Origin of the sequence: Gloeothece verrucosa PCC 7822 (assembly GCF_000147335.1) — a bacterium.
GTDB classification, from domain to species: Bacteria; Cyanobacteriota; Cyanobacteriia; order Cyanobacteriales; family Microcystaceae; genus Gloeothece; species Gloeothece verrucosa.
This window is the reverse complement of the sequence record NC_014501.1, coordinates 922,207-1,383,579: the sequence shown is the minus strand read 5'-3', so window position 1 is coordinate 1,383,579 and position 461,373 is coordinate 922,207. Positions and strand designations below refer to the sequence as shown.

The window sequence follows — 461,373 nt, the reverse complement described above, 5'->3', positions numbered from 1 at the left end:
CTTATAATTGCCTTCTGTTTCGGGACTTTCAACCCGAGGGAGTCCCATACTGTAATTTAATACACGACTATTAAGGTTGTAAGAAATCTCACCTTTTTGCAATAGAGCCAGCAGAAACAGTTCTAAATCGGAGCCAATACGACGTAAATTGTACTCGGTTAAATCTTCACCCGTATAAGATTCTACTAATTCGTCAAATTTACGGTAAACCTTTTGCAGAGAGTCTTCATCCCAATTAAATTCATTATCAGGATCTACATCCAAAGTAAGAACACTATCACTTTTAACCAATTCGTTGTTTTGAATTTCAGCCGTGTAAATCCGAATATGACGGGTAGTAGACTTCACAAACATAATAGTTAGTTGATCTCAAATCGCAATTACTTTCACTCATTGTACCCTAAATAGTTTTCTGAGGGCGGAGTTTTCGGCTCCACCCTTTCGCTCATTTCTGGATTTTACCCAACAGCAACATGAATAGCCGGCTCACTGAGAGCTTCTTTTAGGAGTTCAACATGATCAAGTTTTTCCCAAGGAAGGTCTAAGTCTGAGCGCCCAAAGTGACCATAGGCGGCTACATCTTGATAAAAACGACCTCTTTGTGCCGGTAAACCGCGCAAATTGTAAGTCTGAATAATACCAGCCGGACGAAGTTCAAAGATCTGTTGAACCACAGACAGAAGTTGATCTTCGGAAACTTTGCCGGTACCGAAGGTTTCTACCATGATACTTACAGGACGAGCTACCCCAATGGCATAACTCACTTGGACTTCGCACTTTTCGGCTAATCCGGCAGCGACGATATTTTTCGCCACGTGACGGCAAGCATAGGCAGCGCTACGATCAACTTTAGTGGGGTCTTTTCCTGAGAAGGCTCCGCCACCATGACGAGAATAGCCGCCATAGGTATCTACAATAATTTTGCGACCTGTTAAACCTGAATCTCCTTGAGGACCACCGATGACGAATTTTCCGGTCGGGTTAACTAAGAATTTGGTATTGTTATCGGGTTTAATATCAATATCGGCAAAACAGGGGGTAACTACAGCATCCCAAAGAGCGGTTTTAATGGTTTTTTGAACCGCGTCGTTATCGGTAATGTCTCCGATCGTTTCTGTATGTTGAGTAGAAATTAGAATTGTATCTATTCCTACGGGTTTCCCATCTTCATAAATCACAGAAACTTGGGTTTTTCCATCAGGACGTAAATAGGGTAATTCCCCGGTTTTACGGACGGCTGCCAATCGGCGGGCAATGCGATGGGCTAAACTGATGGGCATGGGCATAAATTCTGGGGTTTCATTACAAGCGTAACCAAACATTAACCCCTGATCACCGGCCCCAATCTGATCGAGTTCATCGTCGCTCAATTTTTCCCGTTTTTCTTGAGCTTTTGTTACCCCTTGGGAAATATCGGGGGATTGTTCGTCTAAAGCTACTAATATAGAACAACTATTAGCTGAGAATCCATTGGTGGAATCTGTATAGCCAATTTCCGCAATTTTTTTGCGGGCTAAATCGACAAAGTTCACTTGGGCCTTAGAGGTAATCTCACCTGTAATGAGAACCAAACCCGTGTTTACAACTACTTCGGCGGCTACGCGGCTATATTCGTCTTGCGACAGTAAGGCATCTAAGATGGTGTCTGAAATTTGATCACAGATTTTATCAGGATGTCCTTCAGTCACCGATTCAGAAGTAAATAAATAACGTCTAGTCAATTTTTCAACCCTCTCGTCAATAATGAAACAACATATATTATGATTAATTAATCTATAATCATACAGGTTAAAACCCTCATTTGACTATCTGAATTTGCTCCAGTCTGGTTATCAATACATCAGCTTGTTTTAAATGAGTCGCTTGTGGGTTATTCCAGCAAATTCCGATCACACCGGCGGCTTTAGCCAGTCTTGCCATTTCCAAGTCTACTTGAGCGTCTCCTACCATTAGGGTAAATTGGGGTTCTACTGCTAATTTTTGACAAGCTTGAATAAATAAATCGGGTGAGGGTTTATTTAATCCTGGAGTGGCTCCCATGGCCAATTGTATGTAATTAGATAACTGATGATGTTCGATAAAATTTTTAACATTTGCTGTGGAGTCAGCCGAAAGTATCCCTAATTTCAGTCCGGCTGCGGCGAGTTCTTTTAATACTTCTAAACATCCGCTAAATAAAGGAGAGGTGAGGCGGCTCGCTCTATAGTTGTCGGCAAGGGCAAAAGCTTTCTCAGCAAGGGTTAAAGACTCAAACCAACTGCGTCCAGTTTCTGCAATGTAAGCCGCCGCCGCGATTTGATTTTCATAGCGGCTTCCCACTGCCATTAATCCTGTGGGGTCTAATTTATTTTCAGTTATGCCAAAAGCCATTAATAAAGGTGCCTCAATTCCTGGGATTTGGGCATCAATTAAACGCGCTCTTTTAATTCCCAGTTCAAGAAGATGATTTTCCGAATTTTCTAGGGTTCCATCCTTGTCAAAAATAATGGCTTGAATCTGAGAAAATTCTCGGTTTTGACAAATAATACTGACCATAATTTTTGGCTAATCTTTTAGTCGGTAAAAAAAAGAGGGGTTGGTCCCTCTTGTGCTGGATTGTTTGGCTGATTTCTCCCCAAATCCCCTCTAGTGACACTCGCGCATTTTCGGGGGAAATTTAGATAACGGTTAAATATATTTCGTCAATTATTCCTCTGCCGCCGCGATGGCTAAATCTTCTTCTTCTAAGGCTGGAGGAGCTTCTATCTCAGCCTCAAGAGGTTTCCCTTCTGCTTCTGCCCGCAGTTTTTCTCGATATTTAGCCGCCATTTCTTCAGCTTTTTCAAACACTGCATCCCGGTTTTTCAGCATATCTCCGGCTTCAGGCTCAAGCTGTTTGGTAGATAAAGAAATACGCCCTCTTTCTGCATCCAAGTCAATAATCATGACTTTCAATTCATCATTAACATTAAAGACACTATGAGGGGTGTCAATATGATCATGAGAAATTTCCGAGATGTGCAACAATCCACTGACACCGCCGATGTCAATGAACGCCCCATAGGGCTTGATTCCCCGTACTGAACCGATCACCACCTGACCGACTTCTAAGCCGTTCATCTTGCGTTCTACTAAAGCACGACGATGACTTAATACAAGACGATTGCGATCTTCATCTACCTCTAGGAATTTCAAGGGCAGGTCTTGACCAACTAAATCTTCTTTGGCTTCCCGAGTGCTGATATGAGAACCCGGAATAAAGCCTCTTAACCCTTCTATCCTCACCAGTGCCCCACCTCGGTTAGTGGCAAATACACTAGAACGAACGGTCGCGTCTTCGGTTTGTAACTGACGCACTCTTTCCCAAGCTCGCATATACTCTATGCGGCGGATGGATAGGGTTAACTGTCCATCTTCATTCTCATCTGTCAGAATGAAAAATTCTCGGGTTTCATTGGGTTGAAGAACTTCGCTGGGATCATCAACCCGGTTGATTGACATTTCTTGAATCGGGATATAAGCTGCTGTTTTAGCCCCAATATCAATCAGTGCCCCCCTCGGCTCCATGCTAAACACTGTCCCGGCAACGATGTCCCCAGGACTAAAGTGATAGTCATATTGATCGAGGAGTTTTTCAAAATCCTCGTGAGTAAATCCAATAGTTTTAGTTGATAAGTTTTTAGTAGTCGTCATGTACGTTTTGTTTCCTAGTTGGTAATCTCCTTAAAGAATATAAGCCTCCTGTTGTTGTAACAGTTTTCTTTTTTTTGGAGAAATACCATTCCTGGACTTTCCCCAATGGGCAAACTGTTAGACCTCTTTCCCTCTCAGGCTAATGCTTTGAGGACGATAAATATGAGATTGAGTATAGTGTCATCAATCTAGTTTCAGGATACAGACTTTTAATTATAACTTACTATTATGGGGCTGGCGCAACAATTGTATCATTTTTTTTGGCCCATTGACAGCCCTTATGTTACCCGGTCAGTTTCTTTAACCGAGGTGATCTTTGGGGGTGGCTTGTTTATACCCTGTCTGAAATATAGAGTATTTTTCCAAGGCTTAAGAAGGGGTCATCACTTGATCGGATGCTTCCATCAAACTAAGTTCTATTGGTTGTTGTGGCCAATCCGGCGGCTCGTCGCCATCGCGTTCTTCTTGTTGCAGTCGTTTGAGGGTTTCTACAAAGTCTGTAATGCCTTTAAATTCTCCATAAACAGAGGCAAAGCGAATATAGGCGACTTCATTGAGTTCTCGTAGGTTTTTTAAAACGAATTGCCCAATTTCTTGACTGGTAATTTCTCGCCGAGGACTCTGTTGTAAAGTGGCTTCTATTTCATCGACTATATTATCCAATCGTTGAGCAGGAATCTCGGTTTTTTCGCAAGCTCGCACAATTCCCCGCAATAATTTGGAACGATCAAAGGATTCTTTGCTACCATTTTTTTTAATCACTGTAATGGGAACAAATTCAATACGCTCGTAGGTCGTAAATCGATGTTTACACTGCAAGCATTCTCGACGACGACGAATACTGTGACCGGCTTCTGTGGAACGAGATTCTAAAACTCGGCTACTGGTGTATTGACAGTAAGGACATTGCATAACTCTCTCTATTTTGAATAATGAGGGCTGTAAAATTGCTCAAATGCAAAAAGCCGAGCCGGTTATCTATCTACGCTGTTTGGTTTAAACTAGATAGACTCTAACGGCTCGCAAGACTAGAATTAGTCTATTGAAGCAGATGTGATAACCTTTGGTTATTTTTCAATCCGAGGCGGCTCACGAAAGGCGATCGCAAAAAATAGCACCGCTAGAGCCATGGTTAGAATTAAAATGTAAGCAACGCTTTCCATGTTAAGACTTCCTAAAGTTACTTTTATACATCTATCAGTGTATCAAGAAAAGATCATTAAATTATTTTATTGTGCTTCGAGAGATCATCTAAGATCGCTTAGTTGACATCCTGAGAGATAGCTGAACCTGAACCCAAAAAATGCTGAGAAAAGCCCTGATCTGTTTTTACTGAGAATTTACTCTCCTCTCATTCAAACTCGAGTAACTCTGACGGACAATAACAGTAGGCCTCTTGCATAGGAAGATGCTCATGCCCTGATACAGGGAAAAGGAAAAATTTGCCCCTTCCCTCAAAAACTACTGCTATAACCGTTAGTCAATGAAAACCTCTCAGAACCCGTTGATAACTATTTGGGATAAAATTCCGAGTTCTGCCTATCTATGGGCAGCACTGCTCATTAAAGCCGCTTCTAGCTCCATTACTCGTCAAGTAACTCAAATCGGAGAACAACATTTAATCAACGGCAGAAACCCTATTTCTCTGTGCAATGTGCTTTTTGTGGGGAATATTTGCGCTTTGGCGGTGATGCTGTTGTTTTTTGCCCGTGAGTGGCATATTAATACCCTGAAACGCTTTAGCCGCCAGGAATGGATTAGTTTAATTATTGTAGCGATTATTAGCGGTGCCCTTGCGCCGGCTTTATTTTTTAGTGCGTTGGATCAAACTAATGTGACCAATGTGGTGCTAATTAGCCGCTTAGAACCCACTGTAACGTTAATTTTAAGTATTTGGGTCTTGAAGGCACGGGTTAAATTCTGGACCATTTTGGGGTCTTTAGTCTCTTTTGCCGGAATTGTCACGACTGTTTTGTTAGGGAATCCTGATAATGGGGTGGTGATGATGGGCGGGGCGATTAAACTGGGAATCGGAGAATTAGAAACCATAGCGGCTTCTCTAATTTCTGTTGCCGCAACCTTAATGAGTCAAGCGTGGTTAGATCACATCCCGGTGGGGATTTTTAGTGTGACGCGCACAGCGTTAGGAGCGGTTGTTTTCTTTATTTTAGCGAATTATCTTTATGGACCTGAGCATTTTATCGATGTTTTCTCGCCGCTTCTCTGGCAATGGATGTTATTCTATGGAGCAATTATTGTTGTCGCGGGTCAAATTTGTGCCCTACGAGGTTATAGAGGTGCTTCGCCGGCCTTAATTAACCTCACCAGTTCTATTAATCCGATTGTGGCAATTATGATGGCCTTTCTCATTTTAGGTGAAGTGCCGACAAAGGCCCAATATGTGGGAGGAAGTATTATTATACTGGGGATTTGTTTAAGTTTATTGGCAAATGTGCGCCGCGCTTCTTTTAAACCTCTGCGATTTAATATTGGGCGCTGGATGGAAATGGATGACGGGTTTAAAGGGGTTTAATTGATATTTCAATAAGTTTATTCAAGACCGTAGGTTAAAAATTTCTTTAACTAAAATATATGGCTCTACTGGCTTAGAAATGTGCTTTTGAAAACCAGCTTTAAGGGCTTGCTGTTCATTAATATCTCCAGCATAAGCCGTTAAAGCAATGGCCGGAATTTGTCCGCCTTGGGTTGGCTCCAATTTTCTAACTTGACGTATAAACATATAGCCATCCATACCGGGCATTCCAATATCACTCAACAAAATATCAGGGTGTTTATCAATTAAAGCCAATAGCGCTTGATTGGCATCAGCTACCGCAATTACGTCAGCACCGTACTGTTGAAGGGCAAAACGAAGAAAGTCTCGCATATCGGCTTCATCATCCACCACTAAGACTTTTAGCCCTTGCAAACTTAAGGTTTGAGTCGAGATTTTATTCTCTTTATAAGTCGTACTTTGGGGAGCTATCACGGGAAGCCGCACAATAAAAGAGGCTCCCTGTCCTTCTCCGGCGCTTTGTGCTTGCACAGTGCCCCCATGCAATTCTACTAAATGATGGACAATGGCTAATCCTAATCCTAACCCACCAAATTTACGAGTTGTCGTGCTATCAGCTTGGCGAAAATAGTCAAATACGTAAGGCAAAAACTCTTTAGATATCCCTTTTCCGGTATCACTAATAGTTATTTGGGCATATTTGTCAATCCTTTCTAAATAAATCGTTACTTTCCCCCCTGATGGTGTAAATTTAATGGCATTCGAGAGTAAATTCCAAATGACTTGTTGCAGGCGGCTAGGGTCTGCCTGAACAGCACCTACATTAGCATCAATTTTTGTTTCAATTTCTATTGATTTAGCCTTAGCTGATAACTGCACTATTTCTAAAGCTGAGGCAATAATTGATGGCAACTCAACTGGATAAGTATTTAAAATTAGTTTGCCTCGTAAAATGCGAGAAACATCGAGTAAATCTTCGATTAATCTAGTCTGAAGATTGGCATTGCGCTCAATAATTTCCAATCCATGTTTGATTGTATCAGCATTAAATTTACTGGTTTTCAGGAGACTTGCCCAACCTAAAATAGGATTGAGAGGAGAACGTAATTCATGGGAAAGAATGGCTAAAAATTCATCTTTAATTCGATTAGCTCGTTGAGATTCTTCATAAAGAATTTCCCGTTCTTTTTCTATTTGCTTCCGCTCAGTAATGTCAACAATAATAAATACCGCACCGGTTAAAACTCGATGCTGATTAAGAATGGGGTCTATTATTATATTATACCATTTGTTTTTCGATTCAATTTCAATACTCTCCCGTTGAAGCGTTTCTTTAGCACGAATAAAGGGAGTCATGTAAGATTCATTTAATATTAAATGTAAAATGTCTTGATGCGAATTTCCAATCAGTTCATGAACTGGCTGATCGAGAAGCTTTGTCATCGCCTTATTACATCGAACAAAATTGCCTTTACTATCCAATAACCCCACTCCATCACGAATAGTATCAAAGGTAATTTGCCATTCTCTAGCTGATGTTAAGGCGGCTTCTTCAGCCTCTCGAATTCTCAACAAAGCTTTAACAGTAGCAATTAATTCAATAGCTTCAACCGGTTGAACAAGATAAGCATCTGCACCCCCATTTAATCCTTTAGCTCTATCTTGACTTTCCACAAAACTAGCCGATAAATGAAGCACTGGAATTAAGGCCGTTTCTGGATTAGATTTAATTTTTTGGCACACCTCAAAACCGCTAATATCCGGCAGTTTTATATCTAAAATAACTAAATCGGGTTGATCCTGTGTAACGAGTTGAAGCCCAATTGTTGCTGTAGCCGCTTCTATAGCTTCAAAACCGGCTTCTCTAAGCATACGACCAATAATGTAGCGATTGGTTTCATTGTCATCTATATGCAGTATCGTGATCGGCAATTCTTGAGACATATCCCATACCTCAAATTTTTAAATAGAGTCCTGCTCTTAGCAAAGCTTCTCGAATTTCGCCTCTCTTTTTCTCTTGAGAAGTATGGTTTTTTGAGAGAATTGCTACAGCATATCGAGTTAATTCTTGTCGTTCTGATTCTTCTAAGGGTTTCAAACTATTAATAATGACGGGAATTTGGCAGGTGGTTAAATCATTTTTTAATTTTAATAAAGTTTCCTGTCCGCTCATTTCTGGCATGACTAAATCCAGAACGATCACTTGAGGTTTTTTCTCTTTAGCTAAACGGATACCTTCGATTCCATTGCTGGCTTCAATAAAGTTTAAATCTGTATCATTTAAATAATCTTTAAATAGATTTTGAGAGGCTTTCTCATCATCAATTAACAAAATGGTTTGCTTGATATTTTTTTTGAGCAAGCCATTTAAAGTTTTTAAAAGACTCTCTCGATTTAGCGGTTGATTCAAGAAAGCATCTATCCCTAAAGCCTTTAATTTTTCTTCATCATTAACACTATCGATAACTAAACAAGGAATCTCTCTTATTTCTTGATCGCTTTTAATTCGAGCTAAAAAACTTGAGTAATTCTCTTTTTTGAAAAAATTATCTAAAATTAACGCTTTGGGTTTAAATGAGCGCACAACTTTTTCAGCTTGCTCTAAATTAGTAGAACTCATCATTTGATAACAAGAACCCTTAAAATAGCTTTCATAAGTAAAGCGTGTTTCAGGATTATCGTCCACTACCAAAATAGGTAGATATTTTGCGTCTAGCTGAGGCAATTCCTTTAATTTTGGTTCGTCAGTGCGATAATCGATAGGGAGGTTCAGAAAAAAAGTAGAGCCTTTGCCTAATTCACTAATAACCGAAACATCCCCCCCCAGTAATTGAGCGAGTTTCCGGGAAATCGGTAATCCTAACCCCGTGCCTTTAACCCGTTTTTGTAAAGGTGATTTAAGCTGAACGAATTCATCAAAAATCGACTCAAGGTTTTCCGGCGCAATTCCTATACCGGTATCAGCCACAGAAAAAGTTACATGATTTCCAATTGGCACGGCGGCTACTGTAATGGTGCCTTTTTCTGTATATTTTAAAGCATTAGAGATAAAATTTTTGAGAATTTGAGCGATTTTGCCTTCATCACTATAAACTGATGGGATATGGTCGGGGTCTTCAAAAATTAAAGAGACTGAAGAGTTATTAATTAGCAGAGGACGAAACATTCCTCTTAACGTTCCAAATAAGTCACCAATTTCAAACTTATCCGCATAAATATCGGTTTTTCCGGCTTCTACCTTAGCTAAATCTAAGAGATCGTTAACCATCTCAGAAAGCTGTTGAGCAGCGTTGCGGATGAAAGTTACCTGTTTTTCTTGTTCTGAATTGAGTTCTCCATCCATTCGCTTGAGGAGAAAATTAGAAAGGGATAAAATTGAGTTCAGAGGCGTGCGAAACTCATGGCTCATATTGGAGAGAAAGCGACTTTTAAGCTCACTGACTCGTTTTAAAGACTCTGCCTTTTGGTCTAGTTCGGCATATAGAGCAACTACTCCCCGGTTTGTCTCTTCAAGCTCTTGATTAAGTTGCAGTAAGTCTTCTTCTCGTTGTCGAAGTTGCGCTAGGGTTTGCAGTAATTCCTGATTTTGCTGTTGAATTTCTAAAAGGGGATTTTGAGGCGCAGTTTGGGCTAATTTGTCAACAATTTGGATGAGTAGCTCTTTTGTGATCGGCGGAACTCGCTTAGGTAAATTTTTTCCCAGTAAGACCTTAGTTCCTTGTTGGGGAATAGATTTTATGTCAAAACGGTCCATTAAGCGGCGGCTACTCATAAGTCCCATTCCGCTTGTAGAGTTGTAGTCCCCGTCGAGAATCCTGTCTAGATTAGAAATTCCTTTTCCTGAATCACAAATTTGAATTAAAAAACATTGAGGTTGTTTGCCATCTAAACTGAATTCAACTTTACCACTGCCTGCATATTGAAAGGCGTTACGACAAATTTCTGAAACGGCTGTAGCAATTCGGGTTTGATCTTGAGCATCAAATCCCAGTAATCCCGCTAACTGTCGGGTTCGTTGTCGTGCAATAACGACATCTTGTTCGGAGTTAATTTTTAAAGTGAGGATAAGTTTATTCATTTAATATATTTCCCTCGCCACTAAAACAGTTACATCGTCTCGACCGCGATTAAAATCTCGATATAATACACCCGCAATTAAACTACTATGTTTACTGGTTAAACCCGGATAACGGTCTAAATTCCATTGAGTCCCCAAGCCGTCAGAGTGCATCACTAAAAATCCTCCCGGCTGCCAATCGTAGGTAAATTCTTGAACCTTACGCATTTCATGGCCGACTGTGCCGTTATGAGACACCATACTATAGCTTTTTTGGGGAAAAAATACCGCTCCGGCTATATTTCCTACACCAGCCCATCGTAGGGTTTGGCGGCTAAAATCTATTTCGGCTATGGCGAGGGCTGCTCCCCGCGTACTCCGTAAAGCCAGATGGGTTGCTTCAATAATTTCCTTGGGGTTTAAATGGGCTGAGGCATGAAAAATTCGCCTGGCTTCTAAAGAGGCTTGGGCGGCTGGCAATCCGTGGCCTAAACCGTCGGCGACTAATAGTAATATGCGCTCATCTTGTTGGACAGTTGCCCAGATATCACCGGAAACTTCTTGTCCGGCTTTGGCCAGACAAATGGTTCCTATTTCTAATTTAATTTTATTATCTAAATTAGAGGTGATCGGATTTCCGTAAATCTGATCTAATTTGCTATCCAAGGAAGATAAAGAGGATGAGGCAGAGGTTAACCACAGTTGAGCCAGAATTGCCGTTCCTCCTTTTGGACTCGAATAAACTTCGAAACCATCGGAAAGACGACTAATCGCCCCTAATCCATTCCCGGCGGTTCCGGCTGTAGAAAATCCATCTCGCAAACACTCGCTAATATTGCTCATACCGGGCCCTTGATCGAGAGATAATATTTCTATACCTATTTGATTATCCCTTTCAATTGCCTGCAAAAGTAGCAGCCCTTCGGTGGCATGGAGAACGAGATTATTAGCGATTTCTGTTACCACTAATCCAACTTTTCCGCGTTTGGTTTCATCAAAACCGAGGCGACTGGCTAACGTTAACGCTTCGCGCCGCGCTTTACCGGTTTGACTCGGTTCGGAAATCGGTAACAAAATCGCTTCATTCATCGTTCAATTATTTCCATTTTGTAATTGTAACCCGTGTCCCCTCGCCTACGCGGGAAACAATTGAAAATTCATTGACTAGCCGTTTTGTCCCGCTTAAGCCCATTCCCAGACCTGACCCTGTAGTATAGCCATCTTTAAGGGCTAAATCAAGATCGGGAATACCGGGCCCATTATCTTCAAAAGTGAGCCTTAATCCACGCCGGAAAGACTCTTCAAGAATTTCTAATTTAACCGTTCCTCCTCCACCGTAATCTAGCGTATTGCGGGCTAATTCGCTGGCTGCCGTGACAATTTTAGTCTGATCGACTAAGCTAAATTTTAAGCTAACGGCCATCTGACGTACGGCTTGCCTGACTAGAACAATATCTGAGGAGGATTGAATTGTCATAATTTTATCCCCAAGCATACTTCTTCTTAGTTTTCAGGCTTCTTAGAGGAGTAGCTGTGGACGATTTTTGCAGCAATTGCATTCCCTTTTCGACATTAAGAGCCGTACGAATTCCGGTTAGGGAAAGACCTAACTCGACTAAGGTAATGGCTACTGCCGGCTGCATCCCGACAACAACGGTTTTAGCATCTAATACTTGTGACATTTTCGCAATATTGCCCAAAATTCGCCCGATAAATGAATCGACTATTTCTAAGGCTGAAATGTCAATCAACACGCCTTTGGCTTTAGTCTGAACAATTTTATTGGTCAAATCGTCTTGTAAAGTCATGGCTAAGCGATCGTGCATATCCACCTGAATGGTTACCAGCAGATATTCTCCCATCTGTAGAATAGGAATCTTTTCCATTACCACCTCCCCTCACTTTCTGAGGCATCTTTTTTTTGCTCTATTTTCAACCCCATTCGTCTTAGAGCTAGTGCAAAAGCATCAGCTAAGGATGCCTTGGTGACAACATCAGCTAAATCTACACCCAAATAGACAATGGTTTGGGCAATTTGAGGACGAATTCCACTGATAATACATTCAGCCCCCATCAATCTTGCGGCTGTTACTGTCTTCAGTAAATGTTGAGCCGTTAATGTATCGACTGTCGGCACACCGGTAATATCAATGATGGCAATTTCTGCGCCCGTCTCAACAATCTGCTGTAAAAGAGATTCCATAACAGTTTGAGTGCGGGCACTATCGAGCGTTCCGATAATGGGCAAAGCTAAGATTCCCTCCCAAAGTTCTACTACAGGGGTGGATAATTCTAGCAGTTCTTCTTGCTGGCGTAAGATGATCTCCTCGCGGGTTTTTTGATAGATTTCGGTTGTCCAGAGTCCTAATTTATCTAGGAGGATGGTAATTACACAAATATTGTCAATCAGTTCGATACTGTTTTGAGCAAGTTCTTGGCGTAGGTGTTTAAATAAAGGTTGTTTTAAGGAAAAAATAAAAGAGGCTGTTTCACTGGGACTAAACCCTTTGTGACTGCGGCTACGAGAAATACTCGCTAAAAGATCTCTAACCTGACTCCATTGCGGCGTTTGAATGTTATTTAAATTTCCCTGCTCTATGGCCTCACTAAACAAATGTAGAAATTCCTGACATTCTTCGCGCAGTTGTTGCTCCTTAATTAAGTCTTGACGTATCCCATTAGATGCTTGTTCTTCAAGCCACTCGGCTAAAATTTCAGCTTTATATTTTTTGACAATTTCGAAAATTATGTTATTGTCATTCGCGCTCATTTGTTTGATTTCCTTCGTTGTTTAAAGCCAGCCGTTCAGTTGATACCAATCTATCATCCTACAAGAATTTTTTAATGACTAGGGAATTGTACGGCTTTGATTAAGAAACTATTTAGAGAAAATGTTTTTATTTCATATTCTCTATTAACTTAAAAATAACTTCATGGTTTACATCTAGCTATTGCTTTAAAAGTTAATCCGTTTAGATTTTAACAAAAATCTCCACAATTGTATCTCTAAAGAAAAAGCGGAAGGATAGAACTCCCTCCGCCTTGTTTTCAGTTGACAAAATTGCTAGATTATGTTAAATCTAGGCTTCTTTACGGGTACTCAAGTCACCCACTTTAGCAAATACTCCGAATTCCACTTGTTCTTCGAGGTCCGGATCAATACCGGCAAATACATCTCGGTACAGAGTACGAGAGCCATGCCAGATATGACCGAAGAAGAACAGAAGGGCGAAGCAAGCATGACCAAAAGTAAACCAACCTCTGGGCGAAGTACGGAATACCCCGTCAGAGTTTAAGGTTTCGCGGTCAAAGTCAAACGGTTCACCTAATTGAGCCTTACGAGCAAAGATTTTAACATCAGCAGGGTTGTCAAAGGTTTTTCCATCTAACGCACCACCGTAGAAGGTAGCGGTTACACCGGTCTGCTCAATAGAGAGTTTAGACTCAGCACGACGGAAAGGAATATCAGCGCGAATTACCCCTTCAGAGTCAGTTAAGACAACCGGGAAAGTTTCAAAGAAGTTGGGCATCCGACGGACGTTTAATACCCGACCTTCGCTATCTCTAAATACGGGGTGTCCAAGCCAAGCTTGAGCGATCCCATCCCCACTATCCATTGCACCAGTACGGAATAAACCGCCTTTTGCAGGGCTATTACCTACATAGTCGTAGAAAGCAAGCTTTTCTGGAATTTTAGACCAAGCTTCTGAGGGGCTATCTCCTTGAGCAACACTGGCTTCAACTCGACGCTGAATTTCTTTTTGGAAGTAGCCTTGGTCCCATTGATAACGGGTAGGTCCAAACAATTCGATGGGGGTGGTGGCATTTCCATACCACATGGTTCCCGCTACTACGAAAGCCGCAAAGAACACTGCCGCAATACTGCTAGAGAGAACGGTTTCAATATTCCCCATTCTGAGGGCTTTATAAAGCCGCTCTGGAGGACGAACCGTCAAATGGAATAGACCAGCAATAATACCAACAATACCGGCTGCAATATGGTGAGCTACAACTCCACCGGGGTTAAACGGGTTAAACCCTGATGGACCCCATTCTGGTGCTACCGGTTGAACGTGGCCGGTCAACCCATAGGGGTCTGACACCCACATTCCAGGACCCCATAAACCGGTGAGGTGGAAAGCACCAAAACCAAAACAAAGAAGACCAGATAAGAACAGGTGAATACCGAACATTTTCGGTAAGTCGAGGGCGGGTTCACCAGTACGGGCATCAACGAAGAGTTCTAGATCCCAGAAAACCCAGTGCCAAACGGCCGCTAAGAACAGCAAGCCAGATAAAACGATGTGAGCAGCCGCCACGCCTTCAAAAGACCAGAAACCGGGGTTTACTCCGGTTTCACCGGTGACGCTCCAGCCACCCCAAGACCCTGTTACTCCCAAACGAGCCATGAAGGGCAGTACAAACATACCTTGCCGCCACATGGGATTGAGAACCGGATCACTAGGATCAAACAAAGCAAGCTCATAGAGAGCCATAGAACCTGCCCAACCTGCCACCAGAGCGGTGTGCATCAGGTGAACAGAGATCAAACGTCCTGGATCATTCAGAACCACTGTATGGACTCGATACCAAGGTAGTCCCATTGACTACGCTCCTCCTGTTAATTGTTACTGTCTACGGCGACGCTTTTTTCTTAACGTATCTTGGGTTATAGATTTTGCCTACTCTCAGAGAGCTATATAAACGACCAAGAGTTGGCTTAAGCTTGATCTATTATCCCTTAAACTGACATTTCTCCTACATGATGACGCAAGCGTTATCGGAGAGGATTTTTATGAACCGACAGCCTAATTAGCTTAGGTTATAGGTTTACGGGCAATTTACTTTAAGCGTTTATGAGTTTTGACAACTCGCAGTTTGATCTTAGCCAAACAGAGAGAGGGTTTCTCATAATCACTTGTCAACCTGCCCGTAGGATTTTATGCCTAACCAACTATCTCTAGCTGGTTGTCGTTGACAAGGGTTTTGTTCTCTGTATATTATCATTCGGTCGGCCTTCCTCCACTGTCAGAATTAGAGGTTTGCGGCTGTTGCCTACTCCCGACCTTAAGATGAATTTTCTTTAAAAGAGTGTAACGATTGTTAGAGTCGATGGCAAGGGCAGGGCAAAAATTAGTTGGCGACGTGATCGCCTTTTCCTCTCCCTTGTCAGTCTTTAGTCACAAAGAAGGGTCATTCATCATCACCATCTGATGTTAAACTGGGATGAGCAAACTCTATTAACTTGTTAGCTCTAGCATTGGGAAAGTAATGGCTCAACCTTATGGTAACTATCGAAGAACCTTTGAGGAATTGGAAAAGGTCGCTTCTAAGTTTTGGCCGTCTGAGCTATCGGAGCAAGAAGCTAAGTTAAGTATTATTCCCCTGTTGCTGGAAACACAAGACCAGTTTATTTCTATTTTGAGTATTGAGGTTCGTGATTTAGATAATTTATTTGATGTAGTTCAAGCCTCTACTTTACCAGCTAACCTTTTTTTAAAACACTTAGTCATTCTTGCAGACTTTGGAGGTGAACCTTTACAAAGAGTAAGTTCTGAATTTAACACTCTTTTTCCAGAAAAAAAATTGAGTTATATTTGGCGAGGCGAGCAACGCTCTTACACTTTTCGCGCTTTACCTATACGTTCATTTAATAATAAAAATTTAAAAATAGATGGGAAAAAGTTGGTTGAAGATCATCCTTTAGATGATTTACAAAAAGATGCAATTGCGATCTTATTGTTTGGCAATACATATAGTGATGATAATCAATCAGCATCGGTACTTTTAAAATGTGAAATAGGAGAGTATTTAGGAAAACCCGATCAACTTACCAATTTTATTAAGCAGAGATATATCTGGGTTAGTCGTATTACCGGCGGAGCGCAATCTAATAGTTTAGGCCAAATAGCTCAACAATTTGTTGATCAATATATTAAGGAAAATATAAACCTAAACCTAGTTACTATTAATTCGAGTGGTCGCTTACCGAATGTTACTCATACTGATACAGAAACTGGACGAATGACATCCTTTGATTTAGTAGTTACTAATAATTCTAAATATATAGCGATTGAAGTTAGTTTTCAAGTAACAACTAATAGCACTATAGAACGTAAATCAGGACAGGCAAGATCAAGATACGAACAAATTCAACAAGCCGGTCACAAAATAGCCTATGTCATTGATGGTGCAGGCAACATTCAAAGAGAATCTGCTTTGCGTAATATTTGTTCCCACAGCCATTGTACAGTAGGTTTTTCTCGCTCCGAGTTGGATGTGCTTTGCAATTTTATTAAAGAGTGTTTTTCATCATAAAATTTTATGGCTCATATTTCAGAAAATGCAAAACCCCTACAAGGAAAAATAATTAATATTGACCCTCAAAATTTATCCCTAAAACAAGTTGATGAATTGACTGATGTTTGTTTAATCTGGTTGCCGTGTTTTAATGATGAGTTACTCAACAATACTCCTTTACAGAAAATTCCTCATATTATTCCTCAAATAACTGAAAAATTAGGCGGAAAAGCCACATTAATTATTGTCGGCGAAATTATTGATTTAATACAAGTTCAAGAACAAATATCCTCATCTTTACATTTTCATCACTGGATAGCCATAAGACGAAGACGACAAGAAAAATTATTAACCCATAATCAGCATCTTCCTAATTCTCATTTTGGTGCATTAATTTATACAAAATATCAAGGATCACTCCAGCATACTAAAACAAGAATCAGATATACTTACTGTCCCGCCTGTGACAAAACAACCAAAGATTATGGCGGCAAAAAACATACTTATCATGAAGATGGAACTTTACTATCAGATGTGTGGCGGGATGAGGATTGTGACCCGAACATTGACCTTACACCAATTATTACTAGATTCGCAGATTTATTTGGCATTGACTCCTATCAACAATTAACAGTATTTGATTGTAGAAAGCGCTTGCCGGAACGTCGAATTAGCACACCACCTATTGAGCTTTTCTTGCCAGAAAATCAATTAACCGAAGAATACACTAATAAAATCTTAACGGGGGATTGCCTAGACTATTTAAAAAAATTACCGGATAATTCTATTGATTTTGCTTTTGTCGATCCGCCTTACAATCTCAAAAAACAATATTCCGGCTATTCAGATGATTTAGAAATTGAGCAATATTTTCAATGGTGTGATCAATGGATTAGGGAAATAGCACGAGTTTTAAAACCGGGCAGAACTTGTGCAATTTTAAATATACCGCTCCGAGCCATTCGCCATTTTATTTTCTCAAAAACCCTTCTACAATTTCAAAATTGGATTGTTTGGGATGCCTTGGCTTTTCCCGTCAGATTAATCATGCCTGCACACTATACAATTTTATGTTTTAGCAAAGGAAAACCGAGAGAATTACCGGGTTTGATGGGTGAATCAGGGATAACTACTACTACTAGCGCCCCCGAAACCTTTAACGCTTTAAACCCTTTAGCTGACGATTTTTGCTTGCGTTCTAGCTGTATCAAAAAACGGAAAAATTTAAACATAAATGACCGCACTCTTCTAACTGATTTATGGTCAGATATTCATCGATTAAAACACAATAGCCGCCGCGTGGATCATCCCTGTCAACTTCCCCCCCATTTAATGTATCGTTTAATCTCATTATTTACTGAAATGGGAGAGGTAGTATTAGATTGCTTTAATGGCGCAGGAACGACTACTCTAGCCGCTCATCAAATCGGACGTAAATATATAGGAATAGAAATCTCTCCCGAATATTCTAAAATCGCTATAGACAGACATGATGAAATAGTAAAAGGTTTAGATCCATTTCGTAAAGAAGACCGTATTTTAAGGGCAAAAAATAGCCCTGTGCCTCGTCTTATCAAACAAAAATATCAAGTTTCTAAAAAAACCTTGCAGCTAGAAGTGAAACGAATTGCCCATGAGCTAGGTTATTTACCTTCCCGTGAAGAAGTGATCCAGTATGGTCAATTTCCCATTAAATATTATGATGAATACTTTAGCAGTTGGGGAGAAGTTTGTGCCGCCGCACGAACCACAGGCATGAAAGAAACTAGGAATCTCACAACTTTTAAGTAGGTAAATAGCATAAAATAGAATAAGTTTGTCGGGTGAGCAATGCCCACCAAAGCGTTTAATTATGACCAGCAATTTAATGATCTAGGAGTAATTCTAATGACCAAACAACTTGCATTTTTAGGACTTGGGGTAATGGGCGCTCCCATGACAGCAAATTTAGTTCGTCAAGGTTATACTGTCAAAGGGTGGAATCGTACTTTTAACCGTCCCGGGGTAGAAATTGCTCAAAATGCAGGTGCTATTATCGTCTCTTCTATCCAGGAAGCGGTAGAAACTGCCGATATTGTCTTTACTTGTGTTGGAGATGTTCCTGATGTGGAAGAAGTGATTTTAGGAGAGCAAGGAGTCGTTAACTTCGCTCAACCTAATACATTAATTGTAGATTTTAGTACCATCGGCAGCAAAGCAGCCATTAAGATAGGAGAAGAATTAAAAAAGCATAATCTTCGCTTTATGGATGCGCCTATTTCAGGAGGAGATATCGGGGCCCAAAAAGGAACTCTTACCATTATGGTAGGAGGAAATGAAAAAGATTTCCAAGAATGTTTTCCCTACTTTGAAGCAATGGGAAAAACGATCCGTTTGTGTGGCCCTGTGGGGAGTGGACAAGCAGTAAAATTATGTAATCAAGTCTTAGTTTCGGGTTACATGGTGGCTTTATGTGAAGCGATAGAAATGGCAAAAAAACAGGGAATTGACCCCAATTTAATGATAGAAGTGTGTAGTACCGGGGCTGCCGGTTCTTGGGCATTAGCGAATTTAGGGCCTAAAATTACGGCTTCTGATTATAACCCGGGTTTTATGATTAAACATATCCTAAAAGACCTGCGATTAGTTAAGGAAACCCTAAACGGAGAATTAGATCAAATACCCGGAGTAGAATTAGCCGCTCGTCTATTTCAAATCGTAGCAGAAATGGACAACGGTGAAGGGGCAAATCTGGGAACTCAAGGAATGATTAGAGCTTATCAAAAACCTTAATTTTTTAACAACAAAGCTTCAATAAAATTATATTGATTGCCTTCTAATTGATACTCTCAAAATTAATTATTGAGGATTGATATTGCTTAACCATAAATTAATTTTATTAACAATTTCATCTTTTTTCTTGGATTGGTATGTCGCTAGTGGAGCTTCCCAGTCTTGATGTTGAATCAGGATTAATTTATAACATCCATTTGGATCGCCTTCAGGATACCAACCTAAATCTAAAATTAAATTATATTGAGAGTTTTGAAGTTGAAGTAAATCTTCTATAAAAAGTTCCCAAATATTTTCATTAAGTAGTCCTTTTACTTGAATATTAAAAATACTAGAATCTGGTTCAACATCATAAAATTGATGACAAACTACATTCCAGCCAGTAGGAATTTGCAATTGTTGTAATTGAATCTCTCGGAAATTAAAACGACGCATAATTCCTAAACTTGGAAATAACAATTAGGGCTTATCAAATTTTTGATGAGTTCTTTTTAATCAACTGGTTCTGTCAAGACCACCTCATAAAGATGATGTTCATTATCAGCAATTCCTTCCCAATAAGGAGCATCAGAAGCAAATCCGGGTTGTTTTTTCAGTTCTTCGATAGCATCAGCATTAAGCCATTGTCCGTAATTGATCACGCGAGTTCCGTCAAGACTTCGATGAAAATTAGCTGATACTAATCCGGGTAATTGCATTGCTTTGCCGATATTTTCGGCTGCTAATTCTAGCATACGAGGTTGATTATCTGGCGTGAGTTTAAATTGGGCAAAGTGAGCGATATAACCGCCTTTTGAAATGGTCGGAGTCCCGATTTTTGATTGGGATAAAACTACCTCATAAATATGAATATCTGGCGGGTTAAACTCTCTAAGTTTAGCGGCTTTAGCTTGGACTTCTGTATTATTGAGGAAAGCTTGATAATCTTCTCGAGTTTTCCACTGAGCGTAGTTAGCAACCTTGACCCCATCTAGGCTTTTATGGATACTCGCCGATACAAAACCGGGCTGTTGTTTTACGGTGGCTAAAAATTCTGCAATTACATCGATTAATTCTTGCTGTTGTTGAGGCTCGACGGAAAAAATAATGATCACGGTAATAACTTCATTATGGATAGCAATTGTCGGCATTTTAAAATCTCCATTGTTGGGAAAAAACCTTGACCGAGTATAGCTAAGAAATTTTATTGAGGTGAATTGAGCCTGAAAATTAATTGGTGTTTAAGTCGATGAACATTTAGTTTTAGTAATAATATAAAGTGGGACTTGCCCACTCGAATTATTTTTGAGAGGGTTCATTAATTTTCACCACTCCATCTGCTTTCCCTAGACATTCTACCACTTGTTCTCCCGTGAGTAATCGGCTGAGAATAACTTTCCCAAAAGGACCAGGTTTAGTAACATCAGGGGTTGGCATAACTTCTACCATTAGAATATTGTCTTCAACTTCATGAAGCCATAAAACTTGACCCCGTTCTACCATGCCTATATTAAGCCGCTTAATGTGGGGTTTTCGCCGCCAGGACATTTCGTCCCAGAGTCCGCCAAATTCCCACACTCGCTCAAAAGTCCATCCTTCAGATAAGAAAAAATATTTCACTGTCTATCCTTTTTCGCTCCTACGACGGAAACTGATAGCAAAAATTACCAGTTCCACATCACCGGATCATTATCTAAATGATCGGTGACTTGTCGTCCAATTCGATCTATTTCTTTAATATCTTCAGGTGAAAGTTGCACATCTGCGGCTTTAGCGTTTCCTTGTGCTTGTTCGGCATTGCGTGCCCCGGCGATGGCATTAGTTTGGGGTTGAGCAATTAACCAAGCTAGGGCTAAGTTTGCTAAACTACATCCATAACGCTCGGCAATAGGACGCATTTGATCTAAGGCTTTTTGGGCGCGTTGATAGTTTTCCCCTTGAAATAGCTTATTTTTTGCCCGATGATCTCCTGGCGCAAATTGGTGATCGGGTCCAAATTTACCGGTTAGCAATCCTTGAGCCAGAGAAGAATAGGCTAAAATTGAGATATTTTGCTCTATACAGTAGGGCACAGCATCCTGTTCAACTTGCCGCCAGAAGAGGGAATAGGGCGGCTGTAGGCTATCAATACGCCCATATTGCATGGCTTCTTCGAGTTGAGTTCGAGAAAAATTTGAGACACCAATGGCGCGAATTTTGCCTTGTTCTTTAAGATGGTTAAGGGCGCTCATGGTTTCTTCGATGGGGACAATTTCTGAGTTAAAAGAACCAGCAGGCCAATGAATTTGATAGAGATCAATATAGTCGGTGTTTAAGTTTTTTAGAGAACCTTCACAAGCTTTGATCACTTGGTCATATTTGAGATGGTTAGCAAAGACTTTTGAAGCATAGACCACTTGTTCGCGTACATCAGAAAGCGCTTGAGCAACAATTTTCTCTGAGTGTCCCTCTCCATAGACTTCTGCTGTGTCAATGGTGGTAATTCCGGCTTCAAATGCGGCGCGTATAGATTTAATGGTTTCTTCGTCTTCAATACCAACCCACATCCATTTCCCGGCTTGCCAAGTTCCCATCAAAATAGGGGTTATGTAGATATCTGAGTTACCGAGTTGTCGTTTTTCCATGTTGTTTACCTACTTAAACGAGCCATCAGTTATTAGGAATTACTATCTAAGACTATCACTTTTTTTGGCTTTGAGGATGACACTAGGGGTAAGGTTGATCCTGAGCCTGATTTGAAGCCAGAGGTTATCGAGAAAATTGGCCAGGATATTAGATAAAAAGAGAAAATTGAAAATAATTATTAAGAAAAAGATTAAAAATTAGGTTACAATGAAATGAGAATTAAAGTAACGTAAGGTTTATGTTAACACCTGAGCAAATAGAAGCTGCAATTCTCCAACTTCCGTCTGAGGAGTTCTGTAAACTTAGGGAATGGTTTTATGAATTAGATGAGCAACGATGGGATGAACAGTTAGAAAAAGATATTGCTGAGGGAAAATTAGAAGCTCTTGCTCAAGAGGCGATCGCTGATTTTGAAGCGGGGAACTGTCGACAAATCTAATGCACTATACCACTCGTCGATTCTGGCAATGCTATAATGCTTTACCTGAGTCAGTACAGGAAACTGCTAACCAGAGTTACGAATTGCTTAAAGTTAATCCGTCTCACCCTTCTCTGCATTTTAAGAAGGTTGGTAAATACTGGTCAGTCCGGGCAGGGTTGGGTTACAGAGCATTAGGCGTAGAAGTTGAAAAAGGCATTTCGTGGTTTTGGATTGGTACACACGCAGAATACAATAAATTGATCAGTTACCAGTAACCCAATAACTAAAGGTTTTTGCTATCCTATCTTTTCTCATTAAGTGCTTCTATATCATTGAGACATATCCTGGTAAAAGCCTATATGAAACAAATTGAATATTTAGAGTTCATTATCCATTTGGAAAAGCAAATTCGCAGTGTTGTTCAAGATACGTTTCCACGACCTTGGACTGAAGACTATCTATCAGAAAACTTAGTCAAAAAACTTACAAAGACAATTAATGGAGTTAAAATAGTTGATTTGGAACGTCCGTTTGATCTCAAATGCGATGCCTTTAAGCTAAAGGGTACGTGTGAGCAAACTCATGGTGATATTGCAATTTTAGTTGTATTTGAATCATGGGAGGGAGAGAAACTTGAAGGAGTAGGATTCCTAGAAGCAAAAAAAAAATATGAAAAATCTCGAAAGTATGATAAGTTAAAAACTGCTCAACTAAAAAATATTAAGAAAAAAACTCCTCTCGCATCTGTTCTTCTTTATGATTGGGAAAAAATCACAGAATTTAATGATAATTTAGTGTTTACTAATTCCCAATATCGATGGAACTTTAGGTATTTTGAGCGTGAACTTTTCACCTTCTATACTCATGCCGTAGTTGTACCGATTGGTACAGTAATAGAACTTGGTAAGAATACTACAGCACTTTATAAGTATTGCTGGCGTAACAGAAAGCTTGGAAATTTTGATTTTTCCTGATGGTCAATGGAGGTTCAACAATGACTAAACCTGACTTTAGTAAAATGACTCGCCAAGAGTTAAGAGCCTATATTTTAGCTCATCGTGAAGATGATGAGGCAATCGAAGCGCTGATTAGACGTAGCGATCCTAATAGTCCAAAATATAGATTTCCCCAGACTGAGGAAGATTTAAGGGAAATGGAAGAGATCCTTAAAAGAAAACTGGAGAGCAGAGGAGAAGCCGTCTAACAAAGTATTGTACCAACAAAGATCAACATTAATAAGATCGATTTAGAATGAAGGGTAGGAGGATGTACTATGCCCAACACTGCTCAAGAAATCTACAGACAGGTTGTCAGTGCCTTACCCTTAGATGAGCGCTTAAGCTTGGCAACACTTATTCTTAACGATCTAGTTGAGCAAAATGTATCTATTATCCAGTGTAGCGACACTTGGACTGAGCAAGATAAGTTTGACTTGATAAGCTTATCTTTGCATTATTCGGCAATGCTTTCTCCTGAAGATCTTGAAAATCAATTTTAACAATCTTAATCATGAGCCAACCTGCTGCTTCAATTAATACAAAATTGATAGACTCTCTTGCTCAAATTATCCTTTCTCTTACCGACGAGGAACAACAACTCCTCGCGCAGAAAATTCAGTTTTCATCCTTGAATAGTGAAGAACTTCAACATAAACGGCAAGTCTTACAACATGATCTTTCAGTAGGTGCAGAACAACTCAAAAACGGTAATTATACAGACTATGATGAGTCCTCGTTGCCCAGTTTGCTTGAAACGATTAAGATGCGGAGCAAACAAAGGCTTCAGCAGGAGCAAATTTAATGAATCGTTTTCGTCTTTCACGGCAGGCAGAACAAGATTTAGAAGATATTTGGGTTTACCTAGCACAGCAGGATGAACTCTTAGCCGATCAACAAATTGCTCAAATTTTAAACCGATTTCCCATGTTATCTCAATTTCCCGATCTGGGAAAGCAACGAGACGATCTGCTAGTAGGACTTAGAAGCTTTCCTGTTAAACCTTATCTTATTTTTTATACTAAAACTGTCGAGGGAATCGAAATTATTAGAGTTTTACATCAAGCAAGAGATGTTAACCGTCAATTTTCATGATTAAACCACCAACTGAATCTTTAGCTTATTAATACTTTTATCAATTGAAAATAACTTTTAAGAGGTAGCGATCACTTTACCCTTTAAATCTTAAAACTAATTACATCTGTAGGGATAAATAGGATACAGAAACACTCTACATTATAGCACAAAATTAAATAAATCATAATTATTGCAACTTTTTTTAAAATAGGGATTATCTTAGAAAAAGTGCAATTAACATAAATTCCAGTAGCCCTCGACAAGAGATAGAGGCTTGTCTAACAAGACCTCGTTACAGTGGAAGTATAACAAAACATTTGGTATTGAGGATTAAAATGGAAATCGGAGTTCCCAAAGAAATTAAAGATCAAGAGTTTAGAGTCGGGTTGAGTCCTAGTAGTGTAAGGGTTCTCTGGGAAAAAGGTCATACCGTATTTATAGAAACCCAAGCCGGAGTAGGAGCCGGGTTTACTGATCTAGACTATCAACAAGCCGGAGCGAAAATTGTCAAGACTGCTACAGAGGTATGGGACCGGGAAATGGTGGTTAAAGTCAAAGAACCTCTACCCGCAGAATATCCCCACATACACAAAGAACAATTGCTATTTACCTATCTTCATTTAGCCGCCGATCGCCCTTTAACCGAACATCTGATCGAATCGGGTGTTAGCGCCATCGCCTACGAAACTGTAGAATTATCTAATAAAACCCTTCCTTTACTTACCCCCATGAGTATCATCGCCGGGCGCTTATCGGTGCAATTTGGGACTAGATATTTAGAAAAACAGCAAGGCGGCAGAGGGGTATTATTAGGCGGCGTTCCTGGAGTACGTCCGGGTAAAGTGGTTATCCTCGGTGGCGGAGTCGTGGGAACAGAAGCGGCTAAAATGGCGATCGGGATGGGGGCCCAAGTACAAATTCTCGATATCAGCGTGGATCGTTTATCCTATTTAGAGAGCCTTTTTGGGTCTAGAGTAGAACTGCTGTACAGCAATTCTACCGAAATAGAAAGGGTGGTACCCGACGCAGATTTACTTATTGGTGCAGTATTAGTGATCGGCAAACGAGCGCCGGTCTTAGTTTCTCGTCAATTAGTCTCGAAAATGCGCCCAGGTTCAGTAATTATCGATGTGGCAGTGGATCAAGGCGGCTGTATTGAAACCCTTCATCCCACTTCCCATAGTAACCCCACTTATGTCGAGGAGGGAGTGGTTCATGTGGGTATTCCCAATATGCCCGGGGCAGTGCCTTGGACAGCTACCCAAGCTCTTAATAATAGTACCCTACCTTATGTGCTTAAATTAGCTAATGAGGGATTAAAAGCTTTAGAAAAAGATGCTGCCTTAGCTAAAGGGTTAAATGTTAAAGGTCATCGTCTTATTCATCCGGCTGTGCGCGAAGTATTCCCAGATTTAGCCAGTTAACCCTGTTGATCAATGTTCAATTTTTAATTGCTTATGCCACCTCTACCTGATTATCGCCCTAAACAACTTTCCCTAGGCCCCCTAGAAACGGAAATTCTCAATATTGTCTGGGATATGGGGACAGCTACCGTTAAAGATGTTCATGACCAAATTTTAGCCGATCCAGACCGAGAGTTAGCCTATGCTTCTGTGACGACGGTACTACGCCGCTTGACGAATAAAGGTTGGTTGACTTGTCATAAACAGGGTAAGGCTTTTTACTGGCAACCTTTAGTTTCTCGCAAACAGGCCCAGGCGATCAAGTCTTATGATCAATTACATCGCTTTCTTGCTGTCAGTAATCCTGATGTAGTCGCCTCTTTTGCTGATAGTCTAGATACAGCGAGTCTAGAACAATTATCAGAAATTGCAACTCGTTTACAGGCTATCCGCAAAAAACGGGAGGAAAAACGATAATGCACCTAGTCATGATTTTGAGCGCATTAGGGTTAGCTTGTGGCATTCGTTTATTAGTGCCATCTTTAACCGAAAATTGGATGAACCGTTGGCAGCGATCGCTGTTTGTTTTTCTGTTTCCCCCTTTATTATTGCTGATGACTTCGGTGGCGGTAATTTGGATGGGATATCATGGGCAAATGTTCGGTTTACAGGCCGGTTGGTATAGTTATTTATTGGCAGTGGGTTTTCTGCTGATCGCTATTTTTTCAGGGTTCAAACTTGCCTATCAAGGTTGGCTATCACTGCAAAATCTTTCTGTTTATCCTGAAAAAATGATTATGGGTAAAAGGGCAAGAATTCTTGATCTTGCCTTTCCTTATAGCGCCCAAATAGGCTTTTGGAAACCCCAATTAGTGATTAGTCAGGGGTTATTAGATAGTTTAGATCAAGACCATTTACAAGCTGTCTTGGCCCATGAACAGGCCCATGATGATTATCATGATACTTTCTGGTTTTTCTGGTTAGGATGGTTGCGTTCTTTGACCTTTTGGCTACCTAATACCGAAGGGTTATGGCAGGATTTGTTATTTTTAAGAGAGTTGAGAGCAGATTATCAAGCGGCTCAAAAAATAGATGGTTTGCTTTTGGCAGAATCTTTACTGATTGTCGCTCAACAAGTTAATGAAGATCGTTTTGAGATTTCAGCCGCTAATTGTTCGGCGGCTTTACATGAGTCGGTTCATCAAAATCGTTTAATAGAAAGAATTAATGCTCTTTTAAATGAGTCTAATCCTTCTCTAGTTTATGTTTATAATTATTGGAGTTGGAGTTGGCTGCCGCTTTCTTTACTTCCTTTGACGACTGTTCCTTTACATTGTTAATAATGAGTAATTTACCTAAGATAGGAGCAACAGCACCCGATTTTGCGGCGAAAGATCACAAGGGTGATTTAATCAGTTTGTCCCATTTTGCGGCTCATTGGTTAGTGCTTTATTTTTATCCCAAAGATAATACTCCTGGTTGTACCACAGAGGCGATAGATTTTACGCATTTTTCTCCTGAGTTTGCGGCTTTAAATGCTAAGGTGGTAGGGGTTAGCCCGGATACTGAAAAGTCTCATGGTAAGTTTATAGAAAAACATAATTTATCGCTTCAACTTCTGAGTGATCCGGAGCATACAGTAACCAGTGCTTATGGGGTTTGGGGATTAAAAAAGTTTATGGGAAAGGAATATATGGGGGTTATTCGCTCTACTTTTTTAATTGATGCTGATGGAAAAGTTGCTTATGTTTGGCCGAATGTTCGGGTTAAAGGTCATGCTGAGGCGGTTTTGAAGAAGTTGAGGGAATTAGGTCAATCATAATATCAGGTTAGTTATTATGATTAGTTACAAGGTGACATCCTCCCCAACTTTTTTGTCTAGAGGAGCTTAAAATCGCTCACTACCTAGGTATTTTAACCTGAGTAGTAGCCTCAAACTCTTGATTTCTCGTTCAAATTAGCTTGTAATTGCAATTTGGGGAGATAAGAAAGGGGCAAAAATTGATTTGAATATAATTTACAATGCAATATTTATTTTACTTAATAGTGTTATTAGCAAATTTAGTAAGAATTCTTTGGCTAGGATATGCAGAAAGACTTACTAATTTATTTACTAAAGCTACAGGGAATAAAGCAGAATCATACATATCACAACGTAATTTTTCTACATTATCTAAAATAGTTTGTAAATTTGGTAAGTCATTAATAGTTGGATTTTTCTTAAGTTCTCTTACTGGAACTGCAACAACATACATTTGTCCATTTCTAGTTTTAAAAATAAGTTTATGTCCATAGTTGCTAGTAGAAGCATAAGGAAGATTTGGATCACCCGTTCCCGGTAAAATATAACGATAAATATAATTATCACTCAAAATAAGTGCTTTTCCATTGTCGAGTTTGTTTTGTATATCTTGAGCGTGATCAACAAAAGCTCCACTTTTTTCTAATCCAGCTAATAATATATTATGTTCATCTAAAAGCCAATTGACTAAATCTTGCATTGCAACATGAAGTTGTGCAGTTTGTCCAAAAAAGCCAGTTGAACCATCTTTAATAAATAAAACTTTCTTGAGCATTTCTGGCTGTCTGTTACATAATAATCTAATTAAATGAATGATAATTAAGTGTTCAATTACATTAACTAAATAACCTAAAATACCGCCTGCTCCTGTTTCTTCATCAATAACTTCATGAAGCCGAAAAATATCAGTTAAATAAATTATTCCTCCAGTTTCAGGACATTTAAAAGTATAATTTCTATTCATTTCGCTTTCAAATAAACGAACTGAATTATTATCTACACTTAATGGATTTCTTCCTAAATTCCAGTATTTATCTTGTTCTGTTCTTTTTCCTTGTTTATATTTACGAAATACAAACCATGCCAAGGTATCTATTAAACTTTTATCTTCATCTAAATTATTTTTCATAAAAAATTCATAAATTGCTTTTAATACAGTACCTTTAAGGGTACTACTATCTTTAAAGCATAGGTTACGAGTAGGTAGGGCTAATTTTAGACGCTGAATATTTTTTAGTTTTGCCATATCTTTAGGGTCAATAAAAGCTGATGAATCGACTTCAGCTAAATCCTCTGACTTAAAAAATAAAGCTCCAAATTGTAAAAAATGGATAGTTCGAGAAGGAAATTCTTTATTTAAAACTACTTCTGTGTAACCGCCATCTACGGCAATAATAGCCTCTACAGGATTATTTTGAGATGGTTCAAAATCTTCTATCAATTGTTCAGTAGAAATATCCTCAACTTGAGGAGGTTCTTCAATTCTTTGCATTACTGCTTGAACCTCTGGATCTTTAATAATATGATGATGTGAAGCTTTACTTGCACTTTCAAAAGGACGACGGTTATTTTTACTGGTATATCCCATAATTTTTGAGTTTATTTAAACTAATTTAATCTTCAGGAGGAAAACGATCAATTTGAACTGGAATCACAAAAGGATTGCTGTAAGTTTTCATACGAACAAAACCTTTATCTGTGTCTTGACTAAAGCGAATTAAACTCTCTGTAAAATCGCTAAAATCATAGTATTTTCTCAATTCCTTAATTTCATCTTCATTGTTTAAATGAGATATAAACCAGTTTTGAGTTGCTTTTAAAATATTACTGCTAATTGAACTCACTTCTTGAGTAGCGTAAATTAAACCAAGATTTAACTTAGCTCCTTCTTTAGCTAATCTATTATAAATTTGGGATAAATCTTTATCATCTTTTTTAGGAAAAAGATTATGTGCTTCTTCAAAATAGAATTGAATAAAATTATTAGGACGAGTGCTAGTAAAGCGACTGATAGCATCAGCAAAAATTCTTTGACATATTCTTTCACTAAAGATGGCTTGTATTTCAGCATTACCCAGTGAAAGATCAACAATAACAATTTTGCCTTGTCTTAAATTATTGAGAATATCTTGGTCAAATGGTGCTTGATTAGTGCTAGTATGCTGTTTTACAATAGGTTTAAGAATACGAAATCCATAACAATCAGCATCTTTTCCTGAACGACTTCTACGAGTTAGTATGACAAGCAAAGCTTTTAGATCATCATCTGCCCATTCACGTCCTTCATTTTGTTGCCTATAATTGCTGAAAGTGCCATTAGGATCTGCCTCATAAATGTTCCAAAAATTTTCCCACCAATTTGCAGCTTCTTCAAGATTTAATCCTGAAGACGGATTAACATCTGGATTAACATCATTTCGGACATTTTGATTCGCTGAAAATCTTACTGTAAAATTATTGGGAACTTGAAAACCAGCCCGGAAAAGACAACATAAATATACGGAAAGTTTTCTATCGTAACGATTTCTTGCTGAGTGATTATTTTGATAATCTTCCGGTTTTATCAGATCAACAGATTTAAAATTTGTAACAAATCTAGTTCTGTCTTCTGCTATAGTAGGATAGCTTTTTATTATTTCAAAACCGTTTTCAATTTCCCTATAAAAGTTAACCTTCATTTCCTTAAAGCCTTTTTTAGGAACTGTTGAATATCTAACTGTTTGCTCTTCATATAAATCAAAAATAGCTGTGCCTTGATCTTGAAGATTAGGATTAGCATATTCTCCATTAATATCAAAAATAATTTGTCCAATTGGATACTTAGGGTTATTATCTTCTGTGAAACGTTTAAGCACATCTTCTGGATCTTCTTGCTTTTTATCTAAAGTTAAAGGAGCATTATTGCTCATTTCAACACAAGATTGAATGATCTTTTTAACTGTGTTAGATTTTCCGGTTCGAGTCATTCCAAAAAGAGCAGTTCTTGTTCCAGCAAAATCAGGAGCTTGAACATAAACTATTACGTCATTCTCTTGTTGCTGAAACCGTCGACTAGAACTATAACGAACTTTACCAATTTTTATGTCTCCAGAGCCTCCGGGAGTCCCATTTTCCCGATAGTTAACAATAGCTTTTAAAATCTCTGCTGAAGGCTTAATAACAGAGTAATTATGGGCACTATAAAAATTTTCTAAATCTGCCCCAAAACGAGTTTTTCTATTTTCATCAATGTAAAAAGAACCTAGTATAGAACATTCTAAACCGCTAAAAGAAAATTCGTAACGAGTGAAAGTGTCTAACTGAGATTTTTTCGTTTCTCCTGTTTTTATATCATCTTTATAATATTCAACCATACTACTAATTACCTCTTGATCCGTTGGTAATTTTGTTGGTTGAATAACTCTGAGCAATACTGCTTCAATATCGTTTTGCTTATCAAGTTCATTGTCATAATAAGCCAAAAGAAAACAACTTTGAGGAATACCTTTTGCTTGTTGCTTCCAAGCATCAGCTACTAATATTTCTGCTTTAGTATAACTAAGTCTAAATGGACGACCAACAAATATCCCTGTTTCCCAATCACCCGTAGATTTATTACGTTTAAAAAGATTAGGTTGTGTGAGTTTCTGAATAATGCTCATTTGAATAATCCTCATAAATTTATTCAGATGGTGTTTGTGTTTTTAATGTAGGGTCTTCAAAACGAATTTTTGACTGCTCGACAAATTGTTTTTCTGCATCTATTGCTAACCATTTTCGATTTAGTCTGGCTGCTGCATATCCAGTTGTATTACTACCAGCAAAAGGGTCTAATACCCAATCTCCAGGATCGGTTAAAAACTCAATAAAAAATGCTGGCAATCCCATTGGCATTCGTGCAGGATGAGGCGTGATTTTCCGTTCTTTACAAGTTTTAGCAAAAAAATTATTAGAACTGCTATTTGAATAAGAAAAAGCATTAGGTAGACGAACTTTTCTTTGAGAGTCCATATCGTCTAATTCTAGGAAATTATGAGCAATAGAACCACCACAATCTTTTAAAAAGCTAGTTTTTCCAATTTTATGCTCAGAGGGTCTTTTACCTGAGTTATAATTGCCAGTTCTAAGAAGGTATTTCATGCGTTCACTATAAGGACGCAATACTTTAGAATTATCTGCTTTAGGAGAATCCGTTTTAGCTACCCACCATAAACGAGTATAACTATCTACAGTTCTGATGCGGTTAACTGTTACCCAATTAGCAGGAGAAGGTAAGCGAGATGGATTGTAACAAATAAATTCTTGAATAAGGCGTAAATTAGTTCCTGCACACGAAACAAAACTCAACAATGATTGTAAAGGCAGTAATGATTGGACAGGACGTTGGGATTCCCAACTATTACCCAATTCAATAACAATAGAGCCATCTTCAGTTAACATTTCCGCAAAGAGAGGAGCTAAATCGGTAAACCATTGAAGATATTCGTCACCCAGCATATTGCCATAACTTTTTTTACTATTAAGAGGAAAAGGCGGAGATGTAAAAATTAACTGTATTTGGCCTTTGAACTTACAAAAATAGGATTCTTTCAAGACTTTTTCAGCCTCACCAACATAATAACAACCTGAGTTTGTTTCTTGGGCAGGCAATATTTTACTGTGATTATCCATGAATAGAAATAGCTTTTTTGAGTTTATTGATAAGTTGCTGATAAATCCCATCCAACCAAACAGGAATAACTGGGAAACCTTTATCAACAAAAGCGATAGCCTCCTCTCTATTAAAATCCTTCAACTTAAGTATTCCCACAGATTCATCAAAAACTAACATCAAGCGCTTAAAAATTTCCCGATTAGCAAAATCTGGTTCAAATTCCTTCAACTGCTGAAGTATCCCAGAAGCCGCCTCAAAACTCAACCCCACAGATAATAAATATTCCATCGATGTCAGTTTACAATTTAAGCTAAGTTCTGCACAAACATTTTAAACCCCTGAAACTCGGTTGTAGTAAGGGATTTAAGCTTTTTGTTTAGATGCCAGGAGGCGGAATTGAACCGCCGACACGAGGATTTTCAGTCCTCTGCTCTACCAACTGAGCTATCCCGGCTCGGGGATTTGTTTTTTCCCACGTTTATTAAATTTAGCAAATAGTTTTCTAAATTGCAAGCCCCCAAGGAAAAATTTTTTTTTGAAGGGGGGAGAATGGGGGCAGTTGAAGAAACAACTATCTCGTCACCCCCAAACAGCGATAATCTTTAAGTGCCAGCCGCTTTACTCACTTCCTGTGAGTTCAATTGCATTAATCTTTCTTGGTCTTTTCTGCGTTTCTTAGCGTATAGCTGAATCGAAGCCGCCATCAGAATCACCAAAGCCACTATCAACCAAGTGGTTAAATCCAAAGGTAATTGATTCTTAAACACAGCCAGAAGCACAATTACCACTAATAACACAGTCGGAGCTTCATTCAAAGCGCGAAACTGCTGCCCACTCCATTGACATTCATTTTTCTCAAGTTGCTTCATAATGCGCCCACAGTAAAAATGATAGCCAAGCAAAGCCACCACAAAAGCCAACTTAATATGCAACCAACCCGACTTTAAAACCTCTGTTTCTGTAGAGATTAAGCCGATCGCCATAGCTACCGTCACTACCATTCCAGGAGTGGTGATAATGTTATAGAGGCGTTTTTCCATGATCACATATTGATTTTTAAGAATCGTTTGGGCCGGTTCTGGCTGTTGAGAAGCTTCAGCGTGATAAACAAACAGCCGCACTAAATAAAATAACCCTGCAAACCAAACCACTACGCCGATCAGGTGAAATGCTTTAAACCAAAAATAAGCCATAAAACTTATCGTTTATAGAAATACCAACTTACTTTTAGTGAGTGTAGTGGGTTGATGGATACCTCAAGCAAATCCTCAATAAAAGTTTAAGAAGTCTCACGTTACAGAGGAGTGGTGAGCAATATCTGCCAAAGAGTGAAAACTTTTGCCCACCCTACTCCCTTATTCTAAAGCTTGAGAGCCGCTCCAAATCGAGGTAGTCAGTTGACCATAAGTAATTGATTCTTGGTGACTAGCGAAGACTGTTTGACCATCAAGAGCAACTGAAACCATTGGCCAGTCTTCATCCCCGAGAAAACCAGCACGAAATAAAACTTGCTCAGGGTTACTAGAATTCCATCCCATGAGAATCGCTGTGGTATCATGGTCATTCTTGGGGCTAATGGTTTTAGTCTGCCGCTTTTGACGATTCCAGATGACCGCATAGTCAGAAGCCTCAGAAGTATTAAAAACCCCTTCAAATTGTCTTGAAAGAAGGTAATTACCATCTGCCGACCAGGAAACCGGTATTAAAATGGACATTAAGCCGGGTATTTGTTCCTCATTATAATGTTGTGCTAGATGCTCGGCAAAAGGAGATTGAGCGCGAATAACTTGTAATTCTCCTGTGTGCAAATTTTCCAAAAACATAACGCTAGTTACCCGTGAGCGATACATTTCCGGTTCAACTGAGAAGGAAACGCGGGTATAGACAGCATATTCTCCATCTGGAGACACTAAAGAGGGACTACGATAATAGCGTAAACCGGAAACGCCTTTTTCTGTAAATTCAGCTTGAGTTTTCTGTATCCATTCCCAAGGAATAGGATAGGGACTATTCAGGGGATCATTGACGGCGGGTTCTACTGCTTCGGGATACACATCAGACACAAGATTTAACGATCCGAAAGAGCTAATGGCGGGTGAAATGACTTGAGACACTTTGTCAGTTTCAGCTTGCGCTTGTTGACTTGTTGTCATCAGCACTCCGGTTAATAAAATAGCCAATAGAGAATTACACCGAAACTCCTTGAGAAATTTTGGGCGTTTAAACATTGGGGTTAGCAGACTGTATGGGTTAGATGGCGTGTGGTGGGAGGAGCAAAGTGTCTCGGTTAAATTAAAGTTTTTTAGGATGGCTTGATATTTATATACTGTTAGTCTTTTAAGAAAAGGTTTGTGTTCCCATTTGTTGCAGAAACTTTACAATTTCAATAGTCGAGTTATCGCCGCAACTAATCATGAATTTTCATTTATTTAATACTAATAAATATTTTAGCCCGCGCAGGCGGGCAAAGCACCAGTTTTTCTGCATTTTGACGGTGTGTCAGCGTCTTTAAAAGGAGCAAGAGGGCATAATCTCCTAAATAGCTTTTGAAACAAGCTTATAGCTGATAATTTGCCGTCACAATATCAGGTGAGCGCTTAAGTTGAAAACCGACTTTTTCTGAGACTCGCTGCATGGCTCGATTTTCCGGTAAAATTTCGGCTTTAATGCGCTCTAATTTTTCATCTTTCCCAATTTGAACCAGCCTTCGCAACATTTCTGTTCCTAACCCCCGACGTTGATAAGCATCACTAACCAACATGGCAAACTCTCCCTCATTAATGCCATGAAGTTTACTTAAACGCCCCACAGCTAAAATCTCTTTTTCTCCGGTATCAGGATTTTTATACTCAGCGACTAAAGCCATTTCTCGGTCATAATCAATAAAACAGATCCGAGTTAACCTTTCATGAGCAATCCGACTACTGAGAGTCATCAGATGAAAATATCGGAAGTAAACACTTTCTTCTGAAAGCGTATGATTTAATTTAACGATCAAAGGTTCATCTTCAGGACGAATAGGACGAATATTGACGACTGTTCCATCTGGCATCGTCCAAGGGACAATATATTGCGTTGGATAAGGACGGATAGCCGGGTGGGAGAGTTGGTCTTCTGGGGTATCATGGGGATGAAGAACCACACGAGCATCTAGGGCAGTCAAGCGTTCCGCAGAAGCTAACAGAGGATTAATATCAATTTCTTTAATCCAAGGTTGTTCCACCACTAGCTGACTAAATCTGACTAACAAATATTCCAAAGCTTCTAAATTAACCGCTTTACGTCCTCTTACTCCCTGGAGAGCTTTATAAATTTTTGTTTGCTCTATCATCCGTCGTGCCAAGGTGGTATTCAGAGGAGGAAGGGCAATAGCATGATCGCGGAAAACTTCTACCAGTTGTCCTCCGGTCCCAAATAACAACACCGGACCAAACTGAGGATCAATACTACTACCAATAATCAATTCATAGCCGCCACTGAGATTGAGCATCGGTTGTACAGTCACCCCTTGGAAATGTTCGGCTCCTACTTTTTGAGTGACGGAGGTTTGAATATCGCGATAAGCCCATCGCACAGCCTCTTCATCAGTCAGATTTAATTGTACCCCTCCCACATCCGTCTTATGAGTAATCGTTTTGGAGTACAATTTGATCACCACAGGATAGCCAATGGATTCAGCAAAATCCACCGCTTCATCTTCAGTTTTCGCTGTGGCGGTCCTGACAATGGGAATACCATAAGCTCCTAAAATTTGCTTAGATTCTGATTCGGTTAGAATAGTACGTCCACAGGAGCGCACGGTTTGCAGAATTTCGTCAACTAACTCGCGGTTAGGGATTCCTTCTTGGTCATGCGGCAAGACTGGCGTTTCATAAATCCCCCGCAAATTATAACTATACTTCCACAGCCAATTAAATAAACGAGCGGCTGAATCCGGATAACGATAAGTCGGAATGCGACTATTATTAAGAATCGTTTCACCGGCAGTAATTTCTGTTCCTCCCATCCAACTCGCTAAAACCGGCTTTTGGCTTTTCTGGATGTAAGCTTTTAATTGTTCTGCTGTTTGGGTGGGATCAGTCATGGCTTGGGGCGTTAAAATGACTAATATTCCATCACTGTTAGGGTCTTGTTGAATAATATCGAATGCTTTTGTGTAGCGTTCAGGAGTGGCATCTCCCAAAATATCCACAGGATTACTATGACTCCAGTTTGCGGGTAAAATTTGATTGAGTTTAGCAATAGTTTCTGGAGCGAGTTCGGCTAATTCTCCACCGGTATTAATCAGAGCATCTGTGGCTAACACTCCAGGACCACCCGCATTAGTGACAATGGTTAAACGAGGCCCTTTCGGCAAACGAGATTGTTTACCTAATAATTCTGCCATATCAAACATTTCTGAAATGCGATTGACTTCCAACACTCCACAACGGCGGAAGGCAGCATCTAACACATCTTTAGACCCGGATAAAGCTCCTGTGTGAGAGGTAGCGGCTTTAGCGGCGGCTTCGGTTTGACCGGCTTTTATGATAATAATCGGTTTGGTGAGGGCCACTTCCCGCGCGGCGGAGAGGAAAGAGCGAGCATCACCAATAGATTCCATGTAGATCACAATACAATGAGTGTGAGGATCATCGCCGAGATAGTAGATTAAATCTCCCCAGTTCACATCGAGCATCGAACCAATGGAAACAAAAGCACTAAAGCCGACATTTTCCGAGATACTCCAATCTAAAACGGCGGTACAAATAGCCCCACTCTGACTGATAAATCCTACATTACCCGGGCGGGCTATACCAGAGGCAAAAGTGGCATTCAGTCCGTTTCTAGGGTTCATCACGCCTAAACAATTGGGCCCGATAATACGAATTTTTCCTCGGGCAATTTCTTGAATTTGCCGTTCTAACTCGAGTCCGGCTGCACCAATTTCTCGAAATCCTGCGGAGATAATAATGGCCCCTTGTACTCCGGCTTCCACACACTCAGCAATAATTCCGGGAATAGTTGGCGCGGGGGTGGCGATCACGGCTAGATCAACCGGTTCAGGTACTGCTTTAATATTGGGATAGGCTTGAATCCCTAATACATTGTGGCGTTTGGGATTAATGGGGTATATTGTGCCGCCAAAAGGGTTACTGATGAGATTCCACAGTAGGGTACGTCCTACACTACCTTCTTTATCTGTAGCACCAATGACAGCAACGGTGTCGGGTTTGAAGATAAAGCTTAGGGGCTGATATTCAGAACGGAGGATATCGTAGGCGGGGTCGGTAACGGGTTTGAGGGGTTTAAGCATATTCCGACAAGCTAAGAATTAAATGGGTTAGGCATGAGTAGTGCAGAGGTAGAAACCTATTAAGACTCAAAACTACTGAGCAGTTACCGCAAGAATTTCTACCTAATATGTAGCCTAACTTTTATTTTAAGTTTAGTCGCTAATATTTAAGTTTTGCTTAAGTCAAATTTTGTTTAAGTTAAGATATCAGCCCCTAACATTCGTTGATATTTTTCATCTAAGGCTTTTTTCAAAGATGGCATCGTCTTAAGGCTGGAATCAGCCATCATAATCCTTTCTGCGGCTTGACGGGCAATGTTTAATACTTCTTGATCCTCCACTAAACTGGCTAAAGCAAAATCCGGTAAACCTGTCTGACGAGTTCCCAACACTTCCCCAGGTCCCCGAAAACGCAAGTCCATTTCTGAGATAAAAAAGCCATCTTGAGACTGTTCTAATACTTTTAAACGTTGATGAGCATCCGGGGTGCGGCTACTACTCATTAACAGACAGTAAGATTTATGAGAACCTCTACCCACACGCCCCCGCAATTGGTGTAATTGAGATAACCCGAAACGTTCGGCATTTTCAATTAACATTACCGTCGCATTGGGCACATCTACCCCTACTTCAATCACTGTGGTTGACACAATAATTTGAGTTTTATTATCCCGAAAAGCGTTTAATGCTTCATCTTTTTCGCTTGAACTCATGCGCCCATGTAATAACCCGATCTGAAAATCCGGAAAGATCGTTTCCGATAAGCGTTTATATTCTTCTACGGCGGCACGAACATCTAATTTTTCTGATTCTTCGATGAGGGGAAAAATCACATAAGCTTGTCGTCCTTGGGCTACTTCTCGACGAATTAAATCATAAGCTTGAGTTCGTTCTTTTCCGCTTAATGCTGTTGTTTGAATGGGTTGTCTACCGGGGGGCAATTCATCAATTTGACTTACATCTAAATCCCCATGTATCGTTAAAGCTAAGGTACGAGGAATCGGCGTGGCAGTCATGGTTAAAACATGAGGGGCTTGTCCTTTTGCTAATAACCGCGCCCGTTGTTGCACCCCAAAACGATGCTGTTCATCGATTACTACTAACCCCAAATTCCGAAAGTTAACGGGGTCTTGAATTAAAGCATGAGTTCCCACTAATAAGGGTAATTCTCCGCTTTCTAATTGAGCATGAATTTCTCGACGTTTAGAGACTTTTGTCGAACCGGTTAGCAGTTCTACAGGAAGATGAAGCAGGTTAAACCATCCTACTAATTTACGATAATGTTGTTCGGCTAAGACTTCTGTGGGAGCCATTAAAGCGGCTTGATAACCGGATTGGATAGCGGCTAAAATGGCGAAAACGGCTACGATCGTTTTTCCTGAACCCACGTCTCCTTGTACTAGCCGGTTCATGGGTGTAGTGCCTTTTAAATCTTGTTGAATTTCCCCTATCACCCGTTTTTGGGCACCCGTTAAAGCGAAGGGTAATATTTCATTAAATTTTTCTATGAGTTCTCCTCTCGGATTAAAACTCGCACTTTTTTGGGTTTGTTTTTGTTCTTGACGACGTTGTAAAAAGCCTAATTGCAGAAAGAAAAATTCATCAAAAACTAAGCGTCTTCTGGCATGAGCAAGAATTTCGGGCGTTTCGGGATAATGAATATTCGCAATTGCCTCTTTTAATTTAATTAATCCATAGCTATTTTGTATATCTTTGGGCAGGGGATCTTTAAGTTGAGCAATTGCACCCATTGCTTCAATGACGGCTTTTCTAATGAGGTCTGCTGGAACTCCTTCGGTTAATGGATATACCGGTAAAACCCGACCTATTTTCAGAGATTCAATATTAGAACCGAGACTATCTAAAACTTCTATTTCGGGATTTTCTAAAGTCAATCCATATTTATTTTGTTTGACTAAACCCGATGCCGCTACTAGAGAACCCACAGCATATAATCGTTTTTGTCGTTCTTGCCAACCTCGGTTAGTAAAGCGATTTCCGGCAAAAAAGCGATTTAATTTGATTTGTCCGGTATGGTCTTTAATTAATAGTTCAAAAATAGAAAGTTGTTTATTTTTGGGACTGGTAAAACAGTTACAGCGTTTAACTGTACCTATAATGGTAACGGTTTCTCCGGCCACTAGATTAGCAATATTTACTTGACGAGCATAATCAATATGGTCTCTCGGATAATAAAATAGAAGGTCTTGTACCGTTTTTAATCCCAAACGGGCTAATAAGTCACTTTTACGGTAGCCTACTTCTACTAAAGCGCTCAGGGGTTGATCGAGGGTAATCTGTCTCGTTTGAGAGGTTTGGTGAGTAACGGGCGCAGTTTTCGGTAATTTAGGGGTTGGGGGTTCTTGAGGGGTTTCTAGGGTTTGTCGTAAGTCTTGCAAAAAGCGGCGAGTTTCGGCGACTAACTGTTGTCGTTGAGTGAGAGTTAAGTCGGGGTAACGGGAAAACTGAACCGCCATTTCTTGCCAACGCCGGCGATCATCTAACGAGGTTCCGATGGGGGGAGACTGTCCGAAATTTAAACAGAGAAACTCATGAAAGCGGTATTGGTTCCCCTGTAAGTCTGTAAACCCTCTTTCCGCTTCTACTGATAGGGCTTTCTGTAATCGTATCCAGTCTGGTGTCTCGGTCATAGTACATCTATATGGCTCTATATTATCCTATCGGATTTGCGAATTGGGGGGAAGGTGGAGAGTACCCAATCTATAAATTTAAGTAAAATAGGAATATTCAAGAGTATTTTAACGAGGTAAGTATTCTTCCAACAGTAGAACAAGCACTGAAATCTTTATACTTATGTCAGTCTTTAACAACGGCTTACCAACCTATTTATATGGTGCGTTTAGATGAGCGTAATGGTAAAGTATTCATTTTAGCGGGTGAGGATATACAAATTTTAGTTAGTCGTGATGGTAACTGGGAATTTTTATCATGAAGCCAAATTTTGAACAAATGAGCAAAACTGAATTAAGGAAATATGTTGCTACTCATCCGGATGATCAAGAAGCATTTTATGCCTTAGTTGATCGTTTAACGGCTCAACCCTCCAGTCAAGTTTATCCTGCTTCTATGACTCCTGGGGAGATTCAAGAAACGATTTTAAGTCATATTCAAAATAAACAGCACTCTACCGACACATAATTAACATTGTTGATAATTGATAAGAGTGACAAGTGAACAGTTAACTGTTGATTTTATTCAGGGATTAGGGGAATTTCTGATTAAAATTCTTTGTTAACTGTTAACTATTCTTCATACCAGCAAGCCCGCCAAGCGGCTTCAGCTTCAGCAACGGCACATTCTCGTTGTTTTTTCTGGTATTGTTTTCTAAGTTGAGCGATTTTCTCTAGTAAATTTCTAATTTCTCTATGATGTAAGCTTAAATTAGCATCAGCAAATTCGATTTCTGATAGGCGCAAATGAAGCGCCGTAATTTTAGTAATTTTTGAGGGGATTTCCGGTTCTTCTGCTGTTTCATCCAGATTTTTTGCTCCGGTTTCTACGATAACATTTAAAAGATTGGGACTGCCACTCATCGGTTGACCTGCTTCTTCGGCTTGAATAGCCATATCTAACACTTGAGGAGGCAATTGAGAAGGCAAAATATGAGCTTGTTGTAATAAATGATTAACCTCTTTAGATAAATTATTTAAAGTGGTAACAATCCCTTGTTCAAGCATTTTGCACCAGTTCACTAAATGATTGGGATTATTAATTACTGTGTTCTTGGGTGTGGTTGATTCTACGGGTAATAACAATTCGTCTTCGATTGTTTTTTCTTCTTCTGGTGTTTCAGTATTTGATAAATTTAATAGCATTTGTTCCATGATATTTAAACTCGCGCCAGGTTCTGAGTCTAAGTTATCTGTTTTATCTAAATAACTGAGAAGCTTAGGGTCAAGGGTTTTGCCGAGACTTTTGATATTTTCTTGAATTTTTTGTCTTTGACTGTAAGATAATTTAAGAAAAGCTTGAGGATAGGATTGAGTACAAATCTGATAAACCGCTAATATTAATTGTTTTTGAACAGACTGACTTAAAGTCTTTAAATATTTTTGATAGGTTTCCTTAGCTTCAGCATAGAGTAAGGAAGTCTGATTTTCAAGGATAGCTAATTCTTCTTTAAGTTTTTGAATTTTACTAGCCATAATAGATAAGCTTTCTGTGCCTAAATTACTGGATAATTTAAAGATTAAGTTTAAATGCTCTTAACTGTAAAAAGTTATTAATCAATATAGTAAAAAGGCAAAAGACAAAGAAAAGTTTCTTGCTTTTGCCTTAGAAACAGCAGAGTTAAGAGAATTAACTTACTTTTTCTTTTTCCCTTTTTTAGCAGGACTGGCTTTGGGTTTGTTGTCAGGCTGCGCTTTGGGTTGTTCGTTTTTAGTTTCAACCTCAGCCGCAGGGGGTTCTACTTCCACTACCGCTTCAGCCGCAGGGGCTTCGACTTCGACTACGGGTTCAGCCGCAGGGGGTTCTACTGTAGCTGTTTCAGCTTTGGGTTCTTCAACTTTTTGTCCGGTTTGGGCAGCTACTTCTTCAGCAAAGTTTTTCTCTTCTTTTTCAATTCCCTCGCCGAGAACAAAGCGTACAAACCGACGTATTTGAATATTTTCGCCTAATTGAGCAATGGTTTGCTTAACTAACTCTGCTACAGTAATGCTTTGGTCTCGAATGTAGGGCTGGTCCATTAAGGACAGTTCTTTGAGTCGTTTGCCAATACGACCTTCAACAATCTTGTCTTTAATGTTATCGGGTTTACCAGCTAAATCATCGCGCCCTTTTTCTATATCTTTTTCTTTTTGGGCAACTGCCTCGGGGATGTCTTCTACATTGACGTATTCAACATTAGGGCAAGCGGCAATCTGCATAGCCACATTGTTGACGAGTTCTTTAAAGGTATCTCCTCGGGCGACAAAGTCGGTTTCACAGTTGATTTCCACCAAGACCCCTATACGGCCGCCTGTATGGATGTAGCTATGAACTAGCCCTTCGGCCGTAATGCGTCCGGATTTTTTCTCAGCCGAGGTGATGCCTTTTTGTCGCAGCCATTCTGTAGCTTTAACAAGATCACCCTCGTTTTCGGAAAGCGCCTTTTTGCAGTCCATCATGCCAGCGCCGGTTTTTTCCCGTAATTCTTTGACCAGTTTTGCCGATATTTCCGCCATCTTTATTTGGTGTGTTTAAACTATAACCATGATTACACGATCAGTAGATGAATTATCTGTCAGACTCCTCATCATCGTCAGAATATTTAGATGCCCAATCTGCCTGTGAGTAGTTGTCTTCTTCTTCGTAGTCGTTTTCTAAGTTTTCATCAAAATCTTCATAATCTTCATCCGGGGCGACTTCTCCATGACGACCTTCATAAATCGCGTCGGCGAGTTTCCCAATAATCAGTTTAATTGAGCGAATTGCATCATCATTCCCCGGAATGGGCACGTCTACATAGTCAGGATCGCAGTTAGTATCCAACAAGGCCACAATGGGAATCCCTAATTTTTGACATTCCTGAACGGCGTTATATTCCCTTTTTAGGTCAATAATCACCACTACATCGGGAATCCGGCGCATGGTTTTAATGCCGCCCAAATATTTTTGCAGTTTAAACAATTCTCGACGTAAAACAGCCGCTTCTTTTTTGGGTCGTCGAGAGATGGCCCCGCTTTCTTCCATCTCTTCTAATTCTTTTAGACGTTCAGCCCGAGTGCGGATGGTTTCCCAGTTGGTGAGCATTCCTCCTAACCAACGCTGGTTAACGAAGTTAGAGCCACAACGTAGGGCTTCTTGTGCAATAATTCCAGCCGCTTGACGCTTAGTTCCCACAAACAGGAATTTTTTGCCTTGATCGGCGGCTTTACGCATATAGTCGTAAGCTTCCTCGATCAATTCGGCGGTTTGTACCAGGTCGATGATATGAACTCCGTTACGAGCCGTATAGATGTAGGGAGCCATTTTGGGGTTCCAGCGACGAGTCTGATGACCAAAGTGAACTCCTGACTCGAGTAATTCATTAAGAGTTACAACTGACATTTATTTTTTCTCCTATTCGGGTTTAGCCTCCATCCAGGTGAATTTCGTTGTTGAAACACCCGAACCCCTAGATGTGCGTAAATTAGACAACTTTTCTAGGATAGCATATTGGGGGAGAAGTCGAGGATTTTTTTTCGGGGGGCAAAAATTTTGAATGAGGAATCGAAGATGAGAATCTTGATTAAAATTGATCACAGCTAGATAATTTAGGCTAATTTTTATGGCTCGCTATACTTGTTCTTATTTAGTTAACGCTGAGATCGAGCAACTCCCCTCTTTACTCAATGAAATTCTCGATTCGTGCGGTTTTGAAATCATTTTTGAGGCACTCGGCTATATCATGGCCCGGGAACTGCCGGGGAATATCGCTTTTTCTAAGCTAGTCAGTGTAGATGTTTTTATTGATGCGACCAAAGTCCACAATCAGCAAGTTCCCTTGACTTGGGTGGTTAAGAGTGATGAACTCCCTTTACAGCAGTACAATCACTGTTGGCAGCGCTTCAAGGAAATTCAGCAGCAAATCGGAGAGCATCGTCAATGGCATTTAGTTGCTAATTGAAAATGTCATCAGAACAGATAGCCTCAGACCCAAGGATCTGAGGACATAGGTAGATTCGCTCTTTGAGAGGATCAACCTTCAGGTGTCTCCTTCTACTTGAGCGCGATACTCGTCGGCCGTTAAGGTTTCATCAAGTTCAGCATCAGGATTGACCACCCGTATTTTTAATAACCATCCTTCCCCATAGGGATCATCGGCGATGTGTTCTGGAGAGTCGATCATCGCTTCATTGCGTTCTATTACCGTACCAGACACGGGAGGATAAAGGTCCTCAACCGCTTTTACCGATTCGACACGACCAAAAGTTTCACCCACTTCTACCGGATCTCCTATTTCGGGTAAGTCTAGAAAAACCAGATCACCGAGTTGTTCGATCGCATAAGCGCTAATGCCTATGGTTGCAATTTCGCCATCTAGACGAACGTATTCGTGAGTATCGAGATATCTTAGATCATCGGGGTATTCGAGTTCCATTTCACATCCTCGTAAATCCGCAGCAAAGCTAAGTTTACAACGACTTTGACTAGGGTGACAGTCTATTGTCAACAATTGTGTATGATCTAAATTTTCCTCGAATTTTATCTTGTTAAAGAAAATGTTACAAAATGCAAAGTATAATAAAAAAGATGTTAAACACAAGCAGCGATTAAGTAGTTATTGTCAATGCGAGTAGTGATCGCCGGAGCCGGTTTAGCGGGATTATCTTGCGCCAAGTATCTAGTTGATGCAGGATTTACCCCGATTGTTCTTGAACGTCGAGATGTTCTAGGTGGCAAAATTGCCGCTTGGAAAGACGAAGATGGAGACTGGTATGAAACTGGACTCCATATTTTTTTTGGGGCTTATCCCAATATGTTACAGCTATTTAAGGAGCTAGGGATTGAAGAGCGTCTGCAATGGAAAGAACATAGCATGATCTTCAATCAACCTGAAAAACCCGGAACCTACTCCCGTTTTGATTTTCCTGACATCCCCGCCCCCATAAATGGCGTGATGGCGATCCTCCGTAATAATGATATGCTCACCTGGCCCGAAAAAATTCTATTCGGGATAGGTTTGATCCCTGCCATGATCAAGGGTCAAAGTTATGTGGAGGAAATGGATCGTTATTCTTTCTCTGAGTGGTTGCAAAAACACAACATCCCCAAGAGAGTAGAAAAAGAAGTGTTTATCGCCATGTCAAAAGCGTTAAACTTCATTAACCCTGATGAAATTTCTGCCACGATCCTGCTAACTGCCCTCAACCGTTTTTTACAAGAAAAAAATGGCTCAAAAATGGCGTTTCTGGATGGTTCGCCGACAGAACGTTTATGTGAACCTTTAGTAGACTACATTACTTCTAAAGGCGGCGAAGTTCGCTTAAATGCTCCCCTAAAAGAAATTTTACTCAATCATGATGGAACGGTCCAGAGTTTCATTATTCGAGGAGTTGATGGGGCCGCCGATGAAATTTTAACAGCCGATTTATATGTTTCTGCTATGCCGGTAGATCCCTTGAAGGTGATGTTACCGAAACCTTGGCGGGAAATGGACTTTTTTAAAAAGTTAGAGGGGTTAGAAGGGGTACCAGTCATTAATCTTCATCTTTGGTTTGATCGTAAGCTAACCGAGATAGATCATTTACTGTTTTCCCGTTCTCCCTTACTGAGTGTGTATGCTGATATGAGCAACACTTGTAAGGAATATGCTAACCCCGATCGCTCGATGCTGGAGCTAGTCTTGGCCCCCGCTAAAGATTGGATCACAAAGTCAGATCCCGAAATTATTGCAGCGACAATGGCGGAGTTAGAAAAACTCTTTCCCCAACATTTTACGGGAGATAATCCGGCTAAATTGCTCAAGTATCACGTGGTGAAAACCCCGCGTTCAGTGTATAAAGCCACTCCCGGACGACAAGCTTGTCGCCCCGACCAAAAAACTCCTATTGCCAATTTCTATCTTGCTGGAGATTACACAATGCAGCGTTATCTGGGAAGTATGGAAGGAGCCGTGCTTTCTGGCAAACAAGCCGCTAGTGTGATCGCCCAAGACTATTCTCCTAAGACATCCACTTCTTCAATTGCTGGAGAAGCAACCCTTGTCTAAATGGTGTCCATAGTCATTAGTCTTCTTGGGAATTTAATTTCTCAAGTTTTGCAAAGTTTTTGCTGAGTTACTAATGACTAAAGACCCAATGAATGAGAGAATTTTAATTGGCTTACGGCTCAATATCCCTATAATAGACCATCATTCTGCCTCTGCTGAATGCTGCAACTGCCTAGACCGACTCAACCAACCCAACCTCTAGCCTCGATTGAAGAGGCTTATGAACTCTGTCGCCAGATTACAGAGAAATACTCTAAAACGTTTTATTTAGGCACTTTATTGATGCCGCCAGAAAAACGTCAAGCTATCTGGGCGATCTATGTGTGGTGTCGTCGTACAGACGAACTGGTGGATGGCCCCAATGCCAAATTAACCACGCCAGAAACCCTAGATCGCTGGGAAGACCATCTCGAAAGTGTCTTTGCTGGTCATCCCCTAGATGATGCGGATGTGGCTTTGGTAGATACGTTAAAACGCTTTCCGATGGATATTGCCCCCTTTCGAGATATGATCGCCGGACAGCGAATGGATCTCTACCGCAGTCGCTATGAAACCTTTGAAGAATTGAACCTGTACTGTTATCGAGTAGCGGGGACAGTGGGGTTGATGTCGAGTGCGGTACTAGGGGTAGATGAAAGATATCGAACAGCCCCCTGGGAAAAGGATCAGCCGCTTTATATTCCTACTGAAGAAGCGATCGCTCTGGGAATTGCTAACCAGTTAACGAATATTCTTCGGGATGTGGGAGAAGATGCCGGACGAGGCCGCATTTACTTGCCGCTAGAAGATTTAAAATTATTTGATTACTCTGAAGAAGATTTGTTTAACGGGGTAATTGATGATCGTTGGCGTGCTTTGATGCGTTTTCAAATTTCTAGAGCAAGGAAATATTACGATGAAGCAGAACGCGGCATTCGTGCCCTTAGTCCTGATTCTCGTTGGCCTGTTTGGTCGGCATTGATGCTCTATCAGGGTATTTTAGATGTGATAGAAATGAATGACTATGATGTCTTTACTAAACGGGCTTATGTCCCAACGGCTCAAAAAATGCTTTTTTTACCGGTTGCTTGGTTGAGGGCCCAAGCTTTATAAATTTAAGATTTTGCCTTTACCCTGAAGGATGAGGGCCAACCGAACAAAGCCCGCCTACGCGGGCTAAATTATAACTATGATTAAGATGATTAAATGAATACTATAAGAGTGCTGGATTTTGAGAAAATTATCGATAAAACTGCTCATAGTTGCTCACATAATCAAATTAATCAAAGTTTAGACTAGATGAGGAGAGAGCCGCTTATTCAATAAACCAACGACGAATTAATTCCACTTGGAAACAGTAGCCATTGTCTAGCGGCTCAATTAATTCCCGCCTTAATAGCAATTCTAAAGCCGCTTCTAAATCTGGCTCAAAGTGTTGTTTTAAAGTTTGATAATCTGTTATTTTTCCTTCTCCTTTTTGGGCGATAAATCGTAATACTTTTAAACCTATTTCATCAATTTGATTCGTTTCAATATCAGCAAAAAAGAAACTTCCCGTCTGTAGTGCTTCTGGGATAGCGGCTTCTATATCTTTTAGGGTGGCTAGTCGTCGGACTTCGGTAGGTTGTTCGTTTTTATAGTTGACGATTTCTGAACATAATAATTGTACTAAACAGGGATGACATCGGGTAATTTTTAATATTCTTTCTGCGGCTTCGGGTTCGTAGCGTAGGGTAAATTCTGGGATGGGATTTTCAATTAATTTTCTCGCTTCTTCTTCTTGTAAATAACTGACGTGACACACCTGTACATTGATTAAATAACTCGCCCACCGTTGAAATTCTTCTAGAGTGTGACTCCCTGCGATCATGATTTTAAATTTAGGGCGATGTTGGATCAGATAGCGCAGATACCCTAAGACATCTTCTTCATCAAATCTTCCTTTAGTAATTGCTGTATCTAAAGTTTCAAATTCATCGAGGGATAATAAGGCGACTTTTTCTCCTAAAATTTCTTCGACTCCATCTAACCATTCATCAAAACGAGTAAAGGGATCATCGGCTAAAATTTCTCTGCTTATTGGGGGTAGTTTTAAGTAGTTTTGCCGCTTGGCTGATTCTTGCATCTGTCTAGCGATATTGTAGAGTAGTCCTATATGATCTTTAGAACTAGATACTGGCCCTTGTAAGTCAACAAATAGGGGAATAATAGAGTTAGGTAGGAGTTTTCCTAAGTTGTTGAGGAGGGAAGTTTTGCCCATGCGGCGCTGTCCATAGAGTAAGATGGGAGGGCGGCGGCGATCAATGATTAATTTTTCGATTTTTAATCCGATGCTGGTACGCCCCATAAAGATTTGAATTTGTTCATTGAGGGGTACACCAAAGATGTAAGGGTTATCGATTTCTTGATGATATTCAACTAATTCTCTGAGTTCTTCTATTTTATCGGTGATGATTTGTTGCCAATGGCGGGCAATAGTAGATAAACGAGGGGCATATTTATTATTACTGAGATTTATTCCTGAGATAGTTTGTTCTAGGTGCTTAGAGATATTTTCTAGGTTTGTACGCTGGTTAAAGATGCTTTTTTGGTTGAGGGCAGAGTTAACGTCTTCGCTAATGGTTTTGAAAGAGTTAAAAAGTTTGTTTAGAGAATCTTCCTCGCTACTTTCTGCTAGAATTTGATGGACTTGGGATAAGGTAATAATGTCTTGACAGCGTTCTAGTTTACGCCATTCTAATTCTAGTAGTGCGGCTTGTGCCGCCCATTTTTGACGGGTATCTAGTAGGTAGTTGAGGGCGGCTTGTCCTTCGATGGGGTTGCGTTCTAGGATTAAGAGAAGATGTTTATCTAGGCCCAGTAGGGGTAAGAATTGATATTCATCCCAAAAAGCGGCGTTATAACGGAGAAGCCTAGGTTTTTTTGAGAAAAGTATTTGATCGAGACGATAGATAAAATTGTCCCAGAGAAAGAGTAGAGGAAAGGCAAAAAAAGAGCGGTAGAAGTAAAGAATAATGCTGATACAAGAAACCACTCCTCCTGCCACGCCAAACGCCACCCCTACGGCCACGCCTGCCACCACGCCTACCCCCACGCCTGTCTCCACGCCTGTCTCCACGCCTTTCTCCACGCCTACCGCCACGCCAAACGCCACGCCAAAGATCACGCCTACCGCCACGCCAAAGATCACGCCTCCCGCCACGCCAAAGATCACGCCAAAGATCACGCCAAAGATCACCCCTACCCCCACGCCTGTCTCCACGCCTTTCTCCACGCCTTTCTCCACGCCTACCCCCACGCCTGCCACCACGCCTAGCGCCACGCCTAGCGCCACGCCAAAGGACAGGCCAAAGTACACGCCACCCGCCACGCCACCCGCCACGCCAAAGGACACGCCACCCGCCACGCCAAAGGACAGGCCAAAGTACACGCCACCCGCCACGCCACCCGCCACGCCAAAGGACAGGCCAAAGTACACGCCACCCGCCACGCCACCCGCCACGCCAAACGCCACGCCTCCCGCCACAAGAAAAGCAACTTCTTGTGTTAACTCGCCTCTTACCCAGAATCCTAAAATAATTAAGAGATATTCGAACAAGGGTAAAATTATATATCCCTGAAGGAGTGCCCGCCAGAATGCCCTATTTTTCCAGACAGAACCTCCAGTTTTGAGGCGTTCGATGTAATTATTCCAAGCGCTAGGGCGGCATATTAACCAGTAAAGAAGTTGTAAACTACCGATAAACAGATTAGGGTGTAATTCGGGAGAATGGTTGTACAGGTTGGGAGGTAATGAGGGCATAGGCAAATTAAAATTTATTCGTTTGTAGTTGCCTACTCTATAACTCAACTATATCTCACCCTCTAGTCAACCTAAAGTCAGCTATTTTTCTTTTTTTCTCGCCTCGGTTCTCAACTTTCCCTAGGGGATAGTTAAATTGTCGAGTTCAAAGGGCATTTATGAAAGATTTAGATAACATCAAAACCTTATTGGAGATTATAGTGATTTATATGTCACTAATTCAATCTCCTCCGTTGTTGCTGGTTGCGACTGTTGCGGTTTGGATCTATGTTTTTTTGAGTAACCCTAAAGCGCCGTAACCCTGAAGGGTTCGGCTATACGAGCGAAGCCCGCCTTCGCGGGCTAGAATATAAAACGGTTAGGTAATCTATATTTTGTATTGTTAAATATAATAAGATGTTTTATTATCCTTCAAATTGAGCTTTTTAATTTGACTAATTGAATCAACAATAGAAGCAACCCAAGAATTAGTTAAGCGTTCCTCAACTTAATTTTTAATTAAATGAATTAACAGCCTAACTAAAAATGATTCAATATTTCTAATAATTGCCTGTTTGCCCATTCCTTCCAATTCATCGACAATAGCCAAAGCATCTTGATAACGCCCGCTTAAAATACTTTCTTTTAAATCAACCAATTCCTGAATCATAATTTATACATTTTTCAAAAATTAAATATTTGTGTATTTAGCCCGCGCAGGCGGGCTTTGTTCGGTTGTCCCCAACCCTTCATGGTTAGAGTGCTATAATAAATATAAATATGGATTAATTTCCCTTAAACCTTCCTCTTTCCAATCTTCCGCTATTTCCCCATCTTCCAAACTCCATAGCTTTTCTCTACAAAGAATCTGTAACAAAAAAGGATGACATTGACTCCGTTCTAAAATCCATTCTATATCTTCTTGAGCAAAAGAAATAGGAGAACTATTGATTAATTCTAACGCTTCTGTTTCCGTCAAAGCTCCTAAAACAGTTGTATAACCAAAGATATTAAAAAAAGGCGAATCATGCCCAGTATTTTTGGATAATTCAATAGGGGACTCATGAGCCGCTAAAATAAAAGCTAACTTACCTCTAGTTTGGTTAGTTCCTAAAGAGCGTAAACTACTCCAGAAATCATCATCTAATTGGGAATATCTATCTAAAGCCGTTCCTATTTCATCCATTAAAATAATCGAAAAAGTATTTAATTTACTACTGACTATGTCCATAAATCGGTCTAAATTACAGTCTCCAGATAAAGATATTTCTAACCCCTCTAAAATATGACGTAATAAATATTCTTGACTAGCCATGCGGGAATCTTGAAAATCCACAAACACCCATTGATAATGTTCAGGATAGCGCAACCAATCCGATTTTTGAGCCGGGCGTAACAGGTTAACAGGAGTAGTTGTAATCGTTTTAAGATAGTGTAATAAAGAAGTTTTCCCACTGCGGCGCTTACCAATAATAGCCGCATTTTGTAGAGGATGACGTTTCAGAAGATTAAAAAGCCGCTTGACTTCCTTTTCTCTGCCGAAAAAATAACGAGGGTGAGTAATGGGAGTTCCTGTAATAAAAGGAGAATTTTCTAGAGAAATGTCATCAGAGATAAGCTCAGTTTTACTGATTTCTTGCCAATCTAACCCGAGTTTTTCACACAGTTCAATAAAATTCAGGTGATCTATTGGTTTACCATTGAGAAAGTTTTTAACGGTAGATAAAGAAAAGCCGGCATCATCAGCTAGTGCTTGCTGAGACGGATAACCATTTCGTTGTAGAGATGACTTAACTCGTGATATATATTCTTGAGAAACTTTAAGCGATCGCCCCATACCCCCTCAATACTGAACCTTTTAGTCACTTCTCGATAAGAAAACCCTGCTAACCGCCCCATTACACCTCCATAATTAGCGGATATTCAAACTGAGAGGGGACAGCTTGTAACTGCAAACTATCATTGAGTTCTTTTTCCAAAGCTAACAAACCTTTAGCTACATCTTCAGCAATTTCTATCGCTTCTTGTATCGTTTTTCCCTCTGCCACTAACCCTTGTAAATCATCACTGGTGGCGACAAAATACTCGGCTTCATTTTCAAAAAAACGTTCAATCTTTAATTTTATTAATGTTTTCATAGGCACAAAAGTTAAAAATAATGTTGGGTTTCGTTTCCTTCGCCGCCTCAACCCAACCTACACATATAAATTTAGCGCTTAAGAATCTGGAAATTTCTCAATAATGCCGCCGCCGAGTAGCACCTCTCCATCATAAAGCACAGCCGCTTGTCCGGGAGTTATCCCAAACTGAGGTTCATCAAACACCAATTTAACGCGATTATCGCCTAAAGGAATCACATCCACAGGAACCGCAGAACTCCGGTAACGCACTTGTACTTCAGTATGAATAGGACTAGAAGGTTCAGCAATAGAAACCCAATTCATGCGGCTAACGCTACATTCGGGTTTGCCGGCATCGGCGCGGTTTCCCACGATAACCTGATTCATCACTGGGTCTAATTTAACCACATAGAGCGGTTCAGCCGCAGCTACTCCGATGCCTTTGCGTTGACCGATAGTATAGTGATGGATACCCTTATGCTTTCCTAAGACTTTCCCTTTGAGGTCAACGATATCGCCCTCTTTTTGATGGATATATTGGTCTAAAAACGCCTGCATTGACCCATGAGCCTCAATTAAGCATAAATCTTGACTTTCGGGTTTATCGGCTGTTTTCAGTCCAAACTCATTGGCAATACGTCGGGTTTCTTCCTTGGTTTGATTTCCTAATGGAAAAATTGTACCCGCCAATAAATCTTGAGTTAGGTCATAGAGAAAGTAGGATTGATCTTTATTGCGATCAACGGCGCGTAATAATTGATAACGTTGAGTCGTTTCATCATAGCGAATTCGGGCATAATGACCGGTAGCAATACAGTCAATGCCTAACTCTTGACGCGCATAGCGTAACATGGGGCCGAATTTAACCGCCCTATTGCACTGAGAACAGGGTAAAGGGGTAATACCGGCTTCATAACCCGATACTAAATAATCTATGATATTTTCCTGAAAAACGTCGCGGCTATCGACAATATGATGAGGAATTCCCAACTGTTCACAAATAAAAGCGGCATCTACCATCCCCTCACTACAGCATTGTCCTTTCCCCTTCATTAACCAAAGGGTTAGACCAACGACTTCATATCCTTGATGATGTAGGGTAGCGGCGGCGGTAGAACTGTCAACTCCACCGGATAGGCCGACGACGACTGGGTTCATAGATTTAAAGATGAATTTGTCATAATTAATTATTCGTCTCATCAATGCTAACATTATCAACGGTATAATTGAGGCGTAGTTAAAGACCCACTAACCACTAATTTCTACTCACTCCTCACCCTTGTTGTGTATCAACTTCTAACTCATTTAAGTAGATGGTGTGAGGAATAAAAATCATGATTAAGATTCGCCTATTTTCTCTATCAGGGAAATTTTCTGGACAACTCAGTCAATTTTTGTTAATCTTTTCAGGTTTGACGGGTTGGAATATTACCTATTGTGCTATGTCCATTGCTCAAACTTCGCCTTTGCTGCTAAGTGAACTGCCGCCTCCGCCATCCATGACACCCATAGATGAGACTTCATCATCTGAACAAGGCGAGACGATAACGACAATTCCTTATTTTGAGTCTACTCCAACCCCACCGCCATCTCAATCTGTACAGCAAGAGTATAATTTTCAAGCGCCTCAACCCTATTACTCAACGCCTGCGAATGCTGGTGATAAATTAGTAGAATTTTATCGGGTTGAGGTGATGGTACAAAAAGCCATCTCCAACGATGAATCTTTATTATCACAGGTAAGACAGATAGAACCTTTTGCCTATCTTCAGACTAATAATGAAGCGATTTACGCAGGATTATTTACTGAACAAGGAGAGGCACAAAAACGAGTTCAACAGTTAATGAGTCAAGGACTTGCGGCTCAAATAGTTCCTGTTAATTATAGTGTTAGTGCTTCTTTTATTCCTGTACAGAGATAATTTTAAAGGTGGGTACTGCCCACCTTGGTTATCAACGATTAATCTGGTTTTTGAATGGAGAAAGACTAGCCCCGGCCAAGTCTCTACATTGTTTCAAAAAACTATTTTAAAACTAGCTCGGAACGCAAAGTTAAATTCAAATCTTTTTCAGGATTAATTGAAATTAATTCTAAAGTTTCTGAACTTAAAAACCAGCCGGCTAAGGCTTCTAATTCCGATGAATTGACGGTTCTTCTTCGGTGGCGGTTATAATTTTTAAAAGAGGCTATTAAGTTTTCTGCCTTATTTCCTAAAGTGGCTCCTTTTAAAATTTGTTCTGTATCCACTCCTTTAATCAGGGTTTCTATTTTAGTTATGATTTGAGAAATAGCATCTAAAGAGGTTTGTAAATGAGTTTGATTTGGGGATTTAATGAAAATTTTTTGGGAAAAAAACTGAGACCCTTTGCCGGAAGGTTTAATTTCGCCAACAATTTCACTGCCATTTGGGATAATAATTGTCCCATCTGCATAAGTGATATTAGTAGCGACCTTTAAAGTTAGAGCCATTGTATCTTCTTTTGTTAAGAGAATTTTCTCGGATTGGTCATATTTAACGGGGATTTGCGTGCCGGCTGGTAAAATGAGATTATTAGAAGTCTTAGCCAATGGTTGGGGACTAGATAAAGCTTGCGCTCGACTCGAAGCAATTGACCCAATAGAAGTAAAGGTAATGACGCTTACCCCTATGACCATGAGCGTCGAAAGTGTGATAGGAGCATTATATTTAACCTCAGACATCGCAGGGATTGTCCTTTGTGAATCTTTTAGTGCAAAGACACCTACCCCTAACAGATTGTTCCATCCTTAAAAGCCAGTCAGGACATAGGTTACAGCTATTATCAGGGGTCAGTAGTCACCGATGAAAACTGATAACGCTTAACGGTTAAAGTCCTCCATATCTTTCCTCTGTCCAAGGATCTCCGCGTCTATGATAGCCGTTTCGTTCCCAAAAGCCCGGTTCTTCAGCCGCCAGGAATTCTAACCCATTGATCCACTTGGCACTTTTCCAAGCGTAGAGATGAGGGACTACTAACCGCATGGGTCCTCCATGTTCTGCCGGCAGAGGTTCACCAAACAATTTAAAGGCGAAAAAGTTATCCTCTCGCCAAAATTCATCAAGGTCTAAATTAGTCGTGTAACCCCCATAACAATGTTGCATAACATGAGTTACCCCGGGTTCAAGTTCGATCAGCTTCATAAAATCACTGACTTTAATTCCTGTCCATTGGACATCTAATTTTGACCAACGGGTGACACAGTGGAAGTCTTGAGTGAATTCATGTTGCGGCAGATTCATAAAATCTGACCAGGTAAAAGTTTTGGGTTTAGCCATTCCCCAGACGCTAAATTGCCATTCGCTGGTGCCGATCACAGGGGTTTCACCGTAGGTAAGGACAGGAAACCCTTTAGTTAAGTATTGACCGGGGGGAACGCGATCACTTAATTCGGGGTCTGGTTTGTTAAAGAATTTCCCTAACATAGTTTTGAGAGCCGTTAGTGGAACACAACAACATAATAACAATGATGGGTTAATCCCTCCTTCGACTGGTGGAAGGATGGAAAATGGGATTAGGTGATAGGTGGGTAGGTATTGGCTATGGTTAGGCTAATACCTAGATTAGTTATAACGTATATTTTATTTATTCTTCATCGTCTTCTTCTTCTTCATCCTGTGGATAGACAAAGCTATTAGAACGTCCTGTTAGCACTGATTTACCCAGAGATAAGGCTCTTTGAGCTTGTAAAGCCGCTTGCCGTCTCCAGGTGGCGCGGCGCTGATCTCGTTTGGCTTTTGAGGTTTTCTTCTTAGGAACTGCCATAATTACTCCTTTAACTATATAAGGACAACCTTTCTATTATAGAGCTTGTCGAGGATGGGTAACCCCAATAGGCTACAAGTATAACCAAACTATGCTACCAATAGTAAGCATGAGAAAAAAGTGAAACAAAAAAGGGAAAGCTGATAGATTTACCCTTACCCTTTACTGCTAGAGCAATTTGTTGTTTTAATTGATCAAAATGGTATAACAAAACAATGAAACGATTAAATCTGAAATTTTTCAAGCGGTTTTGGGCGATCGCACAACTCTACTGGTGGAGCAATGAAAAATGGCGGGCCCTTGGTCTTCTCGCACTTCTCATCGTTTTATTAGTTATTTATACTCAATTAAATGTCACGATAAATACTCAACAGGGAGAAATTTTTTCGGCTTTAGCTGATAAAAATCTTAAGAGATTTTGGAATAGTATCTTTACTTTTCTGGGGGTCTTAATTATTTATGTTCCCTTATTTACCGGCTTTTATTATTGCCAAGACAAGCTAGGTCTTTATTGGCGACAGTGGTTAACTCATCGTTTTTTAAATGAATATTTTAGCAACAAATCTTATTATAAGATTAATTATTTCACCAGCGAAATTGACAATCCAGATCAACGAATTACTGAAGACATTAGAAGTTTTACTCTATCTTCTTTGAACTATTGTTTGTTAATTCTTCAGTCAGTTTTTACCGTTATTGCTTTTAGTGTGGTTCTTTGGAAGTTTTCCCCCTCTTTAGTTTTTTTCCTGTTAATTTATGGGGTTTTTGGGGTTTTAATCACTACGGGAATATATGGTAATAAACTGATTAAAATAAATTTTGAACAGTTAAGAAAAGAAGCTGATTTCCGTTTTGGATTAGTTCGGATTCGAGAAAATGCTGAATCCATTGCTTTTTATGGAGGAGAAGAACGAGAAATAAACCAATTAAAGGAATTATTTAAACGAGTTTTTGATAATTACAATCGCCTAATTATCTGGACAAATTTATATTTAGGAATGTTTCAAAACATTTATGAATTTATCCCTTACATTTTACCGGCGGTAATTGTTGCTCCTTCGGTTTTATCAGGACAATTTGAAGTGGGGGCAGTACGAGAAGCTCAAGGGGCATTTTTGAAGATTTTTTACTCCCTTAATATTATTGTGAGTGAGTTTCAGAATTTGACTAGCTTTGCTGCCGGAGTTGATCGTTTATACACATTTCATGAGTATCTAGAGCCAACCCCCACAGAAAAAAGACGAGAAATCATTCCTAGGCCAACCATTGATACTATAGAAGCTAATCGTTTAGGAATTGAACATTTAACTTTAGAAACCCCTAACTATCAAAGAACTCTTTTCCAAGACTTATCCATTTCTCTGCAACCTGGACAAGGGTTATTAGTGATGGGAGCAAGCGGCTGTGGAAAAAGTTCTTTATTAAGAGCCATTGCCGGACTTTGGAAATCAGGAACAGGAGCGATTTATCGTCCTAAACTTGAAGAAATTTTCTTTTTACCTCAGCGTCCTTATATGATTTTAGGGACACTGCGCGAACAACTGCTTTATCCTAATATAGACCTGGATATTAGTAACCAAAAACTGGAAGAAATCTTGCAGATGGTGAAATTAGGGGACTTAGCGGAAAGATTTGGCGGTTTTGAACTTGAAAAAGATTGGTCAGTGCTGCTTTCTTTGGGAGAACAACAACGAGTAGCTTTTGCTCGTTTGCTGATTAGTCGTCCTAAATATGCTATTTTAGACGAAGCCACCAGTGCTTTAGATATTGGCAACGAAAAAAATCTCTACGAACATCTCCTAGAAACAGAAACCACTTTTATTAGTGTTGGTCATCGTCCTAGCTTAAGTCAATACCATCAGCTAATTCTAGAGTTTTTAGAGGGGGAAAGATGGGAACTTAGGCCCTCAAACCCGGGCACTCAAATCATTTAGCAGCCGGGTTAGTTAACAGCAGAAACTAATTTAAAGATTCTCCCTTCATACAACCTAAAAATGTGTGAGGGGTGAACGGAATAGATGGAGAGTTACCAATGCCTAGTCATTGGCATTAGTCGTTATCAATTTTTCCCGCCACTAAATCACGGTGAAGGGGATGCTAAAGCGATCTATCAGTTTTTCAGACAAGAGGTAAACATTCCCGAGCGGCAACTATTGCTCCTGAGTGATACCTCTGGTACCTTTAGCGGTCTTTCCGCTTATCCCAATGGAGATAACTTATTAAACTGGTTAAAACTGAACAATATAGACAGATTAAACCCCCAAAATACCCCATTATGGTTTTTTTTCCTGGGTTATGGCTTAAATTATCAGGGAGAAGATTATCTGATGCCCATTGATGGCAACCCTCAAGATGTTGCTCATACGGGTATTCGTGTCAGCACTATCTTAGACATCTTACAGCAGCAAACAGACCGTCCTATATTAGTGATCCTCAATCTTTACCTTTCAGGTTCTCCGACAAAAGTCGGACAGCAGAGTATTAATTTAGCTAAACACAAGAAAATAGGGCTAATTTTTTCGCTACGACAGTCTTCGGAAACAACCTTAAGTCAAGGGATTTTTACCTCTGCCCTGTTAGAAGCTTTACGTTATTATCGTCGAGAGATTACCTTAAGCAAATTAGCTCAATATCTTGGAGATCGCCTACCCTCTATTAGTTTCTCTGGGGAAAAATTAGTATTAAGTCCGATCGTCATTAGTCCGAGTCTCGCTTTTAGTTCTCAATCTTTATTTGCTTCTATTCAAAGAGAAAAATTAGACATAACTCAATCGGATTTTGAGCCGTTAAAACAGTCGTCAACAAGTTCGGTTCCCCAACCTATTTCAGCGATTAATGTCTCTATTGAAGACAAGAGTGCCCCTAATTTCCCCCTACTTCCGGCTCTGGAGGTGACTCATACCATGACACAGCCTGAACCTGAAGAGACAATACCCATGACGACTTATCAATTCTTCCTGCCCTCATCTGTAAAAATTGAGCCGCCTCATGACGGAAAATGGTTGTGGTTGGGGGGAGTATTTGTGTTATTAGTTTTATTTTTGCTCATTTATGGGGCTAGATGGACCTTGCTGGCTCCTGATTCTAGTCCAGAGTTAACATCCTCGTTTCAATATTCAACCGCACAGCTTGAATCTCAACGGGAGTTGCTGAAGCAGGCTACTACTTATCTCAAGGAAAATCAAGCCTCTAGCTTTAATCGGGCAATCCAGGAAGTCGGCAAAATTCCTTTATCTTCCCCTGTTTATCAGGAAGCCCAAGAAAAAATGGCTCGTTGGAGTGAGATGATTTTAGATATTGCTCAAGGAAGGGCAAAACAAGGGAATTTTCAGGATGCCATCGCAGCCGCTAAGTTAGTTCCTCCTCAACAGAAGCAAGTTTATAACGCGGCACTCAAGGCGATCGAAACTTGGCAGGTGCAAGTCAAACAACAACAAGTTAACCAAGCCTTGATAGATGGGGCAAAAGCCTTAATTCAACCCGCGTTAGCTTCTTCTTACAATCAGGGGATTACAATTTTAAGACAAATCCGCTCCTCAGAGCCAGGTTATAAGCAAGCTCAAGAGTTAATTGAACAATGGAGTCAAAAAATTTATCGACTGGCTAATTCTCGCGCCAAACAAGGAGATTATCAAAGCGCCATCGCCACAGCTAAATTAGTGCCTGCGGGGACTTCGGCTCATCAGATGGCCAAAAATGCCCTCGCTAAATGGCAAGCTAAACTCGATTAATGTTTGAGGAAATTTTCAGGAATCACTTTCAGATTTTTTGTATTTATCTCTAGTCACAGAAGGCGGCTAGAATTTTTGGCTATTCTAGAAAAGTGGTATTGACAAATTCAGGTTTTTATGTATTCTATGACACAAGCAGATCGAGAAGTTTTAACTATTACTTTACTTGCGACGATTTTATCGGTTTTTGCTGGCTTCTGTTTAGCTTTTTAAGAGGTTCAAATTATGCTTAAAAAAAGCATTCCCAGGGCGAAGTTAAGTTATCAGGAATGCTTGTTAGGAAAAGATTGAGCTTGAATAAGCGGGTTATGTGCGGACTTGAATCACGCTGGTATTAAAGTTATAATTTTTTCCTTCTAGCTCAATCGTGGTGCCAATTTTAACTTTTTGTCCACCGACTACAGCCCCAGTATCAGTTATTTGGGCTTGACCGGCAAGCGTCATAATCAAATCTTGAGAATAGGCGGTTTCTCTTCGGGGATCTTCTAAGGCTTTAACCGTACCATCGGGTTGAGGTACAGCAATTCTTCTCGGTAAGGCATTAACGGTTTTAATGTTGAGTTGTCCGGCGGGTTGATTGCGAATAATAATATTAGTTTTCTTTTCTTCTTGAAACTGATTTAGCAAAGCCTCGGGATCTAAAACACTTAATCCTCGGACAATCACATCGACTTCAATGGGTTTTGTGGCGACTTGAGCGATAGTGCTAGTTCCTGATGTGCCAGGAACAACAAAAATCCCAATAATTACGAGGAGGATGACTAAAGCCGCACCTAAGTCAAGAATACTTAATTTACCGAATAAACGTCCTTTTGAATCTAAAATTCTCATAAATGTTTTGAGTGAGATTAAAGATATAAAACTATTTGAGATAGGTTTGATAATTCCAACAGACGAGTCAGTCGACAGTGAGTTCCAGTCCCCACGCGGCTCAGTTGCATCTGATTTCAAACCGAGTAAGTTTGTTGAAATTGTATCATAGGGTAGCGAAGCCAACTTGTGAACCCTACCGCCGAAAAAATAATGCTATGATCTGATAGGAGTTTTGTGCCCTAGGCACGGCTGAGCGTCAGACGTTATATATCAAGCAAGAGAAAAAAATTATGGGCGGACAGGCTAAAGCCAAATTAGCTCAAGAATCAGAAAACTTAAAAATTGCTCTACAAGAGAATCTAAGAGAAATTGCTAAAAGCGATCAGCAAGAAATAGCCACTGAGTGGACCATCGAAGATAGCGAGCATCTTTACCGCATTAAAGGATGGGGCGAACCCTATTTTTCCATTAATACCGTAGGCCATGTTACGGTATCCCCCGAAGGTGATCGCGGTGGTTCATTAGATTTGTATGAGTTGGTAGAATCTTTACGTCGGCGAAATATCGGACTACCTCTGCTGATTCGTTTTTCCGATATTCTCGCGGATCGCATTGAGCGGCTCAATGCCTGTTTTGCTAAGGCCATTGCTCGTTACAATTATCCGAATGTGTATCGTGGCGTTTATCCGATTAAATGTAACCAACATCGTCACATTGTCGAGTCTTTGGTACGCTACGGAAAACCTTTTCAATTCGGACTTGAAGCCGGCTCAAAACCTGAGCTAATGATCGCTTTAGCCACCCTAGAACCTGCCGAAAACCCACAGAATAATCAATCCCCTTTGCTGATCTGTAACGGCTATAAAGACCGAGAATATATCGAAACGGCTCTATTAGCAACTCGGATCGGACTTAAACCGATCATTGTCATTGAACAGTTAAAAGAAGTAGATATCGCCATAGAAATTAGTCGTCAATTTGGCATTAAACCTATTTTAGGGGTGCGGGCAAAATTAAGCAGCAAAGGCATAGGACGATGGGGTAATTCTAGCGGGGAGCGGGCTAAATTTGGTTTAACTATCCCGGAAATTCTAGCGGTAGTCCATCGTTTACAAGCATCAGAAATGCTAGATTGCTTACAATTGCTTCATTATCATGTAGGCTCTCAAATTTCCTCGATTACTGTGGTTAAAGACGCGATCCGAGAAGCGGCTCAAATTTACGGCGAGTTGGTAAATTTAGGTGCCTCGATGCAATATTTGGATGTGGGAGGCGGTTTAGGAGTAGATTATGATGGCTCAAAAACCAATTTTTACGTCTCCAAAAATTACAATATGCAGAATTATGCTAATGATATTGTCGCTGAGGTACAAGAAGCCTGTGCAGAGCGAAATATTGCCGCGCCAGTATTAATTAGTGAAAGTGGACGGGCGATCACCGCTCATCATTCGGTGTTAATTTTTGATGTTCTGGGAAGCAGTGAGGTGCCCCGCACTCCTTCGCTTCCTGGGACGGAAAAAGAACATTTAATTGTCCGCAATATTCGAGAAACTTACAATTTAATTAATGAGGAAAACTATCAAGAAACTTTTCACGATGCGATGCAATTTAAGGAAGAAGCTATTAGTTTATTTAACTTTGGCTATTTGAGCCTGAAAGAACGAGCAAAAGTTGAAGAAATTTATTGGGCTTGTTGCGGAAAAATTTCCGAAATCGTGAAAAAACAAGATTATGTGCCGGATGATTTGGAAGATTTAGAGAAAATCATGGCTTCTATTTATTATGTGAATCTTTCGGTATTCCAGTCAGCCGCCGATGCTTGGGCCATCGATCAACTCTTTCCCATTATGCCGATTCATCGCTTAACCGAAGAACCTACCCAAAAGGGAATTTTAGCCGATTTAACTTGTGATAGTGATGGCAAAATTGATAAGTTTATTGATTTGAAGGATGTCAAAGATGTGCTAGAATTGCATCCTTTAAAAGCCGAACAGTCATCGAGCAATAATGTTGACTCAAAAGATCCTTATTATCTGGGAATGTTTTTGGTAGGAGCTTATCAAGAGATTATGGGCAACTTGCACAATTTATTTGGTGACACCAATGTGGTTCATATTAAAATGAATCCGAAAGGTCATCAAATAGAATATCTAGTCAAAGGAGATACGATTACTGAAGTGTTAGGCTATGTTCAATATAATGGCGAAGATTTATTAGAAACGATTCGTCATCGGACTGAACAAGCTTTACAAGATAATCGAATTACCCTAGAGGAAGCTCAACTTTTACTGCAAGATTATGAGCGAAGTCTGAGACGCTATACTTATTTAGTAGATAGTCATTAGTCATTAGTCATTAGTCATTAGTCATTAGTCATTAGCCCTAGTCATTAGTTATTAGTGGGATTTAAAATAGGGAAACTCGAAAAACCCAAAGAAACAAAATTGATTAAGGTGCTAATAGAGCAAAATTTAGGACGACCAATGACTAGGAAATAAGCAGTAGGGAAAGGGTTAAAAAACGCTCTGACTAACAACTAACGACTAATGACTAATGACTAATGGGCGCAAGCATTGTGCCCCTACTAATGACTAACAACTAACGACTAACAACTAACGACTAATGACTATTTTTGATGAAGAACGCCTTTTATTTACGCCGGCTTCTCCCCATAGTGATGCCATCCCTGTGATTTTCGCTTTTCCTAATGAATATTCCGTAGGAATTACTAGCCTAGGATATCAAATTATTTGGGCCACCTTAGCGCTACGTTCAGATATAGAAGTGAGCCGCCTTTTTACGGATATTCAGGAATCTTTACCCAGAAATCCGGAACTGTTGGGCTTTTCCTTTTCCTGGGAATTAGACTATGTGAATATTCTCAATCTCTTGGAACTTTTAAATATTCCTATCCGTGCTGAAAAACGCTCAGAAAATCATCCTCTAGTGTTTGGTGGCGGCCCAGTATTAACCGCTAACCCAGAACCGTTTGCCCAATTTTTTGACCTCATTCTGCTCGGAGATGGAGAAAATTTACTGGATAATTTTCTCGATGCTTACAAAGAAGTTAGAAAAGCGGACCGTCAAACTCAATTACAACATTTGGCTAAAGTGCCTGGGGTTTATATTCCGAGTTTATATGAGGTCACTTACTGTAGTGCAGATGGGGAAATAAAGTCTATTGAACCTTTATTAGATATTCCTTTTCCGGTTCAAAAGCAAACCTATCGGGGCAATACTTTATCGGCCTCAACGCTGGTTACTTCCAAAGCGGCTTGGGAAAATATTTATATGGTAGAAGTGGTGCGAAGTTGTCCTGAAATGTGCCGCTTCTGTTTAGCGAGTTATCTTACTTTACCCTTTCGCACAGCCAGTTTAGAAAGTTCTTTAATTCCCGCCATAGAAAAAGGATTAAAAGTTACCGATAGACTGGGGTTACTGGGAGCATCGGTGACCCAACATCCCGAGTTTGAGGCTTTATTAGACTATTTGAATCAACCTCAATATGATCCAATTCGCTTAAGTATTGCCTCTGTTAGAACCAATACTGTCACCGAAAAATTAGCGTCAACTTTAGCTAAAAAAGATACCCGTTCGATCACCATTGCGGTAGAAAGCGGCTCAGAAAAAATCCGCAAAATGATTAATAAAAAACTGAGCAACTCCGAAATTATTCAAGCCGCCGTTAATGCTAAAGCGGGAGGGTTAAAAGGCATTAAATTTTATGGGATGGTGGGTTTACCAGGAGAGGAAGACACCGATGTAGAAGAGACGGTAAAAATGCTTTTAGACGTTAAAAAAACTGCTCCTGGATTACGATTAACCCTCGGATGCAGTACATTTGTACCTAAATCTCACACACCTTTTCAATGGTTTGGAGTTAACCGAGAAGCAAAAAAACGGTTAAAGGGGTTAGAAAAACAACTGCGCTCACAAGGAATTGAATTTCGTCCTGAAAGTTATAATTGGTCAGTCATTCAGGCGTTGATATCTAGGGGGGATCGTCGTGTATCTCAGGTATTAGAATTAACTCGAGAATATGGAGATACTGTAGGGAGTTATAAAAGAGCATTTAAAGAACTCCGAGGAAAATTACCTGATTTTGATTATTATGTCCATGATGATTGGAAAACTAATCAAGTGCTACCTTGGAGTCATATCAAAGGGCCTCTGTCTCAAGACACTTTACTCAAACATTTATGGGAAGCCACAAATCAGAATAATTAAAACAAAACTTGCCAATTTCCCTGCATTTGAATGGGAACTTGACTATAAAAACCCGCCGCCACCCTAATTTTTTTAAGATTTTGGCTTCTAATTAATATTTCTCCCAAGTTTCTATGTTGAACTTCATTAATCAGTATTTCCAAAGCATAAGATCCCGGATTAAAGTTAATCTGCCCTAAATTGACAACCACTTGCATTCTTTCTCCAGTATTAATAATTTGAAAATTATTATACAAAGAGACACACTGAGCCGCGTGTTGTAATTCTGGAGTCAAAAATCCCACAGCGATACTAACGGCTTCAATATCTGAATCTACCTCAAAATCAATACAGACTGATAACTCATCTAAATAATTGATCGAGTCAATGCCTCGTTTTCCTTGACATTCAAAGTCCACGTCATAAATAGTGGCTTTACCATTTCCCCCTATTGTTCCTTTTTCTCCTTTAAAATAAGTGTAAAAAATATCAATTCCTTTAGCAACATCTTTTCCTTGAAATTCACACTTACCTTGATTGAGAACGATAATATCAGAACAGACTCTCGACACTTGGGGGAGTTGGTGAGTTACCATCACGACGGCGGCTTTTTTAATCATTTGATAGATAGCATTAAAACACTTGGCTCGAAAACCTACGTCTCCCACTGCCAAAACTTCGTCAATAATTAAAACATCCGGTTCCATGTGGGCGGCTACAGCAAATCCCAGTCTTACCTTCATCCCTGAGCTATAGTTTTGTATGGGGGTATCAATAAATTCTTCGATCTCGGCAAACTCGATGATAGCATCTAATTTGCTGTCGATTTCAGCTATTGTCAAACCGAGAATTGTCCCGTTGGCATAAATATTTTCGCGTCCCGTTAAAATCGGATTAAACCCTGCTCCTAATTCAATTAAAGCTCCTACTCTACCGCGTACTTCTATTCTTCCGCGATCGGGCTTTATCAATCCATTAATCATTTTTAATAGGGTACTTTTTCCTGAGCCATTAGGGCCAATCAGTCCTAAACATTCTCCTCGTTTCAAGTTAAAAGACACATCACTTACAGACCAAAATTCACCGGAGCGGAGTTTATGTTCTTCCTTACTGCCTATTAATTCTAAGGCTAAATCTTGCATCCCATAATATAATGACTTTCTGAATCTTTGACAAAACTTTTTCGAAACATGATCAACTTGAATTAAAACTTCATCCGTCATGGCTACTATCTCTCCTTTATCGCCTAATTTATTCACGAAAATCTGATAATTATCTGAGGAAATTTTGGTCTTTTTAAGAAGTGGCTCTTTCGGTCAAAATTGGCATGGAAATATGATAAAATATCCAGCCAAAAATTAAACCGATAAAAGAGATAACACTGGCTATCCAAAATTCCGTAGGATGAGATAAATTTCCACTGATGACTAATTCCCGAACGGTTATTAATAAAGGAGTAACAGGATTTAATCTAACGATAATAGCCCACAGTCCGTGTTCTGGCATAGGATATAAGACGGGTGTTACGAAGATCCAGCCGCGCATGATATAGGTCATGGCTTTAGTAACATCTCCATAGAGAACAGAGATTGGCCCTAGAATTAAACCCATTGCTGTGGCAAACATCAGTAAATGAATTAAAGCGACTGGTGCTAAAATCAATGTCCAACTGACCTCAACTTTATACCAAATAAATAAAAATATAATTAAAATTAGCTGAATGCCAAAACTAAAGGCGATGTTCCCTAACTTAGCGACAATAAACGCTTCAGGAGAAACTTTAATTTTAGCTAACATAGTTCTAGCTAATTTTGTTGAGATGAGAATTCCATTGACCGAATCCGAAAAAAGCTGCCATAAACTCATGCTAAACATCACATAGACAGGATAAGGAATATCCGTGTGTCCGAGGTTAATAATTCTCGAATTCTTCAGGGCAGTTAAAGCAAGAGCGGTGATCACTGGCGGAATGAAGGCCCATAATATTCCTAGAAAAGACTGACGGTATTGGGCGCTAATATCCCGAATTAACAATTGCCAAGCTAACTCTCGGGAACTAAATAAGTCAAACCACATTTCTTGTAATAACTGGAAAGGGTGACTCAGCCGGCTTTCAGGTTCATAAACGGTTACTTTGAGTCTTTTATGAGGTCCAGAAGTGTTTTGAGGTTCTGGTTGACTTTCAAACTCTTGTGGGTTAGGAATTTTCATGGATAGTTTCTAGAATGCCTCAACTTACATAACTTTTTAGGCTCTTAATCTGAATATACCCACAACAACTGTCAGAATTTATAATGGCTAATAAATTCTTGTCAATCTATTTCCGATGCCGCTTGCCTCGCTTTTAGCCATGTTGGCCTCAAAACGTCTCTTTGCCTAGAAAGCTAAGTTTGATTGCTTGTAATAAACTGGGGTGCTAGGATTCGAACCTAGGAATGGCGGGACCAAAACCCGCTGCCTTACCGCTTGGCTACACCCCATTGATGTCGCCTTGTTTATATTAACAAACACTATCCCTATAATGTCAAGTATTTTTTGAAGATTATTTTGGAGGGGGTAGAGAGGAGAAGATAGAGAGATTTGTGAAGTAATTTAGATATTAACGGCTTTTAATCGATAATTTAGCCTAAATAAACTAAATAATTGTTTTTTTTTCCTAACTAACTCTTCTTTCCTGAGAAAGGATACAATTCAGGCCATAAACCTTTAATACACTGAGGAGTGAAAAGTCAAACTTATGGACCCATCTCAGATTAGTCAAATTAATCTAACGCCGGATACCCTGACTGAGTTTTTGAACACGGTGGTTACTGTATTAACCGCTTTTGTCTTTAAGTTAATAGGAGCTATTTTACTGTGGTTCGTAGGACGACGGTTGATCAGTTTCGGTGTTGGGATCGTTGGAAGGAGTCTCAAAAAGAACAGTCGTGTTGACTCTACTTTTATTAGCTACGTTACCTCTGTTCTAGCAGTTATCCTACAAGTTATTTTAGTGGTAGCTATTCTAGGCTTTTTTGGGGTTGAAACCGCTTCCTTTGCCGCTTTATTAGCGGGCGCAGGTGTAGCCATTGGGGCGGCTTGGAGTGGTATGCTGGCTAATTTTGCATCAGGCGTTTTCTTGATCTTTTTCCGACCTTTTAATGTGGGTGACTTTATTTGTGCTGGCGGTGTCACAGGAACCGTTGAAGAAATTGGACTGTTTGTCACCACCCTCAACACCCCAGACAATGTTAAAACTATTGTTGCTAACAGCAAAATATCTTCTGATAATATCCAAAATTTCTCAGCTAATGCCTACCGTCGGGTTGACTTAGTGGCTCAATTGCATCATGGGGTAAATCATCTAGAGGCTATGGCGAGATTGCGTGAGCAAGTTAGTCGAATTCCCAATGTTTTGATGAATCCGGCTCCAGATATAGAGATTCTAGAGTTAAATATAGCAGGGCCGATTCTTTGCGTGCGTCCTTATTGCCATAACCAAGATTATTGGCAGGTTTATTTTGACACTAATCGCGTGATTCGTGAAACCTGTGGAGAAGCGGGTTATCCGGTTCCTGAACAGCACTATGCTATTCGGCAAGCTTAATATATTCTGAACTTAGGGCGTAGCTTTGGCTATGCCCATAATAATTTTGCTATATAATAAATAGAAATATGGACGGGTTTTACTCCATCCATATCTAAATGATCAAGCTAATGAGTCAATTCAGGAGGGGCATAGCATTGCTGTGCCCTTTCGTTATGGCATTATCGGCAGTGATTAAAGGTTTCACTTACATTAACCCTAGCTGAGAGAGAATTCCTTTACCGGTTAATAACTCGGTTAGGATTCCGATCACGAAGCCTAGCATAGCAAGGCGACCATTCCAGTTTTCAGCGAAGCTGGTGAAACCGAATTTGTTTTCTTGCTTTTCCATAGTAGGATCTCCTTATTAGTTGATGTGATTTTAGTCAAGCTATTGATAATAAATGTAACTTAAATTTTCGCAGGAAGCAATATTTCTTTATATTTTAACCGAGCTTTGGGCAAGGCATAAAAACAGAAGGCCCCAATGTGTTCTAAACTGGAAGGGGCGCAATTACACGAGTAAACCCAATCTTGACTTATGCCTTCCCTTACTCCCACCCTAGCTAAAATCAATTTTCCGCTCACGGCTGTTGTCGGACAAGAAGCGATCAAACTTGCTTTGCTGTTAACAGGGGTTGACCCAGGACTAGGAGGAGTGGTGATCGCGGGTCGTCGGGGCACAGCCAAATCAGTAATGGCGCGGGCAATTCATTCTTTATTGCCGCCGATTGAAATTATTAAAGATAACCCCTTTAACTGTGACCCCACTAAGCCGGATGAGTGGGATGATCACACCCAAGAGCAATACAGTAATACTGATATTCCTGAGCTACCTAAAGAAATTATAGCCGCTCCGTTTATTCAAATTCCCATTGGAGTGACCGAAGACCGCTTATTAGGTTCGGTGGATGTAGAAGAGTCTGTCAAACGAGGTGAGGCAGTTTTTCAGCCTGGACTCTTGGCATCCGCGCACCGAGGGGTACTATATATAGATGAAATCAATCTCCTCGATGATCAAATTGCTAACCAACTGCTAACAGTTTTAAGCGAAGGCAGAAACACCATAGAACGAGAAGGACTCAGTTTTCAGCATCCCTGTAAACCTCTGCTGATCGCCACTTATAACCCCGAAGAAGGACCCTTAAGAGAACATTTATTAGATAGAATTGCCATCGCGTTATCGGCAGATGGGGTATTAGCCTTAGATCAGCGCTTACAGGCAGTGGATCGGGCGATAGGATTCTCTAACTCACCTCAAGCCTTTATTGAGCAGTATAACGAAGAAATAGACGACCTGAGAACCCAAATTATTTTGGCGCGGGAATGGCTTAAAGAGGTGACCATTACCCACGATCAGATCGCCTATTTAGTGGAAGAAGCCATCAGAGGGGGAGTACAGGGACATCGGGCCGAAATTTTTGCGGTGCGGGTAGCCAAAGCATCAGCCGCCCTAGATGGACGTAATACCGTAAGCGCAGAAGACCTAAGACGGGCAGTAGAATTAGTGATTATTCCCCGTTCTATCATTACCGAAAGACCCCCAGAACAACAACAAACCCCGCCCCCGCCGCCGCCGCCCGAACCCCCTCAAGATGAGTCTCAACAAGACCAAGACGAACCCGAAGACGAGAATAAAGAAGAACCCGAACAAGAACCGGATGGGATTCCGGATGAATTTATCTTTGATGTCGAAGGGGTTTTATTAGACCCGAGTGTTCTTTATTTTACTCAGATGGCCCAAAGACAGGGGAAATCCGGCAGCCGCAGCTTAATTTTTTCTGAAGATCGGGGACGTTATGTTAAACCTATGTTACCTAAAGGCAAGGTAAGACGGATTGCCGTTGATGCTACTCTACGCGCGGCAGCGCCTTATCAAAAAGCCAGACGGTTGCGTCATCCAGAACGAAACGTTATTGTCGAACAAGGAGATATCCGTTCTAAACGCTTAGCCAGAAAAGCCGGGGCCTTAATTGTGTTTGTGGTGGATGCCTCTGGATCAATGGCCTTAAACCGTATGCAGTCAGCTAAAGGTGCCGTGATGCGATTATTAACAGAAGCCTATGAAAACCGCGATCAGGTGGCTTTAATTCCCTTCCGAGGAGAAAAAGCTGATGTTTTATTACCTCCGACAAGATCCATTGCCTTAGCCAAGAGACGCTTAGAAAGTTTACCCTGTGGCGGCGGTTCTCCTTTATCTCATGGGTTAACTCAGGCGGTTCATGTGGGAATGAATGCTAAGATGTCTGGGGATATTGGTCAAGTGGTGATTGTGGCCATTACTGATGGACGGGGTAATATTCCTCTAGCGAAGTCTTTGGGTGAACCCCCCGCAGAAGGGGAAAAGCCAGATATTAAAGCAGAGTTGTTAGAAATTGCCGCAAAAATTCGCGGCTTGGGGATGAAGTTATTGGTGATTGATACAGAGAAAAAGTTTGTCTCTACTGGGTTTGCTAAGGAGTTAGCGGCTAAAGCTGGCGGGAAATATTATCATTTACCGAGGGCGACGGATCAAGCAATTGCTTCGATGGCGAAAGGAGCGATCGCGGATATGAGGTAATTAGATGCTCAGGGGCTAGAAGTTAAATAGTTTTAGACTTATTCTCCTGACTTTTGAGGCGGCTGATTTATGAACTACTTTGAAATAGAGTTCATAATTAATCTGTTATGAGAAATTTTAAAGAAAATCTTCGTTTAGATGCCGAATCACTCCGAAAACAATATATCAATAAACCGTTTCCTAAAGGGAATGTTACAGTCATTGAGCTTCATTTAAAAGATGGCACAGCTTTTGGAATAGGGGCAATCTCTAAGAAAAAAAGTCCGGTAGATATCCCTAAAGCGAAGTCTGAGAGGAAGTTTATAAATGGTTAGATAAATATTTAGAAAATAAAATCCAGTTTTCAGAAATTCCTATTAAGGAAATATTTCCTAGTATTTCTGTAGGCTGTCAGGCGATAGATGAAGCTTTAGATGTTTTTCGTAATCTCTTGCGGGTAATTGATCCTTTACAAGCAAAAGAGGCTATTTTAGAAATTATAGATGATTGTTTAGAAGGTTATGCTATTTTTCCGGGTTCTCAAGGAAGACGAGAGCTTTTTAACTGGTGGTTATTAGAAGTTGTTCCGGCGGCTTGGTGTTTAAAGTTACCTCAGCATCTTTATACTATTAAAGGATTATCTCAATTTTAGCCCTCTTTTGCTATTTCTGAACTCATATAAGTTTTTAAGAGCTTGAGCAACGTGCAATACACCCCAAATGTTAGTTTAGTGGCTTTTTACGGAAGCAAGCCGCCTCCTTTTCGGAACTTAATTCAACAGTTACAAAATTATCTTGTAGAAGAACTGGAAGAACAATTTCAACCTTATGTACTTGAACAAATTCATGGTACGATGATCGGATATGAAGGAGTAAAGACAGACAAAGGAATTTTAAGTCAATGGTTTTGGGAACACCGAAATGAGGAGAGATATATTAATTTATCAGCATCCATTGATTATATTCGCCATACTCAGCTACTCCCTTTAAATATTCGTTTGGGGGGCTATCATCCTAATATTAATTATGGCTCTAAAAATATTGATCCATCTTTGTTTGAGCGGTCATTCCAGTTTATCAATAATTTCGCGGTTTTAAGAGGATGGCCGTTTGGAGAACAGCAAATATTATCAAATCTTAATCAATTACGCCTAGAATTTCAACGATTTAACTTACTGCATAAATATCATCCGAAAGCTGACTCACTAGACAATGATTTTTATATCCGTCTTGGCGTTTTAAAAGTCAAACCTTCGGATGAAAAAATAAAACTGATAGAAAATAGAATCCGCAACTGCTTAAAAGCGAGTTGTCTGGTTGATATATTGGTTGACCTTGAAAATCTTAGCTTTGTGGGTTATCAAGATACCTCTCTTCCCGTAACCACCACTAAAGTTATTCCTTTAAAAGCGGCTACTGTTGCTCAGATAGAGTTACTTTACGCCTGAATCTTTATGGTCTTGAAAAGCTTCTCTGAGAGAGTTCCATAATTCCCGTAAAAGCTGTTTAACTTGTCGTTCTTTTTTGGCTAATGCCGTCCCCGTTTCTCCGAGTTTAGTTTCAAATTCTTGATGCTTAGTTCCTATTTTCTTAGAGAAATTTTCGGGGTCTTTTTGAGCGCGATCATACCAAGTTTTCGCTTCATCTAAATAGCGTTTAACTTCATCAAATTCTTGCCCATAGCGGCTGGCTAAATTCGCTTGGATGACGGCGAGTTGTGCTTTCAGTTGAGCATAGCGTTTTTGTAAAAGACCGACCTCTTCACTATCTTTTAAGTTATTAATTGCCACATTAATCGCTTTTTTAACATTTTCTGAGCGATCTTTGACAGTATTTTTAATTTCAACCAAAGCGGAATCAATTTGATTTTCTAAAGCTTCTTCGTCAGATTCAACTTGATTTTGAAGTCGTTGAATTTCCGCTTGATTTTGAGAGATAGCTTGACGTTTTGAGGAACTAATGCCCTCAATAATGCCTTCTAGACAAGCGGTTAGTTCTTCTTCTCCTTCTTTTCCTTTTTCTAGAAAAGTATCAAGAGTAGCGGCAATAGACTCTTTAATAATAGAGTGTAGTTTTTCTGGGTCTTGTTCGGCTTCGGTGGCGGCTTGAGTGATGGTTTCCTTGAGGATTGCTCTAATATTATCACTATCTTGATTTTCGGTATTTTGTGCCTGTTGTAAAGCGTTAGTTAGTCTCTCTTTAATAGGGATAGATGCTACCATTTTTAGTCTCCTTAAATTGAAACTGAATCCTAAATATTTAATAGTTAATTTGATCGTAACTTGGTTAAAAAACAGATTAATTCGGTTTAGCGAACTTAGGGGATGTTGATTACCGATCTCAGAATTTTTAACGTAATGTTTACTACTATCTTTCTTAATGGTATTACCCCTATAGAGTGATCGACATCTCTCAAAAGTAAAGTGATGAGGTTAGATAAGGAAGTATGCTAAATTAAATGTACAGACGAACTTGCCAGTTTTACCTCAAATGTTTCCTCTTCAAACGTTTCTGTGATAATCAAAAATAAAATAATCCCCACAGAAAACCTCTTAGCATTCTCCTTTGGGTCCTTTGCGCGAAATAAAACATTATTATGGTGGGCAATGCCCACCTGATCTTTATTTATCCCTTAACCACCGCCACCGGACGTAGACGCGCAACCTTATGGGCAATACCCGCCTGACTGACAGTTTCCACCACACGGTTAACATCCTTATAAGCTTGCGGCGCTTCTTCAGCGAGTCCCGGCAGAGAACCGGCGCGGACATTGATCCCCTCTTTTTCCAACTCTCCTCTAAGGCGTTCGCCGCGAATTTCCTTTTTGGCCTTACTGCGACTCATCACCCGTCCGGCCCCATGACAACTCGAACCAAAAGACAAAGCATCATTCGCCTCAGTTCCCAACAGTATCCAGCTTTCGGTACCCATCGAACCCGGCACCAACACCGGCTGACCAATTTCTTGATATTCTGGGGGTAACCCTTCAAACCCAGGACCAAAAGCCCGAGTCGCGCCCTTGCGGTGGACACAGACGGTCATCTCTTCCCCATTAATATTATGTTGCTCAATCTTGGCCATATTATGGGCAATATCATACACCTGACGTAGGGCATGATTACCCGTTTGAGAACCAAACACCTCCTCAAAACTTTGCCGCGCGTGATAGGCCAAGGTTTGACGGTTAGCAAAAGCAAAATTCGCCGCCGCTTTCATCGCCCCTAAATAAGCTTGACCTTCTTTAGAACTAATTGGGGCACAAACTAACTCTCGGTCTGGTAATTGAATGCCATAATTAATCACAGCCAGTTGAAAATCTTGTACATAGTCAGTACAAATTTGATGCCCAAACCCTCTTGAACCGCAGTGAATTTGAATGGCGAGGCAACCCTCATAAAGCCCCATAATATCAGCCGCATCCTGATCGAAAATTTCTTCGATCACATCCACCTCTAAAAAGTGGTTTCCTGCCCCTAGAGTCCCCAGTTGCCCTCTACCGCGATCTTTTGCCCGCTTACTGACACTATTGGGGTCTGCCCCTTCCAAGCAACCAAATTCTTCTGTACGCTGTAAGTCTTCTTCGGTGGCGTAACCTTTTTCGAGTGCCCATTTTGCCCCTTGACGGCACATTTTATCTAATTCCTCGGCAGATAGGGGAACGCTGCCTTTACCGCCTACGCCGCTAGGACAGTTACGATAGAGGGCAGTGGCTAACTCTGGTAGATGACGTTTAGCGCTTTTGTAGTCTATTCCGGAGGCTAACACTCTCACGCCGCAGTTAATATCATATCCCACTGCCCCCGGCGAAATAATCCCATCGGGAACTCGCGCCGCCATCACGCCGCCAATAGGCATCCCATAGCCTTGATGAACATCGGGCATAATGGCCACATGGCCGGCTAAACCGGGTAAACAGGCCACATTAACCGCTTGAGTAACTGATAAATCTTTTAGGGCTTCTTCTAACAGTTCCTCATCGGCAAAAATCCAAACCGGAACCGTCATTTGCGGTTTAAAAGAGGTGGAAATTTCCCAGATATAATTATTGATTTTCCGACAGTCTTGTTTAGTAATCATGGGTTTGCTTTTTTGACATTTTAAACATCTAATACAAGGGTGACTTCTAACCCCTCCTCGGTGGGTTTAATAGCAATGTTGTGATAGGTAGCCGCTTTAATATCTTTAATCCATTCTTGAACGGGTTTTAAACTTAATTTAGCTTCCATCCTTGTGGGTTCAAAAAGCAGAATATTTAAAGTCTCAACGGCTAAATTTTCCTGGTCATGGAGGTGCAATAATTCATTTAAAGTCGCTACTAATAGACTTTCTGCATCTATTCCCCTCACTTCTATTTCTCGCTCAATGCTTTCCCCCTCACCGAGTTTAGCTCCGGCTAAGTAATATAATCCTTGAGCGGCTCTAATAAATAACTCTTCTAAATTGCTTCCCCAAACTCGATAAGCCCAATCAGCCGTATGTTCAATTTCTTCAAATCCTAATATTTCTCTTGTTTCCGGCATAATTTTTTTATAAACTCTTTTTCTATAAATTTTATTTAAAGGGATTTTAACGGGATTTTACCATCAATCCTTGATCATATTTTAGCGGCTTATCCCTGACTTTTTCGCCCTGCTATATATTTTAACATTGATATTCAAAAGAAGTTGTTAAGCTATAGATAGAGAAAAGCCCTAACTCGCTGTTGCTCTTTCAATCAGGACTAGACCATTAGATGATCTCATCAATATATTTTCAAACAAATTATTTACCCATTGTCTAGGAGCATACTTTGAGCCGCCCTTAACTTTCCCCATAACAATATAGTTAGCACAAGGGACCTACCATTATGACTGAAATTTTAGAAAATCGAACCCACGCGGGTCAATTATTGACCATCCCCTTAGCTGAATATGCCAACCGTTCAGATGTATTAGTTTTAGCCCTTCCCCGAGGCGGGGTGCCGGTGGCTTTTGAAATTGCCAAAAAACTGCATTTACCGCTAGATGTGTGCTTAGTGCGAAAACTGGGCGTTCCGGGGCGAAAAGAGTTAGCGATGGGAGCCATCGGTGCAGGAGGCGTTAGAGTGATTAATCAGGAGATTGTAGGCTGGTTAAATATCAGCGATGAGATTATCGAACAAGTGGCAGACAGCGAACAAATAGAGTTAGAAAGACGAGACCGCCTTTATCGGGAAAATCGGCCTTTTCCAGATTTAGAGAAGCAAACGATTATTCTAGTAGATGATGGAATTGCCACCGGTTCAACGGTCCGCGCGGCTATTGCTACCCTAAAACAACATCATCCTAGCAAAATCATCATCGCGGTTCCGGTTGCTCCCCCGGAAACCTGTCAAGAGTTAAACTCTGAAGTGGATCAAGTGATCTGTTGGCAACAACCAGAACCCTTACATTCTATAAGCCTTTGGTATCAAGATTTTTCCCAAACCAGTGACGACGAAGTGCGTAACTTACTAACCTTAGCTAACCAAGACCTAACACCGGTTTAGAGAGGTAGTTGGGTTGACAAGAGTTGATAAATTTGAGCAAAAATTCGCGGGTGTGCTGTAATTTAAGAATAAGCTTTTAACTATTGGGGAGTACAATAATGGTATCAGCTAACCCCTTATTCCCGAATTCTGGACTGTTCTCCCCATAGAATAGACCTAGTAGAAGCCTATATCTTCATCTTGACAGACCTTTAATGGAAACAAACGCTTTTAGCGAGATTTTCCCTCTATTTGACTTTGCCAGTGCTGACACCCTTGAGTGGCTACTATCGGTGGTAGAAGAACAGGACTATCCCAAAGATACTGTCTTAATTACCGAGGATAATTGGGGCAAAGCGGTTTTTTTCGTGGTATCGGGTTGGATCAAAATCCGCTATAGTTCCCGAGAACAGCAAGTCACATTAGATATTTTAAGTCGAGGGGATTGCTTCGGAGAAATGGCCGTTTTGGATGAAGCGCCGCGTTTAACCGAGGTTGTGGCCCTATCTGATGTAGAACTCGTGTCTATATCAGCCCAACGTTTTATCCAAATGTTGTATAAAGAACCCCAACTGCATCATCGGATGCTACAACTTACCGTTAAACGAGTCCGTCAGTCTTATCGCCGCTTTCTGTTATCTCAATACTCAGCCAAAGTCAGACTCGTCAAAACCTTGATCGCCTTAGCCGAAAATTATGGTCAGTCCACCGAAAGAGGCACAGAAATATTATATATTCCTGACTCAGACTTAGCGGACCTGGCTGGTATTAATGAAGAAGAAACAGGTAAAATACTAGAAAGCATTCACCATAAAGGATGGATTGAAATCGATAAATCTCATCAAACTTTAGCCCTCAGTAACCTTAAACAGCTAAATCATCTGGTTAAACAACTCTAATAATTTCTCAACTCAAGAGGTAATGACTAAAGCCGCCTTAGCACCACAGCAACTCATCACAGAAAATCTCCCAACCCTTTCTTATCAAGTGGCTATGGGACAACCCACTTCCCACTTATTTGAAGTAACGCTACAAGTTAAAGGGTGGCAAGCTTCTGTATTAACTTTAAAAATGCCTGTATGGACTCCGGGTTCTTATTTAGTGCGAGAATATGCCAGATTAGTGCAGGATTTTTGCGCTAGCGGTCCCGAAGGTCAAGTTTTAGTCAGTCAAAAAACCCGCAAAAACGAGTGGGAAATTGAAACTTCTGCCGTCTCAGAAATAACGGTTAAATACCGTGTTTTTGCCCATGAGTTAACCGTCAGGACCAACCATTTAGATGCTACTCACGGCTATTTTAACGGAGCCGCTCTCTTCTTTTTTGTTCCGGGTTTAGAAAAACATCCCATCACCGTCACCATTGTACCGCCTCATCCGGATTGGCGAGTCACTACCGCTTTACCGGCCATCCCAGGCCAAGAACATACCTATCAAGCTCAAGATTTTGATACCTTAGTGGATAGTCCTTTTGAAATAGGGATTCATCAACTTTATGAGTTTGACGTATTAGGTAAACCCCATCAATTAGCCATTTGGGGACAAGGCAATGCAGTGGCCGCTAAAATTATCGAAGATACTCAAAAAATTATTAAGGTACAAGCAGAATTATTTGGCGGGTTACCCTACGAGAAATATCTGTTTTTACTGCATCTAAGCGGCAATGGTTATGGCGGCTTAGAACATAAAAATTCTTGTTCCCTCATTTATTCGCGTTTCGGATTTCGAGACAAATCTCAATATAATGCTTTTCTGCAATTAGTCGCTCATGAATTCTTTCATTTATGGAATGTTAAACGAATTCGCCCAAAAGCCCTAGAAGTTTTTGATTATGAAGCCGAAAACTATACCACATCTTTATGGTTTTCAGAAGGCACAACCAGCTATTATGATATTGTCATTCCCTATTGGGCAAAACTTTATGACAGCAAAAACTTATTAGAAAACTTCAGTAAAGATATTACCCGTTACTTACAAATTCCCGGACGGAAAGTACAAACTCTCGGGGAATCTAGTTTTGATGCTTGGATTAAATTATATCGGCGAGATGCTAACAGTGATAATAGTCAAATATCCTATTATCTTAAAGGAGAATTAGTCTCATTATTATTAGATTTGCTCATTCGCTCACGCCACAATAATCAACGTTCACTCGATGATGTGATGCGTCAGTTATGGGAAAAATTTGGCAAATCAGAAATCGGTTTTACTCCCCAACAGTTACAAGAAATCCTTGAATCAGTGGCGGGAATGGATTTAAATGATTTCTTGGCAAAATATATTGACGGAACTGATGAATTACCCTTTGAGGAATACTTAGAACCCTTTGGCTTACAACTGGAGAAAGTAATAGAACAAGAAGCTATCCCTAGCTTGGGAATTAAAGCTCAAAGTGAAAATGGTAAAGAAAAAATAAAATTTGTAGAAATCGGTTCACCCGCCTGTCAAGCTGGAATAGATGCCGAAGATGAGTTATTAGCACTTGATGGCATAAAAATAACGGCGAACCAATTAAATGAGCGGCTTAAAGATTATCAAGCTGGTGATAAAATTAAAATAACCGTTTTTCATCAAGATGAATTGAGGACGCTGACAGTCGAACTGGCTGCCCCCCAACCCAGTCGCTATGAACTCGTAAAGATGAAAAATCTCTCTCCCAGTCAACAAGAAAACCATTACGGATGGCTTAAAAGTTAACAGTTATAAGTTTTTACCCATAACCACTGACCCCTGAATAAAAGATGCACGATTTTCTCCCTTTTGCCTACTTTCAAAACCAATTTGTCCCCTTTGAAAAGGCTAATATTTCCATAGCCACCCATGCGCTACATTATGGCACAGCCGCCTTTGGAGGATTGCGAGGAATACCCAACCCCGAAAACCCTGAACAAGTGTTACTATTTAGACTAGACCGCCATTGTAAACGCCTCAGCCTTAGTGCAAAATTCCTTCATCATGATTTACCGGCGGATAAAATTCAACAAATAATTATTGATTTTGTAAAAAAAAATAAACCGACTAAACCTTTTTATATTCGTCCATTAGTCTATAGTTCAGGTTTAGGAATAGCCCCCAGATTACATAACATAGAAAAAGATTTCTTTGTTTATGGCTTAGAAATGGGTGAATATTTATCGGCTGATGGAATCAGTTGTCGGATTAGTTCTTGGTATAGACAAGAAGACCGAAGCTTTCCCTTAAGAGGAAAAATTAGCGCGGCATATATAACCTCTGCATTAGCTAAAACTGAAGCCGTAGAATCAGGTTTTGATGAAGCTATTTTAATGAATTCTCAGGGCAAAGTCTGTGAAGCCACAGGGATGAATATTTTTATTGTTAGAAATGGACAATTAATTACCCCGGGATTTGAACAAGATATCTTAGAAGGAATTACCCGAGATAGTGTCATTAAAGTGGCTCAAGATTTGGGAATTACTGTCATAGAAAGAGCCGTTGATAAGACAGAATTATTTATCGCTGATGAAGTATTTTTATGTGGAACGGCGGCGAAAATTTCCCCCGTCAATCGCATAGAAAATTATTCTCTACCACAAGAGCGTCCCATTACTGATAAATTGAGAGAAAAAATAACAGCAATTACCTTAAATCAAGACCCCAAATATAAAGACTGGGTGTTTATTATCGACCTAAACTAACTATTCATGACTGGCAAGGTTCTCACTCCACCCACCGAAAAAATTGTTTTAGATGGAAACAGGTTTTTTTCGGGCCAAGGTGCAGTTTATTTGGGTTGTCTTCGGTAAAAAGCCGCTAACCGATCTGGAGAAATTCCTAAATAATAGCCAATAATAATTAATTGATTGATTAAAGTTGTCTTAATAACCCCTAATTTTCGCCAACGACGATCTGATGTTATGACTGATACAGGTGCAATAGAAATTTTTCCTTTGCGCCGCAAGCGTTGAATAAACTCATAATCTTCCATAATGGGCATATTAGCAAAACCTCCCATGTCTCGAAAAACAGAAGCATAGAGAAAAAAAGCTTGATCGCCATAAGGAAGAGATAGAAAACGCGACCTCAAATTAACCATTGCTTCAACTAATCTTAAAGACAGTTTCTCGCTATCAATCTTTAATTCAAACGCCCCGGCAATAATTTTAGGATTAGATAAAGTAGTCTTAACCCAATGTTTATAATCTTGCGGAAGAATAGTATCAGCGTGTAAGAATATAAGAATTTCTCCTGTTGCTGTTGATGCCCCTATATTCATCTGATGGGCGCGACCAGTTTGGTTACAACAGAAGACTTTTACCCCTAAAGCTTGGGATATTTTAACGGTTTCATCCTGACTACCTCCATCGACAACGATAATTTCTATTTCTGTATCATCTAAGAGTCTTAAAACGGTTTTTTCCAGAGTAGAGGCTTCATTTAAAACGGGAATAATAAGGCTAATTGAAGTCATCTTTAATTAGTGCTTGTAAAGCGGAAAAATCATTGCTAGAAAGAATAGATAAATGTTCAGTTATTTTCGCTATTTCCCAATCCCACCATTGCAGTTTAAGCAAAATATCAATTACCTCATCCTCAAAACGTTTTTTAATCGGTTGGGCGGGATTTCCGGCAACAATGGTATAAGGTTCAACATTTTTAGTCACCACTGCCTTAGCGCCAATAATTGCCCCATCTCCTACGGTTACTCCCGGCATAATCACAGCATTATAGCCAATCCATACATCATTACCTATGATGGTATCTCCTTTGTAAGGCCAGGAATCGGGTTCTGCTTTTTCCCAGGCTTGACCGAAAATTGAAAACGGATAACTGGTAAAATAATTAAGCTGATGGTTGCCGCCATTCATAATAAATTTAACATCACTCGCAAGGGCACAAAATTTGCCGATGATTAATTTATCTCCGATAAAATCAAAGTGGTAAAGCACGTTTTTTTCAAAGTTTTCAGGATTCTCGAAATCATCATAATAAGTAAAGTCACCAATGATAATGTTAGGGTTTTTAATGATGTTTTTGAGAAAGCATAACCGTTTGTAATGTTCTAACGGGTAGGGATTAAGAGGATTGGGAAAATTTTGCTCAGACATAAGCCTTCTTGCTCGAGTTGGTTAGGATACTCTAACATAATTGGCGTTAAGCTGAAGAAATCCAATGCTAAGATGGAAGTAGCGGAATTAAAAGGATAGATGAGCAATGAAATTTGCTGTTGTTAGCCAAAATTTTGAAACGATTGGCGGTAAAACAGGTCGCGCTCGCAACTTTCTCATCTATGAAGCCAGTCAAGAGAGTAAACCGGTCTTGCTGGAAAAATTAGAAGTTCCCGAAACAGAGCCGACTTTTCATGACCTTCACCTAGATGATACAACCCCTCACCGACTCGATCAAACGATTCTCATTACAGGAGAGGCAGGAGAAGGGTTAAAAGAACGTTTGAGTCGTCGGGGAATTACCGTCTATATTACCAGCGAAACTGACCCAGTAGCGGCTATTAATGGGGTTCTTCAGGGCACTTTACCCACTGTCGCCCCAACTCCTCATAAAGATGATGGAAGTTGCTGATAAACCTATATAAACCCATATAAATCTACATCCACCTACACCCTGAAGGGTGTGGCTATACGAACAAAGCCCGCCTACGCGGGCTAATATTATTTTGTAGGTTGAGATACTGAAAATAGAAACCGCAATATTCAAGGAATACAAGCTCTACTAGCTGACAGTAATTTTACCGTTTTTCAAGAATGTTTTTCCTTGAATTTCTCTGTTAAGCTCTTGAAAATGCTCCCAAATCCCGAAAAATTTCAGATTGGGAACATTTTTAAAGCGACTTCTAGCTAGAAGGCATCGAAAAATTTCTCAAAATTCAAATTCTACTAGGCTTCTTGAGTCAAGGAAATGTGTAAGGCATTAAGAGCGTTACCTTTGAAGGGGGTAAATCCCTGTAGGCAGCCAAAAGCCATCGGTGTAGCCATTTTGCCATTGAATATAAACATGATCGAAAAAATGAAGGTTTTCGGCATGAAGATCCTTAATCATCCAGTCTGGACCGTTTGTTCCCGTTTCGGGTGGGTCATTCCCTTGACCTGGGTTTGGGAACTGGGTACGTTTTGCCCCATCTTTGGTGATGAAGTAAATATGTCCAGATTCATCGTTGCTATTGCGAGGCGCTCTAGCCCCTATTGCACCGCGAGGTGCTAAATAGTCTTTTTTAAGAAAGTAATTAAAACCCAGACGGCGTAGCATTATCTCAACACCAGTGACCTGAACACAATTTAAGTTCGAGGGATTTTCGAAAAGGTTCATTATTTGCGTAAATCCCAATTTTTGTGCAATATATTTCATGACACAGGACACGGAGTAAGCACACGGAGCCTTATGAATTCCGTATTGATCCTGGTTATGAGCCACTAACTTGGCTAATTTTTGTTCACCTTCGTCTGTTGCTTGTTTAAAGGTATTACTTGATTGCAATATTGGGAGTATTCCCTGTTCAAATAGCTTGCGCCCATCATGTTCGAGCAAAGGTAGATCGGGTTTTATTAAAGCGTGTATGATATTTTTATAAGCATCCAATACCAAACCTGGATAAAGAGCTTTGGTGTATTCATTGAAATCAGAAATAGTTACATCAGGAATAAAGGCAAACCATTGGGTTACATTTTGAACCGGCGAGATTAGTTGAAGTTTCCAGTGATTGTTGGTCGCCAATTCGTAGCTTTTAATCTCAAGTTCATCTCCTTTGGCTAAAGAGAATTTTTGGAGAGGGTCTGCAATCTGTGTACTATCAAACGTTGATTGCTTAATAACGGTATTAACAATTGCCTTGATTTTCGTATTCATCCCTAGAATGTCCTTTAATATTTAACATTAAGTAAATTTGGCTTTTTGCTTTTTAAGCATAGCTTCCAGGCTCAAACATAACTAACCTTGAACACTAATATTAAACTCTTAGGTTTTTTCACAAAGATGTGCCCATCCGGTTTGGCTGCCAGAATAACTTAATCGTCCCATCATTTGATAAGAATAATGCAGCTTTGCTCCTTTATTCATGTTGGGTGGGGCATTCTTATCATAACCCCAACTGAACCATTCACCCCAAGGATCATTAACCCAGAAGCCAGTGGAATCATATCCGCGCAGTACAATAATGTGTCCGGAATTGGTAAATTTTCCCGAATAGATAACGGGTTTTCCGCTATCAAGATGTTTCTGAATTTTGCTGAAAGGAGTTGTCGTGTTAAAAGTGCTTTTAACATTCCAGTGCTTCAAAGTATCTACAATATGAGGGTGATAATAAATAGAGTCATAACCCCAGTTAGCTACACAATATTTAGTCATGGCATCTTCTAATTGGCCGGGGGTATGGGCATCAGTACCAGGATAGAAAAACTCTACAACCATAGCAGCCGAAGTCATATTACAAGTTTGGAAAGGACGAATCGTATTATCATTTTGGGGAAAATAAGGAACATTAAGAATGACTCCACTTTCATCAACTTTTTTTTCAGTCTCATCGTTATCAATCTCAACGTGACCTTGAAACGCATACCAATTATAACGACCCTTAATAGGTTCTTTAAGTTCAAATTTGTAATGATATTCCACATTATCAAACCAATTTATTTCTAAACATTGAGATTGATTAAGATCAAATTTTAGATTAGGATCGGCAATCTCAGAAGCTTGATATTCAGGAGAATATTTGATCGTTGTCTGGCCTTGTTCGGGCTTAACTCTAATGAAAAAGTTACCTGGATTTACCATAATTCTAGACCTTTTTAAAATTCTTAAATAAGACGGAAACTACAAACTTGTTGAAAATAGCTTGAAGTTAGTTAATGGAGTATGGGACAAAGATTAAATTCATCAACAATTTTTTGAACCTCTAACAGCAGGGTATTAGCTTCAGGGAGGATCTCTGCCTCTTTAGTATTGATCGGCCCCCAATGTTTGCGAAGATTTCTTAATCCCACTGCGGCGAATTCTGCCGCAAATGCTGGGCAAGCCTTCGATAAGCGTTGAAATTCTTTTCCTTGACCCTCTCCAAAATTTTCCCAGTTTGAATTAGAGCAAGTAACACCTTCCTTAAAAACTTCAACAAACCCAGATGGATTAGTTAAATACTGCTGAAACAATTGAGGCAGCAAAGGATTTGCACTTCGGGCATTGTAGCTGGTCTGGAAAAGTCCGGCTTCGGCAGTTTCCGCCGTGACGTTGTCTGCCGATAAGTCTCGCCCTTCACAATATTTTCCAGAACTTTCTCGCATTCCCAGGCCGATTAAAAGTACAAACAAATGTCTGAGTGTATCGACCCCAGGGGTATCATTATTCATTCCAACATTTTGGAATATTTGAGCATAGTGTGCTAAAGCGTCTTTCTCAGTATTTCCTGTATTGGCTTTAGCCATTTCTTTCGCCGCAGCATCCCCTGCTTTTAGCTTGCAGTAGACTCGCCCGTAAACCAATGCCATTCCTTTTATATAGCCAATGGGTGCTATACCTCGTTGATGCCAGTTGTAATCAGCAATTTCCGAGCTTGCTGCGGCCTGAATAATTCTGTCAAGTTGGGCTGAAACCACAATATTAATGCTAGTAGAGGTCTGTTGTTGATTTGAACTATCAAAGCCAATAGCAGTGATTTGGCGGTTTCCAGCTTGAGTGAATCCCGAATAAATAATTGACCAATTACCATTGGGATCAACATTCGCATTTCCCAGTGGCCATTTGTCATCAGCCACCAATTTCACGGTAATTATTCCATTAGTGGCTGTTCCTTGAAAAGTAGCAGCTTTGTGTAAATCAAAATGAGCATTATTATTGGGAATGGTAATTTGCAGCATAAAGTTTCCTTTTTTAAGTTTTAATTTAAATATTCAACTGTGTCTTGGACAGATTGAATGATAACTGTTGAACCTCGTTTATTTCTTGAACATGAATTACTGTGTTGGCTCAAAATGGAGTTGAAAAGATATTTGTTTTAACTCCAATAACAAGAGATATCCCACAGCCTTAAAAAACCGGTTTCTTGGTTGTAGTGGCAATCGAGTGCTGCTAAATATTTTCCATCAGGGCTAACCTGCAAGTTATAAATATAGTGATCATACCCCTCAAGCTGATCTATCTCTTTACCATCTAGATCCCATATTCTTATACAACTTTTCTTGAACGTATCTTCTGGCTCGAATACAGGCTGATCAGCCGTTATTAATAATTTTCCCTTGGCGGCAAAAGCGACCAAATTTCCTCTAATTAAATCGTGAACTTTTTCACCACTGGGGATTTTCCATAAAGTTACTGTTCCCGTCAAATAAGTAGCCGTTGTTACCAATTGACTATCAGGACTAAATAGGACTTGTGAGATTCCTGGTAGCTCCACATCTTTATTTAATTCAGCCAGTTTTATTCCCCTAATAATATCCCATAAAATAACAGTTTGATTTTTTTGGTTATTTTCTTGGTTATTTTCTTCAATAGTTGCTATAAATTTTCCATTGGGACAAAAGACGGGAGAAAGGTTGCTAACAAAGTTTGTTGTCAATGTAATAGGTTTTTTCATGTTCTTCACTGTACGGCTAAAAGAAAAATTTTTTGAAGCGACGATGAAGAATCGCTTTCCCAAAAATCAAGATTATGAATCTCTAAGGCTAAAATTTAATTGCTCTTTTTTTTGAGTAAAATTTTGACACACTCCTTTCAATTTAACCCGAAAACCTGTTAAAAATATTGAGTTTGCTTAAGTCAGCAAATTGCTAATTAAGTTTAAGCTTTTTGATTAACGGCTAAACCTTTCTTATCTATTATTTTAAAGAGTTAAGATTGAAAATCAATCTATGTTGCAAAAATGTATTAAAAAACATAAAAGTTGTTTTAATATTGGCTTAATTATTGAGCAAACTCAATAGCATTTGCTAGGTTGTAATCCTTAGACCTCTTGCAAAAGTTTTTCGTGATATAATGAAAAGTAATTCATTTTTTTAGTTTGTCCGAATAACTGTCAGATAGGCGCTTGGGAAAGGTGGCGATGCAGCCGCACTCGCTTCGCTGTGACCGCCTAATTGGAAAAAAAGTAATTAAGTTTTAAAACAAGAATCATCGATTACAAATTACCGTAGAACATATTATTTTATAATTCCGATTTGGATAATGAAAATTAATATAAAATGGGGAATTGAACATTTGACTAAATACATTCCAGTCCGGAGCTTAATTTTTTCAAACATTTCATAAAGATACTCTTCTACTTTCATTTGATTAAACTCTTGGTTATTCACTAAATAATCTTCTTAAAATATCGTAAAAAATTTAACTCCTATGAATTAATTGCCAAAAATGGTATGTTTTGGCTGATCATTAGACACTCGGAGCAACAAAAGTGAGTAACTTGATTGAATACGAAGCCGCCAGCGATGAAGTGAGAGCAGTATATGACGACATACGTACTACACGGCAAACCGAATACATTAACAATTTTTGGAAAGCGCTCGCCCATCATCCCCCAACCTTAAAGCGAACCTGGGAGACGCTAAAAGATATTATGACTACTCCCGGAGAACTCGATCCTTTAACCAAAGAATTGATTTATATTGCTGTCAGTGTCACCAATAGCTGTGATTACTGCATTGCCTCCCATACCGCCGCCGCCCGTAATAAGGGAATGAGCGATCAACAACACGGGGAACTCTTAGCGATCATTGCCTTGGCTAATACCACAAATCGCCTTGCCAATGGCTATCGAATTCCCGTTGATGAGCAGTTTAACACCTAAATAATTTAGCCAGGGTAGGATTGCTCTGTTCGCCTAGCCCCACCCCTTCGACACCGGGAGGGGCAGGCCTTGTTAGGTAAGGGAACGGGGCAAAAAAGCGCTCCCCTTAAACCCAACCAAAATTAACCCGGATAGCGCCCATAAAGATGCACCATATCCCGAAGACGATGAATATATTCTTCGATTAACGCCTCATTGCGGTAACGCCATCCCCAATTGCCATCAGACAAACCGGGGGTATTCATCCGCGCATCTGAACCCAAACTAAACACATCTTGTAGCGGAATAATCGCCTGATTGGCTACAGAACTATAAGCTAAACGGATCAAGTCCCAAGCAATGCTATATTCACCCGTACAGCCCATATATTGATATAAACGCCCTTTCTCGTGGTCATTGGCATTGTCATAATACCAACCATTAGAGGTATTGTTATCATGAGTTCCTGTGTAAATAATGCTGTTACGCTCCACATTAAACGGTAAATAGGGATTATCCGACCCACCCCCAAAAGCAAACTGTAAGATCTTCATGCCCGGAAACTCATAATGGTCCCGTAGATCTAAGACCGCTTGATCAATATCCCCCAAATCTTCAGCAATAATCGGTAATTTACCTAACTTAGCGCGAATCGTATCAAAAAAAGCATAACCAGGCGCTTTAAGCCATCGACCATTAATTGCGGTAGTTTCGCCGGCGGGAACTGACCAATAAGATTCTAATCCTCGGAAGTGATCGATGCGAATCAGATCAACATGAGTGAGAACTTCTCGAACACGACGTACCCACCAATCAAACCCAGTATGTTGTAAATGTTCCCAGTTATAGAGCGGATTTCCCCATAATTGACCGGTGGCTGAAAAATAATCTGGCGGAACACCAGCCACTTCTAAGGGGTTGCCGGTTTCGGGATCAAGTTTAAACACTTGAGGGTTAGCCCAAACATCAGCACTGTTATGCCCTACATAAATGGGAATATCGCCAATAATTTGAATATTTAGGGTGTTCGTATAACCTCTAAGTTCTAACCACTGTTCTATAAACTCAAACTGAAGGAATTTATGGAAAAAGATCTCCTCTTTTAACTGCTCACGGGCATATTCTAAAGCATCCCAATGGCGATGACGTAACTCGCTGGGCCATTCTGTCCAAACCGGCTGGTCTTGGGACTCTAAGAGTGCCATAAATAGAGCATAATCTTCTAACCAATGGGCTTTACCTTGACAAAACCCATCAAATCTCCGCCGCATCACAGGAGGCGCTTTGTGAGCAAAATTTTGAGCGGCTTTTCGCAAGATGGGCATTTTCCAAGCAATAACCTGCTCAAAGTCTACATAATCTAGGGGGAATTCCGGCAGGTCTTGTAAATCTTCCGGATTGAGTAAACCCTTTTCTAAAAGAAGATCAGGACTAATCAGCAGAGGATTCCCCGCCATGGCCGAAAAACTCATATAGGGAGAATTGCCCACGCTAGGAGGATTTAGCGGCAACATTTGCCAGTAGCGTTGCCCACTACGGACTAAAAAATCGATAAAATGATAGGCTTCTATACCGAGATCTCCGATACCGTAGCGACTAGGAAAGCTGGTGGGATGAAGTAAAATGCCACTGGAGCGCGGAAAGGGCATAGTAAAATAACCTCAAATTCTGTTTTCTGTCTCAAACGTAACTATATTACTTGAGGTTGTAATCTATCCAGGGAAAAGTTAATACTTCTAATAGAATTCTGTGCTTTTTTAAATAATCCCGAGGCGCTACCAAGCTAGAATAAACCGACTTATTCGGGAGTTCTGTATAAAATCTATCAAAAGATCCATAACATTTCCCTGCCTGTCATGTTTTCATGAAAATTATAGGACTTTGCCACTCGGAGGAAATATGGTTAACACTGCGGAAAAAGCCCCTGAACAATCAGGGGAAAATCAACCTGCTCAACAACAGACTAAACAAGATATTAAAGGACAATTAATTATTATTGGTGGAGCCGAAGATAAACAAGGCGATTGTAAAATCTTACGGGAATTTGTCCGCAATTCAGGTGGCGTTGATGCCAAAATTGTCATTATGACAGTGGCGACAGAATTGCCCAGAGAAGTAGGAGATGATTACATCCGCATCTTTGAGCGTTTGGGGGTTGATGATGTTCGGGTGGCTGATACAGTAGTACGAGATGATGCTGATTCTCCTAATATTCTAGAAGCCATTGATCGAGCAACTGGCGTGTTTTTTACTGGCGGCGATCAAGCGAGAATTATTGAAATTCTTAAAGATACCAAAATCCATAAAAAACTTCAGCAGCGCTATGAGGAAGGGTTAGTAGTAGCAGGAACAAGCGCCGGTGCGAGTATGATGTCAGACCGGATGATCCTAGAAGGAGATAGCGAAACTCATCCTCGCATAGAAATTGTCGATCTTGATGCAGGGATGGATTTCTTGTCAGAAGTGATCATCGATCAACATTTTGCCCAACGTGGACGTTTAGGACGGTTATTAGCCGCAGTCGCTCGTCATCCTGAGTTAATCGGCATCGGTATTGATGAGAATACAGCTATCGTCGTTAAAAATCATCAACTACAAGTTATTGGCGAAGGAAGTTGTACTGTCGTTGATCTTCAACCCGCTAGTCATAATAATATTAAACAGCTTTTAAAAGATGAAGGGTTAGCACTGTGTGATGTGGGTTTACATATTCTTCCCGACGGTTATGGTTTTGATCTAAGCACTCGTAAGGCCATTGTTTCCTAACATTTTTACTGTTAAATCAAATCCTTAATCGGTGGGCAATTCTACTTGAATTATTGCCCACTTATGTTATATATACTCAAGAAAAACTGGACCAAATGGTGTAACATTAAGATAAGTATCTAAGAGCCGTCAATCAACTTTATTCTGTAATTAATGAGTCAATAGTTTGCTGTTTTGTCTAAACTGACGACTCAAATCTTAATTAGTCAATCACACCATAACACCCAACAAATACCTATGAAGACTGTTTCTGGCCTGAAAAACAAGTCTGTATTTATTATTGGATTGTTGACGATTGGAGTTCTAGGGAGTCCTATGGCGGTGAGCGCCAATGAGACTGCTACCATGACCAATCCTAGCCCGTTGGTTTCTCCTACAGGAACTGTTGGCGATTTAAACGGAGTCTCTGAGCGAGATCTTGCCCAAAATTTAGGCGGTATCGGTGGCACATCTGAGGATTTACAGGTGCCTCCTCAATCTGATTTGCGACCTGAAATGAGTGCTTATGAAGCAAAAACTCGCGCCCTTAATCTTACATTAGACCGCTCAGATGAAAAACTAGGAGATACTAGCCGCATTACTCGTCGGCTTCCTCTTGTTCATTTCTAATCATTACTTAATAGTCTAGGGTTTATCGAGTGGGTGTGAGGAGTCTGGCGTTTGGGGATTATTCGTTTCAGTATTAATGGCTCAGTTTAAGCTTTTACTTATCGATAAAATAGCTTTCGGGAAATTTTTCTGTAATCATCATAATCGGTTGACCTTTCGAGAAGACGCGATAAGTGCGAGAAAGTAATTTGTCTTCGGATTTAATGAGAAAATAATCTGACAATTCGCCCGCTAATTCCCGCTTTGAATCGATAATTTCTTTAAAAGTTTCTACTCTATGTTCTAGCCAAAGTCGGCCGATGGGTTCTTGAGATTTTAGCAATCTTTCTCGATAGATTTCATCGAGTCTTGCCGGCACAATAACCGACTCGGCATAAATCCAGTTTCGACGGCTAATCTTGCCTTGTAGTAAAACTTTTCGGTTCATTATATTTGTACCGATGTTGAGGTCTAAAGCTTTAATTTCTTGGGCACTGGCTACAATTTCTTGAGACAGTTTAACAAGTTGAATTTTTTCGTATAAATAAGCTTCTAATATTTCTGTTAAAGTTCCATCTGTTGTTAAAATAATTCTTTGAAAGGTAGTGATTTGAGCGGGATCGATGTGGCTATGGCTTAAAGATTCCTGTAAATCTGCCCTTAATAAGTCGCTTTTGCTTACCGGAATTTCTTTGGCTTGCATAATTAAATATCGCTCCTTGATTTAACCATCTTTTTGGCGAAAGAATTGATTTTTTGCTAACAGAGGAATTTGGCTTTTCTTGTAGAATTGGGTAGCTTAATTCCCACACTTTAACTAATCTTAGCATAATCTTACCCGAAAAAACGAGGTCAAATCGGCAAAAAATCAGGGACTATGCCGGCTAAGATCAGCTTATAGCAGGTTGGAGAGGATTAATTAAATGCAGCAGTAGAGACGTTGCAGACCACATCTCTACTTTGTTGACACTCTAAAAAAAGGATAAATAACCCAGATTTACCACCAGCATTACTCATCCTGGGTAAAATAGCGATCAAGGAAATCTAAAGCATGATTACGAAGGTCATAATACTCTTTAGACTCTCGTAATTCATGAGGGTCTCTAGGATGAGCAAAAGGAACCTCTAAAATTTCCCCAATATTAGCATTAGGTCCATTCTTCATTAAAATAATTCTGTCTGACATCAAAATCGCTTCATCCACATCGTGAGTAATCATCATTACCGCTAGGCGGCTATGTTCGCAAATTTCTAAAACTTGTCGCTGTAATTTTCCTCGGGTTAAAGCATCTAACGCACCAAAAGGTTCATCCATCAGTAACATTTTAGGACGAATCGCTAAAGCTCTAGCAATTCCCACTCTCTGCTTCATCCCCCCAGAAATTTCATCGGGATACTGACGAGCCGCTTTCGTTAAATTTACCATCGCTAAATGTTCGCTGACGATCTGTTTTTTTTCCTTAGAAGACGCTTTTTTATAAACTTCATCTACCGCTAACCTGACATTTTCTTCTACCGTTAACCAAGGCAATAAAGAATAGTGTTGAAAAACCATCATTCTTTCTGCACCGGGTTTGCGAATTTCTTTTCCTTCTAAGGTCACTAAACCCGATGTCGCTTTTTCTAGCCCCCCCACAATTTTAAGTAGGGTCGATTTTCCACAGCCGGAATGTCCAATAATGGAAATATATTCATCGGATCTTACATTAAGATTAATGCCATCGAGTACCACCAATTTTTCCCCGTCAGGCAGAGCATAAGCTTTGACTAAATTTTCAATCACTAAAAAGTCGTTAGAGATCATTTTATTAGCCTTGGTATTGAATTCTGGATAAGCAAAGTGAGCCATTGTTTTACCTGAGTTAAAAGTATAATAAGAGTATTAATTAAGATAAAGCAAATTTCTTAGGAGAATTGGAACTAATCTCAAAACTCTTCAGATATCCAATCGGATCGCTAGGGTCAAATTTCCGTTTGTCAATAAAAACTTCTGCCGCTTCAACTTTATAATCTTCAGCAGGACATTGAATGCCCATTTCTGCGGCAATTTCTCGATAGAGGTCTGTTCTCCAGGCTTTGTGGGCTAGTTCTTCGGCATTTTTGGGAAACTCTTTAATCTGTCCCCAACGGGCCGATTGAGTCATTAACCAAAGACTATGAGATTGCCATAAAAATGTTGAGTGATTACCTGGGATTGTTTTTAATTTATCGGGTAAGTCAAAAAACAGAGTCGTCTCAAGAGTATTGACGGTTCTTTTTTTGCCATCAAATCCACCATAGTTGTATTCCCCAACAATCCCGGGCCGCGTAAATTTATCCACAGGTCCCGTTTTAGGTTTGGCTCCAGTAAAAGAGCGATCAGTAATTAATGTTGCTACTTCTTCCCGATTTTTTGGGTCGCTACAATACTGACAAGCTTCTATCATGGCCTTAACCAAACTGCGGTAAGTTTTGGGATTTTCTTCGATAAAAGATTCCATTACCGCTAATAATCTATCGGGATGCCCTTCCCAAATTTCTCGCCCTTGAGCAAAGGTAAATCCCACCTGTTGACCTTTTTTTCCTAATGGGTTGAGGGCGCGAGTATTCCAAGGTTCTGCCACCATATAAGCTTGCATGGCTCCTAAGCGCATATTACTCACCATTTGCGGCGGCGGAATAATAATTACCCGGAATTCTTCATCGGGGTTAATTCCCGTCGCGGCGGCTAAGTAACGGAAAAAATATTCATAAATCGACGAACTGAGAACAACGGCTAAAATCTTTTGTTCTGTAGGTAATTTAGCAAAATAATTTTGGAAGTCTCGCTCAAATCCTTCAAGATTGCCATTGTATTCGTGCCAAGGGCGTAAATTACTATCCCACATGGCTTTATTCATGGTCATAGCATTTCCATGACGGTGAATGGTCATGGCGGCACATAGAGGAGCATGACGCGCTCCTTCTGCACCGGTGCGGGCGTTGGTGACTGCACCTGAGACAACCGGCGAAGCATCTAAGCGTCCAAAGATAATCCCGTCTCGTGAGGTTCCCCAACTGGCCTCTCTACTGAGGGTGACATTGAGTCCGTATTTGCGGAAAAATCCTTTAGACCACGCCACAGCAAAGGGGGCGCAATCATTAACCGGTACAAATCCTACTGTTAAATTCGGTTTTTCTAGGGTTTTGGGGTCAATAATCGGTTCAACCGCTTGAGCTTCTTTGGTGAGTCCTACAGGGCTACGATTGGTGTTAACACAAGAAGATAGCGCGAGTCCGCTTGCTGCCGCGCCCAGACCTTGCAAAAATTGTCGGCGCGACCAACTCTGATCATGATTCATCTTATTCTTTTCCTGCTGTGGCTGAATTGATTTAGTTAGTTTGTGGGATGACTAATTTAATTTAGCTTTTCGGTGAGTGACAAGCACTTGTATTTGACCCAAAATATAGTCTAAAAGTAATCCCGTTAATCCAATAACTAGGACAGCAAGAAACACGGAATTAAGATTTAAACGGTTCCATTCATCCCAGACAAAAAAGCCGATTCCTAAACCCCCGGTCAGCATTTCTACCGCTACGATCACTAGCCAAGCAATGCCTAAACTAATTCTCAACCCCGTAAAAATGTAAGGCAAACTCGCAGGCAGAATGATTTTATAAATTTGTCTCCAACGCGGCATCTCTAAGACTTTAGCCACATCTAAATAGTCTGAGTTCACGCTAGAAACGCCCAAGGCAGTATTAATAATTGTCGGCCAGAGGGAAGTAATAAAAATGACAAAGATTGCTGAAGGGTCGGCTTGATTAAAAATGGCTAAAGATATCGGCAGCCATGCTAAAGGGGATACGGGTTTAAATATTTGAATAACCGGATTTAGCGCACTCATAGCGGGTTTCGACATTCCAATCAAAAAACCAACCGGAATGGCAACCATTGCACTTAAAACAAAGCCTATTAATACCCGTCTTAAACTGGCAATTAATAACCAACCTATGCCTAAATTACCAGGGCCTCGAACGTAAAAAGGATTAAAGATATAATCTAAATTAGCTACTAATGCTTCTGGGGGTGTGGGCATTAAATCCGGATTGAGTAGGGCCACAATCCACCAGAGAATTAAAACCCCTAAAAAACCGGCTAAGGGTAATAAAACTTGATCTTTAATGATAAGCGGCTTTGTGGTTTTCCACGCGGATTTAGCCACCAGTAAAACCAAAGAAATATTCAGCATTGACATTGTTTCACCAATACATCGAAGGCAGGTACTTAAAAGCAGACCAGGACCAGCCAGGAATACTGATGATGTCAACTAATTGTAAAAATGCTGACTCTACCAGTCTCCTCTCAATGCCTACGGAGTTAGCTGACGGACTAGGGCTGAGAGTTGCCCTTCAAGGATTACCTTATTACTATTACTTAGAGTAAGGTCTAATCCTCAATACGCCCCTTTGGGTGGTTCCCCCGTTCCAATTAACACTGTTAACCGAACTCGGCTGACTTATTCTGCTATTCACTCCCCATAATATCACACTTTTGTAGGTTGTCAATGAGAATTTTTAGCTCCTTTGGAGAACAGGACGGGACCGAAGCACTCCCTACAGAAAAAAGCACAGAAGAGGAACCGCTTTTTTGTACGATAGGTTCATAGGATACAAAAAAACCGATAGGCGATCGCTTTAATCGTCAACTAGACTGTTGTAAGTAGGCAAACCTTCCTCAAATGGGAAAACAAGCAATTGGGCCAGGAGATAACCAAAAATCATCAATGAGCATCTCAACGTCTGTAGTATCAGAACTGTTGCAAGCCATACCCCATTGGCGGCCTCAAATGTACTTTAAAGCTTCCTTAACAGCGCTGTCCCACGCAATGGAAGATCAGGTACTAGCGGGAGAAGATTGTCCTTTAGTCATTGCTAGTTTTCAACGAGAGCGGTTTTATCGACAAGAAGCCCATCGATATCGACGTATAGCCAGCAAAAGCCAGCAAATTTATGTTCTTGCCGCGCCTGAAACCGATTTTGCCAATAATTCTGGAGTCTTTGAGACCATTGCCTTTGAAAAAAGCGATGGGTTAGCGTTGGAGTGGCATTTAGTGGTGATTGGACAACAGTATGCAAGCTGTCTCATCTGTCGAGAGCGAGCGATAGGGACTGAAAAACAGAGTGATATGAATGTTATGGATAATAGCCGCCGTTTTGAAGGGATATGGACTTTTGATCGACAGGTGAGTCAAAAAGCGGCTGAGATTCTTTTGAAGAGAATTTTACTCTATAGACCCGAACTCGCCTCAAAAATAGAAGAGGCACGTCGTCTTTATTTGCCTTCGAGCGCCCCCGAAAATGCTCTGCTGACGAAAGAAAATCAATTTTTGTCCCAAACTCCTACGGTTCAACCAGATCCCTTTGTTCAGCGCTTGGTAACTTATTTACAGGTAGCTCAGTACAAATTAATTAAAGCCAATCGCTCTTTAACCCTTAAAGAACATAAAGAACGTTTAATTAACTCAGTCACCCATGCGATTCGACAGTCCTTAGATCCCGAAGAAATCTTACAAGTGGCGGTGCAAATGCTCGGAGAAGGATTAGGGGTTTGTCGTTGTATCGTTTACCGTTGCAGCGAGAACGACGCGATCGCTAAGATTAAACATGAATTTTTAAACGACGGAATTAAATCCATTAAAGGACAACTTTGGCCCTTAAAAAATAATCCTCTGTTTGAAGCGATTATTTCTCAGCGAGAATCCATCAGTGTTGATGATACGCTCAAAGACCCTCGCCTACAACCGCCGCTTAAATCTAACCGCGCCGCCTCATTAAAAACCATTGTTAAAAGTTGCTCGATAGCTTCTTGGTTGCTGGTTCCGATTCTTTATCAAGGTAGATTATTAGGCATGGTGGAGTTACACCACTGTGGTCCGGCTCCGGCCAGTTGGAAAAGTGAAGATATTGCCCTAGTCAATGCCATCGCTACTCAAATCGGTGTTGCCCTAATTCAAGCAGAAGCCTATGCTAATCTTCATGACCTTAACGAGCAATTAGAAGCGCTTGACCGTACTCGCTCTAATTTAGTGGCTATTACCGGTCATGAGTTGCGGACTCCTTTATCGACGATTCAGGTTTGTTTAGAAAGTTTAGCCACTGAACCCGATATGTCTCCTGAATTGCGTCAAGTCATGCTGAATACGGCTTTACAAGATGCTGAACGAATGCGAACCCTAGTACAAGACTTCTTGACGCTTTCACAATTAGAAAGTGGTCGAATCGAGTGGCATCCAGAACCCCTCTCACTTTATGAATGTGTTGAGTTGTCCCTGAGTCATGTTCGCTCCCGTAATACAGAAGGAAAATTACCCAGAATCCAAAATTTTGTCGCTCCGGACCTTCCCCTCGTTTTAGCGGATGGAGAATGGTTAGTGGAAGTTCTCTCTAAATTGCTCGATAATGCCTGTAAGTTTACTAGCCCTGATGGCAGTGTCACCATTGAAGTGAATTATAATTCTTTACAACAATTAGAAGTCACCATATCTGATACCGGACGAGGCATCGAACCCAATCGTTTAGAAACCGTGTTTGACCGTTTTTATCAAGAAGAAGGCGCTTTACGACGTTCAGCAGGAGGCACAGGTTTAGGTTTGGCTATTTGTCGGCAAATTGTTAGCGGCTGGGGGGGGCAGATTTGGGCGCAATCAGAAGGAAAAAATCATGGCAGTCAGTTTCATTTTACGGTTCCCCTTGTAGCAGAGTCTTTTGGTTCAGAGTTTGACATGAGCAATAGTGATGAGGTAGAGGATTCTGCCAGTTCTACTCCACAAAAACGACGGCGAACTTCGAGAAAAAAAAGGAATTAGATTTATTGTTACTCGGGTTCACCAGAATTTAACCCTATCTGTACCTCAGTTCAGCCAAAAATATGTCTAATGCCATTGAATTTAAACCCATCAATGTTTTAATTATCGGAGCTTCTCGGGGAATAGGATTAGGCTTTGTCAAGCAATTACTTAAAAACGAAGAGGTAGAACAAATTTTTGCTACCTATCGTCAAGAAACTTCGGCTGATTCTTTATTGAGTTTGAAAAATGAAGCAGAAAGTAAGTTAATTTGTTTACCCTTAGATATTACTAACGAAGAAGAAATTACCGAAGTGGTAAAGCAAATTCAAACTCGAGTCAATCAGTTACACTTAGTCATTAACTGTGTAGGCATATTACATGAAGGCTCACTACAACCGTCAAAAAGCCTCCGACAAGTAAATTCAGAAAAATTAAGCCGCTATTTTCAGGTTAATAGTATAGGTTCGGTCTTACTGGCTAAACATTTAGTGCCTTTATTTCGTCATCATCAGCCAAGTGTGTTGGCGAGTATTTCTGCTAAGTTAGGCAGTATTGGCGATAATGAGCTTGGCGGCTGGTATGGTTATCGAGCTTCTAAAGCCGCTCTGAATATGTTGATGCGAACAGTGGCCATCGAATACAAAAGAATTAATCCTCAAACCCGAGTGATAACTTTACATCCCGGCACCACCGATACAGATTTATCTAAACCGTTTCATAAAAATATTCCGCCCGAAAAAATCTTTTCCGTAGAGCGTACTGTCAAGCAATTACTAACTGTAATTAACAATTTAACCGAAAATGATAGCGGACATTTTTTTTCTTGGGATGGAACCCGTTTACCTTGGTAAATAGTCGTAAAAATTAAGTTATCTAATCATCTTTAGTCCCAGGTATTTCCGAAAAAAATTAGCCCATCTTTCGCGCTCTGAGAATAGCTCCGGTTAGAAGACAAAAAGCCAAAATTCCCACCAACCCTAAAGCCCAAACCCCCAATAGGGCGCTGGTGTTCCACAAGGCATGAGTCGTGGCGGCAATTAAATAGCCTGTGGCTAAAATCTTCCAGCGTCGTCTAGGTTTGATGACACTTAAACCGATATAATAACCAAAGTAGCCGCTATAGGCCATGTGACCAAACACAGAGCCAACGATACGAACAATTAGCAGTTGTAATCCGATCAATTCCCCACCTTGCTGCACGGCATCCGGAATATATTGTCCCAAGGTTTCCAACAAAGTAAACCCTAAACCCGAAGCCGCCCCTAAAACAATCCCATCTAAAGGATCTTGGATCGCCAATCGAGGTAAGTTAAACTTTTGACTCAAGCCCATTAAAATAAATAAAGGCAGGGCTTTAAACAATTCCTCGGCAAGACCGGCTCCAAAAAATTGAGCGGTGAAAGTGGAGAGAAAGCCGCTATGTTCTTGTAAAGCTTTACCGGGTAGTAAATCTCTAAAAAACCAGATAAACAGAGACCATAGAGGGGTAAATAATAGGATGGGTGTGAGCATCACAGGAATTAGTAAAACCCACCAAGGCTTTCGTTTACCACAGAGTTTATAAATGAAGTAAAAACCGCCAAAACCCAAGAAAAGCGCAATCAGAAAGTTAAATAAGACGGCATTCCCCAGACTACTCAATAGTAAAACCACCCAGATAACGGTAATGACTCCAGGCACAAAATAAGGCTGTTGTCTGAGGTCTTTTTTAGTAGAAATAATGGGCAAAAGCATAGAGATAGATAAAGTGCTTGTGGGGTTTCGCCCGACTTCTACGTTTAAGGAAGTAGCCGATACTTGAGGCATTAAATCATTACCCATGAATCGCAGTTGGGTATCGCCTAGAGTAATGGTGTTACCATTGTTTAAAGGTTGAGAACCCCGAACCAGTTTTTGCTTATTAATTAATATAGGATTATTTTCTCGTAAATTTTCGATCAAAAATTGATTTTGAGGGGAATTAAAAGTAATTTGACTGTGCAACCTTGACACTTTGGGGTCACTCAGCACAATATCGCACAGGTCTGGGTCTCGTCCTAGGCGAATGGTACCTGCTTTTTTGTTGGTGGAATCATTGATATCTATAGAGCGTGTTTTTTCTATTCCATTTTCTCGCCAATGTAGCGTCAGTTGATGAGTATCAGAAGCCAGCATATTTCCACAATTGAGACAATATCTGGCGGTATCAGAATTATTGGAACCACAATGGAGACAGTTTTTCATGGTAGTGAGATCCTTCCCCGATTAATGCTAATTTTAACAATGATTATGGATTTATTACCAATGAATTTGAGTTAAAATATAGCGTAAACGATCATAATCATCCTTTAACAACATATTTAATTGTCTTCCCACTTGAACTAACCACTGCCGGTCCCCTTGACGTAATTGATAAATTTCCCGAACCGATGCAGCCACTAAAGCCTCTACAGGTACATCTTTTACCAGTAAAAGAGTGCGTAAAAAGTCGAGTTCTTCACTAAAATGAACAATTTCTGATGGATGACAACGATACACAGCTTGATGAATTTGGGGGGGACGAGGGGGAATATATTGATAAATTTGTCCAGGACGACTGCCATTTCCATGCCCATTGGCTAATGGGGTTTCAAACCCTACGATAGCCGCCCGAAATTCCGTTTTCAGCATGGCAAAAATTTGGGGTTGTTGTTCCCTCAATTCAGTTAAAGATAAGCCTAAAGCCCTGGCCCGATGGATAGAATCTATAGGAGAAGTAGTCACATAAGTTACTACTGCTAAAATTTTATTTCCCGATTCTTCATCGATAGATTTAACCCAACTTCCAAAAGGAGGCATCTGTGGAAAATTTAATTCTTCGGGTTCTAAACATTGGGCTAAAAATTGAGTCGTTGCTGTTTCTATCACCTCAGCAATATGTTCTGGGTGACGGTTATCTATAGCAAATTGAGGCAGAGGTAGGCGCATATTTTTTTCAGAACTTAACAGGCTAAAGGCAATAGATAATAGACTAGAGGCTAGAAAGAGTAGTTAAGATGACTGTTGAGTGCCTACTCAGTTCAGGTTCTCCTGACTAATGACTAATAACTAATAACTAATAACTAATGACTAATAACTAATGACTAAGAACTAATGACTAATGACTAATGACTAATGACTAATGACTAATGACTAATGACTAATGACTAATGACTAATAACTAATGACTAATGACTAATAACTAATAACTATTTTTTCTTTTTACCAGTAATTTCTACTTCTTCTAACTCGGAAAGTTGAAAAGTAATTAGCTTATCCCAATTGCCTCCTTCAAACAAGACTGCTGCTTTGTTATCACTGACGCGCTGTACCAGTCCTTCAAAAGCGTAGTATGTATCGTCGGGGTTGATCACTTTAACAGTCGTTCCTGGGAAAATCATGATCTTTGTTATTTAGGGGTTGATAAGTATACTAATTCTTAGGGTGACATTTTCTCCCAGTAATTGCAAGCTATTGAGATGCCACTTGCCCACTTGACTATAGAAGAGGTTTTTGTTGATCTTGGGCCTGGCTAAAGCGGCTAAAGGCCCAAACGCTCCTGAAAATAAAGCCGATACAAGTTACAGGATACAGTATATTGCTCATTATCAAGACTGACTAAGCCTAAATATTTGAGCTTAAAACCCTGATGATAGTCTAACTGCACAGGAGACGAGGAAAACAATACTTGTCTAAAAGCCTTCGCTAAGTCTTGTTCTTGCTGTAATTTCCACAGCAGAGTATGTAAGTGATCGCTGTATATCCCTACATCTGTAGTGGCAGTCTCCAGTAACCTTGTAAAGGTGATTTTTCTTTGAGAGAGATGATACAAGGTTAGGCGAATGAGATAGGGATGACCTTCTAAAAGTTCCATTAACTGCCCAATTTGAGTAGGGGTTAATCTGAGTTGATGCTTTTTGACTAAAACTTGTACTTCTTCTACACTAAAGCCAGGTAAATTAATGCCTAGACCAACATTGAGAGGAGATTGGTTAATATTGATCGGAATGTAAGTATCGGTTGACTGCACCATCACTAGACGCATTTTAGCCCAAGTGGAATTGACTTTAGATTTTTCATGCCAACTTCGCAGTAAAGTGAAGAAATCTTGAGTCAGAGCAATGTGATCAAAAATTTCACTCACTTCTTCTAAAGCGATAACGATGGGATTTTCAATCACAGAGAGCAAATAACTTTGTAGGTAAACAGTGCTACTAGCTTTAACGCCGATATCTTCATCCCAATACTCATCTAAATTTGGAGATAGATTCAACTGTCGCGCGATACTGAGGCAAAACCAGCGTAATAATACCTCTAAATTACTGAGTATACTTTTATCTAGCTGTTGAAAATCCAATAAGACTGTATGATAATTTTGGGCGGCAGCATAGGCTAAAATGCGATTAAGTAGAGAAGTTTTACCTCTTTGTCTGGGAGCGCAAATACGAATTAAAGCTCCGGGTTTAACAATAGCCTGATAACTTTGCTGTTGATAGGGAATTCGCTCAATATAAAAAGGAGAGGTTGACGAGTTACTGGCATCAGGAAGTTCAGGTTTGGTAAAGGGTAACGGTTGAACTTCCCGAGGAGAAAAAACCGTTTTTAGGGGCTGTTGAATTTTGTATAATTGATGGCTGAAAACTGATGATTCTGATGCAGTGAGCAGTTGAGTAGACAGTTGGCTTAACTGATGGAGGATTTTTTCTATTATTACTCTAGTATCTTTTTGAGAATACCATTGCCATTGTTGAATCTGATTGACATAGTATTCAAGTTCAGGGCTAATGGGAGCATTGAAACCGAGATTGACACGAACTGCAATGATTAGCGGCTTGGGATTTTGACGGCTTTGACGAATTGAAATAGCTCGCTTCAAGCCTTCTGTCATCAACTCACTAATTAACGATTCTCCGGTTAACAAAAATACTAAACAATCACACTCTTGATATTCAGTTTCTAGCTTTTGAGTCCAAGTCTTTCTCTGACCAACATTTTGTCTATTTCCCATCAACAAGTCATAACCCGCCAATTTTAAAGCTTGAGCAATGGTTTTAGCAATATTTCTTTCTAATTCTCGTTTAGGATAACCTAACCAAATTTTGGGGGGAGTTTGAGAAGTAAATCGCTCAGTATTTACAGCTTGTTTAGACGGTAAAATCTGACTTGTCAGAATCGAGTTAGCATTCTGTTTAGTCACTTTTTCTAGCACGTTTTGAGATAGAATTTTCCACATATTAGTTGCTATATTTTTAAGATATGTAGCTGAATCAACCTATCTTTGTAGTATCTGAGTGTGATTTTTTTTAGCTATATTTCCCCGATTCCCAAAAACTTGACAATTGATTTTTTTAAATTTGTTTAGATTGAGCAGTTTTTATAATTGTTGTACTCTGGTAGCTTATGGGCTTATTCAGTGAGCTTAATGAGATTAATAATCTTTATCATTTTTGGTTCAAAGGACTTTAATCTGTTATATTTTCAAGGTCTTTAGACTTATTTTCCAAAATTTAAAGGAAAACCACAACAGATTTTTAGGATTTTAAGAGAAAGTTAAGCTGGACAATTAAGGGAATAGGCCCGAAACTGTTAATAATTTATAACTATTCTCGCATAGCTATTGACGAATGACTAATAACTAGCCATTAACGACCCTTAAAAATTTATTTCCAATCATCCCAATTATCATTAAAGATAGAGGTATCAGGAAAAGCAGTAGGGTTACCACTTTCATCGATCTTAGCGCGCAACTCTTGTAACTTTTTCTGGCTAAAAAGCGGTTCAGTTACCAATTGATAGGGTAGAATCTGCTGATCGAGAGCAAATGCTGCCGTTATGCCGGCTGCCGCACCCGATGACCACTCAAAAGAATGTACTCGATAGGCCGCCGCCGCAATATGACTAACCGCAATACTTTTACCAGCCACTAACAAGTTATCAATTTTTTGGGGAATCATAGCCCTAAGAGGAATTTGAAAGGGATAGGCCTGTCCTTGTCCTCGTCTTTCTCCTTCTTTTTCCTTATTGCCGGCTTTTTCTGGGGGTGATTCAATCATACAAGGGTGGAAGTCAATGGCATAATGACCAATTCCTACCGAATCTGCATAAATCGTGGATCGTTTACGTCGTTGCACTGCATCTGGTGAGACATTCCCGTTAAGCACATCTATTCCTTCTAAAAAAGCTAAGGCGGCTTGTAAGCGACGGTAGGTATCAGGGGATAAGGTTTTACGGTAGTAGTCGTCTTTATAGTCACGACGAGAAATATCAATTTCTGTAATCATAAACCCGTCATCGTATATAAAAGAAGGCCGTCCGATGATACGTCTTCCCTCTCGGATATAAGGATATTTAGATAAACCATGTACGGTTCCCATCGGCGAGTCTAACCCTGAGAGAAAACGGTTGTTAGGGTTAGGTTTTTTGACACCTTCTCCTAATTGGGAATCTGTAGTTCCGGCTACTAGCCAATAGTAATATCCTAGGGCGTGGTCTTCTCCTTTTTTAAGGGTTTCTGTTCTTAGTCCTCCCATCCATCCCCCGGGGTTTAATTCTCCATTGGCTTTGAGTTGCTCCCGAGTATAGATAAAATTATCTTGGGCTGTACCGGGGCGGTAATCATTTCCCCAAGTCCAATTTTGCATCGAGATATCGCCGGGTGTGGGTTGGGTAAAGGTAATGCCGCCAAAGGTTTTTTGATCTCCGGCTTTAGGACTCCAGATGCGGCGATAAGTATAGACTAAATCAAAGTCTGCTAATCGTGGCAGTTCATAGCTATAGTAAGGCGCGTGTTGAGGGTAAAATGGGGGCATTTGTTGAGGTTGAGGGTCTTTGGTGGCCTCCATCGCAAAGGTATAGGTAAACCCTTGAGTACAATAAGGATCGCCGGTGGTACTTGAAGAGGAAGGTTCTAAATAAGTGCGAGGATCAACGCCTAAACGATAGGGGACATCTGCTAATCCAATAATTTCGCCGGTTTCGGTGGCTTCAATTACATACCAGTCGGCCGGTTCGGGTTTTTTCGGCGGTTTAGGCACAAATTTAAGAATGGTTTTGTCGAATCGTGCTGAATTGTCGTAGCGATAAGCGTCTTCAATGGTTTGGGAAAGCGGGTAGGTGTTTAGCGGCGGCGCACCTTTGGCGGGACGGTGTTGAATGGCGATCACACTGGTGATTTGTTCGCCTGTACCCCCATTATTGACTTTTTTAATCTCTAATTCTTTAACCACTGTGGAGGGAAACCATTTCAATTTTCCTTTTCCCCGTTTGGCGGCATCAGTGAGTTGTTTCATTAACAATTTGTCAGCATCACGGGGTAAAAAACAAGATTCACTCACCCAACACTCGCCCGGATTGAGTTTACCATAATGTTTGGCAAGGCGCTCTCTCAATTCTAAATAACCTTTGGGATAAATCAATTTTTGGCGCTGAGTGGGACGTTCATCTAAGGCCGAAGTTCCTTGAGCAGAAATTTGTCCTCCCACCCAGTCGGTTATTTCGGTTAAACAGACTGTTTTTCCCTGTAATAAGCTTTCATAAGCGGCGGCTGAGCCGGCCAGTCCACCCCCAATAATTAAAATTTGGCACTCAACGGTTTGATCAGGATTTCTTGGCGGTGCGGCTACAGTCAAAGGCGCGGCTAATTGCCAGAGAATAAGATTAACAGGAACAAGAGTAAGGGAACGCCACCAGGAGCTAACCGTTGTCTTTAACATTTCCGAGAATTTTCGAGCTTATTGTTCATGGTTTTTAGAACAGAACGGTTTTTCAGGTCTTTTGTTCCCTTTTGACTCATGTTTCTTTGGGCTTTGATCGATTATTAATTAGGAATTTAGGCGGCTATATCGTTAGGATTAGTAAACATATATAGCTCCGGTTTCATGAATATTAAATGTGGTGTTTCCGGGCGTATTACTATCAACTTTGACAATTTTTACGGTTACCACATTATCTTTATTAACATCTACATTAAATTTTAAGTTAAATGGTGTCCCCCCAGAAGCCGTGCTGCTCTGACTACTAGGATTGATTAATAGATAGGCAGGTAAACGGAATTGTTCTTCTAGGGTAACGGTCTGTTTCGGTTGAATGGGTTGAGGCGGAACATCATAAGAGGTGGTAAAGTCATATTCTAAGGGGATATCTGTTTCATTGACCAGTTGAATGGCGAGGGGACGCTTTACTTCTACCCGAGCCACAGGTTGCCAAAAGCCCGGCTGATAAGTTTTAGCGGGAGGGTTTTGAGCAACATTTTTTAGAGCTAAGGTTAAGCTAATAGTCGCTAAAAGAGTCACTGAGATTAGGGATTTCATTTTCATTTGAAATGACGATTTTTTGACAATATTCTTGAGTATTTGTTGATGGCTCTTGTTGAAAATGAGAGCGAATTTAAGCGGAAAAATTGAAAAATTTAAAGGGTTTATTCCTAAAAATTATTGTAGCAAAAAAGAAGACTATTCCTTCTCATACTAAATTCCGAGCAGAAAACCGATGATTTTATCCCTATTTGCCCTTATGTATAGCGTTTCTCAAATCAATGAGGTACACCTCAATTTTATTTTTGATTACCTGTTCCCTGTTCCCTGCTTGCACTGAGCTTGTCGAAGTGTTCCCTCTTCCCTAAAATCGAAAAACTATGTACCTCACTAAAATGAGAAATGCTATATCAGTCTGTGGACACCCTTTATAGTAAAATTATATCTGTTGCCAATAAAAACTTATGGCAAAAAAAAAGACTACCCTGAATAATCCAGAGTAATCATATTTAAGAACCAACGCACCAAGCAAGACCAAAAACTTTAATATCTGCTGAACCCACTACATCTCACTAAGCTAAGAGATGGTAGAGTAAGTTTTTATAGCGATTTTGTTAAGCAGAAGTTTATGAAAGCTTGTGTAAACTAAGTCTAGTATGTGCCTAAAAGCCGAGCAACACCACCTAAGTTTAGGAACTTAAGCAGAAAGTTAAGCTTAACATTTTGTAATATAAGCTGAAAACTTTATCCTGCAAGCAATTGACCACTGAAAACTTTTTAACTGAACACAGTAAGTTAGTAGCTAATCTGTAATGTCACTGAAGCATTGACCGTTTGTTCGCCGCCTACAACAGGTGTACTAGCCGCATCCGCCTTAGCCGCAAATCCCTGATTTTCAAGCAGTCTCGGCTGTGGTACATTGGCACCATTGATAGAGATGCTGACAATTTCTTTTGCATTTAAATTAAGAGATTTCAAAACCACTTCAGCTTGTTGTTGAGCATCTGCGGTTGCTTGCTGTAAGGCTTGTCGTTGAGCTTGGGTAATGGCTGATTCAGAAGCGGTTAAACTAATATTATCAATCCGAGTGGCTCCGGTTCTAATAACATCGTCTAATAATACGCCCACTTGCTCAACCGGAAAACGGAAACTGACGGTATTGACTCCTACATAACCGATTAAGCGTCTTTGATTGTTACTGTAATCATAATTGGGTTGTAGTCGAATTCCTGTGGTTTTTAGCTGTTGTACATTACGATTTCGCAATAATTCAATCACAGCATTGCTCCGTTTAGCGACTTCCTGCTGTACCGTAGCGGCATTATTGCCTTGAATTTCTACTCCTAATTCTACTTGTGCAATGGTAGCAGGGATTCTTTGTTCTCCTTGTCCGGTAACGGTTAAAGTTCGTAGGATTTTTTCTTGAGCGAACGCCGGGCTAATAGACATCAAGCTGAGGCAACTCAAAACAACAATTATTTTTTTCAAAGAAGTAACGGGTAACATCAATAACAGAAGCGGCAATAAAGTTCTTATTCATTCAATACCATATTTCTGCACGCCAAGTAAAATTGTAACAAGTAGAAAATAAGTTAAACTCACATGAGAATTTACGGCAATCGCATCTTAAAAACCTTACCTGGACAATTAACCCGTCCTACTTCTGCTAAAGTCCGAGAAGCTTTATTTAATATTTGGCAGGGGGCAATTGTTGACTGTCGCTGGTTAGATTTATGTGCTGGCAATGGTTCAATGGGGGCTGAAGCTTTATGTCGAGGAGCCAAAGAAGCAGTGGCTATTGAACAATATGGGCGAGCTTGTGAAATTATTAAACAAAACTGGCAACAAGTGGCTAACTCTGCTCAAGAGTTTCAGATTATTCGAGGAGATGTGGTGAGCAAATTATCAACCCTATCTGAAAAAAAGTTTGATAGGATTTATTTTGATCCTCCTTATAATAGTGGTTTATATGAACCGGTGTTAGAAGCAATAGCCACTTATAAAATTCTGGATGATGCGGGTGAAATAGCCGTCGAACATGACCCGAAATTATGGCAGCCGCTCAATCTTCGTGGACTGGCCATTTCTCGAGAAAAAAGCTATGGCAATACCGCTTTAACTTTTTATCAAGTTGATGAGTGAGCGGCTAATTTTATGTTAAAGTATCAACGAATTTTTGCCGGTTTTATTCTTGTTCTATCTGCCTGTTCCCATAAGACTGAAATTCAACGCCCTAAACCTTTGCCGCAAGACCCTTCCCTTGAAGTTTATTTTAATCAAAATCAGGCTCAAGGAGCCGATTATAGTGATCCTTATCGAAAAATTAAACGCCCAGGAGATAATCTCGAACAAATTTTAATCGACAGCATCAATACAGCACAATCAACTGTTGATATTGCCGTGCAAGAATTTCGTTTACCTAACCTGGCTCAAGCTTTGGTGAAACGGCATCAAGCAGGCGTTAAAGTGAGAGTGATTTTGGAAAATACTTATCGTCGTCCTTTTAGTGATTTAACGAGTCGAGAAGTTCAAGAACTCTCGGAAAGAGAAGGCGATCGTTATGAGGATTTTTTCGCTTTAGCTGATACCAATAAAGACCAAAAACTCAGTGCAGAAGAAATTCATCAATCAGATGCTCTTGTGATTTTACGTCAGGGGGGAATTCCCATTATTGATGATACGGCTGATGGTTCAAAAGGAAGCGCGTTAATGCACCATAAATTTATGATTATCGATAGAAATAATCTGATCGTCACTTCAGCTAATTTTACTTTAAGTGATATTCATGGAGACTTTTTGAGGAGCGATAGTCGAGGCAATGCTAATCATTTACTTAAAATCAAAAGCCCCCAATTAGCGAAGTTATTTACAGAAGAATTTAATTTATTATGGGGAGACGGGCCAGGGGGTAAACTAGATAGTTTATTTGGCATCAATAAACCGGCTAGAGTTCCTCAAACCATTGCCTTAAATAATTCCGAGATCACCCTAAAATTTTCTCCCAATTCTACGGCTTATCCTTGGGATAAAAGTAGTAATGGATTAATTAACCAAACGCTTATTACCTCGCATTCATCAGTGGACTTAGCCTTATTTGTATTTTCTGAACAGCAACTCGCAAATACATTAGAAAAACGGCATCAAAAAGGAGTAAATATAAGAGCTTTAATTGACCCCGGTTTTGCCTTTAACAATTACAGTGAAGGGTTAGATATGTTAGGGGTTGCCCTCAGCAATAAATGCCGCTATGAAGCGGATAATCATCCTTGGCAGTCTCCGCTAACTAGCGTAGGAATTCCTCAATTATCACCGACGGATAAATTACATCATAAATTTGCTATTATTGATCAAAATACTATTATTACAGGCTCTCATAATTGGTCAGCCTCAGCCAACAACCAAAATGATGAAACCTTAATCATCATTAAAAGTCCTTTAGTAGCAGCCCATTTTAAGCAAGAATTTGAACGTCTTTATCAAAATGCTATCTTAGGCATCCCTACTTATGTGGCAGAAAAAATTAAAAAAGATCAACAAAACTGTTCCCATTTCTCAAGCACTACTTCTCAAGCAAGCGGCGGAAAATTAATAAATCTTAATACTGCCAGTCTCGAGGAATTAGAAACATTACCCGGTATAGGAACTTCTTTAGCTAAAAAAATCCTCAAAACCCGTCAAGAAAAACCTTTTACCTCTCTAGAAGACTTGCAAAGAGTACCTGGCATTCGTCAAGGTAAACTCAAAAAGTTACGAGGGAAAGTCTCTTGGTAAGCTTTTCCAAGTTAATCAACTTAAATTTATAGTCTTTCTTCTATCAATCAAGTACATTTAATAGTATTTTCTCTGGCTTTTTACCTCAATTAAATACCAAGTAAAGGGCTGCATAAAACAGCCCCATAACTGGTGAAAATGACACAAATATTACTAAACTGTATGGCGCAGAACTTCTCGCATTTGCGCTCGAACCAAAGTAGCCCAAAGCTCAAAATTAAATTCTTTGGCTTGAGGGTTAAGCGTATTAAGAGATTTCTGCTGTAAACGAGATTGTTTAGAATCAGTAATCAGAGAGTTAGGTTTCATTAAATGCCTCCTTCTTAGTGTGTCTTCTAGAAATGAGGCGCGTTCCTTCGGGAACTTTCCCTACTTCCGTCTCTGGTATAAAGAGATGAACGATTTATCCTTCTTTATTCATCATACCAGACTGTTCGTTAACTAGGGAGTCTATCAAAAGTCTTTGATCAAAGTGTGATAGTCTATACTAATAGGGACAAAAATACCATTTTTATTAAAATTTGCTACAGATAATTTACAGGGTTAGGGAGGGTGGAAATTGTAACATTTTTTGGTTAAATTGGTATTGTAAATTGTTAAAAAAGTAATAAATAACCAGTACAACAACTGATAACTAACCATCTATTATGTTTGATGCTCTTGCTGAACGTTTAGAAGACGCTTGGAAAAAATTACGGGGTCAGGATAAAATCAGCCAATCTAATATACAAGATGCCCTCAAAGAAGTGCGGCGGGCGTTAATCTCGGCTGATGTCAACCTCCAAGTGGTGAAAAATTTTATCGCTGAGGTAGAAAAGCAAGCTTTAGGGGCGGAAGTGATTTCTGGGGTTAACCCCGGTCAACAGTTTATTAAAATTGTCTATGACCAATTAGTCAAAGTGATGGGGGAAAGTAATGTTCCCCTGGCCCAAGCGTCCACCCCACCCACCGTTATTTTAATGGCAGGGCTACAGGGAACGGGGAAAACCACCGCTACAGCTAAACTAGCCTTATTCCTACGCAAAGAAAATCGCAGTTGTTTAATGGTCGCCACAGACGTTTATCGTCCTGCGGCAATTGATCAGTTAATCACGTTAGGGCAACAGATTGATGTACCGGTCTTTGAATTAGGGACAGAGGCCGACCCGGTTGAAATTGCCCGTCAAGGGGTACAAAAAGCCAAAGAATTAGGAGTCGATACAGTCATCATCGATACGGCGGGGCGGCTGCAAATTGATGAAGATATGATGGCAGAACTAGCCCGCATCAAAGCTACCGTTAAGCCGCATGATACCTTGTTAGTGGTGGATTCCATGACTGGGCAAGAAGCCGCTACCCTAACCCACACCTTCCACGAACAAATCGGTATTACTGGGGCTATCCTGACGAAATTAGATGGGGACACGCGCGGCGGGGCAGCCCTTTCTGTGCGGCAAGTCTCCGGTCAACCGATTAAATTTGTCGGGGTTGGAGAAAAGGTAGAAGCCTTACAGCCCTTTTATCCTGACCGCATGGCCTCTCGTATTCTCAATATGGGGGATATTATTACCCTGGTAGAAAAAGCCCAGGAAGAATTAGACCTCAGCGATGTTGAGAAAATGCAGTCGAAGATTTTGCAGGCGCAGTTCGACTTTAATGACTTCCTCAAACAAATGAAGTTATTAAAAAATATGGGGTCATTAGGCGGGATTTTAAAGTTAATTCCCGGTATGGGGAAACTCAGTGGGGCCGATATTGCTAAGGGAGAAACCGAGTTAAAACGCACTGAATCAATGATTAACTCCATGACTGCCGAAGAACGCACCAATCCGGATTTATTGGCCAGTTCTCCTAGCCGCCGTCGCCGTATCGCCAAAGGTTCTGGTCATAGTGAGTCGGATGTCTCCGCTTTAATTAAGAACTTTTCCCGAATGCGGGGGATGATGCAGCAAATGGGACGGGGCGGAATGCCGGCTATGCCGGGAATGCCCGGAATGGGAGGAATGCCCGGAATGGGAGGAATGCCCGGAATGGGCGGCCCTGGCCCGGGTTTCCGAGGTTATGCCGGTGGCGGTGCTAAAAAAGCCGGCAAGAAAAAGCCCAAGAAGAAAAAAGGTTTTGGGGATTTATAAGTTAAGTTTAGGGTGGGTGCGGCTCACCCTTTTTTCTCAAAAAATTTTAGATACATCAAAGGGTTTTTTGGCAGTTTTTTTAACAAAAATTATTATTATAAATGAGGATTAAATATAAATTTAACAAAAATTATAGAAAAGGATTATTGACAGTATTCTCGGAAAAAAGGTAGCATTTAAGATGAAATTTCCCAGATTAATCTAGGAATAAAAAGTTTTTGAGGTTAACAGAATATGAAGAAAATTAAGCTACTCCTAAAAGTTGCTGTAGCATTTTTATTTGCTTTTCTTTTGTCTTTCAACTTGATGGTTAAAGGCGCGATGGCCACAGGCGAATTTAGCCGCACTTGTGAAGATATTGAGCTTAAAGGTTCCACGCTAATAGCCAACTGCGACACCAGTTACGGCGATGATGTCGATAGTTCCCTCAACTTAGATGAATTTATTGGTAATCTGGATGGAACATTATCTTGGGGTGACCATAATTTTTCTCAAACCTGTAGGGCAGTTGGTTTAGGACAGTTGCTCAGTACCAAAGCTTATATACTTTCTGCTGAGTGTGAACGCGCTGATCAACAGAGTTATATTTCAACCGATATAGTCTTAGATGAGCATATCGCTAATATTGAAGGGACTTTGACTTACGAATAAGAGTTTTGATTAATGTAGGGTGGGTAAAGCTTGCCCTAAGCCTGATCCTTCGCTTCACTTAGGACTAAGCCGTAGCGAAGGGGCAGCGAAGGGTTGGCAATAACCTCCTGAAAAAGGTTTAACATCAGTTCCAATTTTGCCTACTTTTAGAATTAATAAGATATGCAAGCGGCTCCTAACACCAGTGACTCAAATAAATAAACTTGGTGAAACCTTGAAATATTTTCCTAGTGCCTTCGCTTGTGCCTTGCTAATGGAACGCTTGCCATTAACAACCTCAGATACAACGCCACTTGATCCAATCACACCTACTAAATCAGCTTGACGTGTGCCGGAATACTCCATGATATGTTGAAGAATCTGGTGAGGTGTCGATGGGTTAAGCGGATAATTTTCCTCTTCATATACCTCAATAATTTGCACGAGCAACTTATGTAAAACGGCTTCTTCTGGAGTACGGTTTTTAGAGAAAGTTAGCCGCTCCACGATAGCAAGCGTACGTTCATATTCTTCCTCAGTCTCAATTACTTTAGGCGCAACTTCGGCTAGTAAATTCCGATAAGCATTTTGGTCAAAAGTAAGGCTCATTTTTCCAATTTTCTTGATCGTATTCAGCGTGAGTTAGGAAATATTTGTAGAAAATTACTTGGTTTTCGTAATCAATCCCGACAATTAGACGGTAGTCATTACCTTTAATATTGAAGACTGTAAAGTTACCAACTGCTTCAGCATCTCGGTAAATCTTACGAAGATCCTCTAAGTTTTGCCATTGAGCCTTCTTAACAGTTGTGTACCAATTATCGATTTGCTTGTTAACATCAGGATATTGAGCAGCATCATTACGAAGCTTACGAATTGAGATTAGGTGCATTGACGTTATAATACCCCTGTAGATAATCTCATTTTGAGAGCAAAATGTCAACAGAATTGGACCATAAATCTATTGTGCGATCTTGGCTCAAAACTCGGCTCAAAGAGGTCTGTATAGCTGGATAGATAGAGGGTTCTACCAATGATCAAAGCCGCCAAAGGAGTATGGATTCTAGGGATAATCTGGTTAGCCGGGGCAATCTGCGATCGTCTCTGGTTTGCCTTAGATCATGGAGTACCGGCTTGGGATCCGGCAGATTATCTAAACGGTTCTATTCTTTACTGGCAAGCCTTACAATCTCCCCAATGGTTTAATAGTGATTGGTGGCGCAATCTTTGGTTACTGTCTCCTAAAATTCCGCCTCTAACCTATATTTTGACGGTTCCTTTTTTCAATCTTTTCGGGGTTAGCCTCGATGCCGCTACCCTGGTCATGCAGGTTTTTAGCGCCATGCTTTTGGTGGGGGTATATGGGTTAGGGATTATTCTTTTTGATGCTTCAGTTGCTTTGTGGGCGGCTGGATTATGTTTATTAATGCCGGGATTGTATTTTTATCGTTTAGACTTTTTATTGGATTTTCCCCTCACGGCTATTGTTACTTTTAGTTTTTGCTTGTTAACGCTGTGGTTTTTTTCTGAGGAAAAATTGTTGGTTTTTGGGCGGAGTGCCAACACGCAAAGGCGCAAAGGCGGTTTAATTATTCGCCAGTCTTGGATCAGGGCTATTGCTTTTGGGGTGTCTTTTGGATTGGCTTTGATGGTTAAACAAACTGCCCTCTTTTTTCTGTTTTTGCCGATGCTTTGGGCAGGAATTTATTCGGTGATCCGTCGTCGTCGCTTACAAGTCATTCAATTATTAGTCAGTGCAGGGATAGCGGCAATTATTATCTGGCCTTGGTCTCGTACTAATTGGTTATTGATGTTAACGTCAGGCAAACGGGCAACTATTGATTCTGCTTTGATCGAAGGAGATCCACCTTTAAACAGTATAGACGCTTGGACTTATTACGCTAAAGTTCTTCCTTATTTTCTCTCTTGGCCGTTGTTATTAGTTCCTATTGTTGGCTTTTTGATGGGTTGGATCTATTGGCGAGGTAGGAAAAAAAATGAGAATACTCTTCATCAAAGCGGGGAAAAAGGAAATTTAAAGCTTATTGATTCTAAGTGGTTTTGGTTAGCTGTATTTTTAATCGGGGGTTATTTATTATCCTCTCTCAATATTAATAAAGATGACCGCTATACCTTGCCGTTATATCCCGTTTTTTCTCTAATTTTAGCGGCTGGTTTATTGTCTTGGCGTGGTCGTTGGCAAAGGTTGATCCGTTGGGGCACAATAGCCATAGCGACTCTGTTAATGCTATTTAATATTTTTCCTCTGGGTGGTGGTGTGATTGCCAATATTCTCAGTCCTGAAATGGAACATCACCCCTATCTCGGAAAACCCTGGCCAAATGCTGAGGTGATTGCCGAAATTGTCCATACTTCCCCTTATCTTCGCTCAACCCTTGGGGTATTACCTTCAACGCTGCAACTTAATCAACATAATTTTTCTTTTTATGGTGGACAAGTGAAGCGGCAAGTAATCGGGCGACAAGTAGGAGTTAAACAACAAAATGTCGAACAAGATGCGCGATCTTTAGATTGGTTTATCACCAAAACTGGCAATCAAGGATCTGTCCCTGAAGCTCAAAAAAGCATCGTTAAACGAATTGAGGAAGGTTCGGATTTTGGATTGATAAAACGTTGGCCGCTTCCTGATGAAAGTACCCTATCTCTTTATCATCGTCTTGAACCAACTCTAGAAGTTAAACCCTTTTCTGCACCTCGAAATAGAGTTCAATTAGACAATATAATTATTCCCGAAAAAGTGCCAGCCGGCCAACCGATTCCGGTTACTTATACTTGGACAGGTTCATGGAATCAATTAAAATCTGGTATTTTAATTTTAACTTGGCAACACAAAAACTCAGCCGCTAAATGGTTACATGATCATGGTGTGGGAATGGGGGCATTATCTTCAAACTTTCTTAAAACCGATCAGTTAAATCAACCTTTTGAGGTGATAGAAAGAACAGCTATGCTTGCTCCGGCAACTCTTCCGCCTGGAGAATATAGCCTCGAAGCCACTTATTTAAACCGTGATAGCGGTGAAACTTATCCTATTAATCATAATTCTATAACCATTACTCTTGATGCAAATGCTAAAGCCGCCCCGGCACCCGAATTAGATTTAGTCACTCAATTAAGAGAAGCCACGAGAAATTTAGCCCAAGGGGTAAAAGGGTTAGAACCGGTTTTTAAGTTAACAGAAAGGATTAATCAATATGATGCTACTAATGATTATGTAAAACAAACTGAAATGGCTTTATCTTATCGATTAAAAGAAGAGAAAAATATTGATTTAGCTTATGGGGTTGCTATATCTCGGGTACTTCAACAGGATGTAAAAGGAGCAATAGCGGCTTTTAAAGAAGTGATTCAACTCGCTCCTAATAATCCCTATCATTATGCCTATCTGGCTTTTGTGTATCTGTATGACTGGCAACCTGCTCAAGCTGAAAAAGCACTCGATACGGCTTTTAAATTAAATCCTAATATTCCCGAATTAAAAACCCTTAATGGAGTAGCGGCTCTCATGCAACTTAATCTTATTCAAGCTTGGCATGATTTAAAATACAATAGATAATTAGCTTAATTGAAAAATTGATAAGACTATGACTATTACTATTACCCGTTGGAATGTTCAGGAATACCACACTATTATCAATACAGGGTTATTGGTTGAGCGGCGGGTAGAATTACTAAAAGGTTTAATTGTTGAAATATCTCCAGAAAGTCCTCTTCATGCAGACCTTAATCGCACTATTGGCGAGCAGTTTCGTATTTTATTAGGTGCTACAGTTCAAGTCAGTGAAGGTAAACCTATTACCATTAGCAATTCCAGCGAACCTGAACCCGATATTGCTCTTGTAAAACCGGGTTCTTACCGTCAATCTCATCCCACTGCGGCTGATGTTTATTTAATCATTGAATTTGCTAATATCAGTTTAGAAAAAGATACTCAAGATAAACGTCTTGCTTATGCAGAGGCAGGAATTGAAGATTATTGGGTAGCTAATTTACGCGCTCAACAGTTAATCATTTATCGGAACCCCCTTAATGGAGATTATCAATTTCAACAGTTATTAACCAGTGGTATCATTTCTCCTCTAGCTTTTCCTCATATTACTCTTGAAGTTTCTAGCTTATTATTTTAAGTTGATGATTAGATTAGAGATTGCCGTTGTTTTCAGCTTTTGCTTTATTGGCAAAATAAGGTAAAACTTGATTTTGTTTAGGAAAGTTTTTGTAGATAAAATAAATGATAAAAGGAGTGGAAATAGCTATTCTAAGCCAGGTTATACCTATTTGAGACTCTACTAATTTTTGATATTCGTCAATGAGTATATTAGACTTGGCTAAGTAGATTGAAACGGGATCGGATTGGGAATAAGTTATGAAAAATAAACCAATAAGAATTTCAATTAAAATTGGAACCATTAAGGTTTTAGTTTTATAATATAAAAGAGTTAATAATAAAAGCCCAATTAAACCGATTATATAAGATGGACTTGAAAACAATATTGGTAAAAATAGTAATGATGTAATTAAAGTTCCTTTGATGATTCCAAATTTGTTTGCTATTTTTTGGGCTATTAAACCTAAATATATAGATATCAATAAATTATTAATAATTAAATCTTGAATAATAAAATTCAAAAAAGGATTGCTTACTAGATCTTGACTGGGTTCATTTAATATATTTTCAATATAGTTTGGAAAATACCAAGATAGATAATAAAAAATAATTCTTACCCATCCGGCAAACAAAAAATAGAAAAAACTAACTACTAAAGCCAAGTTAAAATCTTGATGTCTCAAATTTTGAAACCCCAAAATATAATTAATAGACTGAAGATTAAATCCACAAATTTTTAAATCTTTAAACACCCAAAAAATAAATATAAGCAAACAAATAAAAGTTACTAAATTGTAGTCTGGCTGGTCTGGATTAACTTTATCTAACAAAAAATCAATGTTAAAAATTTTTCCGATAAATAAAATACCCAAAGCACTTATGATAGCACTTGAATACAAAGCCAAAAACCAGCGAAGTAAATTAATATTTTGAAAAGGATTATCACTCATCCGAACAGAATTCAATAAAGGTGAATTTTCTTTCGGATGAAGAAGCACTAAAATAGATATTCCCAAAAAACTTAGCAATCCTAATACTACGCCGACAAAAAAAGGATATCCTTTAATTTTTGCCTGAATTCCACACCCTCGAATAGAAATAACATAACCAGCAATGATAAGTATTAATGTTAATAGGGCGAAGAACCCTACTATCAATGATTGAAATCCAGAAATATTAGATAAATTTAGCAACTTAGAAATAACACCCCAAACGATTAAAGGCGCTATTTGGAGAGATAACCCAAGTAAAATTAATTTAATGCCTTTATTAAGATTAATTGACTGCATAATTCAAAAAATGCGATAAAAACCGGGATTATACCGAGTATAGCTTAACGGTTTACGGTTTAGGGTTGACTGTTGACTTGACAAGTTGCTCGTCAATAACTGATAATGGTAGTTTGTGTGAACTTTAGCTGAAAAAAAACCCTTGGCTAACGTTATTGTAATAGGCGCCCAATGGGGCGATGAAGGAAAAGGAAAAATAACGGATCTCTTAAGCCGTTCAGCCGATGTAGTGGTTCGTTCCCAAGGTGGCGCAAATGCGGGGCATACCGTAGTTGTGCAGGGACAAGTCTTTAAACTACATCTGATCCCGTCAGGAATTTTATATCCTGAAACAGAGTGTATCATCGGCTCCGGAACAGTCATAGATCCAGCCGTTTTGTTAGAAGAAATAGAGCAACTCCATGCTCTTAATGTTTCCACTAACAATTTATTTATATCCCAAACAGCCCATGTAACGATGCCTTATCATCGTGTGATTGATATCGCATTTGAAGAACGTCGGGGCAAGTATAAATTGGGAACAACAGGGCGGGGTATCGGTCCCACTTATGCGGATAAGTCCGAACGGACAGGTATCCGGGTGGTGGACTTAATGAATGCTAATGACCTACGAGAAAAGTTAGAATGGACGATTAACTATAAAAATGCCGTCTTAGAAAAGTTATATAACTTATCTCCCCTAGACCCAAATCAGGTTATAGATGAATATTTAGGATATGCCGAACAATTGCGTTCGTATGTCATTGACAGTTCTCTGAAAATTTATGAGGCTATTCAACAAAAGAAAAATATTCTTTTTGAAGGGGCCCAGGGAACGTTACTTGATCTAGAACACGGGACTTATCCTTATGTGACTTCATCTAACCCCATTGCCGGGGGCGCTTGTGTGGGTGCAGGCATTGGTCCAACAGTGATCGATAGAGTCATTGGAGTAGCAAAAGCCTATACAACTCGCGTAGGAGAAGGCCCTTTTCCCACTGAATTAATGGGGGAAATGGGAGAAATTTTGTGTGATCGCGGGGCCGAATTTGGCACCACAACCGGGCGTCGTCGCCGTTGCGGGTGGTTTGATGCGGTGATCGGTCGTTATGCGGTTCGGATCAATGGGATAGACTGTTTAGCTATTACTAAGTTAGATGTCCTCGATGAATTAGACGAAATTCAAGTTTGTGTGGCCTACGAACTCGATGGTCAAACCTGTGATCATTTTCCCACCGATGCCAATCAATTTGCCCGTTGTAAACCGATTTATCGGTCTTTACCGGGTTGGAAACAATCAACCGTTAATTGTCGGTCTTTAGAAGACTTACCCAAAGCCGCTTTAGACTATCTGAAGTTTTTGGCCGAAGTGATGGAGGTGTCTATTGCGATCGTTTCTCTGGGGGCAAGTCGTGACCAAACTATCATTGTAGAAGACCCGATTCACGGTCCCAAACGAGCTTTACTCGATGCCAATGGAGTGCCGGTCAGTAAGGTAGAGAATAAAGGATAATTTACAATTGCCGATTACCCTTAACAATTATCTATTATCCATTACCCGTTAAACAACTATGCAAGTTACCATTGAATGTCAAAAAAGACCAGAAGGAAGCAAGCCAAATGCTTTACGTCGTCAGGGGTTAATTCCTGCGGCTTTATATGGGCATAAGGGCACTGAATCAATTTCTTTAACGGTTAAAGAAAAAGATGCTCAAGTGTTACTAAAAAAAGCTTCTGTTAATAATACTTTAGTGGATGTTAATATCCCTGATGTTCCTTGGAGTGGCAAGGCACTCATTAGAGAAGTGCAAATTCATCCTTGGAAAAGATCGGTGTATCATTTGAGCTTTTTCTCAGTAGCGGCTCACGGGAAAATTGAGGTGGTTGTGCCCCTGCATTTAGTAGGAGAGGCCGCTGGGGTTAAGCAAGGCGGTTTGATCGAACAGGTAATTAGTTCCATCGCTGTAGATTGTTTGCCTGAGAGTATTCCCGAGGCAATTGATATTGATTTGGGTCCTTTAGGCATTGGCGACTCGGTATCCATCGGAGACTTGAAATTACCAGAAGGTGTCACCTGTCTTGATGACCCTAGTCAACTCATTTTATCGGTTATCGCACCTAGAAAAGGTGGTGACGAAGCGGCATAAAGCCTATTTTGAGAAAATCTCTCAGACTTTGCCCCCTTTTTTAGATGGAAAGGGGGTTTTTTATAGAGATGCGGCTTATTAAGAATAAATCATTAATTACTCCTAAAGATTAGTAGAAATCGCCTGAACCGGACAAGTGGGAATACATTGCTCACAAACCACACAACGAGATCGCACAAACTTTAACTTAAACGTCTCCGGTTCAAGTCTGAGCGCCTCTGTCGGACAGACACCCGTACATAACCCACAGTGAACACAACTTTCCTCATCAATCAGAATCTCTCGACTGGCCAAAGAAACCGTAATATTTTGCGCTCGCAGCCATTCGATCGCCGCTTCTAACTCATCAATATCGCCTGATAACTCTACCACCAACTTTCCTACTTGATTCGGTGCAACTTGGGCGCGGATAATATTGGCAGCAACATTAAAATCTTTAGCCAGAATATATGTCACTGGCATATAAACATTATTTCTGCCAAATGTTAAAGTAACACGTTTTTTCATCAGTCAATTAGGTATAACGGTATACTAGGACTTCCCAAAAATCAAAGCTCAATAGACAGTAAGATCTTAATTCTGACAAATAATTGAAAGATAAGTGTTAGAGAAAGCCGAGAATTTGGGCGATTTCTTCAATACTAACTGCTGATCTTGGGAGGTTAACTGAATCAACCTAGTTTAATGTAGCTCTAGGGGTACAATGGAATAACTGGGTATTTTGCACACTCGCACTGAACAACTAACCACGGACAACTAAAAAAACATTAATATATGTTGACAACTGATTTCAAACCCCAAAATTCAGGAGATCAATATTTACCTCAAGGGACGACCGATGAGTCCCCTCTCTCACCCAATCAGCAACTTCTCCCCCTCACCGCTAAAGTCAACAGTCGTGACTGTCTCGAAATTGGGGGATGTGAGATCAGCACTTTAGTACAGCAATATGGCTCTCCTCTGTACATTTTAGATGAATTCACTCTCAGAACAGCCTGCCAACAGTACCGAGAAGCATTCAAAAAATATTATCCTGGCCAGTCTCAAGTCATTTACGCTTCAAAAGCTTGGAGTTGTATGGCGGTTTGTGCCATTATCGCCTCAGAAGGCTTGGGGTTTGATGTGGTTTCCGGCGGAGAACTGTACACCACCCTACAAACCCTCGAACAGATGGGATTAGACCAAGAAATTGCCACAAAAATCTATTTTCACGGCAATAATAAATCGAAGAGTGAACTGAATTTTGCCCTAGATTCCGGTTGTACCATCATTGTTGATAACTGGTTAGAGTTAGAAACCCTGGTGAAATTAGGCGGCAATCGCTCAAAATCCATTAGAATCATGTTGCGCTTGACTCCTGGGATTGAATGTCATACCCATGAATATATTCGCACCGGACATTTAGATAGTAAGTTTGGCTTTGATCCCCATCAATTAGAGGCAGTTTTAACCTACGTTAGCGAAAATCCTGTCTTTAACTGCATTGGTTTACACGCCCATATCGGCTCTCAAATCTTTGAAACACAGCCGCATTACGACTTAGCCGCCGTCTTGGTAAGCTGTATGAAAGCCGCTCTAGAGCGAGGTTTACCCATTGAAGAATTAAATATCGGAGGCGGGTTAGGCATTCGCTACACCGAAAAAGATGACCCCCCAACTATTGAAGCATGGGTAAAAAACGTAGCAACCGCCCTCAGCGAAGCTTGTCAAGCTCAACAAATCCCTCTACCGAAATTAATGGCTGAACCTGGGCGCTCGCTGATCGGATCAGCTTGTGTCACTGCTTACACCGTAGGAAGTCGTAAAGAAATTCCCGATCTTCGCACTTACATCGCGGTAGATGGGGGAATGTCAGATAATCCGCGTCCTATTACTTATCAATCCTTATATCGGGCGATTATTGCCAATAAAATGTCGAGTGCGGCCACAGAAACCGTCACCATTGCTGGCAAACATTGTGAGTCAGGAGATATTCTAATTAAAGAGGCTCTATTGCCCAAAACCGAACCCGGGGATATTCTGGTGGTCATGGGGACAGGAGCTTACAACTACAGTATGGCTTCTAACTATAATCGCTTATCTCGTCCGGCTGCGGTGCTGGTCAATGAAGGAGAAGCCAATCTCATTTTGCAGCGCGAAACTTATGAAGATGTGCTGCGCTGTGATCGCCTCCCCGAAAAACTGGCAAATTTCCCAAATAAATAAAGAACCAAGGTAGGCTATTGCTTGTAATCTATAAGTGAGCCAAATCCTTTTCTTTATCTGTTTGTTAATCCTAACTTCTAGGTGACGAACAATCAAGGTAGATTAAAATTGCCCACTGTAATTCATCATTGATACTTTATCATTTATCATTCTCATGTCGGGTTTTCCTGACCCTCGTCTCCCATCTTGGCTGATTCAAAACAGCGTTGATATTGGATTAGTTCTCGCCTTGACCTATTTGATGCTTCTAGTCATTGGCGAACGCCGTACCTTATGGATGGTCAGAGGCTTAATCATATTAATGCTGGCGGCTGTAATCAGCCACAAATTGGGCTTAACATTATTAAGTTTTGTGTTGGAAAAATTAGTGCTAGGGTCGGCAGTGGCGATGGCTGTCATTTTTCAGGCAGAATTTCGCCGCTTTTTGGAACAGTTGGGACAAGGCCATCTGCTTCAATTGTTTCAACGCCGTTCTCCGGCTCCTAAACCCGACAATGTGATTGATGAAATTGTGGATGCAGTCAAAGAACTGTCACAAAACCGTACAGGAGCTATCATGGTATTAGAGACAGCTAGTACAGTAGACACACGAGTATTTGTCAATGGTGGGGTGGGGATCAATGGAGAAGTCTCCAAAGAACTAATCCAAACCATTTTTCAACCCAAGACCTTACTTCATGACGGAGCCGTTTTTATCCGAGGTTCTCGAATTGTTTCTGCTGGAGTCATTTTACCTCTGTCCGAGCGAACGGCATCTCGACAACTCGGAACCCGCCACCGCGCCGCAATGGGGATTACAGAGCGCGTCGAAAATTGTATTTGTGTGGTAGTTTCTGAAGAAACCGGCTCGATCTCTTTAGCAGAAAGAGGCCTGCTCAATCGGCCCCTCACAAGCAGTAAACTAAAAGAGTTATTAGAAGAAAGATTTTCTCCTTCAGTAGAAAGAGAAGCTGTTGCTCCTGGTTTAGGTCGTTTTAGCCTTTTGCTAGAGCCTGTTGTCGAGTTTACGTCATCGATTTTTAAAAAGAAGAAATGACAGTTAAGCCTATTGTGTTACAAGAGTTACCCACTGATCTCGATAAAACCCGTCTGCCGCAGCACGTGGCGGTTATTATGGACGGGAATGGCCGCTGGGCAAAACGGCGAGGTCTTCCTCGGATTTTAGGTCATCAACGAGGAGTAGACGCGCTTAAAGATTTGTTGCGCTGTTGTCGTGATTGGGGAGTTCCCGCCTTAACCGCTTACGCCTTTTCTACGGAAAATTGGGGCAGACCTATAGAAGAAGTTGAATTTTTGATGACTTTGTTTGAACGGGTCTTAAGGCGAGAACTTAAGGAAATGATGGAAGAGAATGTGAGAATTCGCTTTGTGGGCAATTTGGAAGCTTTGCCCTCTTCTCTACAGGATGAGATAGACCGTTCTATGCAGGAGACAAAAGAGAATACCGGCATCGAGTTTTCTGTTGCTACTAATTATGGCGGACGACAAGAAATTATTCAAGCCTGCCGCGCGATCGCTTCTCAAGTTAAACAGGGAGAAATTAACCCAGAGGATATTGATGAGGCCCTTTTTGAGCGTCATCTGTATACTAGCGGCGTGCCCTATCCAGATTTATTGGTTCGTACCAGTGGCGAGATGAGAATTAGTAATTTTTTGCTCTGGCAGTTAGCTTATGCTGAAATTTATGTGACTCAAACCCTGTGGCCGGATTTTGATCGTAAAGAGTTTCATCTAGCATTATTAAATTATCAACAACGAGAAAGGCGGTTTGGAAAAGTGTAAATAATTCAAAATTTAAAAATTTATCTAGGGTTAAATAGTGAAGTATATGACCTCAAATTTAATCAATAAAAATTTATATGCTCAAGATTTTAATTTGTGGTTAATAGAGACCATTAATCAACTGAAGACAGGAGACTTTCAAAATGTTGATATCGAGCATTTGTTAGAGGAGTTAGAGGGGTTGTCAGGACGGGATAAACGGGAATTAAAAAGCCGTCTTAGGGTGTTAATTGCTCATCTCCTTAAGCGACGATATGTTACAAACTCAGATTATTATCGAGGATGGGAGTTAACCATTAGAGAACAACGAAGAGAGTTAGGCAATTTATTGAAACAGTCTCCGAGTTTGAAAAACTATTTTTTAGACATATTTCCTGAAGTTTGTCAAGATGCTTTAATCGAATGTCAAGATACTTATTTATATACTCAGTTTCCTAATGAGTGTCCTTTTACTGCTGACATAGATTCTATTTTATCTGAGATATTTTGGGAATAATTGTAGGGTGGGCAAAGCTTGCCCTGAACCGTGCGCGTAGCTAAGGGTTGGCGATAATTTCTACAGCAAGATTTTAACTGATGCCCAACTTTTCTACTAAAATTTCAGTTGTCGAATTTGAAATAAAACCTCTTGTAACTTATCTAATCTTTCCCATAATTTTTCTAAAGGATGTTCCGGACTAATTAATGCCCGTTCAGGGTGCATAATTCGATTTCTTAAATCATTGAGCGAGTTAAGCTTTTCAAACTGTTTTTTACTATCATAGTTAAGATATTTATAAAGCTCATAAGTTTTAGCGATTTTTAAAAAATCCGATAAATACATATATTCAGTGATGTTATTCTCATAATCTTTTTCTCGGTCGGCTAAATATCTTATTTTAGCTTCTTTTAATCTTCTACAATTTTCATCTTCTAAATTAGTACAATTCTCTAAAAATTCTAAAATCACTTTTTGGTCTATGGTTTTTCTAATTAATCTGGCTAGACGAGTCTCAAACTCTGACAAAAGCGAATAAATATAAACTTTTACACTGCGAGAATTAAAATGAACTTTAGAAATTAATCCTGATACCTTATTTTGATGAATTAAAAAAACAAAATTTCGTTTATTGATCACCATTTTTTCAAGAACATCCAGAATATGAGTTTGAGCGGTAACAGTATCTTTATGATAAATTTTCTGGCGGGCTATATCTTGCCAATGGTCAAGCTTCTGAAAATACTCTTTAACAATAAAATTATTACCTTCATCAATGGGCAAAATATCAAAGCGATTTTCTTTCATGATTTCTAAAGCCTTTTGTTTGAAACTTTCTTCATCCGTAAAATCATGAGGATTGAGCGATACCCAAGATGAGCGGCTAATTCCAATCATGCCAGCATTGACCTCAACCGAAGCCGGATAAAACAGAAAATTATCATCAGTCATAGGATAAAATTCAAGAAGTAATCAAAACTCACATTAGTTAGATGCAACAATGAACTATACCATTGAAATAGACCAAGAAGCACTGGCAAAAGTGCAAGCTTTAGCTATAAGAGTCTTAGAGGATAAAATAGCTCCAGGTTCTAAGATAAGCTATACTCAAGTAGAAACATAGTAGTAAAAGTGGACATAAATAGCACTCGCCTTAACAAGCAATACTTAGGCCATGACCAAACAAGACATTTTAGAAGCCCTTAAACAAATGTCAAACCTAGAGAGACTCGAAATTATAGAGTTTACCTCTCAACTGATGCAGGAAGAAGAAATCAATAAAAAATCAGAAAATTTAGAAGTAGCACAAGGAGTAACAGCTAAATTAAAATCTAACTCGGCCCAAGCAAAAGCTTTAAAACGCATTGCCCACAAGATTGGGGGAGAATGCGAGTTCCTCACTGCTGATGATGAATGGATCGTCGTTGATGAGGTGGGACAAGAAATAGACCTCGACGCACTCAAAGAAAAGTTTAAACAACGTGGGTACAAAAGTAAGATATCAGCTACACAAACATCCACAAGTGGAAACTGAGGATATTCCTCAACTTCCACCTGAATTACAACAAGATTATTATGATTTAATTGAACCTGCACTAAAAACTCATCCTCTGACAGGGGGGAATTTATTTGATACTCACGAACTTAAAGGAAAATTAAAAGGCTATCGGGCTTTAGAGATCGAGTTTAACACCATAGCTTATCGGTTAGTTTATCGGGTTTATGACAAACCAACCCCTAGACGAGTGGAAATTATCAGTATTGGAGAACATGATCCAGCTTACGATCAAGCAATGGAAAGAATAAATAAATAACCAATATCTCAGCCCCGAAACAGCTAAGATGAAAAGTATATGGATATAGCTTAATTACTAGAAGCCGCGTTACATGAGTACAGGAACACTGTTTGACAAAGTTTGGGACTTACATACCGTCCGCATCTTACCATCGGGACAAACCCAACTATTTATAGGACTTCACCTCATTCATGAAGTTACCAGTCCACAAGCTTTTGCTATGCTACGGGACAGAAAACTGAAGGTATTATTCCCCGATCGCACCGTCGCCACAGTGGATCATATTGTACCCACCGAGAACCAACACCGTCCCTTTGTAGACGACCTCGCTGAAGAAATGATGCGGGCTATTGAAACTAATGCTAAAGATAATAATATCCCTTTTTATAATATCGGCTCAGGAAATCAGGGTATTGTTCATGTGATCGCCCCCGAACAAGGACTAACTCAACCCGGAATGACCATTGCTTGCGGTGACTCTCATACCTCCACTCATGGCGCTTTTGGGGCCATCGCTTTTGGCATAGGAACCTCCCAAGTGCGAGATGTCCTCGCTACCCAAACCCTAGCCCTCTCTAAACTCAAAGTCCGTAAAATTGAAGTTAACGGAACCTTACCCCCCGGAGTCTATGCCAAAGATGTCGTCCTGCACATCATCCGCAAATTAGGGGTAAAAGGCGGCGTAGGTTACGCTTATGAATATGCCGGCACTACCTTTGAGGCCATGTCGATGGAAGAACGAATGACCGTTTGTAATATGGCCATCGAAGGCGGCGCTAGATGCGGCTATATTAACCCTGATGAGGTGACTTTTGAATACCTCAAAGGCAGAGACTTTTCTCCCAAAGGCCAAGACTGGGATAAGGCCGTCGAATGGTGGAAGAGTATCCGCAGTGATGCGAATGCCCAATATGATGATGTCGTGGTGTTTGATGCCGGTGAGATCGAACCGACTGTTACTTGGGGTATTACCCCCGGTCAAGGAATAGGCGTGACTGAAGTGGTTCCTACTCCTGAAAGTTTACCAGAAGGCGATCGCTTTATTGCTCAAGAAGCTTATGAATATATGCAACTCAAACCCGGATCGCCTATTATGGGGACTCCTGTCGATGTCTGTTTTATTGGTAGTTGTACCAATGGACGCATCAGCGATCTACGAGAAGCGGCTAAATTTGCCCAAGGAAGACAGGTAGCATCAGGGGTTAAAGCATTTGTCGTTCCCGGATCGGAAAGGGTTAAACAACAAGCAGAAGCCGAAGGACTCGATAAAATTTTTACCCAAGCCGGGTTTGAATGGCGAGAAGCCGGCTGTTCCATGTGTTTAGCCATGAACCCTGATAAGTTAGTTGGCGATCAAATTAGTGCTTCTTCTTCTAACCGTAATTTTAAAGGCCGTCAGGGGTCATCAACCGGTCGCACTTTATTGATGAGTCCAGCGATGGTAGTGGCGGCGGCGGTTAATGGAAAAGTTTCTGATGTAAGGCAGTTCATTTAACCCCTTGTCCGGTGGGTTGGGCGGGGATAACTTTAATAAAAAGCCTCCGTAACCCATCAAGACTAATATTTGTCGCGATCTGAAGATTGATTTTATTGATCCCCTCTGGGGAAACAAAAAAAATATATACTAGGTGTTAGGTTGTAAGCTTTAATGTAAAGATCTAACACCTAATATTTTATTATTACAGTGAGGTTATCGAATAGTTAAAGTATATACATTAAACCTCCTTAGCAAAATGTAATCCACATTACAAAAAACTTAAGTTAAATTGAGAGTAATTGATTTGTTGAGGTGATAAGTATGAATTTCAAAGGGGTTACTCTCGCTACACTCATCGGTTTAGCTGTACCGGCTATCGCAACGGTTAGCGATACTCCTTCGATGGTTGCACAAACGAGTTATCCCTCGGGGACTTTTGAGGATTCAGTCTGGTCGGTGACTATAAACTATTCTAATAATGTTTTATCTTATGAAGGCAAGAATAAACAAAATGGCAATAATTTATCTTTAAGAGGAGCAAAAGTTGGAGGAGATGCTCAACGTCGGGTCTATACTTGGGTTAATGGAGATACTACTTATCAAGTGGCTTGGCGACCTAGTGATCCGAATTTTATTCGGGTTCAGGTTTTTGATAGTAAAGGCAAAGAAACTTTGAATCGTCTTTTGAAAAAAAGCTAAGTGATCGGATTTCCCAACCCTCCTTGATAAGGACAGGGCCGATTCATTTTTGGAGATACTGCCACCCTGAAGGGTGCAGCTACACGGGCAAAGCCCGCCTACGCGGGCTAGAGTTTTTGTTAATAATTAATATTAAATATTTGAGCCTGCGCTCCGCGTTTGTCATCCAATTACTGACGATTATTTAGTCTTACCTGAAGTTATGATCGAAGATTATGATCTTGATTTGTATGAACTTATGAAACAGACCTTTGATATAGTTTGGAATGCGGCAGGATATCCAGGCTCATTAAACTATATAATATATAATATAAATCTTTAATAGGCTCTTTCGGCCTCGTCGGGATAAATATTCAAAGCGTCTCTTTAAACCCCAACTAATGAGACAAAATCAATTGAGAACCCTCATTAGTTTTGCGAACTTCGATCCGATGTTGAAACGCCTCTTTAAATTGCGGCATATGAGTAACAGTCAAAATACAAGCAAACTCAGAAGCAATAGTATTAATAGCCGCTATTAAACGATCACACCCCTCTACATCCTGAGTGCCAAACCCTTCATCTACTATTAACATTTGTAAAGAAGTCCCCGCTCTTTGGGCTAATAATTTTGCCAAAGCTAAACGAATCGAAAAATTAATCCGAAAAGCCTCACCTCCCGAATAAGTTTCATAAGAACGAGTTCCCCTCGCATCCGCAATTACAATATCGAGAGTATCAATTAACTTAGCCGCCGCTTTTTGGCGATTCGTTTTACTAGATTTTTGAGTCAAAAATTGAACATGTAATTGATTCCCCGTCAAGCGAGATAAAATTTGATTAGTTTCCGCCTCTAATTGAGGTAAAACATTTTCTATCATTAAGGCTTGAATTCCATTTTTCCCAAAAGCTTGAGCTAATTCTTTATAAACTCTACATTGTTTCTTATACTCTTTTAGCTGTTGCTGATTATCAATATATTCTTGTTTAAGACTTTCAATTTGCTGTAAAGATTGCTCAAAGCTCCCTTTTTTTGCTAATAAATCATCAAGTTTTTCTCGATTATTTTGAATCGTTAGCTCTAATTCTTCAATCACTTCTGCATAATCCTCAAGACTTTCTATCTGCATGAGTGTCTGATCAATTTGCTGTTGAATTGTGGCTGCATTATCCTGTTGAAACTTTAATCTTTGTTCTACTGCCTTAAGCTTTTCTTGCCATTGGGGATATTGTTGTTTAGCCTCTTGTAATTGTTGATAGTGAAATTGCGCTTTTTGTTCCTGACGGATAGTCGCTCTTAAATTTTGATGGACAATAGCATCATAACTCAACTCTTCTAAAGATTGTTCTACTGCTTCTATTTGTTTCTGGATATCCGAACTTTTTTGTAACTCTTCTAATTCTGTTTCTAAAAAATAAATTCTTTCTAATAAATTTGGCTTTTCCTCATTGATTTTAACTTGACGACGGTTAGCTTCTTCGAGTTTAGCTTGTTTAATCTCTGCCCAACGCCAACGTTTTTCTTCGGCTCTAACTATAGCATGAGTTTGTTCTTCATAATTCAGATTTTTTAACTCTTCTTCAAGATATTTTAATTCATTTTGACCTTCAGGAGCATAATCACCACTCGATAAAGCCGCTTCAATTTCTAGGATTTCTGAACGAATTTTTGTTAACTTAATTTTGATATCTCCGCTTGCTTCTAATTGGGCTTCTAGTTGCCCAAAATACTGTTGCAAAGAAGAATAAGCAATTAATTCTTCAGTTAACTGAGAATATTCACTTCTTAAACACTGTAATTCACGCTCACAAACGGCAATAGATTCTTTTATTTGCCAAATTTGCTCTTGCATCTCCCGTTGTTGAGTTTGGGTTTTAGCAATCACATGATCACGATGATGTTCATCTAGTTCCTGTTCACATAGCGGACAAGTCGCTTCAGGAATCACCAATAAATCGAGTTTTTTAGCTAAGTCTTGGATTTGTTTTTCAATAATAACTTGACTGTCTTCTAATTGTTTTTTACGAGCTTTTCTTTCTGTGCCTTTTTCTTTAACTCGTTGTTGATAAACTTGTTTTTTTTCTAATTCTTGAATTTGGCTATCTACCGTCAGGACTTCTTGTCGAACTTCGGGAACTTTATCTATTTCTATAAATAACTTAACTTGTTCTTCTTGTAATTGTTCTAGTTTGGCTGTTAAACGCGCTTTTCTCCCTTCAATTTCTCGGGTTAGGGTGTAACGTCTTTGTAAAAGTGGGGCGACTTGATGTTGAAGTTGATCTAATTCACTCAGACGTTGACGACATTCTTGTAATTTTTCTAAAGCCGTTTCCACTTCGGCTGAGTTACTCACTATTTGCTGTACTTCTTGTTCTTGTTGTTGCAGATTTTCTAAGCGGCTGATGTTTTTTTGAAGTTGTAATTTTAATTCATTTGTATGCTTGAAAATCTCTTGTTCTAGCTTTTGTTTTTGTTGTTGTAAATTTTGGTAAGTGGGAAATTTAGCCGAGAGACTTTCTTCTTTCTGTTGTAAGCTCATAAACTGTTGATATTTTAAATTAATCTCTTCTTCTTGGCTAAGATTTTTTTTCAATTCAGCGAGTTTATTTTCTACTTCAGATTGCTCTATTTTTAAGCGTTTACTTTCTTGACCAATGTTCTCATATTGATTCTTTTGCCAACTTAATTGTTGTTGCCAATTTTGGCGTTGATGTTGCACAGCTTGAAGCTGTTTAAGCCTTTCTTGAGCTTGAGTTTGGGCTTTTTGTAGGAGTTCAATCTCTTGAACTACCCCTTTTTTTTGCGTGATGAGCGTCTCTTTTTGTTGCAGTTTTTCTTTTAGTCTATCTTGACTCTCTTCTAACTGTTGCATTTGACCTTTGTACAGTTTTGAGAGATCTTTAGCTTGATTGGCTAATTCTTCATACTGTTCTAACTTCAACAAATCCGCTAAAATTTGTTTACGTTCATTGGGGCGGCGCTGCATAAATTCATCCGCTCGACCTTGACGTAAATAAGCCGAATTCACAAAAGTATCATAGTCTAATTTTAAAGAGCTAGTAATTAAGTCTTGTGTCGATCTTAATCCTTTGGCATTTAAACTTCTAAATCCATTACTACTGGCGATTTGAAAATCTAGAGAACCTCCTTTTCCCCGTTGGCGAGTGCGGATAATTCGATACTGTTGATTATTACAAATAAATTCAAAGTCCACCCGCACATTTTCCGCCCCTGTATGGATGACATCATCTTCAGTATTCGCCCGACTTTCTCCCCAAATTGCCCAAGTAATCCCCTCTAGTAAAGAGGATTTACCAGCACCATTTGCGCCGCACACACAAGCGGTATGTAGTCCCCGAAAATCTAGTGAGGCTTCCCGATAGCTGAGAAAATTTTTTAACGTCAGTTGTAACGGTATCATTTTTTAGTCATTAGTCATTAGTCATTAGTCATTGGTCAATTATTAATCACTAATAAAGAATTACGGTTAACTGTTGAATAATCACTGATAATTGATCAGTAATAGGAGCCGGTAACATTTCTCCTCGAGAATCGAGTAAAAATACTAAAATTAGGTAAGCTACTGCTATTAATATCGAAATCGCTCCGGTTATAATGGCAATGATTTTTTTTCGTTCCATTAGAAATTGTCTCCCAATAATTTTATCAATTATAACTTGTCAGCTTCGGCATTTATGCCCCGGGTCGTTTGATTCTTGTCAATAAATTGTCATCTCTCATCCCTCAATCTCTTTTGCCAATCTAGACATTATTCCCTTTTTTGGCGCGGGAGAGTGTATGAGAGAGTAAAACTCTCTTTTCTTGCCAATTAAAGCATTATTTGACGGAAAATTTCTTTATTATCTGTAATTTTTGGCATAAAGCCTTAAGCTGTCACACTAAGCTATACAAAAATAGATGCCTCTCTCTGGCTCCTCGGAGTGACTGTATAAACTGTATAAGAAGTTACAAATCCTGGCTCGGCTGTTACAAAAATTAATAAATTTCGTTTACAACAAAATAATCTTTCTGTCAAAAGACAAACTGTCAAACTTATGTAGTAGGATAAGAAATTGGGCAAACAAAAAGCTATTGTCTTAAGTCCTGCTACCATACAGGATAAACCCGTTTGTGCAGTTAGATAGATTATAGGACTAACAAAATGTCAAAAAAACTTGGTGTCTTGCTTTCAACAGTAATTTTAGTGATCGCTTGCTTCTTCGTAACCGTCACTCCTGCATTAGCAGAAACCTACACCGTTAAAATGGGATCAGATAACGGGGCACTCAAATTCCAGCCAGAAAAGTTAACCATCAAGGCCGGTGATACCGTTAAATGGGTCAACAATAAACTGTCTCCTCATAATGCAGTTTTCGATTCAGCTAAAGTACCTGGTGACGTATCAGCCACGAAAATTTCTCACAAAGCTTTAGTTTTTGCCCCTGGAGAGTCTTTTACAACCACCTTTGACCAACCTGGGACTTATACTTACTATTGTGAACCCCACCGAGGCGCTGGTATGGTAGGAACCATTACCGTTGAATAAGAATTTTGATGGGTTTTAAGAAACAAACCCGAAAAACCCACGAGTAGCTTACTCAGTGGGGAATTTTTTTTTTGAGAATTAGACGACCGTTAGCTGCCGCATTACAATAAAAATAAGAAAAGGTATCGTCACAAGCGGCTAAATAAGGATCAATGGATGCTGTTAGAGATTTTTCAACGCCACCTCAAGAAACTGGACGAACGCCAGTGGTACAAACTTGGCACTTGAGAAAAGTCTATCGTACCGGTTTCTGGCTCAATCAATTGATAGAATCTCTTAAAGGATGTGACTTGAGTGTCTATCAAGGAGAAACCTTTGGGTTACTCGGGCCCAATGGAGCCGGAAAAACAACCCTTTTAAAAACCCTTTTAGGGATCGTTCGTCCTACCAGTGGCAGAGCGGTATTATTAGGACGGCCCATCGGAGATATTTCAGTCAAAAAACGAATAGGTTATTTACCAGAAAACGCTTATTATTATGACTTTCTTACCGGTTGGGAATTTTTGGAATTGATCGCCAATGTGTTCGAAATTCCCCGCTCGGTACAAAAAAAACGCATTCCCCAACTGTTAGAGTTAGTAGGATTAGCCCAGTCTGCCGCCAAAAAAAAGCAAATGCGGCAATATTCCAAAGGAATGCAACAAAGAATTGGCATGGCGCAAGCACTAATTAATGACCCAGAATTAGTATTTCTCGATGAACCCATGTCTGGACTTGATCCGATGGGACGTTACCAAGTGCGAGAAATAATCCTTTCCCTACAAAAACAGGGAAAAACCATCTTTTTTAATTCCCATATCCTCTCTGATGTCGAACAAATATGTGATCGCATCGCCATTTTAGCCCGAGGAGAAATCATTTGTATGGGTTCTCTCGAGGACATCCTCGGACGAGCAGATGTTTATCAAGTGGTGCTTAAGGGAGGAGAAGAAGAAAAATTACATGAGTGGATTAGCGGCTTAACCTGGGAAAATGAATACTGGCATGGTCAACTCCAAGGAGATCCCAAGCAGTTTGTACTAGCCTTAGAGAGTATGGACGCTCAATTAATTAGTTTAAACTTAGCCCGCGCCTCTCTTGAAGAATTTTTTATCCGACAGCTTAAAGAAAAAGGAATAACCTCCAGTCAATAAGCAATTAAGGCAAAAAGCCCTCAAAAAATCCTGTCGGCAACTGAATTTTAGCCTTTGAGACTGTCTTAAGCTATCTTTGAAGATGTTAAGAGATTTAAACAGACTGAAACCATAAGTATTTTTGCTGTTAACCCTTTAACCTGAGTTTGAGAAAATTTTAACACCGTTGTTAGTTTTATAGCCTTAATAGGGAATGTTATGACTGAGCATACTCTTGAAGACATCTGAGGGTTGAATAAGAAAGATGATCATCTTGCCTTTTTTAACCCTTATTTTAGCTAAGGATGAATCTATCCTGATAAGATGTGCTAGAACTGGGGACTCTTAGTGATGCCCCTACAACCGTTGAGAGTATTCTCTCGACATTCACCCTATTAACGTACTATGATGACGACTGTTTTAGTGGTTGAAGACACCCTTTCAGAACAAGAATTAATCAGTCTGTATCTGCGAAAGGCAGGCTACACAGTGATTACTGCTAACGATGGCAAAGAAGCGATCGAAAAAACCCTCGCTCAAAAACCCGATGTGATCGTCACTGATGTCGTTATGCCCAATATGAACGGCTTTGAACTATGTCGTAGTATCAAAAAAAATCCCCAAACTCAAAAATTACCCGTGATCGCTTGTACTTCAAAAACGCAAGACCTTGATCGCCTTTGGGGAATGAAACAAGGCATAGATGTATATGTTACTAAACCGTTTACCCCAGAAGAACTCATTCGAGCCGTTAAATCAGTTGCCGGTTAATAACTCTCTTTTGCCAAAAATCTATGACCACTGTTAAGAGTCCCTTGACAACTAAATTTGAGCAACGACAACATCTACAAGCCTATCTTAGGCTACAACTGACCACAGATACTCAAGTGCTGCTTCCGATGAAACAGATGCAAGAGGTGTTAGTTGTCCCGAAAGAACGCATCACTCCTATTCCTAATATGCCTGATTGTGTCGTTGGCTTACTAAACCAACGAAATCGAGTGTTTTGGATTATTGATCTGTCTCGACTGTTAGAGTTGAACTACCTTAACCTGGACATTCAAGAATACTACATCGCGATTGTCAGAGTCGGCAATGTTTCTTTGGGTTTAGTGGTGCAGCAAGTTCAAGGAGTATTCCGCATCTCCCTTGATGCGATTCAATCTCCCCTAAGTACAGTTCCATTCGGAATCACTCCCTATTTAAGAGGATGCGTCATACATCCTCAAGAAGGAATTTTATTGGTTTTAGAACCTTCGGCTATCTTAAATTCCCCCGTTTTCAATGGCTAAATTTCTGTTTTATAAGGGTTTATAAATTAATCAAATTTAACTGATAAATAGAATAGGTTGAATTTTTTTTCTCGCTCCTGAGCCAACACGCAATAAAAATGCGGGCATTTTTGCTAGTTATTTAATTAGAGATTTGAACAAAATTTGCTACTAACACCCTGTTAGTTTTAGCTTTTTTTGGGGAATTATATGAATATCTTAGCTGAACCAATACTACTGTTATGAGAACATTTAAGTCTGAATCGATTCCAGACAATCCCAATAATGAATCAACACAGCCTGTTCAAAAGTTATTCCCTGAACCGGAACCATTAACGTTAAATTCTCAAAATCCCTTTCAAAAATTTACTAAACGTAGTATTAAAAATCGCGCTACTCTTGTGGCTATTATTATTAGTACCTTACCGGTACTCGCTACTGGAGGTATTGCTTATTTTTTCGCCAGTCAATCAATCACTGAGAAAATCGTCACAGAAAAACAAGCTAGAGTTAGCCTTTTTCAAGGGACAGTTAACCTCTTCATGCGAGAACGTTTTGGCGATATTCAGGTTATGGCTGGTTTAGATATTTTTACTGATCCAGAGCGGCGGGCTTCTACTGACCTTCAAGCCAAAACCGAGGCTCTTATCCTCTTTCAAAAAACTTATAAAGTTTATGAAAGTATTGCCGTTTTTGATCTTAAAGGAGATCTTATTGCACAAACACCCGGAGAACTCCTCAAAAATCACTTGAGTAGACCTTATATTCAAGCGGCAATTAAAGCTAATGGTCCGGTTATTAGTCAACCTATAATGTCCGTCCATAAACATCCAATATTGTGCGTCTATACCGCCTCTGTGATTAAAGATTCAGTTACGGGTAAACCAGTGGGTTATATTCGCGCTCGAATTCCCATTAAAAACTTAGAGGATATTATTAAAACAACAAACTTTCAAGATAGCCAATATTATCTCATTGATTCATCAGGGCAAGTGTTTCTTGGACCTGAACGAATTTATACTGTTGAAAGTCTCTCCAATGGCCAAGCAGGAACTAATGCCAATGCTCAATATAAACCGGTAGGAGCAGACACTCTTTTTCCTGGAATCAAACAGTTGCAAACTGCAAAAGGTGATATTGGCTATAAAATTCTTAAAAATACGAAAACCAATGAAAAACAGGTGGTGGTTCTTGCCCATAATAGCAAATTAGGAGGATTTCCCTCCCTCAATTGGAGTTATGTTTTGGCAACAGATGAGGGAGTCGCTTTAGCTTCGGTGCGGAAACTTTTAATGATTATCCTCATCGGCACGGGCTTTACGGCTGTCATTGTAGGCTATGTGGCAACCCTCCTGGTTAACCGAGTCATTCGTCCCATTCAACAAGCCGCTACGGCGGTTCAAAAAATTGGTCAAGGAGAGTTGGATACTCGCTTGCCCATTGCCGGTGAGGATGAAATCGCCGTTTTAGGCTCCAATATTAACTTGATGGCTAGTCAGATTCAAACTCTCATCAACGAGCAAGAAGAATCACTCAAAGAACAATTAGCCGCTCAAGCTGAAATGAATAAACAAGTCGAATTTGCTGAACAAGAGCGTCAACAAAAAGAAGCGATTCAACTAGAATTGCTACAATTGCTCAGTGATATCGAAACCGTATCCGAAGGAGATTTGACGGTACGGGCTGAAATTTCCGCCGGACAAATTGGCATTGTAGCAGACTTTTTTAATGCTATTATCGAAAACTTACGAGATTTAGTCACTCAAGTTAAGCAAACCACTACTCAGGTGAACTTAGCTTTAGGAAATGATGAAACCGCGATTCAAGAACTCTCCGATCAATCTCGCAAACAAGCTAAGAAAATTCAGCGAATGCTTGATTTTGTTGAAGAAATGGCTACATCAATTCAAAAAGTCGCCCTTAATGCCCAATCTGCTGCACAGTTCGCTCGGCAAGCCTCTTCAAGTGCCCATAGTGGCGAAATCGCGATGGATCAGACGGTAGATACCATTCTCAAACTCCGCTCGACTGTATCAGAAACAGCGAAAAAAGTCAAGCGATTAGGCGAAGCTTCTCAACAAATTGCTAAGGTAATTTCTTTAATTAATGAGATTGCCCTCAAGACCAATTTATTAGCCGTGAATGCTTCCATCGAAGCGGCAAGAGCCGGAGAAGAAGGGCGAGGCTTTGCGGTGGTTGCTGAAGAAGTGGGACAATTAGCGGCTCAGTCGGCCATGGCGACCAAAGAAATAGAACAAATCGTCTCAACCATTCAAAAAGATACCCTTGAAGTAGTAGAAGCAATGGAATTAGGCACATCTCAAGTAGTGGAAGGCACAAGCAAAGTCGAACAAGCCAAACAAAGTTTAGAAACCATTGTTAATGAATCATTGAGAATTGACGAATTAGTACAAACTATCTCTGAGGCAACCGTTTCTCAAGCCAAAACTTCAGAAATGGTGACAAAATTGATGGAAGAAATTGCTAAAGTATCTGAAAGCACTTCTGAGTCCTCAGAACAGGTTTCTAATTCTTTACAAGAGACCGTAAAAATTGCTCATCAACTACAAGCTTCTGTGGAAACATTTAAAGTTAACAATCAATAAATTAATTAAGCCATGAATTACAAAGTTAAACTCGTTAATGAAGCCCAAAAACTCAATACTACCATTAGCGTTTCTGATAAGGAATATATTCTCGATGCGGCTGAACGGCAAGGAATTGAGTTACCGGTTGCCTGCCGTGCTGGTGCTTGTGTGACTTGTACCGCCCGAGTCGTACAAGGTAAAGTCGAACAAGACCATCATTTCTTAAAACCCCATGAAATGAATGCCGGTTTCATCTTGACTTGTAGAGCTTTTCCTCGCTCTGATTGTGTCATCCTGACTGGTCAAGAAGATGCTTTATTGGATCTTTAACTGTTAACAGGCAGTAGGGAATCAACCAAAGCAGAAGGGGGAAAGGAAAAAAAACCATGACCAACCACCTATGACTAATGACTAATAAACTATGGACCCCGAACAACAAGTTAGACTACATTTTCTCGATGAGGCTAATGATTATTTAGCAGAAATTGAGTCAGGAGTTTTAGGTTTAACTAAACCCGCTAACCGCCAACCAAAAACTCTCGATTCCATCTTACGGGCTGCTCATTCTATTAAAGGAGGAGCCGCCATGATGGGCTATGAAAAATTGAGAGACCTCGCTCATCGACTAGAAGACTTTTTAAAAATCATCAAAGCCAAGCAAGCGGCTCAAGTGGATGCTGAAATAGAACGGCTTTTGCTTGAGAGTGTGGACTGTTTACGAAATGTTATCAGTCTTTATCATCATGACCCGCAAAACGTTGAGCCAAAAGATCTAGAAACTCAGATCAATTCTGTATTTCAACAATTACATTTACATCTTGGCGACCCTCACATTGAAGACACCCCCAAACTCATTAACGCTGACACCAGCGAAGACATCATTACTCTTTTGTTCCAGACAGAAGTAGACACTTGCCTAAAACGACTTCAAGAGGTAATCAACTCCCCACAACAGATCTGTTTAAAAGAAGAGTTTAGCCTAGCCGCGCAAGAACTGGGGGGACTCGGAGAAATGCTAGATCTGAGCAAGTTTACGAGTTTGTGTAGCGATATTCACCAACATTTAGCTAATGCTGATGAAACTCAACTGGCCCATATTGCTCAAGAGGCACTTTCTGCTTGGCAACGCTCTCAGGCCTTGGTCTTAGTAGGTCACCTCAATAATTTACCCTCTCGTTTAGAGTTAGAGCCAGAAAACGGCAAATCAGGCAGTTATTCCCCACCTTCATCTTCTGAGGAGTCTTTGTTAACCCCTGAAATCGTTCCCCTCAATAGCGAAGAGTTTAAACTAGCCGATGATTTCTCGTTTTTACCTGAAGGCAATTTTTTAGAAGATTTGGTCGTCTCCCCTCAACGAGAAACATTGTCAGAAACATCCCTCGTTCCCTCGCCGACTGCAAGTCTTAAAGCCGAAGACAATTATGAATTTGATTCTTCTATTGTTATCGAAGGGGTTGAGAGCGAAAATACTGTTCGGGTAGCCGTTCGACAATTAGAACAACTCAGCGATCTTGTAGGAGAATTAACCATTGAACGAAATGGGCTAAATTTACAACTGTCTAGCTTTCGGGATTTATTAAATCTTCTGAAAATTAAAGTAAAAACCTTATATCAATCTAACTCGAATTTAAGAACTTTATACGATAACGCCGGCAACTGGGATACTAACCCACTGATCCCAGAAAAAAAGGAAACTCAGTATCTTACAGTGGCCTCGTCGGGAAAAAGTTCTCAACCCGAGTCGCTCAATCCCTCGATGGCTTCATCACCCCCGAGTTTGGTTGAACAATTTCGCGGTGTTTTTGACGATCACTTAGAGATGGATCGCTACAGCGAAATACATTTATTTTTACAAGAATTAATGGAAAAAATCGTCCAAGTTCAAGAATTAACCGAGGACCTGGATTTAAAATTAGAAGATACCCAACGAAAAGCCCGTAATTTGACCCGAACTTCCCACATCCTCCAAGACCAAGTCACTCAAGTGAGAATGCGTCCTTTTTCGGATTTGGTGAAAGGATTCCCGAGAGCCATCCGAGAAATGGAATTACGTTATGGTAAGCAGGTTCAATTAAAGATTTCTGGAAGCACTACCTTGATAGACCGAACCATTCTAGAAGCCCTTAAAGACCCTCTGGTGCATTTACTCCGCAATGCTTTTGATCATGGTATAGAAAAACCCGATGAGCGGCTTAAAAAAGGAAAAGCCCCCCTAGGAACCATCGAACTGAGTGCGGCTTATAGAGGAAATCAAACGGTCATTACACTCTCTGATGATGGGTCCGGTATTAATTTTGAAAAAATTCGTCTTGCCGCTTTTGAGATGGGTCTCGAAGAATCGATGTTAGTTAAAGCGACCGAAAAAGAACTTCTCGACCTGATTTTTGAACCAGGATTTACCACTGCATCTGCCGTGAGTGATTTATCCGGACGAGGAGTCGGAATGGATATCGTTCGCACTCAGGTTCAACAAATTCGCGGACAAATCAATATTGATACGGTGCCCGGCAAAGGCACGACTTTTGTAATTTCTGTTCCTTTTACCCTTTCGGTAGTGCGCGTGCTGTTGCTCGAAACTGGAGGGATAATGTTTGCTATTCCTAGCAATGCTGTAGAGGAGATGCTCATCGCCTCAGAAGATATGGTTTTAACTAGCACCGGTGTTAAGTATTTACATTGGGATGATAGCATGATCCCCTTTTACGCCCTTCGAGAGTGGCTGCATTTTTCCCGTCCTTACGAAAAGCCTCAAACCGATGCAGTGCCCAAAATTAATCAGCCAGTGGTCTTGATTATGTCACAAGGCAATGAACGAATCGCCCTCGAGATGGAATCTTACTGGGGAGAACAAGAAGTTTCTATTCGCACCATTGAAGGCCCCATTAAACTCCCTAGTGGCTTTACGGGTTGTACTATTACCGGCGATGGTCGAGTAGTGCCGCTCGTTGATGCCACTGGTTTGTTACGCATTATTGAGCAAGGTCGCTCTGGGAAAGAAGCGGCGCTCTCCTGGACTGAATCAGAAATGCGGACAACCACATCAACCCACCAGCAATGGGAGGAAGGTCATAAGCTCGATTCAGTTGACAGACAAGCATCAAGCTATGCCACTGCCTCTTTTAAAGCAACTGTGATGGTGGTAGATGATTCCATTAATATTCGTCGTTTTCTGGCTTTGACTTTAGAAAAAGCTGGTTATCGGGTACAGCAAGCTAAAGATGGACAAGAAGCTTTAGAGCTTCTCAAAAAAGGTTTACCCATTGCGGCTGTCATTTGTGATATTGAAATGCCTCGATTAGATGGATACGGCTTTTTAGCTCATGTCAAATCTGAGCCGCTCTTTCGTTCTTTGCCGGTGATGATGCTGACTTCTCGCAGTGGCGATAAACATCGGCAAATTGCTTTTAATTTAGGCGCGATCGCTTATTTGACTAAACCTTTTCAGGCACAGGAGTTACTCCAAACTCTTGAATCAGTAATTTACAGCAAAATGGGTGGAGATAGGAGCCAGTAGGAGTGGGAACACCTGCCCCTCATGTCTGTTCACCGACTTATGTCAATTTTCAACGCTTACAAATAAAAATTAATTATGGCTCTTTTTACTTCTATTTATCCTCGTAGAAAAGCTTTATATCAGGCAGAAGCTAAAAAAACCTTTATTAGTTTTCGTCTAAGAAATTGTTGGTTTGCCTTGCCGATAACTTCAGTCCAAAAAGTCATTGTCTTAGAAAATATAGACGGCGATCCGAAAGGAACAGGACTGGGTTTAACTCGCTATCAAAACCAAGAAATTTTAGTGATTGATGTCGGCTATAAAATTTTTGGAGAAGCACAACAAAATTTAGAAAAAATCGCTGATTTTGCCGAAGAGGAGCAGCGTTATTTAGCCATTTTATCTAATCCTACCGTCAATATTTGGGGGTTACCCATCGACTCACCGCCAACTATTCAAAGAGTATCAGAATCAGCTTTTACAGATATTCCCGATGCTTATTTAGCGATGGGAAACCTTCAATGTATTAGTTCAAAAATGATTCAAATTCCCGATGCACCGGCAATTTTTTTGCTTGAAACTGAGCTTTTGTGTGAGAACTTTCTGAGCAAATAGACTCAGCGACGAGTTCTTGAACTAGAGACGTTGTAGGCGACGGTGAGGTGAGAGAGTAAGTTTTACCACAATTGTCGAGATTTTACAAGTCTTTAGCCGGTAGTTTGAATGACCATCTGGCGACTAAGAGATTTTTGGGAGAGATGTAAATTTTTGAGGATTTTGGGGAACTCTATTAATGTAGATCACTGATTTGTATCAAATCAATGTTTAATGATGACTGGTAAAGATCCCCTTTATAATCCTGTATCGATTAGGGAATTTACGGCAACTAAACAAACAGGGTTCTTTGAAACCCTCAAGCAACCTCGATTTAGCGGCCAACTGATATTAACAGGCCCCAGAGGCGAAAAATGGGAATTTTATCTGTATTTGGGCCGCATTATGTTCGCTACTGGGGGAGTTCATCCCGTCAGACGGTGGAGACGCAATCTATCAGCCTATTTTCCCCAATTAACCCCCGAATTTATACAACTTGCTTTGGCGAGTCTCGGTCCCTTCGATATACAAGTTTGTTGGGAATATCAACTGTTGTGTCTGTGGGTAGAACAACAGAAAATCAGCCGAGAACAAGCCGCCAGAATGATCCGTAATACCATTGTCGAAGTGTTATTTGACATCACTCAGATGATGGAAGTCTCTTGCGAACTCAGACAAGACGATTTATTATCCACCCGCTTAGTCTTAATTGATGCTGAACAAGTCATCGCCCAATGTCAAGAACTGTGGCAAGCTTGGCAAGCCGCCAAAATCGCTGATCGCTCTCCCAATTGTGCCCCGATCATTCGACAACCCGAGCAACTACAACAGAGAACCTCTCCCCAAGTTTATCAAACCCTCAGACAACTGCTAGATGGTCAACAAACCCTGCGGGATTTGGCAGTTAGGATGAAACGAGATGTCTTAACCGTTACCAGTTCTCTATTACCTTATATACAATTGGGATTAGTAGAATTAATCCAACTCCCAGATTTGCCGCCTCCCATATCACCACCCACCACGACGGCGGTTGCTGTAGAACTTCCCATTCCGGGGCCACTGATTGCCTGTATTGATGATAGTCCTCTGATGTGTCAAACGATGGAAAAAATTCTCACATCAGCCAACTATCAATTTGTTGCCATCAATGATCCCCTAAGAGCGATCGCTATTCTTTTAGCCCGTAAACCCGAATTAATCTTTTTAGATTTAGTCATGCCAAATGCCAATGGCTATGAAATCTGTTCTCAATTACGTAAAATGTCTTATTTTAAAACCACGCCGATCATTATTTTAACCGGTAATGATGGCTTAGTTGACCGAGTTAGAGCCAAAATGGTAGGCTCGAGTGACTTTATCAGTAAACCTGTTAATCCTGAAACTGTTTTAGGCATTATTCGTAAACATCTTAAAGAAGAGGCACCCGTCTAAAGGTTGATCATTTATTCTTCTTTTTGGGGCATTTTAAAAATAGTTGAATCATTGCACCAAGCTTTAGTTACGTAATCAAGAGGTAAATGTTATGGGTACTGCCTTAGTCATTGATGATTCTTTAACAGAACGCGAAATTATCACCCATTACCTGAAACAAGCAGGTATTACTGTGTCCACAGCCAATAGTGGAGAGGAAGCCTTAGAAAAACTTAATAGTCAACTGCCAGACTTAATTGTCTTGGATGTGGTTTTGCCGGGTCGGAGTGGTTTTGAAATTTGTCGGGTCCTCAAAGCCGAAGCAAAAACCCAAAAAATTCCCGTCATTCTCTGTTCTACAAAAGGGAGTGAAATGGATAAATTTTGGGGGCTGAAACAGGGTGCAGATGCCTACATCCCTAAACCAGTGGATCAGCAATTGTTGCTTCGTACCGTCAAGCAGCTTCTTGAATTTTAGATTAAAGCCGCAAAGGAATAACACTGATGACATCCCCTAAAATTCCTGCTAAAGTTCCCTTGTTTTCATCCACCAACGTGCAAGAAAAAGGTTCCTTAGAACAGTTTTTAAGGTTTTATCTGGTTCCTGACACCACTGTTATCCTACCCCTGACACAACTGACAGAGGTGTTAAGTATCCCTTTAGGACAAATTATTCCGATTCCCCAAATGCCGAGTTGGATCATGGGAGTGTACAATTGGCGGGGTGAAATTCTCTGGATGGTTGATCTCGGACAATTGTTAGGACTGACTCCCTGGCATCAACAATCTATCACATCATCGTTTTATCGAGCGATCGTCCTTCACTCCATGAGTAGTGAGCAAGCACCCACTAGAGTCAAAGGTCAAGTGCTAGGTTTAGTGGTTAGTCAGGTGGAGGATATTGAATGGTGTAATCCTCAAGAGATTCAATCTCCGCCGGCTTCTGCGATTACTCCCTGTTTAGCTCCCTTTTTACGCGGCTATTGGTTAAAACCTGGCGGTAAGATGATGGTAACTCTTGATGGTGAGGCCATTATGGCTGCCCTCCCAAAACCTTAATCCTCAAATTTATAAATATATTTAGCAATTTTTTCTAAAAAGCGAATTTTTTGAGTTGAGTATTAGCTCTCATTTTCCTGTGGCCAAAAAGGTCAGAGGAAATGCTTCATTTTTAGGGTTAAAAACCTATCGAACTCAGGTAAGTGCGGGTAAGTAGTCGGACATAAATAAAGTTAACTGTGAGATTGGGGAATGGGGAAGGGGGAAAGGACAATGGGTAAGAGTTCGGATAGTTTTACATTTCACGGGTACAGAGTGCTTTATTTATGTCCAGGTACGTACTGAGTTAGGAGCAGCCCTTTCAAGGTCTTGTCATTTTCCCCGATTTATAGTTAGGTAAAGAAATCCAATTTTTGCATTAGGGGAATAGCTAGAATGGTTCTTAGTCAAGTGTTTGAGCGTTTTGTGGAAGCCAGCCCAGTTTCAGTTATGGTGCGGGGGCTTCTAGAAAAAGTTTTATCTCCTCAAAAACTTGACGATTTATTTGAAAGAAGCACGACAACTCAGTACACAAGAGAACTACTGTTTTCGACAGTCGTGGAGATGATGAATGCAGTATCTTGCGGAATTCGGCCCTCAATTCATGCGGCTTATCAGGCAAAAGCATCGAATATAAATGTTTCCGTCACTTCAGTCTATAACAAGTTAAATGCAATGGAGCCTAATATAAGTGCCGAACTCGTTAGAGAAACAGCTAGTGAAATGGAAGCGATTATTCGGCATTTAAACCCAAATTTGCCAGATTGGTTAGCAGGTTATCGGGTTAAGATTTTAGACGGTAATGTTTTATCTGGCAGTGAACATCGTTTAAAGCCACTAAGTTCATGTAATAGCATTCCATTATCGGGGCAATCGTTAGTGGTACTTGATCCAGTTTTAATGTTAGCGATCGATGTTTTCCCGATTGAGGATGGTCATGCCCAAGAACGCTCTCTTCTAAAAGAAGTTTTAAAAACAGTAGAAGAAGATGATGTATGGATAGCTGACCGAAATTTTTGTACGTTAAGCTTTTTAAGTGGTATTGCAGCCCAAAAAGGTTTTTTTCTGATCCGCCAACATCAATGTCTTCCTTGGCATAATGGAGAAAAGTTTCATGAGGTTGGTTTAATAGAAGGGGGAAAAGTTTTTGAACAAACTATTACAGTTAGTGATGATGATGGATATTTATCAAAAATTCGGCAAGTTAAAATTGTTTTAGAACAAGCAACACGAGACGGAGATAAAGAAATTTTTATTGTTACAAATCTTCCTGTTACTGAGGCAAGTGCCATTGTGGTTGCTCAACTCTACCGCAAACGCTGGACTCTTGAAACATTATTTCAAATCTTAACGGTTATTTTTAACTGTGAAATTAAAACACTTGGCTATCCCAAAGCTGCCCTATTTGCTTTTTGTGTTGCCTTAGTTTCTTACAATATTCTTGCTGTGGTATTAGCTGCTCTTAAAAGTGTTCATGGAACTCAAAAAGTTGAAAAAGAAATTTCGAGCTATTATTTAGCCGATGAAATTCGTGGAATTTATCGAGGTATGATGATTGCCATTCCGGCTCAAGAGTGGACAATTTTTGCCAAAATGAGTTTGATTGAGCTAACGGCAGAGCTTAAAAGATTAGCTTCTCTTGTTAATCTAACAGTTTTTGTATGTCATCCCCGCTCTCCTAAAAAGACGAGAAGGCGATTTAAACGTACTCCTCCTACCAAACGCCCTCATGTTTCCACTGCTAAAATTTTAGCCAAAATTCAGCCCAAAAAACGAACACCTTGAAAGGGCTGCTCCTATGAGTGACCAAGCCCCGTTGGGGCGGGTGTAGGGGAGGCACGGATGGCGAGGTTTCCTCGCCATGTTGAGTGCCGTTGTAGGGGAATGGGTGTGGGGAAAAAAAGCCGCCCCAACAGCCAGTGGGGTACAAGCCCCGTTTTTTAAGACGATTGCATCATCTCGGGGTACAAGCCCAGAGATGATGCCTTCCCCCTACACCCGACACCCGACACCCGACACCCTGTTGTTGACAGACTCAGAAAATTTTTAGGCAGGAGTGTTAATTCCACTTGGGTTTAGGGAACATTATAACTGTAGCCCCTCATAGGGTTTGCCATTATTCATATCCTTTATTTGACTAGAGTTTAACTCATCACTGTCCTCAGTGATGTTCGGGTGCAGTTAGTTAAACTAACCCACTATTTCAAGAGGTTAATTTCATGACTCAGACTTCTTCATCGCCCAATCCTGACCACTCTAAACCCGTAAATCCTTCCTCGCCTAACCTAAAAGAACCTGGTCTGGAACTCAACTCATCACAAGACCCTCTTCCTCCTTTACCTCCTTTACCTCTACCAACATCTTATCGGCAGCAAAGCGACTCAGAAGATAATCCTAGTACAATCTTTTCCCCAGGCAATTATCCCTCTCAAAAGTCTTCCCTTTCAGTGCCGCCATTGTCTCTGAAAAACCTGCGCTTACGGTTCTGGGACAAACAAGGACTACGCTATAAAGCCGCCGTGATCGCTTGTTTGCTTGGCATCTTGCCAGCTACCTTTGTGGGATTAGCGACTTACTCTGAGTTGCACGGAAGTCTGAACCAACAGGCACAAAAATATGGCCAAGATCAACAATTTAAGCAAGATTTGGCCCATATTTATGCTCAAACTCGTTTAACCCTCCTCTTAAGCATAGGAGTCAGCGGCCTTTTAGTGGGAATTACTGCTTGGTGGTTAGCTGACCGGGCTACCAGTCCGATTCGTTCGGTGGCCAAAGCTGTCCGCCAAATTGGTCGCGGAGAACTCGATACTCGCGTTGAATTAGCCGGACAAGATGAATTGGCCATTCTCGGGGAAAATATTAACGCCATGACCGTGCAACTCAAAACCCTAGTCAAGCAACAAACCCTATCTATTCAACAAGCTAACCTCTTGGCTGAAATCGGAGGCACCCTGGTAACCGATGAACAACAGCTAACTCCCATCTTTAACACCACTCTCGAAGGACTGAGAAACATTCTCTACGCTGACCGGACAGTGATTTATCGCTTCAAAAGCGATGGGAGCGGCTATATTTCCCATGAATCTCTTGCTGAGGGTTGGTCGAGTGCCCTCTATCAACATATCACTGACCCCTGTATCCCCATTGAGGTTTTAGAATCCTACGTCAATGGTCAAATTACTGCTATAGAAGATGTTTTTAATGAATCTTTACATCCAGAACATTTAGAATTATTAGTTCGCCTGCAAATTCGAGCCAGTTTAATTGTCCCTCTGCTCAAAGAGCGCAAACTCTACGGGCTATTAATCATTCATCATTGCACCAATCCTCATGCTTGGACTCAAGGAGAGGTGAGTTTTACTCTCTCTGTGGCTGAAAAACTCAACACAGTTCTAGATCGCCTTAACAACCAACTCCAGCGTAAAGAAGAAGCGATGCGTGCCCAAAATTTACGGGATATCACCCTTAAAATTGCTTCCGCTTTGAGCAATCGAGATGTGTTTGAACTGGTTTGTCGGGAAATGCGTCTAGCGCTCAATACCGATCGCGTGATCGTCTATCGCTTTGATGCTAACTGGAAAGGAACCATTATCGCTGAATCAGTAGGCGAGGGTTTGCCCAAAGCTTTAAAAGCAGAAATTGCTGACCCCTGTTTTGCTGACCGATATGTCGATAAATACCGTCAAGGCCGCGTTAAAGCCACTTCTAATATTTACGAAGCCGGCTTAACAGATTGTCATCTCAAACAACTTGAACCGTTTAAGGTAAAAGCGAATCTGGTGGCCCCTATTCTCAATAAAGGTGAACTGTTAGGATTACTGATTGCCCATCAATGCGATCAGCCGCGCTATTGGGAACAAGCAGAAATCGACTTTTTCTCCCAAATTGCTACTCAAGTAGGACTCGCTCTCGACCGGACCGACCTACTCGAACAACAGCGCAAAGCAGAAGAAGAACAACGTTGGGCTAGAGAACAAATCCAAAGACGCGCTCTAGAGTTGCTGATGGAAGTTGACCCCGTATCCAGAGGAGATTTAACGATTCGCGCCTCGGTTACCGAAGATGAAATTGGCACCATTGCTGACTCCTATAACGCCACTATCGAAAATTTGCGCCGCATTGTAACTCAGGTTAAAAATGCAGCCATCGCTCTAGCCACCACCACCACCTACAATGAAGAAGCCATTCATGCTCTCTCGGGAGATGCTATCCTCAGCGCCGAAAATGTCTCTGTAGCTCTCGAACAATTGCAATTGATGAGCGGCTCAATTCGAGCGGTAGCCGCCAACGCTGAACAAGCTGAATCGGCGGTTGCTCAAGCGGCACTGACGGTAGAAGCGGGAGAAGATGCCATGAACCGCACAGTTGACGGGATTATGGCTATTCGAGAAACCGTAGCTGAAACCGCTAAAAAGGTTAAAAGACTTGGGGAGTCATCGCAAAAGATTTCTAAAGTCGTTAACCTGATTAGTAGTTTTGCTGACCAAACGAACCTACTCGCACTCAATGCTTCTATTGAAGCGGCTCACGCAGGAGAAGAAGGACGAGGTTTTGCGGTGGTTGCTGATGAAGTCCGTTCTCTAGCTCGCCAATCTGCGGAAGCTACAGCCGAAATTGAGTCTTTAGTTGCCAGTATTCAAGCAGAAACCAATGAAGTAGTGGCGGCGATGGAAGCAGGGACAGAGCAAGTAGTCATGGGGACAAAGTTAGTAGATGAAACTCGTAAGAGTCTTAACCAAATTACGGCTGTTAGTATTCAAATTAATGAGTTAGTTGAAGCCATTACTCAATCAGCTTTGGAGCAATCAGCGACTTCTGACTCGGTAACCCAAATGATGGCTCAAGTAGCTGTCCTGTCTGATAAAACCTCTTTAGAAGCGACTCAAGTTTCTGATTCTTTTAAACAGCTTCTTGAAGTGGCTCAAGCTTTACAAGAAAGTGTTCAAGCTTTTAAAGTTGAATGAACCTTGCCTGTTAAAAGTTACCAGTTAACCGTCAACCGTTTTCAGTTTTAGCAACTAACTCCCGATTCCTGATTTCCTACTCAGTTCACTGACTCCTGAGAAAACAATGGATACACAAACTCAATATACAATTAAAACTTATGATTCTGGCACTCCTAATTTTTCTTCAGAAAAAGGAAAAACCCATTCTCCTCCTAATTTTATTTTTCAACAGCTTTATAAGTTGCCCATTACCCAAAAAACTCAGCTATTGATGCTGTTATTCTTTTTATCATTTAGTGGAATGATTGGCATTGCTGCCTTAACTCTTAAAGGAATTTTTTCATCAAAAAACAATTTTGAAAATATAAAATTAAGTTCTGTTTATATTCGTTCTTCTACTGGCAAGTTTCAACCGCTTGACGGAGAAAGTTCCTTTTTAAATATTTTAGAAAATAGTTCTAGTCATTCATCGGCGGCTCTATTAAAGCTCTTGGGTAATCAAAATTCTGTACAAAATTTCTTAGAAGAAGCCAGTAATAATAATGGTCAACCCGTGCAAAAAACTTGGGGAGAAAAAGAGCAAACTTATCTAATTAAAGCTCAGACTATCCCCTTTGATAAAAAAAGTCATGAAGCCGTCATTCTTTATGCCGAAAAACATCAAAATTCTCGTCAATTAGCCAGCAATAGTCTGCAAATTCAACTCGGCTTATCTGTGGCTATTGCTACTGTGGCTTTGGGATTTTCTGCCCTGATATTAAAAGCTATCACTCGTCCTATAAAACAATTACAACAAGTCACATCAGACCTAGCACGAGGAGATTATTATTCCTCGATTAACCCCGAAACCGATGAAGAAATTGGGCAAACTCTTGGCAATCTTAATAAGATTAAAGTGCAGCTTGATGAGAGGGAAAATCAAGCTTATATTTCAACGGAAATACTCAAAATATTTAAAGAATTAGAAATTAAATTAGAAACTAAAAAAATAGAAAAAATCCTTCAATTAACGGCTTCTTTATTAAAATGTAAACAAGTTTTTATTTATAAAATCAACCCCAATCGGCAGCAAGAACTGATCACCTACCAAGGCAAAAAAACGAATTTAGGAACGATACAATCTACTGAAAAATTAAATTTATTAGCCCAGAAAGACTTGATTGAGTTCGACAATACTCGGCCTTGTCCCTTAACGCCGCTCCTCTCATCAATAGGAATTAATGCCGGAATTTTATTTCCCTTAAAAACTGAAGATATTTTCCTAGGAGCTTTAATTATTGATACCCAAATTCCCGGAATTGCTTACAATACTTCTCGCCTTTCTTTCTTAAAAAATACGGCTCATTTTCTTCAATTAATCTTAGAAAGAGAAACCTTGATAAACTCTCAAAAAAATGAAAAAAATTTATCGGAAGAACTAGCCCGAATCACTCAAGCTTTAGCCAATTATCAAGACGTTCCCCAATTATTAGAAAAAGTGGTGACAGACTGTCGAACAGCTTTATCAGTAGATCGGGTCATCGTCTATCAATTTGATGAGAAATGGTACGGCAAAATTATTGCGGAATCAGTTAACTCGACTTTTTCTCAAAGTCTGGGCATTTATCTAGGAGATCCTTGCTTCGCTGAGAAATATGTTGCATTTTACCGTCAGGGGCGTGTCAGGGCACTGGAAAACATTGAAGCCGCAGGACTAACCGAATGTTATTTACAACAATTAAGACCTTTTCAAGTCAAAGCTAATTTAGTAGTGCCCATCATCGTTGGGGAGGAGCTTTTTGGCTTATTAATCGCTCACCACTGTCAAAACCCCCATGCTTGGCACTTTTCGGAAATCGACTTTCTCAAAAATATGGGCATTAACCTTGGTGCTGCCCTCCATCTACTCCATCAACGAGAACATCTCCTTTTAGAACAAAACGAACTCAGAGGAATGATTAATAGCCTCAGAAGTGATGCTCAGGCCCTTGGGTTTCAACTTGAACCGGCCACACGCGGCAATTTGAGCGTCCGGGTAACTAAGAGCGAAGGAGAAATCGGCAACTTAGCGCATCAAATCAACCAGATCTTCTCTAAATTACAGGGCACTCTCAACAGCTTAAATTCCCTATCTGATGAGCTTGATCTTAGTTTAGGCTCTCATCAGCAGCTTAATCAATTGTTAGTCACCAATAGTATCCAAATTGATGAGCGCGTCCGCTTTTTGTCTACTCAGATGGAACAACTCAAAACCACACTAGAACAAATAGCCCTTGTCGCCGATAAAGAACGATCCACCCTTGCCCTGTACGAGCAAAATATAGATAACTCCAATAGTACCATCGAGCTTCTTGTGGCTCAAATGGACAATATAGCGGAAACTGTCGCTGTTACTACCCAAAAAATTGAACATTTAGGAGAATCATCACAAGCCATTTCTAAAGTAGTGGGGTTAATTAGCCGCTTTGCTGCCCAAACTCACCTACTCGCTCTAAAAGCTTCCATCGAAGCCGCCAGAGCCGGCGAAGAAGGACGAGGCTTTGCTGTCATTGCTGATGAAGTCAGAACTTTAGCCGCCTCCTCTGCTGAAGCTACCGCAGAAATTGAAATCTTAGTCGCTAGTATTCAGCGAGAAACCAAAGAAGTTGCTGTGGCGATGGCGACGGGAACTGAACAAGTGGGCAGTGGGAGCCAATACTTAGAAACTATCCGACAAGACTTAGCACAATTAAGAGGCGCTTCTGAGCAAATTAATGAGATCGCCAGCACGATTTTAACTCATTGTTCAGATTCAGTCGAACAGAGCGACAGTGCTATTGTGGCCCTCTCGACTGTTGAGGACTTATTCCCAGCGACAATGGGCAACAATCAAGAGATCTCCCAAATCATTGCTCAAATTCGCATCATGACTGGAGCCATCAATGAGACGGTAAAACAGCTAACCGCTAACCGTTAACCGTTGTCTCCCCAGAAAACCGGAGACAGGAGACAAAAGTCAATTTAGCTACTATCACCCTTTCCCCCACCTGCCCTCCTATTCCCTGTAATAAAGACAATGCTTGATTCTACATACCGCGACCAATCTTATCAATTCTTTATCGAAGAAGCGTCAGAGCTACTTGAATGTATAGAAACCGGACTTTTGAGCTTGCGCTCTGAGCATTCTTTGGCAAAAGTTCACGAAATTATGCGAGCGGCTCACTCGATTAAAGGGGGTGCGGCTAGTGTGGGTCTAGAGGCGATCCAAATCTTAGCTCATCGTTTAGAAGACTATTTTAAGGCTTTATATAACGATACGCTGATCATTGATGTGGAATTAGAAGATCTGCTGCTACAAGGCTTTGATTGCCTGAAAAATCCCCTTAAAGCCCAAATTGAATTCGGCTCGTTTGATGCTGAAGAAGCTTTAGAGAAGGCTGAACCGATTTTTGAGCAATTATTGCTTCGCTTGGGGGATTTTCTGAGGGATAAAGAGGAGTATGTCCCTTCTTCTGCGGATTTGGGTATTGATCTGGTGCAATCCATTTTTGAAGTGGATGTACAACAACAATTAGATGATTTAGAAGCCGCCATCGCCGCCAACAAACCGGATATTTCTGGGGATTTAAAGGCTACAGTCGAGATCTTTAGCGGCTTTGCTCAGTTATTCAATTTGCCGGGTTTCGCGGCTATCGGTACTGTCATTAGGCAAGCTTTGGAGGTCCATCCAGACAAGCCGACAGAGATTGCTCAAGTGGCACTGATGAATTTTCGCGCGGCACGACAACAAGTTCTAGCCGGAGATCGCACATCCGGCGGAAAGCCAACACCTGAATTACTGGCTTATACACAATCGTCTCCTCAATTGGTTAGCGATGCACAGGAGTCATCTTTTGAGCCGCGATTAGGGAATGATTTTCAAGATCAAGCTTATCGATTTTTTATCGAAGAATCCCGAGAACTGCTACAAATTATCGAAACCGGATTATTAACGCTTAGGTCCGAAAAAACACAAAGCTCGGTCCATGCCATTATGCGAGCGGCTCATTCTATCAAAGGGGGAGCAGCCAGCGTTGGATTAGAAGCGATTAGAACCATTGCTCATGGTTTAGAAGATTTCTTTAAGGCTTTGTATGGGGATGAGATTGAAATTGATACCAAGTTAGAAGGCCTGCTTTTAGACGGTTTTGATTGTTTGAAAAATCCTTTGATCGAACAAATTGAAAAGGGTTCTCATGATGAAGAAGCGGCGCTGGCTAAAGCTAAACCGATTTTTGAGCAATTGCAAACCACTCTCGAGGATGCTCTAAAAGCTAGTGAGCAATCTTTACCGAATTCTTCTGGTCCTATGGATATGATGACTTCGGTTTTTGAAACAGATGTGCCTCAAGAGTTGGCGCGTTTGGTTGAGGTTCTGGCTTCTCCTTCTAATTATGAAGTTGCGGGGGAATTACGGGCAACCGCAGAAGTGTTACAAGGCTTTGCCCAATTATTAAATCTGCCCGGTTTAGAGGAAATCGCTACTGTTGCTATTAATGCTTTAGAACTTCATCCCGAGCAAGCAGTGGCAATTTCAGTCGCCGCTTTAGCGAATTTCCAGGCTGCCCGGCAGCAAGTGTTAGCCGGTGAGCGCACTTCTGGGGGAAGCCCAAGTCCTGAATTATTGGCTTTTTGTTCAACGGAGCAAGAGAATACCTTACCCCTTGCGGTTGAGCCTATCGTCAATCAATCAGAATCAGACGAACTTAAACAGCACGCCTATCTATATTTTATTGAGGAAGCGGTTGAATTATTAGCCACTATAGAAGAAGGATTATTAGATATTCAGCAAGATAAATCTAAGCCAAAAGTGCATGAAATTGAGCGGGCGGCTCATTCTATTAAAGGTGGTGCGGCTATGGCTGGCTTAGAAACGCTAAGAGGTTTAGCTTACCGTTTAGAAAAGGTTTTTAAAGCGCTTTATCATGATGAAGCTGTTTTAAATGAGGAGTTATATCTATTGCTCCAACAGGGGTTTGATTGTTTAAAATCTCCTTTAATGAGTCAAATTGAACGGGGAAATTTTGATGAAGAAAAAGCAATTTTATTAGCCGAACCGGTATTTGAACAGCTAGAAATTCTCCTAGCGGATGCCCTTAACCGACAAGAAGAATATATTCCCAATAGTAGCGATTTGGGCATTGATATTGCTAGTTCAATTTTTGAGATAGATGTCCAACAGGAGTTAGAGCAATTAGCGGCTGTTTTGCAGTCTCAAGACAATGCTCAAGTTGCTGAAGCCTTGAGAGCAAGCAGCGAAATTTTGTCGGGTTTTGCTGAACTGTTTAATTTACCGGGTTGGGGTGCGATTTGTTCGAATGTTTTGGCTGCGGTGGAACGATATCCAGCAAGAGCGGTGGAAATTGGAGAGATAGCTCTCTCTAACTTTCAAGTTGGGCGTGAGTTAGTTTTAAATGGAGATCGCACTTCGGGCGGCAATCCTTCACCTGAGTTAGAGCAATTCCTGCAAGATTCCTCATCGCCTGCGTTTACTTCAGCACAAGAGCCAAAGGAAGGCTTGATCAGCCCTTCGTTAGAAGATGTTTTTGGTTCCCTAACCCCAGAAGTTGAGCCAAACGAGGTAACATTAGAAGCATCAGGCTTAATCAGCCCTTCGCTTGATGAGGTTTTTGGTTCCCTAAGCGCAGAAGTTGAGCCAAACGGAGCAACATTAGAAGCATCAGGCTTAATCAGCCCTTCGCTTGATGAGGTTTTTGGTTCCCTAAGCGCAGAAGTTGAGCCAAACGGAGCAACATTAGAAGCATCAGGCTTAATCAGCCCTTCGCTTGATGAGGTTTTTGGTTCCCTAAGCGCAGAAGTTGAGCCAAACGGAGCAACATTAGAAGCATCAGGCTTAATCAGCCCTTCGCTTGATGAGGTTTTTGGTTCTCTAGAAGAGATGCCAACTCCAGAAATATCGGTGGAAGATCACAGTCGGGAACTCGTTCCCAACCCCAGCAAAAATCCAAGGATAGCGGCGGAAAAATTAGAAGAAATTGTCTCGTTAGTGGAGAAAAATTTTGAGCAACTGCCGCCGGCTATCCCTCAAAATGAGACGACTAATGAATCTTTAACGAAATCGCCGGAGCCACTAGAACCGGCTAAGGAAGACAAAGCCGCCCCCAAAGCCGGCACTGTCAAGTCTTCAACTGTTGCCGCTTCCTCATCTAGCGCCCCCAAAGCCGAAGCCTCTGCGTTATCTGTGCGGGTTGATTTTAACCGTTTAGAGCGTATGAATAATTTAGTGGGGGAATTAGCCATTAACCGAAATAGTTTATCTCTGCAAAATAGCCAGCTTCAAAATTCAGTCAGACAGTTGCTCAATCGTTTTAGCCGTTTTCATTCTAAGGCCAATAAGTTGAGAGAGTTTTCGGATTTGATGCTGGTGGATGCTTCGCGCTTCGGACCTTCTTTTAATGGGCTTCCTGAGTGGTCAACCCGTACTAATGCGGCATCCAATGTCGTAGGTGAAGAGGAATCTTTTATTACCGATAAATCTGATTTTGATACTTTGGAGATGGATCGCTATGGGGGTCTTTATTCGTTGCTACAAAGTCTTTTAGAGGAAATGCTACAACTCGAGGAATCTGTGGATGATATTGTGTTGTTTGCCCGAGGGTCTAATCAAACCCTTGAACAACAACGGCAAATGCTCACTACCCTGAGAGATGAGTTGATGTGGGCGCGAATGTTGCCGCTCGGTGAGGTTTTAAACCGTTTTCCTCGGGTTTTGCGCGATTTATCTACGACTTATCACAAACCTGTACGATTAAAGTTACTGGGTACAGGGGTTTTAGTGGATCGGGCGGCTTTAGAGAAATTATATGATCCTCTGCTGCATCTATTACGTAATGCTTTTGATCATGGGATTGAACCCCCTGAAAATCGCTTGGAGCAAGGAAAACCCTCGGAGGGGGTGATAGAAATTCGCGCTTATCACCAAGGAAACCAAACCATTATTGAACTTAAGGATGATGGAAAAGGTTTAAATCTCGAGAAAATTCGCGCGACTGCCCTAAAAATGAGTATTGTGACTCCTGAACAGTTGGCGGTGATGTCTAATGAACAAGTGGCTGAGTTGATTTTTGAGGCGGGTTTTTCAACGGCCAATAAAGTCACTCAGTTGTCAGGAAGAGGGGTGGGATTGGATGTGGTTCGTTCTCAATTACAATCTCTTAAAGGTACGGTAAGCGTTAGTTCCATTCCGGGAGTGGGGACGACGTTTACTTTGCGGTTGCCTCTGACAATGACCATTGCTAAGTTGTTGGTGTGTTTAATTAATACGAAAAATCTTGAGGGTGGGGTTAGTGCCATTGCTTTGCCTTCAGATAGTATTGAAGAAATTATTATTCCTGAACCTGAACAGATTAAAAAATCTGGCGAGCAACGGTTTTTGTATTGGGAAGAACAAATTATTCCTATTTATCCGGTTTCCAATCTTTTAGACTATAACTGTCCTGTACCTAAAACGTTTTCTTCTAAAGTGTTAAATGCTGTGCCGATGCCTTCCGACTGGGGACTGCCTTTGTTATTAGTGCGTCGGGGACAACAAATATTCGCTTTAGAAGTTAACCGGCTGGTGACGGAACAGGAATTAGTTATTAAGCCTTTTGGGAGTTCTGTAGCGGCTCCGGTTTATACTTATGGCTGTACAATTTTGGGTGATGGTACTCTGATTCCGGTACTCAATGGGATTATTTTATTAGAACATTTTTTAGAGTTGGGTAATGTTGCTCCTACACCTAAGACTGAAAAGTTAAAGAGTGATGCTAACTCAACCTCTACCATCGTGATGAATCAGACTCCTACTATTTTAGTGGTGGATGATTCGGCGGCTTTACGACGCACCCTAGCTTTAACGTTGCAAAAGGCAGGTTATCGCGTCATGCAGGCAAAAGATGGACGAGAAGCTTTAGAACAACTACAGCATAATACCAACATTCAATTAGTTATTTGTGATGTGGAAATGCCGAATATGAATGGGTTTGAGTTTTTAGGACAACGGCGACGATATCCCGACTTAAGTAAGATTCCGGTGGCAATGCTTACCTCTCGTAGTAGTGATAAACATCGTCAATTAGCCACCCATTTAGGAGCGAGCGCCTATTTTACTAAGCCTTATATTGAGCAACAGTTTTTAACGGCTGTTGGCAATATCGTTAATCGGGAGTAGGAAATAGGGAAAGGAAGAAGACGAATAACTAATAACTAATAACTAATGACTAATAACTAATATGAACAAAAACGCTACTAATTATCAAAATCCGTTACAAAAGTCCCAAAGGGTAAAAACCTTAAAGTTCTTAATTTTTAAAGTGGGAAAGCTCAATTTAGCTTTGTCGATCGAGCGAGTAAAAAAAGTTCTCCATTATACCCCTGTCTATAGCAGTGGTTTGAATTTTCTTGGTGTTGCTCATATAGGAGAACAAGAAATTACCGTAATCGATTTACACAGACGCTTGTTTCATGAAAGTCAAGCTATACTATCCGGAACAAAAGGCTATTTAATTCTTGCTCAAAATACTGAAGGCGAGTTCTTCGGAATTTGGGTGGGAGAAACACCGACGTTAGTGGATGCCCCCATTAACCAAATTCGAGAGTTACCTGAGTCTTATCGCCGCGCAGATACTCTTGAGATTGCTTCTCATGTTACAGTTATTAAAGATAAGCAAGACTCTTTAACGGTTTTTATCCTCGATGCCGACCGCTTGCTCTCTCCAGTTTCTGTTTAATTGTAGGATGTATTTGTAACGCATCTTACCCCAAAAAGCAATCATTTTTAGTAATAAATTAAAAGCCAGTCAACAACTTTTTTTATCATAAATAAAAACGATTTTTCTGGATAATAAAATCATTAAAAATAATCCAGAACGGCTTTAGCTCATCTGTTTTTCAATTAAAAGATTAAATATAGTTTAAAACTCTTGTGCTATTGATCAATGAATCTTAGAATGATCTATAATCTACGGTATCTAAGTCGGAATATAGTAGATTAATAAATTTTTGCTCAGTTAAGTCAAAAACTTTAACTTTGAAGCAATTACAAGGGTTGATGATTAATCAGATGGGATTAGTAAAACATTTAGGGCCATCCGTGCTAACAAGATGGTTAAAAGCACGCTCTGTCAAAAATTTTGTAGGTTTACTATTGCTAGGTGCCGCTTTAAGTATAGCAATAGCCGCTTGTGCCGGAAGTAGTTTGGCCAATAAACCAGAAGTGACAATCAAGTTGGTTTCTTACTCAGTGACTAAAGCGGCACATGACCAAATCATCCCAAAATTTCAAGAAAAATGGCAAAAAGAACACAATCAACGAGTAATTTTTGAACCGAGTTATGGAGGTTCAGTAGCTCAAACGGCTGATGTTATTGCTGGTAAACAAGAAGCGGATATCGTGCATCTGGCACTTCCTTTAGATGTGAACCGAATTGAGCAAGCTAATTTAATTCGAAAAGGTTGGGAAAACCGGGCCCCTCGAAATGGCATTGTTACCCGCTCGGTTGCAACCATTGTAACCCGTCCTGGGAATCCGAAAAATATCAAAACTTGGGCAGATTTAGCCAAAGATAATGTAAAAGTGATTCTAGCTAACCCGAAGACTTCTGGGATTGCTATTTGGCAATTGTTAGCTTTTTGGGGTTCGGTAGAGCAAACCGGAGGAGACGAAGCCGCCACCTTAGATTATGTCACTAAAGTTTATAAAAACGCTCCTATTCTATTGCCCAATGCGCGGCAAGCGAGTGATTTATTTTTTAAACATAATCAGGGAGATGTTCTCATTAATTATGAAAACGAAGTCATTCTCGCGGAAAAAACCGGGGCAAAATTGCCTTATCTGGTGCCATCCGTCAACATTTCCATTGATAATGCGGTAGCTGTGGTAGATGAATATGTGGATAAGCACAGCACAAGGCAAGTAGCAGAGGCCTTTGTTGATTTTCTTTACTCAACAGAAGCACAGCAAGAATTTGCTAAATTAGGATATCGTCCGGTTAACCCCTTAGTTAGTCAGGAAGTGAGTGCAAAATTCCCTCAAATTCAAACCTTATTTACCGCCATAGATTTAGGGGGTTGGGATAATATCCAAAAGACTTTTTTGGCAGAGGGAGGACTTTTTGACAAGATTCAAGGGGCTAACAAATCATGAACTTTCAAGGACGATTTAAAAATAGTTTTCTTTTAACTTTTTTGCTGTTTATTACCTACAGCTTAAGTGCTTGTAGCGGCTCCGAGCAAAAGCAAAGTCAAGTGAGTATTGATGGTGCGGCAGTAGGGTTTCCCATTTCTTTAGCCGTTGCCGAAGAATATGGCAAACTTAACCCCGAAGCTCAAATTAGCGTGGCTTCAAGTGGTACAGGAGGAGGATTTAGTAAATTTTGTGCGGGGGACCTTGATATTGTTGGGGCTTCTCGTACCATTAAAGAAGAAGAAATTGAAAGATGCAAAAAGAACGGTGTGGAATTTATTGAATTGCCGATCGCTTTAGACGGAATTGCGGTGATCGTCAATCGGAAAAATGACTTTGCTAAATGTCTGACGATTAAAGAACTCGCCAAAATGTGGAACGCTAAAGCGGATGAAAAGGTATTAAGTTGGAATCAAATTAATCCCAATTTTCCTGATGAACCACTCAAGCTTTATGCTCCCGCTTCTGATACAGGAACCTTTGATTATTTTACTCAAGCAATTACCGGAAAAGCTAAAAATAGCCGCACAGATTACAGTCCTAGTCATAATCAAAATTTACTGGTTCAAGGGGTGGCCGGGGATACTTCAGCGTTAGGCTATGTCGGGTTATCTTATTACTTGCAAAACCAAGACAAACTCAATTTAGTAGCTATCGAAGGCCCTGATGGTAAGTGTCAAAAACCGGTTCCTGTGGACAATGTGATCAAAAACATTTATAACCCATTGTCTCGTCCTCTCTTTATCTATGTCAATAAAAAAGCTTTAGATGGCAAAGCATCCCTGAGAGAATTTTTAGATTTTTATCTGAGAAATTCTTGGAAATGGGTGGATAGTGTCGGTTATGTTCCTCTACCGGATGAAGCTTATAGTAAGGTCATCAACAAATTGGCAACCGGGGAAACGGGAACTAAATTTAAAAAAGCTAAACCCGGTGAACCGATCACGAATTTTATCTAAAAAACTGTCAATCTCTGTTAAGTTAAATTATGCAAATCACAAATTCTCAAGATAATTTTTGGGGACAATCTAGGGATTCCTTAGACCACAAGCTATCAGACGATATCCAAGACAAAATTGTTGCGGTAATTTTGTTTCTTTGTGCTTTGGTTTCGGTGTTTACGACTTTTGGGATAGTCTTTATTATCTTTCAGGTAACTTTTCAGTTTTTTCAAGAAGTTACTTTGGCTCAGTTTTTCCTAGATACTAAGTGGACACCGCTTTTTGCTCAAAAACATTTTGGAATATGGCCTCTGATTAATGGGACGTTTTTAACCACAGCGATAGCCATGTTTGTCGCTATTCCTTTAGGGTTATCCTCGGCGATTTATTTAGCCGAATATGCTAAACCTAAAACGGCGGCTATTTTACGTCCTGCGGTGGAACTTTTAGCGGGAATTCCTACCGTTGTTTATGGGTATTTTGCCTTATTATTTGTTACCCCCTTGCTACGGTTTATTATTCCTGTAGAAATTTTCAATGCTTTAAGTGCAGGGTTAATGATGGGAATTATGATTACCCCGACTGTAGGTTCGATCAGTTTAGATGCCATTCGCGCTGTTCCTCGTTCTTTACGAGAAGGTTCTTATGCTTTGGGTGTAACTAAACTGGAAACAATTTTTACAGTAATTCTTCCTGCCGCTCTTTCGGGTATTGCGGCTTCAATTATCTTAGGAATTTCTCGCGCTGTGGGTGAAACCATGACTGTGCTGATCGCTGCCGGACAACAACCCAGATTAACCATTAATCTTGCAGAGTCAGTCCAAACAATGACCGCTTATATGGCGCAAATTTCTGGGGGAGATAGTCCCCGAGGTAGCCTCAATTATAAGACTTTATATGCTGTCGGGGCTGTTTTGTTTCTACTCACTCTAGTTTTAAATATTGTGAGTTACTGGATTTCTAATCGCTTTAAAGAAAAGTACGAGTAATCAACATGACGACCATTAATACACAAGATAATTTTCGACATTCGGGGACTGAATTTACTGATAATGTCGAGAGCCGCGAACAGTTAGGAAAAATTTTTGAAAAAATTTTTTTGCTAGGATTGCTAATTGGTTTATTCGTCTTGGCATTGGTACTTTTTGATGTTTTACAAGACGGATTAGGGAGATTTTTAACCCCTGGCTTCTTGATAGAAACTCCTTCGCGTTTTCCGGATCAAGGGGGAATTCGTCCTGCTATTGTGAGCAGTATTCTTTTAGGAATTGTGGTCATTTTGGTAGCTGTTCCTATTGGTGTGGGAGCCGCTTTATATCTCGAAGAATACGCCCCGAGAAACGGGTGGACAGCGATTATTGAAATTAATATCAGTAATTTGGCGGGAGTCCCTTCGATTGTTTATGGCTTATTGGGTTTAGGGGTTTTTAATTATTTACTCGGGTTTGGACCGGTATTAATTTCTGGTGCATTGACTTTATCGTTATTGTCTTTACCTGTGATTATTGTCACCGCTAGAGAAGCCATTCGTGCTGTGCCAGATTCCCTTAGAAATGCTTCCTACGGTTTAGGGATTACTAAATGGCAAACCCTCAGTAATCATGTTATTCCCTATGCTATTCCGGGGATTCTTACAGGGGTGATTATTTCTGTCTCTCGTGCCATTGGGGATGCGGCTTCTTTGATTGTAGTGGGTGCTGTGGGTTTTCTCACCTTTAATCCGGGTTTGTTTCAGCGATTTATGGCTTTACCGATTCAAATTTATTCTTATATCACTCGTCCAGAACCGGGGTTTGCTAATGCGGCAGCAGCCACCATTATTGCTTTGATTGCTTTAGTTTTGGCTTTAAATGGTGTCGCCATTTATATTCGTCAACGCTTCTCTCGTTAAGAGAAATTTCTAACCAACCACCTCTCATCCAGATTAGGAGACAAAAAAAATGACCGATAGTAACTATCAAAGTTCATGGGGGAATACTATAGCAGATCAGCAAGATAATGCTGTGTTTGATGTGGCAGGCGTAAAGGTCTACTATGCTGGATTTTTAGCCCTGCTAGATGTTTATATGAAAATTCCTGAAAAACAAATTACGGCTTTTATTGGTCCTTCAGGTTGTGGGAAAAGTACCCTACTCCGTTGCTTCAACCGCATGAATGATTTAATCACCGGTGCTAAAGTTGAAGGGAGATTAAATTATCGTAATCGCAACATTTACGACCCGAAAATTAATTCTGTTAAATTGCGGCGACAAGTGGGAATGGTTTTTCAAAGACCTAACCCCTTTCCTAAAACGATTTATGAAAATATTGCTTTTGCTCCTCGGACTAATGGTTATAAAGGCAATTTAGATGAATTAGTAGAAGTTTCTCTAAGACGTGCTGCTATTTGGAATGAAGTCAAAGATAAGCTGAAAGAAAAGGGAACGGCGTTATCTGGAGGACAACAGCAACGACTTTGTATTGCTCGTGCCATCGCTATGAAACCCGAGGTTTTATTAATGGATGAACCTTGTTCTGCTCTTGATCCCATTTCTACTCGTCAAGTTGAAGAACTCTGCTTAGAACTCAAGGAACAATACACGATTATTATGGTAACTCATAATATGCAGCAAGCCTCTAGAGTCGCTGATTGGACGGCGTTTTTTAATACGGAAATCGATGAACATGGTAAGCGGCGAGGAAAATTAGTGGAGTATAGTCCCACTGAGGTTATCTTTAATTCTCCTCATTCCAATGAAGCTAAAGAATATATTAGTGGTCGATTTGGTTAAGCCAGTTAAAAAATAATTACTCATGGCTTATCCTCTAGGGTGGGTAAAGTTTCTAAGATAAACTTTCCTCACCTTTTAACAATTTTTAGCGACGGTCTCGTTCTAAATCTTCTATTACTTTTTCCCAACACCAAATTTCATCCTTATCAACATTTTTTCGCTTGATATTATCGATTAACCGTTGAGCTACATCTCGCTGTCCTCCCACCAATTTTAGTACCTTAGATTCTAAAACCGAGATTACTGCATCTTTTTTGGGAGCAGTATTTAAGGATTTGATACTAGACTTATTTCGGTGACTTTTAGAGTCTAGAAATTTTTTATTTTTGACTTTTTGTTGCTTAACTTCTTGCGGTAAATTAATTAATAAATATAATAATCCTATTATAAGTAATAGAATGAATCCTGCCATTAGCCATTCAATCATAATCAAAAACTGAGAATTAATTATATTTACATAATTCCCAAATACGTTACTAGAATTAACAAAAACTCAGCCAAATAGAAAATTTAGCCGCCTTACGGGGTGACAAGAGTCTTGTAACTAAGACAGGGTGACCTCCTAGCACAAGCGACTGTGCGTAGCGCGGAGCATCGTAGGGTGTGGGGGGTAGGGGGTGGGGAAAAAACTTCAATCATTAATCGCTCTTTTTATAGATCATAGATCATGTTTGGTTGTAGGAAGAAATGCGCGGTTTTTTTTTTATATTGAGTTAGCCCCGTCAACTTGAGTTGGGATATTTTTCCCTACCCCCCACACCCAAAACCCTACCCCCAGTCTCCACTTTAACCTTGTTGTCACCCCGTCAGTTTAGCCGCTTGCCTAGGGTGGGCAAAGCTGATTATCTACTTTGTACAAAGCTTTTAAGGTTTTAATCAAATTTGCTCACCTTTTTAACAATTTTTATTCACCACTTATTGATCAACGCTGTATTAGGGATTAAATCATCATTATATAATTTATCTAAATTAAAAGCTTGCAATAATTTTAATCCATAATCTATTTGAGATTGCTCTACTGAGTTTTGCCATTCAGTTAATTTATTTTTGCTTTTTAGGTCATATTCTGCTTTATTTACTTCAGTTTTTAGAGATTTATTTATTGCCAAAAATGCTGTTGCTGATGGTTTTTTTATCATTTTTTTGAGTGAGCTAACATCAGTATTATCAATGTCTTCTTGAAGAAATTTTGATATTTTACTTATTTCTTTTTCTGTATTTAAACACAGGTTTTCATAAAATATTATTAAGATATTATCATCATTTTCGAATAGAGATAAAGGAACAAATTGTTCTATAGTCCATCGCACCATAGCTTTTTCAAAAGCCGTGTTAGCTGAGTTAATAATATCAATTTTATCGGCAAGAAAGTCTTTAACTAAAGTTTCTTGACTTAACATATCTTCTAAGTGAATATCGCCTCCCATTCTGGCTATAGATAATGATACTGAAAAAGGATTCCTTAAAAGATAAATGAATTTTATATCAGGATAATTGACCATCAGCCATTTAAGCATCAGATTACTGTGGATAGCTTTAATCAAGCGTTTTTTTGGCAAAATTTGTTTGTTTAATGTATCTGTCCATTGGGATTTTATTTTGCCATTAACAATTTTTTCGATTGCTTCTTTATATTGTGGATACTCAGATTGAGGACGTAAGTATAAAGGACGAGTATTAGGCAATCCAAAATTCACCTGTCCTGTATGAAAAGGCTCAAAAATAAAACGACTTTTAGTAATATATTCAATTATTTCAGCCAGCCAAGTGCTACCACTTCTTGGTGAAGAAGAAATAAAAATAGTATTTTTAGTATCTCCTGCCAGATCAATAAAAAATTTTTGAGCCAGTCGAGAATTTAATTTATATAGGAATTCTAAATTTGTTAATTTCATATCAACTACAAAAATGGTTATTTAATGATCGTTTATTGGCGAGAGATTTCTCTATTGTTATATCTGAAAAAGGCTTGTAAAATCTAGATTTGCCAAGTCTTCAGGATTAGAGGACGGTCTCTTGTGTTATTACACTTTGAGCAACAATATAGGCTGGATGACTAATTATCGGCTAAAAAGTTGCAAAATTTAACAAAATTCTAGAATTTAATCTATTCCCAGTCCTAGCTGTTTAAGGAAGCCGATCAGTCTCGTTGTGATCACTGCTGTCGTCAGTTTGGTTTTAAGCGGCACTATCGGCAGTGAGTTGGCTGATTAGAAGTGTTCGAGGAATCACCACGCCTTTAGTCCGGCGAAGATATCAATCTGTTAACCGTTGCTATACGCGAATATCTGTATTAGTTTAGAAAATTGCTCTTTAAAATACTTAATTCCGATAAAGTTATAGTATATTATAAAAAGCAACAGTCTTAAAGACGGAGTAATCAGATGTCCTTGCATCTTTCCAAATGGTTACTCCGAAGTAAGGTAATGTCTCTGGAAACAAAGGATATGTTAGATGTGGTCAAAGCGATGGGTCAGAAGATACGTCTTATTGTTTGCGCTTCCTTTAGCCTTGAGTCTCCTGGTTGTAGCCTGTATTGGCAAGGTGTCTAACGCTCAAAGTGTAAGAGTTGCTCAGTCTTCGCCATCACCCTCGATCGTCTTGCGAATCGGACATCAAAAATTTGATCCACTCACTCTAGTCAAAGCCAAAGGAAACCTAAAAACTCGGCTAAAAGCATTAGGAGTGTCTTCTATTGAATGGATAGAATTTCAATCCGGACCACCGATGTTAGAAGCGCTTAATGCCGGTAGTATTGACATTGCTCGTACAGGGGATACACCGCCAGTTATCGCTCAAGCCGCCGGAGTGCCTTTAGTATATGTAGGAGGTAGTGACCCTAAAGATAAAAGTTCTGCCATTTTGGTTAAGAAAAATTCTCCCATTAAAAGCGTCAAAGACTTAAAAGGTAAAACCGTCGCCTTAGCCAAAAGCTCTAGCGCCCATTATCTAGTGGTCAAAGCCTTGGAAAAAGCCGGACTCTCTTGGGGTGACATCAAACCCGCCTATTTATCTCCTGCCGATGCTAGAGCCGCTTTTGAGCAGGGAAGCGTCGATGCTTGGGGAATTTGGGACCCTTATTATGCAATAGCCCAAAGCCAAGCTAATGCTCGTGTATTGGTCGATAGCCAGCAATTAGTCAAGAATCGAGATTTTTTCTTAGGGTATCAATCTTTTGTCACAAAATATCCCAAGATTATTAAGGCTATTCAACAAGAAACACAAACGGTATCCAATTGGGCAAAAAATAATCCTAAACAGGTGGCCCAGTTACTCTCTCCTTTGCTGAAAATCGAACCATCCATTCTCGAGGTTGTCACCAAACGACGTAATTACAGTTTTAAACCGATAACACCAGAAATGGTGGCCGAACAACAGGCAATTGCTAATACTTTTTATCGATTAAAAATTATTCCCAAATCTATCAAAGTACAAGATGCTATTTGGAAACCTTCGACTTAATCTGTTAGATTTTTGGGTTTCGCACAAGGGCGCAAAGGGCGCAAAGAAAATTATTTTCCTAGTTATTGTAGGGATAATTTTAACGGCTTGTAGCTCAACTCAGACAAATTTACCGGTTAGTTCTTCTTCTCCAAGCAATCCTGTAACCAATAATGTTGAAAGTAAAGTGATTCGCATTGGTTATCAGAAATTTGGAACGCTCAATATTTTGAAAGCGAGAGGAAATTTAGAACAACGACTGAAAGGGGAGGGGATCTCGGTGCAATGGTTACAGTTTCCGGCAGGTCCTCAACTGTTGGAAGCCCTTAATGCTGGTAGCATCGATTTTGGGCATACCGGAGAAGCCCCACCTATTTTTGCTCAAGCCGCCGGTGCCCCTCTGGTTTATGTAGCCAGTCAAACCCCTAATCCTAAAGCTGAGGGGATTTTAGTTAAACAAGATTCTCCCCTTAAGACTTTAGCTGATTTGAAGGGAAAAAAGGTGGTTCTCAATAAGGGGTCTAATGTGCATTTCTTTTTAGTAAAAGCCTTAGAAAAAGCGGGGCTAAAATATGAAGATATTAACATCATTTTTTTGCCGCCTGCCGATGCTAGAGCCGCTTTTGAACAGGGAAGCGTAGATGCTTGGGCAATTTGGGACCCGTTTTTCACCGCAGCCAAACGGGCAACAGGTGCCAGAGTTTTAGAGGATGGCGAGGGGATAGTAGCTAACCGCGAATTTTATCTAGCGGCTAAACCGTTTGTGGAACAATATCCCGAACGAGTCAAAACCATTATCGAGGAAACCAAAAAGGCAGATAGTTGGGCAAAAACTAACGTGACTGAAGCGGCAACCTTGCTGGCTCCTGAATTAGGTTTGGATGTTCCCACCCTAGAAGAGGTTTTAAAACGCCGTCCGGGAGGAATTGAGCCAATTAATGGGGAGATTACCGCTTATCAACAACAGATCGCTGATACTTTCCTCGGCTTAAAGCTTTTACCTAAGCCAATTCAAGTTAAAGATTTGACCGAAAAATCCAATTAGTCAAGGAGAAAATGATGCAACTTCTTTGGTTTATTCCGACTCACGGAGATGGGCGTTACTTAGGTACAGGGCTTGGTGGGCGCTCAACTAACCCAGGTTATCTTAAACAAATTGCTCAAGCGGTGGATCATTTGGGTTTTACAGGAGCATTATTACCCACTGGACGCTCTTGTGAGGATTCTTGGATTGCCGCTTCTTACTTGGCGGCCCATACTCAACGAATGCGTTTTTTAGTGGCAGTGCGTCCGGGTTTAATCTCTCCTGGTGCTGCCGCGAGAATGGCGGCTAGTTTTGATCGGCTGTCTAATGGGCGTTTGCTGATTAATGTGGTAACCGGAGGCGATCCAATTGAATTGGCAGGGGATGGTTTACATCTGAGCCATGATGATCGCTACCGACTGACGGATGAATTTCTTAGTGCTTTTCGTGGGATTATTAGTGGAAACGAAACCGATTTTAAAGGAGATTATCTCGATATTCGAGGCGGAAAGCTCCTATTTCCCCCGGTTCAACAACCCTACCCGCCTCTGTGGTTTGGGGGTTCATCGGAAATTGCTAAACAAGTAGCCGCCAAGCACGTCGATGTTTATCTGACTTGGGGAGAACCCCCTGAGCAAGTTGCTCAAAAAATTGATTCTGTACGCCGTTTGGCACAAGCTGAGGGAAGAGAATTAAAATTTGGTATTCGTCTGCACGTGATCGTCAGAGAGACAGAACAAGAGGCTTGGGAAGCGGCGAACCATTTAATTCGCTATGTGGATGAGGATGCTATTGCTACGGCTCAAAAAGCTTATGCTCGCATGGATTCCGTTGGTCAACGCCGCATGACTCAACTACACCAAGGTTCTCGGGAAGCTTTGGAAATTAGTCCCAATCTCTGGGCCGGAGTTGGATTGGTGAGAGGGGGTGCAGGAACGGCTTTAGTGGGTGATCCCGATACGGTGGCGGCTCGGATGCTGGAATATAGGGATTTAGGCATTGAAACCTTTATTTTATCCGGCTATCCCCATTTAGAAGAGGCTTTTTATGTGGCGGAGCTTCTTTTCCCTCGTTTGCCCTTAGAAAATCTCCCAACCGATAAACAACCTCAACTGTTTAGTCCTTTTGGGGAAATCCTCGCTAATGACTATTTTCCTAAACAGGTAACCGAGAAAAAAACAACAACTACAGTAGATTAATGAGTTGTTAGTCCTTAGTTGTTAGTCCTTAGTCAACATGATTTCAAATAAATGACTAATGGCTAATAACTAATAACTGATGAATAATGACTAATAAGGAGACTCAATGACTTTTTTACACGAACAAATTGACCAAAAACTTGAACAAGAAAAAAATTGGGCATTAAGACGACAACTCGGCATCCCAAACAATAAACGCTTATGGGTTTTAGCTTGTATGGATGAACGGCTACCTATAGAAAAAGTGCTTGGGCTTAGTGAAGGAGATGCTCATATTTTTCGCAATGCTGGCGGCTTAGTAACAGATGATGCTATTCGCTCGGCTATGTTAACGACTCAGTTCTTTGGAACCCGAGAAATTATTGTTGTTACTCATACTGAATGCGGAATGATGACGGCTTCAGGGGATTTATTAGCCCAGATTTTAAAAGACCGAGGCATTAAAGTTGATGAGGTAGAAATCGACCCGGCTTTACCTGAATTAAAACTTCCTAAAGGAATTTTCTCAACTTGGATTAAAACTTTTACTGATGTGGATGCTATCACGATTAAGCAAGTGGAATTATTGCGAAATTCTCCACTAATTCCTGATGATGTTGTCATTCATGGTTATGTCTGGGAAGTTGAAACGCAGCGTTTACGCCGTCCTTATGAACGTCTAAGCGACAAGGTTAATACCGCTCTTGAGATGGGAACAAAAAGCCCATCTGATCTATTGAGTGAAGTTCATTAAAAATATTTTTATAGAGGAAATTAATTATTATGAAAAACAGAAAACTTAACCTAAAATATGATAAAATATTGCCTTGGATAATCCCCCTGACTTTAATTATAATTTGGCAAATATTATCTCAAATCGGTTGGATATCGACGCGAGTTTTACCAGCACCAACCGCAGTTATACAAGCGGCAATTGATTTGACACGCTCAGGAGAATTATTTAAACATCTGTCTATTAGTGCTGGACGGGCACTAACAGGATTTCTAATTGGAGGGTCTATCGGGTTTATTTTAGGGCTAGTTAATGGGGCTTTTCGCACTTGTGAACATTTATTTGATACTTCAGTACAAATGCTGCGAAATATTCCTCACTTAGCCATGATTCCTTTAGTCATTTTGTGGTTTGGTATTGGAGATCCTGCGCGGATATTTTTAGTAGCTATTGGGGTGCTATTCCCAATTTATATTAATACCTTTCATGGGATTCGCACAGTGGATCAAGGCTTGCTAGAAATGGGCCGAATTTATGGGTTAAAACCTTGGGAGTTGTTCACTCAGATTATTTTTCCTAGTGCTATGCCATCGATTTTAGTGGGGGTGCGCTATGCTTTGGGGATTATGTGGCTGACTTTAATTGTGGCAGAAACCATTGCTTCGGATTCGGGTATTGGCTATATGGCGATGAATGCTAGAGAGTTTATGCAAACTGATGTGGTGGTGTTTAGTATTTTGATGTATGCTCTGTTGGGCAAGTTGGCTGATGAGGTTGCTCGTTTTTTGGAGTTTAAATTGTTGCAATGGCATCCGAGTTATCAAGTTGCAGCTAGTTAAATAGTTGGGGGCGTTTTTTTCAGAAATTGTCCGCATTGCCCTGGACAAAGTGAAGGGAAAGATAAATACAAATGTTATTTTCAGAGGAATAAGAAAATATTATGCAGGGAGCAGATTTAAAAGTTTTGGGATTGAGTAAGGTTTTTGGAACTCAGACTGTTTTGCGGGATTTAGATTTAGAGGTTTCGCCGGGTGAGTTTGTGGCGATTGTTGGGCGTAGCGGCTGCGGGAAAAGTACCCTACTTCGATTAATTGCTGGATTAGAACCACCGACAAAAGGCGGCATTTTGATTGACGGAAAACCTTTGCGCCAATTAAATTCTGTTGCCCGCATTATGTTTCAAGATGCTAGATTATTGCCCTGGAAACCGGTATTAGAAAATGTGGGCTTGGGGCTGCGGGGTAACTGGAAACCTAGGGCGATGGAGGCTTTAAAACAAGTGGGATTGGCAGATAGGGCCCCTGATTGGGTGAGTGTCCTTTCAGGTGGGCAACGTCAACGAGTGGCTTTAGCAAGGGCTTTGGTGAGTGAGCCGAGGTTATTGCTTCTAGATGAACCTTTGGGTGCGCTGGATGCTTTAACTCGTGTGGAAATGCAGCAATTGATCGAAAAATTATGGAATGAGCAACATTTTACAACGCTTCTGATTACTCATGATGTAGAGGAGGCGGTTATGTTAGGGGATCGTGTGGTATTGCTCGAAGCCGGTCAAGTAAAGATGGATTTGAGTATTTCTCTTGCTCGTCCCCGCCATCGTAGTGATCCGATTTTTGTGACTTTGGTTGAGCATATTCTTGCTCAGGTGTTGCAAACGGAAATTGTCCCTAAGCAAAGAACTAATTTTGTTTATTCATAGATTAGGAGGTTTTTTAATGGTTAAAGTTGTTGCGATCGCGGGTAGTCCTTCCCATCCCTCTAGAACTTATGGAGTGCTTGAATATACTCTTAAACTTTTACAACAGGAGGGTTGGCAGACGGAGATTCTTTCAGTCCGAGATTTCCCTGCCGAAGATTTAGTTTATGGACGTTATGAGAGTCCGTCTTTGGAGCCGGCTAAGGTGTTAATTGATAAGGCTGATGTGATTGTTATTGCAACGCCTATTTATAAGGCTTCTTATACAGGAGTTTTAAAGGCGTTTTTGGATCTTTTGCCCCAAAAGGCTCTTGCCGGTAAAGTGATTTTTCCGATTGCTACGGGTGGAACGCTTGCCCATTTATTGGCGGTGGAATATGCGCTTAAACCGGTTTTGTTTGAGTTGGGTGGGCGGGATTTTGTCAGCACTGTTTATATTGTCGATAAACATATTCAAAAGCAGTCGGATGATAGTGTTTTGCTTGATGATGAGAGTGAACAGCGACTCAGACAGGTAATATCAGAATTGATCGCTACGGTTAATAATTCTCCTGTAATCAGTCCTGTTTTGCCTCAAGCGAGTTAACTCATAATAAGTTTCCCTCTAGTTGCCAATCCATTGCTTTACCTCGTAGGACGAGCTTTTTTAGCTTACCTACGATTTTTCTTTTCAACCCTTGCCCCTAGCAAGTTACAATTAAATTATCCATTTATTTATAGGAATATGACTTTAACAATCCCTTCGTCAGTCACCTTTGAACAAGCAATAGAACTCACTCAACAGTTACTCGAACAAATTAGCCAAGGAACTTCCTCCCAGGAGGAAATAGAAACCCTTGTCACTGATCTCGTCAAAACTTTAAACGGAGCTAGAGGTTTTTTTGTTGTTTATATAACTGGGGATTACCCTTTAGATGATTCTGCTTTTCAAGCCGTTCTTTCGGGGCTAAAAACTTCTCCTAAAATCGTGAGTGAATTATTGACCAAAAATGTATCGATGTCTACCGCAATGGCCATTACTCACACTCGAAATAACGATCCAGAATTGGCACAACAATCTAGAGACACTCAAAAAAGAACCGTTCACTTAATTCAAAATTTACCACTGCTCGATTTATCTCAGGAGTTAGACAAATTACGGGAAACCCTGGAAAAAGATGAAGGCGTTTACCACGAATTTTTAAACCGTTGGCATTACGACTCTGAACAACGTCAAGCCATTTATCAAGTGATTAAAAAATTAGAATAGCCAGGGTTTACTTAGGGCTAGAATGCAGAAACACCTATTGCCTATTGTTAGATTTTTCATCTCGAAAGAATTTGATTTAAAGTTTCCAATAATTCCTTTTCAGTATAAGGTTTTGATAAAAAACTCGTAACATTCACCGGCTCTGCTTCGTCAAGCTTAGTATTAGATACGATGCCACTGGTAACCACAATCTTAATCTGAGAATTAATTTTTTTTAGAGCGCGAATCGCTGTTACTCCATCCATTTCTGGCATCATCAAATCCATCAGCACTAGCTCAATATCATTACTATATTTAGCATAGAGAACTAATGCCTCAACTCCATCCTTAGCCACCAGAGTTCTATAATTATGCTCCTCTAAAGAGGTTTTAGTAATTTCTCGAATAGATGCCTCATCATCCACAATTAAAATTAATTCATTACGACCGTTAGGTAATTCTAAGTCTTGAGTTTCTTGGGTTTCTTGCCCATCAACAGCCGGCAAATATACCTTAAATTGGCTACCTTTACCAAGTACGCTAGATACCCTGACAAAACCCCCGTGATTCTTAACAATACCTCTAACCGTTGATAGCCCTAGTCCTGTGCCTTTACCGGGTTCTTTTGTGGTAAAAAAGGGGTCAAAAATTCGCTCGATAATTTCTGAAGAAATACCTGTTCCCGTATCGGTAAAGCTGATGACGACATAAAACCCCACATGAGCTTCTATATCCATGCGAGCGAATGTTTCATCAATAAATAAATTTTCAGCAGATAGACTCAAATTACCGCCTTCTGGCATAGCATCGCGAGCGTTAACCATTAGATTCATAAAAACTTGATGTAATTGGGTTGCATCTGCATGAACGGTCCATAGGTCAGATGTGATGCGTTTCATCTGAATGTTAATTGATTTGGGAAAGGTTTTTTGAGCAACTTGAATCACTTCTCGCAAGATATGTTTAACTTGTACGTGGGCGCGGCTTCCTTCTTCCCCGCAAGCAAACGAAAGAATTTGTCTAACTAAAGATGTCCCTCGCCGACTACTGTCTTCTAGCATTTTCAGCCGCTCTTTTGTCTGTTCGTCGAGATAGGGAAATTTTTGCTTAAGTAGGTGAGAAATAAATAAAATCGGTTGAAGAATATTGTTGAGGTCATGAGCAATCCCACTCGCCAAAGTCCCAATACTTTCTAGTCGTTGGGCGCGATAAAATTGAACTTCTAGGTATTTTTTTTCGGTAATATCGGTATTAACTACTAGAATAGATTGAGGTTGCCCGGTTTCATCTCTGACTAAAGTCCAGCGACTCTCAACAATAATTTTTCTATTATCTTTCGTAATTTGTTCTAACTCCCCGTACCAAGTATTTTTATTAATAATAATATTTAAACTAGGTTCAATGGGAAAAGAAGAGGATGTATAAAATAACTCGTTGGCTTTTTTCCCCAAAGTTTCTTGAATTGTCCAACCATATAAACGGGTAGCTCCTTCACTCCAAAATAAAATATTATTCTCTAAATCACAGACAAAAATTGCATCAGTAGAAATATCAATCAGTGCGGCTTGTTGTTGAATTTTTTGCTCGGCTTGTTTGCGGTCGCTAATATCGCGCAGTAACCAGCGTAACCCCACAGGTTGCCCAAGAGAATCATTAATAATCGTAACAGCAATAACAGTCACAAAAGCAGAACCATTGGGCGGTTTTAGGTGAACTTCCCAATCTTGTAGCGGCTGTAACTGAGCCAATTGACGCTCAAAGATTTGGCGGTCAACTGGGGCAATATAGAGTAATAGAGATTGCCCTACTAGCTCCTCTTGAGAGACTCTAAGCAAGGCCGAAGCGGCGCGGTTAGCTTCTTGGATCTTTGCCGCCACATCGGTGACTAAATAGCCGTCAGGAGCTTCAGAAAACAAATCCTGATAACGTCTGCGCTCTGCATCAGCCATTTTCCGAGCGTTGATCAGGGCTTCATTTTGCTGAGACAGTTGTTTTTGAGCGATTTGAAGTTCAGCGAGGGTTTTCTGTAAATCTTGGTTAGTGTTGGCTAATTCGGCTGTGCGTTGCAATACCCGTTTTTCTAAGCTGTCTCGTGCTTCCCGCAGGGCTTGTTGAGCTTTTCGCCGCTCGATCAGTTCACTTTGTAGCTGTTCATAAATAGTAGATTGGTGAATAGCTATTCCCACCTGTATCGCCAATTGCTGAAGCAGGTCAATTTCTTGGGGTTGCCATTGTCGAGGACTAGCACAATGATGAGCAATAAGCAATCCCCATAAATACTCAGCTTGTAAAATCGGCACCACTAGATTAGCCTTCACCTGAAATTGAGCCAACAGATCAAGGTGACATTGTTGGAGTTTGGCGGTGTAAATATTGTTGATCGAGGTCACTAAACCCTGTCGATACATTTCTATATAGGTAGATCCAGAGCCTTTGTTAGCTTTGGTAAAACAGGGATCGCGTATGGTTGTCGATAAGATGGCTGTCCACTCTTGACCGACAGATTCTACGACTATATCACCGCTCCAGTCAGGGTCAAAGCGGAAGATGATCACCCGATCCGTATCGAGAAATTGCCGCACTTCCTCGACGGTGGTGTGGAGAATTTCGGTTAACTTGAGGGACTTGCGGATGCGCTCTAGCATATTGACTACTAGGCGCTGCCTCAATAATTGTTGTTTAAGTACCTCCTGAGCTTGTTGACGAGCGGTTATGTCACTTTCTAGCTGACGGTTGAGGCGATCACGCTCTATAGCATAATCGATTGCCAAGCGCAAATTATCTGCCCTGGTCTTGCTTTTAATGAGATACTCGCTGACGATAGTTTTGATGGCGCTAGGGAGTGCTTCATGGTCCTGGTCCATGAGTAGCACCACTGGTAAGTCATCCGTTCCTCGAATGGCTTTCAACTGATTTAAGATTTCTAGCCGCTCGTGATCACTTAAAGTATTTCCCAGAACAATCACATCCGGAAATTGTTGTGAGCAAAGGTCGAGGGTTTGTTGGGCCGTCTCGGCTTCGAATATGTTGTAGGCGTGTTTTTTATCCTGCAACAAATAACTGCGGTAAGTTTCTCGGTCTTGTTGAGAGTTATCGACAACCAGAATAGTTCGCTGATTCTGGGGCATGGTTATCTGTTTCCCCTTATACTTAAACCGTAGACAACTTAACAAAAGTTATCGAAAAAGTTAACAGTCCCAAGGGTAGAATTGCTCAGATTTTTAAGTTAACGGCTTTAACATTAAAACCACACAAGAACGAGCATCTACTCGATAAAACTGCTCTTTAACTGGAGTTGCCGCCTCTAAATCACAGAAGCTATTTTGTAAAGACTCAGTGGTATCGATAATACAATGCCAATATTCTCCATGCCCAAGAAGCGGTAATTCAAAAGTAATCGGTTCCCAATAAGCATTAATCATCACGTGCAAATACTCATCGGCTTCGGGATGCCGTAGGGAAAAGGCTAGAGTGCGGCTCTCATAAGACCAATCTGGCTCTCCGAGTTTGACCCCATGCCAGCTAAGATGGGGCTGGAGGCTGCTATAGGAAACTTTTAGGAGGCTTTCTTGGCTAAAAAGCTTTAACTTTTGAGTAAAGTGAATTAATCTTCTCACAAAACACCATAGCTCAAACTGGCTATTCACTTCATCCCAATTAAACCAGCTTAATTCATTATCCTGACAATAAGCGTTATTATTGCCGCGTTGTGTCCGTCGTACTTCATCCCCCATCAGTAACATCGGCGTTCCTTGGGAGATAAAAAGGATCGTCAGCAGATTTTTCATTTGTCGCAAGCGCAAAGCTTCTATTTGTGGATCGTTTGTGGGTCCTTCTTTTCCACAGTTCCAACTTTCGTTATCATTAGCCCCATCTTGGTTATTCTCCCGGTTAGCTTCATTGTGTTTTTTGTTGTAAGACACTAAATCATTGAGGGTAAAACCATCATGACAGGTGACAAAGTTGATACTTCTATTAACGTTAGTATTAGGTCGCTTATAAATATCTGGACTGCCTAAAATCCTGGCGGCTAAGCGTTCAACCATGCCGGCATCGCCTTTGATAAAGCGACGAACATCATCTCTAAAGGGACCATTCCACTCGGAAAACCAATCCGCCAGTTCGACAAATCTACCTACATGATAGAGTCCGGCCGCATCCCAAGCTTCTGCAATCAGTTTTGTTCCTGCTAGAATCGGATCAGATTCGATCGCCCAGACAAGAGCGGGTATATTTTCTTGAATCGGATCTCCAAATGTGTCTCTAGCTAAGATGGAAGCGAGATCAAAGCGAAATCCGTCCACGTGCATCTCGGCTACCCAGTAACGCAAACATTCGAGAATTAAATGGCTGACAATGGGATGATTGGCTTTAAAGGTATTGCCACAGCCGGTATAGTTCGCATACAGAGCCGGATCAAGAGCGTCTAAAATATAGTAAGTATAATTATCTAGTCCTCTAAAAGAAAGGGTGGGACCGGTTTCATTGCCTTCGGCGGTGTGATTAAACACTACATCAAGAATGACCTCTATGCCGGCTCGATGCAAAGCTTTGACCATATCCCGAAATTCATCGAGGGGCCCACAGGGATCTTTTCGCGAACTATAAGCCCGATGCGGCGCAAAAAATCCTACTGTGGTATAGCCCCAATAGTTGGTTAAGCCATCTCGGGCATCTTCTGGATCAAAATAATGAATCGGCATTAATTCAACGGCGGTAACCCCTAAGTTTTTTAGATAGGGGATTTTTTCAATCAGTCCGGCAAATGTGCCCCGTTTAGAAGGAGGCAGTCCTGAGTTAGGATTACGGGTAAAACCGCCGACGTGCAATTCATAGATAATACTATTAGAATAGGGCAACTCAAGCGGCAAGTCTCCTTCCCAGTCGTAAGTGCTGTTATCCACCACTACTCCTCGTAAGGCTTTAGCGCAATTATCGCCGGGTCTTCTGGCGGCTCCACGATCATATATTTCTTCTCCAACGATGGCTTTGGCGTAGGGATCAAGCAATACTTTCTGGTGATCGAAGCGATGTCCTTCTTCTGGCGCAAAAGGCCCATAGGCACGATAAGCATAGACTTGCCCCGGTTTGAGTCCTTTGACAAAAACGTGCCAATAGAAAAAGGTTTTGTTATCCGTTGGGTCTAGCTTAATAATAAGTGAGGGTTGAGGGGCATTGGGTTCATCAAATAAAAGTAAATCTATGCCTTGAGCATGTTTAGAGAAAATACAGAAGTTTACGCCTTCGGAATCAACTGTAGCGCCCAAGGGAAAACTCTGTCCTGGTAAAATTTCGAGGATCATTATGTATAGTTACAATTATAAGAACGGTTCGTCTGAAGTATATCCTACCTCTTTTCAATTTTTTGCTCTGTTTATTATCTTTTTATAGTACAAACCGCTACAGAAGTAGCTTAAATCACCCGGTTTAGCCGCTAGTTTAAGATTTTTTAGATACATTGGTGCTTCTTCTTGCTGCCGCATCAGTGCTACGCCCGGTGGCTGCCATAAGCTGTTACGCATCTAAATTATTAGTTGAGACAAAGGAGGGGGAATTGGGAAGGCGGAAAGGGAAAAGGATTCAACGTTTTTCTCAAAATTAAACTTATAAAATTTAAATGCGCCTTAGTTTACGAGGCTAATAACCCTCAATCCGATATATCGTGATATAATAAAAATAGTTTGCGATATATCGTAATAGATCATCAACTTACTTTTAGTCATTGAGGAACATAAAAATGTTTAGACCATTTCATCGACATTTTTTTACACCGGCTTTAGCTGGTTTTGGTCATCCGTTTTTTGCCAGTGAGAACTTTGAAGGAAGACAGTTTAAGGGTGGAGGTAGAAGAGGAAGACATAACAGCCGCACTCGTCGGGGTGATATTAAATTTATTTTGCTGTCTTTGCTGTGTGAGCGTCCCCGACACGGTTATGAGTTGATCAAAGACTTAGAGGGGCGTTATGGAGGTTTTCGCCGCTTGAGTCCGGGGTCAGTTTATCCAACCCTTCAGTTATTAGAAGAAGGAGGGTATTTAACCAGTCAACAAGTAGAAGGCAAACGGGTTTATACCATAACCGAAAGTGGTCAAGATTTATTAACACAACGAACTCAACAAACAGAGCAAGGAAGTCCACTAGATGATTACTATAATCAAATGAGTAATCAACCTTCTGAACTGATGGAGTTGAGCAAAGCTTTAACGCAACTTAATGAGGCTGTTACTTTAATAGGAAATAGTGGCAATTTGGAACAAATCAATCGAGTTCGGGAGAGGATCATTGAGCTAAAACGGGAGATCTATCGAATGTTGTCCGAGCAATAAGTTTTCCCTGTCCTCCTCTATTAAGTGGGTCGGGAAAAAGTTGCCGACCCTAGTCAGTTCGAATCACTTTCAGCCCTTAAAATTCAAAACTTTCTTCAGGAGTTCCTTCATGAACGGTTTTTACCCATTTAAGCCGCTTAGGACGAATAGACATCCTTGCTGTCACACTGGGAATCACAATAAACCAATGGATCATGTAAAAAGTTCCTCTTAAAGTTTGCCAAGCAATGGTTAATAAATCAGCAAAGCTTAATGGTTCATTTTTACGTATGCGTTTGAGTCCGCTATACATTCCCCAACAAGAAAGACCAAGAGCTAGTCCAGAAACCGGACTAAACAAAGGAACCCGATGGCGGGTTAGCGTCATGAGCAAATCCGGAATGGCTGCGGTGGGGAGAAGATACTGAAGCACAATAAAGAAAAATAAATCTACTTTTTTCTTCAATCCCATTGGAGTATGAAGAATTAACCGCCAGTAATCTAGATAACGTTGATATCCTCCTTCGGCCCAACGGTTGCGTTGATGCCACAAAGCGATCGCACTGGTAACGCCTTCTTCTTCTACCACTGGTTCAACTAAAAAGCCGATCTTCCAATTATCTAGGTGTAAGCGCATGGTTAAATCTAAATCATCGGTTATGGTTTGTTCGTTCCATTGGCCGCATCTTTGTAAAGCTGAACGACGCACGAATTGACCATTTCCCCTTAATTCTCCTACTCCGTCAATGGCGATGCGCTTTTGTTGAAAATAGCTATCTAAGGCCATTTCGGCCATTTGTCCCTTAGTCCAGAAATTTACGCTCGCGTTAGCGATGGCTTTACTGACTTGTACGGCTCCCATTTCTTGAGCTTCAAAAAGGGGGACTACACGACGTAATAAATCCGCAGACACTTTAGCGTCGGCATCAAAAACTCCGATGATTTCTCCTTTAATTAGAGGTAATACTTGATTAAGTGCCCCAGATTTACCGCCGCCAGCATTAGCCGCTCGGTGCATCACTTTTAATTGAGGATATTGTTGGGCTAAGTTATCTAAAATTTGTGGGGTTTTGTCGGTGCTATAGTCATCAATAATCCAGACTTCATATTTATCTGTAGGATAATCCAGATTACACAACAAATTAACTAAATTACCAATGACTGCTTCTTCGTTTTTAGCCGCTACCAATAAAGATACAGAGGGAGCATCAGCCAGAGCTTGATCGGATAACGGTTCTGGGACAGGAGGAGCCACTGCCGTCACCAGGCGAAAGAACTGAATCACTACCATTGTTGTCAAGGCCATAATTACCCAAGTTCCCCAACTGACTAAATGCAGTCCAATGGTTACTCCCCAGATCACCGTTAACATAAAAGCGGCTTTTTGTCTACGTCCTGATAATCCTTGGAAAAAGTCGCTTCTAAATTCTTCTTCCTCGTCTTCTGGATCAGTCCATTCTGACAATAAAGAGCTAATGGGATCGAGGTCTTTGTCGGGATCGTTGTCTGTCCAATAGTTCTGTGGCATATTAATTTTGGCTAGAGGAAGATGGAGGTTATTAATTTTTTTATCGTAACAGTGACAGTATGTTTGTTGATCGTTAGCGGCACTAGGCTAGTATAAAAACACTAGGCCCTGCTTACAATCAGCTTGTACAAGCTACTTTGTATTAAGTTCTCTTGCATTATTTTAGCTAATTTTGTTAAAATTTTTGACGATTTTTTCAGCTTGTCGCGGAAATTTCTGATGATTGAGCTTGCCCTATCCCAGTTAAAATGGATATAAAAAGCCGATTTTCTAGCAAATCCATCAACTTAAACTTTTTTTAATAGAGTTTGATTTTAATTATGGCAATTGTAATTACAACAGCACTAATATTAACTTCTATTGTTTGGGTAGAGATTGTACGGGATAGCTATCATGCTCTTGCTCACTACTGGAAACCTTTGTATCGTCTCCATGTCTGGCATCATAAAGTATTTCGTCCTGATTTAACCCCAGCTAGTGAAGCCATTTATCGCAAAGCTCACTGGTATAATGATGTTCCAGAAGCATTAGTTATGCTGTTGTTGAGTTTTTTGCCGGTACTGTTGAGCTATAACGCCCAATTGCCAAATTTTCAAGCGGCTTGGGCGGGTTCTATTTATACTGGCTTGTTTTTGTTGAGTGCCATAGCTAGAGGGGCAGGAGTTCCCTATATGGATGAGTTAACCGATAAAACTCATCGTCCAGGAGATTTTACCAGTTTACCGGCTCGTTGGTTTGTCAATCGTCCTTATCATTGGCGGCATCATTTTGATAATCAGAATGCTTATTATAGCGGTACACTCACTTTAGTAGATAAGTTGATGGGAACGGCTTTGTCTTTGAAAGGAAAAACGGTAGCGGTAACCGGTGCATCAGGCAGTTTAGGAAAAGCTTTGCTTAAATATCTTCATTTGGCAGGAGCAAATGTGATTGCTATCACATCATCCCAACAGACTCTTAGTATAGAGGTTAATGGGGAAGTATTACCGATTAACACGCTGTCTTGGCAAATTGGGGAAGAATCGAATTTAACTCAAACCCTGGAATTAACCGATATATTAATTCTCAATCACGGTATTAATGTACATGGGGAAAGTACCCAAGAAGCTATTACTCAATCTTATGAAGTGAATGCTTTTTCCAGTTGGCGATTAATGGAATTGTTTTTTACGACGGTTCGTACTAATAAAGATAAGGTGCTTAAAGAAGTGTGGATTAATACTTCTGAAGCCGAAGTGAGTCCGGCCTTTAGCCCATTATATGAGTTGAGTAAACGCACGTTAGGGGATTTAATTACCTTACGCCGCCTGGATGCTCCTTGTGTGGTTCGTAAACTCATTTTAGGCCCGTTTAAGAGTAATCTTAATCCTATTGGGGTTATGTCTGCTGATTGGGTGGCTCAACAGATTGTTAATTTGGCTCAACGGGATATGCGTAATATTATTGTTACCATTAATCCTTTAACCTTTATTGCTTTTCCCCTGAAAGAGTTTTTTGTTTCTACTTATTTTCAATTGTTTTCGCGTCGTTAATAGTCATTAGTTAATAGTCATTAGTCATTAGTTAATAGTCATTAGTCATAGGCTGATTTTTAGCAAATTAGGTTTTTATTTGTCTTAAAAAAAGCTTAATTATTCTTCATACAATTCTAGCGGTAATCCATCTGGGTCTTTAAAAAAAGTAAACCGCTTGCCGGTCAATTCATCAAGGCGAACCGGTTCAACTTCAATCCCTTGGCTTGTTAAATAATTAATTGTCTCATCTAAATTATCTACACTAAAAGCTAAATGTCTTAACCCGCAAGGTTCCGGTCCTGTTCGACGTGGCGGAGGGCTAGGAAAAGAAAATAATTCGATAATATCTTGATCTCCCACTTGTAAATCGAGTTTATAAGAATTTCTCTGGCTTCTAAAAGTTTCTCGAATAACGGAACATTTTAAAATATCAACATAAAAATGTTTAGATCGTTCATAATCTGAACAAATAATAGCAATATGGTGAAACTTGTTAATTTTCATTATTCTGTCTTTTTTCTCAATGGGTTTAAAAAAATTGACTTTTCTCGGCTCTAAAAGTAGAGAGCTTTGTCATTAATTTTTTCGCTGATTTTTTGACAAGAGGGGGCGTGAGACATGATAGCCGCCAACACCCACCCAACCTGATTAATATTGCCCAGAATTAGGAAATATAGAAGGCGGAAAAGCCTCTGCTGACAAACAAGTATCAAGCGCTTGTGTTAAATTTTCTAAGGTGATATCCCGACTTAAAGCGGTAACACATTGAGAATAAACACCTGGTTGAAGACTCCGACGACAGGATTCTAAAGCTAATACCGGAGCAGACACTTCTCGGGGAGGAGAAGCGGTTGCATCCCCCGTCGGGCTAGGTTCTGCAAAAGTTTCTTCAACTCGATTATTTCTGGGTAAGTCTCGATTTAACGGCACTTGGTTGTTAATATCGACAACGCAGTTAGCCACATCTACCGGTCTTCTACTTTGGAAACAATTTTTAACCGCTTCTTGAGCCGGCACACTGACCACCAAAGCGACTCTAGAGACGCATTTAGATAATTCTTTAGGAATCAAAGCCTCAGCACAAGCGGCTCCGGCTTGCTGTCTTTCAACACCGACAGCCACCATTTGTCCTACACAAACATCATACATATTGCGGGCGTGGGCTGGCTCTACAGGAATACTGAGCGCTAACAGTCCTGCCGGCAAAAAGATCAATGCACTACTACGAAGGATGGAATTGAACAAGGCTTGCATAATCATATTACTCTCAAAAAGCAAAATGTAAAAATCTGATTGGGATTCTAATTTAGACGCTTGTGAGGAGTGAAGTTTGATCAACATTAAAGGGGTACAGCATAGACTATACCCCTATCTAATAATTTATACTTAAATTTAATACTCTGGAACACTAGAATCTACTTCTCGACTCCAGGCAGTAATTCCACCTTTAACATTAATTCCTTGTATTCCTGACTGTTTGAGGATACCTAATGCTTTAGCTGAACGTCCTCCCATCTTACAATGAGCAATTAGGCGATGACCGTTCACCAATTCTTTAACTTTATCCACTCCCGGACCATTTTCAATCTCGGGTAAAGGAATTAAAACCGCTCCCGGAATTTTAGCAATTTGGTACTCATTGGGGTTACGCACATCGATGAGAACATAGTCATCTGCATCACTATCCATGAGTTGCTTTAATTCTTTGACGGTCATTTCGGGAATTTCCATTGTTTCCTCTTGGGCTTTAGCTTGAGGAATTCCACAGAATTGTTCATAATCTATGAGTTTCTCAATCACTGGACGGATGGGGTTAGGACGAAGTTTCAACTCTCTAAACTTCATTTCCCAGGCATTAAAGAGGAGTAATCTACCACTGAGGGTAGGAGCGCCCAAAATAATTTTAATTGCTTCTGTGGCTTGAATTGTACCGATAATACCCGGTAAAACGCCTAATACTCCTCCCTCAGCACAAGAAGGAACCATTCCCGGCGGGGGGGGTTCTGGATATAAATCTCGGTAGTTTGGACCGCCTTCATAGTTAAATACGGTGGCCTGCCCTTCAAAACGGAAAATCGAACCGTAGACGTTCGGTTTATTCAATAATACACAAGCGTCATTGGTTAAGTAACGAGTGGGGAAGTTATCAGTCCCATCGATGATCACATCATAGGGTTCAAAAATGTCTAAGGCATTTTCTGAAGAGAGACGGGTTTCATACACATCCACTTGAGTGAAGGGGTTAATCTCTGCAATACGGTTTTTGGCAGATTCTACTTTGGGTTTCCCTACCCAAGAAGTGCCATGAATAATTTGACGTTGTAGGTTAGAATGATCCACTATGTCAAAGTCGACAATTCCAATTCGTCCGATTCCGGCTGCGGCTAAATAGGATAATAAGGGAGAACCTAATCCACCTGTACCAATACAGAGAATCCTTGCTGCTTTTAGGCGTTTTTGGCCTTCTAGCCCCACTTCTGGCAAGATTATGTGACGTGCATAACGTTGATATTCGTCTCTAGAGAGTTGGATTTCATCCAAGTTGGGATTTAGCATATCAGTTGCTTAAAGATTATATGTTTTTCTAGAGGGGCGCGAATATATTATTTTATCAAAAATATGGCCACACAGTCTTTTTATTTTAAAACAGGTGCGGCTCTCGCTTTTGGGTTTTGTTAACTTTATTTAATCTTTCTCTGCCATTACTCTCTATCTTCCCAACTCCAAAGCGAGTTTGAAAGGGGGTTATGGACCATTAGTTTAACTATTCTCTTGGTTCTATGACGAGTGTTCGCGCCAGTCAGTGGGGTAGAGTAGTACACTGTTGTTTATATTTTTTAACAACAATCTAAATATTAAGCAGATGAAGGTTTTTAAAACGAATGTGGCTCAAATAGATTCCTCGGTAGATTTGGATTTAAAGACTAAGTTGGCTTATGGGGTGGGTGAGTTATCTAATGCTTTGCCGAGTAACCTCTCGGTTTTCTTTTTCTTGTTCTTTTTGACTAATGTGGCTGGATTAAATGCGGGTTGGGCGGCTACTATTATTCTCATTAGTAAAGTCTGGGATGCGGTTAATGATCCGTTGATTGGCTGGATTAGTGATCGCATTCGTTCGCCTTTTGGCCGCCGTTATCCTTTGATGGTTTTAGGTGCGATTCCTTTAGGGCTAAGTTTTTGTTTAATTTGGTTTGTTCCTTCTCTTCCTAATCAAGGACTTTTGTTTTTGTATTATCTGACTATTCTTTTCTGTTATGATGTCTCGTTTACTACTGTCGTTTTGCCCATCAATACACTGGCCTCTGAATTAACTCAAAAGTATAATGAACGGACTACTCTAGTCAGTTTTAAATCGGCTTTTGCTATTGGCGGAAGTATATTTTCTTTGGTTTTAGCTCAGGTTATTTTTACGTTTGTCCCTGATAAAAAACAGCAGTTTATTACTTTAGGTGTTGTTTGTGGATTAATCGCTATCATCTCTGTTTATTTATGTGTTTTTGGCACTTACCGACGTTATCAAGTTATTAAAAAATCTAGGCCCCCGATTATTGATTCAGCCCCGTCTTTCTCGATTTTACAACAGTTAAAAATTGTTTTTAGTAATCGCCCTTTTCTTTTTGTGATGGGAATTTATCTCTGTTCTTGGTTGAGTTTACAGACTGTAGGCGGGATTCTCCTTTATTTTGTTACTAATTGTATGCAGTTACCCAAAACTTATTTTACTCAGATGGCTTTGACTTTTCAAGGGACGGCTTTAATAATGATGTTTGTTTGGAGTTTGTTGGCCCGTAGAATCGGCAAGAAAGAAATTTTTTGTTGGGCAACTCCCATAACTGTTGTGGCTATCATGGGTTTGTTTTTTCTTCAACCGGGACAGGTGACTTTACTCTATGTTATCGGTGTTATGGCTGGTTTTGGCATTTCGGCGGCTTATGTGGTTCCTTGGTCTATGTTACCTGATGTGATCGACCTCGATGAGTTAAATACTGGTCATCGTCGAGAAGGGGTTTTTTATGGGTTTATGGTTCAATTACAAAAATTGGGAATTGCTCTAGGATTATTTTTAGTGGGGAAAATCTTAGACGCAGCCGGTTATATTCCTACGTCATCCAATCAGATTGATATTGTACAACCAGCATCGGCTTTGTGGGCGATCCGATTAATTATTTCTCCGATACCCGCTTTACTTTTAGGGGTCGCTTTTATCTTGGCTTTTTTCTATCCCATTACTAAAAAAGTTCACGAAGAGATCTTGCTAAAACTTTCTGAAAAACGGAAAAATTTATCTTTAAGTTAATAAAGAGTTGATGCTTGATGATTGCTGGTTGGCCACTATCTCGGGGCTTTGCGCCAACCATTTGCTAAGTATCTGGACATATATATAATGATGTTTTGTTGTAGTGGGAGAAGGGGAGTAACTCAGAAGTCACAAGTCACAAGTCACAAGTCACAAGTCACAAGTCAGAAAGGAAATCCTTGTCACACAACAGATGTAAATGAGTGAAACTGTCCTAACTGCAAGAGCGGTTGCTATATTTTGCCTAAAAGGACACTATATCTAAATTTACCAACGATGTTTCTAAACTTCTATGGTATTAATACGGTTTTTATTTGCTTTGGTAGATTACATAATCTTTATAAAATAGAGAGTGCTATAGTCTTTGCTGTCCTAAAACTTAATAAATCTCTTGTCATTACTCTCAAAAAAACCTGACTTTATGGAGCGTTATAATTTAAAAAAAATCTCATTCTTAAACTTCATCTTGTTTGGCTATTTAAGAGTTTTTACTGACTGAAAAACAGAAAAATAGATCTTGAAATTAGTAGAGAGTTCAGGGAGGCTCATGGCTTGTCAATGGCTATAAGTAGGTGGGTACTTCAAGGTATGAGCGGGTTTTCCCTGTCCTTAACTGTGAACTGAATTCTGTCATCAGCCATTTTTTTAAGTGTTCGCTATAGTTAATTATATAAATCTTTTCCAAATATATTTTTTTAATAAATTCATGTATAAATTTAATATAATCCTTAAATATATAACTATATTTTATTGTAAAAAATAATTTAAGATTATTATTTTATCTAGCCGAATTATTTACAAAAAAAAATTCAGAAAGTGAAATTTTTTCCCTTGATCTGGGTATGTTATACAGAGCCAATTGATCTTGTTGATCAGGATTACTCCATAAATAATTCTTGAGATAGATGACTTCTAAAATTTTTTCTGATTCTATCTTGTCAAAAAAAATTTTTTGGGTGTATAGTAGTCTTTAAGGCAAGTAAAACTTCATTAACTGATGTAATTAAGTAATTAGTCATGAAAAAAGCGTATTTATACTTAAATAAAGCTAAATTTATCGCTATAGCAGCCACAGCTTCTGTTGGCTCTTTAGCCGTCGCTTCTAGTGCTAATGCGGCTTTACTATTTTCAGATACAGCCGGCTTTACCAACCAATTAACCGAATTAAGTGGTTCGCCGTCATTAACCCTTCATAAATTCAATCCTGGTTCAAAATTTAATGTGACCAGTGTTGTAGTTAGTTTGAATGGAACTATCAGGAGTAATGGAACAGTTACTAATAACGCTGCACAAGCTCAGACTTTTACAGCATTGACTCAAGTAGCGCAATTTGATCTCACCCCGAATGCTGGCGCTCCTGCTGCTCTGCAAACGTTGCAACCTTTCTCTCCTTATGCAGTAATTGGTTCAAAAAAATACACTAATTTAGCTTCTCATGCCTCTTCAGCATTTGGACCTTTTACCGTTAGTGGGACTGACTCAGCTACATACACGGGTAGTGATATTAATGGATTTTTGGGTACAGGGACTTTTAGTTTAGATCCTTTCACTGAGATTTTCACCTCTTTTGGAGGAGGTGGAGGTAATGTTAGTAGCAGCATTCAAACCTATGCTGATGCAAGCTTGAGCATTGAATATTATGGAGAAGAAAAGCTTAATCCTAATCCTGGTCCAACAACTCCTGAACCTTCTCTATTAATAGGATTAAGTAGCATATCTCTATTGAGCTTATTCAAACGAAAAGGAAATGCTCATAATTAATTCTAGTAAAGGAGAAATTAAAAATTAAACTCAAGATGACCAAGAGGAGTGCGTCTTGTTCAAGAAAACGCATTCTTTTTCCGGTTTTCATTGATTGGTGCTGGCAATCACTTGTCGTCCAATGGGAGCAGTTGCATAACCTAAAAACGCTTGCACCGCCTCTGAAGGAGGGTCTTTATAAACATAATAAAGAGTCCGTTGCAAGGGATAATTGGCGGCTTCTGGTGTTAATCCATCAAGAGCAACTGTTCTAGCGGTCTTTTGGTTATCTACCTGAGCATAAGTTGCATAGCTAATTCCATCTGTTCCTAAAGCCTGGATAATGGGGGTAGTTGCATCTCGTGGCATCATCGTAATATTAGGGGTTGTGCCAAAATTACTACCTTTAAGTAGCAATTCCTCAAACGCTTGACGAGTTCCGCTTGTAGCAGGCCGGTTAAATACTCGTATCGTTCCTGGAGTTCCCCCAACGGCTGACCAATCGGTAATTTTTCCTTGAAATATATCAGCCACTTGATTTTGTGTTAACCCTTTACGAAAAGGATTTTTATCTCCGACTATGATGGCAATCGCATCTTGAGTAACCGGTACAGCAATCAATCCTTGAGCTTTTTCCTCATGGTGAAGAGGTCGAGAAACCGCAGCAATATCAATTTGTCTATTAACCAGCATCTCAACACCTTGATCAGACCCCTGTGCATTTATTTCTACCTTGGTTTGAGGAAATGATTGTTCAAAATTATCTTTCAAGGCTTTATTAATTTGCGCCATACTGGTAGAGCCATTAATTCTGACCGTTGTCCCACTGGCAACAGTTGTGGGTGGAGGGAAAGCGGCAGGGGAAGGAGGAGAGGGGAGTTGTGCATCAGAAGCCGCCGCAGGGGGGGATTGAGTTGAGGTTTTCTCAGATTGGGGCAATAAAGAGCCGATGGGATTAGTTCCGGATTGACGACTAAACCACCAATAACCACCGCCTAAAATGGCTCCGGTAATGAGCAAGGATAAAATTAAAATCGGGGCTTCATTGTTGCGGGACATAATAGTCGTTTTAATACAAGATTAAAAATACAGGGCTTCTAGGCTTTGGTATTGCCTAGGGTAATCAAGGTGGGCAATACCCACCCCTGTTGGAACTATTCTAAAACTTGTATAGGACTAGAAGTGCTGGTGATCACTGGTAGATAAATTTTTTCAACTTTGGGAATATAACCGAGCCATTGACGAGAAAGAACCGCAAAGGTTTCAGGATTACCACTAACACAAAAACGAGTAGGTACAGAAGGAAAATTGCTTTTTAAACCGAGTAATTCTAATTCCTTCTCAGCAGCCGAGACGACATAACGAGCCGGGTCAACTAAGCGAACTGAAGAGGGAAGAATTTGACGAAATAAAGGTTCTAAATGTCGATAATGGGTACAACCATAAACCAGAGTATCAATCTTGAGTTGTAATAGAGGTTTTAAATACTGTTTAGCGACCTCTTTGGTTAATGGTTCATAAATGCGATTTTGCTCAATCAAGGGGACAAATTCAGGGCAACCTACCTGCCAAACTTGTGCTGTAGGGACAATTTCTTCAATAGCTTGACGATAGGCATTAGAAGCGGCGGTTGCCGGAGTTGCAATTACACCGATACGCTTACCTTTTTGTACTGCCGCCCTAGCCCCCGGTAAAATCACCCCTAAAACTGGCACATCAAACTCATCTCTAACCGCGTCTAGCGCTAATGCCGAGCTAGTATTACAAGCCATGATGACCATTTTCACTTGTTGAGCGGTCATCCAATCCATAATTTCCCGTACAAACTCTAAAATTTCCCCAGCACTGCGAGTACCATAGGGAAGACGGGCTGTGTCAGCGAAGTAAAGAATAGATTCATTCGGTAGCTGTCGGTATAGCTCCCTTAAAACCGTAAGTCCGCCCACACCACTATCAAAAATACCAATAGGACTACGTTGAAATTCTCTCATGGATTAAGAAATATGGGAGTTTAAAAAAAACGTTTGTTGATATTGAAGCATGAAAAATTTAACTCGTAAATTATCTATAGTTTGTATCTTTGAATATATTCTAAAATACCTCTAGCGATGGCCTGTGCCATTTGGCTGCGAAAACCTGGGTCTCGAAGATAAGCATTATCTATACTGCCGGTGACAAAACCTACTTCTACCAAGGTAGAGGGCATTCTCGCGGTTCTCAGGACATAAAATCTAGCCGCTCTGACACCGCGATCGCTAATATTAATACTACGAAGAATATTCCGATGAATAGTATCTGCTAATGTACGATTCCCAAAATAATAAACTTCCAACCCATTAATATTGCTACGTCCTCCGGCTACGGCATTAGCATGAATACTGACAAATAAATCGGCTCCGGCGCGGTTAGCCATATCGGTCCGTCCTTGGAGAGTGACAAAATAATCACTATTACGGGTTAACATGGCTTGCACCCCTTGTTGCTGTAAAATTGCCGCGACTTCTTGAGAAATGGGCAAGATCACATCTTTTTCTTGTAATCCTCCAATGCCGATGGCTCCGGGATCTTTCCCCCCATGCCCGGGGTCAATCACCACTAATGTCCGGCCTTGAGGAATATTTCCCGAGGGAGTGGAGGGAATGCTTGTGGGCGGTGGGTTATAAGGATTGGCTGGTGGGGGGACCGGAATAGATTCAGGCGCAGAGACAGAAGGGGGAACTTGAGACACTGAGGCAGGACGAATATCGATGGCTAACTGTTGGTTACTCAGTTGTCGTAAAGCGCCCAATTGAATTCCCAAAGCCGGCTTAACAAAAATCACAGCCGTATTGGGGCTTTCTTGACGAATCCGCAATTGATAAATGGGACTATTGCGGCTCAACCGAGGACCTCGTAATCGCGTGGCCAGTTGAGCATTAACAATGCGGATTTCATACTCTCCTGTGCGACTATTCCAATTCCCACTGCCTCGAATTCCTTGATCGGCCTCGATAACCAGTTGGTTGTTATTGAACAGTTGAACTGACTCAATTGTCGAGCTAACGGAACTAGAAGACCTAGGAGGGCGAGAACTGCTTGTCGGGGCGGGAGAACTGCTTGTAGGGGCGGGAGAAGTGCTTGTAGGCGGTGGAGAACTGCTGCCCATGAGATTATTCAACCCCCCTTTAGGAATCAGTACCACTGCCCCTTGAGTATAAATCGCCTGCCATTCTGGGCTATCATCGGAAACATTTAAGGTAATCCGAGCCGTTGAGTTAGATTTTTGCTCAAATTTAATATCGCCGATCGTATATTGATTGACGGGTAGGGTTTGACCTGCTAGGGAAGAGGTGAGTCTAGCTCCGGGTAGATCAATATTAATGCTTTTGCGATCACGGCTGCGTTTGACCTGTATTTTTCGCGCTTCGCCGTTGCGATCAAGACGCACAACTAATCCATTACGAGTGACTTGAAAGTCTGAAGGGGTAGAGGAAGGTTGAGTATTATCCTCTGGAGTGGGCGTTGGATCACTCGGCGGATCATTCAAAGAGGAATTGGAATAAGATGGCGAAGTTGGGGGGTCAGGAAAAGATGATTGGGGAGTCGAGGGAGTCGAGGGAAAAGGCGGGGGTGATTGTTGAACAACTCTTTCTGGAGTAGGAAGTTCTACTGTCCACTGGGTAGGGGATAGCCCCCGAATCCTAACTTGTTTAGGATCAACTGTATAGCCCGGTGCTAATTCAATCACTAAACGGGCGGTTTGAGCATTAAATTGTGCCACTCTAACCTCTCGAATCGCTCCCCCAATGGTTTGATTAACACCAGGGCGACCCAGGCCGATCCCAGGTAGATCAATCACTATGCGGGTGGGATTAGGAATTAACTGCGCTCTTGGTTGTACCCGATCATCAGTGGTAAAAGTCAGTCGGTTTTGGGTAGACTCAAACCGCCAAAATACTAACTTTCCGGCTTGGGCCGGTAAGGCAAACAGAAGAAAACTGAAACAACTGAGTAGTAACCATTTAAGTCGCATGGCGGATGGCTCCTATTAAGAAGTGAAAATGGTTTTTCTTAACCATAGATAAAAAAAACTGATGGCTTAACCCATCAAGAGAGGGACGTACAAAAGAACTTTGAAGTTTCAACAGTTTTGAGTCATTAGTCATTAGTTATTAGTCATTAGTTATTAGTCATTTGTCTTAACTGTTAACTGTTAACTTAATTAGACTGTTCTTCGAGGGTTACTTTTGGTTCTTTAAAGACCACTCGTAATAAGGGAGGTGCTAAAAAAGTCGTGAGGATCACCATCATAATAATGGCTGCGTCTGTAGAAGGCGAAAGGGCCCCACTCGCTGATCCGACTCCAGCAAATACTAAACCCACTTCGCCCCGAGGAATCATCCCAACCCCAATGGCTAAACGGTTTATGTCTGGCTGTCCGAAGACTGTAAAGCCGGTGATCACTTTACCCACAATTGCTACCACAATTAAAAATGCTGCAATAATTAAGCCTTCTCGATTGCTCGGAATGGCTGGATTTAAGACACTTAAGTCGGTTTTTGCCCCTACACAAACAAAGAAAATGGGCACAAAAATGTCAGCAACCGGTATGACTTGATCGGCTAATTCTGAGCGTTTTTCTGTTTCGGCCAGCACTAAACCGGCAGTAAATGAGCCTAAAATTGCTTCTAGTTGAATGACTTGAGCAATGTAAGAGAGGATAAAAGCAAAGATCAAACCCGCCAATAATAATTGCCCTCTCGTTTTCATTTCATTGACTAACTTGACGAAATAAGGACTCAAAAAACGACCAATCACGATCGCCCCAATCAGAAATGCTCCTGCGCTAATGATTAAATAAACTACATTGAAGATTTCTATTTTACCGGTTTTGACCAAACTGGCCACGACAGCTAAGACCACTATTCCTAAAATATCGTCTAGAACGGCGGCTCCAATGATAATTTGACCTTCTTTAGAACTTAGACGACCAATTTCTGCTAAAACCTTGGCTGTAATCCCGATACTGGTGGCGGTTAAGGCTGCACCGGCAAAAATAGCGGGGATAGCAGCAACGTTGAAAAAATAAATCAGTCCGGCGGTTCCGGTGGCAAAAGGCGCAACCACACCCACCACAGCGACGATAGCGGCTTGAGGCCCGACGCGAATTAATTCTTTAAGGTCAGATTCGATGCCAATTTCCAATAATAAAATCACTACGCCGAGTTCTGAGAGGACGCTAATCACTTCACTAGAAGTAGCAAAAACTGATGAGGCGGCTTCCGGTGTTAGTTCAGAGGTAGCCAGTAAAAATTGTATGAGCATCGAGTCACTCGCGGATGCTCCCCCTTCTGGAAAAACTAATAAATGTAATACAGAAACACCAATAATCACCCCTCCGACTAATTCCCCTAAGACTGGGGGTAGGTTGATTCTGACACAAATTTCTCCGCCGAGTTTACTGGCAAAATAAATAACCACTAAACTGAGCAAAACGGCGGCAATAATTAAAGAACTGCTTTCAGCTTCAGTTGCAGTTGCTAATAGAGGTAAGGGAGTCCATTCTAAAGAACTAAAAGGTATTGACGGTAATATGTTCATCCAGATATATGAGGGCAAAAATCACTTTCACTACTGTACCAAATTAGTCCTTAGTCAGTGGTTAATGGTGGGGGCACTCTGGAAGCGAGAATTTTGGGTTCTGGGGGATCACTTCTCTAGTTTTACCCACCCTGAAAGTTGTTTAGGTCTTTTGGTTAACTGCTCTTTGTCGTTTGGCTTCGTATAATAACAAAGCCGTTGCTATCGCCACATTCAATGACTCTACGCCTCCTCCCAAAGGAATATTTACCCCAATATCAGCCAGAGAAATCAACTCATCACTTAATCCTGCTCCCTCATTCCCCATTAAAATCAAAGTAGGACGGGTAAAATCGATTTCCCAATAAGTTTTAGTTCCTTGCGGCAAAGTCGCTATAACTTGAACATTTTGGCTTTTATAATCTTCAATAACTTGAGGTAAATTTTGGCTAACTCTCATCGGTACGCGAAACCACTCACCGGCTGATGCTCGCAACACTTTAGGATTATCCACATCGACGCTATCGTCACTTAACCATAATCCTTCTACCTCTGTTGCTACGGCTGTGCGAATAATTGTACCTAAATTGCCGGGGTCTTGTAATTGTTCTAGCACTAAGCCTAGGGATAAAGGAGAAATGAGTTCTGTTGGGTTACTGATGCGAGCCGCACTTGCCACTACTCCATCGGGATTGACGGTGGTAGTCATGGCGGCTAAAATTTCTGGGGTGACAATTTCCGCTCGTTGGGCTTTTTGGCTTGCTAACTCCCACAGTTGAGGATAACGATTTTGCCAGTCTGGCGTACAACAAACTACCATCAGGGAACTCTTTACTTTACAGGCCGTCTCGAGTAAGTGCGTTCCCTCTATTAAAAACAGATTTTGCTCCCGCCTTCCTTTGGCACGATGTAATTTACGCATCTGTTTCACGAGAGGATTCTGCAAGCTGGTGATCATGAGTCTGACCTGGCACTAAAAAAAACAAAAGTTCTCAAGTTTTTAATTCTTGATTGTTACTTTTGCTTTGAGGATGCGGAACCCGGGACTTGAACCCGGAAGTCCTTGCGAACACTAGAACCTGAATCTAGCGCGTCTACCAATTCCGCCAGTTCCGCTTGATTTCTACCCACAAATTATCATTATGACTGATTAAAAGAAATTTGTCAACTCTGAAAAAGAAGCTAGACATTTTTAAACTTTCAGGTAGAATCAAAAGCGAATTTATTCAAAATCTGATAATATTATTTAGTTTCAGGAGGATAAAGCCATAAAAGAGACTTATATTACCACCAACTCTCAAGCCCTAACGGAATCTGATAGCCCGGTTTTAGAAATCTGGGGTCCGACTTCTTTAAAAGGAGAAGTAAGGATCAGTGGGGCAAAAAATTCTGCTTTAGCCATTATGGCGGGAACTTTGTTGTGTTCGGATGATTGCCGCATTAGCAACGTTCCCTCTCTGATGGATGTAGGGCGGATGGTGCAAATTTTGGCGGCTTTGGGGGTAAAAATTAACAGGAAGCAAGACACCCTCGAAATCAATGCTACCGAAATTGGGCAAACCCAAGCGCCTTATGACCTAGTTTCTCAGTTAAGAGCGAGTTTCTTTGTGATTGGTCCATTGCTGGCGAGATTAGGGGTTGCTAGAGTGCCTTTACCGGGCGGCTGTGCTATTGGTGCTAGGCCGGTAGATCTTCATGTGCGCGGACTCCAAGCGATGGGAGCAGAGGTAACCATCGAACATGGAATTGTTCATGCTTATGTGAAGGGAAGTAGCCGCCGCCTAAAAGGAGCTAGTATTTACCTAGATTATCCTAGTGTAGGGGCCACAGAAACGATTATGATGGCGGCGACCCTAGCCGAAGGAGAAACCACCATCGGCAATGCGGCACAAGAACCGGAAGTAGAAGATTTAGCGAATTTCTGCCGCTCAATGGGGGCGAAAATTCGGGGAGCAGGGACGAATACTATTATTGTCTCTGGGGTTGAGCGTTTACATAGCACAGATTACCCGATTATCCCTGATCGTATCGAAGCCGGCACGTTTTTGGTAGCGGGTGCCATTACCCACTCTCCTATTAGTCTATATCCGGTGATTCCTGAACATTTAAGTCCTGTGATTGCCAAATTGAAAGAAGTTGGTTGTAACGTAATTCTTGAGGATTATAAGCGGCTGCGGCTGGTTCCTGGGGAATTGCGGGCAACAGATATTGAAACCCTACCCTATCCTGGTTTTCCCACCGATATGCAAGCTCAGTTTATGGCGTTACTTACCAAGAGTGAGGGCAATAGTATGGTGACAGAAACGGTATTCGAGAACCGTTTACGCCATGTGGCTGAGTTACAACGCATGGGCGCTGATATTAAAGTTAAAGGAAATGTCGCAGTAGTCAAGGGCGTTCCTTTCCTCTCGGGTGCGCCGGTGATGGCGACTGATTTGAGAGCTTCTGCCGCCTTGGTTTTGGCAGGGTTAGCGGCGAGAGGTAAAACCGTTGTTCAAGGATTGCATCATTTAGATCGGGGTTATGAAAATATAGAGGATAAACTCCGACAATTAGGCGCTAATTTACAACGGGTTTAGTTTAAGTAGGTGTGAGGTTTTAGGTGTTGGGTTTTTTAACCCGCCTCCTATTACCTATAACCTAATTTGAATTTCAAATATCCTTTATAGTTAATGTATTAGTAAATTACAAACAATTGTAATTATCACGGGCGATTAACTATAAACATCGAACCAAGAGGTCGAAAACTTATGCTGAAAGACTCCCCCATCATTAGCAGATCCCCGGAAATAATGAGTGGAACTCCGGTTTTTACGGGTACTAGAGTTCCGGTGCAGACGCTTTTGGACTATCTCAAAGCCGGAGAATCAATTGATGATTTTTTGGATGGATTTCCCACCGTGACGAGAGAGCAGGTTATTGCCTTGCTTGAAGAGGCGGGAAAGCGGCTTATAAACATGGCGGCATAACATGAAGATCCTTTTAGATGAGTGCATTGATCGCAAGCTGGCGCGAGAGTTTGTCGAATATGAAGTAAAAACGGTTCCACAGATGGGATGGGCAGGAATCAAAAATGGCCAACTTCTTAGTCTTGCAGAAGCCGAGTATGATGTTTTTATTACAGTTGATCGAAATTTGCCGTTTCAACAAAATCTGTCTCAGTTTGATCTTTCTGTAATTGTTTTACAAGCACCATCTAATCGTTTGGCTGATCTAAAGCCTTTAGTTCCAAAGGTTTTAGCTATTTTACCTACAGTTGCTAAAGGAAAAGCTACGATAGTTGATAGTTAAATAATTAATAAATCATTGTAATTATAACATATTTTAGTTCATTTTGGGACGAGAGAGAATTAAAAATTGTATGCGACCATCGGCGGTACTAATGGCTAAAACGGGTGGGCGTTGATTGGATTTACTATTAGGAGGTAAAGCCGGAAAAATATAAACCCATGAATCGGTTTGTAATAATAAGCGCCAAACAATGGGTTGATTTGGGTTAGTGGTATCGTTAAGTTCTCGTCCGCGAATTTTATCAAATAATTCTTGATCTCCAATAATTCTATAGCCTTTTAAAGAAGGGTCAGCAAATATATCATCTAATTGACGACCTAATGCTAATTTCTCATTAGAACTGACTACAGCTACAACCGAAAGAGTAGAACTTGAATTGAGGGCATCCCGCCGCGCATCTTGATAACCTTGGGATTGAGCCAGCCAAAATAATACAATTAAAAGCCAACTAACAATAATTAAATCTTTGAAGATTTGATTAAAAAGAGTGGCTATAATTTGTCTAAGTTTCTGAAAAATTATCCAACGGTGTAATTTTTTTAAAAAGGTAATATTACTAGAATTAGGAGAGAGTAACCATAAAGTAAATTTGATTAAAAATGGAGTAATAATAATAGCAAATAAAGCTTTAATTGTCGTTATAAAATTTCCAAAAAAAACTTGAATGGGAACAATAAGAAAAGATTCTAGAGGGAAATTTAAGCTAATTATTTCTAGTTCGAAATAGCCAAAATAAGACCAGCGATAAATCCAACCGGTGAAGTATAGGAAAATACCTAAAATACCGATTAAACCAGCTAATGCTCCAAGAAAGTTGGGATTAGAAGGAGTTTGAGGGTTTTGAGACACGATAATCAGTATAAATATAGATAAGGCGATATTATAATATACCAACAGACAGATGACGATTTCCGGAAATTTCCGTAGTAGCGGCTAGGCGCTATGTATTCTTTAGACAAAGTAAGTATTTTCTAGAAGTATTGAGTTATCTAAATTCCTATGAAAAAAGCTTTACAACTGATTGCAATTGCTGTGCTGGTAGGGACAGTAGCAACGTTCAATGAAAAAACTAGAGCAAATACTTACCAAATTCCTACAATCAAGCAAAATGCTTCTACTAATGCTCTAATTCCAGTCGCTTTACCAACTTTAGCCGATATCAGTTTAAAAGATAGCTCATCGCTGTCGGGACAAGTTAGTGCTTTTGATCCTACTAATCAAACCGTACAAATTTCTCGCAGTGGAAATTCTCGAACTCTACAAATTTCCCAAATACAGAAAATAACCTTTAGACGGGATGCGCTGGTTTACGATGGGGACGGAAAAATAGTAATTCGAGGAGAAGACAGAGCTACAGCATTCCTAAGCACTTGGCAGGGAATACCTTTTAATGGGTTGCGCTTAATTAATCCTAATCTAGGACAAGCACAAGTTTCTTTAGCAGGGGTGATGAAACCTATACAAATTAGAGAAATTAGTTCAGTTGCTAAAAAGAGTATTTATGTGGTGAATGAGATTCAGTTTGATTCAACTGGAAAAATGAACATTCAAGTTATACCAACCGATCCTAAAAATAATATTAGAGGTTGAGCTATTTATGAAATCTATTATCAGTAGTTTTTTATTCGTTACTATCGGGTTAACTCCTCTTTCTCTTGCTCTAATTAATCAAGCGGCTTGGGCACAAACTCAAACTCAGCAAGACTTACAGCAACTAAGACAGCAAGCCGCACAGCAAACCCAACAAGGAAAACCCCTACAAGCGATCGAAACCCTTCAACAGTTACTTACTCTAGCGCGGCAACAAAAAAATAGAGAAACAGAAGCTGAGGCACTGCTAGGGTTAGGGTTTAATTACAATATTATAGGTAAACCTCAGCAAGCTTTAGAGTCTTTTGAGCAAGCATTATTAATTTATAGAGAAATTAATAATCGTAGTTGGGAAGCTACCACTCTCAATAGTATAGGATTAGTCTATGACAACATCGGGCAACCCCAGAAGGCTTTGGAATACTACAGCCAAGCTTTGCCCATAAGGCGGGAAGTGGGGGATCGTAGTGGGGAAGCCGCCACTCTCAATAATATAGGAGCAGTCTATGACAGCATCGGGCAACCCCAGAAGGCTTTGGAATACTACAGCCAAGCATTGCCCATAACGCGGGAAGTGGGGGATCGTACTGGGGAAGCCGCCACTCTCAATAATATAGGAGGTGTCTATGGCAGCATCGGGCAACCCCAGAAGGCATTGGAATACTACAGCCAAGTTTTGCCCATAGCGCGGGAAGTGGGGGAGCGTAGTGGGGAAGGAAGGACTCTCACTAATATAGGAGGTGTCTATAACAGCATCGGGCAACCCCAGAAGGCATTGGAATTCTACAACCAAGCTTTGCCCATAACGCGGGAAGTGGGGGATCGTAGTGGGGAAGCTACTACTCTCATTAGTATAGGATTAGTCTATAGTAACATCGGGCAACCCCAGAAGGCTTTAGAATACTACAACCAAGCTTTGCCCATAAAGCGGGAAGTGGGGGATCGTAGTGGGGAAGCCGCCACTCTCAATAATATAGGAGGTGTCTATGGCAGCATCGGGCAACCCCAGAAGGCTTTAGAATGCTACAGCCAAGCTTTGCCCATTATGCGAGAAGTGGGGGATCGTAGTGGGGAAGCTACCACTCTCACTAATATAGGAAGTGTCTATCTTAGTATTGGGCAACCCCAGAAGGCTTTGGAATACTACAGCCAAGCTTTGCCCATATGGCGGGAAGTGGGGGATCGTAGTGGGGAAGCTACTACTCTCAGTAGTATAGGATTAGTCTATGACAACATCGGGCAACCCCAGAAGGCTTTGGAATACTACAGCCAAGCTTTGCCCATAAGGCGGGAAGTGGGGGATCGTAGTGGGGAAGCTACTACTCTCAGTAATATAGGATTAGTCTATAGTAACATCGGGCAACCCCAGAAGGCTTTAGAATACTACAACCAAGCTTTGCCCATAACGCGGGAAGTGGGGGATCGTAGTGGGGAAGCTACTACTCTCAATAATATAGGAGGTGTCTATCGTAACATCGGGCAACCCCAGAAGGCTTTGGAATACTACAGCCAAGCTTTGCCCATAAGGCGGGAAGTGGGCGATCGTAGTGGGGAAGACACCACTCTCAGTAACATAGGAGCAGTCTATTACAGCATCGGGCAACCCCAGAAGGCTTTAGAATACTACAACCAAGCTTTGCCCATAACGCGGGAAGTGGGGGATCGTAGTGGGGAAGCCGCCACTCTCAATAATATAGGATTAGTCTATGACAACATCGGGCAACCCCAGAAGGCTCTGGAATACTACAGCCAAGCTTTGCCCATTGTACGAGAAGTGGGTAATCGTAGTGGGGAAGCTTCCACTCTCACTAATATAGGAAATGTATATCTTAGCATCGGGCAACCCCAGAAGGCTTTGGAATACTTAACCCAAGCTTTGCCCATAATGCGGGAAGTGGGTAATCGTAGTGGGGAAGCCGCCACTCTCAATAATATAGGATTAGTCTATTACAGCATCGGGCAACCCCAGAAGGCTTTGGAATACTTCACCCAAGCTTTGCCCATAAGGCGGGAAGTGGGTAATCGTAGTGGGGAAGCTTCCACTCTCGGTAATATAGGAGGTGTCTATCAAGCGCTTAATCAACCTAATGAAGCGATTACTAATTTGAAAGAATCAGTTAGTATCAATCTTAAAATCCGAGGAGATTTGATTAAGGAATATCGTCAACAATTTTTAAAGGAAGAACGGGGAGCAGCGATCGCCCTTACCAACATTTTAATTGATCAAAATAAACCAGAAGAAGCCTATCAATGGATTAACTCAGCTACTACTTTTGAGCTTGCCGACTATACCCGCCTCATTAATGCTAAAGTCGCTAATCCTGAAGCGCAAAAACTCATCGAGCAATGGACTGAAAAAAATCAACAATTAAACTTACTGCGGCAAAACTTACAAGATAATTTCTCTGAATCTCTAGCTCAAAAAATGCGAGATTTTGAAGCGGAAGTCAACAAAGAAGCTAAAGACATTGTTGAACGTTTTCCTGAAGTAGCAGACTTATTTGAATTTAAGCTTGAAGATATTGCTAAACTGCAAGAAAGTATCCCCACAGAAACAACGGTTATTCATCCTGTTTTACTCACTAATATTCAAAATGTTCCTAATACTGTTGCTATTTTTGTCATCACAAGAGATAAGCTAACCGTTACTAAAGTTCCTCTTAACTCAACTAATATTGACAATCTGATTACGACAACCTATCAAAAGCTTAATAATCGTTTTGATTCAGAATACCTGGAAAATCTCGCTCAACTTTATGACTTTATGATTCGTCCTGTTGAAGCGCAACTCAACCCGAATCAACCTATCAGTATTATTGCTACGGGTAAACTCCGTTATCTGCCTTTTGAAGCGCTTTATGATAGTCAAAAGGATCAATATCTGATTCAAAAATATTCAATTAATTACCTAACTCGTTTATCTACTCGTCAAGTTCCCGTTACTCAAAATACAGCTTCTACACCCAAAATATTAGCCTTTGGCAATCCTAAACCAGAGGGAAAATTAGCCCTTAATGGTGCAGAAGAAGAAGTCAAAACCATTACTCAAATTCTGCCAGGAAGTCAGTCATATCTCGAAAAAAATGCCACTCTCAACAAGTTTAAAACTGACTCAACTCAACAGAAATTTGCCTTAATTCATTTAGCCACTCATGGATGTTTTAACCCTCTAGGATGTTGTCTATCCAAAGTTGATAAGTGTGAAAACCCAGATTTAGCCGCTAATACCATTTTATTTGCTGATGGCTCTTTCAATATTGCTGATGCAGAGTTAGTGGGGTTTCCTAATGTAGCTTTAATTACCTTAAGCGCTTGTCAAACTGCCTTAGAAACTAACTCTAATGGCGAAGAAATATCAGGGGTTGCTTACTTATTTGAGAGAGCAGGTGCCAAAGCGGTTATTGCCAGTTTGTGGAGTGCAGAAGATGAAACTACTAGGGCAATTATGGAGCAATTTTATCATAATATAAAAGAGGGAATGAGTCAAGCAGAAGCCCTACAAAAAGCAAAATTAACTCAAATTGATAGTCATCCTTGGTATTGGTCGCCTTTTATTTTGATTGGGAATACTAATTAATTAGATCCCCCCAATTCTCCTTGATAAGGGGGGCTTTATATTAGCCCGCGCAGGCGGGCTTTGCTCGTTTAGCTTCACCCTTCAGGGTGTAAGTTATAGTTGTTGATGTTGGGTTTCGTTCCTCAAACGCCAGTTCCTTCAACGCGGGGAACCCGCGCAACGGACTGGCTCCCCAACCTACAATATCTATATGTATTGGCTACGGATTTTTTCTTGCAATCTGTCAAAAACCTCCTCTCCATCTGTAATTTTTCCTTGCTCAATTTGTTCAGTAGCAACAGCAATTTTTTGACGCAGTTCTTTTAACTTTATTTCATCTTGTTTTCTATTTTTTTCCTCTAATAACTGTAAAGCTTAATTAATAACTTGTTCTGCTGTTTGATACTTGCCAGTTTTTAACTGGGATTGAATTAACTGTTCTAGTTCAGCATTAAGAATAATTTGCATAGAAATAATCAACCTTAAAATAGTTTGCTACTGAATCATCCGCCTTACCTATTAATTCCTCTTATGTTCTTCCCCCTCTAATTAGCCACCCAATCAAACCCGAGACTAATGAGGTAACGCCGATAATAAAAAATTGCTTCCAGTTCTTTAACTCTCCAACTTGCTCAGCTAAATCAGGAATTTTTTGAATCATCGGCTTCCATTCATCTAATCTAGCTTCGATAACCGCCAATCGCTTATCAATGCTGTTCAATTGTTCACCTTGCTTGATAATTAACTCTTTTAATTCTTTAATGTCTGTTTCTGTTACAGTAGTCATGGCTTTTACTGACAAATAAACCTCAAAAATGACAAATTATTAGAAATTTTGTCGATAATGTTTCTTCAATTTAGCGCTCAATTCCCATTTAATACGATTTAAAATAGAAGCCTCATCCAAAGATTCCAAAATCCGAGTAACCACCGCTTTCGGACCATCAGGACCCCAAGAAGCGTCATTAGCTAAATAAGTTTTAGTCACTTGTCCAATGGCATAAGAAGACACCCCAGACACGGCCCCTTGAGTAATAGCAACCGATAAATAAGGCGCTAAAGATAGCCCTCCGGTTGCCGGTGCAGACAGTCCTAATAACCCTTTTAACGAACTCAACCCAAAGGTCGCTAAAAACTCACTCACACTAATTCCTCCCATTGCAAAGGCGATTTTCTGCAACAGTCCGATCGCGCCTTGTTGTGTCATCGGGATAGCATAGAGACGGGATAACGATAAAATCATCGCTACATCTATCACCGCACCGGTTAACAAATCTACCGCCGTCACTGGGTTAAGGGCGATCGCCACCGCTTTGGTGATCACCGTTTTTTGAATCACCGCGTTAGCCGCTTCTTCTCGTATAGTCATTTTTCGCTGTACCACCTGTTCATTGACTTCATCGGCGTACAGCATGGTATTTAAAGCCACTAATGATTTCCCTTCTCGATGTAAAATTTCTAAAATTTTCAGTTTCAGTGGCTCAATTTGAGGGTTTCCTCGGCGGCGCTGCATTTTCAAACGTCCGTCTGCTTCTCTAACCGCTTGTGCGACTAATGGACAAGCCGCCACCATGACAATTTCATCTGGTGAAAGCAATTCTTTTACCCGTTCATCTCGAATTTTCTCATAAATTGCCAGGCGATCTGCTTCGGGATACTGATCAATTTTATTAAATACCAAGATCATCGGTTTCCCGGCTTCTCTCAATTGAGATAAAGCTTGAAATTCAACTTTAGTAATATCCCCGGCAACAATAAATAAAATCAAGTCTACCTGTTTAGCAATTTTTCGGGCCAACGCTTCCCGTGTTTCTCCATCGACTTCATCTATTCCAGGGGTATCAATTAATTGTATTTGACTGTTGCCGCTTCCAGAGATAATCATCCGTTGCACTTCTGGATAAGTCTCATCTTGGATCAATTTCCAATTGGCACTATCAATAGAACGAGTCACCCCATGTAAAGGCCCAGTTTGAAAGATTTCTTGGCCAAGTAGCGCATTGAGAACCGAAGATTTTCCCCGTCCTACCATACCAAAGGCGGCTAGTTGTACCACTGACTGTTCTAACTTATCTAACAGGTTAACGAGGTGATCAATTTCCTGTTCTAAGCCGCTTTGTTCAGTGGGAGATAAATCTAAATTATTAACTAAATCTCTCAAGGAGTTTTGCGCCTGTTTGTAGTTCAGTTCTTCCTGAATGGTTTCAACGCTTTTGATGGCTTGCTCGATGTCTTGTGAGTTCCACTCGTCGTTAAACAATAAGTTATTAATGGTGGATGATTTATTATTCATTGATGTTTCTATTCTTCCCTTATCCCTTATTTTTTATTTTGACACTTTTGACCCGATGTTTGCTATTCCATCGCCATTTTAGAATCCCAACGATCTTGAGGTAAAAACGACCGTTCCATGTTTAAAGGTGCTACCGCTTCAGTCAGGGTAAATTCTCCTCTTTCTATCCAGTTTTTTAACTCTTGAGCCACTTGTTGAGAGAAATACAGACTCGCTAGAGGGGCCGTCCGCACTTTTTTACCATCTATTGTAATTTGACCGCTTTTGAGTTGGGCATAACTCACTAATCCAAAAGTGGGACGCACTCGTCGAGGGATAGAAAAATCCATCACTGGGGCGACAATATCTTCATCTTTGATAGCACAATAACGGATCACTTCTTCATTGAGAACGGGCAGAGGTACACCTACTCCTAACATCATGGAAGCGCCGTAGTTTTTAAAATAGCATCCTCTCACCCAACGAGGATTCATTTGTTTGGCATCACCCATTAAAGCTAGAGTCGCCGCAGGGCCGATGGGAGTACGGTTAGGGAGTCGTTTTTGCAAGGGAAAATGTTGTGTTCCTTCCCAGGCAATATAGCCAATAGAGCCGCCTAAAAAAATGCGGGTTCCAACGCCAATTAATTTTAAATCTGGGTCATTAAATAGGGGAGAAATTGCTCCGGTATTTGAATAAACTGCATTGCCGAGTCTGGGTTGTAAAAGACCGAGATAAGTATAAAGGGGGCGATCTCCTCCATTAACGCCCACTATAAAATTTTGATATAAATTCCGAGGATTATACAAATAAAATTGATTAATTGTATCTTTAGTAATGGTGGTTTCAAATGATGCTCTCGGATAACAATCTGTGATGTGTCCAATGAGCCGCAATTGTACAGCTTTACCGGCGATTAAATCTTCTATAACATGACCTCCTCCCCGTTCAGGTATGGTACTAATGGGTCGAATATCGCCGTCTGTAATGTCTGGAGTCGGGGAATAGTCAGCCATCGCACTAGCGCCTAAATAAACATCTACGGCCCCAAATCCGGCATAAGCGGGAATGCCATCTAGCCAGCATTGACGAATTTTTATCGGCGGATCTGTGTGTCCTAAATTAATTAATGCGCCGGATGATTCCATCGGTTCAAAAGTTCCGGTACAGATCACATCTACTTGTTCATAAATTTTCGTTATTCCCAGGTCTTTTACTCGTGCCTTGAGTTCTTGGATCGTCCAAACTACGGCTGATCCTGTACGAATTTTGTCATTAATTTCGGCAATGGTTCTCATCCCTGTTTTCTGTCCTCTGTTCCCTTTTTAAGTTTAACTAATTTTCCATCGATCTAAAATATCTTTGACCAATGCTTCTCTTATCCAGATTTGACTGACAATGAATAAAGGGAGAGCCAGGAGTAAACCTAAAAAGCCAAATAAAGAAGCAAAAAAGATCTGTGCTAAAAGGGTATATCCTGGCAATAAACAAATATGCTCTCTTAACACTTGTGCGGCTAGTAGCTGCTTGTCTAGGCGTTGAATGATGATATAAATAATACTGTAGAGGATAATCACTGCCCAAGGTTTCCAAGATGCGGCTTCTAAAAGAGCTATGGCAATAGGGGCTATCATCGCTAATACGGGGCCGATATTAGGAATAAAGGCTAGTGCCCCCGATAAGATGGCTTGAGAAAAGGCTAGAGGAATACCGAATATTAATAAGCCCAACCAACTTAAAATGGTCATCAGGCTCATGTGAAGCATAATCACCATTAGCCATCTCGATAAGGTTTGATCACATAAGATTAAAATTTCATCAACTCGTTGTCGATAAAAAGCGGGAAATAAACGGATCAAGCCCTGACGATAAGGTAAAGGATTCGACAGGAGCATTAAAGTTAAAGCTAATAATAATAATAAACTCAAAATATTGCCTAGAGAACTGTAAAATATATTTAATCCTCGATTGGCAATTTGGTTAACTAAAGGTTGTAACTGTTCAATAATCTGCTTAATTGTGGGTAAAGAATTAATCAAGTTTGTATCAAATTGTGCGGCTCGACTTTTAATCAGAGTAATTAATTGTTGAATGCCATCTGGAACTAATTTAACCAGTTGTTGACCTTGTTCAATCAAGGCAGGAATAATTAACCAAAACATACTAGCAAGAAGCGTCAATAGGAGAATAAGCACGAATAAAACGGCTATTCCCCGTTTAATTCTCCAACGTTCCAAGCGAGTCACTAAAATATTCAAAGCCTCAGCTAAGATGAGTGCCGTAAATAGCAACAGCAATAGTTGACGAATTTGCCAAAGTATGTATAAACAAAGAACTAAGAGGATAAAACCAACCCATTGACCGAAATTCAAAATTTCGTCCTCCCCCGGCTTGAGGATGAATAACTTATTTTATGCTTCTTTGGAACGCCACCACAGCGCTATAAGCATGATTAAAGGCAGCAAAGAGATACCGATAAGAGCATTGATGGGCGTTGCTGGGATCTGCACTAAAGGTCCTCCATATTTAATCAAGATAGACAATCCGGTTGAAAGGAGTAAGACTTTAAGGATAAATCCGATTTGAGCGTTGTTCATTGGCTTTTGGAGGCAATAATCTAGCTAAGGTCCCAATCTATCAAATTGTAGCGGTTTAGGGACAAGAGAATTCGTTATGTTGCTCACTCAATAGCATTACAGCCACAATTTAAAAATCATGGCTGCCACGCTGGTTATATAATTTAATATCTAACTCGGTTTTTTACATCATTTTTTTCTTGATAAAGCCAACTAGCTGATTGACCTGTTTTTTAAGATTTTCCATTTCAACTTGCATTTTGGCGATTTTGTCGTTGAGGGCTTGAATTTCTGCCGCCATCGCTGATGTATCAGCCGGGTTTGTTTGATCGGGGTTAACAGGGGTTTCTGCCCCTGCGGGTTTAGGATATTTTTTAGCCTTAGTCATAGCCTCTTTGATCGCCGTCACTAATTGCTTTTGATCAAAGGGTTTTTCAATAAAGGCAAAATATTCAAAAGGTTCCGGAATTTTCTCGACCACTTCTTCCTTTCGTCCCGACATAAGAACTAAAGGAATGGTTTTGAGTTGGTATTCCTTTTGAATTTGTTGATAAACTTCCCAGCCGCTCATTTTTGGCAGGAAGAAATCTAACATAATTAGGTTAGGGTTTTCTGAGCGAATCAGATTGTATCCTTCGGCCCCATCTTTGGCTTCTACAACATCGAAGTTGCCAGCCGGTAACATATCTTTAACGTGCATCCTAATGACTTTACTGTCATCAATGACGAGAATTTTATGACTTGACACGATTGACTCCTTAAAGAGACAATTTAGGACATTTAGCTATTGCTCATCGGGAGTTGATTAACTGATAGCTATAGCAACTGTAATGCTCACCAAAAAGGCTACACTTATTAGATTGCCCTTACAGAGTCAAAAACTAACGAATTATAGAAAAAAAATTTTTTGAGGCGAAAAGTTGTTCTGATAACGTGGATTTATTCAGTAAAAATACGGACTATAGATAAGCCTACGCGGAATTTTCAGCGTTATCACCCATTAAAATTTTTCTCCTTTTTAGGGTTTTTCTGGATTAGTATTTTAGTGGCGGCTTACTAACGAATAATATATAATTGAGAATTATTTAATTAATTAAAATAAATAGTCCATTATCCATGATCAATGATAATTTTTGGGGTTAAACTTTTATTTTCAAGATAATGCTCAATATCTTGGTCTAAAACAAGCTGATTAAATAAAAAACTGAATTCTTGTTTTTCTTCATCTGTTAAACAATCATTATGATTGAGGCTGCCAACAGAAAGACGGGGATCGCCTCCATTCGCTAAGTATCTTTTTCTGGAGAGTTTGGCTAATTCGGCCAGTCGGTTAAGTTGTTGTTGTTTATTTTCATTGGTTGTTGTCATCTTCTTGAACCCAATTTAAAGGATAAATCTCGCCATTTGGTAAAATTACGGCGGTCGGTAAGACTAGACTGGGAGTAGCAATAAACCACAAACCGCGATCGCTTTCATACCAATCATAATCAAGTAGTTCAAGGGTTTGTAAGGCATTGATGATTAAATATTGCTCGTTGGTTGGCTCCACAAATGGTTATTTTTTATCTTACAGAGGTTTCTAGACATTGTACTCTCCTCTAATCCCAGTTTAGCCAAGCAACCGCAAGCAATGCACCCGCCCCCCAATATCCCCGCCAACAATTGTCACCCCATCAGAGACAACTGCACAGCAATAGATACTATAGTCTGCGGTAAAAGTAGCGATACAGTCACCTGTATCTAATTCCCACACCTTGAGGGTATTATCCCTACTCCCAGAAATGACCCGTTTCCCATCGGGGGTGACACAGACTGCACTTACCGATTTACTATGACCGGTGAGGGTGTGTAATAGCTTCCTCCTCTCCAAATCCCACACTTTGAGGGTATTATCGTCACTCCCAGAAATGACCCGTTTCCCATCGGGGGTGACACAGACGGCATTTACCCAGCTACTATGACCCTTGAGGGTGTGTAATAGCTTTCCCGTCTCCCAATCCCAAACCTTGAGGGTTTTATCCCAACTCCCAGAAATAACTCGTTTACCATCGGGGGTGACACAGACTGCACTTACCGATTTACTATGACCGGTGAGGGTGTGTAATTCCTTCCCCCTCTCCAATTCCCAAACCTTGAGGGTATTATCCCAACTCCCGGAAATGACCAGTTTACCATCGGGGGTGACACAGACTGCACTTACCCCGCTACTATGACCCTTGAGGGTGTGTAATAGCTTTCCCGTCTCCCAATCCCAAACCTTGAGGGTTTTATCCCAACTCCCAGAAATGGCCCGTTTCCCATCGGGGGTGACACAGACTGCACTTACCGAGTTACTATGGCCGGTGAGGGTGTGTAATTCCTTCCCTCTCTCCAATTCCCAAACCTTGAGGGTATTATCCTTACTCCCAGAAATGACCCGTTTCCCATCGGGGGTGACACAGACTGCCGTTACCGAGCTACTATGACCGGTGAGGGTGTGTAATTCCTTCCCCGTTTCCAATTCCCACACCTTGAGGTTTTTGGTTTTATCCTCACTCCCAGAAATGACCCGTTTCCCATCGGGGGTGACACAGACTGCCGTTACCGAGCTACTATGACCGGTGAGGGTGTGTAATTCCTTCCCCGTTTCCAATTCCCACACCTTGAGGTTTTTGGTTTTATCCTCACTCCCAGAAATGACCCGTTTCCCATCGGGGGTGACACAGACTGCCGTTACCGAGCTACTATGACCGGTGAGGGTGTGTAATTCCTTCCCCGTTTCCAAATCCCACACCTTGAGGGTATTATCCTCACTCCCAGAAATGACCCGTTTCCCATCGGGGGTGACACAGACTGCACTTACCCAGCTACTATGACCGGTGAAGGTGTGTAATTCCTTCCCCGTTTCCAAATCCCACACCTTGAGGGTATTATCCCCACTCCCAGAAATGGCCCGTTTCCCATCGGGGGTGATACAAACTGCCTCTACCCAGGTACTATGACCGGTGAGGGTGTGTAATTCCTTTCCCGTTTCCAATTCCCACACCTTGAGGGTATTATCCTTACTCCCAGAAATGACCCGTTTCCCATCGGGGGTGACACAGACTGCTCTTACCCAACCACTATGACCCGTGAGGCTGTGTAATTCTTTACCGGTCTCTAAATCCCACACTTTGAGGGTTTTATCCATACTCCCAGAAATGACCCGTTTCCCATCGGGGGTGACACAGACAGCATATACCGAGTTACTATGACCTTTAAGAGTGTGTAATACCTTCCCCGTCTCCAATTTCCACACCTTCAGGGTTTTATCCCAACTAGCAGAAATAACCCGTTTCCCATCGGGGGTGACACAGACTGCTAATACTCTGCTACGATGACTCGTGAGGCTGTGTAATTCTTTACCGGTCTCTAAATCCCACACTTTGAGGGTTTTATCCATACTCCCAGAAATGACCCGTTTCCCATCGGGGGTGACACAGACGGCATATACCGAGTTACTATGACCGGTCAGGGTGTGTAATACCTTGCCCGTCGCCAATTCCCACACCTTGAGGGTATTATCATCACTCCCAGAAATGATCCGTTTCCCATTGGGGGTGACACAGACTGCTCTTACCGAGCTACTATGACCGGTGAGAGTACGAATTAAGGGAGTGCCCGGTGGGGTTAAGGTGGGGGTATAGGGTAGTAAACGGGGATAAGTGGGATTTTCTTGTGCTTGTTTTAATAAAGCTTCAATGTCAGAATTAGGTTTAACGGGTTGCTGAGGACTTAACGCCGTAAACCCTACCAGCCGCCCCCACAATTGACTCGCTAACTGACTAGAATCAACTTCTAAAACATGAGCAGATAAGCGCAATGTATCCTGAATTAATTTTAGGGTTTCAACTTGCTCTGAGTTAGCGTCTAATTGCTCAATTAAATCATAATCCTCAATTAAACTTTGTACCCCCAAACCCGGATAATTAATCTTATCCTGCAAAAATTGAAAATCTGTCAATGTCTGAAAATACTCTGCTAAATGACCCGACTTAGCCGCATTATAAAGATAACTGGTTAAATATGCCCTAGTAGAAAAGCGATTATAACTCATCTTATACAATTTTTCTATAAAGTTTAATGTTTATGTGATTGGGCGCAAGCCTTGCGCCCCTACGGAAAATATATAAATTGCATTGTTAAGGAAAAATTGTATTAGCCTTCTCCTCTGTATTTATATTGCTTTAAAAATCTAAAAATTTTCTGATTGACTTCCCTAAACATGGGCTTATCACTGTCTAATTCTTCCCGTAACTCTATATATTTTCTAAAAGTTAAATGATAAAAGTTATAACAAAGTTCACCCTCAACATTTTCGAGTTTAAAATACTGAAACCAGTTATTTAAAACGGCTTCCACTGCTTCTAGATCCGTCTCTAATATATCCGCTATTGCTTCTTTCGGTATTGGGGTTCCAATTTCCTTAATCGTATAAATAACCATCACCTTAAAGCGATTTTCAGGTTCAGTCATTCCCATACGTCGCCAGTGTAGATCATAATATTGCTCAAGGTTAGGCGGCAATTCATTTAAATCAAAATTCTTATATTCAGTTTTAACCAGAGCATCTATCAAACAGACAAGATACATAAAATTATCAACTACCTTACTCGCCACTAAATCAATAAACTGCTCCGGTTGATAATTATTTTCCCTCAGCCAAATGTTTAAACTTATTGCAATTTTCTTTTGAGCTTGAGGAGCTTTAGACGCACTAGGAATAGCCTCTAATAAAGTATCTTCAAGGTCTGCACTTAAACCCTTTTCTTTTGCTTGTTGTCTGAGAAAATTTTCCCAAGTCATAATTTTTACTTCTTTAGCTGAATATTATAATTATATATTGTCCTAAATAATTGAGCCAATAAACTTTAATTACACTTCGGTTACACTTTATTTAAACTTTGATTATACTCAGTTTATTTAATACTTTAATTACACCAATTTACACCAAAATTTATACTTTAAATAACTACAATTTTAAAAAAAATACGTCACCATAAAAATATAGAAAAAATTTAATCTCTACATGAAACAAGGAATTGAAATCATGAAGAAATGGATTATGAACAAAACCTTCTTAGGAGTAACCCTCATCTTAGCTCTAATCTTATTAATCAGCCTAGACCCTACTATTAGTCAGTTTACGGTCAAGTTAGATGGAAAAGAGAATTCAATTTTAATTGAGATTCAAAGAGAACATCAAGATCTAATTGCTCCCTCCCAACCCTCCTTAATAAGGGGGGAGTTAGAGAAAAATTAATTTGCATGATCAAGGCAAAATGGTACAAACAAAGAACATCATTTTTAATATAGCCCGCGTAGGCGGGCTTCGTTCGGTTGGCCCGCACCCTTCAGGGTGTTGGGCACTCGGATAAGAATATAGAACTCACTTCGGACATAAAATTGTTGTTTTTAATTGTGGGTTTTCGGGTAACGACAAATAAAAAAGCCCCCTTTAACAGAGGACTTATTAACCATTAATTATTAAGGAGTAAAACTTATCCCAATAATTCTTTAGCTTTGGCAACGACATTATCAACCGTAAAACCAAATTTTTCTAAAGCCACTTCACCGGGAGCAGAAGCACCGAAAGTATCAATCCCAATAGCAACGCCTTCATCAGTGGTGTAACGACACCAACCAGCAGTCACACCCGCTTCAACCGCTACACGTTTTTTAACGGCTTTGGGTAATACAGACTCTTTATAAGCCGCGTCTTGTTCTTCAAATAGCTCCCAACAGGGCATAGAAACAACGCGAACCTTCTTACCTTCGCCGCGTAGAACTTTAGCCGCTTCTACACACAGAGGAACTTCACCACCCGTCCCAATTAAGATAATATCGGGTGTTCCGTCACTGTCACTGAGAATATAAGCACCCTTGGCTGTATTCTCAATGGAGCTACTCTCTAAAATTGGGAGATTTTGGCGAGATAGAGCCAATAAAGTCGGACGATCACGGTTGTCTACCGCTACCTTATAAGCCCCAGAGGTTTCATTACCATCCGCCGGACGCATTACCAGTAAATCGGGAATCAGCCGCAGAGAGGCAATATGTTCAACCGGTTGGTGAGTGGGTCCATCTTCCCCTAATGCGATCGAATCATGAGTCATTACCCAAATCACACCCGCTTTTGATAAAGCTGATAAACGGATGGAATTCCGCATATAATCAGTAAAGACTAAGAAAGTCGCGCCATAAGGAATTAAACCCGAACCATGAAGGGCAATACCATTACAGATCGCGCCCATTCCATGCTCACGCACCCCAAAACGAATGTTACGGTTTTCATACTTTCCTTTTTGGAAGTCTTTAGAACACTTGAGCAGGGTTTTATTAGAGGGTGCTAAGTCAGCCGAACCGCCGATTAATTCCGGTAATACGGTAGCAATAGCATTGAGAGTTGCTCCGGACTGGTTACGGGTTGCATCGGCTTTGCTGCCGGGGGCATAAACCGGCAGGGCTTTTTCCCATCCCTCGGGCAATTTACCACTGACCATCCGTTCTAGGAGAGCGGCTTCTTCTGGGTATTTAGATTTATACTCAGAAAATAAGTTATTCCACTCTTGTTCATATTGTGCCCCCCGGTCAACCGCTTTACGGAAGCGCTTAAGAGCATCTTCAGGAACTTCAAAGGGACCGTATTCCCAACCGAGGTTTTCCCGAGTGGCTTTGATTTCGTCGTTTCCTAAAGGAGAACCGTGAACATCGTGAGTGTCTGCTTTATTGGGGGAACCGTAACCAATGGTGGTGGTGACTTTAATTAAAGAAGGCTTGTCTGTTACAGCTTTAGCCGCTTCTATAGCTTTTGCGATCGCGTCTAAATCGGTATTCCCACCCGGAACGTGTTGAACGTGCCAGCCATAAGCCTCGTAGCGTTTACCCACATCTTCTGTAAAAGAGATATCTGTATGACCATCAATGGAGATGTGGTTATCATCATACAGAGCAATTAGCTTACCCAAGCCCCAATGTCCTGCTAAGGAACAAGCTTCTCCGGAGATGCCCTCCATGTTACAGCCGTCCCCTAAGATCACATAGGTATAGTGGTCAATAATTTTAGCATCTGGTTTATTGAATACTGCGGCCAGATGAGCTTCTGCTAGAGCTAATCCTACGCCATTAGCAATTCCTTGTCCGAGGGGACCGGTGGTCACTTCTACCCCATCGGTCATGAAATTTTCGGGATGTCCTGGGGTTTTCGATTCCCACTGACGAAATTGCTTGATATCCTCTATAGATACGCTATCATAACCCGTTAGATAGAGCAGAGCGTACTGGAGCATACAGCCATGTCCAGCAGAGAGAACAAAGCGATCGCGGTTTAACCATTTGGGATTTTTGGGGTTGTACCGCATAAACTGATCCCAAAGGACAAAGGCCATCGGAGCGGCTCCCATTGGCAGCCCTGGGTGTCCTGAATTGGCTTTTTGTACGGCATCGATAGCCAAAAAGCGAATGGAATTAATACAAAGTTGTTCTAATGACTGGGTAGCAACGACCATAACTTCTCTAAATGTGGACTAGCATAAAACTACATTTTAGTTGGCTTTACCAAGCGTGCTGCTGCGATGAACACCGAATCGGCCAATTACATCATCTCATTGTTAGGTAGCAATGGAAAGTTTTTTGACCTCGATGAACATATTTTAAATTTGTTTTTTGAGCTAGGTATATTTTTTAAAAGCTAGGGTAATATTGTGTCCTCCAAACCCAAAGGAGTTAGACAGAGCTACTTCGACTTTATGGGAGCGGCTCTGACCTGGTACATAATCTAGGTCACATTCTGGGTCAGGATTGACTAGATTAATCGTTGGCGGTATTTTATCTTCCGCGATCGCCATTACTGTAGCGACAGCTTCTATTCCCCCAGAGCCGCCTAATAAATGACCGGTCATGGACTTAGTTGAACTGACTGGGATCGAGTAAGCACTCTGCCCTAAAGCTTTTTTAATGGCTTTAGTTTCGGTAACATCGTTGGCGTGGGTACTGGTACCGTGAGCATTAATATAACTAATTTGTTCGGGTTGCAGACCCGCATCTTTTAGGGCTAATTCTATTGCTCGGGTTGCTCCTTGTCCATCGGGAACCGGGGCCGTCATGTGATAAGCATCGCAGGTCATTCCGTAGCCGATAATTTCGGCATAAATTTTTGCTCCTCGTTCTAAGGCCTGTTCAAGTTCTTCTAGGATCAAAATTCCGGCTCCTTCTCCCATGACAAAGCCATCACGGTCCTTATCAAAGGGACGACTCGCATGAGTTGGATCGTCATTGCGGAATGATAAAGCTTTGGCTGAGGCAAAACCGGCCACTGAGAGTGGGGTAATTGCCGCTTCTGTGCCGCCACAAATTACGGCTTTAGCATAGCCTCGTTGAATGAGGCGAAAACCATCTCCGATCGCATTGGAGCCGGCCGCACAAGCGGTTACTGTACAACTATTTGGCCCTTTGGCTCCGGTATGAATTGCTGTTAACCCGGCTCCCATATTGGCGATGATCATCGGTATGGTAAAAGGACTGCATCGAGAAGGACCTTTAGTTAAAAGTATCTCGTTTTGCTCTTCGATGAAATTGATTCCCCCGATTCCTGTGCCAATAATGACTCCTACCTGTTCGGCATTCAGGTCATTAATCACCAGTTGAGCATCCGAGACGGCTTGTTTACTGGCACATACGGCAAACTGAGCAAAGCGCTCCATTCGTTTTGCTTCTTTACGTTCGAGGTAGTCATGGGGATCAAATCCTTTTACTTCCCCGGCTATCTTACAGGCTTGTAGGGATGTATCAAACAAGGTAATGTTTCCAATCCCATTGCGTCCACTGAGCAATGCTTCCCAGTATTCCTGCAAGTTGTTTCCGATCGGGGTGATAGCACCTAGCCCCGTTACGACGACACGTTTCAGTTCCAAGTTTCCCATGATTCTCAATTGATTAACGGCTGAATTTGCCCAAAATTCGGTAGGAGATACAAAATTTTTTTTGATGCTCAGTTTCACTGTCTAGGATATTTTTTCCCACAGGAAACTCGAGAGCTAGTTTTTGGCACCTGGAGTAGAATTCACCGAGTGGGCTTTTTTTTATATAACACTTAGGCTGGGGTGCGGAACTCGTTCCGCACTGTTGCTTCTACTTTTTTTTTTCGCTGATGTGCGCTACGGCTTTACCTACGGTATCTAGTTTTTCAGCTTCTTCATCAGGAATTTCTATTTCAAATTCTTCTTCTAAAGCCATAACCAGTTCTACTGTGTCTAGAGAGTCAGCGTTTAGATCATTAGCGAAACTCGCATCAGGAGTTACAGCCTCTGGCTCTACGTCGAGTTGATCGACAACGATTTTTTTGACTTTTTCAAAAATTTCTTCGTTCATTATATTTGTCATTATACCGCTAAATACCCCATGCTACACACAGCACGAGGAGGAAGCGGGGCGGGGATTACCACTTCCTAGGACTACTGTTTGATGATTTGTTTTGTCAGCATTCTTGATCATATCGGAAAGGGGGCACGATTTGATGAATTAACTCTCAACCTTTGGATCAGCTATTGGTGGAACACCAGTAGTAAGGGCTATTCTGGGACAATTATCTGGCGAGGCTCCCTAAGCCACCCATAGCCGGCAGACTGTGCGGAACTCGCATTCTCCCCCAGTCCATTTCAATTTTTTTCCTTTGACGCGCGAATTGTTGGGTAACATTCCCTTAATTTGACCATTTTTTCGCTTCAATCTGCCTGAATATGCCTATATCAGCCCAATCGCTTGCTTGAGAGCTATAGCGCAATTATACTTAGTTCTTGTTAGTTTTTAAGGTCTTGACTAAAACAAGTCTTTAGAATGATTTGCTTTTTATTCTATTATTTTATGATTAAATATTTTCTAAAATTATTAAATTTTAATTCTGTAATTTTATTGACAAAAAAAAAACGTCAAATTATGATTCTAAGAGAAAGCTTAAACAATAATAAAAACATAAAAACTATGGCAGATCTATTAGGAACTGGCTCTAGAGATATCATTCAAGGAACAGCAAGTAATGATGCGATTCAGAGTCTAGAAGGAGATGATATTGTTTATGGTTTAGGGGGAGATGATCTAATTAATGGTGGGGATGAGAATGATAATATTTATGGTGAAGCGGTTTTCTATCAAGACAAATACTACCTTCTAAGTAATTTTTCTTTTTGGCAAGAGGCTCAAAATCAAGCCGAGAATTTAGGGGGAAATTTAGTAACCATTAATGATGCGGCTGAAAATCAATTCCTGAGTGATACCTTTGGCAATGAAGAACCCTTATGGATTGGTTTAACCGATCAAAATGAGGAAGGGAATTTTACGTGGATTAGTGGGGAAGCGGTTACTTATACCAATTGGTTTCCCGGAGAACCTAATAATTTTGGTGGAAATGAAAACTATGTAGGAATAAATTATGGGAATACTGGAGCATGGAATGATACCTTTAATGAAATTATATCTCGGGGTATTATCGAAATCTCATCAAGTGTAATTAATGCTGGCGATGATACTTTAAATGGTTTAGGGGGAAATGACCTAATCAATGGTGGAGCGGGAAATGATGAGCTTTATGGTGAAGCGGCTTTTTATCAAGGCAAATACTACCTTCTAAGTAATTTTTCTTTTTGGCAAGAGGCTCAAAATCAAGCCGAGAATTTAGGGGGAAATTTAGTAACCATTAATGATGCGGCTGAAAATCAATTCCTGAGTGATACCTTTGGCAATGAAGAACCCTTATGGATTGGTTTCACCGATCAAAATGAGGAAGGGAATTTTACGTGGATTAGTGGGGAAGCGGTTACTTATACCAATTGGTTTTCTGAACAGCCTGATAATTTTGGTGGAAATGAAGACTATGCAGCAATAAATTATATTAATCCTGGACAATGGAATGATGCCCCTACTGAATTTGCATATCGGGGTATTATCGAAATCTCATCAAGTGTAATTCTTGCTGGCGATGATACTTTAAAGGGAGAAGATGGAAATGATCGACTTTTTGCTGGTTTTGGTAATGATATTTTAGATGGGGGCACAGATTTTGACATAGCCTATTATAGTACCATTCCTGAAGCAATTACCCTTCTTCCTACAGGAATTGTTAATAAACAAGGGGCGGGAACTGACCAACTGATTAATGTCGAAAAAATTATTGGTTCAGTGGGTCAAAATAACTTGATAGATGCTTCTTCTGCCACAGGAAGCACTTCAATTAATGCGGACTTAGCCAATCAAAATCTTGTGGTTGATGGACTTTCATTTTCATCATCCTTTAAAGTAGAAAACTTTGTTAATGTTATTGGTACTGCCCAAGACGATATTATTAGCGGCGATCAAGCTGATAATCAACTCTCTGGCAACGAAGGGGATGATACTTTTGTCGGCTCTAGCGGCAATGATACCCTTGATGGTGGAGCGGGAATTGATACTCTAGATTACAGTAGCTTTACTGAAGCCATTACTCTGTTACGGGCGGGTTCTATTAATAAAGGGTCTGCTGGTGGCATCGATAGCATTTCCAACATCGAAACGATTATTGGTGCGGTGGAACAAGCCAATACCATTGATGCTTCTAATGGCATTAGTCCCACTACCTTTTTAGACGTTAATCTAGCCACTAATAGTTTAATCGTTAATGGACTTCCTACCCTAGGGGCGCTCTCTTTTACTGTCCAAAATTTTGTCAATGTTACAGGAACCACTCAAACCGATAGTATTATTGGCAATGAAGCGGCTAACTTGATTGATGGCAACGAAGGGGATGATACTTTTGTCGGCTCTAGCGGCAATGATACTCTTGAAGGTGGAGCGGGAATTGATACTCTAGATTACAGTAGCTTTACTGAAGCCATTACTCTGTTACGGGCGGGTTCTATTAATAAAGGGTCTGCTGGTGGCATCGATAGCATTTCCAACATCGAAACGATTATTGGTGCGGTGGGACAAGCCAATACCATTGATGCTTCTAATGGCATTAGTCCCACTACCTTTTTAGACGTTAATCTAGCCGCTAATAGTTTAATCGTTAATGGACTTCCCACCCTAGGGTCGCTCTCTTTTACTGTCCAAAATTTTGTCAATATTACAGGAACCACTCAAGCCGATAGTTTAACGGGCAATAATTTAGTTAACCAAATTATTGGCAATAGCGGCGAGGATTTACTTTTTGGTGGAGAAGGGGATGATTTCCTGCAAGGAGGATTAGATAATGATATTTTTGTGTTGCGTTCGGGGAATGGAAATGATACGATTCAAGATTTTCAAGTAGGTTTTGATAAGTTTGGATTAGCTGGATTAGCCTTTGAGGATTTAACCCTTACAGACACAAGCTCTGGCACTTTAATTGAGAATGGTAGCGAAGCTTTAGGCACTGTGCTGAATGTTAATTCAAGTTCAATTACTAGCGAGGATTTTATTACTGTAGTTGTCTGAAAAAATGCGGCTGCTTTAACTGTAAGCGGCATGGAAATTGATTAGAGCAAGCGGAATGGGGGTTAAATTTAAATGCGTCTTAGCTTAAGAGCGCTCCCCTCGGAGTCGTCAAGTGTCAAGAATTCCTTAAGGTTGCCCAAACCGTGATCAGCCTTTGTGATAATAGAGATCAGGACTAATACGTTTCGCTCCTAGTTAAAATCCAATGCTTCGATACGCTTATTTTCCCGGCTGTGTAGCCCAAGGGGCTTGTCGAGAGCTTTATCTATCTACTGCTGCTTTAACCCAAGCTTTGGGAATTGAGTTGATAGAACTGAAAAAAGCTGCTTGCTGCGGTTCGGGAACTTATAAAGAAGATTCTCAATTACTAGAAGATACGGTTAATGCTCGCAACATTGCTTTAGCTGAATCTCTTAATCTTCCTCTACTGACTCATTGCAGCACTTGTCAGGGAGTAATTGGCCATGTGGATGAACGTCTTAAAGAGGCTATTGAACAAGATCCAGCTTATCTAGAACAAGTCAATAATTTTTTAAAAAAAGAAAGTTGTTCGCCTTATCAAGGTACCACAGAGGTTAAACATCTTTTATATGCTCTAGTAACTGATTTTGGCTTAGAATCTTTGGCTCAACGTGTCACCCGTTCTTTAAGCGGCTTAAATTGTGCGGCTTTTTATGGTTGTTATTTGTTGCGGGGACAATCTTTTTTACCTTACGATAATGTTTTCCAACCGGAAGCGATGGAAAATGTTTTTCGCACGGTGGGGGCTAATCCGATTTATTATCGAGGACGGACTCAATGTTGCGGCTGGCCGTTGTCTAGCTATTCTACGCCGGAATCTTTTCAAATGGCTGGTAAACATATTAGTGAAGCCATTGAGGCGGGGGCTGATTGTTTAGTGACTCCTTGTCCTTTATGCCATCTCAATTTGGATTCTCGTCAACCTGAAGTGGCTAAAGTAGTCGGAAAAGATTTAGGGTTACCGGTGCTGCATTTACCTCAATTGGTGGCTTTAGCTGTGGGGGTTGATCCTTCAGAATTAGGATTAGAGCGTCATGTGGTTTCTACTAAGCCGGTTTTAGAAAAGTTGGGCTTTTGAATCATGAAATCCTCTCGAGCTTCTGTTTTAATTTCTGGAAAGGTTCAGGGAGTCGGTTATCGCTATTGGACCGTACAAACGGCCAAAGCGTTGGGCCTCAAGGGTTGGGTCAGAAATAAGCCTGATGGACGAGTAGAAGCGGTTTTTCAAGGGTCCACCGAACAGGTTGAACAGATGATCCAATTATGTCACCAGGGGCCCGTTGCCGCTATCGTTTCTGATGTTACTGTCGAAATGGGTGAACCTGAATCTTATGCCGGTTTTCAAGTGATATCTTAAACGCTCATAGGTTTTAGGGTGTAGTTTGAATCTACTTTTTAATCCCTAAAACCTATAATTTTTCTAATGATTTAAACTTTTTAGCCTCTGGGTTTTTTCACTTGACGAGCCATACTCTTAAAAGTATTTAAACTGGGTCCTGGAAGACGACGACCCAGAGTAGGAGTCAGTAAATATTTGCTGGCAAAAGCTACTTCTTGAGGTTCAGCTTTTCCATTTTGGCTCGATGTTGCCGCCGAGACAGGAAAAGACGTTACTAAGGGCACTGATTCACTGGCTGTTTCAGGGGCTTTTTCTTTGGGGGCAGCCGCTTTTTTGCTTTTAACAGAAGTTTTTTTGCTCTTTGCTGATTTCGCGACAGGTTCAGCCGGCTTTTCTTCCACAGCAGGGGTTTCGGCTGGTGCTGAGGGCGACTCTTGTGCTGATGGTTCAGCAGACACTTCAGGTTTAGCTGGAGATGCGTCTTCTTTTAATTCTAAATAATAATCAGATTTTTTTCCACCAAAAATTTTTTTTAGCATTGATAATGACTCCGAGAGAATAAGTTGCAACCACAGACAATTAATTTCTGCTTACTGCCTTGAAATAGACGGTAAAGCTTAAACTAACCAATATTTTGACATACTCACCGCCTAAGAGTGCGGCGATTTTTTCAAGCGGCTGTAGGAAACTTAGACAAACTTGGACATTAGTGCCGAGTTGATTTTCCTTGCTTGCATCATTGGGGGCATAAGTTGCCTCAGTATTAAGATCAAGCCAGAACTTGATACTTATTGCTACATTTTTTTACAAAAATTAATAACTTCTGCGAGATTGAGAGCCATTGACCCGGGAAATTTTAAATTTTTATGACAAAAGCTTTACATCATTCTCATTTTAGAGAAATAGTAATTCTTTTCAGAGAATATCTTTAATCGGTAAAATGTGAACAACGTGATTTTTTAATCAATAAATATGCCCGAACCACTCATTGAGCTTAAAGGAGTTTGTAAATCCTTTGGTCAGAAGGTTATTTTAGATCATGTAGACTTACAAATTTATTCAGGTGAAGCGGTTGGGGTCATAGGGCCATCTGGCACAGGTAAATCGACGATTTTGCGGGTAATTGCGGGATTGCTGCAACCAGATGCCGGAGAAGTCTATATTCACGGACAGCGACGAGAGGGAACCCTTGAAGAGGGGGGGACTTCTATGGGAGTTGGCATGGTTTTTCAGCAGTCAGCCTTATTTGACTCTTTAACGGTGGATGAAAATGTCGGGTTTTCTCTGTATCGTCACTCAAAACTCCCGGCAGAAGAGATTAAAGCTTTAGTCAATCAGAAATTGGAGTTAGTGGGATTACCCGGTACCGGTGATCGTTATCCGGCGGAACTTTCAGGGGGAATGCGAAAACGAATTAGTCTAGCTAGAGCCATTCTAACGGACCCGCAACAACCCAATAATCAGGGCAATATTCTCTTATATGATGAGCCTACCGCAGGACTAGATCCGGTTGCCTCAACCCGCATTGAGAATTTAATTCGAGATTTACTAAAGGTACAACAAGCTTGTAGTGCTTACCTGATAGTCACCCACCAAGACAGTACCATTAAGCGCACAGCAGAGCGCATCGTCTTTATTTATCAAGGTAAAATACAGTGGGACGGGCCGATGCCACAAGCTTATCAATCAAATCTCCCGTTATTGAAACAATTTTTCACTGGTAGCATCGAAGGGCCTATCCAATAAACCCATCAGAAGCAGGAGTGAGTAATGCAAACAGGCGGAAGTGGTGACGCACGTCGAAGGTCCTCTAAAATACAGAGTGCAGTGGGACTGACGATTCTGGTTTCTTTAGGGCTTTTGGGTTGGTTAGTGCTTTGGGTTTCTAATTTTAGTTTTGGGGGTCGCAGCTATCGAGCTACTTTTCTATTTCCCAATGCTGGCGGCATGACCACAGGTACAAGAGTTTCCTATCGAGGTGTGAGAGTGGGTCAGGTGCTGAATGTTACTCCTGAACCTACTGGGGTAGCGATACAGGTGGAAATTTCGCCGCCTAGTCTGTTGATTCCTAGCAATTCTCTTATTGAAGCGACTCAATCGGGTTTAGTGGGTGAAACTTCTATTGATATTACTCCTCTTCAAGAACTTCCTGGAAAAATTGAAGCTAACCCCCTAGATAAAGATTGTAATCCTGACATCATTATTTGTAATGGCTCACGTCTTTCGGGGCAGGGTAAACTAGACGTTAATGCTTTGATTCGTTCTTTGGTGAGAATTTCGGATATGATCAGTAATCCGGAAGTTACCAGTGCTATCCGTTCGATTGCGGCGAAAACATCGAGAGCTTTAGATAATATCAGTTCTTTGAGCGGCAACGCTTCTCAATTAATGAATCAGGCGATAAAAACTAACACAATTCCCAATTTAAACTCCACTTTGAGAACCACTGGAGAAGCCGTTAATCAACTGAGACGAAGTGGGGCAATTGATAATTTAAGTAGCACATTAGAAGCCACCGGACAAGCGGTGAATGAACTCAGAGCAAGTGGCTCGCTTAAGCAATTAAATTCCACCTTAACCTCCACTGGAAAAGCCGCCGAGCAACTGAGCATTCTCAGTAATGAAGCCTCAGATTTACTGCAAGATGTCAAAAACAGTAATACCATTAATAAATTGAACTCGACGTTAGTCTCTGTGGGGGGGGTAACCGAGCAACTGCGTATTTTTTTGGCGATGAATCAAGACCAAATTGCCGATACTTTAGCGAGTATTAGACGAACCAGTGAGCAAATGCAAGCGACGGTAAAAAGTTTAGACCCTGTATTAAAAGAAGTTAATCAGGGACAATTAATCAAAAACTTAGAAACCATCTCGGCTAATGCGGCTGAGTTAACTTTAAATTTACGCAATTTTTCGACTAATTTAAATGACCCTAGTACAATAGTGTTGCTTCAACAACTGTTAGATTCTGCTCGTTCTTCTTTTGAGAATATTCAAAAAATTACTTCAGATCTAGATCAGTTAACCGGCGATCCCCAATTCCGGCGAGATTTAATGCGGATGATTCAGGGGTTAAGTCATTTAGTCTCCTCTACCCAAGACCTTCAGCAACAAGTTCAATATTCCCAAGTTTTGAATCAGGTAGCGGTTGAAATGGCTCAAAAGGAATTTCAAAATAAAAAAGCACCCCCTGTGGAAAATAAACCCGTTTCTCCTACTTCTAAATAGGTTCTTAAGAGCATAATCTCTGTTTTTGAAATAAGGGCAATTTTGAGGGGGTTAGCTTTCTTAGTTTATGCTTTATCTCTAAACAGAAAAATTTAAATTGCTTACTGTCCAATCAAGCTGGCTCCTTGTCCAGAACCTTTAAACATGATCCAAGAGAGAATAAAATTAGCAATAAAGATAGCCAAAAGACAAGTAACCACCGCCGCCGTCGTTGATTCTCCCACTCCTTTAGCGCCTCCAGTGGTGGTCAACCCCCAATTGCAACCGATGATTGCAATTAAACAGCCAAAGACTATTCCTTTAATGGGTCCACAAATGACATCCCAGACTCTAACAAAATTTTGAATTGACTCGAGAAATACCGTGTCAGCAATTCCATAAAACCGAATCATCAGTAAACCGCCTGCTAAACCCGTAATCAGGGCCAACACAGTTAAGGCGGGAACCATTATACAACAAGCAACCACGCGAGGAATAACTAGATATTCTACCGGGTCAGCATTGAGCATATATAAAGCATCGATTTGTTCAGTGACTCGCATGGTGCCAATTTCGGCGGCAAAAGCTGAACCCACTCGTCCGGCTACTACCACCGCCATCATAATTGGGCATAGTTCGCGGCTGAGAGCGAGAGCGAGAATTCCGCCTACTGCACTACCTGCTCCTAACGCGAGAAATTCTCGGGCCACTTGTATAGTAAAAATCATACCAATGACGGTGGCGGTAATTAAGGCGATCGCCAGGGAGGCTGGACCGACTGCCATCATTTGTTCGAGGGTATTGCGGGCATCTATTTTACGGGTGAACAGATAAAAAACTACGCGCCCAGTTAATAAAATGGCTGCCCATAAACGCTCAAACCATGATTGTAATCCCAAGTTGAGAAAAATTCTATTGATCATTTATTTTTGAAAATTTGATAGCGGAGTTTGCAGGAAATGAAAGGTTTTGCATGGGAACGCCGATTTGAATTCCATGCTGATCAAATGCTAATTTAAGACGGCGACGGAACTCTCGTTCTACTATCCATTGTTTTAAGCGCTTTACTTTGATCCACATCATCAGTTCAATTCCGGAATGGGCAACCCGATCTACACCCATGAGACTTACTGGATCGATGATATCTTCTTGCCATTGAGGATCATCAGCCATTTCTTGAGCTATTTGCTTCATTAACTCTAAGGCGGCAGTCATATCCGTTTCATAAGCAACTTCTATGCTGAAATTTATCCAGGCCCAATCTTTAGAGAGATTGTGAACGATGGTAATTTGATTGTGAGGAATGGTACTCAAACTTCCACCTTGAAAACCTCGCACTTGAGTAGCTCGTAGACTCATCTGTTCGACTATTCCTCTAAATCCTCCTATATCAACCATATCACCGACTATATACTGATCTTCAAAAATAATTAAAATGCCGTTCACCCAGTCTTTTAATAAATTTTGAAATACGAAGGTAAGAGCGGCTCCAACTAAACCGGCTCCGGTTAACCAGCTAAGAGGGAGTTCCTGCCATGTTAAAAACCAAATCGTTCCTATTGCTAAGGAGACGAACTTAATGATTCCTCGTGAAACTTCTAATAAGGTAGGCACTCGTAGCACTCGTCGTTGACAGAGTTCAGGGTCAATTGATCCATCTTCTGCCCAGGCTCGTAGCTGATGATTAAGGTACAATATTACTAAACTATTAATTAATGATAGGATAAACCCAATTAATAAAATCTTTAAAGGAATAAAAATAAAGCTACGTCCTTCTAAACGAGTTTCAGGAAACACACATAAAATCCCGACTATGCCACTATACCAAAGCAATACTTGTGCGATTCGTAGGAGTTGGCGGAGCAGTATATTTAAGGTTAGCCGTTGTTCAAGGTTCGCTTTTTTGGGAAGTTTCAATGTACTTAAAACTTCTAAAGGAGTCGCTAAGAAATCTTCATTTTCAAAGGAGAATAATAATAATTCTAATTCTGATGATAAAGATTCCGTGTCGGGATTCTAAGGTAGTAGAATATTGTTTTTGATATCTTTTATTGAGTTCGTAAAAGCGAGCCTTTAATAAGTTTTGCCTCCAAGCGAGTAAATAGCTAATCATAATCATTCCTAAAATTATTGCTGCTGCTGTTGCGGCTTGGCGTTTTCTGGCTCTAGGTTGACGTGCTTGTCTAGCTTCAATGAGGGCTTTTTGAATAATATCACTCCATTGCTCTGCTAAATCTAGCACTGAACTTGAATTTATTTGAGCGTCTATTTCAGTGACTGTGATGATGACTCGTCGAGTTAAAAGCTTTTGATCAGAGGCAACAATGACGGTTAACCCATTAAGAATAGATGTGTTCACTCTGAGGGAATCCGTATCGAAACCTGTATTAATAATACTATTGAGTGTTCCTTGAATGCGCTGAACTCTTCTTTCAATTGGTGATAAACCCCCGTTAGATTCTAATTGTGAAGGTGAAACTTCTGGGGAGCCTATTTCAAATAAAAAATTTCCATCTAGGTAAATAGAGGCAAATTCTGCATCTCCTATATTTCCGTTAGAAAAGACCTTGGAATTAAGCCTTTGAGAGGGGTGTTGAGCTAAGACTAAGCTTTGTGAACTGCTCAGTAAAATAACCATTAAAAGACATATTAATCCTGAAGCAATATTTCTGGCTATTTGGCCTTGATTTTTTTGTCGGCTTATTTGCCTTCGTTTTTGAGTTTTCATCTTTAATAGAGGCTGAAAGTCTTTTTCAAGTTATATCAAAGCTTAAATGTGGGTAAGATTTTCTGATAAGTTTAAACTTCCTGGGCTAAGATAGCAATTATACCAGGGTTATAGGTCACTCACAATGTCTCAACGTCGAGATCCTCTCAAGGTAATCAGTATTATTAGTGCTGGGGTACGACTCTACCGCGATAATTTTAAAACTTATTTGGGCATTTCACTGTTGGCTAACCTTTGGCTTTTAGCTCCTTTTTTAGTTTTAATTCTTTTTGATCTATTAAAAACTTTTCTTGTAACTATTTTACCTAAATCGGGAGACATCCCCGGTTTTTTGTGGTTTTTAATGGTATTGATGCCTTTTTGGCTAATTTTTTTCGCTTATTGTGCGGCTCAGTTTTTAACTAATACTGGAGTCATTTCTAGATTAGCTTTTAGTCTATTAATTAATAAGCCTGAAACGGTTCGGCAAGCGCGTCAGGAATTAAAACCTAGAAGGTTGCAGTTTATTTTGAATCACTTCTTATACCTTATTCTTTTCTTTTTTATTTTTAGAGTCTGGCAAATTATTCAGGTCATGGTCTTTTATGTTCCTGCTAGTTTCATCCCCAACCCAAAGCTACAGTTAATGATTCAATGGGTTGGTTATCTCTTTTTTGTCATAGGATTTAGCTGGTTTTATGCTCGTTTATTTTTTCCCGAAGTCCCTTTAGCCATCGAAAAAAATCTCCAGCTTGGGGATGCTATTATTCGTAGCTGGAAATTAACTAGCGGCTTTGCTTGGTCTATACTTTTCATTATTTTTCTAGTAATATTATTAACTATGCCGCTTTATCTTTTGTCAGGTATTCCCCTAATTTTTGCGGCTGTCTATGCGATGACAGGATTATTCAATCAAGTTTCATCCTTGGTATTATTATCAATTATTAACAATTTTATTAAAGGAGCGATTATAATTTATTTTCTGCTCAATATCGCTATTTTACCCTTTTGGCAAACCCTCAAAAGTGTCATTTATTATCATCTCTATAGCCAACAAGATAGACATGATACTGATTTTTAGCTTCTTTCCTAGCCTTAATTAGTGTTGGGAATTAACAGCAGATCGCTATCTTACCTTTTTGGCAAACCCTCAAATGTGTAACCGACAAGCTTAACCCAAGTCTTTAGCGCGAGAACATTTGAGAAATTTTTTACTTATTGTAATATGTTCTGATGATCTAACAAGATTACTTAATCTTTTTTTCGTTTTAGTTGAGCAGAATTGAGAGGCACGAGAAACAACTGTCTCAAAATCTTCCTTAAGATAGTGGCGTAATTCAAAAAAAGTGCTATGTATCTGGAGAAAATCTTAAATCTAAATGGTGACAATTAAGATTTCTAATCGATGACTTTGATTATAACTTCTTAACAATATCTAGCTAAACGATCAACTACAATAAAAAAAAGGGTGAGTAATTTTGCTAAGGGACAAATACTTATGGCTAGCAGTAAGTTTGAAACCCCTGCTTCATTATCAGAGAGGGAACTGCAAATTATTGAGTTAGTAGCGAATGGTCTGACTAATTTGGAAATCGCCAATCGGCTAGAAATTAGCAAGAGAACGGTGGATAACCATATTAGCAACATTTTGACTAAAACCAAAACAGATAATCGTGTAGAGTTGGTGCGTTGGGCTTTACAGTGGGGAAAAGTCTGTTTAGATGATATCAACTGTTGTATCATCCCGGCACCGAGACCACAAGAAACTTAAGTGGGATTGGGGTATCGAAGAATTCCCGGCTTTTTATGGGATAGAAACGACTCGATCACGTCCGTTGGCTTTGGCTTGATAAAGTGCTTCATCGGCAGCATTAATCAACGCTTTAGGAGAAAGGGCACCACTCGGGATCAGACTGGCGACGCCTAAACTGAGGGTAACGCACTGATAAGCTGATTTAGTATGGGGAATCGTTAAGTTTTTAACTTTTTGACGAATTTGTTCTGCTACAAATAAAGCTCCTTTTAAAGAAGTTTCTGGTAGAACAATAGCAAATTCTTCTCCGCCATAACGGGCAACTAAATCAGCAGGTCGTCCAACGCTAGTTTTGATCACTCTAGCAATTTGCTGCAAGCAATGATCGCCAGCTAAATGTCCGTAGGTGTCGTTGTACCATTTAAAATGATCCACATCAGACAAAATTAAAGACAAACTATGCCGAGAACGCATTAACCGTCGCCATTCTTGCTCTAAATAGACATCGAAACGGTGGCGGTTCGCGACTTGGGTTAATCCATCGATGGCGGAAAGTTTTTTCAGTTCTAGATTAGCATTTTGAAGTTGTTGATGGAGTTCTCCTTGGTGAATAGCGATGGCGGCGGTAATTGTAATCTGAGATAGGAGAGTAATTTCATGGTCTAACCATTTTCGAGGTTGATGACAATCATGAGCAATTAATAGTCCCCAGAGTTGATCAAAAGCCACCACTGGTAAAACGAGGTTAGCTTTAACTTGATAGCGTTTTAATAACTCACGGTGACAAAGAGCAATTTCAGCCTGTTCAATATCCTCAATAGCTTTAACCCGTCCCTGATGATAATATTTAACATATTGGTCTCGAAAACAGGGTTCATCAATGGATTCTCCTAAAATGGAAAATTCCGGAGCGGCGACGGATTCAACAACGACTGTACCCACCCAATGCTCATTAAAACGGTAGAGAAATACTCGATCACTATGGAGCAGATGACGCACTTCAGTGACAATAGTATTGAGAATATCATCAAGCCTATGAGAGGAGCAAATTTTTGGCGCTACTTCCCTGAAGATTCTTTCTCGGGTGCTGAAGTGTTGAATTTCTTGTTTAAGATCAAGGTATTGTTGAAGATTTTCATTAGCCTGATGCTGTTCGGTTGAGAGGGTGAGCAGTGGAGTGGTCAGCAAGTTCGGTTCCCGAGAGGAGAACTCGTTGGGCACGTCGGTTTCAGGAGCGGCTGTAAGACCTTTTTCGAGTGCGTTAAAATTAGGAAGGTTCAAACTGTACCAATCTTGTAGGGTTTGATGGAAGGTTTTGGCTAATAAGGCACTGGGAGAGGGAATTAACTGGGGGACCGAACTCGTTCCGCACAGTTGAGCGTGAAGCAGACTTCCGAGCAAGGCATCTGGAGGTACAGGGCGGCTAATGAGAAAACCTTGAGCATGATCGCAGCCACAATTTTTTAAGAATTCTAACTGTTTGATAGTCTCTACTCCTTCGGCTAAGACTTCGAGTTTAAAGGCTTTGCCGAGCATAATAATCGCTTGACAGAGTTTAGCGTCATTAGGGTCATTGCTGAGGTCTTGCACAAAAGACTTATCGATTTTGAGGGTATTAACCGGTAAATGTTTGAGGACATTGAGAGAAGAATAACCGGTTCCAAAATCATCAATAGCGATTTTGATGCCCATCTGTTTGAGTTGTTCTATGATACTGGTCATGCGCTCGAGATTTTGGATCACTGTGGTTTCAGTAATTTCCAGTTCTAAATCTCTGGGATTAATGCGAGTTTCTTGAATTATTTTGGCAATGCGGGCAACGATATCATATTGTTGGAGTTGAAAAGCAGAAAGATTAACCGCCATTTGTATTTTGGGTAGTCCTGCCTGTTGCCAAATTTGATACTGATGACAGGCTGTTTTTAAGGCCCATTCTCCGATAGGGCAAATTAACCCAGTTTCTTCGGCTAAAGGAATAAATAAAGCCGGTGATACCATTCCTAAACAGGGATGTTGCCAGCGAATTAACGCTTCTACGCCGATCAATTTGCCGGTGGCTAATTCGATTTGGGGTTGATAATGTAAGACAAACTCGTTGCGTTCAATGGCTTTACGTAAATCGGCTTCTAGAATGAGCTTATTGAAGTCTTGATTTGAGCCAGGGCGATAAAGTTGATAGGTGTTTTTTCCCTGTTGTTTGGCTTGATACATGGCTGATTCGGCATTTTTCAGCAAAACTTCGCTACTGTCGCCATCATAGGGAGCTAGAGCAATACCGATGCTTACTCCTAGATAAATTGCTTGACTTTGAACATAAAAAGGTTCTTGAAAATCATTCAAGAGTTTTTGAGAAAAATTAATGGCTTCGTCAACGTAGGCCAGTTGAGAAAGTAAAACAATAAATCCTGCTCCGTGCCAACGGGCTAGTAAAGGCTCAAGGAATGAGTAACTTTCTAGACAATTTTGCAAACGATCACTGGCTTTTTGCAGTAAATAATCTCCCACTCCATGACCTAAAGAATCATTAATGCGTTTAAATTGATTGAGATCAATAATCAGCACGCCTAGCATATTGCTACCATGAGTCGCATCCACTAAGGCCAAGGCAAGACGGTGATTAAAAATAATCCAATTGGGCAGTTGAGTAATGGGATCATAGGACGCTTGATGATGAATGAGATGGGTTAAGCGTTGTTGGGTAAGGATCATGTAGAGATGAAGACCTAAAATCTCGGCGAGTTTTAGTTGCTCACCGGTCCAGTCTGGAACGCCTCGCTGAATTTCGCACCAAGCGACAAAAGACTGTCTAGGCATTTGGTTGCGCTGATCGGGATTTTCTCGTCCGGCCCAGAGGGTTTCCCATTCTCTTTCTTGGCGAAACAGGGTGAGGCAACCGACCCATTGACTGCGAGAACGCAGGGGAATGAATAAAAAAGACTGTATTGATTGATTGCTGAAAGCTTTGGAGAGCAAATGATATTGAGGATCGTTGCAGAGTTCAGCTAAGGTGTAGATCAAGGGACGAGTGGTTAAATTGAGCGCGGTGCTATCGGTTTGGGGTTGCTTGTTTATTTCAGTTTGTGCCGCCTGTTGGGTTTTTCCCTTCATCAAGGCTTGCCATTGGGGTTGTGCTTCTAATTCGGGAAAAATGGGCTGAATGCCATAGGTATATAGTTGATCGCTTTGTTCGGCTAATAAGGATGTAATATAGAGTCTTGCGCCGTCGGCTTCTAGGGTTTTGAGAATTTCTGATAAGACTTGTTGCCAACCTTGACTCAGGTTAGGTGATGGGTCATTGTCAATAATGGTGTTAATTTTTTGAATAAATTCTTCTTGTTGCTTTTGTTTTTGAAATTGGGCAATTAAAGTATTTTGGGCTAGGGCTAAGGAAATTTGTCGGCATAATAATTCTATTGTCCACAGTTGTTCTTGGGAAAAACGCCTAGGTTCGCTATGATGGGCCACTAATAATCCCCACAGTTTATCCCAATAAAAGATGGGTATGGCTAGAGAGGAAAGCACTCCCATCGCTAATAGATACCGTAGATGACAAGGATGGACTGTAGAGTAGGAGGGTTGTTGATAGTTTGTTTGTTTGAGATCGCTGTATTCATTGAGAATATTGATGGTCTTACGTTTAGCGCTGACATCAATGATTACCCCTTGTCGTGCTTTGGCAAATTGTTCTCGTATTTTTAGGGGAATATCTGTGCCGGGAAAATGAAGTCCTAATAAAGAAGGAAGACGCTCAAGATTTGTTGACTCAGCAATGACTTCTCCGCTACCATCTTCAGCAAATTGGTAAATTTTCACTCGATCAACTTTTAAAAAGTCGCGGGCGGCTTGAGCTATTTTTTGTAAACTGTCTTTAAAATCACGGCTGTGGTGAATGAAGTTTGTTATTTTTAGGAGCAATTGCTCTTGATTATGATTTTTTTTAGTCATACTAAGTATTTAGCCCTTGGTAACCTACGATAAGGTTAAACCTGGTCTACTATTTCTAAGATGCCCGATTTTCCTGTAGAATTAACCATCCTGTTATAAAAATTATAATTAAATACCGATTTTTATCTAATGATTTTTACTTAAAATTTGCTAAATTCAATTAAAGTTTTTCGGTAAAATTCCGGCATTCCTGTATCAAAGTAGTTACCCCGAACAACATAACCGATCAGCCCGTCATTTTGACATAGCTGATCTAAAGCGGTTGTTAGTTGAAATTCTCCTCGATAACGGCAATTGTTTTGAATCTCTTGGCCTAAGTAATCAAAGATTTTTGGGCTTAATATATATAATCCAAATAGAGCCAAAAATTGATTTTCTGGCAGGGTTTCTATATGTAACTGTGAACGGGCTTCTTCTCGGGTGGGTTTTTCCCAGGTTTTTTTGATAGTAAGAACTGAATTTTTTTCTTGCCAATTTCCGCTAACGACTCCAGATTTATGCAGAATTTCGGCAGATATGACGGTTAAACCTACTACATTTTTTTCGACTTTTTGATAAAGTTCTACTAACTGTTTACTACAAGAGATTTCTGTCTCTGAACGATAGACATGATCTCCTAATGATAGTAAAAATGGCTGGTTATTGATCCAGTCTTTGGCACAATAAACGGCATGTCCGTAGCCTTCCTGTTGTTCTTGAATAATGAAAGTAATTTTTTTGCCTATTTCTTGTAAATAGTCGCAGTAATCGCGGTTTTCGGGCGAGAGTTTGGCGTATAATTCTGGTTGGGGTAAAGTTTTAAAAAAGTTTTCAAACAGGGGTTGAGCGCTTTTTTGAATAATAATTGCGATTTCTTCTAAACCCGCACTCAATAATTCTTCAACAATTGCTAAAATGATCGGCTTGGCTCGACCATCTTGATCAATAATGGGAAAAAATTCTTTTTTTAAGACTTTAGTGGCAGGAAATAGACGAGTTCCCCATCCGGCTGCTGGAATAATTCCTTTTTTTACCACAGTTTTTGACATATTGACTGATTCCTATTTTAACAAGAGTGTGTTAAAAATCAAACAAGAAGAAGAACAACAAACATTAGTCCCACCATGAAGCCGCTCTATACTCCACCTTTATTTTTACAAAAAGGGTTATCCATGACACTGTACATGGCTTTTGTTGCAAAGCGGAAATGGGAAAGAACCCTAACTGAACCATCCCCGCCCTATCAGCCTACTATTTTTACTGGGGCGCAAGAAGTGCCGATTTTTGGTCTGTTAGCCCTTCCGAAACATCCCATCGGTACAATTATTGCAACTTATGGCATCATTGGGACGCTCGAGGATCAATGGATACTGAGAATTTTGGGACGTAAAGCTTTTGCTAAAGGCTATGCGGTTGTGTTGTTTGACTGGCGAGGTCATGGAAAAACGGCTCAATTATCCCCTACTTTAATGTCTGATGGGTTATATGAAGGAAAAGATTTTATTAAAATAGCCAATGCCGCACTGGAGTTAGGGTGTCCTCCGCCTTTTTGGTTTAGCGGCTATTCTTTAGGGGGACAATTGGCTTTATGGGGTGTCAAAGAAGCTGAAACTATCACTCAAAGGTCAGGATTAAAATCTTCAGATATTGGAGGAGGCGCGGTTATTTGTCCTAATTTAGATTCTCAAAGAACTTTATCTTATTTAGTTGAGGATGTATGGGGTAAATATTTGGAAAAGAGTATCGCCAAAGGGCTGCAACAATTGGCCTGGCAGATTCGACGATCTCATCCTGAAGCGATGGATGTGGATGCGATTGTTCAGTGTAATAGTATTCGAAAATTTGATCAACAATTTGTCATTGAGGGTTTGGGGTTTTCTACGGTGGAAGAATATTATGCCGCTAGTAGTCCGCTACCGTTTTTAAAGCATCTCAAAAAACCGACGTTAATTTTATATGCGGCTGATGATCCTTTGTTTGCTCCTTCTCTTATTCCTGATTTACGGTCGGCTTGTGAGGGAAATCCGATGATTGATTTGGTCATCACTCGTTATGGTGGACATGTGGGTTACATCAGCAGTTTAGCTTGTCAACGCCTTTACCAAGATAATGATCCCTGGTGGGCTTGGAATCGAGTCTTAGAATGGTTTGAGCGGTAGGAATAATAAGTTAACTTTTTTACAAAAAAGCGGCAAAAACTAAAATGACAGCTACCCAAAGCCATAATTTAGTGCGTTCTTTGCATAAACCGGGGAGTTTGAGGGATGAGTCTTTCACGGGTGTTTTCTCGGGTTTTGTCTCTAATTTTAGCTTAAAAAACTTTGTTGATTAGAGCAAGTATCTTTTTTTATAAAAATGATAACTATATTTAATATAATTTCGGAAAGCTCAAATTCAAATCTTCAGAAAATCTTCAAAATCTTTTAGTAGTTTAGGGTTAATGCTCAAAAATTACAGGATAGCATTAGCGGCGTTACTCAGTGAACGAGTAGCGCTTTTTACTTTTGAACATTTAAAATAAGCGTTAAAGGGCGGTATTGCGTCCGGAGGCGTAAGGCACGGTGCAGGTAAACCGCCAATTGGTATTACACTGTTTCGATCAAAGGTGTTCCATCTTCAGTTATCCAAGCTAAATGCTGAATCCGACAAGAACGGGCATACTCTCGAATTTCTTCGGGGTTACGTCCTCCTAAATCGAGAGCGACTCGTACTAAAGTATCGGAGTTTCTTAATTGTTGAGCATAACTAAAAACAGCCGCTTGGGCTTGTGGGGTTTGAGCAATGATCAAGTAATCAATGGCTGGTGTTTGTCTGGGGATGGCTGAATCTTTGGCCGACAGCAAACATAGATGAAGATCATCTAAATTGAGGGAAAATCCGATCCCCGGGGCAGATAATTTTTGAGGATGATACAGTCCTAATAACTGATCGTAGCGTCCGCCTTGCCCTAATACGCGCAATTGATGATCGGTGGAACTGACGACCTGAAAAACCACGCCGGTGTAATAGTCAAAGGTTTGAACTAAACTCAGGTCTAGGATCAGGGGTAAAGGATTAGGAGATAAGAGTTCTAGGAGAGATTTAAGGTCATTAATGATGGCGCGATCACTGTCGTGTAAATCTAAATGGGCAACTTTAGAGAGGACATCGAGAGGATTTCCCCGTAGATCAAATAATAATAAGGCCCTTTCTTTTAAAGCGGCAGAAGGATAAAAAAGGCTTTCTAGAGTAACATAATCAAGATTGGCTAAACAGCCGCGAACTTGTTGACGTAGGGGTTCAGGGAAAGGAGACAGAAGTGATTGGGTTAAGCTGGCTTGTCCTAAGACGAGATGCCAATCAGTTAAGCCTAAAATTTTCAGACAATCAGCGACTAATAGGAGAATTTCGGCATCGGCTAATAGCCCACCCGCAAACAATAATTCTACTCCGGCTTGATAAAATTCTAGCTGTCGTCCATGATAGCCGGCGGGAGGATTTCTAAAGACATTAGCCCGGTAGCAAATCCGTTGAGGATAGGTGCTTGTTTCCATACGGGTGACGGCGGTTCGGGCGATAGAGGCGGTTAATTCGGGGCGTAGTCCTAAAGCTCCTTCTGAGGTATCTTGTAGATGAATGACGGTAGAACGTTCTATGGCCCCTCCCGCCATGAGGGTATCTAGCCATTCAATGGTAGAAGTAACGATCCGTTGATAGCCCCACCGTTGAAATACTTCTTGTAAACGGTCATTAATCCAACATTTTTGGGCTACTTCAAGGGGTAATAAATCTCTTGCACCGGCTGGGGCTTGATGGATCATAAGAAAGGAATTAATAATTTTTACTCAGTTTGATTTTACTTTTTTTTATCTCCTCCACCAAAGAGTGTCCAAAAGCCTTTAGATTGTTTTGAGGAGTCTACTCCGGGCCGGGTTTGTTTAGCATTGGCGGGAAGGGTTTTGTCTAGTTCTTGTTTAGCTTGAAGGGCGATGGGGTCAGTGGGGCCACATTTGAGGGCTGTGGTAATGTGGACTTTGGCCATGGTGGCTTGATTTTGTTTGAGGTAAGCTAAACCGAGCATTCCATGACAGGAGCTATTATTGGGTTCTAATTTTAGAGCCTCTCGCATTTCTAAGATCACTTGGGCATAATTTCCTTTTTCGGCGTAGTTTTGGGCGCGACGAAGATAGGGAGCCACCAGAGATTCTTTTACGGGTTCATTTTCTAGAGGTTGCTCGATGATTTCGATGATGGTGTCTTTATGAATGGTTTTTGATACCTCTTTTGAGACTTCTATATGGGGTGTATGGTTTGGGGTCGTGGATAGGCCCTGTGTTCTGACTAAGTAGGCTAGATTCAATTCACTCAAGAGTGCTATTTTCTGATAAATATTATCAAGAGTTGTATATTGCTCCGCCACTAAAGATTTAAGTAAAGACCTATATTCTAGCTCGAGATTTTTTTTCGTGTTTAATAATTGTTGGGCTGTGGGACTGGTTAATGATAATTGTTGTTGTGATAGTCCACGGCCAATTTGGGATATTATAACCTGATAATCTAGGCGAGATGCTTCTCTTGATAATTTTTCCCAAGCGGGATTAACCAGTTTTGACAACACTGTATTAGCTCTTTCCTTTTCGGCTTTGGTTAAGGCTTTACAGGTGTCAGGATGTAGCTGACGGGCTACAATCAGATACCGTTGCCGCATCTCTTTGAGGTCTGCCCCGATGGGAACTCCTAAAATTGCGTGGTGATCAATATCCACAAATTGAAATAGTCCTTGTTGGATTGGAAATGCCATCTTTTTGTGCCATCCCGTCTTGAAATAGCTAAAGCCTTGCTTCTAGTATGTCTCAATTTTAGAGTGGTCAGTTATACTTCTTTACAATTTACAACAGCTAATCTCACCAAGGAAGCCAACTAGAAGCTTCGTGGAGGGCTTTGCTTAAGCGGTTGTGAATTTGACCATTGGTGGCCAATATTCGACCTGATTCAATCACTAAAGGACTTTCATCATAAGCTGTCACTTGGCCTCCTGCTTCTTCTAGGATAACTATTCCTGCTGTCATATCCCAAGCTTTTATGCCTCTTTCCCAATAGCCATCGACTCGACCACAGGCCACATCGGTTAAATCTAGGGCGGCTGAACCACTGCGACGAACGCCTTGGGTTAGGTGAGTCAGGTAACAAAATTCTCGGTAATTGTTATCGGGGGTTTCCCGGCGGTCATAAGCGAAGCCGGTGACTAATAGACTGCTACTGAGTTGCTGTGTAGTTGATACCTGAATGGGACGACGGTTAAGAGTGGCTCCTTTTCCTTTAGCCGCCCGAAATAGTTCTTTTCTGAAGGGGTTATAAACGACTCCCACTTGGGGGACATTTTCGATTAATAATCCCACTGAAACGCAAGCGACAGGATATCCGTGAGCATAATTGGTGGTTCCGTCTAGAGGGTCAATTGCCCAAAGATAGGGATTATCTGCCTCTCCTAAGTGTCCGGATTCTTCGGCTAAAATACCATGCTCTGGGAAATGCCGCTTTAAAACCTTGAGAATTTCTGTTTCTGAGGTTTTGTCTACATCGGTGACTAAATCCCCGGGGCGGCCTTTTTCTTCTATGGTGTTGAGTTTACCCCATTGTTGTTCTAAGATAACACCGCCGGCTAGAGCGCATTCTGTGGCAATATCTAAAAACCGTTGCAGTTGTTCGTCGTTCATACGTCCTTATGGGATGCTGTTAGTCTTCCTCTAAGGGTAAACCAAAGCGAACTTTTCCACGAGCAAAGTAGCGCCCAAATTGGAGTTCATAGACTTCATCTTCGTCTTGTGTCTCGAGTTCTAAGTCGGAGCGAGCATAAGATACGCATAAAAGGGCGTAACCTCTTTTTTTGAGTTCGGGTGAGAGTCCCATCGCTTCGGGTTGCTCGATTTCTCCTGAGAGAATTCTGACTGCACAAGTGGTACAAGCTCCATTGCGGCAAGAAAAGGGCAGATTGTAGCCTCGCGCTTCTAAACTGTGTAAAATGTACTCATCATCGGGAACTGAGACGGTGATCTCTTCTCCGGTTTGGCGGTTGTCAATGCGAATTTTGTAAAACTGACTCATCTTTCTTTTTTGGCTTGACCAGTTATTCTTTTATATTGTATAATAAATATTTGTGACCCCACCTGGAGAGGTGGCCGAGCGGTTGAAGGCGCAGCACTGGAAATGCTGTTTAGGGCAACTTAACGTGGGTTCGAATCCCACCCTCTCCGTTAAAAAAAAAGAAAAAAAACCTCTAGAACCTTTACCAGTTAAGGGTTCTATTTTTTACTAAGACTCTTCTAACTCAGGTTCTGTAGGGATTCACAGCAAACAAAAGCTCTATTCGTAACCAAAAAAATAACCAAAAGCACTTATTTATAGAAATCTTCCAATATCATAATACTTACTTATTAAAAAGAAAATACTATTGACAAATAAGAAAAAATCTGTGTAGTTTTTGTATTATTTCAACCAACAAACAAATTACAGTATATTTATACTTACATAAATTTAAGTTATAACTTAAATTAGTTATATTTATCTTAAAATTATTGACTTTTTCTAATTTATGTGAATATTTTTAATTAAAAAATTCCTATAAAAACTATAGGAAAATATTAACTATCCTTATAAGATAATGTAATAATTCGTTATCATCTGTAAATATTAATATTTTTTCTTCTTTTTTCTGTGAATTACTTTGATTATCTTCATTTTTAATTACAGCTAATTCAATGGTAGAAGCCTCTGGCTTTTCTTTCAACTTATTAATTACTACGTAATTTTTAACAAAATCTGTTAATTCTGTTATTTCTTTTTGTTGTTTCTCTAGTTTTTCATTAAAATTACTTTCTAAAAATTCTATCCTCTCAACTAATTCTGAATAAGAATCGTTTTTTATATTCACTTCTTTGTTTAATCCTAAAAATTCTCTTAAAAGCCTAGCGGCAATTAAAGAAAAAGATTCATTGTTTTCCTTGAATTTGTTTAAGGCTTCTAATTCATTTGGGAATTTAGCAAAAGTTATGTTCATATCTAAATCTAAGTTGATTATTAATTATTGATATTTTAATTTTTTAAGTTTTAATAGTCAATAATTTTTAATTGTTTGTAATATTTTTGTAAGAATTAGGTAGTTACTTGATTTTAATATTTTCTGATTGCGTCTAGAATTAGCTCAGACACGTTCTAAATTAGAAAAAGGATCGTTTTAAACTTTTGAAGATTACAAGGCACTTAAAAAGCAATTTCTAATTTTCAATCAGTCCAGTAATAGAAGGAGTGCTTACGCACGGTTATTAGCTGACTCGGCATTGTGACTACTAAGTCATAATTACTATTAAAAGTTTTACAATGCCTCGATTGAAGATTAGTCAGAAAAAAATTAAGGCAAAACTAGAATTATTAATTGTTGAGCTAAAATAAAAAAATATCTATATTCGATAAAAAATTAAATAAGCTTTCTACAGAAGAAGATAATAATCAAAGGAATTTAATTATTGAAAGGTTAAAGCTATTTTTAGGTAAAAAGAAACTTAGAAATTACCAAGTTTCTAGATATCAACTAAATTATGCTTGCACTTTTCCAGAAGTAACTGCTAAAGGAAAAGATATTCATCATAAATCAGGCACGGAATCTATTAGAAATGGGGAAATTTTACTTTGTTCTGTTGATGATCGATTATTCAACTTAGAATTAAAAAGTAAAAAAGAACATAGTGAAGAGCATTTAAAAAATAATGATACTAATTTTGTTCCTTATGGTAGATTTTACTAATAAGAAGATGAATTACTTTTAGTAAAATTATTTATTTTTACTTTAGTTTAAAAAGTAATTGAGCAGGGGAAAAATATAGCTTTTAGCCATTTTTTAAAAGAGAAAATTTTAGAAATTTAAGTCAGAAAGAAATAGTAGAAGAGTTTCTCTTAAAAATCATTTTTCTCTTCTACTTGTTAAAAAAAAATCAAAAAAAAAAGTTTTAAAAATAGGTTGTCCCACTTAAAAAATAAACCCCTACAAGCATTATTCTGTAAGGGTTTTAGGGCGAGACAACCTTAATCAGCAAAAAGATCTGAGAGGTTGTCACGTTCAATATTTTGTTCAAGTTTTAGGTTTTCAGGAGGAAAATATACACGAACCTGCCGTCCCTTTTTACGAACTCTCTCCTTAGAAAAACCTAATTTTTTTAAAATATCTGAAAGTCTCATTTCATTCTTTTTATCTTTGGAAACCGTCATACCATTTGTATTTAAGAAGTTAAAAAATTCATTAGAATTAATGCCTTGAAAATCCTCTCCTTCTTTTTGCAAAGTTTGTTTTGTACATTCGATAATGTAATTTTCCCAAGGATCTTCATACTCATAATAATTGTTATCCTCTTCTTGTAATTTCCAGAACTCTTTAGGTAAGTTATCAGAAATACCCTTTTGATAATCAATTACAGCAGAACTCCAGATGGATTTTACTGAACCTTTCAACAGTTCTAAGTCTATCTGTTGTTTTCTCACAGGAATTATCCAAAATCTTCTGTTTCCTGATGGATCACTTAGAAAATTATCTGAATTTGTAGTCCCGACAATTACAGATCTTCTAGGCATTTTAAGAAGGTTTTTACCGTAAGGGACTCGATATGAATCCTCTCTCTTACTAAGGAAATGTTTGATTGTCGCATGATAAGTCTTGCTAGTGAAACCATCTAACTCACCCCATTCCAGTACCCAAGATTGTGCAAGAATCATATAGTCATCCTTATCTAATTTCCCTGTCATTGAGTTAGAAAAAAATCCTGATCCTAGTATTTCAAAGAAGCTAGTTTTTCCTACACCTTGATTTCCATAAAGAACTAAAGCATTGTCGAACTTAGAACCAGGTTCAAAAACCCTTCTAACTGCTCCTATCAACCATCTGTAGAGATATTCATTATAAAGAGGTTCATTACAACCCAAAAACTCTGAAGCAAGATTTTTAATATCTCTTACTTGAGTATTTAACTGACATTTTAGTAGATAATCTTTAACAGGATCGAATTCATTTTCTTCTGCTATTCTCAACAAACAAGCTTTCCATAAATCTTCTGAAGCGTCAATACCAAACATATCTCCAAAAAAAACTCTAAGAGAAGAAGTTTCTATTTCTTTTCCGTCTAAACAAATTTTTTGAGTTCGGACATTCCAAGTAATCCTATCTGCAAATTTTAATCTAAGAAAATCTAACAATTGAGGAGCTTTAGAAATTCGAGGAACATCCTTAAAAAGAATTTCAGTAGCATCTTTACCTAGACGATTTTCAATATTCTGTTGTTTTTGTTCTTTTATAGCTTCCTTCTTTAATTTCTTTAATTTAGAGGAAATTTTTTGATTCTCACATTGATTATCTAAACAAGAAAACTTTCCATCTTGAGCAATATTTAAATTTTGTCCAGAACAAACGGGACACTCATATTTATTTGGTTCTGCTGTAGCTTTAAGAAATTGAACGTAGTTGGAAATAATAAAACGATTACGAGTAGTTTTTTCTTTATTTGGATGATAAAATGATGAATACATAATAAAAAAGATTTTAAAAATAGTTTTTTTTAAATGAATAATAAAGAAATAGTCAGAAAGAAACTTCTGACTATTTATAGTTTTTATGCTGTTTCTAAGAAATTAATGAAAATTTCCCTAAAGTAAGTAGAATATTTTCCTTTGTATTTTTTGTTGTTAGCTATTTCCTGTAGTTTTTCTAATTCTTTTTCAGAAATTATAAAGGACATGATTCGGTTTTTAGGATTTGTTTGGGACATTATTATTATCTTAATTTTTAACAATTACAATTGTAGCACAAGCAATTGATTGAAATTAGAATATTACACTATTTAGACAGGTAGAAATAACCGAACAAGCTTGTACGGTTGCAGTCACTAATAAACCTCCACTTAAAATGTGGAGGAGTCAGAAAGAAAAGAATGATTAAGCCAGAGATAAGGGAGTATCTTTCTCTATATCGAGAATTCCAGTTAGCCCAATAGCAATGGAATCAGTAATGTGATTGTTTGTATAAGCTGATAAAGTAGAAGGAATATTACTAACCATTCCTTTTACTTGTTCAAATAAACCTACTTTACTAATCCTACTATTCCCAGTAATCAAAAATTTTACGTGATTAGGAGCAATCTTGTGAATTTTTAAATCAAACTTATTAGCAGCATTTATAATTATCTCAGTTGCTTTATCGACTTTCTTTGTATTTTCTGTCTTAATCATAAAAACAGGAAACTCTAAAATTATTATTGTTTTTTCTTTGTTAAAATTGGAAAACCATTTAGTAAATTTTCTATTGATGTTGTTGTATTTATTCTCCAAGTTTTTTTCTTGTTCTTGTTCAATACAGTTGAAATCCATTAATTTTTTGTTTGAATCTAGCAAACTAACTGCTAAATAATTCAAACCTGGATCAACTCCAATAATGAATTCATATTTCATTATTAAAATTTTAAAAATAAATGACTACTTCTATTATCTCTTATTGATTAAAATATTTTTTATTTGTAATTCATTTTTAAATTAAGTCAGAAAAGAAATTAATTATCCAAAGTTGAATTAGTCAAAAAGAAAAATTAAAGTAATTAGAAAGCCATTCTGGCTTAGTCAGAAAAGAAAAAATTTAGTTTCAAGTAATTAATTTGCTTTTGGCGGCTGAAACGTTTGGTTATGGTTGAGGGCTTATGGTAACACTCGCGGTTTAAAACGCAAGAGGTAAAACTCTTATATGACAAGGCTGCCAAGTTAGTTAGTTCAAAATTACTGAAAAAGTGCGAGTGAACATTGAACGTTTTTTCAAGGTTTCAGCTATTCATTACAGTTCTATCGAAGGTATTCCGACACCTTTCTGTTGAACAGTAACACGGAATCGTTCCAAAATTAATTATTTTCTGACTTGACATCTTAAGATAGTAATAAAAAAAAGAACTAATTATAAGATTCGTTACAGTTTGAATATGAGTCAATAAATAAACTTCTGACCAGACAAAAAGTTTTTTATGATGATTTACATAACAATCCCATAAGGATTTTACAGTGATAGTTTCTTGTTTATTTTCAGAACCAACTAATTGTAAATGCGGATGTTTTTTATGCTTTTTTACAATGTCACGTATTTCTTCTTTATCAAGTTTTCCCGTAACCAAATTATCACCAATGTACTTATCCAAATCTTGGGCTATGAGCAAGCTCTTTAGATAAGTTTCATTAGAAATCCTACCAACAGACAAGTTTAATCCCGAAGCTAATACACTTCTACTAATAAAAACTTTGTAATAACCCGCTTGATTGAGTATGGAAACGTACTGAAATCTTGGTTTTGTTGAATGAATCATAATCTTAATTCCTTAAATTTCTAGCTCATCCTAGACCTATTGTAACAAAAAATAACCAAAATAGTAACCAAAATTAGCACTAATTCTTTGAACAGTTGTATTGAAAAGGTTTTAAGGTTAAATGCCTAGCACTAAAAATGCTGTTTAGGGCAACTTAACGTGGGTTCGAATCCCACCCTCTCCGTTAAAAAAAAAAGAAAAAAAACCTCTAGAACCTTTACCAGTTAAGGGTTCTATTTTTTACTAAGACTCTTCTAACTCAGGTTCAGTAAGATATTTCAGCTTAGCTAGTTCTCTAATTACACCAAAAATCACACCAAACAGTTTTGCTTATGTAAATTTATTTATTTATTAATTAATAAAATAATATATTTTTAATGGCTTTTTAAGAAAAGAATAGGGCCTAATTTGAGAATTATTAAATAAATTATTAATCATCACAATAGTCGCAAAAGTATGATTAATATTTTGACGAATATTTAAGAGAACCTTCGTCGCTTGATTATTAGATTGAGCTAGGTGTCTAACCCGGAGCGGGGAAACTGACAAAATTGCTGTTTCTGTGCAAGCGCAAAGAGCAGACCCAACAAGGACGAGGAGGGCTACTATTAATAAATGCGGCATAATTAAGATTTTAAAATTATATTTTTATAATAATTTTGATCAAAACAGTTTAACTCATCCAAAAATAATTTATCTTAAGGGTTAAGTATTTTTTCCAATAGCTATACAAAATGGCCATACTGCATAATAATTTTATAAGGTTAAGCCAAACAGCCAGATAAAGAGACTCCCACCTATGAAAAAACTAATTGAGGGCTTAGAAAAATTCCAAAGCGGCTACTTCAGTCTTCATCGAGATCTATTTGAGGAACTCGCTCACGGACAAACGCCCCGAATTCTATTTATTACTTGTTCAGACTCCCGTATAGACCCTAATTTAATCACTCAAGCTCAAGTGGGAGAACTATTCGTCATTCGCAATGCAGGAAATATGATTCCTCCCTATGGGGCGACGAATGGAGGTGAAGGAGCCGCTCTAGAATACGCTGTTCATGCTTTGGGGATAGAACAAATTATCGTTTGTGGACACTCCCATTGTGGGGCGATGAAAGGTTTATTAAAATTAAATACACTCGCTGAAGAAATGCCTCTAGTCTATGATTGGCTTAAACAGGCAGAAGCCACCCGTCGCGTCGTCAAAGATAATTATAAAGACTTACAAGGGGAAGAATTATTAGAAGTTACTGTGGCAGAAAATGTTCTCACTCAGCTAGAAAATCTTCAGACTTATCCCATTATTCGCTCTAAACTCCATCAAAATAAACTTTTGCTTGAGGGATGGATTTACCGCATTGAAACTGGAGAAATCTTTGCCTATGATTCGGTGTTACATGATTTTGTGCCGCCCCACAGTCGTCTACCGGCACCTGAACACGAATATAATTTCCATCCTAGTTGCTCAGTGAAAAACTCAGAAACGACTCCTGAAGAGGAGCATATTTCCCGTTCAGAGTCATCCCCAAAGTCTGGCAGTAATGGGAATGGTCACTCGAATTCAGCAACAAGTAGTATTAATTCTCATTTATCTGCTCAACAGTGGGAGCGAATCTATCGAGGATCAAATCGTTAACAGTTGGGGCGGTACTCTATAATCTAATAGCTGAACCATTACCTAAAAAAGCATCAGAACTATGGGGGTCAACTGGTTAATTTTTCTTGTGGGAGGACTATTTTCAGGGAGTTTAGCTGGATTACTGGGTATTGGCGGGGGGACAATTCTAGTTCCCCTTTTAATTGCTATACATCACGATCAAACCCACTATCAACCCGTTAATGCTGTAGCTACCAGTCTATTAGCCATCGTCATTACCTCAATCTCTGGTAGCATTCAAAATTGGCGCATGGGATATCTAGACCTTAAACGAGTTATTTATATAGCCATCCCTTCTTTATTCACTGCACAAATCGGCACTTATTTAGCTAATAGTGTTCCTGATTATATTCTTTTAGCTTCTTTTGCCCTCTTGTTAATTGCCACTATCTTTTTAACCAATTTACGCAAGCAACTAGCCAGTAAAACCCCTACAGACTCCTCGAAAACAACTAATCTGATGGTTTCTTATGTGATTATTGGTGGAAGTGGAGGATTACTCGCTGGTTTTTTTGGCGTTGGCGGCGGTGTGGTTATGGTTCCTCTACAAATGTTGCTAATTAAAGAAAATATTAAAACGGCTGTTCAAACCAGTTTAGGAATTATTGTTATTACTTCTATAGCCGCTTGTGCGGGACACGCTCTACAAGGTAATGTGCAATTTTTAGAAGGTTTGCTTTTGGGTATAGGCGGCTTAATCGGGGCGCAAATTAGTACCCGTTTTCTTCCTAGATTATCAGATCAACTTGTAACTTTTTTGTTTAGGACTTTGCTGGCTATTTTATCATTTTATTTCTTGTGGAAAGCTTGGATAGCATTTTACAGTTAACAGTGATCAATTATAGGTTTTAACAACTGTATCCCTATTTTCTAAGGACTAATGACTAATGACTAATAACTATTGACAGATCACTGATGACTAATAGCCGCTTCTTGTTTTTGGGAAGAACCTTGAGTTCCCAGTTGAATTAATTCAATTTTATAACCGTTGGGATCTTCGATAAAAGCAATCACTGTTGAACCATGTTTCATGGGTCCAGGTTCACGGGTTACTTTACCGCCTTTCGCTTTAATGTGGGAGCAGGTGGCGTAAATATCATCGACCCCAAGGGCAATATGACCATAAGCATTCCCTAAATCATAACTGTCAACGCCCCAGTTATAAGTTAATTCAATCACGGTATGGTCAGATTCATCCCCATAACCCACAAAAGCGAGAGTAAACTCGCCTCCGGGATAATCTTTTTGGCGCAGTAGCTTCATTCCCAAAACATCACAATAAAACTTGAGGGACTCTTCTAAGTTGCCCACGCGCAACATGGTGTGTAACATTCGCATAAGTTGTCCTTGATCTCCTTGTGTTAACATCCTGTATTTACTTATTGTTACATTTTCAGTCCCAAAAGTTGATTGTCTCAAGGTTAAAGCTTATCAATAGAGAGTTTAGCTGGGGTGCGGAACTCGTTCCGCACCGCTTCATTTGCCCTTATCTACCCATCAGTTGTAACAATATCTCTCTGGCAAGATTAAAATCAATAGAGAGCCTCAAATTTATTTTTAAGTATGATGGGAAAACTTCTTGATGGACGCTACCAGGTGACGCAAATTCTCAGTCAAGGAGGGTTTGGACGTACATTTTTAGCCCTAGATACTAAACTTCCTGGAAATCCAATTTGTGTTGTCAAGCAATTACATCCGGCCACCTCATCATCTAGTGTTTTGCTTAAAGCGCAAGAATTGTTTGAGCGGGAGGCGAAAATTTTACAACAGTTGGGTGAACATCCTAATATTCCTCGATTGTTAGCTTATTTTGAAGAAAATAAAGAATTTTATTTAGTAGAAGAATACATTGTTGGTAAACCTTTGTCGGCAGAATTCCTGATCGGGCAGCCGCTTCTTGAAGAACAAGTTATTACTATTTTAGTAGAATTACTGGAAAATCTGAATTTTGTTCACCAAAATCAGGTTATTCATAGAGATATTAAGCCTGACAATATTATTAGAAGAAGTTTAGATAAAAAATTAGTTTTAATAGATTTTGGTTCCGTTAAAGAAGTTACACAAAAAGATAATTCATCCAAGACATTAATAGGAACTCCAGGTTATATACCCGTTGAGCAAGCGGTTGGCAATCCTCGATTTAATAGTGATCTTTATGCTGTAGGAATCATTGGTATTCAAGCTCTGACCGGACAAATGCCTCAAGAACTTCCTCGGAATTTTAATACTGAACAAATCCTGTGGCATGATTTAGCCAAAGTCACACCAGAATTGGCTTCAATTTTAGATAAAATGATCTGTCATGATTACCGTGATCGCTATCAATCAGCTAGGGAAGTTTTAGAAGATATTCATCGCTTAATCTGGTCTGGTCAACCGGGCCCTGTACCCACTCAACCAAGTCCTTTACCCACTCAACCCCACTCTTTACCCACTCAATTAATTGATGCAGAGCCAAAAATTAAAAGTCCCCAAAAAAACAATAACAGTTTAGTCATGATTGGAGGGGTTGCAAGTTTAGTGGTATTGGCGGCTATAGGAGGAGGCGTAATTTTTTCTCAGATAGAATCTATTCCTAATCCCAAACTTTCTTTAAATGGCAAAATACTTGACGGATTTTTAACCGAGCAAGATAAAGTTTTTAAAAAAAATTCTTTAAATCCTCTTGCACCTTCTGACCATCAAATATTTTACTATAAAGATTATTACTTCAAAGGTAATCAAGGTCAAAAAATTAGTATTGAAATGACAAGTCAACAAATAGACCCTTCGCTTAAATTAGTATTTCCTAATAGTGTTGATGGAGTTGAAAATGATGATATCTCTCCTAGTAATCCCAATGCCAAAATCGTTGTAGATTTACCAGAAACGGGAATTTATAAAGTTATAGTGACTTCTTCCCAACCTCAAGAAACAGGGAGTTATCAACTATCGGGGAAAAAGCTTTAACAATTAAGACAGTTAAAATATTTATCTATCTAAAGATAGATGTAATTAATAAAGTTTTATCATCAAAACATTAATCATGATCTTAAGCATTTCAATGGGTTTGTATTAAATGACCTTTCATCATTAGTCCTAGTGCGTTAAACTTGGTAAATACGATTGCTGAAAATTAAATTCTTCACAAGGCGAGTGTCTAAAAAAACCCAATCTCCCCCATCACTTCATCCTCTAGTACGTCTAGTTAAATATGGACGGCAATACAGTAATTTAATCTGGAAAGCGATTATTTGCTCGATTTTAAACAAAATATTTGATTTAGCTCCCCCGGCTTTAATTGGTGCGGCAGTAGATACTGTAGTTCAACGCCAAAACTCCCTCATCGCCCATTGGGGAATAAAAAATATTTTTGGACAACTCCTATTTATCTGTTTTCTCTCTGTCATTATTTGGGGACTAGAATCACTATTTCAATATATATATGAGCGGCTCTGGCGCAATTTAGCCCAACATATTGAGCATGATTTGCGTTTAGATGCCTATAGTCATATTCAAGAGTTAGAACTAGCTTACTTTGAAGAAAAATCTACAGGTCACCTTTTAGCCATTCTCAATGATGATATTAACCAACTGGAACGGTTTTTAGATTTTGGGGCTAATGACATTTTACAGGTGATTACTACGGTAATTGTTATCAGTGCGGCTTTCTTTATTTTGACCCCTGGTACTGCTTGGATGGCCATGTTGCCCATTCCCTTTATTTTATGGGGTTCAATTTTCTTTCAAAAACTTCTCGCGCCTCGTTATGCAGATGTACGAGATAGGGTGAGTTTACTCAATTCTCGTCTGGCCAATAATTTAAGCGGCATTACTACCATTAAAAGCTATACCACAGAAGCTTATGAAAAGGAACGTCTGGGATTAGAAAGTGAAGGATATCGACAAAGTAACCAACGAGCTATCGCGCTAAGTGCCGCATTTGTGCCGTTAATTCGGATGTTTATCTTGTCCGGTTTTATGGCTATCTTACTGTTTGGAGGAATGGAAGTAATAAATGGAAAACTAGCAGTAGGAACTTATAGCGTGTTAGTTTTCCTCACACAGCGTTTATTGTGGCCGCTTACCAGCTTAGGACAAACTTTAGATTTATATCAACGGGCGATGGCTTCTATCAACAGAGTCATGAATTTATTAGATACGCCTATCACGATTCCTTCCGGGAAGATTGCGCTTCCTGTCTCGGCTATTCGGGGGGAAATTGTTTTAGAAGAAATCAGTTTTGCTTACTCAAATGGATATCCCATCATAAAAAATTTGTCTTTACATATTCCCGCCGGAAAAACCATTGCTATTGTGGGTTCTACCGGTTCAGGAAAAAGTACCCTGGTTAAACTTTTACTGCGACTTTATGAAGTTCAAAAAGGAAGAATTATTCTGGATGGAATAGATATTAAACATATTATTTTATATGACTTACGGCGAGGGATAGGATTAGTCAGTCAGGATGTGTTTCTGTTTCATGGCAGTGTGAGAGAAAATATTGCTTATGGAAGTCCGGATGCGACAACCGAAGAAATTATTCAGGCGGCTAAAGCGGCAGAAGCTCATGATTTTATTATGCAACTTCCCCAAGATTATGACACCATTGTCGGGGAAAGAGGACAAAAATTATCGGGAGGACAACGCCAAAGAATTGCTATTGCCCGGGCAATTTTAAAAGACCCTCCGATTCTAATTTTAGATGAAGCCACTTCTGCGGTGGATAATGAAACCGAAGCCGCTATTGCTCGCTCTTTAGAAAAGATTACTCAAAATCGCACCACAATTGCTATTGCTCACCGGCTTTCTACTATTCGTCATGCTGATTGTATTTATGTGCTTGAATATGGGCAAATTGTCGAACGAGGAACTCATGAAGAGTTGTTAGACAAAGAGGGCATTTATGCTAATTTGTGGCGGGTACAAACAGGGGTAAGGCAATTATCAAAACCTTAATCCTAAAATATATTAATTGTAGGTTGGGGAACGAAACCCAATACTTTACCATTAAATGTTGTTGGGTTTTATTGCAATGGTTACACTCCAACTTAAACAAATTGATCTTCTGCCAGGACAAAAGGTTGTCTTGCGTGAGATATCATGGCAACAATTTGAAGAAATTATCAAAGAACTAGGAGAACATCGGAGTTCACGGATTGCTTATAGTCAAGGTACGCTTTTAATTATGACTCCATTGCCAGAACATGAAGTAGTTAAGGAAATTATTAGCGATTTGGTCAAAATTTTGTTAGAAGAATTAGGGCTTAACTGTGAATGTTTTGGCTCGACAACATTTAAGCGGCAAGACTTAGAACAAGGAATTGAACCTGATGAGTCTTTTTATATCCAGAATTATCAGCAAATGATCTGGAAAAATCGCCTTGATTTGATGGTTGATACTCCTCCCGATTTGGCGATTGAAATTGAGGCAAAAACAGATGCAGATTTTGATAATATTCGGTCTGACGAACGCTTTCAATCATGGCTTGCTTCTGATGAATAATTTCCGCACCCTGTAGCAGATAAATCTTGCCCTGAGCGGTAGCGAAGGGACAGATAATATAATAAACATAGAACCGTCTTTTCTATGGGAAAAAGTATGACAGGAACAGTTAAATTACAAATCCCCTTTGAATGTTTGATAGAAGCGATCACATCTCTCAATCTAGAAGAAAAGCGTCATCTTCAAGAAGTGCTTGAGCAACAAATTTTTGAGCAAGAAGAAGCTATCTATGAGGATGATTTAGACACAATTACTGAAATTCAGGCTGTTCGTGATGAATATGCCAGAGGGGAGTATCAAACCTTTGATGAGTTTTTGGCGCATCGCTCAAAATCCAAATCATGACTTACACTATCATCATTCCTAAATCTGTCCAAAAACAAATCGATGCTCTGCCAGATGAGATAAGCGATCGCGTGGTTGAAAAAATCGACCAACTGGTTGAAGATCAACGTCCAGAGGGATCGATCAAGTTAAAAAACCTCGATAATGAATATCGTATTCGGGTTGGTGATTACCGAGTTCGCTATGAAATTGATGATGAAAATCAGGTGATTCGGCTCTTACAATGTAAGCATCGACGAGATGTTTATCGAAAGTAAGAAAATAGAAAAGTTCAGGTGAGGTCAATTCTCTAGTCAATTAATCATGTCTAACACTCTATCACCTTCCCCTCCCATAAAACCGATAAACCCCAGTGAATGGATACAAAAAAACCTCTTTAGCAGTTGGTTAAATAGCCTTTTAACCCTTATCAGTATCATCTTTATCTATTGGGTAGGAACACACCTAATAAACTGGATATTTACCCAAGCCAACTGGCAAGTCATTACAGCCAACTTTCGCCTATTCTTTGTCGGTTATTATCCCGTTGAATTATTATGGCGTGTTTGGATAACCCTAGGAATTACCATCTTTTTAGGCGGACTAACTTGGGGCATATTATCCCGTAAAACCCCCTTATTTAATCCAACCAGTTTAACCGTTTTATTTATTCTTGCCGCTATTTGTGTCTTAGTTACCCTGATAACAGGAATTCAATCCAGTCTCTTACTATGGGGAATGCTCCTAATCCTAATTCTCACCGCCTTTAGCGGCAAAAAAATTGGTCAACAAATCCCTTCATTAAGTAGCTGGTTAAGCCCCCTTTGGCTCTTAACTTTCTTAGTTATCTGGTGGCTATTACGAGGAGGATTATTTCTGCAACCCGTCTCTCTGAGCCTCATTAGCGGCTTTATTCTCACCATTGTAGTTGCTATTGTTAGCATATTTTTGTGCTTCCCCTTTGGCGTTTTATTAGCCTTGGGCAGACAAAGTTCCTTACCCGTAATCCGTTGGTTATCCATAGGTTACATAGAAATAATTCGAGGATTACCCTTAATTGGTATCCTCTTTATGGCTCAAGTCATGTTACCTTTAGTCTTACCTTTAGGAGTACGTCCCGATAGTATTGTCAGAGCGATCGCCGGATATACGATTTTTAGCGCCGCCTACCTAGCTGAAAACATCCGAGGCGGTTTACAGTCAGTACCCAGAGGACAAACCGAAGCCGCTATTGCCCTTGGATTAAACCCTTTGCTCGTATTAGGATTAATCATCTTACCTCAAGCCCTAAAAGCCGTTATTCCCACCATTGTCGGGCAATTTATCAGTCTGTTTAAAGATACCTCCCTATTAGCCATTGTAGGATTAGTAGATTTATTAGGGATTTCACAATCGATATTAGCCAATCCCAAGTATCAAGGGCGCAATGTAGAAGTATATCTATTTATTGCTTTTATTTATTGGTTATGTTGTTCTGCTATGTCCCTTGCCAGTCGCAAACTTGAACAAAAACCCGCTTAAGGCTAAATTCGATTTTAAGCTTTGCCGCTCCTACAGGTCTTTAGTAAATAATACTTAGTATGGCCGGAACTAACCCGCTTTCTGAGGTTTGAGCGATGGTTTTAAGTCTTTAAAATATTCTCTGAGGCTACCGGAAAAATTGTTGGGGCTGTAACCCTTACACAGCAATACTTTGAGCCTTGATTAAGGGGGAGTGAGTCACGCTATGTAAAGTCTTATAAGTTTAAAAAATTGATGAAATCTACATAAATTAAAGGTTTTAGCGATCCACAATGGACAATTAGAGCTTAGAATAATGCAGTGAAATATTGAGCCTATCAGGATTTCAGGGATTAAACGATCTCCGAGACGGATAGGCTCGATGAATATCCCCAATAACTCAGGCTCAAAACGCTGATTAACCTGAAAAAAGGGAAAATCTAGTCAAAAATAAGGAGAATATTGCATGAACAAAGGCGAATTAGTCGATGAAATCGCTAGCCGCGCTATGGTTACTAAAAAACAAGCAGATGCCGTCTTGACAGCAGCGATCGAAGCGATTATGGATGCGGTCTCTTCTGGAGATAAAGTAACCTTAGTAGGATTTGGCTCTTTTGAAGCGCGTGAACGGAAAGCCCGGGAAGGCCGTAATCCTAAAACGGGTGAAAAAATGGTGATTCCAGAAACGAAAGTCCCAGCTTTTTCTGCTGGTAAACTTTTTAAAGAAAAAGTTTCACCCTAGTCGTTGCTGTTGTAGTAGCTGGTTTGAGAAGACCTCATCACGGAGGAAACTTAACCTGGGCGGCCAAGTTTGCCGGCTGTCCAGTTTCTGCGCTTGTCGATTTTTCTGCGAGTATTAACCCTTTGGGACCTCCTGAAAGCGCGATCACAGCGATACAACAAGGTCTTAGTTCCCTAACCCATTATCCGGACCCAGATTACTACCAGCTACGCTCGATTCTGGGACAATGGCATCAACTACACCCAGACTGGATCTTGCCGGGAAATGGCTCGGCAGAACTCTTAACTTGGGCAAGTTGGGACTTATCAATTCAAGAGTTAACTTTTTTAATCACTCCCGCTTTTGGGGATTATTGGCGAGCTTTAAAAACCTTTTCCACACGGGTTCAACCCTGTCCACTAGATTTAACCCTTACAACTTGGAAACTTGAGCTAAACTCGGCTCTAGCAGAGCCTATCGGGAAACGCGCACTTGATTTAAAATCTGTGGGGTTACTGCTCAATAACCCCCACAACCCAACGGGTAAATTGTGGACAAGGGAAGAAATTTTGCCTTATGTAGAAAGGTTTGGTTTAGTGGTAGTGGATGAAGCTTTTATGGACTTTATCCCTCCCCAACAACAACAAAGTTTAATCTCTGTGATTGAGGACTACCCAAATCTGATCATTTTGCGATCGCTGACCAAATTTTACAGCTTACCGGGGCTGCGTTTAGGCTATGCGATCGCTCATCCGCAACGCTTACAACGTTGGCAACAATGGCGCGATCCCTGGCCGGTTAATCTTCTCGCTCAACAAGCCGCCGTTGCCATCATAGAAGATCATACCTTTCAACAGCTAACTTGGGACTGGCTCCCTGCCACAAGAGCTAAACTATTTGAAGGACTAGCAGCGTTACCTACTCTCTTACCCTTACCCGGAGCGGCTAATTTTTTATTAGTTCACACAAACCAATCCAGTTCTCAACTACAAGAAAAACTACTCAAAAATCATCACATCGTGATCCGAGACTGTATCAGTTTTCCGGAATTAGGTGATCGCTTTTTTCGAGTTGCCGTTCGTACTCAAACCGATAACCAACGTCTTGTTGATGCTTTAGCTAAATTAGTCCTTAGTCCTTAGTTCCTAGTCCTTAGTGGGAGTTAAAATAAGGAAAACCCAATGGCCGAGCGGCACTAATACAACTAGATGTAGAACGACCAATGACTAGAGAATGTCGCTATCCTTTGCCACATAGGGAGCAGGGGAATGGGTTAGAAGCTTGTACAGGTAATAACTAATGACCAATGACTAATCACTAATGACTAATGACCAATGACTATGATTTAGTAGTAATGGGTAGCACACCAGAAGCGATTTACTCCGCTTCAAGGGCAGCTTACCTCAAAGCAAGGGTTGCACTGGTTCAACAGCCAACACAGTTTATCCTAGATAGTGCCCAGACGATTTTTAGTCGTCGCTTTACCCATGTCACTCATTTATTTAACCAATTAAAAGAGATTTATCCAGAAAATCCCCAGTTTAATCTACCCCTAACAGGGGTGACCAGTTGGGCCAAAGAAGTTAACCGCATTTTATCTGAAATCAATTCCCCTGCGATGCTCTCTGCTTTGGGAGTTGATGTGATTATGGGTTCAGGGGAGTTAGTGCGGCTTCCCTCGCTTTCAGTAGTAGCAGAGGGAAGAAAACTGAGATCACAAGCTTATCTATTAGCAACGGGAGCGAGTTTATCTATACCCAAAATAGAGGGATTAGAAGAAGTTGGCTATTTGACTCCAGAAGATTTATGGCATCCAGATAAATTGGCTTTTCTTCCCCATCAATTAGTCATTGTCGGGTCAACTCCTATGGCAATAGAATTAGCGCAAAATCTACAACGTTTAGGGAAAGATGTCTCTTTAGTTGTGGAACATGACCAGATTTTCCCCTCGGAAGACCCAGAAGCTGTTGCTTTATTACAAAGTATTTTAGAATCAGAAGGAATAAAAATTTATCTCCAACGTTCCCTATCTCAAGTGAGACGAATTGAAGGGAAAAAATGGTTACAAGTGGGAAATTATGCCCTAGAAACCGATGAAATTATTATCGCTACCCAACCTCAGCCTAATGTGGCTGGATTAAACTTAGAAGGAGTTGGGGTAAAATGGGGACAAAAAGGAATTTTAGTGAATGAGAAGTTACAAACAACCAATACTCGCATCTATGCCTGTGGTTCTTTGTTAGGAGGTTATCATTTTACTCACCTGGCCCAGTATGAAGCACAAATTGCTCTCAAAAATGCTTTATTTTTCCCTAGGTATAAAGTAGATTATGGTCATATTCCCTATACAATTTTTACTGACCCTCCTTTAGCACGAGTGGGAATGACAGAAGCACAAGCTAAACGGCGTTACGGGGAAAAAGTTCAGGAAATTGGGCAACGGTTTAAATACATTGCTCAGGCACATATTTTAGGGGAAACAACGGGTTTTTGTAAGTTAATTGTCTCTGACAATGGGCAAATTTTGGGAGGTCATATAATCGGTACTCAAGCTGAGGAATTTATGGGGGTGATCGCTCTAGCTATCCAACAAAAGATTAAAATCGGAAAGTTGATGGATTTAGTTTATCCTTATCCGAGTTTATCAGAAATTTTGCATCAGATAGCTTTCCAATGGCAATATCAACATTTAGAAAAAAATAAAGGCTTACAAAACTGGTTAGAAAACTGGTTTATTTGGCGGCGTTGTTGGTTTCCTTAGAGGGAATAATTATGGTAGAAAATCAGATTTTATCGAAGCCAAACTATCATCAAGAACAAGGGAAAATCTCTCAAGAAATTTCTTGGGAAAAATTTATTCTCCATCCTCCTGAAAGAAGGGAATGGGTTGATGGTCAATTAATTGAAAAAACTGGTATGACACTTAAACATGGTTATACACAAGTTACACTCTCTTCTCAGTGGAGAAGTTATCTTAAATCTAGTGGACAAGGTGGTTTAGTTTGTAATGAAACACTTTGTCGAACAACTAAACAAGGCCGTCGTCCTGATGTTGCTTATATTACTCCAGAATTGCTAGAACAATATGGAAATAATCTTACTATTTTTCCTCAAAGTTTTCCTTTAATTGCGGAAATTGCCTCACCGGATGATAGTGGAGAGGAATTATTGGCTAAAGCTAGGGAATATTTAGACTCAGGATGTCAGGAAGTCTGGTTACTATTTCCTGAAGCAGAAATTATATTAGTTAATGGTGGTCAAACTTGGCTATTATTTAATACTGATGAAGTTGTCAGCACTCAAAGGGTTTTGACTGGATTTAGTATTACTGTCAAGGAGTTATTTAGTTATTAAATGAACAAGTTATTTATTGTATTAGAAGGAATTGATGGTTCTGGAACATCCACCCAAGCAACTTTATTAAAAGACTATTTTATCCAGAAGGGAGATAAGGCGGTTATTAGTCCTGAACCCACTAATGGAGTTATTGGTAAAATGATTCGGGAAGCCATGCAAAAACCTATTATTTTGATGGAAGATAAGCAGTCATTTGATCAACAGATGGCTTATTTGTTTGCGGCTGATCGTCATTACCATTTATATAATGATCTAGATGGGGTTTTTAAGCTTATCCAAGACGGATCTCATCTGATTACTACTCGCTATTATTTTTCTTCTTTAGCTTATAATTGTCATACCCCAGAAGAATTTAAGTTTGTTCGCCAGTTAAATGAACGGTTTCCTAATCCAGATTTAGTCATTTATATAGATATTCCGGTTGAGGTGTCTTTAGAGAGATTACAAGAAAGAACCATTATTGATGTTTATGAAAATTCCGAAAAATTGATACAAGTTAGAAATAATTATCAAAATATATTTGAAACTTATGAAGGTTTATTATTAAAAGTTGATGGAACCGCCGAGATCAATCAAGTTCATGATAAAATTATTGAGTTTCTCGAAAAACAGTTCACCTAATCACCATGACCGTTACTCAGTCAGAAAAAAAACATAAATACCAACCTTACACCAAACCCAACCAACTCATCTGTGGTTATGGAAAAATAGCAATTATTACAGGGTGGACTGTCAAACAATCTTTAGCCAAATATTTATCTAGTAATGAATTTGCAGTCATTGGGAATTTATATAGTCCTACTCGGGGAATTAGTCCTCTAATACGCAATTTATTAGCGAATCCTCATGTTCGCTATTTAGTCATTCTCAATGGAACTAAAGAAGATAAAAATGCCGGTGGGTGTGAGTGTTTATTAGACTTCTTTCGCAATGGGTTTACTGAAGGAACGAGTGATACTGGTAAGCATTGCTGGATCATTAAATCTTCGGTGACTGGATATATTGATATTGAGATTCCCTCTCAAGTTTTAGAGAAGTTAAGAGAGTCTATAGACTATCAAGAAGTCAAGTCAATTAGTCAAGCGGTTGAAGTGGTTAAAAATTATGCTCAAAAAAATTCTCTTGAACCTTGGGGAGAGTCTTTAGTTTTTCCTGAAGTAAAAGTTACCCCGACAGTTTTACCAGGGCCTAGATATGGTCATCGGATAGAAGGAAAAACCATAGCCGAAACTTGGGTAAAAATCTTGCATTGTATTAAGACAACTGGAATAATTCGACCTACTCAATATGGACAATGGCAAGAATTAATTGATTTAATGGCAGTGGTGACAGATGAACCTTTGGATTTTTATTTTCCTGAACCCAACTATTTACCCATTGAAAGAAAATTTATTCAAGATTATATATCACAAATTTTAGAGGATGCTCCTCAACGAGAGGGAGTTAAATATACTTATGGTCAACGATTAAGGTCCTGGTTTGGAAGAGACCAAATTGAACAAGCAATTGAAAAATTAGCGGCTGAAAAAGACTCTTCTAGAGTAGTAATGTCTTTATGGGATGTGGAAGATTATGAGAATAATGATAGTCCTCCCTGCTTGAATCATATTTGGCTGAGAATTGTAGATAATGAGTTATCTTTAACAGCTACATTTCGCAGTAATGATATGTTTTCTGCTTGGCCGGCGAATGCAATGGGATTGAGGGCTTTACAACAGCATATTTTAGATAATATTATTCAAAAATCTGATGATTCTTTAAAGATGGGTTCTCTGATTATTGTTAGTCAAAGCGCTCATATTTATAGTGATTGTTGGGAGTATGCAGAACGATTAATTGAAGAACAATATTCTAAAATATGTCAACAACGAGACTTTGATGATCCTAATGGAAGTTTTGTCATCAGCCTACAGGATGATATAATTATTGTGGAGCATACAACACCAGGAACAGGAGAAGTTGTTAATTGTTACACGGGAAAATCTGCCCGAAAACTTTATCAGCAAATAGCCTCAAATTGTCCTAGTCTTCAAGTTGAACACGCGATGTATTTAGGAACTGAGTTACAAAAAGCGGAGATGGCTTTATCTAATACTCAAGCCTATTTCTATATACAAGATCAACCCCTAATAAAGAAAAATTAATATCGAGGAAAATGTGATCTTATGACTGTTTTAAGCGATATAGACCTCAAAAGAGAGTTAGGTATAAATATTTATCAAGCAAAAAAAAATGAAACTAAAAATTACGAAATTAGAATATTCTGCTATTCTTCCCACATATGTACATCCAGATGATTCTGGGTTAGATTTAACCTCTATAAAAGACTTAGAAATACCGTCAGGAGAAAGCCAATTAGTCCCTACAGGAATCGCTATAGAATTACCCCCAAATACAGAAGCCCAAATCCGTCCTAGAAGTGGATTAGCCTTAAAACATCAGATAACAGTTCTCAATACCCCCGGAACCATTGATGAAGGATATCGAGGAGAAATAGGGGTTATTTTAATCAATCATGGCAAAAATCCCTTTAAAGTGACCAGGGGAATGAAAATTGCTCAGATGGTTATTGCTCCCGTAATTCGAGTAGAGGTTGAAGAAGTTGAGTATTTAAGCGAAACTTCCCGAGGAAGCGGCGGTTTTGGTTCGACGGGACTTACTTCGGGTTGATGATTACAGCTTAGCCCTTACGTGGTAAAGCTTTCAAGAATTTTTAAAAAATATTTGACAAGAGGGTTTTAGATTTGCTAATATAGTAATTGTGTCGGAAATGGGACTGTAGTTCAATTGGTTAGAGCACCGCCCTGTCACGGCGGAAGTTGCGGGTTCGAGCCCCGTCAGTCCCGTTAAGTGCTTCAATAAAAGCCTTACTACCTAGAAATTATACATCTAAGTGTTTAGGTAGTCTAGTAATCTTCTAGTAATATTCTAAGGTTAAATGCTCTTGACTCCAACAGCCGCCTAATAATGGGGGGTTGCGGAAAATGTTACCACCAAGGGGTGAGGGGATGATGTTTGAACCGATTCGCTTGTGTGCGGCTTGTTATGCTGATTGAGCTTGTCATAAGATTGAATGGCAGTTTAAGTCGGTTTGGATGTGTGGGAAGAAGTTTAAGATTGCGGCTTTGTGGGAGTTTGGGGAATGCGCGCTCGCTTACGCGAGATCCCGAAGGGATCTCTGTCGATTATCGTTTGTAGAGATGAACAATTATTAAACAAAGGTAGAGAATTATCTAATTCAGCCACTACAATAGAATTAATAAGCGCTTAAAAAGCCATTTTTGACCTTTTTGAGCTTAAAAAAATTTCATATCTTGCTCATTAAAGGAAAAGTATCATCAATCCATTCAAGCATGAAAATAATAAACCTCAAAATCCAGAACTATAGAAACCTTGATGGTGTTGAACTTATTTTTCATCCAGATATTAACTTTATTATTGGAGAAAATAATTTAGGTAAATCAAATTTACTTAAACTTCTCAATATACTTTTTAATCAACAGCGTTTTAAGGAAGATGATTTTTATAATTCTGATAGAGCTATAGAAGTAGAATTTTCTTTAGAGCTTGAAACCCTGGAAATAGGGATGTTTAATGATTTATTTGATCCTGAAAATAGTCATATTTTAAATATAGTAGCAGTTCAAGAGTCTGTGGATGATAATCTTGAATTTAAACATAAAGAATCAGGTAGTTTTATTCCAAGGGCTGACTTGAAATGTATTAACTATATTGATTATGATTCACTCAGAAACCCTTCTTCTGAGCTTAAATTTGATAAAATAAAAGGTGCTGGAAAGTTTTTAAACTATATTGTCTTTAAATATTTAGAAAATAGTCAAACTCAAGATCTAGATTTTATAGACAAGTCTAAAATAAATGAATTGTTGTTAGAAGTAACTGGAAATTTGCAAAAAATTAAGCCGTTTAAAGATTTTTTTATAGAAGCTATTTTAGAAAACAATCAAGAAAATTTACTAACTAAATTAATTATTCTAGCCGATGATCAAAAACGACGATTAGAAAATCTGAGTTATGGAGTTCAGTTTTATAGCCTTATTCCACTTGCATTACTAGAAAAACTGTTATCTTTGAATAATAAAAAAAATTTTAAAAAATGTATTTTTGAAGATGAATCAACAGCCGAAAAATGTTTACCTATACTAATAGGGTTGGATGAACCAGAAATTCATTTACATCCTTATGCTCAAAGAGCATTAGTGAAATACCTTAAAAAAATAGTAATTAATGAAGACAAAGATTTTTCTGAGCTACTAAGAACTTTATTTTCTATAGACAGACTCCTAGGTCAAATAATAATTGTTTCTCATTCCCCTAGTATTTTATTAGATGATTACAAAAAAATTATTAGATTTTATGTGGATATAAATGATAAAAAATTAACGGTAAAAAGTGGAAAAGAGATTGTTTTAGAGAAAAAGACAGAAAAGCAATTACTAAGAAATTTACCTTATATTAAGGAGGCTTTTTTTTCCAAAGTGGTAATTTTAGTAGAAGGTGATAGTGAACTTGGTGCTTTTCCTGTTTTCGTTCAAAAAATGAACATAAATTTAGATGAATTAGGAATTAGTATAATTAAAGCAGGAAGTCCACACTCAATAGTGCCTTTAATGAATTTGTTAAAGAAATTTGGTATTCTTAGTGTTGGGATAATGGATTCTGATCAAAAAAAAATTTATGAAAGTAAAAAGATTGAAAATTTATTTTTTACAGAATTAGAGGATTTTGAAGATGAGATATTTAATAGCTTGGATCTTTTAGATTATATATTATATGTTGAGTCCGAAACTCCAAAAAAACTTAAGTTTATGGTGCAAAAGGCTCAACAGTTAGTATCAACTACTATAGACCATAACAAGTCGTTATATTCTCAGTTTAAAAATCTTAATCAAGAGCAAATTAAAAAACTAAAATTCGAGTCAAAGGAAGAAATATTAAAAATCCTACGTAACACTAAAACTATTATTAATGGTAGATATCTAGCTGAACAGCTGGATGAAATACCACAAATATATCAAACTGTTATCAAAACAGCAGAGGAACTATCAAACTATGTTAAGTAAGTTCGAGCCATCGGAAATAGAAGAAAAAATTAAAGCTTTACATTGTAATGATGAGAAACAACTTGAAGTTATTTTCTCACAAGCCAAAAAACTCATTGTTGAAGCTCCAGCAGGTTATGGAAAAACAAAAACAATGATCAGTAAAATAGCTTATATGCTGGCTAGTAATCAAGTTAAAAATCCCAAGAAAATTCTTGCTTTAACATTTAGTGTCAATGCAGCTTACAAAATAAAAAAAGATGTTGCAGAACAACTCCCCAAACTTCTTCAAACAAAAGAATCTTATTTTATAAAACATCAAGACAACTTATTTATTTCCAATTATCATGGCTTTTGCCGGCATATTTTAAAATTATATGGTTATTTATTACATGAAACTTTAAGAAATATAGATACTCTAAAAACTTTTGATGACTCTAAACAAGAGGATTTGAATCAAATTACAAAGTTAGGATATGATCAGTACAAAATATTTATAGATTATAATAAAGCAGTAAAAGATTGTAATGAAACATATATTGAAAAAAATTTTGAGACTTATGTTAGAGAAGTAAAAGAAAAAATTTTAAATCGTCAATATATTCCTTTCAATGCAATAATATTATTGATTCTAGAATTATTTAGGAAATATCCTAACATACTAGAATTTTATAAAAATTATTTCCCGACCGTAATAGTTGATGAATTTCAAGACACTAATATTTTAAGTTGGACACTACTAAAAAAAATAATATCTAATGATTCAAGAGTGATTTTTATTGGAGATAGTTTGCAACGAATATATGGCTTTATAGGCGCTATTCCTAAGCTAATGCGTGAAGCAGAAGTAAAATATAACATGGAAATTATTACTTTGACTAAAAATTATAGATTTAAAGACAATCCAGAAATGCTGCAATTAGATAAAAATCTTAGGCTAAATGCAGAAAATATCCAAAACCCTACTATTGATAAAAATGCTGAAATTATATTTTTCAATTTAACCAATCAATTAGAAGAGGCAAAAAAGATTATAGATATAATTAAGGATTTACAAAATAATCATTTAGCTGATTCCTGTAAAATTGCACTTTTAGTAAAAAATAGAGGTAAAAATATTGATAAAATACTAAAGGTTTTGCAAGAAAATAAAATAGCTTACTTTTATGGTTTATTTAGTGATGAAGAATATGATTATTTAAAATTTCATAAAGAATGCTCTTTACTATTTATTGAACATCTTAAAAAAGTTCATGTAATTTCACAAAAAACTTTAAGCAAGCTTTATGATACTATTTCTGAATCTATTTTTTTAAAAGAAAATAAAGAAAAATTAACCTTGCAATCTTTGATGAAATTATTAAAAGTATTTTTTTATCGTATCAATACTGAATATAATTTCTTAAGTTTTGAAGATAAAATAATTTTCATTAGAGATACTTTTGAAAATAATGCTCTTAAGCAAAATATGGAATACCTTGATGAAAATGTCATTGTAGCAACTATTCATGGAGCTAAAGGACTTGAGTGGGACTATGTGATTATGCCGGATATGGAACAATACTCTAATCCAAGTTTTCAGGGATTATGCAAGAATTGTAATTACAGAAATAATAATTGCAATATTCAAATAGACCCTAATAATGAAACAAAGTTTTTAGAAGAGTTAAGTGTATTTTATGTAGGAGTAACTAGAGCAAGAAGGCAAATTTTCTTTTCAGCTAGTAACACTCGTATAAATTACCAAGCTGTTGAAAAGTCTGCAAATATTAGTTGTCTTCTAAAGCTCCCTGGAATTAAACTAAATAATGATAATTAAGCAATGAAAAAGGAAGCCCGTGACGAGGATTGAACTCGTGACCTCACCCTTACCAAGGGTGTGCTCTACCACTGAGCTACACGGGCAACAAAAAGTATAGAATTTGTAATAATTGTGGTGGGCCGAGCTGGATTTGAACCAGCGTAGGCGTAGCCAGCGGATTTACAGTCCGCCCCCATTAACCACTCGGGCATCGACCCATTTGCGTCACAATTAATAATATTAGCACAACTGCTAAAAAAGTCAAATAGTTTGGCTAAACTTTTTTTAGCGTTACAGATTGCCCCAAGATTCAGGTGCTAGAGGGTTTACCGTTGAGCGGAAAATATCACTCTCATCATAAATCTCCCCGACCAACTCCTCCAAAATATCCTCAAGAGTAACTAATCCCACTGTACCCCCATATTCATCCACCACAATCGCTAGATGAAACCGTTGCTGTAACATTTCCTTCAACAAACTCGCCACCTGTTTTGTTTCAGGAATATATATCGGTGCATCCATCGCTTCTGTCACCAACATCTCAACACGATTTTCTCTCGGCACAGATTTAAGCGTCTTTAAGGCCCGTTTAAGATGCACAATACCGATAATTTCATCCTTGGACTCTTCCTGTACAGGAATGCGAGAATACCCCGTCTCTAAACACAGATCAATCAACTCCTGCAATTTCGCCTCTCGAGATATGGTTTGCATCTCAAGGCGCGGCTTAACCACATCCTTGGCCATCAACTCATCCAGCATCAAAGCACGATTTAGGAGTTGATGTTTATATAAATCTAACTTGCCTCTACCCCCCAAAAGCTCAATCATTAACTGTAAATCGGTTAAAGACTCTCCCTGTTGAAAATTCGCGTTTTGCTTGCCCTGCATAAACAGAATCGTCTTTTGGGTAATGGTTTCAAAAACATAAACAATACCTAATAAAGAGAGAATTTGAGAAAGCCAATAAACCGGACGAATAGCCAGCTTAAAAATTGGGCCAGTATTAGCAATGGCTAAAGATTTGGGCGTAATCTCTCCAAAAATTAAAACCAGAACGGTCACCACCGCCGTCGCTACCCCTAACCCCGCATTGCCTAACCAGATGGCAAATAAATTACTCGTAAGAATCGCCGAAAAATTATTCACCAAATTATTGCCAATCAGAAGACTGGTAATAAAACGGGCGCGGTTTTCTAGTAATAGGCGATAGATGCCGCTCGGATCACCCTGATGCTTTATTAATCCTCGTAGCTTAAAATTATCAAAAGCGGTGATGGCTGTTTCCGACCCTGAGAAGAAGGCAGAAAGCAAGATCATCACCACAATAACAACCACGTCTAGCCATACGTGTCCCAGTAAAGGACCGGCTTCGGGGGTCATCAATAAGTAAAATTTATAAGAAAGCAAAATTAATCACCAAACGGCAATTTGAAAAATGTCCATGAACTCGGATCAGTTAACCACATAAGCAACTTTAATGGCCCAAATGATTAACCCGACAATACCACCCAAGACAAGTGCAGCCGATACCGCCACAATAACGGGTTTATCGGCTCCTTCAAATTTCATGATGCCACGATTTAGGTCTGACATAGCGGCTATGCTCCTTTGGCTGAATGAACAAGCAATATGAGACACTTCTAGTTATATACATTAGCGAAGAATGATTCTTGTGGAACCAGGGTAAGGGCAAATTGTGAAAATCTTAATCTTTATTTTGGCTATTTTGTTAGGGCTGTTAGTAATTATAGAAGTCAGTTTAAGACTTTTCCTCGGGTTGGGCAATCCTGCCCTCTATATTCCAGATGAGCAAATTGGCTATTTGTTGGCACCTAATCAACGAGTACGCCGCATGGGCAACCAAATTGTCATTAATCAGTATTCTATGCGAACTCATCCCATTGAGGCTAAACGGCCTGCGGCTACAGTGAGGCTATTTTTAGTGGGAGATTCCCTTGCTAATGGCGCTTGGTGGACTGATCAACAACAAACAATTTCCTCGCTGATCCAAAAACAATTAAAGTTGAGTGGGTATAATCAGGTTGAAGTGTTAAATGCTTCGGCTAATTCTTGGGGACCCCGCAATGAATTAGCTTATTTAAAACGCTTTGGTACGTTTGAATCTCAAGTCGTCATTTTATTGCTCAATACGGATGACCTTTTTGCTTCTGCTCCCACTTCGATGCCGGTAGGACGCGATCGCAATTATCCCGACCATAAGCCGCTATTGGCTTTAAATGAAATCATCAGTCAATTTATCCCCTCTTCTCCTATGCCGGCAATGGTAAAAGAGAACGAGGAAAAAGGCGACCCCGTTGGAATTAATTTAGCCGCTATTAAAGAAATCCACAATCTAACTTTAAATAAGAATGCTAAATTGTTGTTAGCGATTACTCCTTTAAAACGGGAAATTAATGCCGCTACTCAACGGGATTATGAAAGAAAAGCGAGGGAGCGCCTATCTGATTGGGCAGCAGAAGAAGGGATTGCTTTTGTAGATTTTCTGCCTTTATTTCGAGCAGAAAAAACAGAATTATTGTATCGAGATACTATTCATTTGACGGAAAAGGGAAACCAATTGGTTAGTCATACCCTCACTCAGTCTCTTAGAGATTTGTTCTAGCAACCTACAAATAAATATAAATAAGCGATCGCCTTACTGAGCAACGATCGCCGACTTTACAGGGAGAGAAATCAAAATCCGTAAAGGGGACTAACTTTCAGAAGGAACAGTAAATACAGGCGGATTCAAATATTGATAACTCCATTGGGAATGATGCCAGACCTTACCATCTAAAGCCATTTGCTCAATAATACTCGCTAACCGTAACGCTTTAAGAGCTTGCTCACCCCCGACAGACGGTTGATTTCCGCCGCGAACACAGTTAACAAAATGTTCTAATTCAGCGTGTAAAGGTTCAATATTACTGGTATAAACTTTTTCAATTAATCCATCTTGACGATAAAGAACTTGACCATAATCAGTCGAATAATTAGCGGTGGTTTGACGATGAATTAGAATCTCATTATTGAGAAAATCTGCCTCAGTCAGAGAATTTTTACAATGAGCCGCCAGACGACGAATTTTGCGATGAGTGACTTTACTAGCCGTTAAAGTCGCCACAATACCATTAGCAAAGTTGAGGGTAGCCGTCACATAATCGAGATATCCCGAATCAGCCGAACGACTGCCACTAGCCGTTAATTGAATCACCGGAGCCGCCGCTAATTCTAATAATAAATCTATATCATGGATCATCAAATCCAAAACCACCGAGACATCATTGGCCCTTTGAGAATAGGGACTCATGCGATGAGCTTCGAGAGCTAGAATTTCCTCGGTTTTCAGCACTTTCCCCAATTCTTGGAAAGCCGGGTTAAACCGTTCGATGTGTCCCACTTGTAGAATACAATTATTGTCGGCTGCGACGTTAACCAAAGATTCGGCCTCAGCAATACTAGCCGCGATGGGTTTTTCGATTAAAGTATGAACCCCGGCTTGTAAACAGTCCATTCCTACCCGATGATGTAGGCGAGTCGGAACCGCTATACACACAGCATCGACAATGGAAAGTAAATCCAAATAGTTTTCAAAAAAACGGACTCTATACTTACTAGCCGTATCTAGTCCTCGCTCAACATTAACATCGGAAATCCCGATTAATTCTACATCTTTGAGCAAACTTAAAACACGGGCATGATGTTGCCCCATATTACCAACCCCAATCACTCCAATTCGGATCGGTTGTGGTTGGTTTCTTGTCCCTTGTGGGTTTGGCTGATTGTTCGGCATGGTTAATTAATCTCCTTTGCACTCCTCCACCAAACTTGACAGGCATCATTGAGTATTTATACCTTATTGATGTCCATCAAGATATTAACATAGCTATTGTGACGGGAAAAAATCTCAAAGTTTGTTGTTTCGGTTTCAGTCTATCTTAAGTTTTTACCTTTTACGATAGAAATATCTTATTTATTCTCGGAAGGGGGAATGTCTCTGTTAAGAGTCTCATCAGTGGGTAGGATAAGATCTGTGGCTCCTATTGAGGGGTCATCTGCCGATAAATTGATGGGAGGAACCAACAAGTTTTCCACAGAAGGAGATTCTAGGCGAGTAATACGAATTTGTCCTAAACGCGGGCCTTGAACGGAAACGACTGTAAACTCGAGATTGTTATAGTTTAACGTTTCGCCTTGGGTAGGGATTTTTTGCCATTGGTAGAGTAAAAAACCGCCCAGGGTTTGATATTCATCAGTCACCGGCAGGTCAAGGTCTAACACCTCATTAACTTCTTCTAAATTCATCTGGGCCTGCACTAAAAAAGTCTGTTCATCAAGCATTTGCAGTTCCACAGCGTGATCATTTTCCAGTTCTTCGCTTTCGCCCAAAATTTCAGCGATTAAATCTTGGAGAGTAATTAATCCAGAAGTGCCGCCAAATTCATCCACCACCATCACCATTTTTAATTGTGATCGCTGCATCAAAGAGAGTAATTCACTTAAAGGAGTTGATTCTGGGACAAAGCGAACTGGTTTAACCCAATGATGAATCGAAGCATCCAAGCTTAAGCAACCTTGGGCCAACGGTAAAGCTAAGTCTTTAAAATCAATAATGCCGAGAATATCATCGAGAGAATCTCCTTTAACCGGATAACGAGAATGCCCCGTACTGGTGACTTCATTGAGTAAAGTTTCAAAAGTAGCGGTTTCAGGAATAGCGATTAATTGAGTACGAGGAACCATGACCTCTACGGCGGTAACATCAGCAAATTCAAAGACATTATTCAGTAATTCTCGTTCTTGTGCCTCTAATCCTGTAGATTCTATTTCTGTACTGATAATTAACTGTAACTCTTCAGGCGTGACTCGGTTATACCATCCCTGTGCCGAATACTGTACCCCCACTAATCGCAACAAAAAACGAGTAGATTGGTTTAAAATCCAGATAAAGGGATTAAAGATCCGAGCAATTACCCCAATAGGAGCGGCTAAAAACCGAGCCAGTTGCTCTGAATACAACAAAGCGAGACATTTAGGACAGAGTTCTCCTAAAACAATTTGTAGATAAGCCAGAAGCACAAAAGCCACAGGGATAGCTATCCCATGAGCCAGATAATCTAGTGTCCCGGATGGCATGGGAATATTAACAATTAGCTGTTTGAGTAAAACGGCCATTGTTCCTTCTCCGATCCAACCAAGAGCTAGACTAGAAAGCGTAATGCCGAGTTGAGTGGTAGATAATAGACGCTCTATACTACGCTGAAAGGATTGAACGGTTTGAGCTTGTAAATCTCCGGCTTCTACTAATTGACTAATGCGTGAGCGCCTTACAGAGACAATCGAAAATTCTGCTGTAACAAAAAAACCATTGAGTAAAATCAGCAACAGCACCGATAAAATCCGTAGCAAGATATCTTGAATGGTCAAGGTTGAATCCTCTATCTCACCACTGGAATGTTAGCAATAGACAGTTGTAGTTTTTGCGCGGGATAATCGGTTAAACGCAGGGAAAGCTGTTGTCCTTCAAGGTTTGAGGTGCCAGGAATTTGAATTTTTCCCCGAAAATTTTCGCCATTAGGCGGTAATTGTGCCGGTAATCCATCTGTCGTAGCACTCAAGGCATTACCTTGACTATCTTTGACTTCTAAAAAACTGTAGAGAAACTGTACCGCTTTTTGTCCATTATTTTTTAGGGCTACATCTAAGAATAATGAACCACCTTGTTCTATGGCGTTAGCAATTTCCAGGGTAACTCCCTGATCTTCCACCTGTAAGGGGAATTTTTGGGCAACTTGAGAGTTTTGACTGGCGGCTTGATCATCGGAAGGATTAACGGCACTTTGTTTGTCGCCTTTTGAGGCTTCTTTTTGCGCTTTTTTAGATGAGGAGGCGTTTTTTTGGTTTTTAATATAATCGTTGACTTTTTTGAGGATATCTTTTTCCTTAACCGGCACAAATTCCTGGGGATTTAAAGACGCTTTTTTGCCGCTTGCTAATTTTTGGGTGGGGTTGGTGTCGGGTTGGCTGACTCCTTTAAGAGCTTCATAACCCATTTTATAGCTATAAACTCCGGTGGCGGTGCCAGCCCCTAACATGACGCTCACTAAAACGATACTCAATGCTATGGTAGGCGTAAACGTAAATTTCATATTAACTCGTATTATAAGAGTAGAGATAAATCTGATTTTGGTTAGAATAGATTCTAACTCACCTGGCAACAATAAAGTCGTAATCGGTTATAATTAGGTTGTCTTGTCTATTCTCCAGGGTTGGCCGAGCGGTTGAGGCAGCGAACTCATAATTCGCCCAAGGCAGGTTCAACTCCTGCACCCTGGATTTAACAAAGTGCTTACTGTTTTTCCTGTCCTTACCCAGTAGTTAAGGGAACGAATCGATCATGGTTGTTGTCTAACTCTCCAAATATTTGTAAGATATTTCATCGTCTTTTTTATTCGGGCGCAGCGTATCGGGAATGCTTAACTATATCTGGTTTGGAATTATTTTTATTTCTGTTATTGTAGGCAGTTTCACTGGCAACATCGACAAAGTAACAGAAGCCGCCATTAGCAGTGCTGAAACGGCAGTAGAAATTGCCATTGGTTTAATTGGTACTATGGCACTCTGGTTAGGAGTGATGAAAATTGCCGAAGAATCGGGCTTAGTTCATGTTATTGCTAAAGTGGTTAAACCGATTACTGTGCGGCTTTTTCCGGATGTTCCCCCTGAGCATCCGGCTATGGGTTCTATTGTTTTAAATATGTCAGCAAATGTCTTGGGATTAGGAAATGCCGCTACGCCTTTAGGATTAAAAGCCATGCAAGAATTACAAGAGCTTAATCCTCGTAAAGATACGGCCACTAATGCCATGTGTATGTTTTTAGCCATTAATACTTCTAGTGTACAGTTAATTTTACCGGCGCAAGTTGTAGCACTGATGAAAGGAGCGTCGAGTGAGATTTTTTTACCGACGATTTTAGCCACCGGTTTATCCACAACTTCGGCCATTATTTCAGCGATAATACTCTCGAAAATGAAACGATTTAAGCTCGAACCCGTATACCAAGATTTCCCCCTTATTTCTACCTCAAATTCCCATAAAATCAATCACGCTGAGATAACAGAAGAGGAAAACGTTAATGATTAATTCAATAATTGATAGTTTTAATGAACTGGCTAAATATATTATTCCGCTTTTTTTGTGCTGTATTCCTTTTTACGGATTACTCGTTAAAAAAGTTAAAGTTTATGAAGTTTTTGTCGAGGGAGCAAAAGAAGGTTTTACCATTGCTGTACAGATTATTCCCTATTTAGTGGCTATTTTAGTGGCTATTGGAATGTTTCGGGCATCAGGGGCTTTAGATGTCATGTTAATGGGTCTTACCCCTATACTAAATTTAATTGGCTTTCCTCCAGAAAATTTTTTATTAGGGGTTATGCGTTCTCTGTCCGGTAGTGGTTCATTTGGGATATTAAGCGACCTTGTTAACCAATTTGGACCCGATTCCCTTTTTGCTAAAATTGGTGCAACAATGTATGGTTCATCAGAAACAACTTTTTATGTTTTAGCCGTTTATTTTGGCTCAGTTGGCATTAAAAAAATTCGTTATGCTCTAATTGCCGGTTTAATCGCTGATGTGGTGGGAATTCTCAGTTCTGTTTATATCTGCAAATTTATTTTTAGCTAGATTATAGCGCAAGGAGTGATCTGAAAAGATAGTTTAGGACGGTCAAAAAACTGTTAATTAGCAATACAATCGACTAAATCCCATTGAGAAGTTCCTTTGATGGCTTGCTGAATTTGTTCAAAGTGTTGCCAACAGTGATTCTCTTGATATAAAGGTAATTCATCATTTTTGACCACCCAGGTGATGGAAACTTGATTATTTTTTGTTTTTGCTGTGTCGATGAAAACATCCACACTAACCAGCTTAGAAAAAATAATTTTGCCGGGCATTTCTCTCGCTCTTATATAGTCTAATGATTGATAAATGACTTCAAATTCACATGAACGTAAGATTTGGGCGAGTAAATTGGGAAGTTTTTCAACTGAGGCCTTAACCAAAGTTGAACAAGTATAACGAGCCATAATCATCATTCTCCATTTATGAATTAGTGCTTATTTTAAACAACGTTTGTAAAAAATTCGATAGGAAAAACTTAAATTTACTTCACGATGAGGGGATGTCCCAAGGCGAATTGAACTAATAGCAAAAAAACTATACATACTCAATAAAAATTTTTCTAAAGGTAAAGGATAAGTGTATAACAGAACCCTCTACCTAGAGTTAGATTTTCATCACTCCCTGACTGACTAATACTGAAGCTCCGCCCACTCGAATTTGAATAATTTCTCCCGCTTTTTTATCAGCTTCTACTTGTAATAAACTCGGTCGTCCCATCTCAAAACCTTGCTCAACTCTCCAGCTTAATCTTCCATCAGATAGAGGATTTCGAATACCTAAATATCCTGCCAAAGCAGTAGCCGCCGAACCGGTAGCCGGGTCTTCTTCTACACCTAAAGCCGGAGCAAACATTCGTGAACGCAGATCGGAACCGGCTAATTCTGGATCAAAACAAAAAACATACACTGAATTCGCCCAATAATTTTCTAATACTCGTTTCCACTGCTCTCGATTTAATTGTACCTGCCCTAAAATTTGCCGATTTTTAACAGGAATAAACAGAAAAGGAACGCCACAGGATACAGCTTGAGGAGTATATTGTCCCTCCAGAAAATCCCCCGGAGTGATGGATAATACAGCCGCTAGTTCAGGAATACAAGGAGGTAATGGACCAAATTCCGGTAGTTGTGCCGCCGTCAGTTCTGTATAAACGGGTTTTCCCCCTGAAGTGTGAATTTTAACCGGCACAGGTCCAACCCCTTCTTCAAAAATAATTGTGCTTATTTCATCACTCAAAGGAATATCTTCTATAGCAGCGAGAATGTACGCTGTTCCCACAGTAGGATGTCCGGCAAAAGGAAGTTCAGCCCCGGGCGTAAAAATACGAAGTTTACGAGTGCCTTGGGGCGTTTCTGGCGGTAGGACAAATACCGTTTCTGAGTAGTTGAATTCTTTGGCTATAAGTTGCATTTGGGCACTGGTGAGTCCTTCGGCTTTGGGAAAAACTGCCAAGGGATTGCCGCCAAATATTTGATCGGTAAATACGTCTGCCGTTAAAAATTGATAGTCCATTGTTTAACAATCGAGATTAATTTGTAATTTTATTTTCTTCTTCTTTTGCCATCAATAAAAATAAAAGAAGTCTATACGATCGCCGAAAAACTCGTTCTTTGCATAGCTCAAAATAGCGATCGCCAGACTCCCTAGACGCTTGTTGTTGTTGCTTTGAGGAAATCTTTGCTGCGCGTTCCCAATTCGCCAGCATACCTGTCCTCTTAATAAAAATTGTAACATCAGTTACGCCTATTTGTAAAAAAAAATAAACTTTTTATTACGACTAGACATTTATTCGTTATCCTGTTATGTTATGCGGATAACCCCACAAAATCCGTTCGCGCTTATAGACAACCATTCCCGGCAGAGCGCCTTTAGGTTTATAGACATACTTAGGTTCTGTATAAACAACGGCCACTTGTTCGCTTTGTCTAGCACGGCTATAATAAGCCGCCCAATTGGCTGCGGTTTGTAAGTCAGCTTCATCGGGGACTGACCCAGGTTCTAAGCGTAAAAGGACATGAGAACCGGCGATCTCTTGGGTATGAAACCATAAATCATAATCCGTTGCCACCCTAAAGGTTAACTTATCATTTTGTCGGTTATTTCTGCCGATCCAGACTTCAAAACCCGACGGAGTCGGATAACGATAAGGGAGTGATTCATCAGAAGACTCTGCACTCCGTTGTTGAGCATCTTGAATATAATTTTGTGCGATCAGTTCCTCTCGAATTTCTTCCAAAGCCTTTAAATCTTCTGGGTTTGTATATCCCTCTATCTGATTCAAACTCGCTTCTACTTGTTCCAAATAATTGATTTCAGACACCACATCCTTTAATAACGGTTCCACTGCACTACGGGCCCGTTTCAGTTTTTGATGTTGTTTATAGAGACTTTGAGCATTTTGTACCGCATTTTTTTCAGGGTTAAGAGAGATGTTAACCGGTTGGCCAGTTTCAAAATCGTTTAAGGTAATTGATGTCATTCCCGCTTTCCATTGATGCAGATTAGCCATTAATAAATCTGCCTGTTGTCGATAGCGGTCCGCTTCTTCTGACTGTTGTAAGCGTTGGCTAAACCCATCAGCTTTAACCCGCAATTTTCCGAAAAGATTATTGATTTTTTGGGTTAATTGATGACGGAGTTGGCTAAATTTTTCTTGATTAACTTGGTCACTATAATAGCGATCCAGCAAGATTTGCACCGTTTTAACCGGTTCAATCATATCCCAACCCAGAACAGTATACCCCCCATCGGCTGACCAACCTGGGGTAAAGTTACCGGTTTGTAATACCTTTAACCATTCTTGCCAATAGTCAAACAAATTTTTCCAATCTGCATCCGTTAGGGTATCGGTAGACTGTTGCGGATCGAGTGCCGACATCTTAATCATTGCACGTGCCACAGTGGGACTCAACCCCCGATAACTCTCGAGTAGCTGACGCTGTAATTTTCCCGGTACCAGACTGACTCGTTCCCTCCAACGGAGGAAGGTTTCATCTAAACTGGGTTTAGTGCCGGTTAAAGTCGGGGGGAGTTCATAGGGTTGTCCGGTTTGAACCGTGCGAACGCTAGATTGTTGGGCATTCACTTGATGGGCCACTGTAACAATTTCGTTACTTGCATCTGTTAGGATGACATTGCTATATTTGCCCATAATCTCTACATATAAATGCCAAACCGCCGGCTCACCAGGACGTTTGGCAAACTGAAAATCAATGACTCTTTCCCAAGGGGCGATCGCATTTAAGGCAATTAAAGCATATCCGTTTAACTGATGACGGAGTTGATCGCTAAAGGTAAAAGTATCAGGCGTGCGAGGCGGTGGTTCACTCATACAAATTCGCGCCGCTACAGGATGCCAAGAAATGGTTAACCATCCTCGGGTTTTGAGAGTTCGTAAAGCAAGGGCGATCGTATGGCGATCACGCTGATAGACTTGTTCAACCCGGGCGGGTAACCAATGGGTTTGTAAGTCAGTGGATATGGCGGCTAGAGTAGTATAGTCAACGGATTGCATTGTTTAATAGTTATTAGTCAATAGTCATTAGTCATTAGGCATTAGTCATTAGGCATTAGGCATTAGGCATTAGTCAATAGTCAATAGTCATTAGGCAATAGTGTTAATGGCTAACTCTCGATTAAGTTTTCCACTCCGGTAACCTTCTAAATCTAGGGTGACATATATAAAGCCATACTCTTGAAAAGCCGCCACCAATTGCTCTAAATCTGTGTTTAAGACAAATTCTCGAATAGCTTCAGGTGGAAGTTCAAGACGGGCTGTATCTCCTTGAGAACGCACTCTCACACCTTGATAACCCAGTTTACGTAAGTAAATCTCTGCCCGCCCTACCCGTTGCAGTTTAGCGATCGTAATTTCTTCACCATAGGGAAAACGAGAAGATAAACAAGGTTGAGCCGGTTTATCCCACCAGGGTAGTCCCAAATATTGGGAAAGTTGACGCACCTGTGCTTTAGTGATGCCAGCTTCGGCCAAAGGCGATCGCACGCCTCTTTCTTGAGCCGCTCGAATTCCTGGCCGATAATCTTGTAAGTCATCTCCATTAACCCCATCAACGATATAAGGATAACCCCGCCCGAGGGCTAACGGTTTTAAGGTATCATGCAGTTCACTTTTACAAAAATAACAACGGTTGACAGGGTTGCTAGTATAGTTGGGATTTTCCATCTCATGGGTTTGGATCAATTCATGAGCAATGCCGATACTAGCCGCTTGAATTTTAGCATCTTCTAATTCTTCAGGTAAAAGAGAGGGAGAAACCGCCGTAACCGCTAAAGCGCGATCACCCAAGACATCATAAGCAATTTTGGCCACCAAGGTACTATCAACCCCACCCGAATAGGCAATTAATGCCCGGTCCATTTCTTTAAATATATTTTTGAGTTGCTCTAAAAATTGAGTCACCATATTATTTTATAGATCGTTAACTTCTATTTACTCATGATAATCTCCAAGATCATCTTCTAAAAGTCTTGCTCGACTAATCCAAGCTCGACAGTTCAGCTATTTTTCTTATGTTTCGTCTCTTTCATCTTCCTGTGTTAAGGCTATTGATAATTTTGCTGGTGGCTACCCATTATCTGAGAGTGACCAGCAGTTATGCTTTAAACACACCTAAAGTCTTAAAACCAAGCCTTATTGCTCAAAAAACCGACCTCAATAGCCCTCAAAAACAAGCTGTCCCAGAATCTTGTTCCTATCAACCTCCTCCTTTATCTTCTCACACTCCTTCTATTGCTTTATTGACCTTACAACTCGAAAACCAGACAGTGGTCATTGAAGTTAGAGGCAGTAGCGTTTTTAATCAAAAAAAACTTTTAAAAAATGATGATATCCAAAAAATTATTGCTACTTATCAAGAAAAAACCTTATCAAAAGAAGAATTTAGCCAACTGTATTTTAATCTAGCTAATCTAATTACTCAACTTTATCTCAATGAGGGTTATATTACCTCCAAGGCCAATCCCCAAAACCCGCTCACGATCACTGATCAAGGCGTAGCTGTTATTCCCGTTTTAGAAGGCCGTTTATCCCAAATTCAACTTTTAGGAAGAGAGCGGTTAAATCTATCTTATTTGTGTAGTCGGATTGCTTTGGGAGTGGGTTTGCCAGTAAATATTATACAATTGGAAAAAAAACTAAGATTACTCAATATTAATCCCTTATTCGACAATATAGAAGCCAGTTTAAAAAGTTCTGGTCAAGCCGGTTTAAGCATTTTAGTGGTTACTGTCACAGAAGCCATTCCTATTGCGGGATCTTTGAGTGCCGACAATTATTCTCCTCCTACCATCGGTTCTGAACGTTTAGGCGCAGAGTTATCTTACGGTAACCTAACGGGTAATGGCGACCCCATTAATTTTAGTTACTATAACAGTACGACTAATGGGAGTAGGTTTTTAGATGCCACCTATCAAATTCCTGTTAATCCAAGGGAGGGAACCATACAATTAAGAGTAACTCCTCAATGGACAAAAATCACTCTACCACCGTTTGATCAATTGGGAATTTCAGGACAAAGCCAAGTTTATCAACTTAATTATCGTCAACCTTTAAAGCGAACTTTATCTGACGAATTGGCCCTCTCATTAAGTTTTCAATATCAGGATGGGCGTACCCTTGGACTAGGAAGACTCGAAACGCTTGAAAGTACCAATAGTCAAGTAATTCTGTTTAGTCAGGATTATCTTAAACGAGATAATAAAGGATTTTGGTTACTGCGATCACAATTTAATTTGGGGACACAACGCACTAATAGAAGCCAGTTTTCTCAGAACGAATTTTTGCCGAAGGGATCTTTTTTTAGTTGGTTAGGGCAGGGACAACGTGTACAACGTTTAGGAGATGATCATTTAATCATTGTTCAAGCTGAGTTGCAACTGAGTGCTGATCCCCTGATTTCTTATTATTTATTTGTTATTGGTGGCGGTCAATCTGTGCGGGGTTATCGTCAAAATGCTCGTTCAGGAGATAATGGTTTTCGCCTTTCTGTAGAAGATCGCATTACAATAGTACGAGATACTAATAAAAATCCTTATTTTCAGATTGCACCCTTTATAGATTTGGGTAAGGTCTGGAATACTTCTGGGAATCCCACTTCTTTACCTTCTGAAACTTTTTTGATGGGAACTGGAGTTGGATTGATCTGGAATCCCTTTAAAAACTTGAAAATACGCTTAGATTATGCAGTTCCTTGGGTTAATCTCCAAGATAGAAGTAATAATATTCAAGATGATGGTTTTTATTTTCAGGTAAATTTAGGTCAATAAAAGATTATTAGAACCTTTTTTAGCCTAATAAGCCTATTAGCACAGAGAAAATACAATGAAAATCTATTGGTTAAAATCAATTAAATGTCTATTGCTCGCCGCTTATTTTGGGCTAGAAATCGTTCAACCTACACAAGCACAGTCCATTACTCCGGCTAATGATGGTACAGGTACAGTCGTTAATCAACAGGGCAATCAGTATAATATTGAGGGAGGCCAACTATCAAGAGATGGCAGAAATTTATTTCATAGTCTGAAAAAATTTGGCTTAACTGACGGAGAAATCGCTAATTTTTTGTCTAATCCTAAAGTTCGCAACATTTTAACCCGAGTTGTGGGCGGCGATCCTTCTGTGATTAATGGCCTAATTCAAGTGCTTGGCGGAAATTCTAACCTCTTCATTATGAATCCGGCTGGCATTATTTTTGGCCGCAATGCACGAATTAATGTGCCGGCTGATTTCGTGGTAACCACAGCAACAGGAATCGGTTTTGATAATGATTTATGGTTTAATGCTTTTGAGAGCAATGATTACGCCCTTTTAATAGGAAATCCTTCTCAGTTCGCTTTTGATTTAGCTAATCCGGGTACGATTATTAATGCTGGTAATTTAGCCGTAACAGAGGGGCACAATCTAACTTTATTAGGGGGAAATATTATTAATACCGGCACTTTAAGCGCCCCTGAAGGAAATATTACTATTGCGGCTGTTCCAGGTACGAACCGAGTTAAAATATCTAATAATAATAATCTAGTTAGTATAGAAATTGAACTGCCCAGAACAAGCGACGGACAACCGCAAGCTGTCACCGCTTTAGATTTGCCAACTCTGCTAACTTCTGGAGGAGCAAACCTTGATCTAGGAGTGACTGCTAATGCTGATGGATCAGTTAATTTAACCCAGTCAAATACTCAAATTCCCCTGCAAACTGGTACAGCGATCATTTCTGGAACGGTATCAGTTTCTAATGCTGATACTTCACCGCTTGCTGTGGGTGGACAGGTGAATATAATTGGTGATCGTGTTGCCTTAATTGGGGCTAATATTAATGCTACCGGAACTTATGGCGGCGGAAAAGTTCTCATTGGGGGAGATTATCAAGGTCAGGGAACTATTCCTTCAGCTTCTGATACTTTTGTCAGTCAAGATTCATCCATTGATAGCAGTGCGATAAAAAGCGGAAATGGCGGCGAAGTGATTGTTTGGTCCGATAATGAAACTAGCTTTTTTGGACAAATTAATTCTCGGGGAGGCCAAGAAGCTGGAAATGGTGGATTAGTGGAAGTTTCTGGCTTAAACGTTTTAAACTTTGACGGAAATGTAGATACTCTTGCCGCTAACGGTAACTTAGGAACTTTATTACTCGATCCATTAACCATTCAAATTGTTACTGATAACGCGAGTAGCAATGTAAATAAAACTGTTATCAAGTTTGGAGATACTCCCCAACAAACACGCATCAAAGCTTCTGTTATTAATAATGCTTCTAGTAATGTGATTTTACAAGCTACGAATAGTATGAGTTTTCTCGCTCCTATTAATATAATTAAAAGTGGCGTAGGACTGACAGCAGAAGTTCAAAACGGGTCAATTTTAGTTAACAACAATATAAGCACTAATAATGGTTCGATAAATTTAAAATCTCCCGTAGCGATTATCATCAGTAATGGTCAAATCAAAGTCAATGGTACACAAGGAAATATTACTTTAACATCTAATGAAATTAGTCTCACTGGCCCAAGTAAAATTGAGGGAAAAAATCTTCTTCATTTAGAGCAATATTCTCCTGAAAAAAACATATTTATTGGAGGAAATATTAATCAATCATCATCTTTAAATCTAACCAGCGATGAACTCGGACGGATTACTGGATTTAAGTCAGTGATTGTTGGACAAGAGAACGGAACAGGAACAATTAATATTAACTCTAATAATTTAAATAACGGAGTGGATTTTAAAAATCAAAATTTTGATTTAACCCTCCAAGGAAAAAACATCAATTTTAATAGTTCTTTAACTTTAGCCGATAATAGAAATTTAACTTTAAAGGCTGAAACCGTTAATAGTAATAGTCAAGGAGTAGATATTAATATTGGTGGTCAAGGGCAATTAATTCTTAATACATCGGGTTCTGTAGGAACGGGAAGCAATCCCTTAAATACCAATCTGAGTACCATTAATATTTTATCAACCGCAGGCAATATTTTTCTTGAAAACCAATCAGATACTCAATTAGTTAATTCTTCGATTCAAGGTAATCTAAACCTTAAAAGTCATGGAGATATTACTGAGATTGGTTCATTGACTGTCAAGGGAATAACTACTTTAGAAGGATTAAATATTATTTTAGATGGCAATAGCAATGACTTAGCAAACGTTAAACTTATCAGTACAGGAGATGTGACCCTAAATAATCAAAACAATTTAATTTTAGAAAATAGTAGTATTGGTAAAAATTTAAAAATTAATGCGGCTGGTGATATTAACGATAACGGTGCTATTTCTGTAGGAGGTACAACGACTCTAAGCGGTCAAAATATTATTTTAGATGCTCAGAATGACTTTAACACAGTTAGCGTTACTCAAGCGCAAAATGTCACCCTCAACGATATTAATAACTTAGATTTAGGAGCAAGCCAAATTAATCAAAATTTACAAATCACAACTGACGGAAACATTAGCAATAGTGGTGCTGTGAAGGTTATGGGGACAACTTTTCTAAATCCCAACGGTTCTAATATTATTTTAGATAACCTCAATAATGATCTAAATGTTGTTAATATTTTAAATGCTAAAAACCTTATTTTTAAAGATATTAATGATATTACTTTGGCTAACCCTATAACCGCAAGTAGTCTTGATATCGAAGCGGCAGGCAATATTAAAACTTCGGATATTAATACCAGTTCTAATCTAAATTCAGGAGGAAATATTAACTTAAATTCTAAAAATGGGAGTATTATAACTGGCGGTATAAATACCAGTTCTAGTCAATCCGATGGAGGAAATGTTACCTTAAACGCCAAGACAAATATAGAAGCTACTTATATCAATACTCAAGCAACAAACAGTGGGATCGGTGGAGATGTTCATATTACTACAAATAAGTTTGTCAGAATAACAGGCTCTTTTATTGATAATCTTAATACTAATAGTTTAGCCAGTATATCTACTGCCGGTACCAATGCGGGAGGCAGTATTTCCATTCAACACGGGGGAAACAAAAACACACCTTTTAAGGTAGGAGACTCTACCACCAATGGTACAGCAAATGCAATTAGCACTGGAACTTATAGAATTGATCAAGATTCTTTATCCGATACAAAAACACTAGGAAATCTGACAATTATTGCTGTAGGTGAATCTACCTCTGAACCGACACCGACTCCAACACCGACCCCAACACCGACCCCAACACCTGAACCGACCCCAACACCTGAACCGACCCCAACACCTGAACCGACCCCAACACCGACCCCGACACCGACCCCAACACCTACCCCAACACCTGAACCGAAACTTACCCCTCAATCACAACCGAGTCCGGAACCTCAACCGAGTCCGGAACCTCAACCGAGTCCCGAACCTCAACCAACCCCCCAACCTCAACCAACCCCCCAACCTCAACCGAATCCCGAACCTCAACCGAATCCCGAACCTCAACCGAATCCCGAACCTCAACCGAATCCCCAACCTCAACCGAATCCCGAACCTCAACCGAATCCCCAACCTCAACCGAATCCCGAACCTCAACCGAATCCCCAACCTCAACCGAATCCCCAACCACAACCGAGTCCCCAACCACAACCGAGTCCCCAACCACAACCGAGTCCCCAACGTCAATCTATATCTAATCCCCAACCCATAGCTAAAACTAATTCAGAGGTAAATTCTCAAGCTTTTTCTGCTAATAATGGACAAAATTTATTTTTATCAACAGAAAATCAAATTGTACCGATATATCAGCAGTTATTCGTCGATACAAATCAACCAGGTTTAAGCATACAATCGGGTTTAAGTATTAAATCCGAAAATAGGGTTATTAGCTTTTCCACAAATGGCTTTAGTTTTACTTCTACCATTTCAACAACTGCTGACTTATCCTCTACTGAAACTAACTTTAGTAATTCATTTGAAAATTATTTAGGCATTAAAAGAGCAAATGTTGTAACTGTACAAGAAGTACAAACTATCTTAAAAAATATTCAAGAACAAACAAAATATCAATCTGCGTTGGTCTATATTGTCTTCAAACCTGCTACCACAGGAACAGCCCAACAGCAAGAGGAAGAAAAAAACCTTGTCTGGAGATACCAAGGATCAACAAACTCTAGCGTTAAAAAACTTTCCGGCTCCCAACCTCAAGGAACAGATCAGTTAGAGATAATCATTGTTACACCTACAGGCCCAGTCATTAAACGAACAATAGAAGGGATCACACGCGCTCAAGTAATGCCTATAGTCAAAGAATTTCAACAGACAGTAACTAATCCTCGGCGACCTAATGCTTATCTCAAACCATCTCAACAACTTTATCAATGGTTAATTTCGCCTATGGAAGAAGATTTACAAGCACAAAAAATTAATACCCTTGTGTTTATTCTTGATGCTGGCTTACGTTCAATACCACTAGCCGCCTTGAATGATGGTAAACAATTTTTGGTTGAAAAATATAGTATAGGATTAATGCCGAGTATCGCTTTAACAGATACAAGCTATATCAATATACAAAATTCTAAAGTTTTAGCGATGGGAGCATCTCAGTTTAAAGAGCAAAATCCTTTACCTTCAGTTCCCATCGAATTATCTCTCATTACTGATCAACTTTGGAAAGGTCAATCTTATCTCAATGAAGGTTTTACCCTCAAGCAACTTAAAGAAGCACACGCATCGAATCAATTTAGAATTGTTCATTTAGCAACCCATGCTAATTTTGAGGGAGGCCCTTTAGGGAATTCTTATATTCAGTTTTGGAATGATAAACTAACTTTAGAGCAGTTAAAAGGATTAGGCTTAGATAAGCCGCCTATAGACCTATTAGTGTTAAGTGCTTGTCGTACGGCTTTAGGAAATCAAGAGTCAGAATTAGGCTTTGCAGGAGCCGCCGTTTTAGCTAATGTGAAAACTGTTTTAGGCAGTCTTTGGGAAGTAAACGATGAGGGAACATTAGCATTAATGACCAGCTTTTATGAAGAATTAAAACAATATCCGATCAAGGCAGAAGCTTTACGAAATGCTCAGTTAGGTCTTCTTCGAGGTGATGTAAAAGTGATACAAGAAGGGGCTAAAGGGGCTGAACTTCTGGTCGGCGATAAACGTTTACCCTTACCCCCACAATTAGCATCTTTAAGTGCTAAACAATTTACTCATCCCTATTATTGGAGTAGTTTTACACTTATTGGTAATCCTTGGTAAGTGTAGGAAGGATTAGGCCGCAATCACCAGAGAAATCTGACTTAAATTCTTGAGTCAGAAAATAGCCCCTCCTCTTCAGGAATAAGCCGCAATTGAGAAACAACAGCCTCAAGATTTATCGCTCCATAAACATGAGGAAATAGTGCGGAACTCGTTCCGCACCCCAGCCCATTTATCTCTACAGGTTCCTCTGAGGATAAATGAGCCGGAGGTTCCCATTTAACTGTTGCTTTTAATTTTTCGGGATCAATACACAGCACGACCAAATCAGCTTGACCTCGGTAAAAGGCATTAGCAACTTTAATCAGTTGTTGGCGAGTCGAACAGTGAATAAATCCCTCTGTCTCCAGAGAATCTGCTCGATATTCTCCTAACTCAACGGCTTTTTGCCAATGGTTCTGCGAGGTAATATGAAAAATCATTCCGATGCGCCTGCTTGCTTCAATAACGCTACCACTTCAGGATACTCATTATATTGAGCCAGCTTTAAAGCCGTATAGCCGCCTTGATTTTTTTCATCCAAAAGCACTTGATGAGTGTCTAATAATACCTTAACAGCATCCACATAGCCGCGATGACTCGCCCACATTAAAGCGGTTGCTCCTGCCTTATCTTTAAGATTAAGATCGGCTCCGGCTTTAATCAATGCTTGCATTAATTCTATCTCTCCTCGATCTGCCGCTTTCATTAATACCGTTTTTCCATCGGGAAGGCGAGTATTAGGATTAGCCCCGGCTTTTAATAATCGTTTGACAATGCCATCAAACCCTTGAGACAAAGCAAAGGTTAAAGGAGTTTCTTGCTGATTTTTAGCATTGGGATCGCTTCCATAATGCAATAATAAATCAACGATGGCCTCATAACCCTGTAAAGCCGCTACAATTAAAGGGGTATCTTCATCATTATTGCGAAGATGAACATTAGCTCCGGCTTCTAATAAAATCTTCACGACTTCTAAATGCCCTTCTACAGTAGCTTGGTTTAAGGCGGTTTCTCCATCTGGGTCTTGAATATTCACATCTGCCCCAAACTCAATAAGCACTTTTACGGCTTCTGCATGACCTTCAGCCGCCGCACTCATTAAAGCGGTTCCTCCATTATCGCTGATCCGATTGACTTGTGCCCCGGCTTTGATTAGGGTCGCTATCACCCCGGTATGGCCTTTTTCGGCGGCTAGGGTTAGGGCTGTTTCTCCCTCTCCATTTTCGCTGGTCACATCAGCCCCGGCTGCTATTAATCTTTCTACAATAGCGATATTTCCTTCACTTGCCGCTTGCATCAATGGGGTTTGTCCGCTTACATTGAAAGCCAATATATCTACGCCAGTGGCTAAAATTAATTCTAGTGTCTCTAAAGAGTGACTTTTCAGTGCCGCCGTTAAGGCCCCGATGCCTTTGGTGGGGTCAGCACCCGCATCAAGGAGGAGTTTGACAATTTCATGATGTCCCCCTTGAGCGGCTAAATTTAAAGCTGTATCCCCATCTTGATCTTGTATATTAAGCTCTGCCCCGGCGGCTAATAGTCGCTTGACTATTTCTATATAGCCTTTATAAGCCGCGACCATTAAAGCAGGACTCCCGTCATCATTGGTTTGGTTAACATTGGCTCCTGCCTCAATTAACGCTTGTACCACCTCAGCATGATTAGATGATGCCGCCAACATCAAAGCCGTAATCTTATTCGGGGGTTGACTATAGTTAACTGATGCCCCGGCTGTTAACAAAACTTTAACTATTTCTAAGTCTCCCCGTTTCGCCGCTAACATCAGAGGAGTGATGTCATTGGGGTCTGTTGCGTCAACCTTAACTCCTTGAGCTAGTAACGCTACTACTTGGGGGAGATTGCCACGACGGGCGGCCTGTATCAAGAGGATATTCTGCTCTTCTATCATATTTTGGAGAATTCCCGACTAAAATTCCAGATTTAATTTAGTACAGAGGGTTCGCTATAATCGTCAACAATCTTTATGATATGTTAAGAAATATATATATTTGTATCCAATAGATAAGAAAACTATGGACATAGCAATTCCTGCCTCTGTGAAAACTTGGTCTCAGTTTGGTCATCCCGTTTTAATGTGGGCTTTACTAGGGTTCGCTGTCTATTCATTATATCTCGGCCTCCAAATCCGGCGTACTCGAACTGTAGAAGACAAAGATGTTAGAAAAGAACTGATCAAAAAAGACTTTCGCAACCGGCATTATCAACTCGGGTCTATTCTGCTTGCTTTTATGGTAATTGGAACCATTGGCGGTATGGCAGTAACTTATATCAATAATGGGAAATTGTTTGTCGGCCCTCATTTATTAGTGGGTTTAGCCATGACAGGGTTAATTGCCATTTCGGCGGCTTTAGTCCCCTTTATGCAAAAAGGAAACGAAGCCGCGCGCGTGACTCATATTTTACTTAATGTTGCTTTATTAGGGCTATTTGGTTGGCAAGCTGTCAGTGGAATGGATATTGTGCAGCGTATCATCAGTAAACTCTAGTTAGGCTTGATGGGGTAGGTTGGGTTAAGACAAGATCCAACCTCGTTATTTTTTCGATTTCATCAATAAAGCCGCAAAAAAAGCCGCCGTTCCGCCGACTAAACCTAAAATTAGCCATAATCCTAAGTTACGCCCTTTACGCCAGGCAATAGTAGCGGCTATACCGCCGATGAAACAGTGAAAAGTTAATAACCAGTAAAGGGTTGGATCGATGGGTGGCTGAGGCATTAGATTAATAATGGTATACAACTACGCTTCTTTTATTATTGATGTATACCAGATTTAAGAGGCAAAAATTTTAATGTTGATCAGACTCCAGAAATCAAGGGCATTAGTTCCCTAAATCGACAGATTTTTCTAACAACATTCTTTGTTGAGCATTGTACAAGAAATAACCTTTAACCATCGCACTTGCTAAGAGTTGCCCTAAGTCTTCCCGAGAAGTCGTAATCTCTACATCAAAGTGTTCTGATGGCAAAATCCCCAACATTTGGGCTAAATCCCGTTCCATAATTTGAGCGACTTCAGAGTTGGGTTGAGAATATTGAACGATGGTTTCTGGACTCAAGGATTGTATGTACTGCCAAAGACGATTTCCTTCATCAGCGAGCGCCCCTGAAAATTTGCTAATCTCATTAGATGGTTTATTCATCGAAAATTTTGGGTTTGAAACCCCGTCCTTCAGCGAAGCGGAGGACGGCTTTACAGTGTTTTAAGCAGTAACAATTAATCCATTTGAACGTTTAATTAATGTTACCTTGCTAACAGCTATCTGCCCTAACCGTTTCCAATTAGCATCGCTAACAGATATCTGTTTTTTGGTTTGACCTGAGACATAGCCAATTCCTTTAGGAGAATTAACTAAATCTCCTTTTCTTAAATCAAAATCGGTTGTTGTTCCTCCATACTTTCGTCTTATTCCTCCCTTACTTGGAAGCATGAGATGAAGTTGGCGACGGCTAATAGGGGGGCGTTTTACTACAGCAAATGGAGAAGGAGTCAGTTGAACTTTTCCTATCCAATCGTGCCCTCTACTGTTGTGGGTGTGGAATTCTCGATAATCTAGAAAGCGGAAACAGGCTAGAGTGATGCCATCATTAGCATGACTCTCTGGACTTCGTTTAGCTTTATCCTTCGATTTTTCCAACCCTAGATGTTTTCTTAGATTAGAAGTTTGCCAACCTAATCGAGTATGGACATCGCCAAACTGCTTCAGTTGTTCAAGCATCCATTTCTGTCCAACCATAACCGCCGAAAATCCTTTCCCGGCTCTAGCCTTCTTCCGTCCACTGGTTAAATCCACGTCAGCTTTAACATACTCAAAATATATGTCAGTGATGGGATAGATCTTAGACAATTCGGAGACGACTCTAAGTTCTAATTGGCGGTTAGCTTTAATACTTGGTGATAATTTCCCCTGTCTTCTGTTAGAGAATCTTTTCTGACGATGTGCGCGTGATTCAAAAGAGATTTTCCCATTAATTCTTCTTCCCCTCCTACTTCTCCGCATCAATCGTCGATTGTCCATCCGCTCCCTTACCCGTTTAAATGGTAGTTCTAGGTGAGCTTTCCATAGGCTAAAGTGAGAAGATTGAACACCTATCCCAGAAAATAACTTGCCGGGGTCGATGCCAATAGTGATAGGTTGAGTTTTATTGTCGGATGGCTGTTCTATTAACTGAACATAGAATTGTCCTAGATCGTTAAATTTGCCTATAGCTTTTCCTTCTTTTATCCAACGCCTCGCTCTAGAGCATTTTGTTGGCATTAGAGGAGTTTTATCGGGTGCTATCACGGGAACTCTTAACATGGAGATAATCCTCAAGAGTAAAGTTTAAAGTCTCTTCGCCCACCTAGTCCAAGATGTCTTGTCCGACAACGTTCTCCCAAAAGAACTTAAAGGAAATCCGAACTAGAGAAGCATTCGGAAGTTTGTACCAAAACTAGGCTCACTGGGCTATTCACCTCTTAATGTCGAGAACTTTGGGGTTCTCAATCCCCGTCGCTTTAGCGCGGGGTTGGTGAAGTTAGCGTTTCCTGATGTTTCAATTAGCTATATTTACAGGATAATTAATCTTATCTATTTCACGAGTCGATAAGACCGAACTGCAAAAAGCGGATTATCCCACCTCGCTCAAAAACAAACGGTTTTGGTAAGAGGGATTAAGCCTCAAAAACCACCCTCAAATTACCTCGTTTATTAGCCACTCGACAGGCGGTTGTGGTTCCAGAACGTTCAAATTCTAGGTCCAACAAAGTAAGCCCTATCTTAAGATTGTGCAAAGAGAGACAATGAATAGACTCCGGTAAAATCGGATCAATGATGCGAACCGAATTATTGGCCACATCCGGCACAATATTAATCATGGTCTGCAACAATTGAAAAATCGTCCCAGTTGCCCACGCTTGGGGAGAACAAGCCACCGGGTAACGAACCGGACTATTATCCTCGGTGCGTTCATAACCGCAGAAAAGTTCCGGCGGACGTTGGTAAGGTTGCTGTAGCGTCATATCAATAATACCTTGAGCCACTTCCAGCGCTTGATCGTTCAATCCTAGGGACCGCAACCCTAAAGCAATCATCCCGTTATCATGAGGCCAAACTGACCCGATATGATACCCCATCGGATTATAAGCCGGCGACCAACTACTCAGGGTACGAATTCCCCAACCACTAAACATATCCGGCGCGGTTAACCTTTCAGCAACACTATTGGCTTTGTCGGGGTGCAAAATCCCCGCGCTCAAACAGTGACCCGGATTAGAAGTAATACTATCAACCGGTTTACCTTCACCATCTAAAGCTAAGGCACAATAGCCTAAATTCGGCAGCCAAAAATCTCGATTAAAGCGGTTTTTCAGTTCTTGAGCCTGGGCTAACCATTGTTGTGAGAGATCGCCGCGCTGCATCATTTTAGCAATTTGGCTCATTTGCATTTTAGCCGCATAGACATACCCTTGAACCTCACAAAGGGTAATGGCACCGGTGGCCTGTTGTCCTTGAGCATTGACAATACAATCGCCTGAATCTTTCCATCCCTGGTTAACTAATCCGCCAGGAGATCGGCGTACATAGCTTAAGTAACCGGTTTTTTTACAATTGCGGTCTATCCATTCCATTGCGGCTAGTGCATTAGACCACAATTTCTCAATGGTTTCTCGGTCCCCTGTCCACGCATAATATTGAGCATAGAGAATTAACCACAAAGGAGTCGCGTCTATGGTTCCGTAGTAGGGAGTATGAGGAACTTCGCCACAACGGGCCATTTCTCCTAAGCGGATTTCATGAAGGATTTTACCGGGTTCTTCTTCGCGCCACTCATCAAAGGTTTTACCTTGATATTCGGCTAAAACTAATAAGGTATCTTTAGCAATCTCAGGGGTGAAAATTAAAGTTTGCCAAGCCGCAATAAGGCTATCTCGTCCAAATAATGTAGAAAACCAAGGAACACCGGCTGATAGCACTTTGCCATGACCAAAGCTTTGACGCAATAAATAAATATCTTGTTCAGCTTGCTCAATGGCGTGATTGAGAGCCTTATTATCGGTGCGAATTTGCGTCACTTGTTGCCGCCATTCTTGCTGTTCCATCGCCTCAGCCGCTTTAGCTTGCATCAAGGTCATGGGAATTCCCACTTTAGACACCGGATGACCATCACTTAAGAGTCGAACACGATACCCGACTTTTAACGTTTGATGAGATTCTAACTCGATTTGCCAGATAGCGGTATTACCTTTACTCAAATCTGGCTGACTATATAAAAATTGAATTCGAGATTCTGTAACTGAACCATCTAATCCTTGATAGGCTAAGGTTATTTCTTTTGGTTCTTGATAATTTGATGACTCTGGTTGTTGATGCTCATCGGTTTTTAGGCGTAGCAGTTTTCCTCTTTGAGGACGTTGCCAGCCGCGAATCTCAAATAAATCTAAAAAGTCGGCATCAAAGCTTAAACTTAGCTCAAAATTCGCTTTTTCGGTGCTGTAATTGGTAATGGTTATTTCTTCAAACAAGCCGCCATTGAGGACAATTTCTCGAGCAATACCAATTCGTTCTGCTTTAATGTTACTCTTTTCTAAATTGGGATTAGCACACAGCACCGAAAGCCCAAAACCCCGGCGAGCATTACTACTTAATAAGATAGGTAATTTGCCGTCAATTTGTAGCTCTAGACGACTTAAAAAACGGGTATCTCGACAAAATAATCCTAAGCTACCGGGGTCATCCAACGACCGACAACCCAAAATATTGCCTAAAGAATCTGTGATTAAGAAAATATCATCATCTTTGAGGGTAAGCGTCGGATAAATGGGTTCTTGTATCACACAAGGCCATTCGGGTAAGGTGGCTGTTTCTGCATGAATAAAAGTTTTTCCGTCAAATTCTAAAAGCTCTGACATGATTACTTGCTCATCAATTTTTATACAACGATTTTTTGTAGAGACATTGCCGGGCTAGTCTCTACTTTTCTTTCCTAACTTACAATTGTATAACCGATGAATTTATGCACTCAAACGCTGGAAACTCTTCAGTTGATGAATGGTTTTGGTATGTCCATCTCCCATAAATTTTTGTTGTAGGAGTTGTTGATAAGCGGCTTCATAGCCATCAACCATCTGTCGAACACCAAAATTAGCAACCACATGATCTCGGCAATCTGTGCGGGAAATTTCGCCGAGGCTTTCTACAGCAGCAACACATTCGTCAAGGTTATTGCACAAAAACCCACTTCTGCCATGAGCGATAATTTCAGGAGTCGATCCCATCTTCATCGCTACTACGGGGGTTCCCACTGCCATTGATTCGATCATCACTAAGCCAAACGGTTCTTGCCAGGTAATGGGAAACAGGGTAGCCATAGCACGTCCCATAAGATCACACTTCATCTGATGGTCCGCTTCTCCTAAAAACTGTATTTGTTGACCATCGATAAAGGGTTTGACTTCTGTATCAAAAAATTGTTGATCGCATGGGTCGATCTTTCCTGCCATTTTTAAGAGTAAACCGGTTCGTTTAGCAATTTTCACGGCTAGATGAGGGCCTTTTTCCGGTGACATCCGTCCCAAAAAGGCTAGATAAGGGGGTTTATCCGGTTGAGGGTGGAAGGGAAAGTTTTTGGTATTAATAGCGTTGTAAACAGTGGCGAGATAATTTAAGCCGAGATCATTGCGTCGTTGATTGTTGGAAATACTAATAAAGTTTTGTTGACGAGCGGCTTTCCAAAGATGTTCTTCAGAAACAGGGATAGTGCCGTGTATAGTATGAAGTGTTGGAGCTTTAGTTAGATTGGCACAAGGAAAGAAAGGAAAGCCAATATGGGAATGAATGAGATCAAATTCACTAGATAACTCACAAACCCTGTTCATTTCTAACGTTAAATAAAGGTAATAAAAATGCGTGGGGTCAACATCTGTCTCAAAATTGCGTAACGCTTTTGGACTGATGGCTTCTAATTTGGCTAAGGTTTGAGAATCACCCGAAGCAAATAGAGTAACCTCATGGCCTCGACGAACTAATTCATCTGTTAGTAACCCGACCACTAATTCTATACCACCATAGGCCGGTGGGGGTACTCTTTCCCACAAAGGAGCAACTTGAGCAATCCGCATATCTTAACCTCCTAATCGCAAGATGAAAAATTTGATCAAAAAAATAATTCGATCAGTGATTGTTTCAAAGAATAAAAAATTTACTCGGGTCGTATTATGTTAATTTTGCTGGTTTTCTTGATATTTGTTCAACTTCCTCCAGGTAGAGATACTACTCTCGAATCATCCCTGATTGGTTTTTTTTCTCTCTAATGGATGATGGGCAACTATTTAGATCGGATGAAGAGTTTTTTTAACCAGATAGATTAACTTAAAAATGTAGTTAAAAAAACAATCTTAATAAAATCTAGTTTAATTCTTCTTGGTGGATTGATTCTAAAGGCAAGAGTTAGAGAGCAATAAACTTGTCTCGATTAACTTTTATTTAATCTAATTTTAGTTACTAATTTGGCAACTTTTTTGGCCAATACAGATCAATCTGATTAAGAAGTCAAAAAGCGGCTCAGAAATTCTAACATCAACCTTATTACTTATGACCAACCAATTTTTTTGTAAAATCGCCCCTCAAGGTCATTTTAGCTGTCATCCGGGAGATAAAGTGATCTGGTTTATTAGTGACGTACCCCAACCTTACCAACCCAGTAATGCTGTTTCAACGTTTATGGTTTGTGAAGCTAAAACCCCTCAGTTAGCCCAACAGTTAGTCAAAGAGTTAAATGAGAGTATTAACTATACTACTCACACAGCGAATATGACTCCTCTTCAGAGAGTCTTTCTTATATAAGACCCTGCCGCACTTCGGCGAGGTTTATCTGGGATAAATTCCTCGTAATCTTAAAGCATCTTCAAGCGTTGAGCAATAATTCGTTAGTCCAAAAGTCGCAGGACTGTAAGTTTTTTCATGGGTAAAATGACGGTATTCTAAAGAAAATTTATCCCAAGCTTGCATTTTTAAACGGAAAATCTTAATAAAGATATTGGCTAAACTGATGGATAAAGGAATTTGAAAATAAATTCTTTTATGCAAATAAGCACAAATTTGAGCAATAGCTTCATTAACGGTTATTCGTTGATTTCCTAATACTATTGTTTGATCTTTAGTAATAGCTGGATTATCTATTAAATACCGAACTACTTGAGCAATATCTCTAGCATGAAGAAAATGAAAGCTTCCATCCGCTTTAAACCAACGAATTAAATCTATCCATTTGAGAACATCTGGCAATCCCGAATAAACATGGGAAAAAGGTTTATTTTCATCTCCTCCTAATACGAAAGTGGGAAAAAGGGTGGTTATTTTTGGTGCAATTTTTAGGGTGGATAACTGAGTATAACACTCATATTTGCTGCTAATATATGTTGTTCCTAGTTCTCCCGCTTCCTTCATCGGTTGATTTTTGCGGTTGAGGATACTGGCGGTAGAAAAGTAAAACACTTGTTCACATCGGAGAGGATCAAGAAGTTTCATTAATGTAAGGGTTTTGACCACATTAATTTGATGGGTTTCCTCAATTCCTCCCCAAGTGGTAGCGGCTAAAATAGCCACATCTATTGTTTTGAGCAAGTCGCTATATTGCTCAATTTCTTGCATATCTCCCTTTAATAAATGAATACCAGCACGAGCTTGAGAATTAAATTTCAGCTTATCTGGATTTCTGATCAAGAAAAATAATTCATGCTCAGTTTCTTCGATTAAGGCTTCTGCAAGATAATGACCAATACAGCCGCTTGCTCCGGTGATAAAAATACGCTTCATTTAATTAAGCATGAACTAGCAATTGATCAGCTTGTTTCGCTGTTTCAAAGAAAAAGCGCACATTGTCTTCGGGGGTTCCCACTAAGACACCATGACCTAAGTTTAGAATATGACCCCGATTACCGGCTTTGCGGATAGTATCAAGAATGCGCTCGCGGATAAAGGCTTGAGAACCAAATAAGGCCCCAGGATCAATGTTACCTTGTACTTTCATGTCTTTTCCTAGCCGCACTCTAGCTTCTGCCATGTCTACGGTCCAGTCTACACTGACAAGATCTACCCCGGATTGGCCCATTCTTTCTAAGACTCCTGCACTTCCACTAATGTAGAGAATTAAGGGAGTATCGGGATGAGTTTCTTTTACCTGACGGACTACTTGTTGATGATAGGGTAAGGCAAATACATCATAGTCTTGGGGTGTTAATTGACCCGCCCATGAATCAAACATCTGTACTACTTGCGCGCCGCAATCAATTTGATAACGGATGTAGGTAGCCACCATATCGGCGAGTTTTCCTAAGAACTGATGTAAAAGTGCCGGTTCTGAGAAGGCCATACTTTTAATAATGGAATAGGTTTTAGAGCCTTTTCCTTCAATGGCATAAGCGGCGAGAGTCCAAGGAGCGCCCACAAATCCTAATACAGTAGACTTATTGCCGACTTCTTGACGAAGAGTTTTTAAGATAGTCTTGACAAAAGGAACGGTTTCTTCTGGGTCGAAGGGGTGGAGGTTGTCAATTTGGGCTTGAGTACGAATAGGAGGATCAATAATGGGGCCTTTGCTTTCAATAATGTCGAAAGGAATACCGATACCGGGTAAGGGGGTTAGAATATCAGAGAACATAATCACCCCATCGGGTTGAAAAGCGTGCCAAGGTTGTAGAGAAATTTCAATGGCGAGGTCGGCATTTTCAGATCTTTCCCGGAAACTGGGGTATTTATCCCGTAAATCCCGATAAACTTTCATATAACGCCCGGCTTGACGCATCATCCAAACCGGAGGACGGTCTAATACTTCACCTCGGGCAGCCCTTAAAAGATAGGGGATTTCGGCAGAGTGAGTCATAGGAGTTTCAATACATTCTCTAATCAACGTGCATTTGTTAGCTTATCATTGTCGATCACCTTTTATGAGTTAAGTTATGAATTGTAACGTCTTTGTAATGTTAAGCTGCTTCGGGGTAAGTTGAGGGAAAATTTTTAGTTAAAAACCAACTAAGTTAACCAGCAGTCGTTCCCAAAGGATTATTATAGTTCTTGTCAGTGGAGAATCACAGCAATATTCCTGTTCTTAAACCTATTAATATCTATTCCTGAAAAAATTCTAACTTTCCCCCATCGCCATCAAGCCTTACTTTTTGTCCAACCGGTAAAGCCGCATTAACTCCATCATGACCAAAAGGAAGCTCTGCAACAATGGGAATATTAAGGTCACCTAAACGATCTCGCAAGACTTGTTCTACTGTCCAACTCGAACTCCCTACAGGTGCTTCACAACGACTAAAGCGGCCTAAAGCGATGCCGGCGACTTTTTGAAATAGTCCCATCAGCCGCCAGCCGGTCAACATTCGATCAATGCGGTAGGGAGCTTCTGTCACATCTTCTAGGGCTAAAATGACCCCATCTAAACAAGGTTGATGATCTGTTCCGAGTAGATGTGTAGCGACGGTTAAATTAGCAGGTAGCAACCTTCCTGTGGAAGAACCGCCTCCCCATCCGTTGCCGCTTAAGGGAGCAAGGGGACGACCTTCAACAGCGTCAAATAGCCGCTCAATTGACCATTGAGGTTCTTGGGAAAGGGTGGTTAAAAGGGGGCCATGTATGCCTGAAATTTCCACCCTGGCTAAACTCCACAATAACCCTGTAATATCGGAAAAACCGATGATCCATTTAGCCGCTTGGGGTTCCCACGTCCATTTTTCTAACAATCTAGCACTTCCATAACCCCCTCTAGCACAGAGAATGGCCTTACAATTGGGGTCAAACCAAGCCTCAGATAAAGCTTGCCTGCGTTGGCTATCTGTTCCGGCTAAATAGCCCTCTGCACTATCCCAATGGGGGGTAAATTCTACTCGATATCCCCGCTCGCGCCAGATTTCTACCCCTTGATAGAAAGCCTCTAATTCTCGTAATGCGCCACTGGGAGCCACGACTTTAACTAAATCTCCAGGTTGTAAGGGAGGGGGGAATTGCATCGTAGAATTGATCAAACTTAAATAATATATATAGTAATCTTATTTAATCAGATCTTAATCGCTAATTTTTGAGTTTTTCACTATTGCCCCTAAAAGGGTTATTGATGGCTGACGAAATTATTTAACTTTTATAAAGTTAGGACATCTTTATAAAAACACATGGGAATGTTAAAGGGGGAATTAGAAGCAAAATTATTATGCTGACTCAGAGCCAGAATCAACTGACATTAAAAACCACTGTTGCCCTAATAGCTAGTACAATCACTCTAGGCTTTTCTTCATCAGTCTTAGCCCAATCGGATCAGCTATCTACTCAACTGATCAACTCTGCCAACCAATTAAATCAACAATTGCCCAAAATGATCGATCCTGATACTCGTTTAGATTCTACTCAAGGAGGCCCCGGGCGGCAGCTTAGTTATAATTTAACCTTGGTTAATTATTCTTCCAATCAAATCAATAACCAAAAATTTTATCAAAACGTCAGTCCTCTGGTTAGAAAAGAGGCTTGTACTCATCAGGGTACTCAAGTTTTATTCAACAATAAAATTTTAATTCGTTTTAATTATTATGGCAATGATGGCCGACTGATTAGTACCATCGAAGTGAATTCCTCAGATTGCGGTTTTTAAGTTAAACTATTAACCGTGAAATATGACAACTGAGACAGTCAACAGTTCATCCCCCAAAATTTTAAGGGAGAACTGTTAACTCTGAGAGATTAATCTTCATCAAGAGCCGGAAAAGCTTCTTCTATCTGCCATAATTCTTCTTTATGTTCCATAAACCAATTGCGAGTATCAGGGGTTAATTGCTGCCAAACAGTATCTATGGGCACATGAGGAGAGGCATATTGATATTGCTGTCCGAGTATTTTCAAGTTTTCTGCCACTGGATCGGGAATACCAAAAGAAGACCAATCAACCTGTAAAATCCTGCCAGAAACGCCTCCCCCCGGATCACAAACGATTTGTGCGGTCCTAATCAAATCGGCAAAATGTCGGGGTTTTAGGCCAGTTTCTTGCTGAATTTTGACAATTTCCTCTTTTCTGTTCACCATAATATTTCTTCTGAGCAGAGGATAAATGGTTATCATTATTGTATAGCCCCATTGAGGTTAATCTCTATTTTTTGGCTAAATTATTTAATCTTGTTGGCTCCCGTATTTGTTTCGGTGGGCATTTGAGGTACAGTTAACCAATACGCACTGCTTGTTGCTCTTAAACAATCATTGTTATTTGAGCTAATGAAAAACTCCGACAGCGAGAAGCTGATCGCCAAAACTGCTGACCCTAATTGATGTTTTACCGGCTTGACGACTATGATCTACCCTCCCCAAAACCCAACCGAGTTAAAAGAGTTAATAGAATTAGAAGAAAAGTTAGAAGATGAGGAAGAAGAAGATTATTTTGACTATTACTACGATGATCCTGGGAGTGAACCGGGCACATTAAGTATTGAACCAGACGCTAAACCCTCTAAAATTATTCTCATTGATTACGATGCTAATCATGCTGTTCGGAAAATTAATATTCCCCCGAGTGCTTGTATCTCTTATTTAGAAAAAGATACAGTTTCATGGATTGATATTCAGGGACTAGGAAGTGAGACGGTACTTAAACAAGTAGGAGAAATTTTTAATCTTCATCCTTTACTCTTAGAAGAAGTCGTTAATGTTCCCCAACGTCCAAAAGTCGATGATTATAAAGAACATTTGTTAATTATTTGTCAAATGATCCGCCCTACCCCGGATGAGGATGGGTTTGAAACCGAACAGGTGGGTTTTGTTTTAGGAAAAAAATATCTTTTAACTTTCCAGGAAGATCAAATTACAGATTGTTTTGATATCGTTAGAGACCGCATTCGCACCAATCAAGGAAAAGTGCGGCAGGCCGGACCCGATTATTTAACTTATCTGTTATTGGACGCGCTGATAGATGGTTATTTTCCAGTGGCAGAAGATTATGAGGAGCGTATCGAGTCTATAGAAGACAGTATTATCCGTAACCCAACCCGTGAAACGATGGAAGAACTCTATAATGTACGACGGGAGTTATTAGCATTGCGGCGGTTGATCTGGCCACTACGAAATGTGATTAACCTTTTAATGCGGGATCATTCAGGATTAGTGAGTTCTGAGGTACAAATTTATTTGCGGGATTGCTATGATCACGTGATTCAATTGTGGGAAATTATCGAAGCTTATCGAGAACTGGCATCAAGTTTGATGGAACTCTACGAGTCAGCGATGGGAAACCGCATGAATGAAGTAATGAAATTTCTCACCGTTATTTCTACAATTTTTAATCCCTTGACCTTTATTGCTGGACTCTATGGCATGAATTTTAAACATATGCCTGAATTAGAGTCGCAATGGGGTTATTATATTTGTCTCGCCATTATGGCAGCAATAGCGGCGGGCTTAATTTATTTCTTTTGGCGACAGGGTTGGTTTAGTCCTACCGATACCCTAAGTAAGCGTTAAGATAAGAACTGGAGAGAGTTGGCGAGGGAGTTGCGGGTTTGTCGGTTTTGACGAATCTGAGGAAAGTCCGGGCTCCCGAAAGACCAAACTTGCTGGGTAACACCCAGTGCGTGCGAGCGTGAGGATAGTGCCACAGAAAAATACCGCCTTTTTTAGTTAACAGTGAAAAAGGTAAGGGTGCAAAGGTGCGGTAAGAGCGCACCAGCAGTATCGTGAGGTGCTGGCTCGGTAAACCCCGGTTGGGAGCAAGGTCGGAGGGGCGACGGTTGGTCTTTTACCGGTCCCGTTTTAGGTGTACCGCTTGAGGTGTTTGGTAACAAGCATCCCAGATAGATAACTCTCCTGATCAATGGCAACGTTGATTGAGAACAGAACCCGGCTTATGTGCAACTCTCTCCTTTACAATTATCTAAAAGTGATACGTAAATATTGACCAATGGGGCTTAAAGATCCTAGACGAGAAAAAGAACTCAAAACGCTAGTGCAAAAATTGGGGTTACCTGATACTGCTGCTGTTAATTGGTCGTTGCTCGATTTGGCTCTCATTCATCCGAGTTTTTCTCGGGAAGTGAATTATCAGCAATTGGAATTTGTGGGAGATGCTGTGGTCAGATTAGCCGCCGCCGAGGTGTTGTTAGAAACTTATCCGGATGCCCTAGTAGGAGAATTTGCGGCGTTGCGCTCGATGATGGTCAGTGACCGCACTTTGGCCGAGTTTGCTGATGTTTACGGGTTAGAACGCTATTTGCTCACTTCTGAGCGTTCCTCAACCGATGAGGCCGGACGAGTTTCTCGTTTAGCTGATGGTTTTGAGGCGCTGTTAGGGGCACTCTATTTAAGTACCCATAATATGAAATTAATTCGCCCTTGGTTAGATGAATTGTTACAAAATAAAGCCGCAGAAATTCGCCTAGACCCGGCTCGTCTTAATTATAAAGATGCTCTCCAAGAATGGACTCAAGCTCATTATAAACTTTTGCCAGAATACCGAGTTCAAGAAGTTCTTTTAAATAATAATAAAGAGGAGCGTTTTTTGGCGGAAGTTTGGCTCAATGATCAAAAGTTGGGCGCAGGAACCGGTAGAACTAAAAAAGCGGCTCAACAAGCGGCGGCTAAAGCGGCTTTTTCTTCTATTGACACATAGATATTAATTTGACTTGTTTTGCTGACGTTGTTGTACGATTTCTTTTTTGAAAAAGGCTCCAAAGAATAAGGCTGTACTTGTTCCTAGAATAGTTAAGGGTTCTGGAACTGCCAAAGCATTAAAGGCTGATTCTCCTATAAGGCGGTGTCCTTTTGTAGTAGGATGGGTCCCATCCCAGGATAAATAATTATCAGGATTACTACAAATACTATTGCTTGTAAAACAAGGGTCGGTGACATTGGTAAAACCATATTCTGCCGGATTGCTCAAAATGTTTTTCGACATTTGATTAACATCAACTTGAATAATTTTTACATCTGCGCGTAAAGATGAAAATAAGTTAGATAAACCCTTGTTGTGAGCTTCCGTTAGTTGATTGAGACAATCTGCATCAGCCGCCGCCTCTATATTAGGAGGACAAACGCCATCGGCATTTAAACTCTTTGTCTGGGGTATGGTTCCTAAGTTTGGTAAATTTAAGACCATAATTGTCTTAGCTCCCTTGCCAACCAGAGTATTTACTGCCGTTGCGATATTATTTAAAGGAATATCGGGGGTATTTTGATTAAAAGAGAGATAAAGATTGCTAGGAGGTGGTAAATAATCATTAGCGCCAATCCAAATTGTATAAAGTGCTTTGGGATCGGCAACCGCATTACTGGCGACAAAAGTGGCTATTTGTTGTTGTAATCCTAATACTCCTCGAATAAAGCCGCTTGCAATATTGCCTTTTCCTGTCGTTGCTCCTCCATAAGCGAAATTAACTAAGGGTATCTTCAATTTATTTTGCAGATATTCTACCCAAACAGGGCCATTAGAAAATCGTCCTTGATAATAATGCCCGTTTGGGGCACTCGGAGGAAAAGACCCTTTACTTGCAGTAAACACTTTTCCCGTGTCAGAAAGGCTATCTCCAAAAGAGTAAATTTTACTAAAAACTGCGGCAGTGGCTTGAGAAGGTAAAATTAGAGGAGTAGCTAGAACGGCGATGTTTAATAACAAACGTTTCATAGGTATACACACATTGATTTAACTGTGGACAGCGTTATTATTCTGTGCCCTCTGTTTTTACAGTCTTAAGACGATCTCAAAAGCCTATTTGGGATTTTTTCGAGTTAGCCGCCTTTTTTCTTTCTGGAAATTAGGGAGATAATTTTAGGAAATAACCACAGGAATAGAGTAGATAAGGGAATGGCTAGGAGCAATCCTAAGACTAGATGAAATGATAGATTTAGAGTGCCATTACATAAGTTCTCTACAGGTGTATTATTTTCTTGACAAATAGAGTTTTTTATGATAATGTTTGTGAGGTTTTGCCCGGCTTCGGAACTGACGGAAGAGGAAATGCTACTAATCGCTAATGCGAATCCTAAAAAGGTGATGATATTTTCTATGTTTTTTTGCTGTTCTTGGCTTTTTTCGTCTTGTTGGAGTTGATCGATGGCGACAATTCCTCTAATATTTTCTATAAGGTTTTGTAAAAGTTTTTCTCCTGGATTTAAAAAGCTTAAGTCTGTATTTATTTGCTTGATGAAGAAGTCTGAACGGGTTGAAAATTCCTCTAAAAATTCTAGATGAGTGTCAGATAAGGCTTGAAGCTTTTCGAGAGTTTTTTTAAAGTTGTCTAGGTTAGAAATAATCGTGCTTTTATGGTCTTGTATATCTCGGAGGATTAAACTATATTCGCTATGGGTTGTAAAACTGGAAATTAATAATTCTTTCAATTTTTCTAAGCGGCTGTCTGAGGCAATTGACGAGTTAAACTCAGTCATATATCGTTCTATTTCCTTATAATTATCTCTTCCTTTTTTATCTGATTCTCTTGATTGATGATAAGCATAAAGGATTTTATGGCGATACCAAAAAATATTAAGTAACCGTTGCAATATAAGCGGCTCAATATTAATTTTATTAGGATTAAACAGAACTAAAATATACTGTTGTTTTTGGGGGTCTATTTCTCCATTATCATAGACAAAAATTGGACAATTTAATAGAGAATTTGTTGCCAGGAGTTTAACATTATCAGGGGGGTTAAATAATTGGTTAATACAGGTTTCAGCTAGAGGAGTATAATCCGGTAAGGGTGGGAAAGGTTCAGCATAAAATAGGAAGGTTGAACCGAGGGAAGGCGCAAGGGAAGAAAAGAAACTCGGGTTAAATTCTTTTAAGTCATTGAGATTGATTTCTACATCACTCAATAATGTGAGATCGATCGCATAAGTATCATGGAGTCGATAAGGGGTTAAAGAACCTTTGAGGGTAAGGTTACTGCCTGGAGATGAGACAGCAAAACGGAATGATACTCTGTCTTTTTGATTTAATAATCTAAAAAATTCTTTTCCTTGCTTATCTTCTAAACTTGGATCATAGGGAGCATCCCATTTTTGTAAGCTCATGACCCAAAGTAAGGACAGGGCAAGGGTTTTAGCCCCTTTGAAAACAGCTAACGTGCAAAAATGGGATGCTCCCGGATCATATTGGTTGTTTTGATAGCAAATTAGATATTTTTTCAGGTCTTTAAGTTCATTAATTTGAGCTAAATCGTCCCATAATTTAGAAGCATCGGCAACCGTTTCTAGTCCTTGTTCTAAGCTGTTTCTGATCTGAAACCCATAGAAAGTAAGAGTCGTTTTTTTTGACAGACTTGACATAGTTTGGTTCATTACAAATCATTCCACCTCTTACAACCCTCAACGAACATCCCTATTGATCTGTCCCTTCACACAACGAAAATTGTAATTATCAAAGCGATTAACTCGACAAGAAAACTAGGATTTAGGGGGTTGATTCTGAGGTTTAGTGCCATCATTAGAAGACCGACGAATGGCATTTTTTATTGTTTCCTTGTATTCTTCAGGATTTAGGGGGACTTCTTGACCTCCAGGCCCTAGAATAACATTTTCATCACCCGGAAAATTTAACATCGCTTCTTCAATCTTCGGGCGCTCTTGATACCAGGTAACGATCTGATTAGAAATTTCTTCGGTTTCGTTGGGAACTTGATCAATTAAAGCACTAAGAGAGGTTTGATCTTCTGGAGTGAATAATTGCGGCTGAGTTTCGAGTAAGGCAACTAAAGTGAGAATTTTCAGGTCATATAATGATAAATTCATAGTTGATTCCTTTGGGTTTGTTAATCATAGTTCTGGGGTTTTATCCCCCCAACCCCGCTTATTAAGGGGGGCTATAATAAGTTATTTACCAATGGCACAAAAAGCCGCCCAATGATATGATGATTGAAAAGGGTATTCTGGGGATTGTTTTAACAGTTTATCTAGGTATTCGATTTGGGTGGCATCTAGGGAGAGTTGGTTTAGGTGTAGCCATTTTTCTAGGTCTTGTTTGCTCAGGTTTCTGATCCTGGTTTGCGCCGCATTTAAGGCTAGGGTGACAGAATTTCCTGCTCTTAATTTATTATAGAACTCGATCATTAAGAAGATGCTGGAAAGTTCGTCTACTGTCCATAAGCTACTGACTACACTCTCACTGCCGGCAAAGAGAAACCCACTCGGTAAACCGACATATTCGTCGCTGATAGTGTTTAAGTCTGTTACCCCGGTTTCGCAAGCGCAAAGGGTCACTAGACGACATTGAGGAAGGAATAAGTTGAAGATGTCTTTTAAGGAGAGAGATGAGGCGGCTAAGGCGAGTTTTGACTCTAGGGGAGAGGTAAAGTTAAATTTACCATGACAGTAAAAATGTAGGCAATGGGTGGTTAAAAGATGGGGATGGTTTGCTAGGGCGCTTTGTGTGGCGCTTTCTCGGGTTAAAAGGGTATGGGTATTAAATAAAGACTTCAGTTTGTTAACGGTTACTTCGGTAAAGTTTAGATTTTTCTCGGGGTTAGCAACCATAAATATATCGTTAAAATCTTGGTGTTGGCGCTGTTGGACTATTTGTAAGAGTTGACAACTGGGGATATAGTTTACCCCTTGAGGGAATACATCTATTAATAATGACCTAACCCCCCCTTCCCCCCTTCCCTGCGAGGAAATGGGGGTGAAATTTTCCCCTGTGTTTTCCTGACTCACTAACGAGGGTTTTGAAGTAATATTCTCCCCTCTCCTTGTAGGAGAGGGGTTGGGGGAGAGGTCTTTCCTTTCACCAACGGGTAAAGCATGAAGCGGCAACAAATGCAGAAACCAATGAGGAATAAGAATCAGTTTTTCGCATTCGGGAGGGATAAGAGAGAGTATCTCATCTAGATGGAGAATTTTAGCGAGTTGGGTTAAGCGCTTATCTAAGTCAGTTTGCCAGTCTTGAAAGTTTTCATCATAGGGAATTAAATATTCGTCAATAGTCCAATCAATTAACTTATCTCTATCTTCATTTTCAGATTGCCAGACAATAGGTTCATCCTGGTTATGGGTGATGATAAAGGCCAGGATTTTATCACCGGTAATATACCATTCTAGGATCGCGGCATGGTCATCAATCAGCGCCTTTATTTCCTCGTAGGAAATAGGTTTAGGGGCTTCTGTCAGTTTAAAGGTAGGATCTAGAGGTGTGATGCTTTCCTCGATAAATTGCTCTAACTCTTGCAACAGTTCATAAAGACGGGTACGATCTGGAGGAGAATTGGGATTTTGTCGCTCTTGACTATCTAGATGGTTTTGTTCGTTGCGGATGTCATGGCGCAGGCGATTAAGTTCTTTAATGATATCTTGGGGTATATCTCCTTTTGGTTTTCGTTGTTGGGTGGTAATCTGTTCAACGAGATTTTGAGTTTTACTGCGTTCAACATATTCTAGGGCGCTTCGCTTTTGTCCGTTGTTGAGATAGGCTTGTATGATGTTGTGATATACATTTATAGAAGCCTCCATGACTAATTGTTTCCTTTGGGGAGTCGAGGCAGAAGCGCGGCTAATAGAGAGTGCTTCTATGGCATTATTATAAGCTTCTATGGCATTTTGCCAGGCACTTTCCCTAAAGTAAAGCTTGCCTAAGTTATTGTTAGTTTGCAAACATTCTACCGGAAAAGCCGCGCGGGTATATATTTCCAGGGCATGGCGGTAACTTGAAATCGCCACTTCGATATTTTCTGCCTTCTCTCCTCGAATTCTGTCACGGTAAGCATTGCCGAGATTATTTTGAGTCATTGCCCAATCTACGGGAAAAGCCGCGCGGGTATATATTTCCAGGGCATGGCGGTAACTTGATATCGCCTCTTCGATATTTTCTGCCTTCTCTCCTCGAATTCTGTCACTGTAAGCATTGCCGAGATTATTTTGAGTCATTGCCCAATCTACGGGAAAAGCCGCGCGGGTATATATTTCCAGGGCATGGCGGTAACTTGATATCGCCTCTTCGATATTTTCTGCCTTCTCTCCTCGAATTCTGTCACTGTAAGCAGCGCCGAGATTATTTTGAGTGGTTGCCCATTGTACGGGAAAAGCCGCGCGGGTATATATTTCCAGGGCATGGCGGTAACTTGATATCGCCTCTTCGATATTTTCTGCCTTCTCTCCTCGAATTCTGTCACTGTAAGCAGCGCCGAGATTATTTTGAGTGGTTGCCCATTGTACGGGAAAAGCCGCGCGGGTTCTTATTTCCAGGGCATGGCGGTAACTTGATATCGCCTCTTCGATATTTTCTGCCTTCTCTCCTCGAATTCTGTCACTGTAAGCAGCGCCGAGATTATTTTGAGTGGTTGCCCAATCTACGGGAAAAGCGGCGCGGGTATATATTTCCAGGGCATGGCGGTAACTTGATATCGCCTCTTCGATATTTTCTGCCTTCTCTCCTCGAATTCTGTCACTGTAAGCAGCGCCGAGATTATTTTGAGTGGTTGCCCAATCTACGGGAAAAGCGGCGCGGGTATATATTTCCAGGGCATGGCGGTAACTTGATATCGCCTCTTCGATATTTTCTGCCTTCTCTCCTCGAATTCTGTCACTGTAAGCAGCGCCGAGATTATTTTGAGTGGTTGCCCAATCTACGGGAAAAGCGGCGCGGGTATATATTTCCAGGGCATGGCGGTAACTTGATATCGCCTCTTCGATATTTTCTGCCTTCTCTCCTCGAATTCTGTTACGGTAAGCATTGCCGAGATTATTTTGAGTCATTGCCCAATCTACGGGAAAAGCCGCGCGGGTATAGACTTCTAAGGCTGCCTGATAACCCTTAATAGCAATCTCTAAATTACTCTTCCTGCTACCTAAAGGAAACTGTGCTATCAGATTACCGAATTCTACAATAATGGCGGCTAACCCGTTTGCTGTTTCTGCTTCTAAACTAGGAAATAGATTAGTTGCCCATAGATAGAGAATATCTGCTAAAGTATCATCTAACTTATCGAGATGGTTTTGTAAGAAGGGATAAACAACCTCCGAATTCCCCTTACTCTCTGCAATTACTCCAAATACATCCAGCAGAAACTCTATATAATCTTGAGGGTTAAGTTTCGGTGTCTCCTCCTCGGATAACCCTAAAACTTGCATCAACACACTACCCAGATACATTAACCCCTCTGCCGCTTTTTCTTCCCCTTGTTCTGCTAAACTCTGTGCTATCCTGGCGACAGTTTCCAGTAACCCCACATCTAATAACTCTGGGTTAGCGCTGAGTATTTGCCCGAATTCTTCCTCATCTTGACAGTTTAACAGGGCTTCGATGAGGGTAATATAAGCTTCGCGGCGTTCATCATTCATAGATTCATCAAGCTAGGGGAGCTATTTCTATTTTGCCTAAATTTTCCCGAAAATCAAGCGGCTATCGCTTTTTTTAATAAAAGCCCTACAGCCTGAAGGGTTCCGCTATACGAACGGAGCAATCCTTTGCGGGCTTGCTTAATCCGTTTATAATTTAGTAAGTTATTATTTTGTAGGTTTAGTTAAAAAATAAAACTAATACTAATTTTTCATCATGCTTCAGATAAATTATCCCCCCAACCCCCCTGATTAAGGGGGGCTAAATATTAACAATGATCTGAAAAACCTTAAAACAGATTAATATAATTTAGCCTGCGTAGGCAGGCTTTGCTCGTGTAGCCGCACCCTTCAGGGTGTAGGCGCTTTAAACCTTTTAATGTTCGCCTTTCCTCTCATAATTCCTGCCAACAAACTCAAAAAACCTAAGCCCATAATTCCCGCAATAGGATTACCATCTATCCCCGTAAACCCGGGAGAAACCGTACCGGTATAGACGATTAACTTTCCTACTTTAAGGATATAATAGCCCCAAACTAAACCCCAATGTAACCCAATATTTAACCCCATCCGACCCGAACAAGACCATTTCGCCCACACTAAAGTTAATCCTAATATGACCAAGGCGGGAAACTGCGGCAAGGTGCGAATAATTTCCGCTAAAGGCTTAATAAAATGCAATGAAGCAAACAAAATTGCATTACTCCAGAGAGCAATACTCGGTTTATAATCTCGTTGTAATTCGTCTAAAATCCAGCCTCTAAATAATAACTCTTCAGCAAAACCAATCCCTAACCCAACGAGTAACCCCTCTATCACAATGCGCCAAAAATTAACCGAAGGTTCTTGAAACTTTACCCATCCTAAAACGGCTTCGATAACAAATAAACTAAGAGTAAATAATAACCCGATGCTTAACCCATTTAATAACTCAATAGCCGTTGGGCGGCTTCTAACTAACCCATAAAGCTTTAAACCTTCTGAATTTTGATGAACTTGTTTACTCCAATACCGCAGCAAAAATATAAATTCTAGATACAGTAATACTAGGGTTAAGGTAGAGGTTAAATTGGGATTAGAGGAATTTAAAATTAAATAGATAGGAATAGCAACCGGCAGCCAAACCAACAATAAACCCAGAAGAAACAGCACTATTCTTAAAGGTGCGGCATAATTTTTAAGAGATTTTTTAAATAGAAACATTATTAATTAAATAGGTGGTTGTCTTCAAAGTTAATACTATTTTTCCTTAGTCGTGCAATTAACCCCACTCTTACTTTCCCCTTGATAAGGCAGGGTTGTTTCATTGTACAACCAAAATGGTAGACCTCACCCCCTAACCCCTTCTCCTACGAGGCAGGGCTATTTCATTCTCTCAAACGCCCTAACCCTGAAGGGTTGGGCTACACGAACAAAGCCCACCTGCGCGGGCTATTCGAAGAATTATGAGCCTTTTAGCCGGGAGCAGGCTTGGTTCGTAGAGCTAGCGGCTTCAGCCTGTGAGCGTTTCAAAAGAATGAAATAGCCCTGCCTACGAGGAGAGGGGGTGAGGTCATACCATTTTTGCCACTAATATGAAACAGCCTGCCCTTAATAAGTGGGGAAGATAAAAAGATAATTTAAAAATTAGGCAATTATTCCCCCTCTCCTGGGGTTTAAGGAGAAAGGGCGTAAACTTAAATGTAAAAGTTACTCGTCCGGTTCAATTGTACTGGTTAGACCATGAGCTTTTAAAGTTTCACAATAAAACTCTGCGTGTTCTAGAGTACAGGTGATCACTAGAGCCATGCCATTGGTGTGAGCTTCCATCATTATATTAACCGCTTGGGGTTGAGTCATCCCGGCAACCGTCTTCATCAAGGTTTGTACCACGTATTCCATAGAGTTAAAATCATCGTTATGGAGTAAGACGCGGTAACGGGGTGCAGGTTTACGAACAGTTGAAGTTGAACTTTTCTCTATGACTTGCGTGGACGTGGACGTAGACACCGTGTTCCTCCTATTGTGGGTTATTCAGTCGCCTTAGAGAGATCATCATTTTATATGATAATAAAAACTTTCTTAAATTAAACGCCCCTAGATGACTTCCTTGTTGCCACCTTAAAATCCGAACTTGGGGAAATTTCTTTTGCCTGCAATTGTTGTGTAAAAGACAGTTTAATACACTTGTTCTATACCCCTCAAGGAATGGGTTTAACTTTTCTTAAAATAACTGATAAAATTCACGTTAAACTAGGAATTAAAAATTAATTGTTATCATTAAAGTTAAGATTTATGATGAGTCTCCTTAAAGACTTTTAACGGTAAGATATAATCGCAATACTAAGAAAAAACTGTGCATAAACTGTGCGCTAGGGGATATAAAAAGATGATAACTCCTCGCCAAAAAGTTCGTAATATAGGAATTTCTGCCCACATCGATGCCGGCAAAACCACCATCTCAGAAAGAATCCTCTTTTATACCGGTAAAATTCACAAAATCGCCGAGGTGAAAGGAGAGGGAGATGGCGCAACAATGGATTATATGGAATTAGAAAAAGAAAAAGGTATTACCATCACCTCAGCCGCTATTACTTGTTATTGGAAAGACACACAAATTAACCTAATTGATACCCCTGGCCACGTCGATTTCACCATAGAAGTAGAGCGCTCACTGCGGGTATTAGATGGAGGAATTATGGTACTCTGTGGAGTAGCCGGAGTCCAATCTCAATCTATCACCGTTGACCGGCAAATGAAGCGTTACCGAGTGCCGCGCATCGCCTTTATCAACAAACTGGATCGCCTCGGTGCCAACCCCTCACGAGTCATCGAAGCCATGAGAGAAAAACTCGGATTAACGCCGCTAGTTCTCCATTATCCCATCGGTTTAGAGGATCAATTTGAAGGGGTGATCGACTTAATCGAAATGCAAGCGAATTATTATGAAGGAGAACATGGGGAAATTGTCGTCACTAAACCTATTCCCGACTCATTAATAGAAGAAGCCAAAACCGCCCGAGAAAAACTCCTCGATCAAGTCTCTTTAATCTCCGAAGAGATGACCGAAAAATTACTCCAAGAAGAAGAAATATCTCAACAATTACTCTATGAAACCATTCGCCAAGGAACCCTTAACCTAGAATTTGTTCCCGTATTAATGGGAACCGCCCTCAAAAATAAAGGCATCCAAAACTTACTCGAGGCAGTGGAATTATATTTACCTTCTCCCCTAGAAAGAGAAGCCATTAAAGCAACAGATATCACCACAGAAGATGAGGAGATCATTTATCCTGAAGAATCAGACCCAATGGTCGCTTTAGCTTTTAAACTTATTGATGATGAATATGGACAATTAACCTATTGCCGCATTTATCGAGGAACCCTCCATAAAAGTGATCGCCTCTTCAATAGCCGCACTCAAAAACCTGTGCGAGTTAACCGACTGGTAAGAATAGAAGTGGATAAGCGGCAGGAATTAGAACAAGCAGAAGTGGGGGAAATCGTCGGCTTAATTGGGGTAGACTGCGCTTCAGGAGATACCCTTTGTTCCAATGGCACTAAACTCTCCCTAGAAGGAATATACACACCCGAACCCGTGATGACATTAGCCATCACCCCTAAAAGTCAAGAAGATATAGACCGTATTTCTAAAGCCTTACATCGTTTCACCCGAGAAGATCCCACGCTTCATGTTAGCACCGATCCAGAATCCAATAAAACCCTCATTTCTGGCATGGGAGAATTGCATCTCGATATTTATTTAGAAAGAATGAAACGGGAATATCATGCAGAGGTTTATGTGGGAAACCCTGCTGTGGCTTATCGAGAAACTATTAGTAAAGCCGCTCATTTTGACCATACTTTTGTGAGACAGATCGGCAATTCTTTGCATTTTGCTCATGTTATTGGACGCATTGAACCCTGTAAAGACTCTTTTGTTTATAAAAATCGGGTGAAAAATAATAGCATCCCAAAACAGTTTATGAGTGCTTGTGAAGAAGGATTTAGAGATGCTGTCAAAACCGGCTGGTTAAAAGGGTATCCTATTGTTGGGGTAAAAATTGTTTTAGAAGGCGGTTCTTTTCATCCTTTAGAATCATCAGAAACGGCTTTTCGAATTGCGGCGATGGAAGGTTTTGAACAGGGATTTTCGGCGGCTAACCCTGTGATTCTGGAACCGATGATGTTATTAGAAGTGGAAACGCCTTCGGAATTTATGGGACGTATTCAGGGGAAATTAATCTCTCGCCGCGCTTTGTTGTTGGGAACAGAAACCCGCGATCACGATTCGGTTATTCGCGCAGAAGTGCCGCTATCAGAGATGTTTGGTTATTCCACTGAGTTGAGGTCTTTGTCTCAAGGAATGGCTACTTTTTCGATGGAGTTTGCCCAATATCGACCACTGCCGGATAGTTTGGTTGAGGTGATTCGTTAGTTTTTTTGTTTCGCGCAAAGACGCAAAGTATAGCAGAAGTCAGGAGTCCCCAAGTCAGAAGTCAGAAGGGAAAAGCTTATTGCTATTAGGTTTGAAGTTTAAAAGATGTCCTAAGCACAGGAGCGGTTGCTATATATTTTAGCCCGCGCAGGCGGGCTTTGTTCGCCTAGCCCCACCCTTCAGGGTGCGGGGACCGGGGCCTGTGCCTGTGCCTGTGCCGGGGCAGGATATTTAATGAAAATATTTTGTTACATAGCCGCTAATTGGGTTATTCGGTGATTATGATAGCATTTATTGATCAGTTGAGGGGTAGAGATGGAGAGAAAAATGCTGTTTCGAGATGCAAGAGATTATCAAATCCTTTTTCTTTCTTTGTTCCTATTTTTGGGGCTTAGTAGTCGAGATTGGACTGTTCGAATAGATTTAATGTTAGTGGTGATTTCGAGTTGTTTGTTGACTCAGGTACTGTTGTCTTTTCTGGTGAATTCTGCCACCGATAAAATAGAGATTTATTCCCCGATCAATTCTCCTCAAAATCTATTATTTCAACGTTTTAACTGGATGGATTTCCCTTGGCGTAGTGCCCTAATTACGGGGTTAGGACTTTGTTTATTGTTGCGGGCTAATAATTATCAAACAATGGCTTTAGCGGGCTGTTTAGCTATCGCTAGTAAGTTTTTATTTCGCTTTCGCGGTAAACATTTTTTTAACCCGGCTAATTTTGGCATTATTGCGGCTTTAATTTTTACTCCTGATGCTTGGGTATCGCCTGGACAATGGGGAACGGACTGGTGGTATTTACTACTATTTTTAGGGGCGGGCGGTATTGTCCTTAAAAAGGTTGGGCGATGGGATACCTCGGCGGCTTTTTTATTGGCTTATGTAGCATTAGAAATTATTCGTAATGCTTGGTTAGGTTGGAGTTGGGATGTCTTACTTCATCAGTTGACCAGTGGGAGTTTATTGCTATTTGCTCTGTTTATGTTAACTGATCCTCGCTCAATTCCTAATGCCACAGCGAGCCGCTTAATTTGGGCAGTGACTGTTGCGGTATTAACTTTTATTCTGCAACATTTTTTCTATCTTACTACTGCGATCTTCTGGGCATTATTTATCCTTTCTCCTCTCACTCTCCTTTTAGATTATCTTTGGTCAGCCCCTAGATTTACTTGGCAAAAGCCTAGTCTTAAATATCATTTAACTACCGGGATATAATATGAAACTTTTTAAACTTTTTATCACCCTAATTTTTACGGTTTTTTGCTTGACAATTATCCCAAAATATGCTTTAGCTTTTTGTGGGTTTTATGTGGGAAAAGCCGATACAAGTCTTTATAATAAAGCCTCTCAAGTCATTATTGCTCGTGAGGGAAATCGAACGGTTTTAACCATGTCTAATGATTACCAGGGAGAAGTCAAAGACTTTGCCTTAGTGGTTCCCGTGCCTGTGGTTTTAAAACAAGAACAAGTGAAGGTGAGAGAGGCTAAAATTCTGGAGAGATTAGATGCTTTTAGTTCCCCTAGATTAGTGGAATATTTTGATGATAATCCTTGTGAACCCCGACGACAATATGATAAAATACCTGCCCCATCTTCCGCCCCCTTGCAAGAAAGCGCCGGCAGCGCTAGAAGAGATAATGCTTTAGGGGTAACCGTAGAAGAAAAATTTTCCGTTGGGGAATATGATATCCTTATTCTCAGTGCAAAAGAATCCGATGGTTTAGAAATTTGGCTGCGAGAAAATGGCTATAAAATTCCTAAAGGTGCTAGTCAAACCTTACAGCCTTATATTAAACAAAAACTGAAATTTTTTGTTGCTAAAGTGAATCTAGAAGAGTTTGATAAAACCGGTTTTCAATCTCTTCGCCCTCTACAAATGGCTTATGAATCTCCTAAATTTATGTTACCCATTCGTTTAGGAATGATTAATTCTCAAGGGGAACAAGATTTAATTGTTTATCTTCTCTCTCCCAAAGGACAAATCGAATTAACCAACTACCGGACTGTTAAAATTCCTTCTGATGCCAATATTCCTGAGTTTGTGCAAAAAGAATTTGCCCCTTTTTACAAATCCCTATTTCAAAGAAGCTATGAAAGAGAGAATAAAAAAGTCGCTTTTCTAGAATATGCTTGGAATATGGCTAATTGTGACCCTTGTTCGGCTGACCCCTTGAACCCAGAAGAATTAAAACAAGCAGGTGTATTTTGGCTGCCGGATAATTCTTGGGGCAATGTCTTTATTACCCGTCTTCATGTACGCTATACTCGGGATAAATTTCCCGAAGACTTACAGTTTCAAGAAACCGGCAATCAGCAATTTTTCCAAGGACGCTATGTCATGACTCATCCTTATAGAGCAGAAATGAATTGTAGTGCGGCGCAAACTTATCAAACTTCTGTCCGTAAAAGACAAGAGGAAGAGGCAAAAACTCTAGCCAATTTAACCGGCTGGAATATTAATGAAATTCGCAAAAAAATAGATTTTGTCACAATTGAACAAGTTCCTTGGTGGCGAAAACTATCAGAATTGTGTACCAATATTTTTAAAAAAGTCTAAAATTCCCGCGTTACTAACGCATCCGACAAACCTAAATTTTAACAAGAGTTTGAACCATCGGCTTTTATGAAAGCTAAACTAACTTTAATTTATTTGTTGATTGGCTTCAGTTTTTTTCCGGTTTTAGCAGAAAAATCTGCCGGAGCAATGACTGAAAATAAGTTAATTGCTCAAGGGAGTTCTAGTGAGATAGAAATGCTTAACGAACGAATCAATAATAACCCTAATGATGCTGAGGCTTTTCAAAAAAGAGGAGCCATTTATGCTTACAACGAAGATTATCAAAAAGCCCTAGAAGATTATAACGAAGCTCTGAATTTAGACCCGAATAATGCGCTTAGTTATAATTATCGAGGCACGGCTTATTATTGGCTCTTAAATTACCAACAAGCCTTAGCAGATTATAATCAAGCCATTCGTCTCAATCCGGATTTAGCTGTAGCTTATTATAATCGGGGTTATGTACATCAAAAGTTAAAAGATATACCGAGTGCTATCAATGACTTTCAACAAGGCGCTGATCTTTCTTTAAAGCAAGGAGATACCCAGTCTTATCAAGAAGCATTAGAAATGATTAAAAATTTACAGAATGGCAAAATCTAGCCGGATTGCTATAGTAAAGTTACGGCTGACTATCTGAGATTATCTAGTAAATTCATGACTAATCAACTTCTTAATAACTTTTTGCTTTTAGAAGAAGGGCAAACCCCACCATCAGAAACAACTCTCCCTCCTAGACAACCTCAATGGTTTGATACCTTTAGCTATATAGCCGATCCCGATCAATTCTGCCGCCAAAATCTAGCTAAATATGGCCCGATTTTTAAAACCGGTGTTTTTGGTGAAACAACAGTTTTTGTGGGTTCTGCTAAAGTCAATCAAATGGCCTTTAATGGAGATCAGCACTACACAGAAATTGCCTTACCCCCAACCACTATGGATATGTTTGGGCAATATAGTCTTTTCCAACGGACTGATTTACATCGCTCCCGTAAGAGCGCTTTAAGTCCAGCGTTTACAGGAAAAATGTTAGAGGGTTATCTTCCTCTGATTAATCAGGTTGTTTTAGAGGGAATTCAATCCTGGAAAACTACGGATTTATTGAGCGTTTTTCCAGCCGTAGAAAAGATTTGTTTTGATGTGCTAGTTCCTTTATTACTAGGAGTTGATTTAAATCAAAAAGATAGTTTGAAAGGACTGCCTATCTCTTCTAAAACTGAACTAAAAGCTTTATATAAAACTTTTTTTGACGGTTTTTATGGCTTAGTAAAATGGAAATCTCCTCTAACGGTTTATGGTAGAGGATATCAAGCCAGAGAAAAGTTATTAGACTTTATGGGGTCAGTCATACAGCAGCGACGCGCTCAAGGAGAAGTGATTAACTCTCAGGCAGATTTTCTCTCCATGATGTTAGCTGGCCAAGAGGAAAATCCTACAGGAGTTTTTCAGGATATCTTCATTAAAAACCAGTGTCTTTTGCAATTATGGGCCTCCCATTATGAAATTTGCGGTTTGGTATCTTCTTTAATCTATCAAATCGGACGACACCCCGAAGTTAAAAAGCGGCTTGTTCAAGAACAAATAGAGGTTATGGGGGAACAAACCTCAGATAAAATGATCACCTCTCAACAGTTAAAAGCAATGGTTTTTTTAGAGGCAACTATCAAAGAAACCCTAAGAACGTTATCTCCCTCTTCCACAGTTAACCGAAGATTGACAAAATCAGTTGTCCTTGACGGAGTTCTTTATCAAAAAGGTTGGGTCTTAATAGCTGAACAGAGAATTGCCCATATCCTACCAGAACATTTTAAGCAACCGGACGTTTTTGATCCAGAACGTTTTCTATCTCCTCGTAATGAAGGAAAGATGTATGAGTTTATTGCCTTTGGCGGTGGTGTACACGCCTGTTTAGGGGCACAGTTGGCAATGCTGATTACTAAAGTCTTTGCTTGTTATCTACTGCAATTATTAAATTGGGAAGTCACACAAGCCGCTTCTTTTGTTCAGTTTCCTCTGAAAAGGCTCAAAAGTAATTATCAAATTCCCATTCATTCCCGAGCAACAGCCTAATTTCTTTAGAGTTGGACTTCACTGGGGTGCAAAGCTCGTGTTCCCCACTAAGCCCAACTCCTCATCTAAAGCTTAAGAAATGCGTTCTAATTCTTGTTGTGTGGTTATCTCTTTTGGTTCAGCAAACACCGCCTCATACAACCATCCTGCTAATAAAGCGCCTACTATCGGGGCAACCCAAAATAGCCACAGTTGAGCAATATGTTCTGTGCCTGCAAATAAAGCCACGCCGCTACTCCGAGCAGGGTTTACAGAGGTATTGGTAACCGGAATACTAATTAAGTGAATTAACGTTAATCCTAACCCGATGGCAATAGGCGCAAAACCCACAGGCGCTCTGCGGTCCGTTGACCCTAAAATGATCATTAAGAACATAAAACTCATGATCACTTCAGTAATTAGGCAAGCAAATAAATTGTAGCCGCCTGGAGAATGCTCGCCATAGCCATTAGTTGCCAGAGGATTAGAGCCAGAAAGCGCAAAACCTGTCTTTCCACTGGCAATTAGATAAATGATCAAACCTGCCCCAATTGCCCCTAAAACCTGAGCAATTATATAAGGTAGGAGTTGAGAACCTTGAAAACGCTTACCTGCCCACAAACCAAAGGAAACCGCAGGATTAAAGTGGCCACCCGAAATATGTCCAACGGCAAAAGCCATCGTCAACACGGTTAAACCAAACGCAAAAGCAACTCCTAAAAAACCTAGCCCAAGTTGATTGTTATTGCCATCAGGAATAGCCGCAGCCAGGACAGCACTACCACAGCCACCAAGAACTAACCAGAAAGTCCCAATGAACTCTGCAATGTACTTTTTCATAAAGTTATTTTTTGACAAGTCTAGTTAAATTATTATAATTATAGTTATTAAAGGTTTCTTAGCCACTGATAATTGTTTAAGTTAGATTAAGAATTTATTAGAAAAATGAAATGGAATTTAGCAAAAACTAAAGCGAATGACAAAAAAACCATTGGGTAGCCGCTCAAATCAAAAATAGCCGCTTCAAATTATTACTCAATCAATACTCAGCCCTGAAATAGATCCAAGCATAGACAAGGCTTGAAAAATTCCCTTTAAACTTCGACTCAATGCGGATTGAACTGATAAGTCGGCTCAAATCTATCTATTGTCCCAGCAGGAAGCGTAAAAAAGTCGATTCATACAGTCTATAAAATCCAATTTTATTTTACTTGTGACTTGAGAAGGTTGACACATGACTTATTTTAGTCAAAACCTAGGGCGAACAACAAGTCGTGGGCACGGCGAAAAAGGTGATCGATCTCGGCAATAATGTAACAAGTTTTCTTTTTATTCCAACTAAGGGGTTGAAATCCTTTAAAGTGTGATATTAGGGTTTCAAAGCACGAGAGAACATGACAATATGCATCTAAGTGAAATTACTCATCCCAATCAACTACATGGTTTATCGATTCGCCAATTAGAAGACGTTGCCCGTCAAATACGAGAAAAGCATTTACAAACTGTTGCTACCAGTGGGGGACATTTGGGCCCAGGTTTAGGGGTGGTGGAACTGACGATCGCCCTCTATCAAACCCTAGATTTAGACAGAGATAAAGTGATTTGGGACGTAGGTCACCAAGCCTATCCCCATAAAATGCTCACAGGGCGCTACAATCGCTTCCATACCCTACGACAAAAAGATGGTATTGCCGGTTATCTCAAGCGCTGTGAAAGCAAATTTGATCACTTTGGGGCGGGACACGCTTCCACAAGTATTTCTGCTGCCCTAGGGATGGCTTTAGCCAGAGATGCAAAAGGAGAAGATTTCAAAGTTGTCGCTATCATTGGAGATGGTGCTTTAACCGGAGGCATGGCCCTAGAAGCGATCAACCATGCCGGTCATTTACCACACACTAATTTAATGGTGGTTTTAAATGATAATGAAATGTCTATTTCTCCCAATGTAGGGGCAATTTCTCGTTATTTGAACAAAGTTCGTCTCAGTGATCCGGTTCAATTCCTTTCTGATAATTTAGAAGAACAATTTAAACATCTTCCTTTCTTTGGTGATGTTACCCCAGAAATGGATCGTTTAAAAGAAGGGATGAAACGCCTTGCTGTTCCCAAGGTGGGCGCGGTTATTGAAGAACTAGGCTTTAAATATTTTGGACCGATAGACGGTCATAATCTACGAGAATTAATAGATACCTTTAAACAAGCGCATAAAGTTCATGGTCCGGTCTTCGTTCATGTGTCTACCACTAAAGGAAAAGGCTACGAACTGGCCGAAAAAGACCAAGTGGGCTATCATGCTCAAAGTCCCTTTAACCTAGCGACGGGTAAACCGGTTCCCTCGAGTAAACCTAAGCCGCCAGGTTATTCTAAAGTGTTTGCCCATACTTTAACCACTCTGGCTCAAAATAATCCTAAAATTATTGGTATTACCGCCGCCATGGCCACAGGCACCGGTTTAGACAAACTTCAGCAAAAACTGCCCAAACAGTATATTGATGTGGGTATTGCTGAACAACACGCTGTTACCCTTGCAGCCGGCTTAGCTTGTGAAGGAATGCGCCCAGTGGTAGCGATTTATTCTACCTTCCTGCAACGGGCCTATGACCAAATTATTCATGATGTGTGCATTCAAAACCTTCCCGTTTTCTTCTGTATGGACCGGGCGGGAATTGTGGGCGCAGATGGACCCACTCATCAGGGAATGTATGATATCGCCTATTTGCGATGTATCCCTAATCTCGTCATTATGGCCCCCAAAGATGAGGCTGAGTTACAACAGATGATCGTCACCGGCATCAATTATACTGATGGCCCTATCGCTATGCGTTATCCTCGGGGTAATGGTTTGGGTGTTCCTCTAATGGAAGAAGGATGGGAGAGTTTGCCCATTGGTAAAGGCGAAATTCTCCGCAATGGGGATGATCTTCTTTTGCTCGGATATGGCACGATGGTTAACACGGCGATGCAAGTGGCTGAAATTTTGAGCGAACATGGTATAGAGGCATCGGTGGTTAATGCTCGTTTTGTTAAGCCTTTGGATACCGAGTTAATTTTACCTTTGGCACAACAAACAGGTAAAGTAGTCACCTTGGAAGAAGGCTGTTTGATGGGAGGTTTTGGTTCTGCTGTGGCTGAGGCATTATTAGATAATAATGTTTTGGTGCCGGTTAAGCGCTTTGGCATACCGGATCAGTTAGTGGATCATGCTAAACCGGATCAGTCTTTTGCGGATCTCGGTTTAACCAGTTCTCAAATTGCCCAAGAGGTTCTCAAAAGCTTCTTTTCTAGTAAAGAGCCTTCTGTTGTCAGTTAGTTGGATAAGTTAGTTAGAATATAGGGGTGGCTTGTCCACCCTGTCCTTTCAGTCTCCTCGAAAAATTTATGCTTTGGTTCTTTTTTAATTCTTTTCAGATAAGTTTCAAACTCTTACCCTTTACTAATGAGTGAAACCCGGCAAAAGGGACTTAGCTGAGTCCAAGACCTCTACACAAGCTGAAAAGCATTTAAATGGGATCATTTCTCAAGTTAAAAGCCTATTATTTATAGGTTTGTTCATTTGGAATTTTCAAGGGCGATCATGACTAAACCAATTTTAATTATCAAAACAGGAAAAACTTTAACTTCTATTCCTGCTGAAAAAGGAGATTTTGAAGACTGGATTATTTCAAAGATGGGCATTAGCCGCCAAGAAACTATCATTGCTGAAGTTTACAAGACATTTGCTTTACCTAACTTCGATGAAATCTCAGGAGTGGTGATTACTGGCTCGAGTTCAATGGTGACAGACCATCATGATTGGAGTGAAAAAACAGCAGCCTGGTTAGTGGATGCCGTCCGACAAGAATTGCCGATTTTAGGCATTTGCTATGGACATCAATTGTTAGCTTATGCTTTAGGCGGAGAAGTGGGGAAAAATCCCAAGGGGTGCGAATTTGGAACGGTGGATATTGATTTAGATGAAAAGGCGGCTCAGGACCCTCTTTTAAGAGGACTTCCTAGCACCATTAAAGCTCATATTTGTCATCAACAATCTGTTTTAAAACTTCCTGATCATGCCATTGTACTCGCCTCTAGTGAGAAAGATCCTTACCAAGCTTTTAAAATTGGCGAAGTCGTTTGGGGAGTTCAATTTCATCCAGAATTTGATCCAGAAATTTCTCGGGAATATATTAATTTTGACCGCGAAAACCTGATCAAAGAACAACAAGACCCAGACAAATTAATTGAGCAAATAACAGATACCCCCTACAGTAATACAATTCTTAAGCGGTTTTTCAAGGTCATCCAAGGAGATAGTTAAGGCTCATTAACAAAAGCCACTGATTTAATATCTACTTTTCCTCTCTGGCAAGTATTGGGGCATTAGCAATATTTTCAAAGCCGATCATCTTTAAAAGATTGCTCCAATCAGCCCTTAAACTGGTATCAGTAGGATTTTCGGCTCGCAAAGCCGCCAAGGTGGCCATTGCATCATACCACACCCCAGCTTGGGCTAAGATGGCGGGATAGTCTTCCACTGAAGCCTTTTCTAGCTGACTGGCTAATTGAGGATTATTGGTAGATAGTCTTTGAATATTGCCGGTAGCTGCAATGAACATTTGACGGCTACAGTAAACTCTAATTTCCCATTGATACTCTTTTCCTTCCTCAAAAGCTCCCATTTCAGGCGGCAGAGTCACGCTCATCACTCCCGCATTTTGATTATTACTGATAAATTGATAAGTTTGGTAACTATCTGCTTCGACGGGACGTACTTTTAACTCAAGACGTTCGGCCTGAGTTTTTAATTCCGGCATATACCAGAAAAAAGTCGGATGATCCTGTAAGGTATAACCAAAATTCGTAACCGGTAATAAAACTCTTAAATTATCATTCGGATTACTCCTACATTCTTGTTTAGGGTCGCCTCGCCTCGCCCCCATGCGGCTACTCCCTGTGCGTCTTATGGTGGGAAGATTAAACGTTTGTACAGATTGTCTTGTGGGCGGTTTTTGAGCCGTTTTGGAGGGTTTTGTGCCCGATGTCGGTTGACTCAAATTAATAACTTGGCCGACTCCGATTAAATCAGGATTATTGCGTAAACTCGGATTAAATGAGAGCAATTGTTGCAGGGTTAGACCATTGTTATAAGCAATCCCTAAAAGCGTATCTCCTAATTTAACTTTATAAGTACGGGCGGCTTGAGCAATAAAATTATCTGAATAATTTGAAGTTGGGGGGAATGTTTGAAAAGCAAAAGATGGATCAACAACGCTCTCTAGTAACAAACTAACAGCAAATGCGGACACTCCAAGAGCCAAAAATATTTTATTCATCATTTTGATCCCCCTTGCAATTATAGGTTATATATAAAACTACACCTGGCAAAATACTAATTCCTAAAAGCTTCCGGATGCTTGTTGTAGAGCTTTCTCTAATTCGTCCACATTGGCAAAGCGATCCTCAGCCGATTTTTCTAGACACTTCATCACTACCGCTTCTATTTCTGGGGAGATATTTTCACAGCCCGGCTGACTTCTTAAAGGTTGTGGTTTTTTGCTGATATGACTACTGATCCAATAACCTTGTGTATTTTGATGACCTTGGATGTTATAGGGGTTTGTTCCACTGAGCATTTCATACATTAATACCCCCAGACTATAAATATCGGTTTTATGATTTATTCTAGCATCTCCTAAACATTGTTCAGGGGAGGCATAGCGGTAGGTTCCGATAAAAGCACCCATCGCTGTTAGAGTACGGGTTATTTGTGGATTAGTGTCATCCCGTACAATTTTAGCAATACCAAAATCGAGGATTTTGACGATTTCTCCTAGGGCTGTATGAGGGATTAAATAAATGTTATCGGGTTTAAGGTCGCGGTGAGCAATACCCATTTGATGGGCTTCTTTGAGTCCCGCGCAAATTTGCCGGATAATGGGAATAGCTTGTTGTATTGATAATTTTCCCACTGTTTCTAAACGTTGAGTTAGGGTTGTTCCCTGTAAATATTCCATCACATAAAAGGGCGCTCCCTTAAAGGGTGAAGCTTCTGGGGTTAGGCCAAAATCGTTAATTTTAACGATATTCATGCTGCTAAAAGCCGCCATAAATTCAGCTTCTCTTTGAAAACGTCGAATTAAATTATCGTTATCTGAAGATGAATAGGTAGTCATAACTTTGATGGCTACGGGGCGATCGCCGAGTCGGGTATCAGAAGCGAGATAAACTTGTCCCATCCCTCCTCCTCCTAGGTGCCTATCAATGCGATAGCGTCCTCCTTCGCCGAGTCGTTGTCCAAGATAAGGATCTTCTCTAACAAATTCTCGCCTAGGTGCTGTGGGTGTTGATGGGGGTTGAGAGGGTTGAATCAGAGGCTTTTTATCGGCGACAGATTCAGGCGTTGATTGAGCATTAGTCCAAGGATGATCGCTGCTTGAAGGACGCGGTTGGGGAACAGAGGGTTCTACTAGGGTTGGCGAGGAATAGTCATAAGCCGGTGTGGAGGGTTCTACTAGGGTTGGGGGGGGATAGTTATATGCCGGTGTGGAGGGTTCTACTAGGGTTGGGGGGGGATAGTTATATGCCGGTGTGGAGGGTTCTACTGGAGTTTGTTGGTATTTTGCTGAGTCAGGAGTGGAGGGATAGTCTAGCGGTTTTTCGGATAAGGATGCCAATTTGAGTTGAGGTAGGGTTCTCACCGCCAGTGCAGAAGTGATTAAGGTGACTAGAGAGGGAATGAGCGGAACCCATCCCTGTTGGGTGAAAAGGATAAAATTTGTCCCTAACAAGAGCATGATGGCTCCCCCTTGGATCAGATAAAACTGCCAAAGCGGACGAATTTGCCAGGCGATCACGCCGCCGGCTAGTCCCCAGGTGGCTAACCACAACCATTCGACGGGTTCAGGAAAATACCAAATCGGTGAGCGTTTGTCTAATACATTGGATAAAACCTGATTGATCACTTCAGCATGAATTAAAACCCCTGGAATCATGCCATAAGGCGTTAAATGCACATCGTCTTTGGTAGTATAGCCAATTAATACGATTTTATCTCTAATTTGTTCGGGTTGAATCTCTCCATCGAGGACTTTACTCAAAGAAATTGTCTCAACAGGATTAGATAAGCGATAATCCAGGATAATTTGATATAAACTCGGGTCTAGATTTCGATAGGCGGCTGCGCTTTGAGTGGGGGGTTTAAAGACCATTTCACCGAGTTTAAAAAAACCTTCTGGTGTTTGTTTTAGGGTGATGTTTTCTTGTTGTAGATACCTCATTGAGGTTAGAAAACCGAGGGAAAATGGGACTAAACAACCGGCTTTGCTGGTGTCGTTAATCAGATTTTTGTCCTGACTTTTTTGAGGCGCATTAGCCAGAGGTACACTAGAAATCGGCACACGACGGATGACTTGATCAGCATCTACTTCGATGTTAGCAAAACCCACTGAACTATCAAGATCTAAAATCGGTGGTGGATCAATCCCTTGAGGTTGTTCTGGAGAGGGTAATTGACAAGTCATAATGATGGGTTTAATTTTTCCGGCTAGCGGTTCATAGACACTATTAAGATAGTCAATGAGTGCTTGTCGTCCTTCTCCAATGGGAACATCTCGAATAATATCCACCCCTATCACTCTTGGTTGGTATTTTTCTAAGCTTTGTAACACCTCGGTTAGCACTTGATCAGATACTTTATCGCTGTTCAGCTTCTTGAGGGCGCTATCATCAATGGCCACTAATACTATTCGGGGGTCAGGTTCCGGTTGACTGCGGAGTTTAACTAGCTGATCGTAGTTCCATAGTTCAATGCCTTGAAATACTCCTGCATGGCGCAAGCCGGCTATTATCCCTGATACTAGCAGACTCACAAGGATGACTAGAGGCAGTTTCTGGAAACGTAAATACCAGGAAGGATGGACAGACATTAGCGGCTGTTGGCAAAAAGATAGTGCATCTTCTCCTATTATGTTCCCCTTAGCACTCTTGTTGCAAAAATATAAGGTAATCTTTAATTGCTGTGATTGGGCACTTTAAAATCAACAAATTTCTCTGGCCTTGGCAGCTATTCTTGAGGGATTTTTTGACAAAATTGGCGGTTATTTTCTCTCTTACGCCAGGCTCGAGAATTTTTCGGCTACCTCTAAATGCCAAAAGACCCGGAGTTCACGCCTACTACAAGCATCCCGTATTGCTGCTACCTTCCGGTCCTGACAAGGTTTGGGCGTTGTAGTTGCGTAAGTCCGAGTCATTTATAAGCATAACATGATTTTAGGAAAATTTAAAATTTTTTTATCGTTAAGGTTTTTTGCCATTGTTGCGCTCTCTACTCACATCTTGCAGCAGTTCGAGATCTACGCTTTCTTGGGCAATGGGCAATAGACTTCTTACAGAAGTCGGGAAAAGGGGAATGGGCAATGGGCAATGGGGCCCGGTCGAGTAAAGGATAAAATAGCCTTTAACCTTTCCCCTTTAACCTTTCCCCTTTAACCCTTCCCCTTTAACCTTTCCCCGATTTGACAAGGTTTTAAATAAATTGGTGCAAGATCTGAGTCTAGGGTTAGCCATTTCCCAAGAGCCAAATCTAAGCTGATTAAGTTAAAACTTGGTAAATTTTTGGGAAAATCCTTTGATCACTTGTCCTCAAACCCTGGAAAACTGAAGAGATTAATCGTTAAAAATAACTAATATCTCAAGGCATTTGTTGCAAAATAATAACAAACCTTTAAAAGTGAGTAACAAGGTGAAGCCAAACTTAATCAAAAGTGTTATTTTAGAAAAGAAAGGGATTGATCGTTACTAAGAGCAAAGATTAAAAAAATGTTTATATCTTTTCTATTCTGCCCAATAGATGACCCGAGAAACGATCATCCGGCTTATGTTTTGAGGATACTATGAACCATCCATATTCATTTTCAGATTGCACTAGCACCAATCTAGAGAAAATAGCTCTTCAGCGTTTCCGCACTCGAGTCAACTTTTTACCGAAAGATTGTCGCGTTTTTCGAGAACCTTGGGACTGTTCGACGGTATTATGTCTAGATTTTGCCGGTTGTCCTGAAGATCTCATGGAAGTGAAAGCACAAGATGCTGGCTTAGTGAGTGCGGCTGAAGAACTGGGGTTAGCCAATGGGATTATTTTCCGCATCGGCAACAAATTTATGGGATGGAGTGGGGCTACGGCGGCTAAATAAATTGTCCTTTTACAGTGTCAACTCTTAACGGTTGCTTAATTTGACGGCGGTTCCACTAGCAGTAATCAACAATAGCACGCCTCTTTCATCTATATTAATACTTCCTGTATCTATCTCTATACCAATAACGGCATCCGCTCCCAATTTTCGGGCCCGTTGTTCTAATTCAGCTAAGGCACTTTGATGTCCTTTTTGAAAAACTTCTTCATAGCTGCCGGTTCGACCCCCGATGAAATCTCGAATACCCGCAAAAAAATCTCTCAAGGCGTTAGAACCATAGACGACTTCTGCGGTCACGATCCCGAGATAGGCTGTGATGGTAGCTCCTTGAATAACATCAGTGGTGGTTAAGATCATTGCTATTACGCGCAAACGAACTAAAGGCTACTTCTTGGCTGATTAATCTATTACTGACTTAAAGCTTTGAGAAAGCGTTGCATATTAGCCAGTAAGCCCGATTTTTTGGGTTGAGCCACGTTAGCCATCTGAGGACTTGCGGGGTCTATTTCTGCGGTAGCACGAGCAATTATTAACTCTAAAGCTTCTCCCATCGGTTTTTGAGATTCTTCGGCAATCAATTCATAGCCTTGTTCTTTTTCTAGCCAAACTTGCCAAAGTCCAGGATAAGAACGCACAACGGCGGCTCCTTCTAGAGGTCTAAAATAATAACACGATTCTAGGGTACTTAAAAAATTGTCTCGCAGTTGACGCGCCGTATAACCAATGCCCACAATAGAAACATCTTCTAACTGAGGAATTAAAAGCAGCACAGGTCTTTGTTCGGCAATTTCACAGAGTTTAGCCACAGATTGTATTTCGATGGAGGCAGGACAGACCACCAAAAAAGCCTCATCTTCGGGAGTGACTTTCATTTCTACAGGGATAAAGCGGCTTCCCAAGTCACTAATTTTAAAAGGGGTTTCGCCCCAATCTCGTCGCGCTAAAGCGGCTGCACCGGTATCGGGAAAAAGCACTTTTAAACCTGAGCCATATTGTTCAAACAATGACGTAAATTCGAGAGCAAGACCTTGAGCTTCTAGAGCAATTTCAGGAATAACTAATTCGACTTGTAAGCGACCTAATCCAGCTTCTAGAGCAATTTGAGTCGCTTCTTTGGCTTTGACAACAGCTTCTTCTAAACTAGCAGGGACTTGAGTCATAAATAATTATTAATGTTTTCTGCAAAAATTTGGCTCAATCTGGGAAAATTATATCATGATCGGTCACGGCTTTAAGTTGTTCATTAAGATTAGGCAAGCACTAGGATTACTCAATACAAAAGAAAGCGATCCAGATATTATTTATTCGCTACGAGCCAGATTGAAAAAGATATTTAATCTTTAGTTTAATTAACCTCTGCTGGTGACTAATCGAGGCATTAAACGGTCTAGGATTTGTTTAAGCACCATCGCTGTCCAATCAATATCAGCCTGGGTGGTTTCTCTTCCCAAGGTTAAGCGAATTCCCTTGACGGCTTGGGTATCAGTGTAGCCCATCGCTAATAAAATCGGGCTAGGGCTAACTTTTCCACTATGACAAGCCGCACCGGAGCTAATGCCAATACCGGCTAAATTTAATTGACGGACTAGCGTTTTACCGGTGAGGGTTTCTTTTTTTTCTGCTTGGAAGGGATCACTAACTAAATAACTGACATGATGAGGTAAGCGATGTAATCGATCTCCGGTGGGGGTAAGATAAGGACAATCGGCTAATTGATCAAAAAGGCGGTCGCGCAGACTCATTAAGCGAGGATTTTCTCGGTTAATTTCTTCGGCGGCTAATTGAGCGGCTAAACCCAAACCGGCAAGGATGGGTACAGCTTGAGTACCTGAACGTAGGCCTTTTTCTTGTCCTCCACCTGCTAACAGAGGAATTAAGTCTATGCCTGGACGAACATATAAAGCGCCTGCTCCTTGAGGCCCATAAAATTTATGACTCGACAAGGATAAAAGGTCGACGGGGAGTCTTTGGACATCTATGGGGAGTCGTCCGGCCACTTGTACGGCATCAGTATGAAAAAGAACCCCGTTAGCGCGGGCAATTAATCCTAATTCTTCAATGGGTTGAAGGGTTCCCACTTCACTTTGCCCGTAAATAACCGAGATTAAAACCGTGTTGTGTTGGATAGCGGCTTTTAAATCTTGTGGATTAATTCTACCGTGACGGTCCACTCTGAGGCGGGTTATTTGCCATCCCCTTTGTTCAAGAAGTCTACAAGGTTCGGCGATGGCGGAATGTTCGACGCTAGAGATAATGATATGTTGAGGGGTGATGTACTGTCTGGCTACTCCGGCAATGGCTAAATTATCTGCTTCAGTTCCTCCTGAAGTAAAAATAATTGACTCAGGGTTAGCAGCATTAATTAAACTGGCAACTTGAACTCTAGCGGTTTCCATCAAGGTTGCCGCTCGTTGTCCCCAACTATGTAAACTAGAAGGGTTGCCCCAGCCTTCGGCGAGGACTTGTTGCATGATGGTGATCACCTCTGGGCGAGGGGGGGTTGTGGCACTGTAGTCTAGATAAATTTGCATTAATTTATAGTTGTGGCAGAGTTCCTCAGTCAAGTTGATTAAGCTATACTCACTCTAGCAATTAATGTTTCACATCTAACAGACATTCTTTTTTTAACCTTTATTTAATAACTTTAGTGCTAACTGCCTGGCTTACAGACGTTATAATCTTCGTGGGAGATAACGGCTTCTGGTACCAAAAAATTGCCATAATCTCGGCATAACAAGCGATAATGACGTGTAACGGGAATGCTAATAATAAAGCGGTCATGACGAAGACGTTTACCGTGAAACTCCCGATAGTTTTTCTGATTTTGGAGTCCTTGAATAATTTCCCTGGCTTTGAGTACCACATTTTTCGGTAAAGCTCTAAGATCAATAGGATCGGTGGCAAAAGTCGATTCCCAGGCATTTTTCTCTTGTTTTTTTTGGTTTTGTTCTGCCTGCTGCTGGGCGCATTTATGACATATTTGTCCATATCCCTTGTGACCACAGGGAAAATTCTTCTTTCTTCTCGACATAAAACTAGCTCGACGATCAGGAGTGAGGTTGTCATAACCTTAAAAAAAGCAATTTTAGACTTTCTTCTTATTTCATAGCGCAATTGAAAGAAGAAACTCTCTTACTGCTGATAAACTTATATATTCAGCATACAAGCTTAGATTGTTACTCACCAAGCCAGAGAGGCTCACTTTGATTTTTCAACCCCCCTGTTAACGGCGAGGTCTTCATAAGATAATTTTATACTTAACATAAATAAATATTTTGTGATAAATCTTTACAAAACTTAAAAAAGCTTTTAAGATATAATCAGATTATACAATCTGTACCTTGATAATTTCATAGAAATCATAGCCATATGACAACTACTTTACAGCAACGCGAAAGCGTTTCCGTATGGGAACAGTTCTGTCAGTGGATCACCAGCACCAACAACCGTTTATACATCGGTTGGTTCGGTGTGATCATGATCCCCACCCTGCTGACAGCTACCACTTGCTTCATCATCGCCTTCATCGCCGCTCCCCCTGTGGACATTGATGGAATTCGTGAACCCGTAGCTGGTTCTTTACTGTATGGAAACAACATCATCTCTGGTGCAGTTGTTCCTTCTTCCAACGCTATCGGTTTACACTTCTATCCCATCTGGGAAGCCGCTTCTTTAGATGAGTGGCTGTACAATGGTGGCCCTTACCAGTTAGTAGTATTCCACTTCTTACTCGGAGTGTTCTGCTACATGGGTCGTCAGTGGGAATTAAGCTATCGTTTAGGGATGCGTCCCTGGATCTGTGTAGCTTACTCTGCACCCGTATCCGCAGCTACCGCAGTATTCTTAATCTACCCCATCGGACAAGGTTCCTTCTCTGATGGTATGCCTTTAGGAATCTCTGGTACTTTCAACTTCATGTTCGTATTCCAAGCAGAACACAACATCTTAATGCACCCCTTCCATATGTTGGGAGTAGCTGGTGTATTCGGTGGAAGCTTGTTCTCTGCAATGCACGGAAGCTTAGTAACCTCTTCTTTAGTTCGTGAAACAACTGAAGTAGAATCTCAAAACTATGGTTACAAGTTCGGACAAGAAGAAGAAACCTACAACATCGTAGCGGCTCACGGATACTTCGGACGTTTAATCTTCCAATATGCGTCCTTCAACAACAGCCGTAGCTTACACTTCTTCCTCGGTGCATGGCCTGTAATCGGTATTTGGTTCACCGCAATGGGAATCTCTACCATGGCCTTCAACCTCAACGGATTCAACTTCAACCAGTCTATTCTCGACTCACAAGGTCGTGTAATCAGCACCTGGGCTGATGTATTAAACCGCGCTAACTTAGGTTTCGAAGTAATGCACGAGCGCAACGCTCACAACTTCCCCTTAGACTTAGCGTCTGCTGAACCCGTCGTTGCTCCTAGCATCAATGGCTAAGGTTTCTAACAACTAAATAGTTACTGAAAAACGTCCTCTGCAATATGGGGGCGTTTTTTGGTTTTTGGGGTGTGTATAATTACAGTGCTTTACTGGCCGGCAATAATAAAAAGATCCCCCCAACCCCCCTTATTAAGGGGGGCTATAGCTAAAATATTTATAATTAACCCAACTTTTGAGTAAACCTCCATAACGCTTATGACTACAGAAATATTACCCAAGCTAAAGGCGTTATATGAACAAGACTTTCCTTTATGGATAGATGAAATCGTTAAGCAATTAAAATCTCGTAATTTTGAGGAGGTAGACTGGGACAATTTAATTGAGGAGGTTGAATCTTTGGGACGAGAGCAAAAAAACAAGGTGGAAGGATATTTATATCAACTGTTTAGACATTTGCTGTTGTATCAATATTGGGAAACTGAAAAAGAATGGTGTGCATCGGGTTGGGAAGATGAAATCGATATTTTTAGAAAACAGCTAAATATGTTGGTACGGAGTAAAACGCTTTATAATTATTTGCTTTCTATTTATGATGAAACTTACCAGGATGCTCGACGTTCAGTGATTCGCAAAACTGAGCTAAAAATCTTTCCTGAATTATGTCCTTATACCGTTGAGCAAGTTCTCGATCCTGAATGGTTGCCTTAACTATTACTAAAAAAAGTCCCCCTTATTAAGGGGGATTTAGGGGGATAAGATGCTTACTAATACGATTTCTAAACTCACTCTAGAATAATTTTTAAGGCTTCCTGAAACTAAACCAGCCAGTGAATATATTAATGGTATTGTCTCTCAGAAACCTATGTCGCTAGAAAAACATTCTCGACAATTTTCCGTATTTACAATTCCAATGCTTATTTAAAGCCTGTAGTATTGCATCCCATTCTTTAGATTCCATTAAAGTAGCAACTAATTTATTTACAGCTTCTCGAAGCACTTCAGTCGCCAACTCTACTCGTTGAGGATTACTTGATCCTTGAATCCATTGAACTGCTCGAACTGTGTTTGTAGGACGGTTAAATACATTGTAGGGGCTAACATTAGGAGGCTCAATAGTTTCATGACGAGTGATAATATGTTTAGTTGGGTCAAGTCCAATCCCAAAAACACCGAGCTTTTTTACAGGTAAACAGGAGAATGATTTAGAATCTGAAGGTCCATATATCAGTTGCATTGGTGCTTGTTGTCTAATTTGTTGAAGAGCATCCTTTTTAATTAACTGTTTAGGGTTTACTTCACGGGTTGGAGAAGTAGTTTTAAGATCCCAATACTCAACAGAACTATCCCAAGTTTTTATAGCAAATCTAGATCCCAACCTAATTCAAAAGTACCATTCCTTCCCATTGCTGTTTTAATTAAGATAGGAGCATTTGTAGGTAACAGATTAAAAGTTTCAATTTCTTTTTTACACTTATTAATCAATGTATTTCTCCAAGGTCTACTCATAAGATTCATTTCCTTAAAAAAACGTCAATAGTCTATCTTTTATTGTATAAGTTAAAGTTGCTCAAGATAAATCACAAAAACAACTAAACTAATTCGTATATAGATAGATTTATAGTTGTTTACATTCTAATTATCTGGCATACTTTAGGTTTTCCCTATAATTTTGGTATTAGCGAGTCTATAGAGTTATTTTAGCCTAAATCCTGCTCAAACTGCCGCAATGCTACACTAGAACCATTTGTCCACGCTAATTCTACATATTTAGGTAAAAGATTTTTAACATCTATATTTTTAAATATCTGACTTTGGTTACTATTTATATATTGCTCACCCTCTAAAATATAAATTAACAATTCACCCCGACGATAAATCCATAATTCAGGAATAGCTATCGGTAAATAATCTGCGGCTTGAGTTCTAGAAGTTAAGTCTACCTCTATGGCTAAATCGGGCGGCGGCTCAACCGTTAAATCAATCTTCTCTTTGCCTAAAATGGCTTGACGATTGTTAATATAAAAACAAGTATCTGGTTCTACTCCTGCTTGTTTGAATCTTTTTAGGGTAATAGGATCAAAGCTATGCCAATCTTTGCCTTGATAACGTAATAAAATTTTAATAAGATCCCGTAAAGTATCAATCCGATTCCCGTGCCCAGGTAGAGGTGACATTAGAAAAATTTCCTCGGTTTTAGCATTAAAATATATCTTAGGAATAACTCTATCTTGACGACTATTCAAAAGTTGTTCGTAATCGTCCCAGGTTTGATGACGCAACACCACTTCACCCCCTGGCGGCAAATTGATAGTATCTTCGCTAATAGTAATAAACATAATTTATGTTCCCGTATAATCTTTTATTCTAACAAACTCCTATCTATAATTTATCTGGGCACAAATCTACCTAAAAAACTAAGCAATAAGTTGATTTTCTTTTAAATATCCATCTTCTAACTCCACAATCCGATCAGCAACATCCAAAATCCGGTTATCATGAGTCACAATTAAAATAGTGCAACCTTGCTCTTTTGCTAATTGCTGCATCAACACTACTACATCATGGCCCGATTTACTATCTAATGATGCTGTAGGTTCATCCGCTAATACCATTTTAGGACGACTGACTAAAGCGCGAGCAATCGCTACCCGTTGTTTTTGTCCACCGGAAAGATTACGAGGATAATAATTAACACGCTCACCTAATCCTACAGATTCTAACATTGCAATGGATCTCTGTTTTATTTCCCGCTCAGAAATCCCCTGATGTAACTCAATAGACATCTGAACATTTTGTCTTGCTGTTAAACAATCGAGCAAATTATGAGCCTGAAAAATATAACCGATTTTCCGTCTTGTTTCAATTAATTTTTGTTTTTTTGCTCCCACTAATTCTTGTCCAAATACTTGTAAACTTCCTGCTTGAGGTGAGCGTAATCCTCCCATTAAGGTTAACAGGGTAGTTTTACCCGAACCTGACGGGCCTTTTAAAATGACCACTTCCCCAGGTAGAAGCGTTAAATTAATATGAAATAAAATCTGTTTTCTTAAGGCTCCCTGTCCAAAAAAATGATCTAAATTTTTAATATCTACTACGGGATTATTAGGATTATTATTCATGGTGACTCTTTCAACCCCATTGTTTAGTTTAAAAAATATCTGCTGGATCGGCGGCTCGGAGTTTACTCACAGCTATTGTACCAGAAACAACACACATAATTATTGTTAAAATTAAAACCATAATAGCTCTTGAAACCGTCATGATAATGGGTAGCCCCGTTGCTTTTGCCGCATTAGAATACATAAACATCGCCACTACTATACCAGGCATAAAGCCAATAATGGCTAAAATAATTGCCTCTTGAAAAACGACTAAAAGTAAATATTGATCGGTATAGCCCATCGCCTTTAGAGTGGCATATTCCGGTAAATGATCGGAAACATCAGTATAAAGAATTTGATAAACAATCACTGTACCGACAATAAAGCCCATTGTGGTTCCTAAAGCAAAGACAAACCCAATAGATGTTGAGCTATTCCAGTAATTTTTTTCAAACTCGATAAATTCCGCTTTAGTCATGACTTTTACGTCATCGGCGGCAATTTCTTTTTTAATTTCTTGGATAACTGATTTGACATCTGCATCCTTTTCTAGCTGAATTAATCCCAGATCGATTAAACCTCGGTCTCGCTCAGAAAAAAGACGGAAGAAATTAACATCACTGGTAATTAAATTGCCATCTGCACCAAAAGATGTTCCTAATGAAAATAATCCCCCTACTTTAATTTTACGATCAGCTACTTCTGTCGTGACAGTTTTTCCCGCATTAATCCATTCTGCTACGGGGCCAAATTCTTCTCGGGATTGTTGGTCATATAAAACGACATCTTGTTGTTTTAGTACATCTTTTTTTTCATTTACGCCAGGTAAATTAACTACATTTTTTTCAGGATTATAACCAATGACTAAAATATTTTTTGAGGTTTTTTCGACGGGATTTTTCCAAAAAGCAAATGATATATACATGGGAGTTACTGATTTAACTCCCGGCACTCCTCTAGCTTCATATAAGCGACGCTGAGAAAATTGTTTAAGCTTAACAAAAGTTTCTGATTGAGAATTGAATATAACAATATCTGCTTGCAAATTTTTTTGTAATTTTACTGAACTGTCAAAAAGGGCTTCTCGAAAGCCTAGCTGCATAAACATTAACATATCAGCAAAAGTGATGCCAGCTATAGCAACTAATAGACGGGTTTTTTCATGAGTTAATTGTAACCAAGAGAGAGGAATTTTCATGGTTTTTAAAAATAAATAGTCAATTCATTATTGATTTTTTAGCGGGATTTCAGCCACAACTTTTCCATAAGTTAAACCCGAAACTCGACGACTGGATTCTGGGTCAAGCAAGATTTTAACTTCTATGACTCGAACATCTACATCAGCCGCAGGATCGGTGTTTAATACATCTTTTTTCCCAATTTGTAAGCCGATATGATAGATTTTTCCGGTTAATTTTTGGCTAAAAGTATTATTTTCACTGGTGATGAATGCGGTTTGTCCAAGCTTGACCTTATTAATATCGCTTTCATAGACCTCTGCAATGACGATCATTTGATCAGTATTCCCTATCTCTGCAATGCCATTTTTGTCGTCAACTTTTGCACCAGGACGGCTATAGATTTTTAAGATCTGACCATTAAGCGGCGCTTTGACATAAGCTAATTCTAAATCGGCTTGGGCTTTTTTAAGATTCGCATTGGCTTTGTCGACTTCAGCTTGCGCTTTTTGCACATCTACCGGACGAACTTCAGCAATGCGCTCTAAAGTTGCTTTGGCTTCGTCTATTTGTTTTTGCAGGGTGTCTACTTGTTTTTGAGATAGGGAACTTTGTTCTTTTATTTGTTCATTGAGGGTATCTACGGTTTTTTTCAGCCTTGCTTTAGCTTCTGAGACTTTTTCTCTAGCGGTGGCTAATTTTAGCGAGCGTTCATCTAAATCTGAGTCTGATATTACCCCTTCTTGTGCTAATTTTTCATAGCGTTGAAAGTCTTTTTCGGCATCTCTCAACTCAGCTTGTAGCCGCTCTATAGTAGCTTGTTGTTCCTCTTGTTCGCCGGCTAAAGAGGCTTGTAGGCGAGCAATGGTAACTTGATTAGTGGCAATTTCTCCTGACAATTCCGCTTGTAGGCGAGCAATGGTGGCACGTTGGGCTTCTATTTCCCCTTGTTTTGCTCCGGCTTTGACAATGTCTAAGTTAGCAAGGGCGACTTCTACCTCTTTTTGAGCAACGCCTACTGCGGCTTGTTCTTGGGGTAAGTTATCTAAAATAGCAATCGTTTGACCTTTTTTGACAAGATCTCCTTCTTCTACTAATAACTGAACCACTTTTGCTCCTCCCATGTTGGGAGCCGGTGCAATTTTTATCACTTCCCCTTGAGGTTCAATTCTGCCCAACGCGGTAACGGCTGATATTTGTTTTGTTTGACTGACAGGAGGGGGTGAAGGTTTAGATTCTATTTGACTTTGTCGAAGTCCGTAAATGGTCGATCCTATAGTGATGAGTGCCCCAAGGGAACAGGCGGCTATTACCCATCGTTTTCCGTCTTTTAAAAAGATTGGCTTTTTGAACTCTGTTGTTTGTGCCATATTGTCCTCTACGGAGAACTGGACTGTCTAGTATGATTATAAACTGATCTTGAGTAATATTTACAGGATTACGTTATTTGGAAATTTGTATATAAGCTATAGCTTAGTTGATATAATTTAGGTTGCTTATCGGTTCTAGTGAAAGTCCGCCACTAGAGGTAACGGGGAAAGATCGGTGCAAATCCGCCACTGTCCCGCAACTGTAATAAGACTGTGTTGCTCTTTGAGTCAGAATGCCCGCCGATGACAATTATTGATTAAGTTCATCTGCGAGGTACAGAATGAGAACGCCTATTCAAGTTTCTAAGTGGCAGCGAACAGAACAACTGATTTTATTGCTACCCATTCAGGTCATCCTCTACGTTTCACTGTGGGCGCTGATTCTTTGGCTTGTTTTTTTTAGTACCTATCCTGCGGTGCATGATGCAACCCATTCCCTGAGACATCATCTGGCCGGTGTGAGTTGTCATTAATTATTGATTCTCAATTATTAACGAGCGCTTTTTAAGAGCGACCCTGGGCACTTAAAAGGAGTGCCTCTACTAATAATTCTTTGTAGGAGTTTAAAGCATGAGCTTAAGAAATTGGTGGTCTGTGTTGTTTGGCACAGCTTGCCTGGTGATCGTTATTTTCTCATCGATTGTTGGTTTTTCTCAATCGCCTCAGCCTTCTGTACAGTTAACCACTGTGCCATCTATGGATCACGTGATCCCATTTGAAGCCGAAGCGACCACCTTGTTAGGGTCAGGACAATTTAAGCCGCCGGTGCAATTAAAGTTTCGCGCCTTAGATGCAGTCGGTCAACCCTTGTCAAATGCTCAATTTCATCTGCAAGTTTTAACACCCGAGAAAACCCCTTGGTTTACCACAGATTTTCCGCTTGTTGAAGGAACCAAATTACTCGACATTGTTGGGGATGCACCAACCGGGGAGTTTCAAATTGAGCAGGTTTTTCCCATTCGAGGAACCTATAAATTACTGGTGCAGGTGACACCAACCCTAGAGAATGCTTTTGTTCCTATGGAGCAAACCCTAACTTTATCTGTGCCCGAAAATCTGGCAAAATTCCGCTATTTATCGGTATTGGTAGGGGTTTTGCTGGTGATGGGTTTTATAGGAGGATGGGTTATTGGTGCTAGAGACGAGATTCAACCCGGTGAAATTGCTCCCCGACGAGTACGATTTCTTTTGAGTGGTGTAACGGTGGTGGCAATTGTGGCGCTGTTGTCCATTAATATTAGTGCTGAAATGGGCCAAGCGCATATAACTCAAATGAGTCATGTTGCTAACGATTCCGGCATAGTTGAATCTGAGGGGTTGAAGTTGGAAATTGGCGGAGATTATCAGGCAACGGTGGGTCAACCTGCGGCATTGCAAGTTAAACTGACAGATAGTCAAAATCAGCCGGTGACGGGTGCTACGTTTACGATTAAAACCACTCAACTTGAGAATAACTGGGTCGCGTTTGCCTATCAAGGCGTTTCTGACAGTCAAGGACAATTGATGTGGCAGCAAGAGTTTTTTGATGGTGCTAACCATAAGATTGAGGTAGAAGTTTCTCCTCAACATGATGCTACCTTGCAATTCCAGCCTTTTAAAGCGAGTCAAGAAATTGAGGTGATAGGCGTTGCGCCGCCTTTAGGAGTGCGATTGATTGGTTTGTTCTATTTGGTTGGTGTTTTAATAATTGGGTTGATGATGGGGCTTTGGTTTGCGCGTCGTCGGATTCAAAGAGTTTCCTATTCTTAGATAGTAGGGTGTGTTAGCGAAGTGTAACGCACCCTAGATACTTTTCTTTTTTTATCAATGTGTAAATCCGAGCTAAGTACCTGGACAAAATTAAAGTTAACTGTTTGGTAAGGGAACACCGGATCTGGGATCTGGGAACAGGGAACAGGTAAGGGATTGAGATATTTTTAAGAATTAATCTATTGTTCATTTATTTATGCCCACCTACTTAGATAAATAATGATTTGAGCCTGCGTAGGCAGGCTTAGACCGTATAGCCCCACCCTTTAGGGTGTGGGCGCTCGTTTTTCTCATTAACCGACTGGTTGTAAACGCAATACAGCTTGTTGGGCGCTTAAAACTTGGACTTGACCCTGTTCATTGACATCCACAATAATGCTGTCACCATCATGCACTTGTCCAGCTAAAATTGCCTCAGCCAAACTATCCTCTAAACGCCGCATAATCGCACGACGTAAAGGTCTGGCCCCATAACTAGGATCATAGCCTTCTTTAACCACTAACTCCTTAAATCCTTCAGTCACATCTAGAACGATTTCTCGTTGTTCCTTCAACTGAATTGCTATTTCTTGTAGAAGAATATCAGCAATCTCCTTAACTTCATTGCGGGTCAATTGACGGAAGACGATAATTTCATCAAGACGGTTGAGGAATTCAGGACGGAAATAATTTTTCAGTTCTTCAGTGACTAAATTGCGGATGTAGTTGTATTGAGACTCACTGACATCATCAGAGATGGCAAACCCTAAACCACCGCCTCCTTTTTCGATTACCTTAGAACCCACATTAGAGGTCATAATGATCAGAGTATTCTTAAAGTCCACAGTACGGCCCTTAGCATCTGTCAAACGACCATCATCTAATAGTTGAAGTAAGGTATTAAATACATCCGGATGAGCCTTTTCAATTTCATCAAACAGGATGACTGTATAAGGTTTACGGCGGACGGCTTCAGTTAATTGACCTCCTTCGTCATAACCAATGTATCCTGGAGGAGAACCAATTAATTTAGAAACCGTGTGAGGTTCCATAAACTCCGACATATCTAGACGGATCATCGCATCAGCAGACCCGAAAAGGAAAGTCGCTAACGCTTTGGCCAGTTCTGTTTTACCGACACCTGTAGGACCTGCAAAAATGAAAGAAGCTATCGGACGGTTAGGGTCTTTCATTCCCACTCTGGCGCGGCGTACAGCACGAGAAACGGCTTTTACTGCTTCATCTTGACCAATGATGCGCTCATGTAACCGCGCTTCTAGGTAGATTAAAGACTCTGATTCAGTTTCACTGACTTTGTTTACTGGGACACCTGTCCAAGATGAAACAATTTCGGCGATTTCTTCTTCATCAACTACAGGAACTAAAGAGTCTGGGTTAATGATGGTAGACTCTTCTAGCTGTTTTTCGGGATGGGTTTTCTTGTTGTGAGAGTATTGAACCCGCATCCTTGAACCGGCTTCATCGATCAGATCGATCGCTTTATCAGGAAGGAAGCGATCCGAGATATAACGATCTGAAAGTTTAGCCGCCGCGACTAACGCCTCATCAGAGAATTTAACTTTATGGAAATCTTCATAAGATTTGCGTAATCCTTGAAGAATCTCAATGGTTTCTTCTACAGTCGGTTCACCCACCATCACGGGTTGAAAACGGCGCTCAAGAGCGGCATCTTTTTCGATATATTGACGATATTCATTGAGGGTGGTGGTTCCTAAACACTGCAATTCACCTCGCGCTAAAGCGGGTTTAATCATATTAGCCGCATCGAGAGAACCGCCTAACGCGCCTGCACCGACAAGGGTATGAATTTCGTCAATCACTAAGATAATATTTTTGGCGGCACGGACTTCTTCGACTATGGACTTAAGGCGTTCTTCAAATTCTCCTCTAAACCGGGTTCCGGCTAGAAGTAATCCTAAGTCTAGACTAAAGACCTGTTTATCTTGAAGTAATTCGGGAACTTCTCGGCTAACAATACGCTGGGCCAAACCTTCAGCGATGGCGGTTTTCCCGACTCCAGGTTCTCCCACTAAAACCGGATTGTTTTTGGTGCGGCGACCTAAAATTTGAATGGTTCTTTCTACTTCTCGATGTCGTCCCACCACTGGGTCGATTTTGCCTTCAGCCGCTAATTGAGTTAAATTGCTTCCAAACTCGGCTAAACTGAACGAGCGACTATTGCCCATAGCAAAACGGTTAGGTTCATCAGTTGGCGTGACTGAAGCGGCTGCCATTTGAGCATTTCTATTAATTAACTCAGTGCGTAGCACTTTGAGATCTACGCCTTGTTGAGTTAGGACTTTAGCGGCTAGAGATTCTTGATCAGAGCTAATAGCTAAGAGCAGATGAACTGGAGAGATAACTCGATTTCCTAACTGGCGGGCTTCTTGAAAGGCGGCTTCAAAAATCCGTTTAACTTTTGGTGTGAAGGGGATATTAGCGGGACTATAACCAGGCCCCCGACCAGTGATATTTTCAATGGTGCGTCTAGTCTGTGGTAGATTAATCCCCAGATCCCGAAGAACAGTTGCAGCGATTGAGGTTTCTTCGCCAATCACCCCCAATAATAGATGCTCGGTCCCTACCACGTTGTGGCCAGTGCGGCGGGCTTCTTCTTGGGCAAACATAATCGCTTTTACAGCTTTGTCACTAAAGTGTTCAAACATAGCACTTTGGATTTGGGGTTCTTAATATATCTTTATTTATTTTTACTTTAACCTTAAGGGGAAAGGGGGAGCAGTGGGAAAAGCCGTAATTCCAGGGAGAGTTTTTACTTTCTCACTCAAAAAAAGTTGAGAAATGAGTCACTTTGGTGTCGAACGGGTTCGCTACCCGAGTAAGTGTCTGAGTGAGGAAAAGTCTAGATGGTTTGTACTGGTAAGATGGTTATGGGAGAGAATTTTAGCTAATGAAAAAAATTTGACTAAACATTAAAATGTTGTGTATAATAGGAAAATGTGACAAGCAAGGCTCAGTAGCTCAGTGGTTAGAGCAGGGGACTCATAAGCCCAAGGTCGCAAGTTCAAATCTCGCCTGAGCCATATACAATACAATACTTCCAGTGAGAGTTCTATGGGATTCTCGCTTTTTAGTTTAGGTGTTTTTAGGTCAGTTTAGATCAAAAATTGGGGTAAATTTGGGGTAGAATTTAGTACATAAGAATCACAAGAGGAGTCCCCATGAACTCTAAAAATTCTTTGGGTAAAGCCTCGAAAGGCTCTGTGTGTCTCAAGATTTCCAACAACCGTATCCAGCTTGTCTTCACTGTCGCTGGTCAACGTCACTACCTCTCTACCGGACTAGCTGATACTCCAACAAACCGCAAGGTAGCCGCACGAAAAGCCGCCCTGATCGAGGATGACATTTTTAAAGAAAAATTCGATCCGACTCTAGAGAAGTACAAGCCACAATCAAAGCTAACTACCGTTACCCCAATTTTTACCCCAGACGACGAGCCACCCAAAACCCCGCTTTTGGATTTATGGACTCAGTACACCGAATTTCAGCGTAAACATCTAGAGGAGACAACGATCCTGCGGGACTACGGCAAAATCGAAAAGCGGATTAGGAAGTTTCCCAAACAGTTTTTAGAAGATGCTATCAATATTCAAACTTACTTGCTGAAAAATTATTCTACGGAGGTCACGAAACGCACTCTCAAACACCTGAGTGCTTGCTGTAATTGGGCTATGAGGAAACGGCTAATTGCGGAGAATCCTTTCAAAGAACTAGCCAAGGAAATCAAAACTAAAAAAACCAGTCAAGTATCCCGTAAACCTTTTTCCCGTGCTTGTGTAGCAGCAATCATTTCTGCGTTTGAGCATAATACTTATTCTTCTAAATACTCTTCAGTTCCTCATTCTTACTATGCTCCCTATGTCAAATTTCTCTTTCACACGGGTTGTAGGCCAGAAGAAGCAATCGCTCTGAAGTGGAAACATATCCAGAAAGATACGATTCTTTTCTGTGAAGCGGTTCCGACAGATGTTCGGATCAGAAAAGCAACGAAAACTGATAAATTCCGCTATTTCCCGATCAACCCCGAACTACAAACCATTCTTGAGACAATCAAGCCTGAGAAGTGTACTGCCGATTCTCTCGTATTTCCTGCTAAAAATGGCAAGGAATTAGATAGTCACAATTTTCTCAATCGGGTTTGGAAACCTATTGTTGAGCAGTTGGTAAACGAGGGGAAAGTGAGAGAATACTTGCCTCAATATAACTGTCGCCATACTTTTATTACTCTTTGCCTTGAGGATGGAATTCCGTCTCGCAGAGTTGCGGATTGGTGCGGCACATCGGTTAATGTAATCGAAAAGCACTATGCCGGTGCGATCGCTAATATCCAAGTCCCATCTTTTGGACTGGTGCAAGCTGAATTATGAATCCAGAGAGGAAAAAACTTTTTCTTGTCAATCTGTAAGGGGAATTTTCCAAGAAATCCCCTTATTGCTTTTATATTGTTTTTTTATTAATGTTTATCTAGTAGCTGCCCTTGGATAAATATTCAAAAATCTTATTTGAAGAGTTTAAACTGGCTAACGCCTTTTCTCAATGCAAGTGTCAATCTCTACATGAGGCACGAGCTACTCACAAGCAAATTACTCGATAAATTTGGAGAAAAAGTATCATGTTAGCTACAATCAACACCGTTTTGTTTCCACTCTTTCTCTTTGCCGTTTATTTCTGTGCTGCTTGTATCGTCATCCACATCTCGAATAAACCTTGGCAATACAATCAAGAAATTCCTTTAACAACCTCAGAAGTCAACCTTCAACTTGAAAAGATTACCGAAAATGTTAGAAACGAAACCGAGGAAAATTTTCTTGTTGAAATTACTCCTACTCCTGAATTGGCAAACTCTTCAACAAAAACAGAAATGTCTGAAATACCAAAACCGATAATAGTTGATAACGAATTGTTGCACTTCCTTGATACTCAAACTGAAACGATCATTAACAAGCTCAATAAACGCCAAAGCCGTAAACTTTGTAAACCCCTTGGTATTCAGCAGAAAAATGGCAAAGTTGAAAAGTCTCTCACCTTAATCAAAGCTGAAATTCTTAGCCACTTTAAAGATGAGCCACAAAAGGTCATTACTGTTATCACAGAACAACTTCCTGAATTTCTTTCTGTAGCGCATCAAGCTTGAGAAATAGCTGGTTAATGTTGATTTGAGGCAGGTTAATTATAAGTTAATGATTTAACCTGCTTCCATATTCTTGTGCTAAAAGACAGTCAAGGTCAATTAAGTAGAGAAAGAAATATGAATTTAACAGAAATTAAAACCAATCAATTATTTAATAATAATCTTGATCAAATCCATGAGGACATTGAACAAGTAAATGAGATCACAAATAAATTGAAAACCAAACGTCAGCAACTTACTCAATTATTTGACCGAGCAAGTACAGCAGTTGAAACTATCGGAGAATTGACAGATTTATTCCCTCAAGCGACCCCAGAAATTCGAGCCACTTTAGAAGCTATCTTTAGGCAAAATGAGGAACCCATGTCTGAGGTCAAACCGTTACAAGAAGTTAAACAACCTACCTCAACCCATCCACTTATTAAAGTAGGCTATCAACTTTTACCGGTTCTACAACAAGGGCAACCCATTACTAATGCTACCCTCTCTCGTTTAATGACCGAAAGCTTTGGCGGTTCCGATGCAGTAGGGTGTTGGGCTTGGAAAGATGCCTATGAAGCCCTAGAAATCGCTCAAATCCTGCTCATTCAACAGCAGGGTAGAAAAAGTCTTAATCAATCAAATTCTCTAGCTGTTCTTGGAGAAATTGAGCGAATACATCGACTTTGCCCCACTCAAACCCGACGTTCAGAGCGATCGATTCAGTTGCAGCAGTTTTCTACTCCCGTTCCCTTGGCTTATATTGTTTCGGTAGTCGCACAAATTACTCCTGATGATCTGGTGTTAGAACCAAGTGCAGGTACGGGAATTTTAGCGACTTTTGCTTGTGTTAATGGGGCGCAATTAATCCTCAACGAAATTTGTCCTCAACGTCAAGGCATTCTAGGGGAAATATTTCCTCAAACCCCTTTATTTATTCACAATGCCGAACAGATTGACGATTATCTCGACGAGAAATATCATCCAACTGTGGTAGTGATGAATCCGCCTTTCACCGCTTCCCCGAAGATGGCAAAACGTAATCAGTTTGCCACCCTTAAACACTTAGGTTCAGCACTGGCAAGACTGTCAAGAGGAGGCCGTTTGGTTGTCATTACGGCGAATTGGTTTTCACCCTTAAATCCCCAATGGCGAGATAGCTTTATTAAACTGCAACAATCGGCAAAAGTCGTCTTTTCCTGTGGGATTGATGGCAATTCTTATGCCAAACATGGGACAACGGTTGAGACTCGCTTAACAGTATTCGATAAAATTCCCTCCCCGAAGCCGGATGAGTTTGCCAACTGCTTTGATAAAGTTGTTGCCCTATCCGAATTGCTCAACTTGGTAGAAAGCGTTGTGCCAGAACGTCTTGCACTTACTACTATAATTGAACCGAAAACAAACACGCTCCCTCCTGAATCGGTCAATCTTGAAGGAAAGTTTTTAAAAGATTTTTATAAGTTCACCATATCCCCTAAAGCCAATCAGCCGAAAACCCAACAGCCAGAAGCTCCTTCACAAGATAAGCCAGATATCGGAGTATCTTTTGAGGATGTAGTAGAAATCGCTTATACCACTCGTGACTGGACTGGAAACGCAAGGGAGATATCTGATAGTCTTTATGAAGCCTACGAACCTCAGACTATCCTCATTGAAGGAGCAGTTCAACATCCATCGCCCTTGGTTCAAAGTGCAGCTATGGCGAGTGTAGCTCCGCCGAAGCCGGTTTATCGACCTCGCCTTATGCGATCGCTTATCACTGGAGGGATACTATCTGACGCTCAACTAGAATCAGTGATTTATGCAGGAGAATCTCATAGTCAGTTTCTCAAAGGTAATTATCAAGTTGATGACACCCTAGATATTGTTTCTGTAGCTACCCAAGAAGATGCTTCCGTCAGATTTCGTCGAGGCTACTTTATTGGAGATTCGACTGGCGTAGGTAAAGGCAGACAGGTAGGCGCTATCTTATTGGATAATTACCTACAAGGACGCAAAAGAGGGATCTGGATCTCCAAATCCGATACCCTACTCGAAGATGCACAGAGAGATTGGACAGCTTTGGGGGGTAAAACCGAGCAAATTCTTCCCTTAAGCAAATTTCGGCAAGGTGAACCCATTGAACTGACAGAAGGCATTATCTTCGTCACTTACGCCACCCTTCGTACTGAAGCCAAGCAGGGCAAGAAATCCCGCGTCGAACAGCTTATCGATTGGTGTGGCAAAGATTTTGATGGTGTAATCGTCTTTGATGAAGCACACTGTATGGCTAATGCTTCAGCAGAAAAGGGAGAACGGGGCATCAAGAAACCTTCTCTACAGGGAATTGCAGGATTACGATTACAACACGGATTACCAAGAGCAAGAGTTCTTTATGTTTCCGCAACAGGGGCAACGACCATTAATAACCTCGCCTACGCTCAACGATTAGGATTGTGGATGAGCCAAGAATTTCCCTTTGCCAACCAATCCGATTTTGTGGCCGAAATGGAAAAAGGTGGTATTGCTGCTTTAGAAGTGGTTTCACGGGATTTGAAAGCCCTAGGATTATATACTGCGCGATCGCTATCCTATCACGGCGTAGAGTATGACATTTTAGAGCATGAGTTAACTGATGAACAAATCGCCATCTATAACGCTTATGCTGATGCGTTTCAAATCATCCATCAAAACCTAGAAGCGGCATTAGAAGCGACTAACATTAGTAGTCCTACCGGGAAAACGCGAAACCGTAATGCCAAATCTGCTGCCCGTTCCGCGTTTGAAAGTAACAAACAGAGATTCTTCAACCATCTGATTACCTCGATGAAGTGTCCAACCCTGCTCAAAGCCATAGAACAGGATTTAGTTAATGGTCATGCTGCCGTGATTCAAATTACCTCAACTGATGAGGCTCTCTTAGACCGAAGATTAGCAGACATACCCACCGGTCAATGGCATGATTTACAAGTGGACATTACACCGAGAGAATACGTGATGGATTACCTGATGCACTCGTTTCCTGTCCAATTACATGAAATTTACACCGACGAGCAAGGTAATGAATACTCTCGTCCTGTAACCGATAGCGAGGGCAATCCGGTTTTATGTCAGGAAGCTTTAAGGCAGCGAGACGAACTGATTGAACGCTTGGGGCTGTTACCGCCAGTTCCTGGGGCACTTGACCAAATCATACAATATTTTGGTTATGAGAACGTGGCAGAAGTGACAGGGCGCTCTAAACGCATCGTCAAGGAAACCAAAGGGGGACGGGAACGGCTAGTATTACAGAAGCGTTCTGGTGCAGCTAATCTTGCCGAAACTGGAGCATTCATGGACGATAAAAAGCGTATTCTTGTCTTTTCTGAAGCGGGTGGCACAGGCAGAAGTTATCATGCTGACCTTAAAGCCAGAAATCAACGCCTACGAGTCCATTACCTCTTAGAAGCGGGTTGGAAGGCAGATTCAGCTATTCAAGGACTAGGGCGCAGTAATCGCACTAATCAAGCTCAACCGCCTTTATTCCGTCCTGTTACTACTAATGTTAAGGGTGAAAAACGGTTTCTCTCAACTATAGCCCGTCGTTTAGATTCCTTGGGGGCACTGACGCGAGGACAGAGACAAACAGGAGGACAGGGATTATTTCGAGAAGAGGATAATTTAGAATCGTACTACGCTAAAGCCGCATTACGGCAACTCTATCTCGCGCTCTACGCAGGAAAGCTCGATTGCTGTTGTTTAAAGGATTTTGAAGCATACACGGGACTATCTTTGACGACTCCTGAAGGCAATCTCAAGGAAGATTTACCACCGATTTCCCAATTCCTTAATCGTGTCCTAGCTTTACGGATTGAACTTCAAAATGCTTTATTTGAAGAGTTTGAAGTCAGGTTGGAGAGTAAGATTGAGGAAGCTATAGCTACGGGAAGCTATGAGGCGGGAGTAGAAACCCTCAAGGCTGACAACTTTAGCATTTTAGAGCAACAAGTCATCTATACTCACCCCGAAACTGGGGCACGAACCCACTGCGTCAAAATTGAGCGCAAACGTAAAGCTGATGTTTTAAGACTACCTGAAGCTTTAGAAATGTGCCAAAACTATCAGGGAAAATTAGTGGTTAATGAACGTTCTGGTCGAGTAGCGAACTGCTACGCAGCAGCGAAGCTGTTCGCTATTCCTACAAATAGCACAGTTACCGATGACGGGGCAATTGTTCGTCGGATTAACTTAATTCGTCCAGCCTCCAACGAAAAGATTAGTCTTGACCAATTTCGGGCTTCCACTTGGGAGGAAACAAACCAAGAAACTTTTAGTTGTCTCTGGCAGCAAGAAGTAGGGAATGCTCCTGAGTTTGAAGTGGATTCATTTTACTTGATTACAGGTTTGTTGTTACCTATTTGGAATCGCTTGGATGCTCTTAATATGCGGGTATTTCGGCTACAAACCGATAGCGGGGAGAAATTGCTTGGTCGGTTAGTCCATGCGGAGAATATTGCTTCTGTCTTCCGTAATTTAGGCATTACCCATACTCCTAAACTAACGGCTGATGAGGTTTTCCACGCCGTTACTCAACGTAAGGAAGTGATGCCGTTAGTACGAGGCTGGCAATTACGTTCATCATCTGTAATGGGCAATCAACGCCTAGAAATTACAGGTGTTCGCCAACAGGCAGAAGTCATGTATCTCAAAGCCCTTGGTTGCATGACGGAAATGATTAATTGGAAGCTAAGAGTCTTTATTCCGGTCAATGAGAAAGCGGCAAGAATTATCGATAAAATTCGCGCATTAACATAATGAAAGAAGGTAGGGCAAGGATAACTTTTTCTGCCTTTTTTTGTTGCTCTGCCTAACGGCGGTTGAGTTAAAAACTATCATATTAAGGAAAAAATATGAGAAAGATGACTCAACATGAAGAGATAGCGCGTCAAGAGTTTATGGCTGGACAAACCGATGCTATCAACTCGATTCCCCCTCAATCGGAAAATTACTATTATCAAATGGGGTGGGAAGATGCCACGTATGAAATGTCTTTAGGGCTAATTAATTGGTACTTCAATCAAGACACACAAAAACTAGAACCTACCAAAATTTAGACTAAGTAACAAATAGCTTTTGCGGTAAATAACCTTGTTAAAAAGGGTTACTTGCCGCTTTTTTTTTCCTTTTGTAAATCTTCACTGATGAACAATAATGGCATCACGGGTCAATTCAATATAATAATGCTCCTCAAACAAAGTAATCAGCCTAGACCAATAATTAGTAAAGATGATCTGAAGTTCACTATTTTTAATATTTACCGTACTAACAAGAAGCAATTTGTAAGGTTTTTGAAGGGTTAGAAAAGAATCTACGATCATCTGAATCCTTGGTAATAACGATTCGCTTTTGTTCAATTGAAATATCGTTGATTTGTGTATCCGAGGTGGAGTTTTGTTGCGGTAAATCTTGGGTATGTATCGTATCATAACCGGAAGCCTCTAAAAATCGGGCTAAACTGACTGGGAGTTGGGCATCAACCAAAAACTTCATGAAGCAATTTTATGAATACTTTTAATTTGACTCAAACGGGCTGCAAAAAGTAAAACAGCTTGAATATCTTCGGGTTCTAAATCCTCATAATCGCTTAAGATTTCTTCGGTAGTCATACCCGCACTGAGGAGTTCTAGAATAAATTCGACAGGATACCTTAAACCTCGAATACAGGGTTTACCATGACAAATATCAGGATTATGAGTAATACGTTTTAAGAGTTCATGATTCATAGTTTTTTCCCTTGTTGATTTTTTTCTTTTCCTAATCTAATCTTAAGTTCTCTCATTCATATTAGACAAAAACTATTTGGTAAAATTAAAATCTAGTCATCTTTCAAATGAGACTTGGTTTGAGCGCTCCTTCGCAGCAGATTGAACATAACGAACGTATTCTTTAGCTTGGTTGACATATTCCTCCCAACTTAGAGCATTAGGAACACTTGCCCTCCATTGCCTCACTTGGTCACTCTGACTCAAGATAGTCGCCACTTCATGAGAATCACCCGTATCAGCATAGGCTCGAATTGCCACCTCAACATCAATTAAGTGATGAGAAGCACCGGCTAAAGACGAATTACGCCCAACATCAGACGCATAAGCCTCATATTGTTGCCGATAAACGTCGCGTTTAGCTTCCATTTGCTTTTCAAGCTCTCGTTGCTGCCAAGGATAGAGAACTGTTTCTGGCTTAACTATTACTTGCGCTGTGGTTGAGGGGGTATTCGAAAGTCGGGCAACCAAAGTTAAGCTCTTAGCACTTAAAAGGTTACGTTCTTTTAACTTGATTTCGCTTTCTCTGTCCAAAACCCCCAAAGCATTACCGTCAAGGGTAACTAGGGGAATTGCACGTCCTTTACCATTATTTACCAGAGCAATGTTGATTTTTGCCTCTTCTCCCTGCCAAGAGTGTTCGCGGTAGGCAAAGTTTTTAATCTGGCCTATTTTAAGGGTATTTCCTTTAGGGGTAGTGGCTATCACCCCTGAACTCGGCTCGGCTAGAATAGATGCCTTAAATTTAGTCCCGACAGCCATAGTCGGAGATTCATTTGTTAGAGGGGCTAAGACTTTGTTTTCAACTAGGATAACTCGCTTTTCCTCTAATTGTCCTGATTTATCGGGGATGGGATGAAGTGCGATCTCACAGTCAACTTCTTCCCCTCGCCATTGTTTATTTCCATGTTCGTTAGTGGGAAAATGCAAACCCACCACTCTTAACTCGGTAAATTGTAGTTTGGAAAGCTGCTGGATAACTTCATCGGGGAACAACTTAAAGGCCAGTAGAGCCTTTTTGGTTTGATATTCATCACGAGTGTGGGCATTATGCCACAGAGCCGCCGCTAATTCTCTCCTTTCGTTAATAGGGTGTTGTTGGCGAACCATATTTACATATTCATCAAGTTCGGAGTAAATACCCTCAATTCTTCCGTCAGTGATGCCGGGTCGAGTGATTGCTGATGCTTGTATTAATGTTCTACCCGCTTTTATATTATGTTGTTCTACCGATGATAATGCGATCGCTCCCACTGGTTGCTCAACTAATTTCCCATCTATATTGAGGCTTGCCACTGCTAAAAGAGTATTCGGAATTTCTCGGTCAGTCTGGTTATTAACTAGCTTTAAATCAAGGGTAAATGGCTTATCAGTAGCCAGTAAACCCGATTCTAATCCTCCAAACCGCTCTAGGCGAGTTAGATAAATTTTCTTATGACTGGTGGCTGATGTGACCTCAATATAGGGTTCAATTAGTTCAGGATGCTCAGTTTTAAGTTCAGTGAGGGTTCTTGCCCTTTTTAAATAATCATTGTAGGTTTCCTTAATTTCTCCGGCAATTTCGGTAAGATTCGGATTTTCAACAGAGGGAAAAAATTCCCGGAATTGATGAACGGGTCGAGAAATTAAACGATTTTCTTGCCATTTTTCATTCGCCACCCCAATCATGCGGTCAATGGGGCTGTAATTTTTACTTTCCAAGGGGTTAGTGCGATAAAGTTGGGGATTACGGCTCTTATCTCTACCGGAGAGCCAAGCTACAGGTTGATAACCGCCAATCTCCCGACAAGCATTTAAAATGGCTGTATTTGGTCGGTTAGCACTCTTGGGGCCATCAACCGCTACCTGAAGTTCATTAGACAAGTCAGCAACAATCTTGTATTGGATGTCTCGCATCTGTTGAAGGGCTGTCTCAATTTGTTGCGGGGTAAGCTCTTGAGGTAAATTAGCTATTTCTTGGATGGTTTGTTTATATTTTTGGGGAATAGAAAAATGATTGTCGGGTGAAGCATCTTTGTCTAAAAGGGAGCGATAATACTTGGCAACTTGCCCGACGTAACTTTCTTTTTTCTCCTGGGGCATTAAAACCGTTTCCCATCGCAGGGAGACAGCCCTCATGATTTGGTTGGCAATTTTGCCGATGTCATTTTTAACCGCACTTGTGGCAATTTCCTCAAAACTTCCCTTATAAGCAACTTTATCTCGTTTAATCACATCAGGATAACGATTTTGGGGCAGTAAGGCTTCTTTAATTTCTGCTGCCAGGGTAGGATATTTATCCGCCCTCTCAAACGCCAATCTATCCCCATCAAAGTCGGCTTGTAAATGCTTTGCTGCCGTTTCAGGATGAATGTGAATTACCCCCTCCAAGTGCATCAGTCCGGGCAGATGACGATTGGTTAAGGTAATAACCCCATTGGAGTTGACCAGAGGGCTACGGGTAACGATTAGCTCTGCACCGTCGGGCATCCGAGGGACACATACTTCATTTTCCCCCAGGTCAAGGCTTGGTTGTGCTAATGCTGACTGAAACTTAATCGCTCTGCCCGTAGCGATATCCATCCATTGTCTTTGAAGAAATTTCTTCAGTTCATCGATAACGAAAGGATGTTCTAGCAGTTGCCCATGATGCTCTAAATCAGTTTTGAGCAGGTCATAGAAAATTCTCTCACCCTTTTGAATATTTTCGGCATCTTCTTCGGCTAAAGTGTCTTCTGGTGACAAGTCGAGATCTTTTAGATATTCCTCTTCAGTGGTAATCGTTCGTTGTTGGTAGTTTTGAAGAAAATGTTTAGCCAGCGCGTGTAAATCTGACTGAGCATTAGCTAATTCTTTGGCCTTCCTTTCGAGGATTGGCAAAATGTCAGCTTCAACTCCTTGCGGATAATTGACCAAAACCTGAGTACCGAGGCTTTGCTTACCATATTGGGCAATAGCTTTGACTCCAATACCAATATTAAGAAGGTACTCCCCAGGCTTAATAGCATCTGCTCCCTTACGTCCTTTGAAGGAGCTAGTGGGAAGGATAAGATCATAACCAACTTTCATTTTCTCGCGCCCAGAGATGACAGCACTGGTTAAAGTTTCTAATCTACGGTCAGGGGCTAATGTTCCCTTGGCTATGCGATAAACATCACAATCGTTTTGAGGTCGAATACCCAAACGAAATTGAATAGGGGCATTTTTTGAGCTGGTCAGTTGTTCGGCTAGTTCTAGGCTCATTTTTCCATAACAGTCTCCTACCAACTTTTTAGCCTCTTGAAGTGGCAAAATCCCGTCCGATGCTCCTGTGCTATCATCAATGATAAGAACTCTAGCTTGTCTAACTTCAGAAAACTTCTGACAAGGGGTAAAGGGCAAACTCCCATAGGCGGCTCCATCAGAAGCATTAGGATAAAGCAGATCTCGCACGGGACGCTCAGAAAAATACATCCGCTTACCCGACGCGAATTGTAGCGACATTCCTTTGTATGCCCGTAAATCTTCGGCTTTGACCGTATCGGGATTAATTTCCCCTAACGTGAATTTTGCATCGGGAAATAAGTATTCGGCAAGGCAATTTTTGATCGGTTCTCTTAATTCTAAGTCTTGCCTGAGTTTAGTGTCGAAATGAGCGAGGTACAGTGTCATAATGACTGGCACTCCCGACTTATTAAAAAAGAAGCGTTACTGTAAGGAGCTAATGGAAAAAATATGAAAGCTGGTGCAATTTTTGAGTCAATTTTAGAGAGAAGCCTCTACGAGCCAGACGGCACAATCAAACCGCACTTTCGGGAGTTCTTGAGAAAACAGGGGAGTTCACCCGAAGAAATCGCCGAGTATGAACGGCAGAAAAAAGAAGAAATTGAAGACAGAAAGCTATTTGCTCCGCGAAATCGACCCGGTTCTAGCTTGCGGGACAAAATCATTGCTCGTGCCGGTCTGGATACTGAAGAACTACTCTCGCAAGGCTACATCGCCGTTGAAGACCTTGAAACCGAGCAAGACCTCGATTCCTTCGATTGGGAAGATTTACTTTGAGATAAGGCTTCTTTATTCGGCTATTTCTTCTTCTTGTGTTCTTTTAGCGATAAGGCTTCTTTATTCGGCTATTTCTTCTTCTTGTGTTCTTTTAGCCCCAAATTGTCGAGTTAATTCCCCGATATAGCCAATAGCCGAGTCTCTATCCCATTGACTCTCTTCTAGCTGCCACTGAACATAAGGACTCTGGGCTAGAGAGCATTTAATCTGATCTAAAGAAGATCCCGAATGCAGTTGTATGGCTAAGACTCTTTCATCCAAAGAACGACCGAGCCATTCATCACCCGCAATCTGGTTATAAAGTGCTTGATAGGATAACTCTTGGTTTTTTAAAAGAGTTTGAACCGAGTGGAGGTAAGTTTCTCTGTGTTTCTCTTTATCAGAGCCTTTTTCTACCGAGGGAGGAACTTTAGAGTATAAGTGAGGATTAATATGAATTGCTATCTCTTGACCATCATAAAGACCATCACCATCAGTATCAGGACTTAGAGGATTGAGTCCGTATTTTCTTTCTTCGCGTTCAGTTAATCCATCGCCGTCAAAATCAAGGTCTAGCTCTCGTTCATGAAGTGCTTTGATTTTTTCGCTATGGCTTAAAAGTTTTTTGTTAGTTCGAGTAAAGTCCATATAACTTATATTCCTTTTCTTTTATCGCTTTAATATCCGCTTATTAGTGTCAAATCGAAGAAAATAACAAAAGCTCTCTCGGCTCTTACACACCACCCCCTCTGGCAATAAATTCAATCCCGTATGCAGTCCGAGAAGGAAAATTATCGCCATCAAAACCACCGCCCAAGTCCAAGAATTGATGAGGTTGCCCCATTGCTTGATAATTTGCCATCGTTTACGCTGTTTTTCGGCTACAATAGCCAGTTGTTGTTGCTGTAGTTTAAGATGGGATTCTTCTTGAGAAATGGCGATCAATAGTCGCTGTTGGATGATTCCGTCGATGAGGAGGGCAAGCTCGTCGGGGGTTGGTATCTGAGTAGTTGATATTCCTTCCACCTGCCCTCTACCTGCTCGGTGAGGGATTGAGCGTTTCCCAAAGTTTTAGTGGCCTCACTCCAGATTTGTTGAAAGTTCTGCTTGAGTTCCCCGGTGACGATCATTTCTTTAAGTCGCAGGATAGTGACTTGAGGAATGACTTTGCCCATAATTTCTGCTTGTTGGAGTCCCATTTGAAACCCTGTTTCCATTGCTTGGGCTTCCAACAAGCGCAAATCTTCGGCTAATTTTTCATTGATGATTAACCCATTGCCGTTCGAGCTATCCTCATCGGAACCTAATTCATCCGAAGCATTGCCGTCTAAACCATCGTCGTCTGAATCAGGCTGTATCCCATTATTCTTGAAGTAATTGGCGATGTCATCGTAAGAGTTAGCCGTCCCTTCATCAAATAACTTTCTGGCTTGGGCAAAACGTTCTTTTTCCTCATCAGAATAATTGCGCTTCTTCAAAGATAGACCGCAAGCTTTGGCCGTTTCTCGCACATCCTCATCGCTAAGGTTATATTCACGCTGAAAATCTTCGCGGGTGAATGTCATGATTTTTTCTCACTCGGTTAAATTAACTGACTTAAAATATCGTCTTCATCGCTGAAATCTTCCATTTCTGGCAAATTCTCCCTTTCATGCCACCCATTGGTCGATACTTCTGCTAAAAACGGTTTTTCGAGCTTTTGAGTCGGTTCTAAGGCACTTGAAGCATCATTTAACCCAAAAGAGTTCTCCAAGTAATGGATGTGCAGTTTCAGTTGATAAATCGCAGAACGTGCCAGTTGCTGTAGTTCAGACGGAGAAGCATCGGTACAATTTTGATAGGCAAAGGGTAGCCAGAAGGCCGCCACCGGTTGCAACATCCGATCGCATCGAGTTAAGTCTGCATCATCCTGATTAATATAGGTCAGCAGTATCCCGTACTTAGAAGTTCTCTTCGGTTGGTGACGGAAGACAAAGTTAAATTGCTCTGACGTTGACATCACTAGATTCTCCTGTAGTTTCTCTAATTCGGGGTAAGGGGCGGTTGTGCAGTTTGTAAAATAGCCCGTAAACGTCTGCCAATCGTGATTCGAGAGAATTGTTGCTGACAATATCACCAAAGGTTTTCTTAATCCTTTCCTCAAGTCCGGTACACCAATTAAGTGAGCCGCCGAATCCCTTGAGAAGATCGCTTAGTTCTTTTTTGAGATAACGGGCTGTTCCACCGCTAATGATGAATTCGTCAATTTTGGTTTGGGAAGGCAAATGTTGGATGAGCCAGTTTTCCAGAAGGGCGACGTATTCGGCTCTCGCATCTGCGATCGCTTCAGCAATTTCTTCCACTTCTTGATTTCTCAATTCGGTTCGTCCACTACGGGCTAAGGTTTCTAATACACGCTTGCCCAATTTAGCTCTAGCTGAACAGATGACGGGAACTAAAATATCCGCTTTTTGCCCAGAAGTAAAAGTTTGAATTTTTTGCACCATCCGGGCAAAACCGAAGTCACCCGTTGAGCCTCGCGTTAATTCTCCTTTCTCTATAACCAGGATAGAAGAATTACGATAGCCGAGCATAATGACAGCGATGGTGAGTTCCTTTGGGGATAGGAGTTTAAGAGTAGGTTGTTGAGGCATTCTGCCCCTGGCAAAAATACCACCTCCTTCGGGTAATGCTGTTAAGGATTCGAGTTGGACAGAAAACTGCTGTCCTCGAAAGGTATAGTCGGATAAGGCTGTTGAGATTTGGGAAGCGAACTTTTCTCGATCTCGAAATTCGTTCCAAGGAAGCAGAATACCCAGAGATAGAGAGAATTGAGAGGGTAAACCTTTTTTCTGGGCGACGCTGCCGATGATCGATAGAGCTTGAGGAATTGCTGAATCCACCTTCAGAGATTCCAAGCAGTGAACGGCGTGAAAGTTTTTCTTGGCCAGGAAGCCGACAGCGAAATGAGCCTCACCCGACTTCACCCAAGCAGAATCTTCGGGATTTGCTTGACCAATTTTGTACTTCTCGTAATTAGAAATGCTCTTGGCGGGAACAAGCACCACTTGAGGGTCAAGCAACATCAGTTCGGGTTTGCAGTACCCAGAACCGGTGCTGTAGATTGCCCGTCCGAGGGATGCCCCAAAATCCGCCGCAATGGTCACATCTGCCATGAGCGCACCTGGAATTAATAGTTATTCAAGTGATTGGTGTAAACTGCTCACACTCATCTGTTTCCCAACATCTCAGAAGATGAGGGAGTAAGTTGATCTGTAGCAGCATAAAGGGCTACCGGTTTAGTCCGTCTCGACTTTGAAAGATAAAATCGAGCATGACGAGAAAAAATAGAGATTACCGAGTTTAGGCGGGTTCGGTTGACCCAAGTACCACTACTTTTAAAAGGAGTTATTTCCAGCAGTGCTGACTGACATACCGAGTTTAGGTGGGTTCGGCTGACCCAAATATGACTCCCTTTTTAAAGGTGGTTTCCAGCATGGCTGATTTGCCTGATTCAGGCGGGTTAGGCTAACCTTCTTTACCGCTTTCAAGCAGTAAACCTGTTCATGAAAGCATTCTAAACAAAGACCCTTAGCCTTTGCACTTGTTTTGACAATTTGGTCGAAAAATTCTTGGTTTAATATATATTCATTAATCCGTGAAGATTGATCAATTCGTGCGTACTGAGAAACGAGCTACCACAAGGGGATTTTTGCTAGAGTAACCATCACAACACAAGCCGGATATTTTAATTAATCAGCGTTCGTTGTGATGCCCCCCGATGATCAACAATCCTAAATTATTGAGAATGGTTTGGGGAATAACTGGCAACTTGGGTTAAATAATTTTCCAAGCTCGACCATAACAACGAAGCCAGATATTTTTAATTATTTATCAGCGTCCGTTGTGATGCTTGAAACGCTTATCAACAATCCTAAATTATTGAGAAGGGTTTGGGGAATAACTGGCAACCCACATTAAAGAATTTTCCAAGCTCGACCATAACAACGGAGCCGGATATTTTAATTATTATCAGCGTCCGTTGTGATGCCCTCAAGTCCATGCCAAAAGGGAATTTGAAGGGGTTTTATCCCTCGGTCTTATTTATCAATAAAACTCTCTTGTTGAGAATCAAAGAAGCGATAACTATAATACATTTAAGTGACAACAACACGAGCCGGTAAGTTATAAATCCAGGCAAGTGTTGTGACCCCCTCTAACCGATACCCCAGGAGGATTTGAATGGGTTTTAAAAGGAGAGTTTAATTGTCAATAAGCTAAAATTGTTGACAATAGTTAAGGGAATAATTGGCAACCCACATTAAATAATTTTTCAAGCTCGACCATAACAACGGAGCCGGATATTTTAATTATTATCAGCGTCCGTTGTGATGCCCTCGATGATCAACAATCCTAAATTATTGAGAATGGTTTGGGGAATAACTGGCAACTTGGTTAAATAATTTTACTTGCTCGACCATAACAACGGAGCCAGATAATTTTAATTATTATCGGCAAGTGTTGTGACCCTTTCTAATCGATACCACAATAGGATTTGAGGGGGTTTTTAATTATAAGTTTACTGGTCAATAAATGATGGTAGTGATCAATTATCACTACCATCTAACAGCATTGGGATAAGTATTTGAACTTCTCGTTCGCTCTTTACGGGCACTTAATCTTTTAGGTATCGGCATTAGCGATCTGGCTAAAAGATACGGATTTGGCTCTAATACTCACAATTTTTAGAGGGTCATCACAACGGAGCCAGATAAGGCTTTATGCCTTGGTATTCGCCAATGAGCGACCAGTATTTCAATAAAGCTTAAAATATAAAAAATCTCGTCTGTATTCGTCTCATGCCATCGTTACCCACTCAATCCCCTAACTCCCTGGAAGCCTTTACTGAGTCCCCGAAATGGAAAATTAAACTTCTCTATGATGGAGAATGCCCCTTATGCTTACGAGAGGTCAATTTTCTGCAAAAACAGGATAGGGGACGAGGGTTAGTTGCTTTTGTTGATATTGCCAACATAAACTATAACCCAAGCGAGAATGGGGGCGTTTCCTATCAGGCAGCGATGGGACGAATTCACGCCCTATTGCCCGACAACACGGTTATTAAAAACGTGGAAGTTTTCCGCCGAATATATTCCATCCTGGGCATAGGTTGGATTTATTGGGCGACCAAGTTACCTATCATCCGTCCAGTGGTAGATAGGCTCTATGAAATTTGGGCTTCCTTACGGTTGAAGTTAACCGGGCGACCAAATTTGGAGACAATCGTCAAAGAACGTCAGCAACGACTTGACTGTCAAAGCGAAGGTCGCTGTCGCTTAAACTGATAGCTTCCAATAAATGTCATCGAACTGAGCGCATGAGGATAGCATCGCCGATTAATCGACGACAGCTTAAATCTTACCGGTATAGTTAGTGTCGATGCTTAAAAATAATACCGAGAGGAAACTTAACCTTACCAAGATAAAGTAAGATATGTTGATTTAATACCCCTTTTTTGCCAAAAAAGAGGGCTATATCGAGATTTATCTGGTAAATCCGAGTAATGCTAGGTTCGGTTGACTAACAATACCACTCTTTTCCAGAGAGAGTTATTTCCAGTTTTCGCCCATTACCGAGTTAAGATGGGTTCGCCATACCGGAGTACCAATTCTTTTAAAAGGAGTCATTTCCAGCAGTGCTGACTAACATACCGAGTTTAGGCGGGTTCGGTTGACCCAAATATTGCTCCCTTTTTTAAGATGGTTATATCCAGTTTTTGCCCATTGGCCAGTAATGGTGGGTTGGGTTGATCGGAGTACCATTTCTTTTAAAAGGAGCCATTTCCAGCAGTGCTGACTAACATACCGAGTTTAGGCGGGTTCGGTTGACCCAAATATTACTCCCTTCTTAAAGGTGGTTTTATCCAGTTTTTGCCCATTGGCCAGTAATGGTAGGTTGGGTTGATCGGAGTACCAACTCTTTTAAAAGGAGTCATTTCCAGCAGTGCTGACTAACATACCGAGTTTAGGCGGGTTCGGTTGACCCAAATATTACTCCCTTTTTAAAGATGGTTGTATCCAATTTTCGCCCTTTGCCGAGTTTAGGGGGGTTCGGCTGACCTTTGTCCAGATTTCTCTGATTGCCGAGTTTAGGGGGGTTCGGCTGACCTTTGTCCAGCATAGCTGATTTGCCTGATTCAGGTGGGTTCGGCTGACCTTGTTTACCGCTCATCGCAGTAAGCCTGTAAAAATATTATAAACAAACACCCCTAGCCGAATGCACTTCTTTTGTCAATTTGGTCAAAAAATTCTTGGTTTAATATATATTCATGAATTCGTGAAGATACGCGCAATTCGTGTGTATTGGGACAGTAGCCACCAAGGATTTATTTTCTTGCCTTCAGAGGGATCACACTATTGGGCGGATAGTTTATTAATTTAATCGGCGAGTGTTGTGATCCCCTCAAGTAGATACCAGGAGAGGATTTGAGGGGGTTTTAAGCTCAGAGTTTACCTATCAATAAGTTCGCTTTGTTGACAAATAATTAGATGACAACTGGCAACCAGGGTCTAATAATTTTTCAAGCACGACCATCACAACAGGGGCGGATAGTTTATTAATCTATCGGCGAGTGTTGTTACCGCCTCAAGTAGATGCCAGATCAGGATTTGAGGCGGTTTTTTCAAAAAGAGTTTACCGGTCAATAAGTTCACTTTGTTGATAAGAGGTTAGATAACCACTGGTAACTCTCTTCAACAATTTTTCACGAGTGGCCATCACAACAGAATTAGCAAAGGTTATTCGCGGGATCATCGACCAGACTTGAAACAATGTGTCTTAGATTTAATAACAAGCAATGATGGAGACTTACCATTATTTATGAGAGTAGGAGATGGAAATGAAGCGGATAAAGCTGTCTTTACCAAAATAATATTAGAATTTAATAAGCAAATTAATTTTTCTTCAATAATGGTATGTGATAGTGCATTATATAGTCAAGAAAATCTTCAACTAATGGGAGAAATAAAATGGATAATTAGATAAAAATCAACAAAATGAGTGAAAGAGGATTTAGATTTCTAAAAGATTCTTTATTTTTTGCGGATAGTTTTTTTGCCGATAATCCTGAAAGAATTGAGACTATATTATTTTTAATGTCTTTATGTTTGTTAGTTTATAACCTTGGACCAAGAGAGCCAAAAAATAGTTTAAAAAAAGAAAAAAGCGGAGTCAATAATCAAGTTGGTAAAGAAACTAACAATCCTACATTAAGATGGATATTTCAATGTTTTCAAGGTATTCATGTTTTGACTTACTTAGGAATCAAACAAATAGTTAATTTAACCGATGAACGTCGGCACATTCTCAGCTTTTTGCCAACATCATGCCACAGATACTATTTTTTATCAAAATAAATCAGCGTAAATTTTACGCTGATTAAACTACATTTTGAAGTGCGGAATCTAGGGTAAGTAGGTGGACATAATAAAAGTTATCTGTGTGACAAGGGAACACCGGATCTGGGAACAGGGAACAGGAAAGACTTTCAGACGTTTTACATTTCTTGACACAGTGATTTTTATTTATGTCCAGGTACTTACATGATGAACTTATCAGTCAGCTTCATCAAGTTTACCGCCGAATTAATCGGTTTATCAAGTCAGTTGAGTTAGCATTTGATGAATTTCACTCAACGTTGACGGCAGAGTTAGCAAAGCTTATAATTTTATTCATAAGGCACGAAAACCTGCTTACATCTGCTCTTTGTAAAGAGTTCAGAGTAAATTTTCCAATTGCTCAGGCGGGCAGCCTAGTATTGTAATGAATTCGCGGTTTAGGAGTGATAGGGAGTCTGAGTCATGTCTGAACGGTTTACAGAGAAAGCGATTAAGGCAATTATGTTAGCGCAGGAAGAAGCGCGTCGGTTAGGGCATAATTATGTAGGGGCAGAGTTTATATTTTTAGGATTAATCGGTGAAGCAACAGGAATTGCCGCGCAAGTTTTAAGACAGCAGGGAATCAAGCTAAAAAATGCTCGTATTGAAGTTGAAAAAATTATAGGAAGGGGTTCAGGAATGATTACTGTAGACATTCCTTTTACAGAATCCGCAAAATTGGTTTTAAACGGTGCATTATCATTTGCTGAACAATTAGGGAGTGAATCTATTAATACAGAGCATTTACTGATGGGGATTTTTCAAGAGAGGGAAAGTACAGCGAGAATTTTACAAAATTTACGGGTTAATCCGCAAGATTTAGTGACTTCTTTGAGTCAGTATTTTCAGCAGCAACCCTCTAATCAGTTACCTCAAACTGTTTATGTTCTTCTCTACAATGCAGGAACAAACAATGCGGGAATTCATACAATAAGTCATAAAGAAAGACAAACTATATTAATGTTTGAATCTTCAGTAGATGCAACTAATTTTGCACGAAGATTAGGAGAACATAATTTTCCTGTACCCAGTGTTGAAGGTATATCAGTGGAGAAAATTCTCGCTTTTTGTAAGAAAGAGGGTTATGATTGGGAATTCGTACCCGAAGGAACAAATAAAATTCCTCCTACTCAAAGAGTAGAAAACGAAACTTCAAACAAAATTAAACCTGAAGACTATCAAATTTTTCTAGAGAATGTCTTGGAACTGAGTTCACTTATTGATAAAAATAGGTTTAATCCTGAAGCAGTTTATACTTTATGTCAAAATAACTTAGATAAACTCGATGAAAATTTCGGAAAATTTATTTATCAATGGGCTACAAATATCTTCTCTATTCTACATCCACAAGAAGCACAATCTGTAGCAGCAATCCTTTTAATGTTTGGAAATCTAATTAATGAATTTCCTTTTGGCAGCGTAAAAAATAACTTAGAAATTAGCATTCAAGCATATAAATCAGCTTTAATTGTTTATAAACCTCAAACATTTCCTGAATATTGGGCGATGACGCAAATGAATATGGGGAATGTTTATGCAAGAAGAATTGCGGGAAAAATAACTGACAATATAGAAACAGCTATTCTTTGTTTTCAAGAAGCATTAACGGTCTACGATAAAGATGAGTTTCCCTATTATTGGGCAATGACACAACATAATCTGAGTAATGTTTACACGGAAAGAATAAAAGGAAATAAAGAAAAGAATGTAGAAACAGCCATTGATTGCTGTAGAAAAGCATTAACAGTGCGTACCTTCAAGGCTTTTCCTCGTGAATGGGCAAATACGCACATTCATTTAGTAAATGCTTACTTACAAACTACTGATTTAGACATAATTGAGCAAAAGAAAAAAGAGAATATAGAAATAGCCATTGGTTATTGCGAAGAATCCTTAAGTATCTATAATATTGAAAGTTTTCCTAATGAATGGGCAAAAGTACAAAATAATCTAGGTAATGCCTATTTACAAAGGATAAAAGCAAAAAAGGAAGAGAATATAGAACAGGCTATTATTTATTTTCTGGAATCATTAAGAGTCTATACTGTCAATGCTTTTCCCAATGAATGGGCAAGAGGGCAATGCAATTTGGGGGTTGCTTATTTAAAAAGAATTAAAGAAAAGAAAAGAGAAAATTTAGAAGTTGCGATTTCCTATTTTAAACAATCCTTGAGTGTCTATAATTATGACGATTTTCCTCATCAATGGGCAAATTTAAAAATCAATCTTGGAAAGGCTTATTTTGAGAAAATTGAAGGTAAAAAAAGAGAAAATTTAGAAATTGCAATATCTTGTTTTCAAGAGGCTTTAAAAGTTTATAATTGCGATGATTTTCCTGGAAATTGGGCAAAAATACAAGCGGATTTAGCCGAAGTTTACATTGACAGAATTGAAGGAAATAAAGCAGAGAATTTAGAAATAGCTATTGCCTGTTGTCAAGCATCATTACAGGTTGTGAACTCTGACAATTTTCCCATACACTGGGCAAAAACACAAAATACTTTGGGGAATGTTTATCATGCAAGAATCAAAGGAGATAAAGCAGAAAATTTAGAAATCGCTATTACTTGTTTTGAAGCGTCATTAAAAGTTTATACGATTGAAAGGTTTCCCCATGAATTGCCAATGATTCAAATGAATCTCGGAAATGCTTACCATGCTCGAATTAAAGGGAAAAAGGCAGAAAATCTAGAAAAAGCGATTGCCAATTTTAAAGCATCATTAAAAATTTTTTCATCTGATGATTTTCCTCTATACTTTGCCAAGCTGCAAAATAATCTCGGTAGAGCTTACCATGTAAGAATCGGAGGAGATAGAGAAGAGAATTTAGAAAACGCGATTACTTGTTACAACGAAGCTTTAAAAGTTTATACTTTTGATGAATTTCCCGATGATTGGGCATTGACGGAATTGAATATGGGGGTTGCCTACAATCAGAGAGTCAAGGGAGATAAAGCAGACAATCTAGAAGTAGCGATCACCTGTTTTGAATCTGCTTTAAGAATATTTACCCGTGAAAAATTTCCCTATGACTGGGCCATGACACAAAATAATCTTGCTAATGCTTATCATCACCGAATCAAAGGGGATAAGCCTAAAAATTTAGAACTGGCGATCACTGCCTATGAAAATGCTTTAACTGTTTATACTCTAGAAGCTTTACCTGAAGACTGTTTTCAGACTGCACATAACTTAGGATATTGCGGCTATAACGGCAAAAATTGGCAAATTGCTATCAAAGGGTTTGCCTTAGCGGTAAAAGCAGCAGAAAATATTCGTATTGAGGCTGTAACAGGCTATAGAAAACAAGAAATCCTCTCTGATGCCATACAATCCTATGGAGGTCTTGTTCTTACTTACCTTAATCTTTACCATATTGAAAACAACCTTCAACACCTCAAAACCGCTTTAGAATACATCGAACGCAGTAAAGCGCGTAATCTTGTGGAATTAATGGCACAAAAAAATCTACAGCCTCAAGGTGTTTCTCAAACAATTATTGATCAATTGAATGAATTAAAGCAAAGAGTGGTTAATGAACAAATTCGCCTACAAGGTCAATCAATTAACCAGAATATGAATATTCGTCATACTAATAATTTAACTCCCTACGTCCAAGATCATAGTTATCTCAAGGAATATCAACAAGAATTAGATAACTTTATTCAGCAAGAAATTACTGATCCTAATTTTAAACTAACTCAAAAAGTTGAACCGATTACTTTTAAAGAGATTCAATCCTTAGTTGATGAATCAACTTGTCTTTTACAATGGTATCTCACAGTTGAAAAAATATTAGCTTTTGTGGTATCTGCTGACGGAGATGTTAAATATTGGGAATCTTCAAAAACAGATTTACAGACATTTTTTCAATCAACCGACAATTACCTCCAGCTTCATTACTCACACAAGGATCAACAAGAATGGATTAATCAACTTCCCAATCTCCTACAAACTTTTGCCAATACCTTATATATTAATGATATAATTGCCTTAATCCCAGATACTTGTAAACGCTTAATTATTATTCCCTGTCATTATTTACATATTTTACCTTTACACGCTTTACCTATTGATCTCCCCCAACGCCTCTTAAAAAAGGGAGAGCCTCAGTTAATTTTACAGGATATATACGATGTACAATATGCCCCCAGTTGTCAAATTTTACAAATTACACAACAACGTCAATTAAACGACTTAACTAACCTTTTTGCTATCCAAAACCCGACTAAAGACTTATTTTTCACGGATTTAGAAGTTAATATTATCTCAACGTTATTTAATCAAAGCGAAATTATAGCCAAAGATAACGCCACCAAAGAAACCGTTACCACCCATTTTCAAGCCTCTGATAGTCATTGTCATCACTTTTCTTGTCATGGCGGTTTTAATCCTAATAATCCCCTAGAATCTGCCTTATTTTTAGCCAATAAAGAACCCTTAACATTAGGCGAAATCTTTGAATTAAACCTCAAAAAGTCTCGTCTTGTTGTACTTTCTGCTTGCGAAACTGGATTAATTGATTTTGAATCTATTAGTGATGAATATATCGGTTTACCCAGTGGCTTTTTATTCGCTGGTAGTCCAACTGTTGTCAGTAGTTTATGGACAGTAAATGATTTATCAACCGCATTTTTGATGATTAAGTTTTATGAGATTTTATTTAATACAAATATGAATATTTCGGTTGCAGTTGCATTAAAAAAAGCACAAAATTGGTTACAAAATTTGACCAGTGAACAATTTATTTTAGAAACAGATTCAATGATAGATAAACTCTATTCTGATAAACCAAGAATAGCTAAATCTTATAAAGAAAAAGCCCGTAAATTTGTCGAAAATTTAGAAAAATATCCCTTTAAAAATCCTTATTATTGGGCGGCATTTGTCGCAGCAGGTCGATAAATATTGGGGGCAGGGGCATGGCGATCTTAAATTATGGTAAAAACAATAAAATTGATAATGCCATGCCCGTAAAATCAATTATTATTCGTTAGATTGACACCATTTTTTAACCCCTTTTTTTGCTAAATAAATCACAACAGGAGTCGCTACTGCTACCGGAATTTGTCCACTTGCTGCTAATGTTGCTACTGCTACGGTTAATAAATCTTTCATAAGATCATCTATAAAATCATCATCACAGACAATAGAACGACATCTTTTAGCTAATTTATCTAGAATATTATCTTCTTCCACTACCCTACTAGAAATCTCTACACCTGTTTCCATTGCCAATAAACCAGCAGATTCAATTAAATCTCCGTCTGTTTCTGCAATTAATTCTAAAGCATCTAAGGCTTCAGGATAATCTTTAAATTGTTCCCGATATTGTTCAATTTCTTGGGTTGTTAATTGGGTTGCATTGCTCATATTTTCCTCTACAAAATCAATATTCTCTAATATGGCGTATGGCTAGGGAAGCTACAAAAACGGCAAACTAAGCTGTAAGCTATACTATAATTAGCTTTTGGTCTTTCTATCCTAATCAGGATTTATTCGTGAGTAAAGTTCCTACTTTGTTTTTGGAACTGGTACTTACCAGCTTAAAATTACTTTTCGTATCTTCAAACAGCCATTTAGTCTTAAATAAGTACCTGGACATAAATAAAGATCTCTGTGTTAAGAAATGTAAACAGGCTGAAAGCCTTTCAAGAGTGCCTATTGCCTAATCAAATAGTTAACTATACTTTTGTCCACCCACTTAAAATACATTTTGAAGCTCTTTGATTGTCTCACTTTTTTGATCCGAAAACTTTGAGTATATTTACTTAAATTATCGGCAGAGGGAATGTAGTAATTCATGTTACATTTTGACGTGCGGAATGTGGCTTAATTATTATCGGCTTGCGTTGTGATGCCCTCAAGTAGATACCAGGAGAAGATTTGAGGCGGTTTTAAAAGGCGAGTTGGACTATTCTATCAATAAAACTAGATTGTTGAGAATGGTTTCGGGAATAACTGGCTACCCGGATTAAATAATTTTTCAAGGGTGACCATCACAACGGAGCCGGATAGTTTTATTATTATCAGCTTCCGTTGTGATGCCTTCAAAAAGTGACTACCATAATACATTTAAGTGATAACAACACGAGCCGGTAAGTTATAAATTTAGGCAAGTGTTGTGACCCACTCTAATCCTTATCACAGTAAAAGTTGAGGGGGTTTTCAGCCAAGACTTTATCTGTCAATAAGACCGATTTGTTGATACTCCCAAGCACTCCGATTACAACCACTTCTATCGAACATTGACGACACACTTGATTAATTGCTCAGGTTTCGGTCTTCACCTATCGTTTTTTAAATGTCCGTTAAATGGACATTTATTTCCCCTCAAACTTTAAAATTAATAAATAAAAAATTTTTACTCCCACCATGTCATCTAGCTCGAATTATTGTGCCACTGTTTCCCAACTCTTAACTTATCAAGATTTTCAAGAGGAAGACTTTTTTGATTGGCCTGATTATCTAAAATTAGGTTTAAGCGCCGAACATATTCCCCAGTTAATTGAGATGGCCACTGATGAGGCACTGTACCAAGCTGATGCTGAAGCCTCAGCATCTTGGGCCCCTATTCTGGCTTGGAGGACATTGGCACAACTCAAAGCCACTCAAGCAATTTCTCCATTGCTAAAAGTGGTTGCCAAACTGGATAATCCAGATGAGGAATATTGGGAATGGATTGGTGACGAACTCCCGAAGGTTTTTTTAAGTATTGGAGTAGAATCAATCCCCATTTTGGCTAACTATCTATCGGATGTCTCCAAAGGTGAATTTTCACGGATCGCTGTGATTGAAACTCTGCAAAATTTCCCCGAAAGCTATCCCGAAGTCCGTAATGATTGTATTTGTGTGCTGACCGAACAGCTAAAACATTTTCAAGCCAATGGAAAAGAAGCCAATGGTTTTATTGTCTTGGCTTTAGTGAAATTGAATGCTATAGAATCGGCGGATCTCATCGAACAAGCTTATGAAGAAGGATATGTCGATGAAGCTGTTGTGGGAGATTGGGAAGAAATTCAAATTTTATTCGGTTTAATACCGCCAAAAACCAAAACAAGAATTTTATCTTCAAGTAGCTTAGAATCCAGTCTTTATCAGTCCGATGAGTTCGCCCTGCGCCAAAAACAAGCTAAAAGTCAAGCCAAAAAACAGAAAAAAAGGCAAAAAGAAGCTCGTCGAAAAAATAGAGCGAAAAAGAAATAATTATTTAATAGTCTTTGAAATTAACTTTCCTCAGTGACCAAGATGAAATTTGAAGAATTAGACGCGAAGCTTAGAGTTTTTGAGACAGGGCACGATTTTTGTGTTCTGCCAGAAATTTTCATGATCGCTCGTCTTGATGGACGTAATTTCACCCGATTGACTAAAGACACTCATCAGTTTGAAGCGCCCTTTGACCTTAAATTTCGGGATTACATGGTAGCAACCGTAGAACACTTGATGAACTGTGGATTTCGAGTAGTCTATGGTTACACCCAGAGCGATGAAATATCACTGTTACTGCATAGAGACGAAACTACCTTCGGGCGAAAGCTCAGAAAACTTAATTCTGTCTTAGCAGGAGAGGCCAGTGCTAAACTATCTCTACTGCTGGGTACATTAGCCGCGTTTGATTGCCGTATTTCTCAACTACCAACCTTAAATTTAGTGGTTGATTATTTCCGTATTTAGTAGCGCGGATGCTCATCGCAATGCTTTAAACTCTCATTGTTACTGGACTTTACGCAAAAACGGTTATACAGTTGGTCAGGCAACCAGCAAGCTTGAAAAACTCTCAATTAGTGCTAAAAATGAATTACTTTATCAACAAGCAGGGCTTAATTTTAATGACCTACCCAACTGGCAGAAACGAGGAGTAGGCTTGTATTGGGAGATTTATCAGAAAGAAGGAGTAAATCCCCTCACGGGAGAGACAGTTTTAGTCACAAGAAAACGACTATTTGTTGACATGGAATTACCCATGAAAGATGAGTATAGCGATTTTGTGAGAAAACTAATCCTTACTGAACATACAGAGCTATAAAACTTGCTCACGCCTTGAAATATCGCTTTCAGAGTCGGCTAACTCATCATTAGGACACAGATTGAATGTTTTATTGGTAACAGCCGTCGGTGTGTTAAAATTTCCCCTACTCTATTTATTTTTTTTCTCTGGTAACTCATCATTAGGATACCAGCCAGCCGGAATGACCTCAAAGTCCCATTGGTCTTTAAAAATATACATCCGATCTAAAATATCGTTACTTGAAAGTGCGCCTTGGTTTCCTTGTTTCCAATCTTGCCTTTCAATAGTTCCCATCACTAAATAATTATTTCCCACGATTTGAGGATTGTCTTGACTAAATCCAATAGTCATTAACGCTTCTATTTCTTGTTTCTTAGCAATAATAAGTTCACAGTAAGGACAGTATTTACACTGTTTATTCAGTAAAAAAATTTGTTGAGGCTCAATGTGAATAACTAAGGCAAATTTCCGGACTTTGGTTTTTGTCTCACATTTAGGACATTTAGTAAAAGCGCAATCTGGGTAAGGATTGAGAAAAAATCTATATTTTTTTTTGAGCTTGTTTGCCTTTAATTGATTTGAACTTTTCGTTTTCATCAGACAGATGCTTATTTGAGCAACAGTAAGCCTTCCTATGTAGCTTTATGTTAATACGGATTAAACTGACTGTAGCGAAAATTTTGTTGAGCATTTTAAACACTCAGGCAGAGCTTACCCTTTGGAAATTTGAAAATTTAGAGAAGAAAGCTCTACTGACCAATCTTAATCCCCGAAAAAACTCAGGCATCAGGCTTCTCTTCTACCTTTTGTTTCTTTTTCTCAAAAACCGTCACCCCCGCCCCTTCGAGTTCAACCACGCCATCAAAGTCAATACGAGCGACTTTTCCTGACAAAGCGGCTACCCAATCGGCAAAAGAATCCATCTTCTCCACTTGTTTTTTTAGGGTTTTACGATTGAGGGAAGCTCGGACAGTAATACCACCTTCCCCTGATACTTGTAATGTTACGGTCTTACCTTGTTCTGGAAGGTCAGGACGAGTAGTGAACTTAACCGTCATTTCTGGTTGTTTGCCATTAATCATAATAATTGGAGAGGAAGAAGAATCTTCTGATGATTTTGATGATGACTTTTTTGATTTAAAAGTAGCAGGAGTCTGCACCTGTGCGGGGGTAGCTTCTCTTAGGGAAATGGTTTCATCTACCCAATTGGCTTCTGTTAAAACCAGTTCTTCACCTTTACGAGTGCAGAGCAACTCCCAGAACTGCCCTTTTTCTGCTCCAGAAAGACTGCCAGAAACCGTAATTAAAAAAGGTTGCCAGCGAGACTGCTTTTCTTGGCCGGGCGGGGGGGTTTCGTTGCGTTCCAAGCGCATCACCACTTTCTCATTATCTGTAAAGAGAATGCGCCCTCGAATTTGGAATTGGTCTGAAGCGGTCTGTTGTGGAGGTAGGTCATTAAATGAATAGTCTTCAAGGGAGGAAAGACATTTAATCAATTGTACTTGAAAAAATTTGCCCTCCTTTGTGGTGCGGAAATAGACGCGCCATAGGTAGGCATTGTCTAGATTAAAATTTCCCTTACTTGATAACCTCTTCCAAACCGTAAGCCCTACCCTAGCCGGGAGCTTAGTACCGTCAAAAAGTTGTAAACTCCCTTGAAGTTTACTTTGATGCTCGTCGGCTGGTAATACAGTCTCAAATTTACCGAAGAGATAGCCGACAGCACTAAATTGAGTAGGAGATTGAGGAGGTTTAAAAAGAGGCTCGATGATGGATTGAGACATTAAGGCATTGACAGAGGAGCGATAGAGTCAATTTTCAGTGTAACCGACCTAGGAGAAACGCAACAACAACCTTAAACATCCTAAGTGAACGAGAACTCGTCTATTGGCTATGAGTTTTTTCTATTTTATATATCCCTCCTAAGCACTCGCCGCATCCTGTCGGGCTAGGTTTAACTGGCTTCTCTGTGTTGTGCCTCGATGCTCTCATTAATTTCGACTAAACAACAAACTTTAGCTATTGCTTTTCTAAAATTGATAGTTCTGACAAGCATTTTTCAGGAACTTTAAGCATTTATTTGACAAGTATTTTCCAGTTGGCTAGAAGATCTTTATCGATTTTATGAATTTATTTATGAGTTTATTCTAAGCATTTTTAGGATTTTTGCTGACTTTTTATGCTTGTTTATACAGTTCTCCAACTCCTCCTTAATTCCTCCATCTTGCCTCTAACTTGTTGGGGCTTATTGTGTGGAGCTTAAACCCGATAGCAAGCCGTGTTAAAAAATACATTTACGTTATTATTATGCCATAATAAAAATGTAAAAAATCTCCGATTAGCCGTCAAGGAGGAAAAAGTTTTGAAGCTCAAACAACAAAGGACGGATATAGTCAGCGTTCGTTTTCTGCCGGAAGAAAAAGAAAAATTAGCCCAAATAGCGGCTCAACGGAATATAACCGTAAGTGGACTGGTGAGATTAAATGCCCTCGCTCAAAGCGATAACAGTCACATCAAATTTGTCCCAGAAGTCAATCGAAAACTTTATTTTGAACTGGGAAAAGTTGCCGAAAAGCTTCAAGAAAATGAGTTAAACAACGATTCTTTAAATAGCTTATACTCGCTTCTTAATGAAGTGAGAAAAGAATTGATAGGAATAAAACCAGCCCCTAGGTCAGCACTCAATCAATGATAGCTAAACAGGTTCAAGGCACGAACTTTAAGAATGTCTTGGATTATGTACACAAGAAAGCCGGAGCCAAGTTAATTGGCACAAACATGACGGGAAAAGAGCCAGAAAGCCTAGCCGTTGAATTTCGCATATCTGCCCAATTAAGAAGGCGAGTTACCAAATGCGTTTATCACGTTAGTCTTTCTGTCTCTAAGGAGGAAAAACTAGCCCAACAACAGTGGATTAAAATTGCCCGTGCTTATCTAAAAGGGATGGAATTTGACGCAAACCAATACGCTATTTACCGCCACACCGATAGAGAACACGATCACATTCACATTATCGCTAGTCGTATTAGAATTACCGATGGCTCTGTGGTTAATGATTCGTGGCAGTATAGGCGCTCTGAGAAATTAGTCAGACAATTAGAGCAAGACTTTAGCCTTTCTACGACGCAAAGCAGTTGGGAGAAAAGAAAGCGATCCGCGAAGCGGCGCTCGCCTACGGCGAGCGCGCCAACCACCGGAGAAATACGGCAACAGAGAAGGACAGGTGAACTTAACAAAAGAAGCCAGCTTCAGGGGATAATCGAACAAGCTTTAAGAGATCGTCCCTCTGTTGAGGAATTTATAAGCCGATTGAGGGATAAAAAGGTAAATGTTCGGCTCAGAAAATCGCACATAGGACAAATAGAGGGAATTTCCTATAAATTCAACGGTGTAGCCTTCCAAGGACGGCAACTTGGTAAGGATTATTCTTGGACTAGCTTAAAATCTGTCTTGGCTACTCAAAATAGTCATGAACTAACTCAGGATGAGTTGAATCCTCAAATTGAAGCCCTCACAGTTGTTACTAATGACAGTGCCGAACTTGTTCCGCACCCGAAACAAGATGCACAGAGTAACAAAGTACAAAAGCCGAAAAACAACAATCAAGAAACAGAGAATAACCAATTAGAACAACTGAAAAACTATAACCAGGAAGTAGAAAGTGACGAGCTAGAACAGCAGAAAAAGACATTAAGAGATAAATATGTTCATCTTGCCTCCCTTGTTCGGCAACTGCCTCAATTTTATGATAGGGAAACCAGAGAGATCGATATTGGAGTGACTTTGTTATCGTTAAAGTTGGGTGATGACTTACAGGAAGCCAAAGTAATTTTGACTCAGAGTAATCAGGTTAAACAATGGCATCAAGAATTACCAAGAGAGACTTATCTTAAGATAGCTAGAGAATATATTCTAAAGGTTACTAATAAGGCTACTGAGCTAATTGAGGAAAATCATTTAAACCAAAAAAGGGTTGAATTAGAACGATAACCGCAAGTAACTAACTCTTGCTTTATTAAGAGTTATAAATTATTTTCTTCAATTAATTTAATCTAATTAATGCCCATCAAGAAAATTGTTAACTAATGCTTATCTAAAACATCTGATGATATGAATTATAATATAGTACCTTAAAATAAAACAAATGTATTATTTGCTATCCTCGGTTAAATTTGGCTATGTTTCCTAAACACAATGTTGTTGCTCTCGTTCATGCTCTACAACTAGCCTCAATGCCTTTTTCCGCGACAATTGGGTTAGTTATCTTCGGAATGTTGACTGCCCCTCCACGTCAGCCAAAAATCCCAAAAACTGTATCAGAAATGTTGCCAGCCGCAGAAAGTAAAGTAATGCACGGCAAATATGATGAAGCCCTTGCTCTCTACAATAAAATTATTGTTAAATCCCCTGAACCCCTAATTTTAGTTAGTGCTTATTGGGGAAGGGGCGCAACTCGTCTGAAGCAGTTCACTCTCATCAATATCAGAGTACGAACTTTAAGGCTAAAAACCCGAAGCGATAAAAGTTTTACCCATGAGTATCAAACCACTCTCAAAGAGTCTCAAACTCTATTTAATCAGGGGGTTTCTGACCATCTAAAAGCGGCAAAAATTGCTGAAGATACAGGCTTAAAAACCTGTAGCCAAGAAATCCGTGAAATCCTACCTCAACTGCCTGGGGGAATGGTGCGTTACAACAATCCTTATGACCTTTATCTGAAACGAACTCTAACACGCTGTTAATTGTTAATTTATGACTTAATCGGATTTAGGATTAATGAGCTATGATGACAGAAAGATAAATATCCACAGAAATTTATCCACATACTCAAAATAAGGACAAAATAATGGACGTTCAAGATTATCCCTTCGCTCAAGAATTGATTACAGATTCTCAAGGTCAAATCCTAAAAGTAGTTATCAATTTTCAAGACTATGAACGTATTATTGAAGCAATTGAAGATGAAGGACTCTATCGTGCCATGAAAGAAGTTAAAGATGAAACTCCCTTGAGTTTAGAACAAGCCTTAGCCGAACTAGAGCAAGAATGAAAACCGAGTATCTTCCTACCTTTATCAAAGATCTTAAAGCCTTGAAAAGTACCCAAGTTTACACAACGATTAAAAATTTTGTCTTTGAGGATATTTTAGCTTATGACAATCTTAACGAGATCGGCAACATAAAAAAGTTAAAAGGAGAAGATAATGCTTACCGGCTTCGCATTGGTGATTATAGAATAGGCTTTTTTTTAACAGACGATACCATTACTTTCTCTCGCATCCTGCATCGACGAGAATTTTATCGTTATTTTCCCTAGAGTGGAAGATAATTAAACTTCCAATGAACGCTAAGGTGTTATCAAGAATTTGTCACAACATCGCCGCAAAAAGTTCACTCTCCTCGCCCTTATTTTTCCCGCCTGGAAACATCTTTTGAGCCAGTTGATAACGCGCCGCCAAATCCTCCCCGGTAATAGAAATCTGTGTGCTACGCTCTGCTAAACCTCCTCTCACCTTGTCCCAACGGGTTTCTGACCATTTCAAAATAGTCTGATAATCACTGCTTAAATTAATTGATTCTAAGAGCGGTATGTAAGCCGCTTTACCCCGCTTAAAATGAGGATTGAGCAGAATACAACGACCCGTAGGTAATTGAAGAAAATCCGAGGCTTCAAACAGGGGTTTCGTTTGAATTTGTTCAGAAATATTGGTACTGGCTTTCCCTCCACTTCTGCCCTTACTTTTTTGTTTAAACTTAACCTCTTTAGAACCGAGATAATCGGAAAATAATTTAGCCGAATCTTGATCTTGTGGGTTAAAAATTATTTTCGTAGCACAGCCTCCAATAATAGCTCTGGCTAAATCTTCACCGTACATTTTCTCCATTTGTACCAAATTTTGAAAGCCTAAAACGGTACACAAACCATCTTCCCTATTCTCATTTAACCAATGATGAAGCCCTGGTAAATAAAGGGTTGGGACTTCATCAGCTATTAGAAATAATGGGTCAGAACGCTTTCTTGAAACATTTCTATTAACTAATAAATGAAGGATAGCAGCAATCAAAGGAGCAAGAACATCACGTTTTTCCCTGTCCAATCCCAACACTAACATTTGCTTTCCTTCTAAAAAAGTTGGAATCGTAGTCTTACCACAAAAAGCCGGTAAAACATCCGCTTTCATGAAGCGAGTAAAATTAATATTAGCGGTTGCCAGAATAGAACTAACCGTCTTTTCTGATTGGGCACTGGAAATTAATTGCCCAAAACTAGCCAAAATCCAGGGATTGAGTTTATCCTTCTGCTTGATAATTTGTTGAGCCAAATCAGTACGACTTGCCAATGCCTGACACATCATCAAATCAGGATACTCTGTACCTCGTGCCAACATCATGATCGCTTCCGTCACCTGATCTCCGGCGGGTCCAAAAAAACCATCCTCAGAGGTTTGCCCAGAACGCTTAAAATTTTGGTTCATCACCTCAGCGAACTGTCGCGCCATCATCGAATCAGTATCATCTTTTAAAAACTCCAAAGGATTACAAACCTCGGATTCACGATAGCCAGGGGCGAAAATATGCAGTTGGTAGCCATTTTTAACCGCATAAGCAGCTAGACGGGAAGTTTGGGTAGGGAATTTAAAATCCCATAAAATCATGGGAAATCCCTGTTCAATGACCGAAATGGCTAGTTGGTCAATGACTGAAACCGTCTTACCCGTTCCAGGCGCACCGAGAACCGCCGTACCCCTCTGAGCATCAGGAAGATATAGAGGTGAAGGAGCTAAAGGGTTTTGGGTAGGCGTTCCCACCCAAACTGAAACCGCATTTTCCTTCTTATGCCGCATTTGTTTGAGGGCAATTCGTTTAGCGGCTGACTTTTCTGCACGTCCACCAAAATACCCCTTAGCCAGCTTGCCCTTCTTACCCCCGGTTTTACCCATCAAAGCAAGTAGCCCGACAAATCCCAGACAGGCAAGCAACATCATCCCCTGCTGAGGGGAGATAGAGCGAGACATATTATTAAAAGCACGACCAAAAGCATCATTAGCCGGTTTTACGGCAACATAATGATTATTCATTGAAGTTTGAAAAAGTTAAAGAGAATCGATAAGAAAATGGGAAACGGGATAAAAGCAGCCCGTCTCAAAAATGCGATCGCTATCTCTGGAGTTAACTCACTCTCAAGATGTTGAAGGGAAAGGACGGTACTAACCAAAAAGATTGTCAATCCGGCTTTAAGAAGAAGCGAAGGCAGATGCCACCAACGCCACAGCCACCAACCCAGAACGAAAAGTATTGCACAGGGGATAAAAAAAGATCGTTTGCTTAACTTCCAGAGGGCGACATCATGATCGTTCCACCTGAAACGAGAGATTAATAGCGCTACAATCCCACCGAAGGCCACTGATAAAAGAGCAATTTCCTCTGGCGAGATGACCATGTAATGAGGTGAAATAAGTCCTCCATAAAATAGACTAATCTCAACAAAAGTCCGCATAGCGGGTAAAATCGTAGATTTTCGCAACAATAAGGGAATAAGCCCACTAATCTTGGTTGACATAAGTTATATCCTCACCCAATTTCAGCTTGAGACTGTCTAGATTTGCCGTGATCTAATTGGCGGTTGACGGCTTGAAATTTTTCAACGTCTTTTTGTGTTAAAGAACCCTCCAGTTCCCCATTTTTAAGGCTTAAAATCGTTCCTCGTCCATCCTTAGCACTGACCGTCAAATCTCGACCTTGACGTTCTATGCGGAAACTGTTGCCTTCAAACACTTGTCGCCCGTCCTCAGTTTTGCCACCAAAGCGGTCAAGTAGTTTTGAGGCAACGTTGGTCACAGCAATATTCTGTAAATCCTGTTTTAGACCTCGGTTAGCAGCCGGAGAGAGTTTTTCTCGCGTCGAACTTAAAAAGCTAGATACCTTACGGGACAAATCTTTGACTGTGTTCTGGAAACGGGAAAGACTGGTTTTAAGATTGTCTTTGAGAGAACTTTTCGGAACATTACGCTCTACTTCCCGATTGAGAACCAGGATAATCGGAACGTTACCACCAGGGGCATTAGCCACAGCATTTTCGATCTGATCGAGATTAACCCCAAGGTTTTGCAACTCCTGTTTTTGTTCATCAGAGAGAGAAACGCCCTTTTGCCCCTGTTGAGGCGCATTTTCGGTCATAATCTCAACGGGAACCGATGGTACAGAGGGTTGTTCTATTTGAGTTTCTCTTGGGTTTCTTTCCCCTTGAACCACAGGCATAGTGGGTATTTGGGCTGTTTGAGTTGCGCTTGGCTTTGGAGGGATAGGTAAGGGGGAAGTTTTAGCTTCAGTCGTCGTTTTTTGCCTTGAGGGTACGGGTAAGGGTGAGGATTTAGCCTCTTGGCTCGTTTTCTGCCTTGAAGCTGATAATGGTAGCTTTTTAGCTTCAGTTGTAGTTTTCTGCTTTGGAGGTACAGGTAATGGCGAAGTTTGGGCTTCTCGGCTGGCTTTTGGCTTTGAAGTTACGTGTGATGATGGGGTTTTAGCTTCAGTCGCCGTTTTTTGCCCTGGAGTTAGGGGTGATGAGGAAGTCTTCCCTTGTCGGGTTGAGGTTTCAACATTTTTACTAGGTTTGACACCAGTTTTCTCTACTGTAGGAGCAAGCTTATTGTTTTCGACAACTCCATCTTTGAGGCGAAAAACTTCTTTCCCATTAATGGTAATTTGTACATCTTGATCTAGGGGTATAGAAGCCACCCCAGGCTGATTTGACGGTGGTAACTTAATAACTTCTCTTAGGTAGCGCAATTGTTCAGATGACAATTCTGGAGTTTGAGCTTTAACCTCAAGCTCTTTATTTTTAACATTGGCCTTGTAAGCTACGGAGTCATTGATAGCAATCTCGACATTAACGTCCTTGTGAGAAAGTTTTAGAGACTTGAGTAATTGACGAATCAGAGCGATCGTAGCGGTAGCCGCCGTCTTCACGACACTATCTTGCGCTTCTTGAATTGCTTGACCACTCTCTTGAGCTTCGTGACGATCAATAGGAATTACAGGATTGGACATAATAGTTATCAGTAGATTTCTTTGACAAACGAGAAAGGGAAATGATTTTAACGGTTTTTACCCTTCAATAACCCTAAATCTGGCATTTGGATCGGATTTTCCAGACGATTGAGCAAGGTTTCTCCCTCAACTAAAACCCAAGCCAGTTCTCCGTCAATTGCCCACTCAATGGTTTTAGGGGTATAACTAGAAGGCACTGAGATTTCATGGGTAATATAACCATTTGCCCACTGGAGAGCTAACTTCTGGTCACAGAAAACTTCAATGAGCTTCGGTTGATAACCTGCCGGCAATGAGGGTTTATGGTAAACGGGTTCTAGAGCAAGAGCGATCGCCTGATAGGATTTCAATTTTTCGGCAATATTCGGTGGAAGTGTCATCATGGTTCTTCTTATTGTTTCTTTAAGGAAATTTATGACTAAAATGCGCCAAGAAAGATGATGTCTTTTTCATGCTGTGACATCCAAGGGAAGGGGCCGATTATGTATGGGCTACAGCCACATAAAGTACAAAAGCGAAAGTAAATGGAAAATTTGGCTATCCCCGAAGCTTCATCAGTATCGGTGAGAACGACTTTAAAGCCTTCACCAAAAGGAAGTCGCCCCGTAGGTTCAGAGCCGGCAAGACAGCCACTGCCACCAGCAACCGATTGAGAGTTACCAGAAATCCATTGTTTCCCATGAACAAACGTTGCCCCTAACCAGTCGGGGCCGGCTAGTTCGATATGAGCGCAGTTATTTTGGTCACAGGGATAGTCAAAACCTACTACATCACTTCCGGTCACGGTATTGACGCGATGGGCTTCTTTTTCGCCAAATACGATATCTACCAGGGCAAATATCCCAGGTGTGCCCAAATCCGTGAAGAAATTGGAAAAGGGCAAATCGGCCAGCCCCGGTATTTCCTCGATTAAAGTCTCATCCCATCCGGCAAATTGGTCTAGGGGTGTATCTAAAAGCCCAGGAAGGGAATTGACATTATATTTAGCCAGGTTAAGAGAATCTAAAGGTAAATTGGCTAGTGAGTCATCGTTAATTAAATCTCCCAAGGCCCAATTACTTAAGTCCGTTGCGTTCGCACTACCTAACTGTGTTTCTACAAGATCATAGAGGGGCGCAACCTCATGGAGGGAAAAATGGGCTAAGTCGGGAATAGCATCAACCAAGGTTTTGAGGGTTTGCTTTTTAATGACTCCAAAATCGGCAAGACTTACAGAATTCCCCGACAATCCTACAGGATTTAAAATACTCAAGAGTGAACGGCTAGGAAGGTTAGTCGAAGAGGCTAAATCCCCAAGAGTAACGATTGAGGTAATGGAATCGCCGGCTTTCCAACTCCTCAAACGATTGTAACCGACAACTCCTGTGGAACCAGATAGGTCAAGTGAGCCGCTTCTAGAGACAGGAGGAATCACACGGAAAGTAATGCGTTCCCAGTCCGGTAAAAACGCACCATTGCTCTCAACGGAAGGAACATACATTTCACTACCAGCGCTCTTTTGAGCAGATGCTATTTTTGGCTTGGCTACAAGAATGGTATTAAAAGAGATGAAGGCAGTAGCACCAGCAAGTATTAGTGCAGCATATTGGGTAAGATTCGGTTTGAGCATTGGTTTATTATTTTCACTCGTATGGGGCAAAAAACTTAAGTATTAATCTGAAGCGGCCACTAAAGCTTCTAATTGAAGGAGTACAGAGGGAGCAAGATTAGTGCGACGTAGAGCATCATCCCAGGACATCCCACCTCGCACATGAGCCAGCAAGATTTCAACTCTTTCAAAAACTTGTCGATTACGTTTCGATGTATCGCGGCTTTGAGCGATTTTTAAACCTTGTTCAATGCGGTTAGCCCTAGCAAGAGTGTTTTGTTCTAGTCGTTGACGTTGTTGCAGAGCAGGACGAGGATCGCTGTTAATATTGACAGCAACGTAACGAGCTTGACCACTGCCATAGCCAACACGGAAGTAATAAATATTTCGCGTTCCCCCAGATTCGGTAACAACCGTTAAAAGGGTGGTGGCTGTAGCCGGTAAATGAGCGAATTTTAACGAATGAATGCGACGAAGATGGATAATCGTAGTTGAGCTATAGCCCTCGTTCTCCTGTGGGACAGAAATAGGAGTATCGAAGTCCAAGGTTAAGCGAGATGGGTCATCTAGCCAAGCTTTAACAATACGTTCTCCGGTTCCCGAAAAGTTGAGAGACAGTCCCATTCCTGGCCAAACAGTAACAGAAGGAATTGAACCTGTACGGCCTTCTGCATGGCTGCTAGAGAAGTTGAGAACAGAGTTAGCCATTACTGATGGGGTGAATTGAAGTAATACGAGGGTTAGACTCGTAGTTATCGCTTTTTTAATCATTTCCCGCCCCTCCTTCGACTGATGTCAATCCGCTTAAATCCAGTTCTAAAGGCTTTTCGGGCACATCGAGGTTAAAACTCTTGTTTACGAAGACTTCTAGAGGAGTCCCTGCCTTCAGGTACAACACTGTCGCCGTAACCCCAGAACGGCGAGTTTTCCCGCCCGTTATACCCCGATAGAGGGTAGAAAGGGAACGAGTACCGGGAATATCGGCAAAATCCCCCGCAACCGAGAGGATATCGGTCAAAGCTTCGGCACTATTTCCATTGCTTCCTCCAAAGGTCTTCCTTGAGGCGATAAGGGGTTGACCTTTTACCCCTCTGATTTTTAAAGCGCCTTGGGGCAATTTCGTTTCAACCCCATCAACCATAAGACTTTCGGCAATCAAGGTAACGAGGGCATTATTCCCCGCAGATAGTTTGACCACGAGTTGCGAACCTGCCCGAATTAAAACATTACCGGACTTGTCTTTGAGCGGTTCGTCGAGAGTAATGATGTAACGGTCATCAGGAGCGACTTCAGTTGTGCTGTTGCGAGAACTTTCCCAAGCAATAGTTGTGTCTAAAACGGCTGATACTGACTGCCCAAAAGCTACGGCAGGAGATGAAGGATTATAATTAGTAGAATTACTCGAATTTTCGGGTACAGGAGTTTCAGTCGCTCTTATATTAGGAACAACTGGGGTAGAGGCGGTTTTTGGCTCGTATCTGGGCATTGAGCGGTTAGAAATTCTTGATTGACTACTAACACCCCCAAAAGAGCCGACTTGAGCCAGTTGTGTCCAAACCTGACTCGGATCAACGAGATTGCTCCTAGAGGGTGATACAGTTGCCCTAACAGCCGGAATAGAGCGTACAGGTTGCCCGTAGCGAACCGGAACAGGCTGAGGTCGAGGTTGATAGACAACTGGCCGAACAGGTGTTTGCCGAATGGGAGTCTGACGGATGGGAACACTTTGCACAGGTCGTTTCTGTGGTAAGGTAACGGTTTTTGGTTGAGGTTGTCCGGTTCGTGGATCTTGTTTGATGGGTTGAGGTTGCTTAACTTTCTCGGCTTCTAAATCTTTAAGCCGCTCTTGCTGCTCCCTTAAGGCCAGTTCGGAAAGGAGTTCACTTTTCTCTTTATCTTGATTTTCAGGAGAAAGTAAGGGACTTTGTTGACTTTCTTTCGTCTCGTTTGGTTTTTTCGCTGATACTGACTCGCCTGGAGATTGGAATTGTGACAGAAACAAACTCGCCACAAAAACCACAAAAAAGACGACTCCCGCGACAAAAACTAACTTAGATAAGGGGCTAGAGGCGAAACTATGTCTTGTAATCTGTTCTTCTAAATCTTCATCGGTTAGCAGAGGAGAGTGTGTAGAAGAAGGGGTTTTTGACTCAGAAGAACCGGCTGATGGGGAGTTAAAACCGGTCAATTTGGCTAACCGTTCTTCTGTGGCAGCATTTTTCGGGGAAGTTTCTTGAGTTTGGCTATTCATCTTTATAAACCTCATTTTTTAGGAGGGGCAACATCAGGATTAGAAGAAGGTGCTAAGTCTCCAAAACGGTAAATTTCCAGCCCCGCAGTACGGGCGTTATAAACCGCTCGTTGTATTTCCGTCGCGCTTTCGGGTAAAGGTTTAGGCGTGATGTAAACTGCCCTAACGTAAATATCTTTATTCACGGGAACGGCTTTACCAATGCGATCGCCTCCCGTGAAGAAATAAAGATTGGCAATCATCTTTAATTTCCATTTGCCCTGCTCAATCGGTTCAGGTTCGGAGAGATGATCGATGACCAAAACCGTTTGAGTTGTGCCACTAAACACCCCGACGGGGGTAATTTCGGCTAAAAGGGGTAAGAAAGTGCTACGAAAATCTTCAGAGAGTGCAAAACTCGCTTCCCAGGCAGCCGTCGTTACTTTGCGTTTACCTCGGAAACTATTACCGCTCAGTTCTACGCCGGGATCTAAGGTAGGCTTGAGTGTGCTTGTTGGAACTTTGTCATTGCCCTGCAAAGTACCTGACGCACTAAAGAGCATAGAGGTAATCTGACTGGTGAAATACTGAATCGCTTGAGGAGAACGATAGAGGGAAGCTTGTGCCCCAACTTGAACTGAACGCCCATCTACTAATTCCACCAAAGTTGGTGAAGGTTTTCGAGCTAGTTTAGCAATCCAGATTGTATTAAACGTGGTTTGAAGAAACAGCAGCCCTTGTAAACCCAAAGTGGCTAAAACGAAAAGAGTCAGAACATTACTCGAAGAATTTTTAATGAGGCGTTGGGCTTTAGGGATTTTCACCTCAGTAGAAGAAGCGGCTTTTTTGAGTTTAAATAATTGCATGATTCTATCCTCCTAAACCATCAATCCACCAATGGTTGTGGCGGTTTTTCCCACTGCACTAGCAATGGATGTCCAGACCGTCAATCCCGCTCCCGAAGCCAAGCTAGAAGCTAAAATCGGAGCTAACAAGCCAGCAAACAGAGCAAACCAGAAGGGATCGCCACCTTCTGCACTTGTGGCTACCACAGAGGCTAGTCCGACGATTATGTTGAAGCAGAGTCGAGCGAACCCTACGGAAAAGAAGCCCGTTAACCAAGCGAAGATTGATCTAGGCCCGTAGGGCAACAGAGAACCCCCAACGGCGATCGGGCCGAGTAAAGCCGTAATGAGTAGAGCCGCTTCGAGTAAATTCTGATAAGCAATTTGTAACCAGTAGAGGACAGCAACGACAATCGGCATCCAAATCGGCTTAAGCAGTCCAAAAACCCCCATATCGACCGCTCCGCCCGTAATTGCGCTCCCGATCCCGTCGAGAAATCCTTGAATTTTGTCGAGCCAGCTTGTATCGCCAAACTGGGATTTGTAATTATCAACAAAGGTTTGTGCTTGCGTGACGGCTTGGCTCATACACTGCATTTGGGCTTCTCCGCTCAGGGATTGACAAGCCCGCATACTATTGGAAATAATGCCTTGTAGTCCGATATTGCCGTTAGCCTGCCGGTAAAGCTCATCAAGTTTGACTCCAGACATTGTGATAGCAATAACTTGAGAGTTAGCTTGATTGATAATTTCCCGCAGAGACAAGGTACTTTTGGCTAACCAGTAACCGTTATTAGCTAACAGGAAAGCCACCAGTAACGGCCATACCAAGGAAGTGAGGACGGCGGGTTTGCCTTCGTTTAAGTCTTTGTAGAGTTCGACGATCAGAAAAATCAGGGTTCCTACAGCAAAGAGGGTTCCCACCCAACAGAGGACACCGTAAAGAGTAGTCCCACCTAAAGAACCCGAATCGCCCAGAACGTTTTTCCAGGTATTGTCCCAGGACGTGGCAACATCAGATGCAGCTTTTGCGCCATCAATCAGAATATTGTTAAGAGAAAAATCACTCATGTAGTTTTAAAAAAGATTAGATTGAGCCGTCAAATTCAGTAACAGGAAGCCATCAACCGTTGATTGGGCTTGCTTATCTCGATTTTGTTGGTCAAGAGAACGGGAAATATTAGCCAGATTCAGATTGGTGAATTGGGTATCGGTGCGGCTTCTCAAGGAAGAAGCCTGTTGCATCGCCGTAATGACCGATTGTTGGGCGTTAATTCGGGTTAAAGCTTTCACCACATCCTGAGTGCTGTCGTAGGATTGGGCTTCATCAGAAGTGTCGAGGATAGATTGAACAATCTCACTACTTTGCTCGATTTCGTCTTCCATTTGCTGCTGTCCCTCATCTGAGAGAACAGTTTTAGCACTGAGGGAAGTAGCAGAGCGATCGCTTAAATTCCCCAGTTCGATCCCATACAGTTCAGGATTGATAATAAAAGGATCAGCCGTTTCGCCAGCTTCATCGACTTTTTCTTGAATCTGGGCGCGAGCTTGCATCGGGTCAGGAATACCGAGATCGCCGGTCACATCCCGAAGAATACCCGTCATGCTATCTCCACCGAGGATATCCGTTGCACTCGTACACCAACCCGGTTCACTAGGGGTAGCAAATAGGATAGGAACAGCCTGACAGGGATCGTTAACGCTGTCCTCTAGTAGAGAAATCCATTGATCTACGGCAATCATTTGGGGGAAAAATGACACCAGTTGAGAGTAAATATCCCCAAAGACAGAATTTCCTAAAAAATCGGCAATGCCCGCACGGACGGGTTTAGCGCTAAGAGAGCCTAAAACAATCACTCCCAATCCGATAGGTAAAGCGCGATGCCAGAAGGGTTTTTGTTGGTGGGGAATAATCATATTCATAGCTTTCAAGGGGATAAAGTGTAAAAGTTGTTAAAAGCCCGATAAAATCAAGTTCTCTTTTTCTTTAATAGTTTCTGTTCCTGTTTTCGGCTTTATGTCTTCTCCTTCAAACAAATCAGCTAAGGAAACTCCTGAGCGTAAGGAACGGCAAAGAATTTGACTGAAGAATGCGATCGCTTCAAACTTGTCGGGGTAGTGAAGTAAGTATTCGGCACGGATGGCTTGTTCATCGGGATTATTCGCCACCACCCCCAATTGAACATAGGCGGGATAATAACGGCAGAAGGTATAAATTCCACTGTCGTCGAGTAGCCACCCGGTAAAAACGCCCTGTTTATTCGGTAAAAACCGCTCACATTGGGCGATAATTTCGACGGGATAACCGAAGATTTGTACAAAACTCGGTGTGGCTGTTCGTTGAATCCGTCCAATCAAACGAACGCTTAAGTTCTGGAGAATTTGCGCCCCCACTTTGCCGGACAAAGCGATCGTATTGGGGTCTTGTGCGGTAATGATGACACGAATACCCGCTTTTGCACCGTTAGCGCAGAGCATGGCTACCAGTTGGGCAATTTCAGGAAATTGGAAGAGAATAGGAGACTCGTCTATAAAGAAGATGCTCATCGGGGAGGCCATTGCCCGACGTAATGCCGCAGCGTAGGCAACCAAAGAGAGGATAGCCGCATCTTCGCTCTGGGAGACTTGCCGTAGGGCAAATACCAGCAACATTGAATCTGTCGGAACAGTGGAAGGAGACGAAATTGCTTTGCCGACGCGACTGTTTGCCCAATAAATCAGCCTCAGACGAATTTGCTCTAAAGCTTTGGGGACTAAATTCCAGTTAATTCCCTCTTCAAGTTGTAAAAGGTTGCTGATTTCCTCTAAAGTACAAAATTGTAGGTAATCTCGCAGGGTAGGAATTTCTTGCCACGCTTGTGTGCCTAACCCTTCTGCTTCCGCTTTCTGATAGCGTTCTAAGATAATATCATCAGCAAAAAAGCGGTTGAGGATGCAGTAGAGAACGGTGCGGATAGTGGTTTTAAGCGTTTCTTCTGTGTTAACTCCTACGACCATTGCGACGAGACAACCCGAAAGGAAGTCTTTATAATCCTCAAAGCGTCGCGCCTGTTCATCAGGAGGCAATGCGGAAAGGTCGGGACGTTCAAACAGGTTGATCGATTCTGCCCCAACATCGAAGTAGGCTCCTAAAGGACTGACAAATTCGGTGTAATCGGTAAAAGTGCTTGTCCCGTCTGGTTTGGGATAGTCGAGAGCTACCACAGGAACGTTACGGGCTAAAGCATGAGTGAGGATGCCAGAGACTAGGACGGATTTACCTGAGCGGGTTGTACCAAATACGCCCAAGTGTTTGCCTTCTGAACGGAAAAGGTTGATATAAACTGGTGTACCGCCATCTTCGCCGATTAATTCCAAACCATCTTTATCGGGGCTGAGAGTGGTTACTATGGGAATTAACCCAGGTAATTCTTTACTGAGATAGACCAATCTTCGATTTCCGTATCGGAAAGAAAGTAATTTCTCTTGCACGATGGGCAGGGTTTGTAACCAAATTTTCCAAGCCACTTCGGTTTCTCGTACTACCCAAGCCGGGCGTAAAAAGAAGTTTTCTAAGGAACGATTTGCATCATCAAGTTCTTCTAAGGTATTTCGGTGAACGAGAAAGGTTATACCCGTATGAAAAGGGACTGCTCCCTCATACAAGCTCTCTTGTGCTTCAACGGAACGCTTGGCGTTGATGCTGGCGGCTACATCAACATTTTGCCGCTCGTTAGCTCTGACGGTGGCGGAGGTCGATTGTTTAATCAGGCGTTGAACGGTGGTTCTAACTAATGTCGGGTTGGCTGGAGTGATTTGGCAGAAAATTTCGGTATCCGTCACTAAATCTCTGGCAATGACATCCCAAAGGTAATGTAATTGCTGCCTTTTATCTTTCCATCCCGCAGGTTTGTCCCAAAAGGTTAAAACGCTGGTATATTTATTGCCACATTTGATCCATTTACGATCAGCTTTCGGTACGGAGTCAGCAAATAGCAGTGTAGCGCTATGAACTTCTGAGTTAATTTCCTCACGAATACCGTCCTCATCGAAAATAAGAAGTTGAGGAATTTCGATGGGTGCAGTGCGAGAGTTCAGACGATACCATAACGTTTCCCATAACTCAGTTTCCGTCATGGGGGCAATTTTTAGCTTCAGTTTGTTGATAAACAGTTGTTCCCAAACTAAATAACCGTTATTGAACCCCGCACCGAGCATTTGTTCAAGACGTATAGCTTGTGTTGCTGCTCCTTCTCCTCGCATCCATCCGAGAGATTCTTCGAGTTTACCGAGGGCGCGTTCTGTCCAGTCTGAGTATTCTTGCTCGGATGAGCCGAAGGTATAGGTAACGTAAACTTTTAGCACTTTCGGTTCTCGCAGCCCTGACGCGGCTAATTCTTGGACACGCTGACGTTCTCCGGTCAGCAGGAATTTAACCTCATCGGTAGGGGCACGTTTAATGAGAGAGGCAAGACTCGATTGACGATCTCTATCAGTTTTAAATGCTCCTAAATGAAAGGTTACTGACTCAGACTGCGGAAAATCTTTCAAACCGGCTTCTACTTGGTCAAAAACGCCCTCAATTTCTTCGGCAGACAGAAAACTATGGATGCCCTCGCAAGAAAAACCGAAAACCAGTTGCCAGGGGGCTGATTTATTCTTTTTGAGTAGATAAGCTCCCAAATGCCGATTTCTGAGACGAATGCTAACCATTGCTTGGAGGTGCAGATGGTTCTCAATGGGAGTCATGGTAAATGTTCGTGACCCCTCTTTGATGGATATTTTAGGGATTTTTGGCTTCATTTTTTGATTCTTCTTGATTTAGCTAATTGTTCTTGTCTGGCTAAAACCGATTCGTAGCGAACTGCTACCCTCACGAAATAAGGCGTGACGACGAATTTAGAGAAGAACCGCCAAGCGCGAGTGCCTGTGAGAATCCAACTGGTTCCCATCAGCCAAACGCCAAAAAGAGCGGTATTTATCCAAGAAAGATGAAAGATTTCTTTGATTGACCATGAGATAAATAAGATAAAAGCTAAAGGAAAAACTTGCCCGGCAGGAAAGGGGCCGATTTTGGGTTGTTTGCCGAGGGCTTGATTGATGCGGCGGAATGAGTTCGGTTCAGACATGGTTTGATGAGCAATTTAGAAATAGGAAAGAGTCAAAATTCAGGGAAGAGGAAAAAAATAGAATTAATCATTTTTTTGCCTTTTTAATCCTGAATAATGACTCCGATACCGTCTCTTAGCCAGTAATCAGTCCGGTCAGAATGTCAGCTAAGGTAACAGTAATAACAACCAAGATAGGAGTCCGTGCGGCGGCTACCCAGTCTTCGTCTTGTCGCACGGAGTTGAACACACCAATGAAGGCAACCGCTAGATAAACGATATAGAGTGCCCGTAGGGTGTTGAAGACTAGGGGTATAGCTGCACCCGATGAGGTAAAGGTCGTGTTGAAGAATTCCTCGGCATTCTGGAAAAATTGCGCCTGGGCGGGTCTGGCTATGAGATTGAGCAAAGCAAAAACCAATGTTCCCAGTATTAAAAGGAATGCTCTTTTTACTTTTCGGTTTGCTCGTTTGCCCTCAAGATACGGTTGTACGAACGCAACCGAGCCGGATACGACCCCGACTATTACCAGAACCCGATTGCCGGCTGCGCCATTTAAAATGCCAAAACCGATTAATCCAAGGGGTAGAGTAACCACTTTGAGTTTTTGGATAAGAGAAGTTTTTGGCTTTTTGACTGGAGGTGGTGAAATGATCATAAATAATGGGATGAAATAGCATGGGTGAGTAAGAAAATTTGGACTTTTAGTGATCCATTCAGGAGAAAAGTTAAACCTTATATCCTGATAGTTCTATTAGGTAAAATTTGGGTTCGATAGCGTCGGATGAGTTTCTTTTTCTCCAACTTCAAAGGAATTTCTAGACGGCAAAGGGTTTTTAAAACGGCTGTTCTCCCTTTTTGGTAAAGTTGGGAAAATTGCGCTTTGTTATGTGGGTTTTTGCCATGACTAGCCTTAAGAAACAGTTGGAGAGCGAGGAGGTCTTCAACATTTTCCCAACTGAGGCTAATTGGTTCATCAGGATTTAAACCGATGGTTTTCAGGTAGCTATACCACTGGGTTTGATGAACAATTTTGAGTAAGTATTGTCCCTCCTTTTTGCTTAAAATTGCTTGTTCTATCAGTGAGTTCATGCAAGGTCAATTCCTCCTTGTTATCCGAGTTGAATGGGATGACAAATGCGAGTTATCCCAATGAAAGCGGATTAGAGATAGAACGGCAATTAAAACCGCAAAATCAAAGAAAAATTCTTGAATTCTTGTTATTTGTTTTTTCGGTAATATTTAAGTTTTTGAAAGTTTACTATTAGATAACAATCGTCTAAACAGGGTAAAAATTATACGGAGTAAGAGTTTTACTAATGGTGCGTGACATCTGGTCACTTACTTCATCTCAACCGGCTTGTATTTAATGCTCATCTTCGGGGAGGAGCTTATTCTAAAGGGCAGGAGCAAAGCTGGACGGAGTGGAGTAAAATTTTTAATTGTCTATATATAAAGAAAATTGCCTTATTAATTGATTAAGAGACTTGCGTAGATATAAAATACCAGCCAGATACTCATTTTCTCGGAAGTTGTAGCCGCAACTTGACTGGGGGAGAATGCGAGTTCCCGACTGATGTAATTAACAAAACGCAAGTCCCTAAATAAGGTTTGAATTTTTAATCTAATTGCCTTTGTAAACTTTGTACTTGTTCAAGAGTTAATTCTGTTGCTTGAACAATTTGCTCTAAATTTAAACCCATTCTGAGTAAATTAAGCGCAACTTCTTCAGCTTTTTCTTGCTTACCTTCGATTTTTCCTTCTATCTTGCCTTTTAAAATGCCTTTTTCTTCAGCTTCTTGATAAATTTCCTGATAAATGACTGATTCTTTCATAATATCGCTCCTGAAAAAACGCTTAATCAAAGATTTATCTAAAACCAATCCTGCCAAAATTCCCGAAGCCGCAGCCAAATTACTTTGAACTTGCTTATCAGTAATTTGATTTACAACCTCAGCTACGCGGCTTAATACCATTGTAGGATTATCGGTCTGTGACAGCACCGCAAAGGGTAATAACCCCAAAGATTGTAAAAAAGGCTCTGGTGGCTGTTCCCAAAGACGAATCACTTCATAACGATGAATAGTATTTTCCAACTCGAAGCGATCTTGATAGACTAACTCTGAACTGGTTTGAGCTAAATAAACCACAACTTGACGCATTCTTTTACGAGGAAAACGTCGATAGACTCTTACCCGATAATCTAACATACGGAACCCCATTCGTTCATCTGGATTAGTCTGGAATTCTATATGTAAGACTAACTCATTTGATTGCAGTAAAATCAAAGAATCTGCCCGAATGGGTTGATTGGACAATTCAGACGGACTTAAACGAGATAGGCGGACGGGCGAACCGATTAACCATTGAGCAAAATCATCAGGAAAATTTTCCGCCAAAAACTTACAAATGTTGTCGAACATGAATTTTTTTTCTAATTCCTCTTAGTAACATTTTTTCCTCTCCAAGAACAACGCCGGGAGTTGTATCATCATCTACCCCCGACGCTCTCCCTCATGATCTGACGCAGACAGATGTGGGGACAAATGTGAGTTATCCCAATAAAAGCCTATTGGCAATAGAACGGCAACTTATACAGCAAAATCACAGAAAAGTTCTTGAATTCTTGTTATTTGTTTTTTTTGGGAATTTTTAATTTGATTTGAGAGCCAGTAAAAACTATACGGGGCGAAGGTTCTCCGTATGTGAGTGACATAGAGTCACTCTCTTGTTAATTAAAAAAGTAAAACGAAGCAATCGCTTATAACTAGATTGTTAGAATCAAAATAAATCTAATTAGCCGCCATCAGCATGACTCGTCAAGAAATTGAAGCTCAACTTCTCTCCCTATCCCTTTCTGATAAAGCAGAGATAGTTCAAAGCCTAACCAAAACCCTTAGCATGGGCGGAAAGGGAATTACTAAAACCTGGGGTGTTTGTGGTGGCGAAGCTTGTATTGCCGGAACCCGAATTGCTGTTTGGTTATTGGTGGAAGCACAACAGCTTGGTATTACTGAAGCTCAACTATTGCAGGATTATCCTCACATCACCGCAGCCGATCTCGTCAATGCTTGGGCTTATGCTGATGCTTATCCCGAAGAAATTGCCGCAGCAATTCGCGCTAATAATGAGATTGATTGATTAACCAATGGCACTCTGAGGATTTTTTAAAAAATAAGTTAATTGGGATTTTACGTCATCAAACTTGCCCCGCGAACGCTCCAATCAAAAAATAAATTGACTGACTGTTATTCAAATTCAATCAGTCTTTTCAAATCAACCTACTGAGGTTGAGCCAGTTGAATTAATGCTTCTACACTGTTATAAGTTAATTTTGTTTAAATCTTTGTGATTTCACTAAAATTATTAATTTTAATTTCTCCTTCCGGAAAACGGGCTACAATTTCTAATTCACCTCCAATTGATTCAATAACTTGACGTAAATGATTAATATAAATCTCTGTTTGTTTTTCCATACTCGTGATAGCTGGTTCTTGAATATTAAGTTTATTGGCTAATTCCGGTTGAGATAATTGGAGAGCTTGCCTTAGTTCCTGAATGGCTATTGCGGTTTTAAGATAAGCAGTCTTTTGATTAATTTCTGCTTGCCGTTCTTCAGAAAAATCTTTGGTTAATTGAGAAAATTTATGATGCCCACTCATATTAAACCTTCCTGTTCAAGTTCTTGAAGATATATTTGATAAAGTTGATCAGCGATGGGAATATATTGCTCATAAAATCGATCATTTCCGGTTTTATCCCCACCTATTAATAAAATAGCTGTTCGTCTGGGGTCGAACGCATAAAAAATTCTTAGAGGTTTACCGCTACTTTGGACTCTTAGCTCTCGCATTTGCGAATATTTAGAATTATTAATCCCTGAAGAATAAGGAAACGGTAAATCAGTTCCTTTCTCCACCAAAAGATTAACGATACCAACAATATCGTTTTGTTCTTTTTCAGTAAGGGTATTCCACCAGTTGCCAAACTCATCGGTATATTCAACGTTCCAAGTCATTTATTCATTCATGATGTTAGTATAATCAATTTTAAATAGGGAAGGATTATATTCAAGCTTCATTTACTCGTTAATAGCGATTAATCGCTTATCTGGCCACCTTTCTGGACTGATATTGTTGATATCGTTGTAATCTGTCCTCAACTGTTCGGCGATTCCAAAGGGATCTCGCGCTTGCGCGAGTGCGTTTCTTATCCGTAAAAAAACAACGCCGGGAGTTGTGCTAACACGACCCCCGACGAGATCTCCCTTAATCTGACGCAGACAGATGTGGAGAAGAGAAAAAACATACCACGCAATACAGTAATTAACTCTATAAGAACAAACTTGCCCCCAAACTGACAAGAAAAACCGCAAAAGTAACGAAAAATTCATTAATTAATAGTCTTTTTTTTTATTTTATACTTTAACTTATAATTGTTTGGCTCAAGATATTATTTTCTGCTTTCGATTGGGAGCGCGTAGCTTAGATTCTTGAATAGGCTCATTTGGACTCAAAAGATTGCAGGGTAAAGCTTTTTTGGATGTGCGTGATATTTGATCACTTACATCTATGGCTACTCCTCAAACACGATATTGATCTTCATTAAATCAGAAATTCCTCGATTAAGTTAAATCGCCTAAATTTGTACTTCTTGTTCAACTTCAATCGGCACTTGTACTTGTACTTGGGCAATTTCTGTATAAATTTCTATTTCAGCCCTAAGCGCTTCAAAACTGACTACTAAAGAATAGGGAGCATAAGCATCTGGATCATTGTTCCAGCCTTCATGACCCACTACCGCAATACAAAACGCTTCTGTAAGCTCGTAGGAGTTGACTATTGTCCAATCTTTTTGAATAGTCCCTGAACCTCTGGAAACACCTTTAACTATTCCATAATTTTTTTGTGTCCCAAGCATCCACTTAAAGATTCCTTGCCCTTTTTCTGTGTCTTCGGGAGCCTCATATTTGTCCAATACTCTTTTTAAAAATTGCTGAGGATCTTCTCCTATCTTACTGCATTCCCAATTTAACCAAGTTGAAAGATATCTTCTCCGATTACGTCTTGTTCGACGGGGTTGCGCTTTATAAGAAAGAGTTACTTCTAATAAAATTTGAAAATCTTCTCCAGGAGAAATGAGTTTTTTTGGAAGTTTGACTTGATAAATATGAGCAAGTCTTGCTTCTATTTTCCGTTCTCCTTTCGTATATAAGGTAACACGGTTAGGAGAATTACGACTGGCTCGCTCTAGATTGGGAATACCGTAACCAAAAGAACGGATTACTCCTAATTTATCTACATCATCTGCCATTGCCCACTCTGGCCATCGGGCAGACTGCACAATTAACGCACGGTACAACAAACAACTCTCTTGAGGAAATTGAGCAGCAAGACGAGCAGCAATATGAGTAACTTTTGGTGCTGCAAATGAAGTTCCAATGGTATCAGATGCGATCGCAGATCCACCATGTAAAGTTGAGCGCACTAACTCAGGACACACTTCTTTTGGATGAGTCAGATTAGGGGGTATATTTCCATCGGTAACTAAATCACCTCCATATTCAACAACTTCTGGTTTAATACTCTCCCAAATTCCAAATCCCGAACAGGAAAAAGCGGAAGGGTGATGCGGTTGTGCTATTGAAGTTAAAGAGGATTGATTATAAAAGTTATGTGATACTGAACCCACTGTTAAAGCTTGAAAACTTTGAGCAGGATTAGCAATTCTACAAGAGTCTTCAAGTAAATAATTGGGATAAGACCGATTGGCTGCCAAATGTTCTTGTATTGATAATCTTGTCTGCCCTATTCTGTTATCTATAGGTATATTACCCGCAGCAACAATCAATAAAATATCGTTTTTCCATGTAAGTTGATCAATTATAGCTGCCCAAGCGCTCATATATTGAGTTCTACAAGGGACAGATCCAGTAATTGAATGATTAAAAAGTCTTGTTCCTGTTAAATGATAAATATTAACAATATCTTCTATAATAATTGGTGGAAAAAGTTTTTTAGGAAGTTGATTATCAGAATTAAGAATTCTAGCATTTTGTAGCCAGCAAATAGCTTGTTCTCTTCCACTCCGAGGTATTGTGTTAGGATAAAGAACCGCACCAGCTACCCTTGTTCCGTGTCCTCCCTTCTTCACATAGTCAGCCGTTAAATTATCTTCGTCAGGAACCCAAGAGCGGGAATTATTTCCATCAATAGCTGCTTTTAGAAGAGAATGTCTTTCCTGAATTCCACTATCTATAATGCAGACTTTTGGGGCATCGTTATCTGGAGGGTCTAATTGAAAAGAGGGGCTTTCAGCATCAGCTAAACCTTGGCGCTGAATCAATTCAAGAAACTCATCTGGTTCACTAACTTCAAAAATATAAGGATAGTTACTAACTAAATCTTTTAATCCTTTGCCTGAAATTTTAATCCGGCAAGAAAAACTATCAGGTAATTCAGAATATTTAGTAGTTTCTCCATCTACTATAGATAAAATTTCTCCTTGATAATTGAGAACAAAATCGGTTAATTCTTCTTCTCTAATTGATTTTTCTTCATTCCAATCTTCATCGGTAAGATCTCGCTTATTTATCCAGCGATTAACTTTAGCTTGAAATTGTTCATCAGTTTCATTAGTTTTACGTTTCGGGTAATCAGAGAGTTTAGCTTTAAGTCCTAAACAAGCAATGCTTACATCAACTGTATATATTTGATCATCTTTAACTTTATCCCAATGTTGCCATAATTCAGGGGATACAATTAATTCGGGTTTTTTATATCCTTCTATAAGCTCCCAAATTTCAGCAACTGTACCTCCCCCGCGCTCTTCTTTAATAAATTGTTCTATTTTTTTCTGTAAAGCACTTAGTTCTAAATCTGCTGAAGCACCGATAATATACCCATCTTCTAGTTCAGCAATAACCTCTATTCCATAGCTTTTTAATTTGTCTGGATCAAAAGCGTCTGGATCAATTTGTAAAATAACTCGTCGAGCATTGGGGAGTTTAGGTTTACCCTCTTCGTCTCTTTTTTCTTCCTCTTCTTGCCAAGAGAAAAATATTGCGTCCACATTAGCTTTTAGTTTAGTGCCATGTGCCTGACGATTACCCAAATTAGCTAATGATCTAGGATTAGATCTTGGTGGGCGTGAAGGTTTAGCTGTTCCTTGTATTGTTAGTGTGAGGGGAATATGAGAATAGTCCTTAGATCGTTCAACCATTGAGTTTTTTCTATCTTATTTATTTTTTAACTAAAAGACACTTTAATTTCTTGGATAGCGTCTTCTAAATGCTCTTGAATGACTAACTCTTCTCGTTCAAGAATTGCTCTTTTAGCTGCATCCTGAGCGACTCGAACAGCTTGAGCCGCAGAAAATCCCTTCATGTCTTGCACTATAGCATCCCAATTAATAACTCCAACATCAATAGCTGATAACGTTTGTTTTATTATAAATTTTAACTCAGCTTCTCCAGGTTTGGGAATCTCTATAACATCATCAAATCGTCTCCAAAGAGCAGTATCAAGTGATTTATTGAGATTGGTAGCAGCTACTAATAATCCAGAATTGGGTTCATACTCATCAAGAATTTGAAGAAATGTATTAACCACTCGTTTGATTTCTCCTACCTCTTGAGTATCTTCCCGTGATTTGGCTATAACATCACATTCGTCTAAAAATAGTAGACATGGAGATTCTGAAGCTTTTTCAAAAACTAATCTTAGATTACTGGCCGTCTCACCTAAAAAAGACGATACCATTGCATCAAACCGAACTTTCAAGAGTGACAGTCCTGTATTCCAAGCTAAACGCTCTGCTCCGAGAGTTTTACCACACCCAGGAGAACCATATAATAAAATCTTTTGTCGATAACGTAGTCCATGATGAGCTAGTCTATCTCTTGCTGCATACTCACGCTCAATACGTTGAAAACGCTTCTCTACCATTACAGGCAAGATCATGTGGTGGCGTAGTTTCTCCCTAGGAACAAAAGTTACCAAGGGAAGATTAAAACGTTTACTGGTCGGTAGAGACTGAAGATCCTGTAGCGTTGTCTCCGGGGTTGAAAGTGGTGTCTGACTACTGGAAGTAGGCTTTTCTTGTTTATTTTTACTCTTAATATTCTCTAACTGTTGAGCTAAGGCTGTATGACCTTTGCTGCGCTCCTCTTCTATAACTAGGCACGTCAATTTGTCGAGCGCTTCTGGATCAGAACTAGCGATCGCTCGAAACAACCTTTTAAGGAGTTCAGCCTTCATTGTGCCTATCTAGCATTGTTTTGGTATATATGTACTATAAATAATCATACACTTAAAATCGCTCTTTGTAATTCCATCGACCAACAAAAGTTACATAATTTTACATCCTATAGGAAAAAAAAGGTTAATAAAGGCTCTACATTATAGCCTACAGTAAGCATTCATTGGGTGATTAGTGCTTTTGGCGAAGCTCTTGAAGCTTAAATTCCTCAATATTTTCATAAAGCTCTGGCTAAAAAAGAAATCTCTATAACCAAACAGATCACAATGCTCTTTTTAGCATAACAAACCCATCAATAAATCCTCAATTTATATTAGAAAAAATTTATCAAATTTGTTTAGAACAGCCACACCCCTAAAAATAAATGCTCAGAGCGATTAGGTAAAAAGTTAGTTACAAACTTTTCTAAATATCATCCATTCTTGAGATGTTATCGTTTTAAAAATCCACTTAATGTATCAGAAAAAACACTAAAAAATTACATATAAAAGTACCTAATTTTTGAATTTTAGTATAAAATTACTAATTAAGATCAATCCATTAGTTAGCAAGCTTATGAGTAGCCAAGTAGTAGATTTTGGCACTTTATTAAACAAACTGGATATATTTTCAGATTATGTCGCTAAAACTGCCGATTATCCTAAAATTTCACCCCGCTTTCGCTCAAGAGCCGCCCCTGCCAAGTGGCGAAGGGACAAGTCAATTGAAAAAATCAATTGGGACAAATATGGCTCCGAAGTCCGCGAGGAGTATGCGGCGATTAAAAACATTTTGTTACAGGGATACAATCCCAACAGTCGAGAAATTAATGATCCAACCTCTCTTAATCAATTTTTTCTGAGACATAAGGAATTTATTGTCAAACATTGGAAAATTTTGACTGACTTTGACAAAAAAACTTTAAAAATAGTGGCTCAAGAAATCAAGGAAGGCTTTGAGATGGTCGAGCGTATAAATTTTGCTAATCCTTCTATATTTACGCTCCTGGGTTTTTTGTTACTTACTTTCCTAAAAATGCTGCAAAATAGGGGAAAACCTCACAGATTTATTCACTTCGATCGATTAAAAGCTTTAATGGCTAACTGGAAATTGTTCGGTTCAAACAGATCCAGGTCGAATGAATTAAGAAGGGCGATGGTGTCTTTATATCATACTCTAGCTGATTGGTCTAACACGATTGTAGGACTAGCCCAACTTGAACCACAGGAGGAAGAAGCGCCCCTTTACGAAACGGCTACTCACGAGGAATGGTCAAGAGCTTTGCGGGAATGGGCTGCCGGTCAAGTTCACCCAGGGCCTCCTCTCAGTAATGAAGCGATAAGACGAGAAAATATTTATGAGGAGAGATTTTAAATGCGTTTTCTAATGGATACTAATATACTGGTACACTCAATTGACTCCGAAGATCTCCTCTATCAAGAAGCTGTTGACGCGATCGATATTTTACAAGAATATCAAGTCCCATGCTATGTCGTGCCGCAGAATCTGACGGAATTTTTGAGCGTTTACAGTCGTCCAGTGGAAAAAAATGGAATGGGACATACCGCAGCCGAGGCTCTAAGGGAAATTAAGCGTATCAAGCAATTATTTCGTCTATTAAAAGGAAGACCAGAGATAGAGATCTATGAAGAATGGGAGAGACTGATCAATACTTATGGAGTCGAGGGAAGACAAGTTTACGACACCCGTCTGGTTGCCAATATGCTTGTTTACGACTTAACCCATATCCTGACGTTCGACTATGAGGATTTTGACTACTACGAGGGGATTACTGCCGTCCATCCGGTGCATTTAAAACAAAAGCGTCTATTCAAGAAACACTTCTTTTAAATAAGAAGAAATTGTTTTAAAAAGTTAAATTAAAGCATTTTTAAGTTTTAATTTTAACTATTTTTATGATAGAACAGCCTTGTATATCCAGGCTACCAACTGCTCCCAATTACGATTGTTAGTACAAACAAGAATGCTGCAATGGTTATCATCACAAAGCTGCTTTAGGCTTTTTTAAAATTCAATCTAAACAAGAAAAAAAAGCAAAGCTTAAACAAAAAAACTAAGATTTCAGAATATTCAAGAATCAATTAAAATTTTAAACATAACTATTCCAAAACTTAAAAACAAAAAGCCACAAAAATATTACTTTAAATCTATTAACGAAAAAATGTTACTTTTAAGATTTTTTTTGTTAATATTTCTTTTGACTATTGGTTTAACTCTAATTTTTCTTTTCTACATTTATAATAGTATAATTACTGATTTTTGATTTATATTTTCAAAATACTCAGGATTTATTTTTTGCCATTCAATATGAATTCTTGAACGGTCTGATGAAAATGCTTAGGGAAAAGATTGATTCCTATTAAAGATTTAACTAAATATGCCCCTAAAAGGATAGAGCTACTAATCAACAAATTAAAACTAATAATAATAAATACAACAGTAATTAAATTTCCCCAACGACTTACAGGGTCAGGAATATAATTTCTTTTTTGATTACGTCTATCTTTTCCAACTAAAAAAACAAAAAAATAACGAATAAAAATTAAATCGACAGTAAACCTTAAATCAACAATTTTAGGCGAAGAACGAAAAATTATTAAGTTTATTAAATGCCTAACAGTCTCCAATTGTTCTGGGGTAAAACTATTAAGCATTTTAGAGTCAATAAATTGAAGATAGTAGTCAGAATTTTTGGTTTCTTCGCTAAAATTTTGCTGAGATAGCTCTTTTTTACTGTTAGAAAAATTAGATTTCATAAATTTTGAAGTTTCATTAAAAAGATTGTTCCAATTTGTAAACCTAGCAAAGCCAAGAAAGTAAGTATAAAAAAAATTTGTATTTGCTTTAACCGGAATTTAGACAAGATATGGTGAGTGAAGCCATGAATTAAAGCAACGGTTATTGCTAATCCCCAAACACAAAAAAACATAATAGCCCATACTGCTACTTGAACAGTAGGAGTAAAATGATTATAATTATGATTATGAATATGAAAATTATACAAAATAATAGACAATTTTTTTGTCCAACCTACTTTTTCTAAAACAGCAAAAGTTTGAAAGCTATATAATTTATAAACTCCTAGCCAAATAACAGCACTAATCCCAAAAATCACCAAAAAGATTGCTCCTGTCCCTGACCAGCTTAGATATAAAATTTGTATAATAGTTGTTTGCCAAATTAATTTATTAACTTGATACAAATAAAAAAATTCTCCTAGTAAAGTATAACTCATAAAAAGGATTAAAAGGAAAAAAAATAAGTTCTGATATTTTTTAATTGTAACCAACATTAATTTTACTTATTGTGATAGGTTTATAACAAATTAAAACGAAGTTTAGCTAAAAAAAATTTCGTGGACGCAAGGAAATTAATATTAGTATGATTAATCAACTGTGGCTCAATCAAATAGTTATTAAAAATATTATCACGATAATTGCTTATTTCAGATGAATTGTCTAAAATACCCAATTTTATGGGGTCTAATAACTGAATTATATTTTGGTTTTGATTATCTTCAAAGCCACCATTTGTATTAACTTGGAAGTTTGGAGCTATAACAAAGTGATTAATATCATTATTACCCATGAGGTTATCGTTTTTCAAATCTTCGACTAAAAGCTGAGAGTCGTTGAAAGCATTCTTAATATTGCTCTGAGGGGAGTTCAGAGCGAAAATATTTTCAGTCCCAGTTTCAGAAAAACTTGTTATGAAGCCACCTGAATATTGTTCTAAATCTTCTCTCCTTTGCAAATCTGTCCAAACAATGTTTCCTAAACTGGTCAGAATTTCTGAATTAGTGCCATTAAAATACTCAGCGTTGCCTCCAGGCCCGTAGGTAAGATCGTTAGCATCATTCGCTTTAGCCACCCAAACGATTCGACCTATCTCGCGTTGTTGAACGGCTTCCATCATGCGGCGAGTAGCATCTAAAGTATTTCGTCCTGCATTTTCCGAGCCATATTCACCAACCATAATAGGAATGCCCTGGTTGTGTAAGATATCAAAGTATTGACCAATATTTTGTCCATTCCACTGATCGTAAGCATGAATTGAAAAGAGAATATTTTCGTTACCTTCCATGATTTCGAGAGCGTGGTTAGGAATCGTTTGCGTCCGGTAATCTTGACCCCAAGCTTCTCCGTCAACGATAATCAGATTGTTAGCACCTTGGGAGCGAATAATATCAATCAATTCACGGTGGTAACTTACCCATTGACTAGGATTAGCCCAACCATTTCCTGGCTCATTTTGTAAATTAAACCAAACATAGGGATTATTACCAAATTCTCGCGCCATATCCCGCCAATAATTTTTGAGAATTTCAAAATCATTGCCCGTATAATAACAGCCGATGCGATCATGAGCATCAAAAATTACTACTGCCCTCTGACTGGTAAAAGCATCAACAATCCGATGGTCGCTGGCATATTTATTTAAAGCCGGATTAGGCTGATTATAAGTGCCCAATAGGTAATTCGGAACTCTAATCGTGTTAAATCCCCAATTATTTAGATAAGAATTGACATTAGAGGTTCCCTCCCAAGCAAACATATTGGTTCCTTTAATAATAAATTCTTGTCCATCGGGAGTATAAATTTTCGTCTCTAAAACTTGAAAATTAGGATTATTTTGATTTAAAAAAGTCATTTGTTAACGATTTTTAATTTAATTTGATTTTAGACAATTTAGAAGCGGGCAAAAGCTGAAAATGTCAAAAATTAGGAATTAAATGTCACAAAATTTCCTAAAATATAAAAATATTGATATTTTGAGCAAATTTTATCTAAAAAATGAGAAGGATCTTTGTCGGTTTTAAAATCCTCAGCTTTTATTATCTAGCATTTTTTTTTAATTGAACAGGTAGAAAATACAGAAGAGATGATTAAATAACTCTTAATTTAGGGTCAATCATATCAGTGATTATAGCGATTTTAAAATGATGAGTTTCTCTTATCTTGCGCCTGACAATTTTGAAGAAAATCTATATTATGTTGAATAGGAATAGTCTGAAATACAGAAAGGAGCGTTAAATTAGTACAAAAGTTCTGTGAGTTTGACCTGCTCCCTAGGACTCAGATCTTGCACCAACCAATTTTCCTGTTGAGAGCGGGTGTGGGGGAGGCACGGATGGCGAGAAAACCTCGCTATGTTGAGTGCCGTTGTCGGGTGACCTCCTAGCACAAGCGACTGTGCGTAGCGCGGAGCATCGTGGGGTGTAGGGAATAGAAAAATTAAAGAGATTGTACAATTATGAAGCTCTTGTTCGCAGTCTTATGATTAACGCTCTCCTTTTTTATTATTTTTGGGCCCCTACTTCCACTACGCCCCATACCCTACACCCCACACCCTACCCTCACCAATACCATTAGACACAGGTGCAAGATCTGAGTAGGAGACTACTGCCCTGTTTTTTAATCAAACTCATCAATAAAAATTAATTTTAATCAAATAAATTAAAACATAATCCTCTAAAAACATAAATATAAATAAGTTTTTCTTTTATTGTGAAAAATATGTATTAATTTGTTTTAACCGTAAATTGCTCTTATTAATTTATAAACTTTTTGTCCTGCGATGACTTATACTAATCATATTTTTTGGGTAAAATTTAATTTTTTTGGTAAAGTTTTAATAATTTTTCCAAAAAAAAGTAAAAACTTCTGCTTAAAAGCTCATCTGTGAAATTTTGCTAAATATTTAGATTATCTAAGAATTTATGTCATTTTTCAGCAATTCAAACAATTTGGATAGTCATTAAAATTAATTACTATTACAAAAATAATAAGTAAATATAACTTACGGAAAACCGATAATAAATTATTATTCAATATTTTTTTTGATAAAAATTAAGTGTTTAAACGGTATTTTTTAGTCAGCATTATTTATATCATTCACTTAGATAAGTGATTTAGATCACAACCCTCTGAGCCACAAATCAGTTATTAATAAAATAAGGTTAAAAAGATAGTTTTCTTTTAGTAATTATTTCTAGAATTTAAAAACATGAAGCTTGTTTCTGTTATTATACCTACCTACAATGCTGAAATTTATATTAAGCAGACTCTTGAGTCAGTTTTAGCTCAAACCTATTGTGATCTCGAAATTATTATTGTTGATGATGAATCCCCGGATCGCAGTATTGAAATTTGCCAACAATTTAACGATCCTCGGATCAAAATTATTCATCAGAAAAATCGGGGATTAGCGGGTGCGCGTAATACAGGAATTCGTCACGCCCAAGGGGAGTATTTAGCTTTTTTAGATGCTGATGACCTTTGGTTGCCAGAAAAGCTAACTCTCCAGATTGAACATTTAGAAAATAATCCCGAGGTGGGGGTTAGCTTTAGTCGTTCTCGTTTTATTGATGAAAATGGAGAATATATCGGGGTTTATCAAATGCCAAAATTAACTGGTATTACCCCAGAACATCTGTTATGCCGCAATCCGATTGGCAATGGTTCAGCCCCTGTGATTCGTCGAAAAGTTTTTAATGCTATTCGCTTCCAAAAGAACCTTTATGGACAAGAGGAAGATTTTTATTTTGATGAAAGTTTCCGTCAATCAGAAGATATTGAATGCTGGTTTCGTATTGTTACGCAAACTCACTGGAAAATTGAAGGGATTCCCGATGCTTTAACTCTTTATCGAGTTAATACTCAAGGTCTTTCTGCTAATATCCTTCCTCAACTAGACTCATGGGAAAAGTTGATCGAAAAACATCGCCCCCAAACTCCAGATGTTGTGAACAAATGGGAACATCAAGCCAGAGCCTATCAACTGCGTTATTTGGCACGTCGGGCTGTACGCTTAAAAGATGGTCAAATGGCTGTGAAATTAGTTAATCGCGCTCTTTTAAGCGATTGGAGAATTATTATTAATGAACCTAGTCGTACTGTTTTAACTCTATTTGCTGCCTATTTACTCAATTTTTTACCCTCCTCAACTTATCCTCAACTCGAATTACTTGCTTTAAAAATCACCGGATATTTACAAAAAATTAAAATTGGACAAGAGCAAAGTAAATTTTACAAATCAATAGAATCCTCTAGTCATTAAACTCAACTTCATCTGTTCTATTTATTCGAACAAAGTTTAAGACATTTTTTCCAATTAGCCATGAAAAATATTTCATCAATTTACACTTTTTTCACTTGTCTGTTTCCCTAATATTTAGCCATGAAAATTTTGCTAGTTTCTTCAACAGGTGGTCATTTTAACGCTTTACAACAACTCCGCTCTTTTTGGAGTCAGCATGAGTGTATTTGGGTGACATTTGACACAGAATCGACACGCATTGCTCTGCAAAATCAATCAGTTTACTGGGCTTTTTCACCCACTAATCGTCACTTACTCAATCTAATGAGAAACTTTTTACTAGCTTGGCAAGTGATCAAGTTTGAACGGCCTCAATTAATTTTATCTACTGGTGCTGGGGTGGCGGTTCCCTTTATTATTTTAGGTAAACTTTTTCGATGCAAAACGGTTTTTATTGAGTCTTACACCCGGATTAAGGAATTAAGTTTATCTGCTCGTTTAGTCTTACCTTTTTTAGATAAACTTTATGTTCAATGGCCAAGCTTAAAGACCAAATATCCTCAAGCAGAATTCTTGAGTGATTTCTGCCGAAAAGTAACCCATTAAATGAGTAAAAAATAAATTTTTTAGAGATTTATTTTGCTCAAAATAAAAAGATCTTCAAAAACTATCCTGTAAATTATTTTTTTCAACAAAAACAACTCAACAAACAAGGAAAAAATAATTATATTTACAGTGAGAAAAGAGGATTAATTTTATGCAGAATCAATACCCTTGTCAGTCTTGTCACCCGAAAAAATGTAGCTTTGTTCAGAAGTCTTATTTACTTCAAGTTCCTCCTCAATTAACTATTGTAGAAACTCAGCTATTCCAACAAAATTTTGAAGCAATTTGTCATCAATTATCAAGTCCTAAGCGAATTATATTAGATTTTGTTGAAACTCATTGGATAGATGGTAGCGGAATCATAGGACTAGCTAAAATAGCAAAACTAGCGGCTCAAGAGGAAATTACTCTAGTTAGCTGGAGTATATCACCCCAAATTCAACAAATTTTTTTAAAAGCTGGATTATCGCAAGAATTTAATACTGAGTCTTGTAAAGATACAATTTTTATTTGTAATACTCCTATCAGGTCTCATCCTTCCGTCACTTCCAAACTTAAACGCGGAATCGATATTGTAGGAGCCTTAGTCGGGTTAGCCATTACTGCTGTTTTATTTATTCCTATTGCCGTTGCTATTAAATGGGATAATTCAGGGCCAATTTTTTATAGCCAGATTAGACGAGGTTATTTAGGTAAACCTTTTCGTATTTGGAAATTTCGTTCAATGGTCACAAATGCTGAAAAACTTAAGTATAAAATACAGAATCAAGCTAATGGACCTATTTTTAAAAATGAAAACGATCCTAGAATTACCCGCGTCGGTCGTTTTTTAAGAAAAACTAGCTTAGATGAATTTCCTCAGTTTTGGAATGTTCTGTTAGGAGATATGAGTTTAGTGGGTACTCGTCCACCTACTTTAAATGAAGTGGAACAATATGAAATTGTTTATGGCCAACGTTTAAATGTTAAACCGGGCTTAACGGGAGAATGGCAAGTTAATGGACGGTCAAAAATTCTTAACTTTTGTGAAATTGTTAAACTGGATTTAAAATATCAAAAAAACTGGAGTGTTTACTATGATTTAAAAATTATCTTTAAAACTTTTTATGTTTTATTTAGCCGGGGTAATGGAGCTTATTAAATAATTAATTTTTTTAATTTATTGCTTAGAGCTTAGAACTTTTTAGGACATTCATCTTAATAGGAGATAGCAATCGTGGTTTTCCCCAACTTTCTGATTATTGGTGCGGCTAAGGCTGGAACCACAGCTTTACACAGTTATTTACAACAACATCCACAAATATATATGACTCCTGAAAAAGAAACAAACTTTTTTGCTTTTGAAGGTAAAAAGCTTAATTTTCAAGGTACGGGTGATGAAGCCATTAATAAATTTTCTATTACCGATATAATTAATTATGAAAAAGTATTTAATCAAGTAAAAAATGAAATAGCAGTTGGAGAAGCTTGTCCCCTTTATCTTTATTCTCCAGAAGCAGCCGCCAAAATCAAGACTTATCTTCCGAATGTTAAGTTAGTGATTATTTTGCGTCATCCCGTCTCACGAGCTTACGCTAATTTTTTGCATTTAGTTCGAGATGATAGAGAACCAAACAAAGACTTCTTTCAAGCTTTACAATTAGAATCTCAACGAATTAAAGATAATTGGGAATGGTTTTGGCATTATATTCAACTTGGGTTTTATGCTCAACAGTTAAAACGTTATTACGAACTCTTCTCTTCAGAGCAAATTCAAGTTTATCTTTATGATGATTTTTTAGTTGAGCCAATTAAAATTATACAAAATATTTTTGATTTTGTTCAAGTTGATAAAACTTTTTTACCAGATTTGTCGATACGTCCCAATAAATCGGGTATGCCTAAAAATCTTTTGCTACATCGATTTTTAACAAAACCCAATCCCATCAAAACTTTACTTAAGCCACTATTTCCGACTTCAGTTAGGCAAAAAATTCAGCATCAAAACTTAGTTACCCCTGAAATTTGTTTAGCTAGTCAAAAATTATTATTAGATTTGTATCGAGAGGATATTTTAGAATGTCAAGATTTAATCGGACGTAAATTATCAAATTGGCTAAAATAAATTGAGGCAAAGTTATTCAAATTAAGGGTAAAATTTTTAACAAGTTATGACTAAACCCAAAATCTTACATCTTATTGGAGATCAACGATTTGGAGGTTCTAACCATCTGGTTAAACAGCTAGTTGACTCTTCATTGCAGAAAAAATTTGATTTTGTCGTTCTAAAATTAGAAGAGGCTAAACTTCAATTAAAACAATTACGCCCCGCTCTCATTATCTTTCATTATCCCTGTGCTTGGAAATACCTGTTAGACCTAGTATTTCTCAAACGATATAGCCCGGTTTTTATTTGCGATCATCATTACTGCCAAGGGTTTGAAAAGTATCAAGTCCCCTCAGTTTTTCGTTTTCATCTCATGTTAAAGATAGCATATTTAATTGCCGACGGAGTGATCAGTATCTCAGTTGCTCAACATGATTGGATGAAAAAACATCAATTAGTAAATTCAACTAAGGTTAGAATTATTCAGTCTGCCTCTAAAATTGATGCGCTTTTAAATATTGAGACAAAACCTTGCCAAAGCCCTTTAAAATTGGGAGCTTATGGACGGTTTGCCCACCAGAAAGGATTTGATGTTCTCCTCAATGCTATCGCTCTTTTACCTCCTGAACTATTTCAGCTTTATTTAGGAGGTTATGGACCTCAAGAGGCTCAAATCCAAGCTATAGTTGCAAAACTGCCTCAAGTAAAATTTTTAGGCAAAATTAATGATTTACCCGCTTTTTTGTCCTCTTGTGATGTAATTGTTGTGCCCTCCCGATGGGAAGCTTGCGGATTGGTCTGTTTAGAAGCCAAAGCGGCTGGAAAACCGGTTTTAGTGTCGGCGGTAGATGGTTTATGTGAACAGGTGAACAACTGCGGGATATTAGTCCCACCCGATAATTCACAACAATTAGCTGAAGCAATTTTCTCTCTTCCAGAGCAAAACCTGGCACTTTGGGGAAAAATTGGGCGAGAGTCAGTTAGAAAAGCGTGGTCTGATTTTCTCATCCAATGGGAACAGTTTTTACAAGAAGTAATCACCAACAAATCTTTTGAATCTCAATAAGAATGCTCTTTAATATTTTAAAAGCCAAACTCAAACAGATAGATAGTCCCTTCGTTCGAAATGTGGGATGGCTGGGGGGATCTGGGGCTGTTATTCGAGTATCTCGTTTAATCACTACCGTGATTCTTGCTCGTTTTCTTTCCTCCTATGATTATGGATTAGCCGCCATTATTTTGACCACTAATGAATTTATCCGTGTCTTTTCTCGTAACGGCGTTGGGATTCGACTGATCCAAGGGGATGAAAAACAGTTAGAGGCTTTATCCCAGTCCGCTTATTGGCTTAACTGGGTGGTTTTTGCGGGACTATTTGGATTACAGTGTGGGGTGGCGTTCCCTTTGGCTTGGTTTTATGATGATAAGCGTCTCATTTTGCCGATTTGCGCTATGGCCTTAAATTTATTGTTGATTCCCTTTGGCCTGGTTCAAGCGGCTTTACTCCAACGAGAAGGACGTTTTAAAGTGATTGCCCTGACCGAAATGTTACAAATTTCCACAGATAATATACTTTCGGGTATTTTAGCTTTTTTTGGCTTAGGAATGTGGGCGATTGTACTACCTAAAATCTTGGTAGCTCCCATTTGGGTTTATATCATTATTAAAAACCATGCGTGGCGGCCTCATGGACAATTTACGACCCGTCATTGGGGCGAACTATTTCAGTTTGGACGCAATATTTTAGGGGTAGAATTACTCTATACCCTACGGGCGAATTTAGATTATTTGATTATTGGACGTTTTTTAAGTGTAGAGGCTTTAGGAATCTATTATTTTGCTTTTAATGCTGGTCTGGGTATTAGTTTAAGCGTTATGTCTTCGATAAAATCCGCTTTACTGCCTCATTTATGTGATGCTCGTGCCCACCCTCAACTATTTAAAGCCAGATACTACCATAGTCTAAAAACCATTGGATTAATCTTGATTCCTTTAGTTTTGCTACAATCAGGTTTAGCACCCTTTTATGTTCCCCTTGTCTTTGGTCACAAGTGGATTCCGGCAATTCCAATTCTGATTTTAATTTGTTTGTCCGCTATCTCTAGACCTTTTGCTGATTCGGCTTCCCAGTTATTACTAGCTGTGGATCAACCCCAAAAAGACTTAATGTGGAATTTGATATTTACTGCTATATTTGCTGTAGGGTTGCTCATAGGCGTTCACTGGCAAAGCTTAGGTGTAGCCTTTGCGGTCTTGTTAACTCATCTGATTTGTTTACCAGTGTTTACTCTTTGGGTCATGCGATATGTCTTTCGGACTCAATTGCAATATAACGAAATTTAGAAATGTTTTTTTTCTGAGCGTCGTGACACTTATTTGTTTAAAGGCCTCATCGGGGTTAAGCTTGCCTCTGTCTCCTGGCGATCGTTTAGAAGTTTCTATTCCCAATGAAAAGTATTTTACAGGGGTTTATGAAGTTAACCAAGATGGGAATTTAGAAATCCCTTATTTAGGTCTTTTAGCTGTAGGCGGATTAGAACCGATTGAAGTTCAGCAAAAGTTGAGTCAAGCGTTAATCGAGCAACAATATTTTCCGCCGGGGAAGCTAAAACTTAGTATTGAGATTTTACGCTGGGCCCCGATAACTGTTACGGTCAAAGGAGAAGTCTTCAATCCCGGTAGAGTTTTAATTAATGAAAATAATCAAACTGAACAAAACAATACATTTACCTCAGAATCCCGTCAAATTACTGGGAGCAATCCCCTTAACCGCTATTTAACCGATGCAATACGGGCTACCGGTGGGGTTTTACCTTCAGCAGACCTTCGTCATATTCGTATTATTCGCGCAGAGCAAGAAATCGTCGCCGATCTTTCTGGAGAATTTAGTGGTGAACCTGTAAAAGATATTCCTCTAGTCGCTGATGATCAAATTATCGTGCCGGATCTAGGGCAATTTCAAGCTGAATTAGTGCGTCCTTCTCAAATTACTCCCCCCGGTATCAAAGTTTTTGTCTCGAACCTTTCTGTGCCGGCAACGAGTAATGCTACTTCGGCTATCGGAAACCGAGAAGAAGGAATTACTTTTCCTTATGGAGCAAGGTTCAGCCATGCCGTTATTTCCGCTAACTGTGCCGGTGGAACTAAACCGACTAATGCTGATCGAAAGGCGATTTTAGTGCGTGTTAACCGAATTTCTGGGGAGACAACCGTTATTGAACGTAAAGTCGAAGATTTATTAAGAGAATCCCAAAATGATCAAGATAATCCTTTTTTAATGCCAAGAGATGGAGTCGCTTGTTATGATTCTGAAATCACTAATACTAGAGATGTTTTTCGTACTATTGCCGATTTTTTAAGTCCTCTTAACCCTCTATTACTTTTACGAAATCTGTTTCGCTGATGGCTATTACATCATCTGGTTCTGTATCTCAAAAAACTCCCGATGCGAAAAGAGAATTTATTTGGTTGCGGTTGATTAAATATTTTACTCTTGCCATTCTTGCTAATGGTGCATTATGGGGAATTTCTTTTCGTTATCTTAAAACCGCTAAACCCAGCTATATCAGTGAAGCGATTTTAAATGTAGCGATGAATAGTGCAGGAGTTAGTGTTAATTTACCTGATATCGGGCAAGCTTTAACCTCAAATTCTTCAGCTTTTAACAGTTCTTCAGACCCCAGAGAGAACTATAAAATTATTGCCAGTAGCCCCTCTGTTTTAAAAGCCGCAGCCTATAAACTTAAATTATCAGAAGAAGACTTTGGTGAAGCGAAAATTACTATTATCAATAATACTACCATGCTCCGTTTATCTCTCAGTGCTAATAATCCCCAGTTAGCACAAAAAAAATTAAATATACTTTATATAGTTCTTACTCAACGAGTTAATACTTTACGGCAAGCTGAACAAAAAGAACGTAGTAAATCCAATCTCCAATCCCTTATCGAAGCTCAAAAAAAATTGACCAATGCTCAACATCGTTTATCTCAATATAAAGCCCGATCTGGCTTTAATTCTTCGGAGCAAGTTAAAAGCTTAATTAATAACATTGAAGACTTGAGAAAACAGCGCTCAGAAATTTTTGCCCAACAGCAACAAACTGGGCGACAATTACAACAGTTATCGGTCAATTTAAATCTTTCTCCCCAAGAAGCCGCAGATGCTTTAATCTTACAAACTGATCAGCAATTTCAAAAAACTTTAACTGAATATACCACAGCAACAACGACTTTAGCCAGTTTATTACCTGATCGTGGAGTTAATTATCCTGATGTTGTTGATGCCAAACAAAAGCAAGATGCCGCTTTGCAAATGATGTTGGAACGAGCAAAAGTATTATTAAATCGAGAAGTTTACCCATCAATTTTACAACGTCTTAATCTTGATAATAGTGGGGGTTCAGGCGTAAAACGAGCAGAATTATTTCAAAATCTAATAACCCTCTCTTCTAACTATCAAGGATTAACGGCTCAAGTCAGAACTTTTACAGAACAAATCAAACAATTAGAAGCTAGATTAAATACTCTCTCTCAAAAAGAATTGGTTTTAGATGATTTGTTAAGGGAATTACAGATTTCTGAAGCTATCTTTGCCTCTACTCTTGCTAAAGTTGATTTGGGCAAAGGTGATTCTTTTGGTGCTTTTCCTCTGATTCAAATGATTGAAGAACCTACTCTTGCCGATACGCCGGCTTCTCCTAAACCGAAGTTAGTATTAGCGGGTTCTTTAATTGGTTCAATTTTTATTACTTTAGGACTCACTTTAATTTGGTGGCGAAGCTCTATTTTAACGACCACTAAACGAATAGTCAAGGAAATTTTAGCTTAATGAGTGCTAAACCAATTCAGCCCCAAAATTTTCCTGAAGCTGTAGTCTGGTATGCCATCACTTGGACTTATGGATTTTACCTAATTGGAGCCATGTATATTGTTGGGGCATTAGTTGCTTGGATATTGGGGTTTTACCTACTTTTAAAACTCTGGCTACAATCCGATGAGACTCCATCAGAGCAACGCATTTCTATTCCTTTCATTACTTGGGTTTGGATTATGGGAATGTTGGCCATGGAAGTCGCATTAATTGTCGGACATCTTGATTATAATTTGCCTATTTCAACTCTCATTAAATCTTCTATTGGCTGGAGTAAAGGTTGGGCGTTACTAGCTTTGTATCCTTTAGTGGGATGTTTACCTATTCGTCCCCAAATTATTTATAAAGCGACTTGTATTATTTGTTTTCATACTCTCTTAATTTGCCCTTTATTAATTATCGCTCCTATCCTCCACCTACCCGAAATCCTTTATGTTTCTCCCCTAAAAGCGGTTGGTGGTCCCGGCACGACTTTTTTTGATGTTTCTTTGTATGAAATTGATTTTGATGGTGAAATTCGCCAACGCTTATTTACCCCTTGGGGGCCGGCATTAGGATTTTTAGCTAATATTTATTTTCTTCTTGCTTTAGGAGAAAAAAATTATAAATGGCGTTTCTTTGGTATTCTGGGAGCTTTGTTTATGGGTTATGTCTGTAAGTCGCGGTTAGCTTTAGTTTCTATTTTACTAACTCCAGTGTTGACTTTTTTCCTTTCTCGTCTTACTCGTCCTTTCATTCAAATCTTTTTAGGGATTGCTTCTGTAATTAGTGGAATTCTTTCACCTTTATTATTAAATATAATAGATACTGTTTGGACGAAATTTAAAGAAGCGAGGGCAGAGTCCACGAGGGTACGAAGCACCCTCAGAGAAATTGCCGGATATCGTTGGGAAACTGAAGCACCGATTTGGGGTCATGGAATCGTTGAAACTGGCCCTCATTTAGTTGAGTATATGCCTATTGGCTCCCATCATACTTGGTTTGGTTTATTATTTGTCAAGGGAATTGTTGGCTTATTAGCTTTAGCGATTCCTATGCTTTTAAGTTTTATCGTACTCCTGTTTAAATCTCAGGCAAAACAAACCGCAAGAACCGCTTTAGCTATTCTGTTTACTTTATTCCTTTATACTTTTGGAGAAAATTTAGAAATTCTTGCTTATTTATTTTGGCCTGGCTTAGTTGTGATGGGAATTGCTTTTAAAGAATAGCGATTATAAGAATTAATATTTTAAAAAAGATAAAGTTTGTTCCAAGGGCGAGACTTTTACTCAAAAGCTTTAGCAGTAATCATTGCTTCTAAACTTTGAGTAGTTGAATAATAATAATCAGTGGGAGTGGTTGTTAATTCTACATTTTGAGGAGTCATTAAAAATCTAACTAGATCGCCGGGACAACGAGCAATAGCAACCCCCTGTTTTTCCATCATGTCTGCCAATTCAAGCTGATGTTCATCTATATGCTCGCCAAAACGACAAGAACGAGGCACTAAAATAAAAGATTTATTCATTTTTGCTAATAAATCAATTGTTCCTTCTCCGCAATGAGCAATAATTAAGCGTGCTTCCTCAACATAATTTTTAAATTTTTCGGAAGGGACAATTGAATAATTTTTAACCCCTGTGGGAATAAAAGTACACGAACCGCATTGAATAATAATTTCTTCTTGCTCAATATTAATGAAATCTTCTTGAATGAGATGATTGATCCATTTCATCAAACGATCAAAAGGGAATTTTTCGGTTCCTACTGTAACTAAAATCATTTTTTTACTCCTAATCTTGGTAGCGAATTGTCCCTATCGGGGAATACACAGAAAAATTTTTTTCTGTAACAATTGTAACAATAATCACTTAATTACACTGTGATCTAGATCACTAATTATTTGTGATTTCTGGAAAGTAATAAAAAGCAAAAACGCGAGAAGAAAGAAGAACTGGATAAAAAGTAAGACGAGATAGAAGAAAATGTCGTATCAATGTGATGATCAAATTAAGTTTGTATTTTCTAGAAAAATTCGCCCAAATTTATTAATTTTAAGCTTCTTTGTAGCTCCCTAGGTCGAGTTATTTTTGTAAATCTTGTTCCTGAACAGGAGTCAGGAAAGGGCGACAGACCTCGCCTCGACCTCGCTTCTTGCCGGTAGCATCACTAGCGAATACCGAAAGAATACGGTTGGAGGTAATCGTAAATTGGCTCCAAGTTAAACGCGCGAGTGCTATTGGGTGGCGTATCAAAGTGAAAATTATTTCAAAGCCCCGTACTTTGGGGGATGAGGCTGTAGTATCTAGATTTTTGGCAAATAAGCCGTCACGAAGTGGTGCTACGCGCTCGTATAAACTGGTCTGTTTCAAGATCGAGAGTATAAGCCAACCTAACCAATTTCTTGTTTTTGATTAATCAATTGCCAAAACTTCAGGTTTCAAAATGGACTAGGTTTAAGATTTGGTCAAAGCAAATCTCTTAGGACAAACATATCACAAAGCTTTACTTTGGATAACGAACTCATCAATAAATTCTCAAAGTATAAAATGTAGAGCGTTTACACCCGCCCTATAAAAAAGAAGGGAATGGGGCATAGTACAGCCGAGGCTCAAGAGGAAATTCAGCGTTTCGAAGAATTGTTCACTTTATTAGAAGATGTCGGAAGCATCCATCGGGAATGGAAAAGACTGGTCAATACTTATAATGTCGTGGGAGCGAAAGTTTACGACACTCGTTTAGTGGCTGCCATGCTTGTTCACAAGTTAACCCAGGTACTCACCTTTGATCGAGATTTTAGCCCCTACAAAGGGATTACTGTTGTCCGTCCCTCAGACGTAAATCTCAAAAAGTAGATTTAATCAAGGATATTAACAATATAAAAGATTTATGAAACAATATCAGAGGTTTATGAATCGGTTTTGCCAGCTACTTGAGTAACAACCTTTCGAGTCGCTTCTGCACCAAATCCCCATGCCAATAGAGCGAAATAATCTCCCCAACCGTTGGCTCCAAACGTTGATTTAGTCCAATACAGTTGATTAAATCCTCCCCCCGCTAATACTATGAAAGAGATCAGGTAACTAGACAGGTAAAACAGCCTTAAACGACCGTTTGCCGTTTGCCATAAACTGGCAACTGCTTGCCAAATTGGGAAAATTCCGAACACTTCTTGAGGTTTTGCACCTTTTACCGATGGAGGTTGAAGCACCAAACCCAATTCAATATTTCCATCAACACTTTTAAATGTTTCAGCAGCATTAGCTCCTAACTCTCTGACTTTTTCAATACTTGTATTGATTTCATCTTCTAATTTTTGTGCTTCGTCATCTTGTGAAGGAAGTAAAATCTGGGAGCGCTGTGTTAAATCATCTGCTTTGTCTTCCCACTCATAGCGTTGTTCACCTTCCAAAACAGCAATCAAACCTTTGAGTTTCTCTAACTGCAATTTCAGCCGAATATAGCGATTAAGTTGTTTGGAGAGTTCATCAAAGCGTTGCTTTAATTTATCAGGTGTTGAGAGATCGGGACTATTCTGTAATGTCTGTTCTAAATCCCGATTTATCTCCTGAACATAGAGAGCAGATGAATTTTTAAGATCATTTTGCTCAAGACGTTGGCGGAGGCTGTCATAGTAGCGAAACTGAATCAGCCAGTTGGGACGTTGCTCAAGCCACTTGTTCCAAACTGCTTTTGCCTTATCGAGTTCTGTTTGGGCTAGGACAAATTGTTTACCATCTTGGGCTTGTTTAGCAATGGTCAAATACATAGCCGCTCGTGACCAGAAGGATCGCGCTTCTGCCTTATCTGAGTCGATTTGGGTAGAAATATTCTTAAGAGAAAGTGTAACCTCATCACTTAATTTGCCTTCACTACTGTAAGCCGATACGGCCATACTGATCGCTATACCGACCAACAGTGTCATTAAAGGCAACAGCCAAGGATCTTTGACCCTGACAATCAATGGAATTGACTTTTCCCCTCCAGTGTAAGTGAGTAAAATTTCTCCTGTAAATTCTCCACTAGGAGCAGACTGAAGATTTAATCTAAGTGGAAAACTGGTTAATTCATTGACACTGATTTGAGTGGGCGGGGTAGTAATTTCAATGGCCGCTGATGGGAGAACGACGCTATTATCTGCACTGAAGGCATCTAAGGCAATCGCTTTCACATCATTGATCTCTTCACTGGTGCGAACTGCGATCGTGCGGGTGATCGTTTCTCCTCTTGTCCCATTGATTGTAACTGTTTTTGGGCTGACGACTATCTCGGCTTGAGCAAAGACAGGAGATTCAAGCAAGATTAAGATTGTCAAAGTTAAAAACAGAATATTAAAAATCCCCGCACGACAAAATCTCATACTTAAGATAGATTTGGAAGTAGTATAAATATTATATTTATTCCCTTTAATAATGAGCGAACTCTTTACTCAAGGTCATGCCTGTATTATCGGCGTTGGTGGGGATTTGCCCAACACAATCGATGATGCTATCGGTCTTGCCAATATTCTCCAAGATCCAGAACGCTGTGCTTACCCACCAGAGCAGGTACGCTTGTTGACGAAGGAACAGGCAAAACGAGATGAGATGTTAACGGCATTAGAGCAATTAGCCCAATCTACTACGCCTGATTCTACAGTTATTATCTATTTTTCCGGGCATGGGTATCAGGTCGCAAGCCCGATAGGAAAACCTTATTACTTAATGCCTTTTGGGTATGACCAGACCAAACTCGATGAAACGGCAATTAGCGGTGTAGAGTTTACCGCCAAACTACGGGCAATTCCAGCTAAAAAGCTATTGGTTTTGCTCGATTGCTGTCATGCGGGTGGATTAGGAGATACTCAAAGTTTGGGGTATCAAGCCGAAAAAGCACCCTTGCCACCGCAAGCTCAATCTCTATTTAATGAAGGCAAAGGAAGAGTGATAATTGCCTCCTCTCAGGCGGATGAAAAATCTTTGGCAGGAAGACCTTACAGTGCGTTCACGTTAGCTTTGATTGAATCATTGGCAGGAAAAGGAGTTTCGCAACAGGATGGTTATGTAAGGGTAGCAGATTTGGCCCTTTATGCTCGTGAGGTAGTTCCTCGACGAACACGCGATCGCCAGCATCCTATTCTACACTTTGAACAAGCGGACAATTTTATTTTGGCCTACTATGCGGGTGGGGAAGCAGAACCAAAAGGTCTACCATTTGAGGGAGAACCAGAAATTGAGTCTGAACCGTGTGAATTCAACCGTCAAATTATTAACCATACAGAAATTTTGGCATCGGGCGATAATGCAGTTGCGGCTCAAAATGCTCAAGGTGCTAGGCTCGTCACGGGAAATAGCAACGTTGTTGGTGATAACAATGTTGTACAAAAAAACGTAAGGCAGAAAGGCAAGTACAACATTAATTTGGGTAGTGCCCAAAATCTAACTACTGACAGGATTAACCGTGATCAAGAATAGGGCATAAGAGAACTATGTCAAAACAATTAGAGGCACTCAAAGCAATTCTTGAGGAAAAATTGCAAAACGAAGCCGAAATCGCGGCACTCATCGCTAAATTTACAATCGCTTCTGCAAAAGGTTCCGTTGCGATTGAAGGAGACGCTACAGAAGCGGTCATTATTACTGGAAATAAAAACATTGTTGGAAACAATAATCGCGTTGTCATCAATCAAAATACCGATCCAGAAACATTAGTTAAAAAACTACACGACTTATTACAAACAAACGATATTCATCAAAATACTCAGGGGGGCGATGCAGCCGCAAGAGATATTAATAAATCTAATACTTATGAAAATTGTACATTTATTCAATTGCTGGCTAAAGACAGTAATTTAAAAAATATTTCTCAAGATTCATTAAAGGATTTAGATTTTTCAAGTATTCCTCAAGAAAGTATTCAACAAGCCTATCAAGATGCTTTACCTCCCGATGCGGGAGTGTGGGATTTAAAGGGAAATAATCTTACCCAAATTTTACAAAATCTTGAGGAATTTAGAAGATTATCTAATTTTTTAAATCGGTTAAGTCAAGATGAAAACGTTCCTCAAGAAATCCGTAGTACATTGATTGCGTTAGCTGAAGGATTAGCATCAAAAAAGCCTCAAAACGATAATAATGCTAAACTGAATGCAAATTTTTCTTCTCACAAAGAAGGACAACTTGAATCTTATTTAATTGTTACTATCGAGCGTTGTGATGATGATAATGAACAATTTATCCTAAATGCTTGGTTAATTAAAGATGACTCAGCACCAGCAAATGACATTTCTAAATATAGCTCATTACTTGAGCGAGATGAACAACAAGTAGGAACCTTATGTAAATTTAATGACATCCCCAAAAAAATCAACAAATTTTTGAAGACAAGCCTTAAATATCTTAGGGGAAAACAATATCAGCTAATTATTGAGGTATTTTTACCGATTGATTTGATAGGGACAGAGATAGATCGCTGGAAAATTTCTGATCCAATAGTGGAAGACATAACTTTGGGGATTAAGTATCCCATTCGATTGCGATCGCTAGAACGTTTAAATCTTGAATATTTAGACTATTATTTATCGGATTGGTATAATTATTGGAATAAGGTTAAAACCGTTTTACATAATGAATTGGTTCAAGAATTATTTGAACATCTTGAAGAGATGGAAACTTTTAATTGGAAGTTGTTGAGAAATAGTTTAAAAGAAAAGATCGGACTTAAAGTTACTTGCGCTCCCCCAAAAGCAAAAAATAAGGATTTATTTAAAGCTATTTTAACCGCAACAACACCTATTGCTATTTGGCCAAGATATGATATCCCTAATTTTGAGCAGGTGGCAGAAATAGATAAAATATTAAGTTTGAAACCCTTATGTCATTTATGTGAATCAGTTAGAGAACTTAGGCAGCAAGCTGACGCTCAAACTGAACCTCATTTAGGCTTTCATTTAGCCCTGCTTTGGGAAGATCCTAATCGTCTTACCCCTAATGTCATGCTTGAATTAACACCACCTGGACAATAACAAGGAGTTTAGATTAATAATATGACTGATTGGAAAATTTTTAAAGGTAATAGCGAACCCCATGATGATATTAATCGTCTTCCTGAACCTCCTAGTTGGCGTAAGTTTATTGGAACAGATGATGTAATAATTCAAGAAATTGAAGAACGCTGGCAAAATTTTTGTCAAGGATTAGAGGAGAATACAAGAGATCAACAAAGGGGTCAAAGTTTTCGGATTCATACTGATAAAAGTAATGATATAAATACTCTTATTAATATGGTCAATGCAGCCCTGTATTTAAGACGACCTTTATTAGTAACAGGAAAACCGGGCACAGGTAAAACCTCTTTGGCTTATGCTGTAGCTTATGAACTAAAACTAGGCGCTGTATTACCCTGGTATATTACTGCTCGTTCAACCTTACAAGAAGGATTATATCGTTATGATGCGATCGCCCGTCTGCAAGATGTGCAAATAGGTGATACAAGTAAGGATATTGGTCGCTACATTCAACTAGGCCCATTAGGTACAGCCCTTCTTCCTTCCCGTCGTCCTCGCGTGTTGCTAATTGATGAAATAGACAAAAGTGATATTAATTTACCTAATGATTTACTCAATCTGTTTGAAGAAGGCGAATTTGAAATTCCAGAATTATCACGTATTTCCAAAGAAGTTAATCAGGTAGAAGTTCGCACTTATGATGGAATGGATGTACCGATTAAAGAAGGTAAAGTGCGCTCTTTAAATTTCCCTTTTATTTTGTTAACTAATAACGGTGAGCGAGATTTTCCGCCAGCTTTTCTGAGACGTTGTTTAAGATTAAATATGCCTTATGAACCTGATGCAACCGCTTTGAAAGACATTGTTAAAGCACATTTAGGCAGTGATGTGGTAACACAAGATGAGGAAAAAATTAATCAATTAATTGAAAAATTTAGAACATTGCGAAAAAGTGGGGATATAGCAACGGATCAACTGCTGAATGCTATTTATATAGTCACTCGCCAGTTTAAACCGGAACCAGCAGAAGCAGAAGACCTGATTGAAGTATTGTTAAAATACTTAACCAGTGTGGAGGACAGATGATTGATCAGTTAATTACTGCATTGAGTAAAGAAATAGAAATGTCAGCCGAAGAAATAGCTGATACAATTTGGCTGGCACTTCAAATGCAGGAATTTCATGCTGAGTCAGTCTCTTCTGGCTTATCCCGGAAAACCGAAAAAGAAAGAGGGAATAAAAACGAGAAAATTAAACCAGAGCAGGAAACATCACAAAAACCTGAACCAAAATCTTCAGATTTAGAAGAAACATCAATTCAGCCATCAAAAGAACAAAAAGCGGGTCTTTACCCCCAAAGTCGACAAGAAAACTCAAACTCTTCGGATTTATCCTTTAAAGTTCCTGATGCTCTTTCTTTACGTGAACCTTTAAATTTAGCACGGGCGTTAAAACCCTTCTGGTAGTGAATTTTGTCTAACCTGTGGAGTGGCATTAAATCCATCTTCCATCCCAGAAAACCATGTCTCTGATTTAACTATCTCTTGTTCTGCTTGTGGTTATGATAAGAACACTATTGGTAGCGAATATTGTGATGCCTGCGGGTCTGAGTTAACTATCACTTGTCCTGCTTGTCTCATTGACAACCCTTCTGGTAGTGAATTTTGTCTAACCTGTGGAGCGGAATTAAATTCATCTTCTTTCCAATATCCTTTATATTTACCTATTAACTATCTGCTTAAACAAGGTCAATATAAAATTGAAGCAGTTATTGGCCAAGGTGGATTTACAATTGCTTATAAGGCAATTAATTTATACAATCAGAGAAAAGTTTTTATAAAGGAATTGTTACCTGAACGTTCAGTGCGTACAAACTCAAAAATTCTTTGGCCGCCATTTATCTCTAATCAAAAATCTAACTTAGTTAGAACTTTTCTAGATGAAGCAAAATTTATCTCAAGATGTATTCATCCTAATATTGTTAGAATATATGATTGGTTTGAGGAAAATAATACTGCTTATATTATTATGAGTTTCATTCAGGGAAAATCCCTTTATACAATCCTTGCAGAAGAAGGACCATTATCAACGACTAAACTTAGACATTATTTTAGTCAAATTGCTGAAGCATTAAAAGTTGTACATTCTGAAAATATTCTTCATAGAGATGTTAAACCTGACAATATTATTGTTGATGAAAATGACAGACCCATTTTGATAGATTTTGGTGCTGCTCGGGAATATGCTGCCGGAATAACCCAAAAAATGACTGTAATTTTAACTCCTGGATATGCACCTCTTGAACAATATGCTTTAACCGCTAAGAGAAGCCCAAGTTCAGATATCTATTCTTTATGTGCATCAATGTATGAGTTAGCAACTGGACAAATGCCCGTTGCTGCAACAGATAGAGTGTTATCAGATACACTCATTCCACCAAGACAGCTAGTACCTAATATAGAGCCAGATATTGAGCAACTTATTTTAAAAGGAATGCAAATCAAAGTAGCAGATCGATATCAAAATATGGATGAATTTATCAATGCTCTGAATTCATTGCATCCATTTAATCCTAGTCAAGTTAGTCAAGAAACTATATCACCAACGCAATTACAAACAATCAATGTATTATCGCCAAATGATGTAAAGATCGAATCAGACACTAAGAATTATCGCTCATTTTCCCCTCTATCTGCTCGATTTAGCTTAATAGGAGATCGTAATGTCGGCAAAACCACATACTTAGCTGCTCTTGCTAATCTGCAAAATACCAGTTCTTCCATAATTCAAAGTGTTGTACCTGTGAACTCAGATGGATATTCTTTAATTGATTTAGCACAAAATATCATAGCTCAAGGTTTATTACTAGAACCAACCAGATTCAATAATATTGATGAAATGAATCATTATTCTCTAAGCATAAGAGTATTTTTAAAAAAACAATTTTCATGGAAAAATCTCTTAAATATTTTCCTATCAAATACTAATTTTGAATTAAATATCCTTTGTAAAGATTATGCTGGAGAGTTTTTTTCTGGATTTATTGATAGACGAGAATATAATTCTTTAATATTTCAAGATTATATAGCAGATATACTAGACTCCCAAAGTTTAATATTGTTTATTGACAGTCAATCTCGACAAGATGAAAAAGACGCCAGAACAATTTATGAGTTTTTCAAATCTATAGACACAATGCACAAAGGTTTATTAAAAAAAATTGCTGTTATTCTAGCTAAATCTGATCTATTAAAAATACAACTTAATAAATATGCTCCTGATGAAATAGTGTCATCTCGTTTTCCACAAATCTATAAACAATTACAAACATGGAAAAACCGAGGAAATCAGGTAGAATATTTTTATTCATCTGCTTTTGGCTTTTTGGATCAACATTTTTATGAACCCAACTCAGTTATACTTAGCCGTAGTGAATATGGTGTTACTTCTATAATAAAAGACCCTGCCCGATGGAAACCTTTTGGATTAGTTTCTCCTATATATTGGTTATGTACGGGTAAAAGATACAAAGAATTAGATTTTGAATGAAGTCACTTCAATCGTGACTTCAGTGTCAACTTTTTGGGTTTTTGTGGAGTATGCTTCGCGTCACATAGTATTGGAAATAGAACTTTGAGACAAAGAATTGCTCCATCTTGCTAGAGAAGAATCTTGAATTTCTTCGGGGGTGCTGGCAACGACATCCAAAAAGAAACAAGTTCGGGTAGCTTAGTGTTTACATCAAATGCTTGCCCGACTCGCACTTTTGAACGACAAACCTTTTCTCTCTAATTTCTCTTACACCATTGACTGTAAAAAAGTCACATAGTTAATTATTCCGTATTGTCCAAGCTCCAACTTATAAGAAAATATTTTCTTTAAATCTGAACTTTTTGTATAATCAAGAAAAATTCATAAAATCATGGAAATTATATTTTTAAGCCTCATCTAATGGGTAATTATTACTGACCTATCTTATCTATCTTTAGATAGAGATTAGACTAATAATTTAATCAATAAAAGTTAATATTTTTACTCAATAATATCTAAATTAGTAATAGTAACTAAAGCCTAAGTTCAATAATTTTTTAAACTTAATTTCTCACTTTTTCCAAAAAAAACCAATTAAATGAAAGTAGAATGAAGTTGCAAGACTCCAATTCTTGCAGTACCATCGTTCTATAAACCAGAGAAGAGAGGAATACTAACGCCGGGTTCAGTGATTGCAGCACTTACTACCGACGATTTCCCCCCACATCTGACACGACCAGACATGGAGAGCAAATACCATGCTAACAAGAAACGAGTTTGTTCCTAAACCGCAGAGTTCTGATGCTAATCAAGATACGTATCTCTGTACCAAGTATGCCCTCGAAATTAAGCCGCCCTCATTAAGTCCGCGTGAATTCTGCCGGAAAATGTTCGGTCTAGACGGCTTGCCCGAAGTGGAAATCTTGAGGGCCGAGATGCAACAGGGTTATCGAAAACAGTGTATAGCACTGTTTGTACGAGTATTGGGAGTCAAGCGTCAGACCATTTTCAACTGGGGTAAGGGTATCGACTTTAACGATATGCCCCCTATCCATCAGCGATTCTTAGGAATTTGCTATGAACGATATGAATTGATGGCGGAAGTCAAGAGATTGCGTCGTTTCAGTGCCTAGCGGCTATTGTGATTGGGGTTATTGGCAACCGACTCTTACTTTCTGTAGCGAGATGAAAGAGAGAGTAACGCCAACACCCCAATTAGAATGCCACGAAACCTAGGAACTTCTTGCAATCCTACCTTTTACGGACTTTTGCCAGCAATCAGCAATAAGTAGCGGTACGGCTTCCCTTATTTCCCGCAAGCTGTTCTCGCTACGTTAGAGCCTAGTATCTATTTTTAGATGTAAAGCTCTAGCTGCGTTCGGGCATTTCTGTAGTAGGGAATCAGGACAGTTCCTTCGGAGAAAAATTTAGGAGGAACAAAATGGTTACTGCCTCAGTTCAAAACGTAGTTCAAACCGAACTCTTCCCAATAGAAGATTCAATTTATCCTCTTTTCTTGGAATTTATCCCCTTTAATGAGCGAGTCCTGCCGGAATGGGAATATCGTCTCGTTCACGGTGAAACGGGACTTCAAATTCCAGGGCAGTTCACGAAAGCACAAGCCGAACTCATAGAAAAAGTTACTCGGCAATGGGATTGGACTGTTGACAAGAAGAATAAACCCGCCTGTGCCGCTCAATTGCTCCAGTTCCTAGAACAACTTTGCGCCCCTTCTTGTAAAAACCAGGAGGGACAGATATGAGTTGGAAACGATTTTATAAAAGAGATTGCCCAGTTTGTGGTGGTACTCGTAACGATTGTCGCCAGAATACAATAACCGAACTGGTTCACTGTCGAGAACTCGATGCGGCTCCAGGTGACTATGTTTTTCGCGGCTTTGACGGTCTAGGCTTCGGAATGTGGACAGACAAAGCGAGTGCGGAAGCTTGGACAGAAGAAAAGCGACGCGAATGGCAAGAAATGAGAAGACAACAACGGGAGCGAAAACAAATACGATTGAGCCGCCTTCTTACTGATGCCGAACGAGATATCGCTATTCACTCTATCCTTAGCCAGCTAGAACTAAGTGAAGAACATCGCCACCAACTGCAAGAACGAGGTATGACCGATGAGCAAATCGAGGCGGGACTCTACCGCTCGGTTAAGCAATGGCAGCAACTTGAAACCGAAGTGGATGACAATTTAGCGGGAGTGTTGCGGGGCGGCAAAAAGCTTTATGTTCCCGTTTCAGGGATTCTTTGCCCTATAGCCAACGAGCAAGGTCAGTTAGTGGGCTGGCAGATTCGTCTGGATAACTCCCTTGATGAATTCCCCAAATACCTCTGGGCATCATCGGAAAAGAAACGGCGAAACGATGGCCCATCTGTCCACTTGAAAAACGGCGAGTTACCCTTAGCGTTTTTCGCGCCTTCCACTGAACCCCATGAAGTTATCAGTAAATGGTTTAAAAAGCAAAAAGAAGACAAAACCATCATCCCAGTAGCCCTAACCGAAGGAGTAGCATTCAAACCGTCCATTACTTGTGAGCGGCTTGGAATATACACTATAGGCGCTTCTGGTGGTAACTTCGCTTCTAGCCCCGAAACCCTTAAAACTTACCTGGAAAGCATAAAAGAGCAAATAGAAGCGCAAAGAGAAGAAAGTAACAGCAATCTCAACAATATCGCCCTCCAACCCATTCTATTTGCCGATGCAGGTTGTCTTGTAAACGAGAACATCATCAAAATTTACAGCAACACCATCGGCTATCTCGAAACACTCGGTTTTGAAGCAAAAATCGCTTGGTGGGGTCAACGGGATAAGGATAACGGTGACATAGATGAGATTGATGGGGAAACTTTAGCTTCTATTCGCTTGCTCTCAACGCAGGAATTCTTCTCTCTGGTTAAAAAAACGCAGCGCGACCTCAAAGTCAAAGCCGTTCAGCGCCAATTACAAAGCCTCACCTACGAACCGAACATCCGCTTAAGAAGCCGCTACTTACCTGACTTAGCCGCTCTAATTCCCAAGGAGGGTATTGTAGCCCTGAAGTCTCCTAAAGGTACTGGTAAGAGCGTCCAGATTCAAAAGATTATCGAATCCTGCCAAAATGGGGGCATGAAAATTATTTCTCTCACTCCCAGACGGGCATTAGGACGAGAGCAGAGTCTTAAGTGGGGTATTACATGGGGTGGCGATCAAATTTCTGGTCTAGACCGTGTAACCTTGTTGGAGAACATGGAAAGCTTGGGAATTTGTTGGGATAGCGTCTGGAAGCTCCTAGAAAGGGATTGGAGCCATAGCCTAGTCATCATCGACGAGTCAGAACTGGCACTGATTCACCTGCTGCTGAGTTCGACTTGTAAGGACAAACGTCCTCTCATCCTGCGAGTTTTGGAGAATAAAATACGGGAATCTCTAGCCAACGGGGGAATGCTTCTGATTGCTGATGCCGACATGAGTGACCTTTCCATCAATTATTTTAAGGCTTTGGTTCCCGAAGCTCCCGTTTTCGTTGTAACCAACGAGTATGTAGGCAAGGAAACTCAATGGTCAATAGAATTTCATACGGGTAAGAAAGATACTGCGATCGCTCAATTAATTGCCGATTTAGCCAGACCCGTAATCGATAATGGAGTCGAAAGACAGCGAAAAATCGCCATTCCCACCGATTCTCAAGACCAAGCCGAAGCTTTAGAGCGTTTTATTCGAGAATGCTACCCCCACCTGATTGTTGTTCGTATTGACAGCAGCACCACAGAAACCGACGAAGGAAGGAGTTTTGTCGAGCGTCCCAACGATAAACTGCTAGAAATAAAACCAGATGTCCTCATTTACACTTCCTCGATGGGGGCAGGAGTTTCCATTGATATGTCTTGGTTTGACCTCATGTATGCTTTTTTTACTGGTGTTCTCGAACCAAGTCAATGCCGCCAAATGCTCAGTCGGGTAAGAGAAAATATCCCTCGAATTATTTGGTGTCGTAGTCGTGGAAAAGTCGAAGGTAATAACTCTTTTTTACCTGAAGAGATTAAGGAGCATTTATTTACTTTCCATCGGGAGACAAGCATCCTGATTGATGTGGCTAAAGCGATCGCACCTGATAACCCCACTGATTGGCAAATTCGACAAGCTTACGATGCTATCTGGAACCCGCAAACCCAAACTTGGGACAATCCTCACGTTAACCTCTACTGTAGCTTGATAGCCAGAAAAAATTATGGATTAGCTAACCTAGCTGCGGAGTTACACCGCCAATTGATTGAGGAAGGCCACATTATCATTAATTCTAGGGGAAATGATAAGACCGATGAGGGGTCTAGAGTTGCCGACATAAAAAAACAGCTACCAAAAGAGGAAGCGGAGGCAATTTCTGAGGCTGAGGATATTCCCCTCGATATGGCGCTCTTAATGTCCCAAAAAAACAATCCCACCAAAGAGCAAAGTCATCAGATTGCCAAAGCTCTCCTGAAGGCTGAACTTCCTGGGATAGAACTAACCAAGGAGTTTATTTACAAGGCAACTACCAAAGACCGCCGCAAGTGGCTTAATGCTCAAAAACTGTTCTGGTATTCCCAAAACCCTGATAAAACTAAAATTCTCGACCTGCGGGAGTGGCTAGATCATCTGTGGCAGTTTGTTAATGGGGCGGTCTATTTGCCCGATATACGAACTTATTCATTTCAGATTAAAGTTCTGCAAGATATTGGGCTTTTTGAGAGCATCGATCTAAAAAATCCAGATAAGGAGTATAGCGGTGATGATGAAGGCATTCAGGAAGTGCTACGACTAGCGAGAAAATTTTCCCGTAGTATAAATACTGCTTTTAATTTCAAGGTAACTCTCCAAACCAAGCCCATCCAATTTATCAACCGCTTACTCAATCGTGTAGGGCTGCATCTAAAATTTGAGCGTCAAGTAAAGGGGAGACAACGTTTTTACAGACTTGCTCTCGATAAATTCAATGATCCCGATCGCATTGCGGTTTTAGATTCTTTGAACCGGAAATGGGAGCAACTTGGGTCTGAATCTGACTCTTGGGCATCACAACGGAAGCCTGTAGAGATTAATAATACTGACGAGTCTTGTGATCCTCAAAACCTCTGCTTGGTAAACAACATTCATGAAAGCGTCGAAGCTACGGGGGAAATTTCAGCCCAAAAAACTCTGACTTCAAAACCGATTCAAGCTGCCTCTGAGTCTGATTCCTGGGGGTCACAACACTCGCCGATCAATAATAATAATAATGGCGACTGTTGTGACGCTAGACCTTTCTCCATGACCAACAATATTGATGAAACAGTTAAAGGAATAAAAGAAATTTCGGTAGAAAAAACTCCCTCACCAAAAGCGGTTCAACTTAGCTCTGGATCTAATTCCTGGGGATCACAACACTCGCTGATCAATAATAATAATAGAGGTGAGTGTTGTGAGGCTCAACCTCTCTCATTGGACAACAACATTAATGAAACAGTTGAAGCGACGGGGACAATTGCCGAACAAGAAACTTTCTCTCCAAAACGGGTTCAAGCCGTCTCTGAGTCTGATTCCTGGGGGTCACAACACTCGCTGACAATTAATAATAACAACGGCGAGTGTTGTGATGCTCAAACCGAACCGGCGACCTTTACTGAGGATTTCCCTAGGGTACATATTCCTGAAGAATATCGAGAAGGAGTGCTAGAGATAGAGCAATGGTTAAGCGATACTGTAACTGACACGCCCGAAAACTTCAAAGGGATGCTGAATGTGGCAATTGAGTATCTCAGATTAATTCCCAAAGCCAGAAAATGGCTATGGGAGCAAATGACAAGGGAGGTTAAAGTAACTATCTGGCAGCTTTTTCCAGATTATTATCAATTGCTTGCAAGATAGTAAATGCGGTTCAAGCAGTAAGCTAAATAATGCCACTATCTCTTAATAGATAGTTATTGATGCAGTTTTAATTTATATTCCAGCAAGCAAGGCGGCTTCATAACTCTTCTCGTTCTAAACTACATTAAAAAAGTTAAACAGAACCAAGCCGGTTGGGATAACAATTATCTTAGCCAAATTTTAGCCATTTAATAGTTTTTTTAGAATTGAAATTTTTTAGCTTAAGCTCAAATTAACAAAGTTTGAGCAATTTTTCTTTTGAAAAATGAAATTAAATTGGCAGAAAATCTATTAGCGAACGCGAAGCGACACTGCGTGTTCGCCAATCTTAAATCAAATCGCCAAGGACAACGTCTCAAAACAAATTTAGACAGCTAAAACCAAGGCGCGGCCTTCTTTTTTAAAATTAAATGCGATTGCCCTGCTTACGGTTCTTATCAACAGTCCAATCCCATTGCCGGGTAACTTTTTGTATGAGTTGAGCTTGGGCTTTGGTAAACTGCCCTGGAACTTGCAGTCCGGTTTCATGATGGATGAGACGGTATTCCCATTCTGGTAAGACTCGCTCATTGAGGGGGATAAATTCAATAACAAGAGGATAGATTGAATCTTCTATTGGGAAGAGTTCAGTTTGAATGGCGCTTTGAAGAGAGCTAATCATTATTCGTTTCTCCTTATTTTTCTCCGAAGAAACTGTCCTGATTGCCTACGGAAGCGAATGCCAAAATTGACGGTTATACGTCTGAAAATAACTATGATGTAGCGATGGCGATAAGTGCTTGGGGAAAAGCCATGAAGATAGGAGTTATGCACTCTCCACTTTCATAATAAGGGTTTGAGAGACTAGGCGATCGCTTCAACCCCAAATCAAGGTTTCCGACTAGATGGATGTGCGTAAGTCCGAGAAGACATACCGTCACTGATTCTGGCAAAAGTTCGTATTCGTAGGATTGCAAGAAGTTCCTAGGTTTTGTAGCTAATAATTGGGGTTTGGCGTTGCTCCAATGAGCTAGGAATCAGTTGCCAATAACCCCAATCACAACAGCCGCTAGGCACTGAAACGACGCAATCTCTTAAGTTCCGCCATCAGTTCATAACGTTCGTAGCATATTCCTAAGAATCGCTGATGGGTAGGGGGCATATCGTCAAAATCGATACCCTTACCCCAAATCCTTACCAATTGAACTAAGACAAAAGGGTTATGAAGACATACAAAAAATTTGTGCTAGAAAAACTCTAAAACCAAAAACATAAATTATAAAAAAAATTATGGAGTATGGAGGAATCTGCTATGAGCAAAAATACTTCTCCTCAAATGACGCAAGTAGGGCTAAACTACCGTAAATAAAAAAATAAACTAGCATATATGAATAACTCGAAAGAAGAAAAGTCTAAACAATTACAACCTCCTCGTTTTCCTCAAATTCTTGCTCAAAAGCCTGCCCTGACGAGCTATTATGCCGGGTGGGACAGTATCAGCTTAGAAAATCAAAAACAGCCAAAAACACAAACCCCGGAATTTTCCCTCGATCACTATGTAATTGGTATTTATCTTGGGCAGGGTTGTCAAATGGAAATGAAATCTTCACAAAAGAGTCTGTATAAAGGGCCGTTTGTGCATGGAGCAATAGCATTCTTTGCAATACATCATACCTACAAAGCCTATTGGGATCGTCCGGTTGATTCACTTGTTCTAAATTTAAAGCCAGGCTTATTGACTCGAAATGCAGAAGAATTACTGGAGTGCAATTCGTTTGAGCTACTCCCGCAGTTTGGGTTTAATGATGGACTGATTCATCAGATTGGATTAGCCCTTTATGCGGATTTAAAGTTGCAAAGACCAGGGGGAAGGCTTTACGCAGAGCATCTGGCAAACACTTTAGCCGTTCATCTTCTAAGATCCTATTGCTCTAATAATCGTCAGTCAATAGGTTGCTGGGATTGTTTCTCTTCCAAGCGATTAAAACCCGTTTTTGATTATATTCATGAATTTCTAAGCCAAGATATCAGTTTAAGTACATTATCAAGCATTGCCAACATGAGTCAATATCATTTCTCTCGGACTTTTAAAGAAATGACTGGCCTCACGCCCCACCAATACGTTATTCGGCAACGGGTTGAGCGAGCCAAGCAACTTCTTCTTCAGAGCAAGATGAGCATTAATGATGTTGCAATAGCTTGTGGATTCACTCATCAAAGTCATCTTCACCGTCATTTTAAGAGATTGATAGGGGTAACACCCAGTGCATTTAGAGAAAAATAGCAACTTTGTGCAAAAAATACAGCAAATCCGTGCAAGATTTTTATGAGTTAATGGGAGATAATTTCTTCATAAATTATCAATATTATTCAAAAATTTTAAAGATCTTATGAAGTTATTCGATTTAGTTGACTTATGCAGCCAATTTTGCTAGTTATTGTAGAGGCTGCTTAGTCTAAGAATTTTCATAAAAATCTAGAATCTCTAAGCCATAAAGCTGTTAGCTCTTATGGTCACTGTTGTTATGTTAGTTGAGCGGGCATCTGAGTTGCTGACTCAACTGCAAATTTCGATCACCAAGACTTAATTGTAAAAGAACCAACAATGAACACTCAAAATACACCTCTCACTATCGTTGTTCAAGCTTTAGAATTGACTTTTGAACAATTGGGGCAACTTGCCGGTAACGATCTGCTTTTCAGGAATACGATCGCTACGGCTTTTGGTGAGAGTGCTGATGCGAGTGCTTTTCAGACGGCTTGGGCTAATGGGGATTTTTCAAGTTTCCCTCCTATTGAAATTCGCAGTCGTTCTGAGCTTAGTGGGGCAAATGGAGCGTTTGCGATCGCCACAGGGAAGATTTATCTAGCACAAGAATTTATTGAGGCGAATATTAATAATCCTGATGCGATCGCTCATTTATTAATACAACAGTTCGGATATTATCTAAATTCGTTGGCTGATCAGGGGAATGAGCAAAATCATAATAATAATCTACTATTGCTGTTGGCTTTGGCGGGTAATCGTCGCGGTACGAACGATACTGTGGGATTTTATCAGGGTAATCGTCATTTGTTCCAGAAGTTATCTAATGATAATCGAGATACGGATTTTAATGCTCTGTTGTTGGCGGCGGCTAATGGCAAGGAGTTAGGCAATCATTTAGAATTCTTTCCTAGTAACCAGATTGATCGGGTTATTGATGTAAATCAGGCTTTGATAGATAACGGAGTCATTGATGTTCCAGCGACTGTTGTTGAGGAGAATAGCGCGAATCAAGGGGATGGGGGTACGAGGGATACAGTTATCAGCAGAACGATTGCTGAGGTATCAAAGAATCCAGAGACAAAGTTAGATGAAACTAAGCTTAAGGACAATCTGACGGTTATTTTTGCGGAAAGTCTTCAGAATAACAGCAAATTGGATTTATTGGAGATTTATGAGGTAGTAGACACAGCCTTACGAGATGCTTATAGTTATCTCAGTAAGTTCCGTTTTGATCCTGAATATACCCAGAAGTTAGAAACTGCTTTTGGTACTGATTTTAATCGGGAAGTAGCAAATAAATTATTTAATAATTTTGCTGACGGAAATTTTACCGATATTCCTACTGTTAAGATTGTCAATCGCGCGGATATTTATGGGGTAAATGGGGCTTTTTCTGCGGATACAGGATTAATTTATTTAACAAGAGAATTTTTGAATGAAAATTATAAAAATACCTCAAGAATTACCGATGTTTTATTAGAAGAAGCTGGGCATTTTGTTGATTCTCAGATTAATAAGATTGATTCTCCGGGGGATGAGGGGGAGATTTTTGCAAACCTCGTGCAAGGCAATACTCTGACTGAACAGGAGTTACAAATACTAAAAGCAGAAAATGACATAGCTACTGTTATTTCTAATGGTCAAGGGATTACTGTTATTCCCGGTCAGTCAAATATTACGATTGAGGAAAATGCTCAAGATCTTCGGGTGGCAACGTGGAATATTTGGGATGGTAGAGGCAATGGTCAAAGGGCTGGTATACAGAACATATTACAACGTATAAATTACATTGCTAGATATAGTGATTATGCAGGTATTGATCTAATTACGCTACAAGAAATTCCAGATTCAGATCAACAACCGTTAGCACGTGCTTTATATGCCTATCAAAATAATCAACCTCTTCCTAATCAATATACCCAACAGGGACTACAACAGATGTTAAACGGGTATAGCTTTATAGTTGTACCAAGTGAGAATAATCCACGTACACCTAATGTTCCAAACAGTGATGGAGAACTTAATACCAATAGCTCTGATGGGTACTTAATCCTGTACGATCCCAACACAATCACAATAAATAGCTCCGGGTTCTTTAGGCCAAATGATTTTTATGCTTCTCTTAATTCTGGCAATAACAACTTTACAAATTACTATCTACGTCCTCCTTATGAGGTAAATATTACACATAGCAATAGCAATCAACAATATCGTATTTTAACATGGCACAATGAATATGAAGGTGGCGCATTAGCTCAGAATGCCAGAATAGCGGGATTCGATGATCTGGTTCACAGTCTCAGAAACACTAATAATCCTAATAATAATACTCCTACTCTTGTTCTTGGTGATTTTAATGTCAGACTTAATGAAAATATAAATATACCAATAAGTCAAACGCAAACAGTAACAGCAAGCGTAACAGATTGGCTTGCTGGTAATATTAATGGTTTAGACTCTCCTTATAGAGGCGTACATCATACAAATTACGATTACATCATTGCCAATGGGAATATTCAAGTAAATTATTTGGGTCAAGATAGAACAGACTCTCCATTATTATTGAGTGATTCTCATCAAGCGTTATTTGCCCAAATAAGCAACAATGGAATAAACAACAATGCAACAATAATAGTTGGGAATGCAGCTGTTGCTAATTTACTCATGGGTCCAGCAGGGATTCCGCGAAATAACACAACATATGAATATGACACTACTACAATATCAAATACCTGGATAGATCAAACAATTAAGATAGGTAAAAATGGTTCTTTCTTTACACCACTCACTACTGTTGATGGAGGTAGAGTAACAGTTCGTGAACAAACTGTCAATGGACAAACGAAAAAATATATTGACGTTACAGCAAATAGCTCTAATGTAAATGCAAAAGTTTATTCTGCGATCGGTAATAATCAAAGTGCTGCGTTATTTAATGGAGACGTTGCATTTGATACAAACACACTCACAGGAACAATTACCGATAGGGGCGATAGTAATGATTCTTCTGCATTCAAATTAATTGGCGGAATAGAAGTTTCTTTTGATGGTTTATCATTCGGGGAAGATGCAGATGGTAATCCTCAACTAAGACTACAAGGTTCAATGCTACTGCCTCAAAATCTGGTTGGTGGAAATGGCTTGTTAGTAGCTATTAACGGAAGTGATTATATCGGTATTAGCGATAATGGTCTTGAAGTCACAGGTGGGTTTGTACAACTCCCTGGTACAACCTCTTTTGTTGTTCTGGGTTTACTAGAAATTCAAGCACTAAATGCCCAAGTGAAATTTGATTTCACCAATGAAGAAATTACACTTCAGGGTCAATTTAAAATTCCCAGTCTTAAAAACGCTGCATTTAATTTACAGGGTGGAAATTACATTAAAATTAAAAAGACTGCCACAGGTCTTGATTTTTCAATGGTAGCAAATGTTACTACCTCTAATATTCCTCTATTTGGATCATGGGAAATTCAAGATATCAATCTAAATGTTAATACTCCCAACAATAATTTCACCGTTAACGCTAAACTGAAAACCCCCGGCAGTCCAATCAACCTAACATTAGCATTTACCAATGGCCAACTCACCCAAATTACAGGTAGTAGCAACGGCGTAGGAACAGACTTTACTTTTTTAGGTGCGGCAGTAGATATCGACGCAGTAACCACCAGAATTGACAGAGATACAGCAGATAGCGAACCCTGGGACCCTGAATTTTCTCTCCAAGGTTCAATTGAAATTCCTAAATTGAAAGGTTTAAAAGGTACGCTTGATGGCACAAATAAGCTAGTAGTAAATAATAGCGGAGTTAAATTAACGGGTGCATATCTAGAACTCGCTAAAATAAAAACTGGAAAAACAGTAGATCAAGCTCTAGCAGAAGGCATCAAACTAGGAGCATGGACACTATATGATATTGCAGCAACTTATGGGGATGTCACTACTAATGGTGTAACTCAGAAGAAATTTACAGGCAATGCTAAACTGCGAACATCCGAAGGCGAAGATATTGGTTTAAACTTAGAATTTAATGAGAGTGGTCTACAAAATATCACCGCCAATAATGTTAATTTTAATTTATTTGGAGCTACAGTTAATAATGCGACGATCAATTTTACCCCGGATAGAACACCTAATGTAGGAAATGATTGGGACCCAGAATTTAAGTTACAGGGTACGCTCAAACTACCCCAAGCGCTAGGTGGTGTTGAGTTAAGCGTTACTGGCAGTGATTATTTGTTAGTAAACAATAATGGTTTTAATTTAACTGGTGGGGATATTTCTAAACCAACTCTCAACTTTAATCTTTTAGGTTTCTTGCGAGTTAATGGTAGTGATATACATATTAAATACACTAATATTAAGAGTGAAAAAGTCTTCATTATTCAAGGTAAAGTTACTCTACCCGATCTTTACAATCTCACAGGTGATTTTAGTGGAAGTGATAAATACATCAAAATTACCAGTAGTGGCCAGGCCGAGGTAGTTGGCTCGATATCTGTCGACAAGTCTATTGATATAGCTGCTGGTTGGAAGATAAAATCTGCCACAGTATCTATTGATACCAGTAATAACCAAACAAGAGTAACAGCTAATGCTACCGTTGAAATTCCTTCGGGAATTGATGTTGCTGCAACAGTTAATTGGAATGGTAGTCAATTAGAATCTATTGCAGTAGGGGTATCTGATCTCAATAAACCTATTGGTGGGACAGGTGCATATCTTCAGAGTTTAAATGGGTCTTATAATGCAAGCACAACAATCTTTACAGGTGCTGCGTTTATTACCGCAGGACCAAGAATTAATATTGACTTCCCTGATGTTCTCAATATTCCTGATGTTAATAATCAAGCACTTGTTAATCTGGATTTAACTACAACAATTACTCAAGATTATCTCAACGCAACAGGTAAGGTTAATATTCTGGGTAATCTAATTACGGGATCAGGTGAAATTAACATCAATTGGCAAAATAATTCATTTTTTGCACAAGCTAACTTAAACATTCTCTATGGATTAATTGAAGCAAATGCTACCCTAATTGGTCGTAAATATAACAGCAATTTTGACTTTTATGCTTTAGCAGAAGGAAGTGTGAAGATCCCCAGCGCTATTCCTGTTATCGGAGGATGGACATTAGGCTCTGGAGGAGTTTATGTTCAATTTATTGATGATAATAATTCTAGTAATGATTATTTTGCTGCTTGGGGACAGACATTAGGTATAAGTTCTGCTGTCAAAATAGGTTTTGATGGTTCATTCAGTTTGACTAACTCAGGAATATCTGAAGTAGCAAAACAAAAAATTAACAATCTCAAAAACAATATTAACGGCTCTTACAATAGAGACTTGTTTAATCCTCCTAACATTGATAACGAGGTTTTTGGTGGAAATAACGATAATAATACGCTCTGGGGTACGGATAGTTCAGACTTAATTAATGGATATGGTGGTAATGATATCCTGCATGGTAAGGGTGGAGATGACAACTTAAACGGTGGGGATGGCAACGATATTCTCAATGGAGGTAGTGGTAAAAATATTTTTAATGGGGGTACTGGCGATGACACTTTAATCGGTAGAACAGATGATGATACTTATATATTTGATACGGACGACCCACAAGGTTCAGACACAATCAATGAAACCACAATTGCACTGAGAACTGCCCATAACACTTATATTCGGACTGATGCTGGTAGTGCTTTCTTTCAAAATGATCATGCAGGTCCTTGGGAAGAATTTCAAATTATTACTCAGGATGATGGAAAAATTGCCTTACAAACTTTTAACAATACCTATATGAGAGCAAATTCAGCTTGGAATGTAGATCAAGCTGGTAGTATTGGTGATTGGGAAAAATTTAGAGTTATTGACCGGGGTTCTGGACAAATTGCATTAGAAGCTCATTGGCCTCCAGACTTCTGGAATGGATATAGAAATACCTATATCCAAGCTACAAACACAGGTTTAATAACTCAAACCAATAATCTTGATTCTTGGGAAACATTTACTCCTGAATTCCGCAATAACGATATAGATACGCTAGACTTTTCTGCAACTACCACTAAAACTATCAGCCTTAATCTTGGCTATTATGGACAACAACAGATAAATGAAAATCTCTTTTTAACTTTAAATACTTATTTTGGATCGAACGCTTACATAAATATAGAAAATGCTGTGGGTGGTAGTTTAAATGACACAATACGTGGAAATAACCTAAATAACTTTTTGAGAGGAAATGGCGGTAATGATTCTCTCTATGGTGGAGACGGCAATGATTCTCTCGATGGTGAGGATGGCAATGATTTTCTCGATGGTGGAAACGGCAATGACACCCTTCTTGGCTCATTAGGCAATGACACCCTTCTTAGCGCATCGGGCGATGACTACCTCTATGGTGGAAACGGCAATGATACTCTCGATGGTTCAGATGGTGGAGAAGGCAATGATACTCTTGATGGTGGGGACGGCAATGATTATCTCGATGGTGGAAGAGATAATGACATCCTTCGTGGCGCATCGGGCAATGACTACCTCTATGGTGGAGGCGGCAATGATACTCTTGATGGTGGGGAGCAGAATGACACCCTTCTTGGCGCATCGGGCGATGACTACCTCTATGGTGGAAACGGCAATGATACTCTCGATGGTTCAGATGGTGGAGAAGGCAATGATACTCTTGATGGTGGGGACGGCAATGATTATCTCGATGGTGGAAGAGATAATGACATCCTTCGTGGCGCATCGGGCAATGACTACCTCTATGGTGGAGGCGGCAATGATACTCTCGATGGTGGGGATCACGATGACACCCTCATTGGTAGTACAGGCTATGACATCGTAAATTACGCAGGAAGCCATACAGAATTTCAGGCAACTATTCTCTCTGATGGTAGTATTCAAATACAGGATATGTTCACGAGCAATGGTAATGAGGGAACAGATATTCTAAGAGAGATTGAAAAAATTTACTTTGCTACTGGTGGCGGCTATTATGGTGTGCTAACAGGAGGTACAGGCAATGATTCCCTCACCGCAAATAATAACTGGTCGTCTTTAATTTTTGGGGATGCTGGTAATGATACCCTCAATGGTGCGGGATTAGGCGATGATACTCTTAGTGGAGGAACTGGTAATGACTTACTAAATGGACAGAATGGTAATGACTTACTCGATGGAGGTGCGGGTGTTGATACTCTGATTGGCGGAAATGGCAACGATCTCTACATTGTTGATACCACCACCGACATCATTACCGAAAATGCTGCACAAGGCACAGATACAATACAATCGAGTGTGACTTTTAGTCTTGCTGACTTGCCTAACATTGAAAACCTAACCTTGACAGGAACCAATACGATTAATGGTACAGGCAATACACTCAATAACACTATTACAGGTAACAACGCTAATAATATCCTCGACGGTGGAGCAGGTATTGATACCTTGATTGGGGGATTGGGTGATGATCTTTACATTGTTGATACCATCGCCGAAATCATTACCGAAAATGCCGCACAAGGCACAGATACTGTGCAATCAAGTGTCTCTATAACTCTTGCTGCTAACATTGAAAACCTCACACTGACAGGAACCAATACGATTAATGCTACAGGTAATGAACTTAATAACACTATTACAGGTAACAACGCTAATAATATCCTCGACGGTGGAGCAGGTATTGATACCTTGATTGGGGGATTGGGCGATGATCTTTACATTGTTGATACCATCGCCGACCTCATTACCGAAAATGCCGCAGAAGGCACAGATACTGTGCAATCAAGTGTCTCCATAACTCTCGCTGCTAACATTGAAAACCTCACACTGACAGGAACCAATACGATTAATGCTACAGGTAATGAACTTAATAACACTATTACAGGTAACAACGCTAATAATATCCTCGATGGTAGTGATGGGGATGATACCCTGATTGGGGGATTGGGCGATGATCTTTACATTGTTGATACCACCACCGACATCATTACCGAAAATGCCGCACAAGGCACAGATACAATACAATCGAGTGTGACTTTTAGTCTTGCTAACTTGCCTAACATCGAAAACCTCACACTGACAGGAATTAATACAATTAATGGTACAGGGAATGTACTCAATAACCTTATTACAGGTAACAGTGCGAATAATATCCTCAATGGTGGTGCTGGTAACGACACCCTAATTGGCGGTGATGGCTTTGATACTGCAACTTATACAAATCTGCAAAGCAACATACAACTGACAGATAATGGTAGTAATAATTTTACAGCGCAATTTGCTATTAATGGGCAAAATTATACCCATCAACTTCAATCCATAGAAAAATTTGAAGGAAGTCAAGGCAACGATAACATCAGAGTAGTAAATCCTAGTGCTAATTTTTCCGTTGATGGTGGACTGGGCTTAGACACATTAGACTACAGCCTTCTGACACCGGGAACAGTACAAGTCATCAGCACTTCCCCCAACTCTGGTACGGTAACAATTGGGGCTATCACCCAGTTTTATCAATCCATAGAAAATATTATTCTTCCTCCTAGCGCACCTACATTAAATAATGCGATCGCTCCTCAAACAGCGACAGAGGACACTCCTTTTACCTTCACTATTCCTGACAACACCTTCATCGATGCTAATGTTGATGATGTTCTCAGCTATTCTGCAACCTTAGAAAATGGTAATCCTTTACCAAGTTGGTTAACCTTTGATAGCGCGAGTCGTACCTTCAGTGGGACTCCAACTAACAGCGAAGTCGGCGCGATCAATATCAAGGTATTAGTTACAGACCTTTCAGGTGCAGTTGCTCCCCACACCTTTACCTTAACCGTAGCCAATACCAATGACGCGCCTACATTAAATAATGCGATCGCTCCTCAAACAGCGATCAAAAATAGTCCTTTTACCTTCACCATTCCTAGCAACACTTTCAGCGATGTTGATTTAGGAGACAGTCTGAGTTACAGTTTAGCCCCGAACACAATTTTGCCTAGTGGTGTTACCTTCAATGTTGCCACTCGAACTTTTAGCGGTACACCCACTAGCACATCAGTAGGCATCTATAATATTACAATTATCGCTACTGATACGGCGGGCGCAACTGTTAGTAATACTTTTACGCTGACTATCGCTAATTTAATCGGAACGAGTGGGAATGATACCCTAATCGGAACCCCAAATAGTGAAAAACTTGAAGGATTAGGAGGTAATGATAGTCTTGCCGGTGCTGAAGGGAATGATACCCTTGATGGAGGAACAGGTAATGATAGCATGAGCGGGGGAACCGGAGATGATCTTTATATTGTCAATACCACTAGCGATCGCACCTTAGAAAATCCTAATGAAGGAATAGACACCGTTCAATCCTCTGTTAACTGGACTTTAGGTACTTATTTAGAAAACCTCATCTTAACGGGTAGCAGTAATCTTTCAGGCACAGGAAACACCCTCAATAATAGTATTACAGGTAACGGTGGAAACAATAATTTATCTGGGTTAGACGGGAATGATTTTTTAATCGGCGGGTCAGGCAATGATACCCTTAATGGTGGTGCCGGTAACGATACTCTCGTAGGGGGAACTGGAAATGAGGTTTATAATGTCGATAGTAGCACTGATGTCATCAATGAAAATATAGATGAAGGAACAGATACCGTTAATGCCTCCGCTACTTATGTATTAAGCGATAATCTGGAAACTTTGACTTTAACCGGAACAGGGAACATTGACGGTACGGGTAATAGGCTCAATAACATTCTCACCGGTAATAGCGGCAATAACCTTTTAACAGGAGACATCGGAAATGACACCCTTAACGGTGGTACGGGCAATGATACCCTTGATGGCGGGGTCGGGGGCGACTCGATGGCCGGAGGAAGCGGAAATGACGTTTACGCCATTGATGACATTAATGATGTTATCATCGAGAATCTTAATGCGGGAATAGATGTGGTTAATACTTCGATTACCTATACATTAGGCAATAATCTAGAGAACCTAAATTTAAGTGGCTACTACAACACTAATCAGACTGGCAACAATATCGATCTCCTCTACAACAAAATTAATGGAACCGGCAACAGTCTCAATAACGTCATTACCGGCAATTACGCCGATAACATCTTATCGGGAGAGGCCGGTAATGACAGCCTGACTGGTTTCGGTGGTAATGATACTCTTTATGGGGGCGCGGGAAATGACACTCTTGATGGAAGTGATTCTTTTCGCTATTACTCTATGGTTCTTGTTGGTGGGACTGAAAATGATGTTTACATCATCGATAGTGTTAACGCTGTTATAGTTGAAAATTCTAATGAAGGAACGGATCTAGTTATAACCACCACAAATTATACATTACCTGCTAATGTCGATAATTTAACCTTAGCTGAAGCTGATTTTGGTCAGTATAATGGTACTGGTAATAATCTTAACAATATTCTCACGGGTAATACTAACGATAACAGCTTAACCGGAGCGGGAGGCAATGATACTCTCGATGGAGGAGCGGGTAATGATATTCTAATTGGCGATCTCACCAACTTGTTAGAGTATAATGGCCACACTTATCTTTTAACCACCCCTGGAACATGGCAACAAGTTCAATCACAAGCGCAGAGTTTAGGGGGAAATCTTGTTACTATTAACTCGGGAGCCGAACAAAACTGGTTAGTTAATAATTTTACGGGCTACGAACCACTATGGATTGGTTTGACAGATGAACTGATAGAAGGCGAGTTCAAATGGTCTACCGGCGAAATTTTGAGTGACGTTGATTATCAGAACTGGGAAACGAATCAACCCGATAACAACTTCTACGGTACGCCAGAAAATTATGTACTAATGAACTCTAGTTCACCAGGCAAATGGAGCGATAACATACCTGACTTTAATTACAGGGGCATTGTTGAATTAACTCAAGTCCTGGGCGGTAACGACAGTCTTATCGGTGGTTCCGGAAACGATACTCTTTATGGCGGTGCCGGTAATGATACTCTTAATGGAGGAACCGATGATGATAGTCTTGTTGGGGGGTCAGGTAATGACGTGTACATCGTTGACAGTATTAATGATGTCATTACTGAAAATCTTAACGATGGAGTAGATCAAGTTAATGCTTCGGTGAGCTATACATTAAGTGCCAATCTGGAAAGATTATCGTTAACCGGAACGAGCGATATTAACGGTACAGGCAACTCTTTTAACAACAGCATCATCGGTAATGCAGGTAATAACACCTTAACCGGAGCAGGGGGCAATGATACCGTTGATGGTGGTGCAGGCAATGACCTTATCGTTGAGGATACCGGAGCTTATTACTACAACGGTAAAACCTATATCTTAACCGATCCCGGAACTTGGCAACAAGCTCAAGCTCAAGCGCAAGTATTAGGAGGAAATCTTGTCGCCATCAACACACAACAGGAGCAAGATTGGATAGTTAATACTTTTGGAGGCACAGAGTTACTATGGATAGGATTGACCGATGAAGCCAGCGAAGGCGATTTCCGGTGGCTAACGGGGGAAGCTTATACTTATAATAACTGGTGGGCTTCCTTTGAACCCAATAATACATACTATAATGGTGAGCCTGAAAATTATGTATTGATCAATTGGGAGATCCCCGGCGGATGGAACGATATTATCCCGAACCGGAACCACAGAGGTATTGTAGAACTCGATGGAAGCTCGAGCTTGATCGGTAACGATAGCTTAAATGGGGGCACCGGTAATGATACCCTTGATGCGGGTGCTGGGAATGACACCCTCAACGGTGGTATCGGTGATGATAGCCTGCTCGGCAGTGCCGGAAATGATATTTACATCGTCGATAATATTAATGATGTCATTACTGAAAATCTTAATCAAGGAACCGACATAGTTAACTCTTCGGTAAGCTTTACTCTTGCAGATAATGTAGAAAATCTTACCCTAACTGGAACTAGCAATATTAATGGAACCGGCAACAGTCTCAATAATACTTTGACTGGTAACAATGGGGCTAACATTTTATCAGGACAATCTGGTAATGATAGCCTCAATGGGGGTAGCGGTGATGATACACTTCAAGGACAACAAGGAAATGACACTCTAACTGGTGGGGTGGGTAACGATGTTCTAGAAGGTGGAGAAAGTGATGATCGCCTCGCTGGTGGTGCTGGTTCCGATTTGCTCACAGGAGGTAATGGAATTAATACTTTTGTTATTAATCCTCTAACTGATTCTTTGTTAGCTAACTTTGACCGTATTAGCGATCTTAAGATAGGGGTTGATAAAATTGATGGCCCTACTGCTGTATCTGCGGCATTACTGGTTGAGTTAGGAGAAGTAACTGACTTGAGCGCAGAAGCGATCGCATCAGTTCTCAATCCCACTAACTTCTTGGCAAATCGAGCAGCTACTTTTACTATTGGTCAAGCCCAAGCTACCCGTACATTCGTTGCTCTCAATAACAACACAGCCGGATTTATTGCCAGCGCTGATGCTGTAATCGAAATAACAGGTTACACCGGTGACTTAACTAACTTAGCTATCATTTAGCAACCTGGTGGGCTAAAATCAACAAACTTAAACTGGGAGCATGGGGATATCCGTAGATATAGGCTTCAACTCCCAGTTGAAAAGCTTGTTCTTCTGATCAAGCAATAGTTGTGATGATTCTCCTTGGTTTCTAGTTAACCTGAGTTCGGGTTAAGCAGATTGGGGCAAAACCCAGTCCATCTGAAGAGAAGGCTTTTTTGGTTGGTGGGAGTAAGCTAAACACTTTTTAAACTTGACTAATGAGTCAATAATCCAAAATTTATCGTTTAAAAGTGATTGCTAAAAGATCGAGGTAAAGTCCCCTTGAGAATTTTAATGTTAAGCCACATTTATAAAAAATTTTTTCCTTTCTTATATTCACTTTCTTTCAAGTTCCCAGAGGGCTAACGCCTTTTAAATACGAAAGCTGTTTGTGGAACGACAAGCAGCTTTCTCCATTAAAACTTGATTGAATCCATTATGACGCAAAATTTTCCCAAACTTACTGAAACCTGCGAGTCCTGCACTTTCTTCGAGGACTACCAAGACGAACGGGATAGAGGGTGGTGTCACGCATTTAACCAATCTGCACGAAAGCATCATCCCAAAACCCATGACTGCGAGTTAGTAAGCATTGAGCCGCCCAAGACAGTTAAAGTTCAGCTTCACAGTAAAGCTGTCGAAGAGGATGACTGTGGCTATGCGGTTCCGGTTGACTCTGTGGTCATTGACTTGACAGTTAATGAGATTACGAGAAATGCCCTAGAAACCGCGCTGCAATCTTTGCTTGACCTATCTGAATGGGCTATCGCTGACTTTTGGCAACCCGAACTAGAGTCCGTATTTTAGTAATTTTTACCAATTTACAGCCATGAAAAAAATTTTTTGTTACCAAGAATTGCTGCTCCATAGAGAGCATTATAGCCTCCTTTTACAGTCCAAGCAAGTCAAACCAAAAGCTCGTCGCTTAATTCGTCGTCACATTGGCAAACTGACCGGCATGATCGCTCGAAATGTGGTCATTTCCAGAGTTGGCTAAAGTGAGCTTGTCTCAACACAGAGCAAGTAAGATGAGGATGAAGAGGGTGTATGTAATATATACACCCTCCTGAGCAATAGAAAATGCTTGCGTGAGCCTGATGTAGGCTTGCTCGTTTCAAGCCTCGCTCTCACTGTAACCAAGGGATAAATTTCACTCTCTGCAAAAAGGGTATCGTTAATATACGTATCCTTGGCGCGATCGCAAATTCTTGAGTCAAATCTGTGTAGATGGGTTTGAGCTTCAATCACGAGAAGATACAATTTGAGTCAGTTGTTGATGCTTCCACGCCCCGATATACATCAAATGCCAACAATCCCCAAAAAAATCTTCAAAAACTTCTGGAGAAATTTTGAGTGCTTCAGAAAAACCTGAACCGAGTAAAGGATAATTTCCTACAATGGTATCTTTAAATTTATGTCTTAAGTAAAGACATTTACCTTGATATTGGTAGTAACATTTTTCCTTATATCCGGCTGAAATTTCTCCTTCTATTATATCGATATATATTTCGTCTTCAAATAATTGCCTGAATTCCTTAACGGATAAATTCGCCACAAGACACTCTTGCATAAAGCTTCTTATTGCTGGAGACACATTAGATTCTTTGTTATACCAAATCTTTTCAACTGTACGGCTATTAAGGTAATCTTCATAAGTCGGTAAATTCTCAATGGAGAAATCCGCTTCTAAATCTTCTAAAATAGAATATTTTTTCCAAAAAGGATAATGTGGCTTCATAAGTGTTGATGCAGTTAAAATTGAACAACCAAGATTTTGTCCTTAAGCTAAAATAGATATAAAGTTTAAAGTTAGTTTATTATCCCTAAAGCGATGAATCCCGTTGTTGTAAAACCGTCAGCTTGGCTAACCGGAGGAATCCGAACCGAACAAGTCAATCATCTCACACTGTTTAAATTTACTGAAGAATTGAGTAATCGCTTACAAGAACTACTCGATAAGAAAAAAGCGGATAATCTGAACCCAGAAGAAACAGCCGAGTTAGAAGCCATCAGTGAGTTAGATACCATTTTTAGTTATATTAACGCTATTATCGTTTCTCAATCGTGACAATTCCTAAAAAAGTTTTAGACTTAGTACGAGAACGGGCAAATTATCGCTGTGAATATTGTCATTATCTTGAATTTCTTAGTACATCCCCTTTAACTATTGATCATATTTTGCCAAAATCAATTGGTGGAACGGATGATATAAATAATCTTGCCTTGGCTTGTCGTCGTTGTAATGAACGTCATTATAATTTCGTTTCAGGCATTGATCCACAAACTCAGCAGGAAGCGTCTTTATTTAATCCCCGGCTCTCACAATGGTCAGAGCATTTTGTGTGGACAGTTGATGGAACAAAAATTATCGGTATTACCGCTATTGGTAGAGCTACTTGTGAGCGCCTAGATCTTAATGACGAACGCCGTAATGATCGTTTTATTCAAAGATCCAGAAGCTTGTGGAAACAAGGAGGTTGGCATCCTCCCGAAGAAGATCCTTGCCTTTAGATAGTACAAAATTAGGCTGCTAAAAGTTTTTAAGCCCTATTTGAATTTTGGAATCCTTTGAAAACTTCCCTAGGGGCTATCGCCCATTAGATTAGAACGCCACTTGAAAACAGGTTGTCGTTCAAAAAGGGATTACAAAACAAAAGTAGATATGAGCAACCTGTTCGATTTATCACTGGTTAGCGGGTGGCTGACCAATAAATTCACGATCGCAAGGGTTGCTTTCTTTGTCGAATACCACGCAGATGAAGCTCAGGAGATTCACCACACTCAGCAAAGTTTGTCAACTAAAAACTTATTAGTCGGGCTATCGCCCATTAAATTGTGAGCAGTTTGAAGACAGATTTTAGTTGAAAAAAAGATTATTACAAAACAGGAATAGAATAAAGATGAACAATATTTCGATTTACCATTTATCGGAAGATATTCGGTCTGAGTTTACCATTGATGAGCAAGGTCGAGCCTTTGCGTCCCGTCGTGCTGTAGCCCGGTTGGTAGGAGTTGAGCATCCCTCAATTCTTAAGCTACTAAAGCGTATCGCTAGTGGTAATTTAAAGAAATCGCCAAGCCTTCAACCCTTTGCCGGACAAGACTTTAGCGATGGTAACTTACCCGATATTCTAGTCGCCGCCATCATTGAATATTATTGCTTTGATTCTCGTGCGGCTAACCCTCAAGCAAAGTTAGTTTATCGAGCTTTTGCCACTCTAGGATTTCGGGCTTGGGTGCAGCAAGAATTAGGCTGGCAAAAACCTCTCAGCCAAGCCGAGTATTTATTGTCAGTGGCTCAACAGTTTGTCGAACAGGAGCGACAACTAAAATTGATTCACTCTGATGTTAAAACTGTCAAGAACGAAGTGGAAGTTTTAGCCGCACAAACTGAGGACATCAAGAAAGCTCAAGAAAGTCAAGATGAAGTTTTGCTGTCGTTAGTCGCTATCCAAAAACAAGCGGAATCAGACCTAGAAATTATCCCCTTTTCTGCTGAACAGGCACAACAGATGACTGTAAGGGATAAAGTTGTCTTGCTGGTACGCACTTATTGCTATTCTAGCGGTGTGGCTTATAAAGATTTCTTTAGTCACCTTTACCGCCAGTTTAAATACCGCTATCACTATGATGTTAAAGCTCGTTCTCGTAATAAACGGACAAGCCTCATCGATCAGATAGAGAAAGATGGAATGATTGACGCTCTTTATTCCGTAGCATAGGAGATTATCCAAGCTACAATAGGAGCTTAAATCAAATTGGGGATAAATAGCCAGGATACCCAAGGTTTTTGGAGACTGAATGAAAAGGGTGCGGTTAATAACCGTATCCTTTTTATAGCAGTTTTCTATTTAGTGAGATACGCAGTTATTCCTTTTAAGAAACAGGGAACAGGGAATAGGGAACAGGGAACAGGGAATAGGGAACAGGGAACAGGGAATAGGGAACAGGGAACAGGGAATAGGGAACAGGGAATAGGGGATAAAAGTAAGTTGTATCTCACGCATTTCAAAAAGGCTATATCATGCTGCCAATAACTTGTCTTAAATGCTTCAAGCTTTTACCCCAGAAGGCTTTGGCCATGCTGCAAAATTCAAATAATACTGTCTTCAGTTGTCGGTCATTCTTAGGGTGTGTATAGTATATACACCCTTGCTGATCCATCAAAAATGCTTCGTTGATGAAAAAACGCTCAACCCCAGAAGAGATTAAACCGCTTCCCCAAAAAATTCCTGGTTCAATTGCTTCAATGGAACGAGCAATAGTCCTATTGGGCAACCGCGTACAAAACGAATTGAACCCAAAATCGCGCCAAGAGTTAATTGAATTAATCGATATTTATCCTGATGCCAGTACAGCCGCTACTTGGAAGCAAGCTTTAAGACAACTAATCAAAGATAAACAGCAGTCCTCCTCAAATTTATCGGGACAAGTAGCCGAAATTAATGCCGAAACATCCATTATATTCTCGTGGTTAAAAGATGCTCTTTCTGAGCTTTATTGGGAAGAGAAAAATTGTTATGATCCTGAGTTTGCCAAGCTTATGAGAGTTTGGTATCAAGAGTGTCCATTAGAAGACTCTCCTTCTGGTTATTTAGCGAAAAAGTTTTTAGAACTTCATTTTGCTTGGTCAAAAACTGAAGATGAATCTGAATTTGATTTGTCGGATTTGAATTTTAATCTTGAAGTTGACCCCTTAATCGAACATGAATTAACCTTTATTGAACCCTTGTTAAGGTTAGCTTTAGAAAAAGTTGATTTCGAGTTTTTAGGAGATTATTTAGTTAAAGAACTCGAATTAGAAATTTAAAAGCTCGGCAAACTATTGAAATTATCCTCTTAAAAAACTGTTTGATAGGGCTATCGCCCATCGGATTGTGAGCGTATTGCTAGGAGGAAATTATGATTGCATCACAAAGCAACCAATCCCTGCATCTCCACGTTGCCTGTCAATTGCCTTTATCACTTGTTAGAAGTCTATTAGCTGACCAACAGGCTTACCGCCATCTTTTGGCCGAACATCACAAGGCTCTGTCTGTGCTGACTATCCACGCAGCCGACGATGCAGGAGCCAGAGAAGTGATTGAAAATAGTAAATTTTGTGGAGGTAAAGCATGAGAATGAGAAGACTTCTCTGTTACCAAGAATTAGTCTTTCACCAACAGCATTATATCCACCTTTTAAACTCTGGTCAGGTCAAGCCTAAAGCTCACTTTTTGATTCGCTGGCATATTCACAAACTGACACAAGAAATTGATACAAGGTGGCCACCACGTTTAAGAAAGGTTCACGTTTGAGAAGGGCTAACGCCATTTGAGAAAAAAAGTTAGAAGGCAGGAAGAATGAGGGAATTTATGTCTTTTTCTCACCCTGCCTCTTTTCTTGGGGGTCGCGCATCCATCAACACGCGAAAGTTAAACTTTCTTAAAGCAAGAAAAAGGAAATTAAAGTCATGAGTAATTTAGCAAAATTTTCAGTTTTTGGCACTCGTCCTCAAAATTCAATTTTCATGCCTCAAGTCCCCTTTAACCTCAGAAATGATTGTCGTTTGGGACAATGGAAGGTAGGAGAAGAGGATTATCGGGGCAAAGAATTTGAAATTTCCATTATTAAAGTCGCTCAATTCTTCGGCAATCTCGGCAAAATAACCAATTCATTCTGGTTACAAGTGTGGTTCGTTGCTGCCCCTGGTTGTGACATTCTACCCAAGAATACTGTCTGTCTAACCTACCTCAAGAAGCGTAGTATCGCTCAATTCTCTCAGAAAGTCACGGAATTGATGGAAAAGAGAGAACCTGCCCTCGGTATCTTCAAAGGCTCATTCCTCAAACACAATGGGGACAAAGGCGACTATTACAGTGTTGCTTGGGATTGGCGCGAACGGGAAACCGACGAAGAGATCAAACAGCTTGAACATATTGCTGATTTCATGGCAAATAATCCCAAAATGATTGATTTGTCGGTGAATCTAATTCCGATCGATGGTATGTCTCCTGATGAAATTGAACTCCTGATGTCCTCTGCTAAAGCAAGCGAGTTGGAAAGCTCGGCTTTTGTGAATGGACGATAATCTGATCGCTGATAGTGGTTTGGAAGTAGCGGGTTACTGTATGTAACCTGCTGCTTCTTTTTTTTTAGGCGAGGCATGATTTTTGCCAGGAGGAAGGGTCGATGTCTAACTTGAATTTTAATCTCGGTTCTACTTGCCGTCGCGCTTTGATCAATCATCAGATTTATCGGAAGGTTGAGGAAAAGTACCAAAAAATCCTTGCCAAACGTCGTCAATGTTGTCGTAACTGCGCCTATTTTGATGACAATCCTTATTTACCCTGCGCTATTGACCCCATTCAAGCAGCGATCGCAGACGAAGATAATATGTGTCGGTATTTTGAGCGAAAAGAGGAATAATCGCCATGAAAATTATTAAGTTACCGTCAGGGGGGAAATTCTACGAAACTCCCTACGGTCTTTTTCCCAGTGTTACGACCATTCTACAAGCAACCATGCCCGAAGAAGGGCGCACAAGGTTGAGGAATTGGCATAAACGTAATGGTTCTGAAGCCGAAAAACTTCGCTCCTTAGCCGCCGAACGAGGTAAAGTCATACACAAGCTCATTGAAGCCAGATTTAAGGGAGAAGAACTGGAATGTCCCACCGATGTGAGCGAGTTTTGGAATGAGGCAAGGAAAATTCTGGGGGCAATTGGGGAGGTAGTGGCCAGTGAGAAACCTGTTTATCATCCAAGGTTTCAATATGCCGGAACGCTTGATTTACTGGCTTATTGGAATGGCGTTTTAACCTTATTCGATTTTAAGACGAGTCATCGGGAGAAAAGATCGCAATGGCTAACGGATGCAAAACTTCAAATTGCTGCAAACCCGTACGGCTTATGAATGCCTTTTCGGTGTGTCCATACCTCAAGGGTTGATTATGGTCATCACTCCCAATACCGTACAGCTTTTTAGCCTAGAAACAGAGGAATTAGAGCAACATGAGCAAGAATGGTTAAATCGTCTCGAACAGTACCACAATCTCCCGCTTTACGGACAGCTATTTTCAAATATTGCTTAGAATGTACTTTAGAGACAAGGTGAAAAAACCACAGCATTCTGTAGATAGTTCATGCCCAATGTTTACGTCATCGGCGGTTGCAATGGTTCGGGGAAGACCACCGTCGCCAAAAGACTTTTACCCGACTTTTTAGGCGTTATCGAATACGTTAACGCCGATGAGATTGCTGCGGGATTATCCCCTTTCAACCCTGAATCAGTGGCCATGCAAGCAGGGCGGTTGATGTTAGAGCGCCTAGCAACCTTGAAAGCCCAAAAGGTTAATTTCGCCTTTGAAACCACTCTTGCTGCCCGAAATTTTGCTCGTTTTTTGAGAGATTGTCAAAACTCTGGCTACAGGGTAAATCTAATTTATTTCTGGTTACAAACTCCAGACTTAGCTGTCGAAAGAGTAAAAAGACGGGTAGTTAGTGGCGGTCACAATATCCCAGAAGAGGTGGTTCGTCGTCGTTATGAACGAGGACGTAGTAATCTAACTCAGTTGTATTTACCTCTATGCGATACTTGGATTGTTTATGACAATTCTGGGAATGAGCCGAGTTTGATAGCTGAACGTCCTTTTAATCAGCAACCCATTATTTATAATCTTTCTATTTGGCAACAAATAACCGAGGTAACCCATGAGTGAGCCAATTCCCGATAAGTTATCTGAGCTTCTTGACGCAGGGGTAAGAGTGGCTATTGCTGAGGCTATAGAGAGACACCGTAAATTAGGAGAGTCTATCAGCATCTTAAAAGATGGCAAGATCGTCACTCTAACAGGTGACGAAATTCCTCCGGCCAAAAAAAACTAAAACTAAAGTTAAGACCTCTAAAACTTATCTGATGACCAAGGGGATAAGTTTTTTATCAATAATAGCTTTTTTGATAAAAGCGACAAATCTCTCAGTCAAGCTAGTTCTCTTGTTCTATAAAAACAAAATTAGTACAATCAAGGTAATGCCGTCCCATGCCTGTGTTTTTGACCGCCTAAAATGAATCTCCAAGACTCCTCCGTACCCTACCGATGTCAAGCACCTGAATCCCTTACCGGCGTAGTAGAACGCATTACCTACCACGCCGAAGAATCGGGTTATACTGTCGCTCGGCTACAATCGCCCAGAGCAAAGGAATTGGTGACGGTAGTGGGCAATTTCGCCAATATTCAAGCCGGGCAAACCCTCCAGCTTAAAGGAGTGTGGAAGAATCACCCTCAATACGGTCAGCAGTTCGAGGTTCAGCAATACACCGAAACGAAACCCGCCACCCTCACAGGCATGGAGAAATATTTGGGAAGCGGCTTAATTAAAGGAGTAGGCCCCGTTACCGCTAAACGGATTGTGGCTTACTTTGGTTTGGAAACCCTAGAAATCATTGAAAACAAAACCGAAAGGCTCATTGAAGTCCCAGGCATCGGCAAAAAGCGGGTTGTTATGATTCAAAAAGCCTGGGAAACTCAGAAAGCCATCAAAGAAGTTATGGTTTTCTTGCAGGGGCATGGAGTTTCAACCACTTACGCCGTCAAAATTTTTAAGCAGTATGGGGCAAATGCGATCGCTACCGTGACTGACAACCCCTACCAACTAGCAGATGATATTTATGGGATAGGTTTCCTGACCGCCGATAAAATTGCTTATAACGTAGGGGTTTCTCAGGAGTCGAAATATCGCTACAAGTCGGGAATTTTGCACGTTTTAAGCCAAGCAGCCGAGGACGGACACTGTTTTCTCCCTCAACCCGAATTAATAAAGCTATCAGCAGAACTCCTCAGTAACGGAGAACATGAAGCCGAAATAGAAGCGATTAGTGCCATTATTGACGAGATGGGACAACAGCAAGCCTTGATGGTAGAAAAAGGAGAAGGAGGGATGCCTCTGTGCTACAAACCCGCTTTCTTTTACACCGAGGAGAATCTTGCTCAATTACTACGACAACAACTTGCCGAACCGGTTGAAGTTGATTTGCCCCGTGTCAAAAATTGGATAGAACGCTTTACCCAGAGTCGGGGAATTTCCCTTTCTCCCCAACAGCAGGAAGCGGTAGAAATGGCGGCTTGTTCACGAGTAATGGTTCTTACAGGTGGGCCAGGCACAGGAAAAACCTTCTGTACCCGTACTATTGTCGCTTTATGGAAGGCGATGGGTAAGAAGATTGGGTTAGCCGCTCCAACTGGACGAGCAGCACAGAGAATGGGGGAGGTAACGGGTTTAGAAGCTAAGACTCTCCACAGAATGCTGGAATTTGACCCCGCTACAATGGGGTTTAAACGGGATAAGGATAATCCTCTGCCTTATGATGCTATCGTGGTCGATGAAACATCAATGCTGGACTTATTTTTGGCTCATTCGTTGTTAAAAGCGATCGCTCCAGAAGCTTGCTTATTATTAGTGGGGGACGTGGATCAGTTGCCCAGTGTCGGACCTGGAAAAGTTTTAGCGGACTTGATTGATTCGGGAAAAATCCCTATCGTGCGTCTGTCCCAAATTTTCCGTCAAGCCTCTTCGAGTGCTATTATTCGGGCTGCACATCAAATTAATGGAGGTCAATATCCCCGACTAGAACCGATTAGCGACGTTTCTCAATCAGATTGTCTCTGGCACAATGGGGGAACTGAGCCAGAACATGGGGTAATGGTGGTTTGTGAACTCATCCGTGATTTTATTCCCCGTCAAGGTTTTAATCCCGTCACAGATGTACAGGTACTTTGTCCCATGACGAGGGGAGCAGTAGAGACGCGCAATTTTAACAGTGTGCTTCAGCAATTAATTAACCCTCCTAGCCCCGATAAACCTGAAGTTTCCAGGGGTGGGATGATTTTTCGGGTTGGTGATCCGCTTCGCGGATCTCGCGTAGCGAGCGCGGGTAATTCAACTGAAGAATGATTATGAGAGAGAGGTATTTAATGGGGATTTAGGAATGGTAGCGGCTATTGATCCAGTTGAACAAGAACTAACTATCTGCTTTGACGGACGAGATGTGGTTTATGATTTTGCTGACCTCAATGAAATTGCTTTGGCTTGGTCGATTTCCATCCATAAAAGTCAAGGGTCAGAGTATCCAGTCGTTTTACTGCCGATTTACACCAGTCATTATATAATGCTCTCTCGAAATCTCATTTACACTGGGCTGACTCGTGCTAAGAAGTTAGCAATTATCATTGGGTCTTCTAAAGCAATAGGGATGGCGGTCAGGCAAGTGAACCAACAGGAGCGTTATACAAGGCTCAAGGAACGCTTAGGGGTTAAATTGATTGCTATGGGTGAGCGCTCCTTAAAAAATTAGAAATTCAAACACCTTGCGGTCATCGTCAACACGAACACCTCATCGTGCATTCATGATAGGCAATCTCGTTTGGGATCATTTTTGGCTCACTGACAACGATTCATTTGGCTTTGACTTTTAAATCAAAAGGATAGTTTTAAGAGTTGCGTTCCCAACGAAACTTACGTTCAGACTCCCGAATAGGTAGATCATTAATACTTGCTTCTCGTCGTCGCATAAGTCCGTTTTCTGCAAACTCCCACTGTTCGTTACCATAAGCGCGATACCATTGTCCCGAATCGGTGTGGTACTCGTATTCAAATTTGACGGAGATACGGTTATCGGTAAAACTCCATAATTCTTTTTTAAGGCGATAATCCAGTTAACTGTTCCACTTTCGCCTGAGAAATTCACGAATCTGCTCTCGTCCACTGAAAAACTCAGCACGATTTCGCCAAATGGAATCTTCTGTGTAAGCTAAGGAAACTTTTTCGGGGTTGCGGGTGTTCCAAGCATCTTCGGCAGCCTGAACTTTGGCTAATGCTGTTTCTAAAGTAAAAGGGGGTAAAGGAGGTCTAGTTTCCATATTTAAATTAGGCAGTTTTATTAGTTAGCGGCGCAGATAATTGAATAGCATTTTAATAATAAACCTTGAGATAGTTTGCACAACATGAGTGAATACCAATATTATGAATTCCAAGCCATAGACCGTCCCTTAACTCAAGAAGAAAGAACCGCCATTAGTCAGTTATCGAGTCGGGTTCATCCTACTGCCACGAGAGCTAGTTTTACCTACAGTTACGGTGATTTTAAGAGCGATCCTAAAAAAGTATTAGCCCAGTATTTTGATATTATGTACTACATCGCCAACTGGGGGACACAGCAATTAATGTTTCGTTTTCCCAAATCCTTAATTTCCTCTTCAGTAATCGAACCCTACTGTATTAAAGACTGTATTAGTCTCACTTATATCAAAAGTTGGGCAATTTTAGATTGGCAATTTAATCAAGAAGAAGGGTTTGATTACTGGATGGAAGGAGAGGGAATTCTCGCCGAATTGTTAGGACTACGCCAAGAAATTTTACAACAAGACTATCGAGGACTGTATTTAGCATGGCTCAAAGCCATTACAATGTCTTCTGAATATGCGGAAATTGATAAAACTCAACTAGAACCCCCTGTACCTCCAGGATTAAAGCAACTTTCTTCATCTCAAAAGGCTTTTGCAAAAATCTTTGAAGTGGACGAATATTTGTTAACTGCTGCTTGTGAATCAAGTGGTAAGCCAACTCTTATCTCGGATAAAAATTGGCAACAAGCTATTGTTCAGTTATCTTCTTCTGAGTGTCAAGATTTCTTATTGCGACTGGCTAAAGGAGAATCCAATTTATCGGCTAAGTTTACACAAAGACTATCTGAACTGATAGTTACTACTCCGGTTCCTAGTAAATCTAGACGCACGATTCAACAGCTTTTTGAAGCCGCTTCTGGTGAAGAAAAAGCGACGAAAAAACGCCAGCAACAAGAAGCGGAAATTAAACGGATTCAGGAACTTGAAGCTTTAGCAAAACGAGAAACTCAAGCCTGGAATGAAGTCGAGTCATTGCTATTGAAACCTCAAGCTAAAACTTATGAGCAAGCTGTTGAACTATTAGTCCAGTTGAGGGATTTAGCCGAATATCAAAATCGGTACTCGTTTTTTCAAGAAAAAATTAATCAGATTTACAAAAAATACAGTAGGCGAACAGGTTTGATTGAAAGATTGAAAAAAGCTAGACTTTGAAACTTTAAGCCTAGTTATTCTCTTGTCCGAAAAAATCTCATTTTTTAAAACTTATTGAAAAAGCAAAGCTTATAAATCGGCTATAGTAACCCATTAATAAACTTCATCATGAGTACCAATATCAAGCAAAAGAATTACTTCTTCTTGATTTTCGGGGTCAATTTCGATTGAAAACAATATTCGACAGTCATAGCCACAAGAACAAGCTTTCAATCCTAATAATTTTCCTTGCAGGGAATGAGTGCTTAATTGAGGAGCAAAAACATCCTCTTGCATTTGTCTTAAAACTTCTTCAATTTTTTTCTCAAGTTTGGGATTGCGAAGTACAAATTTTTGGAATGCCTTTTTAAATTTTGATGTTAAAACTAATTGTCTCATTAATCTTGGGTCAAGGTGGCTTTTAATTCAGCAATAATAGTTTCAATGGGCTGAGGCTGTAATTGTCCTTGATGAAAGGCAGCAATGGCTTTTTCGGCATCTTCAGCTATTTCTTGACGACGAGCTTCAATTAATTGATTTTTAACAATTTCTACTAACATTTCTCTTTGTTCGATAGGAAGTTGATTAACTGTCAACAGAGCTTGTTCTAAAGTAACCATCATCTCAAACCTAATAAGTGATGAACCAAGTAATAACATTTTAACTGATGAACGAGGATAGATTTCGTAAATCCAGGCACTTGTATCAGCTATGCTGCCTAGAACGGTCATTTCTATCAGCTTTTCTTAAAATTGTACTCGGACTCAAAGGGTATAGCTATTATATATACCCTTTAGTTACGCAACCCCAATTAGCTACAATTAGCTTATCTTAAAGTTTTATAAGGTATTTTATGGTAGTATGTGCAATTTTCTATCGATTAGCTTTTAAATTTTCCTCTCACCGTAAAAAAGCGATAATCTTCCCCAGACTCAAAGGGTGTAGGTATTATACATATCCTTTAGCCGCGCCCCAGAAATTAATACATTAACTCCTAGTCAAGATTGATGAGAGTGAAAGAGGGCAAAAAATGGTTTGATGCCCAAAGTTTATGGTGCTATCGCCCTTTTTTGCTGATGAGTTAACAATCAACTTATGTCAGATCTTATTGTTTTCGGATTCGAGAACCAAAAGGTTCGTTGTGTGGGCACTCCCGATCAACCCGAATGGATAGCCCAAGATGTGTGTGATGTTTTATCAGTTGGGTTAGCCAGCAACACTTTGAGGAATTTTGACTTTGATGAAAAGGGTATGTATTCTATACATACCCCTGGTGGCGAACAGGAAATGCTTACGGTGACTGAACCTGGACTCTACCGCTTGATTTTCAAATCCCGTAAAGCTGTAGCCAAAAGGTTTCAACGCTGGATCTTCCATGAGGTTCTTCCTTCGCTCCGACGCACGGGAAGCTACAGCATTCAACAGAACCAGCAGTCTCCAAAAGCTTTAATTGTTGCACGGGCTATTAACGAGATTAACGAGTTAGTCGTCGATATTTCCCCTCGTCTGGCTCAGTATCTCATCGATCACACGATTTCAGAAGTCCTTGAACAAACTGCTTTGCCGGGGACGACCGAGATATTACGAGGGGTCGTGGAAATAGCGGAGGAGATGGGTTTACCTGTAAACGCTCAAAACCGTTCTCAACTTGGTCGCTTTGTCAAAAACTCACCAATCGGTCAATTGGCCGTCCCTGAAAAACGGCTAGTCAATGGAACAATGCGAGAAGTTCAGTGCTACCCCGACACTGAGGCAGTTCGTAATATCATCCGCTCTTTCTTTTCTTAATATTGTCCCTCCTCGTTTCTTGGTTTGACAAAACTGTTATTTGTCTCCTTGAAACAGGGGGCTTATTTTATTGCCACTTAGCCTGACCAACAAGAGAGCGTTAACACGCTTGTCGAAAAACTGTAGCCATAAGAGGTGACAAATGATTTACACAGCATCATACTTTGAGCCTCATCGCCATCATGGTCAACTTTTCTCAATTTCTCGCACCGTTCGGAGAGGTTTTCGGGTTGATGGTCGTCTAGAGTTTTTCGTTCCAAGTGCTGACTTACTGCAAGATTGGAAGCAAAAACGGATTAATGAAGAACAATATACCAGTCGTTACCGAAAAGAGATCAAGGCTAATTTTCCAATTATCAAGGTATGGCTGGCCAATCTAGACCCCAAAAAACATATAACCTTGCTCTGTTGGGAACGAAGCGGTATGGATGAAGCCCTCAAGCAATGGGAAAAAACTGGTAAGTGGAAACATGAAAGACCTTTTTGTTATAGAAATCTAGTCATTAAAATCGTTCAAAAATTCAGACCCGATTGCTATGGCGGTACAGACATACTCAAAGTGTTAATGCCTATTTGCCGAAACTGCCTAACCGAAGTCATTCCGGCTCTAATTACCGAAGGTTTTGACGACGCGCACTACTGCCCTAAATGTCGGATTTGGACAAAACAAGTCCTAGAACCCGAATGTGCCTGAATTTCGCAACAGTGCCCCTTTGAAAAAAACAATCAAATGTGTTCCTTCCATAACGAGCAGTCTGAAGTGGGCTGCTCTTTTTTTAGCTTGATTACCACTCATTAAACTTCATTCAAATTAAAAAGAGGGAAAAACTATGTTAGCCGTCTTAGGAGACTATTTAAAGCATCTCAATTCCGAAATTGAAACTTATGAGCAACTTATTGCCAGCAAACGAGAAGAGGCTCAAAAGCTTACCCAACTTCAAGGACAAGTCGTCGAAGCGTTAGGACTTCTTAAAGGCATCGTTGATGAGTTAAACACTGTTGACCCAAATGCGATCGCTACTGTTAAAACCGCAACTTTACAAATATTCGACAACGGTAGTCAATTAGAGGAAGACCTATCAACAGATAACGATAATCCTATTGAGCATCAGAAGAATAACTCGCTTCTATCTTCTGAAAATCCCGTTAATAAGAGCGAGACGGATGAAGTACAGCTACGCCTCCAATTATTAACTCCTGAAGAGGAAGATTCTTTAAAAGCTACTGACATAGAAAATCGTTCAGAGATTGAAAGCGATGAAGACGAAGAAAACCTCTCTGATAGCGAATCTTCTCCAAAAGAGTCCACTTATATTAGGCTGTCTGAGAATGTCGTGTATCAGCCAGACCAAACAACGGTTTATGCTGGCATTAACGCCTATAATCGAGCTAAATCTTGGGGAGAATGGCTCTGTTTTACTCATACTGTGGGCGAACGCTTTAAGGTTATTAACTCTAGCCGATCACAAGGTTACAGTTACGATTTAATTGTTTTCGGCATCCAATCAGAAGATGCTCATAGACTGGCTCAGGCTGATTTGGCCAAACAACCCACTAATTCTGAGAATGCTTCCTGGCAACCAGTTAAACGTCACCCGCTACCCACACCACCCAGACCACAAACTTGTCAGCCTGGAGATTTAGCTGTGGGTGACATTGCCCGAAAAGCGGATGGACGAGAATATCGTATTATCGGGGTCAATGATGACGGTTCTGTAGTGAAAGTCGTCAATCAAGACAATATGGAGATGGCCTTTGCAGTCGGGGCACTCTATCTCGTCAAGAAAGCTGAATCTGGCAAATCTGACCAAAGAGACGAATCTGAGCCTGATAATAATTTGACAACGGTTACAGAAGCGTTCAGCAATGGTAAAACTCGCACCCCCAATCTAGAAATTGGTACTGATGTTTTGATCCATAGCCGTCGCTACCAAGGTAAATACGAGGGCAAGCAGGGAGTTGTAGTGGAAGAACCTACTAACCTTGGTGTAAAAATTGACATCGGTGAAGAAGCACCTATCTTTTTCCTCAACGGGGAAATTTCTGTGATTGAGTAAATATGTTAAAGAGCAATTTTCGCTTGGGAGAATTGCTCTTTTTTTTATTGTCTTTTAAGGTAATTGACGTTCGTTTGAGTTAAATTTTAAAAGCATTTATCAGCTTTTTTAAGTTCATTTTCCATCAGTCATTAACCCGTCAAAAATCGTCCGATAGGAGTTAAGGAATAGTTGAGGTGGAGTCCGAGGGGAGCAATTTTTCTTTCTGTTTGCTCCCATTGAGCTTAATTGGAACTTCTACAGATTGTTATGGGCTTCCCTAGGTTGTTACTGTTCTTTTTTTGGCTTGTGAGGGGGGAATGAAAGGGGGGAGCAAGCCGTGTTAACAGCATATATTTTTGTCCGCATCCAAGAAATTAGAAAGGGTAAAATTTTCAGCAAAAAATCCGTTTAACTGTTCTATGTATTTTTTCTTGGTTGACCTTGATAGCTCAACAGGGTAGCTTGATAATTTTCTATAGCTTTCTGATGAGCAACTGGATCATGGCGGTTTTGAACCCAGTTTTGAATGAGTTCAAGATTATAACGGATACACCGACTGTTAAGTCTGACCCAATGAACACCTTCTATTAGAATGCCTTGGAGTCTGTAACGCTTGAGAGTTGTTGCACTAATTTGAAGACATCGAGAAGCTTCTTGTTTATTGATGAAATGAGTCATAATTTCCCGATCCTTAAAGCTATTTGAGAGGCTGAAATTCAGTTCAGACCAGTTTGTTGTAAGACGAGAATAGCAATTCGGGATAGATGTCTCAAGCGAAATGTGGGGTTACGATGAAAAGATATTAAAAAAATAAAAATTCATGATTTCCTAGTATTTATAAAGTCAGATCGTGCTGGTAATCTCGTTGCCTTGATTGGGGTAATTTTGGGGTAAATAATTTTTGTGATGCCTGAAAGCCTTGTGATATATAGGTTGATTGGGGGACTCATAAGCCCAAGGTCGCAAGTTCAAATCTCGCCTGAGCCATTTTGACACGCCCTTAAACAGGCTTTATCTCTACGTTTTGGGATTGTTTAGTTTTGTGTATCAATACCAAATGATACTAAACGGTACTAAATGACACTAAAATTTTAGTCTAGATTTAGTCATGATAAGTTTAACGCGACAGAAATACCGTAGTTGATGGATGAAAGACTTTAATTCGCTGGTGGCAAGTGCTAATCAACGGCTTAAAACAGCTAAATGTAGATGTAGGATTGAAATCCAGAACAAGGCAGTATACCTTAGAGGGACATTTACCCCAGGCAAACAGCAAAGAATTCCGTTAAAAGTTAAAGCGTCTGTTGAGGGAATTAAATTAGCTGAGGCTAAAGCCAAACAGATTTCAGGCTTAATGGATGCCCATCAGTTTATTTTGGATGATTGGATCAGAAACAAAACTTCTCCTTCTACTGTGGGGGAGTTTGTTGATCGTTTTGAGACGGAATATTTTAAGAACAAACCCAACGATAAAACAACTCGTGAGACGTGGAATAAAGAATATCTTAAGCCTTTTCAAGAATTGCCGCTAACCCAACCCTTAACCCTTCCATTATTAGAGAGCGCTTTATATGAACAGACACAGCCTGACACGAGAAGCCGCAGAAGATACGCTCTAGCCTATGGTAAATTAGCTGACTTGGCCGGACTAAATGGGGAGATGATCCGTAAGCAGGTTGGGAATTATGGGGTGAAGTCTTTAAGCCCGCGATCGCTTCCGTCTGATCAGTTAATTTCACAGGTTTTTAACTCGCTTGATACGGGCTGGTTAAAATCTTGCTTTGGATTTATGGCGGCTTACGGGCTGAGGAATCATGAGGTCTATCATGCGGATTTGCTGGATTACCCTATTTGTTTTGTGGCACGAGGAAAAACTAACGAGCGGTATGTTTGGCCCCTTTATCCAGAGTGGGCACAATGGGTTGTAGATTCAAGCCGACAAGAAATTAATCCCCAATTAACGAATAGTCAATTGGGGAATAAAATTACTAAGGCTTTTCATAAAATAAAAATTCCTTTTTCCCCCTATAATCTCAGACACGCTTGGGCTGTACGAGCCATCATGTTTGGTCTAGATATTTCTCTGGCTGCCTCTCAGATGGGGCATTCTGTCAGTGTTCACAGTCGGATTTATCATCATTGGATTAACAAGACGACTCATCAACGAGCTATGGATATTTTGCTTGCTAGGAGTGACAGACCAAAACCCCCAGTATAAAAAGCAAGGGTCATTGAGTGACCCTTTTTCTCTTTAATTATTTTTTCGAAACTAAAGCTTAATATAATGTTGTTTGCAAATTTTATTTAAAGTAGCCAAACTCCACTCTAGCCCCTCTGGCAAGGGATAAGCGTACATTCTTTTGAGGATTTCTTTCTTTGAATAAAAAGGATCACGTTTATTAGATGGGTTCTTTTTTGATACCTCGTATTCTTGCAGCCTATACAAAGTATCTTTAAAGGTTAAATTGTTCTTTTCACATGATTCTTCTATGCGCTTTTTCGATTCCTTGTCTTCTTTTTCGACGGCTCCTTGAACCCCAAGAGTCTGCTTTGCCATTTCTAGGGAAAAGGTAAACTCAGGGTTAGCCTCTATCAATCCTTTTATCAATCGTTGGGCGTTGGCTTTGGAGTACGTAAAAGCAAATTGTTTATCATCCGTCCAATCTGCCCCAGCCCACCAGCCTAAAATACTCCCGTCTTTTTGATAGTTAATGAAATAAAAATTTAAATCATCTTCCTCAGAGACTTCCTCAGAGACTTCTTCTGAGACTTCCTCAGAGACTTCCTCAGAGACTTCCTCAGAGACTTCTTCTGAGACTTCCTCAGAGACTTCCTCAGAGACTTCCTCAGAGATTTCCTCAGAGATTTCTTCTGAGATTTCCTCAGAGACTTCCTCAGAGATTTCCTCAGAGATTTCTTCTGAGATTTCCTCAGAGACTTCCTCAGAGAATTTCAGGCTTTCTCTGATTTCTTTTAATTTGCCATCAATAAGTCTTAAGCAAATATTCTCTACGTCCTCATAAGAGGGGTATAGCGGCTTGTCTTTCCCTTCTGGGAGACTCGTTTTTTCTTCCCCTAAATACCCTTTGACGAAACTGGTTAGAACTTGGGACGCTGTAGCCCCCTGCTCTAAGCATTTGTTTCTGAAGGAATCCCAGATGGTTTCATCAAGCTCAAAACTGGCTAACTTTTTTCCTTTGGCCCGTCCCATGACTTTATCCTTAATCTACAAACAATCTATTAATAATCTATATAGAGCATAAATAGATTGTCAATAGATTATTAATATAGATTACTTATATAGATTAAACAACCTATACAGACAATCTATAGCGACAACCTATAAAACAATCTATAATAATCTATGACCATCGACAATAGATTATTTATAGGTAGTCATAGACTATGCCCACACCAAACATAATTCAGTTCTCATTCAATGAGAATCAGAGAAATAAGCTAGCAGCCTTAGCTTTAGAGAATGAGTCACTAGGACTAACCGCTAAAAGACTTTTATTGTCTATTATTGAATCGGAGGAACCACAAACACCACTGGAAGGGGTTAACTCACTTGATGAGCGCCTATCAAAACTAGAGGAACAGTTTAAAGGCTTAAAGATGGTAGACGAGGAAACTCTACGGCAAATAATTAAAAATAATATTAACCTTGAATTTGAATCCCTTGCTCGGACTAAAAAAATTGAAGATGTTATTGCTGACCGCATGGACGAAAAGATAGGGTCTTGGAGAGTACGCTTGATAGAAGATATTGTTACCCAAATGGAGCCTCAAGTCCGACAAGATACTGAACACGCGGTGGCCGGTTTTCTTTCTCAACAATTACACCCTGATACTTCTAAAAGTTTTTTAAAAGACTTAATTGGCACTTACCTATCAGCACAAAAGGCAGAAAATTTAGGTAATGAGGAAGAGGATCATAAAGCACGAGGGATAAGCTTTGCTAAAACTCTCCCCCAATTACTGTCCGGACACAAAACCGTTACGAGAAGGCTATGGTGTGACAGCTACGCTAATACTTTTATCAAATACTTTGAGGAACAAGTAATTATACCGGCCTACAGTAAAGACTTGCGGGCTGGTGGTGAAGTTGTTGGACGTTTAAAGCTTACTCAAAAGCCGTATAAGCAATCATTGGCCGAACTATCTCAGGAAGATGTCAAGGCAGAGGGGTTTTCCCATTTATCCCCTGGTGAGTTCATAGACCGTTTTTTTAAGGGTAATCCAGAGCAAGAAGTTTGGGTCATCTGGTTCGAGTTTTTGCCTAACAAACCATCAGAAGAACAAACACAGCCTGACGAGAATCTCACCGGTGCCGAGTTAGCCAAGTTACTGGGGGTTAATAAGTCGACTGTTAGCCGATGGGCTAAAGAGGGGAAAAATCACGGGAGTTGGAAATATGACCCGCAGACTAAACGATGGGGACAGGAGCGTCAGTCATGAGAGCTTTAGGCGATAACGTACAAAATCATCTAGGGATCTTGCCTCTATTCTTTATTGGCTGCTCTCCATCTCAAGCCGCGTCTATTATTAATCCTGATTATCCAGCAGCCGGCGTTATGATTTCGGCGAACAGTTTGCGATCGCGTAAATCAGACTTTAAAACATCTTCTCCTTGGATTATGGATTCAGGAGCATTCACCGAACTTAGCCGATTCGGGAAATACAGATCTTCTGTAGAAGACTATGCTCACCAAATTTCTAGATGGGCTAATGTAGGTCATCTACTTTGTGCTGTGGCTCAAGACTATATGTGTGAACCATTTATCCTTGAACGAACTGGTTTGAGCGTAGAGGAACATCAACGGCTCACTATTGAGCGATTCGAGCGATTATGTTCATATCCTTTACCTGTTAAAATCATGCCCGTCATTCAAGGCTATAAAGTATCTGACTATATAGCTCACGTTCAACAATACAATGATCGGCTCGACCAGGGGGAATGGGTTGGGGTTGGTTCGGTGTGTCGACGTAACGGCTCACCAGAAATCATCGGGGACATACTCCGAGCTATTAAGTTAATTCGTCCTGATTTGCGGTTACATGGGTTTGGATTGAAGCAAACGGCTTTAGAGAATCAAGCGGTCAGAGAACTGCTTTATAGCTGTGATTCTATGGCTTGGTCTATGCCCCGTAGATTTAAGGATTTAACCCCAACAATCGAGTTAGCCCATAACTATCAAGCTAAAGTTTCTAAAGCCGTAACCGATTCTGTACAAAAACGCATACCGGTTACAGCAGGGGCTGGTAATGGGCAAGGACGAAAACCTAAATGGAATAACCCCAAAACAAAAGCTATTCGTGTCCCAGAAGACCTTGCAGAGCGTTTATTAGACCTAGCAAGACAGTGGGACGAGTCCCGCGACAACCCCCTTGGCGTAGAACCAGACCTAGAACCAAACCCCAAGGCAAATTATTGGGGACTTAAAACGGAAATGCTCATAACGCATTATATGTATCAAAAGCTTAAAGGAAAAATAGTGGAACTTCTTCCTGGCGGACTCGTGAAAATTTGTTGGTTGAACGGTGGACATTTACAGGGACAGATCGAAACCCACAACCCTCTTTTTATCCTCCCACTTGGCAACGATGACCGTTAATCGTTTTTGTACAAAATCGGTTACAGCTTGATATTGAGCAAACACAATTAATTTAAAGGGGGGTTGGTCACGTTGGTCACGTTGGTCACATTGTCTTGTGGAGCGAGTTTCAGATAGACCATCCTATAGACCAACCTTTATTATTATTTTTTTATTCAAAGTGGTTAACCCCTTGATACAAGAGCGATAGAAAGGCGACCAACCCCCGACCAACCCCTTGGCCAGATTAAGAGGGTTGGTTTTTTGTCTGTTTTGTGGAGAATAGCGGCTATTTGTTGGGTTTACCTGGGAATACTGGTAGTGTACAGATACTTTTATGGAAGATATGCGTTATCCAAGATGGCTACCTTACCCTAGTTCCTGGTTTAAGGCTTTTGTGTCGTTTTTGTTTGTAATTCCGCTAAAATATATTGTTCAATTCACTGGTGAGAGTCTTCTTGTTGTTTTTGGGGCGGAATCAGTCGCTCGCTATTGGCTCTTTGAATTTTTGCTCATAACGCTTGTTTTTGTTCCTATTGTTGTTTTTAGCTATATTCATTGCTTTTTATGGGGAAAATTTACCAAAGCGGTAAAATGGCTTCCAAATTTTGATAGCTGGTTAGAGGGGGCAGCTAATTGGTTGATATCTGTAGTGTCTTTCGGGCTGTGTTTTTATATTTTGGTTAGATTTGCTTCTAATAATGTTTATTACTCTCACTATTTCACAAAATATGGATCTTCTCTCAACGGACAGCTGGCTTGGTTTATTTCAAGTGTATTTATCGTGACGGCGGCTTACCTCTATCAGCTTAAGCGTTTCGTTAAAGAATCGTTATCGATTTCTAAAAAACACTAAAATAAAGTAAAAAAGCCCCTAAATAAGGGGTCTTTGTCGTCTGTATCGTTTTTATATAAAAATTAATCTTTTTTTTCGGGAATAGCCAAATCCTCAAAAGACCTGTTGATTTCTTGTAACAATTTGTAAAGCTTGACCGCCGGTTCTAGGAACTCAGGGTCATCTTTCCCGTTTTCCCACCGGCTAACGGTTTCTCTTTTAACTCCTAGTGCTTGGGCAAAAGATTCCTGTGTTAATCCGAGTAAGTTTCTTACGTCTTTTAATTGCAATTTTTTAAAATTTACTGTTGGCTGTTGACTTAATTTACTCTTACCCATTATAAATAATATGTGAGCTAAACTCACACGCGAAACAATAGGAGAGTGAGCAAGACTTTTTAACTGTTCAACCAGGGAGTCATCTTGCTCTCTTGTTTGGAAAAGGGAATTACGCTTCCCTTTTCTACCCCTCATTATCACTCGCTCTGCAAAATTTCGACAATAGCGAAAAACGGCAGAGAACAACTGTTTTAGTCAATTCTTTAGGAGATAAGACTATGGATAAGTAAATTTGATCTCGCTAAGAAGTAAGATTGCTCAAAGATTAAGAAGTAAGCACGCACAATTGTACTAAAAAGTCCTTTTCACCAGAGACAACAATTAATGATTAACATCCAATTACCAAAAGGAGGCACATGAAGCACTAACGAAACCCTACGGTCTTACGCTTGTTAAATCTTTCATAAATCTTCCATGTACAAAAGGGGGTCAAAAAACCCCCCTATCTTCAAAATACAAAAATATGTTTTTATTTTCGCCTGAACAGAACCAAAAATTACCCACTTTAGGGTTTAATTTCTTTAACTTGTTTAGATTAGACATAAGAATCGAGATCACTCTTGCCCCGGCTAGTGGAAAATGGGCGGTCTTATCCCGTGAATCCCGATGGAAAAATTTCCTTTGCTTCTTGATGGGTGGCCGCAAGGGGAATCAGTGGGAATACAAGACAGAGTACATTTTACCCTCAGTTCGCGCCGCCAATCATTTTAGCTGGTTGGTGATCGGGGAGCCTGTTTATGCAGATTTAACCTTGGAGGAAAGCGAATGTCTCTAGACCACTCAGGCAGCTTACAAGAGAAAAGCTTGTTAGACCTGGAACTAGAAACCGATGAAGACGGGTATCATCCCTATTTCGGCAAACACAAGCTTAAAGAAATTGAAGAATCTCGTCAGCGCATGAAAGCTACTATCGCTGATTGGCGGTCAAATATTCACCGGTGGAGAGGGTACAGAAAATGATTCCAACTCAAGCACAATT

411 protein-coding genes, 9 tRNA genes, 2 other RNA genes, 4 pseudogenes and 3 riboswitches (2 of these 429 cut by a window edge) are annotated in these 461,373 nt (G+C 40.1%); of the genes and pseudogenes, 217 read left to right on the top strand and 209 right to left on the bottom strand.

The annotated features are described in order from the left end of the window. The 6 genes from ndhM to CYAN7822_RS06160 form a co-directional block, all read right to left on the bottom strand. On the bottom strand, positions 1-354 hold the 5' portion of the coding sequence (gene ndhM, locus CYAN7822_RS06185) for an NAD(P)H-quinone oxidoreductase subunit M (RefSeq protein WP_013321380.1). 9 nt of this gene lie to the left of the window's left edge; only the first 354 of its 363 coding nucleotides appear in the window; it begins with the start codon at positions 352-354; its stop codon lies off the left edge, out of view. Between the two features lie 104 nt (positions 355-458). Next, positions 459-1,721 carry a methionine adenosyltransferase gene (gene metK, locus CYAN7822_RS06180; RefSeq protein WP_013321379.1) on the bottom strand — a complete coding sequence of 421 codons (1,263 nt, stop codon included), beginning with the start codon at positions 1,719-1,721 and terminating at the stop codon, positions 459-461. A 76-nt stretch (positions 1,722-1,797) separates the two neighbouring features. Next, complete coding sequence (locus tag CYAN7822_RS06175; RefSeq protein ID WP_013321378.1) at positions 1,798-2,535, bottom strand: HAD family hydrolase; 738 nt, start codon at positions 2,533-2,535, stop codon at positions 1,798-1,800. A gap of 150 nt (positions 2,536-2,685) precedes the next feature. Beyond that, positions 2,686-3,672, bottom strand: coding sequence for a 30S ribosomal protein S1 (locus CYAN7822_RS06170; RefSeq protein ID WP_013321377.1), 987 nt, complete (start codon positions 3,670-3,672; stop codon positions 2,686-2,688). Positions 3,673-4,041: 369 nt separating this feature from the next. Then, positions 4,042-4,584 carry a transcriptional regulator NrdR gene (gene nrdR, locus CYAN7822_RS06165; RefSeq protein ID WP_013321376.1) on the bottom strand — a complete coding sequence of 181 codons (543 nt, stop codon included), beginning with the start codon at positions 4,582-4,584 and terminating at the stop codon, positions 4,042-4,044. Positions 4,585-4,739: 155 nt separating this feature from the next. Continuing rightward, positions 4,740-4,835, bottom strand: coding sequence for a photosystem II reaction center protein T (locus CYAN7822_RS06160; RefSeq protein ID WP_013321375.1), 96 nt, complete (start codon positions 4,833-4,835; stop codon positions 4,740-4,742). Between the two features lie 320 nt (positions 4,836-5,155). Between CYAN7822_RS06160 and CYAN7822_RS06155 the strand changes: the two genes are divergently transcribed. Beyond that, positions 5,156-6,205 carry a DMT family transporter gene (locus CYAN7822_RS06155; RefSeq protein WP_013321374.1) on the top strand — a complete coding sequence of 350 codons (1,050 nt, stop codon included), beginning with the start codon at positions 5,156-5,158 and terminating at the stop codon, positions 6,203-6,205. A gap of 21 nt (positions 6,206-6,226) precedes the next feature. Here the strand turns inward: CYAN7822_RS06155 and CYAN7822_RS06150 are convergent, their stop codons facing one another. The 7 genes from CYAN7822_RS06150 to psbB form a co-directional block, all read right to left on the bottom strand. Then, positions 6,227-8,131 carry a hybrid sensor histidine kinase/response regulator gene (locus CYAN7822_RS06150; protein WP_013321373.1) on the bottom strand — a complete coding sequence of 635 codons (1,905 nt, stop codon included), beginning with the start codon at positions 8,129-8,131 and terminating at the stop codon, positions 6,227-6,229. Between the two features lie 10 nt (positions 8,132-8,141). Next, the gene (locus CYAN7822_RS06145) at positions 8,142-10,265 is read right to left on the bottom strand and encodes an ATP-binding protein (RefSeq protein ID WP_013321372.1); all 2,124 of its coding nucleotides are present in this window, start codon (positions 10,263-10,265) and stop codon (positions 8,142-8,144) included. Beyond that, entirely contained in the window at positions 10,266-11,333 is a 1,068-nt protein-coding gene (locus tag CYAN7822_RS06140; protein WP_013321371.1) for an ATP-binding SpoIIE family protein phosphatase, read from the bottom strand. Positions 11,334-11,340: 7 nt separating this feature from the next. After that, positions 11,341-11,721: an anti-sigma regulatory factor gene (locus tag CYAN7822_RS06135; RefSeq protein ID WP_157871787.1), complete on the bottom strand. Its 381-nt coding sequence runs from the start codon at positions 11,719-11,721 to the stop codon at positions 11,341-11,343. Positions 11,722-11,725: 4 nt separating this feature from the next. Further along, the gene (locus CYAN7822_RS06130; protein ID WP_013321369.1) at positions 11,726-12,130 is read right to left on the bottom strand and encodes an STAS domain-containing protein; all 405 of its coding nucleotides are present in this window, start codon (positions 12,128-12,130) and stop codon (positions 11,726-11,728) included. Further along, complete coding sequence (locus CYAN7822_RS06125; protein ID WP_013321368.1) at positions 12,130-13,014, bottom strand: STAS domain-containing protein; 885 nt, start codon at positions 13,012-13,014, stop codon at positions 12,130-12,132. Before CYAN7822_RS06125 ends, CYAN7822_RS06130 begins: the two co-directional genes overlap by 1 nt. A gap of 310 nt (positions 13,015-13,324) precedes the next feature. Then, a complete protein-coding gene (gene psbB, locus CYAN7822_RS06120; RefSeq protein ID WP_013321367.1) occupies positions 13,325-14,848 on the bottom strand; it encodes a photosystem II chlorophyll-binding protein CP47 in 1,524 nt (507 codons plus the stop codon). 667 nt (positions 14,849-15,515) lie between these two features. Between psbB and CYAN7822_RS06115 the strand changes: the two genes are divergently transcribed. The 3 genes from CYAN7822_RS06115 (at position 15,516) to CYAN7822_RS06105 (ending at position 19,316) form a co-directional block, all read left to right on the top strand. Further along, positions 15,516-16,562 (top strand): DpnII family type II restriction endonuclease, encoded by a 1,047-nt coding sequence (locus tag CYAN7822_RS06115; protein ID WP_013321366.1) that lies wholly within the window; start codon positions 15,516-15,518, stop codon positions 16,560-16,562. Between the two features lie 6 nt (positions 16,563-16,568). After that, on the top strand, positions 16,569-18,335 hold the full coding sequence (locus tag CYAN7822_RS06110) for a DNA methyltransferase (RefSeq protein WP_013321365.1): 1,767 nt from the start codon (positions 16,569-16,571) through the stop codon (positions 18,333-18,335). 96 nt (positions 18,336-18,431) lie between these two features. Continuing rightward, positions 18,432-19,316, top strand: coding sequence for an NAD(P)-dependent oxidoreductase (locus CYAN7822_RS06105; RefSeq protein WP_041933536.1), 885 nt, complete (start codon positions 18,432-18,434; stop codon positions 19,314-19,316). Positions 19,317-19,382: 66 nt separating this feature from the next. Here the strand turns inward: CYAN7822_RS06105 and CYAN7822_RS34455 are convergent, their stop codons facing one another. From CYAN7822_RS34455 to CYAN7822_RS06085, 4 genes are all read right to left on the bottom strand, one after another. Beyond that, positions 19,383-19,751, bottom strand: a complete 369-nt coding sequence (locus tag CYAN7822_RS34455; RefSeq protein WP_013321363.1) for a hypothetical protein — start codon at positions 19,749-19,751, stop codon at positions 19,383-19,385. A 56-nt stretch (positions 19,752-19,807) separates the two neighbouring features. Then, on the bottom strand, positions 19,808-20,446 hold the full coding sequence (locus CYAN7822_RS06095) for an antibiotic biosynthesis monooxygenase family protein (RefSeq protein ID WP_013321362.1): 639 nt from the start codon (positions 20,444-20,446) through the stop codon (positions 19,808-19,810). Between the two features lie 148 nt (positions 20,447-20,594). Continuing rightward, positions 20,595-20,915 (bottom strand): hypothetical protein, encoded by a 321-nt coding sequence (locus CYAN7822_RS06090; protein ID WP_013321361.1) that lies wholly within the window; start codon positions 20,913-20,915, stop codon positions 20,595-20,597. Between the two features lie 44 nt (positions 20,916-20,959). After that, positions 20,960-21,919 (bottom strand): aldo/keto reductase, encoded by a 960-nt coding sequence (locus tag CYAN7822_RS06085; protein WP_013321360.1) that lies wholly within the window; start codon positions 21,917-21,919, stop codon positions 20,960-20,962. Between the two features lie 239 nt (positions 21,920-22,158). Here CYAN7822_RS06085 and CYAN7822_RS06080 point away from each other — a divergent pair, with 239 nt between their 5' ends. The 11 genes from CYAN7822_RS06080 (at position 22,159) to bcp (ending at position 27,638) form a co-directional block, all read left to right on the top strand. After that, complete coding sequence (locus CYAN7822_RS06080) at positions 22,159-22,359, top strand: hypothetical protein (protein WP_013321359.1); 201 nt, start codon at positions 22,159-22,161, stop codon at positions 22,357-22,359. Next, complete coding sequence (locus CYAN7822_RS06075; protein WP_013321358.1) at positions 22,359-22,616, top strand: ParE family toxin-like protein; 258 nt, start codon at positions 22,359-22,361, stop codon at positions 22,614-22,616. Before CYAN7822_RS06080 ends, CYAN7822_RS06075 begins: the two co-directional genes overlap by 1 nt. Before the next feature lie 84 nt (positions 22,617-22,700). Next, complete coding sequence (locus tag CYAN7822_RS06070; RefSeq protein ID WP_013321357.1) at positions 22,701-23,315, top strand: hypothetical protein; 615 nt, start codon at positions 22,701-22,703, stop codon at positions 23,313-23,315. Between the two features lie 20 nt (positions 23,316-23,335). Continuing rightward, on the top strand, positions 23,336-23,545 hold the full coding sequence (locus CYAN7822_RS06065; RefSeq protein ID WP_013321356.1) for a DUF6887 family protein: 210 nt from the start codon (positions 23,336-23,338) through the stop codon (positions 23,543-23,545). A 69-nt stretch (positions 23,546-23,614) separates the two neighbouring features. Then, complete coding sequence (locus CYAN7822_RS06060; protein ID WP_013321355.1) at positions 23,615-23,839, top strand: helix-turn-helix domain-containing protein; 225 nt, start codon at positions 23,615-23,617, stop codon at positions 23,837-23,839. 11 nt (positions 23,840-23,850) lie between these two features. Beyond that, positions 23,851-24,141, top strand: a complete 291-nt coding sequence (locus CYAN7822_RS06055; protein WP_013321354.1) for a hypothetical protein — start codon at positions 23,851-23,853, stop codon at positions 24,139-24,141. Then, positions 24,141-24,431: a type II toxin-antitoxin system RelE/ParE family toxin gene (locus CYAN7822_RS06050; protein ID WP_013321353.1), complete on the top strand. Its 291-nt coding sequence runs from the start codon at positions 24,141-24,143 to the stop codon at positions 24,429-24,431. The genes CYAN7822_RS06055 and CYAN7822_RS06050 overlap by 1 nt, the downstream gene beginning before the upstream one ends. A 317-nt stretch (positions 24,432-24,748) precedes the next feature. Further along, positions 24,749-25,837, top strand: a complete 1,089-nt coding sequence (gene ald, locus CYAN7822_RS06045) for an alanine dehydrogenase (protein WP_013321352.1) — start codon at positions 24,749-24,751, stop codon at positions 25,835-25,837. Positions 25,838-25,870: 33 nt separating this feature from the next. After that, entirely contained in the window at positions 25,871-26,293 is a 423-nt protein-coding gene (locus tag CYAN7822_RS06040) for a BlaI/MecI/CopY family transcriptional regulator (protein ID WP_013321351.1), read from the top strand. Next, entirely contained in the window at positions 26,293-27,156 is an 864-nt protein-coding gene (locus CYAN7822_RS06035; protein WP_013321350.1) for a M56 family metallopeptidase, read from the top strand. Before CYAN7822_RS06040 ends, CYAN7822_RS06035 begins: the two co-directional genes overlap by 1 nt. 2 nt (positions 27,157-27,158) lie before the next feature. Further along, positions 27,159-27,638 carry a thioredoxin-dependent thiol peroxidase gene (gene bcp / locus CYAN7822_RS06030; RefSeq protein ID WP_013321349.1) on the top strand — a complete coding sequence of 160 codons (480 nt, stop codon included), beginning with the start codon at positions 27,159-27,161 and terminating at the stop codon, positions 27,636-27,638. Between the two features lie 214 nt (positions 27,639-27,852). On the opposite strand, the gene CYAN7822_RS06025 is transcribed toward bcp, so the two are convergent. From CYAN7822_RS06025 to recG, 9 genes are all read right to left on the bottom strand, one after another. Then, complete coding sequence (locus CYAN7822_RS06025) at positions 27,853-29,205, bottom strand: DNA double-strand break repair nuclease NurA (RefSeq protein WP_013321348.1); 1,353 nt, start codon at positions 29,203-29,205, stop codon at positions 27,853-27,855. Positions 29,206-29,230: 25 nt separating this feature from the next. Next, entirely contained in the window at positions 29,231-31,258 is a 2,028-nt protein-coding gene (locus CYAN7822_RS06020; protein WP_013321347.1) for an ATP-binding protein, read from the bottom strand. A gap of 19 nt (positions 31,259-31,277) precedes the next feature. Further along, a complete protein-coding gene (locus tag CYAN7822_RS06015; RefSeq protein WP_013321346.1) occupies positions 31,278-32,267 on the bottom strand; it encodes a DNA-methyltransferase in 990 nt (329 codons plus the stop codon). Then, the gene (locus tag CYAN7822_RS06010) at positions 32,260-32,538 is read right to left on the bottom strand and encodes a hypothetical protein (protein ID WP_245602701.1); all 279 of its coding nucleotides are present in this window, start codon (positions 32,536-32,538) and stop codon (positions 32,260-32,262) included. The genes CYAN7822_RS06015 and CYAN7822_RS06010 overlap by 8 nt, the downstream gene beginning before the upstream one ends. 93 nt (positions 32,539-32,631) lie before the next feature. Continuing rightward, positions 32,632-32,704, bottom strand: a tRNA-Phe gene (locus tag CYAN7822_RS06005). A 148-nt stretch (positions 32,705-32,852) separates the two neighbouring features. Then, entirely contained in the window at positions 32,853-33,443 is a 591-nt protein-coding gene (hemJ, locus tag CYAN7822_RS06000; RefSeq protein ID WP_013321345.1) for a protoporphyrinogen oxidase HemJ, read from the bottom strand. A gap of 162 nt (positions 33,444-33,605) precedes the next feature. Continuing rightward, the gene (locus CYAN7822_RS05995) at positions 33,606-34,478 is read right to left on the bottom strand and encodes a hypothetical protein (RefSeq protein ID WP_013321344.1); all 873 of its coding nucleotides are present in this window, start codon (positions 34,476-34,478) and stop codon (positions 33,606-33,608) included. A 329-nt stretch (positions 34,479-34,807) separates the two neighbouring features. Then, complete coding sequence (locus tag CYAN7822_RS05990; protein WP_013321343.1) at positions 34,808-37,546, bottom strand: bifunctional acetate--CoA ligase family protein/GNAT family N-acetyltransferase; 2,739 nt, start codon at positions 37,544-37,546, stop codon at positions 34,808-34,810. 173 nt (positions 37,547-37,719) lie between these two features. After that, complete coding sequence (gene recG, locus CYAN7822_RS05985; protein ID WP_013321342.1) at positions 37,720-40,176, bottom strand: ATP-dependent DNA helicase RecG; 2,457 nt, start codon at positions 40,174-40,176, stop codon at positions 37,720-37,722. Positions 40,177-40,271: 95 nt separating this feature from the next. Here recG and CYAN7822_RS40480 point away from each other — a divergent pair, with 95 nt between their 5' ends. Then, the gene (locus tag CYAN7822_RS40480) at positions 40,272-40,478 is read left to right on the top strand and encodes a DUF6888 family protein (protein WP_425365334.1); all 207 of its coding nucleotides are present in this window, start codon (positions 40,272-40,274) and stop codon (positions 40,476-40,478) included. Then, entirely contained in the window at positions 40,475-40,684 is a 210-nt protein-coding gene (locus CYAN7822_RS05975; RefSeq protein WP_013321340.1) for a DUF6887 family protein, read from the top strand. The genes CYAN7822_RS40480 and CYAN7822_RS05975 overlap by 4 nt, the downstream gene beginning before the upstream one ends. 104 nt (positions 40,685-40,788) lie before the next feature. Here CYAN7822_RS05975 and CYAN7822_RS05970 read toward each other — a convergent pair whose 3' ends face one another. From CYAN7822_RS05970 to rpsB, 3 genes are all read right to left on the bottom strand, one after another. Continuing rightward, a complete protein-coding gene (locus tag CYAN7822_RS05970) occupies positions 40,789-41,691 on the bottom strand; it encodes a hypothetical protein (protein WP_013321339.1) in 903 nt (300 codons plus the stop codon). A 159-nt stretch (positions 41,692-41,850) separates the two neighbouring features. Beyond that, positions 41,851-42,711, bottom strand: coding sequence for a translation elongation factor Ts (gene tsf / locus CYAN7822_RS05965; protein ID WP_013321338.1), 861 nt, complete (start codon positions 42,709-42,711; stop codon positions 41,851-41,853). A gap of 52 nt (positions 42,712-42,763) precedes the next feature. Further along, positions 42,764-43,576 carry a 30S ribosomal protein S2 gene (gene rpsB / locus CYAN7822_RS05960; protein WP_013321337.1) on the bottom strand — a complete coding sequence of 271 codons (813 nt, stop codon included), beginning with the start codon at positions 43,574-43,576 and terminating at the stop codon, positions 42,764-42,766. Positions 43,577-43,796: 220 nt separating this feature from the next. Here rpsB and CYAN7822_RS05955 point away from each other — a divergent pair, with 220 nt between their 5' ends. Beyond that, a complete protein-coding gene (locus tag CYAN7822_RS05955) occupies positions 43,797-44,135 on the top strand; it encodes a hypothetical protein (protein ID WP_013321336.1) in 339 nt (112 codons plus the stop codon). A gap of 78 nt (positions 44,136-44,213) precedes the next feature. On the opposite strand, the gene gcvH is transcribed toward CYAN7822_RS05955, so the two are convergent. Next, positions 44,214-44,609, bottom strand: a complete 396-nt coding sequence (gene gcvH / locus CYAN7822_RS05950) for a glycine cleavage system protein GcvH (protein ID WP_013321335.1) — start codon at positions 44,607-44,609, stop codon at positions 44,214-44,216. 189 nt (positions 44,610-44,798) lie between these two features. Between gcvH and pds the strand changes: the two genes are divergently transcribed. Both pds and crtB read left to right on the top strand, forming a co-directional pair. Further along, a complete protein-coding gene (gene pds / locus CYAN7822_RS05945) occupies positions 44,799-46,220 on the top strand; it encodes a 15-cis-phytoene desaturase (RefSeq protein WP_013321334.1) in 1,422 nt (473 codons plus the stop codon). 159 nt (positions 46,221-46,379) lie between these two features. Continuing rightward, positions 46,380-47,312, top strand: coding sequence for a 15-cis-phytoene synthase CrtB (gene crtB / locus CYAN7822_RS05940; RefSeq protein WP_013321333.1), 933 nt, complete (start codon positions 46,380-46,382; stop codon positions 47,310-47,312). A 202-nt stretch (positions 47,313-47,514) separates the two neighbouring features. Here crtB and CYAN7822_RS38955 read toward each other — a convergent pair whose 3' ends face one another. The 5 genes from CYAN7822_RS38955 to mnmA all read right to left on the bottom strand — a co-directional run bounded on the left by CYAN7822_RS38955 (position 47,515) and on the right by mnmA (position 53,258). Then, positions 47,515-50,001: an AAA family ATPase gene (locus CYAN7822_RS38955; protein ID WP_013321332.1), complete on the bottom strand. Its 2,487-nt coding sequence runs from the start codon at positions 49,999-50,001 to the stop codon at positions 47,515-47,517. Between the two features lie 487 nt (positions 50,002-50,488). Next, positions 50,489-50,650, bottom strand: coding sequence for a hypothetical protein (locus CYAN7822_RS40345; RefSeq protein WP_342635693.1), 162 nt, complete (start codon positions 50,648-50,650; stop codon positions 50,489-50,491). Positions 50,651-50,743: 93 nt separating this feature from the next. After that, positions 50,744-51,817, bottom strand: a complete 1,074-nt coding sequence (locus tag CYAN7822_RS05925; protein ID WP_013321330.1) for an AAA family ATPase — start codon at positions 51,815-51,817, stop codon at positions 50,744-50,746. Between the two features lie 61 nt (positions 51,818-51,878). Further along, entirely contained in the window at positions 51,879-52,118 is a 240-nt protein-coding gene (locus tag CYAN7822_RS05920) for a type II toxin-antitoxin system HicB family antitoxin (RefSeq protein ID WP_013321329.1), read from the bottom strand. A gap of 78 nt (positions 52,119-52,196) precedes the next feature. Beyond that, positions 52,197-53,258: a tRNA 2-thiouridine(34) synthase MnmA gene (mnmA, locus tag CYAN7822_RS05915; RefSeq protein ID WP_013321328.1), complete on the bottom strand. Its 1,062-nt coding sequence runs from the start codon at positions 53,256-53,258 to the stop codon at positions 52,197-52,199. Positions 53,259-53,434: 176 nt separating this feature from the next. Between mnmA and CYAN7822_RS05910 the strand changes: the two genes are divergently transcribed. After that, positions 53,435-54,022, top strand: a complete 588-nt coding sequence (locus tag CYAN7822_RS05910) for a hypothetical protein (RefSeq protein WP_013321327.1) — start codon at positions 53,435-53,437, stop codon at positions 54,020-54,022. A gap of 101 nt (positions 54,023-54,123) precedes the next feature. Here the strand turns inward: CYAN7822_RS05910 and CYAN7822_RS05905 are convergent, their stop codons facing one another. The 3 genes from CYAN7822_RS05905 to rpmF all read right to left on the bottom strand — a co-directional run bounded on the left by CYAN7822_RS05905 (position 54,124) and on the right by rpmF (position 55,883). After that, entirely contained in the window at positions 54,124-54,801 is a 678-nt protein-coding gene (locus tag CYAN7822_RS05905; protein ID WP_013321326.1) for a hypothetical protein, read from the bottom strand. A 145-nt stretch (positions 54,802-54,946) separates the two neighbouring features. Beyond that, positions 54,947-55,543 (bottom strand): sulfite oxidase-like oxidoreductase, encoded by a 597-nt coding sequence (locus CYAN7822_RS05900; RefSeq protein ID WP_013321325.1) that lies wholly within the window; start codon positions 55,541-55,543, stop codon positions 54,947-54,949. Positions 55,544-55,703: 160 nt separating this feature from the next. Further along, positions 55,704-55,883 carry a 50S ribosomal protein L32 gene (gene rpmF / locus CYAN7822_RS05895; protein ID WP_013321324.1) on the bottom strand — a complete coding sequence of 60 codons (180 nt, stop codon included), beginning with the start codon at positions 55,881-55,883 and terminating at the stop codon, positions 55,704-55,706. A 215-nt stretch (positions 55,884-56,098) separates the two neighbouring features. Here rpmF and CYAN7822_RS05890 point away from each other — a divergent pair, with 215 nt between their 5' ends. Both CYAN7822_RS05890 and CYAN7822_RS05885 read left to right on the top strand, forming a co-directional pair. After that, positions 56,099-57,817, top strand: coding sequence for an ABC transporter ATP-binding protein/permease (locus CYAN7822_RS05890; protein WP_013321323.1), 1,719 nt, complete (start codon positions 56,099-56,101; stop codon positions 57,815-57,817). Positions 57,818-57,901: 84 nt separating this feature from the next. Next, positions 57,902-59,614, top strand: a complete 1,713-nt coding sequence (locus CYAN7822_RS05885; protein ID WP_013321322.1) for a caspase family protein — start codon at positions 57,902-57,904, stop codon at positions 59,612-59,614. A gap of 306 nt (positions 59,615-59,920) precedes the next feature. On the opposite strand, the gene CYAN7822_RS05880 is transcribed toward CYAN7822_RS05885, so the two are convergent. Next, complete coding sequence (locus CYAN7822_RS05880) at positions 59,921-60,445, bottom strand: DUF4330 domain-containing protein (RefSeq protein ID WP_013321320.1); 525 nt, start codon at positions 60,443-60,445, stop codon at positions 59,921-59,923. Positions 60,446-60,717: 272 nt separating this feature from the next. Between CYAN7822_RS05880 and speA the strand changes: the two genes are divergently transcribed. After that, the gene (gene speA, locus CYAN7822_RS05875; RefSeq protein ID WP_013321319.1) at positions 60,718-62,772 is read left to right on the top strand and encodes a biosynthetic arginine decarboxylase; all 2,055 of its coding nucleotides are present in this window, start codon (positions 60,718-60,720) and stop codon (positions 62,770-62,772) included. A 277-nt stretch (positions 62,773-63,049) separates the two neighbouring features. After that, a complete protein-coding gene (locus CYAN7822_RS05870; protein WP_013321318.1) occupies positions 63,050-64,654 on the top strand; it encodes a B12-binding domain-containing radical SAM protein in 1,605 nt (534 codons plus the stop codon). Here CYAN7822_RS05870 and CYAN7822_RS05865 read toward each other — a convergent pair. The 3 genes from CYAN7822_RS05865 to CYAN7822_RS05855 form a co-directional block, all read right to left on the bottom strand. Further along, positions 64,651-65,892: an ABC transporter ATP-binding protein gene (locus CYAN7822_RS05865; RefSeq protein ID WP_245602700.1), complete on the bottom strand. Its 1,242-nt coding sequence runs from the start codon at positions 65,890-65,892 to the stop codon at positions 64,651-64,653. The two genes, CYAN7822_RS05870 and CYAN7822_RS05865, sit on opposite strands and share 4 nt — an antisense overlap. Positions 65,893-65,929: 37 nt before the next feature. After that, entirely contained in the window at positions 65,930-66,844 is a 915-nt protein-coding gene (locus CYAN7822_RS05860; protein WP_013321316.1) for an ABC transporter permease, read from the bottom strand. 197 nt (positions 66,845-67,041) lie between these two features. Beyond that, a tRNA-Gln gene (locus CYAN7822_RS05855) sits at positions 67,042-67,113 on the bottom strand. A 257-nt stretch (positions 67,114-67,370) separates the two neighbouring features. Between CYAN7822_RS05855 and CYAN7822_RS05850 the strand changes: the two genes are divergently transcribed. After that, the gene (locus CYAN7822_RS05850; protein ID WP_013321315.1) at positions 67,371-68,219 is read left to right on the top strand and encodes a mechanosensitive ion channel family protein; all 849 of its coding nucleotides are present in this window, start codon (positions 67,371-67,373) and stop codon (positions 68,217-68,219) included. A 187-nt stretch (positions 68,220-68,406) separates the two neighbouring features. Here the strand turns inward: CYAN7822_RS05850 and CYAN7822_RS05845 are convergent, their stop codons facing one another. Beyond that, the gene (locus tag CYAN7822_RS05845) at positions 68,407-68,550 is read right to left on the bottom strand and encodes a high light inducible protein (protein WP_013321314.1); all 144 of its coding nucleotides are present in this window, start codon (positions 68,548-68,550) and stop codon (positions 68,407-68,409) included. Between the two features lie 189 nt (positions 68,551-68,739). Between CYAN7822_RS05845 and bchD the strand changes: the two genes are divergently transcribed. The 4 genes from bchD (at position 68,740) to CYAN7822_RS05825 (ending at position 72,184) form a co-directional block, all read left to right on the top strand. Beyond that, positions 68,740-70,758, top strand: coding sequence for a magnesium chelatase ATPase subunit D (gene bchD / locus CYAN7822_RS05840; RefSeq protein ID WP_013321313.1), 2,019 nt, complete (start codon positions 68,740-68,742; stop codon positions 70,756-70,758). 107 nt (positions 70,759-70,865) lie between these two features. Further along, on the top strand, positions 70,866-71,072 hold the full coding sequence (locus CYAN7822_RS05835; protein WP_013321312.1) for a hypothetical protein: 207 nt from the start codon (positions 70,866-70,868) through the stop codon (positions 71,070-71,072). A gap of 116 nt (positions 71,073-71,188) precedes the next feature. Beyond that, positions 71,189-71,389 carry a hypothetical protein gene (locus tag CYAN7822_RS05830; RefSeq protein ID WP_049802503.1) on the top strand — a complete coding sequence of 67 codons (201 nt, stop codon included), beginning with the start codon at positions 71,189-71,191 and terminating at the stop codon, positions 71,387-71,389. Between the two features lie 51 nt (positions 71,390-71,440). Continuing rightward, the gene (locus tag CYAN7822_RS05825; protein WP_013321311.1) at positions 71,441-72,184 is read left to right on the top strand and encodes a hypothetical protein; all 744 of its coding nucleotides are present in this window, start codon (positions 71,441-71,443) and stop codon (positions 72,182-72,184) included. Here the strand turns inward: CYAN7822_RS05825 and CYAN7822_RS05820 are convergent. From CYAN7822_RS05820 to CYAN7822_RS05810, 3 genes are all read right to left on the bottom strand, one after another. Beyond that, on the bottom strand, positions 72,170-72,958 hold the full coding sequence (locus CYAN7822_RS05820) for a hypothetical protein (protein ID WP_013321310.1): 789 nt from the start codon (positions 72,956-72,958) through the stop codon (positions 72,170-72,172). The two genes, CYAN7822_RS05825 and CYAN7822_RS05820, sit on opposite strands and share 15 nt — an antisense overlap. Positions 72,959-73,361: 403 nt before the next feature. Further along, the gene (locus CYAN7822_RS05815; RefSeq protein WP_013321309.1) at positions 73,362-74,813 is read right to left on the bottom strand and encodes an RtcB family protein; all 1,452 of its coding nucleotides are present in this window, start codon (positions 74,811-74,813) and stop codon (positions 73,362-73,364) included. 20 nt (positions 74,814-74,833) lie between these two features. Continuing rightward, positions 74,834-75,256 (bottom strand): archease, encoded by a 423-nt coding sequence (locus CYAN7822_RS05810; protein ID WP_013321308.1) that lies wholly within the window; start codon positions 75,254-75,256, stop codon positions 74,834-74,836. Between the two features lie 326 nt (positions 75,257-75,582). On the opposite strand from CYAN7822_RS05810, the gene CYAN7822_RS05805 reads away from it, so the two are divergent. The 4 genes from CYAN7822_RS05805 (at position 75,583) to CYAN7822_RS05790 (ending at position 79,874) form a co-directional block, all read left to right on the top strand. Further along, positions 75,583-76,242 (top strand): phosphoribosyltransferase, encoded by a 660-nt coding sequence (locus CYAN7822_RS05805; RefSeq protein WP_013321307.1) that lies wholly within the window; start codon positions 75,583-75,585, stop codon positions 76,240-76,242. Between the two features lie 194 nt (positions 76,243-76,436). Beyond that, on the top strand, positions 76,437-77,120 hold the full coding sequence (locus tag CYAN7822_RS05800) for a Crp/Fnr family transcriptional regulator (protein WP_013321306.1): 684 nt from the start codon (positions 76,437-76,439) through the stop codon (positions 77,118-77,120). A gap of 22 nt (positions 77,121-77,142) precedes the next feature. Continuing rightward, on the top strand, positions 77,143-78,915 hold the full coding sequence (locus CYAN7822_RS05795; RefSeq protein WP_013321305.1) for a M61 family metallopeptidase: 1,773 nt from the start codon (positions 77,143-77,145) through the stop codon (positions 78,913-78,915). Between the two features lie 44 nt (positions 78,916-78,959). Continuing rightward, the gene (locus CYAN7822_RS05790; RefSeq protein WP_013321304.1) at positions 78,960-79,874 is read left to right on the top strand and encodes a branched-chain amino acid transaminase; all 915 of its coding nucleotides are present in this window, start codon (positions 78,960-78,962) and stop codon (positions 79,872-79,874) included. Positions 79,875-79,960: 86 nt separating this feature from the next. Here CYAN7822_RS05790 and CYAN7822_RS05785 read toward each other — a convergent pair whose 3' ends face one another. Both CYAN7822_RS05785 and CYAN7822_RS05780 read right to left on the bottom strand, forming a co-directional pair. After that, positions 79,961-80,647 carry a TIGR04283 family arsenosugar biosynthesis glycosyltransferase gene (locus tag CYAN7822_RS05785; RefSeq protein ID WP_013321303.1) on the bottom strand — a complete coding sequence of 229 codons (687 nt, stop codon included), beginning with the start codon at positions 80,645-80,647 and terminating at the stop codon, positions 79,961-79,963. Then, positions 80,634-81,284, bottom strand: a complete 651-nt coding sequence (locus CYAN7822_RS05780) for a CatB-related O-acetyltransferase (RefSeq protein WP_013321302.1) — start codon at positions 81,282-81,284, stop codon at positions 80,634-80,636. The genes CYAN7822_RS05785 and CYAN7822_RS05780 overlap by 14 nt, the downstream gene beginning before the upstream one ends. Positions 81,285-81,390: 106 nt before the next feature. Between CYAN7822_RS05780 and CYAN7822_RS05775 the strand changes: the two genes are divergently transcribed. Next, complete coding sequence (locus CYAN7822_RS05775; protein WP_013321301.1) at positions 81,391-81,756, top strand: NifB/NifX family molybdenum-iron cluster-binding protein; 366 nt, start codon at positions 81,391-81,393, stop codon at positions 81,754-81,756. 357 nt (positions 81,757-82,113) lie between these two features. Here the strand turns inward: CYAN7822_RS05775 and CYAN7822_RS05770 are convergent, their stop codons facing one another. From CYAN7822_RS05770 to CYAN7822_RS05755, 4 genes are all read right to left on the bottom strand, one after another. Then, entirely contained in the window at positions 82,114-83,037 is a 924-nt protein-coding gene (locus CYAN7822_RS05770; RefSeq protein WP_013321300.1) for a hypothetical protein, read from the bottom strand. A 108-nt stretch (positions 83,038-83,145) separates the two neighbouring features. Next, positions 83,146-83,961 carry a C39 family peptidase gene (locus CYAN7822_RS05765; RefSeq protein ID WP_013321299.1) on the bottom strand — a complete coding sequence of 272 codons (816 nt, stop codon included), beginning with the start codon at positions 83,959-83,961 and terminating at the stop codon, positions 83,146-83,148. 71 nt (positions 83,962-84,032) lie between these two features. Then, positions 84,033-85,037, bottom strand: coding sequence for a hypothetical protein (locus CYAN7822_RS05760; RefSeq protein WP_013321298.1), 1,005 nt, complete (start codon positions 85,035-85,037; stop codon positions 84,033-84,035). 137 nt (positions 85,038-85,174) lie between these two features. After that, on the bottom strand, positions 85,175-85,753 hold the full coding sequence (locus CYAN7822_RS05755; RefSeq protein ID WP_041933150.1) for a WD40 repeat domain-containing protein: 579 nt from the start codon (positions 85,751-85,753) through the stop codon (positions 85,175-85,177). Positions 85,754-86,569: 816 nt separating this feature from the next. Here CYAN7822_RS05755 and CYAN7822_RS05750 point away from each other — a divergent pair. Beyond that, complete coding sequence (locus CYAN7822_RS05750) at positions 86,570-86,962, top strand: carboxymuconolactone decarboxylase family protein (protein ID WP_013321297.1); 393 nt, start codon at positions 86,570-86,572, stop codon at positions 86,960-86,962. Between the two features lie 122 nt (positions 86,963-87,084). On the opposite strand, the gene malQ is transcribed toward CYAN7822_RS05750, so the two are convergent. Continuing rightward, positions 87,085-88,590: a 4-alpha-glucanotransferase gene (gene malQ, locus CYAN7822_RS05745; RefSeq protein WP_013321296.1), complete on the bottom strand. Its 1,506-nt coding sequence runs from the start codon at positions 88,588-88,590 to the stop codon at positions 87,085-87,087. A gap of 250 nt (positions 88,591-88,840) precedes the next feature. Here malQ and CYAN7822_RS05740 point away from each other — a divergent pair, with 250 nt between their 5' ends. Together CYAN7822_RS05740 and CYAN7822_RS05735 are read left to right on the top strand one after the other, a co-directional pair. Beyond that, positions 88,841-89,707, top strand: coding sequence for a cyanophycinase (locus CYAN7822_RS05740; RefSeq protein WP_013321295.1), 867 nt, complete (start codon positions 88,841-88,843; stop codon positions 89,705-89,707). A 237-nt stretch (positions 89,708-89,944) separates the two neighbouring features. Beyond that, entirely contained in the window at positions 89,945-90,316 is a 372-nt protein-coding gene (locus tag CYAN7822_RS05735; protein ID WP_013321294.1) for a hypothetical protein, read from the top strand. Between the two features lie 94 nt (positions 90,317-90,410). On the opposite strand, the gene CYAN7822_RS05730 is transcribed toward CYAN7822_RS05735, so the two are convergent. From CYAN7822_RS05730 to ntrB, 4 genes are all read right to left on the bottom strand, one after another. After that, the gene (locus CYAN7822_RS05730) at positions 90,411-90,998 is read right to left on the bottom strand and encodes a chorismate--pyruvate lyase family protein (RefSeq protein ID WP_013321293.1); all 588 of its coding nucleotides are present in this window, start codon (positions 90,996-90,998) and stop codon (positions 90,411-90,413) included. 306 nt (positions 90,999-91,304) lie between these two features. After that, the gene (locus tag CYAN7822_RS05725; RefSeq protein WP_013321292.1) at positions 91,305-92,144 is read right to left on the bottom strand and encodes an ABC transporter ATP-binding protein; all 840 of its coding nucleotides are present in this window, start codon (positions 92,142-92,144) and stop codon (positions 91,305-91,307) included. Positions 92,145-92,181: 37 nt separating this feature from the next. After that, complete coding sequence (locus tag CYAN7822_RS05720; RefSeq protein ID WP_013321291.1) at positions 92,182-93,615, bottom strand: ABC transporter substrate-binding protein; 1,434 nt, start codon at positions 93,613-93,615, stop codon at positions 92,182-92,184. A 51-nt stretch (positions 93,616-93,666) separates the two neighbouring features. After that, positions 93,667-94,506, bottom strand: coding sequence for a nitrate ABC transporter permease (ntrB, locus tag CYAN7822_RS05715; protein ID WP_013321290.1), 840 nt, complete (start codon positions 94,504-94,506; stop codon positions 93,667-93,669). A 102-nt stretch (positions 94,507-94,608) separates the two neighbouring features. Next, positions 94,609-94,780: riboswitch (cyclic di-AMP (ydaO/yuaA leader) on the bottom strand. 260 nt (positions 94,781-95,040) lie between these two features. On the opposite strand from ntrB, the gene CYAN7822_RS05710 reads away from it, so the two are divergent. Both CYAN7822_RS05710 and CYAN7822_RS05705 read left to right on the top strand, forming a co-directional pair. Beyond that, positions 95,041-97,122 (top strand): DICT sensory domain-containing protein, encoded by a 2,082-nt coding sequence (locus CYAN7822_RS05710; RefSeq protein WP_041933525.1) that lies wholly within the window; start codon positions 95,041-95,043, stop codon positions 97,120-97,122. A gap of 62 nt (positions 97,123-97,184) precedes the next feature. After that, entirely contained in the window at positions 97,185-97,955 is a 771-nt protein-coding gene (locus tag CYAN7822_RS05705; RefSeq protein WP_013321288.1) for an SDR family NAD(P)-dependent oxidoreductase, read from the top strand. A 58-nt stretch (positions 97,956-98,013) separates the two neighbouring features. Here the strand turns inward: CYAN7822_RS05705 and CYAN7822_RS05700 are convergent, their stop codons facing one another. The 7 genes from CYAN7822_RS05700 to CYAN7822_RS05670 form a co-directional block, all read right to left on the bottom strand. Next, positions 98,014-99,327 (bottom strand): PrsW family glutamic-type intramembrane protease, encoded by a 1,314-nt coding sequence (locus CYAN7822_RS05700; RefSeq protein ID WP_013321287.1) that lies wholly within the window; start codon positions 99,325-99,327, stop codon positions 98,014-98,016. A gap of 54 nt (positions 99,328-99,381) precedes the next feature. Beyond that, complete coding sequence (locus CYAN7822_RS05695; protein ID WP_013321286.1) at positions 99,382-100,050, bottom strand: HAS-barrel domain-containing protein; 669 nt, start codon at positions 100,048-100,050, stop codon at positions 99,382-99,384. A gap of 260 nt (positions 100,051-100,310) precedes the next feature. Then, a complete protein-coding gene (locus CYAN7822_RS05690; RefSeq protein WP_013321285.1) occupies positions 100,311-100,502 on the bottom strand; it encodes an NAD(P)H dehydrogenase subunit NdhS in 192 nt (63 codons plus the stop codon). Positions 100,503-100,642: 140 nt separating this feature from the next. Further along, complete coding sequence (locus CYAN7822_RS05685; protein ID WP_013321284.1) at positions 100,643-102,334, bottom strand: AAA-like domain-containing protein; 1,692 nt, start codon at positions 102,332-102,334, stop codon at positions 100,643-100,645. A 427-nt stretch (positions 102,335-102,761) separates the two neighbouring features. Next, entirely contained in the window at positions 102,762-104,813 is a 2,052-nt protein-coding gene (locus CYAN7822_RS05680) for an FAD-dependent oxidoreductase (RefSeq protein ID WP_013321283.1), read from the bottom strand. A gap of 138 nt (positions 104,814-104,951) precedes the next feature. After that, on the bottom strand, positions 104,952-105,410 hold the full coding sequence (locus CYAN7822_RS05675; protein WP_041933147.1) for a hypothetical protein: 459 nt from the start codon (positions 105,408-105,410) through the stop codon (positions 104,952-104,954). 738 nt (positions 105,411-106,148) lie between these two features. After that, entirely contained in the window at positions 106,149-106,859 is a 711-nt protein-coding gene (locus CYAN7822_RS05670; protein WP_013321281.1) for an SIMPL domain-containing protein, read from the bottom strand. 96 nt (positions 106,860-106,955) lie between these two features. Here CYAN7822_RS05670 and rsmD point away from each other — a divergent pair, with 96 nt between their 5' ends. Both rsmD and CYAN7822_RS05660 read left to right on the top strand, forming a co-directional pair. Then, a complete protein-coding gene (gene rsmD, locus CYAN7822_RS05665; RefSeq protein ID WP_013321280.1) occupies positions 106,956-107,495 on the top strand; it encodes a 16S rRNA (guanine(966)-N(2))-methyltransferase RsmD in 540 nt (179 codons plus the stop codon). A gap of 12 nt (positions 107,496-107,507) precedes the next feature. Next, on the top strand, positions 107,508-109,124 hold the full coding sequence (locus CYAN7822_RS05660; protein ID WP_013321279.1) for a DUF655 domain-containing protein: 1,617 nt from the start codon (positions 107,508-107,510) through the stop codon (positions 109,122-109,124). Between the two features lie 153 nt (positions 109,125-109,277). Here CYAN7822_RS05660 and CYAN7822_RS38595 read toward each other — a convergent pair whose 3' ends face one another. Beyond that, complete coding sequence (locus tag CYAN7822_RS38595) at positions 109,278-109,433, bottom strand: hypothetical protein (protein ID WP_013321278.1); 156 nt, start codon at positions 109,431-109,433, stop codon at positions 109,278-109,280. A 36-nt stretch (positions 109,434-109,469) separates the two neighbouring features. Beyond that, positions 109,470-109,527: riboswitch (Glutamine riboswitch) on the bottom strand. Positions 109,528-109,771: 244 nt separating this feature from the next. Here CYAN7822_RS38595 and ffh point away from each other — a divergent pair. Continuing rightward, positions 109,772-111,235, top strand: coding sequence for a signal recognition particle protein (gene ffh, locus CYAN7822_RS05655; RefSeq protein WP_013321277.1), 1,464 nt, complete (start codon positions 109,772-109,774; stop codon positions 111,233-111,235). A gap of 234 nt (positions 111,236-111,469) precedes the next feature. Continuing rightward, positions 111,470-111,886, top strand: a complete 417-nt coding sequence (locus CYAN7822_RS05650) for a mannose-binding lectin (RefSeq protein WP_013321276.1) — start codon at positions 111,470-111,472, stop codon at positions 111,884-111,886. A 189-nt stretch (positions 111,887-112,075) separates the two neighbouring features. Here CYAN7822_RS05650 and CYAN7822_RS05645 read toward each other — a convergent pair whose 3' ends face one another. Both CYAN7822_RS05645 and CYAN7822_RS05640 read right to left on the bottom strand, forming a co-directional pair. After that, positions 112,076-112,474, bottom strand: coding sequence for a helix-turn-helix domain-containing protein (locus CYAN7822_RS05645; RefSeq protein WP_013321275.1), 399 nt, complete (start codon positions 112,472-112,474; stop codon positions 112,076-112,078). Continuing rightward, positions 112,458-112,757, bottom strand: a complete 300-nt coding sequence (locus tag CYAN7822_RS05640; RefSeq protein WP_013321274.1) for a type II toxin-antitoxin system HigB family toxin — start codon at positions 112,755-112,757, stop codon at positions 112,458-112,460. The genes CYAN7822_RS05645 and CYAN7822_RS05640 overlap by 17 nt, the downstream gene beginning before the upstream one ends. A 141-nt stretch (positions 112,758-112,898) precedes the next feature. On the opposite strand from CYAN7822_RS05640, the gene CYAN7822_RS05635 reads away from it, so the two are divergent. Beyond that, the gene (locus CYAN7822_RS05635) at positions 112,899-115,442 is read left to right on the top strand and encodes a glycosyltransferase family 39 protein (RefSeq protein WP_013321273.1); all 2,544 of its coding nucleotides are present in this window, start codon (positions 112,899-112,901) and stop codon (positions 115,440-115,442) included. A 28-nt stretch (positions 115,443-115,470) separates the two neighbouring features. Further along, positions 115,471-116,013, top strand: a complete 543-nt coding sequence (locus CYAN7822_RS05630) for a Uma2 family endonuclease (RefSeq protein ID WP_013321272.1) — start codon at positions 115,471-115,473, stop codon at positions 116,011-116,013. Between the two features lie 13 nt (positions 116,014-116,026). Here the strand turns inward: CYAN7822_RS05630 and CYAN7822_RS05625 are convergent, their stop codons facing one another. Next, positions 116,027-117,283, bottom strand: a complete 1,257-nt coding sequence (locus tag CYAN7822_RS05625) for a hypothetical protein (RefSeq protein ID WP_013321271.1) — start codon at positions 117,281-117,283, stop codon at positions 116,027-116,029. A gap of 142 nt (positions 117,284-117,425) precedes the next feature. On the opposite strand from CYAN7822_RS05625, the gene CYAN7822_RS05620 reads away from it, so the two are divergent. Together CYAN7822_RS05620 and CYAN7822_RS05615 are read left to right on the top strand one after the other, a co-directional pair. Further along, positions 117,426-118,775: an adenylosuccinate synthase gene (locus CYAN7822_RS05620; protein WP_013321270.1), complete on the top strand. Its 1,350-nt coding sequence runs from the start codon at positions 117,426-117,428 to the stop codon at positions 118,773-118,775. Between the two features lie 58 nt (positions 118,776-118,833). Further along, positions 118,834-119,409, top strand: coding sequence for a 50S ribosomal protein L25/general stress protein Ctc (locus CYAN7822_RS05615; protein WP_013321269.1), 576 nt, complete (start codon positions 118,834-118,836; stop codon positions 119,407-119,409). A 102-nt stretch (positions 119,410-119,511) separates the two neighbouring features. Here CYAN7822_RS05615 and CYAN7822_RS05610 read toward each other — a convergent pair whose 3' ends face one another. After that, positions 119,512-119,916, bottom strand: coding sequence for an NIL domain-containing protein (locus tag CYAN7822_RS05610; protein ID WP_013321268.1), 405 nt, complete (start codon positions 119,914-119,916; stop codon positions 119,512-119,514). A gap of 267 nt (positions 119,917-120,183) precedes the next feature. Between CYAN7822_RS05610 and lysA the strand changes: the two genes are divergently transcribed. From lysA to CYAN7822_RS05590, 4 genes are all read left to right on the top strand, one after another. Further along, positions 120,184-121,614, top strand: coding sequence for a diaminopimelate decarboxylase (lysA, locus tag CYAN7822_RS05605; protein WP_013321267.1), 1,431 nt, complete (start codon positions 120,184-120,186; stop codon positions 121,612-121,614). A 154-nt stretch (positions 121,615-121,768) separates the two neighbouring features. Continuing rightward, positions 121,769-122,650 carry a diadenylate cyclase CdaA gene (gene cdaA / locus CYAN7822_RS05600; protein WP_013321266.1) on the top strand — a complete coding sequence of 294 codons (882 nt, stop codon included), beginning with the start codon at positions 121,769-121,771 and terminating at the stop codon, positions 122,648-122,650. After that, a complete protein-coding gene (gene uppS / locus CYAN7822_RS05595; protein ID WP_013321265.1) occupies positions 122,647-123,396 on the top strand; it encodes a polyprenyl diphosphate synthase in 750 nt (249 codons plus the stop codon). The genes cdaA and uppS overlap by 4 nt, the downstream gene beginning before the upstream one ends. Before the next feature lie 46 nt (positions 123,397-123,442). Beyond that, a complete protein-coding gene (locus tag CYAN7822_RS05590) occupies positions 123,443-123,892 on the top strand; it encodes a DUF29 domain-containing protein (protein WP_013321264.1) in 450 nt (149 codons plus the stop codon). A gap of 96 nt (positions 123,893-123,988) precedes the next feature. On the opposite strand, the gene CYAN7822_RS05585 is transcribed toward CYAN7822_RS05590, so the two are convergent. Next, entirely contained in the window at positions 123,989-124,825 is an 837-nt protein-coding gene (locus tag CYAN7822_RS05585; protein ID WP_013321263.1) for a CBS domain-containing protein, read from the bottom strand. 49 nt (positions 124,826-124,874) lie between these two features. On the opposite strand from CYAN7822_RS05585, the gene CYAN7822_RS40140 reads away from it, so the two are divergent. From CYAN7822_RS40140 to CYAN7822_RS05565, 5 genes are all read left to right on the top strand, one after another. Beyond that, positions 124,875-124,997, top strand: a complete 123-nt coding sequence (locus CYAN7822_RS40140; RefSeq protein WP_013321262.1) for a hypothetical protein — start codon at positions 124,875-124,877, stop codon at positions 124,995-124,997. 51 nt (positions 124,998-125,048) lie between these two features. Then, on the top strand, positions 125,049-125,408 hold the full coding sequence (locus CYAN7822_RS05580) for a hypothetical protein (protein WP_013321261.1): 360 nt from the start codon (positions 125,049-125,051) through the stop codon (positions 125,406-125,408). Then, on the top strand, positions 125,356-125,688 hold the full coding sequence (locus tag CYAN7822_RS05575) for a type II toxin-antitoxin system mRNA interferase toxin, RelE/StbE family (RefSeq protein WP_013321260.1): 333 nt from the start codon (positions 125,356-125,358) through the stop codon (positions 125,686-125,688). The genes CYAN7822_RS05580 and CYAN7822_RS05575 overlap by 53 nt, the downstream gene beginning before the upstream one ends. Positions 125,689-125,761: 73 nt before the next feature. Further along, positions 125,762-127,165, top strand: coding sequence for a 3-isopropylmalate dehydratase large subunit (leuC, locus tag CYAN7822_RS05570; RefSeq protein WP_013321259.1), 1,404 nt, complete (start codon positions 125,762-125,764; stop codon positions 127,163-127,165). Between the two features lie 303 nt (positions 127,166-127,468). Beyond that, positions 127,469-127,846 carry a hypothetical protein gene (locus CYAN7822_RS05565; protein WP_013321258.1) on the top strand — a complete coding sequence of 126 codons (378 nt, stop codon included), beginning with the start codon at positions 127,469-127,471 and terminating at the stop codon, positions 127,844-127,846. Between the two features lie 377 nt (positions 127,847-128,223). Here CYAN7822_RS05565 and sbcC read toward each other — a convergent pair whose 3' ends face one another. After that, positions 128,224-131,247 (bottom strand): exonuclease subunit SbcC, encoded by a 3,024-nt coding sequence (gene sbcC, locus CYAN7822_RS05560; RefSeq protein ID WP_013321256.1) that lies wholly within the window; start codon positions 131,245-131,247, stop codon positions 128,224-128,226. Between the two features lie 49 nt (positions 131,248-131,296). Beyond that, a complete protein-coding gene (locus tag CYAN7822_RS38590) occupies positions 131,297-131,467 on the bottom strand; it encodes a hypothetical protein (protein WP_013321255.1) in 171 nt (56 codons plus the stop codon). Positions 131,468-131,988: 521 nt separating this feature from the next. Between CYAN7822_RS38590 and petE the strand changes: the two genes are divergently transcribed. The 22 genes from petE (at position 131,989) to pstB (ending at position 162,719) form a co-directional block, all read left to right on the top strand. Continuing rightward, positions 131,989-132,372 carry a plastocyanin gene (petE, locus tag CYAN7822_RS05555; protein WP_013321254.1) on the top strand — a complete coding sequence of 128 codons (384 nt, stop codon included), beginning with the start codon at positions 131,989-131,991 and terminating at the stop codon, positions 132,370-132,372. A gap of 152 nt (positions 132,373-132,524) precedes the next feature. Continuing rightward, entirely contained in the window at positions 132,525-133,505 is a 981-nt protein-coding gene (locus CYAN7822_RS05550) for an ABC transporter ATP-binding protein (RefSeq protein WP_013321253.1), read from the top strand. Between the two features lie 384 nt (positions 133,506-133,889). Beyond that, the gene (locus CYAN7822_RS05545; protein WP_013321252.1) at positions 133,890-134,255 is read left to right on the top strand and encodes a response regulator; all 366 of its coding nucleotides are present in this window, start codon (positions 133,890-133,892) and stop codon (positions 134,253-134,255) included. 23 nt (positions 134,256-134,278) lie between these two features. Further along, complete coding sequence (locus tag CYAN7822_RS05540; protein WP_013321251.1) at positions 134,279-134,776, top strand: chemotaxis protein CheW; 498 nt, start codon at positions 134,279-134,281, stop codon at positions 134,774-134,776. Positions 134,777-134,997: 221 nt separating this feature from the next. Further along, entirely contained in the window at positions 134,998-137,361 is a 2,364-nt protein-coding gene (locus tag CYAN7822_RS05535) for a methyl-accepting chemotaxis protein (RefSeq protein ID WP_013321250.1), read from the top strand. Between the two features lie 12 nt (positions 137,362-137,373). Continuing rightward, a complete protein-coding gene (locus CYAN7822_RS05530; RefSeq protein ID WP_013321249.1) occupies positions 137,374-137,673 on the top strand; it encodes a 2Fe-2S iron-sulfur cluster-binding protein in 300 nt (99 codons plus the stop codon). Positions 137,674-137,764: 91 nt separating this feature from the next. Beyond that, complete coding sequence (locus CYAN7822_RS05525) at positions 137,765-140,857, top strand: hybrid sensor histidine kinase/response regulator (protein WP_013321248.1); 3,093 nt, start codon at positions 137,765-137,767, stop codon at positions 140,855-140,857. 75 nt (positions 140,858-140,932) lie between these two features. Further along, positions 140,933-141,451, top strand: a complete 519-nt coding sequence (locus CYAN7822_RS05520; RefSeq protein ID WP_013321247.1) for a chemotaxis protein CheW — start codon at positions 140,933-140,935, stop codon at positions 141,449-141,451. Between the two features lie 213 nt (positions 141,452-141,664). After that, positions 141,665-142,861 (top strand): response regulator, encoded by a 1,197-nt coding sequence (locus CYAN7822_RS05515; protein ID WP_013321246.1) that lies wholly within the window; start codon positions 141,665-141,667, stop codon positions 142,859-142,861. Positions 142,862-142,952: 91 nt separating this feature from the next. Continuing rightward, positions 142,953-143,318 (top strand): response regulator transcription factor, encoded by a 366-nt coding sequence (locus CYAN7822_RS05510; protein ID WP_013321245.1) that lies wholly within the window; start codon positions 142,953-142,955, stop codon positions 143,316-143,318. A 26-nt stretch (positions 143,319-143,344) separates the two neighbouring features. Continuing rightward, positions 143,345-143,899 (top strand): CheW domain-containing protein, encoded by a 555-nt coding sequence (locus CYAN7822_RS05505; protein ID WP_013321244.1) that lies wholly within the window; start codon positions 143,345-143,347, stop codon positions 143,897-143,899. Between the two features lie 375 nt (positions 143,900-144,274). Further along, positions 144,275-145,663: an IS4 family transposase gene (locus tag CYAN7822_RS05500; protein WP_013321243.1), complete on the top strand. Its 1,389-nt coding sequence runs from the start codon at positions 144,275-144,277 to the stop codon at positions 145,661-145,663. Between the two features lie 76 nt (positions 145,664-145,739). Then, positions 145,740-145,928 carry a hypothetical protein gene (locus CYAN7822_RS05495; protein ID WP_041933144.1) on the top strand — a complete coding sequence of 63 codons (189 nt, stop codon included), beginning with the start codon at positions 145,740-145,742 and terminating at the stop codon, positions 145,926-145,928. Positions 145,929-146,097: 169 nt separating this feature from the next. After that, the gene (locus tag CYAN7822_RS05490; RefSeq protein ID WP_013321242.1) at positions 146,098-148,842 is read left to right on the top strand and encodes a methyl-accepting chemotaxis protein; all 2,745 of its coding nucleotides are present in this window, start codon (positions 146,098-146,100) and stop codon (positions 148,840-148,842) included. Between the two features lie 106 nt (positions 148,843-148,948). After that, on the top strand, positions 148,949-151,759 hold the full coding sequence (locus CYAN7822_RS34450; protein ID WP_013321241.1) for a methyl-accepting chemotaxis protein: 2,811 nt from the start codon (positions 148,949-148,951) through the stop codon (positions 151,757-151,759). A gap of 99 nt (positions 151,760-151,858) precedes the next feature. After that, positions 151,859-156,994: a hybrid sensor histidine kinase/response regulator gene (locus CYAN7822_RS05480; RefSeq protein ID WP_013321240.1), complete on the top strand. Its 5,136-nt coding sequence runs from the start codon at positions 151,859-151,861 to the stop codon at positions 156,992-156,994. Positions 156,995-157,055: 61 nt separating this feature from the next. After that, positions 157,056-157,553 (top strand): chemotaxis protein CheW, encoded by a 498-nt coding sequence (locus tag CYAN7822_RS05475; protein ID WP_013321239.1) that lies wholly within the window; start codon positions 157,056-157,058, stop codon positions 157,551-157,553. Positions 157,554-157,873: 320 nt separating this feature from the next. Then, complete coding sequence (locus CYAN7822_RS05470; RefSeq protein ID WP_013321238.1) at positions 157,874-158,968, top strand: sulfate ABC transporter substrate-binding protein; 1,095 nt, start codon at positions 157,874-157,876, stop codon at positions 158,966-158,968. Next, positions 158,965-159,966, top strand: a complete 1,002-nt coding sequence (locus CYAN7822_RS05465) for a PstS family phosphate ABC transporter substrate-binding protein (RefSeq protein ID WP_013321237.1) — start codon at positions 158,965-158,967, stop codon at positions 159,964-159,966. The genes CYAN7822_RS05470 and CYAN7822_RS05465 overlap by 4 nt, the downstream gene beginning before the upstream one ends. A 29-nt stretch (positions 159,967-159,995) precedes the next feature. Next, on the top strand, positions 159,996-160,937 hold the full coding sequence (gene pstC, locus CYAN7822_RS05460; RefSeq protein WP_013321236.1) for a phosphate ABC transporter permease subunit PstC: 942 nt from the start codon (positions 159,996-159,998) through the stop codon (positions 160,935-160,937). Between the two features lie 5 nt (positions 160,938-160,942). Then, a complete protein-coding gene (gene pstA, locus CYAN7822_RS05455; RefSeq protein ID WP_013321235.1) occupies positions 160,943-161,839 on the top strand; it encodes a phosphate ABC transporter permease PstA in 897 nt (298 codons plus the stop codon). Between the two features lie 49 nt (positions 161,840-161,888). Then, on the top strand, positions 161,889-162,719 hold the full coding sequence (pstB, locus tag CYAN7822_RS05450) for a phosphate ABC transporter ATP-binding protein PstB (protein ID WP_013321234.1): 831 nt from the start codon (positions 161,889-161,891) through the stop codon (positions 162,717-162,719). A gap of 85 nt (positions 162,720-162,804) precedes the next feature. Here the strand turns inward: pstB and CYAN7822_RS05445 are convergent, their stop codons facing one another. Together CYAN7822_RS05445 and CYAN7822_RS05440 are read right to left on the bottom strand one after the other, a co-directional pair. After that, complete coding sequence (locus CYAN7822_RS05445; RefSeq protein WP_157871785.1) at positions 162,805-163,131, bottom strand: hypothetical protein; 327 nt, start codon at positions 163,129-163,131, stop codon at positions 162,805-162,807. A gap of 496 nt (positions 163,132-163,627) precedes the next feature. Further along, entirely contained in the window at positions 163,628-164,614 is a 987-nt protein-coding gene (locus tag CYAN7822_RS05440) for a sulfotransferase domain-containing protein (RefSeq protein ID WP_013321232.1), read from the bottom strand. 559 nt (positions 164,615-165,173) lie between these two features. On the opposite strand from CYAN7822_RS05440, the gene CYAN7822_RS05435 reads away from it, so the two are divergent. The 8 genes from CYAN7822_RS05435 to CYAN7822_RS05400 all read left to right on the top strand — a co-directional run bounded on the left by CYAN7822_RS05435 (position 165,174) and on the right by CYAN7822_RS05400 (position 172,037). After that, the gene (locus CYAN7822_RS05435; protein ID WP_013321231.1) at positions 165,174-166,181 is read left to right on the top strand and encodes a sulfonate ABC transporter substrate-binding protein; all 1,008 of its coding nucleotides are present in this window, start codon (positions 165,174-165,176) and stop codon (positions 166,179-166,181) included. Beyond that, positions 166,156-167,205: a sulfonate ABC transporter substrate-binding protein gene (locus CYAN7822_RS05430; RefSeq protein ID WP_013321230.1), complete on the top strand. Its 1,050-nt coding sequence runs from the start codon at positions 166,156-166,158 to the stop codon at positions 167,203-167,205. Before CYAN7822_RS05435 ends, CYAN7822_RS05430 begins: the two co-directional genes overlap by 26 nt. Positions 167,206-167,216: 11 nt before the next feature. After that, entirely contained in the window at positions 167,217-168,383 is a 1,167-nt protein-coding gene (gene ssuD, locus CYAN7822_RS05425; RefSeq protein ID WP_245602694.1) for an FMNH2-dependent alkanesulfonate monooxygenase, read from the top strand. Between the two features lie 106 nt (positions 168,384-168,489). Continuing rightward, on the top strand, positions 168,490-169,116 hold the full coding sequence (locus tag CYAN7822_RS05420) for a beta-class carbonic anhydrase (RefSeq protein ID WP_013321228.1): 627 nt from the start codon (positions 168,490-168,492) through the stop codon (positions 169,114-169,116). A gap of 29 nt (positions 169,117-169,145) precedes the next feature. Continuing rightward, positions 169,146-169,934, top strand: a complete 789-nt coding sequence (ssuC, locus tag CYAN7822_RS05415) for an aliphatic sulfonate ABC transporter permease SsuC (protein ID WP_013321227.1) — start codon at positions 169,146-169,148, stop codon at positions 169,932-169,934. Between the two features lie 101 nt (positions 169,935-170,035). Continuing rightward, entirely contained in the window at positions 170,036-170,791 is a 756-nt protein-coding gene (locus CYAN7822_RS05410) for an ATP-binding cassette domain-containing protein (protein ID WP_013321226.1), read from the top strand. A 16-nt stretch (positions 170,792-170,807) separates the two neighbouring features. Continuing rightward, entirely contained in the window at positions 170,808-171,374 is a 567-nt protein-coding gene (ssuE, locus tag CYAN7822_RS05405) for an NADPH-dependent FMN reductase (protein ID WP_013321225.1), read from the top strand. A gap of 138 nt (positions 171,375-171,512) precedes the next feature. Next, entirely contained in the window at positions 171,513-172,037 is a 525-nt protein-coding gene (locus CYAN7822_RS05400) for a hypothetical protein (protein WP_013321224.1), read from the top strand. A 56-nt stretch (positions 172,038-172,093) separates the two neighbouring features. On the opposite strand, the gene CYAN7822_RS05395 is transcribed toward CYAN7822_RS05400, so the two are convergent. The 3 genes from CYAN7822_RS05395 to CYAN7822_RS37490 form a co-directional block, all read right to left on the bottom strand. After that, a complete protein-coding gene (locus CYAN7822_RS05395; protein WP_013321223.1) occupies positions 172,094-175,144 on the bottom strand; it encodes a PAS domain S-box protein in 3,051 nt (1,016 codons plus the stop codon). 93 nt (positions 175,145-175,237) lie between these two features. Next, on the bottom strand, positions 175,238-177,319 hold the full coding sequence (gene glgX, locus CYAN7822_RS05390) for a glycogen debranching protein GlgX (protein ID WP_013321222.1): 2,082 nt from the start codon (positions 177,317-177,319) through the stop codon (positions 175,238-175,240). 54 nt (positions 177,320-177,373) lie between these two features. Continuing rightward, positions 177,374-177,538, bottom strand: a complete 165-nt coding sequence (locus CYAN7822_RS37490) for a hypothetical protein (protein WP_157871784.1) — start codon at positions 177,536-177,538, stop codon at positions 177,374-177,376. 215 nt (positions 177,539-177,753) lie between these two features. Here CYAN7822_RS37490 and CYAN7822_RS05385 point away from each other — a divergent pair, with 215 nt between their 5' ends. After that, complete coding sequence (locus CYAN7822_RS05385; protein ID WP_013321221.1) at positions 177,754-178,341, top strand: PadR family transcriptional regulator; 588 nt, start codon at positions 177,754-177,756, stop codon at positions 178,339-178,341. Between the two features lie 76 nt (positions 178,342-178,417). Here CYAN7822_RS05385 and CYAN7822_RS05380 read toward each other — a convergent pair whose 3' ends face one another. After that, positions 178,418-179,848, bottom strand: coding sequence for a glycosyltransferase family 2 protein (locus CYAN7822_RS05380; protein WP_013321220.1), 1,431 nt, complete (start codon positions 179,846-179,848; stop codon positions 178,418-178,420). A 320-nt stretch (positions 179,849-180,168) separates the two neighbouring features. On the opposite strand from CYAN7822_RS05380, the gene CYAN7822_RS05375 reads away from it, so the two are divergent. Then, positions 180,169-181,380 (top strand): bifunctional sterol desaturase/short chain dehydrogenase, encoded by a 1,212-nt coding sequence (locus tag CYAN7822_RS05375; protein WP_013321219.1) that lies wholly within the window; start codon positions 180,169-180,171, stop codon positions 181,378-181,380. Between the two features lie 99 nt (positions 181,381-181,479). Here the strand turns inward: CYAN7822_RS05375 and gloA2 are convergent, their stop codons facing one another. The 3 genes from gloA2 to moeB form a co-directional block, all read right to left on the bottom strand. Further along, complete coding sequence (gene gloA2, locus CYAN7822_RS05370; RefSeq protein ID WP_013321218.1) at positions 181,480-181,866, bottom strand: SMU1112c/YaeR family gloxylase I-like metalloprotein; 387 nt, start codon at positions 181,864-181,866, stop codon at positions 181,480-181,482. 144 nt (positions 181,867-182,010) lie between these two features. Then, positions 182,011-182,616, bottom strand: a complete 606-nt coding sequence (locus CYAN7822_RS05365; RefSeq protein ID WP_245602693.1) for a hypothetical protein — start codon at positions 182,614-182,616, stop codon at positions 182,011-182,013. Positions 182,617-182,754: 138 nt separating this feature from the next. Next, positions 182,755-183,918, bottom strand: a complete 1,164-nt coding sequence (moeB, locus tag CYAN7822_RS05360; protein ID WP_013321216.1) for a molybdopterin-synthase adenylyltransferase MoeB — start codon at positions 183,916-183,918, stop codon at positions 182,755-182,757. Between the two features lie 307 nt (positions 183,919-184,225). On the opposite strand from moeB, the gene CYAN7822_RS05355 reads away from it, so the two are divergent. Together CYAN7822_RS05355 and CYAN7822_RS05350 are read left to right on the top strand one after the other, a co-directional pair. Next, positions 184,226-185,659: an MFS transporter gene (locus CYAN7822_RS05355; protein WP_013321215.1), complete on the top strand. Its 1,434-nt coding sequence runs from the start codon at positions 184,226-184,228 to the stop codon at positions 185,657-185,659. Between the two features lie 1,017 nt (positions 185,660-186,676). After that, positions 186,677-187,420: a choice-of-anchor E domain-containing protein gene (locus tag CYAN7822_RS05350; protein WP_013321214.1), complete on the top strand. Its 744-nt coding sequence runs from the start codon at positions 186,677-186,679 to the stop codon at positions 187,418-187,420. 87 nt (positions 187,421-187,507) lie between these two features. Here the strand turns inward: CYAN7822_RS05350 and CYAN7822_RS05345 are convergent, their stop codons facing one another. The 7 genes from CYAN7822_RS05345 to CYAN7822_RS05320 all read right to left on the bottom strand — a co-directional run bounded on the left by CYAN7822_RS05345 (position 187,508) and on the right by CYAN7822_RS05320 (position 194,074). Beyond that, a complete protein-coding gene (locus CYAN7822_RS05345) occupies positions 187,508-188,458 on the bottom strand; it encodes a phosphate ABC transporter substrate-binding protein (protein ID WP_013321213.1) in 951 nt (316 codons plus the stop codon). A gap of 95 nt (positions 188,459-188,553) precedes the next feature. Then, a complete protein-coding gene (murI, locus tag CYAN7822_RS05340; protein ID WP_013321212.1) occupies positions 188,554-189,390 on the bottom strand; it encodes a glutamate racemase in 837 nt (278 codons plus the stop codon). 74 nt (positions 189,391-189,464) lie between these two features. After that, the gene (locus CYAN7822_RS05335) at positions 189,465-191,411 is read right to left on the bottom strand and encodes an N-acetylmuramoyl-L-alanine amidase (protein ID WP_013321211.1); all 1,947 of its coding nucleotides are present in this window, start codon (positions 191,409-191,411) and stop codon (positions 189,465-189,467) included. Continuing rightward, entirely contained in the window at positions 191,401-191,544 is a 144-nt protein-coding gene (locus CYAN7822_RS37485; protein ID WP_157871783.1) for a hypothetical protein, read from the bottom strand. The genes CYAN7822_RS05335 and CYAN7822_RS37485 overlap by 11 nt, the downstream gene beginning before the upstream one ends. Positions 191,545-191,596: 52 nt before the next feature. Beyond that, positions 191,597-192,979, bottom strand: a complete 1,383-nt coding sequence (locus tag CYAN7822_RS05330) for a cation:proton antiporter (RefSeq protein WP_013321210.1) — start codon at positions 192,977-192,979, stop codon at positions 191,597-191,599. A gap of 142 nt (positions 192,980-193,121) precedes the next feature. Further along, a complete protein-coding gene (locus CYAN7822_RS05325; protein ID WP_013321209.1) occupies positions 193,122-193,916 on the bottom strand; it encodes a TrmH family RNA methyltransferase in 795 nt (264 codons plus the stop codon). A gap of 74 nt (positions 193,917-193,990) precedes the next feature. Beyond that, positions 193,991-194,074, bottom strand: a tRNA-Leu gene (locus CYAN7822_RS05320). 152 nt (positions 194,075-194,226) lie between these two features. Here CYAN7822_RS05320 and murA point away from each other — a divergent pair. The 3 genes from murA (at position 194,227) to CYAN7822_RS05305 (ending at position 196,249) form a co-directional block, all read left to right on the top strand. Continuing rightward, positions 194,227-195,537, top strand: a complete 1,311-nt coding sequence (gene murA, locus CYAN7822_RS05315; protein ID WP_013321208.1) for a UDP-N-acetylglucosamine 1-carboxyvinyltransferase — start codon at positions 194,227-194,229, stop codon at positions 195,535-195,537. Between the two features lie 171 nt (positions 195,538-195,708). Continuing rightward, positions 195,709-195,927, top strand: a complete 219-nt coding sequence (locus tag CYAN7822_RS05310; protein ID WP_013321207.1) for a DUF433 domain-containing protein — start codon at positions 195,709-195,711, stop codon at positions 195,925-195,927. A gap of 1 nt (position 195,928) precedes the next feature. Beyond that, positions 195,929-196,249: a DUF5615 family PIN-like protein gene (locus tag CYAN7822_RS05305; RefSeq protein WP_013321206.1), complete on the top strand. Its 321-nt coding sequence runs from the start codon at positions 195,929-195,931 to the stop codon at positions 196,247-196,249. Positions 196,250-196,282: 33 nt separating this feature from the next. Here the strand turns inward: CYAN7822_RS05305 and CYAN7822_RS05300 are convergent, their stop codons facing one another. Further along, a complete protein-coding gene (locus CYAN7822_RS05300) occupies positions 196,283-197,098 on the bottom strand; it encodes a hypothetical protein (RefSeq protein WP_013321205.1) in 816 nt (271 codons plus the stop codon). 150 nt (positions 197,099-197,248) lie between these two features. Here CYAN7822_RS05300 and CYAN7822_RS05295 point away from each other — a divergent pair, with 150 nt between their 5' ends. Beyond that, positions 197,249-197,839, top strand: coding sequence for a hypothetical protein (locus CYAN7822_RS05295; protein WP_013321204.1), 591 nt, complete (start codon positions 197,249-197,251; stop codon positions 197,837-197,839). A gap of 7 nt (positions 197,840-197,846) precedes the next feature. Then, positions 197,847-201,416 carry a CHAT domain-containing protein gene (locus CYAN7822_RS05290; RefSeq protein ID WP_013321203.1) on the top strand — a complete coding sequence of 1,190 codons (3,570 nt, stop codon included), beginning with the start codon at positions 197,847-197,849 and terminating at the stop codon, positions 201,414-201,416. Between the two features lie 508 nt (positions 201,417-201,924). On the opposite strand, the gene CYAN7822_RS05280 is transcribed toward CYAN7822_RS05290, so the two are convergent. The 10 genes from CYAN7822_RS05280 to CYAN7822_RS05235 form a co-directional block, all read right to left on the bottom strand. Next, the gene (locus CYAN7822_RS05280) at positions 201,925-202,182 is read right to left on the bottom strand and encodes a hypothetical protein (protein WP_013321202.1); all 258 of its coding nucleotides are present in this window, start codon (positions 202,180-202,182) and stop codon (positions 201,925-201,927) included. A 39-nt stretch (positions 202,183-202,221) separates the two neighbouring features. Continuing rightward, positions 202,222-203,688, bottom strand: a complete 1,467-nt coding sequence (locus tag CYAN7822_RS05275; RefSeq protein WP_013321201.1) for a GTP-binding protein — start codon at positions 203,686-203,688, stop codon at positions 202,222-202,224. A gap of 62 nt (positions 203,689-203,750) precedes the next feature. Next, on the bottom strand, positions 203,751-204,965 hold the full coding sequence (locus CYAN7822_RS05270; RefSeq protein WP_013321200.1) for a homocysteine biosynthesis protein: 1,215 nt from the start codon (positions 204,963-204,965) through the stop codon (positions 203,751-203,753). 33 nt (positions 204,966-204,998) lie between these two features. Next, on the bottom strand, positions 204,999-206,039 hold the full coding sequence (locus CYAN7822_RS05265; RefSeq protein ID WP_013321199.1) for an AI-2E family transporter: 1,041 nt from the start codon (positions 206,037-206,039) through the stop codon (positions 204,999-205,001). Positions 206,040-206,078: 39 nt separating this feature from the next. After that, positions 206,079-206,264 (bottom strand): hypothetical protein, encoded by a 186-nt coding sequence (locus tag CYAN7822_RS05260; RefSeq protein WP_013321198.1) that lies wholly within the window; start codon positions 206,262-206,264, stop codon positions 206,079-206,081. A 163-nt stretch (positions 206,265-206,427) separates the two neighbouring features. Beyond that, positions 206,428-206,991: a response regulator gene (locus tag CYAN7822_RS05255; protein WP_013321197.1), complete on the bottom strand. Its 564-nt coding sequence runs from the start codon at positions 206,989-206,991 to the stop codon at positions 206,428-206,430. A 362-nt stretch (positions 206,992-207,353) separates the two neighbouring features. After that, the gene (locus CYAN7822_RS05250) at positions 207,354-207,611 is read right to left on the bottom strand and encodes a hypothetical protein (protein ID WP_013321196.1); all 258 of its coding nucleotides are present in this window, start codon (positions 207,609-207,611) and stop codon (positions 207,354-207,356) included. After that, positions 207,595-207,792 (bottom strand): hypothetical protein, encoded by a 198-nt coding sequence (locus CYAN7822_RS05245; RefSeq protein ID WP_013321195.1) that lies wholly within the window; start codon positions 207,790-207,792, stop codon positions 207,595-207,597. Before CYAN7822_RS05245 ends, CYAN7822_RS05250 begins: the two co-directional genes overlap by 17 nt. A gap of 60 nt (positions 207,793-207,852) precedes the next feature. Then, complete coding sequence (locus CYAN7822_RS05240) at positions 207,853-210,318, bottom strand: WD40 repeat domain-containing protein (protein ID WP_013321194.1); 2,466 nt, start codon at positions 210,316-210,318, stop codon at positions 207,853-207,855. A 101-nt stretch (positions 210,319-210,419) separates the two neighbouring features. Continuing rightward, positions 210,420-211,067 carry a hypothetical protein gene (locus CYAN7822_RS05235; RefSeq protein ID WP_013321193.1) on the bottom strand — a complete coding sequence of 216 codons (648 nt, stop codon included), beginning with the start codon at positions 211,065-211,067 and terminating at the stop codon, positions 210,420-210,422. A 244-nt stretch (positions 211,068-211,311) separates the two neighbouring features. Here CYAN7822_RS05235 and CYAN7822_RS05230 point away from each other — a divergent pair, with 244 nt between their 5' ends. Further along, a complete protein-coding gene (locus CYAN7822_RS05230) occupies positions 211,312-211,524 on the top strand; it encodes a hypothetical protein (RefSeq protein WP_157871782.1) in 213 nt (70 codons plus the stop codon). Between the two features lie 238 nt (positions 211,525-211,762). Here the strand turns inward: CYAN7822_RS05230 and tkt are convergent, their stop codons facing one another. The 3 genes from tkt to acpP all read right to left on the bottom strand — a co-directional run bounded on the left by tkt (position 211,763) and on the right by acpP (position 215,630). Continuing rightward, positions 211,763-213,769 carry a transketolase gene (gene tkt, locus CYAN7822_RS05225; protein WP_013321191.1) on the bottom strand — a complete coding sequence of 669 codons (2,007 nt, stop codon included), beginning with the start codon at positions 213,767-213,769 and terminating at the stop codon, positions 211,763-211,765. A gap of 162 nt (positions 213,770-213,931) precedes the next feature. Further along, complete coding sequence (fabF, locus tag CYAN7822_RS05220) at positions 213,932-215,182, bottom strand: beta-ketoacyl-ACP synthase II (RefSeq protein WP_013321190.1); 1,251 nt, start codon at positions 215,180-215,182, stop codon at positions 213,932-213,934. A gap of 208 nt (positions 215,183-215,390) precedes the next feature. Then, complete coding sequence (gene acpP, locus CYAN7822_RS05215; protein WP_041933140.1) at positions 215,391-215,630, bottom strand: acyl carrier protein; 240 nt, start codon at positions 215,628-215,630, stop codon at positions 215,391-215,393. Positions 215,631-216,239: 609 nt separating this feature from the next. On the opposite strand from acpP, the gene CYAN7822_RS39355 reads away from it, so the two are divergent. The 3 genes from CYAN7822_RS39355 to CYAN7822_RS05200 all read left to right on the top strand — a co-directional run bounded on the left by CYAN7822_RS39355 (position 216,240) and on the right by CYAN7822_RS05200 (position 220,083). Then, a complete protein-coding gene (locus CYAN7822_RS39355; RefSeq protein ID WP_162052115.1) occupies positions 216,240-218,705 on the top strand; it encodes a lectin-like protein in 2,466 nt (821 codons plus the stop codon). A gap of 205 nt (positions 218,706-218,910) precedes the next feature. After that, positions 218,911-219,804: a CoB--CoM heterodisulfide reductase iron-sulfur subunit B family protein gene (locus CYAN7822_RS05205; protein WP_013321187.1), complete on the top strand. Its 894-nt coding sequence runs from the start codon at positions 218,911-218,913 to the stop codon at positions 219,802-219,804. Positions 219,805-219,807: 3 nt separating this feature from the next. Further along, on the top strand, positions 219,808-220,083 hold the full coding sequence (locus CYAN7822_RS05200; RefSeq protein ID WP_013321186.1) for an acylphosphatase: 276 nt from the start codon (positions 219,808-219,810) through the stop codon (positions 220,081-220,083). A gap of 80 nt (positions 220,084-220,163) precedes the next feature. Here the strand turns inward: CYAN7822_RS05200 and CYAN7822_RS05195 are convergent, their stop codons facing one another. Beyond that, on the bottom strand, positions 220,164-220,604 hold the full coding sequence (locus CYAN7822_RS05195) for a hypothetical protein (RefSeq protein WP_013321185.1): 441 nt from the start codon (positions 220,602-220,604) through the stop codon (positions 220,164-220,166). A 433-nt stretch (positions 220,605-221,037) separates the two neighbouring features. Between CYAN7822_RS05195 and CYAN7822_RS05190 the strand changes: the two genes are divergently transcribed. Beyond that, the gene (locus CYAN7822_RS05190; RefSeq protein WP_013321184.1) at positions 221,038-221,811 is read left to right on the top strand and encodes an ABC transporter ATP-binding protein; all 774 of its coding nucleotides are present in this window, start codon (positions 221,038-221,040) and stop codon (positions 221,809-221,811) included. A gap of 24 nt (positions 221,812-221,835) precedes the next feature. Further along, positions 221,836-223,293: an MlaD family protein gene (locus tag CYAN7822_RS05185; protein WP_013321183.1), complete on the top strand. Its 1,458-nt coding sequence runs from the start codon at positions 221,836-221,838 to the stop codon at positions 223,291-223,293. Positions 223,294-223,394: 101 nt separating this feature from the next. Here CYAN7822_RS05185 and CYAN7822_RS05180 read toward each other — a convergent pair whose 3' ends face one another. Genes CYAN7822_RS05180 through CYAN7822_RS05170 form a run of 3 tightly spaced genes read right to left on the bottom strand, consistent with a single transcriptional unit; the run spans position 223,395 to position 226,000 of the window. Continuing rightward, a complete protein-coding gene (locus CYAN7822_RS05180) occupies positions 223,395-224,195 on the bottom strand; it encodes an MlaE family lipid ABC transporter permease subunit (protein ID WP_013321182.1) in 801 nt (266 codons plus the stop codon). Further along, a complete protein-coding gene (locus CYAN7822_RS05175) occupies positions 224,185-225,189 on the bottom strand; it encodes a mechanosensitive ion channel family protein (RefSeq protein WP_049802501.1) in 1,005 nt (334 codons plus the stop codon). The genes CYAN7822_RS05180 and CYAN7822_RS05175 overlap by 11 nt, the downstream gene beginning before the upstream one ends. A 43-nt stretch (positions 225,190-225,232) precedes the next feature. Continuing rightward, a complete protein-coding gene (locus CYAN7822_RS05170; RefSeq protein WP_041933138.1) occupies positions 225,233-226,000 on the bottom strand; it encodes a hypothetical protein in 768 nt (255 codons plus the stop codon). Positions 226,001-226,124: 124 nt separating this feature from the next. Here CYAN7822_RS05170 and CYAN7822_RS05165 point away from each other — a divergent pair, with 124 nt between their 5' ends. Both CYAN7822_RS05165 and pedR read left to right on the top strand, forming a co-directional pair. Next, complete coding sequence (locus tag CYAN7822_RS05165) at positions 226,125-227,060, top strand: hypothetical protein (RefSeq protein ID WP_013321181.1); 936 nt, start codon at positions 226,125-226,127, stop codon at positions 227,058-227,060. Between the two features lie 411 nt (positions 227,061-227,471). Beyond that, on the top strand, positions 227,472-227,750 hold the full coding sequence (gene pedR, locus CYAN7822_RS05160) for a photosynthetic electron transport-dependent transcriptional regulator PedR (RefSeq protein WP_342635703.1): 279 nt from the start codon (positions 227,472-227,474) through the stop codon (positions 227,748-227,750). A gap of 33 nt (positions 227,751-227,783) precedes the next feature. Here the strand turns inward: pedR and CYAN7822_RS05155 are convergent, their stop codons facing one another. Next, positions 227,784-231,677, bottom strand: coding sequence for a diguanylate cyclase domain-containing protein (locus CYAN7822_RS05155; protein ID WP_013321179.1), 3,894 nt, complete (start codon positions 231,675-231,677; stop codon positions 227,784-227,786). Between the two features lie 140 nt (positions 231,678-231,817). Continuing rightward, entirely contained in the window at positions 231,818-232,705 is an 888-nt protein-coding gene (locus tag CYAN7822_RS05150; RefSeq protein ID WP_013321178.1) for a sugar phosphate nucleotidyltransferase, read from the bottom strand. A 75-nt stretch (positions 232,706-232,780) separates the two neighbouring features. On the opposite strand from CYAN7822_RS05150, the gene CYAN7822_RS05145 reads away from it, so the two are divergent. Next, entirely contained in the window at positions 232,781-233,815 is a 1,035-nt protein-coding gene (locus CYAN7822_RS05145) for a YheT family hydrolase (protein WP_013321177.1), read from the top strand. Between the two features lie 426 nt (positions 233,816-234,241). On the opposite strand, the gene CYAN7822_RS05140 is transcribed toward CYAN7822_RS05145, so the two are convergent. From CYAN7822_RS05140 to CYAN7822_RS05125, 4 genes are all read right to left on the bottom strand, one after another. After that, positions 234,242-235,456, bottom strand: a complete 1,215-nt coding sequence (locus CYAN7822_RS05140) for an ATP phosphoribosyltransferase regulatory subunit (RefSeq protein WP_013321176.1) — start codon at positions 235,454-235,456, stop codon at positions 234,242-234,244. A gap of 35 nt (positions 235,457-235,491) precedes the next feature. Next, positions 235,492-236,436 (bottom strand): J domain-containing protein, encoded by a 945-nt coding sequence (locus CYAN7822_RS05135; protein ID WP_013321175.1) that lies wholly within the window; start codon positions 236,434-236,436, stop codon positions 235,492-235,494. A 103-nt stretch (positions 236,437-236,539) separates the two neighbouring features. Beyond that, on the bottom strand, positions 236,540-237,352 hold the full coding sequence (locus CYAN7822_RS05130) for an inositol monophosphatase family protein (RefSeq protein WP_013321174.1): 813 nt from the start codon (positions 237,350-237,352) through the stop codon (positions 236,540-236,542). A 19-nt stretch (positions 237,353-237,371) separates the two neighbouring features. Beyond that, positions 237,372-237,740, bottom strand: coding sequence for a 2Fe-2S iron-sulfur cluster-binding protein (locus CYAN7822_RS05125; RefSeq protein ID WP_013321173.1), 369 nt, complete (start codon positions 237,738-237,740; stop codon positions 237,372-237,374). Positions 237,741-237,804: 64 nt separating this feature from the next. On the opposite strand from CYAN7822_RS05125, the gene CYAN7822_RS05120 reads away from it, so the two are divergent. Continuing rightward, positions 237,805-237,889, top strand: a tRNA-Ser gene (locus tag CYAN7822_RS05120). Positions 237,890-238,263: 374 nt separating this feature from the next. On the opposite strand, the gene CYAN7822_RS05115 is transcribed toward CYAN7822_RS05120, so the two are convergent. The 6 genes from CYAN7822_RS05115 to CYAN7822_RS05095 all read right to left on the bottom strand — a co-directional run bounded on the left by CYAN7822_RS05115 (position 238,264) and on the right by CYAN7822_RS05095 (position 243,640). Next, a complete protein-coding gene (locus CYAN7822_RS05115) occupies positions 238,264-238,692 on the bottom strand; it encodes a hypothetical protein (protein WP_013321172.1) in 429 nt (142 codons plus the stop codon). 1,022 nt (positions 238,693-239,714) lie between these two features. Beyond that, positions 239,715-241,205 (bottom strand): virulence-associated E family protein, encoded by a 1,491-nt coding sequence (locus tag CYAN7822_RS34440; protein WP_013321171.1) that lies wholly within the window; start codon positions 241,203-241,205, stop codon positions 239,715-239,717. Positions 241,206-241,288: 83 nt separating this feature from the next. Further along, positions 241,289-241,444, bottom strand: a complete 156-nt coding sequence (locus tag CYAN7822_RS37480) for a hypothetical protein (RefSeq protein WP_013321170.1) — start codon at positions 241,442-241,444, stop codon at positions 241,289-241,291. A 166-nt stretch (positions 241,445-241,610) separates the two neighbouring features. Next, on the bottom strand, positions 241,611-242,123 hold the full coding sequence (locus tag CYAN7822_RS05105) for a crossover junction endodeoxyribonuclease RuvC (protein ID WP_013321169.1): 513 nt from the start codon (positions 242,121-242,123) through the stop codon (positions 241,611-241,613). Between the two features lie 362 nt (positions 242,124-242,485). Further along, positions 242,486-243,016 (bottom strand): hypothetical protein, encoded by a 531-nt coding sequence (locus CYAN7822_RS05100; protein WP_013321168.1) that lies wholly within the window; start codon positions 243,014-243,016, stop codon positions 242,486-242,488. 351 nt (positions 243,017-243,367) lie between these two features. Next, the gene (locus CYAN7822_RS05095) at positions 243,368-243,640 is read right to left on the bottom strand and encodes a DUF21 domain-containing protein (RefSeq protein WP_013321167.1); all 273 of its coding nucleotides are present in this window, start codon (positions 243,638-243,640) and stop codon (positions 243,368-243,370) included. A gap of 175 nt (positions 243,641-243,815) precedes the next feature. Between CYAN7822_RS05095 and CYAN7822_RS05090 the strand changes: the two genes are divergently transcribed. Together CYAN7822_RS05090 and CYAN7822_RS05085 are read left to right on the top strand one after the other, a co-directional pair. Then, the gene (locus CYAN7822_RS05090) at positions 243,816-244,649 is read left to right on the top strand and encodes a carbonic anhydrase (RefSeq protein WP_013321166.1); all 834 of its coding nucleotides are present in this window, start codon (positions 243,816-243,818) and stop codon (positions 244,647-244,649) included. 61 nt (positions 244,650-244,710) lie between these two features. Beyond that, positions 244,711-245,499, top strand: a complete 789-nt coding sequence (locus CYAN7822_RS05085; protein WP_013321165.1) for a sulfite exporter TauE/SafE family protein — start codon at positions 244,711-244,713, stop codon at positions 245,497-245,499. Positions 245,500-245,579: 80 nt separating this feature from the next. On the opposite strand, the gene gloA is transcribed toward CYAN7822_RS05085, so the two are convergent. Then, positions 245,580-246,008, bottom strand: a complete 429-nt coding sequence (gene gloA / locus CYAN7822_RS05080) for a lactoylglutathione lyase (RefSeq protein WP_013321164.1) — start codon at positions 246,006-246,008, stop codon at positions 245,580-245,582. A 225-nt stretch (positions 246,009-246,233) separates the two neighbouring features. Between gloA and CYAN7822_RS34435 the strand changes: the two genes are divergently transcribed. From CYAN7822_RS34435 to CYAN7822_RS05000, 16 genes are all read left to right on the top strand, one after another. Continuing rightward, positions 246,234-247,619: a protein kinase domain-containing protein gene (locus CYAN7822_RS34435; RefSeq protein WP_049802500.1), complete on the top strand. Its 1,386-nt coding sequence runs from the start codon at positions 246,234-246,236 to the stop codon at positions 247,617-247,619. Positions 247,620-247,805: 186 nt separating this feature from the next. Continuing rightward, the gene (locus CYAN7822_RS05070; protein WP_013321162.1) at positions 247,806-249,608 is read left to right on the top strand and encodes an ABC transporter ATP-binding protein; all 1,803 of its coding nucleotides are present in this window, start codon (positions 247,806-247,808) and stop codon (positions 249,606-249,608) included. Between the two features lie 76 nt (positions 249,609-249,684). Next, positions 249,685-250,155 (top strand): Uma2 family endonuclease, encoded by a 471-nt coding sequence (locus CYAN7822_RS05065; protein WP_013321161.1) that lies wholly within the window; start codon positions 249,685-249,687, stop codon positions 250,153-250,155. A 96-nt stretch (positions 250,156-250,251) separates the two neighbouring features. Continuing rightward, on the top strand, positions 250,252-250,500 hold the full coding sequence (locus CYAN7822_RS05060) for a hypothetical protein (RefSeq protein WP_013321160.1): 249 nt from the start codon (positions 250,252-250,254) through the stop codon (positions 250,498-250,500). Beyond that, entirely contained in the window at positions 250,497-250,757 is a 261-nt protein-coding gene (locus tag CYAN7822_RS05055; protein ID WP_013321159.1) for a type II toxin-antitoxin system RelE family toxin, read from the top strand. The genes CYAN7822_RS05060 and CYAN7822_RS05055 overlap by 4 nt, the downstream gene beginning before the upstream one ends. A 46-nt stretch (positions 250,758-250,803) precedes the next feature. Next, complete coding sequence (locus CYAN7822_RS05050; protein ID WP_013321158.1) at positions 250,804-252,000, top strand: amino acid ABC transporter permease; 1,197 nt, start codon at positions 250,804-250,806, stop codon at positions 251,998-252,000. 445 nt (positions 252,001-252,445) lie between these two features. Further along, on the top strand, positions 252,446-252,721 hold the full coding sequence (locus tag CYAN7822_RS05045; protein ID WP_012598124.1) for an HU family DNA-binding protein: 276 nt from the start codon (positions 252,446-252,448) through the stop codon (positions 252,719-252,721). A gap of 23 nt (positions 252,722-252,744) precedes the next feature. Further along, positions 252,745-253,842 (top strand): threonine-phosphate decarboxylase CobD, encoded by a 1,098-nt coding sequence (cobD, locus tag CYAN7822_RS05040; RefSeq protein WP_013321157.1) that lies wholly within the window; start codon positions 252,745-252,747, stop codon positions 253,840-253,842. A 185-nt stretch (positions 253,843-254,027) separates the two neighbouring features. After that, a complete protein-coding gene (locus CYAN7822_RS05035; RefSeq protein WP_013321156.1) occupies positions 254,028-255,461 on the top strand; it encodes a dihydrolipoyl dehydrogenase family protein in 1,434 nt (477 codons plus the stop codon). Positions 255,462-255,472: 11 nt separating this feature from the next. Further along, on the top strand, positions 255,473-256,054 hold the full coding sequence (locus CYAN7822_RS05030) for a Uma2 family endonuclease (RefSeq protein ID WP_013321155.1): 582 nt from the start codon (positions 255,473-255,475) through the stop codon (positions 256,052-256,054). Next, positions 256,055-256,678, top strand: coding sequence for a dTMP kinase (gene tmk / locus CYAN7822_RS05025; protein WP_013321154.1), 624 nt, complete (start codon positions 256,055-256,057; stop codon positions 256,676-256,678). Positions 256,679-256,683: 5 nt separating this feature from the next. Continuing rightward, entirely contained in the window at positions 256,684-258,201 is a 1,518-nt protein-coding gene (locus CYAN7822_RS05020) for a thymidylate synthase (RefSeq protein WP_013321153.1), read from the top strand. Between the two features lie 88 nt (positions 258,202-258,289). Beyond that, complete coding sequence (gene dut / locus CYAN7822_RS05015) at positions 258,290-258,727, top strand: dUTP diphosphatase (protein ID WP_013321152.1); 438 nt, start codon at positions 258,290-258,292, stop codon at positions 258,725-258,727. 102 nt (positions 258,728-258,829) lie between these two features. Further along, a tRNA-Asp gene (locus CYAN7822_RS05010) sits at positions 258,830-258,903 on the top strand. A 507-nt stretch (positions 258,904-259,410) separates the two neighbouring features. Beyond that, positions 259,411-261,141, top strand: coding sequence for an ATP-dependent nuclease (locus CYAN7822_RS05005; RefSeq protein ID WP_013321151.1), 1,731 nt, complete (start codon positions 259,411-259,413; stop codon positions 261,139-261,141). Then, entirely contained in the window at positions 261,131-262,939 is a 1,809-nt protein-coding gene (locus CYAN7822_RS05000) for a UvrD-helicase domain-containing protein (RefSeq protein WP_013321150.1), read from the top strand. The genes CYAN7822_RS05005 and CYAN7822_RS05000 overlap by 11 nt, the downstream gene beginning before the upstream one ends. Before the next feature lie 14 nt (positions 262,940-262,953). Here the strand turns inward: CYAN7822_RS05000 and CYAN7822_RS04995 are convergent. The 4 genes from CYAN7822_RS04995 to CYAN7822_RS38585 form a co-directional block, all read right to left on the bottom strand. After that, positions 262,954-263,025, bottom strand: a tRNA-Thr gene (locus tag CYAN7822_RS04995). Positions 263,026-263,054: 29 nt separating this feature from the next. Next, positions 263,055-263,139, bottom strand: a tRNA-Tyr gene (locus CYAN7822_RS04990). A gap of 73 nt (positions 263,140-263,212) precedes the next feature. After that, positions 263,213-264,304, bottom strand: a complete 1,092-nt coding sequence (locus tag CYAN7822_RS04985) for a hemolysin family protein (RefSeq protein ID WP_013321149.1) — start codon at positions 264,302-264,304, stop codon at positions 263,213-263,215. Between the two features lie 72 nt (positions 264,305-264,376). Further along, complete coding sequence (locus CYAN7822_RS38585; RefSeq protein ID WP_013321148.1) at positions 264,377-264,517, bottom strand: hypothetical protein; 141 nt, start codon at positions 264,515-264,517, stop codon at positions 264,377-264,379. A gap of 103 nt (positions 264,518-264,620) precedes the next feature. Here CYAN7822_RS38585 and CYAN7822_RS04975 point away from each other — a divergent pair, with 103 nt between their 5' ends. Further along, on the top strand, positions 264,621-265,547 hold the full coding sequence (locus CYAN7822_RS04975) for an SGNH/GDSL hydrolase family protein (RefSeq protein WP_013321147.1): 927 nt from the start codon (positions 264,621-264,623) through the stop codon (positions 265,545-265,547). 90 nt (positions 265,548-265,637) lie between these two features. Here CYAN7822_RS04975 and CYAN7822_RS04970 read toward each other — a convergent pair whose 3' ends face one another. The 3 genes from CYAN7822_RS04970 to CYAN7822_RS04960 form a co-directional block, all read right to left on the bottom strand. Beyond that, positions 265,638-266,717, bottom strand: coding sequence for a Gfo/Idh/MocA family protein (locus CYAN7822_RS04970; RefSeq protein ID WP_013321146.1), 1,080 nt, complete (start codon positions 266,715-266,717; stop codon positions 265,638-265,640). Between the two features lie 176 nt (positions 266,718-266,893). Beyond that, positions 266,894-268,351 carry a hemolysin family protein gene (locus CYAN7822_RS04965; RefSeq protein WP_013321145.1) on the bottom strand — a complete coding sequence of 486 codons (1,458 nt, stop codon included), beginning with the start codon at positions 268,349-268,351 and terminating at the stop codon, positions 266,894-266,896. Positions 268,352-268,362: 11 nt separating this feature from the next. Further along, entirely contained in the window at positions 268,363-269,073 is a 711-nt protein-coding gene (locus CYAN7822_RS04960; protein WP_013321144.1) for a hypothetical protein, read from the bottom strand. A gap of 114 nt (positions 269,074-269,187) precedes the next feature. On the opposite strand from CYAN7822_RS04960, the gene CYAN7822_RS04955 reads away from it, so the two are divergent. The 3 genes from CYAN7822_RS04955 to CYAN7822_RS38925 all read left to right on the top strand — a co-directional run bounded on the left by CYAN7822_RS04955 (position 269,188) and on the right by CYAN7822_RS38925 (position 270,609). After that, positions 269,188-269,260 (top strand) — tRNA-Ile (locus CYAN7822_RS04955). Between the two features lie 136 nt (positions 269,261-269,396). Then, complete coding sequence (locus tag CYAN7822_RS38930; RefSeq protein WP_013321143.1) at positions 269,397-270,068, top strand: nucleoside recognition domain-containing protein; 672 nt, start codon at positions 269,397-269,399, stop codon at positions 270,066-270,068. Next, positions 270,061-270,609 (top strand): spore maturation protein, encoded by a 549-nt coding sequence (locus CYAN7822_RS38925; protein ID WP_013321142.1) that lies wholly within the window; start codon positions 270,061-270,063, stop codon positions 270,607-270,609. Before CYAN7822_RS38930 ends, CYAN7822_RS38925 begins: the two co-directional genes overlap by 8 nt. A gap of 53 nt (positions 270,610-270,662) precedes the next feature. On the opposite strand, the gene CYAN7822_RS04940 is transcribed toward CYAN7822_RS38925, so the two are convergent. From CYAN7822_RS04940 to larE, 5 genes are all read right to left on the bottom strand, one after another. Continuing rightward, a complete protein-coding gene (locus tag CYAN7822_RS04940) occupies positions 270,663-271,010 on the bottom strand; it encodes a hypothetical protein (protein WP_013321141.1) in 348 nt (115 codons plus the stop codon). Between the two features lie 199 nt (positions 271,011-271,209). Next, complete coding sequence (locus tag CYAN7822_RS04935; protein ID WP_013321140.1) at positions 271,210-272,118, bottom strand: PhzF family phenazine biosynthesis protein; 909 nt, start codon at positions 272,116-272,118, stop codon at positions 271,210-271,212. A gap of 16 nt (positions 272,119-272,134) precedes the next feature. Then, entirely contained in the window at positions 272,135-272,311 is a 177-nt protein-coding gene (locus CYAN7822_RS37475) for a hypothetical protein (protein ID WP_013321139.1), read from the bottom strand. 87 nt (positions 272,312-272,398) lie between these two features. Beyond that, on the bottom strand, positions 272,399-274,120 hold the full coding sequence (locus tag CYAN7822_RS04930; RefSeq protein ID WP_013321138.1) for an Rqc2 family fibronectin-binding protein: 1,722 nt from the start codon (positions 274,118-274,120) through the stop codon (positions 272,399-272,401). Positions 274,121-274,210: 90 nt separating this feature from the next. Then, positions 274,211-275,029: an ATP-dependent sacrificial sulfur transferase LarE gene (larE, locus tag CYAN7822_RS04925; protein WP_013321137.1), complete on the bottom strand. Its 819-nt coding sequence runs from the start codon at positions 275,027-275,029 to the stop codon at positions 274,211-274,213. Between the two features lie 107 nt (positions 275,030-275,136). Here larE and CYAN7822_RS04920 point away from each other — a divergent pair, with 107 nt between their 5' ends. Both CYAN7822_RS04920 and CYAN7822_RS04915 read left to right on the top strand, forming a co-directional pair. After that, positions 275,137-276,891, top strand: a complete 1,755-nt coding sequence (locus CYAN7822_RS04920) for a ShlB/FhaC/HecB family hemolysin secretion/activation protein (RefSeq protein ID WP_013321136.1) — start codon at positions 275,137-275,139, stop codon at positions 276,889-276,891. A 55-nt stretch (positions 276,892-276,946) separates the two neighbouring features. Then, positions 276,947-282,307, top strand: a complete 5,361-nt coding sequence (locus CYAN7822_RS04915) for a CHAT domain-containing protein (protein WP_013321135.1) — start codon at positions 276,947-276,949, stop codon at positions 282,305-282,307. 41 nt (positions 282,308-282,348) lie between these two features. Here CYAN7822_RS04915 and CYAN7822_RS04910 read toward each other — a convergent pair whose 3' ends face one another. Beyond that, a complete protein-coding gene (locus tag CYAN7822_RS04910; protein WP_013321134.1) occupies positions 282,349-282,729 on the bottom strand; it encodes a DUF952 domain-containing protein in 381 nt (126 codons plus the stop codon). Continuing rightward, positions 282,726-284,198: an ankyrin repeat domain-containing protein gene (locus CYAN7822_RS04905; protein ID WP_013321133.1), complete on the bottom strand. Its 1,473-nt coding sequence runs from the start codon at positions 284,196-284,198 to the stop codon at positions 282,726-282,728. Before CYAN7822_RS04905 ends, CYAN7822_RS04910 begins: the two co-directional genes overlap by 4 nt. Positions 284,199-284,322: 124 nt before the next feature. Here CYAN7822_RS04905 and CYAN7822_RS04900 point away from each other — a divergent pair, with 124 nt between their 5' ends. Further along, the gene (locus CYAN7822_RS04900; RefSeq protein WP_013321132.1) at positions 284,323-284,796 is read left to right on the top strand and encodes a DUF4079 domain-containing protein; all 474 of its coding nucleotides are present in this window, start codon (positions 284,323-284,325) and stop codon (positions 284,794-284,796) included. A gap of 45 nt (positions 284,797-284,841) precedes the next feature. Here the strand turns inward: CYAN7822_RS04900 and CYAN7822_RS04895 are convergent, their stop codons facing one another. From CYAN7822_RS04895 to CYAN7822_RS04875, 5 genes are all read right to left on the bottom strand, one after another. Further along, positions 284,842-285,024 (bottom strand): hypothetical protein, encoded by a 183-nt coding sequence (locus CYAN7822_RS04895; RefSeq protein WP_013321131.1) that lies wholly within the window; start codon positions 285,022-285,024, stop codon positions 284,842-284,844. A gap of 103 nt (positions 285,025-285,127) precedes the next feature. Then, positions 285,128-285,448: a DUF760 domain-containing protein gene (locus CYAN7822_RS04890; protein WP_013321130.1), complete on the bottom strand. Its 321-nt coding sequence runs from the start codon at positions 285,446-285,448 to the stop codon at positions 285,128-285,130. A 60-nt stretch (positions 285,449-285,508) separates the two neighbouring features. Beyond that, positions 285,509-286,606 carry an RRXRR domain-containing protein gene (locus CYAN7822_RS04885; RefSeq protein WP_013321129.1) on the bottom strand — a complete coding sequence of 366 codons (1,098 nt, stop codon included), beginning with the start codon at positions 286,604-286,606 and terminating at the stop codon, positions 285,509-285,511. Between the two features lie 353 nt (positions 286,607-286,959). After that, positions 286,960-289,197 (bottom strand): amylo-alpha-1,6-glucosidase, encoded by a 2,238-nt coding sequence (locus CYAN7822_RS04880; RefSeq protein ID WP_013321128.1) that lies wholly within the window; start codon positions 289,195-289,197, stop codon positions 286,960-286,962. 102 nt (positions 289,198-289,299) lie between these two features. Beyond that, entirely contained in the window at positions 289,300-290,406 is a 1,107-nt protein-coding gene (locus tag CYAN7822_RS04875; protein WP_013321127.1) for a glycosyltransferase family 4 protein, read from the bottom strand. Between the two features lie 472 nt (positions 290,407-290,878). Here CYAN7822_RS04875 and CYAN7822_RS04870 point away from each other — a divergent pair, with 472 nt between their 5' ends. After that, on the top strand, positions 290,879-291,130 hold the full coding sequence (locus tag CYAN7822_RS04870) for a hypothetical protein (RefSeq protein WP_013321126.1): 252 nt from the start codon (positions 290,879-290,881) through the stop codon (positions 291,128-291,130). A 24-nt stretch (positions 291,131-291,154) separates the two neighbouring features. Here CYAN7822_RS04870 and CYAN7822_RS04865 read toward each other — a convergent pair whose 3' ends face one another. The 3 genes from CYAN7822_RS04865 to CYAN7822_RS04855 form a co-directional block, all read right to left on the bottom strand. Then, complete coding sequence (locus CYAN7822_RS04865; protein WP_013321125.1) at positions 291,155-292,102, bottom strand: NAD-dependent epimerase/dehydratase family protein; 948 nt, start codon at positions 292,100-292,102, stop codon at positions 291,155-291,157. Between the two features lie 4 nt (positions 292,103-292,106). Next, complete coding sequence (gene hemE, locus CYAN7822_RS04860; protein WP_013321124.1) at positions 292,107-293,168, bottom strand: uroporphyrinogen decarboxylase; 1,062 nt, start codon at positions 293,166-293,168, stop codon at positions 292,107-292,109. A 241-nt stretch (positions 293,169-293,409) separates the two neighbouring features. Beyond that, entirely contained in the window at positions 293,410-294,297 is an 888-nt protein-coding gene (locus CYAN7822_RS04855) for a S66 peptidase family protein (RefSeq protein ID WP_013321123.1), read from the bottom strand. 197 nt (positions 294,298-294,494) lie between these two features. Here CYAN7822_RS04855 and CYAN7822_RS04850 point away from each other — a divergent pair, with 197 nt between their 5' ends. Then, positions 294,495-294,929: a hypothetical protein gene (locus tag CYAN7822_RS04850; RefSeq protein ID WP_013321122.1), complete on the top strand. Its 435-nt coding sequence runs from the start codon at positions 294,495-294,497 to the stop codon at positions 294,927-294,929. An 89-nt stretch (positions 294,930-295,018) separates the two neighbouring features. Here CYAN7822_RS04850 and CYAN7822_RS04845 read toward each other — a convergent pair whose 3' ends face one another. After that, entirely contained in the window at positions 295,019-295,357 is a 339-nt protein-coding gene (locus tag CYAN7822_RS04845; protein WP_041933507.1) for a hypothetical protein, read from the bottom strand. 261 nt (positions 295,358-295,618) lie between these two features. On the opposite strand from CYAN7822_RS04845, the gene corA reads away from it, so the two are divergent. The 3 genes from corA to rnc all read left to right on the top strand — a co-directional run bounded on the left by corA (position 295,619) and on the right by rnc (position 297,926). Continuing rightward, positions 295,619-296,782 (top strand): magnesium/cobalt transporter CorA, encoded by a 1,164-nt coding sequence (gene corA, locus CYAN7822_RS04840; protein WP_013321120.1) that lies wholly within the window; start codon positions 295,619-295,621, stop codon positions 296,780-296,782. A 14-nt stretch (positions 296,783-296,796) separates the two neighbouring features. Beyond that, an RNA gene (rnpB, locus tag CYAN7822_RS34875) (RNase P RNA component class A) lies at positions 296,797-297,180 on the top strand. A gap of 38 nt (positions 297,181-297,218) precedes the next feature. Further along, a complete protein-coding gene (gene rnc / locus CYAN7822_RS04835) occupies positions 297,219-297,926 on the top strand; it encodes a ribonuclease III (protein ID WP_013321119.1) in 708 nt (235 codons plus the stop codon). A gap of 3 nt (positions 297,927-297,929) precedes the next feature. Here the strand turns inward: rnc and CYAN7822_RS04830 are convergent, their stop codons facing one another. From CYAN7822_RS04830 to clpS, 6 genes are all read right to left on the bottom strand, one after another. Beyond that, positions 297,930-298,937 (bottom strand): PEP-CTERM sorting domain-containing protein, encoded by a 1,008-nt coding sequence (locus CYAN7822_RS04830; protein ID WP_013321118.1) that lies wholly within the window; start codon positions 298,935-298,937, stop codon positions 297,930-297,932. Positions 298,938-299,041: 104 nt separating this feature from the next. Next, positions 299,042-300,580, bottom strand: a complete 1,539-nt coding sequence (locus CYAN7822_RS04825; protein WP_041933136.1) for a hypothetical protein — start codon at positions 300,578-300,580, stop codon at positions 299,042-299,044. 117 nt (positions 300,581-300,697) lie between these two features. Continuing rightward, the gene (locus tag CYAN7822_RS04820) at positions 300,698-301,042 is read right to left on the bottom strand and encodes a hypothetical protein (RefSeq protein ID WP_013321116.1); all 345 of its coding nucleotides are present in this window, start codon (positions 301,040-301,042) and stop codon (positions 300,698-300,700) included. Between the two features lie 81 nt (positions 301,043-301,123). Next, entirely contained in the window at positions 301,124-304,579 is a 3,456-nt protein-coding gene (locus CYAN7822_RS04815) for a CHAT domain-containing protein (RefSeq protein ID WP_013321115.1), read from the bottom strand. Between the two features lie 348 nt (positions 304,580-304,927). Then, positions 304,928-305,779 (bottom strand): CPBP family intramembrane glutamic endopeptidase, encoded by an 852-nt coding sequence (locus CYAN7822_RS04810; RefSeq protein WP_013321114.1) that lies wholly within the window; start codon positions 305,777-305,779, stop codon positions 304,928-304,930. A 486-nt stretch (positions 305,780-306,265) separates the two neighbouring features. Continuing rightward, on the bottom strand, positions 306,266-306,565 hold the full coding sequence (clpS, locus tag CYAN7822_RS04805; protein ID WP_013321113.1) for an ATP-dependent Clp protease adapter ClpS: 300 nt from the start codon (positions 306,563-306,565) through the stop codon (positions 306,266-306,268). Between the two features lie 379 nt (positions 306,566-306,944). On the opposite strand from clpS, the gene fusA reads away from it, so the two are divergent. The 5 genes from fusA to CYAN7822_RS04780 all read left to right on the top strand — a co-directional run bounded on the left by fusA (position 306,945) and on the right by CYAN7822_RS04780 (position 313,620). Continuing rightward, entirely contained in the window at positions 306,945-308,993 is a 2,049-nt protein-coding gene (fusA, locus tag CYAN7822_RS04800; protein ID WP_013321112.1) for an elongation factor G, read from the top strand. A 327-nt stretch (positions 308,994-309,320) separates the two neighbouring features. Then, entirely contained in the window at positions 309,321-310,208 is an 888-nt protein-coding gene (locus tag CYAN7822_RS04795; RefSeq protein WP_041933505.1) for an RnfABCDGE type electron transport complex subunit D, read from the top strand. A gap of 1 nt (position 310,209) precedes the next feature. After that, positions 310,210-311,550, top strand: coding sequence for a DUF2330 domain-containing protein (locus CYAN7822_RS04790; RefSeq protein WP_013321110.1), 1,341 nt, complete (start codon positions 310,210-310,212; stop codon positions 311,548-311,550). Positions 311,551-311,616: 66 nt separating this feature from the next. Beyond that, complete coding sequence (locus tag CYAN7822_RS04785) at positions 311,617-312,153, top strand: tetratricopeptide repeat protein (RefSeq protein ID WP_013321109.1); 537 nt, start codon at positions 311,617-311,619, stop codon at positions 312,151-312,153. Positions 312,154-312,207: 54 nt separating this feature from the next. After that, on the top strand, positions 312,208-313,620 hold the full coding sequence (locus CYAN7822_RS04780; protein ID WP_013321108.1) for a cytochrome P450: 1,413 nt from the start codon (positions 312,208-312,210) through the stop codon (positions 313,618-313,620). A 72-nt stretch (positions 313,621-313,692) separates the two neighbouring features. Here the strand turns inward: CYAN7822_RS04780 and aqpZ are convergent, their stop codons facing one another. Beyond that, positions 313,693-314,457 carry an aquaporin Z gene (aqpZ, locus tag CYAN7822_RS04775; protein WP_280989616.1) on the bottom strand — a complete coding sequence of 255 codons (765 nt, stop codon included), beginning with the start codon at positions 314,455-314,457 and terminating at the stop codon, positions 313,693-313,695. 544 nt (positions 314,458-315,001) lie between these two features. Between aqpZ and dxs the strand changes: the two genes are divergently transcribed. Beyond that, the gene (dxs, locus tag CYAN7822_RS04770) at positions 315,002-316,909 is read left to right on the top strand and encodes a 1-deoxy-D-xylulose-5-phosphate synthase (RefSeq protein ID WP_013321106.1); all 1,908 of its coding nucleotides are present in this window, start codon (positions 315,002-315,004) and stop codon (positions 316,907-316,909) included. A gap of 264 nt (positions 316,910-317,173) precedes the next feature. After that, the gene (locus CYAN7822_RS04765) at positions 317,174-317,896 is read left to right on the top strand and encodes a glutamine amidotransferase (protein WP_013321105.1); all 723 of its coding nucleotides are present in this window, start codon (positions 317,174-317,176) and stop codon (positions 317,894-317,896) included. A gap of 31 nt (positions 317,897-317,927) precedes the next feature. On the opposite strand, the gene CYAN7822_RS04760 is transcribed toward CYAN7822_RS04765, so the two are convergent. The 3 genes from CYAN7822_RS04760 to ffs all read right to left on the bottom strand — a co-directional run bounded on the left by CYAN7822_RS04760 (position 317,928) and on the right by ffs (position 321,825). Then, entirely contained in the window at positions 317,928-318,914 is a 987-nt protein-coding gene (locus tag CYAN7822_RS04760; RefSeq protein ID WP_157871781.1) for a DUF928 domain-containing protein, read from the bottom strand. Between the two features lie 60 nt (positions 318,915-318,974). Continuing rightward, a complete protein-coding gene (locus tag CYAN7822_RS34430; RefSeq protein WP_013321103.1) occupies positions 318,975-321,503 on the bottom strand; it encodes a CHASE2 domain-containing serine/threonine-protein kinase in 2,529 nt (842 codons plus the stop codon). 225 nt (positions 321,504-321,728) lie between these two features. Beyond that, positions 321,729-321,825: signal recognition particle sRNA small type (gene ffs, locus CYAN7822_RS34870), an RNA gene on the bottom strand. Positions 321,826-322,469: 644 nt separating this feature from the next. On the opposite strand from ffs, the gene CYAN7822_RS04750 reads away from it, so the two are divergent. After that, positions 322,470-322,769 (top strand): hypothetical protein, encoded by a 300-nt coding sequence (locus CYAN7822_RS04750; RefSeq protein ID WP_013321102.1) that lies wholly within the window; start codon positions 322,470-322,472, stop codon positions 322,767-322,769. A 24-nt stretch (positions 322,770-322,793) separates the two neighbouring features. On the opposite strand, the gene CYAN7822_RS04745 is transcribed toward CYAN7822_RS04750, so the two are convergent. From CYAN7822_RS04745 to CYAN7822_RS04730, 4 genes are all read right to left on the bottom strand, one after another. Next, positions 322,794-323,126, bottom strand: a complete 333-nt coding sequence (locus CYAN7822_RS04745; RefSeq protein WP_013321101.1) for a YbjQ family protein — start codon at positions 323,124-323,126, stop codon at positions 322,794-322,796. A gap of 50 nt (positions 323,127-323,176) precedes the next feature. After that, positions 323,177-323,929: a DUF1995 family protein gene (locus CYAN7822_RS04740; RefSeq protein ID WP_013321100.1), complete on the bottom strand. Its 753-nt coding sequence runs from the start codon at positions 323,927-323,929 to the stop codon at positions 323,177-323,179. 189 nt (positions 323,930-324,118) lie between these two features. After that, positions 324,119-325,300, bottom strand: coding sequence for a cysteine desulfurase family protein (locus CYAN7822_RS04735; RefSeq protein ID WP_013321099.1), 1,182 nt, complete (start codon positions 325,298-325,300; stop codon positions 324,119-324,121). A gap of 119 nt (positions 325,301-325,419) precedes the next feature. Further along, positions 325,420-325,800: a DUF7682 family zinc-binding protein gene (locus tag CYAN7822_RS04730; protein ID WP_013321098.1), complete on the bottom strand. Its 381-nt coding sequence runs from the start codon at positions 325,798-325,800 to the stop codon at positions 325,420-325,422. A 338-nt stretch (positions 325,801-326,138) separates the two neighbouring features. Between CYAN7822_RS04730 and psbA the strand changes: the two genes are divergently transcribed. The 3 genes and pseudogenes from psbA to CYAN7822_RS39350 form a co-directional block, all read left to right on the top strand. Beyond that, complete coding sequence (gene psbA / locus CYAN7822_RS04725) at positions 326,139-327,209, top strand: photosystem II q(b) protein (RefSeq protein WP_013321097.1); 1,071 nt, start codon at positions 326,139-326,141, stop codon at positions 327,207-327,209. A gap of 198 nt (positions 327,210-327,407) precedes the next feature. Further along, positions 327,408-327,860: a DUF29 domain-containing protein gene (locus tag CYAN7822_RS04720; protein ID WP_013321096.1), complete on the top strand. Its 453-nt coding sequence runs from the start codon at positions 327,408-327,410 to the stop codon at positions 327,858-327,860. Between the two features lie 49 nt (positions 327,861-327,909). After that, positions 327,910-328,035 (top strand): annotated as a pseudogene (locus CYAN7822_RS39350) (Uma2 family endonuclease); the annotation flags it as partial. On the opposite strand, the gene CYAN7822_RS04715 reads toward CYAN7822_RS39350, so the two are convergent. The 6 genes from CYAN7822_RS04715 to CYAN7822_RS04695 form a co-directional block, all read right to left on the bottom strand. Then, positions 328,021-328,527 (bottom strand): hypothetical protein, encoded by a 507-nt coding sequence (locus CYAN7822_RS04715; protein ID WP_013321095.1) that lies wholly within the window; start codon positions 328,525-328,527, stop codon positions 328,021-328,023. The pseudogene CYAN7822_RS39350 and the gene CYAN7822_RS04715 sit on opposite strands and share 15 nt — an antisense overlap. Then, the gene (locus CYAN7822_RS38390; protein WP_013321094.1) at positions 328,506-328,658 is read right to left on the bottom strand and encodes a hypothetical protein; all 153 of its coding nucleotides are present in this window, start codon (positions 328,656-328,658) and stop codon (positions 328,506-328,508) included. Before CYAN7822_RS38390 ends, CYAN7822_RS04715 begins: the two co-directional genes overlap by 22 nt. Positions 328,659-328,849: 191 nt before the next feature. Then, positions 328,850-329,488: a Uma2 family endonuclease gene (locus CYAN7822_RS04710; RefSeq protein ID WP_013321093.1), complete on the bottom strand. Its 639-nt coding sequence runs from the start codon at positions 329,486-329,488 to the stop codon at positions 328,850-328,852. A 78-nt stretch (positions 329,489-329,566) separates the two neighbouring features. Continuing rightward, a complete protein-coding gene (locus CYAN7822_RS04705; protein WP_013321092.1) occupies positions 329,567-330,271 on the bottom strand; it encodes a DevA family ABC transporter ATP-binding protein in 705 nt (234 codons plus the stop codon). A 28-nt stretch (positions 330,272-330,299) separates the two neighbouring features. Further along, on the bottom strand, positions 330,300-331,451 hold the full coding sequence (devC, locus tag CYAN7822_RS04700; protein WP_013321091.1) for an ABC transporter permease DevC: 1,152 nt from the start codon (positions 331,449-331,451) through the stop codon (positions 330,300-330,302). Between the two features lie 27 nt (positions 331,452-331,478). After that, complete coding sequence (locus CYAN7822_RS04695) at positions 331,479-332,801, bottom strand: ABC exporter membrane fusion protein (protein WP_013321090.1); 1,323 nt, start codon at positions 332,799-332,801, stop codon at positions 331,479-331,481. 113 nt (positions 332,802-332,914) lie between these two features. Beyond that, positions 332,915-333,060, top strand: a riboswitch (cobalamin riboswitch). Between the two features lie 22 nt (positions 333,061-333,082). On the opposite strand from CYAN7822_RS04695, the gene CYAN7822_RS35550 reads away from it, so the two are divergent. Next, a complete protein-coding gene (locus tag CYAN7822_RS35550) occupies positions 333,083-333,274 on the top strand; it encodes a CbtB domain-containing protein (RefSeq protein WP_013321089.1) in 192 nt (63 codons plus the stop codon). Positions 333,275-333,371: 97 nt separating this feature from the next. Further along, entirely contained in the window at positions 333,372-334,550 is a 1,179-nt protein-coding gene (locus CYAN7822_RS04690) for a hypothetical protein (protein WP_013321088.1), read from the top strand. Between the two features lie 293 nt (positions 334,551-334,843). On the opposite strand, the gene CYAN7822_RS04685 is transcribed toward CYAN7822_RS04690, so the two are convergent. Beyond that, positions 334,844-337,216: an ATP-dependent Clp protease ATP-binding subunit gene (locus CYAN7822_RS04685; RefSeq protein ID WP_013321087.1), complete on the bottom strand. Its 2,373-nt coding sequence runs from the start codon at positions 337,214-337,216 to the stop codon at positions 334,844-334,846. 302 nt (positions 337,217-337,518) lie between these two features. On the opposite strand from CYAN7822_RS04685, the gene CYAN7822_RS04680 reads away from it, so the two are divergent. The 5 genes from CYAN7822_RS04680 (at position 337,519) to CYAN7822_RS04660 (ending at position 344,753) form a co-directional block, all read left to right on the top strand. Beyond that, positions 337,519-337,591: transfer RNA gene (locus CYAN7822_RS04680), tRNA-Met, on the top strand. Between the two features lie 138 nt (positions 337,592-337,729). Continuing rightward, entirely contained in the window at positions 337,730-338,935 is a 1,206-nt protein-coding gene (locus CYAN7822_RS04675; RefSeq protein WP_013321086.1) for an Arm DNA-binding domain-containing protein, read from the top strand. Positions 338,936-339,180: 245 nt separating this feature from the next. Beyond that, positions 339,181-339,702, top strand: coding sequence for a hypothetical protein (locus CYAN7822_RS04670; RefSeq protein ID WP_013321085.1), 522 nt, complete (start codon positions 339,181-339,183; stop codon positions 339,700-339,702). Between the two features lie 114 nt (positions 339,703-339,816). After that, a complete protein-coding gene (locus CYAN7822_RS04665; protein WP_013321084.1) occupies positions 339,817-344,454 on the top strand; it encodes a bifunctional class I SAM-dependent methyltransferase/DEAD/DEAH box helicase in 4,638 nt (1,545 codons plus the stop codon). A 104-nt stretch (positions 344,455-344,558) separates the two neighbouring features. Further along, the gene (locus CYAN7822_RS04660; protein ID WP_245602691.1) at positions 344,559-344,753 is read left to right on the top strand and encodes a hypothetical protein; all 195 of its coding nucleotides are present in this window, start codon (positions 344,559-344,561) and stop codon (positions 344,751-344,753) included. A 208-nt stretch (positions 344,754-344,961) separates the two neighbouring features. On the opposite strand, the gene CYAN7822_RS39345 is transcribed toward CYAN7822_RS04660, so the two are convergent. The 3 genes from CYAN7822_RS39345 to CYAN7822_RS04645 form a co-directional block, all read right to left on the bottom strand. Then, positions 344,962-345,189, bottom strand: coding sequence for a DUF5615 family PIN-like protein (locus CYAN7822_RS39345; protein WP_245602690.1), 228 nt, complete (start codon positions 345,187-345,189; stop codon positions 344,962-344,964). Next, positions 345,186-345,422, bottom strand: a complete 237-nt coding sequence (locus CYAN7822_RS04650) for a DUF433 domain-containing protein (RefSeq protein ID WP_013320608.1) — start codon at positions 345,420-345,422, stop codon at positions 345,186-345,188. The genes CYAN7822_RS39345 and CYAN7822_RS04650 overlap by 4 nt, the downstream gene beginning before the upstream one ends. A gap of 96 nt (positions 345,423-345,518) precedes the next feature. Continuing rightward, a complete protein-coding gene (locus CYAN7822_RS04645; RefSeq protein WP_013321082.1) occupies positions 345,519-349,091 on the bottom strand; it encodes a hypothetical protein in 3,573 nt (1,190 codons plus the stop codon). 63 nt (positions 349,092-349,154) lie between these two features. Between CYAN7822_RS04645 and CYAN7822_RS04640 the strand changes: the two genes are divergently transcribed. Next, entirely contained in the window at positions 349,155-349,481 is a 327-nt protein-coding gene (locus CYAN7822_RS04640; RefSeq protein WP_013321081.1) for a hypothetical protein, read from the top strand. 60 nt (positions 349,482-349,541) lie between these two features. On the opposite strand, the gene CYAN7822_RS04635 is transcribed toward CYAN7822_RS04640, so the two are convergent. Genes CYAN7822_RS04635 through CYAN7822_RS04615 form a run of 5 tightly spaced genes read right to left on the bottom strand, consistent with a single transcriptional unit; the run spans position 349,542 to position 352,615 of the window. After that, entirely contained in the window at positions 349,542-350,108 is a 567-nt protein-coding gene (locus CYAN7822_RS04635; RefSeq protein ID WP_013321080.1) for a thrombospondin type 3 repeat-containing protein, read from the bottom strand. A 21-nt stretch (positions 350,109-350,129) separates the two neighbouring features. Further along, positions 350,130-350,405 carry a hypothetical protein gene (locus CYAN7822_RS04630; RefSeq protein WP_041933135.1) on the bottom strand — a complete coding sequence of 92 codons (276 nt, stop codon included), beginning with the start codon at positions 350,403-350,405 and terminating at the stop codon, positions 350,130-350,132. Continuing rightward, positions 350,402-351,025: a hypothetical protein gene (locus CYAN7822_RS39340; protein ID WP_013321079.1), complete on the bottom strand. Its 624-nt coding sequence runs from the start codon at positions 351,023-351,025 to the stop codon at positions 350,402-350,404. The genes CYAN7822_RS04630 and CYAN7822_RS39340 overlap by 4 nt, the downstream gene beginning before the upstream one ends. 17 nt (positions 351,026-351,042) lie before the next feature. Then, a complete protein-coding gene (locus tag CYAN7822_RS04620) occupies positions 351,043-351,459 on the bottom strand; it encodes a hypothetical protein (protein WP_013321078.1) in 417 nt (138 codons plus the stop codon). Then, entirely contained in the window at positions 351,437-352,615 is a 1,179-nt protein-coding gene (locus CYAN7822_RS04615; protein WP_013321077.1) for a ParM/StbA family protein, read from the bottom strand. The genes CYAN7822_RS04620 and CYAN7822_RS04615 overlap by 23 nt, the downstream gene beginning before the upstream one ends. 1,683 nt (positions 352,616-354,298) lie before the next feature. Between CYAN7822_RS04615 and CYAN7822_RS04610 the strand changes: the two genes are divergently transcribed. Next, a complete protein-coding gene (locus CYAN7822_RS04610) occupies positions 354,299-354,784 on the top strand; it encodes a thiol-disulfide oxidoreductase DCC family protein (RefSeq protein WP_013321076.1) in 486 nt (161 codons plus the stop codon). 679 nt (positions 354,785-355,463) lie between these two features. Here the strand turns inward: CYAN7822_RS04610 and CYAN7822_RS04605 are convergent. Next, positions 355,464-355,670, bottom strand: a complete 207-nt coding sequence (locus CYAN7822_RS04605; RefSeq protein ID WP_041933134.1) for a hypothetical protein — start codon at positions 355,668-355,670, stop codon at positions 355,464-355,466. 555 nt (positions 355,671-356,225) lie between these two features. Between CYAN7822_RS04605 and CYAN7822_RS36710 the strand changes: the two are divergent. Both CYAN7822_RS36710 and CYAN7822_RS04595 read left to right on the top strand, forming a co-directional pair. Further along, positions 356,226-356,854 (top strand): annotated as a pseudogene (locus CYAN7822_RS36710) (transposase); the annotation flags it as partial. A gap of 444 nt (positions 356,855-357,298) precedes the next feature. Continuing rightward, the gene (locus CYAN7822_RS04595) at positions 357,299-361,780 is read left to right on the top strand and encodes a DUF3110 domain-containing protein (RefSeq protein ID WP_013321074.1); all 4,482 of its coding nucleotides are present in this window, start codon (positions 357,299-357,301) and stop codon (positions 361,778-361,780) included. 81 nt (positions 361,781-361,861) lie between these two features. On the opposite strand, the gene CYAN7822_RS04590 is transcribed toward CYAN7822_RS04595, so the two are convergent. Then, entirely contained in the window at positions 361,862-362,248 is a 387-nt protein-coding gene (locus tag CYAN7822_RS04590) for a hypothetical protein (RefSeq protein WP_013321073.1), read from the bottom strand. A gap of 1,002 nt (positions 362,249-363,250) precedes the next feature. On the opposite strand from CYAN7822_RS04590, the gene CYAN7822_RS04585 reads away from it, so the two are divergent. From CYAN7822_RS04585 to CYAN7822_RS38915, 3 genes are read left to right on the top strand one after another with little or no spacing between them, the layout of a single operon-like run. After that, positions 363,251-364,081, top strand: a complete 831-nt coding sequence (locus CYAN7822_RS04585) for a hypothetical protein (protein WP_013321072.1) — start codon at positions 363,251-363,253, stop codon at positions 364,079-364,081. 42 nt (positions 364,082-364,123) lie between these two features. Continuing rightward, positions 364,124-364,549 carry a tRNA(His) guanylyltransferase Thg1 family protein gene (locus CYAN7822_RS38920; RefSeq protein ID WP_216701567.1) on the top strand — a complete coding sequence of 142 codons (426 nt, stop codon included), beginning with the start codon at positions 364,124-364,126 and terminating at the stop codon, positions 364,547-364,549. After that, the gene (locus CYAN7822_RS38915) at positions 364,530-364,901 is read left to right on the top strand and encodes a hypothetical protein (RefSeq protein ID WP_216701566.1); all 372 of its coding nucleotides are present in this window, start codon (positions 364,530-364,532) and stop codon (positions 364,899-364,901) included. Before CYAN7822_RS38920 ends, CYAN7822_RS38915 begins: the two co-directional genes overlap by 20 nt. A gap of 111 nt (positions 364,902-365,012) precedes the next feature. Here CYAN7822_RS38915 and CYAN7822_RS04575 read toward each other — a convergent pair whose 3' ends face one another. Both CYAN7822_RS04575 and CYAN7822_RS04570 read right to left on the bottom strand, forming a co-directional pair. After that, entirely contained in the window at positions 365,013-365,480 is a 468-nt protein-coding gene (locus CYAN7822_RS04575) for a hypothetical protein (RefSeq protein WP_013321071.1), read from the bottom strand. Between the two features lie 182 nt (positions 365,481-365,662). Further along, complete coding sequence (locus tag CYAN7822_RS04570) at positions 365,663-366,667, bottom strand: hypothetical protein (protein ID WP_013321070.1); 1,005 nt, start codon at positions 366,665-366,667, stop codon at positions 365,663-365,665. A gap of 578 nt (positions 366,668-367,245) precedes the next feature. On the opposite strand from CYAN7822_RS04570, the gene CYAN7822_RS04565 reads away from it, so the two are divergent. The 5 genes from CYAN7822_RS04565 to CYAN7822_RS04545 all read left to right on the top strand — a co-directional run bounded on the left by CYAN7822_RS04565 (position 367,246) and on the right by CYAN7822_RS04545 (position 370,199). Continuing rightward, positions 367,246-367,575, top strand: a complete 330-nt coding sequence (locus CYAN7822_RS04565) for a plasmid mobilization protein (RefSeq protein WP_041933132.1) — start codon at positions 367,246-367,248, stop codon at positions 367,573-367,575. Then, positions 367,572-368,873 carry a relaxase/mobilization nuclease domain-containing protein gene (locus CYAN7822_RS04560; protein ID WP_013321068.1) on the top strand — a complete coding sequence of 434 codons (1,302 nt, stop codon included), beginning with the start codon at positions 367,572-367,574 and terminating at the stop codon, positions 368,871-368,873. Before CYAN7822_RS04565 ends, CYAN7822_RS04560 begins: the two co-directional genes overlap by 4 nt. Before the next feature lie 188 nt (positions 368,874-369,061). Further along, entirely contained in the window at positions 369,062-369,625 is a 564-nt protein-coding gene (locus tag CYAN7822_RS04555; protein ID WP_013321067.1) for a tetratricopeptide repeat protein, read from the top strand. A gap of 104 nt (positions 369,626-369,729) precedes the next feature. Then, positions 369,730-369,933 (top strand): hypothetical protein, encoded by a 204-nt coding sequence (locus CYAN7822_RS04550; protein ID WP_013321066.1) that lies wholly within the window; start codon positions 369,730-369,732, stop codon positions 369,931-369,933. Next, positions 369,930-370,199, top strand: coding sequence for a type II toxin-antitoxin system RelE family toxin (locus CYAN7822_RS04545; protein ID WP_013321065.1), 270 nt, complete (start codon positions 369,930-369,932; stop codon positions 370,197-370,199). The genes CYAN7822_RS04550 and CYAN7822_RS04545 overlap by 4 nt, the downstream gene beginning before the upstream one ends. Before the next feature lie 52 nt (positions 370,200-370,251). Here the strand turns inward: CYAN7822_RS04545 and CYAN7822_RS04540 are convergent, their stop codons facing one another. The 15 genes from CYAN7822_RS04540 to CYAN7822_RS04470 all read right to left on the bottom strand — a co-directional run bounded on the left by CYAN7822_RS04540 (position 370,252) and on the right by CYAN7822_RS04470 (position 386,103). Next, complete coding sequence (locus CYAN7822_RS04540; protein ID WP_013321064.1) at positions 370,252-371,961, bottom strand: type IV secretory system conjugative DNA transfer family protein; 1,710 nt, start codon at positions 371,959-371,961, stop codon at positions 370,252-370,254. Next, entirely contained in the window at positions 371,958-372,443 is a 486-nt protein-coding gene (locus tag CYAN7822_RS04535) for a hypothetical protein (RefSeq protein WP_013321063.1), read from the bottom strand. Before CYAN7822_RS04535 ends, CYAN7822_RS04540 begins: the two co-directional genes overlap by 4 nt. 11 nt (positions 372,444-372,454) lie before the next feature. After that, complete coding sequence (locus CYAN7822_RS04530) at positions 372,455-373,930, bottom strand: hypothetical protein (RefSeq protein WP_013321062.1); 1,476 nt, start codon at positions 373,928-373,930, stop codon at positions 372,455-372,457. A 47-nt stretch (positions 373,931-373,977) separates the two neighbouring features. Next, complete coding sequence (locus CYAN7822_RS04525) at positions 373,978-374,313, bottom strand: hypothetical protein (RefSeq protein WP_013321061.1); 336 nt, start codon at positions 374,311-374,313, stop codon at positions 373,978-373,980. 35 nt (positions 374,314-374,348) lie between these two features. Continuing rightward, positions 374,349-375,539, bottom strand: a complete 1,191-nt coding sequence (locus tag CYAN7822_RS04520; protein ID WP_013321060.1) for a hypothetical protein — start codon at positions 375,537-375,539, stop codon at positions 374,349-374,351. Positions 375,540-375,581: 42 nt separating this feature from the next. Next, positions 375,582-376,289, bottom strand: coding sequence for a hypothetical protein (locus CYAN7822_RS04515; RefSeq protein WP_013321059.1), 708 nt, complete (start codon positions 376,287-376,289; stop codon positions 375,582-375,584). After that, positions 376,282-377,769 carry a hypothetical protein gene (locus CYAN7822_RS04510; RefSeq protein ID WP_013321058.1) on the bottom strand — a complete coding sequence of 496 codons (1,488 nt, stop codon included), beginning with the start codon at positions 377,767-377,769 and terminating at the stop codon, positions 376,282-376,284. The genes CYAN7822_RS04515 and CYAN7822_RS04510 overlap by 8 nt, the downstream gene beginning before the upstream one ends. Positions 377,770-377,780: 11 nt before the next feature. Further along, a complete protein-coding gene (locus CYAN7822_RS04505; protein WP_013321057.1) occupies positions 377,781-378,614 on the bottom strand; it encodes a hypothetical protein in 834 nt (277 codons plus the stop codon). A gap of 12 nt (positions 378,615-378,626) precedes the next feature. Then, the gene (locus tag CYAN7822_RS04500; RefSeq protein WP_013321056.1) at positions 378,627-379,664 is read right to left on the bottom strand and encodes a hypothetical protein; all 1,038 of its coding nucleotides are present in this window, start codon (positions 379,662-379,664) and stop codon (positions 378,627-378,629) included. Positions 379,665-379,670: 6 nt separating this feature from the next. After that, positions 379,671-380,516, bottom strand: a complete 846-nt coding sequence (locus CYAN7822_RS04495; protein WP_013321055.1) for a hypothetical protein — start codon at positions 380,514-380,516, stop codon at positions 379,671-379,673. 30 nt (positions 380,517-380,546) lie between these two features. Next, positions 380,547-383,375 (bottom strand): helicase HerA domain-containing protein, encoded by a 2,829-nt coding sequence (locus CYAN7822_RS04490; protein WP_013321054.1) that lies wholly within the window; start codon positions 383,373-383,375, stop codon positions 380,547-380,549. Continuing rightward, a complete protein-coding gene (locus tag CYAN7822_RS04485) occupies positions 383,372-383,701 on the bottom strand; it encodes a hypothetical protein (protein ID WP_013321053.1) in 330 nt (109 codons plus the stop codon). The genes CYAN7822_RS04490 and CYAN7822_RS04485 overlap by 4 nt, the downstream gene beginning before the upstream one ends. A 115-nt stretch (positions 383,702-383,816) precedes the next feature. After that, complete coding sequence (locus CYAN7822_RS04480; RefSeq protein WP_013321052.1) at positions 383,817-384,338, bottom strand: hypothetical protein; 522 nt, start codon at positions 384,336-384,338, stop codon at positions 383,817-383,819. Positions 384,339-384,415: 77 nt separating this feature from the next. Further along, a complete protein-coding gene (locus CYAN7822_RS04475) occupies positions 384,416-384,772 on the bottom strand; it encodes a hypothetical protein (RefSeq protein ID WP_013321051.1) in 357 nt (118 codons plus the stop codon). 527 nt (positions 384,773-385,299) lie between these two features. Further along, on the bottom strand, positions 385,300-386,103 hold the full coding sequence (locus CYAN7822_RS04470; protein WP_013321050.1) for an Rpn family recombination-promoting nuclease/putative transposase: 804 nt from the start codon (positions 386,101-386,103) through the stop codon (positions 385,300-385,302). Positions 386,104-386,491: 388 nt separating this feature from the next. On the opposite strand from CYAN7822_RS04470, the gene CYAN7822_RS04465 reads away from it, so the two are divergent. Then, positions 386,492-386,821: a DUF433 domain-containing protein gene (locus CYAN7822_RS04465; protein WP_013321049.1), complete on the top strand. Its 330-nt coding sequence runs from the start codon at positions 386,492-386,494 to the stop codon at positions 386,819-386,821. Between the two features lie 197 nt (positions 386,822-387,018). Here CYAN7822_RS04465 and CYAN7822_RS04460 read toward each other — a convergent pair whose 3' ends face one another. The 5 genes from CYAN7822_RS04460 to CYAN7822_RS04445 all read right to left on the bottom strand — a co-directional run bounded on the left by CYAN7822_RS04460 (position 387,019) and on the right by CYAN7822_RS04445 (position 391,938). After that, complete coding sequence (locus CYAN7822_RS04460; protein ID WP_013321048.1) at positions 387,019-387,342, bottom strand: helix-turn-helix transcriptional regulator; 324 nt, start codon at positions 387,340-387,342, stop codon at positions 387,019-387,021. Beyond that, positions 387,339-387,698 carry a type II toxin-antitoxin system RelE/ParE family toxin gene (locus CYAN7822_RS04455; RefSeq protein ID WP_013321047.1) on the bottom strand — a complete coding sequence of 120 codons (360 nt, stop codon included), beginning with the start codon at positions 387,696-387,698 and terminating at the stop codon, positions 387,339-387,341. The genes CYAN7822_RS04460 and CYAN7822_RS04455 overlap by 4 nt, the downstream gene beginning before the upstream one ends. Positions 387,699-387,761: 63 nt before the next feature. Beyond that, positions 387,762-388,073: a hypothetical protein gene (locus CYAN7822_RS37470; RefSeq protein ID WP_013321046.1), complete on the bottom strand. Its 312-nt coding sequence runs from the start codon at positions 388,071-388,073 to the stop codon at positions 387,762-387,764. A gap of 245 nt (positions 388,074-388,318) precedes the next feature. Further along, positions 388,319-390,901, bottom strand: a complete 2,583-nt coding sequence (locus CYAN7822_RS04450; protein WP_013321045.1) for a S8 family peptidase — start codon at positions 390,899-390,901, stop codon at positions 388,319-388,321. A 26-nt stretch (positions 390,902-390,927) separates the two neighbouring features. Next, complete coding sequence (locus CYAN7822_RS04445) at positions 390,928-391,938, bottom strand: ATP-binding protein (RefSeq protein ID WP_013320643.1); 1,011 nt, start codon at positions 391,936-391,938, stop codon at positions 390,928-390,930. A gap of 556 nt (positions 391,939-392,494) precedes the next feature. Between CYAN7822_RS04445 and CYAN7822_RS04440 the strand changes: the two genes are divergently transcribed. Both CYAN7822_RS04440 and CYAN7822_RS04435 read left to right on the top strand, forming a co-directional pair. Further along, complete coding sequence (locus CYAN7822_RS04440; RefSeq protein ID WP_013321044.1) at positions 392,495-393,292, top strand: hypothetical protein; 798 nt, start codon at positions 392,495-392,497, stop codon at positions 393,290-393,292. After that, a complete protein-coding gene (locus tag CYAN7822_RS04435; RefSeq protein ID WP_013321043.1) occupies positions 393,293-393,769 on the top strand; it encodes a type II toxin-antitoxin system VapC family toxin in 477 nt (158 codons plus the stop codon). Between the two features lie 458 nt (positions 393,770-394,227). Here CYAN7822_RS04435 and CYAN7822_RS04430 read toward each other — a convergent pair whose 3' ends face one another. Genes CYAN7822_RS04430 through CYAN7822_RS04420 form a run of 3 tightly spaced genes read right to left on the bottom strand, consistent with a single transcriptional unit; the run spans position 394,228 to position 396,589 of the window. Then, the gene (locus CYAN7822_RS04430; RefSeq protein WP_013321042.1) at positions 394,228-394,695 is read right to left on the bottom strand and encodes a hypothetical protein; all 468 of its coding nucleotides are present in this window, start codon (positions 394,693-394,695) and stop codon (positions 394,228-394,230) included. After that, the gene (locus tag CYAN7822_RS04425; protein WP_041933131.1) at positions 394,692-395,231 is read right to left on the bottom strand and encodes a hypothetical protein; all 540 of its coding nucleotides are present in this window, start codon (positions 395,229-395,231) and stop codon (positions 394,692-394,694) included. Before CYAN7822_RS04425 ends, CYAN7822_RS04430 begins: the two co-directional genes overlap by 4 nt. Positions 395,232-395,254: 23 nt before the next feature. Then, entirely contained in the window at positions 395,255-396,589 is a 1,335-nt protein-coding gene (locus CYAN7822_RS04420; protein ID WP_013321040.1) for a glycoside hydrolase family 5 protein, read from the bottom strand. 1,356 nt (positions 396,590-397,945) lie between these two features. Between CYAN7822_RS04420 and CYAN7822_RS04415 the strand changes: the two genes are divergently transcribed. The 9 genes from CYAN7822_RS04415 to CYAN7822_RS04375 all read left to right on the top strand — a co-directional run bounded on the left by CYAN7822_RS04415 (position 397,946) and on the right by CYAN7822_RS04375 (position 407,749). Continuing rightward, a complete protein-coding gene (locus CYAN7822_RS04415; RefSeq protein ID WP_013321039.1) occupies positions 397,946-398,998 on the top strand; it encodes a glycosyltransferase family 2 protein in 1,053 nt (350 codons plus the stop codon). Between the two features lie 120 nt (positions 398,999-399,118). Beyond that, positions 399,119-399,583, top strand: coding sequence for a PssD/Cps14F family polysaccharide biosynthesis glycosyltransferase (pssD, locus tag CYAN7822_RS04410; protein ID WP_013321038.1), 465 nt, complete (start codon positions 399,119-399,121; stop codon positions 399,581-399,583). A gap of 151 nt (positions 399,584-399,734) precedes the next feature. Then, on the top strand, positions 399,735-400,724 hold the full coding sequence (locus CYAN7822_RS04405; RefSeq protein ID WP_013321037.1) for a sugar transferase: 990 nt from the start codon (positions 399,735-399,737) through the stop codon (positions 400,722-400,724). Between the two features lie 75 nt (positions 400,725-400,799). Further along, the gene (locus CYAN7822_RS04400) at positions 400,800-401,687 is read left to right on the top strand and encodes a sulfotransferase family protein (RefSeq protein WP_013321036.1); all 888 of its coding nucleotides are present in this window, start codon (positions 400,800-400,802) and stop codon (positions 401,685-401,687) included. A 46-nt stretch (positions 401,688-401,733) separates the two neighbouring features. Beyond that, positions 401,734-402,735 carry a glycosyltransferase family 4 protein gene (locus CYAN7822_RS04395; protein ID WP_013321035.1) on the top strand — a complete coding sequence of 334 codons (1,002 nt, stop codon included), beginning with the start codon at positions 401,734-401,736 and terminating at the stop codon, positions 402,733-402,735. Between the two features lie 2 nt (positions 402,736-402,737). Next, on the top strand, positions 402,738-404,012 hold the full coding sequence (locus CYAN7822_RS04390; RefSeq protein WP_013321034.1) for a lipopolysaccharide biosynthesis protein: 1,275 nt from the start codon (positions 402,738-402,740) through the stop codon (positions 404,010-404,012). A gap of 22 nt (positions 404,013-404,034) precedes the next feature. Further along, positions 404,035-405,072, top strand: coding sequence for a polysaccharide biosynthesis/export family protein (locus CYAN7822_RS04385; RefSeq protein WP_245602689.1), 1,038 nt, complete (start codon positions 404,035-404,037; stop codon positions 405,070-405,072). Then, positions 405,072-406,499, top strand: a complete 1,428-nt coding sequence (locus CYAN7822_RS04380) for a GumC family protein (RefSeq protein WP_013321032.1) — start codon at positions 405,072-405,074, stop codon at positions 406,497-406,499. The genes CYAN7822_RS04385 and CYAN7822_RS04380 overlap by 1 nt, the downstream gene beginning before the upstream one ends. After that, a complete protein-coding gene (locus CYAN7822_RS04375; protein WP_013321031.1) occupies positions 406,499-407,749 on the top strand; it encodes a capsular polysaccharide biosynthesis protein in 1,251 nt (416 codons plus the stop codon). Before CYAN7822_RS04380 ends, CYAN7822_RS04375 begins: the two co-directional genes overlap by 1 nt. A gap of 56 nt (positions 407,750-407,805) precedes the next feature. Here the strand turns inward: CYAN7822_RS04375 and CYAN7822_RS04370 are convergent, their stop codons facing one another. Next, a complete protein-coding gene (locus tag CYAN7822_RS04370; RefSeq protein WP_013321030.1) occupies positions 407,806-408,303 on the bottom strand; it encodes a glycosyltransferase in 498 nt (165 codons plus the stop codon). A 301-nt stretch (positions 408,304-408,604) separates the two neighbouring features. Beyond that, positions 408,605-408,775, bottom strand: coding sequence for a hypothetical protein (locus tag CYAN7822_RS37465; protein ID WP_157871780.1), 171 nt, complete (start codon positions 408,773-408,775; stop codon positions 408,605-408,607). 333 nt (positions 408,776-409,108) lie between these two features. Here CYAN7822_RS37465 and CYAN7822_RS04365 point away from each other — a divergent pair, with 333 nt between their 5' ends. Further along, complete coding sequence (locus CYAN7822_RS04365) at positions 409,109-409,375, top strand: type II toxin-antitoxin system VapC family toxin (protein ID WP_049802499.1); 267 nt, start codon at positions 409,109-409,111, stop codon at positions 409,373-409,375. A gap of 53 nt (positions 409,376-409,428) precedes the next feature. On the opposite strand, the gene CYAN7822_RS04360 is transcribed toward CYAN7822_RS04365, so the two are convergent. Next, entirely contained in the window at positions 409,429-410,820 is a 1,392-nt protein-coding gene (locus CYAN7822_RS04360) for a hypothetical protein (RefSeq protein ID WP_157871779.1), read from the bottom strand. 112 nt (positions 410,821-410,932) lie between these two features. Here CYAN7822_RS04360 and CYAN7822_RS04355 point away from each other — a divergent pair, with 112 nt between their 5' ends. The 8 genes from CYAN7822_RS04355 to CYAN7822_RS04320 all read left to right on the top strand — a co-directional run bounded on the left by CYAN7822_RS04355 (position 410,933) and on the right by CYAN7822_RS04320 (position 422,910). Next, positions 410,933-411,973 carry a caspase family protein gene (locus CYAN7822_RS04355; RefSeq protein WP_013321028.1) on the top strand — a complete coding sequence of 347 codons (1,041 nt, stop codon included), beginning with the start codon at positions 410,933-410,935 and terminating at the stop codon, positions 411,971-411,973. 14 nt (positions 411,974-411,987) lie between these two features. Then, positions 411,988-413,523, top strand: coding sequence for a VMAP-C domain-containing protein (locus CYAN7822_RS04350; protein WP_013321027.1), 1,536 nt, complete (start codon positions 411,988-411,990; stop codon positions 413,521-413,523). 21 nt (positions 413,524-413,544) lie between these two features. Beyond that, positions 413,545-414,591: an AAA family ATPase gene (locus CYAN7822_RS04345; RefSeq protein ID WP_013321026.1), complete on the top strand. Its 1,047-nt coding sequence runs from the start codon at positions 413,545-413,547 to the stop codon at positions 414,589-414,591. Next, positions 414,588-414,971: a hypothetical protein gene (locus tag CYAN7822_RS04340; protein WP_013321025.1), complete on the top strand. Its 384-nt coding sequence runs from the start codon at positions 414,588-414,590 to the stop codon at positions 414,969-414,971. The genes CYAN7822_RS04345 and CYAN7822_RS04340 overlap by 4 nt, the downstream gene beginning before the upstream one ends. 22 nt (positions 414,972-414,993) lie before the next feature. After that, positions 414,994-417,054 carry a serine/threonine-protein kinase gene (locus tag CYAN7822_RS34420; RefSeq protein WP_013321024.1) on the top strand — a complete coding sequence of 687 codons (2,061 nt, stop codon included), beginning with the start codon at positions 414,994-414,996 and terminating at the stop codon, positions 417,052-417,054. An 869-nt stretch (positions 417,055-417,923) separates the two neighbouring features. After that, complete coding sequence (locus tag CYAN7822_RS04330; RefSeq protein WP_245602688.1) at positions 417,924-418,169, top strand: hypothetical protein; 246 nt, start codon at positions 417,924-417,926, stop codon at positions 418,167-418,169. Positions 418,170-418,477: 308 nt separating this feature from the next. Further along, positions 418,478-418,798: a hypothetical protein gene (locus CYAN7822_RS04325; protein ID WP_013321022.1), complete on the top strand. Its 321-nt coding sequence runs from the start codon at positions 418,478-418,480 to the stop codon at positions 418,796-418,798. After that, positions 418,795-422,910: a plasmid replication protein, CyRepA1 family gene (locus tag CYAN7822_RS04320; RefSeq protein ID WP_013321021.1), complete on the top strand. Its 4,116-nt coding sequence runs from the start codon at positions 418,795-418,797 to the stop codon at positions 422,908-422,910. The genes CYAN7822_RS04325 and CYAN7822_RS04320 overlap by 4 nt, the downstream gene beginning before the upstream one ends. A gap of 406 nt (positions 422,911-423,316) precedes the next feature. Here the strand turns inward: CYAN7822_RS04320 and CYAN7822_RS04315 are convergent, their stop codons facing one another. Continuing rightward, positions 423,317-423,571 (bottom strand): hypothetical protein, encoded by a 255-nt coding sequence (locus CYAN7822_RS04315; protein WP_013321020.1) that lies wholly within the window; start codon positions 423,569-423,571, stop codon positions 423,317-423,319. A 41-nt stretch (positions 423,572-423,612) separates the two neighbouring features. Between CYAN7822_RS04315 and CYAN7822_RS40135 the strand changes: the two genes are divergently transcribed. From CYAN7822_RS40135 to CYAN7822_RS04295, 5 genes are all read left to right on the top strand, one after another. Then, complete coding sequence (locus CYAN7822_RS40135; protein ID WP_280989589.1) at positions 423,613-423,738, top strand: hypothetical protein; 126 nt, start codon at positions 423,613-423,615, stop codon at positions 423,736-423,738. Between the two features lie 538 nt (positions 423,739-424,276). Then, a complete protein-coding gene (locus tag CYAN7822_RS04310) occupies positions 424,277-425,173 on the top strand; it encodes a helix-turn-helix domain-containing protein (RefSeq protein WP_013321019.1) in 897 nt (298 codons plus the stop codon). Positions 425,174-425,494: 321 nt separating this feature from the next. Further along, positions 425,495-437,704 (top strand): putative Ig domain-containing protein, encoded by a 12,210-nt coding sequence (locus CYAN7822_RS38910; RefSeq protein WP_013321018.1) that lies wholly within the window; start codon positions 425,495-425,497, stop codon positions 437,702-437,704. A 459-nt stretch (positions 437,705-438,163) separates the two neighbouring features. Then, positions 438,164-438,532: a hypothetical protein gene (locus tag CYAN7822_RS04300; protein ID WP_013321017.1), complete on the top strand. Its 369-nt coding sequence runs from the start codon at positions 438,164-438,166 to the stop codon at positions 438,530-438,532. A gap of 22 nt (positions 438,533-438,554) precedes the next feature. Then, complete coding sequence (locus CYAN7822_RS04295) at positions 438,555-438,722, top strand: hypothetical protein (RefSeq protein ID WP_013321016.1); 168 nt, start codon at positions 438,555-438,557, stop codon at positions 438,720-438,722. Positions 438,723-438,965: 243 nt separating this feature from the next. Here the strand turns inward: CYAN7822_RS04295 and CYAN7822_RS04290 are convergent, their stop codons facing one another. Next, entirely contained in the window at positions 438,966-439,463 is a 498-nt protein-coding gene (locus tag CYAN7822_RS04290) for a hypothetical protein (protein ID WP_013321015.1), read from the bottom strand. A gap of 93 nt (positions 439,464-439,556) precedes the next feature. Between CYAN7822_RS04290 and CYAN7822_RS04285 the strand changes: the two genes are divergently transcribed. From CYAN7822_RS04285 to CYAN7822_RS39330, 14 genes and pseudogenes are all read left to right on the top strand, one after another. Then, the gene (locus CYAN7822_RS04285) at positions 439,557-439,793 is read left to right on the top strand and encodes a hypothetical protein (RefSeq protein WP_013321014.1); all 237 of its coding nucleotides are present in this window, start codon (positions 439,557-439,559) and stop codon (positions 439,791-439,793) included. Next, positions 439,790-440,236, top strand: a complete 447-nt coding sequence (locus tag CYAN7822_RS04280; protein WP_013321013.1) for an HNH endonuclease — start codon at positions 439,790-439,792, stop codon at positions 440,234-440,236. Before CYAN7822_RS04285 ends, CYAN7822_RS04280 begins: the two co-directional genes overlap by 4 nt. A 389-nt stretch (positions 440,237-440,625) precedes the next feature. Further along, positions 440,626-441,447 (top strand): hypothetical protein, encoded by an 822-nt coding sequence (locus tag CYAN7822_RS34415; RefSeq protein WP_013321012.1) that lies wholly within the window; start codon positions 440,626-440,628, stop codon positions 441,445-441,447. Between the two features lie 458 nt (positions 441,448-441,905). Further along, entirely contained in the window at positions 441,906-442,535 is a 630-nt protein-coding gene (locus CYAN7822_RS04265; protein WP_013321011.1) for a hypothetical protein, read from the top strand. A gap of 92 nt (positions 442,536-442,627) precedes the next feature. Further along, on the top strand, positions 442,628-442,843 hold the full coding sequence (locus CYAN7822_RS04260) for a hypothetical protein (protein ID WP_013321010.1): 216 nt from the start codon (positions 442,628-442,630) through the stop codon (positions 442,841-442,843). A 334-nt stretch (positions 442,844-443,177) separates the two neighbouring features. Continuing rightward, positions 443,178-443,795 (top strand): hypothetical protein, encoded by a 618-nt coding sequence (locus CYAN7822_RS04255; RefSeq protein WP_013321008.1) that lies wholly within the window; start codon positions 443,178-443,180, stop codon positions 443,793-443,795. A gap of 101 nt (positions 443,796-443,896) precedes the next feature. Further along, positions 443,897-444,133 carry a hypothetical protein gene (locus CYAN7822_RS04250; RefSeq protein WP_013321007.1) on the top strand — a complete coding sequence of 79 codons (237 nt, stop codon included), beginning with the start codon at positions 443,897-443,899 and terminating at the stop codon, positions 444,131-444,133. A gap of 5 nt (positions 444,134-444,138) precedes the next feature. Then, on the top strand, positions 444,139-444,618 hold the full coding sequence (locus CYAN7822_RS04245; protein ID WP_245602687.1) for a hypothetical protein: 480 nt from the start codon (positions 444,139-444,141) through the stop codon (positions 444,616-444,618). Positions 444,619-444,655: 37 nt separating this feature from the next. Next, positions 444,656-444,796 carry a hypothetical protein gene (locus tag CYAN7822_RS39335; protein ID WP_245602686.1) on the top strand — a complete coding sequence of 47 codons (141 nt, stop codon included), beginning with the start codon at positions 444,656-444,658 and terminating at the stop codon, positions 444,794-444,796. 51 nt (positions 444,797-444,847) lie between these two features. Beyond that, positions 444,848-445,423, top strand: a complete 576-nt coding sequence (locus CYAN7822_RS04240; protein ID WP_013321006.1) for an ATPase — start codon at positions 444,848-444,850, stop codon at positions 445,421-445,423. Beyond that, positions 445,416-445,589: a hypothetical protein gene (locus CYAN7822_RS38525; RefSeq protein ID WP_013321005.1), complete on the top strand. Its 174-nt coding sequence runs from the start codon at positions 445,416-445,418 to the stop codon at positions 445,587-445,589. The genes CYAN7822_RS04240 and CYAN7822_RS38525 overlap by 8 nt, the downstream gene beginning before the upstream one ends. A gap of 180 nt (positions 445,590-445,769) precedes the next feature. Continuing rightward, entirely contained in the window at positions 445,770-447,656 is a 1,887-nt protein-coding gene (recD2, locus tag CYAN7822_RS04235) for an SF1B family DNA helicase RecD2 (RefSeq protein ID WP_041933129.1), read from the top strand. After that, a pseudogene (locus CYAN7822_RS40475) lies at positions 447,640-447,690 on the top strand (hypothetical protein); the annotation flags it as partial. The gene recD2 and the pseudogene CYAN7822_RS40475, both read left to right, overlap by 17 nt. Further along, positions 447,691-448,056, top strand: coding sequence for an ATP-binding domain-containing protein (locus CYAN7822_RS39330; protein ID WP_245602684.1), 366 nt, complete (start codon positions 447,691-447,693; stop codon positions 448,054-448,056). A 136-nt stretch (positions 448,057-448,192) separates the two neighbouring features. Here CYAN7822_RS39330 and CYAN7822_RS04225 read toward each other — a convergent pair. After that, a pseudogene (locus tag CYAN7822_RS04225) lies at positions 448,193-448,621 on the bottom strand (nuclear transport factor 2 family protein). Between the two features lie 84 nt (positions 448,622-448,705). Between CYAN7822_RS04225 and CYAN7822_RS04220 the strand changes: the two are divergent. After that, the gene (locus CYAN7822_RS04220) at positions 448,706-449,818 is read left to right on the top strand and encodes a hypothetical protein (protein WP_013321004.1); all 1,113 of its coding nucleotides are present in this window, start codon (positions 448,706-448,708) and stop codon (positions 449,816-449,818) included. Positions 449,819-449,911: 93 nt separating this feature from the next. On the opposite strand, the gene CYAN7822_RS04215 is transcribed toward CYAN7822_RS04220, so the two are convergent. Both CYAN7822_RS04215 and CYAN7822_RS04210 read right to left on the bottom strand, forming a co-directional pair. Further along, positions 449,912-450,196, bottom strand: coding sequence for a type II toxin-antitoxin system RelE/ParE family toxin (locus CYAN7822_RS04215; protein ID WP_013321003.1), 285 nt, complete (start codon positions 450,194-450,196; stop codon positions 449,912-449,914). Then, complete coding sequence (locus CYAN7822_RS04210) at positions 450,196-450,528, bottom strand: hypothetical protein (protein ID WP_013321002.1); 333 nt, start codon at positions 450,526-450,528, stop codon at positions 450,196-450,198. The genes CYAN7822_RS04215 and CYAN7822_RS04210 overlap by 1 nt, the downstream gene beginning before the upstream one ends. 364 nt (positions 450,529-450,892) lie before the next feature. On the opposite strand from CYAN7822_RS04210, the gene CYAN7822_RS04205 reads away from it, so the two are divergent. From CYAN7822_RS04205 to CYAN7822_RS04195, 3 genes are all read left to right on the top strand, one after another. After that, positions 450,893-451,585: a BRO-N domain-containing protein gene (locus CYAN7822_RS04205; protein WP_013321001.1), complete on the top strand. Its 693-nt coding sequence runs from the start codon at positions 450,893-450,895 to the stop codon at positions 451,583-451,585. Between the two features lie 142 nt (positions 451,586-451,727). Next, positions 451,728-452,279, top strand: coding sequence for a DUF488 family protein, N3 subclade (locus tag CYAN7822_RS04200; RefSeq protein WP_013321000.1), 552 nt, complete (start codon positions 451,728-451,730; stop codon positions 452,277-452,279). Between the two features lie 136 nt (positions 452,280-452,415). Then, a complete protein-coding gene (locus CYAN7822_RS04195; RefSeq protein ID WP_013320999.1) occupies positions 452,416-453,642 on the top strand; it encodes a hypothetical protein in 1,227 nt (408 codons plus the stop codon). Between the two features lie 399 nt (positions 453,643-454,041). Here CYAN7822_RS04195 and CYAN7822_RS04190 read toward each other — a convergent pair whose 3' ends face one another. Then, positions 454,042-454,302, bottom strand: a complete 261-nt coding sequence (locus tag CYAN7822_RS04190; RefSeq protein WP_013320998.1) for a helix-turn-helix transcriptional regulator — start codon at positions 454,300-454,302, stop codon at positions 454,042-454,044. Between the two features lie 469 nt (positions 454,303-454,771). Here CYAN7822_RS04190 and CYAN7822_RS04185 point away from each other — a divergent pair, with 469 nt between their 5' ends. Beyond that, positions 454,772-455,842, top strand: a complete 1,071-nt coding sequence (locus tag CYAN7822_RS04185) for a site-specific integrase (RefSeq protein WP_013320997.1) — start codon at positions 454,772-454,774, stop codon at positions 455,840-455,842. 51 nt (positions 455,843-455,893) lie between these two features. Here the strand turns inward: CYAN7822_RS04185 and CYAN7822_RS34410 are convergent, their stop codons facing one another. Beyond that, the gene (locus tag CYAN7822_RS34410) at positions 455,894-456,835 is read right to left on the bottom strand and encodes a hypothetical protein (RefSeq protein ID WP_013320996.1); all 942 of its coding nucleotides are present in this window, start codon (positions 456,833-456,835) and stop codon (positions 455,894-455,896) included. Positions 456,836-457,140: 305 nt separating this feature from the next. Between CYAN7822_RS34410 and CYAN7822_RS38905 the strand changes: the two genes are divergently transcribed. From CYAN7822_RS38905 to CYAN7822_RS04165, 3 genes are all read left to right on the top strand, one after another. Beyond that, on the top strand, positions 457,141-458,085 hold the full coding sequence (locus CYAN7822_RS38905) for a hypothetical protein (RefSeq protein WP_216701565.1): 945 nt from the start codon (positions 457,141-457,143) through the stop codon (positions 458,083-458,085). Further along, positions 458,061-459,242: a deazapurine DNA modification protein DpdA family protein gene (locus tag CYAN7822_RS34400; RefSeq protein WP_216701564.1), complete on the top strand. Its 1,182-nt coding sequence runs from the start codon at positions 458,061-458,063 to the stop codon at positions 459,240-459,242. The genes CYAN7822_RS38905 and CYAN7822_RS34400 overlap by 25 nt, the downstream gene beginning before the upstream one ends. A gap of 316 nt (positions 459,243-459,558) precedes the next feature. After that, positions 459,559-460,077, top strand: coding sequence for a hypothetical protein (locus tag CYAN7822_RS04165; RefSeq protein WP_013320993.1), 519 nt, complete (start codon positions 459,559-459,561; stop codon positions 460,075-460,077). Positions 460,078-460,139: 62 nt separating this feature from the next. On the opposite strand, the gene CYAN7822_RS04160 is transcribed toward CYAN7822_RS04165, so the two are convergent. Beyond that, complete coding sequence (locus CYAN7822_RS04160; RefSeq protein ID WP_013320992.1) at positions 460,140-460,529, bottom strand: helix-turn-helix transcriptional regulator; 390 nt, start codon at positions 460,527-460,529, stop codon at positions 460,140-460,142. A gap of 328 nt (positions 460,530-460,857) precedes the next feature. On the opposite strand from CYAN7822_RS04160, the gene CYAN7822_RS04155 reads away from it, so the two are divergent. The 3 genes in view from CYAN7822_RS04155 to CYAN7822_RS04145 are tightly spaced (each overlapping or abutting the next) and all read left to right on the top strand, a layout consistent with a single transcriptional unit that may run on beyond the window. After that, the gene (locus CYAN7822_RS04155; protein WP_013320991.1) at positions 460,858-461,169 is read left to right on the top strand and encodes a hypothetical protein; all 312 of its coding nucleotides are present in this window, start codon (positions 460,858-460,860) and stop codon (positions 461,167-461,169) included. Beyond that, positions 461,160-461,354 carry a hypothetical protein gene (locus CYAN7822_RS04150; protein WP_013320990.1) on the top strand — a complete coding sequence of 65 codons (195 nt, stop codon included), beginning with the start codon at positions 461,160-461,162 and terminating at the stop codon, positions 461,352-461,354. The genes CYAN7822_RS04155 and CYAN7822_RS04150 overlap by 10 nt, the downstream gene beginning before the upstream one ends. Further along, positions 461,351-461,373 carry the 5' end (the start) of a hypothetical protein gene (locus CYAN7822_RS04145; protein WP_013320989.1) on the top strand. 739 nt of this gene lie beyond the right edge of the window, so 23 of the gene's 762 nt are visible here — the first part of the coding sequence; its start codon is at positions 461,351-461,353; the stop codon falls past the right edge of the window. Before CYAN7822_RS04150 ends, CYAN7822_RS04145 begins: the two co-directional genes overlap by 4 nt.

Excerpts from the sequence above, each read along its gene's own strand:
- CYAN7822_RS06055 (WP_013321354.1), top strand. The coding sequence starts at position 23,851 with ATGAGCCAACCTGCTGCTTCAATTAATACAAAATTGATAGACTCTCTT.
- CYAN7822_RS04730 (WP_013321098.1), bottom strand. The coding sequence starts at position 325,800 with ATGTCGAGAAGAAAGAAGAATTTTCCCTGTGGTCACAAGGGATATGGA.
- CYAN7822_RS04330 (WP_245602688.1), top strand. The coding sequence starts at position 417,924 with ATGTTCGGTCTAGACGGCTTGCCCGAAGTGGAAATCTTGAGGGCCGAG.
- CYAN7822_RS05975 (WP_013321340.1), top strand. The coding sequence starts at position 40,475 with ATGAAGCCAAATTTTGAACAAATGAGCAAAACTGAATTAAGGAAATAT.
- CYAN7822_RS04325 (WP_013321022.1), top strand. The coding sequence starts at position 418,478 with ATGGTTACTGCCTCAGTTCAAAACGTAGTTCAAACCGAACTCTTCCCA.
- CYAN7822_RS34430 (WP_013321103.1), bottom strand. The coding sequence starts at position 321,503 with ATGTCTGTCCATCCTTCCTGGTATTTACGTTTCCAGAAACTGCCTCTA.
- CYAN7822_RS05815 (WP_013321309.1), bottom strand. The coding sequence starts at position 74,813 with ATGATTACTAAACAAGACTGTCGGAAAATCAATAATTATATCTGGGAA.
- hemJ (WP_013321345.1), bottom strand. The coding sequence starts at position 33,443 with ATGGCTTATTTTTGGTTTAAAGCATTTCACCTGATCGGCGTAGTGGTT.
- CYAN7822_RS04855 (WP_013321123.1), bottom strand. The coding sequence starts at position 294,297 with ATGCAATTCCCCCCTCCCTTACAACCTGGAGATTTAGTTAAAGTCGTG.
- CYAN7822_RS04815 (WP_013321115.1), bottom strand. The coding sequence starts at position 304,579 with ATGAATGATGAACGCCGCGAAGCTTATATTACCCTCATCGAAGCCCTG.
- CYAN7822_RS04245 (WP_245602687.1), top strand. The coding sequence starts at position 444,139 with ATGAAAATTATTAAGTTACCGTCAGGGGGGAAATTCTACGAAACTCCC.
- CYAN7822_RS05420 (WP_013321228.1), top strand. The coding sequence starts at position 168,490 with ATGACTTTTTTACACGAACAAATTGACCAAAAACTTGAACAAGAAAAA.
- CYAN7822_RS06130 (WP_013321369.1), bottom strand. The coding sequence starts at position 12,130 with ATGGAAAAGATTCCTATTCTACAGATGGGAGAATATCTGCTGGTAACC.
- CYAN7822_RS05480 (WP_013321240.1), top strand. The coding sequence starts at position 151,859 with ATGCTTGATTCTACATACCGCGACCAATCTTATCAATTCTTTATCGAA.
- CYAN7822_RS05520 (WP_013321247.1), top strand. The coding sequence starts at position 140,933 with ATGGCTCTTTTTACTTCTATTTATCCTCGTAGAAAAGCTTTATATCAG.
- CYAN7822_RS04340 (WP_013321025.1), top strand. The coding sequence starts at position 414,588 with ATGATTGATCAGTTAATTACTGCATTGAGTAAAGAAATAGAAATGTCA.
- CYAN7822_RS04205 (WP_013321001.1), top strand. The coding sequence starts at position 450,893 with ATGTCAGATCTTATTGTTTTCGGATTCGAGAACCAAAAGGTTCGTTGT.
- CYAN7822_RS04560 (WP_013321068.1), top strand. The coding sequence starts at position 367,572 with ATGATAGCTAAACAGGTTCAAGGCACGAACTTTAAGAATGTCTTGGAT.
- CYAN7822_RS04260 (WP_013321010.1), top strand. The coding sequence starts at position 442,628 with ATGATTGCATCACAAAGCAACCAATCCCTGCATCTCCACGTTGCCTGT.
- CYAN7822_RS05375 (WP_013321219.1), top strand. The coding sequence starts at position 180,169 with ATGGCAATTGTAATTACAACAGCACTAATATTAACTTCTATTGTTTGG.
- CYAN7822_RS05685 (WP_013321284.1), bottom strand. The coding sequence starts at position 102,334 with ATGTGGAAAATTCTATCTCAAAACGTGCTAGAAAAAGTGACTAAACAG.
- CYAN7822_RS05785 (WP_013321303.1), bottom strand. The coding sequence starts at position 80,647 with ATGACTTCAATTAGCCTTATTATTCCCGTTTTAAATGAAGCCTCTACT.
- CYAN7822_RS05635 (WP_013321273.1), top strand. The coding sequence starts at position 112,899 with ATGATCAAAGCCGCCAAAGGAGTATGGATTCTAGGGATAATCTGGTTA.
- CYAN7822_RS04365 (WP_049802499.1), top strand. The coding sequence starts at position 409,109 with ATGGGGCATAGTACAGCCGAGGCTCAAGAGGAAATTCAGCGTTTCGAA.
- CYAN7822_RS38590 (WP_013321255.1), bottom strand. The coding sequence starts at position 131,467 with ATGGAACGAAAAAAAATCATTGCCATTATAACCGGAGCGATTTCGATA.
- gloA (WP_013321164.1), bottom strand. The coding sequence starts at position 246,008 with ATGCGAATGTTACACACCATGTTGCGCGTGGGCAACTTAGAAGAGTCC.
- CYAN7822_RS04885 (WP_013321129.1), bottom strand. The coding sequence starts at position 286,606 with ATGTTAAGAGTTCCCGTGATAGCACCCGATAAAACTCCTCTAATGCCA.
- CYAN7822_RS04490 (WP_013321054.1), bottom strand. The coding sequence starts at position 383,375 with ATGAAGCCAAAAATCCCTAAAATATCCATCAAAGAGGGGTCACGAACA.
- pstB (WP_013321234.1), top strand. The coding sequence starts at position 161,889 with ATGACCGATAGTAACTATCAAAGTTCATGGGGGAATACTATAGCAGAT.
- CYAN7822_RS04610 (WP_013321076.1), top strand. The coding sequence starts at position 354,299 with ATGCCATCGTTACCCACTCAATCCCCTAACTCCCTGGAAGCCTTTACT.
- CYAN7822_RS34415 (WP_013321012.1), top strand. The coding sequence starts at position 440,626 with ATGAACAATATTTCGATTTACCATTTATCGGAAGATATTCGGTCTGAG.
- CYAN7822_RS04740 (WP_013321100.1), bottom strand. The coding sequence starts at position 323,929 with ATGACTCAAGTCCCTGCTAGTTTAGAAGAAGCTGTTGTCAAAGCCAAA.
- CYAN7822_RS05700 (WP_013321287.1), bottom strand. The coding sequence starts at position 99,327 with ATGAAAAACTGTCTCCATTGTGGTTCCAATAATTCTGATACCGCCAGA.
- CYAN7822_RS05955 (WP_013321336.1), top strand. The coding sequence starts at position 43,797 with ATGGCTCGCTATACTTGTTCTTATTTAGTTAACGCTGAGATCGAGCAA.
- CYAN7822_RS05290 (WP_013321203.1), top strand. The coding sequence starts at position 197,847 with ATGAAATCTATTATCAGTAGTTTTTTATTCGTTACTATCGGGTTAACT.
- CYAN7822_RS34435 (WP_049802500.1), top strand. The coding sequence starts at position 246,234 with ATGATGGGAAAACTTCTTGATGGACGCTACCAGGTGACGCAAATTCTC.
- CYAN7822_RS04605 (WP_041933134.1), bottom strand. The coding sequence starts at position 355,670 with ATGAGCGGTAAACAAGGTCAGCCGAACCCACCTGAATCAGGCAAATCA.
- CYAN7822_RS05905 (WP_013321326.1), bottom strand. The coding sequence starts at position 54,801 with ATGTCTGAGGTTAAATATAATGCTCCTATCACACTTTCGACGCTCATG.
- recD2 (WP_041933129.1), top strand. The coding sequence starts at position 445,770 with ATGAATCTCCAAGACTCCTCCGTACCCTACCGATGTCAAGCACCTGAA.
- CYAN7822_RS05330 (WP_013321210.1), bottom strand. The coding sequence starts at position 192,979 with ATGAACATATTACCGTCAATACCTTTTAGTTCTTTAGAATGGACTCCC.
- CYAN7822_RS04745 (WP_013321101.1), bottom strand. The coding sequence starts at position 323,126 with ATGATCTTAACCACCACTGATGTTATTCAAGGAGCTACCATCACAGCC.
- CYAN7822_RS05680 (WP_013321283.1), bottom strand. The coding sequence starts at position 104,813 with ATGTTAAAGACAACGGTTAGCTCCTGGTGGCGTTCCCTTACTCTTGTT.
- CYAN7822_RS04640 (WP_013321081.1), top strand. The coding sequence starts at position 349,155 with ATGAAAGCTGGTGCAATTTTTGAGTCAATTTTAGAGAGAAGCCTCTAC.
- CYAN7822_RS04525 (WP_013321061.1), bottom strand. The coding sequence starts at position 374,313 with ATGATGACACTTCCACCGAATATTGCCGAAAAATTGAAATCCTATCAG.
- CYAN7822_RS05780 (WP_013321302.1), bottom strand. The coding sequence starts at position 81,284 with ATGTCTGAGCAAAATTTTCCCAATCCTCTTAATCCCTACCCGTTAGAA.
- CYAN7822_RS05835 (WP_013321312.1), top strand. The coding sequence starts at position 70,866 with ATGAGAAATTTTAAAGAAAATCTTCGTTTAGATGCCGAATCACTCCGA.
- CYAN7822_RS38595 (WP_013321278.1), bottom strand. The coding sequence starts at position 109,433 with ATGAAACCTAACTCTCTGATTACTGATTCTAAACAATCTCGTTTACAG.
- CYAN7822_RS05500 (WP_013321243.1), top strand. The coding sequence starts at position 144,275 with ATGGTTCTTAGTCAAGTGTTTGAGCGTTTTGTGGAAGCCAGCCCAGTT.
- CYAN7822_RS05705 (WP_013321288.1), top strand. The coding sequence starts at position 97,185 with ATGTCTAATGCCATTGAATTTAAACCCATCAATGTTTTAATTATCGGA.
- psbB (WP_013321367.1), bottom strand. The coding sequence starts at position 14,848 with ATGGGACTACCTTGGTATCGAGTCCATACAGTGGTTCTGAATGATCCA.
- CYAN7822_RS06015 (WP_013321346.1), bottom strand. The coding sequence starts at position 32,267 with ATGGATAATCACAGTAAAATATTGCCTGCCCAAGAAACAAACTCAGGT.
- CYAN7822_RS05325 (WP_013321209.1), bottom strand. The coding sequence starts at position 193,916 with ATGATCACCAGCTTGCAGAATCCTCTCGTGAAACAGATGCGTAAATTA.
- CYAN7822_RS04895 (WP_013321131.1), bottom strand. The coding sequence starts at position 285,024 with ATGCCTCAGCCACCCATCGATCCAACCCTTTACTGGTTATTAACTTTT.
- CYAN7822_RS05185 (WP_013321183.1), top strand. The coding sequence starts at position 221,836 with ATGCAAACAGGCGGAAGTGGTGACGCACGTCGAAGGTCCTCTAAAATA.
- CYAN7822_RS38920 (WP_216701567.1), top strand. The coding sequence starts at position 364,124 with ATGAAATTTGAAGAATTAGACGCGAAGCTTAGAGTTTTTGAGACAGGG.
- CYAN7822_RS39355 (WP_162052115.1), top strand. The coding sequence starts at position 216,240 with ATGGCAGATCTATTAGGAACTGGCTCTAGAGATATCATTCAAGGAACA.
- CYAN7822_RS05275 (WP_013321201.1), bottom strand. The coding sequence starts at position 203,688 with ATGAATAATAAATCATCCACCATTAATAACTTATTGTTTAACGACGAG.
- mnmA (WP_013321328.1), bottom strand. The coding sequence starts at position 53,258 with ATGAACCCAGTCGTCGTCGGCCTATCCGGTGGAGTTGACAGTTCTACC.
- CYAN7822_RS04705 (WP_013321092.1), bottom strand. The coding sequence starts at position 330,271 with ATGAATAATAATCCTAATAATCCCGTAGTAGATATTAAAAATTTAGAT.
- CYAN7822_RS04540 (WP_013321064.1), bottom strand. The coding sequence starts at position 371,961 with ATGAATAATCATTATGTTGCCGTAAAACCGGCTAATGATGCTTTTGGT.
- larE (WP_013321137.1), bottom strand. The coding sequence starts at position 275,029 with ATGGTGACTCAATTTTTAGAGCAACTCAAAAATATATTTAAAGAAATG.
- CYAN7822_RS05380 (WP_013321220.1), bottom strand. The coding sequence starts at position 179,848 with ATGCCACAGAACTATTGGACAGACAACGATCCCGACAAAGACCTCGAT.
- CYAN7822_RS05260 (WP_013321198.1), bottom strand. The coding sequence starts at position 206,264 with ATGAACAACGCTCAAATCGGATTTATCCTTAAAGTCTTACTCCTTTCA.
- CYAN7822_RS05550 (WP_013321253.1), top strand. The coding sequence starts at position 132,525 with ATGGATGCTGTTAGAGATTTTTCAACGCCACCTCAAGAAACTGGACGA.
- bchD (WP_013321313.1), top strand. The coding sequence starts at position 68,740 with ATGCCTTCCCTTACTCCCACCCTAGCTAAAATCAATTTTCCGCTCACG.
- CYAN7822_RS05395 (WP_013321223.1), bottom strand. The coding sequence starts at position 175,144 with ATGCCCCAGAATCAGCGAACTATTCTGGTTGTCGATAACTCTCAACAA.
- CYAN7822_RS05790 (WP_013321304.1), top strand. The coding sequence starts at position 78,960 with ATGCACGATTTTCTCCCTTTTGCCTACTTTCAAAACCAATTTGTCCCC.
- CYAN7822_RS38955 (WP_013321332.1), bottom strand. The coding sequence starts at position 50,001 with ATGCCCTCATTACCTCCCAACCTGTACAACCATTCTCCCGAATTACAC.
- CYAN7822_RS05035 (WP_013321156.1), top strand. The coding sequence starts at position 254,028 with ATGACCAATGACTATGATTTAGTAGTAATGGGTAGCACACCAGAAGCG.
- CYAN7822_RS04505 (WP_013321057.1), bottom strand. The coding sequence starts at position 378,614 with ATGCAATTATTTAAACTCAAAAAAGCCGCTTCTTCTACTGAGGTGAAA.
- bcp (WP_013321349.1), top strand. The coding sequence starts at position 27,159 with ATGAGTAATTTACCTAAGATAGGAGCAACAGCACCCGATTTTGCGGCG.
- CYAN7822_RS05145 (WP_013321177.1), top strand. The coding sequence starts at position 232,781 with ATGAAGCCGCTCTATACTCCACCTTTATTTTTACAAAAAGGGTTATCC.
- CYAN7822_RS05060 (WP_013321160.1), top strand. The coding sequence starts at position 250,252 with ATGACAGGAACAGTTAAATTACAAATCCCCTTTGAATGTTTGATAGAA.
- gcvH (WP_013321335.1), bottom strand. The coding sequence starts at position 44,609 with ATGGAACTCGAATACCCCGATGATCTAAGATATCTCGATACTCACGAA.
- CYAN7822_RS04935 (WP_013321140.1), bottom strand. The coding sequence starts at position 272,118 with ATGGACTATCAATTTTTAACGGCAGACGTATTTACCGATCAAATATTT.
- CYAN7822_RS05610 (WP_013321268.1), bottom strand. The coding sequence starts at position 119,916 with ATGAAAAAACGTGTTACTTTAACATTTGGCAGAAATAATGTTTATATG.
- CYAN7822_RS05755 (WP_041933150.1), bottom strand. The coding sequence starts at position 85,753 with ATGAAAAAACCTATTACATTGACAACAAACTTTGTTAGCAACCTTTCT.
- CYAN7822_RS05305 (WP_013321206.1), top strand. The coding sequence starts at position 195,929 with ATGAAGATCCTTTTAGATGAGTGCATTGATCGCAAGCTGGCGCGAGAG.
- CYAN7822_RS37480 (WP_013321170.1), bottom strand. The coding sequence starts at position 241,444 with ATGTCCCAAACAAATCCTAAAAACCGAATCATGTCCTTTATAATTTCT.
- CYAN7822_RS05355 (WP_013321215.1), top strand. The coding sequence starts at position 184,226 with ATGAAGGTTTTTAAAACGAATGTGGCTCAAATAGATTCCTCGGTAGAT.
- CYAN7822_RS04810 (WP_013321114.1), bottom strand. The coding sequence starts at position 305,779 with ATGTTTCTATTTAAAAAATCTCTTAAAAATTATGCCGCACCTTTAAGA.
- CYAN7822_RS06050 (WP_013321353.1), top strand. The coding sequence starts at position 24,141 with ATGAATCGTTTTCGTCTTTCACGGCAGGCAGAACAAGATTTAGAAGAT.
- CYAN7822_RS34440 (WP_013321171.1), bottom strand. The coding sequence starts at position 241,205 with ATGTATTCATCATTTTATCATCCAAATAAAGAAAAAACTACTCGTAAT.
- CYAN7822_RS04255 (WP_013321008.1), top strand. The coding sequence starts at position 443,178 with ATGAGTAATTTAGCAAAATTTTCAGTTTTTGGCACTCGTCCTCAAAAT.
- CYAN7822_RS05870 (WP_013321318.1), top strand. The coding sequence starts at position 63,050 with ATGACTATTTTTGATGAAGAACGCCTTTTATTTACGCCGGCTTCTCCC.
- CYAN7822_RS04910 (WP_013321134.1), bottom strand. The coding sequence starts at position 282,729 with ATGATTTTTCATATTACCTCGCAGAACCATTGGCAAAAAGCCGTTGAG.
- CYAN7822_RS04825 (WP_041933136.1), bottom strand. The coding sequence starts at position 300,580 with ATGTCAAGTCTGTCAAAAAAAACGACTCTTACTTTCTATGGGTTTCAG.
- CYAN7822_RS05890 (WP_013321323.1), top strand. The coding sequence starts at position 56,099 with ATGAAACGATTAAATCTGAAATTTTTCAAGCGGTTTTGGGCGATCGCA.
- pstC (WP_013321236.1), top strand. The coding sequence starts at position 159,996 with ATGCAAATCACAAATTCTCAAGATAATTTTTGGGGACAATCTAGGGAT.
- CYAN7822_RS04300 (WP_013321017.1), top strand. The coding sequence starts at position 438,164 with ATGACGCAAAATTTTCCCAAACTTACTGAAACCTGCGAGTCCTGCACT.
- CYAN7822_RS05240 (WP_013321194.1), bottom strand. The coding sequence starts at position 210,318 with ATGAGTTATAATCGCTTTTCTACTAGGGCATATTTAACCAGTTATCTT.
- CYAN7822_RS05725 (WP_013321292.1), bottom strand. The coding sequence starts at position 92,144 with ATGGCTCACTTTGCTTATCCAGAATTCAATACCAAGGCTAATAAAATG.
- CYAN7822_RS06160 (WP_013321375.1), bottom strand. The coding sequence starts at position 4,835 with ATGGAAAGCGTTGCTTACATTTTAATTCTAACCATGGCTCTAGCGGTG.
- CYAN7822_RS05670 (WP_013321281.1), bottom strand. The coding sequence starts at position 106,859 with ATGTTACCCGTTACTTCTTTGAAAAAAATAATTGTTGTTTTGAGTTGC.
- ffh (WP_013321277.1), top strand. The coding sequence starts at position 109,772 with ATGTTTGATGCTCTTGCTGAACGTTTAGAAGACGCTTGGAAAAAATTA.
- CYAN7822_RS05000 (WP_013321150.1), top strand. The coding sequence starts at position 261,131 with ATGTTAAGTAAGTTCGAGCCATCGGAAATAGAAGAAAAAATTAAAGCT.
- CYAN7822_RS05820 (WP_013321310.1), bottom strand. The coding sequence starts at position 72,958 with ATGGTAGCATCTATCCCTATTAAAGAGAGACTAACTAACGCTTTACAA.
- CYAN7822_RS04650 (WP_013320608.1), bottom strand. The coding sequence starts at position 345,422 with ATGAATCATGAACTCTTAAAACGTATTACTCATAATCCTGATATTTGT.
- CYAN7822_RS05410 (WP_013321226.1), top strand. The coding sequence starts at position 170,036 with ATGCAGGGAGCAGATTTAAAAGTTTTGGGATTGAGTAAGGTTTTTGGA.
- recG (WP_013321342.1), bottom strand. The coding sequence starts at position 40,176 with ATGACCGAGACACCAGACTGGATACGATTACAGAAAGCCCTATCAGTA.
- fusA (WP_013321112.1), top strand. The coding sequence starts at position 306,945 with ATGATAACTCCTCGCCAAAAAGTTCGTAATATAGGAATTTCTGCCCAC.
- CYAN7822_RS05400 (WP_013321224.1), top strand. The coding sequence starts at position 171,513 with ATGACTTTAACAATCCCTTCGTCAGTCACCTTTGAACAAGCAATAGAA.
- ssuC (WP_013321227.1), top strand. The coding sequence starts at position 169,146 with ATGAAAAACAGAAAACTTAACCTAAAATATGATAAAATATTGCCTTGG.
- pds (WP_013321334.1), top strand. The coding sequence starts at position 44,799 with ATGCGAGTAGTGATCGCCGGAGCCGGTTTAGCGGGATTATCTTGCGCC.
- CYAN7822_RS04620 (WP_013321078.1), bottom strand. The coding sequence starts at position 351,459 with ATGTCAACGTCAGAGCAATTTAACTTTGTCTTCCGTCACCAACCGAAG.
- petE (WP_013321254.1), top strand. The coding sequence starts at position 131,989 with ATGTCAAAAAAACTTGGTGTCTTGCTTTCAACAGTAATTTTAGTGATC.
- CYAN7822_RS04150 (WP_013320990.1), top strand. The coding sequence starts at position 461,160 with ATGTCTCTAGACCACTCAGGCAGCTTACAAGAGAAAAGCTTGTTAGAC.
- murI (WP_013321212.1), bottom strand. The coding sequence starts at position 189,390 with ATGAGAGAATTTCAACGTAGTCCTATTGGTATTTTTGATAGTGGTGTG.
- CYAN7822_RS05365 (WP_245602693.1), bottom strand. The coding sequence starts at position 182,616 with ATGCAAGCCTTGTTCAATTCCATCCTTCGTAGTAGTGCATTGATCTTT.
- rnc (WP_013321119.1), top strand. The coding sequence starts at position 297,219 with ATGGGGCTTAAAGATCCTAGACGAGAAAAAGAACTCAAAACGCTAGTG.
- dut (WP_013321152.1), top strand. The coding sequence starts at position 258,290 with ATGAAACTAAAAATTACGAAATTAGAATATTCTGCTATTCTTCCCACA.
- CYAN7822_RS05630 (WP_013321272.1), top strand. The coding sequence starts at position 115,471 with ATGACTATTACTATTACCCGTTGGAATGTTCAGGAATACCACACTATT.
- CYAN7822_RS04265 (WP_013321011.1), top strand. The coding sequence starts at position 441,906 with ATGAAAAAACGCTCAACCCCAGAAGAGATTAAACCGCTTCCCCAAAAA.
- CYAN7822_RS06065 (WP_013321356.1), top strand. The coding sequence starts at position 23,336 with ATGACTAAACCTGACTTTAGTAAAATGACTCGCCAAGAGTTAAGAGCC.
- CYAN7822_RS04200 (WP_013321000.1), top strand. The coding sequence starts at position 451,728 with ATGATTTACACAGCATCATACTTTGAGCCTCATCGCCATCATGGTCAA.
- CYAN7822_RS05140 (WP_013321176.1), bottom strand. The coding sequence starts at position 235,456 with ATGATCCATCAAGCCCCAGCCGGTGCAAGAGATTTATTACCCCTTGAA.
- CYAN7822_RS05590 (WP_013321264.1), top strand. The coding sequence starts at position 123,443 with ATGACCTCAAATTTAATCAATAAAAATTTATATGCTCAAGATTTTAAT.
- CYAN7822_RS38925 (WP_013321142.1), top strand. The coding sequence starts at position 270,061 with ATGATTAATTCAATAATTGATAGTTTTAATGAACTGGCTAAATATATT.
- rpmF (WP_013321324.1), bottom strand. The coding sequence starts at position 55,883 with ATGGCAGTTCCTAAGAAGAAAACCTCAAAAGCCAAACGAGATCAGCGC.
- fabF (WP_013321190.1), bottom strand. The coding sequence starts at position 215,182 with ATGGGAAACTTGGAACTGAAACGTGTCGTCGTAACGGGGCTAGGTGCT.
- CYAN7822_RS04500 (WP_013321056.1), bottom strand. The coding sequence starts at position 379,664 with ATGAGTGATTTTTCTCTTAACAATATTCTGATTGATGGCGCAAAAGCT.
- ald (WP_013321352.1), top strand. The coding sequence starts at position 24,749 with ATGGAAATCGGAGTTCCCAAAGAAATTAAAGATCAAGAGTTTAGAGTC.
- CYAN7822_RS06010 (WP_245602701.1), bottom strand. The coding sequence starts at position 32,538 with ATGGAATATTTATTATCTGTGGGGTTGAGTTTTGAGGCGGCTTCTGGG.
- nrdR (WP_013321376.1), bottom strand. The coding sequence starts at position 4,584 with ATGCAATGTCCTTACTGTCAATACACCAGTAGCCGAGTTTTAGAATCT.
- CYAN7822_RS04905 (WP_013321133.1), bottom strand. The coding sequence starts at position 284,198 with ATGATAGAAGAGCAGAATATCCTCTTGATACAGGCCGCCCGTCGTGGC.
- CYAN7822_RS04190 (WP_013320998.1), bottom strand. The coding sequence starts at position 454,302 with ATGACTCATTTCATCAATAAACAAGAAGCTTCTCGATGTCTTCAAATT.
- CYAN7822_RS05055 (WP_013321159.1), top strand. The coding sequence starts at position 250,497 with ATGACTTACACTATCATCATTCCTAAATCTGTCCAAAAACAAATCGAT.
- CYAN7822_RS04420 (WP_013321040.1), bottom strand. The coding sequence starts at position 396,589 with ATGACTTTTTTAAATCAAAATAATCCTAATTTTCAAGTTTTAGAGACG.
- CYAN7822_RS39345 (WP_245602690.1), bottom strand. The coding sequence starts at position 345,189 with ATGAAGTTTTTGGTTGATGCCCAACTCCCAGTCAGTTTAGCCCGATTT.
- CYAN7822_RS05020 (WP_013321153.1), top strand. The coding sequence starts at position 256,684 with ATGACCGTTACTCAGTCAGAAAAAAAACATAAATACCAACCTTACACC.
- CYAN7822_RS04320 (WP_013321021.1), top strand. The coding sequence starts at position 418,795 with ATGAGTTGGAAACGATTTTATAAAAGAGATTGCCCAGTTTGTGGTGGT.
- CYAN7822_RS04470 (WP_013321050.1), bottom strand. The coding sequence starts at position 386,103 with ATGTTCGACAACATTTGTAAGTTTTTGGCGGAAAATTTTCCTGATGAT.
- CYAN7822_RS34450 (WP_013321241.1), top strand. The coding sequence starts at position 148,949 with ATGGATACACAAACTCAATATACAATTAAAACTTATGATTCTGGCACT.
- CYAN7822_RS04480 (WP_013321052.1), bottom strand. The coding sequence starts at position 384,338 with ATGATCATTTCACCACCTCCAGTCAAAAAGCCAAAAACTTCTCTTATC.
- CYAN7822_RS04390 (WP_013321034.1), top strand. The coding sequence starts at position 402,738 with ATGCTCTTTAATATTTTAAAAGCCAAACTCAAACAGATAGATAGTCCC.
- CYAN7822_RS04520 (WP_013321060.1), bottom strand. The coding sequence starts at position 375,539 with ATGCTCAAACCGAATCTTACCCAATATGCTGCACTAATACTTGCTGGT.
- cdaA (WP_013321266.1), top strand. The coding sequence starts at position 121,769 with ATGTCGGGTTTTCCTGACCCTCGTCTCCCATCTTGGCTGATTCAAAAC.
- CYAN7822_RS05545 (WP_013321252.1), top strand. The coding sequence starts at position 133,890 with ATGATGACGACTGTTTTAGTGGTTGAAGACACCCTTTCAGAACAAGAA.
- CYAN7822_RS04880 (WP_013321128.1), bottom strand. The coding sequence starts at position 289,197 with ATGTCAGAGCTTTTAGAATTTGACGGAAAAACTTTTATTCATGCAGAA.
- lysA (WP_013321267.1), top strand. The coding sequence starts at position 120,184 with ATGTTGACAACTGATTTCAAACCCCAAAATTCAGGAGATCAATATTTA.
- CYAN7822_RS05095 (WP_013321167.1), bottom strand. The coding sequence starts at position 243,640 with ATGCCGCATTTATTAATAGTAGCCCTCCTCGTCCTTGTTGGGTCTGCT.
- CYAN7822_RS04535 (WP_013321063.1), bottom strand. The coding sequence starts at position 372,443 with ATGTCAACCAAGATTAGTGGGCTTATTCCCTTATTGTTGCGAAAATCT.
- corA (WP_013321120.1), top strand. The coding sequence starts at position 295,619 with ATGATCTACCCTCCCCAAAACCCAACCGAGTTAAAAGAGTTAATAGAA.
- CYAN7822_RS04155 (WP_013320991.1), top strand. The coding sequence starts at position 460,858 with ATGTTTTTATTTTCGCCTGAACAGAACCAAAAATTACCCACTTTAGGG.
- CYAN7822_RS06080 (WP_013321359.1), top strand. The coding sequence starts at position 22,159 with ATGTTAACACCTGAGCAAATAGAAGCTGCAATTCTCCAACTTCCGTCT.
- CYAN7822_RS04685 (WP_013321087.1), bottom strand. The coding sequence starts at position 337,216 with ATGTTTGAACACTTTAGTGACAAAGCTGTAAAAGCGATTATGTTTGCC.
- CYAN7822_RS04435 (WP_013321043.1), top strand. The coding sequence starts at position 393,293 with ATGCGTTTTCTAATGGATACTAATATACTGGTACACTCAATTGACTCC.
- CYAN7822_RS04165 (WP_013320993.1), top strand. The coding sequence starts at position 459,559 with ATGGAAGATATGCGTTATCCAAGATGGCTACCTTACCCTAGTTCCTGG.
- CYAN7822_RS04355 (WP_013321028.1), top strand. The coding sequence starts at position 410,933 with ATGAGCGAACTCTTTACTCAAGGTCATGCCTGTATTATCGGCGTTGGT.
- CYAN7822_RS38390 (WP_013321094.1), bottom strand. The coding sequence starts at position 328,658 with ATGAGTAGACCTTGGAGAAATACATTGATTAATAAGTGTAAAAAAGAA.
- CYAN7822_RS05235 (WP_013321193.1), bottom strand. The coding sequence starts at position 211,067 with ATGACTTGGGAAAATTTTCTCAGACAACAAGCAAAAGAAAAGGGTTTA.
- CYAN7822_RS05540 (WP_013321251.1), top strand. The coding sequence starts at position 134,279 with ATGACCACTGTTAAGAGTCCCTTGACAACTAAATTTGAGCAACGACAA.
- CYAN7822_RS05625 (WP_013321271.1), bottom strand. The coding sequence starts at position 117,283 with ATGCAGTCAATTAATCTTAATAAAGGCATTAAATTAATTTTACTTGGG.
- CYAN7822_RS04915 (WP_013321135.1), top strand. The coding sequence starts at position 276,947 with ATGAAAATCTATTGGTTAAAATCAATTAAATGTCTATTGCTCGCCGCT.
- CYAN7822_RS04875 (WP_013321127.1), bottom strand. The coding sequence starts at position 290,406 with ATGCGGATTGCTCAAGTTGCTCCTTTGTGGGAAAGAGTACCCCCACCG.
- CYAN7822_RS40140 (WP_013321262.1), top strand. The coding sequence starts at position 124,875 with ATGAACTATACCATTGAAATAGACCAAGAAGCACTGGCAAAAGTGCAA.
- CYAN7822_RS04845 (WP_041933507.1), bottom strand. The coding sequence starts at position 295,357 with ATGGTGAACAGAAAAGAGGAAATTGTCAAAATTCAGCAAGAAACTGGC.
- CYAN7822_RS05845 (WP_013321314.1), bottom strand. The coding sequence starts at position 68,550 with ATGGAAAAGCAAGAAAACAAATTCGGTTTCACCAGCTTCGCTGAAAAC.
- CYAN7822_RS05295 (WP_013321204.1), top strand. The coding sequence starts at position 197,249 with ATGAAAAAAGCTTTACAACTGATTGCAATTGCTGTGCTGGTAGGGACA.
- CYAN7822_RS04645 (WP_013321082.1), bottom strand. The coding sequence starts at position 349,091 with ATGACACTGTACCTCGCTCATTTCGACACTAAACTCAGGCAAGACTTA.
- CYAN7822_RS05690 (WP_013321285.1), bottom strand. The coding sequence starts at position 100,502 with ATGATTTTCCCAGGAACGACTGTTAAAGTGATCAACCCCGACGATACA.
- CYAN7822_RS05995 (WP_013321344.1), bottom strand. The coding sequence starts at position 34,478 with ATGTTTAAACGCCCAAAATTTCTCAAGGAGTTTCGGTGTAATTCTCTA.
- CYAN7822_RS05135 (WP_013321175.1), bottom strand. The coding sequence starts at position 236,436 with ATGGCATTTCCAATCCAACAAGGACTATTTCAATTTGTGGATATTGAT.
- CYAN7822_RS06020 (WP_013321347.1), bottom strand. The coding sequence starts at position 31,258 with ATGAGCATTATTCAGAAACTCACACAACCTAATCTTTTTAAACGTAAT.
- CYAN7822_RS05490 (WP_013321242.1), top strand. The coding sequence starts at position 146,098 with ATGACTCAGACTTCTTCATCGCCCAATCCTGACCACTCTAAACCCGTA.
- CYAN7822_RS04590 (WP_013321073.1), bottom strand. The coding sequence starts at position 362,248 with ATGAGCAATGCAACCCAATTAACAACCCAAGAAATTGAACAATATCGG.
- dxs (WP_013321106.1), top strand. The coding sequence starts at position 315,002 with ATGCATCTAAGTGAAATTACTCATCCCAATCAACTACATGGTTTATCG.
- CYAN7822_RS04785 (WP_013321109.1), top strand. The coding sequence starts at position 311,617 with ATGAAAGCTAAACTAACTTTAATTTATTTGTTGATTGGCTTCAGTTTT.
- CYAN7822_RS04440 (WP_013321044.1), top strand. The coding sequence starts at position 392,495 with ATGAGTAGCCAAGTAGTAGATTTTGGCACTTTATTAAACAAACTGGAT.
- CYAN7822_RS04960 (WP_013321144.1), bottom strand. The coding sequence starts at position 269,073 with ATGAAATTTACGTTTACGCCTACCATAGCATTGAGTATCGTTTTAGTG.
- CYAN7822_RS05900 (WP_013321325.1), bottom strand. The coding sequence starts at position 55,543 with ATGTTAGGGAAATTCTTTAACAAACCAGACCCCGAATTAAGTGATCGC.
- CYAN7822_RS06110 (WP_013321365.1), top strand. The coding sequence starts at position 16,569 with ATGGCTCATATTTCAGAAAATGCAAAACCCCTACAAGGAAAAATAATT.
- CYAN7822_RS04985 (WP_013321149.1), bottom strand. The coding sequence starts at position 264,304 with ATGACCCCCGAAGCCGGTCCTTTACTGGGACACGTATGGCTAGACGTG.
- CYAN7822_RS06085 (WP_013321360.1), bottom strand. The coding sequence starts at position 21,919 with ATGGAAAAACGACAACTCGGTAACTCAGATATCTACATAACCCCTATT.
- CYAN7822_RS34455 (WP_013321363.1), bottom strand. The coding sequence starts at position 19,751 with ATGCGTCGTTTTAATTTCCGAGAGATTCAATTACAACAATTGCAAATT.
- CYAN7822_RS05675 (WP_041933147.1), bottom strand. The coding sequence starts at position 105,410 with ATGAAATCCCTAATCTCAGTGACTCTTTTAGCGACTATTAGCTTAACC.
- CYAN7822_RS04370 (WP_013321030.1), bottom strand. The coding sequence starts at position 408,303 with ATGATTTTAGTTACAGTAGGAACCGAAAAATTCCCTTTTGATCGTTTG.
- CYAN7822_RS05660 (WP_013321279.1), top strand. The coding sequence starts at position 107,508 with ATGTTAAAGTATCAACGAATTTTTGCCGGTTTTATTCTTGTTCTATCT.
- CYAN7822_RS04865 (WP_013321125.1), bottom strand. The coding sequence starts at position 292,102 with ATGAAGCGTATTTTTATCACCGGAGCAAGCGGCTGTATTGGTCATTAT.
- CYAN7822_RS05270 (WP_013321200.1), bottom strand. The coding sequence starts at position 204,965 with ATGAGAACCATTGCCGAAATTAATGACAAAATTCGTACAGGATCAGCC.
- CYAN7822_RS04460 (WP_013321048.1), bottom strand. The coding sequence starts at position 387,342 with ATGAGTGGGCATCATAAATTTTCTCAATTAACCAAAGATTTTTCTGAA.
- CYAN7822_RS04555 (WP_013321067.1), top strand. The coding sequence starts at position 369,062 with ATGTTTCCTAAACACAATGTTGTTGCTCTCGTTCATGCTCTACAACTA.
- CYAN7822_RS04465 (WP_013321049.1), top strand. The coding sequence starts at position 386,492 with ATGACTCGTCAAGAAATTGAAGCTCAACTTCTCTCCCTATCCCTTTCT.
- devC (WP_013321091.1), bottom strand. The coding sequence starts at position 331,451 with ATGAAAATTCCTCTCTCTTGGTTACAATTAACTCATGAAAAAACCCGT.
- CYAN7822_RS05735 (WP_013321294.1), top strand. The coding sequence starts at position 89,945 with ATGAAGACTGTTTCTGGCCTGAAAAACAAGTCTGTATTTATTATTGGA.
- CYAN7822_RS39330 (WP_245602684.1), top strand. The coding sequence starts at position 447,691 with ATGGTAGCGGCTATTGATCCAGTTGAACAAGAACTAACTATCTGCTTT.
- CYAN7822_RS04395 (WP_013321035.1), top strand. The coding sequence starts at position 401,734 with ATGACTAAACCCAAAATCTTACATCTTATTGGAGATCAACGATTTGGA.
- CYAN7822_RS06060 (WP_013321355.1), top strand. The coding sequence starts at position 23,615 with ATGCCCAACACTGCTCAAGAAATCTACAGACAGGTTGTCAGTGCCTTA.
- CYAN7822_RS05180 (WP_013321182.1), bottom strand. The coding sequence starts at position 224,195 with ATGATCAATAGAATTTTTCTCAACTTGGGATTACAATCATGGTTTGAG.
- CYAN7822_RS04665 (WP_013321084.1), top strand. The coding sequence starts at position 339,817 with ATGAATTTAACAGAAATTAAAACCAATCAATTATTTAATAATAATCTT.
- CYAN7822_RS06105 (WP_041933536.1), top strand. The coding sequence starts at position 18,432 with ATGACCAAACAACTTGCATTTTTAGGACTTGGGGTAATGGGCGCTCCC.
- psbA (WP_013321097.1), top strand. The coding sequence starts at position 326,139 with ATGACAACTACTTTACAGCAACGCGAAAGCGTTTCCGTATGGGAACAG.
- CYAN7822_RS04455 (WP_013321047.1), bottom strand. The coding sequence starts at position 387,698 with ATGACTTGGAACGTTGAATATACCGATGAGTTTGGCAACTGGTGGAAT.
- CYAN7822_RS05250 (WP_013321196.1), bottom strand. The coding sequence starts at position 207,611 with ATGACAACAACCAATGAAAATAAACAACAACAACTTAACCGACTGGCC.
- CYAN7822_RS04850 (WP_013321122.1), top strand. The coding sequence starts at position 294,495 with ATGCTGACTCAGAGCCAGAATCAACTGACATTAAAAACCACTGTTGCC.
- CYAN7822_RS05165 (WP_013321181.1), top strand. The coding sequence starts at position 226,125 with ATGTCTCAACGTCGAGATCCTCTCAAGGTAATCAGTATTATTAGTGCT.
- CYAN7822_RS05810 (WP_013321308.1), bottom strand. The coding sequence starts at position 75,256 with ATGCCGGAAACAAGAGAAATATTAGGATTTGAAGAAATTGAACATACG.
- CYAN7822_RS05005 (WP_013321151.1), top strand. The coding sequence starts at position 259,411 with ATGAAAATAATAAACCTCAAAATCCAGAACTATAGAAACCTTGATGGT.
- CYAN7822_RS05565 (WP_013321258.1), top strand. The coding sequence starts at position 127,469 with ATGAATTTCAAAGGGGTTACTCTCGCTACACTCATCGGTTTAGCTGTA.
- sbcC (WP_013321256.1), bottom strand. The coding sequence starts at position 131,247 with ATGATACCGTTACAACTGACGTTAAAAAATTTTCTCAGCTATCGGGAA.
- CYAN7822_RS39335 (WP_245602686.1), top strand. The coding sequence starts at position 444,656 with ATGGTCATCACTCCCAATACCGTACAGCTTTTTAGCCTAGAAACAGAG.
- CYAN7822_RS04765 (WP_013321105.1), top strand. The coding sequence starts at position 317,174 with ATGACTAAACCAATTTTAATTATCAAAACAGGAAAAACTTTAACTTCT.
- CYAN7822_RS04735 (WP_013321099.1), bottom strand. The coding sequence starts at position 325,300 with ATGCAAATTTATCTAGACTACAGTGCCACAACCCCCCCTCGCCCAGAG.
- CYAN7822_RS04690 (WP_013321088.1), top strand. The coding sequence starts at position 333,372 with ATGAGCTTAAGAAATTGGTGGTCTGTGTTGTTTGGCACAGCTTGCCTG.
- CYAN7822_RS04710 (WP_013321093.1), bottom strand. The coding sequence starts at position 329,488 with ATGTTTATTACTATTAGCGAAGATACTATCAATTTGCCGCCAGGGGGT.
- CYAN7822_RS05925 (WP_013321330.1), bottom strand. The coding sequence starts at position 51,817 with ATGGGGCGATCGCTTAAAGTTTCTCAAGAATATATATCACGAGTTAAG.
- CYAN7822_RS04595 (WP_013321074.1), top strand. The coding sequence starts at position 357,299 with ATGTCTGAACGGTTTACAGAGAAAGCGATTAAGGCAATTATGTTAGCG.
- CYAN7822_RS04310 (WP_013321019.1), top strand. The coding sequence starts at position 424,277 with ATGAATAACTCGAAAGAAGAAAAGTCTAAACAATTACAACCTCCTCGT.
- CYAN7822_RS04570 (WP_013321070.1), bottom strand. The coding sequence starts at position 366,667 with ATGTCTCAATCCATCATCGAGCCTCTTTTTAAACCTCCTCAATCTCCT.
- CYAN7822_RS06095 (WP_013321362.1), bottom strand. The coding sequence starts at position 20,446 with ATGCCGACAATTGCTATCCATAATGAAGTTATTACCGTGATCATTATT.
- CYAN7822_RS04450 (WP_013321045.1), bottom strand. The coding sequence starts at position 390,901 with ATGGTTGAACGATCTAAGGACTATTCTCATATTCCCCTCACACTAACA.
- CYAN7822_RS05435 (WP_013321231.1), top strand. The coding sequence starts at position 165,174 with ATGTGGTCAAAGCGATGGGTCAGAAGATACGTCTTATTGTTTGCGCTT.
- CYAN7822_RS05105 (WP_013321169.1), bottom strand. The coding sequence starts at position 242,123 with ATGAAATATGAATTCATTATTGGAGTTGATCCAGGTTTGAATTATTTA.
- ssuD (WP_245602694.1), top strand. The coding sequence starts at position 167,217 with ATGATGCAACTTCTTTGGTTTATTCCGACTCACGGAGATGGGCGTTAC.
- CYAN7822_RS05200 (WP_013321186.1), top strand. The coding sequence starts at position 219,808 with ATGAAATCCTCTCGAGCTTCTGTTTTAATTTCTGGAAAGGTTCAGGGA.
- CYAN7822_RS05910 (WP_013321327.1), top strand. The coding sequence starts at position 53,435 with ATGATTAAGATTCGCCTATTTTCTCTATCAGGGAAATTTTCTGGACAA.
- CYAN7822_RS05475 (WP_013321239.1), top strand. The coding sequence starts at position 157,056 with ATGAACAAAAACGCTACTAATTATCAAAATCCGTTACAAAAGTCCCAA.
- CYAN7822_RS04475 (WP_013321051.1), bottom strand. The coding sequence starts at position 384,772 with ATGAACTCACTGATAGAACAAGCAATTTTAAGCAAAAAGGAGGGACAA.
- CYAN7822_RS38525 (WP_013321005.1), top strand. The coding sequence starts at position 445,416 with ATGAGTGAGCCAATTCCCGATAAGTTATCTGAGCTTCTTGACGCAGGG.
- glgX (WP_013321222.1), bottom strand. The coding sequence starts at position 177,319 with ATGATCCTCGAAATTTTACCAGGACAGAGTTTTCCCTTGGGCGCTACA.
- pssD (WP_013321038.1), top strand. The coding sequence starts at position 399,119 with ATGAAAATTTTGCTAGTTTCTTCAACAGGTGGTCATTTTAACGCTTTA.
- CYAN7822_RS05585 (WP_013321263.1), bottom strand. The coding sequence starts at position 124,825 with ATGACTGATGATAATTTTCTGTTTTATCCGGCTTCGGTTGAGGTCAAT.
- CYAN7822_RS04870 (WP_013321126.1), top strand. The coding sequence starts at position 290,879 with ATGACCAACCAATTTTTTTGTAAAATCGCCCCTCAAGGTCATTTTAGC.
- tkt (WP_013321191.1), bottom strand. The coding sequence starts at position 213,769 with ATGGTCGTTGCTACCCAGTCATTAGAACAACTTTGTATTAATTCCATT.
- CYAN7822_RS05030 (WP_013321155.1), top strand. The coding sequence starts at position 255,473 with ATGGTAGAAAATCAGATTTTATCGAAGCCAAACTATCATCAAGAACAA.
- CYAN7822_RS06040 (WP_013321351.1), top strand. The coding sequence starts at position 25,871 with ATGCCACCTCTACCTGATTATCGCCCTAAACAACTTTCCCTAGGCCCC.
- rpsB (WP_013321337.1), bottom strand. The coding sequence starts at position 43,576 with ATGTCAGTTGTAACTCTTAATGAATTACTCGAGTCAGGAGTTCACTTT.
- CYAN7822_RS05770 (WP_013321300.1), bottom strand. The coding sequence starts at position 83,037 with ATGAATACGAAAATCAAGGCAATTGTTAATACCGTTATTAAGCAATCA.
- CYAN7822_RS04820 (WP_013321116.1), bottom strand. The coding sequence starts at position 301,042 with ATGAATTTATCATTATATGACCTGAAAATTCTCACTTTAGTTGCCTTA.
- CYAN7822_RS04510 (WP_013321058.1), bottom strand. The coding sequence starts at position 377,769 with ATGAATAGCCAAACTCAAGAAACTTCCCCGAAAAATGCTGCCACAGAA.
- CYAN7822_RS05760 (WP_013321298.1), bottom strand. The coding sequence starts at position 85,037 with ATGCTGCAAATTACCATTCCCAATAATAATGCTCATTTTGATTTACAC.
- CYAN7822_RS05230 (WP_157871782.1), top strand. The coding sequence starts at position 211,312 with ATGAAGAAATGGATTATGAACAAAACCTTCTTAGGAGTAACCCTCATC.
- CYAN7822_RS06035 (WP_013321350.1), top strand. The coding sequence starts at position 26,293 with ATGCACCTAGTCATGATTTTGAGCGCATTAGGGTTAGCTTGTGGCATT.
- CYAN7822_RS05495 (WP_041933144.1), top strand. The coding sequence starts at position 145,740 with ATGTTGAGTGCCGTTGTAGGGGAATGGGTGTGGGGAAAAAAAGCCGCC.
- CYAN7822_RS05150 (WP_013321178.1), bottom strand. The coding sequence starts at position 232,705 with ATGTCAAAAACTGTGGTAAAAAAAGGAATTATTCCAGCAGCCGGATGG.
- malQ (WP_013321296.1), bottom strand. The coding sequence starts at position 88,590 with ATGCCCTTTCCGCGCTCCAGTGGCATTTTACTTCATCCCACCAGCTTT.
- CYAN7822_RS06140 (WP_013321371.1), bottom strand. The coding sequence starts at position 11,333 with ATGAATGAAGCGATTTTGTTACCGATTTCCGAACCGAGTCAAACCGGT.
- CYAN7822_RS04795 (WP_041933505.1), top strand. The coding sequence starts at position 309,321 with ATGCTGTTTCGAGATGCAAGAGATTATCAAATCCTTTTTCTTTCTTTG.
- CYAN7822_RS37490 (WP_157871784.1), bottom strand. The coding sequence starts at position 177,538 with ATGCGTAACAGCTTATGGCAGCCACCGGGCGTAGCACTGATGCGGCAG.
- CYAN7822_RS04160 (WP_013320992.1), bottom strand. The coding sequence starts at position 460,529 with ATGAGGGGTAGAAAAGGGAAGCGTAATTCCCTTTTCCAAACAAGAGAG.
- CYAN7822_RS40345 (WP_342635693.1), bottom strand. The coding sequence starts at position 50,650 with ATGATTCAGGAATTGGTTGATTTAAAAGAAAGTATTTTAAGCGGGCGT.
- CYAN7822_RS05695 (WP_013321286.1), bottom strand. The coding sequence starts at position 100,050 with ATGCGCCTACCTCTGCCTCAATTTGCTATAGATAACCGTCACCCAGAA.
- CYAN7822_RS05850 (WP_013321315.1), top strand. The coding sequence starts at position 67,371 with ATGGACCCATCTCAGATTAGTCAAATTAATCTAACGCCGGATACCCTG.
- CYAN7822_RS06025 (WP_013321348.1), bottom strand. The coding sequence starts at position 29,205 with ATGGGATATACCAGTAAAAATAACCGTCGTCCTTTTGAAAGTGCAAGT.
- CYAN7822_RS04575 (WP_013321071.1), bottom strand. The coding sequence starts at position 365,480 with ATGAAAACGAAAAGTTCAAATCAATTAAAGGCAAACAAGCTCAAAAAA.
- CYAN7822_RS04425 (WP_041933131.1), bottom strand. The coding sequence starts at position 395,231 with ATGTTGGTTACAATTAAAAAATATCAGAACTTATTTTTTTTCCTTTTA.
- CYAN7822_RS37470 (WP_013321046.1), bottom strand. The coding sequence starts at position 388,073 with ATGAATTTTTCGTTACTTTTGCGGTTTTTCTTGTCAGTTTGGGGGCAA.
- rsmD (WP_013321280.1), top strand. The coding sequence starts at position 106,956 with ATGAGAATTTACGGCAATCGCATCTTAAAAACCTTACCTGGACAATTA.
- CYAN7822_RS06115 (WP_013321366.1), top strand. The coding sequence starts at position 15,516 with ATGGCTCAACCTTATGGTAACTATCGAAGAACCTTTGAGGAATTGGAA.
- CYAN7822_RS05100 (WP_013321168.1), bottom strand. The coding sequence starts at position 243,016 with ATGATTCATTCAACAAAACCAAGATTTCAGTACGTTTCCATACTCAAT.
- CYAN7822_RS04215 (WP_013321003.1), bottom strand. The coding sequence starts at position 450,196 with ATGAGACAATTAGTTTTAACATCAAAATTTAAAAAGGCATTCCAAAAA.
- CYAN7822_RS06170 (WP_013321377.1), bottom strand. The coding sequence starts at position 3,672 with ATGACGACTACTAAAAACTTATCAACTAAAACTATTGGATTTACTCAC.
- CYAN7822_RS04405 (WP_013321037.1), top strand. The coding sequence starts at position 399,735 with ATGCAGAATCAATACCCTTGTCAGTCTTGTCACCCGAAAAAATGTAGC.
- CYAN7822_RS04545 (WP_013321065.1), top strand. The coding sequence starts at position 369,930 with ATGAAAACCGAGTATCTTCCTACCTTTATCAAAGATCTTAAAGCCTTG.
- CYAN7822_RS04920 (WP_013321136.1), top strand. The coding sequence starts at position 275,137 with ATGTTTCGTCTCTTTCATCTTCCTGTGTTAAGGCTATTGATAATTTTG.
- gloA2 (WP_013321218.1), bottom strand. The coding sequence starts at position 181,866 with ATGAAAATTAACAAGTTTCACCATATTGCTATTATTTGTTCAGATTAT.
- CYAN7822_RS04615 (WP_013321077.1), bottom strand. The coding sequence starts at position 352,615 with ATGGCAGATGTGACCATTGCGGCGGATTTTGGGGCATCCCTCGGACGG.
- CYAN7822_RS05125 (WP_013321173.1), bottom strand. The coding sequence starts at position 237,740 with ATGAGTCAGTTTTACAAAATTCGCATTGACAACCGCCAAACCGGAGAA.
- CYAN7822_RS05795 (WP_013321305.1), top strand. The coding sequence starts at position 77,143 with ATGACTAAAGCCGCCTTAGCACCACAGCAACTCATCACAGAAAATCTC.
- CYAN7822_RS05640 (WP_013321274.1), bottom strand. The coding sequence starts at position 112,757 with ATGCACCTAATCTCAATTCGTAAGCTTCGTAATGATGCTGCTCAATAT.
- CYAN7822_RS05335 (WP_013321211.1), bottom strand. The coding sequence starts at position 191,411 with ATGCGACTTAAATGGTTACTACTCAGTTGTTTCAGTTTTCTTCTGTTT.
- CYAN7822_RS04380 (WP_013321032.1), top strand. The coding sequence starts at position 405,072 with ATGGCTATTACATCATCTGGTTCTGTATCTCAAAAAACTCCCGATGCG.
- CYAN7822_RS04485 (WP_013321053.1), bottom strand. The coding sequence starts at position 383,701 with ATGTCTGAACCGAACTCATTCCGCCGCATCAATCAAGCCCTCGGCAAA.
- CYAN7822_RS05765 (WP_013321299.1), bottom strand. The coding sequence starts at position 83,961 with ATGGTAAATCCAGGTAACTTTTTCATTAGAGTTAAGCCCGAACAAGGC.
- moeB (WP_013321216.1), bottom strand. The coding sequence starts at position 183,918 with ATGCTAAATCCCAACTTGGATGAAATCCAACTCTCTAGAGACGAATAT.
- CYAN7822_RS05130 (WP_013321174.1), bottom strand. The coding sequence starts at position 237,352 with ATGAACGACGAACAACTGCAACGGTTTTTAGATATTGCCACAGAATGC.
- CYAN7822_RS04750 (WP_013321102.1), top strand. The coding sequence starts at position 322,470 with ATGAACCATCCATATTCATTTTCAGATTGCACTAGCACCAATCTAGAG.
- CYAN7822_RS05510 (WP_013321245.1), top strand. The coding sequence starts at position 142,953 with ATGGGTACTGCCTTAGTCATTGATGATTCTTTAACAGAACGCGAAATT.
- CYAN7822_RS05920 (WP_013321329.1), bottom strand. The coding sequence starts at position 52,118 with ATGAAAACATTAATAAAATTAAAGATTGAACGTTTTTTTGAAAATGAA.
- CYAN7822_RS04530 (WP_013321062.1), bottom strand. The coding sequence starts at position 373,930 with ATGTCCAATCCTGTAATTCCTATTGATCGTCACGAAGCTCAAGAGAGT.
- CYAN7822_RS04375 (WP_013321031.1), top strand. The coding sequence starts at position 406,499 with ATGAGTGCTAAACCAATTCAGCCCCAAAATTTTCCTGAAGCTGTAGTC.
- CYAN7822_RS05720 (WP_013321291.1), bottom strand. The coding sequence starts at position 93,615 with ATGAATCATGATCAGAGTTGGTCGCGCCGACAATTTTTGCAAGGTCTG.
- CYAN7822_RS04675 (WP_013321086.1), top strand. The coding sequence starts at position 337,730 with ATGAACTCTAAAAATTCTTTGGGTAAAGCCTCGAAAGGCTCTGTGTGT.
- CYAN7822_RS05065 (WP_013321161.1), top strand. The coding sequence starts at position 249,685 with ATGGTTACACTCCAACTTAAACAAATTGATCTTCTGCCAGGACAAAAG.
- CYAN7822_RS05880 (WP_013321320.1), bottom strand. The coding sequence starts at position 60,445 with ATGAGAATTTTAGATTCAAAAGGACGTTTATTCGGTAAATTAAGTATT.
- CYAN7822_RS04550 (WP_013321066.1), top strand. The coding sequence starts at position 369,730 with ATGGACGTTCAAGATTATCCCTTCGCTCAAGAATTGATTACAGATTCT.
- CYAN7822_RS05970 (WP_013321339.1), bottom strand. The coding sequence starts at position 41,691 with ATGGCTAGTAAAATTCAAAAACTTAAAGAAGAATTAGCTATCCTTGAA.
- CYAN7822_RS05090 (WP_013321166.1), top strand. The coding sequence starts at position 243,816 with ATGAAAAAACTAATTGAGGGCTTAGAAAAATTCCAAAGCGGCTACTTC.
- CYAN7822_RS05085 (WP_013321165.1), top strand. The coding sequence starts at position 244,711 with ATGGGGGTCAACTGGTTAATTTTTCTTGTGGGAGGACTATTTTCAGGG.
- CYAN7822_RS06135 (WP_157871787.1), bottom strand. The coding sequence starts at position 11,721 with ATGACAATTCAATCCTCCTCAGATATTGTTCTAGTCAGGCAAGCCGTA.
- CYAN7822_RS04495 (WP_013321055.1), bottom strand. The coding sequence starts at position 380,516 with ATGAATATGATTATTCCCCACCAACAAAAACCCTTCTGGCATCGCGCT.
- CYAN7822_RS04350 (WP_013321027.1), top strand. The coding sequence starts at position 411,988 with ATGTCAAAACAATTAGAGGCACTCAAAGCAATTCTTGAGGAAAAATTG.
- CYAN7822_RS06155 (WP_013321374.1), top strand. The coding sequence starts at position 5,156 with ATGAAAACCTCTCAGAACCCGTTGATAACTATTTGGGATAAAATTCCG.
- CYAN7822_RS04295 (WP_013321016.1), top strand. The coding sequence starts at position 438,555 with ATGAAAAAAATTTTTTGTTACCAAGAATTGCTGCTCCATAGAGAGCAT.
- CYAN7822_RS04660 (WP_245602691.1), top strand. The coding sequence starts at position 344,559 with ATGACTCAACATGAAGAGATAGCGCGTCAAGAGTTTATGGCTGGACAA.
- CYAN7822_RS04890 (WP_013321130.1), bottom strand. The coding sequence starts at position 285,448 with ATGAATAAACCATCTAATGAGATTAGCAAATTTTCAGGGGCGCTCGCT.
- CYAN7822_RS05430 (WP_013321230.1), top strand. The coding sequence starts at position 166,156 with ATGCTATTTGGAAACCTTCGACTTAATCTGTTAGATTTTTGGGTTTCG.
- CYAN7822_RS05170 (WP_041933138.1), bottom strand. The coding sequence starts at position 226,000 with ATGAAAACTCAAAAACGAAGGCAAATAAGCCGACAAAAAAATCAAGGC.
- CYAN7822_RS39340 (WP_013321079.1), bottom strand. The coding sequence starts at position 351,025 with ATGACATTCACCCGCGAAGATTTTCAGCGTGAATATAACCTTAGCGAT.
- CYAN7822_RS04970 (WP_013321146.1), bottom strand. The coding sequence starts at position 266,717 with ATGCCGAACAATCAGCCAAACCCACAAGGGACAAGAAACCAACCACAA.
- CYAN7822_RS05280 (WP_013321202.1), bottom strand. The coding sequence starts at position 202,182 with ATGACTACTGTAACAGAAACAGACATTAAAGAATTAAAAGAGTTAATT.
- CYAN7822_RS05345 (WP_013321213.1), bottom strand. The coding sequence starts at position 188,458 with ATGTCCCGCAACAATGAAGCCCCGATTTTAATTTTATCCTTGCTCATT.
- CYAN7822_RS04185 (WP_013320997.1), top strand. The coding sequence starts at position 454,772 with ATGAAAGACTTTAATTCGCTGGTGGCAAGTGCTAATCAACGGCTTAAA.
- CYAN7822_RS04195 (WP_013320999.1), top strand. The coding sequence starts at position 452,416 with ATGTTAGCCGTCTTAGGAGACTATTTAAAGCATCTCAATTCCGAAATT.
- CYAN7822_RS04345 (WP_013321026.1), top strand. The coding sequence starts at position 413,545 with ATGACTGATTGGAAAATTTTTAAAGGTAATAGCGAACCCCATGATGAT.
- CYAN7822_RS05465 (WP_013321237.1), top strand. The coding sequence starts at position 158,965 with ATGAACTTTCAAGGACGATTTAAAAATAGTTTTCTTTTAACTTTTTTG.
- ssuE (WP_013321225.1), top strand. The coding sequence starts at position 170,808 with ATGGTTAAAGTTGTTGCGATCGCGGGTAGTCCTTCCCATCCCTCTAGA.
- CYAN7822_RS05440 (WP_013321232.1), bottom strand. The coding sequence starts at position 164,614 with ATGAAATTAACAAATTTAGAATTCCTATATAAATTAAATTCTCGACTG.
- CYAN7822_RS05050 (WP_013321158.1), top strand. The coding sequence starts at position 250,804 with ATGTCTAACACTCTATCACCTTCCCCTCCCATAAAACCGATAAACCCC.
- CYAN7822_RS35550 (WP_013321089.1), top strand. The coding sequence starts at position 333,083 with ATGAGAACGCCTATTCAAGTTTCTAAGTGGCAGCGAACAGAACAACTG.
- CYAN7822_RS06070 (WP_013321357.1), top strand. The coding sequence starts at position 22,701 with ATGAAACAAATTGAATATTTAGAGTTCATTATCCATTTGGAAAAGCAA.
- CYAN7822_RS05505 (WP_013321244.1), top strand. The coding sequence starts at position 143,345 with ATGACATCCCCTAAAATTCCTGCTAAAGTTCCCTTGTTTTCATCCACC.
- CYAN7822_RS05860 (WP_013321316.1), bottom strand. The coding sequence starts at position 66,844 with ATGAAAATTCCTAACCCACAAGAGTTTGAAAGTCAACCAGAACCTCAA.
- CYAN7822_RS37475 (WP_013321139.1), bottom strand. The coding sequence starts at position 272,311 with ATGCTGGCGAATTGGGAACGCGCAGCAAAGATTTCCTCAAAGCAACAA.
- CYAN7822_RS38910 (WP_013321018.1), top strand. The coding sequence starts at position 425,495 with ATGAACACTCAAAATACACCTCTCACTATCGTTGTTCAAGCTTTAGAA.
- leuC (WP_013321259.1), top strand. The coding sequence starts at position 125,762 with ATGAGTACAGGAACACTGTTTGACAAAGTTTGGGACTTACATACCGTC.
- CYAN7822_RS04445 (WP_013320643.1), bottom strand. The coding sequence starts at position 391,938 with ATGAAGGCTGAACTCCTTAAAAGGTTGTTTCGAGCGATCGCTAGTTCT.
- CYAN7822_RS04585 (WP_013321072.1), top strand. The coding sequence starts at position 363,251 with ATGTCATCTAGCTCGAATTATTGTGCCACTGTTTCCCAACTCTTAACT.
- CYAN7822_RS04515 (WP_013321059.1), bottom strand. The coding sequence starts at position 376,289 with ATGATTAAAAAAGCGATAACTACGAGTCTAACCCTCGTATTACTTCAA.
- CYAN7822_RS34400 (WP_216701564.1), top strand. The coding sequence starts at position 458,061 with ATGGGGACAGGAGCGTCAGTCATGAGAGCTTTAGGCGATAACGTACAA.
- CYAN7822_RS04315 (WP_013321020.1), bottom strand. The coding sequence starts at position 423,571 with ATGATTAGCTCTCTTCAAAGCGCCATTCAAACTGAACTCTTCCCAATA.
- CYAN7822_RS04240 (WP_013321006.1), top strand. The coding sequence starts at position 444,848 with ATGCCCAATGTTTACGTCATCGGCGGTTGCAATGGTTCGGGGAAGACC.
- CYAN7822_RS05885 (WP_013321322.1), top strand. The coding sequence starts at position 57,902 with ATGGAGAGTTACCAATGCCTAGTCATTGGCATTAGTCGTTATCAATTT.
- CYAN7822_RS04250 (WP_013321007.1), top strand. The coding sequence starts at position 443,897 with ATGTCTAACTTGAATTTTAATCTCGGTTCTACTTGCCGTCGCGCTTTG.
- CYAN7822_RS04290 (WP_013321015.1), bottom strand. The coding sequence starts at position 439,463 with ATGAAGCCACATTATCCTTTTTGGAAAAAATATTCTATTTTAGAAGAT.
- CYAN7822_RS05535 (WP_013321250.1), top strand. The coding sequence starts at position 134,998 with ATGAGAACATTTAAGTCTGAATCGATTCCAGACAATCCCAATAATGAA.
- CYAN7822_RS05530 (WP_013321249.1), top strand. The coding sequence starts at position 137,374 with ATGAATTACAAAGTTAAACTCGTTAATGAAGCCCAAAAACTCAATACT.
- CYAN7822_RS38930 (WP_013321143.1), top strand. The coding sequence starts at position 269,397 with ATGCTTAACTATATCTGGTTTGGAATTATTTTTATTTCTGTTATTGTA.
- CYAN7822_RS04285 (WP_013321014.1), top strand. The coding sequence starts at position 439,557 with ATGAATCCCGTTGTTGTAAAACCGTCAGCTTGGCTAACCGGAGGAATC.
- speA (WP_013321319.1), top strand. The coding sequence starts at position 60,718 with ATGGGCGGACAGGCTAAAGCCAAATTAGCTCAAGAATCAGAAAACTTA.
- CYAN7822_RS05710 (WP_041933525.1), top strand. The coding sequence starts at position 95,041 with ATGAGCATCTCAACGTCTGTAGTATCAGAACTGTTGCAAGCCATACCC.
- pstA (WP_013321235.1), top strand. The coding sequence starts at position 160,943 with ATGACGACCATTAATACACAAGATAATTTTCGACATTCGGGGACTGAA.
- CYAN7822_RS05730 (WP_013321293.1), bottom strand. The coding sequence starts at position 90,998 with ATGCAAGCCAAAGAAATTCCGGTAAGCAAAAGCGACTTATTAAGGGCA.
- CYAN7822_RS06175 (WP_013321378.1), bottom strand. The coding sequence starts at position 2,535 with ATGGTCAGTATTATTTGTCAAAACCGAGAATTTTCTCAGATTCAAGCC.
- CYAN7822_RS06125 (WP_013321368.1), bottom strand. The coding sequence starts at position 13,014 with ATGAGCGCGAATGACAATAACATAATTTTCGAAATTGTCAAAAAATAT.
- CYAN7822_RS04635 (WP_013321080.1), bottom strand. The coding sequence starts at position 350,108 with ATGGACTTTACTCGAACTAACAAAAAACTTTTAAGCCATAGCGAAAAA.
- CYAN7822_RS04790 (WP_013321110.1), top strand. The coding sequence starts at position 310,210 with ATGAAACTTTTTAAACTTTTTATCACCCTAATTTTTACGGTTTTTTGC.
- CYAN7822_RS05115 (WP_013321172.1), bottom strand. The coding sequence starts at position 238,692 with ATGAACATAACTTTTGCTAAATTCCCAAATGAATTAGAAGCCTTAAAC.
- CYAN7822_RS06075 (WP_013321358.1), top strand. The coding sequence starts at position 22,359 with ATGCACTATACCACTCGTCGATTCTGGCAATGCTATAATGCTTTACCT.
- CYAN7822_RS04900 (WP_013321132.1), top strand. The coding sequence starts at position 284,323 with ATGGACATAGCAATTCCTGCCTCTGTGAAAACTTGGTCTCAGTTTGGT.
- CYAN7822_RS04220 (WP_013321004.1), top strand. The coding sequence starts at position 448,706 with ATGAGTGAATACCAATATTATGAATTCCAAGCCATAGACCGTCCCTTA.
- CYAN7822_RS05195 (WP_013321185.1), bottom strand. The coding sequence starts at position 220,604 with ATGCTAAAAAAAATTTTTGGTGGAAAAAAATCTGATTATTATTTAGAA.
- CYAN7822_RS37485 (WP_157871783.1), bottom strand. The coding sequence starts at position 191,544 with ATGACTAATGACTCAAAACTGTTGAAACTTCAAAGTTCTTTTGTACGT.
- hemE (WP_013321124.1), bottom strand. The coding sequence starts at position 293,168 with ATGACTCACTCTGCCGAAATCCCCTATCTTTTAAGGGCTGCCCGAGGT.
- tmk (WP_013321154.1), top strand. The coding sequence starts at position 256,055 with ATGAACAAGTTATTTATTGTATTAGAAGGAATTGATGGTTCTGGAACA.
- CYAN7822_RS05470 (WP_013321238.1), top strand. The coding sequence starts at position 157,874 with ATGATTAATCAGATGGGATTAGTAAAACATTTAGGGCCATCCGTGCTA.
- CYAN7822_RS04670 (WP_013321085.1), top strand. The coding sequence starts at position 339,181 with ATGTTAGCTACAATCAACACCGTTTTGTTTCCACTCTTTCTCTTTGCC.
- CYAN7822_RS05310 (WP_013321207.1), top strand. The coding sequence starts at position 195,709 with ATGCTGAAAGACTCCCCCATCATTAGCAGATCCCCGGAAATAATGAGT.
- CYAN7822_RS05645 (WP_013321275.1), bottom strand. The coding sequence starts at position 112,474 with ATGAGCCTTACTTTTGACCAAAATGCTTATCGGAATTTACTAGCCGAA.
- CYAN7822_RS04415 (WP_013321039.1), top strand. The coding sequence starts at position 397,946 with ATGAAGCTTGTTTCTGTTATTATACCTACCTACAATGCTGAAATTTAT.
- CYAN7822_RS06150 (WP_013321373.1), bottom strand. The coding sequence starts at position 8,131 with ATGTCTCAAGAATTGCCGATCACGATACTGCATATAGATGACAATGAA.
- crtB (WP_013321333.1), top strand. The coding sequence starts at position 46,380 with ATGCTGCAACTGCCTAGACCGACTCAACCAACCCAACCTCTAGCCTCG.
- CYAN7822_RS05805 (WP_013321307.1), top strand. The coding sequence starts at position 75,583 with ATGACTGAAATTTTAGAAAATCGAACCCACGCGGGTCAATTATTGACC.
- CYAN7822_RS05045 (WP_012598124.1), top strand. The coding sequence starts at position 252,446 with ATGAACAAAGGCGAATTAGTCGATGAAATCGCTAGCCGCGCTATGGTT.
- CYAN7822_RS04830 (WP_013321118.1), bottom strand. The coding sequence starts at position 298,937 with ATGAAACGTTTGTTATTAAACATCGCCGTTCTAGCTACTCCTCTAATT.
- CYAN7822_RS05580 (WP_013321261.1), top strand. The coding sequence starts at position 125,049 with ATGACCAAACAAGACATTTTAGAAGCCCTTAAACAAATGTCAAACCTA.
- ntrB (WP_013321290.1), bottom strand. The coding sequence starts at position 94,506 with ATGCTGAATATTTCTTTGGTTTTACTGGTGGCTAAATCCGCGTGGAAA.
- CYAN7822_RS04780 (WP_013321108.1), top strand. The coding sequence starts at position 312,208 with ATGACTAATCAACTTCTTAATAACTTTTTGCTTTTAGAAGAAGGGCAA.
- acpP (WP_041933140.1), bottom strand. The coding sequence starts at position 215,630 with ATGAACGAAGAAATTTTTGAAAAAGTCAAAAAAATCGTTGTCGATCAA.
- CYAN7822_RS38585 (WP_013321148.1), bottom strand. The coding sequence starts at position 264,517 with ATGTCAGACCTAAATCGTGGCATCATGAAATTTGAAGGAGCCGATAAA.
- CYAN7822_RS05615 (WP_013321269.1), top strand. The coding sequence starts at position 118,834 with ATGCAAGTTACCATTGAATGTCAAAAAAGACCAGAAGGAAGCAAGCCA.
- CYAN7822_RS05800 (WP_013321306.1), top strand. The coding sequence starts at position 76,437 with ATGGAAACAAACGCTTTTAGCGAGATTTTCCCTCTATTTGACTTTGCC.
- CYAN7822_RS05205 (WP_013321187.1), top strand. The coding sequence starts at position 218,911 with ATGCTTCGATACGCTTATTTTCCCGGCTGTGTAGCCCAAGGGGCTTGT.
- CYAN7822_RS04930 (WP_013321138.1), bottom strand. The coding sequence starts at position 274,120 with ATGCAATCCGTTGACTATACTACTCTAGCCGCCATATCCACTGACTTA.
- CYAN7822_RS05445 (WP_157871785.1), bottom strand. The coding sequence starts at position 163,131 with ATGGCAGGATTCATTCTATTACTTATAATAGGATTATTATATTTATTA.
- uppS (WP_013321265.1), top strand. The coding sequence starts at position 122,647 with ATGACAGTTAAGCCTATTGTGTTACAAGAGTTACCCACTGATCTCGAT.
- CYAN7822_RS06145 (WP_013321372.1), bottom strand. The coding sequence starts at position 10,265 with ATGAATAAACTTATCCTCACTTTAAAAATTAACTCCGAACAAGATGTC.
- tsf (WP_013321338.1), bottom strand. The coding sequence starts at position 42,711 with ATGGCGGAAATATCGGCAAAACTGGTCAAAGAATTACGGGAAAAAACC.
- CYAN7822_RS05515 (WP_013321246.1), top strand. The coding sequence starts at position 141,665 with ATGATGACTGGTAAAGATCCCCTTTATAATCCTGTATCGATTAGGGAA.
- CYAN7822_RS05775 (WP_013321301.1), top strand. The coding sequence starts at position 81,391 with ATGAAATTTGCTGTTGTTAGCCAAAATTTTGAAACGATTGGCGGTAAA.
- CYAN7822_RS05155 (WP_013321179.1), bottom strand. The coding sequence starts at position 231,677 with ATGACTAAAAAAAATCATAATCAAGAGCAATTGCTCCTAAAAATAACA.
- CYAN7822_RS05525 (WP_013321248.1), top strand. The coding sequence starts at position 137,765 with ATGGACCCCGAACAACAAGTTAGACTACATTTTCTCGATGAGGCTAAT.
- CYAN7822_RS05990 (WP_013321343.1), bottom strand. The coding sequence starts at position 37,546 with ATGCTTAAACCCCTCAAACCCGTTACCGACCCCGCCTACGATATCCTC.
- CYAN7822_RS04940 (WP_013321141.1), bottom strand. The coding sequence starts at position 271,010 with ATGGCTCGTTATACTTGTTCAACTTTGGTTAAGGCCTCAGTTGAAAAA.
- CYAN7822_RS34410 (WP_013320996.1), bottom strand. The coding sequence starts at position 456,835 with ATGGGACGGGCCAAAGGAAAAAAGTTAGCCAGTTTTGAGCTTGATGAA.
- CYAN7822_RS04720 (WP_013321096.1), top strand. The coding sequence starts at position 327,408 with ATGACTACAGAAATATTACCCAAGCTAAAGGCGTTATATGAACAAGAC.
- CYAN7822_RS04695 (WP_013321090.1), bottom strand. The coding sequence starts at position 332,801 with ATGGCACAAACAACAGAGTTCAAAAAGCCAATCTTTTTAAAAGACGGA.
- CYAN7822_RS04760 (WP_157871781.1), bottom strand. The coding sequence starts at position 318,914 with ATGATGAATAAAATATTTTTGGCTCTTGGAGTGTCCGCATTTGCTGTT.
- CYAN7822_RS05190 (WP_013321184.1), top strand. The coding sequence starts at position 221,038 with ATGCCCGAACCACTCATTGAGCTTAAAGGAGTTTGTAAATCCTTTGGT.
- CYAN7822_RS05740 (WP_013321295.1), top strand. The coding sequence starts at position 88,841 with ATGGTTAACACTGCGGAAAAAGCCCCTGAACAATCAGGGGAAAATCAA.
- CYAN7822_RS05385 (WP_013321221.1), top strand. The coding sequence starts at position 177,754 with ATGTTTAGACCATTTCATCGACATTTTTTTACACCGGCTTTAGCTGGT.
- CYAN7822_RS05350 (WP_013321214.1), top strand. The coding sequence starts at position 186,677 with ATGAAAAAAGCGTATTTATACTTAAATAAAGCTAAATTTATCGCTATA.
- CYAN7822_RS04210 (WP_013321002.1), bottom strand. The coding sequence starts at position 450,528 with ATGACCGTTCTAGGCAGCATAGCTGATACAAGTGCCTGGATTTACGAA.
- CYAN7822_RS05650 (WP_013321276.1), top strand. The coding sequence starts at position 111,470 with ATGAAGAAAATTAAGCTACTCCTAAAAGTTGCTGTAGCATTTTTATTT.
- CYAN7822_RS04430 (WP_013321042.1), bottom strand. The coding sequence starts at position 394,695 with ATGAAATCTAATTTTTCTAACAGTAAAAAAGAGCTATCTCAGCAAAAT.